A 442,524-nucleotide genomic window follows, 5' to 3' on the forward strand; every position below is an offset into this window, starting at 1 on the left:
CCAGATCGAGTGGTAGCGGCCGGAATCGTACTTCTCCGCCATGTCGATGCCGAGCGGAAGCGTGGTGCGCAGGAAAGCTGCGGGCTGGACTTTCATGATGACGACTCTCCCCGGCGCCGTTTCGCGCGCGTTGTTTGCCGCAGCTTAGTCGGATAGAGGCGATTCGGAAGTAATTCCCATTTGGGGATACGGAGGCGGATCTTGATCTCCAGGGCTGAGGAATTGTCCGACCTGATCGCGCCACTGATCGAAGGGATCATGCAGGAGCCGTTGTGGTCTGGCTTCACTGAGCAACTGCGCCGGCGGCTCAGCGCCGACTATGTCAGCATTGTCTTCAGGCCGCTGCCCGACGGATCGCCGGGCAACCGGCTGATCCATCTCTACACGGGGCAGGCCTGGCCCGACGAGGTGAATCGCCGTTTCCGCGAGAAGCTGCGCGGCGAGGATCCGATGCCCTATCACGATCTTGCAGCGGGCCGCGTCTATGCGCTGAACGAGCTGCTGACTTTCGGCGATCCCGAGCACGACCGCTACCGCCTGCAACTGCTGACGCCGGGTGGGATGGAATTCATGCGGATGATGCGGATCGAGGAAGCCGGCGGGGTCAGCGCCTGGCTGACGGTGTCACGGGCCGAAGGAGAGTTCACCGCCGAGGACGACGCGCTGATTGCGGCCATCGCGCCGTTCTGGCGGGCCGCGCTGACCAACTACGTCGCGCTGGAGCGCGAGCGGGTCACGGCATCGGTCGCCAACGAGGCGATCCGGCGGCTCAATTTCGGCTGGCTGACGCTCGACGCTGGCGGCCGCATTCTCGACAGCGATGCCCATGCTGCGGGCATGCTCGCAGCTTCGGACATGCTGCGCCGCGGGCCGGGCGGGCGGCTGGTCGCGCGCGACGCCGCGGTTACCCGCGAGATCACCCAGGCGATCCAGGCGCTGGTGCGGGAACCCGCCAGGAGTTTCGAAAGTCCTCGGCCGCGCGCGATCGTGCTCAGTCGCGAGCCCTGGCTCGACATGCTGCTGGTGCCGTCGAACCTGCGCACGGGCACGACGCGCGCCGCGCCGGCGCTGGTCGCCTATGTCCATGCCGACAACTGGTCCTCGGCCGACCGCTGCGACCAGCTCGAGCAGATGTTCGACCTGATCCCCAGCGAAGCGCGGCTGGCGCTGGCGCTCACCCGCGGCATGTCGATTGCCGAGGCGGCGGGGGAACTGGGCCTGACGGTGGAATCGGCGCGGACCTATTCGAAGCGGATATATGCCAAGACCGGTGCGCGCGGGCAGGCCGATCTCGTCCGCTTCATCCACCGCAGCGTACTGGCGATCGCCTAGCTCGCGGCAAGTTCCTCGATCATTTTCCGGACTTCCTCGGCTGCCGCGACGGCGGCAGGAGAGCGGGTGCGGCCGCGTTTGAACACCAGGCAGATGTCGCTGGAGGTGGCCGGCAGGTCCGACACGTCGAGCTGGATCATTCGGCCCGCGCCCAAATCCTCGCGAAGGAAGGCCGGCGAAGACATCCAGACGCAATCGGTCTGCAGCACCGTCTCGCGCAGGACGTGGAAATTGTCGCAGACGAGCGAGCCGGCATTACCGATGCTGCTGCCGGGCGTCGGCTCGACCGCACTGGCGACGGGGTAGTTCTCGAGATCGTCCAGGGTAACCCGGCCGGCATGGGCCAGCGGATGATCGGCGCGGACCATCACCCCGATCTCCAGCCGGCCGATCTTTTCCAGTTCTGTGCCGGGCATGCGCCCGAGGTTCCAGTTGTTGCCGAGGATCATCTCGATCCGGTCGCCCAGCAGTTCGGCGACGAGCTGGTCCGGCGCGCGCGTTAGGGTGAAGATCTGCAGTCCGGGATAGGCCTGGAGCAGCGAACGGGTCAGCCGCGGCAGGAACAGGCCGGTCAGAAGCGGGCCTATGCCGAAGGCGATCCGCCCTGCCTGGCCGCCCGGATAGCGCCTGAGGCTGCGCTCGAGGTCGCCGGCGGCGGCGAGCAGTTTCTTCGCCTGGTCGATGACGAGCAGGCCGGCCGCCGTCGGATGGACGCCGCCGCGGCCGCGGTCGAACAGGACGACGTCGTGGCGCGCCTCGAAAGCGGCGACGCTGCGGCTCAATGCGGGTTGGGTAATTCCCTCCTCCTCGGCCGCGCGTGAGAAGCTCTGGTTGCGCGCGACGGCGACGATGTGGCGCAGGCGGGTCAGGTCCATCGCATTACCGTAGGGCATGTAATCATAGCTTGATATGCATTGGACATCATCTTTGCACGAGCCCTATCTGCCCGCCGAACCCCGGGGGACGATGATGATGCGACGGCTCAAGATCTTGCTGACAGCGACGGCGCTCGCGGGCGGTGTGCAGGCACAGGCCCAAGAGACGCGTACGGTGTTGCCGATCCCTGCCGCGCCGTTCACCGGTACGATTGCGGAAAACGTGCTCGATGCCAAGGGCACGCCACCTTCGCCAGTGCGGGCCCCGCAGGGTGCGCCCAACGTCTTCCTGATGATGAGCGACGATGTCGGCTTCGCCATGTCGAGCGCTTTCGGCGGGCCGGTGCCGACGCCCAACTTCGAGCGGCTCGCCGCCCAGGGCCAGCGCTACAACCGCTTCCATACCACCGGCATCTGCTCACCCAGCCGCGCCGCGCTGCTGACCGGGCGCAACCATCACAACGCCGGGGTCGGCTGGCTCAGCGACGTGCCCTCGCCATTCCCCGGCTATGGCGGGAAGATCGGCCCCGAGACGGCGACGATCGCGCAGGTGCTCAAGCTCAACGGCTACAACACCGCGATGTTCGGCAAGCATCACAACGTTCCGACGAATGAACGCAGCGAGGCAGGACCATTCGACGCCTGGCCCACTGGGATCGGTTTCGAATACTACTTCGGCTTCCCCTATGGCGACAGCGACCAGTATTCGCCGATCCTCTATCGCGGCATCCAGCGGGTCGAGAACGACGATGCAAAGGGCGACCTGCTCGACAAGCGGCTGGCCGACGACATCATCCGCTGGGTCCACAACCAGAAGGCCAATGCGCCGGACAAGCCGTTCCTGGTCTATATGGCGCCGGGGTCGACCCACGCCCCGCACCAGGCACCGCCCGAATACATCGCCCGCTTCAAAGGCAAGTTCGATGGCGGCTGGGATGCGGTGCGCGATGCGACCTTCCGCCGCCAGCTCGCCGCCGGCGTGGTCCCCAAGGGCACCAGGCTCACGCCGCGCCCCGCCGAGATTCCCGCCTGGGACAGCCTGACCCCGGCGCAGAAGGCCTTCGCCGCGCGGACGATGGAAGTTGCCGCGGCACAGCTCGTCTATCAGGATGAGCAGATCGGTCGCGTGCTGAACGAGCTCCAACGGATGGGCGAACTCGACAACACGCTCGTCGCGATCATCGAGGGCGACAACGGCGCCAGCGCCGAGGCTGGCCCCAAGGGCACGATCAACGAGCTGCGCGGCATGGGCGTGCACGACGAGGACGAGGCCTGGATGCAGGCCAATACCGACAAGCTCGGCGGCCCCGATACCTACGAGAGCTATCCCGCCGGCTGGACCTGGGCGATGAACACGCCGCTGCGCTGGACCAAGCAATATGCCTCGTTCCTGGGCGGTATCCGCAACGGCATGATCCTGTCGTGGAAGGGCCATGTCGCGCATCCGGGCGCGATCTGTGGCCAGTTCGCACACCTCAACGACATGGCGCCGACGATCCTCGACGCGGCGAAGCTGCCTGCGCCGACTAGCGTCTATGGCGTGGCGCAGAAGCCGATGGACGGAGCGAGCCTACTGCCCAGCCTTGCCACCTGCGACGCCGCCAAGCCGCGCACGCAGTATTTCGAGATCGGCGGCAAGATCGGCCTCTACCACGACGGCTGGTTCCTCTCGGGCGACGACGGCCGACTGGCCTGGGAGAGCCTGCCGCCCGGCGGTGCCAGGGCCGAGACCAAGTGGTCGCTTTACGATCTCACTAGGGATTTCTCCCAATCGACCGATCTCGCCGCGAAGGAGCCTGCGCGGCTCCAGTCGATGCTGGACCTGTGGAAACGGGAAGTGACGCGCAACAATGTCTATCCGCTCGATCACCGCTTCGGCACGGCGCGGGCTATGGCATCGATGCGGCCCGGCCCTAAGCACTGGGACTTCTGGGGCAAGGACGTGACTCTGCCGGCGATCGGCGGGCCGCTACTCATCGCACGCAGCTTCACGATCGAGGCGGAGCTCAAGCTCGATAGCGCCGCCGCTTCGGGCGCGGTAATCGCGCTCGGCAGTAAGTTCGGCGGCTGGAGCCTTTATCTCGACCAGGGTCGCCCGGCCTTCGTATGGGCACGCTCGACCGATCCCAAGGAGATCAGCCGGCTGACCACCGACAAGGTGCTGCCGCAGGGCGCGGCCAAACTGCGCATGCGCTTTGCGGTAGAGAAGATGGGCGGCCCGGCGACGGTCACGCTGAGTGCCGATGGTGCCGAGCTTGGCCAGGTCAAGCTTCCCGGCAGCGTCCTGATGCCTTCGGGAAATGGCGAAACGCTCGACATCGGCCGCGATCTCGGTGTGACGGTGACCGACTACCGGACGCCGCACGGCCGGATCGAGGGCGATATCCCGCATGTGACGATTGACTTCGACTGAGGCCAATGCCTGCATGATCGCTTTGCCCGGTCGCCCGACGCGGCCGGCATGTCGGATTCCATTGCGCGCCGCGCGGCGCCTGAATAGGATATATTCGCTCGTCGGCGTTGCCGTGCCGGACGTGTTGAACACCTGTTCAGCAAAAGGATTGACAGCGCGGGCGCAATCGACAAGGAAGCGTCGCACGAGGCGTATTGGATACATTCCAGCGCTGGGCGAGGAAGAGGCATGGCGCAGTCACTGACCGGAAAAGTCGCGCTCGTCACCGGCGCATCGTCGGGAATCGGCGAAGGTGCGGCGCTGGCCCTGGCCGAGGCCGGTGCACTCGTCGCCATTTCCGGACGACGTCAGGACCGCCTCGACTCGCTGGTCGGCCGGATCGAGGCGGCGGGCGGCAAGGCTCTGGCGCTTCCCGGCGACGTCTCGGTCGAGGAGCAGGCGCGCAAGTCGGTAGAGGATACCGTCGCCCATTTCGGCCGCATCGACATCCTGATCAATTCGGCGGGCGTCAACGAGCAGGGCGGCGTCGAATCGCTGCCGCTCGAGCAGTGGCGCCGGCTTATCGACATCAACCTGATGGGCACGATCTACACCAGCCGCATCGCCTTCCCGATCATGAAGGCGCAGGGCGCAGGCGACATCGTCAACATCTCGTCGACCGCCGGCCGGCGGTCGGGCGCGGACTTCGCCGCCTATTCGACCAGCAAGTTCGGCGTCACCGGCTTCACCGAGGCGATGCGCCAGGAAGGCGGCAAGGCCGGCATCCGCGTCTCGATCATCGAGCCGGGCGCTACCGCTACCGAGATCGCCGAGAGCCTGACCGACCCCAAGTGGCGCGAGGCGATCCACCAGCACACGCACAAGGACGGCGCGATGGAAGTGGCGGACATCGTCGATGCCATCATGCTCGTCGTCCAGCTGCCGCGCCGCGCCAACGTCACCCGCATTCTCATCCAGCCGACGATCGACGTCGCGCCCATGCCCTAAGCCAGAGGTATCATGTCCCAGTCTCTCTCCGGAAAAGTCGCGCTCGTCACCGGCGCATCCTCGGGCATCGGCGCAGGCGCCGCGCTGGAGCTGGCCAAGGCCGGTGCTACGGTCGCGTTGTCCGCCCGCCGGGCTGAACGGCTGGCCGAACTCGTCGCGCAGATCGAAGCGCTCGGCGGCAAGGCTCTGGCTCTCCCCGGCGACGCGACGGTCGAGGCCGAGGCGGTCAAGGCGGTCGATGATACCGTCGCCGCGTTCGGCCGGATCGATATCCTGATCAATTCCGCCGGCGTCATGCAGGCCGGCGGCATCCAGGGCGTCGACATCGCCGAATACCGCCGCGTCTTCGACATCAACGTCTTCGCCACGCTCTATTCATGGTCGGCGGCGGTGCCGCATATGCTGAAGCAGGGCGGCGGCGACATCATCAACATCACCTCGCTCGCGGGGCGCAAGGGCGGGCCCGAGACCAACGCCTACTCCGCCAGCAAGCACGCGGCCAATTCGATGACCGACGCCATGCGGCAGGAGCTTGGCGGCAAGAACATCCGCGTCGCCTATCTGATGCCCGGCGCGACGAGCACCGAAGTGGCCAGCGGCATTTCCAATCCGAACTGGCGTAACGCGATCGCGGCGCACGTGTCGAAGGACGGCGCAGTGCAGCCTTCGGAGATCGGCGAGACGATCGTCTTCATGCTCGCGATGCCGCGCCACGTGAACATTTCCGAGATCACGGTTCGCCCGACGATCGACACCACCGCCTAATCACGAACACTAGAGAGGATACGTCATGGCTGGAAGACTGGAAGGAAAGATCGCCGTCATCACCGGCGCGGGATCGGGCATGGGCAAGGCCATGGCCGAGCTGTTCTCGGCCGAAGGCGCGAACCTCGTGCTCGCCGACATCAGCGGCAAGCAGGAAGAGGTCGCGGCCAAGATCAACGCCGGCGCCAACGTCCGCGCCGTGCCCGTTCACTGCGACGTCTCTAACGAGGCCGACGTCCAGAACATGATCGCCACTGCCGAGAAGGAATTCGGCCGGCTCGACATCCTCTGCAACAACGCCGGCTTCGGCGGGCCGATGGCGGCGCTGCACGAACAGACCAGCGAGATCTGGGACAAGGTTCATGGCACCAACATCAAGGGCGCCTGGCTCGGCATGAAGTACGGCATTATCTCGATGCTGAAGACCGGCGGCGGCTCGATCGTGAACACGACCTCGGCTTCGGGCGTGGTCGGGTGGAAGCACCACTCGGTCTACGGCGCGGCCAAGGCCGGCGTGAACCAGCTGACCAAGACCGCCGCGCTCGACTATTCGGACAAGAACATCCGGATCAACGCGATCGCCCCGGGCACGATGTGGACCGGCCTCGTCGGCGCCTCGCAGCAGTTTGCCGAGCCCCCGGCCGACTTCCCGACGCTCGCCGGCATCCCGATGGGCCGCTGGGGCCTCGCCAAGGACATCGCCAATGCCGCGCTGTTCTTCGCCAGCGACGAGAGCGCCTATGTCACCGGCACGATCCTGCCTGTCGATGGCGGTTACTCGATCGGTTTCTCGGGCATGGGCGCCGAGCGTCCCGGCATGACGACGGTGAACAAGGACGGCAGCTGACCCTTGGGCTAAGTTCCCCCGGCGAATCGAAAGGGAGAACGGGCATGGACGCCAAGGGAAGCTGTCATTGCGGATCGGTCGGCTACGCCATCTCTGGCGAGCCGATCTATCACGCGCTGTGCCATTGCTCGGACTGCCGCCGCGCGACTGGTGCGCCGGCGGTGTCCTGGGCGCTGTTCCCGCAGCAGGCGGTGACGATCACCGGCGAGACCAAGACCTATGTCTCGTCCGAGCAGGGCCGCCGGCACTTCTGCCCCGATTGCGGTACCAGCCTGTTCTATACCAATGAAGCGATCTTCCCCGGGCTGATCGACGTGCAGAGCGCGACGTTCGAGGATCCTGGCGCGCTGCCGATCCAGGTCGAGGTCCAGACGGCCGAACGGATCGGCTGGATGCCGCCGGTGCACGGAGCGGCGCAGTTCGAGCGCTATCCGGCGGCGCCGGAATAGCGTTCAGCGCAGTTCGGCTGTCCGCTTCCAGGCCGGGCGCGCGGTGACGCGTTCCAGATAGCCGCGGATGTTCGGCAGGCCCGAAAGGTCCAGCCGCTCGGCAAAGCGGGGCAGCAGGTTCATCACGTCGGCGGCGGTGAACTCGTCGCCCGCGAAGTAGGCCGCCTCGCCGAGCCGCGCCTCGACCATGGTCATCACGCGTTCGCTGCGCGTCGGGCTGGGCCCGGCCGGGATGTTCGCGGCATTGGTGATGTGTTCGATCATGAAAGCCGGGACCATCGAGCCGTTGGCGAAGTGGAACCAGAACAGATAGTCGGCGAAGTTCGCCTGGTCGGGGCCGAGGATCAGCCGGCCGCCGCCGTGCTTGCGGCAGATATATTCGACGATGGCGCCCGACTCGCCGAGCGTGAGGCCGCGCTCCTGGATGACCGGGGCGGTGCCGAAAGCGGTGAGCGCCTTGTATTCGGGCGGGGCGGCCATGGACGGCTCGCGGTCGTAGCTCTTGAGTTCGTAGGGCACCCCCAGTTCCTCGCAGAGCCAGATCACGCGGTCGGACACCGAATTGCGCAAGTGGTGGATCGTCAGCATCGTCATTCTCCCTGCATCAGCGCCTGCGCCTGCGCGACGCAGCGGCTGAGCCTTTCTTTGGGGCCGATCCCGGCATCGGCTTCCGAGCGGATCGGCACTTCGAGGCCGACTACCACGCCCAGTGGCACATGCCGCAGGAAATCGGCCAGCGGCAGGTCACCGTCGCCCGGCGCGCGGCGTTCGTAGAGCGCTTCCTGCATGTAGTCGTCGATTATGGCAGGCATGGGTACGTCGTTGAGCTGGATATGGCCGATCACCGCCGGATCGAGCGCGGCGAAGTCGGCCACCGTCCCGCCGAAGCGGAAGAAGTGCATCGTATCGATAAGCAGCTTGAACGAGGGGTGCGCCACGGCGGCGAGCGCGGGCAAGGCCTTGTCGAGCCGGCGCAATCCGCCGGCGCCGAGCTCGGTGGTAGTAACGAGGCCGCATTCGGCCGCAAGTTCGGTCAGTCGGGCGAATTCGGCATGGGTGCGAGCCACGTCGCGGTCCATGCTGACCGTGCAGATCGCCCGGGCTCCCAGTCTGGCCACCGTGTCGAGATCGCGTTCGAAGTCTTCGACGCTGGTATCGGGCAGGATCGCGAAGCCCTCGACCAGGCCGAGCGTGACGCCGCTGTCCGCGAGCGCCGCTTTCATTTCGCGCTGGAGCGCCGGATCGTCGCGGAACGACAGGTCCGGGTAGATCGACAACCGGTTGGCTGGGCGGCCGAGGTTCAGCGTGACATGGCTGCAGCCGAGTTCGCCGGTCAGCCGGATCAGCTCGACCGGATGCAGCCCGAACGTGCTCAGGCATTCGATGCCCAAAGGACTCATCGCGGCGGATTCACGCGGTGCCGTCGATCGCCTTGGCCATCAGGCAGGCGTCGAAATAGCAGGCGCGCCATTCGATGACCTTGCCGGCGCGGAAGCGGAAGACCTCGCAGACCGGGAAGCTGGCCCGGATCCCGGCTTCGGCCGTGCGGAAGGTGATCGTCTGGTAGAGCACGCAGAGATCGCGCGAGGCGAGCACGGCTTCCATCACCGCCTTCATCTCGGAGAAAGTGGCCGAGAGCTGGGCATAGGCTTGCCTGGTCGCTTCGAGTCCGCGGTGCTCGCCGCCGTAGGGCAGGCACGAGGCTTCGTAGAAGGTTACCTCGGGATCGTAGATGTCCCAGAAGGCGTCGAAATTGCCGGCCTCGATCTGTTCGAGCGCGCCGACGAGCAGGGCTCGGTTGGCCTCGGCCGTCGCGTCGAAGCCGGGGTCGTTGCGGAAGTCGAGCACCATCGCCTGGTTCGGATCGGCCGTGTCCATCGTCTCTCTCCCTTGCCGTTGGCGCAAGAGTGGCGGACTCGGCGGTGGCGCGCAAAGGATTTGACCGTCCTTCGCCTCATCCCGATGATCGCGGTGAGGAGAGCGGCGATGGCGGTCTACAATCATACCGGGCAGGTCGTGTCCGATCCCGAACGGTCGATGCGTTTCTATCAGGAAGTGCTGGGCTTCCGGTATTGGTGCCAGGTCAGCCCGGACGATGCCGGCGTCGCCCGGCTCTGCACGCTGCCGCCGCCGTTGGGCGTCACCGCCTATTACCTGACGCTCGACGGCTTTGTGCTGGAACTGATGCACTATGCCGCTCCGGGCGCGCAGGTGCCTTACCGTCCGCGCACAATGAACGAGCCGGGGCTGACGCACCTGTCGATCTCAGTTGCCGATATTCGCGAGACCGCGCGCAAGGCGGTGGAACGGGGCGGCACGGTGATCGAGGAAAGCGACCTCGGCGTCGCCCTGATGATCCGCGATCCCGATGGCCAGCTCATCGAGCTTCTGGACGAAGGCTTCGGAGCCAGTCGCCCGCCGCGGCCGGCGGGCTAGTCCCAACGCGGCTTGCCGTCGGGCGTGTCGAAGACGGTGCCTTCGGGCTTGAACGTGGTGCCGATGTCCTTGACCTCGCAGGCGATCGTCATCGTCGCCGTGCGGTCGATGAAGCGGTCCTCGTCCTCGCGGAACAGGTGGTCCTTGTCGGGCTCCTGCATGATCCGGTAGATTTCGTGCAGCGCCGCCTCGTTGGGCAGGATCCATTCGGAGATCAGGTCCCAGTTGGCGTCCTGCTGGCGATAGCCGCTGCCCTCTTGCCTGGAATCGCCGCCGAACCAGGCCTCCTCGATGTAGTTGCGCCGGTATTCGGTGAACAGATGGCCGCAGAACTTCAGTGCCATGGCCGCGTGCGAGCGCTCGAAGTGGGCCTTGAACTCTTCGTGCGTCATGTGCGGCTTGCGCTTGATGAAATGCAGCACCTTGTACATCGGCGGTCGTCCTCTCAGCCCAGATTGTCTTTCACTGCATCGCCGCCCTTGAACACCGCTAGAATTTTCGCGGGGTCTTGCAAAACGGTGATGTCGGCCGCCGGATCGCCATCGACCACGACGAGGTCGGCGAGCTTGCCCGGTGCAATCACGCCGGCTTCGGTCCCCATCGCCTCGGCGCCATGTTTGGTCGCCCAGCGGATCACGTCGAGCGCAGGAATGCCGATCTCGTTGACATAGAGCGCCAGTTCCTCGGCATAGCGGCCGTGAGTCAGGCTGAAGGCGCCATAGTCGTCGCCAATCAGCAGCTTGACTCCGGCGGCATTGGCCTTGGGCAGGATCGCAGCCATCGCGTCCCAGTCGGCACGCATCGCCTCGGCGAAAGGCTGGCCGGCCATGATCTTCATGACCTCCTTGGGGAACAGCAGGCTGGGCGTCAGGAAGGTGCCGCTTTCCACCAGCTTTTCGAGGCAGAGGTCATTCAGACCGTCGCCGTGGTCGACGATGTGGACGCCGAGCTTCACGGCCAGCAGCGTCGCCTCGGCGCTGGCGATATGGGCACGGACCTTGCAGCCGCGGTCGCGCGCGACTTCGACTGCAGCGGCGAATTCGGCATCGGTGATCTCGCGGATCGCGCCGGTGCCGCCGGTGGCGTGGCCGCCTGTGGCGAACAGCTTTACGATCTCGGCGCCGTCCTTGATCTCCTCGCGTACCGCGCGGCGGAAATCGTCGGCGCCGTTGGCGGTGTTGACCCCGCCACGCGCGCCGAGCTGCCACCAGGCCGGGAAGGACAGGTCGGCGCTGAATCCGGTCGAGCCGACGTCGCGGCTGCCGGCGATCATGCGCGGGCCCTGGATCGTGCCTTCGGCGATGGCGACCTTCAGCGCCGGATCGATACCGTGCGGCGTGCCTGCGCTGATCACGCCGGTGAAGCCGCAGTCGAGCGCGGTCTTGAGGTTGTGCGCGGCGCGGATGGCCTGGAGCGCGGGGCTCGCCTCGAAGCCGATCGGCTTGCCGGTGCTGCCCGTCCGCCAGTAGCCGGCGTGGTAGTGGCCCAGGATCATCCCTGGCATGATCGTCTTGCCGGCAAGCTCGATCAGCCGGTCATCGGGGTGGGCATCGATCGGCCCGGCGGTCACCGCGGTAATGCGCTCGCCTTCGACAACGATCGTCGCCCGCCGCGCCGCCGTGTCGCCGTCGAGCAGGCTGGCGTTCTGAACAACCAGCCGCGCCATGGCTCAGGCGTCCAGGTCGGGCATGGCGGCGATCGGCTTGATCGCTTCGTCGATCCAGAGGAACTCGGTGTAGTGGCCAAGCCGCTTGCGGGTATCGACGTAACAGAAGCAGACTTTGTCGTCCGGCGTCGGTTCGGGCGGCATGAGGAAGGCGAAATCGTCGCCGCTCTCGCGCACTTCGGCGAGCAGTTTAAGCCAATTCTCGAACGGCCCGCGCACCGCTATGGCGATGTGGTGGTAGTTGATGATGTGCGCATCGAGATCGACTTCGTCGGTATAGACCTCGATCGCGCCCGAGATCGGCTGGATCAGCTCGAACTGGTTGCGGCCGATGTTGGCCATCGCCGCGCGGATCTTCAGCGGACGCATCTTGCCGAAGGACTGGACCTCGATGTCGGCCTCGGTCGTGCTGAATTCGGTGATGCCCAGTTCTTCGCGGCAATGGGCCATCGCCGCATCGAGATCGCGCGTGATGTAGCTCATCTGGAACAGCTCGCCGTAGCGCGCGGCAATGGTCATGACATCCCTCTCCCTCATGCCTATGCAGTACGCGCTATCTAGGTCACGGCGTCAACCCTGCACGGGCCAAAGCTAGGCCTTCACGGGTATGTCATAGCGCTCGATATAGCTCTTGAACCGCTCGCGCACGGCTTCCTTGGTGAGGCCGTATTCGGCCAGGTCGTAGCTGTGCTTGCCGTGCTTGCCCTTCTGGTTGTCGGCCATGTAGGCCTGCATCGCCGCTTCGGCTTCGGGTGTGAACTCTTCGTCGAAGCGCGCATAGATGCCGCGCACCGTGCCGATCGCGTCGCGCACGATGTCGGCATACTGGACGTCGTGGATAGCGTCGGCCCCGTGCTTCGCCTTGAACGCGTCGGCGCGGTCGATCATCACCTGGAACGTGTCCATGAAGCTCTCGCCGATGCCCTTGAGATCGACGTCGTCGCTGTAAACCCCGCGCACGTATTTGATCAGGCTGCAGATCGATCCGACCACTTCGGCCGGGTCGCGGTGCGTCATGACAAGCTGGGCGTCGGGATAGGTCTCGGTCAGTGCGTCGAGATAGAGCGGGTGCCAGGGGTTCTTGAGCGTCCAGCGGCCCTTGGTGTGCTGCTGGAGCACCTGCAGCGTGCGCTTGTGCTGGCGGAAGGCGGGGCGGTAGTCCGCCTCATGCAGGAACCACTGGCGATAGCTTGGGATGTCGGCCTGCGATTCGTAGACCTGCGAGCAGAAGCTCGGCGTCATCAGGAACTGGCACTCGGTCGGGCTGTCGGCGTCCTCGTAGTGGATCGCGGCGATCTCTGGCATGAACTTGAGCGCCATCTGCGTCTTGTCCTGCATCGCCTGATAGCGTGGGCCCGCACTGAGTTCGTGCCGCTGGGCGGGCGGGGTTGGATCATAGGCTTCCCAGCGCAGGAACGAACGGCGCGCCGGATCGGCATTGAGCAGGTTGATCGCCAAGGTCGTCCCCGTGCGCGGCAGGCCGAAGACGAACAGCGGCTTTTCGATCGGCGCGTCGAGCAGTTCGGGATGGTCCTTGAGCCAGCCTTCCACTTTCATGCGGATCGCCATGTAGGTGACGAGATCGGCGTGGGCCATCGCCGAGCCCCGCTCGGTGAAGCGGGCTTCGCCGGCATAAGCATCGAGCAGGCGCTGCAGCCCGTCGAGGCACGACGGATCGCCGATATCGGTCAAACCGGTCTGGGCTGAGGCGGCGGCGATGATTTTTTCGACAGTCATGTTGTATTTTCCAGTTGCGGCGCGGCCGCCCATGCTCTCAAAGTGACTCTGATTGCAAGGCCGCATTCCTTCGGGACATGCTGCCGCAAAACGAATCGAGTGTGGAGCGGAGAGGCATCATGCGGGTCGAACCCCATCCTATCAGCGGCGCAGTCTATGAGGCTATCGGCGACGGCCTGGTCCGGGTCGAGGACAAGGCCAAGGGCAAGTCGGGCGTGTTCCGCTGGGACGGCACCTGGATTCAGGGCGATGTGACCTATGCCGATCCGCACATGCTGATCTACATCGGCGGGCCGGACCTGCCCGAGGGGCGCGACATTCCCTATCCGCTGATGCCGCCGCTCGAGCGGGACATACCCGAATTCCTCCAATCGCCGATCGGCGCGATGGTGACGCGTCAGGCGCCGCAGGAGTCGCGCATCATCGCGCCCTATGTCGGCGATCCCGGCAAGGAAACTCCCGAAGGCACGCGATCGGCATCGTACCTGCCGCTCGATTTCTTCGTGCAGAACGAGCGTCGCCCCGATCTGCTGCCCGAGGTCTACCGCACAGTGTCGCCGCCAGTCGGCGGCCCGGTCGAGATCCCGGTCGGCCGCTATATCGACCGCAGGTATCACGAGCTCGAAGTCGAGCACCTGTGGAAGAAGACCTGGCAGATGGCCTGCCGCGAGGACGATATCCCGGAGGTAGGCGACTACTACCTCTATCAGGTGGCTAGCCTGCAGTACCTGATCGTCCGCACCGCGCCCGGAGAGATCAAGGCCCACGTCAACGCCTGCCTGCACCGCGGCCGCCAGCTGCGTGAATGCCATGGCCGGCAGGCGCACGAGTTTCGTTGCCCGTTCCACGGCTGGACCTGGAACATCGATGGCTCGCTCAAGATCCTGACGAGCGAGTGGGACTTCCCGGGCGTGCGCGCCAAGGTCTCGCAACTGCCCGGCGCAAAAGTAGCGACCTGGGCCGGCTTCGTCTTCGTCAATCCCGATCCAGACGCGGGTCCCTTCGAGGACTACACCGGTCCCGAGATGCTGGCGCACTACGCCAAGACCAAGCTGCAGAACCGCTACAAGCAGGCCGATGTCACCAAGGTGATCCGCGCCAACTGGAAGACCGTGCAGGAGGCCTTCCTCGAAGGCTGGCACAGCCTGGCGACGCACCCGCAGCTGCTGCTGTCGGGCGGCGATGTTGCCGATGTTCGCTTCGACCTGTTCGGCAACTGGGCGCGCATGGGCCACGCCGGCGCGGGCGGATCGAGCCCGCACCGTGGCATCATCCAGTCGCCCGAAGCGGCGCTCGAAGGTTATCGCCAGTCGGCCGACTTCAACCGCGAATACCTGCGCGGGCTGATCGGTGATGAGGCCGATCTCTACGCCGACATGGAACTGGCCGAGCAGACCTTCAGCAACCTGTTCCCCAACTTCAGCCCTTGGGGCGGCTGGGCGCGCATCGTCTATCGGTTTCGCCCGAACGGCGACAACCACGAGGAATGTCAGATGCATGTGATGATGCTGGCGCCCTGGCCCGAGGGCAAACCCAAGCCGGCTCCGTTTCCGCCGCGCTTCCTCGGCGCGGACGATCACTGGACGCAGGCGCCCGAACTGGGCTCGCTCGCCAAGATCTTCGAACAGGACACCGGCAACGTGCCGCAGGTCTATCGCGGCATGAAGACCAAGCAGCCGCCGTCGATCTGGCTGTCCGGCTATCAGGAATCGGTCATCCGCAACTTCCACCGGATCTACGCAGAACGCCTCGGACTGGCGGAAGGCGAGTGATGCGGCCCGATCACCGCTTTCTCGATGACCTCGTCCCCACCGCTAACCGGGTCGAGCCGGCGCGAGTGATCGACGATGCAGAAGCCGAAAACTGGGATGCGGTCTGCGACGTCCTCGTCGTCGGGCTCGGCATGGCGGGGGTCTGCGCCGCGCTGCGCACCGCCGAGGACCGCAGCCTCGACGTCATCGCCATCGACCGCGGTGCCGGCGGCGGCGCGTCGAAGCTCTCGGGTGGCGTCGTCTACATGGGTGGGGGAACCAAGGCCCAGCGCGAGGCGGGGCTCGAGGACAGCCCCGAGAACATGGCGAACTATCTGACCTTCGAGACGGGCAACATCGTCCGCGGTGACACGGTCCGTCGCTTCGCCAAGGCCAGCGGCAGCTTCCAGGACTGGCTGGAGAAGTACGGCGCGCGCTTCGGCGGCCCGGCGACGGTGGAGAAGACCTCGTACCCCAATGAGGGCACGATCTATTTCTCGGGCAACGAGGTGACCGTTCCCGGGCGCGAGCGTGCCACGGCAGTCCAGCGCGGCCACCGAGCCAAGCCGCCCAAAGGGGGCGAACCGACCAAGCTTTCCGGCCAGTACCTGCTGCCGCCGCTGATCGCATCGCTGGAGCGTCAGCCGAACGCGCGCCTTTTCCGTCAGACCCGCGCGACGCGGATGGTCGTGGACCAGACAGGCGCCGTCGTCGGGATCGAGGTGCTGCGGGTGCCCCCGGGCTTCGCCGCCTGGCGCCATGCCAAGTACATGGACCTCGTCAACAACCTCGCGATGGGCGTGCTCGGCTGGGTCGACAAGCTCAAGGCGCGGATCGTTGGGATCGAGCAAAGCAAGGCCAGGCCGATGCGCATTCGAGCGCGCAAGGGTGTGGTGCTGTCGGCCGGCGGTTTCATCTTCAACCGGACGATGCTCGAGAAGCTTGCGCCTGACTATCTCGGCGTCGCGCCGTTGGGCACGATTGCGGACGACGGCTCGGGCATCAAGCTCGGCATGACCGTCGGCGCACGAACCGACATGCTCGAGCGGATCTCGGCCTGGAAGTTCCTCTACCCACCGGCAAGCTTCACCAAGAGCGTCTCGATCGACGGTAACGCCGACCGGCTGGTCAACGAGGAGTTCTACGGCGCGCGGACCGGCGAAGCGCTGTTCGGCCGCGCTGGCGGCAAGGGCTGGCTGATCCTCGACGCGCCCTTGTGGAAGGACACGGTCCACGAGATGCACACGGCGAAGAAGATGTTCTTCCAGAAGGTGCAATACCGCGCAATCGAGAACGACTACACGGTCAGCGCCGATACGCTGGAGGAACTGGCGGTCAAGATCGGCGTGCCGCCTGAACGGCTCGCGAAGACGATCGCCGACTACAACGCCTCGATCGATGCCGGCACGCCCGATGCGTTGGTCAAGTCAGACAAGCTGCGGCGCAAGATCGTCGAGGCGCCGTTCTACGCGAACGACATCGGCCTCGGCGCCAGGTTCTCGCCGACTTCGGCGATCACGGTTGGCGGGCTTGTCGTCGACGAGGATACCGGAGAAGTGCTGTCGAGCGATGGCGGCAAGGTGCCGGGCCTTTACGCGGCCGGTCGCAACGCCGTGGGCATCTGCTCGCACTACTATGTCAGCGGCCTGTCGCTGGGCGACTGCATCTGGTCGGGTTTGCGCGCGGCCGAGACGATCAAGGGCAACGGCGGCGTCGAAGCGCTGGCCTGAAGGAGACGATGCGATGGATCTGAGCCAGGCTAGGCACGCTTTCGTGACAGGGGGCGCCAGCGGTATCGGCTTGGGCGTGGCCGATGCGCTTGTCGCCAGAGGGCTCGCGGTGACGATAGCTGACATCGACGCGGATGCTGTCGAGCGTGCCCTCGCCGGGCGCGCGAATTTCCGCGGTGTCGTGCTCGACGTCCGCGACCGCGGAGGCTGGGCGCGCGCAAAGGCCGAGGCTGAGGCTGCTTTCGGACCCGTCGACGTGCTGGTGAACAACGCCGGGATCGGCCCCGACGGCGCGCAGATCGCCGATCTGACCTACGAAAGCTTCGACCGGATCGTCGGGATCAACCTCGTCGGCGTGTTCAACGGCGTCGCCACCTTTGCCTCCGACATGCGTGGGCGCGGCCGGGGGCACATCGTCAATACCGCCTCGATCGCCGGCCTCTTCGCCAGTGCGCCGGGCGTCAGCGCCTACGGCCTGGCCAAGTTCGGCGTCGTCGCGATGACCGAGACGATGCGCGGCGAACTGGCCCCGCATGGGGTTGGCGCATCGGTGCTCTGCCCGGGCTTCGTCGCCACCAACATCATCGCCAATACCGCCAGGCTCAGCGGTGAGGAAACCGACTACGACGGCGGTGTGGCTCCGGGCAGCGGCATGAGCCCTGCCGAGGCCGGCGAGATCGTCGCGCGCGGGATTGGGGCCGACCGGCTCTATATTCTCACGCACCCGGAGATGTGGCCGATGATCGAAGGTCGTCACAATGCCATCGCAGCGGACTTTGCGGCGGCTGACAAGGAGCAAGCCGGTGCAACTGTCTGAAGCCCGCCACGCCTTCGTCACCGGCGGTGCGAGCGGCCTCGGCCTCGGGATCGCCGATGCCTTGGCCAGCCGCGGCGTGCGCGTGACCATCGCCGACATCAACGACGAGGCGCTCGCCGCAGTCCTGACGACGCGCGGCAACAGCTTCCGCGGCGTCGTGCTCGACACGCGCGACCGCGAGGGCTGGCAGCGCGCCAAGGCAGAAGCGGAAGCCGCGTTCGGTCCGGTCGACGTGCTCATCAGCAACGCCGGCATCGCGCCCAACGGCAAGCCTTTCACCGAGATGGACCCCGAGAGCTTCGATCGCATCGTCGCGATCAACCTGACCGGCATCTACAACGGCGTTGCGGCTTTCGCCGCCGATATGGCCGCGCGGGGCAGGGGGCATATCGTCCTAACCTCTTCGCAAGCCGGGCTTGTGACCACGGTGCCCGGTGTCGGCGCCTATTCGGTGGCGAAATTCGGCGTGACGGCGCTCGGCGAGGGGCTGCGGACCGAGCTTGCGCCGCAAGGCGTCGGTGTGACTGTGCTGTTCCCCGGCTATGTCCAGACCAACCTCGCGGCGAACACCCAGCGCGTGGGCGGCGATATCCGCAAGTACAGCGATGTCGTGATGACTTCCGATGTCACCCCCGCCGATGTCGGCGAGATGGTGGCCGACGGAATCGAGCAGGACGCGGCCTATGTGGTCACGCACAAGCAAGTCTGGCCGGGGGTCGAGAAGCGCATGCAGGCGATCAAGGACGCTTGCGACTATCGGCTGGCGCGTTGAGCCGCTAGACAATCTGCCATGGACGCTCCCCGCCAAGTGCCTCGCCGGAACAAGGGTTTCGAGGAAACCCACCAGGAATTGATAGAGACGGCTGTGCGTCTGATCTCCGAAAGCGGCACCGATGCACTGTCGATCACCGCGCTGGCCAAGGCGATGGGGATCAACCGCACCACGGTCTATTACCACTTCGACAGTCGGGAGGCCTTGCTGCACGCCGTATCGAGCTGGGCGACGGCGCAGCTCGCCAAGGGTATGGACCTGAACCTGAGCCGGCCCGAGCGCATCGGCCTGATCAGCCGCTTCTCGCTGGAGAATCCCGAGCTGATCAAGCTGTGGATCGACGATTTCGTCTCCGGTTCCGACATCCGCGATTCCTATTCATGCTGGGATGCGCTGGTCGAACCCACGCGCGGCACGCTGGCCGAGGCGAACCCGGGCGAGGAGATCGACGCCGAGATCTACTGCGTGATGCTGCTCGCCGCCTCGATCATTGGCCCGCGCGTCTATCGCAACAGCGTGAATCCGGCCGCGAGCACCGAGGAGATCGTCGCCCGGTTCGTGCGCGAGCATCAGCGCGTGCTGGCCCGCGACGGGCTGGATCGCAACGAATAACAGGAGAGAGGATACGCCATGGCCACCACGCTGCCCAAAGGCTTCGAAGCGCTAGAGCCTTTCGTCGACCGTTTCGCCGTGGCCGGTACGGCCAATCGCGCCCAGCTGCGCAGCGATACTTCGCCCGAGGAGCGCGAGGCGTTCCACGCGGCGGCGGTAAACCTGATCGCGCCGGCGCTGGACCTGCTCGACCGCAAGCCGCTGGATCGGCTTGACGAAAGCGAGCAGCGGCTGCTGAACCTCACGCTCAGCTTTTCGCACGTCGCGCTGGCGGTGGAGATCCAGGGCCCCGATGAAGAGCGCCATGCCGAGCTGCGCCGATACATGCGCATCACCCGCTCGCCCGCCGATGCAGTGGGAGAGGCAGCATGAGCGATCTTGCCGAGCGGATCGACCACGTGGAATCGCGGCTCGAGATCGCCGATCTGATCTACAGCTATGCGCGATACATCCGCCGCGACGAGCCCGAGAATGTGGCGCAACTGTTCCTGCCGAATGGAACTTTCGAGGTGCGCGACGGTCATCCCGACAACCCGGAATATTCGGTGCGCAGCTTCAACGCCAATGCGCAGGAGGTGCACGACCACCTCGCGCCAAACAAGGGCAAGCCGCACCCGGTGCCGCTGATCCGCAACCTCATCGTCGAGGTCGACGGCGACACCGCCACGGCCAATTCGGTGATGAACGCGACAATCTACGGCACCAGCCACGCGATCCAGGGCGAGTATCGCGACCATTGCCAGCGGGTCGATGGGCGTTGGTACTTCAAGTCGCGGATCTTCACGATCTACGCGAGAGCCTCGTCGGGCGTGTAATCGCTAGACCCTTCTCCCGCCTAGGAGCGGGAGAAGGGAAGCTTTCTTACCGTTCCTGAACGCGCACGCCGCCGAACATCATGCTTTCGGCCGGACCCTTGAGCACGTCCATCGGGAACACCGGCTCGACCGCGCTGACCGCGTTCAGCCGCGCGAGCTGATCGGCCGAGATGTCGACTGCCAGCGCGCCGAGGTTGTCTTCGAGCTGCGCCGGGGTGCGCACGCCGATCACCGGCGAGCAGACCGCGGGATTGGCCAGCGTCCAGGCGACGGCGAGCTGTGCGGGCGTGCAGCCGATCTCCCTGGCGACTTCGACCACCACGTCGGCGATGTCGAGGTTCTTCTCGGTCAGCTTGCCGGTCACCGCGTTGATCGCCTTGCGCGAGGAGATGTCGTTCATGTCGCCGGGAACGAGGTCTGCCCGCGTATACTTGCCGGTGAGCATGCCCTGGCCGAGAGGTGCCCAGGGCGAGACGCCCATGCCCATCTCCAGGCCCATCGGGATCATCTCGCGCTCGACCGTGCGCTCGACCAGGCTGTACTGGATCTGCAGCGCGCAGAACTGGCTCCAGCCGCGCAGCTCGGCAATGGCCTGCATGCGGCTCGCCTGCCAGGCGGGCGTGTCCGAAAGGCCGATATAGAGCACCTTGCCCGAGCGGACGAGGTCATCGAACGAGCGCAGCACTTCGTCGACCGGGGTGCGGAAGTCCCACATGTGGAGATAGAGCAGGTCGATGTAGTCGGTCTGCATGCGCTTGAGGCTGTCCTCGACCGAGCGGACCATGTTCTTGCGGTGGTTGCCGCTGGCGTTGGGATTGCCCGGCTCGGTGGTCAGCGAATACTTGGTCGAGATCACCATGCGGTGGCGGCGATCCTTGACCAGCTCACCCAGCAGCGTTTCCGAACCGCCGTGCGCGCCGTAGAAGTCGGCCGTGTCGATGAAGTTGCCGCCGCGGTCGGTGAACGTGTCGACCATCGTCTTGGCTTCTTCGTCGCTACTGCCCCAGGAGCCGCCGCCGACGCGGAAGGTCATCGTGCCAAGCGCGAGGGGCGATACGCGCAGCCCTGAGCGGCCGAGCAGGCGATAGTCGTCGAGTTGCAAAGCCATTCTTACTCTCCCGAGTCTTGTGTCTTGTCGTGTGCTCTGTCGCCACCTCTGTCCTTGGCGAAGCCGCCTGTCGACAGGCGGGTGAACTGCCTTGCCACCTCGGACAAGTCGGCCTGCCCATCCTCATCCTTGGCGTGCTCGCCGAAGTGCCGGTCCATCGCGATGGCGAAGGTCATGCCGAAGATGGCCAGGCCGACGAAGTCGAGATCGAGCCCGTCACGGGTCAGGCCGTCGAGGATTTCGCCGCGCCGGTGGATGATCGGCGCGAGGTGTTCGCGATAAAGCTCGCGGCCAAGGTCCGGGTCGCTGAACAGCGCGGCGGTGAACAGCGGGAAGATCTGGACCATGTCCTCGATGTGCCGCGTCGCCGAACCCAGGGCCATGCCGGCGAGTTCGTCGGGCGTAGTCGCCGCCTCGTAAGTCTCGCGCCGCGCCTGCATGCCGCGCATGGCGTCGATCAGCGGCTGGACCACGGCTTCCTGGAACAGGGCTTCCTTCGATTCGAAATGCTCGAAGATCGTCGCCTGGTTGACCGAGGCGGCAGCCGCAATGTCACGGGTGCGCGCGCCCTTGAGGTTCGACCGGGCGAAAACCTCCTGCGCGGCGGCGATGATCGACTTGCGGCGCTCGGCCGCGGGCAGATAGGCGCGGCGGGGGCGGGCGGCTTTGTCGGCACTGGACTGGTTTTTCTTCGCTGGATCCACCGAATATCCTACTCGTCGCACCGCGCCTGTGCCGTGTCGAAAGATTGCTAGCAAGCTGCGCCGGCAGATACAACCAACCATTTGGTTGATTTCGTGACGGCTCCGTCGCATGGTACGAATCGAGCCGGTTGGAGAAGCCTCCGCAGAGGCACGGGCGCAAAGGCACGGGAGAAGAGCATGGCAACTACCGCACCGCCGAAGGATACCGCGATCGAGCGCGAAGCAGAGCGCTGGATGAACGATCCCTACGAACACTTCGGCTATCACAACACGCGCATCCATTCGTTGCCGCGCGAGGAAGTGGAAGCTGTCCAGCTCGCCGCGATGAACCTGCGGCTGCAGGAGCGGCGCGGGCAGGTGCAGATGCTGGCCAAGCTGGCCGACGCGCAGGACATTCAGCAGGTGGGCACTCTGGAAGAGCTGGCGCCGCTGCTGATGCCGCACGACATCTACAAGTCCTATCCGCAGTCGCTGCTGGCCAAGCAGCAGTATGGCAAGCTCAACACCTGGCTGAACAAGCTGACGCGCTACAACCCCGAAGAGGTCGACGTGTCGCAGTGCGATTCGATCGATTCCTGGCTGACCAAGCTGCGCGACGATACCCCGCTCGACGTCGGCGCCTCGTCGGGTAGCTCGGGCACCTGCTCGTTCTATCCCAAGTCGAAGCGCGACTATTACCTGTCGATGATGGGTATGCGCGTGCAGCTTGCGCAGAAGTTCGGCGAGGAGCCCAAGCCCGGCGATATCGAGGACAAGATCCACGCGATCATTCCGCTCTACAAGGACGGCCACGCTTCGATGGGCGCCTTCGGCAAGTACTCGTGCGAGGTCTTCTGCAAGGGCGACCCCGACTACTGGCACTATTGCTTCGACTTCAAGCTGAGCTCGGACCTGATGTGGCTCGCCGCGCGGCTGCGCGCCGCCGCCGCCAAGGGCGACGTCAGCAAGGTCGACGTGCCGCCTTCGCTGCTCGCGCGCCGGGCCGAATGGGAAGCCGCGCAGAAGGCCATGCCCGACCAGCAGCTCGCTTTCGTCAACGAGATGATCGACAAGCTGCAGGGCCAGCGCGTCTTCGTCATGAGCACGTCGAACCTGCTCTATGCCGCGGCGAAGCGCGGGCTCGACGAAGGGCTATCGGGCGTCTTCGCGCCGAATTCGGTGTTCATGGGCGGCGGCGGCGCCAAGGGCGTGCCGCTTCCCGACGATCTCGAAGAGGTGATCGAGAAGTTCTTCAACACCAAGCGGATGATCTCGTCCTACGGCATGACCGAGATGAACTCCTTCTCGGTGCTCTGCGAGCATGACCGCTATCACGTGCTGCCCTGGGTCACGCCCTACATACTCGACCTCGACAGCGGCCAGCCGCTGCCGCGCAAGGGCACGCAGACCGGCCGCGCTGCCTTCTTCGACATGACCGCGGACTCCTGCTGGGGCGGCCTCGTCACCGGCGACGTCGTGTCGATCGATTTCGATCACCAGTGCGAATGCGGCCGCACCTCGCTGGCGATGGACAAGAAGATCAACCGCGTCAGCGAAATTTCGGGCGGAGACGACAAGATCTCCTGCGCCGCCACGCCGGGGGCCCAGGCCGAGGCGATGGAATTCCTCACCGGTTTTGGAGGTTAAGTGACATGATGGCCAAGCGACCCATTTCCTATGCCGTGCTGCGCGGCGAGGTCGTCGAGACCGATCTGATCGAATTCGGCGGCCGCGGCGGCGACATCACCTTCCTCGCGCCCGATCCGCACAAGATCGCCGACCGCATCCCGCTGGCCAGCCCGCGGCTGATGGAGGACATGTATTCGGTGCCGTTCGAGGGCATCCTCGATTACCTGGCCGAACTCGGCCCGCGGCTCGAGCTGAGCAAGAACCCCTACATGCAGGAGGCGCTCGAATATTCCTACGACACCGCGCCTTCGACCAAGCCGATCGTCGATGCCTTCTACCACGACCTGCCGTTCATGTTCGACAAGGAGCGGATCCGGAAGATGGTCGATTTCAATATCGGCATCGATCATCTGGAGGGCTGGGTCGAGCAGCAGCTCAACGGCTGCACTGTCGGCATCCGCGCCTATGGCTCGCGCCAGCTCCACATCGTCGCGGGCAACGGCCCGGTGCTCGGCGCCCTGACGATCATCCGCGGCGCGGTGACGCGCGGCGACATGATCATCAAGGTGCCCTCGAACGATCCCTTCACCACCGGCGCGATCGCCCGCACCATGGTCGACATGGCGCCCGATCACCCGATCACCAAGCACCTCGCGGTCGCTTACTGGCGCGGCGGTGACGAGGCGCTGGAATCCAAGATCTACCAGCCGCACAACATCGAGAAGATATGCGCCTGGGGCGGCTTCGCCTCGGTCAAGCACGTCACCAAGTACATCCAGCCGGGCATCGAGCTGATCAGCCTCGATCCGAAGCGCTCGGCCTCGATCATCGGCAAGGAAGCGTTGGAAAGCCCCGAGACGATGACGGAAGTCGGCAGCCGCATCGCCGCCGACTTCGCGCCCGGCAACCAGGTCGCCTGCTCGTCGAGCCGCCTCGTCTATGTCATGTGCGGCACCGAGGACGAGGACATCGAGAAGCTCAAGCAGCTCGGCCAGGCGACCTACGACGCGATGATCGATCTGCCCGAGGTGATCTCGACCAAGCCCAAGCGCTACGATCCCGACCTCAAGCGCCAGGTCGACACGCTGCGCCTGACCGACGATTTCTACACGGTGATCGGCGGAAAGGATGGCGAGGGCGCGATCCTCATCTCGCACACCTCGGACCGCGTCGAGTTCTGGGAATACCTGGGCGATCGCACGATCAACATCATCCCGGTCGATACGCTCGACGAAGTGCTCGACGTGGTCGACGCCTATACCCAGACCGTCGGCGTATGGCCCGACAACCTCTGGGACGTGGTGCGTCACAAGGGCGCGCTCCACGGCGGGCAGCGTTTCGTCGAGCTCGGTTATGGCTTCAACGGCGCCGGTCTCGTCGGTCCGCAGGACGGCATCGAGCCGATGCGCCGGATCGTGAAGTGGATCGTCTCCGAAAAGCCCTTGGCCGACAAGGTGCCGCTCTGGGGCGACACCGCCAAGGACGTGAAGATGCTGGCGTAACAGGCGTGGCGAGAAGACGGGAAGGGGTGGCCATTGTGCCGCGCCTTCTTGCGTCAGGCCACCTTCACTCCCAGCGCCCGGATCAGGGCATCCACGCGCCAGCGGATCGCCTGCTTCGTTTGCGGTGCATCCTGCGCGAGGCCGAAACCGTGGTAGGCGCCCGGAATGACATGCAGCTCGACCGGTACGCCCACCCGCGTCAGGCGGCGGGCATATTCTAGATCCTCCTCAAGGAAGAGATCGAGCGCGCCCACCATGATGTAGGCCGGCGGCAAGCCGGCCAGATCGCGCGTTCGCGCCGGAGCCGCCGCTTCGGGCACGTCCGGACCGCCGGGCTCGGTGCCCAGCAGCGCCCGCCAGCCGTAGTGGTTCATCGCCGCCGTCCAGCCGAAGTCGCCGCAATAGGGGTGCGGGTCGGCGGCGCTGCAGGTGCGGTCGTCGAGCATGGGGAAGTCGAGCAGCTGGAAGCAGATCGGCGGGCCCTTCTGGTCGCGCGCGTAGATCGCCAAGGCCGCCGCATGGCCGCCGCCCGCGCTGCCGCCGGCAATTGCTATCCGGGCCGGATCGACGCCCAATGTACTGGCATTGTCGTGCAGCCAAGTCAGGCCTGCATAGCAATCGTGCAGCGCGCCGGGCCACACGGTCTCGGGTGCGAGTCGGTAGTCGACCGACACGACGACGCAGCCGAGTTGAAGCGAGAGCGCGCGGTTACCTGCGTCGCCCATATCGGCATTGCCGATGACGAAGCCGCCGCCGTGGATTTCGAGCACCGCCGGGCGCGGGCCGGTCGCGGTGCCGGGCGGAGTGTAGATCAGGATGCGCACATCGGGATCGCCGGGGTGGCCCGGGATCATTCGTTCCTCATAGCCGACTGCGAGCAGTTCGGGCGGGAGCGGCGGGCGCTCGGCACCGAACATGTTGCCGCGATAGGGCTCGATCCCCGCGCTGAAGTCGATCTCGGGGAAGAACTCGAGCGCCGCGCGCAGTTCAGGCGCGACGAGGTCCAGGCGGTCGGTCATCGGTCTCTCCCCTCCGGTTATTGTTGCGGCGTCTGATCGACGATCGCCTGCACCGACTTGGCGAACCAGTCGGCGATGTGCCGGCGCTCGGCCTCGCTGGCGGCGGGAAGGGGCAGTTGCCGCAGATAGCTGACCAGCCCCGTCGCCAGCATGGCGATTTCGAGCGATCTCGCGCGGCCGTCGGGACCGCCGAGCCAGGCGGCGAGCGGGGCCACGCTCTGCGCCTCGAACACCCGCGCGGAGATGGCGGCCGCTTCGGGATCGCCGGAGGCCATGGCGATCATCAGTGGCGGGCGGATGGCGTTGGCGGGATCGAGCAGTGCCTCAGCCAGCCCCTTGCCGAGTGCCTCGCGCGGGTGCGACAGCGCCGTGGCCACCGGCATGGCCGCGGCGAGTGCCGCTTCGAACAGGCCTGCCTTCGAGCCGAAATAGCGAAGCAGCATCGTCGAACTCGTTCCCGCCAGGGCCGCGATCTCGCGGATGCCGGTGTGCGAATAGCCGGTTTCGGAAAAGGCGCGCTGCGCCGCTTCGAGAATCCGCGCGCGGGTCGCCGCGGCATCGCGCTTGCGGGGAAGGGTCGTCACGGCATCCACGTGGACTAGGTAAGGCCTTCCCTGACTGTGACGCAAGTCGCTGCGCCGCTCGGCTAATCGAGCGGCTGGGGCTCGCCCGCCAGCGAGGCCTCGATGGCGATGCGGATCGCTTCCGAGGTGTGCGTCGCACCGATCTTGTGCAGCATGTTGGCGCGGTGGATCTCTACCGTGCGCGGGCTGATCGCCAGGTTGTCGGCGATGGTCCGGTTCGAATGGCCCGCTGCGATGCCGACCAGGACATCGCGCTCGCGCGGGGTAAGGCGTTCGATCCGATTGCGTGCCATGGCTTCGCGCAGCTTGGCATTGCCGACGTTCTGGGCGCGCTCTTCGGCATATTCGAGCGTTTCGGTCAGTTCGGCAGCGTCGAAGGGCCAGGCGAGGTAGTCGATTGCGCCGCCGAGGATGGCATCGACGATCCGCCTCGGCGCCGGGTTTTCGCTGAAGGCCACGATCGGCAGCCAGCTGCCCGATTGCACGAGTTGCGCGGTCAGCGCCGGGATTGTCCCGTCGAGGTCGTTGACCATGATCAGCCCCTGGCGCGGCTGGTGGCCGCTCAGTTCGACGACCGTTTCGAAGGGTTCGACGTGGATGCCGTGGCCGCCGAGGAAATGGGAGATGGCGGCGCGGCGCTTCAGATCGCCATCCACCAGGATGATATGCCGTGCGCCCCTCATTACCCCGATGCTAGCAAGGATTGCGGTGGGGCGCTGTATATTTTTGCAGCCGTTCTGGAGGGTTCGTCCTACTGCGCGGATATGTTCATCGCGCGCGAGATCTCGATGAAATCGTTGCGGATCGTGCCCAGGATTGTGCCATCGAATTCGATCGCGCTGTCGAGGATTGCCCGGCGCGCAGCTTCGTAGAGATGGCGCAGCGCCTTGGCGGTGTCGTTCTCGCCGCTGACGCCGAGCTGCAGCGCGGTGATCGCGGAAAGGCCGCGCGTCAGCGCCTGGCTCTTGAGGCTGTTGTCGCCGCGCTCCTGCGCGAAGATCGCGCTGCCGAGCGAAGAGATCAGCTGTTCGTAACACAGGCCGACGAGGTGCCGGGGGTCGGCACCTTCGACCCGCGCGTCGAAGTCGATGCGGCGGTAAGCTTCGTTCGGAGAACGGATCGCGAGCATGGTTCAGCCTTTTAGGAGTTGCTGCTGCCGTTCCAGGCTGCGATCTGGTTCTTCAGGAAGCTCAGGGTCGACTTGGAAGCGCCAACGGAGCTGTCGGTGGCCGCGAAGCGCGCGATCATTTGCTGGCGCACGGTTTCCTGCTGATCGACGAGCTTGGTCTGGGCGTCGGTCAGCGCAGTCTTCTGCTTGGTCAGCGAGGCGATCGAGTTGGCCAATGTGGCGCCGTAGCTCTTGGTGTCGGTGCTGGTCGAGGCCATGTTGGTCGAGATCTTGCTGATCGTCGCAAAAACGCCGTTCAGGCCGTTGCCGAACATTGCCGCCGTGGCTTGGGGATTGGCCGCCAGCGTCTTTGCCAGCCGGGCATTGTCGAGCGTGAAGGTGCCGTCACGCTGGATCGACACGCCGAGATCGGACAGCGTCTGTGGCTCGCCGGCGGCCGCGTTGGGCATGATGATCGTGCTGGTCAGCTGCTGGAAGGTTCGCTTGAGCGCAAGCGCGCCGCTGTCGCGAGCCAGGTCGCCGGTCTGGGCGTCGGTCATGGTGTTGATCTGCGACGCGATCTCGTTGATCGCGGATACCAGATCGGTCATGGCCGAGCTGATGGCCGGGGACGGATCGTTGAAGGTCACCTGCGTCGGCGCGCCGCTGTTGGTCCCGGTCAGCGACATGACGACGCCGGGAATGGCGTCGGTCAGCGTGTTGCTGGCCGAAGTGATCGGCAAACCGTCAATCTTGAGGTTGGCGTTGCCGGCGGTTGTCAGCAGGCGACCGGTGCCGGGACTGACCGGGTCGAATGCGAGCTTGGTGACGCCGGGATCGCCGGTGGCGTCGAGCGCAAAGGAATTGGCCGCGCCTTCGCTGCCCTTGAGCACCAGTTTCGCGCCGCCGGTGGTGTTCGAAACGTAGGCGGTGACGCCGGCATTCTTGGCGTTGATCGCCGCGGCGACGTCGGCCAGCGTCGAGCCGGCAGGGATCGTGATGTCGACCGGCGCATGGTTCGGGTCGTCGGTAAAGCTGCCGGCCCCGGTCGTGCCGAAGCGTAGCTTCAGAGAACCCGCGCCGACCACATCGGTCGCGGCGGTAAAGCCTGCGCTGTCCGGACTGACGAGGGTCTGTGCCGTGGCGAGCGTGGTGACTTCCACCGAATAGCTGCCCTTGAGCAGCCCTGCATCCGACGCCGAGACCTTGGCGACCGCTGCGTTGCCGATCAGCGGCTGCGAAGACAGGTCGCCAGCGCGCACACGATCACCGAGCGAGGTCGACAGATTGGAGATCGCGCTCTTCAGCGTCGATGCCGCCGAGATCTGCTTGTCGAGCTTGTCGGACTTCGTTGAAAGCTGATCGGTCTTCGCTGCGAACTGCGCGGCGGCGAGGTTGGTCGCCAGCGCGTTCATGTCGATACCGCTGCCCGCGCCGAGCGAGGTCAGCAGCTGCGCGGTGGCGGTCTGTGCGACCGTTTGCGTGGCACTGGTGGAAGTCGAGGACGTCGTCGTAACCATATGGTCTAAAACGGCGAAAAGCCGCTCCCGTTAAGTGCCAGAGCCTGTCTGGACATCAGGTTGTTGCCTTGGGATCGAGGCGGCCGTCGGCGTCGAAGCGCATCAGCACCGGAACCTCGATTTGCGGGCGGGAAAGCCGCTCGCCGCGTTTCAGCGAGAAGACGAAAGCAAGCACGCTGGCGACCGCGACGTAGAGCTCCTCGCGGATCACCTGCCGCTCGCGCGTGGTATAGTAGAGCGAACGCGCCAGTGCCGGATATTCGAGCACCGGCAGGTCGAGCTCGGCAGCGAGCTCGCGCATGGCGAGCGCCTTTTCGCCGCGGCCCTTGGCGAGCACGACCGGAGCCGCAGCCTGTTCCGGATCGTAGGACAGCGCGACCGAGAAGTGCGTCGGGTTGGTCACCACGAACTGCGCCTTGCGCATCGCCTGGGCGACGCCCGCCATGGCAAGCTCGCGCTGGCGCTGGCGGATCGCCTGCTTCTTCTCAGGCGCGCCTTCCTGTTCCTTGGCTTCGTCGCGCATATCCTGATGGCTCATCTTGAGGCGCATCATGCGGCGGATGAACTGGACCGGGAAATCCACCATGGCGATGAGCATCAGCCCGCCGGAAAGCCAGAACATCAACGAGATGATCGCGTCCCAACCATAGGTGAGCTGGCCGTGCAGGCTGCCGCGGCCCATCAGGAGCAGGCCCTTGATATGGCCGTTCGCCCAGAACCAGGCGATCGTGCCCATCACAACGACCTTGGCGATGCCCTTGCCGAGTTCGATCCAGCCGGTCGCCCCGAACATCCGCTTGAGGCCCGAGGCCGGATTGAGCCGCGAGGCCTTGGGCAGCATGTTGCCGGCGACCCAGCGGCCCGAACCGAAGCCCATCTGCGAGATAAGCGAGCCCGCTATGATGAGGCAGCCGAGCAGCAATATCGGCGGCAGGGCCACCCACAGCACCGAGACCAGCAGCGGGCCTGCGTCGAAATGGTCGAGCGTGGCGTGATCCCAGGTGAAGCCGGCGCGGACCGCTTCGCCCATGGAATCGAGTACCCATGGCCCTGCAAATTTGAGCCAGGTCGCGCCGATCAGGATGGCGAAGGCGGTCGCAAGTTCCTTGGAACGAAGGACGTCGCCGCTCTTGGCCGCGTCCGATTTGCGCTTTGCACTTGGTGCAAATGTCTTTTCGCCGGCGGTCTCCTCGCTCATCGGGGGACCTCGGTCTGCGGCACCATGCTCGGCGGAACCAGCATGCTACGGGTCTCGGCGATCGCGTTGGCCGAAAGGTCGGTCATGCGGTCGGTGATCAGCGGCAGCGACGCGACCAGCGCGGCGATGCCGGCGAGCACGCCCGCGGGCAGGGCGAGTGCGAAGAGGTTCAGCGCGGGGGCCGAGCGGCTGAGCACGCCGCTCACCACCTGGACCACCAGCAGGATCAGCGTGACCGGCAGCGCGATGGCGACCGCGGTGGTGAACATGGTCGTGGCGAAGCCTGCGATCTGCAGGAACCGGTCGGGGCCGAGCCAGGTGTGGCCGGGCGGGAACACCTGATAGCTGTCGACGACCAGCGAGAGGAACTGGAGATGACCGCCCAGCGCGAGGAAGATCATCGTCAGGATCACGGAGAAATACTGGCCCAGCGCCGGCGAATGGGTACCGCTGTTGGGATCGATCGTAGCGGCCATGGCCAGGCCCATCCCGCCGCCGATGATTTCGGCGGCAATGACCGGCGCGGCGAAGGAGAGCTGCAGCACGAAGCCGAGCGTCAGGCCGACGAGGACCTCGCCTGCGACCATCAGCAGGCCGCTCGCGGAGAGCAGGGCGGGCGGCGCCACGACCGGGGTCCAGGCGCAGACCAGGATCGCTATGGCGCCGGTGACGATCACCCGCACCTGCGGCGGCACGCCGGCCGCGCCGAAGAACGGGGCAGCCAGCAGCGCCGCGCCGATGCGCGTCATGACGAAGATCCAGCGCCAGAATTCGGCTTCGACGGGGCCGAAACCGAAGCTGAGGTTCATCACCGGGTGACCTGCGCGATCTGGGCGAAGATGTCCTTGGTGAAGTCGCCGATCAGCGCCATCATCGATGCGCCGAAGACGACCAGCACGAAGGCCGTGACCGCCAGCTTGGGGACGAAGGTGAGCGTCTGCTCGTTGACCGAGGTCGCCGCCTGAATGATGCCGACGACGACGCCGACCACCAGCGTGGTGATGAGCACCGGGGCGGAGGCGAGCGCCGCGACCCAGAGCATCCGGTCGGCGAGCGCGAGGAAGGCCTGGCTTTCGTCCATGGCCCTATCCGAAGCTTGAGGCGAGCGAGCCCATCAAGAGCGCCCACCCGTCGACCAGGACGAAAAGCAGCAGCTTGAACGGCATCGAGACGATCGCCGGGCTCATCATCATCATGCCCAGCGACATGAGGACCGAGGAGACGACGAGGTCGATCACCAGGAAGGGCAGGAACAGCATGAAGCCGATCTGGAAAGCGGTCTTGAGCTCGCTGGTGACGAAGGCCGGCATCAGGATCGAGAACGGAACGTCCTCGGACCGGGCGAACTTCGGCGCCTTGGCGATCTCGGCGAACATGGCGAGATCGTGCTCGCGCGTTTGCCGGATCATGAATTCATGGAACGCAGTGCCGCCGGCCTGGATCGCCTGCTCGGCGTTGATCGTGCCTGCCGAGTAGGGGGGCGATGGCGTTGGCGTTCACCTTCTCCAGCGTCGGCGCCATGACGAATAGCGACAGGAACAGCGACAGCCCTACCAGTACCTGGTTCGGCGGCGACTGTTGCAGGCCGATCGCCTGACGCAGGATCGACAGCACCACCAGTATCCGGGTGAAGCTGGTCATCATCAGGATCAGGCTGGGCAGGATCGTCAGCAGCCCCATGATCAGGAGCAACTGCAACGACATGGTCATGCCCGTGGGCGCGCCACCGTTCATCGAGCTGAAGGCGCGGTCGAGCGCGCCCGGGATCGCGGTCGCAGCCGGCGGAGCGCCGGGAATGGGAGCAGCGCCCGGCGCCGCCTGCGCGAAAGCCGCGATGGGCGCGGTCAGCAGGAACAGCGATGCGGCAGCAAGAAATTTCCGGATCACGCGGGGTCTCCCGCAATCTGCACGGCCGCGCGGGCCGGCGCTTCGGCCAGGCGGGTCAGCCCGCTGCGCGAGACCGAAACCAGGATCTCGCGGCCATGGAATTCGACGACGGCGAGCTTGAGCGTCGGCGAGAGCATGGTCGTCTCGACGATGCGTACCGAACGGGAGCCGCCGCCTGCAGTGGCGCGGTCCTGCATTTTCTTCGCCAGTTTCAGGCATCCCCAGGCGAGGACGCCGATCAGCGGCAGCAGGACGAGAAGCTTGAGGATGTACCAGAACATCAGGCGGCCTCGTCGCCCGCAACACTGTTGCCGGCCAGTTCGACGATGCGCAGGCCGAAGCGGTTGCCCTGGGCGACGATCTCGCCCTTGGCGATCGGCTTGCCGTTGACCATGACGTCGAGCAGTTCGTCGGTCAGCCGATCGAGGATCACGACGCTTTCCTCGCCGAGCGAGAGCACGTCCTTGAGCTTCATGTCGACGCGGCCGAGCTCGACCGAGAGGCGTACGTCGACATCCTTGAGGAATTCGAACCCGCGGGGGTGAATGGTCATCTGCAAAATCCCTTCTTGCACCGACCGTTCAGAGCCCAGATCTAGAAGGCCTGGGTGATCTGAACAGCCACGCGATCATCCAATGCACCAATCGTGCCATGTGCGATTGTCTTGTCGCCAACCTTGAGCGGAACGCTCCTTGCGACGGCAACCGGCAAAATTTGGCCGGGTTGCAGCTTGGACAATTCGGCAAATCCTATCCGCATGTCGACGAGCACGGCGGAGATCGTCAGCGGCACCGGGCCGAAGGTTTCGCCCATGGGGTCGATCCGGCCGGAGCGCGCGGGCTTGGGAGCTTTGGGCTCGCCGTCGCCGAGCAGCTTGATCATGACCGACTGCGGAAAGGCCACGGTGACCTTCCACGGCGAGCGGCCCGGATCGTCGACCTCGAGCGTGATAACACCGACCTGCTCGTCGTCGGCGAAAGGCGCGAGTTGGACGATGCAGCCGTCGCGGCGCAGCGGCGAGACCGTCATGCCGAGGGCCTGGCCCAGCGCGGTGACGACGACGCCTTCAAGCCGCGAGACCATGAGCTCGGCGGAAAGCGGGAAAGCGCTCGGCAGCGGCGAGGGCGCTTCGCCGCGGCCGCCGAAGGCGCGATCGACCATGCGCAGCACGGCTTCGGCGTCGAGCGAGGCGAGCACGGGCATGTCCGGCGCGCCGGCGGTAAGCAGGCTGTTCGCGGCCAGCGGCGCGATGTCACGCGACAGCTCGGCCATCGTGCACTCACGCGGCGCTTTGCTGCGCACCAGCGGCGGTTCGCCGGCGGTCAGCTGGGCCAAAGCATTCGACAGCGTGCGCGCCGCACCGTCCCCTAGCCGCGACAGCGCGGGCATGAGCTGGACGGGGGCCGCGTCTTTCGACTGCAGCAACTCCGGACAATGTTGTGCCAGCTGACGCTCGGCAACAAAGGCGCGCTCTGGCTTCATTGGCTGCCGATCACTGAATGATGAAGGACTTGAAGTAGACGGCGTCGACCCCGCCGAAACCTTCGGTCTGGGTCAGCACCTTATTGATCGCGGCGGTCATCCGCTTCTGCAGGCGTTCCTTGCCCTCGAGGGTGGTGACGTCCTCCTCGGGCGTATCGGCCAGGACCTCGAGCAGGCCCGAACGGATCGCCAGCTCGTGCTTCTTGATCCACATCAGCACGCGGCCGTCGCGGCGGGTCGAGCAGGCCAGCGCGACCTGGACCAGCGCGTTCGACTGCTTGAGGTTCGAAGTGAACTCGTCGGTGAAGCTGTAATAGGCAGTGCGGTATTCGCTGCCGCCTTCTCCCTCGACCTCCGGTGCGCCGCCTTCGCCTTCCTTGCCGCCTTCGGCCTTTGGAGCGTATGGATCGACCTCACCCTTCTTGATCAGCTTGGGCTTGTTGTCTTCCTTCTTCTCCTCATGGCCGCCGCCGATGACGCCCGCGGCCATCAGGCCGAAGACGCCGCCGCCGCCGGCACCGAGGAGGACGAGGCCCATGATGGCCTTCATCATCACGCCGCCGCCCTTCTTGGGCTTGGCTTCCTTTTCGGGTTTGTCGCTGCTCATCGTCTATCCTCTAGCGCTGTCTCTAGGGTGGATTGGTGAATTAGGCGTAGATGCCGCCACGGGTATCCGCGGGGTCTCCGTCTGGGGTGGGCTGGCCGGAAGTCCGGCCGGTTCGGGTATTCTGGGCCTGCGAGCCGCGGTCGTCCCGCGCCGAGGACTGCGTCTGTGACTGCGACTGGCCAGAAGCCGAGCCGGCAGTCTGCTGCTGCGGGCCAGACGTGTCCTGTCGCGGCGTGCCCTTGTCGTTGTTCCTGTCGTTGCCGTTGTCGCCCGACATCTGCGACTGTGCCGACGAGGCCTGGACCGCTCGGGCGAAGCCGGGATCAGCGCTGCTCATAGAGACCGAAAGCCCGTTGGCGTCCTGATCGAAACGCAGCGAGACCTGGCCGAACTCGCTGTGGGTGATCGCGGCGTGGACCGAATTGGGCGAGGCCGCATCGCGGGCCTCGACCAGACGGTCGACCAGCGTGGCGAAGTCGTGTCCGGTCTGGCCGACGGCGTTGGTTGCCGGAGCCGAAGTGACGGGTGCGGTTGCCTGCGAGAACGACTGGCCGTCTTGCATGGCGAACATGGGCTGGGCCGGCATCGCCGGGGCGGCCTGCGCCGGAGCGGCGGGCGTCTCGGGTGCGGCGGCAGCGGTCTTGGCCGGCGAGGCTGGCGCATCGGTTGCGGCCTCGCGGCGCGGCGCGGCGGCGTTGGCCTGAGCGGGGGTGACCGTTGCGGGCTGAGTGGTTGCGGCCTGTTCGGTGGCCGGCTGCGGAGCCTTCGCGGCGGATGCCGGCGCTGCGCGAGGGGCGCTCTGGCCGATCGCAGCGCTGGCAACCTGGGCCGAGGCGAGTTGCGCGGCGGTCGAAGTCGCAGCGGGTGCGGGCTGCTCGGCCGGCGCGACGGTCACGCGGACCTGGTCGGCCTGTGCGGGCGTGCCGGGGACCAGCGTCATGGCGGGCGTGGCGGCCGGCGTCGTTGTCGGCGCTGCGAGTGTCTGGTCGTTGGCGGGTTTCTCGGCAGGCGTGATGGTCAGGCCGATCGCTTCGGCGCGCGTCGGCAAGCTGGCAGGAACGACCACAGTCGGAGCAGGCTGGGCGTTTGTCGTCGGAACGGCGACGACGGCGTCTGCCTTGGTTGGCATGGCAGGAAGGTCGGCTGCCGCTGTCTTGACGAGGGCGGGATCGACTACGGCCTTCGTCGTGGCGGCGGGCGCCTGCTGGGCCGAAGCATCGGCCTTGTCGGCCTTAGCACCGGGCAGGGTCGGGCGGATCGCTTGAGCGGCGGCGGCCTGGGCGAGGCTCTCGGTGGTGGACTGCTTGATCGCGGCCGGCGCAGGTGCGCTGGCCGGCGTGGAAGCAGCGGCGGTGGCCGCAGGCTCGGGCGCCTGAGGCAGCGTCACGGAAACCGGCACGACGAGGCCGGGAAGCACGATCGGTGTGGCGATCGCGGGCAGCGCGTTGGTTGCTTCGTCGGTTGTCTCGGTGTCGTCGCTCGAAGTCTCGGTGGTCTTTGTCTTGTCGGCCGCAGCCTCGGCGGGCTTGGCGGCAGTGTCGGGCCGGGCCGGCGGCAGCTTCTTGCCGGCAGCATTGCCGACGGCTTGCCGGGTCTGACTGGTCTTGGCGCTATCGGACTTCGGTGCCGGGTCCGAGGCACGTTCCGGGCGGGCGGCCACCCGGTTGTCGAGCAGCGCGGCAAAATCGGTGGAAACCGGGGCATCGTCGGCCGGAGCGCTCTGCGCCCCCATACCGAGGACGGCGCTGCCGGTAACCGATGCTGCTGCTGACTTGATCATTACCGGCAATCCCTCGCACTCGTTGCCGAGCATATTAATCAAGATCCGTGCCAGACTTCCGTCGGGCGCCGAGAACGGGCGTTTCGCTGCCCTTGGCGATGACTCGGGCCTGCCGCTCGGCACGCTCCTCGACCACGGCGCGGCGGCGCTCGGCCTGGCTCAGCGCCTGCATCTTGAAGTCGGCGATGCGGCGCGCGTTGGCGGCATCGTTCGAGGTGTTGGCCGAGATGCCTTCGAGCCCGCGCGCGAAGCTGTTGACCTGGCGCAGCGACGCGCCGTCCTGCGCGCCGATGCGCGCAGCATATTCCTCGGCCATCCGGCGCGTGCGCTCGGCCAGGGCCTCGAGCTGCGCGAGCGTGCCTTCGGCCTGCGCGGCTTCGGCGGCTGCGGTCTGCTTGGCGATGTCGCGGACGCGTTCGAGCCGGTTGAGCCGCTTCAGGCGATCGCGCTCGGCTTTCATTGCTGCAGTAGCTCGGCGAGCTGGATCACGCAGTCATCGAGCCGGATCACGTCGCCGCGCGCCTGGCAGAGGAAGGCGACCAGTTGTTCGTGCATGGCGATGGCGCGGTCGAGTTGCGGATCGGCCCCGGCGCGGTAGGCGCCCATCAGCACGAGATCGCGGTTGGCCTCATAGTTGGCGACGAGCGCGCGGAACTGGCGGGCCAAGTGCTCGTGCTCCGGAGCGACGATGTCGTTCATCACGCGGCTGAGCGAAGCGGCGATGTCGATCGCCGGATACTGGCCGCGCTGCGCGAGATCGCGCGACAGCACGATATGACCGTCGAGGATTGAGCGCGCGGTATCGACGACGGGGTCGTCCTGGTTGTCGCCGTCGGCGAGCACCGTGTAGAGCCCGGTGATCGAGCCGCCGCTCGCCGCCGAATTGCCGGCGCGCTCGACCAGCTTGGTGATCGTCGCGAGCGCCGAAGGCGGATAGCCGCGCGCCGCGCCGGGTTCGCCCAGAACGAGGCCGATCTCGCGCGCCGCGTGGGCTACGCGGGTGAGGCTGTCCAGGATAAGAAGCACGCGCTTGCCCTGCGCGCGGAAATGCTCGGCCATCGAGGTGGCGAGCATCGCGCCGCGCAAGCGCAGGTTGGGCGCGTGATCGGCCGGCACCGCGACCACCACCGTGCGGTCGCGCTTGTGCTGGTTCATGTGCTTTTCGACGAAGTCCGAGACCTCGCGCGCGCGCTCGCCGATCAGGCCGACGATGACGATCTCGGCTTCGGCACCGGTCGCGATCATGTCGAGCAGGACCGACTTGCCGACGCCCGAACCGGCCATGATGCCGATGCGCTGGCCAACGCCGAAAGTCGTCATCGCATTCAGCGCGCGGATGCCGGTGTCGAAGCTTTCACGGACCGGGCTGCGATCGAGCGCGCCGGTGCGGATCCCGCCCGAAGGCCACTCGGTGCGCGCGTGGATCGGCGGACCACCGTCGATCGGATGGCCTTCGCCATCGACCGCGCGGCCGAGGAATTCGTCGCCGACCGAGAGCATGCCGGGCCGGCCCTCGGGCCGGACGCGCGCGCCGGGGCGCAGCAGCACGGAATCCCCGAGCAGCATCATCAGGGTGCGGCCGTTGCGGAAGCCGATGACTTCCGCCGACAGCGTTTCGGTCGAGCCCTGGAGCACGCGGCAGAGCGCGCCCACCGGCACCGAGAGGCCGCTGACTTCGAGCAGGCCGCCGTCGCAGGCCGCGACCAGACCATAGCGCCGCGGCGCCAGGCTGATCGGCGTCGCCGCAAGGTCACGCAGGACCGGCTCGATCAGGTTCAGCACTGGCGCAGCGCTTCCGCGATTTCACGCCGCCAGAGGTCGGGGCCGTCCTCGATCCCGCCATTCGCAGACTCGACGCGAAGCGCTCCTCGTTCGAGCAGGGGGTCGGGCACGACTTGCCAGTCGGCGGCGAACCGTTCCGAAAGCAGCACGATGTCGTCGGGGTGGAGCCGGACGACCCGCTCGTCGTCGGCACGGGCGAGCAGAGATACGGCGCGTTCGACCCGCCGCAGTAGCGCGTCCTGATCGAGCGCCAGAGGCGCGATCGCAGCTTCGCACAGCGCGGCGACGGTGTCGCGCAGCCGCTGGCGCAATTCTTCCTCGAGATCCCGGTCGAGCTTGGCGAAAGAAAGTGTCAGCCCTTCGCGCGCGGCGGCATCGGCCAGCGTGCGTTCGTCGGCCTGGGCCTGGGCCTCGGCGGCGCCGGTGGCGTAGCCTTCGGCGAAGGCCATCGCGAGGGGGTCCTCGGGTTCGGGTTCGGGCATGCGCGGGGCATCCATCGGCGCAGCGGCACCGGCCGACGAGAAGCGGGCGTCGCTGCGGAAAGTGCCACCCGCCGCCGAAAGCGCTTCGAAGGGGAGACGGCCGCCCGGACCGGTGAACTCTTGCTCAGACATACTCGTCGTCGCCGCCACCGCCGACGCCGAACACGATCACGCCCTCGTTCGAGAGACGGCGCGCCACGGCGACGATCGCCTTCTGCGCGGCGACCACGTCGGCCAGCTTGGTCCGGCCGCGCGCCGCGATCTCGTCCTTGACGCCGTCGGCCGCACGGCTCGACATGGCGGCGAAGAACACGTCGCGCTCGTTTTCGGCGATGCCCTTGAGCGCATCGATCAGGGAGTCGTTGTCGACCTCGCGCAGCAGCGAGCCCATCGCCTGCGGCGGCAGGACGAACAGGTGCTCGAACTTGAACATCTCGTTCTCGATGTCCTTGGCGAGCTGCTTGTCGAGCTTGGTGATCTCGGTCATCACCCGCTTTTCCATCGCCTTGCCGGCGTTGTTGATGATGTCCGCGGCTTCCTTGGCGCCGCCGATCGACAGCGCAGCCTGGCCGTGGCGTTCGCCGATCTTGCGGTGCATCAGCTCTTCGAGCATCTGGATCGCCTCGGGCGAGACCGGGCCCAGCGTGGCGATGCGGTGCACCACCTCGGGCTGGACCTCGTTCGGCAGCGAGTGCAGCACTTCGGCCGCCACTTCGGGATCGAGCTGGACCAGCAGCACGGCGATCGCCTGCGGATGCTCGCCCTTGACCAGCGGCACGATCGCCTGCGGGTTGAGCCAGCGCGCGAGTTCCAGCGTCGCCGCCTTGGGCGGATCTGGCTGGATGCGCTGCATCAGGTTCTCGGCCTTGATGTCGCCCACGGCGCGCGTCATCAGCGAGCGGACGTGGCCGATCCGGTCATGGACGATCATGCCCATCTTCTCGGTGCGCTCGACGAAGTTGGCGATCGCATGCGCGATGACCTCCGGCTGGATCTCGCCCAGCGCGCACATCTTCTCGCCGAGCAGGCGCAGTTCGTGCGGCTCGAGCTGCGACAGGATGTTCGCGGCCTGGTCGTCCTCGAGCAGCATCACCATCACGGCGGCGCGGTCGGCGTCGTCATAGGGGATCGGTTCGGCGTTCACTGTGCTGCCTCCGCAGGGGGCTGGTTGAGCATCTGGCGCAGCGCGACGACCGCGCTCTCAGGCTTCTCGGCGACGATGCGCTGGGCGAGCCCGACCTGCTGGCTCAGCAGTTCGGCATCGACCACCCCGGTCTCGGGATCCATCATTTCTTCTACGGCAAGCGGCGAGGCCGCGATCAGCTCGCCCTCGCCGGCGGCGGCGCCGTCGGGTGCGGGCAGGGCAGGGGTCGGTTCGCGCTTCAGCGCCTTGATCAGCGGCCGGACGCCGAGCAGCAGCACCAGCAGCACCGCGATCAGGGCGACGGCGTTGCGCACCACCGTGGCGAACCACGGGGCTTCGTAGAACGGCGGCGCAGCGGCATCGGTAATCGGCTCGAAGCTACGGGTGATCACCGCGACCTGGTCGCCGCGCGCCGTATCGGCGCCGACCGCGGCGCTGACCAGCTGCTTGATCTGGTCGACGTCGGCGGCTTTGCCGTTCTTCATCGCCTTGGCGCTGAGCGCGACGGCGACCGAGATGCGCTTGAGCTTGCCGGGCATCGTATTGGCGACCGCGACTTCGCGGCCGAGCTCGAAATTGCGCGTCGAGCTGGACTCGCCGGTGACCGGGGGTGCGCCAGAAGCCGCAGGCGTGGGCGTGCCGGTCGGCGGCCCGGGCTGGGCCGTGGTCGGCGGCGGCGGGGTGTTCGACAGCACACCGGGGACGCCGGCGGCGGCACCCTGGCCGGCCGGGGTCTGCGACTGCTGTTGCGTCTCGCTGCGTACCGCACCCTGCTTGTCGTAGCTTTCGCGGGCCGAGGTCACCTGGTCCATGTCGAGCTCGACCTGGATCTCGGTGCTGAAATTGCCCTGGCCGAGCATCGGCCCGAGCAACTGCGCGACCTGGCCGCGCAGCTTTTCTTCCATGCGCGCCTGCAGGTCGAGCCGGTCGTTGTCGCCGCCGCGGCTGGATTTGTCGGAAAGCAGGTGGCCCTGCTGGTCGACCACGCGCACCGCGTCGGGCGTCAGGCCGGGGATCGAGCCAGCGACGAGGTTGACGATCGCGGTCACCTGGCTGTCCGACAACTGCCTGCCGCGCGCGAGGCGCAGCATGACCGATGCGGTCGGCGGCAGGTTGTCGCGCACGAAGACCGAGCGTTCGGCTTCGGCGAGATGGACGCGGACGGCTTCGACGCCGTTGATCTCCTTGATCGTCAGTTCGAGGTCGCGCTGTCGCGCAGAGCGCAGGCGCTCGCCTTCGAGTTCGCGGCTGGCGCCCATCGGCAGCTTGTCGAGCATGTCGTCGCCGCTCTGCGGCGTCGCCAGCGAGCCGTTCTGCGCGACGAGCATGCGCGCTTTGTAGAGGTCGTCCTCGTTGACGGTCAGCGCGCCGGTGTCGTTGTTGATCTTGTAGCCGATGTTCGCCTTGTCGAGCGCGTCGACCACGCCGGCGCGCTCGCTGTCGTTGAGCTCTGTATATAGAGTGCGCTGCGGCGCCGGGGCCAGGGTCGAATAGGTCAGCGCAACGGCGCCGATCGCCGCGACGCCGAGGAACCAGGGGAGCATGCGCTTGACGGCGGACTGGCCGCCGAACGCACGAAGCCGCGACATGGCGTTGCCGCCCGTCGGATCGGTAAGCGGCGACAGGACCGAGCCTCCGGAGAGGTTGGCGTTCATGCCCGGCGTGGCTGGGACGAGATCACTCATCTATTAGACCCCCATCCTCATGATTTCCTGGTAGGCCGAGAGCAGTCGGTTGCGCGTCTGCAAGGTAGCCTCGAAGGCGACGCCGGCTTCCTGGCGGGCGAGCATGACCTTGGCGACATCGGTGACTTCGCCGCGCTCGTAGCCGTCGGACAGGGCTTCGGCCTTGTTCTGCTTGTCGGACACGCTATCCAGCGCCGACTTCAGCGCGTTCTGGAAGCCGCCGGCTGGACCGTTGCTTTCGGCCGGGGCCGTGGCGCCCTGCGGACCGTGCAGCGACTGCAGCAGCGACGACTTGTCGATGATCTGCTGGCGCATGGCGATGATCTGTTGAACGCCGGCGGCATTGCCGGCTCCGCTTACGGGGTTCATCTACGACCTCCTGCAACGGCGAGACCGGCTTCCCGGAAGGAAGCGAGACGGTAGCGAAGCGTGCGCTCGGAAATGCCGAGCTGACGGGCGGCCTGGACGCGGCTGCCGCCGCAAGCCTCGAGCGTCGCCATGATGGCGCGCGCTTCGGAAAGCTGGACAATGTTCGACAGGCGCTTGCCGGGAACGACGGGCTCGGCCGGAGCCAGGGCCGCGATGCTCGGCGCCATCTCGGCGGGCACGAGGCGGGCGGTGCCGTCGAACACGATGTGCTCGGGGCTGACGCAGGGCTTGCCGTCGGCCAGCAGCAGTGCGCGGCGGACCACGTTCTCCAGCTCGCGGACGTTGCCGGGCCAGGAGTGGACCTTGAGCAGCGACAGCGCCCCTTCCGAGATAAAGGGCATCTGCTTGCCCGGCATCGTGTGACGCAGCGCCAGCGCGAAAGCGAGCGGGGCGATGTCGTCGGGACGGTCGCGCAGCGGCTTCAGCGAAATGGGGAAGACGTTGAGGCGGTAGAACAGGTCGGCGCGGAACCGGCCCTCGGCCACTTCGGTCGGAAGATCGCGGTTGGCGCAGGCGATGACGCGGACGTCGATCTTGATCGGCAGGGTCGAGCCGATCGGCACGACTTCGCTCTCCTGCAACGCGCGCAGCAGCTTGGCCTGGAGCGCCAGCGGCATCTCGGCAATTTCGTCGAGCAGCAAAGTGCCGCCGTCGGCAGCGCGGAAGAAACCCTCGCTCGAGCTGGTCGCGCCGGTGAAGGCGCCCTTCTGGTGACCGAACAGCAGGGCTTCGAGCATGGCTTCGGGCATGGCCGCGCAGTTGACCGCGACGAAAGGCTTGTCCGCGCGGGGGCTGCGGTTGTGGATGAAGCGGCTGAGCACTTCCTTGCCGGTGCCGGTGGGACCGTTGATCAGCACGGGGATGTCGCTGGCGGCCAGGCGATCGGCCAGGGCGAGCACCGAAAGGCTTTCGGTGTCGGCGGCGATCGGCATGCCCGGCTTGGCGCTGCAGGCGAGCAGAGCGGCGAGAGCGGTCTCGCTGCCGGCTTCGTCATAACGCAGGCGGAAACGCTGGGCGCCTTCACGGATGATCTCGGGAGCGGCGCTCTGTTCGAGCGTCACGACGTGCGCGCCGCCGGCGTGCGGCGAACGGTCGCCTGCATCGCGCAGCTGCGTCGCGGTGCCCAGCGCTTGCGCGGCGGCAATTGCCGCTGCCCGCTGAACCAGGGGCGCGTGCTGCCGCGCCACCACGTCGTTGAATTCCATTCCGTTCATGCTTGCCCCCGCATTAACCATGCTTGCAAACCGTGTTTTGCGCGGGGACGGCAAAAACATCGGTAATTTAAGGCTACGTATAAACCCCTAGATTGCCGTTTTTTCGGCAATCGCTTGCCGGGGGCGGCAACGGCCTCTCACTCACGTAAGAGAAGACCGGCCTGCAACTTTTTGCCGCACCGGCAAACGAACCGGCACTTAATTTCCGCTTTCGTTTGCCGCTCTAGCTCCTGGCAGCCGCGTCGAACTCACTCGATCGGCACCCCCCTTTCGGGCTACATACGGGAGTGTAACATGGCGGTTATCAACACGAATATCGGCGCGATGAAGGCTGCGAATGCCTCGACCGCCGCGAGCAAGCTGCTTGGCACGGCGATGGAACGCCTTTCGACCGGCAAGCGCATCAACAGCGCGAAGGACGACGCCGCCGGCCTCGCCATCGCGACCACGATGACCTCGCAGATCCGCGGCATGAACCAGGCGGTTCGTAACGCCAACGACGGCATCGCTCTGGCTCAGACGGCCGACGGCGCTCTTAACGAAGTCACCAACATGCTGCAGCGCGTCCGCGAACTGGCCGTGCAGTCCAAGTCGGGCACCTATCAGCAGACCGACCGCGACAACCTGCAGGCGGAAGTCACCGAGCTGAGCTCGCAGATCGACGACATCCTGAACAACACCAAGTTCAACGGCGTCAACATCACTGCCCAGGGCACCTCGGCCAGCGACGTGACCGTCACGATCCAGGCCGGTTCGGACTCGGGCACGACGATTGACCTCAAGATCAAGGCCGTGGACAGCACTAAGCTGGGCACCGGTCTCGACGTCAGCAGCACTTCGGCTTCGGGCTCGACGATCGACAACGTCGACGCCGCGCTGACCGCGATCAACACGACCCGCGCTTCGCTCGGTGCCAGCCAGAGCCGCCTGGAATCGGCGGTCAACAACCTGACCAACAACGTCACCAACCTGTCGGACGCCCGTTCGCGGATCGAGGACGCCGACTATTCGGCCGAAACCACCGCGCTCGCCAAGGCTCAGATCGTCAGCCAGGCTTCGACCGCGATGCTCTCGCAGGCCAACCAGAGCCAGCAGAACGTCCTGTCGCTGCTGCGCTAAGCGTGACCGACTGAATACCGAATATCCAATCCTTGATAGCGATTAACATAACCGATTGATCGACTGCCGCCTGTCCCTTCCAGGCGCAAAGAGAGCCCGGCGACGAAGCCATGACGCCGGGCTCTTCTTCTCCTTCACCCAAGCGCGATTAGTTCCCGCGCTCACGTTGGAGGCAGGCGATCAGATGGACATATGCCGGTCCCTTCCCGGCACTCGAGCTCGGTGGCAAGCCATGACCACCGGGCTCTTTTCTTTGTTCAGCAGAGATGAACGCAGCGGCACCGGCCCGCTCCCCACCTGGTCGCCCAACGAGATTGTATGCTCTGCGTGGCCGGGTGCGGAGCGGGCCGGTGCCGCTTCCAGCGCCAGCTGGAAAAGACTCTCTCTACTCGGGCGCTTCCAGGATCATCGGCGCATAATTGCGCTGGCTGAACAGCCACTGCCCGTCTTGCCGCACCAGTTCATCGTCATAGCGGCCGAACAGCTTGAACAGCCCGCCGGCGGACAGCTTGACGATCTCGCGTGCATAGGACCGGGCGATAGCGCGGTCGCCCGAGACCCGGATCCAGCCGATCTCACCCCAGAAGGCGACCTCGTCCCAGTCGGCCCAGAGCTTGTCCCATTCGGTGCGCAGCTCGGCCGCGCCCGTACATTGGAAGATGTGCGAGTTCCACTGGCCGTCCTCGGTGAAGCAGGCGACCCATTGCTCGCGATCGCCGCGGCAGCTCGCATCGCCGTACAAGCCGTAGAGCTCGCGGATGAGCAGACGGTCTTCGAGCGGCCCCGAATTGGCCATGGCGATCTTCTCCCTCAGCTTGCGGACGCGATGCTAAGGCAAAGGGCCTCGGAGGCAAGCGCGGCTTTAGCCGGACCGATCAGCTCAGCGGCTGGCTGGGGTGGCGAAAGACGAGCGCGTCGCTCTCGTCCCAGACCTCGACCAGCTCGACCGCCCGCTTCTCGAGATTCTCGCAGGCATATTTCTTGGCCGCCTCCAACCCGGTATCCCAGGATGTGCTGGCCATGACTCGCTCGTGCTCCAGGAACAGGATGGTGTAGGTCATACATCCTCCGTGCTCCTCCCAGGCGGATACTACACCGTTCTGGGGCGCAATGGGAGTCTTCGCAGATGCAGCAAGGCGTTCCTGTCGAGAACGGACCTAAGGCCGGATGGAGCCGAAATTCCCCGCACCGTTGAGCGTGGCGGCGACAGCGAGGTTGGTCGCGCTCTGGCCGCCGAATTGGTAGCTGGTCGATTGCATGATCACGCCCACCGCGCCCTGCGAGGCGGGCAGATCGATGGTGGCGGTTTGCAGGATGCGCGACGCGGCGCTGCCTTCGTTAGGGCGCGGGAGCGACACGGCGCTTTGGTTCGATCGCAGGACGCCTGAGAAGAGATCGTCTGCCGGCGCGGAATCCGCACCGATCCCCGCGGCTGGCAGCAAAGCGAACCGATCGCCCCGCTCGGGTAGCCACGCAAGCATGGCGAGATCGCCGATGCCCTGCGCGGTGACCTGGCCCAGCGCCGTGTCGTCGAGGGGAGAGGCTTCCGCGGCCAGAGTCGGCGCAGCGACGAGCACGAAGGTGCTGGTCAATAGAATCCGGCCGAGCTTCGATACGAACATTGCGGCGATCTCCGGCGCCGATTGCGCGCCGCCGCCAGCCTTAGGTGCTGGACCTTAAGATCGGGTGAGGGGTGGTCCGGGATGTGCCCGAAAGGGGGTGTCCTCCCCGCGGCTTCGCCGCGAGGAGGACTGGGGCAATCAATCCATCACGACGATGGAGATACGGCGGTTGCGCGGATCCTGGGGGTTGTCCTTGATCAACAGCTCGCGGTCGGCGACGCCTTCGATGCGGCGGAAGCGGCTCTCGCCGATGCCCGCGCGCATCAGTGACTGGCGGGTTGCTTCCGCACGGCCGGCCGACAGCGACCAGTTGTTCGCGCTCTGGCCCGGGCGCCACGGCAGCGAGTCGGTGTGGCCGCGGATCGAGATGCCGCCGCCCTGCGGGCCGACGGTATCGCCGATGACTTTGAGCAGCTGCTGCGCATCCGAGGTCAGCACCGTAGTGCCGAGCATGAACATCGAGAAGTCGGCATTGTCGACAAGGTCGATGCGCACGCCGTCGGTGGTGTCGACCATGCGCACCTGGCTGGCGATCTTCTTCAGAGCCTCGTTGGCCTGGAGCTTCTTCTCGAGCTCCTCCTTCATGTGCGCCACCCTGGAACTGTGAGTCGGCGAGGCGCCTTCCTTCGGGCCGCCGGTAGAGTCGCGCGGAATGGTCATCGCCCGGGTACCGGTCTGGCCGGCGCGGTGCGGATAGTTGTCGACGTCGGTCAGCGACGAGCCGCCAAGCAGGCCGGCCGCGGAGCCCGCGCTGGCGTCGCGCGTCTTGACGAGTGTCGGCGTGAAATAGTCGGCGATACCCTTGCGCTGCTTCTCGGTAGTGGCGCCGAGAATCCACAGCAGCAGGAAGAAGGCCATCATCGCGGTCACGAAGTCCGCATAGGCCACTTTCCAGGCGCCACCGTGATGGCCGCCGGCGACGATGGTGATCTTCTTGACGATGACGGGCGGCGGAAGCTCCTGCTTGCCGCCCTTCTTGGCTGCAGCCATGGCTTAACGGCCTCTCATCGCGTCGAGGAGTTCCGAGAGACCCGGACGGAAGGCGTGGCCCAGGCCCGAGCGGGCGCTTTCGACGACCAGCGGCTGCGGCCAGCCGTGGAGCGAGGCGATGACCACCTGCTTCACCGCGTGGAAGATCATCTCGTCCTGCTCGTTGACCTGCTTGAGGCGGCCGGCGATCGGCGCGACGATACCGTAGGCGAGCAGAATCCCGAGGAAGGTACCGACGAGCGCCGAACCGATCATGCCGCCCAGGATGCTCGGCGGCTTGTCGATCGAGCCCATGGTCTTGACGACGCCGAGAACGGCCGCGACGATCCCGAGCGCGGGAAGCGCGTCGGCCAGGCCCTGGATCGCGTGCTGCGGTTCGTGCAGCTCGTGGAAATGCGTCTTCATCGCATTGTCCATGACCTCCTCGACCGCGTGGACTTCCAGCGTGCCCGAGGACACGACGATCAGCGTCAGCGTGTCGGCGATCAGGTGGACCAGCGGCTTGTTGGCCAGCAGGCGCGGGAACTCGGCGAAGATCGCCGAGCTGTTCGGGTCCTGCACGTGGCTTTCGAGCGCGACGGGGCCTTCGCTGCGCAGCAGCTTCATCAGCCGCGTCGTCAGGATGATGACGTCGATGTGGTCCTGCTTGTTGTGCTTGGGGCCCTTGGCCGCGCGCACGAAGCCGGCGCCGAAGGCCTTCACCTCATGCATCGAGTTGCCGGTCACGATGGCGCCGACCGCGGCGCCGCCGATGATCAGCATTTCGTGCGGAATGGCCTCGAGCACGGGTCCCAGCGAGCCGCCGGTGAGAGCGAAACCGCCGAACACCATGACCAGCAGGATCACGATACCGATTGCTACAAACATCGAATAAGCCCCTTGGAAATAGTTTTCGGTATCAGTTGATCATGTTGAACAGGCTCAGCGAAGAGAGCTTGGAAAAGCTCGCCTGGCTGGCTTCGAGTACGGTCATTGTCTGCTGCAGCTCGGAGATCGAAGTGGCGAGATCGATGCCGCCGACTTTGTCTTCCTCGGTAGCGCGCAGCTCGCCCAGATTGGTGCGCCGATCGCCGGTCAGGTCGATCCAGTTGAGCCGCGAGCCAACCACCGTCTGTGCCGTGGTGATCGTGTCGAGCCCCTTGGCGAGCGAGGTGATGCCATCGCTGGCCGCTTGCTGGCGGTCGCCCGTGCCCGTCTGGAGATCGTCGGCGAGGCCCTTGACCACGGCCAGGAGGTTGGTCGGGCTGCCGTTGAGGTTGAAATTGAGGATTTCGGGCCCGGTCATCCCGCGGGTGATCTTCTGGCCGTCGCCGAGTGCAAGGTCTCCCGAAGTGGCCGTACCGATGTATGTCGCGTTGCCCGAGGCATCGACCGAATAGGCATCGCCCGGCGCTTCGCCTCCGAACAGCGCGTGACCGTTGGAATCGCGTGAATTGGCGAGGCTGATCAGGTTGCCGTAGATCTGCTGGAGTTCGTAGCCGATGCCGGCGCGCTGCTCGGTCGTGAGCGTGCCGTTCGCGGCCTGCGTCGCGAGGTCCTTGGCGCGCGAGATGTAGTCCGAAAAGGTCGAGAGTGCGGAATCGGCGAGCGTGAGGTCTGCGTTGGCGCGGCCCGCATTGGTGCTGTCGATCTGCGACAGGCTGTCGGAGCGCTGCAGCATGCGCAGGCGCGACGCGGCGACCGGATCGTCGGACGAGCGCGACAGCCGGTTGCCGCCGCCGATCTGCTGTTGCAGCGTCTCGGCGCGCTTGCGCAGCGTCGCGATGTCGGTCGTCGAACGATCGTAGAAGGCCGCGGTGCTTGTGCTGATCGAAGTCATGATCGCCTCACTTCAGGCTCAGGATCGAGTTGAAGGTGTCCTGGGCCACCTGCATGATGCGGCCCGACGCCTGGAACGCCTGCTGATAGCGCACGAGGTTCGCCGCCTCGTTGTCGAGGCTGACGCCGGCCTGGGCCGACAGGGTGATCTTTGCCGTGTTGGCAATGGATTCCAGCGCGTCGCGGGTCACGGTGCGACCCTGCACGGCGCTGGAGATGTTGAAGATCAGCGAATCCGTCTTGCCGGCTGGATCCGCGCTCTGCAGCGCCGTCTGCAGCGCGGCCAGGTTGGTCTGGTCGCGGCTGTTCGGCGGGGTGACCGCAGGCGGTGTGGCCTTGGGCGCGGTGGCGATCTTGGAGCCATCGCTGAAAGCCAGCCCGATCGTTGCGGCGGTGGTGCCGTTGAACATGGGCGTACCGTCGACGCCGGCGAGGTCGACGCCGTTGGCCTGGGCGCCGTTGACCGTGTCGGCCACGCTCTTGGCGATGGCGTCGAGCCCGGTCCGGATCTCGTCGAGCTTGACCAGCGCCTGTGACTTGCCGGCGAGCGATCCGCCTACGGGAGTGACGGCGTTGCCGCCCACCGTGAAGGACAGCGTGCCGTCGGTCGGAGAGATCGTCATCGCGAGCGGGCTGGCGGTGCCGCCGGCGACGAGCGTCTGGCCCGGCGAGCCGCCCATCGTCACGGTAACGGTATCGTCGGCGGCGAAGGTCGTGGTGACGTCGGTATACTGGCTGAGCTTCTCGAGCAGGCTGTCGCGCTGGTCGAGGAGCGTCGTCTGGTCGCTGCTCGCATCGGCGGCGCGCGCCAGGCGCAGGTTGACCCGGCCGAGCTCGGCGGCGAGCGTGTTGACCTGGTTGACCCCGTCGGTCGCTTCGAACTGAAGGCCCTGGCCCGCCTGATCGAGGCTCTGCGCGGCGATGTTCATCGTGCGCGTCATGGTCCGCGCCGACTCGACCACCGAGGCGCGCAGTGCGGTGTCGGTCGGGTCCGAGGCAAGCTGCTGGAGCGACCCTTCGAACTTGACGACGGCGTCATAGGCGCCCGACTGCTCGAGCGCATCTTCGATGTTCTGCAGGCCAGTGACTTCGGCATCCGCTCGCGCCGCGTCGGCGCCGGTGCGGCGGACTTCGGACTGGCGGAACATGTCGGCGTTGCGCACGACCTTGTCGAGCCGCACGCCCGAGAGCGAGACGTCGCCGACGCGGCCGTAGCCGCCTGAGGCCGAGGCTTCGGCGAGCTGCACCGAGCGGCGGACATAGCCGTCGGTCGAGGCGTTGGTGATGTTCTGGGCGGTAACGTCGAGCGCGATGCGCGCCGCGATAGCGCCGCTCTTGCCGATCCCGAGAAGGTCAGATGCCATTGCCGGTTACCTCCGGGGTCGCGGCCGCGGCGGCTTCGGCCTGGCCGGCAGCCTTGGCGAACTTCGCCAGGTGCGTCTGGATCATCTTGCCGAGCCCGAACGCGCCCGTTTCCGATGCGACGTCGGCGAAGCGGTCGTCCTGCATCTGGCGGAAAGTATCCATGCCCTGGCTCGAGAAGACGTTGTCCTCGCCGCCCAGATTGGTCTTGCGTGCGGCCGCGAGCATCTGGCGCAGGAAGATCGCCTCGAACTGCTTCGCCACGCCTGACAGCTTCTCGCTGTCGGACGGGGCGGCCGTCGTCGTCGGAAGCGGCGTGGAGGCGCCGACGGAGGGTGTGATCGTCGTCATATGACCACCATCTCCGCCTTCAGCGCACCCGCCTGCTTCAGCGCCTCGAGGATTGCGACGAGGTCGGACGCGGTGACGCCCAGCAGGTTCAGCGCGTCTACGATCTTCGACAGCGAGGCGCCGGGCTTGAGCATGACGATGTGGCCGCCTTCCTCCTTGGTGGAGATGTCGCTGTTCTGCTGGACCGCGGTCTGGCCCTTGCTGAACGGCGCCGGCTGGCTGATCGTCGGGTTCTCGTCGACCCGCACGGTGAGCTTGCCCTGGCTGATCGCCGCGGGCGACAGGCGCACGGCGCTGTTGATCACGACCGTGCCCGTGCGGCTGTTGACGATGACGCGCGCGGCTGTCTCCGCCGGGGTGACCTCGATCATCTCGATCGCGGCCATCATGCTGGCGCGGGTGTTGGTGTCCTTGGGCAGCGTGAGCGCCAGGGTGACGCCGTCCTCGATCGTCGCGATGCCGGGCATGAAGCGGTTGACCGCATCGCGCACGCGCGTGGCCGTCAGGAAGTCGGCGTTGAACAGGTTGTAGCGGATGACGTCGGCGCTCTCGAAGCCGGTCGCGACCGCGCGCTCGACGCTGGCGCCATCGGCGATGCGGCCCACGGTGGGCACGTTGACCGTCAGCTGCGAGCCGTCCTTGGCCGAAACGCCGAGGCCCGAGATCGCGAGGTTGCCCTGCGCCATGGCATAGATCTGGCCGTCGGCGCCCTGGAGCGGGGTCAGGATCAGCGTGCCGCCGCGCAGCGACTTGGCCTTGCCGATCGTCGAGACGGTGACGTCCAGGCGCTGGCCGGGCTTGGCGAAGGCGGGCAGGTCGGCCGTGATCATCACCGCGGCAGCGTTCTTCAGGCCCGGCGCGACGCCCGGCGGAAGTTGCAACCCCATGCGGCCCGAAACGCCTTTCATAGCCTGGGTCAGGTATTCGAGGTTGTCGTCGCCCGTGCCCGCGAGGCCGACGACGATGCCGTAGCCGGTGAGCTGGTTCGAACGCACGCCCTGATAGGCGCCGAGATCGCGCACGCGCTCGGCGTGGGCCGTGCTCGGGTTCAGCACCAGCGCGCAGAGCAGGCAGAGCCACAGCGTCGGGTCGCGCAGCATCGTGCGGATGTCAGCAGCGATCGTCTTGAGGGTGTGCGTCATGGCCATTCTCAGAAGGGGCTGATGATGTTGAAGATCCGGCCGAGCCAGCCCTGCTTGGTGGCCTGCTGCAGCGCGCCCTTGCCCGTATATTCAATGCGGGCGTCGGCGACCTGGCTTGAGAGGATCGTGTTGTTCTGATCGATGTCGATCAGGCGGACGATGCCGGAGACCTGCACCCACTCGTTGCCCTGGCTGATCAGCAGGCGCTTCTGGCCTTTGACCAGCGCCGTGCCGTTCGGGCGCACTTCGGCGATCGTGACCGACAGTGTCGAGGACAGGCTGTTGGTTTGCGAGGCATTGCCCGCACCGTTGAAGTTGGAATTGTTCGACGCCGTGAACGTGTCGGGATTGAACGAGAACGGTCCGGACTTGGGCGGGGTCAGCGAGATGCCGCCGCTCTTCTGGCTCTTCGAGCCGACGGTCTTGGCGGCCGTGGTCGATTCCACCAGCAGGATGGTCAGCGCGTCGCCCACCGAGCGGGCGCGGGTGCCGCCATAGAGCGGGGCATAGGACGAGGCGCTGAAGATGCTGCCGTCTGCCGGGCGCGAGACTGCTTCGGGAGCGGGCATGGTCGCTTCGAAACCGGCGTCGGGCTGATGCTTCTTGGCGGAGGCCGGCGAGGCCAGTGCGGCCGCGGCGATGACCGTGGCGGCGAGCAGCGGCAGGCGGCCCGGGCGCCGCTCGAAGGCGGGGCGGGGCTTCAGCCGGCTGCGCGCCGGAATGCCGAGGGGAAGGGGGGCTGATGCGGTCATGATGATCACAGCGTCTGGTTGGCGTTCTTGAGCATCTCGTCGACCGACGAGATCATCTTCGAGTTGATTTCGTAGGCGCGCTGGCATTCGATCATGTCGACCAGCTCCTCGACGATGGAGACGTTCGAGCCTTCGAGCATGCCCTGCTTGATGTGGCCGCGGCCGTCTTCGCCGGCGATGCCCAGCTGCGCCGGGCCACTGGCGGCGGTCTCATAGAGGAAGTTGTCGCTGCCGGCCTGCAACCCGCCGGGATTGGCGAAGCTGGCGACCTGGATCTGGCCGACCTGCTGCGATTCGCCGCCTGCGACCGAAGCCGAGACGGTGCCGTCATCGCCGATCGTGATCTGCGTCGTGTTCGCCGGCAGTTGGATCGCGGGCATCACCTGATAGCCCTGCGAGGTCACCAGGTTGCCTTCGGGCGAGCGGCTGAAGTTGCCGGCGCGCGTATAGCCGAGCTGCCCGCCCGGCATCTGGATCTGGAAGAAGCCGCCGCCGTCGAGCCCGACGTCGAGCGCGTTGCCCGTGGTCTCCATCGTGCCCGCGGTGTCGATCCGGGTGGTCGACTGGACGCTGACGCCCGTGCCCAGGTTGAGCCCGTTGGCATAGGTCGTCTCGCCCGACGACTGCTGGCCGGCGATCCGCGTATCCTGATAGGCGAGCGTCGCGAAGTTTGCGCGATCCCGCTTGAAGCCCGTGGTGCTGACGTTCGCCAGGTTGTTGGCGATGACGCGCATCCGCTGGTCCTGGGCGTCCAGGCCGGTGCGGGCGACGTGAAGGGCGGAAGTGGGCATTATCGGGTCTCCGTCGGGCGGTATCGGATCAGTTCTAGCAAATATCGTGCCAGTTAGCTTGGCGAGATCTGCATGAGCCTGGCGCCGCCCTCGTCGAGTTCGCGGGCGGTGGCGATGAGTTTGGTGCGCATATCGAAGCTGCGCTGGGCTTCGACCATCTCGACCATGACCTCGGTGGGCTTGACGTTCGAACCTTCCAGCGCGCCGACGGCAACCTTGGCCGTATCGTCGACCGGCAAAATTCCGCCGTTCGGCACCCGGAAGATGCCGGTCAGGTCCTTTTCGATCCGTGTACCGGCATAGTTTACAAGCTTCAGCCGATCGACCTCGGTCGGTGGCTCCGAAGGTTTGGAAGGGTCGCTTGCCATCACCGAGCCGTCTTCGGAGAGCGTGATCTTCGCGCCGACCGGCACGGTGATCGGGCCGCCCTGGCCGAGGACCGGCAGACCGTCTCCGTTCTGGAGCAGCCCGGTGGCCGAGATGGCCAGGTCGCCGCGGCGGGTGTAGCCTTCGTTGCCGTCAGCCGTCTGGACCGCCAGCATGGTGTCGCCCTGCAGCGCGACGTCCAGACCGTTGCCGGTCTGGATGATCGTGCCCGCCTTCATGTCCGCGCCTTTGACCTGGGTCTGGTTCATCGCGCGGACTTCGAGCTGGGGACCGTCGAGCGTCATCGGCGTCGACTGCAGCGTCTCGGCCCGAAAGCCGGTGGTCTGTGAGTTCGACATGTTGCTCGCGATGACGCGCTGGCGATTCATCGCCGCGGTCATTCCCGATGCTGCCGTGAAGATCAGACGGTCCATTCAGAGTCTCCGGTCAGTCGAAGGATCAGGTTCGCAGGTTGAGAACGGTCTGCGAGATCTGCGTGGCCGTATCGATCGCCTTCGCATTCGCCTGGAAGTAGCGCTGCATGGTGATCAGGCCGACGAGTTCCTCGGTGATGTCGACGTTCGAGCGTTCGATCGAGCCCGACTTGACGCTGCCCAGGCTGGTGCTGCCGGGCAGGCCATATTCCGCTGCACCCGAAACACCGCTGGCGACCCAGTTCGACGAGCCCGTCTGCTTGAGGCCATCGACCGCGGGGAACGTTGCGAGCGCGACACTGCCGATCGTCTCGTTGGTGCCGTCGGCGTAGGAGACCTTGACCGAGCCGTCGAGACCGACGCTCACGCCGGCGAAGGGCGAGGCGGGCGTCGGCGGTGTGGTGACGGGCGGCGTGCTCTGCGAGGGCAGCTGGCAGTCGACCGGAAGGTCGGTCGCCGGGTTCTGGGTCGGCGTGAAGATCTGCAGGCGGTTGCCGCTGCCGTCCTTCACGAAGCCGCTGTCGTCCACCGTGAAGGCGCCGTTGCGGGTGTAGGAGACGTCGCTGGTGGCCGGGTTCTTCACCGCGAAGAAGCCGTCGCCGGTGATCGCCATGTCGAGCGCGCCGCCGGTCTGCTCGATCGGGCCCATGCCGAAGTTCTGCGTGATCGACTGCACGGTAGAACCGATGCCCTGCTGCATCTTCGGGCTGTCGCCGACGACGAGGTCGCTGAACAGCGTGCGGCTCTTCTTGAAGCCGAGCGTTTCGGCGTTCGCGATGTTGTTCGCGGTGACGCTGAGGCCGGTCTGGGCGTTCTTGAGGCCGCTGAGCGAGGTATAGAAAGACATGGCGATGTCCCTTTGTTGTTAGCTTCTGATTTCAGGTGTTTGGTTGATCGTTCTGCGGCGTCAGCCGCTGGTCGTGTCGTCGAGGCCGGTCACGCCGAGCTTCGTGGCGATCGCCTTGAGCGTCGAGTTCATCTCGGTGGAGTTCGACAGCGAGGTGAACTGGGCCATCTGGGCCAGCATCTGGCTGTTATCCATCGGGGCGGTCGGGTCCTGGTTGGTGAGCTGCGTGGTCAGCAGCTTCATGAAGTCGGTCGCGTCCATCGCGCCCATGCCCTTGCCGACCTTGGAGTCGGTGGAGGTGGTGTTGGTCGAGGACGTCGCGTTGACGCCGCTATAGATAGAAGTCATTTGAGCCTCATCGTATCGAGCATGAGCTGCTTGGCGGTAGAAAGCGCCTCGACCAGGTTCTGGTATTGGCGGGCGGAATCGAGCATCTCGACCATCTCGGTGTTCTCATCGACCGGAGCGGTCCACACGTCGCCGTTCTCGTCGGCGAGCGGATGGTCGGGATTGTGTTCTTTGATCGCGGCCTGGTTCTCGCGCATGACCGACTGGACGTTGACCGTCGAAAGGCCGGTCTGCTTGTCGAGCTGTTCTGCGAAGACCGCACGGATCGGGCGGTAGGCGCCGTCCTCGGTGCTGGAGACCGAACCGGCGTTGGCCAGGTTCGAAGAGGCGGCGTTCATACGCACGAGCTGCGCGGACATGCCGCGCTGCGCTACGTCGAAGATGTTCATCGGGGCGCCCATGGTCAGTCTCCCTTGAGCGCGCGTGTGATCGTGTTGACGCGGCCGGCGATGAAGGAAAGCGTGGCCGAATAGCCGACCGCGTTCTCGGAGAAGGCGACCTGCTCGGTCGGCAGCTCCACCGTGTTGCCGTCAAGCGAGGGCATCACCGGCACGCGATAGAGCGTGGCGGCGCTGGCGGCCTGGTCGACGTCCATGCCCGAGGTCTTCGCCTTCAGCGCAGCGGCGAAGTCGATGTCCTTGGCCTTGTAGCCAGGCGTGGCGGCGTTGGCGATGTTCGAGGTGATAAGCCCCATCCGCTGGGAGCGAAGCTCCAGCGCCGCAGCGTGAATTCCGAACAGGCCTTCACTCATGGTGATGCTCCGTGTGCATAGCCCACGTGTTTCAGCAAACACCGTGCCAAATCGAAAAACGCCCGATTTCCGCGATTTGTTAATCACCATGCGGCAAAGCATTGCCGGGTGCCGGCGGCAAGATTTGTCCGATTCGGCCTGAATTCTTGCCGGCACTGCCGTTCTAAGTGCCAAGCCAGGGGTGCGTCGCCGCATGAATTTCGCCAGCCTTTACGATCCGGTATCCGCGACCATTGTCGTGGGCGGAACGCTGCTGGCCACCGTGCTGCGCTGCGGGTTGGGCGACTGCGGCCGGGCGATGGCCGGGGTCGCCAAGCTCGGCAGTCCGCGTTTCGATGCCGACGCGGCCCGATCCGAGCTCGCGGTCAAGGTTCAGCAGATCCAGCGCGAGGGCGTGCTGCGCGTGAACCCGACCCAGTTCGGCGACCGTCCTTTCGACGAGGCGACCGACCGGATGATCGGTTCGCGCTCGGTCGCGGCGCTGCTCGAAACGCACGAGGCGCACAAGACGCGGCGGATGCACGACGACAACCGCGCCGTGCGCACTCTGGCGCAAGCATCCGAACTCGCCCCGGTGTTCGGCCTCGCCGCGACGCTGATCTCGCTGAGCCAGCTTCCCGCCGACGGGATCAACCGCCACGCCTACATGGGCGCGATCTCGATGGCGGTCACCGCGACGCTCTACGGCATCCTGCTCGCCAACCTTTTCTTCGCCCCGCTGGCCCGTGCGGTCGAGCGTGCGGCGGCCAAGGAGGAAAGCGAGCGCCAGAAGATCGTGACCTGGCTGGCGAGCCAGGTCACGGCCGCGATGCCCGCGCGCCGGCCGACGCTGGTGCAGGCCCCCGGGGCAACGCAAGAGGCGCTTTCGGCATGATCGCGCGCGCGGGAAGCGGCTGGCAGTACGTGCTGGCCGACCTTTCGCTGATCCTGTTCATGGTCACCGCCGCGGCGCTGGCCTCGACCGACGATTCGCCCAAGGCGCCGACCTTTCTGGCGCCCGACGACGCCGATCAGCCCGTCTCGCCGCAGGGCCAGCCGCTGGCGCTCTACCGCGCGGCGCCGGGCGCGCCGCCGCTCGCGCAGTGGCTGCGCGATCAGTCGGCGGACAGCCGCCAGCAGCTGACCATCGTCGCGCAGTACCGCCCGGGCGAGCAGGCCCAGGCGCTCGGGGCCGCCCAGGCGTTGGTCCAGGATGCGGGCGAGGCGGGAGTGCGCGCGCGCATCGTCGTCGAGCCGGGGCAGGGCGGCACCAGCGCGGCGCTGGCTTTCGACAGCCCGACCGCGCCGCGCCCGCTTCCTTCTCTGGCTGCCAATGGCACGAAGCTTGCTAGATAGTTCCCAGCAATAGACGATTGCAGAGGAACGACCATGAGTTTCGCCCTTGGCCTGGCCTTCGCGGCTGCCGCCGGCTTCGCCGACCTCAATGCCATCGACCGCCAGGTCGAAGCTTTCACCGGTTCGCCGATCGGCGCGCCCGGCGGTGCTCTGACGCCCGTCGACCGCCGCCTGCGCTTGCGCGCTTGCGGCGGCGCACTGGCGGTCACGTGGAACGGTCTGCGCCGCGATTCGCTGCAGGTTTCCTGCCCTGAGGCGGGCGGCTGGCGGATCTTCGTGCAGCTCGCCAATGCCTCGCTCGGCGCTGCCGCCGCACCGCTCCCGCCCGCGGTCAACCGCGGCGATGCCGTGACGATCGCCGTCCAAGGTGACGGTTTCAGCGTGTCGCAGCCCGGCGAGGCGCTCGAGCAGGGTGCGGTCGGCGCCTGGATCCGGGTCCGCCCGGTCAGCAGCGTCGCGGCCGGCCCCAAGGGCGATACGCTGCGCGCGCAGATCCAGCGTCCGGGCCTGGTGGTCATCCCCGTACAATGACTTCTGGGCAGTGACCCGCGGATTTCCTGGGGTTGAAAGCCGACGAACTGCTTTCGCCCCTTAAAGAAGTCTTGCAGCTGCCGTTCTGAACTCCCGAGAGAGTGTAAGGAGCGGCATCATGCCACCAATCGAAATGGGACCTACGCGCCCGATTGGCGCGGTCGATGTCCGGATTGCCCGTCAGGCCGGCGGCTTTCGCGAAACCGCGAAGAGCACCGGTTCGGAGAGTTCGGCTGTCGCGCTGAGCGATGCGCTGGACCCTGGCGAAGCGCCGGTCGACGCCGATCGCGTCGAAGTGATAAAAAGAGCGGTGGAGACCGGGCAATACCCCGTGCTCCCCACGAAGATCGCCGACGCCATGATCGCGGCGGGTCTGCTGCTGAGGAAAGGCCAGTAATGGATTCGAACCCCTTGCGTGAGACCCTGCGGCAGATGCTTGCCGTGCTCGAGGCCGAACGGCAGGCGCTTGCCGGGCTCGACATCGAGGCGATCCTGGGCACCGCGGCCGACAAGGACAAGCTCTGCGGCACGCTCGACAAATCGGGCGTGACCCGGATCGACGAGGAATGCCGCGGCATGCTCGAAGCGGCCAAGCGGCTGAACGAGGTCAATCGCCAGGTGCGGAACCTGATCGCGGCCAATGTTTCGGCGCGCCTCGACCATCTGACCGGCGCTCCGCCGATCTACCGCGCCGGCAATACGCCGCGCAGCGCCTACAGTTACGCGGCCGCCCGGGTCTGATCCCGCTCGGCCGCCTGTCCCCTCGCAACATGGCGCAGGGGATCGGGGGGCGGGCGTGCTATGCCTTCTGAAAGGCGCATAGCACGCCTTCTTCCGCCGGCTTCCAGCTTGGCGAAAAAAATACCTAGCTCGAAAATTGCCCCTTAAAATTTCTAGGGGCGGAAATTGGCACGATGCTTGCTGAGTAAGCTTCCGGTTCATTTTGTTCCGGGAGTTTGGCTTGAGCGAGCCGCAGTCAGTTACGGGAGTCCAGGCAGGCCGCACCCCTACCGATAACGGTAGCGTGCGGGCTGCCATCGCTCGCGCCGCGCAGGCGACGGGCGTGGACTTCAACTATCTGCTAGCCCAGGCCAAGCTCGAATCCAGCCTCAATCCCACGGCAAAGGCGCCGACCTCCAGCGCGGCCGGGCTCTATCAGTTCACCCGCGGGACCTGGCTGCAGACGCTCGAGAAGCACGGCGGCAACCACGGCATGGACTGGGCCGACGATGCGATCGACGGCGGCCGCGTCACCGATCCGCTGGCGCGCTCGCAGATCATGGCGATGCGCTACGATCCCGGCACCTCGGCGATGATGGCGGCCGAGCTGGCCAACGACAACCGCAGCGATCTGCGCGCTGTGCTGGGTCGCGAGCCCGACTCCGCCGAACTCTATGTCGCGCATTTCCTGGGTTCGGGCGGCGCCACAGACTTCTTCTCGGCGCTGAACAGCAACCCGCTGCAGAGCGCCGCCGCGGTCCTGCCCAAGGCGGCCGCGGCCAACCGCACGATCTTCTACGATCCCTCCGGCGCGCCGCGCTCGGTCGCCGGCGTCATGGAAGTGCTGCGCGGCAAGGTCACTTCGGCGATGGAAAACGGGCCGATCCCCTCGGTCGAGGACTATCCCCTCGCCGCGCCCGCCGTGCCGCAGTTCGTCGGCGGTCCTATCGCCCGGCAATTCGCTGCCGCGCGGCAAGAGATGTCCGGGCCGGCAGGCGGGCAGATTTCATCTTCAGCCGGAGACATGGCAGCCCCAGCGGCCCGTCCCTCGATGGCCGAGACGCTGCGCACGGCATTCGCCGGCACCGGCGGTGAAGGCCAGGGCGCCGTGCCCGACTTCGTTCGCGCCGCCTACGGCCAGTTCCAGAAATTCGGATTGTGAGTGGTATGAAAGCGTTCACCCGCTCATTCAAAGGTTCTGCGCTGGCGCTTCCCGCCGGTATCCTGGCACTTATCGGCCTGATGATCGTGCCGGTCCCGGCCGTGCTGCTCGACGTTTCGTTCGTGCTCAACATCGCGCTGTCGGTCGCCATCCTGATGGCGGCGATGAATGCGGGCAAAGTGCTCGACTTTTCGTCGTTCCCCACCGTTCTGCTGTTCGCGACCCTGCTGCGCCTGGCGCTCAACGTCGCCTCGACCCGCGTCGTGCTGGTTCACGGGCACGAAGGCGAATCCGCCGCGGGCCACGTCATCGAAGCCTTCGGCGCCTTCCTCATCGGCGGCAATTTCGTCGTCGGCATCTTCGTCTTCATGATCCTGATGATCATCAACCTGGTCGTCGTCACCAAGGGCGCGGGCCGCGTCTCGGAAGTGTCCGCGCGCTTCACCCTCGACGCCTTGCCGGGCAAGCAGATGGCGATCGACGCCGATCTCTCCGCCGGCCTGCTAACCGCGGACGAGGCCAAGGCCCGCCGCGTCGAAGTGGCGACCGAGGCCGAATTCTACGGCGCTATGGACGGTGCCAGCAAGTTCGTGAAGGGCGACGCGGTCGCCGCGCTGCTGATCCTGGGCGTCAACATCATCGCCGGCTTCTGCCTGGGCATGCTCAGCCACGGGCTTACCGCGCATCAGGCCGCTTCCGCTTATATCACCCTGGCCATCGGCGACGCGCTGGTCGCGCAGGTCCCCTCTCTGCTGCTCTCGATCGCCGCCGCCGTCATCGTCACCCGGGTTGCCGACAAGAGCGACCTTGCCGGCCAGATCGGCAGCCAGTTCGCCGCGCCCGGCACCTGGCTTCCGGTCGCTTTCATCCTGGGCGGCATCGGTGCGATCCCGGCCATGCCGCAGATGATCTTCCTGCCGGCCGCGGGCATGGCCCTGTGGATCTGGCACATGCTGCGCAAGCGCCAGGAACGCCTGTCGCGCCCCGTCGAAGAGGCACCCGCGCCGCCCGCCGACCCGGCCAAGATCACCCTGCAGGACGTGTCCGACCACACGCTGGTCACGATCGAGCTCGGCTATGGCCTGGTCCACCTGGTCGACGACCGCCACGGCTCGCCGCTGGTTGCGCGCGTCACTGGCGTACGCAAGCAGCTAAGCCAGGCCTTCGGCTTCGTCGTGCCGCAGTTCCGCGTGCGTGATGCGCTCGAGATCGGGCCGAACGATTACCGCATCATGCTGGGCGGCGTGCCGCTGGGCGGAGCGAGCATCATGCCCAACAAGATCCTGGCGATCAACGCGGGCGAGGCGCGCGAAGGCCACCAGCTCAAGGGCCAGGAGACCTGGGACCCGAGCTTCGGCTGCCCGGCGATCTGGGTCGATCCCACGGCGCGCGACCATGCCATCGCCGAAGGCTTCCTGACCGTCGATGCCAGCACCGTCATCGCCACGCACCTCAACCAGTTGCTGTCCGAGCGGCCGCAGACCCTGCTCGGCCCCGACGAGGTCCGCTCGCTGCTCGACAGCGTCAAGGAGAATGCCGGGGGCCTGGTCGAGACCGTCTATCCGACGCCGCTGACGCTGGCCGCCGTGACCCGGCTGCTGCGCGCGCTGCTCGAGGACGGCATCCCGATCACGCACCCGCTGCCGATCCTCGCCAGCCTCAGCCAGTCGGTCCAGTCGACCACCGATCACGACCGCCTGGTCGAGCTGCTCCGCGCCGATCTCGGCACGCTGATCGTCGGCCGCATCTGCGGCCCCAGCGAGCGCCTGCCGGTGATCACGCTCGACGCCCAGCTCGAGAACATGATCGTCCAGGGCATGCAGGACCCGACGACCGGCCAGCCGGTCATCGAGCCCGACCTCGCGCGCTCGATCGGCGAGCATATCGCCGGGCTGATCGCGCGGCGCGGTCCCGGCGCGATCCCGCTGGCGCTGATCGTCCAGCCGCGTGCGCGCCGCGCTCTGGCCTCGCTGCTCAAGCTCCGCGCGCCGTCGTGCCTGGTGCTCTCGATTGCCGAACTTCCCGCTGCCCAGCCGATCGAAGTGATCGACGTGGTCGGCGGTCCATCGCCGCAGGCCGCGGGCCTGCCTCATCCCGACTACCAAGACTCTGAAAGCCTGGCTGCATGAAACACGATCACAGGTCCTTCGCCACCGGAACGATGGTAAGCGGCGCAGCCGTTGCCGGAGCCTATGGCGGCGACATCGGCGACCGCATCCGGCGGTTCTTGCCGATGGTCCGCCGGATCGCCTGGCACGTTCACGGTACCGGCCGGCCGGGCATCGAGATCGAGGATCTGATTCAGTCGGGGCTGGTCGCGCTGACTGAATGCGCGCAGCGTCATGCCGGTCCGGGCGAGGACGGCTTCGCCGCCTATGCCAAGATGCGCGTGCGCGGCGCCATGGTCGACCTGATCCGCCGCACGATCCCGCTGTCGCGCGGTGCGTCCGACCGCCGCAAGCAACTGCGCGAACACGAAGAGAAGCTGCGCGTGCAGTTGGGGCGCCAGCCAGCCCCTGCCGAGCTCGCCCTGGCCATGGGCATCGACGAGAACGAATTGGCGAGCCTGCGTCACGCCAGCGAGCCGCTGCGCTTCGAATCGATGGACGAGGTCTATTCTGACAGCGACATGGCTTTCGCTGACGACCGGCCCGACAGTCTCACCCTGCTCCAGGACGAGGAACTGCGCGGCAGTGTGATCGCCGCGATCACCGCGCTGCCCGAGCGGTTGCAGATGATCATCCAGCTCTATTTCGTCGAGGAACTGAACCTGTCCGAGATTGCGGCCGTGCTCTCGGTCTCGATCCCGCGCGTCCACCAGCTCAAGGCGCAGGCGCTCGCGCATCTGCGCAAGGAGCTGGAAAGCGTCGCGGAGGTGATCTGAGGCGCTGTTTCGCGCAGAGAGCGCAGAGGTCACGGAGATGTAAGGGCGGTGCCTAGGCACCGATTCTCCGGGGCTTCTGCGTTCTCTGCGCGAAACAGGAGCGCTATTTCGCCGTCAGTGCGATCAGCCCGCCGGGCGTCAGGACCTGCGGTAGCTGCTGCGGCGTGACGCTCTTTGGCGGATACCACATGTAGAGCGGCACGCCGGCAGCGCCCTGCGCGGTCAGGTAGCGCGTGATCGCCGGATCGCGGCGCGTCCAGTCGCCGCGCAGCACGACGACGCCGGCCTTGGCGAAAGCGTCGCGGACATCGGTGCGCTCGATCGCGACTTCTTCGTTGACCTTGCAGGTCAGGCACCAGTCGGCGGTGAAATAGGCGAAGATCGGTTTGCCCGATGCTCGGGCCTCGGCCAGCGCGGATTCGCTGAAGGGTTTGGACGGAAGGATGCCTTGAGCCTCCGCACCGGGCTGCGCTTCGAGGCGGGGCAGGGCGACGAAGCCGGCGATGGTGACCGCTGCCAGCCCTGCGACGCTCACCAGCATGACCGAGCGCCCGGCGCGCTGTCCGCGTCCGGCAAAACCCAGAACCACGACCAGCCCGACCGCGAGCGCGGCGCAAGCGAGCGCGAAGGCGTTGCCGCCGAGCCGGCTCGCCAGCCAGAGCAGCGCCGCCGCGGTCAGCGCCATCGGCAGCGCCATCCAGCGGCGGAACGTCACCATCCACTTGCCGGGCTTGGGCATCCGTCGGCGCAGTGCCGGGATGAAGGCAATGGCCAAGAACGGCAGGGCGATGCCTAGCCCAAGTGTCGCGAACAGCGCCATTGCCGCCGGCATCGGCAGCAGCAGCGCCGCGCCCATCGCCGCCGCCATGAACGGTCCGGTGCAAGGTGTCGCGACGAAAGCGGCCAGCAGACCGGTGGCGAAGGCCCCTTGCGGGCTGCCCGAACTGGCAAAGCCCGGTACGGCGAATTCGAACAGCCCGAGCAGGTTGGCGGTGATCGCCACGGCCAGCAGCAGCAATGCCGCGACCACGCCCGGCTCCTGGAGCTGGAAGGCCCAGCCGATCTCCTGACCACCCGCGCGCAAGGCCAGCAGCAGAGCGCCCAGCGCCATGCAGGCCAGGATCACGCCCGCGGTATAGGCCAGCCCCTCGTGCCGCGCCTGCGTCTCGCTCTCGCCGGCGCGGGCGAGGCTCAGCGCCTTGAGGCTGAGGATCGGGAAGACGCAGGGCATGACGTTGAGCAGCAGCCCGCCCGCCAGTGCCGCGAGCAGCAGCAGGGGCAGGCTGGTGGTGGGCGCGGGTTTGTCGCTGCCGATTGGCTCGCCGCCGGTAGGGACTGCGCCCGGAACCGCATCGATGTTCAGCCCGTCGCCCGCGGCATTGAGCCGCAGCACGCCGGGTAATTGCTTCGGATCCTTGGCCAGTATCTTGGGACGCTGCAGCTCGACCACCAGCAGGTTGCCGTTGCGGCGGAAGCTCTGGACCGCCGGATAGTCGACCAGCTTGTCCTCGCTCGCGAAGAAATGCGGGCTGTCCAGTTTCAGACTCGCCGGCAGCGGGATGCCCAGCCGGATCACATTCCCCCTCACGGACGAAATGCGCCTGCGCGCCCAGCGGGGCGGGCAGGGCTGTGCGCCAGTGGTCGAAACGCGGGTCGGGGGCGCCGCGCGGGCCGATCGTCACCGTGGTTTCGAGCCTAGCCTGCTCGGGAACGCAGATTTCGTGCGTGCAGGCGAGCCATTGGGCGTCGAGGGTGACAGGTTGACGGCTACCAGGTGTCGCCTTGGCCGACAGAGTCAGCGGCACCAGCAGCGCGTATTCGCGGTCATAGACGTGGTTCATCAGGCCCGCGATCAGCAGCGTCTGCGGCACCGGATAGAGCGGCTCACCAGGCTTGGCGCCGTCGGGCACCGACCACTTGAGCGTCATGCCGAGCCCGGCATCGCCGGGGTTCGACCAATAGCCGTGCCAGCCCGCCTCGGGCCGCATATGGATGGCCAACCAGACCGTCTCGCCCGGATTCCCCGCGCTTTCGGCGACCAGCTCGGCGGCGATATGGGTGGGCGCCGCGTGGGCCGCGTGAGCAAAGGCCAGAATGACACAAAGCTGACACAGCACCGCAACAAGCAGGCGATAGCAGCGCATTGTTCGCATGGCTCCTGGGCGAGGGGGCCTTGCGCGCACCGCGCCGGCCAGCCATCACGCCTCTGCCGGTTTCAGGGAAACATTTCAAGGAATGCCTATGCGCCGCTCTTTCGCCTCGCTTGCCCTTGCCGCCGCAATCGCCGTTTCGGGCACCGCCGGTGCAAAGCCCGCGCGCAAGCCGGCTCCCGCGCCCGTAGCCCTTTCGCCGACCGCGCCCAAGCTCATCGTGGCGATTTCGGTCGATCAGTTCTCGGCCGATCTCTTCGCGCAGTACCGGCGCCTCTACACCGCCGGCCTGGCACGGCTGCAGCAGGGCGCAGTGTTCCCATCGGGCTTCCAGTCGCATGCCGCGACCGAGACCTGCCCCGGCCACTCGACGCTGATGACGGGGGACCGTCCGGCGCGCACCGGTATCATCGCCAACATGTGGTTCGACCCGGCCAATCCCCGCGCCGAGAAGCGGATCTACTGCGCCGAGGACGAGCGCGATCCGGCGAGCACGCCCGACGATCCCGTAGTATCGGCCTGGCATCTCAAGGTGCCGACGCTGGGCGAGCGCCTGAAGGCGGTCAGCCCGGCCAGCCGCAACGTCGCGGTCTCGGCCAAGGACCGCGCCGTGATGATGATGGGCGGGCATGACATCGACGCCGCCTACTGGTGGCGTCGCGGCGCTTTCGTCACTTTGAACGGCCGCAAGATCAGCCCCGCGGTGGAGGCGGTGAACGGACTCGCGGCCGATATGATCAAGGCCGGCGACGCGCCGATGGCGCTGCCCGAATGGTGCGCCCCGCGCGACCGCGCGGTCGCCGCCGGCAGCAAGACCGTAGGCACCGGCCGCTTCCCGCTCGAAGCCGGCAAGGAAGCCGGTTTCCGCACTTCGCCGCGGATCGATGCCGCGACCGGCGCGCTGGCCGCGCGGTTGGTCGACGAGATGAAGCTCGGCCAGGGCAAGGCGCCCGACGTGCTCTCGGTCAGCTTCTCGGCCACCGACTATGTCGGCCACACCTTCGGTACCGAGGGCGCCGAGATGTGCATCCAGATGGCCGAGCTCGACAAGACGATCGGCTCGCTGCTCGACCACCTCGACGCCAAGGGGATCGACTATGTCGTGGTCCTCTCGGCCGACCACGGCGGCTTCGACCTGCCAGAGCGGCTGACGCAGCAGGCTCTGCCCGGCGCGGTGCGCGTCGGCTCCGGCCTAGGCCCCGACGAACTGGCGGCGGCGGTCACCGCCAAGTCGGGCGTGACCGCGCCCGGCAGGCTGCTCTACAGCGACGGCCCGTTCGGCGATTTCTATTTCTCGGCCGCGCTGAGTGCCGAGGACAAGGCGAAAGCCCAGGCCGCGCTGGTCGAAATCGCCAGGGCCCATCCGCAGGTCGCCGCGGCCTATACCAAGGCGGACCTCGCCGCGGTGCCGATGCCCGGCGGCTCGCCGCAGGACTTCACGCTGATCCAGCGCGCCCGCGCCTCGTTCGACCCGCAGCGCTCGGGCGACGTCGTCATCCTGCTGAACCGCGGCGTCGTGCCGATTCCCGATCCGAGCCGGGGCGCCGTCGCGACACACGGCAGCCCGTGGGACTACGATCGCCGCGTGCCGATGCTGTTCTGGCGCAAGGGCCTGGCCGGCGAGGAACAGCCGGCCCCGGTCGAGACCGTCGACATCGCCCCGACGCTTGCGGCGATGCTCGGGCTGGTCGTGCCGCAGGGCGAGTTCGACGGACGCTGCCTGGATATCGACGGCGGTGCGGGGGATACTTGCGCGCCTAAGCGGTGAGGCCTAGGCCGCGAGGATGAGCGAAACGCGCGATCTGGTAATCCTCGGCGGCGGCCTCGTCGGCATGACGCTGGCTCTGGCCGCGGCCAGGGCCGGCATCACCAGTCACGTCGTCGACAAGGCCGCACCCGAGGAACTGACCGCAGAAGGCGCCGACGGCCGCGCCTCGGCGATCTCGACCGCGAGCTGGAACCTGTTCACCAACATCGGCCTGGCGGGCAGGCTGGAGCCGCTCGGCTGCCCGATCGAGGCGATCGCGGTGACGGACGGAATGAAACCCGGCCGGCTCAATTTCCGGCCCGAGCCCGAGGAAGGCACCCTTGGGCGGATGTTCGCCAACCGCGACCTGCGGCTCGCGTTGTTCGAAGCGGCGCGGGCCGAGCCGGCGATCGTCTGGCATACCAGCGCCGAACCGGCCGATCGCGAACGCGGGCCACACGGAGTTTCGGTGACGCTCAAGGACGGCCGTGTGCTGGCAGGCAACCTGCTCGTCGCGGCGGAAGGGCGCCAGTCGCCGACGCGCGACGAGGCGGGGTTTTCGCTGGCGAAGTGGGATTACAGCCACCGGGCGATGGTGACCGGTCTCTATCACGAGAAGCCGCACGACAACGTCGCCTGGGAGATCTTCTATCCCGCCGGCCCCTTCGCGCTGCTGCCGCTGCTTGATACCGCCGATGGCCGCCACCGCAGTGCGCTGGTCTGGACCGTGGCGGAAAAGGACGCGAAAGGTGTGATCGGCCTTTCCGACCGCGCGTTCCTCGGCGAAGTGGCCAAGCACATGCACGGTATCTTCGGCGCGATCGAACTCGCGGCGCCGCGCATGTCCTATCCGCTGTCTTTCCATCACGCGGGCCGGATCGTCGAGGAACGCCTCGCCGTGATCGGCGATGCCGCGCACGGCATGCATCCGATCGCCGGGCAGGGGCTCAACCTAGGCCTGCGCGATGTCGGCGCACTGGTCGAGGTGCTGACCGAAGGCATGCGGATCGGGCTCGAGCCCGGCGACGCGCAGGTCCTCGCCCGCTATGAGAAATGGCGCAGCCTCGATGCCTTCTCGGTCATGGCGGCGACCGACGGGAATCAACCGCCTGTTCGGCGTGCCGGGTCGCCTGCCCAGCGCCGTCCGCCGCCTCGGCATGGGCGCGATCCAGCGCGTGCCGGCGCTCAAGCGCTTCTTCATGGACGAGGCGCGGGGCGTCTCGGGCCGTCTGCCCGAACTGCTGCGGGGCTAGGTCCATCACCGGCCGTGGCTCATCCGTGCGGCTGGATATCGCCAAAGCCTGACCAGCCGCTGCGCGGCATTCGCAGGGAAAAGGTGACGCCATGCTCGTTTTCGAGCGAGGCCCAGACGCTTCCGCCATGCTCTTCCACGATGGTCCGACAGAGCGTCAGGCCAAGGCCCGTGCCTTTGTCCTTGGTCGTGACGAATGGTTCGAAGACGTAGGCCAGCTTGTCGGGCATGATGCCGATGCCGGTATCGCTGAATTCGAGCTGCACCTGCCAATCGTCGATCGGCGCTGAGCGAATGGCGATGTGGCGGGGGCGGTCGCGCGTCTCGCCGAGGGATTCGATCGCATTGGTGAAAAGATTGACGAGCACACGCTGCATCTGGACCCGATCGGCCGAGATGGAGGGCAGGTCCTGATCGAGCGTGAGCTGAACCACGATCCGCTTGCTGGCCAGTTCGCGGTGCAGCAACAGTGTGGTCTCACGCACGAGTTGGTTCAGGTCGAATTCGACCGTTTCGTTGGGGCTTTTGCGGAACGCAGCCCGGATGCTCTTGATCACCTCGGCGGTTCGATCCCCGGCCTCGATTGTGGCGCGCAGCGATTTGATCGCCATGTCGATGTCCGGCCGATCGCGGGTAAGCCAGTTCAAGCCGGCCATCGCATTCATGGAGACGGCGGTGAGCGGCTGGCCGGCTTCGTGAGAGATTGCTGCCGTCACTGCATCGAGCGTCATGAGGCGGTTGTATTGCTCGCGGTTGAGCGCCGAGGCCGACAGGGCCAAAAGGGCATAGGCTTCGGTTTTTTCGGCAATCAACGTCAGCATGACGACGACGTGAGACACCATCCCCAAGCCATAGGCAAAATACCAGGCCAGCGTGAATCGTCCGGAAGTCGTGGCGATCAGGATGACATGGATGAGCCAGGCCGAGAGCGAAAGCATGAGCCAGACGTCGAGCCGCGAATGCCGCCGCGTTATGAGCAGCGTGCTCGCGATCAGACAAAGCCCGATCAGGACGGCGATGGCGTTGCCGAGGTTGGGATAGTGCCACGCGCCGTCAGCGGCCATGAGCGGCGGGAGCTGGTTCGCGCCGCGCGTTGCCAGAAGCGTGAGAACGATCGCGACCAGAAAAGCGCCGAACACGCTGATCGTTATGCCGATCGCCGACCGCCTCGCGCTGATCGGCTTTCCCGTTTTGAGCAAGGCATAGGCGCCAATTGCGATCGGGAAGCCGCCACGCCAGAATATCGAAATCCACGTGCTGCTGCTGATCCCCCCGCCGAGCAGCCCGGCCGGCGCCAATGCTCCGGGGAAAGAGAGGCAGTGGGCGATGCAGATGACTGCTGAGAACAGATATCCCGCAGCGAGAGCCTGGTAGGCGCGGGATCGAAACACGCGGGCCTGGGTGAAAAGCAGGGTGGTGGTGACGAGATCGCAGACGAGCAGAATCGCATCGACCACCGGTATGAATATGAGGACCGGCTGCAGCCGAATTTCGCCCAGCGCGTGGACCCAGAAAGCACCGGCTAGCAGAACAAGGCCGATAGCCACCGCCAGCAGGATCTGCGTCCGATCAGGCAGTCTCTCCATCAGGGCCGGCTGATCTTGCAGCACCGATTATTCCCATCCCAATCCAACGGTACACTACTGGACCATCAAGGTTTGCGGGGGCAGGCTATCATCTCCGGTCGTCGTCACCGGCACTGTTGAATATCAAGCTCAGGACCCACCTCGTACAAGTGTTTTTCAGCGACGGATGGTAGTCGGATGGCGCCAGCATTGTCCCGATTCTGGACATTCGATGCAGGTTACCGCTTGCCGGCCGGATAGTCCGGTAGGGCTAGCGCTGGCGAGGTCGCCGGAACTTCGCGGAATATCGTCGCCCCAACGCGCCGCCAGGCTAGAACGTACCCGTCGCTGTGCCATCGGTTGCCGTTGCTGCCAGGGGGCTCGGTTGCTCGACCGCCTTGCCGGAGCCGTCGCGCAGGGCGTGCGGTTCGAGCATGGCGGCCGTCTCGATCACGTCGAGTGCCTGCTGTGCGGCCTCGTATCGGTGCGCGGCGTCGATCCACCCTTGTGCGCCGTCGGCGCCGGGCATGCGCTCGACTTCCGCGATGGCTTCATCGATCTGGCCTCGGACCAGCATCAGCCGCGCGTGAGCGACGCGGCTTGCAGGTGTGGCTGCGGGGGCTGGAGCGCGGCGCACGACGAAAAGGCTGGCAAGTTCGCGTCTAGCGCGCGTCCAGGTGCTCTCCTCCCGTACCTGGCCGGCGAGCGCCGGCGCTGCGGCTTCGAGCTGGGCGTTGAGCTCGTCGAGCGTGACCGGATCCTTGGCGAAGGCGATGATGGTCTGGACTGCCTGCGGCTGGGCGCCGCCGAAACGGAGCTTGAGCTGATCGGCGATGACGTCGAGCTGCTCGCCCTTGGCGATCCGCCGACGGGCGGCAAAGGCGATCAGCAACGCTTCGGCGCGAGCGGCATTGCCCGAGGCGGCATTGGCCTCGCCGTCGATCCGCGTCAGTCGATCCTCGAGCAGGGCAAGGCGGGTTTCCACCGAGCCGAGCGAAGCGGCCTCGGCGGCGGCATTCGCAGCAGGCGTCGAAGGAAGCGCGCTCGCTGCAGGGGCGGGTGGAATGTCACTGCGCAGGGGGGGCTTTGCTTGCCGTGTTGCCGGGCAGGGCATAGGGCAGGTTGCCGCTGTTCACCAGCCAGCCGACCGCCACGCCGCCGAGGGCGAAAGCCAGCAATGCGACGAGCACCGTCGTCAGGGCCCGGCGAGGCCGGGGGAGCGGCAAGGGTTCGGTCAGCGTTTCGTCCTGCATCAAGCTCCTGCACCGCAGTTGTCGGCGCGCGGGGTTTGGCACATCTGCCGCGCCAAGGCCAGCATGGCAGCGTCGCTGGGGGCCTCTGCCGCCTGGAGTGCAGCCCAACCGCTGCCCGCCGCGCGCGCGACCCGCGGCCCCAGTGCGGCGAGGGCAACGTTCGACCGGTCGACGTGATGCTTGTCGCAGAGCGCCGCGAAACGGTGCGCGGCCTCCGCCGAATGCAACATGACCAACGCGGGCGTGCGCAGCAGCGCGCGGAACGCTTCCGGCAGCGGCAGCGGCTCGCTGGCATAGACCACACGCTCCTGCATCGACACGGGTGGCGGCGGTATCAGCATCGTCCGCTCGCGCCCGGCGAGGCGCAGCAGCCGGCGGTGCTCGGGCGCGAGATCGCCCATCACCGCCTTGAGCCCGCCGGTCCCAGTCACCACGACGTCGAGCCCGGCCTGACGCGCGACTTCCGCCGTGACTGCGCCAACCGCATAGGTGGGTTTGCCGGCATAGGCAGCAAGCGCGGGGCCGGCATGCCGCGGCGCGTTGGCGCTACCCAGGACGATCGCGTCGAAGCTGTCCGGCGCCGGTGGCTCCCATTCCACGGCGCACACGTCGAACAGCGGGAAGCCCTGCGCATCGATCCCGAGCGCGCGGGCGGCCTCGACCGTGGCGTCGCAGCCGGGCTGCGGGCGGATGACGACGACGGGGATCATGACTCTGCCAGGTGCGGCCCGGTGAAGTAGGCAGTGATCGCCGGCGTGGCGCGCGCGAGCAGATCGGCGGCGAGCCGCGCGGGGCCGGTGGAATCGGTGGCGGCAAAGGTTGCTTCGGCATCGGCGCGCTCGGCGCCGTCCGGGCTGAACACCGCGGTGCGCAGGGTCAGCGTTTCGCCCTCGGCATGGGTCAGCACCGCGACCGGGCTGTGGCAATTGCCGCCGAGCGCGGCGAGCAGCGCGCGTTCGGCGAGCACGGCGTGGCGGCTGGGGGCGTGGTCGATCGCGGCGAGCAGGCGCTGTGTCTCGGCGTCGTCGGCGCGGCATTCGATGGCGATGGCAGCCTGGCCCGGCGCGGGCAGCCATTCGTCGGCGGGCAGGGCATGGCCGGTGCCGTTCTCGCCCAGCCGGTTGAGCCCGGCGGCGGCGAGGAAGGTAGCGTCGGCCTCGCCCGCCGCCAGCTTGGCGAGCCGCGTCGCGACATTGCCGCGGATCGGCACGACCGTGCAGTCGGGGCGGGCGTGGAGCAGCATCGCGGCGCGGCGCGGCGCGCTGGTGCCGACGCGCGCGCCCTGCGGCAAGGCGGTGATGCTCGCCGCGCCGACCAGCACGTCGCGTACATCCTCGCGCGGCAGAATCGCGGCGATCGTGATGCCGGCGGGGCGGATCGTCTCGACGTCCTTGGCTGAATGGACCGCGAAATCGATCTCGCCCGACAGGAGCGCGGCGTCTAGCTCCTTGGTCCAGAGCGCCTTGCCGCCGATATCTGCCAGCGGCCGGTCCTGGATGCGGTCGCCGCTGGCGGTGACGGTCACCAGTTCGACGTCAGCTTCGGTTAAGCCGTGCGCGGCAATCAGCCGCGCCCGCGCTTCTTGGGCCTGAACGAGGGCGAGGGGGGGACTTGCGGGTTCCCAAACGTAGTGGACGGTCGATCATGCGGGGATTGTGCTAGTCGCCAATCTCATTAAGTGGAAGCGGGGATGAGGGTAGTCCTTGGTATCGAGAGCTCGTGCGACGAGACTGCCGCGGCGCTGGTGCAGGAAGACCGCGTCATCGTGGCCCAGCGGATCGCCTCACAGGACGAAGCACACCGGCCCTATGGCGGCGTCGTTCCCGAGATCGCCGCTCGCGCCCATGCCGAGATTCTGACCCCGCTGATCGCGGCGACTCTGGCCGATGCGGGCATGGAACTCGGCGATGTCGATGCCATTGCCGCGACCGCAGGGCCGGGGCTGATCGGCGGCGTGATGGTCGGGCTGGTGACTGCCAAGGCCCTGGCCATGGCAAGCGACAAGCCGCTGATCGCGATCAACCACCTCGAGGGCCACGCGCTGTCGCCGCGGCTGGCCGATGAGAGCCTCGGGTTTCCCTATCTGTTGCTGCTCGCCTCGGGCGGGCATTGCCAGCTGCTGCTGGTCGAGGGCGTCGGGCAATACCGCCGTCTCGCCACGACGATCGACGATGCGCTGGGGGAGGCTTTCGACAAGACCGCCAAAATCCTCGGCCTCGGATACCCCGGTGGCCCGGCGGTCGAGCGGCTGGCGGGCGAAGGCGATGCGCGTAAAGTCCCACTACCGCGCCCGCTGCTCGGCAGTTCGGAGCCGCATTTCTCCTTTGCCGGACTCAAGAGCGCCGTGCTGCGCGCCAAGCAGGCGGGTATCCATGCCGATGCCGATATTGCTGCCTCCTTCCAGCAGGCCGCGGTGGACTGCGTGATCGACCGTACCGGGCGCGCAGTCGCGGCCGCCGGACCGGTCACGGCGCTGGTCGTCGCGGGCGGCGTCGCGGCCAACAAGTCGATCCGCGCGGCGCTCGAGGCCTTGGCGGCCGAGCATGGTTTGCGCTTTGCCGCGCCGCCGCTGGCGCTCTGCACGGACAATGCCGCGATGATCGCCTGGGCCGGCGTCGAACGGCTGGGGCAGAGCGACCCGCTCGACTTCGCCGCCCGGCCGCGCTGGCCGCTCGACGCCGCGGCCGAGCCGGTGCGCGGCGCGGGAGTCAAGGCATGACCCTTCGACAAGCTCAGGGCGGACGGATCGGAGTCATCGGCGGCGGCGCCTGGGGCACGGCACTGGCTCAGGCCTTGGCCAGCGACGGAAGCGAGGTCGTCCTCTGGGCGCGCGAGCCCGAGCTGGTCGCCGAGATCAATACGAGCCGCACCAACAGCCTGTTCCTGCCGAGCGCGAAACTGACTGATACCGTGCGCGCTACTGGCGACATCGCCGAGCTTGGCGGCCTTCCCGCGCTGCTCGCGGTCGTCCCCGCGCAGTTCCTCGCTTCGGTGCTTGCGGGCCTGCCCGATGGCGACCGCGATCTCGTGCTCTGCGCCAAGGGGATCGAGGCCGGCACCGGCCGCTTGATGGCCGACGTCGCGCGCGATGCCGCGCCGGCGGCCCGGCTGGCCGTGCTTTCGGGACCGACATTTGCGCACGAAGTCGCGGCCGGGCTGCCGACGGCGGTGACGCTCGCCTGCGCGGGCGGCGAGGCGCAGTGGCAGCGGCTTTCGCCGCTGATCGCGCGGAAGGCACTCAGGCCCTACTATTCGGACGACGTGATCGGCGCCGAGATCGGCGGCGCGGTGAAGAACGTGCTGGCGATCGCCTGCGGCGTGGTCGACGGCCTGCAACTCGGCCAGAATGCCCGCGCAGCGCTGATCGCGCGCGGCTATGCCGAGATGCTGCGTTTCGGCCTCGCGCGCGGCGCCCGCGGCGAGACGCTGTCGGGACTTTGCGGCCTCGGTGATCTCGTGCTGACCTGCTCTTCGACTTCCAGCCGCAATTTCTCGCTCGGCAAGGCGCTGGGCGAGGGGCAGAGCGCCGCCCAAGCGCTTTCGGGCAAGAGCAGCGTCGCCGAAGGCGCTGCAACCGCACCGGTCCTCGCCGAACTGGCCCGCGCGGGCGGCATCGACATGCCGATCGTCGAAGCGGTCTGCCGCTTGCTCGCGGGCGAAGCGCCGGCGCGCGAGGTTGTTTCTGATCTTCTCGCGCGCCCGCTCAAGGCCGAGCAGGAGGGCAGCGCTTGAGCGCGGAAGCCCCCAGCGCCGCCAGTTCTGCCGAGCGCGAAGACATCGCCGCGATCGCCAAGGGCGGCCGCACCAATCTGCTGGGCTTTCCGCTCCGGCTGTCGGGGCGCATCCCCTTCCTGCTGATCGCCGGCCGGCTCTATGGAGCCGACGCGCTGGGGCGTCTCGCCTCGGCGCTGGTCATCATCGAGTTCGTGGCCCTGCTCAGCTCGGTCGGCCTCAAGCGCGGTCTTGCCCGCCGCCTGACCGAAGAGGATGCGCACCCGGCCAATGCGGTCGGCGATGCCATGCTGATCTCGATCGTCGTCGGCGCCGTTGCGGCCCTGGCGCTGTTCCTGTTCCCCGCGCCGATGTTCCCGAGCGGGCGCTATTCGATCTACGATCTGATGCTGCCGCTGGCGATCATCCCGATCACCGTGACCGACATCGCGCTGGCCGCACTGGCCTATCGCTTCAACGTCGGCGCGACGGTCAAGGCGCGTTCGATCGTCGAGCCCTGGACGATCTCGGGCAGCGCCCTGGCGTTCTACTACCTCGTTCCGGGCGGTCCCGAAGGCGGCCTCGCGCTCTCCTTCATCTTCGCCAACGTCTGCACTTGCGCCGCTGCGGTCGTGCCCTTGCTGCGCGCCTATGGCCTGCCGCAGAACTGGAAGCCGCATCCGCTGCACCTGCTGGGCCTCGCCCGCGCCAACCTGCCGCTCGCTCTGGCCGAGGGCGTCGAATGGGGTTCGCGCCGGCTCGACGTGTTCATCCTCGGCATGTTCGTCAGCCCCGCCGCCGTGGGCGTCTATTACATCGCGCAGCAGGTCGCGAGCCTGCCGCAGAAGCTCAAGACCAGCTTCGAGCCCATCCTGGGCCCGGTCATCACGCGCAGCCTCAAGGAGCGCGACTATGCGGCCATCGCGCGCCAGGTCTGCCAGGTCGGCTTCTGGATAACCGCGGCGCAGTGCGGCATCGCACTGGCGCTCGGAATCCCGGGCGAAGGCGTGATGGGCCTGGTCGGCCCGCACTTCGTCGGCGGCACCGGCGCGCTTGCGTTCCTGCTGGCCGCGGAAGTCGTCGCCGCGACCGCGGTCGTGGCCGATTCCGCGCTGATCTACATGGCGCGGATGAAGAACCTGTTCATCTCGCTCGCGACGATCCTGCTGCAGGCCGGGCTGACCGTGGGGGGTATCCTGCTGGTCGGCGAGCTCGACCTGACCGACACCGAGAAGGGCCTTTACCGCGCCGCCGCTGCAGCCGCGGCGCTGATGCTTTCGCTGGCCGTGGCGTCGGTCGGCAAGTCGCTGCTGCTGTCGCGGCTGCTGCACGAGCGGATCAACAACTGGCGCTGGTCGCTGGTCTGGGCGATCGCGGCTGCCTCGGTGGTCGGCTGGGCCGCGACGCAGTTCCTGCCGGAATGGGCGGAGCTGATCTTCGGCATACCCGCCATCCTTGCCGTCTACTGCTGGGTGATCTGGAACAAGGGTTTCGGGCCCGAGGACCGCGTGCTGTTCCGCAAGAGCGCCCCGGCCTGAATCGATCCTAAACTGGCTGTCTAGCTGTGGCACAGACATGCCGCAGTCACACTTCGTCGCGTCCCAGCACCATTCAGTCGCGGTTCACGGCGAATCGAGCCTCCTCGCCCTCGGGGCATGAAGGAGGAGGATTGCCAATGCGAACTGCCAGAACGCTTACCGCCACCTGTATCGTCGCACTCGTCGCCGGCTGCGCGACCTCGAAGCAGAACCAGGTCGGCTCGGCCGAGGGCGAGGACATCGTCGTCACCTCGCAGCGCGCGCAGGACGAACCGTTCTCAAGCCCGCTGATCCGCGAACACCGTCGGCAGGCCGATGCGACCTCGGTGCCGTCACCCCCGCCGCCGCCATCGGCCGTGGCCCCCTCGATCGCAGGCAAGGCGATGGCGCCGATGCCGCGGCAGGAACAGTTCTCCCGCGCCTTCGTGCCGCCGGTGATGACCGCGACCGATCCCGGCACCGAGCGCTATGCCGGCAAGGAAGTCAGTCCCGTCCACATCGCGCGGAACGAGCCCGTCTCGACCTTCTCGGTCGACGTCGACACCGGCGCCTATGCCAATGCCCGCCGCTTCCTCGGCCTCGGCCAGTTGCCGCCGCGGGATGCGGTGCGCAGCGAGGAACTGATCAACTATTTCCGCTATGACTACGCCGCGCCGGCAACGCGCGACGTGCCGTTCACGGTGACCACTGATGTCGCGGTGACGCCGTGGAACCCGGCGACGCGGCTGATGCGCATCGGCCTGCGCGGCTACGACCTGCCCACGGCAGGCTCGCGGCCGCCGGCGAACCTGGTGTTCCTCGTCGACGTCTCCGGCTCGATGTCGGACGAGGACAAGCTGCCGCTGGTCAAGAGCGCACTCGCGGGTCTTGCGAGTGAACTCAGCCCCAAGGACAAGGTCTCGATCGTCGTCTACGCCGGCGCCGCGGGCCTCGTGCTCGAGCCGACCAGCGATCCGGCCAAGATCCGCGCAGCGCTCGACCGGCTGTCCGCCGGCGGCTCGACCGCGGGCGGCGCCGGGCTCCAGCTCGCGTACAATATCGCGCGCGACAACTTCATCCAGGGCGGGGTCAACCGCATCCTCCTCGCCACCGACGGCGATTTCAACGTCGGCGTCAGCGACAACAAGGCGCTGATCGAAATGGTCGAGAAGCAGCGCGACAGCGGCATCACCTTGACCACGCTCGGCTTCGGCCAGGGCAACTACAACGAAGCGATGATGGAGCAGATCGCCGATCACGGGAACGGCAACTACGCCTACATCGACAGCGCGTTGGAAGCCCGCAAGGTGCTTGGCGACCAGATGAGCGCGACCCTGTTCACCATCGCCAAGGACGTGAAGATCCAGGTCGAGTTCAACCCGGCCCAAGTCAGCCAGTACCGCCTGATCGGCTACGAGAACCGGGCGCTGCGCGAGGAGGACTTCGACAACGACAAGGTCGATGCCGGTGACATCGGCGCCGGGCATCAGGTGACCGCGATCTACGAGATCGTGCCCGCGGGCGCGCAGGGCTGGATCGGCCCACGGCGCTACGAGGATGCCGCGCCAAGCACGGCGGGGAAGGCGGGCGAGCTGGCTTTCGTCAAGCTCCGCTACAAGATGCCCGACGGCAAGACCTCGCGGCTGATCGAGCGGCCGGTTTCGGCGCGGCTGATGCAGACCAGCGCGCGGCCTACGGGCGATTTCGCCTTCGCCACGGCGGTCGCCGCCTTCGGCCAGTCTCTGCGCGGCGATGCCATGATGAACGGCTTCACCCACGCCCAGATCGCTGCTTTGGCCGGACGGCAGCAGGATTTCTGGCGGCAGGAGTTCCTGCGGCTGGTCGGCGTGGCGGGATCGCTCGCTCAAGCTGAAAATACCTCCGAAATGGAGTATAAAGGAGGCTGAATGCTTGCTTAGGTGAATATTGCTGCGGCTAATATTGCGCTGACAGTAGTCGTTTAAGTAATGATGTTTCTATAGAATTCGAAGAATACCTGACTATTTGTTCTCTTCTCACTGATTCGAGCTAGGCATCGAAATCGGAAAGAGGAGGGGATATGGCAACGTCGACCGGTATTCGCTGCGGCGCGCTTTTGGCGTCGGTAGCTTGCGTTCTGGGTGTTTCCGCCGTGTTCATGACGTCGGTAGACGGCAGGCTCGGCCGAACGGCCGATCGCAGCGCAAGCGCGCCGCAGAACAAGTTTGGTTTTGCCGAGGCTCTGGACACCGGGCCGCGCCTGTCGGACCTGTTCAGCGTGCCTGCTGCTCCGCCGGCCAGGGTGACCTCGATCGACATCCGCGAGGAAGCCTACCGCGCTCCGCCGCCGGCCCCGATGGTCGTCTACGGCCCGCGTGCGGAAAATCGCGAGCGCTATGACGGGAAGGAGGTCAGCCCGGTTCACCTCGCGGCGAGCGAGCCCGTCTCGACGTTCTCGGTCGACGTCGATACCGGCGCCTATGCCAACAGCCGCCGCTTCCTTAACCAGGGACAGTTGCCGCCGCAGGCCGCGGTGCGCACCGAGGAACTCGTCAACTACTTCCGCTACGACTATCCCAGGCCGACCGACCGCAGCGTGCCGTTCACCGTCACGACCGACGTGGCGGCAACGCCGTGGAACCCGGCGACGCGGCTCATGCGCATCGGCCTGCGCGGCTATGACCTGCCGGTGAACGGCGCGCGGCCGGCGGCCAATCTCGTCTTCCTGGTCGACGTCTCGGGCTCGATGGACGAGCCCGACAAGCTGCCGCTGGTCAAGGCGGCGCTTTCGGGCCTGGCCGGCCAGCTGAGCCCACGCGACCGGGTTTCGATCGTTGTCTATGCGGGCGCGGCCGGCGTGGTGCTCGAGCCGACGAACAGCGCGGCACAGGTTCGCTCCGCGCTCGACAGGCTGCAGGCGGGCGGCTCGACCGCGGGCGGCGAGGGGCTGAAGCTGGCCTATGCCACGGCGCGCCGCAGCTTCATTCCGGGCGGCGTCAACCGTGTGCTGCTGGCCACCGACGGCGATTTCAACGTCGGCATTTCGGACACCAAGCAGCTGATCGGCATGATCGAGCGAGAGCGCGACAGCGGGGTCACCTTGACGACGCTGGGCTTCGGTCAGGGCAATTTCAACGACGCGATGATGGAGCAGATCGCCGACCACGGGAACGGCAACTACGCCTACATCGACAGCGCCCAGGAAGGGCGCAAGGTGCTGGGCGAGCAGATGAATTCGACCCTGTTCACGATCGCTAAGGACGTGAAGATCCAGATCGAGTTCAACCCGGCCGAAGTCGCCCAGTATCGCCTGCTCGGCTACGAGAACCGCGCGCTGCGGGAAGAGGATTTCGACAACGACCTCGTCGATGCGGGCGACATCGGCGCGGGCCATCAGGTGACCGCGATCTACGAGATCGTGCCCGCGGGCGCCAAGGGCTGGATCGGGGCGCGGCGCTATGCCGCGACGCCGCAGGGCACCGGCAAGCCCGGTGAGCTCGCTTTCGTCAAGCTGCGCTACAAGCTGCCCGACGGCGCGGCTTCGCGCCTGCTCACGCGTCCGGTGCCCGCCAGCCTCCTGGCGACGCGCGCGCGGCCGGCGGGCGACTTCGCTTTCGCGACGGCCGTGGCCGCATTCGGTCAGCGGCTGCGCGGCGACGCCATGCTCAACGGCTTCTCCAATCGGCAGATCGCCTCGCTCGCCGGGCCGCAGCGCGATGCCTGGCGGCAGGAGTTCCTCCGACTGGTGGACCTGGCGGGATCGCTTGTCCGCAACGAAAGCACGGCCCTGCCCGAGCACCGGGGCGGCTGATTTTTGTCGGTCGCATCGCCAAGGAGCGGAAAACCGGTTCCCACTTTTCCGCGCGATGCTATGCCGGGGCGGTGAACAGCCACCGCCTTACCCTCATCCTTGCTGGAGCCGTCGCCGTCGTGGTGATCGCTGCGGCGACCGTCATGGCCCACCACGCCGTCGTCCCGGCACCCGTGTTCGGGGCGATGTTGCTGGTGGTCTATGGGCTGGGACTTGGTCTCGGCAGGCTGGTCTGGAACCGGGGAGGATAGGCCGTGCTACAGACGATCGAAGCCAATTGGATAGCCTTTGCGCTGGCGCTGGTCATCGGCCTGCTGGTGGCCTGGTGGCTGTTTGGCCGCGGCTCGCGCGAGCGGGAGCGCAGCTATCGCCCCGACGTGCTCGACGAAGGCGCCGCGCCTGCACAGCGTAACCAGGCGCTGATCGACCAGCCATCGGCGGTGAGAGCCGCCGGCTTCGCGGATACCGGACCCGACATCATGGGCGGCATCGGCGAGGTTTTCGCGGCCGCGGCGGCGCGCGAGGTTGCCGACGCCCAGCCGGCGGAGGTGCCCGCACCACCGCCACCGCCCGCCACATTTACCGCGACTGGCGACGCCGACGACCTGCGCAAGATCAAGGGCGTCGGCCCCAAGCTCGTCGCGCTGCTGCAATCGCTCGGCGTCACGACCTTCGCCCAAGTCGCCGCCTGGACCGACGCGGACATTGACCGCATCGACGCCCAGCTCGGCACTTTCGCCGGCCGTATTCGCCGCGACAACTGGGTCGAGCAGGCGAAGTTCCTCGCAGCGGGGGATACCGCGGGGTTCGAGGGCAAGTTCGGGAAGCTCTAGGTCAGGCGGCCGCCTTGCCGGCGTGCCTGCTCATCCAGTCCGGATCGAAGAAATCTTCGTAGCGCTGGATCAGTCCGGCCTCGTTGAACTCAAAGATCGAGATGCCGCGCAGCAGCGGCATATCCTTGGGCCAGTTCTCGCCGACCCCGCGCCAGTTCCAGCACATGACGAGGCGGTTGCCCTCGGCATTGAACCACTCGGCCTTGGTCTCCGCCTTGGGCCAAGCCGCGACCGACTTGCGCAACTCGTCGAGGCCCGACATCGGCACCGCGGTGGTCGGCATCTTGAACGTGCAGTCCTCGGCATAGAGCGCGATCTGCTGCTCGACCTCGCCGATGTCCTGGTAGTGCATCGACCGCTCGGCGATATCGATCATCGCGTCCTTGTCCATGGCTCTCTCCCGAATTGCTTTATGAAATATGGAAGATAATATGATACACAGTGGCCTATAACAACCGCTCGAGGCGACTCCTACCGCCCCCACTTTCGCCGGCTCTCCTTCCCAAACCGCCCCTTGCGCGTCCCCGGCTTGCCTTCGTTGCTGCGCCCCACGATCGGCGCTTTCTTCTCGCCGTCGGGTATCCCGAGTTCGTCCGCTTCCAGCCGCCTGATCTCGTCGCGGAGCCTGCCAGCTTCCTCGAACTCGAGGTCCGCGGCCGCGGCGCGCATCTTCTTTTCGAGGTCTTCGATGTAGCTGCGCAGGTTGTGGCCGACGAGGTTGTTCTCGCCCTCGGCTTCGATGTCCACGAGCACGCCGTCGCGGCTCGCGGTGTCTGCGACGATGTTGTGGATGTCGCGCTTGATCGATTCCGGGGTGATGCCGTGTTCGAGGTTGTAGGCGTGTTGCTTGTCGCGCCTCCGGTCGGTTTCGGCGATGGCGCGTTCCATCGAGCCGGTCATGCGGTCCGCATAGAGGATGACGCGGCCGTCGACGTTGCGAGCGGCGCGGCCGATCGTCTGGATCAGCGAGGTTTCGCTGCGCAGGAAGCCTTCCTTGTCGGCATCGAGGATGCAGACGAGGCCGCATTCGGGGATGTCGAGGCCTTCGCGCAGCAGGTTGATGCCGACGAGCACGTCATAGACGCCGAGCCGCAGGTCGCGGATCAGTTCGATGCGTTCGAGCGTCTCGACGTCGCTGTGCATGTAGCGCACGCGCAGCCCCGCCTCGTGCATAAACTCGGTCAGGTCCTCGGCCATGCGCTTGGTCAGGGTGGTGACGAGCGTGCGGTAGCCGTTCTGCGCGGTCTCGCGGCATTCGTTTATGCAGTCCTGCACCTGGTCTTCGACCGGGCGTATCAGCACGGGCGGGTCAATCAGGCCTGTGGGGCGGATTACCTGCTCGGCGAAGACGCCGCCGCTTTCCTCCATTTCCCAGCCGCCGGGCGTTGCCGAGACGGCGACCGTCTGCGGGCGCATCGCGTCCCATTCGTTGAAACGCAGCGGGCGGTTGTCGATGCAACTCGGCAGGCGGAAGCCGTATTCGGCCAGCGTGATCTTGCGGCGGTGGTCGCCCTTCGACATCGCGCCGATCTGCGGCACGGTCTGGTGGCTTTCGTCGATGAACAGCAGCGCGTCATCGGGCAGGTATTCGAACAGCGTCGGCGGCGGCTCGCCGGGCAGGCGGCCGGTGAGGAAGCGGCTGTAGTTCTCGATCCCCGCGCAGGAACCGGTGGCGGCGATCATCTCGAGGTCGAAATTGGTGCGCTGTTCCAGCCGCTGGGCCTCAAGCAGCTTGCCCTCGGTCTCGAGTTCCTTGAGCCGTTCGACGAGCTCGAACTTGATCGCCTCGCTCGCCTGCTTGAGTGTCGGGCCGGGCGTCACGTAGTGCGAATTGGCATAGACGCGGACCTGATTGAGCTTGGCGCCGCTCTTGCCGGTCAGCGGATCGAATTCGGCGATCTCCTCGATCTCGTCGCCGAAGAAGGTCACGCGCCAGGCCATGTCCTCGTAGTGGCTCGGATAGATTTCCAGGCTGTCGCCGCGCACGCGGAAATTGCCGCGGCTGAAGGCGGCATCGTTGCGCTTGTATTGCAGCGCGACGAGCTTGCGGACGATCTCGCGCTGGTCGACGCTGGTGCCCTTCTTGAGATCGAAGATCATCGCCGAATAGGTCTCGACCGAGCCGATGCCATAGATGCACGAGACCGAGGCGACGATGATCACGTCGTCGCGTTCGAGCAGCGAACGCGTGGCCGAATGGCGCATCCGGTCGATCGCCTCGTTCACCGAGCTTTCCTTCTCGATGTAGGTGTCCGACCGCGGCACGTAGGCCTCGGGCTGGTAGTAGTCGTAGTAGGAGACGAAATACTCGACCGCGTTGTCGGGGAAGAAGCTCTTGAACTCGCCGTAGAGCTGCGCGGCGAGGATCTTGTTGGGGGCAAGGATCAGCGCCGGGCGCTGCAGCTGTTCGATCACCTTGGCCATGGTGAAGGTCTTGCCCGAGCCGGTGACGCCGAGCAGGACCTGGGTCTTGTCCCCCGCCAGCGCTGCCTCGGTCAGATCGGCGATGGCTGTCGGCTGGTCGCCGGCCGGTTGATATTCGGAGGACAGCACGAAGGGCTTGCCGCCATCGCTCTTCTCCGGGCGCTGCGGTTTGTGGGGAACGAAGTTTTCGGAAGTGTCGGGTTCTGCGAGTCCCCGGCGGATGACGAGTTCGACCATGGCGGAATATATGGGGAACGGATTGCGCGGTGGCAATGCGCCTGGGTCACCGAAAATGTTCGGCTTGCAAAGGGCAAGGCATGGGGCACAATCGCGGTCGATAGATGGTCGCAGAAGCGGCCCGCAGAGGAGGGTAGCGTATGACTCGCAGGCTCGCCGCGATCGTTTTGTCGACCGCATTGATCGCGCAAGGCATCACGCCGGTGTTGGCCCAGACCAAACCGGCCTGGCGGGACAGGCGAGTCCCGTTGCCCGGCCCCGTTCCGGACCGCCCGACACCGCTGCCGAGCCCCTATCCCGGCCGACCGCAGATCCAGCCGCCGCGACCCGGTCCCGGCTATGGCGACAACCGCGGCTATGCCGGGCGGATAAGCTGCACGGCGCGCGGCAGCCGCCAGGTGCGGTGCAACGCGCCGACTGAGAACCGGGTGACGCTGCTCAGCGGCAGCGCCTGCTCGCAGGGGCGGACCTGGGGCTACGACCGGCGTTCGATCTGGGTGTCGCACAATTGCCGCGGCAACTTCGCCTATGGCTATGGCAACGATTGGGGCAACAATCGCCCGCCCGACAAAGACAAGGGGCCGAGCGCTGGGGTGATCATCGGCGGCGTTGCGGTTGCCGCCGGCCTGATCGCGTTGCTCGCTACGCGCAAGAAGTCGAGCGCCCCCGCATCCAGCACGGCTACACCGACGCCGACGCCCGCCGCGACCTATCCGCCAGGACCGCCCGCGCAGATCTCGGCCGATCTCGCCTCGATCCCGGCCGATGCCAGGCCGTCGATGCAGACCTGTCTTTCCGAGGCCGCGCGCGAGGTCGGTGTGACCGGGGCGAGCAGGCTGCGCTTCGACCGGGTGAAGACGATCGAGGCGGGCAATGGCGGCTGGCGCTTCGGCGCCGATCTGACGGCGACCTATCCGGACGGCGACCAGGCGCTGCCGATCTATTGCCGCGCGACTCCGGCGAAAGTGATCCAGCTCGACTTCAACACCTGAACCTGCTGGCCTTTGCGGGAAGGGTCACGCTAGGACGCGTGGCCCTTTTCGTTTGCCGTTCGACAAACCAGAATACCGGAGAGACCGATGCCCAAGATTATCGACGACGTGGTGGCCGAGTCCGAGATCAAGGACGTCCACCTGCGCTATTGCCGCGCCAACGACCGCCGCGACGAGGAGCTGATGCGCTCCTGCTTCCACCCCGGCGCGGTGATCGAGCTGCACAAGGAGCTGGGCGTCGACGAATTCTGCGAGCTCGGCCGGCAGATCCTCGGGCAATACACGGTGACCTGGCACAACACGGGTAATCAGCTGGTCGAGGTCAAGGGCGACGCCGCCTGGGCCGAGCACTACACGATCTCCTCGCACCGCATCGCCGCCGACGACAAGGGGCCGGAGCGCGACTGGATCGCGCACGGGCGCTATATCGACCGGTTCGAGAAGCGCGGCGGCGAGTGGAAGATCGCGCGGCGCAAGATGGTGGTCGACTATACGCGGCTCGATAATGTCACGCCCGGCGATCCGGCCGTGCCCGGAGGTAGCGGCGGCGGATCGCGCGACCGCAACGATCCGTCCTACGCGATGCGGCTTGGCTGACCTTCAGACCGCCTGGTTGCCCAGCCCGGCGGCGTGCTTGGCGGCGACGAAGCCCCAGGTGAAGCTCGGGCCGATCGAGCAGCCCGCGCCCGGATAGTTGCGCCCCATCACCGCTGCGCTGGTGGTGCCGGTGGCGTAGAGCCCGTCGATCACCGAACCGTCCTCGCGGAGCACGCGCGCCCAGGCGTCGCAGACCGCGCCGCCATAGGTGCCGACGTCGCCCGGGACGACCTGGACCGCATAGAACGGCCCCTTCTCGATCACGCCGAGCGTGGCGTTGGGCTTGTGCGTGTAGTCGCCGAGGAAATTGTCGTAGGCGCGGGCGCCGCGGGCGAAGTCATCGTCGCGGCCCTTGCGCGCGAAGCCGTTGAACCTTTCGACGGTGGCCTTCAGCGCCGCCGGTGGAATGCCGCAAAGCTCGGCGAGACCTTCGATCGTGTCGGCGCGTTTCATGTAGCCGCTGTCGAACCATTCCTGCGGCTTCTTCGAGCCGGGCATGGTCTCGGCGATCATGTATGTGCGCATGAACGTGTCGTCCATGATCCACCAGCTCGGCACCGCGGGCACCGTCTCGTGGCGCTTGAGCTGGCCCTGGCAGAACGACATGTAGGAGCCGCCCTCGTTCATGTAGCGGACGCCGGTCTGGTCGACGAGGATCGAGTGCGGCTTGGTGATCTGCGGCTGGACTCCCGCGGCCTCGATGCAGCCCGGCGGCAGGGTCATCTGGTTGCCGACGAATTCGTCCATCTGCGCCATCCAGGCGCCGATCCGCATCAGTTCCTGGTGCATGTCGCCGGTGTCGCCGGGCGCGGCGTGGGTCCATTCGACACGGGTATGCGGGATGTACTGGTCGCGCATCGCCTGGTTGTGGGCGAAGCCGCCGGCGTTGAGCAGGACGCCCAGCCTGGCGCCGACGCGCCAGGGCTTGCCGTCCCTCTCGCTGAGCACGCCGATGACGCGGCCCTCTTCCAGGATCAGCTCCTTCACCGGCGCATGGGTGCGCAGCTCGATGCCCTTGTTGATCGCCTGCTGGAGCATGCGGCCCTGCAGCGCGGCGCCGGCGGTGACCCAGTGCTTGCCGGTCAGCTTGGCGACCAGGCCGCGCCAGACCACCTTGGCCGCGGTCAGCTTCGACTTCCACGAGACCTTGATCAGCGGCAGCTCGAGCGCGTCGGCGATCGGCGCGGGCAGGGTGAACTTGTTTGGCCGCAGCTTGTCCTTCCATTCGCCCAGCTCGTTGATGTCGAACAGGTCGGCCGAGACGGTGCGGCCCGGCTCGCTGCTGCCGGGCAACTCGTCGTTGTAGTCGGGCCAGTAGGGGTTGCGCTTGAACTTGATCCCCTGGCCGATGAGGAATTCGAGCATCTCCGGGGCTTCGCGCAGGTAGGCGTGCTGCCGCTCGCGGCTGGCTCCGGGGGCGGGGTCGCTGCGGTCGGTCAGCGTCTGCAGGTATGTCGCGGCCTTGTCGAAGCTGTCGTCGATCCCCTGCTGCTTCATGAAGCGGTTGTTGGGGATCCACATGACCCCGCCGGCCTTGGCGGTCGAGCCGCCGAGGAGGTCGGTCTTCTCGAGGATCAGCACCGATTTGCCGGCCTTGCGCAGCACCAGCCCGGCGCACATCGAACCGCCGCCGCTGCCGACCACGACGAAGTCATATGTCTCGTCCATCTGCCGATCCTCCCCGGAATTAAAGCGTCTGGTTGCCCAGCCCCGCGGCGTGCTTGGCCGCGACGAAGCCCCAGGTGAAGCTCGGACCGATCGAGCAGCCTGCGCCCGGATAGGTCCGGCCCATGACCGCGGCGGTGGTCGTACCGGTGGCATAGAGCCCCGGAATCGCTTCGCCGTCCTCGCGCAGCACGCGCGCCGCACTGTCGGTGACGACGCCGCCGAAAGTGCCGACATCGCCGGGGTTGATCGCCACGGCATAGAACGGCCCTTCCTCGACCGTGCCAAGCGTGGCGTTGGGGCTGTGGGTGTAGTCGCCCAGGAAGCGATCGTAGGCGCGGTCCCCGCGGCCGAAGTCCTCGTCCTTGCCTTTGCGCGCGAATTGGTTGAAGCGGTCGGTCGTCGCCTTGAGCGTCGCCGGCGGCACGCCGCAGGCCATGGCGAGTTCCTCGATCGTGTCGCCCTTGCGCAGGAAGCCGGTCGAGAACCAGTCGTCCGGCTTCTTGGTGCCGGGCAGGGTGTCGGCCAGCATGTAGGTCTTGATGAACTGGCTATCCATGATCATCCAGCTCGGCAGCGCGGGCACGGTTTGGTGGCGTTCGAGCATGTTCTGGCAGAACAGCATGTAGGAGCCGCCCTCATTCATGTAGCGCTGGCCCGACTGGTCGACGAGGAAGGCGTGCGGCTTGCACAACTGCATCTGCGCGCCGGCGGGATTGCCCGCGGGCGTGAACATGTTCTGGTTGCCGACCATCTCCTCCATCTGGCCCATCTTCGCGCCGATGCGCATCATCTCGCGGTGCATGTCGCCGGTGTCGCCCTCGGCGGCGATCGACCATTCGGTGCGGGTGCCCGGAATGTATTTGTCGCGCATCTCCTGGTTGTGGGCGAAGCCGCCGGCATTGAGCAGGACGCCGAGCCTGGCGCCGATCCGAGCCGGCTTGCCGTCGATCTCGACCGCCACGCCGGTGCAGGCGCCGTCCTCCATGATGACTTCCTTGACCGAGGCATTGGTGCGCAGCTCGACCCCGGCCTTGATCGCGGCGTGGAGCATGCGGCCTTGGAGCGCGGCCCCGGCAGTGACCCAGTGCTTGCCGGTGAGCTTCGCGGTCATGCCCTTGAGCACCATCTTCGCCGCGATCCACTTGGCCTTCCACGAGCGGCTGATCAGCGGCAGGATCATCGCGTTGAAGATCGGCACGGGCATTTGGAAGGCGTTCGGCCGCAGCTTGGCCTTCCATTCACCAAGCTCGTTGACGTTGAACAGCTTGGCATGGACCGTGCGGCCCAGCGTGCCGCCGGCGCGGTCGTCGTAATAGTCGGGCCAGTGCGGCGCGCGTTCGAAGGGAACGCCCTGGCGGATCAGGAATTCGAGCATGGCATTGGCTTCGGTGATGTAGGTCCGGCGTCGCTCGCGGCTGGTGCCCGGAGCGTCGCCCTCGCGCGCCTCGACAACGGCGTTGAGATACTGCTCGCCCTGCTCGACGCTGTCGGTGACCCCCCGCTTCCTTCATGAAGCGGTTGGCCGGAATCCACATGACGCCGCCGGCCTTGGCGGTCGAGCCGCCGATCAGGTCGGTCTTCTCGAGGATCAGCACCGACTTGCCCGCCTGGCGCAGCACCAGCCCCGCACACATAGAACCGCCGCCGCTGCCGACGACGACGAAATCGTAGGTTTCGTCCATTTACCCCAATCCTCTCAAATTCTCGTTTGTCTGCAGTTCACACGATAGCGCGGCGCGTGTCCAGACTTGCGCCGAGGCGGCGAGAGGGTGATGCTTGCCGCAAAGGGAGAAGGCCTATGCCGACGAACGCCAGCGACCTGTGGGCCGAGGCGACGATCATGGAGGTCCAGAAGCGCTATTGCCGCGGCGTCGATCGCCGGGACTTCGCCATGGTTCGCGATTGCTTCCATGCCGACGCAGAGCTCGACTACGGCGATTACAAGGGCGATGTGGACGGTTTCGTCAGGATGGCAGAGGCCGGGCTCGCCATCTACGGCGCAACGACTCATTTCATAGGAAACCAACTGGTCGAACTCGATGGCGATACGGCTTGGGCGGAGCATTATGTCGTGGCCTATCACCGCTGCCCGGCCGCAGGCGCAGTCCCCGATCACGATTTCGTCTGCAATTTCCGTTACGTCGATCGCATGGAATGGCGGCCATGCAGGAGTGGCAGCGGGGACGCGGAGGAAGGCGAATGGCGCATCGCCGCGCGCGTGTTGCTGGTCGATAGCTGGAGGCGCGTGCCGTTGCCGGATCTTGGGCCCGGTCCGACGATGAAACCGGGCAGGCGCGACCGTGACGACCTGTCATGGTCCGACACGTTCAGGAGGAGAAAGGCGTGAGGAAGACGGTTGAGGAGATGCTGGCCGAGGCCACGATCAAGGACATCCAGATCCGCTATTGCCGGGCCTGCGACCGCATGGACTTCGAGCTGATGCGGGACTGCTTCCATCCCGATGCGACCACCGACTACGGCTTCTTTGGCGGCACGGTGGACGAGTTCATCGAGGGCGCGAAGGCCGGGCTGCCGCTCTATCTCGGCACCACGCACAACACCGGCAACCAGATCGTCGATGTCGATGGCGATGTCGCTTGGGCCGAACACTATACGGTCGCGACGCACCGGGTGGCGGCCGATGAGATCGGCCCCGAGCGCGATTTCATCACGGCGGTGCGCTATATCGACCGCGTCGAATGCCGCGACGGTGATTGGCGGATCGCCAAGCGCGTGCTGATCCTCGACTGGATGCGCAGCGATCCTGTGACTGTCATCGAGCCGCGGCCCGAGGTCCAGCCGGGCAAGCGCGACCGCAGCGATGCGTCCTACGCGCGGTAAAAATCCCTCAGTGCCGTTTGAAGTATTGCACCTCACGTTCGTGCTTCTCGGCGGCTTCGCGGCTGTCGAAGGTGCCGAGGTTGCGGCGCTTGCCGGTGTCGGACTCTTTCTTGCGCGAGTAGAGCCGGTACTCGCCGGACTTGAGCTTGCGGATCATGCCGAGGCAACGCCACAAGAAGCCCGAGCGTTCCAGTTTCCGCGCTTGACCGCACCGTGCTCGCGGCGGAATTTCGGTTCGGGAGAGCAAACATGGCCGCACCGGACGAACTGACCTGCCGCGCCGTTACCGCGGACGAGATTGCACATTATACCGAGCGCGGCTGGGCCAAGCTGCCGGGCTTCGTGCCGCGGACCACCGTGGCAGAGCTGCTCGCCATGGCGCAGGAACGTATGGGCAGCGACGGCAAAGGCAATGCTGTCAGCCCGATGAAACAGCCGTTCTTCAACCCCGAAGTCACCGGCGGCCCTGCCAATTCGCAGCTACGCCCGCTGCTGAACGGCATGGGGCGCAACGCCAAGGCGCTGATGCAGCGCAGCCCGCGGATCGAGGCGCGCTATTTCGGGGACTTCTTCGCGGTGAAGCTGCCGGTATCGCGCGAGACCGAGCATCCGGGCGCCGGCGCGACCTATTTCCACCAGGACTTCACCAACTGGGCGCTCGACCGGTCGGGCGGAATGACCTTCTGGATCGCATTGGCCGATCTCGCGCCCGAAAGCGGCACGATGTCGTTCCTCAGCGGCTCGCACCGCGAGGGCGTGCTCGGCCACTATCGCACCTATGCCGAGGGCGAGGACATCTTCGACGATTTCCCCGAATTGCGCGATCCAGCGCGGCTATCGGAACCGATGTCCTATGCCGCGGGCGATGCCACCGTGCATTCGGTGATGACGGTCCACGGTGCGGGCGAGAACCGCACCGATGGCCCGCGCTGGGCCTATATCGTCACTGCCAATCCATCGGACGCGCGCTGGAGCGGCGCCCCGCCCGAAGCCTATTCGACCGAGGGCATGGAGCTGCGCCAGGAACTCGACGATGCGCGATTCCCGGTGATAGGCTGAGAACCGGAGAAAAACGGGGGGTAACGATGCACGGACAAAAGACCCGGCGTGCCGGGCGATCGGCATTGTATGGGATCATGGGCGGCCTGGCGCTGATCGGAACGTCGCCGGCGATGGCAAAGATCGAGGAGGCACCACTCGCGAGCCGGAAGACCGCCGATCAGGTGTTCTGGCGCTTCACCCAATGCGTGCTGCGCCGCGAGCCCCAGGCATCGGCCCAACTGCTCCGGTCGGTCTATTGGACCGAAAAGGAGGTGAAGGCCGCTACCCAGCTTGCGGTTCGCAACGATTCCTGCACGCTGCTGGACGGTGACGAACTGAAGATGCAGCCGACGCTGTTTCGCAGCGCGCTGGCTTCCGCGGCGTTTGTCGCGCGCCACGACAAGCAGCCCTTGCCCGACTATGCCTCGGCGCCGCAGCGCTTCGGAAATATCGCCATTACCACTGCGAGCACGTCGGACCAGCGAGATCGTGCCATCTTGCTGAGCTTTGCGGAATGCGTGTTCCGGCATCGTCCGGGGAGGTCCGCAACCTGCTCGCGCTCGAGCCGATGAGCCCGGCGGAGAAGGAGGCATGGGCGCCGTTGAACGATGTTCTCGGCGGCTGCCTGCCGGCTACGCCGGGCGCGCAGGTCCATTTCAGCCGTATGGCGCTCCGCGGACTCCTCGGTGAAGCGGCCTATGAACTCGACCTGGTTCTGGCCGCCGTTCCCCCCCGGGACGTCCGCCGCTGCGCCCTGACCTTCCGGCCAGGATACTTGCCTATCGACGATAGGTGATCGGCGTCGATGCCGCCGGGGCTGGCGTATCCCTGATCGAGATGTCATTGCCCCGGGCGATGACTCAGCAGCTTCCTACCCTAATCGATCAGTTCCGCGGCGACCACACCGGGCTCGACATACCCGCCCATGTCGAGGCCTTTCGCGAGGCCGGACCTGAATTCCTGACCCGCGCTTTCCGCGCCTTCGGATCACTCGGCGCGGACAATGCCGTCTCGCGCGTCACCAATCTCGAACACTGCCCGGGCGGCAGCACCGGGGCCAAGCTGTTCATGACGGTCGCGTACGAGCGGCCCGATCCGAAGCTGCATACCGAGCTCTTCGTCAAGTTCTCGCGCGACTTCACCGACAAGCGGCGCGACTGGCAGCGCTGGGAAATGCAGTCCGAAGTGCCGTTTCTCGCGCTCACCCGCCAGCCGGGTTTCCCGATCGCGGTGCCCGAGGCCTATTTCGCCGACTTCGACGCGAAGACCGGCACTGGCCTCGTCGTCACCGAGCGCGTCGCCTATGGCGAGAACGGGATCGAACCGCACCGGGTCAAGTGCCTCGACCATCTGACGATGGACGATCCGCTGCCCTATTACCGCCAGGTCGTCTCCTCGCTGGCGCGGCTCTGCGCCGCGCACAAGTCCGGCAGCCTGTCATCGCATATCGACGAGGTGTTTCCGTTCGATGCCAAGACCGGTTCGGCCGATCCGATCCGCTATGATGCGGACGGGCTGCGCAAGGCGCTGGACATAGCGATCGATTTCGCCAGGCGAGCGCCGCAGCTCGTGCCGGCCGAGGCGAGCACGCCCGAATTCCTTGCCGAGATGGAGCGCACCGCCAACGTCGTGCTCGAGAACGAGGCGACGCTTCAGCGCTATCTAACCGGCAATCGCGATCTGATCGCGCTGTGTCACTGGAACGCGCACATCGACAACTGCTTCTTCTGGCGGGACGCGAGCGGGGATCTCCACAGCGGCCTGATCGACTGGGGGCGCGTCGGCCAGATCACGTTCGGCTCGATCCTCTGGGGCGGGCTGAGCGCGGCGCACTACGACATCTGGGACAAGCACATCGACGACCTGCTCCAGCTCTTCGTCGACGAATATCACGCCCACGGCGGGCCGCGGGTGACCAAGGAAGCGCTGGAGCTGCACTTGACCTTGCACATGGCGACGATGGCGGTCTCGCGCGTGCTGCTGTTCCCCGAAGTGATCCTGTTTCGCCTGCCCGAGATCGTCGACATGCAGCCCGATGATGAGCGGATCATGGCGATCGACCCGGCGCGCAACTCGGTGCACATCTACACCGTGTTCCTGAAGTTCTGGCTGCGGCAGGACTTCGGCGCGGCGGTAGACCGGCTGCTCGCCGACGCCTGATCAGGTCCAGGTCCGGCCGACTTTTATCGGCTTCTTCGGCGCGGCGAAGATCGCGCCCGCGGCGACCTTGGTGCTGCGCACGACGAGGACCACGGTATCGCCGGCCTCGATCCACACGCCTTCGCCGGGATGGAGGAAGCTCGGCCCGTCGGGGCGGTCGATCTGGACGATGAAGAAGGCGCCGCCGCCGCGGCGCTCGGCCTCGCCCACCGTCTCGCCGGCGAGCGCGCTGTCCGCGGGCACGGTTACCGCCTCGATCTCCAGCCCGAACTCATGGAGGCCCCGCTTGAGGTCACGCATGGGCTGGCTCTCGCCCATAAAACGCGCGGTGGTGGGATAGAGGATCATCTCGGCGATGCGCTCTGCACCGATGTGGGTGGGCAGGACGACCTTGTCGGCGCCGGCGTGGATCAGCTTGCTTTCGGTCGTAGGTATCTCGCCGCGGGCGATGATTTCGAGCCGCGGATTGAGGCTGCGGGCCGACAGCGTGATGAAGACGTTGAGCGCGTCATCGGGCAGCACCGTTGCCAGCACCCGCGCTCGCTCGATCCCGGCCGCCTTGAGCGAAGCCTCGTCGGTCGCGTCGCCGGCGAGGCAGAGATAGCCCAGCGCCTGCGCCTCGGCGAGCTTGGCGGGGTTGCGTTCGAGGATGACGAAGCCCTGGCGTGCGGCCGAGAGCTCCTTGCCGAGCTGTTCGCCGATGCGGCCATAGCCGCAGATGATGGCGTGGCCCGAAAGCCGTTCGATCTGCGATTGCATGCGGTCGATCCCCAAGAGACTGCGGAGCTGGTAGTGCGCGAAGACCTGGATCAGCGCACCGGTGAGCACGATCATGCCGGTGCAGCCGAGCACCATCGTGCTCATCGTCAAGGTGCGAAGCCAGGCCGTGTCGATCGGATGGACCTCGCCATAGCCGACCGAGAAGATCGTCAGCGTGACCATGTAGGTCGCGTCGGCCAGGGTCCATCCCGACGCGACATAGCCGGCCGAGGCCAGGACAAAGACCGCGCCGACGAAGGCCAACGTCCGCGCGAGGTTGAGCAGCGGCGATCCGAAGACGCCGTCCGCCACTTGTTCGGCCCTGGTCCAGCGATCGGCTATTGTGCGTGCCCCCAATGCTGCAGGTGCGAAACTGACGGCAGAGCGGGCGGTTGTCTAGCCTAGCGGTTCCCAGTTTTCCGGGGCCAGTTCGAAGCCGGCGAAGTCGAAGCCCGGCGAGACGATGCAGCTTACCAGCGTCCACCCGCTCTGCGGCTCGGCCGCTTGCCAATGGCCGGCGGAACCAGCGCCTGCGGTACTTGGCCGCCCAGCACATCCGGGCCCAGGGTGATCCGGCGGATCGGTCCGCTCTTGTCCGCCGCGATCGACAGCTTCAGCGGTTCGCCGGCGTGCCACAGCCAGATCTCGGCGGCATCGACCCTGTGCCAGTGCGAACGCTGGTGCGCTTCGAGCAGGAAGTGGATCGCCGTCCCGCTCGGCCGTTCGCCCGGCGGCGCATCGGCCCGCCATGTCTCGCGGTACCAGCCGCCTTCGGGGTGCGGCGCGAGGCCGAGCTTCTCTATGATCGCTTCCGCAGTCGCCATGCCGTGCTCCTTGGTCGCCAGCTTGCCGCGGCGGTCATGAAAAATCCACTTGCCGGTGCGGCCGCCCTGTTGTCCTCTTCGCGCAACGAAAAAAGGGGAGAGGCATGAGCGGACAACCGCAGCGCCTGCTGGCGTTCGATGACATCCTGCAACTCGCGGAGCGTGAGAGCGGGGCCTATGGCCTTGCGGATGCCGGCCTGGTCGCGCGTGTGAAGGAAATGGTCGAGCGGTTCAACGCGCGCGGTCCCTACGAAGGGTATCAGGTCGACGCGATGCGCCCGCAGGTCGTGCGGATGCTGTCGGGCCGGCTCAAGATGCTGGCCGACCTGCAGCGCTATCCCGCGATCGCCGAAGAGAGGATCGAAAGGCCGGTGTTCATCGTCGGCTTCCCGCGATCGGGCACGACGCTGCTGCATTCGCTGCTGGCTGAGGATCCCGAAGCGCTCAAGATCCAGTCCTGGCACCTCCTGTCACCCTCGCCGCCGCCCGGGGCAGGACCGGTCGCAGGGCAGCGCATTGCCGAGGCGCAGCGGCGGATCGAGGAATGGATGGACTTCTGCCCGGCGCAGCGGCCGATGCATCCCTATATCGATAAGGGTGCGTTCCAGCTCTGCGAGAACGAGGAAGCCTATTCGCTCGATTTCCAGAACGCCTATCCGTTCTACTACTTCCGCGTGCCGACGCTGGAACCGGCCGATGTGCTGTCGGGCGATCCGCAGGATTCCTATCGCTTCCACCGCCAGCTTCTCCAGCACCTGCAGTGGAACACCGGCAAGACGCGCTGGATATGCAAGGAGCCCGGCGCTCAGATGCGCTTGCCCGAGCTGTTCGAAGCCTATCCCGATGCACTCTGCGTCTGGGCGCACCGACCCATCGCAGAGATCTATGCCTCCAACGTCGCGCTGCGCGCGGCGGTCTACGACACGATCCGCGGGCAGCCCAACGATTTGCGCAGCCGGTCGCAGCAGATCGCCGAGGGCATGAAAGGGGGCGTTCGACCGGCTGATCGCCAGCGACATGATCCGCGATCCGCGCATTCTCCACCTGCCGTTCCGTGAATTGGCCGCCGATCCGCTCGGCGTGGTGCGCAAGGTCTATGCGCGGCTCGGCGAGGAGGTCAGCCCGGCTTTTGAGGCAGCGATGAAGGACTGGCTCGCCAATCCCGAAAATGCCGTCGACCGCTATGGCCGCTATCCCTACAGTTACGAGGCTTTCGGGCTCGACCGCGACTGGGCGGAAGAGCTGTTCGCCGATTACAGCCGCTATTTCGGCCTCGATTGAAAGATCAGGTGATGTCCACGAATCCCCTATTCACCGAAGCCCAGCGCCGGATCGAGGATCGCGCGATGGCGCTGCTCCAGCGCGACGATCTGAAGCGCGTGCGCGGCGTGGTCACCCTGCTCTGGAAGAACGTCGCCGGCTGGCCTGCGCGCGACCAGGCCGACCGGTTCGACAACATGATCGACGAGTACATGTTCCACCACGCCTTCCGCGCGGCGAACGGCGATCCGAACAACCCGGAGGCCGTGCGCTTCATGGTGCCGCCGCATCGCTGGTTCGGCCGCGACGTGCCCGGATCGCGCTGGGGCGGCGACAGCCCGGACTTCGTCTACCGCACGATCCCGGTCGCCCACGGCGGCCGCTATGAGATCAAGGGCAGGCCTACCTGCGCCGAGGCGCCGACGGTCAACTATTCGCTGATGGCCGACAACACCGCCTCGCCGGTGACGCAGACCCTGCTCGACAGCCTCGACATGGAATTCGAGGGCGATGGCAGCTTCACGATCACCATCGACGGCACGCCCGCCGAGGGGCGGCGCAACCATATCCAGACCAAGCCCGGCGCCGATTTCATCATGGTCCGCGATGCGCTGAGCGACTGGCTGGCGCAGTCGGCCAATGACCTCACCGTCACCCGGCTCGACCCTTCCGGCGGGCCGATGCGCGAGGACGATATGGCGCGGCACTGCGCCCGGATCGCACTCGATAACGTCTACTACACCTACTACTGCACGCAGTCGGGCGCGGGTCAGCCGCCCAACGCAATCCGCCCGCCGATGTCCTCGGCGGCCTTCGGCGGCATGGCGACGCAGGCCGGGACCAAGGGCAATCTCGACCTGGGCGAGGGCGACGCGCTGATCGTCCGCTCGAATGCGGCGGGCGCGCAGTTCCGCAACCTGACCCTGACCGATGCCTTTCATATGTCGATCGAATACTGGAAACGCACGTCGAGCTTCAATGCGCGGCAGATGGCGGCGGACGAGGACGGCAAGTTCACTTTCGTGGTCGCCCACCGCGATCCGGGCGTGCACAACTGGCTCGACACCGGCGGGCTGCGGCGTGTGATCTTCGGCCAGCGCTGGCAGGCGTTCGAGCGCGGGGAGGCGAACGAGGACCCGTGGATGGAGGTGCGTCAGGTAAAGTTCGATGCGCTCGACAAGGAATTGCCTGACGGGGTCAAGCGTATCGATGCGGCGGGCCGGCGCGACCAGATTGCGGCGCGCGAGGCCGGTTTTGCGCGCCGCTTCACCGAGGCCTAAGGGTTCTTTTACCGCTCCCGCGCTAAGGCCGGGAGCATGTTCGAGGCGGCCTTCCTGCAGGAATCGCTGGCGACCCTGGAGGGCGTCTATCCGCTCGTCGCGAGCTTCCTGACGCACCGGATCGCCGAACACCCGCTGCTGGGGCTCGAAGCGCTCAAGAAGCTGGCCGCGCGGATGCGACCCGACACGCTCGAGCACAACGCTGCGGTCGACCTGCCGCTGGGCATCAGCAATGCCGAGACACCGCAGAACGGGCTGTCGGTGCACGAGACGATCGACCGGATCGAGGAATGCGGTTCCTGGGTGCTGCTCAAATACATCGAGCAGGATCCGGCCTACCGTGACCTGATGCACGGCGTGCTGGGTGAGATCGCCCCGATCGTCGCCCGGCGCACCGGAGCCATGATGCGGTTCGAGGGCTTCATCTTCATCTCGTCCCCGCGCGCCGTGACGCCGCTGCATTTCGATCCCGAATACAACATCCTGTTCCAGGCGCGCGGATCGAAGACGATGACGCTGTTCCCGACCGCCGATCCCGACATCGTCACGCCCGAATTTTTCGAAGCCTATTTCGCCGGCGGCCCGCGCAACCTGCCCTGGTGCGACGAATGGCAGGCGCGCGCCCGCGCGATCTCGATCGGGCCGGGCGAGGCGATCTACGTGCCGATCCTGGCGCCGCACTGGGTGCAGACGCACGACGAGGTGTCGATCTCGCTGTCGCTGACCTGGCGCAGCGAATGGTCCTTCCACCACGCAGATGCCTGCCGTTTCAACCGGCGGCTGCGGCGGGTGGGGTTGAGTCCCGCGGCGCCGCGGCTCTATCCGGCGAATAACCGGATGAAATCCTACGGCCATCGCGCGCTGGCCCGGCTCGGGCGCTGATCGATTGGCCCGATCACGACGGTTCGTCCACATCGCCTAATTGCCTGAGCCCTCCCGCAGAGTAGACTGCGCCAAAACCGGGAGAGCAGATCATGACATCGACCCACCAGGCCCCTTTCGCCGGCGCCAATGCGCTGATCTTCGGCGGTGCCAAGGGCATCGGCCGCTGCGTCTCGCTCGAATGGGCGAAGCGCGGGGCGCGGCTGGCGGTTGCCGACATCGATGAGGCCGCCGCCAAAGCCACGGCCGAGGAGATCGTCGCGGCGGGCGGCAAGGCGGTGGGCATCGCCGCCAACATCATGAACGAAGCTTCGATCGCCGCGGCGGTCGCCTCGGCCGAAGCTGCGCTGGGCGAGATCGACATTCTGATGAACAATGTCGGCGGCATGCTCAACGGCCACCCCGAGGACATTCCGATGAAGGAATGGCAGCGGATCGTCGAGCTCAACTATCTGGGCTCGGCGCGGGCGAGCCTGGTGCTGCTGCCCAAGTTCCTCGCACGCGGCAGCGGTCATATCGTCAACACGGCCTCCTTCGCGGGGCTCTATCCTTATGCCGCGAGCCGCGTGCCCTATGCGGCGTCGAAGGCCGCGGTGATCTCGATGAGCCAGAACCTGGCGGTCTATTGCGAGCCGCAGGGCGTGCGCGTCTCGTGCCTGATGCCGGGGCCGGTGATGACCGGGGTGATGGATTCGATGACCTCGTGGACCGAGGACTGCCCGATGCGCGGTCCCGGCAAGGAGACCAGCCTGATGCTGCCCGAAGAGGTGGCCGTGGTGCTTTCCGACGGGATGCGCGACGGCAGGATCCTGATCCCGTCGGACCCGGTCGCCTTCGATATCGTCAAGCGCTGGGCGGAAAATCCCGATGCCTTCATCCGCGCCAAGATCGCCGAATTCGCCGGCGGCGACCGCGGCAATCCGGTGATCCCCGACGCGGTCAAGGCGCTGATCGGAGGTGCGAAGTGAACCGTCTGGGTGTCGAGATGCTCACGCTGCTGGGCATGCCGCCGGTGGAGTACGTGAAACTGGCGAGCGAACTCGGCTGCGTTTCGGTCTCGACCGGGCTGTCGGGCCTGCCGCTGACCATGTTCGGGATCACCGACTTCGCGCCCTATCCGATGTGGTCGCTGCGCGACGATCCGTCGCTCCGGCGCGAGATGGTGGCGGCGATGCGCGATACCGGGGTGAAGATCGGCCTGGCCGAGGGCTTCAGCGCCAAGTCGGACGCTGACGTGTCCCATTTCGCCACCGATCTGGACATCTTCGCCGAGCTCGGCGCCGAACGGCTCAACGCGATCTGCATGGAAGACGACATGGCCATGGCCACCGACCAGCTCGGCAAGCTGGCCGGCATGGCGGCGGAGCGCGGCATGGTCTTCACGATCGAATTCTTCCCGAGCGAGGGGATCAACTCGTTCGAGCGGGCGCTGGAGGTGACGGGCGGCATCGGGCGCGACAAGGCCAAGGTGCTGCTCGATTCGATGCATTTCTTCCGCACCGGGGGGACGCTGGCGAAACTGGAGGCAGCGGGGACCGACGTGGTGGGCTATGTCCAGCTGGCCGATGCGCCGAACACGCCGCCGGGCGACAGCTATTTCATGGATGCGATGTTCGCGAGGCAAGTACCGGGTGAGGGCGAGCTACCCTTGCGCGAACTTATCGCCGTGCTGCCCGCCGACATGCCAATCAGCCTGGAAGTACCGCGGCTGAGCGATCTCAAGGCGATGGGCGGCCGCGCCCATGCCGCGCGCGTCGTCGAGGCGGCGCGGGCGCTCGGCGCCTAGCCGACTTCGACGCCTTTCCAGAAGGCGATGCGGCCGCGGATGTTGTCGGCCTTCGGCTTGGTTTCCGGGTAATACCAGGCGGCGTCCTTGTTGGTCTGGCCGCCGACTTCGAGCGAATAGTAGCTCGCCAGGCCCTTCCACGGGCAGGTGGTGTGGGTGTCGCTGGGGCGCAACACGGCCTGGTCGACCGCTTCGGGCGGGAAATAGTGATTGCCTTCAACCACTATCGTATCGTCGCTGCGCGCAATTACCGCGCCGTTCCAGCGGGCTTCGACCATGAGCGTCTCCTTTTCCGGCTGCAGCCAATGAGACACCATCTGGGCGTCAGCGCGCCGCTTGCAAGACCATCTCGGCGCCTTTTTCGGCAATCATCATCGTCGGCGCATTGGTGTTGCCCGAGGTGATCGTCGGCATGACCGAGGCGTCGATCACGCGGAGCCGGTCGACGCCTTGCACGCGCAGCTCGGCGTCGACCACGCTGCCCATCGCCGCCGTGCCTACGGGATGGAAGATCGTCGTGCCGATCTCGCCCGCGGCGCGCTGGAGGTCTTCCTCGCTGTCGTAGCTCCGACCCGGGCGGACCTCCTCGGGATGGTAGCGCGCCATGGCGGGCTGGCCGACGATCGCGCGGGTCACGCGGATCGCCTGGGCGGCGACGCGGCGGTCTTCCTCGGCTGCGAGGTAGTTGGGCCGGATCGCGGGCGGGGCGGCGGGATCGGCCGAGGCGATCGCGGTGCGGCCGCGGCTTTCGGGGCGCAGGTTGCAGACCGAGGCGGTGAAAGCCGGGAAGGGGTCGAGCCCGCCTCCGAAGGCCTCGAGGCTCAGCGGCTGGACGTGGTATTCGAGATTGGCCGTGGCGTAGCGGCCGTCGCTTTTTACGAACATGCCGAGCTGGCTCGGCGCCATCGCCATCGGGCCAGAGCGGCGCAGCACGTATTCCAGCCCGATCAGCCCCTTGCCGATCAGGTTGGCGGCACGCTGGTTGAGTGTCGAGACGCCGCTGACCTTGTAGGCGCAGCGCAGTTGCAGGTGATCCTGCAGGTTGCCGCCGACTTCGGGGCGATCGACCAGCGGTGCGATGCCGAGCGCGCCCAGCCTCGCCGCGTCGCCGATCCCCGAGCGTTCGAGCACTGCCGGCGAGCCGATCGCGCCCGCTGCCAGCAGCACTTCTCCGCGGGCGCCGGCGACATGGTTCGCGTTGCCCAGCCGATACGCGACACCAACAGCGCGCCCATCCTCGATCACCACCCGGTCGACCAGCGCGCCGGTCACCACCTTGAGGTTGGCGCGGCTGCGGACGGGCTTGAGGAAGGCGTCGGACGCGCTCCAGCGCCAGCCGCGGCGCTGGGTCACGTCGAAGAAGGCCGAGCCTTCGTTGTCGCCGCGGTTGAAATCGTCGATCGCGGGCAGGCCCCACTCGCCGGCCGCGCGCTGGAAGGCTTCGAGGATGTCCCAGCGCAGCCGCTGCTTCTCGACCCGGATCTCGCCGCCGGCGCCGTGGAAGGTGCTCGCTCCGGCATAATGGTCCTCGGCGCGCGTGAAATAGGTCAGGACATCGTCCCAGCCCCAGCCGAGGTTCCCCGCCTGGCGCCAGCCGTCGTAGTCGGCGCTCTGGCCGCGCATGTAGATCATGCCGTTGATCGACGACGAACCGCCGAGCACGCGCCCGCGCGGATACTTGAGGCTCCGGCCGCCAAGCCCTGCCTCGGCCTCGGTCTGGTAGAGCCAGTCGGTGCGCGGATTGCCGATGCAGTAGAGATAGCCCACCGGCACGCGGATCCAGATGTAGTCGTCCTTGCCGCCGGCCTCGAGCAGCAGCACGCGATTACGCGGATCGGCCGACAGCCGGTTGGCCAGCACGCAGCCCGCGCTGCCGCCGCCGGTGATGATGTAGTCGAACTCGTCCATAGGGCTGCGCTGGCGCATTCCCGCATCGCGGCGATGGGGCAAGCATTTTGTTGGGCGCGGGGTGGCGTTAGGCTAGGAACGGCGCGAATTTGGGGGAGGGCGAGCATGAAGCGACCGGCGAAAAGCGGCGTAGGGCACAGGATCGAGATTGCGGCGCCGGCAGCGGCGGTCTGGGCGGTGATTGCCGATCTCGACCACTGGGGCGCCTGGAACCCGCTCTATGTCCAGGCGAGCGGCAAGGCCGTGGTCGGAACGCCGCTCGACATGACGATCCAGCTCGAAGGCATGAAGCCGCAGAACGCGCGCGCCACGGTGGTGACCGCCGAGCCCGGCGCCTGCCTCGAATATGCCATCTCAAACCTCGGCGGGCTGGTGAAGGCCTTCCGCTATATCGACATCGCGCCGCTGGGCGAGGGACGCTGCGCCGTCTCGAACGGCGAGATCATGAGCGGCCTGCTCGGCAATGTGCTGGCGGGCGTGGTTGGCGAGAAAGTGCACAAGGGGCTGCAGGCGATGAACGAGGCACTGAAGGCGAAGGTCGAGGGCGGGTGAAGGTCTGCTTTGTTGGGGAGTCCGGACAGGCAGCTTCTCGCGGTTCCGTGCAAGCCGACCTTCGCTTGCGCACTGTGTCCGAGTGAAACCAGCTAATTGCTGGGGACATTCTCCCCACCACGACGCTGCCTTTCGGGACGGTTTTGATCACCTCCCGCGAACCTGCATAGACGCGGGTAGAACCGCTCCGTTACGCCGATGACGGCGGCAGCGACGAGCGCCCCACCGATGATATCCACGAGGTAATGTCCGCCAACGATCGGTGTCGCCGCGATCATGAGGCCGTTGAAGATTACGGAGGTCGGCCGAAGGACCGCAATCGGCCAAGTCGCCCAAATGAAAATCAAGCCAGAGATGCAGTGATAGCTGGGAAAGGCAATCAGCGCGCCGCCGGTGAAGTGTGACATTACTCTTCCGCCCCCACCGTGAATCTTCAGAAACTGTTGAACCCAGCCATGGCTCGAATGGGACATATCCGGATAGATGGCGATCCGGTCGTCACCATAGCCAAGATGCGTCCAGGCCTGCGTTGCGGGCAGGAAATAGAATATGGCCGCGGTAACGCACAGGGTGAGGGCCGATACGATTATGAACTTCTCGAGCTTGTCGGCTCGCCCTTTCGCCGCCAGCAGGCAGATAATCAGGATCGGCTGCGGGAAGATCAACCAGTAGCTCGGCAGGACGAGCGAGGTTAGGGTCTCGTGCGAATAGATAAAGGAGGCGTAAGCCTGCCAATCGTAACCCAGTGCCCTGTCCATCCGAAGTAGCGCCTCATCGGCCAACTCGTTTCCGGACGTGGCGGCGGCGTAGGTTACCATCATTGCGGCAGTCGAGATAACAATGCCCTGGAAAAATGCCGTGCCGGCAATCGCGACGCAGTAGGTCGGCTGCTTCTTTAGCAATGCTGCGAGGCAGCCGCCGATAACTATAATTACCAAACGCTCTAACCAATCATTCGAAGTAACGCGGAAACCGGTCGCTAGAAAGAGAGCGACCCCGCAAAGAGCAAAAAGCCACACTGGAATCCAAAGGCGTAGCCCTAAGATTGAATACCTCTCATCACGTTGCCTGTCCATGGCCGAGTTGTTTGGCGAGGTATTTCAAATAATTCGTTATTGCCGATGTAAGAGACTCATCCGGAACGGACTATATTGTCGCGATGAAAATAATCCAAAACGGATATTTTCTCCGTCACGGCGTTAGTCATTCATTGACGAAGGCGACCGGCTGTCAAATTGTGTCCACACAAGTTCCAAGCCTCATCGGTAGCTGGGGACTTATTATTAGCGATTGTATAGATTGCAAACACTGGCACGGGCCGGGCCCTATCCCTCCTGCCAAAGCAGGTAGGCGCCGACGCCAAGCGCCAAGATGCACGGCGCGAGGATGAGCCACTGAAGCCAATGAGGTAGCGCGTACCAAAAGTTGTCGACGAGGAAGTCCCACATCACTCCGGCTTCTCCGGCTCCAGCTGGATCTTCACCAGCTTGCCTAGCCTCTCATCCTAGCGCACTGCATCGTCGTCCGCCTGCATGTTCATGATCGCACTTCCCCGTTCCGAGCGTCCGCTTTTAGTCCACGAGGATGGCCGTCTCAATGGCGGCAATGTCGGCGAACCCCGCCCGGCTCACGTAAGCAGCTTCACCCCCGACAGCGCCAGGACCATCGCCAGCAGGGGCCGTATCCAGCGGTCCGAGGCGCGGCTCGAGAACAGGCTGCCGACGATGACTCCGGGGATCGATCCGATCAGCAGGTTGACCAGGAGGACGAGGTTGACGTCGCCGATGATCCAGTGGCCGAAGCCGCCGACGAAGGCGAGGGGCACGGCGTGGGCGATGTCGGTGCCGACGATGCGCGACAGCGGGATGTTTGGATAGAGCATCAGCAGCGCGGTGACGCCGATCGCGCCGGCGCCGACCGAGGATACCGAAACCGCGACGCCGATCGCCGCGCCCAACAGGACCGTGGGCAGCACGGCCCGTCTGGGCGGTTCGAGCGGGTCGAGCCCGCGGGCGAAGCGCCGCAGCCGCCTCTGGAAGGCCACGGCGATCGAGGTCAGGATCAGCATGCCGCCAAGCGCCGTCATGATGAGGTGCTGGGCCGATTTGTCGATCTGGCCCATGTGCCAGATCGTCAGCAGCGTCAGGCCGGCCGCGGGAATGGAGCCGCTGGCGAGCCGGCGCAGGATCTGCCAGTCGACCGTGTCGCGCCAGCCGTGCACGCCCGAGCCGAAGATCTTGGTGGTGCCGGCGTAGAGCAGATCGGTGCCCACCGCGGTCTGCGGGCTGACGCCAAACATCAGGACCAGCAGCGGCGTCATCAGCGAACCGCCGCCGACGCCGGTCAGCCCGACCAGGACGCCGACGAGCACGCCCGCGAGCGCATGCAGCAAATCGAGCTGGTGAAACAATGCGCTCATTCTAGCCCCGGCGACCCTGTTGGAGGACGGGGGAGCGGTAGCGGGAAGTTATAGCGGCGCAAGCGATCAATTGTGGCGGCGCGATGGCGTCGCCGGGCTAGATCTGATCGAACAGCGACGGCATGTCATTGATCTTGGAAGAGAAGTCGGCGCTGCTGTTACGGAACTGTTCGCTCCAGCCGCGCGCCTCGCGCTCTTCGGGGCTCATGTCGTCGTACTGCGCGGCGAGCTGGGTACTGAAACTGGCGATCGAGCTGGCGTCTAGGCCCTTGCTCATCGCGCTGAGGAAGCTGGTCTGGGTGTCCTCTTTCAGCGCCTGCTTGGCGGCGCGGCTCTCGGCGGCGCTGAAGCTGCCGTCCTTGTTGAGCGCCATCAGCGCGAGCGCCCGGCCCGAAAGCTGGCTGAGATCGGCCGAGCCCTTGGCCGTGCCCGCGGCGTACTGGGCGTCGAGAGTGGCGCGCGTCTCGGTCAGGACGACGCTGGCATCCTTTGCATTGTCGGCCTTGGCGGCGGCTGCGGCGAGCGCGGCCTGCGAGATGTTGACCTGCGTGCCCGAGGACGAGCTGGCGGCCGCCTTGGTCTCGGCATCCTTGGCGAGTTTTTCGAGCGCCGCCTGGACCGCGGCGCTGGCATCGGTCTGGCTGGTACTGGACGTGGTGCCGTAGCCGTAGCTCGACATGATCGAGGTAAGCGACACGTTCATGACTTCGTCTCCGCCGCCAGGATCGGCGACCTGTCCGTGCCGGGTAAACGAGCATGGTTAACGAAGCGTTTGCGGGCAGCCCCGGCAATGCCCGAAAGCGGCGCGGACAAAGGGTTTTCCTACTCGGCCACGCTTTGCCAACGTCTGCGTGGCCGCTGGATTCGGACCTCGTTGCGAAAGGAAAAATATGGAACATTTAATGAACAAAAAGCTGATATTCGATGCAGTGCGCGATCTGCTCGGACGCGGCTTCACGCAGGCGGAAGTCGATCTTCTCGATGCCGCCATCGACCGGGCAGGCAAGACGGCACAACCGCGCCTCGGTGCTCTGTCCGAGCGGTTCGAGAGCGGCGGCCGCGGGCCGGGCGTGGTGTCGAGCGGGAAAGGCGATCCCGGCGGCGTGTCCTACGGCATCTGGCAGCTGTCGAGCCGGGCCGGCACCGCCGCGGCCTTCGTCGCGGCCGAAGGTGGGCGGTGGCGGGCCGAGTTTGCGGGCACAGCGCCGGGCTCGCCAGCCTTCTCCACCGCTTGGCGCGCCATCGCCGAGCGTGAGCCGGAGGCCTTCGCCGAGGCCCAGCATGCCTTCATCGAGCGTACGCACTATCGCCCGGCGGTGGCCGCGGTCCGCCAGCGCACGGGGCTCGATCTCGATAGGCGGCATCCGGCGGTTCGCGATGCGAGTTGGTCGGTCGCAGTCCAGCACGGCGGCGCGGCGGGCATCCTGGCCGATGCGGTGACGAGCACCGATGCCTCGGGGCAGCGCGCCGATCGCGGTTACGACCGGGCTCTGGTCGAGGCGATCTATGCGTCGCGGACTGCCTATGTCCTGCGCGTTGCCGCCCGGGCGGGGTTGGACTCGGCGCAGGGCCGCGTGCTGCAGTCGGTCGCGTGCAGCCGCTATCCGGTCGAACTCGCCGCGGCGCTGGCGATGTTCGATGCGCCGACCGCTGCGTAACGCCGCGTATTGCCAGGGAGCGCGGCGGCGATAGTCTGCGCTCGGGAACCATACAGGGAGCAGAACGATGAGAGACCCCCGTGCATTCGTCCAGACCATGATCGCCCTGGCTTCGGCTTCGCTCGGCCTCGTCGCCGCGCTGGCCTGGAACGAGGCGATCAAGGCGACGCTGGCCAGGCTCGGGCTCGGGGACGATCTCGCCGGGCTCTATACCTATGCCATCCTGGCGACGGTGATCGCGGTGGTCGTGCTGTCGCTGCTGGGCAAGGCGGCGGCGAAACTCGGCGGCGAGGCAACCTTCGAGCGCGAGGCCGAGGGTTGATGCGCATAGCAGCGTTCCTGGCCGGCACGGTGCTGCTGGCCTCGCCGGTATTCGCAGCACCAAGCCCTGAACAGGTAGTGGAAGCCGCGCTGCGCGCCGCGCCGGTCTGGGACGGGCACAACGACGTCCCCGAACAACTGCGCGACCGGCGCAAGGACGTGATCGCGGATTTCGACTTCCGCGACACGACCAACACCGCCGATCCGGCCAAGGGCGACGGCGCGATGCAGACCGACCTCGCGCGGCTGCGCAAGGGCCGCGTCGGCGCGCAGTTCTGGTCTGTCTTCGTCTCGGCGAGTCTGCCCGAGCCGCAGGCGGTCCAGGCGACGCTCGAGCAGATCGACGTGATGAAAAGGCTGATCGCGCGTTATCCGCAGGACATGGTGTTCTGCACCACCGCGGCCGAGGTCGAGAAGGCGATGAAGTCGGGCAGGATCGCGTCGCTGCTGGGCATGGAAGGCGGCCATTCGATCGGCGGTTCGCTGGGTGTGCTGCGCCAGATGTACGCGCTCGGCGCGCGCTACATGACGCTGACCCACTTCAAGAACAATGCCTGGGCCGACAGCGGCACCGATGCGCCCGCGCACAATGGCCTGACCGACTTCGGCCGTGACGTGGTGCGCGAGATGCAGCGGCTCGGCATGCTGGTCGATCTCAGCCACGTCAGCGAGGCGACGATGCGCGATGCGCTCGAAGTGGCGAAGGCGCCCGTCATGTTCAGCCACTCGGGCGCGCTGGCGGTGTCCGGGCATCCGCGCAATGTGCCCGACGCGGTGCTCGACAAGCTAAAGGCAAACGGCGGCATCGTCATGGTCAATTTCTACCCGGCCTATGTCAGCGCTGCGCTGCGCGACTGGAGCGCGGCGCGGATGGGCGAACAGGCGCGGCAGAAAGCGCTGCATCCCGACCGTCCGGACGCAGTCACCGCGGCGATGGCGCAATGGGACGCGGAGCGGCCGAAGCCGGTGGCTACGCTCGCCGAGGTGGCAGACCACGTCGATCACATCGTCAAGCGGGCCGGCATCGACCATGTCGGCGTGGGCGGCGACTTCGACGGGGGCTCGGTTGGGCTGCAGGGCATGCCGGACGTCTCGGCCTATCCGGCGCTGTTCACCGAACTGGCACGGCGCGGCTATTCGCAGGCGGACCTCCAGAAGATCGCCAGCGGGAACATAATGCGCGTGCTGAAGGCGGCGGAAGCCTATGCGGCGGCGCACCGGGCAGACCCGCCGATCGAAGCGCCGACGACGTTCTAGAGCCGGGCGATCGTCTCCGGATCACGCTCGCCGGCGCAGAAGGCGTCGAGCGTTTGCGCGAAATGGGGAGCGCCGCCGGTTGCTTCGAACAGTGTCATCGAACTGCGCAGCTTGAGTGCGTCGACCGGGCCGAGGATCGCCTCGGCGGTCCTGCGCCCGGACCAGCCGAGCAGAGCATCGGTGCAGTCGGCCAGCCGCGGTCCGAGCAGGCTATGGGCGATGTAGGCCTCGGCTTCGGCGCGATCGGCGATCGCGTAGCGCTGCGCCATGGCGCTGTGGCCGAGGCCGGCGATCTGGGGGAATATGAACCACATCCAGTGGCTACGCTTGTCCCCGGCGCGCAACTCGGCGAGAGCGCGGGGATACACTTGCTCCTGTGCGGCGACGAACCGTTCGAGTGGGTCCATCGCCGATACTTTCCTCAGCCCTGGCCAGCCTAGCCCTGGTTCGTGACCGGCGGCGCCTGGTTGGTGATGCCGTCGCCGGCACGGTCCTGCGGGGCGTTGTAGGCACCGGTCATCCAGATCGCCGACATTGCGACGATCGCCAGAACTAGGCTGATCAGCAGGACATATCGCACGATATGCGGCGTGCTCGCGCCGCGGGCCTCGTCGGTGTGGATGTGCACCTCGTCGCCAATGCGTTCCATGTCTGGTCTCCTCGCATCCTCTCCCGAAAAGCCGGGATTCTAGAACGCAGAAGCGCAGAGCAAGGTTCCGGGACGAGGGATCTGCCTCAGTCGCGCAGCAGTTCGTTGATCCCGGTCTTGGACCGCGTCTGCGCATCCACCGTCTTAACGATAACCGCGCAATAAAGCGAGGGGCCAGGCGTACCGTCGGGCAGCGGCTTGCCGGGGAGCGAGCCGGGGACGACGACCGAATAGGGCGGCACCTTGCCGATGTGGATCTCGCCGGTGGCGCGGTCGACGATCTTGGTCGAGGAGCCGAGGAACACGCCCATCGAGATCACCGCACCCGCGCCGACGATGACGCCCTCGGCCACTTCCGAACGCGCGCCGATGAAAGCGCCGTCCTCGATCACCACCGGGTTCGCCTGGAGCGGTTCGAGCACGCCGCCGATGCCGGCGCCGCCCGAAATGTGCACGCCCTTGCCGATCTGTGCGCAGGAGCCGACCGTGGCCCAGGTATCGACCATCGTGCCCTCATCGACATAGGCGCCGATGTTGACGAAGCTGGGCATCAGCACCACGCCCTTGGCGATATGCGCGCCGCGGCGGGCGACGGCACCGGGAACCACGCGGAAGCCGGCTTCCTTGAAGCGGTCCTCGCCCCAGCCTTCGAACTTCAGCGGCACCTTGTCGAAGGCGTCGACGCCCGCGGCGCCGTAGGGGATCGGGCCGTTGTCGTTGAGGCGGAACGAGAGCAGCACGGCCTTCTTGAGCCACTGATTGACCTTCCAGCCGCCTTGGCCGTCCGGCTCGGCGACGCGCGCCGCGCCCGAATCGAGCAGGGATAGCGCGTCGTCGACAACCTTGCGGACGTCGCTGCTGGCGGGCGTGACGGTGTCGCGCGCTTCCCAGGCGGCTTCGATCGCGGTTTCGAGTTCGGACATGCTTGGTTCCCTTCAGGCGAATGCTTTGGGCAGGCGCCTATCGCCTGCGTGCGGCGAGGACAAGAGGCGTGAGGAAGGGCGGCCATGCCAAGGCCGCGTTAACCATATTCTGGCATTCACTATCCCGCGATGGCATAGACCGCCGCGCAGAGGGGCACGCGATGATGGAGACTGGGACGAGAGCTCTCTCGCGGCTGGGCGCCGCGGTGCTCGGCGTCTTCGTCCTGGCGATCCTGTCCGGCATCTTCCAGCCCATCTACACCGACGAGGTCGGCTGGCGCCTGCAGGAACGCGCTGGCTTCGATGGCGTCGACAAGCTGCTGACCGAGGTCTGCGGACCGAACACCCTGGCCCGCCCGCCGTTCTGGATGATGCCGGCTCGGTATTATTCGGCGCTGTTCAACGGGCTGTTCGCAGAGCCGATCTATGTCCGTCTTTCGGGCATTCTCTACGCTCTGATTTTCACGGCGACGATCCTGATGCTGATCGGGCGCGTCGCCCGGACTGCCGGCGATCGGATTTCGCTTTCGATTCTGGCGCTGGGCCTGCTCAGCCTGGGTACGATGCCCATCCTGCTTGTCTGGAGCCGACCCGAGCAGCCGATCGTGCTGGCCTTCGCCAGCGCCCTGCTGATCGCCTTTGGCGACTGGAACAAGGGCGAGCCTCCTGCGCCGAACCTCGATACCGCCTCTCGCACCGCCTGGCTGCGTTCGCTGGCGGTCCTGCTGCTCGCCAGCGTGGCGCTGAGCTATCATGTGAAGGCTCTCTTCACGGTGCCGATCTTCCTCGCTTGCATCTATTTCGCCTCGCGCGGACGGGCGGCGCATATTCCGCGCATCGTTACCGCCCTGATCCTGGTCGCGATCACCGCCTGGGCCGCGCAATACTGGATTCATCGCCTCGAATGCCCGAATGCCCCTGAAGTGCGCGCCATGTTCGTCGGCAATAATACCGGCGCGGCGCTGGTCGGCGCGACGGGCTGGTCGCAGATATCGCCGCTGCTCGCCAAGGCGTTCGAAAACCTGAGCCTGTTCCAGTACCTCGGCATGCCCGCTCCGCGCACGGAGCCGATATCCAGTTGGCTGCCGGCTCACCGGGTCAGCCTTCATACCTCCTTCTCCTGGTTCCTGGTGCTGGTGGCTCTCTGGGGGATCGCGCTCTCGCTTTCGGCTTTCTGTCTTGCCGGAGCTCCCCGGCGTGCCTGGCGCCAGCGGAGGCTCGATGCTCGCGTCGTCTTTGCCGCGCTGCTGATCGCAGGCATCCTCGGCTGGAGTGCCTCGCAGGGCTTCCGCAATCCCTACGAGGCGATCTTCGTTGTGCCCATGGCCGTGCTGGCCGTGATCCTGGCGCTGGCGACCCGCGAAGAAGGCGTGCCGTTCGGCGGCGCCATCCAACCCTTTACCGTGGTCGTGGGGCTGCTTGGAATGGGAAGCGTGGCGATCATGGCGGCGATCTATGGTCCCGTGACCCTGCGCTCTACCGGCGAGCGGGGCTATTTGAAGGAGCAGCCGTTCTCGATCAGTGCTTTCGGTTATGCCGGTCTGCGCCGCGACATGCTGGCCGCTGCCCGCAAGTGCGGTATCGCCGATCCCGACGCAAAATATGGACTGACCCTGGACGACGTGACCTACTTCACCTTCATGAAAAGCCGTATGCCGGAACATACCAATGGCATGTTCCTGGGCGATATGCCGGTCGAGCCGATCGGCTACCTGAAGAGCGTGAAATCGGAAGGGATCGTTGCCAGCTGCAAGCGATTGCCGCCCGAGCTCCAGGCGCGCGCCAAGCGCGAGGGGCAGTTCTGCTGCATCGCCCCACCCAGTTGGTAACACTCGGCTGGTAGCGGCGTTCAGGCTTCCGGCTTGGTCAGCTCGCGGACGAAGCCGATCAGGCCGGTCTGCCGCGCGCGGCTGAGCCGTTCGGCGGCGAGGATCTGGACGACCTTGTCGAAGCAGACGTCGATATCGTCGTTGACCACGACATAGTCGTAGCCGTCCCAGTGGCTGATCTCGGCCTGGGCGCGGGCCATGCGGCTGGCGATCACTTCGGCGCTGTCGGTGCCGCGCGCGGTCAGGCGGCGGCGCAACTCGTCGAGGCTGGGCGGGAGCAGGAAGACGCGGACCACGTCGGTCTCGGCTTTCTGGTAGAGCTGCTGAGTGCCCTGCCAGTCGATGTCGAAGAGGAAGTCCTTGCCTTCCCTGAGCCCCGCCTTGATCTGGGCTTTCGGCGTGCCGTAGCTGTGGCCGAAGACGTGGGCCCATTCCATGAAGTGGTCGTCCTCGACCATCTGGTCGAACTGGGCCTGGGACTTGAAGATATAGTCCTTGCCGTCGACCTCGCCGGGACGTGGCGGGCGCGTGGTCACCGAAACCGACATGCCGATCCGCTGGTCATGCTGGAGCAGCCGGCGCGAGATCGTCGTCTTGCCCGCGCCCGAGGGCGAGGAGAGGATGAACATCAGCCCGCGCCGGTGCAGCGCGTCGTCATGCGTTTCGGGTGTCTGGACCATGCCCGCTGATGGCGGGTGGCCGGCTCTAAATCAAGTCCGCGACTTGCCGTTGTTGGCCTGTTCATCGACCGCGCTGTCGCCCTCGACCTTGGCCTTGCTGCGCTTCTGGCTGCGATCGTAGAGCGCCTTGGCGATCAGCCCGCCGCCGATCAGCAGCGCACCGGGCACCGAGCGCGTGGCGACGCGGGCGACCGCCGTGCCGACCAGGGTCTGCGCCATGCTGCGGCTCTTGACGATGTCGCGTGCCTTGTCGGGCGGATACTTCACCCCCAGCAAGGTCCGTTCGACCACATGGCGCAGGAGCCGGCCGCCGCCGCGCAGGGCGACATCGGCGATGATCAGGTTGGTCATCGGATTGGGGCTGAAGCCCTGGCTCTGCTTGATCGCGGTTCCGGCCTTGTCGGCGGTGTTCCGGGCGGCGGTGCCGGCCTTTTTCGCCGTGGTCTTCACCGCGCTACCGGCCTTGCCGGCGGTCTCACCGGCCTTGGCTACGGTCTGCTTGGCCGCGCCGCCGACTTTAGCTGCGCCCGCCTTGACCTTACCTGTCGCCATGACAATCCTCGCTCGGAGGCTGGTCCGCCCCTACTTCTTGCGGCCGAAATCGACCGAGACGACATTCGAGCCGTCGTCGGGAGGAGAAACGCGCGGGGTGCCCTCGCGTTCCGCCGAATCGTTCTCCGCATCGTCGTGCGGCTCGGGATCCATCTGGGTGCCAACCGCCTGGAATTGCAGGCCGAAATCGACTGCGGGATCGACGAAGGCGGTGATCGCGGCGAAGGGAATCACCAGCTTGGCGGGCACCTGGTTGAAGCTCAGGCCGACCGAGAACTGGGTTTCTTCCACCGACAGTTCCCAGAACTTGTTCTGGATGACGATCGTCATCTCGTCGGGAAACCGCTCGCGCAGATGGGCCGGGATCGACACCCCCGGCGCGCCGGTCTTGAAGGTGATGTAGAAGTGATGCGCGCCCGGAAGAGTACCGCCGGAGGCGATCACCTGCCCCAGCACGCGGCCGACCACGGCGCGCAGCGCCTCCTGGACGATCTCGTCGTAAGGGATCATGCTATCGGGCACGTCGTCGGTCATCGCCGTCCAAGTGGCCTTCCCCGGGCCACGGGTCAAGGCCTTCGAGCATTGATTTGCACGCATGCGTGACTATAGGCCCCCCATGCGCACCGCCCGTATCGCCCGCAAGACTCAGGAGACCGACATCGCGGTCGAGGTGAACCTCGACGGCACCGGCGCCTATCAGGTGTCCACCGGAATCGGCTTCCTCGACCACATGATCGAGCAGTTTTCGCGGCATTCGCTGATCGATATCACCTGCCAGATATCCGGCGATCTGCACGTCGACCAGCATCATACCACCGAGGACAGCGCGATCGCCATCGGCGAGGCGATCGTCGCGGCCCTGGGCAACAAGGCGGGCATCGGCCGCTACGGCACGGCCTATTCGCCGATGGACGAGGCGCTGTGCCGCGTCGCGCTCGATATTTCGGGCCGGCCCTGGCTTGTCTGGAAAGCGGAGTTCACCCAGCCGCGCCTCGGCGAGATGGACACCGAGCTGTTCCAACACTGGTTCCACTCGATCGCGCAGGCGGTGGGCATCACGCTGCACATCGAGCTGCTCTACGGCCAGAACAACCATCACATCATCGAGGGCATCTTCAAGGGCTTCGCCCGCGCGATGCGCCAGGCGGTTGAACTCGACCCGCGCAAGGGCGAGGCGATCCCCTCGACCAAGGGACTGCTCGGCAAGGGCAGCCTGGGTGACTGACGTGCTGGCGCTCGTGGATTACGGCGCGGGCAACCTGCATTCGGTCGCGAACGCGCTGAAAGCGGCGGGGGCCGAGGGTGTGACGGTGACGTCCGATCCCGACGTCGTGCGCGCCGCGGACCGCATCGTCCTCCCCGGCGTCGGTTCGTTCCGCGCCTGCGTCGAAGGGCTGCGCGCGATCCCGCATCTGGTCGAATCGATGGCCGAGCGCGTCCACGTCGGCGGCGCGCCGTTCCTCGGTATCTGCGTCGGCATGCAGCTTCTCGCCAGCCGCGGGGTCGAGCATGGCGTGACCGCCGGGCTCAACTGGATCGAGGGTGAGGTGCGGTTGATCGAAGTCACCGATCCCGCGATCAAGATCCCGCACATGGGCTGGAACGACGTCGCCACCCGGCCGCACAGTTCGGTGAACGGGCTGATCGAGCCGGGCGAGGCCTATTTCCTGCACTCGTATCACTTCGTTCCCGACGACGGGCACGACATCGCCGCGATGACCGATCACGGCGGCGGGCTGGTCGCGGCCGTGGCGCGCGACAATGTCGTCGGCGTGCAGTTCCATCCCGAGAAGAGCCAGGAATTCGGCCTGGCGCTTCTTTCGCGTTTCCTGGAGTGGAAGCCTTGATCGTATTTCCCGCCATCGACTTGAAGCAGGGCCAGGTCGTCCGCCTCGCCGAGGGCGATATGGCGCGCGCCACGGTCTATGGCGACAACCCTGCGGCGCAGGCGATGCTCTTCGCCGAGCAGGGATCGCAGTACCTCCACGTCGTCGATCTCGATGGCTCCTTCGCGGGCCGGGCCGAGAACCGCGAGGCGGTCGAGGCGATCCTCGAGGCATTCCCCGGCCACGTCCAATTGGGCGGCGGCATCCGCACGCGCGAGGCGGTCGAAGGCTGGTTCGACCTCGGCGTGTCGCGCGTGGTCATGGGCACGGCGGCGCTCAAGGACCCCGAATTCGTCAAGGACATGGCCAAGGCCTTCCCCGGCGGCGTGGTCGTCGCGGTGGATGCGCGCGACGGCATGGTCGCGACCGAAGGCTGGGCCGAGGTATCCGACGTCTCGATCGTCGACATGGCGCGCCGCTTCGAGGACGCCGGCGTCGCCAGCCTGCTGTTCACCGACATCGGCCGCGACGGGCTGCTCAAGGGCTGTAACATCGACGCGACGGTGGAACTCGCCCGCCGCACGGACCTGCCGGTGATCGCCTCGGGCGGGGTCAAGGGCCTCGACGACATCCGCATGCTGGCGGTTCATGCCAGTGACGGGATCGAGGGCGTGATCACCGGGCGGGCGCTCTATGACGGGCGGCTCGATCTGGCGGCGGCGATAGCGATGGCGAGTAAGACATGACCGTCCGCGTCCGCGTCATCCCCTGTCTCGATGTCCGCGACGGCCGCGTGGTCAAGGGCGTGAACTTCGTCGACCTGCGCGATGCCGGCGATCCGGTCGAGCAGGCGCGGGCCTACGACGCGGCGGGGGCGGACGAGCTCTGCTTTCTCGATATCTCGGCCAGCCACGAAGGGCGCGGGACCCTGCTCGACGTGGTCCGGCGCACGGCCGAAGTCTGCTTCATGCCGCTGACCGTCGGCGGCGGGGTGCGTTCGGTCGAGGACGCGCGTGCACTGCTGCTCGCGGGCGCGGACAAGGTCGCGGTCAATTCGGCGGCAGTGTCGCGGCCCGAAGTGGTGGCCGACATCGCCGAGAAGATGGGCAGCCAGTGCATCGTCGCTTCGGTCGATGCGCGTCGAAGGGTAAACCCCGCTCATCCTGAGCTTGTCGAAGGATGGGAAATCTTTACCCACGGCGGCCGCAAGGAAACCGGGATCGACGCGATCGAGCATGCGATCCGGCTGGCCGACCTCGGTGCGGGTGAACTGCTCGTCACCTCGATGGACGGCGACGGGACCAAGGCCGGCTACGACCTCGCGCTGACCCGTGCCATCGCCGATGCCGTCTCGGTGCCGGTGATCGCCAGCGGCGGGGTCGGCACGCTCGACCATCTCGTCGAGGGTGTGACCGAGGGCCATGCCAGCGCAGTGCTGGCCGCCTCGATCTTCCACTTCGGTACCTATTCCATCGCCGAGGCCCATGCGGCGCTGCGCGCGGCGGGGCTTCCCGCGCGCGGCTGAACCTGTCGGCGCGGTTTACAGACATTGATTTTCGCGCGAGCGCATTAACCACTTAAGCGCGCGGTTTGCGCGACTTTCTCCGGGCTGGCCCGGACATTGCGTTAACGTTGCCGTGGGCAGACTTTGCAATTTCCTCTTCGCTGCAGCGATCCTGATCCAGGCGGCGCCCGCGCACGCCGCGGGCTCTTTCGCGCTGCCCGATCCTTCGGGCGTGACCCTGTTCACGCTCGGCCTAGCTGGGCTGCTCATCGGCCGCAAGTTCGCCGGCAAGCGCAAGGACTGAAGCCTCGGCTTGACCGCGCCCGCGCGGCGAAGCATGGCTGCGGCGATGGCCCAATCGGATAGTCTTGCCCGCCTCGAAGCGGTGATCGCCTCGCGCCGCGGTGCCGATCCGGCATCGAGCTATGTCGCCAAGCTCCACGCTAAGGGCCTGGGCAAGATCGCGCAGAAGCTGGGCGAGGAAGCTACCGAGACGATCATCGCGGCGCTGACCGAAGACCGCCAGGCGCTGGTCGGCGAGGCGGCGGACCTGCTGTTCCACCTCATCGTCCTGCTAGGCGCCAAGGACGTGCCGCTGGCCGATGTCCTCGCCGAGCTCGAGCGCCGCGAGGGCACATCGGGCATCGCGGAAAAAGCCTCACGTCCATCCTAGGGAGCCGTCATGCCGATCGATCCGCGCGAGCCTTACGACGACAGCAACATCTTCGCCCGGATCCTGCGCGGCGAGCTGCCCTGCAACAAGGTCTACGAGGACGACTACGCACTCGCCTTCCACGACATCCGCCCGCAGGCGCCGGTCCACGTGCTGGTCATCCCCAAGGGCGCCTACGTCAGCTGGGACGACTTCACCCTGAAGGCACTCGACGGCGAGATCGCCGGCTTCATGCGCGCCGTCGGCAATGTCACGCGCGAGCTCGGCGTCGATGACCAGGGCTACCGCCTGATGGTCAACATGGGCGGGCACGGCCATCAGGAAGTGCCGCATCTGCACGTCCACATCTTCGGCGGCCGCCAGTTCCGCTTCATGATCGCAGACTAAGGTGCAATCGACATCGACTGAACTCAGTTCGTCACCCCGGACCTGATCCGGGGTCCCGCTTATTGCCTGCGGACGCAAGGTCGAAAAAAGCAGCGGGATCCCGGATCAAGTCCGGGATGACGAGGTTAGTGCAAGGTGATCCTACTCCAACCTCCAACCGCGCCGACGATCCCCGACAATCCGTGCTTCATTTGCTTTCGGCCGAACGGTGACTCTTGCCCTGCGACTCGCCGGGCGGCTAGACACGGCGCGGCATGACGTCGTTCCCCGAACCGAGCAGCGGCCGTTTCGACGGACCCGTGCACCGCTTTGCGGTGCGCGCCTATTTCGAGGACACCGACCTGTCGGGCGTGGTCTATCACGCCAACTACCTGCGCTGGTTCGAGCGCGCGCGGTCCGACATGCTGCGGCTGCTGGGCATAGACCAGCGCGCCGCGCAGGAGGCGGGCGAGGGCGCCTATGCCGTCACCGAACTCAATATCCGCTACCTCGCGCCCGCGCGGCTCGACGATGTCGTGAACATCGAAAGCCGCGCTGAGGAAATCCGCGCCGCGTCCTGCCGGATGCACCAGCGGGCGTTCAGGAACGACACCTTACTCAGCGAGGCCCGGCTTCGTGTCGGCTTCATCAGTCCCTCGGGCCGTCCGCGCCCGCAACCCATCGAATGGCGCCAAGCCTTCGCTTCCGTAGTTTCCGCTCCAGAAGGAACCCCATGACGACTTTGTCCATCCTGGCCGTCGCCGCTGCAGCGGGCGCGCCGACGCATCTCAATCCGATCAAGCTGTTCCTCGATGCCGATATCGTCGTCCAGGTGGTCATGGTCGGGCTGATCCTCGCCTCCGTCTGGGTCTGGGCGATCATCGTCTCGTTCTCGCTGCGCATGGGCAGCGTCCGCCGCCGCTGCGCTGCCTATGAGGAGGACTTCTGGAAGGCGCGCGATTTCGAGGCGTTCCAGGCCGAGCGCGGCAAGGGCGAGGTGCCTTCGGGCAAGGTCGCCGGGGCGGGCTTCGCCGAATGGCGCCGCTCGGCCAGCGGCAAGTCGGTCGACCGCGAGGGCGCGCGCCAGCGGCTGTCGCTGGCGATCGATTCCGCCGTGGCGGAAGAGGCGGACAGCCTCGCCAACCGGCTGAACTTCCTCGCCACCGTCGGTTCGGTCGCGCCTTTCGTCGGCCTGTTCGGCACGGTCTGGGGCATCATGAACAGCTTCTTCCAGATCGGGCAGCAGCAGAACTCGTCGCTGTCGGTGGTCGCGCCGGGCATTTCCGAGGCGCTGTTCGCCACGGCGATCGGTCTGTTCGCGGCGATCCCCGCGGTCATCGCCTACAACCGCTTCTCGCACCGGGTGAACAGCTTCGAGTCTGCGCTGCAGCGCTTCGGGGATCGCTTCCACGCCAGTCTCAGCCGTCAGCTGGAGGGCTGAGCCATGGCCATGGGTCTTTCGGGCGGCCGGGCGCGCGGTCGGCGCGGCAGCCGACGCACGCCGATGGCCGAGATCAACGTCACGCCGCTGGTCGACGTGATGCTGGTGTTGCTGATCATCTTCATGGTCACCGCGCCGCTGCTCAAGGCCGGCGTGCCGGTCGAGCTGCCGGAGAGCCGCGCCAAGGCGCTGTCCGAGGAGAAGCAGCAGATCACCATCAGCGTGTCGCGCGACGGCCAGATCTATCTCGACGACGATCTCGTCGCGCCGGGCGAACTGGCCGACCGGCTCGCGGGCGTCCCGCCGGGGCCCGACGGCAAGCCGCCGCTGGTCACGCTGCGCGCGGACAAGGCGATCGACTGGGGCCGTGCGATGGCGGTGATGGGCGAACTCAACCGCGCCGGCTTTACCTCGATCTCGCTGGTCACGACCGCCACCGCGCAACAGCCCGCGGCAATCGGCGGTTCAGGCACGAGCCAATAGCCAGGTAACGATGGCAGCCACCGCCCTTCGCAGCGAGGAACGCATTGGCCTGGTCGTGGCCATCGTCGCCCATATCGGGCTGGCGGCGCTGTTGCTGTGGCATCCGAACACGACGCCGGCCGTGATGCCGCCCGACCGGATCGAGGTGACGATCAGCGACGATGTGAGCCTGACTTCTACCTCTCCGCAGCCGCAGGCTCAGGCCGCGCCGGACATGGCTCCCGACATTGGCGAACCAGCGCCGCCCGAGCCCCCGGCTGCCCCGCCCGAACCACAGCCCAAGCCGGAGCCGCCGAAGCCCATCGCCAAGCCGCTGCCGCCGAAGCCCGAGCCGCGACCGGTGCCGAGGCCGGTACCGAAGCCGGTGGCGCGCCCCGAGCCGCCACGGCCGGTTGCGCGTCCGGCGCCGCGGCCGAACCCCGCGCCAGCGGTCAAGCCCGCTGCGAAGCCGGCGACGAACCCGGCTCCGCGGCAGAGCGTCGCGGACGCCTTCAAGTCGACCACGACTCCCGGCGGCACCAAGGTCGGCGCGGACTTCCTCAAGGGCGTTCAGGGCGCCCAGGCCAACGGCCCCGCGCGCACGCCGCCCGCCGCGACGATCGGCCCCGCCGTGCGGTCGGGGCTGGTCGGCGCGATTACGCGGCAGCTCAAGCCGCGCTGGGCCGCTCCCCAGGGCGCCGATGCCGACAAGCTGGTGACGGTCCTTACCTGGAACCTCAACCGGGACGGCTCGCTCGCCGGCTCGCCGCGCCTGGTGCGGCAGGAGGGGATCACCGATGCCAATCGCGCGCAGGCAGCGCTTCATGCCGAACGGGCGATGCGTGCCGTGCAGCTCGCCGCGCCGTTCCAGCTGCCGGACGAGTATTACAATATTTGGAAGCAGGTAACGATCCGCTTCGACAAGGGGCTTTCGCAATGACACTTCGTTTTTCGCTGCTCGCAGCAACCGCGCTTGTCCTGGCAGGGCACGCTTCGGCCCAGCCCGCGACTGCGCCTGCCGGCGGCGTGTCCGGGCAGCCTGCTGCGCCGACCGAGGACGAGGGCCTTACCGGCACCGTCTCCGACGATTCGGCCTGGCAGGACCTCGGCATTGCCATCACCGCTTTCGCCACCGACCAGGACCTGCCGACGAAGACCAATGCCGGCTCCACCGCCTCGCTCGGCCGCGCCCTGTCGGACGTGATCTCGGCGGACCTGCGCAACAACGGCCTGTTCAAGCCGACCGGCCCGGCGGGCCTGCCGCAGCCGGGCTATCCGCAGGTCCAGTCGCCCGACTATCCGGTCTGGTCAGCGCGCAGCGCAGAGATGCTGGTGCAGGGCTATGTCCGCGCCAATCCGGCCGGCGATCTGACGGTCGGCTGCTATCTCTACGACGTCCAGCTCAAGCAGCAGCTCGCCAAGGGCGGCTGGCAGGTGAGCCCGAGCGACTGGCGGCGGGCGGCGCACAAGTGCTCGGACATGGTCTATTCGCGCCTGTCGGGCGAGAGCCCGTTCTTCGACAGCAAGATCGCCTATATCGCCGAGACCGGCCCGAAGAACCGGCGGATGAAGCGCCTCGCGATCATGGATTCGGACGGCGCCAACCACCGCTATCTGACCAGCGGCCAGGCGACCGCGCTGACCCCGCGCTATTCGCCCGACTACAAGAAGCTCCTCTACCTGTCGTATCTCAACGGCAATCCGCGGATTTACGTCTATGATCTGGCGACGAACACCCAGCGGCTGATCACTCAGAACTCCTACCCGACCTTCGCGCCGCGCTGGTCGCCCGATGGCCAGTGGATCCTCTATTCGATGGCGATCGCGGGCAATACCGACATCTACAAGATCTCGGCCGCGGGTGGCGGCTCGCCGCAGAAGCTGACCGACAGCCCCGGCCTCGACGTCGGCGGCTCGTTCTCGCCCGATGGCACCAAGATCGTGTTCGAAAGCGACCGCTCGGGCAGCCAGCAGGTCTATGTGATGAACGCCGACGGTTCCGACCAGAAGCGCATCACCTTCTTCGGCGGCCGCTCGGCGACGCCCGAATGGAGCCCGCGCGGCGATCAGATCGCCTTCACCCACATCGCCGGCAACCTGCGCATCGCGGTGATGAGCCCCAGTGGCGGGAGCATGCGTTATCTGACCGACGGCTGGCAGGATGAAGCGCCGACCTGGGCGCCGAACGGCCGCATCATCCAGTTCTTCCGCACCGAGAAGAACAGCGGCAAGGCGTCGATCTGGCAGGTCGACCTGACGGGCCGCAACGAGCGCCGGCTGCCGACCCCGGCCGATGCCTCCGACCCCGCCTGGGGGCCGATCCAGCAGTAACCGCTGGGCACCAACCTTTGGTTCATGTGTTACGGACTACACACAAGGCTTGCCTGCGCTTTAAACAGACGATGAAGGAGATTGCGATGATTGGGCGAATGAAACTGGGCACGGCTGCCGTCATGATCGCCGGATCGCTGGCACTGTCGGCCTGCGCCAGCAAGGCGCCAAAGCAGTTGCCGCCGGAGCCGAGCGGCGTCGCCACGACCACCGAGGATACCACCGGCACGCGTGTGATCCCGGGCAGTCAGGCCGATTTCGTCGCGACGATGCAGGGCCAGGACACGATCTATTTCGATACCGACCGCTACGACATCGACTCGACCGACCAGGCCGCTCTGGCGAGCCAGGCGCAGTGGCTGCTGCGCTATCCCAGCAAGCGCGCGACGGTCGAAGGCCACGCCGACGAGCGCGGCACGCGCGACTACAACCTCGCCCTGGGTGAGCGTCGGGCCAATTCGGCGAAGAACTATCTGGTCAGCCTGGGCGTCGATGCCTCGCGGCTGACGACGGTGTCCTATGGCAAGGAGCGCCCGGTCGCGCTTGGTTCGGACGAGGCGTCCTGGGCCAAGAACCGCCGCGCGGTTACCGTCACCATCGATTGATCGAAGACCCGGTCGTCCCGGGCTGCGTCCGGGACGACCGTCAGCGCGCGATCGGCAGCAGCGACGAGGGCCGCGGCAGTTCCGGCGCGGAAATCTCCAGCGGGCTGGCGAACGCGGCGTCCGTGGGCGCCAGCGCTTCGCGCGCGAGGTGGGCGCCGAACAGCACGTAGGTCGCCATCATCAGGATGGAGAACGCTGCCGATACCGCCAGTTGCTTGCTCATCATTCGCCTCGATTGCTCAGTATGGCTACTATAAGGTAGGTTAGTAGATATTGCAATGCAGCAGATAGCTCCGCGCGAGTTAATCTTTGCTGAAGCAGGTTCAAGCCTTGCGCTTGCTAGGCCTGGCCGATTATCTGCGTTTAATGAACCGCGCCCGCCGATCGAACGACTGGGGATTCCCCCGATGGCGCGGCTACGAGAGCGGTCGCGAGGCCGCGAAGATCCGCCTTTGCGATCGCCACGGCTGCACTGATCCCGGCGACTGCCCCGCGCCGAAGACGCCTAACAGCCCGGATCGCTGGTATTTTTGCCAGAAGCACGCCGCCGAATACAACCAGGGCTGGGACTATTTCGAGGGCCTGACCAAGGAAGAAGCAGCCGCGCGCGAGGCCACGGAGAATCGCGACAACTCGGGCTACCGCGAATCGGCGCACTATGCCTGGACCGGTCCGGGCGATGGCAGCCGCAGCCGCGACGAGATGCGCGCGCTCGAACTGCTGGGGCTCGAGGCCGATGCCGATTTCGACGCGGTGAAGAAAGCCTGGCGCACCAAGGCCAAGGAAGTCCACCCCGACGTGCGCCCGAACGATGCCGAGGCGGCCAAGGCCTTCCAGGCGCTGCAGCTCGCCTACGAAGTCCTGCGCGCCGCCGAGGAGCGGCGCGAGTGGAAGGGCTGAGCTAGGCTGCTCCGCTCGGTGCCGTAGTGACTGGCACCGTTTCCTCGAACACCATCGCCACATGGCTCGGCTCTCGCCCCTTGCCTAGTATCAGCAGCAGCGAGGCGCCGACCAGCACGCCGATCCCGGCGATGATCAGGTAGAGGTCGTAGCCGCCGGTCCTTTCCATCGTGATCCCCAGCAGCAAAGCGCCCGAAGCGGTGGAGAACGAGGTGCAGAAGGTCAGCAGGCCCATGACCGAGCTGTAGACGTCGACGCCGAAGTGCCGCGCGACGAGGAAGCCGATGATGTCACCTTCGGCACCGAAGGAAAACCCGATGCAGAACACGGCGAAGGTCAGGACCGCCGGCGCATCCCAGCTCGAAGCAATGATGAACAGCCCGACGCTCGGCAGGCCGAGCGTCACGAAGGAGACCAGATCGGCGCGGTAGCGATCGAGCGAGACACCCGCGACAAAACGCCCCGCCAGCATGCCGATCGACATCGTCGCCAGCATCACGCCGGCGCCTTCGCCGCTGACGCCGTTGGCCAGCATCAGCAGCTTCAGCTGCACGAGCATGATCGTCGCCGGCAGGTTGCACAGCAGCATCGCGCCGACCAGGCACCAGAAGGCGGTCTTGCGGAAGATCACCGGATAGTCATCGCGCGCACGGCGCTTCGGTCGGGTCGATGCCGCAGCCTCTGCCTTCGCCGCCTTGCGTTCGGGCGGGATCAGCAGGAAGACGATGACCCCCGCGATGGCTCCGAAGATCGCCAGGGCCTGGTAGCTCGCCTGCCAGCCATGGACCTCGACATAGTGATTGAGCACGGGCCCCATGATGATGCCCGACACGGCCGGGCCGGAAGCGGCGATGGCAAGCGCAAGGCCGCGCGCCTTCTCGACATGCTGCACGACCAGTCGGGTATAGACCGTCGACGTCGTCGTCACGCAGAGCAGGCTCTGGATGAAGAAGATGGCGACGTAGGTCGAAAGCTTCCCGTCCATCAGGCTGTAGGCGAGATAGGCGAGCGGCAGCGTCGTCATGCCGATCAGTGCGGTGAAGCGTACGCCGAGCACGTCGGCCAGGCGCCCGATGATCGGGAAGGCGAAGGACGTGAACAGCGCGATGCTGCCGACCTTGGCAAAATCGGCCGGCGACCAGTGGTTGCCGGCAATCAGCGAGGGGGCGAGCGCGGTAGTCACCGGGCCGGCCATCGACATTCCCGTCGCCAGACCGAGCGTCGCTGCAAGCAAGGGGCGCCAGGCAGCGCGCAATTCGGCCAGATAGGTGATGTCTCTCTCCCGGAACTGAACCTGTGTTCAGCGCCGTCCCTAGGCGGGCATTGCGCGCAGGGTCAAGCGAGAGTCTGTATCAGGGAAGCGGCGTTCCTCCCCGGCGCTGGACCCAGCGCCGGGAGGAACCGCCAAACCTTACTTCGGCGCCAGCACCATCAACATCTGGCGGCCTTCCATGCGCGGATAGGCCTCGATCTTGGCGACTTCGGCGACGTCGTCCTGGACGCGCTTGAGCAGCGCCATGCCGAGGGCCTGGTGCGAGAATTCGCGGCCGCGGAAGCGCAGGGTGACCTTCACCTTGTCGCCTTCCTCGATGAAGCGGTTCACCGCCTTCATCTTGGTTTCATAATCGTGGTCGTCGATGTTCGGACGCATCTTGATCTCCTTGATCTCCTGCGTCTTCTGCGACTTGCGCGCGAGGTTGGCCTTCTTCTGCGCCTCGTAGCGGAACTTGCCGACGTCGAGGAACTTGCACACCGGCGGATCGGCGTTGGGGGAGACCTCGACCAGGTCCAGGCCGACTTCGGCCGCCTGCTCGATCGCCTCACGGGTATACATGACGCCGAGATTCTCGCCGTCACCGTCGATCACGCGGACCTTGTCGGCTTGAATCATGTTGTTGTAGCGCGGCCCGCTCTTGACGGGCGGGGTCATCATGCGCCGGGGTGGGGGGTGCTATAGTCTATTCTCCATGAAAGCTTATCCGCGCGTCCTTAGTGCGATTCGTGCGGGCAAGCAAAGTGGGAATTATCGGCCGAACAACAAGATCTGCCAATCAGGCGGCGGCGCGCCACAATGGGTATTGAAGCAGTTTACCGCGCGCAGGAACCAGCGCGTCGATCGAGCGCGCGGGCTGCATCGCCGAGAGGATCGCCGGATCGGCCGCGTCCATCCCGCCGGTCAGCGCACCGAAGGCGGGCAGGATCAGCCGCTGTTCGCTCATCACCGCGCAGGGCCGGGCGATTCGCCGTCCGCGTGCAGAGAGGGTGAGGCGCGGGTGGAAATGGCCCGATAGCTCGGGCCGGCTTTCACCGCCCTGCGCCTTGTGCCGCAGGACGAGGCCGCCCGCGGAAATCTCCTCGGCCAGGGAGCCGCCGGCGATTTCGTCGTTGCCCGAATCGTGGTTGCCGGTGATCCAGACCCAGTCGAGCGCGCGGGTCAGCGCCGCGAGCATTCCCGCGGCGTGCGGGTCGAGCCGGGCCACACCCTTGGCGTCATGGAAATTGTCGCCCAGCGCATAGACGCGCCGTGCTCCCGTTTCGCGCACCGCGAGTGCGAGCCGCTCGAGCGTCTCGCGGCTGTCGTAGGGGGGCAGCATCTGGCCGTGGGTGGCGTAGAAGCTCGCCTTTTCGAGATGCAGGTCGGCGACCAGCAGCGCAGCTTCGCGCGGCCAGAACAGCGCGCGACCTTGCGCCAGCCGCATTTCCTCACCGGCGAACGAAAAGGGAACCATGCACTGCACTTGCCGCAGGCCCCGGCTTTTGGCAAGCGCAGCGCGTGTCGGTTCGTCGCCTTTGACCGGCGTCAAAGCGAACGATGCGACAGACAGCAAAGAAGGCACCATGACCGACTGGACTCCCTATAACGCCCGCGCCCGCACCTGGTTCGAGACTCTCCGCGATTCGATCTGCGCCGAGTTCGAGGCGATCGAGCGCGAGGCCGGTAGCGATTCCGCTTTCGTTTATACGCCATGGCAGCGCGCCGCGGTGGAAGGCGGTGAGGCTGGCGAGACGGGCGGCGGCGTGCGCGGCGTCATGAAGGGCCGCGTGTTCGAGAAGGTCGGGGTCAACGTTTCGACCGTCGTCGGCGATCTCGCGACGGACTTTGCCGGCACGATCAACGGCGCCTCAGCCGATCGGCCAGCCTTTTCGGCCACGGGGATCAGCCTCGTCGCACATATGGCCAATCCGCACGTACCGGCGGTCCACATGAACACGCGCTTCCTGACGACGACCAAGGCCTGGTTCGGCGGGGGCGCCGATCTCAATCCGCCGATCCCCTATGACGAGGATACGGCCGAGTTCCATGCGGAGTTCAAGAACGCCTGCGATGCCCACGAACCGGGAGACTACGACCGGTTCAAGAAGTGGGCCGACGACTATTTCTACATCCCGCACCGCAAGGTGCACCGCGGTGTCGGTGGCATCTTCTACGACCACCTCGAATGCGCCGGTCCCGAGGCCTGGGAAGCGAACTTTGCTTTCACCAAGGCGGTGGGCGAGGCTTTCCTCGCGGTCTTCCCCAGACTGGTGCGCCGGCGGATGGGCCTGGAATTCACGCCGGCCGAAAAGCTCCAGCAGCTCGAATGGCGGGGGCGCTATGCCGAATTCAACCTGGTCTACGATCGCGGCACGCTGTTCGGCCTCAAGACCGGTGGCAATATCGACGCGATCCTGATGAGCCTGCCGCCTGAAGCGGTCTGGAGCTAGATTTCGTCGCCGGAAAAAGGCGGTCTGTCCCGATACGGAACCGTTTTGGCTGAATATGACGGTGTATATCGACCGATATGACGGATTTCGCCAATCGTACATTGGGGCGATTTCATATAGATGACACGAAGCTGAGATAGTCAGTCATTCAACGAAGAAAAAATTCGTACCTTCCGGGAACCATCGCCGAACTGCGGTGTTATCGCGAAAGGGCCGAGTGCGGGGCTCGGATGCGGCAGGCGTTTTCAAGCGCTGAAGTTGCGTGCGATTTCCGCTAATGATCCTTAGTTGCAAAAAAATAAACGTTTCTCGTCAGGCGTTTGCATAGGCGCGGGTGGAAGAAATGGGTCGCTCCAAGTTGGTATTTGACAAGGGAGCAGTACGTGAACTTCATCCAGCGCATTCCGGCATTGACCAACCGTGAATTGCAAATTCTCGAGCTCGTCGCCGTAGGCAAGTCCGCCAAGGAAGTCGCTCAAGAGTGCGACATCGCCCCCCGCACCGTCGAATGCCACCTCGACACGATGCGTCTCAAGCTGCAGGCCCGTAACCGCACCCACATGGTTGCCATCGCGATCGCCTCGAACCTGCTGTCGCGCTGCAAGATCGTGTTCGAGCCGCGCCCCTTCAGCGTCGTTCCGGCCTCGGCCAGTGCAGCCTAGGTGGGGTGCCTAGTCCCCGGGCTGCTGCATCAGTGCGGTCACGCGCCGGCCGAGCTCTTCCACGGCGAAGGGCTTGGTCAGGACTTCCATGCCGCGCTCGATGTGGCCGTGGTTGAGCACGGCGTTTTCGGCATAGCCCGTGACGAAGAGTATCCGCAGGCCTGGGCGTAGCATCCGCGCCGCTTCGGCCACCTGGCGGCCATTGAGCCCGCCCGGCAGGCCGACATCGGTGACCAGAAGGTCTATCTCGGGCGTAATCTCGAGCAGCTTCAGCCCCGACGGCCCATCGCTTGCTTCGAGGCAGGCGTAGCCCAGATCTTCCAGCGCATCGACCATCAGCATCCGTACCATCGGCTCGTCGTCGATCACAATCACGGTCTCGCCGGTGCGCGGCGCGGACGCTGTCCCCTTGTCCGCCGGCTGCACTTCGTCGGCCGGACCATCGTGGCGCGGCAGGTAGATGCAGACCATCGTGCCCTGGCCGATCTCCGAATAGATACGGACATGGCCGTGGCTCTGGCGGGCGAAACCATAGACCATTGACAGGCCGAGGCCGGTTCCCTGACCGATCGGCTTGGTCGTGAAGAAGGGATCGAATACGCGTTCGATGTTCTCCTTCTCGATGCCCGTGCCGGTGTCGCTGGTGCAGATCGTCACGTACTGGCCGGGTTCGAGCCGGTGCTCGGCCGCGGTGCGCGCGTCGATCCAGCGGTTGGCGGTCTCGATCGTAATCGTGCCGCCGTCGGGCATCGCATCGCGCGCGTTGATGCACAGGTTGAGCAACGCATTCTCGAGCTGGTTGTCGTCGACCAGCGTGGCCCAGAGGCCGCTCGCGGCAATTGTCTCGACGTGGATGGCCGGGCCCACGGTGCGCCGCACGAGCTCGGCCAGGTCCTGGAGCAGCGCGTTGACCACCAGCGGCTTGGGCGACAGGTTCTGCCGGCGCGAGAAAGCGAGCAGCCGGTGGGTCAGCGCGGTGGCGCGGCGCGCGGCGCCCTGGCCGGCGGAAAGGTAGCGCTCGACATCCGACGTTCGGCCCTGCGCCAGCCGCGTGCCGATCATTTCAAAAGCGCCCGAGATCCCTGCGAGCAGGTTGTTGAAGTCATGCGCCAGGCCACCGGTTAGCTGGCCGACGGCTTCCATCTTCTGCGCCTGGCGCAGCGCTGCCTCGGCCTCCTCGCGCTCGGCGAGCGCCTGGGCGATGCGGGCCTCCAGCGTCTCGTTGAGTTCACGCGCGACCCGCTCCGCCTCGACGCGGGCGCTGACGTCCTTGAACAGCACCGCGACCTGGTTTTCCGCGCCAGTGCCGACGCGATAGGCGGAGACCTCGATGTGGTGGCCGGTCTCCATGATCTCACGTTGGAAGCGGATCGGCTGGCCGGTCTTCAGGACCGTGCCGTAAGTATCGACCCAACCATCCGCCTCGTCGCCGACGAGGTCCCGGACGCGCATGCCGATGACGTTCATCAAGCCGGCGTTACGCTCGTAGGCGGCGTTCGCTTCGACATGGACATAGTCGCTCAGCGGGCCGTGCGGACCGTCGACGAACTCGATGATGCAGAAGCCCTCGTCCATCGATTCGAACAGCGTGCGATAGTGCTCCGCACTGCCCGACAGACTTGGCATCCCTTGACCCTTCGTGTCCTAACGCGCGCTTCGCACACAATCCGTGGCAAAACGACCGGAGCGGCGATTTGTGCCACTCCGGTGCCTGCAGAACAACGAAATAGGCTTTACTTTACGTCCCAGACCAGCGGCAGGTTGCGGATCGACATCAGGCCCGGGAACACCGCGGTATCGGCGCCCGGTTTCGGCCGGAACTCGGGGATGCGCTTGAACCACTCGTCGAGCAGCAGGCGCAGCTCGCGCCGGGCCAGGTGTCCGCCGAGGCACGAGTGGACGCCGGCGACCAGCGTGAAGTGGCGGTTGCCCTTGCGGGTGGGATCGAACTCGCGCGGATTTTCGAAACGGGTGGGGTCGAAATTACCCGCGGGGTTGAGGCACGAGAAGCTGTCGCCGGCCTTGATCTGCACGCCGTGCCATTCGAAGTCCTTGGTCGCGCGCCGGGCCGAGGACAGGATCGGCTGGGTCCGCAGGAATTCCTCGACCGCGCCGTTGATCAGTTCGGGGTTGTTGCGCAGCATCGTCTGGATTTCGGGCTGCAATGCCATGCGGCGGAACATCTGCGCGATCGTCGCGGCGACGGTGTCGAGCCCGCCGAGCCAGAGGAACCAGACCATGCCGATCTTCTCGTCGTCGGTGAAGGTACGGCCCTTGATGTTGCCGTTGACGATCAGCGAGGTGAGGAACTGGTCCGGGTTCTTCTCCTTTTCGGCGATGAACCCGCGCAGGAAATCGAGCACGCTTTTCAGCGCCCACTGCATCTTCTCGAGGCTGCCCGAATGGAGGATGTTCCATTCCCATTCGAGGAAGTCGTCGAACATGTCCTTGGGAAAGCCCATCATCCCCATGAAGATGCGCACCGGGAACACGCGGGCGAAATCCCACGCCATGTCGACCTCGCCCTTGTCGGCGATCTCGCCGATCATCTCGTCGAGGACCTCGCGGATCATCGGCTCCATCACGCGGGTGATCGTCGCCGGGCCGAGGAACTGGGTGAGGAACATGCGGTAGGGCGTGTGCTCGGGCGGATCGAGGCCCAGCGGGATCGAGGGGAAGGTTTCGCCGATCAGCCGCTGGAACTCGGCCGTGCCCTTGTTGGAGAAATGGTCGTTATCGCAATAGACGCGGTCGATGTCCTCGTAGTGGCTCACCACCCAGTTGCCGGTGGCCGAGCCGCCGGCGATCGCGCCGAGGCCGCCGCCGGCGGGCTTGTTATAGAGCAGCCGCGGCACGTCCTGGCCGTTCAGCCACTGGAACGGCTCGTAGGGATCGACCAGGTCGTTGGGCACGTTGCCCATGGCGAAGGAGATGTCGACGATCCGGTCCTTGGGCACGTGCGGTGGCGCCTCGGGATAGTCGACGCGGATCTCGTCCAGCTTGGTGGGCCAGGCGGTGGCGACGTTGCTCTCAGACATGCTCATCTCCCTAATCGCTCGTCCATGCCACCAAGCCGCAGGATCGGCAATCGGATGAAGGCTTGCAGCGCTTTCCTTCGCCGGAGCGATGGAAGCGGTTTTATTGAAAGGCGGCGGCTGGCGGTGCGGCCTCGTCGCGCGGGTGCAGGCGGATGAACGGCAACCCGAGCAGGCCGGCCACCGCAAGGCCACTGAAGGTCCAGAAGATCCCGGTATAGCTGCCGGTAAGGTCGAAGATCAGGCCGAACAGCGGCGGCGTCGCCAGCAGGGCGATGAGGATCGTCCCCGACAGCAGTCCCATGGCGCGGCCGACGGCACGCTGGCCGAAGACGCGCGGCGCGAGGAAGCTCTCGGCCGGCACCATCATGCCGCCGAACAGGCCGATGCAGGCCACGCCCGCCGCGATCGCGCCGTAGCCAAGGCTCGCCTGCGTCAGCACGGCAATGCCGACGCCGAAGCCGCCGAGCGCGACCGACATCAATGCGCGCGGCCCGACGCGGTCGGCGAGCGCGGCGAAGCCGAGCTTGGCGATGAAGCCGCAGCCGGCATAGACCGAGATCAGCGTCGCCGCGGTCGTAGGCGCGATCCCGGCGTCGATCGCCAGCGGGGCGAGGTTGGTGACCATGCCCTTCATGCCCGCGGTGACGATGGCGACCGTTGCGGCGATCATCCAGAAGGCCGGATCGGTCAGGATCTCGCGCGCCGAGATCGGCGCCTTGGCAAGCTCGGCCCGGGCAAGATCGGACGGCACTGCCGCGCCATCGGGATTGAGCCCCCGGAGCGAGGGATGGTCGACCACCAGCAGCGTCGCCGGCACGGTCCATACCACCAGGACAACCGCCAGCAGCTGCAATGCCTGGCGCCAGGCATAGGCGTCGAGCAGGCCCTGGATGATCATGGGGAATACAGAATCCGCCTGCGGCGATGCCGGCAATGGCGATGCCGATCGCACGCCCGCGCAAGTCGGCGAACCAGCGCGAAAGCAGCACGGTGATCGCCAGGGGCCCGATCAGGACGTTGGCCGGCGCGATCAGCAGGCCGAAGATCACCAGGACCTGGGTGAAAGTGGCGGCGAAGGAGATGGCCGCATAACCGGCGGCGAGCAGGAGCCCCCCCGGCAATCATCAGCCTGCGCACCGAGACGCGGTCCATCAGGTTGCCTAGCAGCGGCATCAGCACGGCACTCGCCCCCGAATAGACCGTCATCGCCAGCATCAGCACCATGCGGCTCGGCTGGAATTCCTTGGCCAGCGGCACCGCGACGATCGAATAGGTCGAGGCGATCATGCCCGTGGCGGAGAGCAGCAGGAAGCAGATGCCAACCTGGCGCCATCCGACGGCGAAGGATGCGGGCATGGGTGTTCTCTCCGGGCGATTGCTTGTTGTCGCCATCGCTGTGCCAGAGTCAGCCGTGCGCGCAAACGGTTTCCTGCGTCCGCCCGGCTGGTATCGAGATGCCTAACTGCGGCCGAGCCCTGCGAGCGGGGATACTTGGGGCATGCCCGGCACCAGTTGGAGCGAGCCAGGCAGGAACGGCTTGTCCGCAATCGCGATCGCCGGCGGCGCGAGCGCTGCGGTAAGTCCCGGCAAGGCAGCAGGCGCCTTGGCAACGGAGATGTTCGAGCTTTCGGCTACGGTCAGTTGCAGCTCGCTGACGATGCGGCCGGCTTCCTCGTCGTCCGGTTGAAGCTCGGCGACCTTGCTCCAGGCAGCAAGCGCAGGCTTGAGCTCGCCGAGCGCCTGATGTGCGCGGCCCAGCCATTTCCAGGCATTGTTGCCGCGCGGCTCGGCCTCGACCGAGCGCGTCAGCCAAGGCACCGCACCTTCGAAGTCACCCTTGCGGGCCAGCAGTCGGCCCAGACGATAGAGCGTCAAGGCGTGATCGGGCGCTGTGTCGAGGATCTGCCGGAAGGCCATTTCGGCCTCGGCATACTCGCCCTTGTCGTCGAAGCCGTTGGCCAGGTCGACTGATTTTTCAAGGCTCCTGGGATCGAGGCCATCGTTGATGTTCCGCCCATCGTTCGTCCGCATCGAGCAGGCATGCATATGGGCTTCGCGCGTGGCGAAATGATACTTGTAGGGCTCGTTGCCGCGCAGAAAATCGTAGATCCGAAAGCCGTGCGCGATGGCATGGCGAATGCTGAAGGCGTGCAGGAGGTAGCCCGAAGGAAGCTCGGAAAAGCTCTCGTCGCGGCCGGTTATGAGGAAGTGCAGCGACCCTTTGCATTCATCGACCAGCGTGGCGAGGATCGCGACCGGCCGGTCTCCGTCCCAGAACACCGGCATGAACAGATTGCCGGCTCGTGCCGTGCGCTGGAGCATGCCGCGGTTAAGCATGATGATCTCATCGGTACGCTCGCCTTTGGCCGGCTCCCATTTTATGCGCCACTGGGCAAGCAGGGTGTCGATCATAGCGAACTGAGCTTCGCCTTCGACAATCGTGATGCGGTATTGTTCGCCGTTATCGACCTTCTTGAGTAGCCGCCGGATCTTCTGTCGGTTGTTCGAGCTGAGCAGGGCGAGATAGGCATCCCAGTCGTCAGGAAGATCGGCCGCCGGGCAGATGCCGTTGTCGAGCTTGGTCCGGCCTTGAAGATAACTGATCGACTTGTGGACGAACCGACGCTTGCCGAAGGTCTTGAAGAACAACTTCCGTCTGCGGTCCGACATCATCAGGCATTCGAGCTTGAATTCGGCCCAGTGGAGATCGCGCTTGATATGCGCCGCGAGCAGGGGAAGAACTTCTTCCTCGACCTCTGGCCGGCACAACAGGCCGGTATAATCCGAGAAGTAACTGCCCGCAGGCAGGAGCTCGTTATAGAGGCCGACCTTCTTGTCGAATTTGGCGCGCATTCGCAGCGGAAGGAAGGCGATATAGTCCGGGCTCTCTGCGGTCTCCTTGACGGCCAGGATGAACCAGACCCCCGGGGTGAATTTCAGCCAATCATCAAGCCATTGATGGGTGAGGAAGAAATTGGCTTCCGGGTCGGCCGCATAGACGGCGGCCCAGGCGTCACGAACAGCATGAAACTCTTCGAAGGTTTCGATCGAACCGATGTGCATGGCGACTCTTCCCCCTAAGTCGAATTTCGCCCAAATTAGGTAGAATTGGAAGGATCTTCTGTCGTCCCATTTGGGAGCAGCAAGTTCCGTGATTGTACGTAAGTAAAAATTCGACGATATATTCATTGAGGAAGTCTGGAATTTTGGGGCGGACGTGCGGCCGTTCGTCTCGTGGTGCCGCCAGGCCACGCCAGGCAAACCGCCGCGCGCTTAGCCCTTGCCCTTTGCCCCCATCTCCGCCCATCTAGGCAGGGAATGCTGCGTCAGTACGAACTTGTCGAACGTGTGAAGGCCTACGATCCCGATGCGGACGAGGCGATGCTGAACCGTGCCTATGTCTATACCGTCCAGAAGCACGGTACCCAGAAGCGCGCTTCGGGCGATCCTTACTTCAGCCATCCAATCGAAGTCGCGGGGCTAATGACCGAGCTCAAGCTCGACCAGGAGACGATCGTCACCGCGCTGCTCCACGACACGGTCGAGGATACGCTGGCGACGATCGACGAGGTCGAGAGCTATTTCGGGCCCGAGATCGCCCGGCTCGTCGACGGCGTCACCAAGCTCTCGAAGATCGAGACGCTGACCGAAAGCGAACGCGCCGCCGAGAACCTGCGCAAGTTCTTCCTCGCCATGAGCGAGGACCTGCGCGTCCTGCTGGTGAAGCTGGCCGACCGGCTCCACAACATGCGCACGCTCCATTTCATCAAGAGCGAGGAGAAGCGCCGCCGCATCGCCCGTGAGACGATGGATATCTACGCGCCGCTCGCCGAGCGCGTCGGCATGTACGAATATATGCGCGAGATGCAGCTGCTGGCCTTCGAGCAGATCGAGCCCGAGGCCTATGCCACGATTACCGGCCGGCTCGCGCAGATCCGCAGCCAGGAAGGCAGCCAGGTCGGCGCGATCGCCTTCTCGATCAAGCAGGCGCTGGCCGAGGCTGGGCTGAAGGTCGAGGTCTCGGGCCGCGAGAAGCACCCCTATTCGATCTGGAAGAAGATGGCCGAGCGCCATGTGACCTTCGAGCAGATCACCGATATCATGGCCTTCCGCGTGCTGACCGACGATCCGGCGGACTGCTACAAGGCGCTCGGCGTGCTCCACCAGACCTGGCAGATGATCCCCGGCCGGTTCAAGGACTACATCTCCACGCCGAAGACCAACGGCTACCGCTCGCTGCACACGGCGCTGATCTATGAGAACTCGATGCGCGTCGAAGTGCAGATCCGCACGCGCGACATGCACCGGACCAACGAATACGGCCTCGCCGCACACTGGGCTTACAAGCAGAACGGCACTCGGCCCGACGGCGAAGTGGGCTGGCTGCGCGACCTGATCGAGATCGTCGACGCCAGCCACGACGCCGAGGAACTGCTCGAGCATACGCGCCTGGCGATCTACCAGGACCGCATCTTCGCCTTCACCCCCAAGGGCGCGCTGCACCAGCTGCCCAAGGGTGCGACGCCGGTGGATTTCGCCTATGCGGTCCACACCAATCTCGGCAATGCCGCGGTCGGGGCCAAGATCAACGGGCGGCATGTGCCGCTGCGCACGCCGCTTAACAACGGCGACGTGGTCGAGATCATCAAGAGCCGCAATGCGCAGCCGCAGCTCTCGTGGCTGGGCTTCGTCGTCACCGGCAAGGCCCGGGCGGCGATCCGCCGCGCGGTGCGCGCGAAGGAATTGCAGGAAATCGCCGCGATCGGCCGCAAGCTGTTCGAGGAGATCGTCGAGCGCCTGCCGACCAAGATCGGCAAGAAGGCGATCGCCGACGCGGTCAAGCGCCTGGGCTTCGCGCGCGAGGAAGAGATGATGGCCGCGATCGGCACGGCGAAGCTGTCCGACCGCGAGGTGATGGAAGCGCTCGTCCCCGGCAGTGCCGCCAACCTGACCGATCCCGACGACTGGCCCAAGCAGGAACGCGCGATCTCGATCCGCGGGCTGACCCCGGGCATGGCCTTCCACCTTGCCGATTGCTGCCACCCGGTGCCGGGCGATCGCATCGTCGGCCTGCGCCAGCCGGGCAAGGGCGTCGAAGTGCACACGATCGACTGCATGAGCCTGGCCAACGGCGTCGATGCCGATTGGCTCGACCTGTCCTGGGGCGAGCGTTCGACCGGTGCGGTCGGGCGGCTGCGCATCGTGCTCTACAACCGGCCGGGCACTCTGGCCGAAGTCACCGCGATCTTCGCCAACAACCGCGCCAATGTCACCGACCTCCACATGATCCAGCGCGACGATCCGTTCGGCACCTACGAGGTCGATCTCGAGGTCAAGGACGTCGCCCACCTGACCCGCATCATCAGTTCGCTGCGTGCCAGCGAGGCCGTGGCCGAGGCCGAACGAATCTGAAGCCGCACCGCTTGCGCCGCAGCAAAGGTGCGGCTAGGGCGCTTCGCCTGTCCAGAGCATGCGGAGCGGTGGCCGAGTGGTCGAAGGCGCTCGCCTGGAAAGTGAGTATACGTCAAAAGCGTATCGAGGGTTCGAATCCCTCCCGCTCCGCCACCGGTCTGTCCTCGGCGCGATCCCATGCGGATCGCTCTGAACGGCGCGGATAGAGAAAGTCGCCGGGCTGCGGCTGTTTCTTCGATCGCTTTTAGTTGTCTGCTGCGCTTGGCCGCCTTGGCGTGCGCCGGGGCTCGCGGAACTGCGCCACTTTGGCCGGCAGCTCGCTCGGATATAGACTCAGCCTGTGTCATCCAGGACTGATGGTGCGGTCGAGAAGACTCGAACTTCCACGGGCTTTCGCCCACAACGACCTCAACGTTGCGCGTCTACCAATTCCGCCACGACCGCTAAATCATCGGGCTGCCAGTGCGGCCCGGGTGGGGTAGGAGCGCGCCCTTAGCAAAGGGAATCGGGGGCTGCAAGCGGTGAGTCAGGGTATTTGGCTTCCAGCGTGAGCTGGCCGAAAATTAGCCGGGCTTCCAGCCGATTTCGGCGATACGGGCGGTCTTGGGCACGTCGGTCACGGCTTCGTTGACCGTCATGCTCTCGCCCGGAGCCAGCACGCGCTTGGGCGGGGCGACTTCGTAGGAATAAACGATCCGCTCGCGCCCGTCGCGCAAGACGATGAGGATGGTCGGCACCGCCCGGCGTGTCTGGCCGACATTGGTCACCGTGCCGCTGGCACCGAAGAACTCGGTGCCGTTGGGCAGGGTGCGGCGGTCCTGCCGGTTGGGCGGGAAATCGAGCACGAGGTCGGGCTCGGCCTGGCCGAATGTCGCGCGGGCGAGCGGCACCCAGTCGGGCAGGCCGAATTTCGCAACCGCCGCGACGGCACCGAGCGCGACCACAGCGAAGAGCGCGGCCGCCATGGTCCACATCCGAAGGCGGTTGCGCCGCGGGCGGAACGGCGGCTCGAAATCGAAGCTCGACCGGCTCTCGTCGAAATAGGGATCGCTGGGGGGTTCGGTGTAGGTCGGCTCGGACTCGTCGGCGAGCGACTGGAACCGCGGCTCGGGCGTTCCTGCGGGCGACCAGCTCGCCGGTGCAGGATCCGGCTCGGGCGCGGCCCAGGCCGGTGGTTCCGGTTCGGGCTGCCGTACCGACCAGCGCGATGCCGCTTCCTCGGGGTCGGGCGCAGCCGGTTGCGGTGCTTCCTCGGCCTGGGGCGGAGGCGAAGGCGGCGGCGGAGGTGGCGGAGGTGCCGGGCGGGGCGCCGCTGCCGGCTGCGCCGCGGGGCTTGCCGCCAGGGCTTCGGCCGAAGGGCCTTCCTGGAACCAGCTATGGCGGCACTTGGCGCAGCGGACGGTCCGGCCGTCGACGCCGATCGCGGTGTCCGGGACGACATACCGGGTCGAACAAGCTGGACATGCGATAATCATGACGTCTCGTTAAACATGCTATGCCCTGCCGCCACAAGGCTTCGGCAGTGGAGGAAAGGGCGCAATGGCCTTTTTTCCACATGCATAGGTCTGTATAGGCCCAGCCTTAGCCAGAAAGTCCGATCGAAACCGTGCAATGAACCAGGCCGCCGACGCCGAAATCGTCCATTTCGACAATGTCGGCATGCGTTACGGCACCGACAGGGAAGTTCTGAGCGACGTTTCCTTCACGCTTTATCCGGGGAGCTTCTATTTCCTGACCGGCGCGAGCGGTGCGGGCAAGACTTCGCTATTGAAGCTGCTCTATCTCGCCCAGCGCCCTTCGCGCGGGATGATCCGCATGTTCGGTTCCGACGCGATCACGCTGCCGCGCGACAGGCTTCCAGCGATGCGCCGCCGGCTGGGGGTCGTCTTCCAGGACTTCCGGCTGGTGCCGCACCTCTCGGCCTTCGACAACGTCGCGCTGCCGCTGCGCGTGGCGGGCATGGCCGAACGCGAGATCGCCAAGCCGGTCGCCGACATGCTCGACTGGGTCGGCCTGGGCGACCGCATGGAGGCGCGCCCGGCGACGCTCTCGGGCGGCGAGCAGCAGCGTGTCGCCATCGCCCGCGCAGTGATTGGCCGGCCCGACCTGCTCGTGGCCGACGAGCCGACGGGTAACGTCGATCCCGACATGGCGGTCAAGCTGCTGCGCCTGTTCGAAGCGCTCAACCGGCTGGGCACGACGGTTGTCGTCGCGACGCACGACGTGCATCTGCTGCAGAAGGTACCGGAGTCGCTGATCATGCGGCTCGACAAGGGACGCTTGTCCGATCCGACGGGGGCGCTACGCTATCCCCCGCGGCGGGCGACGGCGCCGAGTTTTGAATCTGGAGGCGCGGGTTCGGGGCCCGCGATGCCATGGGTCGGTGGGTCCGGCGCGGGAGCCGGGGGAGACGTGTGACGGAGGAAAGCGGGGCAGGGGGTATCGCCCAGGGAATGTCAGCCCGCTGGCGCCGCTTCTCGGGCGTCGGCGAGCACGAGCTCGTCCCGCAGCCGCGGCTGTCGGGCCCGATGCCCTGGGTCATCGCGATCATGGTGGCGCTGACGGTGATCGCGGTCGCTGCCGGCCTTGCCCTGCGCAATGCCGCCGCCGCGACGACCGCCGAACTGCGCGGCGGCGTCACCGTGCAGATCGTCGAAGCCTCGCCCGAGAAACGCGCGACCCAGGCGCAGGAGGCCGTCAAACGGCTCGGCCAGATGCCCGAGATCGTCGCGGTGCGGCTCGTCCCGCAGGCCGAGCTCGATGGCCTGATCGAGCCCTGGCTGGGCGTCGAAGCCCAGGCGGCGGACAAGGATACGATCCCGGTTCCCGCATTGATCGACGCGCGGATTTCCGGCGAGCTTACCGAAGCGCGCGTTGCGGCGATCCAGCGCTCGCTTGCCGATGTCGCGCCGGCGGCGCGGGTCGATGCCCAGTCGCGCTGGCTGCGGCCCGTGCTCGATGCGATCGCGCTCCTGCAATGGCTCGCGATCGCGCTCGTCGGCCTGCTGGCACTCGCCTTGGCGGCGGCCGTGCTGCTGGCGGTGCGCTCGGCGCTGGGGACCAACCGCGGGACGATCGAGATCGTCCATCTGCTCGGCGGCACCGATGTCCAGATTGCCCGCGTGTTCCAGCGCACCACCGGGATCGATTCCGCGGGCGGCGGCCTGCTGGGGCTGGCGGCCGCGCTCGTCGTGATCCTGTTCCTCGCGCGGCGGTTCGGTTCGCTCGGCGCGGGCATGGTCGATCAGGGCGCGCTGCACTGGCTCGACTGGATCATGCTGGGAATCGTCCCGGTCGTCGCCGTTGCGCTGTCGGTGCTGACCGCGCGGATCACCGTCATGCGCACTTTGCGCAAGATGCTTTAAGACGAGGCCCATGCTCCGCCGCATCGTCTCGCTGATCGTGCTCGTCTGGCTGCTCGGCTTCATCTGGTTTGCGATAGCGCTGCCGGGGCCGCTGGACGCGGCCAAGAGCGACGGCGTGGTCGTGCTGACCGGCGGCGGCGGGCGCATCGGCCGGGGGCTGGAGGTGCTGGAGAAGGGGTGGAGCCGCAAGCTGCTCGTCTCGGGAGTCGACCGCGAAGTGCGCCCCGGCGAGTTCCAGGCCGAATACAAGGTCCCGCCCGCGCTGATGGCCTGCTGCGTCACCTTGGGCTTCCAGTCGGTCGACACGCGTTCGAACGCGCGCGAGGCGGCGGACTGGATGGCGAAGAACAAGATTCGTTCGGTTCGCCTGGTCACGACCGATTGGCACATGCGCCGCGCGGCGATGGAGCTGGGCGGCCTGCTGCCCGACCATGTGGAGGTAATCCGCGATGCCGTGCCTTCGCAGCCGAGCCTGCGCAACCTGTTCCTCGAATACAACAAGCTGCTGGCGCGAACGGTTCAGCGTATGATGGGCCAATAATGACGATTTTGCGCAATCTCGCCTTCTACCTGATCTTTTACGGTGGCAGCCTGTTCTATGTGCTGGGCTCGCTGGCGGCCTTGGCGCTGGGCCGGAAGGCGCTGATCTTCGTGGCCGCAGGCTGGTCGACCTGGCACCGGCTCTGCGTGACCGGCCTGCTCGGCATCCGTATCAGGGTCGAGGGCGAACTCCCCGGCGAGGGCTACCTGGTGGCGCTCAAGCACGAAAGCTTCTTCGAGGCGATCGACCTGCCCAACCTGCTCGGCCGCCCGGCGGTCATCGCCAAGGCGGAACTGCTGCGTATTCCATTCTGGGGCCAGGCGGCGCGCGTCTACGGCCTGATCGCGGTCGAGCGGGACCAGGGCGCCAAGGCGCTGCGCGCGATGATCAGCGGCGCGCGCCGGCTCATCGCCGAAGGGCGGCCGCTGGCGATCTTTCCCGAGGGCACGCGCGTACCGCATGGCCGTGAGGCGCCGCTGCAGTCGGGTTTCGCCGGGCTCTACAAGTTGCTCGGGCTGCCGGTGGTGCCGATTGCGGTCGACAGCGGCCCGCTCTACCACCGCCGCTGGAAGCGCCGCGGCACGATCACCTTCCGCATCGGCGAGACGATCCCCACGGGCCTGCCGCGCGAGGAGATCGAGGCGCGCGTGCTGGCCGCGATCAACGACCTCAACACGACACCCGCGTGACCTGCACCGACTGGCTGTTGAGCTGCGCCCAGCCGTAGCTGGTGAGGAACGAGACGTCGGCCGCGTCGCGGCCCACGCCGATCTTGGCCATGTCCTCGGCCTTGGCCATGCCGGTGGGATCGATCAGGTACCAGGCGCCGTCGAGGAACACCTCGGGCACCGCGTGGAAGTCCTGCGGCTCGACGCCGAGCGCATAGACGCTGACGAAGCGCGCGGGGATCGCGCTGGCGCGGACCAGGGCGATCATCAGGTGGGCATAGTCGCGGCAGACGCCCTGGCGCTGGACGAAGGTTTCGAGCGCGGTGGTCGAAGTGATACTGACGCCCGGCACATAGCTCAGGTGCCCGCCGATCCAGTCGCAGATCGCCATGACCCGCTCGCCGCCCTGCAATGCGCCGAATTCGGCCTCGACGAAGGTCTGGAACTGGTCCGACGGGCAGTAGCGCGATGGCAGCAAATAATCGACCGTCTCGACCGGCAGCATGTGCGGCTTGACCGCGGGCAAGGTCGCGAGATCGGCGCAGATCCGCTCGACGGTGACGGTGGCCTTGTAGTTGACCGTCAGCCTGCCCTGCAGGTGCAGCCAGATCCGGTCGCCGATCGTGTCGTGGCCGGGCAGGCGGGCGAAATGCTCGACCGGGCTGATGTCGATCCATGCGCCGGTCACCGTCTGCTCGGGCAGCAAGGCGGCCTCGACCTGCAGCAGCACGTCGGAGGGCGTGGCGAAGTCGTAGTCGAGCGTGGATTCGATGGCGAGTTTCACGGGGGTCTTTCTCATCGGAGAGATGGGTATCCCGCGACAATGACCGAACCGCGAAAAGGCTCCGCGCTTGTGGGTTCAGCCGTCGGTTTTGTCGTGATCGCTGCGCCCGAAGTCGGGCCGGGCATCGTCCTGGCCCTCGGCGATGATCGAGCGGCGGACGGCACGGGTGCGCGTGAAGTGGTCGAACAGGGTATCACCATCGCCGACCCGGATCGCGCGCTGCAGCGCAGTCAGGTCCTCGGTGAAGCGCTGGAGCATTTCCAGCACCGCATCCTTGTTCGACAGGAACACGTCGCGCCACATCGTCGGGTCCGAGGCGGCGATGCGGGTGAAGTCGCGGAAGCCGCCGGCCGAATACTTGATGACCTCGCTCTGGGTCACTTCCTCGAGGTCGGAGGCCGTGCCGACGATCGTGTAGGCGATCAGGTGTGGCAGGTGGCTGGTCACCGCGAGCACGAGGTCGTGGTGCTGCGCGTCCATGATCTCGACATTGGCGCCGAGCGCTTCCCAGAACTCGACGAGGCGGCTGAGCAGCACGAGATTGCTCGGCTCGGGCGGGGTGACGATGCACCAGCGGTTCTGGAACAGCTCGGCGAAGCCTGCGTCGGGGCCGGAATTCTCGGTGCCGGCGACCGGATGCGCCGGGATGATCGCATGGCCGGGCAGGGCCTCGCCCAGTGCCTTGGCGATAGCCTGCTTGGACGAGCCGACGTCGCTGATCAGGGCATCGGCGGGAACGGCGTCGGCAATCTCGCGCGCGGCCTCGCCCATCGCGCCCGGCGGCACACAGAAGATCACGAGGTCGGCGTCGCGCACTGCATCGGCGGCGGTCTCGTGGACCTGGTCGACCAGCCGGCGCTCTGCCGCACGCAGCCGCGTCTCGGGATTGTGATCGTAACCCGTGGTCTGCGCATCGGGCAGATACTCGCGCACCGCGAGGCCGATCGAGCCGCCCTGGAGGCCTAGGCCGATGATGGCGATGCGCTCGAAGCTCATTTGGCTGCTTCCGCCATTTCGCGGATACCCGTGGCGATCGCGTCCATCTGCTCGGCGGTGCCGATGGTGATGCGCAGGCCGTGCGGCAGGCCTTGGTTGGGCAGCCAGCGGGTGACGTAGCCGCGCTGCATCAGCCCCTCGAACGCGGTTTCGGCGGTGAGCTTGCCCTCGAACAGGATCAGCACGAAGTTAGCCTGGCTGGGTAGCGGGCGCAGGCCGTGGTTGCCCATGGCGTTGATCGTCTCGACGAAACGCGCGCGCTCCGCCGCATTGTGGAGGCGCGAAGCCACGACGAAGTCCTGGTCGGCTAGCCCGGCCAGCGCCATCGCTTGGCCGGTCGAGGAGACGTTGAACGGTCCGCGGATACGATTCAGCGTGTCGACGATGGCCGCCGCGCCGGTGCCCCAGCCAATGCGTTCGCCGGCGAGGCCGTAGATCTTCGAGAAGGTGCGCGTGACCAGCACGTTCTCGTGCGCCGCGGCAAGGGCAAGGGCGCCGTCCTCGTCCTCGGGCGCGACATACTCGCCGTAAGCCTGGTCGATCACCAGCAGGACGTCCGCGGGCAGCGCCGCGTGGAGCCGGGCGATCTCGCCGCGCGGCAGGAAGGAGCCCGTGGGGTTGTTCGGGTTGGCGACGAACACCACGCGCGTCCGTTCGTTGACCAGCGGCAGGATGGTGTCGACGTCGCTGCCATAGTCGCTGTCGGGCGCGACCACCGGCACGGCGCCGCAGCGGCGCGCGGCGATGTCGTAGACCGAGAAGCCGTAGCGCACGTAGATCACCTCGTCGCCCAGCCCGGCATAGCCCTGGGCGGCGAGGTGCAGCAACTCGTCGGAACCCGTGCCGCAGACGATCAGCGCCGGATCGATACCGTGGAGCTCGCCCAGCGCCCCGCGCAGTGCCTTGCTGTCGGGATCGGGATAGCGCGCGGGCGCCGACGCCTTGGCTTCGAGCGCCGCGGGGCTGGTGCCCAGCGGGTTCTCGTTGGCGGATAGCTTGATCAGCGGACGCCCGTCCGCGCCGGCGCTCTTGCCGGGGACATAGGCTTGGATCTCGGCGATCCAGGGTTTCGGCCGAGGGCCGGATACGCGAGCAGTCATCCGCCGCGCTTTAGGGCGGGTGGGGGGCAAAGGACAAGCACCGCATTTTCACGGACTTCCCAGATCGGCGAAAATGTTGCTTTCTCCCGCCGCGTCGAGGCGGGTGAAGGGGGCGAGCATGCGGACGAGCGGACTGTTCTGGCGGGCCTTGGGCGCGGCCAACGAAGCCAATGCAGCCGATCGGCCGGCGATCCTGGGAGAGTCCCCCGGCCTTACCCGCCGCCGTCTGCTCGGGGCCATGGCGGCCAGCGCGGCGCTGCCGGCGATCGGCTGCACGCCGCTGCCGACAGCCAGTGCTTCCACCCGCGTCGCGATCATCGGCGGCGGGCTGGCCGGCCTGATCGCGCTGCGCGACCTCAAGGCGGCGGGGATCGAGGCGACGCTTTACGAGGCACGCAGCCGGCTCGGCGGGCGCGTTTCGACCTATCACGGCGGCCCGGTGCCGGCCGACGACGGCGGCCAGTTCATCAACGCCGACCATGCCGATATCCTCGCCCTGGCGAAGCAGCACGGCCTCAAGCTGATCGACCGTGCGCCGCTTCCGGGCAAGACGTTGCTGATCGACGAATACTGCCGGACCTACACCGAGGAGCAGCTCGCCGAGGACCTGCGCCCGCTCGCCGCGGCGATTGCCGCCGATGCCGCCGCGATCGACGCGGACCCCGCCGCGATGACGGCGCTCGATGCGATCACGGTCACCCAGTACCTCCAGCGCCACGACAACTCGCTCAAGCCCTATGTCCGCATGCTGATGGACGCGACCCTGCGCACCGAATTCGGCCAGGATCCGGGCGAGGCTTCGGCGATCGAGCTGATCTTCAACCTGCCGCAGTCGGACGGCAGGAAGGCCATCGTCATCGGCTCGAGCGACGAGCGCTACGTGCTCCATGGCGGCTCGGGCTCGCTGGTCGAGGCGCTGGTTCCGCCGCTGATGCCGCACATCGAAATGAGCCACGCGTTGCAGTCGGTTCGTCATGCCGGGGACCATGTCCGGCTGCGCTTCGAGAACGGTGCGAGGGTCGAGGCCGAGCGCGTCATCGTCACCGTGCCCGCGCCGCTCCTGCGGACGATCGACTTCGGCACCATGCTCCCGCCGCTCTGGCAGCAATATGCGGCCGAGATCGACTGCGGCCGCAACGAGAAGCTCAACGCCGCCTATCACGGGCGCCCGTGGGAAGCGTCGATGGGGCGCAAGGGCGACGTCTGGCCCTTGGCGGGCGGCTTCGCCGAAGGTTGGGACGCGACAACGGTCGAGGGCGACAGCGGCCTGATGACCTTCTTCATGGGCGGCGCGCAGTGCGCCGCCGCGCGCAAGCTGGACGCCGCGGCGCTGCGCCGCGATTTCGAGACCGTCGTCGCGCATGCCGTGCCGGGGCTGACCCAGGCCGCGACGACCTGGCAGCGCCGCACCAACTGGATCGGCGACCGCTTTTCACGCGGTGCCTACAGTTGCTTCAAGCCCGGCCAGCTCACGCGCTATGCCAAGCTGTTCTGGCTCGAGGAGAACGGCAAGGCCGTGCAGAGCCCCGTCGTCGGTCCGCTGGTCTTCGCCGGCGAGCACCTGTCGGACGCCTGGCCCGGCTACATGAACGGCGGCGCGCAGACCGGCCGGCTGGCGGCGCGCGCGGTGCTGGGGGGATAAGACCGAACGTCCACTCATTGACACTCGGCCATGGCTCCCCCAATTCCCCCAGCCTATGGCCACCGCCGCAATCCTGTCCGCCAGCGAAGTGCTGGAACTCGCCGAACCGCTGCCGCTCGATTGTGGGCAGAAGCTTCCGGGCGTGCGCGTCGCCTATGAGGCCTATGGCGCCCTGGCGCTGGCGCGCGACAACGTCATTCTCGTCATGCATGCCACGACCGGCGACCAGCACGTCGCTAGCCCGCATCCGATCACCGGCAAGCCCGGCTGGTGGGACCGCATGGTCGGGCCGGGCAAGCCGATCGACACCAACCGCTTCTACGTGCTCTGCGCCAATGTGCTTGGCGGCTGCATGGGCTCGACCGGGCCGGGCAGCCTCGCGCCCGACGGCAAGCCCTATGCGATGCGCTTCCCCGTCATCACGATCCGCGACATGGTACGCGCGCAGGTCGCGCTGCTCGACGCGCTCGGCATAAAGAAGCTCTACTGCGCGGTCGGCGGATCGATGGGCGGGATGCAGGCGCTGAGCCTTGCCGCCAACTGGCCGCACCTGCCCGAACGGCTGCTCGCCATCGCTGCCACGGCGACGATGCCGGCGCAGAACATCGCCTTCCAGGAAGTCGGCCGCCAGGCGGTCATGGCCGATCCCAACTGGCAGGAGGGCGACTATTACGGCACCGGCAAGGCGCCCGATTCCGGCCTCTCCGTGGCGCGGATGGCAGCGCATATCACCTACCTGTCCGAAGCGAGCCTGACCGAGAAGTTCGGCCGCCGTCTGCAGGACCGTGCCTCGAAAACCTTCGGCTTCGACGCGGATTTCCAGGTCGAAAGCTATCTTCGGCACCAGGGCGTCAGCTTCACCAGCCGGTTCGACGCGAACTCATACCTCTACATCACCCGCGCGATGAGCTACTTCGATCTCGCCGAGGAACACGGCGGCCTGCTCGCCGACGCCTTTGCCGAGTGCAAGGCGCGCTTCTGCGTGATCAGCTTCGACACCGACTGGCTCTACCCGACCGAACTGTCGCGCCGGCTGGTCCACGCGCTCAATGCTTCGGGCGCGCCGGTGAGCTTCGTCGAACTCTCGGCGCCGTTCGGCCATGACAGCTTCCTGCTCGACGTGCCCGCGCTGGACCGGGTCATATCCGGATTCCTCAGCCGATGAGCGCGCTGCCCAAGGGCTACGTCCTGGTCGACGCGCCGGATCGCATCGATGCGGCAGCGGCCCACGCCTACCTCACGCGCTCCTATTGGGCCGAGGGCATCCCGCTCGAAACGGTCGAGCGCTCGATTGCCGCTTCGCTCTGCGTCGCGGTCCAGTACGAAGGGCGGCAGGTGGCCTTCGCGCGCGTCGTCAGCGACTATGCGACCTTCGCCTATCTCGCCGACGTCCACGTGATCGAGGATCACCGCGGGCGCGGCCTGTCGCATGCCATGCTGGAGCATTTCCTCGCCCATCCGCGCCTGCTGGGGCTGCGGCGCTGGGCACTGTTCACGCTCGACGCGCAGTCGCTCTACGAGCGCTATGGCTGGTCGCGCTATCCCTACCCGGAGCGGATGATGACGCGTGACGATCCGGACGTCTATCGATGACCTTGCTCCGCCCCGACCTCGCGCTGATTGCCGAGCACGTCGATAAAGGCGCGCGCGTGCTCGACGTCGGCTGCGGCGACGGCGTGCTCGCCGAAGCCCTGCGCGACGACCGCGGCTGCAACGTCCACGGCATGGAGATCGATCCGGCCAATGTCGCCGAATGCGTCGAGAAGGGCCTTTCGGTGATCCAGGGCGACGCCGACAAGGACCTCGCCTTCTATCCCGACGGCGCGTTCGACTATGCCATTCTCAGCCAGACGCTGCAGACGACGATGCGCCCGGACAAGGTGATGGAGGAGCTGCTGCGCATCGGTCGGCGGGCTTTCGTCAGCTTCCCCAATTTCGCCCACTGGCGGGTGCGGACCTCGCTGTTCTGGAACGGGCGCATGCCGGTGACGCGGCTGCTGCCGGTCGCCTGGTACGAGACGCCGAATATCCACCATCTGACCGTCTCGGACTTCCGATCCTTCGTTGCGGAGCGCGGGATCAAGGTCGAGGAGGCCTGGTATCTCACGGGAGACCGGCTGACGAGCACCAGCGTCGCCAACTTCCGCGCCGAGCACGCGATCTTCCTGCTGTCGCGCTAGCGCGTAGCTCCGTCGTTCACCAGCAGCGCGCTGTCGCCGCGCGCCAGCGACCAGAGGCTGAGCCCGGCCGCTTGCGCGCGGTCCACCGCCATGGTCGTCGGTAGCGAGACCGTGACCAACGTGGTGCCGCCGGCGCGCACGGTCTTCTCGACGATCTCGTAGGAGCAGCGCGCAGTCGACAGGACGAAGCCGGGGGCCAGTGGCTTGCCGTCTTTCGCCAAGGCCCCGATCAGCTTGTCGAGCGCATTGTGCCGGCCGACGTCCTCGCGGACGAGGCCGATGGCTCCGGCGTTATCGGCCCAGGCCGCAGCATGCGCTGCCCCGGTTGCCTGCTGTAGCGGTTGACGCGTTTCGAGCCCAGCCAGCGCGGCGAAGATCGCCTGCGGTTCCAGCGCCGCATGGGTCGCGACCGGCGGCAACGGCTTCGTCAGGGCTTCGAGGTTCTCGATGCCGCAGAGCCCGCAGCTCGATTCCGCGACACGGGCGCGCACGCGTTCGGTTAGTTGCTCGACCCCGACGCCCGAAAGCGTCGCGCGGACGATCCAGCCGTGCTCGACTTCGGCCAAGGCCAGGTCGGTAAGGTCGGCGGCGCTGCCCGCGAGCCCTTCGCTCAGCGCGAAGCCGAGCGCGAAATCGGCGAGATCGGCGGGGGTCGCCATCATCACCGCATAGGACAGGCCGTTGAATTCGAGCGCGACCGGCGCCTCGGGCACCAGGTCGCGGCTCACGGCGGCGCGGCTTCCATCGGGGAAGACGGAAACCGCGCTCACCATCCTGGCATCAGCCGATCACGAGGCCGTGATAGCAGGCCAGCTTGTTGCCGTCGGGATCGCGCAGGTAGGCGCCGATCTTGCCGCCGGTCTGCGGCTTGGGCTCGGCCTTGCCTTCGCAGGTGCCGCCGTTGGCGAGACCGGCTTCGTACCAGGCATGGACCTGCTCGTCGCTGTCGGCGGCGAACAGGATCGTGCCGCCGTTGGCGTGGGTCGCAGGCTGGCCGTCGCGCGCCGGGCCGACCGCGAAGTTCGGGCCGTTCGGGATCTTGTACATGATGATCGGATATTCGGCCGGGGTCGACGAGGCCGGCAGGCCCAGCGCGCCGAAGGTCGCGTCGTAGAAGGCGCGCGCCTTGTCCATGTCGTTGCAGCCGAGGCGGAGGTTGATGAGGTTCATGTCGTTGGTTCCTTATTGGCCCAGGGGTACTTATTGACCCAGCGGGTACATGGCGCAGAGCTTGTTGCCGTCCGGATCGCGCAGATAGGCGAGATGGAGCTTGGCGAAGCCGAGGTCGCGCGGCCCGGGCGCTTCCTCGCAGCTCTTGCCGCCGTTGGCGACGCCCGCGGCGTGCCAGGCGTCGGCCTGCTCGGGGCTCGCCATCTGGAAGCCGATCGTGCCGCCGTTGGCGAAAGTGGCCGCTTCGCCGTTGATCGGCTGGGTCACCATGAAGTTGGCGCCGTTGTGCGAATAGGCGATGCGCGAGCCCATGTTCATGCCGGGATTGCCCCCGATGGCGGTGAACAGGGCGTCGTAGAACGCCTGCGATTTCTCGAGGTCGTTGCTGCCAACGACGACGTGGGTGAACATGATTCTTCTCCCGATTTTGGTCCGTGCGGAGCGGGTTCTATCGGCCTCCGGGCCGCGGTCAATCGCTCATATTCGGGTGTCAATTCAGGCGCATATTCAGGTGAGGGCAATCGGCGCTATCCTACCCAGCGTTCTTTCGATTCGCCGGTTGGAAAGGCCCCCGTCCATGCCGCTGCGCCAGAAGTTCGTCATCGCCTGTCTCGCCGCCTCGGCGCTCACCCCGCTGCCCGCCCTCGCGCGCGACAGCGAGGCGACCTCGGAGCCGAGCTCCGAAGCGGCCAACGTCGCCAAGCGCCTGTCCGATCCCGCTAACCAGGTCGCGGCGACCGTCGCCCTGACCGCGCTCAGCGAAGCGCTGCTCGACATCAAGATCGAGCCGCTGCGCAAGGCACTGTCGGCCGCCGGCAGCGATGCGGCGCGCGATCTGCCGCCCGATGCGCGGCTGCGCGACCTTGCCGGACCGGAAGCCCGGGAATTGCCCGGCACGATCGGCAAGCGCGTGCCCCAGGCGATGAGCGCGGCCGCCGGCATGGCCGGCGCGGTCCAGGACATGCTCCCCGAGCTCAAGGCCGCGGCCGACAAGCTGAAGCACGCAATCCCCGATCAGTACGGGCAATAGTACAGCTTATTTTTCCACCCGATTTCGCCAACTAATACGCGCGCCGCGGGTGGACGCCGCGCACCCGCTTGGGCATTACGACCAGCATGTGGCAGCTTCATCAATTCCCCTTGTGTCCCTTCAGCCGCAAGGTCCGCCTGCTGATGAGCGAGAAGGGCGTCGCCTATGAGCTGTGGCGCGAAAATCCCTGGGAAGGCCGCGACGAATTCCTCGCGATGAACGCGGCCGGGCGCACCCCCGTGGTGCACGATCCCGCGCGCGGCATCACCCTGTCCGACAGCCGGGCGATCTGCGAATATTTCGAGGAAACGGTCGAGCGCAACCCGATGATCAACGGCACCGCGGCCAACCGTGCCGAGATCCGCCGGCTGGTCGCGCTGTTCGACGAGAACTTCTATGGCGACATCACCGCGCCGCTGCTGCACGAACGGATGAAGAAGCGGCTGGTCTATCGCCAGTCGCCCGATTCCAAGATGCTGCGCGAGGCGATGAAGCTGGCGCACGAGCATCTCTATTACATCGACTACCTGATAGATAACCGCCCCTGGCTGGCCGGTGCGACGATGAGCCTGGCCGATCTCGCTGCGGCGGCGCAGATCTCGGTCGCGGACTACCTCGGGGGCATCGACTGGTCGGCGCACGAGCAGACGCGCGGCTGGTATTCGGTGTTCAAGAGCCGGCCGAGCTTTCGGCCGCTGCTTTCCGAACGGATGGAAGTGATCCAGCCGCCGAGCCACTATGCGGATGTGAACGCTTAGACCCTAGATGCTCTCCTTGCAGGAGGGGATCGAGCAATCAGCCCGCTTTGGCCTTCGCGCCAAACCGCCCGTGCTTGCGGTACTGCACCAGCCAGCGATCGAGATAGAGCCCCAGCGGCCGCGGGCTCACGCCCAGCGCCTTGAGGCCCGGCAGCGCGCCGCTGGCGACATTGCCGGCCTGGAGCAGCGCAAACTGATCGGCGGTGATCGGCGCGCCGGGCAGGAAGCCGAACGTCGCGATCAGGCCGCCGACCGCGTCGGGCAGTTCGATCAGCCAGCGCGAACGGCCTTCGGCGGCGGCGATGCGCTGGTTGAGCTCGGCCATCGTCAGCACTTCGGGGCCCGCGATCTCGTAGGTCTTGCCGCCGTGCTTGCCCGGCTCGGCCAGGGCATGGGCGACCGCCTCGGCGGCATCGTCGACGAACAGCGGCTGCAGCTTCGCCGTGGGCGCGAAGACCGGCAGCGCGGGCAGCATGGCGATCAGCCGGCCGAACATGTTCACGAAATTGTCGTCCGGCCCGAACAGGATCGAGGGGCGCAGGACGGTCGCCTTGGGGAAGGCAGTGAGCACGGCCGCTTCGCCCTCTGCCTTGGTCCGGGCATATTCGACCTTCGATTCGGCATTGGCGCCGATCGCGGAGACATGGACGAAGGCGGTCGCGCCCGCCGCTTTAGCCGCAGCGGCGATCTTGCCCGCGCCGCTGCCCTGGACCGCGTCGAGATCGCCCGCGAAAGCGCCGACGAGATTGACCACGGCATCGGCACCGGCGACGGCCTGGGCGACGCTGGCCGGCTTGGTCACGTCGCAGCGGACGAATTGCACCTCGCCGAGATTGCCTGACGTCTTGGAGCGGAAGGCGCGTTCGGGATGACGGCTGGCGATGCGCAGCCGCGCGCCGCGCGAGAGCAGCTCCTGCGCCAGATGCTTGCCGAAGAAGCCGCTGCCGCCGATCACGGTCACCAGCTTGCCGCGCAGTTCCTTGCCGTCGCTTGCCATGTCGCTCGATTCCAACTTGCCTGTAGCGGTCCCTTTGCACAGCCGGGATGGACCGCGCAAGCCGCCGCCATGCTCCGAAGCTCGCCAAACCCCGATTGCCGTGGCAAGGCCCGCTGCGCAAATGACCCAAGCCTATCCGCCCCCACTACAGCGCAATCTCATCACGCTCTTCGCGCTGTCGGGGAGCTTCATGACGCAGCTCGACACGACCATCGCCAATGTCGCGCTGCCACACATGCAGGCGGCGACTTCGGCCTCGCGCGAACAGATCACCTGGGTGCTGACCTCCTACATCGTCATGGTCGCGACCTTCACCCCGCTCAGCGGCTGGCTGGCGGGACGTTTCGGGCGCAAGAAGCTGTTCCTCGCCTCGATCGTCGGCTTCACCGGGGCCTCGGCGCTTTGCGGCCTCGCGGCCAATCTCGATCAGCTGATCGCGTTCCGCCTGCTCCAGGGCATCATGGGATCGGCGCTGCTGCCCATGAGCCAGGCGATCCTGCTCGATATCAACCCGCCCGAACGACACGGCTCGGCCATGGCGGTCTGGGGAATCGGCGCGATCATGGGCCCGATCGTCGGGCCGGTCGCGGGTGGCTGGCTGACTCAGAACATGAGCTGGCGCTGGATATTCTTCATCAACCTGCCGATTGGCGTGATCGCCTTCGCCGGCCTGCTGCTGACCATGGCCGAGACGCGCGACGACAAGCCGGTACGGCTCGACCTGCTCGGCTTCGTCCTGCTGGGAACCTCGGTGGCGGCGATGCAGCTGGTGCTCGACCGCGGGCAGTTGCTCGACTGGTTCCAGTCCACGGAGATCTGGATCGAGGCGACGGCGTTCTACCTGTTCCTGGTCCACACGTTCACCGCCCGCCGGCCCTTCGTCAATCCGGGGCTGTTCCGCGATCCCAACTACGTGATTGGCAACGTCATGGGCTTCTTCCTCGGCGGGCTGATGTACGGGGTGATGGCGCTGACCGCGCCGATGCTCGCCGATCTGATGGGCTATCCGATCCAGTTCGTCGGCATGGTCACCGCACCGCGCGGCATCGGCACGATGTTGACGATGCTGTTCATGGGGCCGATCGTGAACCGGGTCGACAACCGCATCTCGATCCTGGTGGGGCTGGCGCTCTGCGGCGTGTCGATGATCATGCTGTCCAACGCCTCGCTCGAGATGGACAGCGACCTCGTCATCGCCTCGGGCTTCGTCCAGGGGCTCGGCAGCGGCATCATGTTCGTGCCGATCACCACCGCGGTCTTCGCCACCCTGGCGCCGCAGTACCGCAACGAGGGCGCAGCGATGAACTCGCTGATCCGCAACCTCGGCGGGACGATCTGGATCTCGGTGCTGCAGACGCTGACGATCCGCAACGAGGCGGTGGTCCATGCGCGGCTGGTCGAAACCGTGCGGCCGGACAATCCGATGATGGGCGATTTCGACTTCGGCGCGCTACAGGCGGTCGCGCGCATGGACATCGAGATCGGCCGGCAGGCGCTGATGGTCTCCTATGTCGACGCCTACTGGCTGCTGTTTGTCGCCTGCCTGGTGGTAATGCCGCTGGTCCTGTTCCTGCGGCGAAGATAGGCTGGGTCCAGCTGACGTTGGAGGCGGCACCGGCCCGCTCCCCCACCCGGCACCCAACGAGATTGTATGCTCTGGGTGGCCGGGTGGGGGAGTGGGCCGGTGCCGCACCTGGTTCAGCCACGCTGAACCAGAGAAGAAACGATGACCGCTTTCTACTTCGCCTTCCTCGCCGTGATCCTTGCCGGGCTTGGCGCACGTGACCAGGCGACGGTGGCAGCGCTGTCGCAGAGCCAGGGGCCTCGGCCCGGCACGCTTTTGACTGGGATCGTGGTTTCCATCGGCACGGCGACTTTCGCTGCCTGGGCGGGTTCTTTCGTCGTGCCGCTGCTGGATAACACGGCGCGGCTGGTGATGGTGGTGATCGCGCTGCTGCTGGCTGCGCTGGAATCGGTCTGGCCATTCACTGGGCGGCGGTTGGAAGAGCCGACGGCATCGCTCGGCGCGCTGGGTTTCGTCCTGCTGGCACACCAGATGACCGATGCAGCGCGCTTCCTCGTCTTTGCCTTGACGGTAGCTACCAATGCGCCGTTTGCGGCGGGGATCGGCGGCGCGGCGGGCGGCGCGGCATCGCTCGCGGTAGCCTGGATGTTGCCCGAGGTGTTCGCTGTTCCAAAAATCCGGCTGTGGCGGCGTATTTGCGGTGCGATGCTGCTGGTGATCGCTCTGCCCGTCGCCTTTCGTGTGCTGACGGGTTAAGCTGGCCGTATGGCCGATATCGAGATCATCGCGGGCGCAACCGACACCGACATCGCAAACTGGCTGCTCGAAAGAGTGGAATCGGCGCTGACGCTCGATCCCGGCGAGATCGCCGTGTCGATCCCGGGCGGCTCGACGCCGTTCCCGATCCTCGCCGAGCTGGTCAAGGCGCCGCTCGACTGGTCGCGCATTGCCGTCTGGCCCGGCGACGACCGCATCGTCGAGGAGAGCCATCCCGCCAGCAACGTCGGCCGCATCCGCGCGCTGCTCGAGCCCGTCGGCGCACGCATTGTGCCGTTGGCCGAGGGTGCAAATCCGCCACATTTTGCACTCGTCTGGCTCGGCATGGGCGAGGATGGCCATGTCGCCTCGCTGTTCCCCAACACCGATCCGCGTACCGACGACCCGCAGCTCCTGCGCCGCCTGACCCCCGATCCGCTGCCGCCCGAAGCGCCGTTCGACCGCCTGAGCCTGACGATGCCGGCGCTGCTCGATTCGGACGCGCTGCTGTTCGTCATCCGCGGCGCCGACAAGCGCGCGATTTTCGAGCAGGCAGCGGCAGGCGGAAACGACCTGCCTGTGGCCCGGCTGCTCGCGGCGGCGCGCCAATCGGTGACATGCTTCACCTGATCCCGAAACCGCTGCACCGGCTCGCTTACCGGCTGGCCCATGCCGTGCGGCGGGTCTGGTGGCGAGTTGCCCGGCCGCGCGTATCGGGTTGCCGCGTGCTCGCCTTTGACGGCGAGGGCCGGGTGCTGCTGGTCCGCCACTCCTACGGCAGCGGCAACTGGATGGCGCCCGGCGGCGGCCTCAAGCGCGGCGAGGACCCGCTGCTTGCCGGCCCGCGCGAACTGGTCGAGGAGACCGGCTGCGCGCTCGAAGGCGTCTGGCGGGTAGCGCTCGTCGAGGAGCCGCTCAAGGGCGCGACAAACGTGGTTCATGTCCTCGCCGGTCAGGCGGCCGGCTCGCCGGTGCCCGATGGACGCGAGGTGATCGAAGTGGCCTTCTTCGCACCCGAGGCGCTACCGCTGCCAATGTCCGATCTCCTGCGCCGTGATCTGCCAGGGTGGTTGATGCTCGCAAAAAACCACCGTTCATCCTGAGCTTGTCGAAGGACTGTCCTTCTTCGCGATCCGGGCGCTTGGCGCAAAGAGAAGTGCAGCCCTTCGACAAGCTCAGGGTGGGCGGATTGGGAATGTCCGCGTCAGAGCAGCGAAAGCTGGCCGTCCGGCGCCTGATCCTCAGGCTCCTTCTCCCCCTCCATCGCCGACAGCGTAAGCCCCATCAGCCGCACCGGCTGCGGCAATGGCAGCACCTCGTCGAGCAGCGCGTGTCCCAACTTGGCGAATTCGCGCTTGTCCGCCACCGGGTGTGGGACCGACTTCGCCCGCGTATGGCTGGTGAAGTCGGCGTGCTTGAGCTTCAAGGTCACCGTTCGCCCCTTGGCCTCGGCGCGCTGGATCCGCTCCCAGATGATGTCGATGATATTGTCGAGCGCCTCGCGCAGCACCGGCCCCGACGAAAGGTCGCGGTCGAAGGTCCGCTCGGCGCCCAGCGACTTGCGCGGCCGGTTGGCCTTGACCCGGCGCAGGTCGATCCCCCGCGCGGCGCGGTAAAGATAGTCGGCGAAGCTGCCGAAATTGGCGCGCAGGAAGGCGATGTCCTTGGCGGCGAGATCGGCGCCGGTCTCGATGCCGAGCTTCGCCATCTTCTCCGCCCCGCGCGGTCCGACGCCGTGGAACCGCCGCACGGGCAGCGCCGCGACGAACTGCGCACCTTCGCCCGGCCTGATCACGCAGAGCCCGTCGGGCTTGTTGTGGTCGCTGGCGAGCTTGGCGAGGAACTTGTTGTAGGACACGCCCGCGCTCGCGGTCAGCCCGCCGGTCTCGGCCTTGATCCGTGCCCGGATCAGTTCGGCGATCCGTGTCGCCGAGCCGATGCCCTTCAGGTCTTCGGTGACGTCGAGATAGGCCTCGTCGAGCGCCAGCGGCTCGACCTCCTGGGCATAGTCCTGGAAGATCGCGCGGATCTGCTGCGACACGCCGCGATAGACATCAAACCGCGCCTTGCGGAAGATCAGGTTCGGGCAGAGCCGCGCCGCCTGGACCGACGGCATGGCCGAGCGCACGCCGAACGTCCGGGCCTCGTAGCTCGCCGCCATGACCACCCCGCGCTCGGACGAGCCACCCACGGCCACCGGCTGCCCGCGCAGCGACGGATCGTCGCGCTGCTCGCAGCTCGCGTAGAAGGCATCCATGTCGACATGGATGATCTTGCGCAGCCCGAGCGCTTCCTCGCCGTCGTCATGGTCTTCGTCGGACGCCATGGCGACAGCGTAGCAAGCTTGGTCCCGACCGTCGCCCCCGCGAGGGCCGGAACCAGAGGGGTTCGCCTTTGACGAAGCGTATATCCTAGATCAGGAAGTCTGCGAGGGTCAGGCCGATGGCATTGTTGAACTGGATCTCGAAGTCGACCGAACCGTTGTGGTCGGCGTCGATCTGCAGGACGGTGCCCGTGCCGTTCGCATAGGATGCGAAATGCAGGTCCGCTGCCGTGATATGCAGCGCGCCCATGATCACCCGGTCCTCACCGGATACGAAATCCATGATGACGTCGCGCAGGCCCGCGCCGACGCCGGAATCGCCGAAGCCCGTATAGACGAACTTGTCCGCCCCGGTTCCGCCCGTCAGCGTGTCCTTGCCGGCATTGCCGTAGAGGACATCGTCGCCGTCGCCGCCGTTAAGAACGTCCACCCCGTCGCCGGCGACCAGAATGTCGTTGCCGTTGCCGCCGCTCATGATGTCGTTGCCGCTGCCGCCGGCCATGCGATCGTCGCCTTCGCCGCCGAACAGATTGTCGTTGCCGGTGCCACCCGACAGATTGTCGTTGCCGTCGCCGCCGTTCAACACGTCATTGCCGTCGCCGCCGAAGAGGTTGTCGTTGCCGGCGCCGCCCAGCAACCGGTCGTCGCCAGTGCCCCCCGTTCAGGACGTCATTGCCGTCGCGCCCGACGACGACATCGTTGCCGCTCAGCGCCAGGATGTTATCGTCGTCGGCGGTACCGAGAATGTGGTCGTCGCCTGTCGTGCCTGTGGTCATAGTACTACCCCCCATGATGCACAAAAACGTGCAATACTCATCGTGCGCTGGATCGCGCTCTCCCAGGACGGAAGCATTTTTCGGATTATGGAAGTCCCGGATTCGATTCCTAGATCATGGTTAATATTGCAGCTATTTTCAACTTATTTGACTAATTCGTTAGGTTCAATCGTGGGAAAGTAACAAATTAGTCAAATTGATGACTGTAAAAAGTCTTGCAGCTGACTAAAACTCCAATCCCTGCTTATCCGCATCGGCCCTTTGCGCCTCCGGCGAGGGCGCAACCGGGATTATTCGGCCTAGCCATGCCGCTCCCCATCGGCCAATAGGCCCCCGATGGATTCCCTCACCACCAAGCCCTTGGCCTCGGGAGCCAAACCCTTTGCCATGAGCGGGCGTGAGTTCGTGGCGTTGATGGCACTGCTGCAGGCGCTGCAGGCGCTGGCGATCGACGCCATGCTGCCGGCGCTCGGCGCCATGGCGCGCGATTTCGGAGTCTACGGTTCCAACGAGCGTCAGCTCGTCATCGGAGTCTTCCTGATCAGCTCGGGGCTCGGTTCGCTGTTCCCCGGCGCGCTGGCCGATCGTTTCGGGCGGCGGCCGGTGTTGTTCATCTGCGTCGGCGGCTATGTCGTGTTCAGCCTCGCGGCGGCGCTAGCGCCCAGCTTCGACGCGTTGCTGGCAATGCGCGCCTGTGCCGGCGTTCTGTCATCGGGCATGGTCGTGCTCAGCGCGACGATCATCCGCGACCGCTTCTCGGGCGACAAGATGGCGCGCACCCAGTCGCTGGTCAGTGTGGTCTTCATGATCGTGCCGATGGCGGCGCCTTCGCTGGGCCAGGCCGTGCTGCTTACCCTGGGCAACTGGCGCTGGGTCTTCGGTATCATGGCGGGCCTCGGCGCGATCGTCTTCACCTGGGCCTGGCTGCGCCTGCCCGAGACGCTGCATCCCGAGTTCCGCCAGCCGATCAACGTCAAGGCGATCGCCGGGAACATGCGCATTGCGCTGACGACGCGGGCCGCCGTCGGCTATGTCTTCGGCATGGCCTTCATCCAGGCGGCGTTGTTCGGCTACATCAACAGCTCGCAGCAGCTCGTCGCCGAGCATTTCGGCGCCGGCGAGCTGTTCCCGCTGGTATTCGGCGGCATGGCCGTGGCGATGGCGCTGACCAACCTCGCCAATTCGCGCATCGTCATGCGCTTCGGCGCGCGGCGCGTGTCGCATACCGCGCTGCTGTTCTATGTCCTCACTGCCGCGGCGCAGCTGATCTTTGCTTCGGGCCCGAACGAGACCGCCTGGCAGTTCATCCCGTTGATGACGCTGAACCTGTGCCTGATGGGCTTCATCAGCGCGAATTTCGGCTCGATCGCGCTGCAGCCGTTTGCCCGCATCGCGGGCGCTGCGGCATCGCTGCAGGTGTTCCTGCGCATGGTGATCGGCGCGAGCCTGGGCGCGCTGATCGGCCAGGCCTATGACGGCAGCGCGCGCCCGCTGGCCGCGGCGCTACTTGCGGCCGGGATCGGGTGCCTGCTGCTGGTTTTCTACAGCGAGCACGGCAAGCTGTTCCGTCGCCTGCACGGGCAGGTCCAGCAGGTTTAGTTTTCGCTCTCGGTTTCGCTGAGACGGTTACGGCACCGGCCCGGTGCCGCATCCAGCGTCAGCTGGAAAAATCAGTGGGTTCTGGCAGCGTCCTTGCTGTCGATCAGCCGCAGCGTCGAACCCAGTTCGTCAACGCCGTGCGCGGCGCGGACCTCCAGCTTGTAGTCGCGCAGCGCATTCGCGCCTTTGATATGATCGATCGGATACTTGGCGACGATGATCTCGTCGGCATAGTCGATCACATAGAGCAGGCGGCCGCTGGTGCTGTCGCGCAGGCGGCTGATGTTGAAGCCGTCGGCCGGATACCAGGCACCCTTGTTCCAGCTCGTGATCGGCTTGTGACAGTGGCGGCACTCGGCCGTGTAGGAACCGTCGGGTTCCCTATGCTTCCGGCCGGCCGGAACGTGAGTGCGAGTGTACCAGCATTGGGTAAGAGCGGGCATAGCGACGACCTGCAGGTTTGTCCTGATCACGAGTGGCGCAATCGCATTGTCCCGATGCGTTTGCTCAAAGCTTAGGACGGCCCGGCTTTACGCTTTTTAAGACCGATGGATGACAGGTTAACCACGTTCCGTCGCAAATGCGGCAAGTTCCCGTCGTGAAGGCAGCGCGGGGCGCTCGGCCTCGCGCGCGGGAAGCAGCGATTGCGCCAGTGCGCGGGCGACGTGGCCCAGTTTGGCAGCGCTTGAAATCGTGATGCGGCGGGTCAGCGCCGCCTCGCCGCGCCGCTCGGCCTGCCGCGCGATCGCGCCATAGATTCCCGCCGCCGAGAGCACGGCCCAGCGCTGGCGGAAGGCGAGCCGCGCCGCGCCGACCCGCGCCGAGGCGGTATAGCGCGCCTCCAGGGCACAGAGCCGTTGCACGATCCGCGCTAGCGGGGCGCGGTACTGCCGCTCCATCAGCGCCTCGCGGGCGATGCCGGCTTCGGCCAGCCAGTCGCCGGGCAGATAACAGCGGCCGGCGGCGTGATCCTCTGCGATATCGCGGGCGATGTTGGCGAGCTGGAAGGCGATGCCGAGGTCGCAGGCGCGAGCCAGCGTATCCTCGTCATGCGGCGCCACGCCCATCACCGCCGCCATCATCACGCCGACCGCGCCGGCGACATGATAGCAATAGCGCAGCATGTCTGCCTCGCTTTCCGGCCGCCAGCCCTCCGCATCGAGCGCGAAGCCGGCAATGACATCGTCCGCCATGGCGCGGTTGATGCCGGTCTCGCGGGCGAGCAGGCCGAGCGCGTCGAAAGCAGGGCTGCCCGTCGGCTCGCCGGCGAAGGCAGCATCTGTCAGCCGGCGGATCGTCGCGAGCCGTTCATCGGCGCCCGACTGGTCGCCCAGCTCGCCGCCATGGTCCTGCGCATCGGCGAGGTCGTCGCAGGCGCGGCACCAGGCATAGAGCAGCCAGACCCGCTCGCGGGTTTGCCGGTCGAACAGGCGGCTGGCTGCGGCAAAGCTCTTAGACCCGCGCGCGATGGATTGGCGGGCGTGGAGAAGCAGCGCCTCTCTATCCACGGCTGTGGGTCAAAGCTCGCTGACCTTCATCGCGAAGATCGGCGTCGCCGGCTCGTGCACGGCCATGCGGTCTAGCAGCAGGTCGAGCTCGTGCTCTGTCAGGATGATGCCCTGGTGCGCCGGCCGCACGAAGCCGACTTCGGCCATGTGGCGGTTGAAGGCGAGCAGGTGGTCGTAGAACCCGAAGGCATTGAGGATGCCGACCGGCTTGGCGTGATAGCCGAGCTGGGCCCAACTGACCGCTTCCCAGAGCTCGTCCATCGTGCCGACGCCGCCGGGCAGCGTCAGGAACCCGTCCGACAACTCGGTGAAGGCGAGCTTGCGCGCATGCATGCCATCGACGACGTGCAGTTCGGTGCAGTCGTGGTTGGCGACTTCCTTGCCCGCCAGCGCCTGCGGGATCACGCCGATCACCTCGCCGCCCGCGGCCAGCGCGCCGCTTGCCACGGCGCCCATCAGGCCCAGCCGACCGCCGCCATAGACCACGCCGATGCCGCGCTTTGCGAGCGTCTCGCCGACTTCGCGTGCGAGTTCGACATAGCGCGGGTCGGCCGGCGTCGCCGAGCCGCAATAGACCGCGAGCCGCTTCATCACTTCAGATCCTCCAGCATCAGCCGCGCCGTCGCCTTGGCGCTGCCCACGACCCCCGGAATGCCCGCGCCGGGATGGGTGCCCGCGCCGACGAGGTAGAAATTCTTGATGTGATCGTCGCGGTTGTGGCCGCGGAACCAGGCGCTCTGCGTCAGGATCGGCTCGAGGCTGAAGGCGCTGCCCTGATAGGCGTTGAGATCGAGCGCGAAGTCGCGCGGCGCATAGTGGAACTTGGTGACGATGCGGTCGTGGATGTCGGGGATCAGTCGGCGGCCGACCTCGTCGAGAATGCGCTTCTCGATCAGCGGGCCGGCTTGGTCCCAGTCGATCGGCAGCTTGCCCTGGTTGGCGACGGGGATCAGCGCATAGAAGGTGCTCTTGCCCGGCGGTGCCAGCGACGGGTCGGTCACGGTCGGGTGGTGCAGGTAGATCGAGAAGTCCTGCGGCAGCACGCCGTGGTCGTAGATGTCCTCGAGCAGCCCTTTGTAGCGCGGGCCGAACAGGATCGTGTGGTGCGGGATGCCGGGCCAGGAACCTTCGACGCCGAAGTGGACGATGAACAGGCTGGGGCTGAACCGTTTCCTCGCCAGCTTGCGCGCCATCTGCGGCCCGCGCGCGGTATCGGCGAGCAGGTCGCGGTAGGAATGCATGATGTCGGCATTGCTGGCCACCGCGTCGAACCGCTCGCGCCAGCCACTGACCGTCTCGACCTCGGTCGCGCGGTCGCCCAACGTGTGGACGTGGAGCACAGGGTCGTGCATCCGCATGACGCCGCCGAGCCGCTCGAAATGCCTGACCATCGCCGCGATCAGCCGGTTGGTCCCGCCCTTGGCCCACCAGACGCCGCCGTCCATCTCCAACTTGTGGATCAGCGCATAGAGAGCCGAGGTCGTCATCGGATTGCCGCCGACCAGCAGCGTATGGAACGAGAACGCCTCGCGCAGCTTCTCGTTCTTCACGAAGCTCGAGACCATCGAATAGACCGAGCGCCAGGCCTGGTGCTTGAGCATCGCCGGCGCGGCGCGCAGCATCGAGGTGAAGTCGAGGAACGGCACGGCGCCCAGCCGGACGTAGCCTTCCTGATAGACCGCCGCGGCATAGTCGAGGAACTCGGCATAGCCGGCGAGGTCTTCGGCCGAGATCTTGGCGATCTCGCGCTGAAGCGCGGCTTCGTCGTTCGAATAGTCGAAATTGACCCCGTCGGGCCAGTTGAGCCGGTAGAACGGGCTGACCGGCATCAGCTCGATGTCGTCGGCCATGTTCTGGCCCGACAGCGCCCAGAGCTCGCGCAGGCAGTTCGGATCGGTGATGACCGTGGGACCGGCATCGAAGGTAAAGCCCTCGCGCTCCCAGAAATAGGCGCGACCGCCGGGCTTGTCGCGCGCCTCGACCACGGTGGTGGCGACGCCCGAACTCTGCAGCCGGATCGCCAGGGCAAGCCCGCCGAAGCCGGCGCCGATGACACAGGCGCGCTTCATGACATGCTTCCCAGCGACGCCAGCGGTCTGCCACCACCGGCCAGGCTGGCGATCGCGCCCATCACCGGCACGGGCGGCCTGCCCGCGACGATCCGCACCATGTCCGCGCGGGTCGAGCGTCCGGCATAGAACCGTTCGATCAGCGGCGGCGGCAGGCGGTAGAAGCGTTCGAGCATGCGAAAACGATACTGCGGCTGTCCGGCACCGAACAGCATCCGTGTGAGCATCCGGTAGAAACTCCCCCGCCGCCAATGCGCCCCGGCCCAAGCATAGCTTGCCGAAGCCAGCGCCGCACCCGAAAGATTGGGCAAGCGGCAAATTTCCATGGCCAGGCGCACGGCATCGGGCAGCGAGTAGGAGGTCAGCGGGTGCATCAGCCCGGCACGAACGCCTGCGCGGGCGGGGCCGCTGGCCGCGCCCAAAGATGGGGGGGGCCAGAATTTCGCGAAGTCGCCCGCGCCGATCACCGGCAGCACGCCGCGGTCCTCGCGCAGCACTTCGGCCACGGTCCAGCCCTGCTGTGCCGCATAGTCGCGCACTCTCGCGGCCAGGCACGGCGCGTCGAGCGCGGGGTCGTCGGTATAATAGGTGTCCTCGATAAAGATCTCGGTTTCGGAGAAGGGCAGGCAATAGACGAAGCGGTAGCCTTCGAGTTGCTCGACCCGCGCGTCCATGACGACGGGCCGGGTCAGTCCATGCGGCTGCTCCAGCCGCAGTATCTGGCCGAAGAACCGCTGCCAGCCGCCGGTCATGTGGGGCATGCCCGCGCCGCCGCGGGCGTCGATGACCCCGCCCGCCTGCAGGCTGCGTCCTCCCGCCAGCGTCACCTGCGTCTGCCCGGCATCGACCGCTTCGGTTCCGGTCAGCAGGCTCTCGGCAGGCAGAACCCGGCGTAGCTCGGCATTGAGGTTCTCGCTCAGTATGGAACGATAGGGTGTATCGAGCACGCGCGAATGGCCGGGAAAGCGGACCTCGTAGCCGTCCCAGCGCGCCGCGATCAGCGGCTCGACCAGCCAGGCGTGCTCGGGCGCGACGTCGCTGGCAAAGAACGACCAGACATGCTCGCCGCCCAGCCGTTCGCCGCGCTCGATCAGCAGGAGGCGCAGGTCCGGGCGATGCCTTGCCAGAGCCAGGGCTATCAGCCCGCCGGCAAGCCCCCGCCCAGGATGGCGATGTCACAGTCATGCTCGCTCATCGCGCATAGCGTTTAGCGGGCATCCGCCGCAGCGCAACCCGTGCGCGCTGCGGCCCGGTCTGGACGGTGCTTCAGCCCTTCTTGTGGCGCGTGGTCTTGGCGCGATGGGTCTTCGACCCGCCGCCCTGGATGCAGCCGTCGGTGACGGTCGCCGAGCAGCGCGGATAGTCCTTGGCCGCGGCGCTCGTATCGGTGACCGGTGCCGGGTTGGCCGCGGCAGCGGCGGGCGCGCTGGCTGCCGGAGCCGCCATGGTCGGGTCGCTCGAAGGCATGGTCGAGGCGGTCGGAGGTGCGGCAGGATCGGCCTGGGCAAGAACGGCGGCGGGGGAGCCCAGCAGCAGGGCAGCGCCGGCGGCGATGAGGATCGGCTTGCGGATGTTCATGGGATCTCGTCCTTTTTTCCTGCGATACTTTGCGCCCGCACGGCGAAGCCTCGGGCTACCCGCCTAACGATCCGCCACGCTTTCGGGGTTTGCCGGAGGGGGCGGATTGCGGCATGGCGTTGAAAATGAGCGACGAACCCCGGATCGAACCCGCCACGGGCGCCGAAGCGGCCGAGATTGCCGAGATCTACGCGCACCACGTCATCCACGGCACCGCGACCTTCGAGATCGAACCGCCCGACGCGGCCGAGATCGCCGCGCGGATGGAACGGTTGCACGCCGCGGGCATGCCCTGGCTGGTCGCCCGCGACGCCGCGGGCGTGCTGCTCGGCTACGCCTATGCCGGGCGCTACCACACCCGCGCCGCCTATCGCGATACGGTCGAGAACTCCGTCTATATCCGCCACGACAAGCTCGGGCAGGGCCTGGGCACTCGGTTGCTGGGGGCGCTCCTCGAGGAATGCGAAGCGCGCGGTGTGCGGCAGGTGATCGCGGGCATCGCCGCGACCGAGCCGTCGTCGGTCGCGCTCCACGCCAAGGCCGGCTTCGTCGAGGTGGGACGGCTGAGGAGCGTCGGCCGCAAGCACGGCAAGTGGATCGACGTTCTCTACATGCAGCGCGCGCTCGGCGATGGCGATACCTCGCCGCCCGCGGAGGAACCCGGCTGAACCCGTCTCTCGGAACGCTTGAGAACATTCGCGCGATCAGTGCGTTAAGCGGTGGAACATCCACTTTTCACACTGCGAGGATCATGCGCCGACTTCTCCCCGCCATCGCTTTGGCGGCCGCCCCCCTTTGCGCCCCGGCCTGCGCTGACGCCCAGGAGGTTCCCCCTCCAGCCGATCCGGCAAAGGCCGATACGCCCGCCCAAGCAGAGGCCGTAATGGCATCGAGCGTGTTCGACGGCGATTTCCTGGTGGTCGGGGTCGGCGCGGTGTCAATGCCGAGCTACGAAGGGTCCGACGACCGCAGGATCACGCCGGCGGGTGGAGTCTACGGCCGCGTTGCCGGCATCAACATCAGCCCGCGTGCGGCCGGCCTGGCGCTCAATTTCATCCCCGAACAGAAAGGCAAGCGGCTCACTTTCAACCTCGGCCCGGTCGCCCGCTATCGCTCGAACCGCTCCAGCCTGAACGGGATCAAGGACCCGGTCGTCCGGCGGCTGGGCAAGCTCGATGCGGTGATCGAAGGCGGCGCGACCGTCGGCATGACGCTGAAAGGCGTGATCAACGCCTATGACCGGATCTCGCTCGGCGCGGACTTCCGCTGGGACGTCTCGGGCAAGGGCGGCGGCCGCGTGATCGCGCCGGGCGTCACCTACTTCACCCCGGTCAGCAAGGGCCAGGTGATCGGCGCGCGCGTCGGCGCCGAATTCGTCGACCGCAAATATGCGCAATACAACTACGGCATCGACGCCGCCGGCAGCGCCGCCAGCGGCCTGCCGCAATATGTCGGCCGCGGCGGCTTCAAGGAATGGAACCTGGGCGCCTTCACCGCCTTCGACCTCGACGGCAACTTCCTCGACGGAGGTTTCGCGCTTGGCGCGGGCGTGCAGTATTCGCGGCTCCAGGGCAGCGCCGCCGAAACACCGATCACGGCGATCCGCGGCAAGCGAGGCCAGTTCTTCGCCGGCGCCGGCCTCGCTTACACGTTCTGAGTCAGGCTGCAGCCAGCTCGCCCACCTTCTCCCATGTCGTCGCCTGGACGCTCGGCCGCGCTTCCATCCGCGCGATCCAGGCCGAGAGGTTCGGATGCGGCGCGAGCAGCTCCTGCCCCTCGGCGAAGAGCGGCAGGAAGCAGAGATGGCAGATCAGGTGGATGTCGGCGAGGCTCACCGCGTCACCGGCCATGTAGGCGTCCTGGTCGAGCAGCCGCGCGATCTCGTCCACCGCGATCCTGGCATCGGGCAGCGCCGCGGCGATGGCCGCCTCGTCAACCGGCATGCCGAACTTGGGTGCGACCACGCGGCCGAAGGTCAGGCCGCCGCTGACGGTCTTGGCGACATAGCTGTCGACGATGTTGAGCATCTGGTCCATCCGCAGCAGCGACCGGGCATCGCCGGGCGCCAGCGAAGGCGAGGGTATGACCCGGTCGAGATAGCGCAGGAAGGCCTGCGTCTCGTAGAATTCCAGGCCGTCATGCTCGAAGGCCGGGATCTTGCCGAAGGGCTGCCGGCGCAGATAGTCGGGCGTCTTGTAAGTGCCGAAGGGCAGCGCCTGCAGGCGATAGGCGGCGCCTTTCTCCTCGAGCGCGATCAGCGGCGAGCGGACATAGGGGCTGCCGGGGATGCCGTGGACGATGAAGGTCATTGTGCGGACTCCTTGCTGTTGGCGTAGTTGGCATAGGCTTCGATATGGAAGGGCCAGCCTTCGCAGCCCCCGATGTTTTCGCGGACGGTGGGGGCGTCGCTGCCGAAGCGTTCGAGATCGCGGTGTTCGAGCGTCACCAGCGTGCCGTCGCCATCGGGAACGAAGCTCAGCTCCACCTCGGTCAGGAAGTTCGGATCGTAGCGGAATTTGGCATCGAGCTGCCAGCCGAGCAACAGCCGGTGCGGCGGGCTCCAGTCGATCACCTTGCCCCAGTCGATCTCCGTACCCTCGGCATCGCGTTCGAACCAGCGGCCGCCCGCCTGCGGTTCGATGACGATGGCGGCATGGGGTTCGCCCAGCGTCTTGCCCTTCTTCCACCATTCGCCGATCCCTTCGACGAACACGGCGAAGGCGCGCTCGGGCGCCAGCGCGACGCGGACCGTATGGATGACGGGGGCGATGCTCATTCCTTTTCCTCCTTCGCGAGATTGTTCGCGTAGTCTGCAAAATCATTCATGGCCTGGTGCCAGAAGCGGTCGAGCCAATCGCGCATGACGCCTATTCCTCTCGGATCGATGCGGTAGATCCGGCGCGTGCCCTCGGCGATCTCGCTGACGAGGCCGGCATCCTTGAGCACCTTCAGGTGTTGCGACACCGCGGGGCGGGAGACGGGCAGGCCTTCGGCGAGCCGGCCTACGGGCTGCGGCATTTCGGCCAGCTTCTCGAAGATCGCGCGCCGCGTCGGATCGGCGAGCGTCGAGAGGATGGCGGCGGCTGATTGGTTAGTCATGACTTACGGTTAGTTTTGACTTACCGACTCGTCAAGCGCCAATCGCCGCCGCCACTTGCCCGCGCAGATCGGGCAGTACTTCGGCTTCGAACCAGGGGTACTTGGCCATCCACAGCCGGCTGCGCCAGGCGGGATGGGGCAGGGGGAACAGGCCTTCAGGAAGCTCGGCGTAACGCTGCACGGCCTCGGTCATCAACTGCGCGAAACCGTGCGGCAGGTAGGCCGCCTGGGCATATTGCCCAACAAGTAAAGTAAGCTTGAGGTTTACCATATGGGCCAGAAGCGGCTCATGCCAGAGCGGCGCGCATTCCCGCCGCGGCGGGAGATCGCCGCCGTTCCCTTTGCCTGGATAGCAGAAGCCCATCGGCACCAGCGCGACCTTGTCGGGGTCGTAGAAGGTCTCGCGGTCGAGCCCCAGCCAGCCGCGCAGACGGTCGCCGCTGTCGTCGTCCCAGGGCACGCCGCTGGCGTGGACCTTGCTGCCCGGTGCCTGGCCGATGATGACTATCCGCGCGTCGACGCCCGCCTGGACGATTGGTCGCGGTCGAAAGCCCAGCCCCGCCTCGCAGACCCGGCAGGCGCGGATATCGGCGAGCAGGGCGGCAAGGTCGCTCATCCGCGCAGATCCATCAGCGAGGACGAATAGGGCGCGACAAGCTCCTGCGCGCGGTCCCAGCCGCCGTTCAGCCAGATGCTCTGCGCGCGCGGATCGGCGGGGAGGATAATGGGCATCGTATCGCGGCCGATCGAGCGCAGCGCGGCATTGGCCTCGCAGGTGACCAGCGCGAAGCTCGGCACTTCGCTGTCCTTCCACACCCCGGCGAGCGCGAATATCGGCTGATCGGCCAAGGTGAACCAGCACGACCGTCGCTTGCCCTCGACGTTCCGCCCTGCGCCCCATTCCATGAAGGCCGTCGCCGGGACCAGGCAGCGGAACTCGCTGTTGCGCAGGTTTCCGATCCAGAATGGACTTTCGAGATTGCGCACCGAAGCGATGCCCTGGCGCGGCGCCCCGCCTGCCGATGGCGGCGGCGGCACGCCCCAGAGCCTCGGAGTCATCCGCCGCGTCGGCTCTCCCGAGGGGCGCGGTCCGGCGACGAATTCGCGGCCCGTGGTGATCACCGGCGCGAACTGCCCGGGCGCGACGTGGCCGGCTTCCCACGGGTCCTCGCCCGCCCTCGCAGCGAAGCGGTCGGCGATCTGGTGAGCAGGCGCGTCGAGACGGTAGAGCATCGTCATGGGCGCTAGATGCGCGCTCCGCCCGTCCGGGGCAACGGCCGCTAAGCGACCATTTCGGAGCTTTGTCCCTCGGGGCCTGCAGGCGGTTCGCGCCTACATTCGCCGCCGGAACTGTCGGGGGACGGACAATGGCATTCGATCCGGAGAAATTCTACAATTCGCTGCGGCCGGGCCTGCTGGGGCCGACGCTGAGCCAGGGTGAAGTGGACGGCTGCAACGCCATCCTCGCCGCGATGGCCGGAACGCCGCGCGCCTATTGCGCCTATGCCCTGGCCACGGCCTTCCACGAGACCAACGCTACGATGCAGCCCGTGCGCGAGGCCTACTGGCTGTCCGAGACATGGCGGAAGAGCAACCTGCGATACTATCCGTGGTACGGCCGCGGTTATGTCCAGCTGACCTGGGAAGAAAACTACAAGCATGCCGACAAGGCACTTGGCCTCGGCGGGGCGCTGACTCAGGATCTGGAAAAGGCGCTCGAACCCGATATCGCCGCTCGGATCATGCGACGAGGGATGGAAGAGGGCTGGTTCGCCGGCGACTCGAAGGGGCGGCACACTTTGGCGCGGCACCTTCCGGAGCAAGGCGACGCCAGCGAGGCCGAGTTCATCGTGGCGCGCCGGATCATCAACGGCACCGACAAGAACAAGCTCGTCGCCCGCCATGCCCTGCAATTCCAGACAGCCCTGGCCAACGGCGGCTGGTAGCACAGCCCACCGCATGTCAGCCTGATCGCGCTTCGGAGCGCGGCGCGCTTGTCTGGCGGCTCCGTACAGTCTAGAACCCGCCCATCCCCGGGGAGCCTGCTCCCACTCCGATGTTTCGAGAGTGGGCAAAAACGTGGCTGAGAGGTGGGCGTAGCGCCCCACGACCCGTCGAACCTGAACCCGTTAGCACGGGCGGAGGGAAGGGTCGCTGACGTCAAGCGCTCCCGCCATTCGCCCACCTGAGGAGCGCATATGGCCGACATCAATTCCCGCCTCGAAATCGGCGTCACCACCGGACCGATCCGCGGCTCGAAGAAGATCCACGTCGGCCCGCTCAAGGTCGCCATGCGCGAGATCCACCTCGAGCCCACGTCGGGCGAACCGCCGGTGCGCGTCTATGACACCTCGGGTCCCTACACCGATCCGAACGTCACGATCGACATCGCCGCCGGCCTGCCGATGATCCGCCGCGACTGGCAGCTCGCCCGCGGCGACGTCGAGGAGTACGAGCCGCGCGAGGTCAAGCCCGAAGACAACGGCCAGCTCGGCCCCGACCGTTCGGGCGGCGTTCCCCCGTTCCCCACCGCGCTGCGCCGCCCGCTGCGCGCCAAGGCCGGCGCCAACCTCAGCCAGATGTTTTATGCCCGCCGCGGCATCATCACGCCCGAGATGGAATATGTCGCCGAGCGCGAGAACCTAGGCCGTGCCCGCCTTGCCGAATACAAGCGGGACGGTGAAAGCTTCGGCGCCTCGATCCCCGATTACGTGACGCCGGAATTCGTCCGTGACGAAGTCGCCCGCGGCCGCGCGATCATCCCGTCGAACGTCAACCACCCCGAGAGCGAGCCGATGGCGATCGGCCGCAACTTCCTGGTCAAGATCAACGCCAATATCGGCAACTCTGCCGTGGCGTCGGACGTCGCCAGCGAAGTCGACAAGATGGTCTGGTCGATCCGCTGGGGCGCCGACACCGTCATGGACCTCTCCACCGGCCGCAATATCCACGACACGCGCGAATGGATCATCCGCAACAGCCCCGTGCCGATCGGCACCGTGCCGATCTACCAGGCGCTCGAGAAGGTCGGCGGCATCGCCGAGGACCTGACGTGGGAGATCTTCCGCGACACCTTGATCGAACAGGCCGAGCAGGGCGTCGACTACTTCACGATCCACGCCGGCGTGCGCCTGCCCTACGTGCCGCTCGCCGCCAAGCGGATGACCGGCATCGTCAGCCGCGGCGGCTCGATCATGGCCAAGTGGTGCCTGGCGCATCACAAGGAGTCCTTCCTCTACGATCGCTTCGACGAGATCACCGAGATCATGAAGGCCTACGACGTCGCCTATTCGCTCGGCGACGGCCTGCGCCCCGGCTCGATCTACGATGCCAACGACGAGGCTCAGTTCGCCGAACTCTACACCCTGGGCGAGCTGACCAAGCGCGCCTGGGCGCAGGACGTCCAGGTAATGATCGAAGGCCCCGGCCACGTGCCGATGCACAAGATCAAGGAGAACATGGAAAAGCAGCTCGAGGCCTGCGGCGAAGCGCCGTTCTACACGCTCGGGCCGCTGACCACCGACATCGCGCCGGGCTACGACCACATCACCAGCGGCATCGGCGCCGCGCAGATCGGCTGGTACGGCACGGCGATGCTCTGCTACGTCACGCCCAAGGAGCACCTCGGCCTGCCCGACCGCGACGACGTCAAGGTCGGCGTCGTCACCTACAAGCTGGCCGCCCACGCGGCGGACCTCGCCAAGGGCCACCCGGCGGCCCAGGTCCGCGACGATGCGCTGAGCAAGGCGCGGTTCGAGTTCCGCTGGCGCGACCAGTTCAACCTGTCGCTCGATCCCGATACGGCCGAGAAGTACCACGACCAGACCCTGCCGGCCGAAGGCGCCAAGTCGGCGCACTTCTGCTCGATGTGCGGGCCCAAGTTCTGCTCGATGAAGATCAGCCAGGAAGTCCGCGAATTCGCCCGCCTGCAGAACCAGCCCTCCGACGGCTTCGTCGCCGCCGAGGAGGCCGAAAAGGGCATGGCGGAAATGAGCAAGGTCTACGACGAAGGCGGCCGCGAACTCTACATCGGCGCCGGCGACCGCGAGCACGACTGATATCCCAAACCCGGACTCGGCCGGCGCATTAGGCGCTTGTCGAGTGCCGGGAGCGGGACCATACCGGGAGATCGCGGGGGCGCGGGTGGTTGAAAACAAGGGGGGAATTCCGATGCGTGCACTGCTGATCCTCTCGCCGCTGCTCCTCGCCGCCTGCAACGGTCACGGCGGCGACGCGAAGGACCCGACCGGTACCAACGGCACCACGGCGACCAACTACACGGGCATCGGCAAGGACGAGACGCTGCACTTCACCGGCACCGAGCCGTTCTGGGGCGGCTCGCTGACCGACGGCGCGCTGACCTACACCACGCCCGACAACCCGACCGGCACGGTGATCCCGGTCCGCCGCTTCGCCGGCAACAACGGCCTCGCCTATTCGGGCGCGCTGGGCGCCCACGCGCTCGACATGGCCGTGACCGACGCGCCGTGCAGCGACGGCATGTCCGACCGCACCTATCCCTTCACCGTCTCGCTCCAGATCGGCGACGAGCAGCGCAAGGGCTGCGGCTGGACCGACAAGCGCGGGTTCACCGAGAAGAAGAAGAAGGCCTGAACGCAGCGTCGCATCCGTAACCCCAATCTATGGGGCAAATAAAAACGGAGCAGCGCACCGATGACGTCACCGCATGACGAACCGACGAACGATGGGCCGACCACCTTCTACCACGGCACCAAGGCCGACCTTAGACCGGGCGACCTGATCGCAGTCGGCCACAAGTCCAACTTCGACATCCTCAAAAAGCTGTCCTGGGTCTATTTCACCGCGACGCTCGACGCGGCGACCTGGGGTGCGGAGCTGGCCAAGGGCGAAGGCCGGGGCCACATCTACATCGTCGAGCCCACCGGCGAATGGTTCGACGATCCCAACCTCACCGACAAGAAGTTCCCCGGCAACCCGACCAAAAGCTACCGCAGCCGCGCGCCGCTGCGCATCATCGGCGAAGTGGCCGAATGGCAGGGCCACGCGCCCGAAGTGCTACAGGCGATGCTGGACGGGCTCGAGCGGCTGAAGCAGCAGGGCGCCGAGATCATCGACTGAAAACACCGCCATATAGGTAGTTTCCTTGCTTTCCCGGCGGGCGGGGCTGCGATAGCCTCGCCCCCGGGGAATTGAAGGAGAGGAATATGCGGAACCTTGCGGCCGAATTCTTCGGCACTTTCTGGCTCGTTTTCGGCGGCTGCGGATCGGCGGTGCTCGCCGCGGCCTTTCCCGAGCTCGGCATCGGCTTCGCCGGCGTCGCGCTGGCTTTCGGCCTCACCGTGCTGACCATGGCCTATGCCGTCGGCGGCATATCGGGCGGGCATTTCAACCCGGCGGTGTCGCTCGGCCTCGCCGTGGCGAACCGCTTCGCCTGGAAGGACCTGATCCCCTACTGGATCGCCCAGGTCGTCGGCGCGATCGTCGCGGGCGGGGTGCTATACTGCATCGCCTCGGGCAAGCCGGGGTTCGAGCCCGGCGGCTTCGCCTCGAACGGCTATGGCGACCTGTCGCCCGGCCACTATTCGCTGCAATCGGCGGCCTTAATCGAGATCGTCCTGACCGCGGGCTTCCTCATCGTCATCCTCGGCTCGACCTCGCGCGTCGCCCCTCCGGGCTTCGCCCCGCTGGCGATCGGCCTGGCGCTGACCCTGATCCACCTGATCTCGATCCCGGTGACCAACACCTCGGTCAACCCGGCACGCTCGCTGGGCGTCGCCCTGTTCGCGACGACCGACGCGCTGGGCCAGGTATGGCTGTTCTGGGTCGCGCCGCTGCTGGGCGCACTGATCGGCGGCGGCATCTGGCGCTTCGTGCTGAGCCCCGGCGAGAGCCCGGCCAACATCGGCCAGCCGGTGGACTAGGGAACGACCAACTTCGCCCAAGCCCAAGTTCGTCACCCCGGACTTGATCCGGGGTCCCGCTTGTTGCGTTCAGCCGCGAGGCCACGAAGGCAGCGGGATCCCGGGTCGAGCCCGGGATGACGATCCAGCAGAATGATCGTAGCGGGCAGATGGCGCCGGTGCGATCTGACGCCGGGCGTTCAGCGCTTGCGGACGAATTCCGCGCGCAGCACGAGCCCCTTGATACCGTCGAACCGGCAGTCGATTTCCTGCGCGTCGCCGGTGAGCCGGATCGACTTGATCACCGTCCCCTGCTTGAGCGTCCGCCCCGCGCCCTTGACCTCGAGGTCCTTGATCAGCGTCACCTGATCGCCATCGGCGAGGACGTTGCCCACCGCATCGCGCACTTCGACCGTATCGGCGGCGGCGCGCTTGGCCGCCAGTTCGGACGCCGGCATCCATTCGCCGCTGTCCTCGTCGAACTGGTAGTCTTCGTCATCGCTGGGCATGGGTGGCTCCTGTCGGGGCACCTCTGGCAGGCGGGTGCCACTTTGGCCAGCCTGCGCCGCCGCCGGCGTGCTAGAAGGCCGGCATGAAACACTACCTGCTGATCTATCACCTCGCCCCCGACTACCTCGACCGCCGCCCGCAGTTCCGCGAGGCGCACCTGGCGCTGGCCAAGGAAGCGGTGGCGCGCGGCGAACTGCTCCTGGGCGGCGCCCTCGCCCCCGCCGACCGCGCGATGCTGCTGTTCGCCGGCGAGGACAGCAGTGCGGCCGAACGTTTTGCGGAAAGCGATCCCTATGTGGCGAACGGGCTGGTCGAGCGCTGGGAAGTGCGGGGGTGGACGACGGTTGTGGGCGAAGGGGCGGCGGTGGCGCTGTAGGGTCGGTTATTTTTGTTTTGGATCGAAACCTCGCAATGCTTTAAGTTCGTCGGGATTGTTGGCTATATTAATCAGAAAGTCGACCCATTTATCTGAGTATGTATAATCTCTATGTGCAGCGTGATAGTAGCAGAAATCTTTTTTGCAATCATCCGGCTTTTTTGCTTTATTACGCGGTCTTACGCCAAATTTTTTCCAAGCTAGCTGGTGGTCATGTGATGTGAAATTTGCATCACAGGCCTCATTGATTTTCTGTAAAACGGCGGTTGGTTTGTATGGCCATAGCTCATCTCCAACGACCTTTTTAGTCAAAATATTGGATAATTTTTCGGATTCTTTGTTGTTTTCCGTGAAAACTATGTGGGAATCGCCTTTTGTTGCTTTTTCAAATGTGTAGTTAACTTTGAACTTGTAGCTTGGTCCTTCATTTCCGGTCTCCTCAATTGCTTGACTGATCTGTTGGTCAATTGCTTCAATTGCTGGTGACAAGTCGTATTTTTGCAAATGGGCTAGCTGATTGAGCTGCATTTTTCCGAACTGAAGGGACAGCGAAAGAGTTTGCTCTAGACCTGCATTTTCTCCAAAAAGCTTCCTAATAGTCTGATCAAAATTGAGGCAATTTGCCTGAAATAGAGGCCAGTACAGCCTGCCAACAGAGGATAGCATGGTGTGTTCAACGCTATCTCTTAGGGTTTTGACCGCTAAAAGGTTTTTCTTTACGTCAGTATTTAGAGGGCAGTCCTCTCTATTGAGAATTTGGCTCAATAGCAGGGAGTTTCCATTGGCGTCTGTGATGGAAATTCCTTTAAGATCATAATACTCATGAAGAAGATATGTCCAGGCTATTTGACTCAGGACGGGAAATATTTCAATCTTGAAGAGAATAGATGGGCTATTGAATATCTGAACCGCGGAAATCATGGCTTCTCGGGCGCGAAATATTCGTTCATCATCTATGGGAGATAGTCCACTCTTTAGGTCGACTAGGGATTTTTCGTATTTATACCTGGAAACTTCATCATCAGAAGCCGCCTCAACATCCCAATTCGCTGATCCTGCCAGGCGCCCCGGATTGATCGTTGGAGTGCGGCCAGTGTTGATCAGCTGTTGGACATTTTGGTACGCTATCCCATCCAACAAGAGCTTCTTTGCAAGTCGTCGCTCGCGGTCAGTGAGAGCGGGTGTTCTCATCGGGCAAGTAGCAGGCGGCAGGCCCACTCTTCATCGTTCCACCTTGTGGCAAAAGCGTCATGCACCTCGAACCAACTCCCATCATTTCCCGCACCATGATTTTGTCCCATGCATGAGCATTGGCATTCATGGCCGACAGCATTCATGCACGCAGGGGCGCATTTTTCCTGTTCTCGAAATGGTTGAATTATATAAACTTTTCCAAAGTGTTTCAGTGATCTGTCTATAAAATCGTTGAACCAAGCCTTCGGTATTTCCCAGTAACGTAGGCCATTAAGCCATACGGGGCGCGTCGATCGTCCGTTTCGCAACCAATCTCGATTGCCATCTGAGTAGGGCAAGCGAAGGCGGTGCTGCTGACCTCTCTTGGTGCGTCTGATAATTACCGGAATCGCAGTTTGTCGCCAAATTCTCCGTAATTCTTCATCGTTACGGCGCATATCATGCACTCCATCACGATATGCTTTAGCAATTCTCAAATGCGCGTGAAATCGCATTCAGACCAAATCGCACACATATATGAACCGTTTTGGCGGGTTTCCCGTCAGTCTTGCCGGCTAAAAGAACAAGGTAACGGGAGCGCGAGGGCGATGGCCCTCGCATCTGAAAACCCTTTCCTACACCCCCCATCCTGTGCCTTATCCTGCCCGATGAAGCACGAAGCCCTCCTCCCGCCGGGCGAGCCGCTCGCCTCTGACCTCACCGCCGATGAAACCCGCCCCGGCGACCGCTGGGATGCGCCGAAGATGGCGGCGTTCCTGCGCCAGCTTTCGGCCACCCATTCGGTCAGCGCCGCGGCGCGGTCGGTGGGGATGAGCCGGCAGTCGGCCTATCGGCTGCGGTCGCGGCTGAAGGGTGGGGCGTTCGACCTCGCCTGGGACGTCGCCTTCCACCACTCCTACGACAACCTCGCCCATGCCGCGCTCGAGCGGGCCTTGAACGGCGTCGAGATCCCGGTGTTCCACCGCGGCGAGCAGATCGGTTCCTATCGCAAGTACGACGAGCGGCTGACCCTGCGTCTGCTGGCGCTGAGCACGCAGCGCGGCAACGTGCCGGTGCTCGGTCGCCGCGGACCCGAGGCCGAGCTGCACGCGCGGCGGTTCGATGCGCTGGTGGCCGAAGTGGAGATGGGCGAGGGCGACGAGGTCCCGCTCGCCGATCCCGGCCCGGCGGCCGAGGGCGAGCTGATACATATTCACTCCCTTGATCCGTCCGCTCCGTCCGAGGCCGATATTATCGCGGCCTTGCAGGAGCTTGAGGGCGAAGAGGGCGGGTGACAGGGTGTAACTTGTGTCACCCTGCGCGGGTGTCTGGCATGCCGTCGAACTGTGGCAGGTCAGATGAGGCGGGAAAGCCGGGCCTTCCCGCCTCGCAGGATCAGCGGACGGCGACTTCCGCGGCGTTCGCCCTGGCCTCGCTCAGCGAGAAGGCGACCTGCTTGCCGTTGTATTCGCCCGAGACGCGCTGGCCGCGCACGACGAGGCGGAAGGGTGTCTGCCGGTCGGCCTTGCCGGTGATGACGGTGCGGTTCTTCTCGGTCTTGACGGAATATTCGTAGGTCACGCCGTCGCGTTCGATGGTTTCGGCCTGGGCCAGGGCAGGCAAGGCGATCGCGCTTGCTGCAAGCGCGAAGATGCTGGCGGTCTTGAGGTTGAACAACATGGCATCGATCCTTGCTAGAGAGGATAATGCCCCGGGCATCCGTATGTTCTGAGTTATGTGTATCACTGCTGCACTGCAGCGCAATTGCATAGTGCGGCACGGCAAGTGCGGGTCGCGCAACGAGACGGATCGGTGTCCGAAGCGGCTTCGGGCTTGGCGCGGCGGCTGGGCGGGCTAGAAAGGAAGGGAATCGAAAAGGGTTAGGCGGTGAACGAACCGGTGCTCCTCTCAGGCGGCAACCCTCAGATCGCCAAGGGTGACGGCGACGCCGTCGTCCAAGCCTATATCGCCGCGATGCCGGGCTGGAAGCGGGGCATCGGGCAGCGGCTCGATGCGATCATCTCGGCCGCGGTGCCGGGCGTGCGCAAGGCGGTGCGGTGGAACACGCCGTTCTATGGCGCGCCCGATAGCGACGGCTGGTTCCTCGCCTTCCACTGCGTCACCAAATACGTGAAAGTGAACTTCTTCCGCGGTGCCTCGCTCGATCCGGTGCCGCCGGTCGCCTCGAAGCAGGCCGAGGTGCGTTACTTCCACGTCCACGAGGACGGGTTCGATGAGGCCCTGTTCGCGAGCTGGGTCCGGCAGGCGGCCGCCTTGCCCGGCACGCGCTATTGATGACCGCGGTTTCCGGCCAGGACCCGCTGCTGCTGCGCCGCCTGCTGCGCGCCCGCGACCGAATGGACGCGCTCAGCCACGAGGACTGGCCGGTGGAGCGGCTGGCGGCGGTCAGCGGCGTTTCGGAGGCGCATTTCGCCCGCTCGTTCAAGGAGGCCTTCGGCGTACCGCCGCACCGCTATCTGCTGACGCGCCGGATCGAGCGGGCCAAGGCGCTGCTCCGCGACACCGACCTGGCCGTGACTGCGGTGGCTTTCGAGAGCGGGTGGAACAGCCTCGGCACCTTCGGCCGCACCTTCCGCGACGTGACCGGCGAGAGCCCGGGCGCGTTCCGGCTGCGCGAGAAGGCGATCGAGCATCGGTTGGGACAGGTGCCTGCCTGCTATCTCTCCGCCGCGCACCGGCCCGACCTCACCTTAGCAGTTTCGGAGAAGCGCCGGCAGGAGGCGGACGATAGAGGCAGCGGGACACAAGTGATGGAGGTCCCATGAGTGAAGCAATCCAGGTGGTCGGGCTCTATGTGCGCGACCAGGACGAGGCGCACGATTTCTACGTCGGCAAGCTGGGCTTTCGCGTCCACACCGATCAGCGCAACGGCGATTACCGCTGGCTGACGGTGCAGCACCCGGAGCAGCCGCAGTTCCAGCTCGGCTTGTTCCGCCCGCAGGCGCCGATGCACGATCCGGCCACGGCGCAGGCGCTCAGCGAACTCGTCGCCAAGGGGGCGATGCCGCCGCTGGTCATGGCGGTCGACGATTGCCGCGCGACCTATGAGAGGTGGCGCGCCGCGGGCGTGGAGTTCACCCAGGAACCGATCGCGCGCTATGGCAATGTCGACGCCAACTTCCGCGATCCCTCGGGGAACGGCTGGAAGATCATCGAGGAGGGCGCATGAGCGAAGCAGCCGAACAGATTGACGCCAAGCTCGCCGGTTTGGGCGACTGGCGCGGGGAGGCGCTGACGCGGATGCGCGGTTTGATCCGCGAGGCCGTGCCCGAGGTGGTCGAGACGGTCAAATGGGTGAAGCCCTCGAACCCCTCGGGCGTGCCCTGCTGGGAGCACGCCGGGCTGATCTGCACGGGCGAGGTCTACAAGAGCTACGTCAAGCTGACCTTCGCCCAGGGTGCGGCGCTAGAGGATCCGCAGGGCCTGTTTAACGCGGGCTTCGGCGGCGGCACGCGGCGGGCGATCGACATCCGCGAGGGCGAGGCGGTCGATGTGGCGGCGTTCAAGGAACTGGTGCGCGAGGCGGCGGCGCTCAACGCGGCGAAGAAGGAGCGCTAGAGCGCCGGGGCTGCGGGGTCGACCGTGGGTTCGGCTTCGCGTTCCGCGGGTTCGGCGGCGGCCGATCGGGCCTCGCCGGCGGCGGCCTGGGCATCGCGTTCGGCATTCCGCGCTTCGGCTGCCTCGTCCATCGGCGTCTTGGGCCAGGTCACGATCTTCATCTGCGATGGCGGCTGGGCCTCGGCTTCAGGCTCGGGCGGCGGCAGGGGTTCGGGGACGTAGTCGGCATATTGCAGCCGGGCATAGGCCGCCGCCTCGCGCTCTGCCGCGCGGCGCTTCCAGGTCGGCGTGCGGTCGACGAACCAGTTTGGGCTGAGGTCCTGCGGCCCGTAGTCGACGATCCGCTGCGGGTCCTTGCTGTAGATCGGATCGGGCCGCGCGCTGCGCCAGCTCGGTTCGGGCGGCGGGGTCATCGTCGGGTGGGCCGCGATGCCGAGCAGCATCCCGACGAGGGGACCGCCGATCACCGCGGTCAGGATCATGTTGCGCGCCTGCATGACGTCGTCTCCTGTCACCGCCCGCGGAAAAAACGCGGGGCGCGGCGAGGGGTTCCGGGTCGCGGCGTGAGAGAGTCGAGACGACAGCAAAAATGGGCTTGAACGAATCGGCTGGCGATGAGAACATTTAGAGAACATAAATCGGAGTATGTGCGATGTCCGGCAGAATTCCCCGACCGTCCCGCCCTTGGCAGCCCAAGCAGTCGCAGCCAAAGCGGCCGCTCTACCTGCAAGTGAAACCTGGCCCTGACACAGTATCTCAAATCGCGGCTTTGCCTCGCAACGACGGCAGCCGGGAGGCTGGCCTGCTGCATATGACCGTGCTGGCTCTCGTCGACCTCGCCGAATGGCCCGAAGACTTCATTCCGGCGTTCCACCGCACGATGGAAGGCTTCGAAGCCGGGGTCTTCGACGTCCAGTTCGATCGCATCGTCGAACGCAAGGCGGTGACCCTGCGCGGCAGCAAGCGGCAGAAGGGTGCGCTGGCGTTGCAATGGCTACTGCGCGCGCATTTCGAGGCGCGCGATTTCCGCTTCTTCGGCGCCGCGCCGGACCCGCATGTCACGATCAACTACAAGGGCGACGGGCTGGGCAACGAGGCGATTGCGCCGATCGGCTGGACGGTCGAGGACATCATTCTGGTCGAAAGCGTTTACGGCCAGGCGACGCATATCGAACATGGACGTTGGCCGCTGCGGCGCAGGCTGCTCTAAGGTCGCGCGGACGAGCATCAGGACAAGGATCGAACCGATGAGCGGCAAGGCAGGCAACATCCACGTCGGCGTCGGCGGCTGGACCTTCGAGCCGTGGCGGGGGGTGTTCTATCCCGAGAAGTGGCCCAAGGCGAAGGAGCTCGACTATGCCGGTCAGCACCTGACCGGGATCGAGGTCAACGGCACCTTCTATTCGAGCCAGAAGCCCGCAAGCTTTATGAAGTGGCGCGATGCCGTGCCCGAGGGCTTCGTGTTCACGCTCAAGGCCAACCGCTTCTGCGTCAACCGCCGCGTCTTGGCCGAGGCCGGGGAGTCCATCGGGCGCTTCGTCGGGCAGGGCATTACGGAACTCGGGCCCAAGCTCGGCCCGATTCTCTGGCAGCTCGCCGCGACCAAGAAGTTCGATGCCGGGGACATGGCCGCCTTCCTTGCGCTGATGCCCAAGGAGCAGGACGGCATCCGCCTGCGCCACGCGATCGAGCCGCGCCACGAAAGCTTCGACGATCCGGCCTTCTTCGAGATGTGCCGCAAGGCAGGCGTCGCCGTGGTCTATGCCGAGGCCGAGAAGTATCCGCGCTTCGACGAGCAGACTGCGGACTTCACTTATGCGCGCATCCAGAACGCACAGGAGGACCTCGGGGCCGGCTATACCGATGCCGAGCTCGACCGACTGGCCGACCAGGCGCGCACCTGGGCCAAAGGCGGGCGCGACGTGTTTGTGTTCTTCATCGCCGGCGACAAGGTGCGTAATCCGGCTGCGGCGATGGCGCTGATCGCACGGCTGAAGGACTAGGCTACTTGGCCCGGAAGCCGGCCAGTGCGACGAGTACGAGGAGCGCGAGGGTGATCACCGTCGACGCGGCGAAGTTGACGATCAGGCTCCAGCTTGGCTCGGCGTGGTTGGTCAACGTGTAGACGACGAAGGAGACGAGCGTGCCCGTCGCCGACAGACCCACCGCCGACCAGCCGAACTTGCGCCTGGCCTCCTCCATCAGCGGCAGCGCGTTGAGCGTCAGCGCCCCTGCGAGAATGATCGCGATGAAGGGCACGGCCGAGGCGAGCGGGGTGAAGCCTGCCGCGATCAGGCTTTCGCCCAGCGCGTTGCCCGCCCGCAGCGCAGCGCAGAACGCGAGCGTGACGAAGGCGCCCGACAGTAGCAGCATTGCGAGCGCGGCCGCTTTCAGCCGATCAAGCCGCCGCTGCGCGACCGAGCCGGGCACGTCGATCGCCAGCACCTTGGCGAGGCGGTTGACGTCGAATTCCCAGCGCTCGTCGGTGACGGTTATAGCATTGCGCCGCGACAGGTCGCCGAGCGTGTCGGGCAGTTCGCCGGGGCGCGGCATGGCGGCATTGCCGATCAGCACCGGTATCACCGGGATCGCGCTGCGCAGCGCCGCGGCGATCTCGCGGATCACGTAGTCGCCGGGATCGTCGAGCCGGCGGGCGCCCTCGGCATTGGTGGCGCTGCTCCAGCGATCGCCGATGACCACGACCAGCGCGCCCGATTCCGCCAGCTTCTCGTCGATCACCCGCTCGAAATCGTCGCCGTAATCGATGCCGGTGACGTCGCGGAAGACGCGGCCCGGGCCGAAATAAGCGGTCAGGCTGTCGGCCAGCCGACCCGCGAAACCGCCGGCGTCGTCGCGGCGGTAGTTGATGAAGATCTTGTCTTTCTGCATCGGCGCCTCCCCGCAGGCTCGGCGGTTGTGCGCGATCCACCCTGCGAGGGCAAGCTTGCGCCGCGCCCCGCCGCACCGCATAGGGTCGGCATGGATCAGAAAACTTTGCATCAGCTCCAGACGATCGGCGGCGATCTGTGTGCCTTGTGGACCGAAGCGGCCTCGGTGGTGTGGCTGCGTTCGAAGAAAATCGCCGAAGGCGGACCCGGGGCCATGGCGGAAGCCGGGCTAATGGTCAGCGAGAAGCTGGCGGCGAACCAGGAACTGCTCGGCAAGCTCGTGTCGGGCAAGCTAGGCAAGGATCCCTTGGCGGTCACAGCGAAGACGACACGCTATTTCCTCGACGGCGTGCGCGCCAACCGGCGGCGTCTGTCGCGCGGCTGAGCCCCAGAAATCCCCTGTCGACGAACGTCCCCGAATTGGACATGGATCGGGTTGCACGGCCGCCTGCTTGAGCTAAGACTTTCAGCGGGAGCAAAATAGGGGGAAGGGACGAATGCGTCTGGCATTCTGGCTGGCATTGCTTGCGCTGGTCCCGGGCACGGCGAAAGCCGAATGGCTGCAGGCTTCGAGCGTGCATTTCGTGGTCTATGCCAACGACAGCCAGGCCGATATCCGCAAGATTTCCGATCAGCTCGAACGCTATCACGCGGCAATGGCCTCGCTGGTCAGCGTCCAGCTTGCCCCGCCGAGCCCGTCCAATCGGGTGACGGTCTATGTCGTCAACGGCGAGGCGGAGGTCCGCAAGCTCTACGGCGAGGGCAGCAAATATATCGGCGCGTTCTATCTGCCGCGCGCCGGCGGATCGCTGGCGATCGTGCCGCGGGTGACGACGGGCAGCGGCGACCTCGAATACTCGATGATCGCGTTGCTGCATGAATATGCCCATCACTACATGATCTCGGCGAGCACCTTCCCGATGCAGCGCTGGTATTCGGAAGGCGGGGCGGAGTTCTTCGCGTCGGCCAGTTTTCGGTCCGACGGAGGCGTGGATGTCGGCAAGCCGGCTTTGCACCGAGCGGCCGAATTGCTCATCCCCGGTTTCGCGCGCGATGTGAAGGTGGCCGACCTGCTCGATCCGCCCGCCGCGAGCGCCAAACCGCGCGCGGGCTATGACGCGTTTTACGGCAAGAGTTGGCTGCTGTTCCATTACCTGACGTTCAACCAGGCGCGCGCGGGGCAGATGACGCACTATCTGCAACTGCTGGCCCAGGGCAAGAGTGCGCGCGAGGCGGGTCTGACGGCGTTCGGCGATTTCGACCAGCTCGAGCGCGAGCTCGACAGCTATCTCAACCGCTCACGCATGATGATGCTCAAACTCCCCGCCTCGATGCTCACGGTCGGGCCGATCGATGTCCGGCGCTTGAGCCCGGGCGAGGCGGCGATGATGCCAGTGCAGATCCGCTCGCGCCGCGGCGTCGATGATGAACAGGCCAAGGCGCTGCTCGTCGAGGCGCGCGCGGTCGCCGCCCGTTTCCCCGACGATCCGGCGGTGCAGGCGGCGCTGGCCGAGGCCGAGTACGATGCCGGCAACGACAAGGAAGCGATCGCCGCTGCCGACGCCGCGCTTGCCAAGGATCCGTCGCAGGTGAACGCCTATGTCCAGAAAGGCTATGCGATGTTTCGGATGGCAGCCCACGCGCCTGACGAAGCCGCGGCCTATGCGAAGGCGCGCGCGGTCTTCGTCGCGCTCAATCACCGTGAAAGCGATCATCCGCTGCCGCTGATCTACTATTACCGTAGTTTCGTCGAGCAGGGGAAGGAACCGACACCGCTGGCACTTCAGGGCCTGTCACGCGCCGCCCAACTCGCGCCGTTCGATCTCGGCTTGCGCATGACCCTGGCGATGGAGCAGATTCGGCACCACGAGGTCGCGGAAGCCCGACGCAGCTTAGGACCGGTCGCCTACAATCCGCATGGTGGCGGACTGGCGGAAGCGGCGCAGAGAGTGCTCGCGCGGCTCGACGCCGATCCCCAATGGGATGGCCGCGACGCGGCCTTGCTGACCGCCGGCTTGGACACGTCGGAATAGCAACGGAGGAACTTGCCATGGACTATGTGCGGGTAGCCGGAACGGGCGATGTCGCCGAAGGTCGGATCGTGCCGATCGAGGCAGGCGGGCGAAAGCTGCTGCTGGCGCGCGTCGGAGGCGCCTTTTACGCGGCGCAGCACAAGTGCCCGCACCTCGGCTTCAACCTCTGCCGCGGATCGCTCGACGGGGCGGCAGTGGTCTGCCCGCTGCACAAGGCCAAGTTCGACCTCGCTACCGGCGTGATCGAGCGCGATCCCAAGCTGCTGTTTCTGAGCATGAAGGCAAAGAGCGACCTCGCCGTCTATCCCGTGCGGGTCGAGGGCGAGGACGTCTTCGTCGGCGTCTAATCGGCGTTGCTGATTGCAGCCTAGGCTCTGGCGCGGCGGGCAAAATGCGCGATGAGCGCGATCACCGCGAAAACCAGCAGCAGGTGGATCAGCGCGCCGGTCACCTTGAAGGCGAAGGCCCCCAGCAGCCAGAGGACGATAAGGACGACGGCGATGCCAGCCAGCATGGTGGAAATTCCTCTCTAGGGGCGGCTCGCCTTACGGTGTCCGCGGGTTTCGTTGCTGCGGGGAAAACGGTCGAGCCGCGTGCCTGTTCCAGGCGGGACCAATGCAAGGGCTTGGCAGCGATATACTTTCGACGAAACACTTTGGCAGCGCTGCACCTGCCTGTTACCTTTTCGATCGACCCAGGGAGAAGATCCGTATGACCTCGTTCCGCGCCGCCGCGCTTGCTACCGCCGCCGTCCTTGCCGCCGTTTCGCTCGCCGCCTGCAAGAAGGAGGCAGTCGTCGCCAAGGACGAGAGCGTGGAATCGGTCGCCAAGAAGGTGGAAGCCGCTAATCTCAAGCCGGCGCCTGGCCGCTGGGAAGCCAGCATGAAGTTCGAGAAAATGGACATCCCCAACATGCCGCCGCAGGCGAAGGAGGCGATGAACAAGCAGATGAACGTTTCGCAGACCTTCGCCAGCTGCCTCACACCCGAAGAAGCCAACAAGCCCAACGGCAGCTTCTTCCAGAAGGGGGCGGAAAACTGCAAGTATGAGCACTTCGTCATGGCCGACGGCAAGATCGACGCGGCGATGGTCTGCAAGGAGCGCAATACCGAGGTCAAGATGACCATGGCCGGCAACTACAGCACCGATCAGTACGACATGCACGTCACGTCGCAGGGTGAAATGCAGCCGGGAATGCCCATGTCGGTGTCGATGTCTATTTCGGCGCGCCGCACGGGCGCCTGCAACGGGACCGAGAACAAGTGAACGCGCAGTCCGTGCCCATCGTTCAGCCGGTGTAAGGAAAGGACTGGTAACCGGGCCGGATGTCCACGACGACCATGATCGGAAATCTCCTCGGAGCACGCAAGGAACTGGCCCGGCGCACCGCGCTGGCGCGCCAGCCGCGTCCCGACGGGGTGAGTGGACCGCCGCTCAAGCTGCTGCTCGGTGAACTCGGCGCGCTGGCCGCCCGGCATCGCCCGGCCAAGCTCGACCGCCACGTCGCGCGCGACCCGCAACCGGTGATGCTGCTGCCCGGCTTCGGCGCCCACCCGGGCCGGATGCGGCGGATGCAGCTCGCGCTCGAGGCGGCGGGCCACACCGCCGACGACTGGGGGCTCGGCTTCAACCTCGGCCCGACGCAGGACAACTTCGTTTTCCTGATGCGCCGTGTGGGCGCCATGGCGCGGCTGCATGGCGAGCCCGTGGCGCTCGTCGGCTGGAGCCTCGGCGGCCTGTTTGCGCGCGAGATCGCACATCGCCAACCGGATTCGGTGCGCTGCGTCATTACCATGGGCACGCCGTTTTCGGGCGACCGCCGCGCCAACAACGCCTGGCGCGCCTATCAGCTCATTACCGGTCATCCGGTCGACGAGCCGCCGATCGAGTGCGAAAGCACCAAGCCCCCGGTGCCGACGATAGCCTTGTGGAGCCCGCGCGACGGCGTCGTCGCGCCGCGCTCGGCCTGCGGCTGGCCCGGCGAGCGCGACCGCGCTATCGCGGTGCGCTGCAACCACCTGCGTTTCCCCAGCGATCCCCGGGTAATCGCCGAAGTGCTGCGCCAGCTCGATTTCGACGATTGATCCCGGAGCAGGTTAGCGGGCAGGCGTTTCGAGCCGCCAGGGATTGACCGCAGGCGCGGCGCAGCGTTCCAGCGCGATCGGCGCCGGCCGTTGCAGGGTGAACTCGCCATCGGTGCGGATCTCGATCGCGCCCGAGGCCGACGTGCGCTGCTGCACGGTCACGCAATAGTCGCTCGCCTGGCCGAACAGCGCGCGGTATTGCTCGGGCGGCACGGGGATATGGGTTGCTTCGCCCGTGGCATAGGGATCGATCTCGATGGAATCGCGGCTACCCTTGCGGCCGTGGTCGACCGACTTGATCCGGTAGCTCGCCGGGCTGAACGGCGCCGACGACAACCCGAATTCCCACCAGTCCGCCATTCGCCAGGCCAGCCCGTCGAACAGGAAGCCGATCATGAACGGCAGGAACAGCACCGTCACGATCTTGCGGAACTTGCCGATCTCGCGGTCGCTAACGGCGACGATAATGCCGCAGGCCAGCCCCACTAGCGCGCCGAGCCCGCGCATGGCGTCGAGGAAGAACCGGTTGATCGGCGTGATCAGAGCCGTGCTCGACAAGGCCGCCTCGAGGGTGAACAGCGCAGCGATGGCCATGGCCAGCAATAGCCACGATCGTCCGCTCCAGGCTTTGTGCGATGACGCTGGCTCATGGGCATCGGGCGCGCCGATCGTGACCGGTCGCCGCGTTCCGGCCTGTCTCTGCCAGTCGAGTTCTTGCCGATCGTCCACGCGCAGTTGCCCCCTAGCCGCAGTCTAGCGATCGATCGGGACGGGACAATGGCATGCGCGTGACAGGGTTTGACTCTGCGTGCGCAACCGGCTGCATTGGCAGCAGAAATTGGAGAGATGGCGATGCTTGAAATCTGGCGCGCAGGCGGATCGAACACGGGCGCGACGCCTGAACTGGCGCGCGGCGTTGAGGCCGAGGGCTGGGACGGCCAGATGTTCATGGACTCGCAGTCGCTCTCGGCCGATCCCTATGCGCAGATGGGCGCCTGGGCGGCCTGGACCGATCGGCTCAAGCTCTCGCCCGGGGTGACAAATCCCTTCACCCGCAACCTCGCCGTCTCGGCCGCGTCAATCGCGACGATCCAGGCGATTTCGCAGGGTCGCGCGGTCATGGGCATCGGCCGCGGCGATTCGGCGCTGGCCTACCTCGGCTATGCACCGGTGAAGCTCGCCTGGTTCGAGAAGTCGCTGGAAACGCTGCAGGCGCTGCTGAGCGGCGAGGAAGTGCCCTTCGCCGATAGCGGCTCGACCACTGGCGCGGCGCCGTCGCACGAAGGGCTCTCGCTCGGTGCCCGGCCCGAGGGCGTTAGGCTGCGCTGGCTCTCGCAGGGGTCGGCCAAAGGCCTGCCCAAGGTCCCGCTCGACGTCGCCGCGACCGGCCCCAAGGTGATCGCCATGGCCGCGCGGATCGCCGAGCGCATCACCTTCAGCGTCGGCGCCGAGATCGAGCGGATGGAATGGGCGCTGGGCGTAGCGCGCGAAGCCGAGCCGACGCCGCGGTCCTATGGCGCGCAGCTCGTCGTCGTCTGCCATCCCGACCCGGAAACGGCGATGGAAGTCGCGATGCACATGGCACCGCCGCTCGCGCGCTTTCAAGTAATCCAGGGCAAGACCGTCGGTCCGGCAGACGCTGCCATGGCCGAGAACATGGACGCGATCAAAACCGGCTACGACATGCGCAAGCACGGCGTGCACGATTCGCAGGAACGGCTGATCGGCAGCAGCCTGACGCCGGACTTCGTCAAACGCTTCGCCATCGTCGGTTCGCCCGATCATTGCACCGAGAGGCTGCTCGCACTGCGCAAAGTCGGGCTCGAGCGGCTTGTCGTGGTGGGGCCGGGCTTCTATCCGCCCGAATGGGGTGAAGCCGGCAAGCTGTTCGCGAGAGAGGTCATCCCGGCGCTGCGCGCGGCGGGCTAAGGGGGGGAATAATGGACGATACCGCGGACTACGTGATTGCGGGCGGCGGCAGCGCGGGCTGCGTGCTGGCCAACCGGCTTTCGGAAAATCCGGCCATGCGCGTCGTGCTGCTCGAAGCGGGCGGCAGCGCGGACGGCTTCATGAACCGGATGCCCGCGGGCGGCATGAAGATGATGTTCGGCGAGAACGACTGGCAGCACCTGACCGAGCCCGACCCCTCGCTCAACGGCCGGCGGGTGCCGTGGAATGCGGGCAAGTTGCTTGGCGGCGGCTCGTCGATCAACGGCATGATCTATATCCGCGGTGACAAGTCCGACTACGACGAGTGGCAGCAGGAACTGGGCTGCACCGGCTGGGGCTGGAACGACGTGCTGCCCTACTTCAAGAAGTCCGAAGGCTTCACGGGAGAGCCGGACCAGACTCATTCGGCGATGGGCCCGCTCGGCGTCAGCAAGCCGAAAATGCAGCATCCGCTGGCCAAGGTCTTTGTCGACGGCTGCGAGGAATATGGCCTGCGCCGGGTCGAGGACTATTGCGCGGGCGACGTCGACGGCGCCTTCCTGATGCTCACCACGCAGGCAGACGGCCAGCGTTCGAGCACGGCGCGGGCCTTCCTGGAAGAGGCGATGCTGCGGCCGAACCTCACCGTCGTCACCGGCGCACTGGTCGACAAGGTGCTGATCGAAAATGGTCGCGCTGTGGGTGTGCAGTACAGCCAGAGCGGCGAGGTCAAGACGATCGCCGCGCGGCGCGAGGTAATCGTCAGCGCCGGAGCGGTCTGCTCGCCCGCGGTGCTGATGCGCTCGGGCATCGGTCCGGCCGACCACCTGAAGTCGCTCGGTATCGAAGTGAAGGTCGATGCGCCCGAGGTCGGCCAGAACCTGCAGGAGCACGCGAGCTTCCATTCGACCTTCCAGGTCACCGGCCGCACCTACAACCAGATGATGAAGCCGCTGACCCTGGCGCGCGAGTTCCTGCGCTATGTCCTGCTCAAGGACGGGTTGATGACGATCATCCCGGTCGAGGCGATGGCCTATCTGCGTTCGAAGCCCGATCTGGACTTCCCCGACGTCAAGCTGTCGTTCGGGCTGATGTGCTACGACATGGCCAAGCGCAAGCCGCACCACCTGCCGGGCGTCACCGTCTATTGTAACGTCGCCAAGCCCAAAAGCCGCGGCGAGATCCGCCTCAAGAGCACCAATGCTGCCGACAAGCCGGTGATCGACCACCGCCTGATCGGCCACCCCGAAGACATGGCTGCGATGATCAGCGGCGCCAAGCAGGTGCAGGAGATCTTCAAGACGCCGGCGCTGTCGCAGGTTACCGTGGGCCGTTTCACGCCCGAGCCGCTGCCGATGACCGACGCGGAGTGGGAGCAGCGCATCCGCAACGAAAGCGGCATCGGCTACCATCCGGTCGGCACCTGCCGGATGGGTGGCGATGCCGGGTCGGTGGTCGATCCGCGGCTGCGCGTGCGCGGCATTGCCGGTCTGCGCGTCGCCGATGCCTCGATCATGCCGATCATGCCCGCGGCGAACACCAATGCGCCGGCGATCATGATCGGCGAGAAGGCGGCCGACATGATTGCCAAGGACGCCATCTGACGCGAACGTGCAAAAGGAACCTTAGCGCGTGCCGCTCATTATGAGTTTCACGCAAATGGAGGGAGAACCCATGCGAAAGACCTGGATTATCGCTCTGTCGCTGAGCGCGGGCCTGGCTCTGGCCGCCTGCTCGCAGCAGACGCAGGAGAACGCCGACAAGACCGTCGACTCGGCTGCGACCGATGCCGGAGCGGCAGCGAGCAACGCCGTCGGGGATGCCGCCCAGGCGGCGGGCAAAGCGGCCGATCAGGGCGCCACGGCGATCAGCGCGGCAGCCGACAAGGCCGCAGCTGCTGCAGAGAAGGCTGCGGACACGGCCGGCGACAAGATCGAGGAAGGCGCGACCAAGGCCAAGGCGCGCATCCACGAGGAAACCGCGCCCGACAAGCACTAAGACCTCGATCGCGGGGACGGTTTGCCCGCACGGTCATTCCTGCGCTGAACGCGATCGGCTAGATGCCGTTCAAGTAGCGCAGGAGCGATCCATGGTCACCGTCCACCACCTCTCCAATTCGCATTCTCACGTCGTGCTCTGGCTGATGGAGGAGCTCGGCCTGTCCTACGAGTTGGTGCAGCACCGGCGCGAGGCCAACGGCCGTTCGCCCGACAGCCTGCGGGCGATCCATCCCGCAGCCAAGTCACCGACGATCGAGGACAATGGCATTGCCATGGTCGAATCGACCGGCGTGCTGCTCTACCTGCTCGAAACCTACGGCGAAGGCCGTTTGCGCCCCGCGCCGGGCACGGCCGACGCAATGCGCTTCTTTCAGTGGCTGACCTATATCGAAGGCTCGGCCAAAGGCCCGACGCTGCAGTTCATCCGTCTCGCCATGGGGCCGGCCGACGATGCCACCCGAACGATGGTCGAACAGATGGCCGCCGCGGCGCTCGGCCAGATCGAAACGGCGCTCGAAGGCGTGGAGACGATCGTCCACAGCCAGTTCACCGCGGCCGACATCCAGCTCGCCTTCCTCGAGGAACTGCTCGAAGGCCTCGGCCAGATCGGCAACTGGCCGAACATGCAGGCGCACTTGGAGCGCATGCGCCGGCGCGACGCTTACAAGCGCGCCGAGGCCAAGGGCGGGGCGGTCGGGCTCAAGCAACTGTTCAGCGGCTTGGCGCGGTAGAACACGCCGCAAGATCCTTAGGGAATAGGTGCTAGGGAACGCGCAGCGCGATCCTCGGCCGATCGCTGCACGAACCCAAGGAAAAGATGTGTCGCACAGCAGCCTCGATCTAGAATGCGATCGGCTCTCACAAGCCATAGACCGCGCCGAGTTCGGTCGGCTGCAGTGGGCAAAGAACGAAGGGCCGATGCTGGCCCGATTGGTGGAGCTTGCTCACGCCGCATTGGAGGAGCGCTCCGAATTCGCGCTGGCCGACGAAGGTTCCACCAGCGAAGCCAAGCGCTTCGTCCTGAAGGTGCACAACAGCCGCGTCGTGGCGATCACCATTTCCCTGAATGGCGGCCGGCCGATGGTTCAGGCTGGCGAGATCGAGCGAAGTCCCTACAGGTTGTCGGAGGGACCCCCGCTGTCGGCCGATTTTCAGCAAGTTGACGATGCCTGGATGGCGTCGACGCTTCAGGAATTGTTCGGCCGCGTCCAGTTCCAAAGCCGCGACTAGGCCTGGATGAGCGATATCGCGATACGATTTGACGGCCTGCTGCTCGCTGCAGCGATCGCTTTCTCAATGCTCGTATTCGCGATCATCTCTGCCTTGGGTCTGGTCCTGACGGCTTTTGCCAAGACCCAAAAGGCGGATCGCCTCTATCAGGCGAAGGCTGCCGCGGTGCTGGCCGGTTTCAGTTTTCTCTGCCTTGTTGCGGTGCTCGCCTACATGGAGGCGGGATCGCCGTGGATGTCGTCGGTCGACTGGATCGACTGGATCACGTTGCCCTGGGCGATCTCTTTTGTGTTCAGCTTGGCATGGTTGCTGCGTGTTCGCAGAGGCGCGGGCAAACCCTCCTGATCATGCCCGGGGCGCTTGCCGTCGGTAGCTGAGCGCCTCGGCCACGTGGATGCGCCCCACCGTTTCCGTGCCCGCCAGATCCGCCACGGTCCGTGCGACGCGCAGCATGCGGGTATAGCCGCGCGCCGATAGCCGCATCGCGTCGGCGGCCTGGAGCAGGAGCTTTCGGCCGGCATCGTCGGGCGTGGCGAACCGTTCGAGCGCTGCGCCGTCGAGCTCGGCATTGGTGCGTGCGCCGGTGGCGTCGTATCGTGCGGTCTGGAGCGCGCGGGCGGCGGCTACCCGGGCCGCCACTTGCGCCGATCCCTCGCTGGGCGGCGGCAGCGCAAGATCGGCGGCGCTGACGGGGTCCACTTCGACGTGGAGGTCGATGCGGTCGAGCATCGGGCCGGAGACCTTGCTCTGGTAGTCGGCGGCGCAGCGCGGCGCGCGGCTGCAGCCTAGCGCCGGATCGCCGAGATGGCCGCAGCGGCAGGGGTTCATCGCCGCGATCAGCTGGACCCGCGCGGGGAAGGTGACGTGGGCATTGGCCCGCGCCACGGTGACCTCGCCGGTCTCGAGCGGCTGGCGCAGCGAATCGAGTACGGCCCGCTGGAATTCGGGCAGTTCGTCGAGGAACAGCACGCCCAGATGCGCGAGGCTGACTTCGCCGGGCCGGACTTTGAGCCCGCCGCCGGTCAACGCCGCCATCGAGGCCGAATGGTGCGGCGCGCGGTAGGGCCGTGCGCGACTGATGCGGCCATCGACCAGCGTGCCCGCGACCGAGGCGACCATGGAGGATTCGAGCGCGTCGGCCGGGGTCAATTCGGGCAGGATGCCGGGCAGGCAGCTTGCCAGCAGCGACTTGCCCGCGCCGGGCGGGCCGATCATCAGCAGATGCGGGACACAAGACCTCTCTTGTTGCCAAATGTACGCATGGCTTGCGGGAGGTGCGACAGGGCCCGATTAGAGCGGTAGTTTCATTGTTAGGGGAAAGTGCGGTGTTGGAAGCTGAGCTGGAATATTCGCGCCGTGCTACGCACATAGTGGCGTGCATGCAGGCCGCGATGACCCGGAGGATGTCCGCACTGAAGGCGTCCGTCTTCCTCAAGGTTGCACTGAAGGAAGGGCAGAGCATACGAGAAATCGCCAGTGCCGTGGATGCCAGTCCATCTACGGTTTCAAGGCTCTTGTTGGACATGGGGCAGGTCGATCGCAACGGAGACCCTGGCAACGGGCTGATAGAGGTGCGTCGTGACCCGCTGAACTCCACCATTTCTCGTCAGTTCCTGACGGCCAAGGGGCGGCAACTACGCCAGGATATTGCGAGAATTGTAGATGGGGAGGCGGCAACTGGAATGTCGTCGCCGCTTTCGGTGGGGCCATAGGTGGCGTACATTGGGGAACCGTCAGTTGCCGGGAGAACCGGAGATGATCGAGTGGGCGGACACCTTCGAAGACCAGCTCAAGGCCATGAGTGACCGAGAGCTGCTTGAGGCTGTGCGGAAGGGACCGGAGCGGACGGGGCGGACTGCCCACGATGCGTATCTTGCGGAGGCCGAGCGGCGCGGCTTGGACCTTTAGCCTGGAATACAGGCTCGCCAGTGACGCTTGAGGTCCCAAGGCCGGCTCTCGCCTCCTGTGGGCGAACTAACCCGCCTCCGCGCTTGTCCAAATGCTCGATGGTGTGCGAATAGATGCGCGGGGGGCGTGGGCACATGGAAATCTTCGTAATCATATGGGTCCTGATGGGGGTCGCGGGTGCGGTTGTCCTGTCAAACAAGGGGCGCAGTGGTTGCGCCGGGTTCGCTCTGGGGTTCTTGCTCGGCCCGATCGGACTTCTCATCGCGTTGGTGATGAGTACGGACCACCGTGCACTCGAAAAGCAAACGCTTCAAAGTGGTGGGGGACGGAAATGCCCTCAGTGCGCAGAAATCATCCGACCGGAGGCGAAAAAATGTCGGTTCTGCGGGAGCGATGTGCCGCCTCTGCCGGGACCAGTTGATGCCAGCAGCCCTTGGGACAACGGGTAGCGTGGTCCAGGCGCATCCTGGAGGTCTCCGATCCGACCTATCGCCGTGACGGGCAGCGAAAGCTACTTTCCGAACGCTTCGCCCACTGCGCCAGCGATGATGGCAACGAGCACGATAACGGTGCCGACTTTGGCTATCTGGATTGCCATGTATCCTGCGAACTCTCGGTGCTCGCCATCGCCATTGTCCGGAGGCATCTGAAGCGATCGATCGACGACCGGCAGGGTCTCTCGCTCAGGTTGTCCGCGCTCTCTTCGCCTGAAGCGCTCCACGACAACGGCAGCCGCAGCCAGGAAGTTGAATATGGCGTGGACGCCTTTGCTCATCGTAATGATGAAGACGGGATGTAGATCAGCGCGAGGAAGGCGAACGTCCAGCCCGGCGCCGCGCGTCCCGCCCGGAAGTAGAAGTAGGCCATGTAGGCTGAGTACCCGGTGACGATCAGCCGCAGGAATTGGTAGTAGCCGTAGGGCAGGTCAAGGACTGCAAGGACGCACGCAATCGAAACGGCCCAGGAAAGCCAACCCGGCGGCAATGGGGTAGCCCGTTCTGAATGTTGCATTTCGCCCTCCGTTGCTGCGCTCCTCTATTCGATGGCCGGCGTCTGGCAAGGGACTTGCTGTGACGGATTGGCCCGACTTGGCGGTTAGCCGAGATGGCCCCTCGTGAGCCTTGCCTCCAAAAGGCGCTCAGTACTCCTCAGGGGGCCAATGAGGGCCTTGGCGATAGTTTCGGCAATCCGGGTTCCATCGCGTCCTTTTGGTACTCAGTGGATTCCTGAGGCCAATTTCGGGACGGTTGCCGTTCTTGTTGTCTGCCACCCCTCACGATACCATCCGCTACCAGGGGGGTGAAACATGCGCGGACGAATATTGCTGCCGCTGCTGGGTTTGTCCTTGGGCGGCTCTATTGGACCTTGGGCCGGCGGAACAGGGGGCAAGCATGTCTGATGACTTCGCGAACAGCGTAAATGAACAGGCCATAGAAGCGTCCAATATGGTCCTAAAGACGCTAATCATTTTGCACGGAGGCGCGTCCATCGGGCTACTCGCATTCCTCGGTAATCTGATAGGGAAATCTCCGCCCCTTCGAGCCGATAAGGTGGCTAATGTTGCTATGTCGATCACCTCATTTGGTTGGGGTATCGTGGCCGCAGTCGTTGCCATGGTCTTAGCTTATGCGACCCACTACCTGACGGTAGCCACTCAATGGGGGCGCGAAGAACGGCGGGATGACTATCGGGCAGGCAAGACCATTATTCATGGCCTCGCGATATGCCTGACGACGGTCTCTCTGATTTTATTCGTATGTGGCATGTTCAGCGTGCGGGATTCGATCATTCAGATTTTGGACTAGGAAATTTTCCTAAGGCAGGGGGCAGTCATGTGGCCATTCAAGCAGAAGCAGAAGCCCGCACTGCGAGCGTTGGTATTCAAGACTGGTGAGGCGTTCTTGGAGTACCATTGCAAGTTCATGATGACCCGCCTTGAGCGGGGGGTGAGCTTAGCGGCGTTGGTCCTGGACCCTGGTGAAAGCTTCGGTAGCGTCCCGGTAAAGGCGGACGCTGAGGGCATCCAGACCGCAATGCTCCGCGTCGCTTCCCGAGACGGGGGCTTCGTCGTGCTGGCTCAGACGGCATCCAAAGGTGAACTTTTGAAGCCAGGCGACACCGTTGCTTGGATCGCCGGGGAATACATCCCCTTGTTAGCAGAGGGTGCGGATGATCCGCGTTTCGGTTGGCTGGGTTTGATAGCCGCGAAGATAGCGCCCGAAATCAGCATGTCGAAAGATGAGATGACGGTCCTCTGCCACTACTAGGCGGTTGGCGATAACCACAGCGAGGCCCAGCTCAAGCTCGATGCGCACCGGACGCACCCTGCGTCGCGTTCGCCCCCCGCAGGTCCGCCACCAGAAGCGGACGCGGGCATCCGGTAAGCTATCGCTTCAACCGCGTAGAGCGGCTCCAACCGGGTAGAGCCGGAGAGCGGCATTCAAGAATGCACGTCGGCTGGCGCGTGCCTTCTGCTGTCCAGCGCACGGCTCACAAGGACAGCGTGAGTTGGTCTGGGGACGCTTTCGGTGCACGGTCCCCTAGGACCCATCGAGCAAGCTCAAAGGCCATGTCTTCGCGTAGCCTTTCGACAGGTGCTGTCGTGCCGATCCAGGCCTAGCCGAGGAATGCCAAATGCCGCCCGTCGATGCCGGCGACGATGAACTGCGCTGGGCTCCAAGGTCGGCGATACGTCCAACAACTAAGGAGGCCAGTATCCGACCCGGCAGCGATGAAGTATTCGGGGTTGGCGATCAGGTCGGCATTGCTGTTTATCATGGAAGATCGCCGTCCAGGTCGTCACGGGGAAACCCGACGCTCTTGGAACTGGTCAACCATGTGCCATTGCTCTGGATCTCCAGCCGGGGCGCTGAGAGTGCTTTGAGAGCCTCGGTCACCGGCAGTTGGAGCTGGCCTTTTTCGGCCTCCTTCGCCTCCGCGACGCCATGCATGAGATTACTCAGGAGCTTGTTCGCAACCTCATATGAAGCCCAGGCAGCTCCCGGCGCCGCCCAAATCTCAAAGACGACCCGTGCAATGGTCATCATGTTGACCCGGCGCTTATCTAGCTCGGCTTCGAGCGCCGCCAGCCGTTTCAGCAACGCCTCGCGCTTAGAAACAGTGAGGTTGGCATTCTCGATGCACTCGCGGAGGCCATTTATGTAGCCGCGAAGCGTATTCTTAGTTTTCGGGAGTATTTCAACGGTGTCCGACCTAGACTGAAGCGCTGTGTCCAGAACGGTAGACGTAACGAAATTATCTATATCGAGCTTGAACTCGTGATAGTCGAACTCATTGCGATGGGGTATTGGGAGGGACGCGAACGGCTCTACCTTGAGCCGCATGGCCGACCCTACCATGGCGTTCATGAACGAGTATCTGATCGCTTCCAGCCGACGCCACTCAGTCGCTTCCTCTTCATCGAGATTTTGCGTCCGCTCCTCCAGGGTCCTCTGGGCCATCGTGATCAGTTCCATGAACGCGACCTTCGGGTCCTCGTCGAGGTCGTTTAGCTGTTCCCGGCTGACGAAATCCAAGATGCTCATTCGCTCTCTTTCGTGGTTACAGGTGAACATTACCACTGGGCGCGGCAAACGCTCAAGTTCCTCCTCCGACCTTTGGGTGCCTAGTCGGTGACCCCGAGCTTCGCGACGCTTTCTTTCCCGCTCCTAGGGCGTACTATGGTTGCGTTGGGCGGGGGCGGCCATGCATATCGTCATTGTTATCGCGTGCGTCATCCTCTGGGTCTTCATACAGGCGTCTTTGAAGGACCGGGGCAACCCGCCTCGCACGCGCGGCTCCCTCCGCTACCAGAGGCGAAAGGCCAGCAAGATGGGGGTGGCCCCGGAAGATGTTGAGATTTCTCCCCGGCCCGTCGACTGGGAGCCTACCGAACCGATCGGGGATGGTCACGTCAGCGACTTGGCCGACGGGCTAAGCGGGGGGTGCCTGTCGGTCGTGGTGATGTTCGCCGGTATCGTCGTAATCTTCGCCAGCGGGGGCAGCGGCGACCTCATGTTCCTGTGGATGCTGGTGGTCCTGGTCGGGACGGCCTTGGTCCACTATGACCGCACGGGGCGCTGGTTCTAGCTCTCGCCCGCCAGCCGCGAAAGCCGCCAGCCGAGGAGACGGCCACCACTTCGGACCCATTCGGGCCTCCCGCGCCCACTTCGCCCGCTGTAGGATCGCTCGGAGCAATTCAGCGGAAGGTTGTGCTTATGAACGACCCCTTGGTGAGTGCGATCGGCAATGCGCTGACCGTCCTCACGACCCTCTTGCAGCGTCAGGGAGCCTTGGACATGGCGCGGTATGCAAGCGTGCTTTCACTAGTGGGGACCGTCGATGCCGACGACAAGCCGGAAGAGAGCAAAATCCTCTGCACCTGGGCGGCGATGGTCCAGGACGTTGCGGAGGGTATCGCCGAGGGCGACAGGCCTCACTAGCTCAGGGCTTCCGGGGGGCCTAGGTCCAAAACAGATGCAAATCCCGTGGACCACTCGGCCTAGCGTCTGGACACACCGGGCATCGTGACCGAACACAGCCATCAATACGGAGTTGCGCCATGTTCCTTCCCGCCGATGCCATCAAGTCAGGTACGATACTGGACGTTCCGACCGGCGCCCTTTGGCTGCCCACGCGCCGGCTCTCGGTTGTGTTTTGGAAGCTCGGAAACGGCCATGACGCGCGGTACCTCTCGTTCGGGGGGAAGTCAAAATCTTCACATGTTTGACGGCAGCGGTTTTCACGAAGACGACCTTGGCCTGATCATCTCGGATGTCCGCCTGGAGGTTGATGTAACTAGCATGGTCAAAGATGAGGAGGGGGGCTCCGGGTCTTCTGCGCGTTATGGGGGACAAGGCCGCCTTGATCGCTTTGGGCTTCGGGGCATTTAGCCAGCTTGAAGCCTTCTGGCACGACCTCGACACGCCAACCAACCGCAGCGACGCATTCTTGGGCGCACGCGACGCGATGTTTAAGCGTTGGCAGCTCATCACTACCGTGCGGGACGAGACCGTCGCGCTGATCACAGTGGGGGACGATGTGAACTTACTGTGCCGAGCGCCTGCTAAGGACTGATCGTCGCCGCAGAGTATCCGCTTCAGATGGCCAACTCATCATCGGGACCATCGGGACCGTCCGGGCCAAACTGGCTATTCCATTGCTCGCGAGCGGCTCGGGCTTCTATCATCTCGTCGAACAGGTGGCTGTCATAGGCCTCCAAGGCCTCCAGGACCAACAGCGGCCTAGCCCCCAGCTCCATTACGGGCTTCAGTCTCTTCGCCAGCTCCCGCCTAGTCTTAGCGTCCCGATCGAAATCCCCCGTCCAGTCACGATCGCTTTCTAGGCCCAGGACCTCGGCTTTGGCGCGTGCCCAGGTAGCAACGTGCTCCAGGTCCCTTCCGGCCCCCTCAAGCTTGCCCCGGTGCTCCCGCATGTTGGCGATCGTCCGCTCGCTCACTCCGAAGCGGTCGGCCAACTCGGCCTTCGATCCAGACGCGGCTCGCGCTACAGCCTGCCACGCCCTGGTCAACTTGTCGGCCTCCACCAGCGGCAGGCGGTCCTTCTTGTTCTCGGCTAGGCTCAGCCCGATCGCCCATTCGATCCGGTCGGGTCCTCTCCGGTCCGAGTGCTCCACAAGCACCGGGATGTCCTTCGACCAGCCCGCCCGCTCATAGGCCTTGATACGGTGATGCCCATCCGCGAGGACCCATCGGTCACCGAACGCGACGACAGTAACGGGATCGAGAGGCCTCCCGGCCTTGGGCTCTCTGGACAGCTTGGCGATATGCGCCTCGCTTCGGCCTGGGGCGTACATGACCCCCTCAAACCGAGGCTGGAACAGCGCCGGAATATGTTCGATCGCTGACCGGGGGAGGCTCGCGGGGCTATCGGCCCTGGGGTCCTGCCATGCCCACCGCTCTAGGTTGTCGAATGCGCCGGCAGTCTGTGAAGGGGCGGCTATGTCTACGTCAGGAATCTTCACGTGGTTCCTTGGCGGCCAGCGGCCATCAGAGTGCAAATGGGTTGTGCATGGTGCATAGGTAGCCTCGGGGCCGATAGCAAGCCCCACGGAGCCCCTGCGGGCACCTGAGGGCGCCTTGAGGCCCCTGTCGACTGCACCTGTCGCCGGCTAAGGCGCCTCTGGCTTTCCTATGGGCCGGGCGCGACCTTGGGGACCTGTCGGCTTCTGGAGGTCCCGGAAGGCCCGACTTAGTCCCTTTCAGACCACGCCTACAGGGCACAGCAACAGCGCTCAAAGGCACTGCGGTTTCCTGAGGTATCTTTGATAAGCCATTGTGTGATAATTATAACACACTCATTTTGCTACCCGATTATTTCCCGCGCCCAAATCGGCCCCTCAGGCCTCCAGGCGGGCCAACAGGTTCCGCACGGACGTAGGATACCACTTGCCTCCGCGAGGGGTCTCCATGCGCAGCTCATTCAGCTCGGACGCGATGCCTTGCAGAGAGGTGATACCCCGGCCTTGTATGTCTTCGACGACCGAGCGGAGCTTGGAGGCGTGGCGATCGGCGGCCTCTTTCAAGGCCCCCACGGCAGCGTGGTTGCCCTTCGCGGCCTTGCGGAGAGGAGCGGCACCGTTGGGATTGCCCAAGCGCTGTCCTCGGGCCTTAGCGGCGGCCAAGGCGGCTTTGGTCCTCGCCGAGATGGCCTCACGCTCCTGCTGCGCCACAAGCGCCAAGATGCCCACGGTGAGATTGCAGGCCTCGGGCATGTCGGCAGCCATGAACCGGACGCCGCTCTTCTGGAGCTGGAGGAGGAACGCGGCATCACGGCTGAGCCGGTCCAGCTTCGCAATGATCAACGTGGACCCGGTCACCTCGGCTCTGTGCATCGCCTTCGCCAGCTCGGGCCTGTCGTCCCGCTTGCCGCTCTCGACCTCAGTGAACTCCGCGAGGACCTCACAGCCCCTGGACAGGCAGAACTTTCCTACGGCCTCCCTCTGGGCCTCAAGGCCGAGCCCGGACCTACCCTGGGAGGAGGTGGAGACGCGGAAATAGAGAACAGCCTTCATGGTCCTGTAGGTCCCTGTAAACTTGCCTGACGTTCGTTAGGCGATTTTATAAGACTCTGTCAACGTCCCCATTCATCCGGTCTGGATCATTCCCCGCCTTGGTCGATCCGACCCTTGTGGTTAGCCTGGAGGTCCTCAGTCGTTTCGAGTGCGACCGAGGCATGGGGGGGCTTGAGTGGCCTGGGCCATGCTCCAAGCTTGGGCGACGGCTTACGCACCCCGTCCCGCCGTCGCCCACCCTGGCCTCCCGGAGACGGAGCGGTATGACCCGGACTTGGTCGGCCAAATGTCGGCGCAATGTCGACGTGAGCGGGCATGAGACTGCGTAGGGTCCAAGCGGCATCGAGTGGAGCGGCAGCGGCGATCGGCGAGGGGGAGGGGTGTTGGGCGCTATCCAATGTTCACAATGACTTATGTCGTTTACGGGTCCCCTCCAGGCGGTCTGATGTTACTCCGGGGATCGGAGAATGCGCGTTTCAAAACCTGGGGCTTCGCTGCGACGGCTGTGATTTTGCCTCGGACCTCTCTGTCACCCCCGGTTTCCCTGAGTTTTCGCACGGCCTTGGGTCCCCTTTGGCCGCCTTCTGGTTCCAGCGATAACGGGGGTTGGCCTCGCGCTGCCGAAGGGGGGCCGCTCCTGTGCAAGAGGCCTCCTTCAGGTGGCCGCAATCGCGTCCGTTTCCCCATCCCGCACTGGTTGTTTCCCGAGCCATGAGAGGCCCCCATGGGCGCTGAAAAGAAGGCTAAGAAAAACCACGTAATATCAGGGCGTTGGCATTAGTGCTAACCTTAGGACAAACATGCGCCTCCGGCCTGCCCCCCTATTAGTACGGGCTTAAGCACAACCGGCCCTGCCGCATCGCTAAATCCCCCCACCGAAATCGACGGGTTAATTGGCCGCCTTCGGGCGCCTGTTGTCCACCTCACCGCCCTTGACGATTAGCTAGCGTCCCTCCGGGCACCCAACTCCTAGGAACCATCATGAACACCACCAACGAAGCCGCTTCTGCGGCCCCTCAGTCGCGTCCAGACCCCTTGGCTTCTGACGCCCCACCATCGCCACCACCAGAATGCCAGACCTGCCGCAGCGCTCTCTGGATCGACCTTGACGGAAGCCCGATCGACGCTCCCACCGCCCCATCGTCTCAGGCGGATTGCACCACGTCGAGGCCTAGGTCATGAGCAATATGATGCTTATGGGCGTGGGCCGTGCGCCGGCATTCGTGATGCCTCCCCCAAGCTCGACGCTGGACCCCGCGAACACAAGCCCCCGCGTAAACCTGTCAGCCGGCAACCTCATCATGACGATGAACGCTGGCGCAGATCGCTATGACATGTCTCGCTGCACAGTCGGTCGCGGCAACGTGGATGGTAAGTTCGCGTTCTCAGCGCGTCCTGCTCCAGTTTCAGGGGGCGCTACCGATGTCGGGTTCTGCGACAGCACTACACCACTCAACGGCTCGTCGTTCGCCTCGCCTACGCCCTCACTGAATCTCGCTGGCAACGGAGGTTACTACTTCAACGGCGACGGTGCCTTCTCTGGCTATCCCGGAATACCCTTCAATGGGTCCAACTGGATCACCCTGCTGATGATCGTCAGCGGTAGCGGCACGGTTCGGAAGCTGTACGAGTATTATCTTGGCTACGGCTGGGGGGGACATCTGCGGTGATCCGGGCGCCGGAGGTACGGGTCATGACATCTCGTCATACTTCCCAAGTCTCATCTATCCCACCGGCACTACGCTCAAGGCCGGCGATGCGATCGAATTCATCTTCGACACGGCATCGCTCAAAGGTGCGGGTTCAATGCCTACCGGAACGGTGGGGTGGTAACATGAGCGGAACCATCCAAGTCCGTCTCCCCGATGGGAGCCTCGTCGCCATCGCCACCGACGACCCGCAGGCAGCGGCAGCGGCAGCCCGCAAGCACTGGGCCAACAAGAACACCAGCACCCTCGACGACTGGAAAGATAACCTCATCGACAACGTCACGCCCAACTGGGCTGACGAAATCGCAGGCATCGGGGGCGGCATAGGCTCATTCGTCACAGGGCGAGGCTGGAGCCAAGGCTTCAACGAAGCTCAACAGCGGACCCTGGAGCGACAGGCAGCCTACAAGAAGAACCACCCGATCGCCCATGCGACGTCGGCCACTGCAGGCACGGCGGCATCGCTGGTCCTTCCGGCTGGCCGTGCGCTCGAAGGCGCCTCTCTGGGCCGCAAGGCTCTCCAGGGTGCCAAGGTGGGCGGGGCCTACGGTGTCATCTCTGGTGCGGGCGAAGGCGAAGGTCTAGATTTGGGCCGCCGTGCGACCAACGCGAGTTCCTCTGGAGCTTATGGAGCCGGAACGGGTGGCGTGCTGCCTTTCGCCGCCGCTGGGACCCAAAGGCTCGGCAGAGCGGCCCGCGAGTACATCCCCGGTGTGGACTATGTCGCCCGGAACCTTCCCCGTGTGCCGCGTGCTATCATCCAGGCGGCAACTAAGCGCCCTCAGCCGCCCGTGTTGAGTGCCGGAGCCCAGCAAGCGAATAGGTTGGCTGCCCGAACGATGGGCCAGGGTCGCATCGTCAACGGTCGTAATATGTCCGGCATTGATGCCAGCCCTTCGGCCATCCGGGATGAGGTTGCCCGCCGCAATGCTCAAGGTGTGCCTGCGGTCCTGGGGGACATCACAGAACCAATGCGGGGCCTGACTAACCGAGCATCCCGTGGTGCAGCTCCCGCACGCCAACGACAGACGACCGGCCAGGACATGGTCAAGAGGGTCCTAGCGGATCGGAAGGCGACCGAGGCCACCCGTGTTCGCCAGCACATTCGCGAGACGATGCCCACGGTCGACGACCCGATAGCCTTTTTGGAGCAGCAACAGCGGTCGGCCAAGCAGGCGGCGGCACCTCTGTACCAAGAGGCGTATCAGAAGCCCGTCTATCGGTCGGCGCCTATCCAGGCGATCGAGCAGACCCCCGCGTTTCGGGACGCCCTGCCGCAAGCCTATCGCAACGTCCGAAACCAGATCGACGAAGTCACTGGGCTCCCGAAGGTTCCGAACGCCATGGGCTTCCGGGACATGCCGAACATCGACCCGAACGGCCTACCGCCGAACTTCCCTTACTTCCCGCACCCCGATGGGCGTGGATATGTAGCGGTTGATGATGGCCTGTCCTTCGAGGGCTACGACCAAGTCACCCGCGCCATGCGGGATGCTGGCGAGGCGGCTGGGACCCTCAATCCGCTCACGGGTCGGGTCCGGGATAACGGCAGCTCGGTACATATCAACGCGAGGGCGAACGACCTCCGGGGCCACCTGCGTTCCCAGAACTCGGCTTACGACCAAGCCGTAGGCCGCTATGGCGACGACATGACCTACACCAACGCCTTCGAGCAGGGTGGAGAAGTCGGGACTCTCACCGGCCATGAGGTCAATGCCCAGCATAGGGCGCTGCCGGAACAGGCCCGCGAGGCTTGGGCAACTGGCGCGGGTACGGCTATGGCGGATGCGGCCTCTCAGTACGGCGCGAGGGTCCCGAACGGCGACACGGCCAACCACGTCAGGCAGATGCTCGGGGACGACATCAAGCAAGGCGCGATCGGTGAGATGGGTGGCAACACTGGCGGCGTCCAGGCGCTCCAAGACCGGCTGGATGCCGAGAGCCAGGGTCACTTGAACTGGCAGGCAGTCGACAGAAGCGCTCGGAGCGCCAGTAGGCAAGGCCTGGACGAAATGGGCGGGGGAGGGGTCCCCACTTCCATGCGGGGGGGCGTTCGGCAAGCTGGTGGATTATATGTCGGCCCACGCTGCCCCTCGCTACCGGCAGGACGTCAAGGACCGCATCGGTGCAATCGTGACGGCTTCCGATGCCCACTCCGTCGACCAAGTCATGCGAGAGCTGAACGAGCAAGCCCAGCGGGACCAGAGCTTCGGAGACCTCCTGCACAAGTCGGGAGTGGTGACCTCCGGCGTCTACGGGGCCAACGTCGCCCCAAGTGACCCGCTGCCCGAGGAGTACGGGCGTTGAGCGAGCAAGTGTCTATCTACGGCCCGTGCATGACGTTGGCCCACAAAGGCCACCCCATTCGGATTCTCATGGTCCGAGGGGTCCCATGGTTCAGCCTGCGCGATGTAGGCGACGGCCTGGGGCTGAGCGAGTTCGGATTGGACCAAGTCAATGCTGCAGGTTTCCCGGCCTATGCAAAGATGGTCGTGGCGGAGGAGGCGGACCCCGCGATACCGGGCGATCCTGAGGACCAGATTGTCTTGAGCCCCGTCGGCGTCTGGCACCTTACGACCTTCCTGTCCGATCCGGGCAGGGGCCAGCACCTCGCGAACTGGGCCAAGAAAGAAGCGGCCCTGCTGTGCCCCAGTCCGGCGCCCGGCGATCCAGCCGTCTTCCTTCGCCTTCTGGAGGTCAACGGTCGCAAGGAACTGCCACCGTACCCTTGGAAATATTCCGGTCGCCGCTCGGAGTGGCACACCCTCCGGGATAGCGATGATTGGCTCTACGCCCAGATCGCGAACAGGGGGCTAACCCTCAAGCCGCGCCGGGTCCTCAACGGTCGCCCAGGCGTGCCCGAGATAGCTGCTACGGCCTGATGGCCCACTAACGAAAACGCCTCCAGAAAGCCCTCACGGGCCGACTGGGGGCGTTTTTTTTTCGAGTGCCGGCTGTACGATCGCTAGCGCAGCAAGTTCTGGACCCCCCCTCGATGTGCGTTCCACGTCTGAGACACGGCGCTCCAGCTCTTGGTAGGTGACAATCCTCCGCGCATCGACCTCCCGGAGGGCTTCGCGCAACTCATAGTTTTCCCATAGGGCGATGCCGAGCCCGATGCCGACGATTAGCCATTCCCACCAAGCCACAGCGGTTAGGCCTCGGCTGCCAGGAGACGCTCAAGGTCCCCACGGGTTATCACGACGCTATGAGGCACGCCGCGCTCGTCCCGCTGGCAGACCACGAACACGCCGTCTCCCATGGGCACCGCATCGCCGTCGCCGAGCTTGATGTTATTCTGCATGGACTTCCTCCTCTTGCGACCAGACCCACCCTGGGCCGGACCATTCTGTAAAGCTGTTGTAGGGGACTAGGCATGTGCCGCCGTGGGTCCACTCTAGGTGTATGAGGTGGCCCTCCCAGTCGATGACCGCTCGTTTGAAGATCGACCGGAGCGCTAGGTTGATGCGGGCTGGATCGGGTTCACCGTCTGCAGGCTCTAGGGCCTCCAGGGCTCTGTTGACCCTCGCGCCCACCGTGAGGCCTGTCGCTATTTCCTGCCGGTCCTTGAGGTTCCTAGCGGCTTCCTTAGCTTCCTCTAGCTCTGCCTCTGCATCCCTGAGGCGCTGGGCTAGGGCTGGGGACCTCCCGACATAGGACAGATCGTCAATGAGCCGGTCGATTACGTCGTGAAGGCGGTCGAGGCGATCGTCAGCGGCGCGGACGGCATCAACAAGCTCCTCATCCTTGCCGCCCACGCCCTCAAGGTCCCTAAGGCGAGATGGCAGGCTTCGTAGGATAGCGTCTTCAATCAGCTCGCACCGAACGGACTTGTAGACGCACCCAGCGTGCCCCTGCGTCTTGGCTTTCGCTCGGGTGCAGACGTAGGCAGGGCGGGATCGCTTGCCCTTCGCCACTCTGGTCATCGTTGAGCCGCACTTGGGGCACGCGGCGAGGCCCGCCAGGACATTTGTGATCGGGGCGTTTGCGTGTCGGCCCCTCTGCGGAGCGCTTAGAGCCTGCCGAAGGGCCTGAGCTTCCTTGTAGGTTTCCTCCGAGATGACGGCGGGAAAGTAGTGGTCGATGGGATCAAGTGCCCGCCTGCTCTTTCGTGTTCCGTCGAACTCCATGACGTGCGGACTGAACGTCCCGAGGACGGCAGGATTCGCCAGCACCTTGGCGATATAGGACCGTTGCCAGAAGCTCCCACGTCCCCATGGGGCAATTCCCTCACGATTGAAGGTCGCAGCAATCCTGTGCTGTCCAACACCCTCCAGGGTCATCGCAAATATGCGCTGCACTAGGTCCGCCCGCTCCGGGATAATCGCGAAGATCGTGCGGTCCTCCGAGAGCTTGAGCCACGCTGGGGCCTTCGAGGTAAGACGCTTCCCCTTTTCGACGTCGGCCCGCTTACCCTCCCAGGCAGCCCTGAGGCGGCTGGATTTCGTCGCGCTCTCGTCGTTCGCCCGCATGAAGATCATGAGCGACCACATCAGATCCATGTGATCGTTATCTAGAGATGTGGAGGTGTATTCACGCCCATCATTCATGGTGACGACGCTAACGCCGGTCTCGACGATGTCTTCGAGGACCCTCAGCGCTTTTCGAGGTGTCAGGCGACTGATCCTGTCGAGCTGCTCCACGAGCAAGAGGGAGCCTTGTGGGACTTGGCCGCTCCTCACAGCTTCTACGAAGCACGCAAGGCGCCCTGCGTCAGCGTTCTGTCCCCGATAGGCTGACACGCCCACGTCGTGAAACGTCAGCTCGTGATCGAGGTCTAAGTCGTTCTTCTCGGCGTAGGCCAATGCCATCGACGCCTGACGCCGAAAACTGTCCCCCTTCACCTGTTCTGGCGTCGAAAACCGAAGGTACGAATAGGCCTTGCGACGCACTTGCGGGCGATCGTTGGTGGGAATTTCGCTCATCTGCCAACTTATGCCTCACTGGTGGTCTCCAGTCTATAACAGGAGCAGGTTGTGCCCGCCCGCCGCGGTAATCTCCAGCGCGCGCTTGGCGACTTCCTGGCCCTTGACCTGCGCGAGATCGGGGCCGCGCGGCGGCGGTTCGGCTTCGCCCGGCGGCGGCACGGGCAGGACCTGATAGCCCTTGAGATGATTGAGCAGGCTGATCAGATCGGGCGCGGCGAGCACCGAGATGCCGCTGGCCCAGCGCGCTTCGGAGCCTTGCGCCGCGGGGCAGATCAGCCCCTTCTCGGCACCCGAGGCGAACAGCGCGGCGAGCAGGACGCCGGGCGAGGCGATGATCCGGCCGTCGAGCGCCAGTTCGCCCACGGCCACGTAGTCGCCGAGCAGCTCGGCATCTGTCACGCCCATCGCCGCAAGCAGGGCGAGGGCGATCGGCAGATCGTAGTGCGAGCCTTCCTTGGGTAGGTCGGCGGGCGAGAGATTGATCGTGATGATCTTGGGGGGCAGCGACAGGCCCATCGCGGCGAGGGCCGCCTGCACGCGCTGGCGGCTTTCGTTGACCGCCTTGTCGGGCAGGCCAACGACGTGGAACTTGGGCAGGCCGGGCGCGATCTGGCACTGCACTTCGACGCTGCGCGCCTCGAGCCCCAGATAGGCGACCGTCGAAACCAGCGCGACCAAACGATCCCCCTGCAAAGCCCGCGCGGTGATGGCTGACGGGCCGTGCGCTGTCGAGGGATTGGATCGGGTCTGGATCAATCGGCCGCACGTCCCGGCCAATCCGGTTTTCCACCTAGGGCTTCGTCATCGTTCGGCCCGCTGTGAGCGCGGGCAACACCCGATGGCGTGGGCAGGGGCCGAGGCCCAGCCTGCCATGATCCGGCGAGCGAGACCGCATCGATGGACAAGCCCCAATCCTTGCCGCGCAAGCAACCGCTGAAGTGGAGACTGGTTGGCCGCCTGTTGCCGCTGGTCGCCATGGCCAGCCCACCCCTGGCGGCGCAGACGATCGCTGCGGACGAGATCGCGCAGGAGACTGCGCCGGCCGAACCCGCGCCCGTTGCAGGCACGGCCGGCGGCGCAGGGCGCTTGGTTGCCGCAACGCCGCCGGAGTCGCCGCCAGGCATTGCCACGTTCGGCCCGTTCCGTGTGCTCGACAGCGAGAATGCGGTGTTGGCGGGAGCGACGGATGCGGCGTCGCCAGGCCGTTTTGCCGCGATGCTGCGCCGCTATCCGGAAATATCCACGATCGCCCTGATCAATTGTGCCGGTACCTACGACGACCGTGCCAACCTCCGTCTCGGGCTGATGCTCCACGCACGCGGGATCGCCACTTACGTGCCCGCTGGCGGTCTGGTGCGCTCGGGGGCGGTCGATCTGTTCCTTGCCGGGGCGCACCGCTATGCCGAGCCGACCGCCTGGTTCGCCGTCCACGCCTGGAAGGACGTGACCGGCAGGCAGCCCGGCGACTATGCGCCCGATGCGCCGAAGAACCAGGCCTATCTCGACTACTATCGCGCGGTAGGCTTCACCGAGTCGCAGGCAAGGGCCTTCTATGCCATGACCAATTCCGTGCCCTTCACGCGGGCGAAATGGCTGACGCAGGCGGAAATGGCGCGGTGGGTGAGGCTCGACGCGATGCCGTCCGCAGCCGCGGCGCGCTTGACTCGCAGTACGCCCTCCAGTAACGGCGCGTCTCAGTGAGACGGTCGCCTTCGCAGGCGGCCCTTTTTCGTTTGTGAATTTCGAGGTTTTGCGATGAAGCGCACGTTCCAGCCCAGCAACCTTGTCCGCGCGCGCCGCCACGGCTTTCGCGCGCGTCTCGCCACGGTTGGCGGCCGCAAGGTCCTGCGTGCCCGTCGCGCCCGTGGCCGCAAGAAGCTCTCGGCCTGATCGATTCGGAAAAGCCGGCGGCGATCAAGCCGACGGTCCTGACGCGGCGCGCCGATTTTCTCGCCGCCAACCGCGGTCTTCGCGTCTCGCGCCCCGGCTTCGTGCTGCTCGCCCGGTCCAATGAGGGCGCGGGCCTGCGCTTCGGCATCACCGTAACCAAGCGAATCGGCAACGCTGTCGTACGCAATCGCATGAAGCGGCGTTTTCGTGCGCTGCTGCGCGACATCCTGCCGGTCCATGGGCTCGCCGATACCGACCACGTGCTGATCGGCCGCGAGGGAGGTATCGAGCGGGACTTCGCCATGCTGCAGAGCGAACTCCTAGCCGCACTGGGGCGGGCTAAGGACGGCAAGGGCGATCCGCCGCGAACCGGCTCGCGCAAGCGAGGGCCGCCCAAGCGATGAAATGGCTGCTCATCCTTATTGCTCGGGCCTGGCAGATCGGCCCTTCGCGGGTGCTTCCGCCAAGCTGTCGCTATGCTCCATCGTGCTCGCAATATGCCATCGAGGCGCTGGGGAAATACGGTGCGATTAAGGGTGGCTGGCTGGCGTTGAAGCGTCTATTGCGCTGCCACCCCTGGGGGGGGACACGGCTATGACCCGGTGCCGTGAGTTCGGTGCTGCTGCGGACGATGCAGGCAGGCCGGCGTGACAGGAAGAGATTAGGGACGCCTTCGTGGACAACCAGCGTAATATCATCCTTGCGGTCGTACTGACCGCGCTGATCCTTTTCGGCTGGGACGCCGGGGTCCGTTACATGTACCCGAATGCGGGCAAGCAACGCCCGGCCGCCACGGCGCCGGCCAGCCCCGAACCGACGAGCGCGGCCAAGCCGACGCGCGAGGGCGGGCTGACTTCGGCGGCGGACATTGCGGTTGAAGCGCAGGACCTCAAAGCGGGCCTTGCCGCGCCCGGCCGTATTCCGGTCGAGGCGCCGGGCCTGATTGGCTCGATCAATCCCATTGGCGCCGTAATCGACGATCTTTCGATCAGGCGCCACACCGAAAGCATAGACAAGAACAGCGGCCCAAAACGCATTTTCTCCCTCGCGAACACGCCTGAAGAACACTTCGCGCAGTTCGGCTGGGTCGATCCGACAAAATCGGGCATGGCAACTCCCGACGTCGCGAACATGCCGGTTTTCAGCGCGCCTGCCGGCGCGAAGCTGACGCCTGCGACGCCGGTCACGCTATCGTGGAGCAACACTACCGGTCAGACTTTCTCGATCACCTATGCGATCGACAAGGACTATCTGATAACCGCGACGCAGACCGTGACAAACCGGGGCAGCGCACCCGTCACGGTGCAGCCCTATGCGGCGCTACGGCGTACGGACAAGACCGCGAGCCTCGATACCTGGAATGTCCATTCGGGCCCGATCGGTGCGTTCGACCAGTCGGTCAGCTTCGCCGTCAACTACAAGGACGTCCCCCTGGGCAGCCCGGTTGCCAACACCGGCAAGACCGACTGGCTGGGCTTCACCGACATCTACTGGCTGTCGGCGCTGGTTCCGGACGGTTCCCCCACCAGCAGCGATTTCCGCTCGCTGGGCGAGCATATCTATCGCGCTGACCTCATATACAAGGACGCGGTTGTCGCACCGGGTGAGCAACTCACGCGCACGACACGCCTTTTCGCCGGCGCCAAGGAAAGCGCGGTGCTCGATCGCTACGAAGCCTCGGGCATTCCGCATTTCGGCCTCGCGATCGACTGGGGCTGGTTCCGCTGGTTCGAAAAGCCGATCTTCTGGCTGCTGACGACGCTATTCCACGCGGTCGGCAACTTCGGCGTCGCCATTATCCTGCTGACGCTGATCGTGCGCGGCATCATGTTCCCGGTCGCCCAGCGCCAGTTCGCCTCGATGGCGGCGATGCGCGCGATCCAGCCGAAGATGAAGGTGCTGCAGGAGCGCTACAAAGACGACAAGCAGAAGCAGCAGCAGGAGATCATGGCGCTCTACAAGCAGGAGGGCGTCAACCCGCTCGCCGGCTGCCTGCCGATCTTCCTGCAGATCCCGATCTTCTTCGCGCTCTACAAGGTGCTGACCCTGACGATCGAGATGCGGCACCAGCCTTTCGTGCTGTGGATCAAGGACCTCTCGGCACCCGATCCGCTGCACATCCTCAACCTGTTCGGCATGCTGCCCTTCACGCCGCCCTCGTTCCTGGCGATCGGCGTGCTGGCCCTGCTGCTCGGCATCACGATGTACTTCCAGTTCAAGCTTAATCCGGCCCAGATGGACCCGATGCAGCAGCAGATGTTCGCGATCATGCCCTGGGTCATGATGTTCGTCATGGCGCCCTTCGCGGCGGGCCTGCTGATCTACTGGATAACCTCGAACCTGCTGACCATCGCGCAGCAGAAGTTCCTCTACAGCCGACACCCGCAGCTCAAGGCGCAGACGGAGAAGGACGCGACCGACACGGCCCGTGCGGCCGCGCGCGAGAAGTGAGCAGCGAAGAAGAAGAGCTGATCCAGAAGGAGCTTGCGGCCCGCGCGTCGCGGCTGTTCTCCGGCCGCGTCGAGTTCCTGCGCAGCGCGCCGGCGCTCCAGTTCCTGCCCGATCCCGACGTGCCCGAGATCGCCTTCGCCGGGCGATCCAACGTCGGCAAGTCCTCGCTGCTCAACGCGCTCACCGGGCGCCGCGCGATCGCGCGCGCGTCGGTGACGCCAGGCCGCACGCAGGAGCTCAACTTCTTCGACGTCGGCGAGCCCACCGTGATGCGGCTGGTCGACATGCCAGGCTATGGCTTCGCCAAGGCGCCGCTCAAGGTCGTCGAGAACTGGAAGCGGCTGGTGCGCGATTTCCTGCGCGGGCGGCACGTGCTCAAGCGCACGCTGCTATTGGTCGACTCGCGCCACGGCGTGAAGCCGGTCGATGCCGAAATGATGAAGATGCTCGACGAGGCAGCCGTCGGTTACCGCGTCGTCCTGACCAAGGCGGACAAGATCAAGGCCAGCGATCTCGCGGCCGTCCGCGCTGCGACCGAGGCCGAGGCGCGCAAGCATCCGGCCGCCTATCCGGAAATCCTGGTAACCTCGTCGGAAATGAAGATGGGCATCGACGAACTGCGTGCCGCCGTTCTGGCAGACTCCGAGATCTGACGCGGCCTTCAAGTTGCTCCCGCTAGGTTGAAGTTACGGCACCGGCCCGCTCTCCCTTCGAGCAGGCCGGTGTCGGTTCCACGGCGGTGGAGAACGAAACTAGAGAACCTTTTCGCCGATGTAGTTGCCGGCTTCGGCATAGCGGCAGACGAGGATGTCTTCGCGCCCGCTGCTCGCCTTGGCGCAGCCGACTTCGCCCGTGGCGCGCCAGATCAGCTGGGTGTAGTGGCCGACGTCCTCGACCTCGCCGGTCGTGCTGTTGTTCGGGAAGGTCCCCTGGCGGAAATACTTCTTCTCGCGGATCCAGGCGTCGACCATGGCCTCAGGTGCGAAATAGCCCTTGGTGCCGGCCCAGAGGTTCTCGCCCTCGGGCGAGAAGCGGTTCTCCGGCGCATGCTCGAAGCGGCCAGTAGCAGCGAGCGCATCGGCCCAGCGCTGCGCGGAAACCGCCAGAGCCGGATCCCAGCGCAGCGGGCCGACGCCCATCCGGGCGCGTTCGGCGTTGTGCATGGCAAGGACGCGGGCCTCGAAAGTCGGAGTCACGCCCGAGGCGCCCGTCAGCAGAGGGGCGATGAGGGCCAGCGCGCCGCTCGCGACAATCGATTTGAGCCTTCTTCCCGCCATTGCCAGAACACCTTCCGCTGCGATGCGGAGGATTCTGCACGGAGGAGGTCAGGGCCCGGTTTAGGTCCATGGTAAGCGACGATGGTAAGCAGCAATGGTAACCGAGGAGTTTACCATCGGCTTCTGGCGGCTCGTATGACTACTTGGTCAGACGGCAGGTTTCAGGATAACGACGGGGTCGCCCGGCTTGACCTGGTCGAAGAGTTGGTGGGCGAATGCGGTCGGCACGCCAATGCAGCCGTGCGTCGCCGCGCCGGGGCGGACGTCGCTGCCGTGGATCGCCACGCCGTCCGAGGTCAGTCGAAGCATGAAGGGCATCGGCGCGTCATAGGTGCGCGAGTGGTAGTCTTCGGCCTTCTCGAGGATTGGGAATGTTCCCAGCGGGCTTTCCTTGTCGGACGCGCCGTAGAGCACCACCGTCGTACCGATCTCGTGCCCGCCGCGGAACACGGATAGCAACTGGTGCGTCAGGTCGACGCGGATCCAGATGGGACCCTGCGGCACGTCCTTGTCGTCCCAGACAGACTCGCCAAAACGCATCTTCTCTTTGACGTTCAGGACCGATTTTATGGTTTCCGTGCGCCCATCCGGCAGCTTCATGATGGGGAAGCCGGTTGCGGGATAGTAGAAGCGCGTGCCTGAAATGCTGCGGATGTCGATGGGCGCCGCGGATACTGGCGGGGCTGCCCGGCCTTCACGAATTGACGTCGCGCCGAAGTAGAGCGCCGCAGCGACGCAGCATCCGGCCGTCAATGCCAGAAGCGAACGGCCCGCGGAAATGCCCATGCGGAACTAGGCCTGGAGAGGCAATGCGCGGAGTTTGCGGTTCCGGTGGCGCATCATGCTGCCGACCAGGAACAGGCCGACGATGTTCATCAGCCAGGTCGTCGGCTCTGGTACCGGCGAAGGCGGCGGTGCGTCTTCGGTTACCTGAGGAATGCAGCAGCCAGGGCCGCCCGGTCCCTCTGGCGACGAGACGAACGGAACCACGCCCGGCAGCCCCAAGTCCATCGGCTCGGCGCCCGCAAGCACTGGTGCACCCTCGTTCATGAGGCCCAGCGGCGGGGCTTCGGCGGGGAGCAGTCCGGCGAAAGGCGGCGGGACGCGTTCGCGGGTTGCCGCGAGAACGCGCTCGGCCGGCGGCACCGCGAGATGCGGGCTCGACCGCGTGGTCGAAGCCAGGCGTTCCGGCTTGATGTTATAAAGTGCTCCCGGCGTGCGGCCACCCGGCGAACGAGCGGACAGCACTTCCAGGGGGCTGCGCCAGGCCGAGGCGAGTACCGCCTGGTTCTGGGTAAACAGGAACAGCAGGACCAGGGCAACGACGATCGGCGCCGCAAACAGCACGCGATCCATCTGGGTCTTGGATATCGAAGATTTGCGGAAGATAATCCGCATATCGTGCCCCTGTTCTCAACGGCTGCCCGCCGTGCCGGTGAACCTACCGACAGTGTTATTACCGATTTGTGCCTATAGTCAAAAATAGTGCCCTTGTCCTGTCACAAGTTGCAATCTCCGGTGCAGTTCCGGTCGATGTCCCAATCCTGGGCAATCGCGACCGAATCGGTTACCGGCCGTTCAGCCTCGACTCGGTCTGGCTGAATGGGTTAGGGCCCCACGGTTTCCCGGGGCCTTAGGGGAAAACCCCCCGGGGGTTCTACGAGGACTGCCAGAGAAAGCGCGCGTTCATGAAGCTCATCATTGGCAACAAGAACTATTCTAGCTGGAGCCTGCGCGGCTGGCTGGCGGTCAAGCAGTCGGGCCTCGCCTTCGAGGAGATTCAGGTCCCGCTCTACGGGGACGACTGGGACGAACAGAAGAAACGGATCGGCGAGATCGCGCCGTCGCAGGGCAAGGTGCCGATTCTCTGGGACGGCGAAGCCGTTGTCTGGGATAGTGTCGCGATCATCGAATACCTCGCCGACAAGGTCGGCCGTGACCGCTTCTGGCCCAAATCCGACGATGCGCGTGCCATGGCCAGATCGATGGTCGCGGAAATGCATTCGTCCTATTTCGCGTTGCGCCGGGAATGCCCGATGAACGTGCGCCGTCGATTCGAGCAATGGGACATCGGCGAAGAGGCGAGGGCCGACATCGTTCGCATTCTGACGCTCTGGGCCGAGGCCCGCGCTCGCTTTGGCAAGGGCGGGCCATACCTGTTCGGCAGCTTCTGCGCCGCGGACATCATCTACGCCCCGGTCGTCAGCCGCTTCCTCACTTACAATGTGCCCGTACCGGGCTTTGCCGCAACCTATATGGAAGCCGTCTGGGAGCACGAATGGCTCCAGCAATGGATCGAAGCGGCCGAAGCCGAGGAATGGACGATCGAGCAGTACGAGATGCCGGTACGCGCGTGAACCGCGCCGCGCCGTCACAAATCTGAATTCGAGCCGGCCTATGCTGGACGTTCATCCAAGAGCGTCGCGTGGACAGGCCGTCATGACCGGACAGAATGACTTGGTGCCCGGGCGCGAATGCGGCGAATGCAATGCCTGTTGTACCGACCTCGAGATAGTCGACGAGGCGATGACCAAGCCGCAGGGGCTCGTCTGTTCTAACTGGCGGGCGGAATGTGGCTGCACCATCTACGACACGCGTCCGCAGGCCTGCCGCAGCTTCGACTGTGGCTGGCGCCGCCTGGCGGAGCTCGGCGACAGGTGGCGGCCCGATCGTTCCGGCATCCTTATCAATTTCAGGAGCATGTCGGAATCCGCTGATGGCGTGGCGGCGCATCTGATCGTTATCGGCGGCGAGCAGGTGGCCCGAAGCGGCAATCTCGCGGCCCTTGCCGCCAGCCTGGTCGACGGGGGAACTCCGACGCATCTCGTCATTCCGGGCCCGTCCGGCAACGCAGGCCATCAGGTTCAGCTCAACGGTCCACTCAAGGACGCGGTCGCCGCGAAGAGCCTCGATCGCGCGCACAAGAGCATCCTTGATCTGGTCGAAGCCCTGCCCAAGTCGGTGCCGACCACTCGCATAAGGATGAGCCTGTCCTACCGCTGACCGCGCTCGGTCAGGCCGGCCTGCCCGGGCTTTCGTAAGGCGTGCCGTCCTTGTGTCGGTAGACGCCCTGATCGTCCCACATCATGTCGATGTCGGGATAGGAACCACCGGCATCGGGGCCGGCGCTGATCGCGACGAAGACGCAGTCCTCGCCGCTCTCGTTGATCAGGTGGTGGCCGTTCTCGACGTCCCTGGGCCAGGCGCAGATGTCGCCGGGGCGCAGCACCGTCCTGCCGGCATCCTCGATCAGCACCGCTTCGCCAGCCAGCATGACCAGCAATTCGTCCTCGCCGCTGTGCCAGTGGCGCTGCGAGGACCAGGCGCCGGGCTTCAGCACGACATGGCTCGCGCCGAACCGGGTGAGCCCGCCGACGGGTGCGAGGCGGCGATACCACCGCTCCTCCACTGCCGCGTTGAACGGCGCGGGATAGCCCGTGCGGTTGGTCTGCGGGATAGCTTCGAGATCGAGCTTGGGCATCGCGCTGCTCCTCCTGCCTTGTTTCCGCGGCTTATAGCCCATATGCGATAGGGCACACATGCAAGTCGCCGAAACCGTCCTCGACCTGACCGAAGCTCTCATCGCCTGCCCGAGCGTGACGCCGGCGGCCGGGCTGGTGTTCGATTGCCTCGAAGCGCAGCTCGCGCCGCTGGGCTTTTCCGTACACCGCGCGGTGACGGGCGAGGCGCCCGACGGCCCGGTCGAGAACCTCTTCGCAATCCGCAAGGGGCCTCCCGGTAGTCGCCATTTCGCCTTTGCCGGCCATGTCGACGTGGTTCCGCCGGGCGAGGGCTGGACCTCGGCGCCTTTCGCGCCCGAGCGGCGCGGCGACCTGCTGCACGGCCGCGGCGCTGTCGACATGAAAGGCGCGATCGCCGCCATGATCGGTGCGGTGCGCGAGATCCCGGCCGATGCCGGCACGATCAGCTTCATCATCACCGGAGACGAGGAAGGCCCGGCCAAGTACGGCACTCTGGCGCTGATCGACCACATGCGCGCGGTGGATGCGGTGCCCGACCTTTGCCTCGTCGGCGAGCCGACCTCGTCGGCCCGGCTCGGCGATGTCATGAAGATCGGCCGGCGCGGCTCGGTCAACATCTGGCTCGAGGTTGAGGGTACACAGGGCCACGTCGCCTATCCGTACCTTGCTGACAATCCCGCGCCCAAGCTGGTCGCGCTGCTGGCCGAGCTCGATGCCCTGGTGCTCGACGAGGGCACCGACTGGTTCCAGGCCTCGAACCTCGAGATTACCGACATCGGCATCGGCAATGCCGCAACCAACGTCATCCCGGCGAAAGCCGACGCGCGCGTGTCGATCCGGTTCAACGATCTGCACTCGGGCGAAGGGCTGGCCGCGCGCGTTGCCGAGATCGCCGCGCGCCACGGCGGAACCGCCCGCGCCGTGATCTCGGGCGAGGCGTTCCTGACCCTGCCCGGCGATTTCTCGCGGCTCGTCGCCGAGGCGGTCGAGATCGAGACCGGACTGGTGCCCGAGGCTTCGACCAGCGGCGGGACTTCGGACGCCCGCTTCCTCCGCGCGCTCTGCCCGGTGATCGAGTTCGGCCTGAGCAACGCCACGATGCACAAGCGCGACGAGGCCGTGGCGATCGCCGATCTCGACGTCCTGGTGCGGATCTACCGCCGGATAGCCGACGCGGCGCTCGAAGCAGGCTGAGTCTACGCCGCTTGCGGTATTTGCCGCCGCCCGCATGCCCTGTTAGCGTCCACGCGGGCGGTTCCCAGGCGGGGTGATTTGATGACGCGACGGCTGACGATCTGGATCTTGGCAGGGCTCTTCCTGGGCATCGCCGTCGGAACCGCGCTCCACCACAGCTTTCCGGAAGGCGATGCGACACTCGCCCAGATCGCCGACATGCTCAAGCTGCTGCCGGACGTGTTCCTGCATCTGATCAAGATGATCATCGCACCGCTGGTCTTCGCGACCCTCGTGACCGGCATCGCGGGCATGGGCGACAGTTCGGCGCTTGGGCGGATCGGCGGGCGCGCGCTCGCCTGGTTCATCACGGCCAGCCTTATCTCCATCGGCGTCGGCCTGTTGCTGATCAACTTTTTCCAGCCCGGCGTGGGGCTGGAATTCAAGGCGGGTGGAGACATCGGGCAATTGGCGACGGGCGACTTCACCTTCCGCCATTTCGTGCTCGAAGTCTTCCCGACCAGCGCGGCCGACGCGATGTCCAAGAACAACGTGCTGCAGATCCTGGTCTTCTCGCTGTTCTTCGGCGTCGCGCTTTCGGCGCTGCGCGAGCGCGGTGAGATCATCGTCAAGGGATTGGATGCCTTGGCCCAGGTGATGATGCAGGCGACCGACTACGTCATGCGCTTCGCGCCCTTCGCGGTGTTCGGGGCCATGGCCTCGGTCATCGCGCTGCGCGGGTTCGGCATCGTCATCACCTATGCCGCCTTGATGAGCGAGTTCTACCTCGGCTTGCTGATCCTCTGGTCGATCCTGTTCGGCATGTGCGCGATCGTGCTGGGCAAGCGCGCGCTCGCGCTGGCGCGCTATATCCGCGAGCCCGTGATCCTCGCATTCTCGACCGCAAGCTCGGAAAGCGCCCTGCCGCGGTTGTTCGAACAGCTCGACAAGTTCGGCGTCCCGCGGCGCATCTCGGGCTTCGTCCTGCCGCTGGGCTACAGCTTCAACCTCGACGGCTCGATGATGTACACGAGCTTCGCGACGATGTTCATCGCCCAGGCCTATGGCATCCATCTCGGCATCGGCCAGCAGATCGCCATGCTGCTGACCTTGATGATCACATCCAAAGGCATCGCCGCCGTGCCGCGCGCCAGCCTGGTGGTGATCGCGGCGACACTGACCCAGTTCGGCTTGCCGGTCGAAGGGATCGCGCTGATCCTCGGCGTGGACACCTTCCTCGACATGGGCCGCACCGCCACCAACGTGCTCGGCAATGCCGTGGCGACCGCGGTCATCACCAAGTGGGAAGGCATGCTCCAGCCGATGCGCGATCCCGATGCGCCCTTTGTTGCCGACGCGCCTCACGACACGCCCGAGCACGGTCGCAAGGGCCTGAACATCGACCCGACACAATAGACCGGTGCCTCGCCTAAGGGTATCGTTTGCGCAACGATAACGAGTGGAGAGGTCATCATGCCGCGTATTGCATCGCTTCCCGTCGATCAGTGGGATCCCGGTCTTCGCGCACTTCTGCAGGTGGACACCGCACCGCTGCCTGACGTCCACAAGACGATTCTCGGCGTTTATGCCAACGCGCCCGAGCTGGCGAAGCCGTTCTTCACCTTCGAAGCGGCGTTCTGGGCGGGCTTCACCCTGCGCCGCCGCTTGCTGGAAATGATGCGGCTGCGCATCGCCTTTCACAACCAGTGCCGCAGTTGCATGGCGATGCGTTGCGAGCCGGCGCTCGAAGATGGTCTGACCGAAGACCTAGTCTGCTCGCTCGAGCGGCCGGTGGAAGCGCCCGATCTGACCGAGGCGGAGAAGGCTGCGCTCCAGTTCGCCGATGCCTTCGCGACCAATCACCTCGCGATCGATGACGAGACGATCGAGGGCTTGCGCCGGTTCTATAGCGAGAAGGAGATCGTCGAGCTCTGCATGGTCTGCGCCTATTGCACAGGCTTCGGCCGCTTCGCCGCGATCTACAAGGCGATCGAGGACCTGCCCGAAAGCTACCAGGACATGACCGCGCGGACGACGCCCTGGGCGTCGGACCACACCGAGCGGGTAGTCGTGCCGTTCTGATTCAGCGCTTGGCGGGGGGGCGCTTTGCCCGCGGGCTTGGCGCCCTTTTCCAGCACCTTGGCCTTGTAGGTGCAAAGGTCGACCACCGGGCAGCGCCAGCATTCGGGCGTGCGTGCCTTGCAGATATAGCGGCCGTGCAGGATCAGCCAGTGGTGCGCGCCGACGCGGAACGGGCCGGGCACTTTCTTGTCGAGCTGCTTTTCGACCGCGAGCGGGGTCTTGCCCTTGGCGAGGCCCGTGCGGTTGCCGACGCGAAAGATATGGGTGTCGACCGCGAAGGTCTCGGCGCCGAAGGCCGAATTCATCACGACATTGGCGGTCTTGCGGCCGACGCCGGGCAGTTCGACCAGCGCATCGCGATCCGCCGGCACCTCGCCGCCATAGTCGCGCACCAGGATCTCGGAGAGCGCGATGACGTTCTTGGCCTTGGAATTGAACAGCCCGATCGTCTTGATGTGCTGCTTGAGCGCCTCTTCGCCCAGATCGACCATCTGCTGCGGCGTCTTCACCTCGCGGAACAGCGCGCGCGTCGCCTTGTTGACCCCGACGTCGGTCGATTGCGCCGACATCACCACCGCGACGAGCAACTGGTAGGTGTTGCCCGATTCCAGCTCGGTCTCGGGCGAGGGGTTGGCCTCGGCGAGACGGCGGAAGAATTCGAAGATGTCTGCCCTATTCATGGCTCAGGACGCTCAAAGACCAAGCACCTCGGGCATAGTGTAGCGGCCCTTGGGCTTGCCCAGCAGCCACTGCGCCGCGCGGACCGCGCCCTTGGCGAAGATCGCGCGGTTTTCCGCGAGGTGTGAGAGCGACAGGCGCTCGTTGTCGGCGAGGAAGTGGACCGTGTGGTCGCCCGCGACCGAACCGCCGCGCAGGCTGGCGAAGCCGATCGTACCCGCTCCGCGCGCGCCGGTGATGCCGTCGCGCCCGCGCTCGCTCATCTGTGAAAGGCCGATGCCACGGCCCGTCGCGGCGGCCTCGCCGAGCAGCAGCGCGGTGCCGGAGGGGGGCATCGACCTTCATGCGGTGGTGCGTCTCGACGATCTCGATGTCCCAGTCCTCGCCAAGCCGGCTGGCGGCGTCACGCACCAGATGGGCGAGCAGGGTGACGCCGAGCGAGGTGTTGCCGGTCTGAAGAACCGCGGTCTTGTCTGCGGCAGCGTCGCAAAGCCAGTGGTGACGTTCTTCGAGCCCGGTCGTGCCGACGACGATCGGGATGCCCGCAGCCATCGCCGCATCGAGATTGGCTTCGAGCGCGTGCGGCGAGGAGAAGTCGACCAGCACGTCGCTCGCCAGCGCCAGCGCCAGCGGATCGCCGCCCTTGTCGATCCCGCCCGAAAGCGCTTCGCCCGCCGCCGCGATTGCCGCGGCGATTGCATGGCCCATGCGCCCCTCGCTGCCGATGATTCCGATACGCGCCACGCTTCACTCCTAAGCCGTCCGCCCTGACCTTGCCGAAGGGCCGTTCTTCAATTCTGACGCTGCGCTAGAAGAAAAAGCAGCCCTTCGACAAGCTCGGGGTAGACGGTATTGGAGGGTATGAGTTCAATTCGCAACATCGTCGTCCTCACCGGCGCGGGGGTCAGCGCCGAAAGCGGCATCGACACCTTCCGCACCGAAGGCGGGCTCTGGGAACGCTACAAGCCTGAGGACGTCGCGACGCCCGAGGCATTCGCGCGCGATCCCGATCTCGTCCTGGCTTTCTACGACATGCGCCGGGCAGCGATTCAGGAGAAGCAACCCAATGCCGCGCACTTCGCGCTGGGCAGGCTCGATGCCGAGTGGCCCGGCGAACTCCTGATCGTCACGCAGAACATCGACGATCTGCATGAGCGCGGCGGCGCGAAGCGGATGCTCCACATGCACGGCCAGCATCTCAACGCCTGGTGCGGCGCTTGCGACGTCCGCTCGCCCTGGACCGGGCTGCTCGCGGACCGGCCGCCGTGCCCGGCCTGCGGGACGAGAGCGCTGCGGCCCGACGTCGTCTGGTTCGGCGAGATGCCCTACCGCATGGACGAGATCCACGCCGCGCTGCGCAAGGCGGACCTGTTCGTCTCGATCGGCACTTCGGGCGCGGTCTATCCGGCCGCCGGTTTCGTGCGCGGCGCGCGCGATCTCGGCGCGCGAACGCTCGAACTCAATCTGGAGCCGTCGCAGGGCTCGCGCTGGTTCCATGAATGCCGGCACGGACCGGCGACCGAAGTGGTGGCCGCCTGGGTCGAGGAAATGCTCGCGCCTGAACGCTAGTGGACGCCTGAGCAGCCCTTGCACTCGGGGTCCTTGGCGATGCTCAGCGTCCTGAGGCTCGGCGCGAGGCCGTCGAACAGCTGGAGCTTGCCCCATTGCGGATCGCCGAGCGCCGCATGGCCCTGGAGCAGCACGCGAATAGCCTGCATTGCGGCGAAAGTGCCGACCACGCCGGCCATGGCGCCGAGCACGCCGTCCGCCGCGCAGGTATCGCAATCCTCGGCATCGAAAGCGTCACCGACGAAGCAGCGATAGCAGGCCCCGCCCGGCAGGTGCCCGGCGAAGTTCGCGATCTGTCCCTGGAAGCGTCCCAGCGCGGCGCTGGTCAGCGGCACGCCTGCGGCGACGCAGGCATCCGAGACAGCGAGGCGAGTCGCGAAGTTGTCACAGCCGTCGAGTACTACGTCGGCGCCCTCGGGAACCAAAGCGGCGTTGTCCGACCCCACCCTCGCGACGACCGCGCGAACCTCGATGGCAGAATCGAATCGCCTGATCCATTCCGCCGCGACCTCGGCCTTACCCTTGCCGATATCCGCGGGTGTGAAGATGGTCTGCCGTTGCAGATTGCTTTCCTCGACGACGTCGCTGTCGATCAGCGTCAGCCGGCCTATTCCGGCGGCTGCCAGATACTGAAGCGCGGGGCTGCCGATCCCGCCGCATCCGACGAGCACGACATGCGCCTTGCTCAGCGCGACCTGTCCCGCCCCCCGACTTCGGGCAGGACGATATGGCGGGCGAAGCGGTTGAGGCGATCTGGAGCGAGACTCATCGCGCCCGCTTAGATCAGAGCGGGCAGAGGGAAAAGGAAGTTGCGAGGGCCATCGCCCTCGCGCTCCCGATTCCTTCGTTCTTGGTGCGTCCAGGTAGTGGGAGCGCGAGGGCGATGGCCCTCGCATTCTCCTTATAAATCAGCTCTCGAGCTGACGCAGCAAGCTCCGCACGTCGCCATCCATGTCGGCGTCGCGCGTACGCAGGTCTTCGATCAGGCGCACCGCGTGGATCACTGTCGAGTGATCGCGGCCGCCGAACTTGCGGCCGATCTCGGGGTAGGACCGCGGCGTCAGCACCTTGGCGAGATACATCGCCACCTGCCGCGGCCGGACGACGGCGCGGGCACGGCGCTTGGACGCCATCTCGGTCCGGTCGACGCGGTAGAACTGGCAGACCGTGCGCTGGATCTCATCGATCGTGATGCGCTTGCGGTTGGCCGAGAGGATGTCGGTCAGCTGCTCTTCGGCGAGCTGGAGCGAAACCGCCTGGCCGGTGAGCTGGGCATAGGCGATCAGCTTGTTGAGCCCGCCGACGAGCTCGCGGACGTTGCGGTTGATCGTGCGTGCGAGGAATTCGATGACATCGCTCGGCACGTCGCTCGGCGCAAAGCGGGCGAGGCGGTGTTCGAGGATCGAGCGGCGCAGCTCGATGTCGGCCGGTGCGATGTCGGCCACCAGGCCCATCGACAACCGCGACAGCAGCCGCTGCTCGACGCCGTCGAGCGCCTGCGGCGCGCGGTCGGCGGCGAAAACCAGCCGCTTGCCCTCGGCGAGCAGCGCGTCGATCGTGTAGAGCAGCTCTTCCTGGGCGCTCGCCTTGCCGATGATGAACTGGATGTCGTCGACCAGCAGCAGGTCGAAGCCGCGCAGCCGCGACTTGAACTCGATCATCTGGTTCTGGCGCAGCGCCTGGACGAACTCGATCATGAACCGCTCAGCCGAGCAGTAGAAGATGCGGGCCCGCGGATGCGCCGCCAGATAGGAATGGCCGATCGCGTGGAGCAGGTGCGTCTTGCCCTGGCCGGTCGCGGCCTTGAGGTAGAGTGGCGAGAACTGCGGCGCTTCGATCGCGGCCATGCGCTGCGCGGCGTTGCAGGCCAGTACGTTGGCATTGCCCGTGACGAAGGTTGTGAAAGTCAGAGAGGGGTCGAGCCCCACCGAACCCTGGACGAGCGCACCGAACTCCTGGCCGCCGAGGCTGGCGGCGCCGGTATCGTGCATCGCCTGAGCGCCGTCGTTCGCCGGGCGGCGGGCATTGCCGCCGGTGCCGCCGCCAAGGCGCAGTTCGGGCAGGGGCCGACGGCCCGGATGCACGGAAATGCGGACGTGGCGCACGTCGGGCCGGGCGATCTTCCAGGCCAGCGAAAGCCGGTCGGCAAAGCGATCGGCCACCCAGTTGGCGGAGAATTCCGTCGGCAGGAACAGGTCGAGCGTTCCCGTTTCCTTGCAGAAGGAGCCGAGCTGGATCGGCTTGATCCACTGGCTGTGCAGTTGCTGGCCCAGATCCTTGCGCAGGCCTTGGCTGATGTCAGCCCAGTCCGCCGCGAGGTCGAGCGCTTCCCTGTCCTCTTCCATTTTCGCGTCGCAAACCTTACCCTTGCCAGGTGCCGCGTTCACGCGCCCCCCGATGAAGAAACCGTCACACGGCCCTCCTTTGAAAATTGATCGACCCACATAGCACACACGCTCTCGTTTAGAGATCGCACATGCGCACGAAACCCTCTCGCTACATCCCAAGGATGCAACGCCCCGTCATTCGAATCTGTTCGTAAACCCCCCGGCCTGCTGTCCCGTGCCGGAGTTCGATTTATGGCGGAGTTGGCGCGAAGAGCAAGGCGGCTGCTGCAAAAAAAATGAAATAATGTCCCTTGACAGCGGCCCGCCTGCGACAATCCGTAACAAGCTGATAAAGTATTGATCTAGAAGAGTAAATTGTCAGGGCTGAAGCCGAATCGCGCTAATTCAAGCACTTCCAAAAAAGTGTCATGAACGCGCCCGGTGGACAATAAAAAATGGCCAGCGCGAATGCGCCGGCCATGTTCCATTTTTGTGCTGCTCACAAGGTTATGAGCGAGCGAATCGCATAACGTCTCAGAGCGCGGCGACGCGCTTCGTGAGGCGCGACAGCTTGCGCGACGCGGTGTTCTTGTGGAGCACGCCGCGGGCCACGCCACGGGCCAGTTCCGGCTGCGCTTCCTTGAGCGCGGCGGCGGCTGCGTCCTTGTCACCACCAGCGAGCGCCGATTCGACCTTCTTCACGAAAGTGCGGATCCGGCTCAGGCGGTTGCCATTGATCAGAGCGCGGTTCTCGTTGCGGCGGATGCGCTTGCGGGCTTGGGGCGTATTGGCCATGTTTGTCCTCTGTCAGGGCCCGCGAAGGCCGTGAAAAAATTGTGTCGGTAAGGCGGGTGGCCCGCCGGAAAGCGCGGCCCTTATCGGCGAGCGGGCGAATCGTCAAGCATTTCGGCCCGTCGCTGCGCCGTAGTGATGGCCACGAGCGGGTGTGAAGCCGAGGCTGATATGCGGTGCCCGTGCCGCCGCGTCTACTTCTGGCACTTCGGACACCAGAAGGTGCTGCGCCCGCCCTGGGTAAAGCGTTCGACCTTGCCGCCGCAGGGGCAGGGCTGGCCCTCGCGGCCATAGACCTGCCAGGAAGCGGCGAAGTACCCGAGTTCGCCATTGGGCTGCGCATAGTCGCGAATGGTGGAGCCGCCGGCCTCGATCGATTCGGCCAGCACCGCCTTGATGGCGGGCACGAGCCGCTCGATCGCAGCGCGGGTGACTTTGCCGGCTTCCTTGTCGGGGCGTATCCGCGCGCGATAGAGCGCCTCGCAGACATAGATGTTGCCGAGTCCCGCGACGATCCGCTGATCGAGCAGCAGCGGCTTCACCGGCGCGAAGCGGCCGGCGAAGGCCTGGGCGAGGTGGCGCGGGGTCAGGCTGTCGCCCAGCGGTTCGGGGCCCAGCGCAGCGAAAGGCGGCCATTGGTCGAGCTTGTCCGTATCGATGAGGTCGACCGAGCCGAAGCGCCGGGCGTCGTTGAGCGCGAGCACGTGGCCCGAGCCCGTTTCCAGCACGAGATGGTCGTGCTTGTCGGGGCTATCGGGCTCGATCCGCCAGCGCCCCGACATGCCGAGATGGAAGACCATGGTCTGGTTGCGGTCGGTCTCGATCAGGCCGTATTTGGCCCGCCGGCCGAGGCCCGTCACCTTTGCCCCGGTCAGCGCCTGGACGAGGTTCGGCGGGAACGGCCGGCGCAGGTCGGGGCGGTTGACCGCGACGCGCGTTATCCTCTCGCCCTCGAGATAGCGGGCGAGGCCGCGGACGGTGGTTTCGACTTCGGGTAACTCGGGCATATGCGCTGCTAACAAGCTTTGCCGAGCGCGCAAACTCTCCTAAGGCCCCCGTGGTTTTAGTAAGATGGGCTCTATGAGCGAACAGGCTTCCTTCGGGTACGAAGATATCCCCGCAGACGAGAAGGTCGAGCGCGTTGGCGCCGTCTTCTCCAGCGTCGCGCGCAAGTACGACATGATGAACGACGCCATGTCGGGCGGCATGCACCGGCTGTGGAAGGACAAGTTCGTCCGCCGGGTGAAGCCGCGCGAAGGCGAGGCGATCCTCGACATGGCGGGCGGCACCGGCGACATAGCCTTCCGCATGGCCGAGGCGGGCGCGGAGATCACCGTCTCCGACATCAACCAGGACATGCTCGACGTCGGCATCGAGCGGGCGATGAAGCGCGGCATCGACGGCCTCGTCTGGTCGCGCCAGAACGCCGAGGAACTGGCCTTCGAGGCCCGCACCTTCGATGCCTATACGATCGCTTTCGGCATCCGCAACGTCACCCATATAGACAAGGCGCTGGCCGAGGCCTTCCGCGTGCTGCGCCACGGCGGGCGCTTCTTCTGCCTCGAATTTTCGACCACCGAATGGCCGGGCTTCAAGGAAGCCTACGATGCCTATTCGCACAAGCTGGTGCCCAAGATCGGCCAGGCGATCGCCGGCGACGCGGAAAGCTATCGCTACCTGATCGAATCGATCCGTCGCTTCCCGCCGATGCGCGATTTCGAAGCCATGATCCGCACCGCGGGCTTCTCCCAGACCAAGGTCGAGCCGATCCTCGGCGGCCTCGTCGCAATCCATTCCGGGTGGAAGGTTTGACGACACCGGCGACGCATATCGCGCGGCTGCTGCGCTGGGGGAGGGTGCTCGCCCGGCACGGCGCGCTGCGCATCATCGAGGAGGGGCGCAACACGCCCGCACCGGTGCGCAGGCTGTGCCGGCTGGCGCGGTTCGGCACGCGGCAACCGCGGGTGCCCGACTATGCCGCAGCCTTCCAGGCGATCGGCCCCGCCGCGATCAAGCTCGGCCAGACGCTGGCGACACGGCCCGATCTCGTCGGCGAGGAAGCGGCGCGCAATCTGCTGAGCCTGCAGGATAGCCTCCCGCCTCTCTCCTTCGATCTGATCCGCCACGAGATCGAGAACAGCTTCGGCGCCCCGCTCGACGTGCTTTTCGCCTCCATCGAGCCCGGCCCGGTTGGCGCTGCCTCGATCGCCCAGGTCCACCGCGGTGTGACGACCGACGGCCGCAAGGTTGCGGTCAAGGTGCTGCGCCCCGGCATCCGCGAGAAGTTCGCGCGCGACATCGACACCTACGAATGGGCCGCTGCGCATCTCGAAGCCTTCGGTGGCGAGGCGGCGCGGCTGCGTCCGCGGGCGATCGTCGCCAATCTCAAGCGCTGGACCGTGCGCGAGCTGGACCTGCGGCGCGAGGCGGCTTCTGCTTCCGAGCTTGCCGAGGCGATGAAGGGCCAGGAAGGCTATGCGATCCCGGCGATCGACTGGGACCGCACCAACGGCAGCGTCATGACCATCGAATGGGTCGAGGGCGTCAAGATCAGCGAGATCGACGTACTACGTGCCCAAGGCCACGACCTCGCCGAACTCGCGCGGCGGCTCGTGCTGACTTTCCTGCGTCAGGCGATCAGCGCGGGCTTCTTCCATGCCGACATGCACCAGGGGAACCTGTTCGTGCAGGCCGACGGCACGATCGTCGCGATCGATTTCGGCATCATGGGCCGGATCGACAGGCGCGCGCGGCAGTGGCTCGCCGAGATCCTGTTCGGGCTGACCACAGGCGATTACCGCCGCGTCGCCGAGATCCACTTCGAAGCGCAATACGTGCCGAGCTATCACTCGGTCGAGGAGTTCGCGACCGCACTGCGCGCCGTGGGCGAGCCGATGCGCGGCAAGCCGGTGAGCCAGCTTTCGGTCGGCCAGATGCTCGACGGGCTCTTCGCCATCACCCGCGACTTCGATATGCAGACCCAGCCGCACCTGTTGCTGCTGCAGAAGACCATGGTCATGGTCGAGGGGCTGGCGACTGCGCTCCATCCCGAGATCAACATGTGGGACGTCGCCGCGCCTTTCGTGCGCAGCTGGATCCGCGACGAGTTGGGGCCTGAGGCGGCGATCGCCGACCGCCTGCGCGAGGATGCCGGTACGCTGATGCGCCTGCCCGAGCTGATCCGCCGGATCGAGGATCGCTTCCCGCCGCGCGGCGGCGCGCCCGACCAGGCGCCGCTCCCCGAGATCGAGCTGATGTGGAGCCAGCGGCGGCGGAAGATGTGGCTGGCCTGGCCCGGTTACGTCGCGGCGGCGCTCGGCGGCGCGCTCGGTGCCTGGGCGGCGCTGCACTGGGGCTGGATCGGTTGATCGCGCCGACCGTCTCCGGGCAGGCAGCGCCCGATTGGGACCGCTTCGCCCAGTGGCGGCTCTGGCCCGCGCGCCTTGCCCTGCTCGCGCTCATCCTCCTTCTCGTCGCTTCTGCCCTGGTGCCGATCCGCGGCGGCAAGACGACGGTGAAGACCCAGGGCTTCGTCGAGAACGTCGCCGGCACAAAGGGCGCCGAGCGCAAGCGGGACGACGATCTCGCGCTCTATGACGTCGCCATCGCTCGCATCTCCAAGGGCGAGAATTACTACGACTTCATCGCGCAGGAGCATCGCAAGGCCGACTATCCGGTACGGCCCGGCCTCGCCGTGCGATTGCCGACGCTCGCCTATCTCGATGCCTGGCTTGGCCTTCCCGGGCAGATTGCCGCCGCGCTGGTTTTGCTCGCCGCGACGATGCTCGCCTGGTGGCGCCGGCTGGGTGAAGACCCGGGCGGACGGAAGAAGCGCGTGCTCGCCATGGCGTTCCTCTTCGTCGGCACTTCACTCGGGCTCAATCGCTACTTCTTCGTGCTGCATGAACTCTGGTCAGGAATGCTGCTGGCGCTGGCCTTCGGGCTCCACAGGCCGGGCCGGAAATGGGGTTGGGCGCTTGCCGCGACTGCGCTCGCCGTGGCGATCCGCGAGCAGGCGCTCCCCTTCATCCTTCTGATGGCGGCCATGGCCTTCTGGCGGCGCGACACGAAGGAAGGCGTCGCCTGGGCCGGGTTGGCCGTGGTTTTCCTCGGCTTTCTGGCCTGGCACCTTTCGATCGTCGCCGGGCTGGCGCAGCCGGGGGATCGGACGGGCGCGTCCTGGATGGCGCTCCGCGGGCTGTCGGGCTGGCTGTCGAACGTCGCGCTCTCCAGCAATTTGCGCTTCCTGCCCCATTGGCTGGCGGGCCCGGCGCTGATCCTGATGGTGTTCGGTTGGACCGGGTGGAAGTCGCCGGCGGGAACCTTCGGCACCTTCCTTTACCTCGGTTACGGCCTCGCCTTCATGATCATCGGAAGGCCCGACAACTACTACTGGGGGGCGATGATAGCGCCGGCAATGTTCCTTGGCCTCGCCTTCATGCCGCAGGCCCTGAGCTCGCTGACAAGAGCGGCTTTCCCCAAAGTAATTGCGTAGTAACCACAGTGGATGCAAAAGCGCGCCGATGACAACGCCTCGCATACTGCTGGTGGTCGGTGGCGGGATCGCCGCTTACAAGTCCTGCGAACTCGTCCGCCTGATCCGCAAGGGCGGGGGCGAGGTGACCTGTGTGCTGACCGATGGCGGCGCCAAATTCGTCACGCCGCTGGCTCTGGCCGCGCTCAGTGAGAACCAGGTGCACACCACGCTCTGGGACCTCAAGAACGAGGTCGAGATGGGGCACATCCAGCTTTCGCGCGCGGCAGACCTCGTCGTCGTCTGCCCGGCGACGGCCAACATGCTCGCCAAGATGGCTTCGGGCATCGCCGACGATCTCGCCACCACGCTGCTGCTCGCCACCGACAAGCCGGTGATGGCGGTGCCCGCAATGAACGTACGCATGTGGCAGCACGAGGCGACCGTGCGCAACGTCCAGGTACTGCGCGATGCCGGGGTCGACGTGATGGAGCCCGACGAGGGCCCGATGGCCTGCGGCGAATACGGCGCCGGCCGCTTGCCCGAGCCGCAGGCGATCTGGGCGCGGATCGCGGCTTACTTCGGGATTGAAGTGCCGCTGGTCGCGCCGCCGGTCTACTATGGCGCCGAGCCGGAGGAAGAGGAGTCCGAGTCTGAAGGCAGCGGCCTCGGCGGGCTTTCCTCCTCGATGATCCTGCGTTCGAAGAAGAAGTCCGCGCCGCTCGGCGACGAACCGCCTTTCGACGATACGCAGTTCGCCGATCCCGCCTTCCTCCCGCCGCTGCCGTTGGAAGACACCCCGCCGCTCGACCTCTCGGGGCCGCTGCTGGTGAAGAAGGGCAAGGCGCGTGCCGCGCCGCCGACCGATGCCGAGGCGATCAACCATCTCGTCTCGCAGCATGGCGACGCGCATGCGCCGCAGCCGTTCGGCGAGGATCCGTTGGACGGTCAGCCCGACTTCGAAACCGATCCGGCGCACCGTCCGCTTTTCGGCAAGCATGTCCTGATCACCGCCGGGCCGACGCACGAGCCGATCGATCCGGTGCGCTACATCGCCAACCGTTCGTCGGGCAAACAGGGCTATGCCATCGCCGCCGCTGCCGCCGCGCTGGGCGCGCGGGTGACGCTGGTCTCCGGCCCGGTGACCTTGCCGACGCCGCGCGGGGTGGACCGGATCGACGTCGAAACCGCGCAGGAAATGGCCGACGCGGTCAAGCAGGCGCTGCCTGCCGACGTCGCGGTGATGGTCGCCGCGGTGGCCGACTGGCGGACCAAGACTTTTGCCGATGAGAAGATCAAGAAGCGCGGCTCGGCCCCGCCGGCGCTGCTGCTGACCGAGAACCCCGATATCCTCGCAAGCGTCTCGGCCAGTCCCAAGCGGCCGAAGCTGCTGATCGGCTTCGCGGCCGAGACCGAGAACGTGATCGACAACGCCATGGACAAGCGCAAGCGCAAGGGCGTCGACTGGATTGTCGCCAACGACGTTTCGGGGGACGTGATGGGCGGCTCGGCGAATACCGTGCATATTGTCACCGCGGCCGGCGTCGAAGACCTTCCGGAAATGCCCAAGGAAGATGTAGGGAGGGCCATCGTCGAAAGGATTGCCCTTGCACTCGCAAAATAACATCCCGGTTCTGGTCAAGCGGCTGGAGCATTTCGAAGGGCTGGAACTGCCGGACTACGCCACCGATGGCGCCGCCGGGATGGATGTGCTTGCGGCCGAGGACGTGACCCTGGCGCCAGGCGCGCGCCATGCCGTCGCCACCGGCCTCGCCGTCGCGATCCCGCCCGGCTACGAAATCCAGGTGCGGCCGCGCTCGGGCCTCGCGCTCAAGCACGGCATCACCGTGCCCAACACCCCCGGCACGATCGATTCGGACTACCGCGGCGAGCTCAAGGTCATCCTGATCAACCTCGGCGCCGCGGACTTCGCCGTACGCCGCGGCGACCGCATTGCGCAACTGGTGCTTGCCCCCGTGGTGCGTGCGACTTGGCTCAAGGTAGACGAGCTCGACGAGACGCTGCGCGGCGAGGGTGGCTTCGGCTCGACCGGCGGGGTGGTCTCGCTGGGAAGCTGACCGGGGATCAGTGAAAGTCGCGCGACTTGGGTAGCAGCCGCACGTTGCGCGGATGTCCTCCGGTGCGCGGCGGCGGTTCCTCGCGGCCGCGCGGGTGCTGTGGGTGGAGGAATTCGTCGGCGCGGCTGAGCAGCGGGTTGGCGTCGTGCAGCTCGGATAGGCCGCCGAGCACATCGGTACGGTCGATGATGCGGCTGGTCATCACGTGGATCACCCCCTCGCGGCTGCGTTGTAGCTCACCTTCGACCTGCATCAGGCGAGAGGCCATCACCTCGCGACGGAAGCGCTCGAACTGGCGCGCCCACATAATGACGTTGGCGATGCCGGTCTCGTCCTCGAGCGTGACGAAGATCGCATTGCCCTTGCCCGGCCGCTGGCGGACCAGCACAATTCCGGCGACAGTGACCCGCGCCCCGGCCTTCGCCTTCTGCAGATCGGCGCAGGTGAGGATATTCTCGCGCGCGAAGACCGGGCGCAGGATCGCCATCGGATGCTGCTTCAACGAGAGCCGCGTGGTCTGGTAATCGGCCGCGATCTGCTCGCCCAAGGTCATCGCGGGCAGCGCGATCTCGGGTTCCTCACCCAGTTCACGCGCTTGGGCATAGTCGAACAGCGGCAGTGCATCGGGCGGTGTCCGCCTTGCCTCCCACAATGCCGCGCGGCGGTCCATGGCGATCGAGCCGAAGGCATCGGCATCCGCGAGCAGACGCAGCCCGCGCTGCGGCAGGTTACCGCGCCGCGCCAATTCCTCGACGCTGGCGAAAGGTGCGGCCTCGGCGATGGCATGGGCCCATTCCTTACGGAAGCCGCCGACCTGCCGCATGCCCAGCCGCAGCGCGAGCGCACCGTCGTCGTCGCGCGGTTCGAGCGTGCAGTCCCAATGTGAATGGTTCACGTCGACGGGGCGGACCTCGACGCCGTTCTCCCGCGCATCGCGGACGAGCTGTGCCGGGGCATAGAAACCCATCGGCTGCGAATTGAGCAGCGAGCAGGTGAACACCGCCGGATGGTGGCACTTGATCGAGGCCGAGACGTAGACGAGCCGGGCGAAGGACAGCGCGTGGCTTTCGGGAAAGCCGTAGGAGCCGAAACCCTTGATCTGGTCGTAGCAGCGCTGGGCGAAGTCGCGCGGATAGCCGCGTTTGGCCATGCCTTCGATCATCTTGCCTTCGAACTCGTGGATCGTGCCGACATTGCGGAAGGTCGCCATGGCGCGGCGCAGCTTGTTCGCTTCGGCGGGAGTGAAGCCCGCGGCGGTGATCGCCAGCTTCATCGCCTGTTCCTGGAAGATCGGCACGCCGAAGGTGTAGCCGAGCAAACCTTTCAGTTCGTCGGGATCGTGTGGTGGTGCGGGTGAGGGATATTCGACCGCCTCCTCACCGCAGCGCCGTCGCAGATAAGGATGGACCATATCACCCTCGATCGGGCCGGGCCGGACGATGGCTACCTGCACGGTCAGGTCGTAGAGATTCCTCGGTTTGAGCCGCGGCAGCATGTTCATCTGCGCGCGGCTCTCGACCTGGAAGACGCCCAGGCTCTCGCCCTTGCACAGCATGTCGTAGACTGCCTCGTCGGTGGAATCGATGTCGACCTCCAGCGAGTGTTCGCCGAGATCGTGATCCTTCATCAGCTTGAAGCTCTTGGCGATGCAGGTCAGCATCCCCAGCGCCAGCACGTCGACTTTCATCAGGCCGAGCGTGTCGATGTCGTCCTTGTCCCATTCGATGAAAGTGCGGTCGTCCATCGCGGCGTGATGGATCGGTACGGTTTCGTCGAGCCGGTCTTCGGTCAGGACATAGCCGCCGACATGCTGCGAAAGATGTCGCGGGAATTTGAGGATCTGCTGGACGAAATGGTTGAGCCGGCCGATCTCGGGATTGTCGGGATCGAAGCCGGCGTCTGTCAGCCGTTTCTTCTCGTATTCCGAGGCATAGCTGCCCCAGACCGTGCTCGACAGGCGCGCGGTGACGTCCTCGGATATTCCCAGTGCTTTGCCGATCTCGCGCACCGCACTGCGTGCGCGATAGTGGATCACGGTGGCGGCAATGCCGGCGCGGTGGCGGCCGTAGCGTTCGAAGACGTACTGCATGACCTCCTCGCGTCGCTCGTGCTCGAAATCGACGTCGATGTCGGGCGGCTCGCGGCGTTCGTCCGAAACGAAGCGTGAGAACAGCAGGTCGTATTTTTCAGGATCGACCGAAGTGACGCCGAGCAGGAAGCAGACGATCGAATTGGCTGCGCTGCCCCGGCCCTGGCAGAGGATCGGCGGCTTCTGGCTCCGTGCGAAGCGGACCAGATCGTAGACCGTGAGGAAGTAGTAGGCATATTTCTGCTTGCGGATCAGCCAGAATTCGTCGGCCATCAGCTTGCGCACCTTGGGTGGTAGCGGGTTGCCATAGCGTGCCAATGCCGCAGTCTTCACCAGATGGATGAGGTAAGGCAGCGGTTTCCAGCCGGGAGGCACCGGCTCGTGCGGATATTCGTATTTGAGATCGTCGAGCGTGAAGGCGATCCGCGAAAGGAAGCGCTGGGTTTCGACAATTGCTTCGGGGCAGGCGGCAAAGAGGCGCGCCATTTCGGCGGGCGCCTTCAAATGCCGCTCGCCATTGGCTTCGAGCTGCCTGCCGGCTTCGGCGATGGTCGTGCCCTCGCGGATACAGGCCATCACGTCATGAAGCTGGCGGTTTTCCGGGGCGGCATAGAGCGCGTCGTTGGTGGCTATGAGCGGCACCCCGGCGGTTCTGGCAATGGTCTGCAGCCGGGTGAGGTGGCGTGCATCACAACCGCTGCGCAGCATTGAGGCCCCCAGCCAGACGCGGCCCGGGGCGTGTCGCACAAGCCGCTTGAGCAGTGGCGGCAGGCCAGGAGGCTGGACCAGCTTCAAAGGGGGAATCGGCTCGTCGTCGAAATATTCGGCCGGCTTGGGATGCGGCCGCTGTGGGGTCGAAGTGGATTCGGGCAGGACGATCAGGAGCAGGTCCTGGTGGAAGGTCAGCAGATCCTCGATCCCCAGGATGCAGTCGCCCTTCAGTGCGCGCATGTTGCCACGCGAAAGCAGGCGGGTGAGGCGGCCCCAGCCGTAGCGTGTGGTCGGGTAGGCGAGGATGTCGGGCGTGCCATCGACGAAGACCAGCCGTGCGCCGACGGCAAGACGGAAAGGGGGTAAGGTTATGCCCGCCAACTTGGCGTTTTCGCGTGCGTCCTTCAGAGCCTTGTGTGCCCGCACCACGCCGGCAACGGTGTTGCGATCGGCGATCCCGATGCCCGTCATGTGCAGTTCCGATGCTTGCCCGACCATGTCGGACGGTTGCGAGGCCCCATGGAGGAACGAATAATTGGTCGCCGCTCCCAGTTCGGCGAAGGCGGGCTCGTTCATGGGAACAGGCCGTGGACGTACCAGTCGGGGTGTTCGGCTTCCGCGCCGTAGAGGCCGTGGCGGAACAGCCAGAAGCGGTGGCCGGTCTCGTCCTCGACGCGGTAGTAGTCGCGGGTGAGGCCGGGGTTGTCGGTATGCCCACCGCGGCGGCGCCACCATTCGGCGGCGATCCGTTCGGGGCCTTCCTGGTACAGGACGCGGTGCGCCTTGTTTTTCCAGGTGAACTGTCGCGGCGGGCCGTCGGGGATGGAGTCCATCACCCTGACCTTCTGTGGCGGGTCGAGCAGCACTAGCGGGCGTAGCGGCGGCTCGGTTTCGCTGACCTCAAGCCAGCTTGAGGTTTTCTTCTTGACGTCAAGAGGCCATAATTTTCCGGCCCTTTCGGGCATGTGGCTGTTGCCCGCCGCGAAGCGGCGCACGCGGGCCGGGCCGTGGCGCACGGCCAGCCGATCGAGCAGCGGACCGATCTCGCCCGGCCGCCGCCGCTCGGCTTCGAGTGGTGCTTGCGCTTCGGCCAGGGCTTCGCTGTGCGGTACCGCAAGGTCCACGCTGTCGTAGCCGAAGCCCGGATCGAGTGGGTCGGCGAGGCTGTCGATCCGTTCGCGCAGGAGGCGCTGGACCAGCGCGGGATCGCGGGTCGGCGCGCCGGTCTCGACTTCCAGCCGCGCGACATGGCCGTCGCTGCGGTGCAGCCGGGCGACGAAACGGCGGCCGCCTTCGCCGCGCTCGGCAAGCTGCAGGGCAGCGCGTTCGAGCAGCATCTCGATCACTTCGAGCACGTCGTCGCTGCGGCCGATCGGCTCGGCGAAGCGCTGTTCGGCAAAGACCGCGTCCTGCCAGGGCTGGGGCACGAGATGCGCGTCCTCCTCCGCTAGCAGCCGTGCGAGCTGTGTGGTCAGCGCAGCGCCGAAGCGAGCGGCGAGCACCTTGCGTGGCAGGGGCACGAGATCGCCGATCCTGCGAAAGCCTGCGCGGCCCAGGGCGTGCCGCGTCTCGGGCTCGACCTCCAGCGCAGCGATGGGCAGCGCCTCCACGCTGTCGCCACCATAGCGGACGAGCGCACGAGCCGCGGGCACGGTGTCGGCAAGGGCGGCGTGGACGGTCAGGCCCTTTGCCGCGATCTCAGCGGCGAGACTGTCGCGCAGCGCATCCTCGCCGCCACGCAGATGCGCGCAGCCGGTGACGTCGAGGACGACGCCCTGCGGCGGATCGAGTTGGACACTGGGCGTGTAATCGTCGCAGCGTCGTGAGAGCCGGTCGAGGAAGGCGAGATCGCCGTCCGGATCGTGCGGGAAGGCCGCGAGTTCGGGTACGCAGCCGCGCGCGTCGGCGAGCGCCTGACCCACCTCCAGTCCAAGCCGCAGCGCCTCAGGATTGAGCGCGGCGATGCGCAACGCCCCGCGCTGCTTCTCGATCAGTACGAAAGGCTGGCCGGTCGGCGCGCGCCCTTCACGGACCAGCCGCTCCGCCGGCAGCCAGGGCAGGTAGAGTGCCAGGTAGCGGCGCCGGGTTTCTGACGAGAGCTTCGCGAAAAGAGACTGTGTCACGGTTCCACTCCAGGGTGATCGAAAGCCCCTCGCCCCCACCGCGGCGGCGTAGCAGGGTGAGGGCGAAGGCGGGAAAGCCGGGAGCGCTAGCAGCCAAGGGCTGTGACGGCGCAGCGGCGACCTGCCAACGGGTGTGTGCGGCGCTGGGTGCTGGCGGGGCGGCGGAGCGGGTGAGCAACACCATGGTCTCGCTTTCAGCCCCGGCCAGCGCCAACCGCCGTGTCGCCGTAAGATCGAGCAGCGGTTGCTTGCCATGCAGTTCGAGCAGCACTGCGGCGGCGGCGCCGTCGCGCACGCAGTCTAACCCCGCGCGCAGCAGAGCCTTGCCGTCGCGGAGTGCGAGCAAGGTTACGGCGTCGGGATCGACGCCTAGTTCGACGAGCCCGGGGCCGTAGGGCAGGCCAAGTGCGTCGTCCTGCCGCGCCCAGATCAGCGGCCGGGCGTCGAGATCGCGCCGCAGCCGGGCGACCAGCAGGGCGAAGCCTAGAGCGCCAGCGACATCGATCGGATCGGCTGCATGGAATTCGTGTAGACCATCGGCGCGCAGCCCGCCGTCGAGGGCGTTGTCCAGCCGCGGCTCGCCGAGCGGAACGAGCCCCATGGGCTGCGGTGCCGTCGGCTGCGAAGTGAACAAAGGCAGATCGAGTCGCATTTGTTCATCATATGTTCTTTTTGTGGGAGAGTCAGCAAGCTTAGACCCTCCTCATCTGCGAAGGATCAGAACGCGGCTTCCCATTCCGCTTCCTTGAAGCCCACCAGCAGCCCGCCCGGATATTCGACCACGGGCCGCTTGATCGCGCTGGGGTTGGCCGCCATCACTTTGACCGCCTTGGCAGCATCAATGCCGTCCTTGTCCGCGTCGGGCAGTTTCTTGAAAGTCGTGCCCGCACGGTTGAGCACTTTTTCCCAGCCGGCCTTGTCCACCCAACCGGAAATCCGCGCCGAGTCCGTGCCCTGCTTCTTGTAGTCGTGAAAGGTGTAGGCGATGCCCTTGGCGTCGAGCCAGGTTCGGGCCTTCTTGACCGTGTCGCAGTTGGGAATGCCGTAGAGGGTAACGCTCACGTATCGGGCCTTTCGAAGCGGTGGACGCGCGGGCTGTCGCAGGAGAACAGCGTGTAGTCCTGATAATAGTCAGCCCGGCCGCGGCGCTGGATCTTCGCGTGATCGGGATGGCTGCCCCAGGCGTGGACCGCCGCCTCGCTCGACCATTCCGAAATGGCCACGACCTCGCCATCTTCGGCGGTGTAGCTCTTGAACGATAGGAAGCCGGGCTGGCTGCGCGCCAGGGCCTCCATGCGGTCGGCGTCGGCGGCATAGGCCTTCGCGTCGATATTCGGATGCTTGCGGTTGCGGAAGACGGCCAGGAACATGGCCATGCCATAGCCGCTCCCGCCGAGCGACGGGAGTGGACTTTTTCCCCTATACGCGACAAAGCGCGAGCCATGAGCGTCAACAGCTTCGGCCGTCTTTTCCGTTTCACCACCTGGGGCGAAAGCCACGGGCCGGCGCTGGGCGCCGTGGTCGACGGTTGTCCGCCGGGGCTGGCGCTCAGCGAGGCCGACCTGCAGCCCTACCTCGACGCCCGCCGACCGGGCCAGTCGAAGTTCACCACGCAGCGGCAGGAGCCCGACCAGGTCAAGATCCTCTCGGGGGTGTTCGAAGGCAGGACTACGGGCACGCCGATCTCGCTGATGATCGAGAACGTCGATCAGCGATCGAAGGACTATTCCGAAGTCGCCAAGGCCTATCGCCCGGGGCATGCCGACTATGCCTATGATGCCAAGTACGGTTTCCGCGACTATCGCGGCGGCGGACGCAGCTCGGCGCGCGAGACCGCGGCGCGGGTCGCGGCGGGCGGTGTGGCGCGGCTGGTGATCCCCGAGGTCAAGATCTACGGCTACGTCACCGAGATCGGCGGCGACGCGATCGACCGGGCGAATTTCTCGTTCGACGAGATTGGCAACAATCCCTTCTTCTGCCCTGATGCCGCGGCGGCCAAGCGCTGGGAGAAGCTGGTCGACGACGCGCGCCTGGCCGGCTCCTCGCTGGGCGCAGTGGTCGAATGCGTTGCAATGGGTGTGCCCGCGGGTTGGGGCGCGCCGCTCTACGGCAAGCTCGACGCCGACCTAGCCGCGGGGATGATGAGCATCAACGCGGTCAAAGGCGTCGAGATCGGCGACGGTTTCGCTGCGGCGCGGCTGACCGGCGAGCAGAATGCCGATCCGATGCGGCCGGGCGCCGATGGCCCCGAGTTCCTCGCCAACCACGCGGGCGGGATCGCGGGCGGGATCTCGACCGGGCAGCCGGTGGTGGTGCGCGTCGCGTTCAAGCCGACTTCGTCGATCCTGACTCCGGTCGAGACGATCACGCGCGAGGGTGAGGTCAGCGAGATCCGCACCAAGGGCCGCCACGATCCCTGCGTCGGCATCCGCGGCGCGCCGGTGGTCGAGGCGATGATGGCGCTGGTCCTGGCCGATCACAAGCTGTTGCACCGCGGGCAGTGCGGCTGACTATCGCGGCCTTCTAAGCACGATATAGACCGCGCCCGCCCCGCCGTGCCGCGGATGCGCAGGGCGGACAGCGGCGATGCGGCTGGCGTGAGGGCCGATCGCCAGCCAGTCCATGAACTTTCGGCGGATGACGCCGCGGCTCCGGCGATCCTCGCTCGGCCGTTCGCGGCCGGTGATCAGCAACACCAGCCGTGCGCCCTGCGCCAAGGCCAGGGTCAACCCGTGCTCCAGCCGGCCGTGCGCAGCGTCGAGCGTGGCGCCGTGGAGGTCTAGCGTGAAATCCGGCGCCACCAGCCCGCGTGCGAGCTTCTGGTCCCAGCCGGCGTCGAGGCCATGCTGGCCCAGCGGGCGGCGTTCCGCTGCCTTTGGTGAAGTGGGAGCAGGGGCAGGTTGGGCGAGGGACGTCGGCTTGACACGCTTTCGCGGCGGCGGAGGCTGTGCAACTACGCTCTGGGCTACTTCCTCTACCGGCAGAGGCAGCGCGCGTCCTTCCAGGGGCTGTACCGTCTGCACCACTCGTTTCCAGAGTGCGGCCTCTTCGCCGGTCAGCTTCCGGCCCGGTCGCTTCACGCCGGTGCCTCAGCGCGCGCCAAGGCGTGTCAGCGTGCCCTTGGGCAGCAGTAGCAGCGCCTGGCCGCGGGAGGCCATGCCGCCCGCCGTGGTGCGGGCTTCGACGCCGGCGCCCCAGAAGGTGTCGAAGCGGTTGGCGCCTTTGATCGCGCCGCCGGTGTCCTGCGCGATCCACAGCCCGTTGGCCACGCGGTTGTCGACCGAGAGAAAGGCCGGCGCGCCCAGTGGCACGAAGGCCGGGTCCACAGCCACGGTCGATCGGGCTTTCACCGGTACGCCCAGCGCGCCGACCGGACCGGCACCAATGGTCTCGCGGAAGAACACATAGGACTGGTTCGCGCGCAGCATGTTCCGGCCCTCTTCAGGGCGGTCGCGGAGGAATTGCTGGATGCCTTCGAGCGAGCCGGAATATTGTCCGGGGGCGCTGCCGATGAGTCCGCGCTGGCGCATGATCGAGCCGATCAGGGTAGATTGCCAGCCGTTCTGCCCGGCATAGCCGATCCGCATGACGCTGCCGTCTGGGCCGCGGAGCCGGCCCGATCCCTGGACCTGGAGGAAATAGAACTCCACCGGATCGGCTGCCCAGGCGATCTCCAGCCCTTTGCCCATCAGCGCCCCGTCCTCGATGTCGCCACGGGTGTAATAGGACACGAAGCGGCCGGTCTCGTCGTAGCGGCCGAGCGGCTGCTTCCCGTCCGACGTCGGCGCCGCGTCGCCGGGGCGTGCGCGGACGAGGTCGGGCGGCATGCCATAGACCGGGACGTCGTAGCCCGGTTGCCGCGTGCGGACACCGGCGATCTCGGGCTCGTAATAACCGGTGGCGAAAGCCGCGCCGTCGCCGATCCGCGCGGTCTCGAAATAGCGAGTGAAGAAGCTGCGCGCGTCGGACAAGGACCAGCCCGGCGCGGCGTCGCAGGCGGGTTTCCAGTCGGCGCCGCGGGTCAGGCCGGTGCCGTCGGTCCGCGTCGTCAGTCGTGCGCAGCTCAGGCGAAAGGCTGCGAGGGCTTCCGCGGCATCGTCGGCGGGGATGCTGAGCGTCGCGATGTCACGGCCGCGCGTCACGCCCGCAGAAACGGCGTTGTAGGGAAGAACGATCGGCGGCTGGATCACCGGACGCGTTACCGGGGCCCGCCTGACCGGCGGTCGAGGACCGTGACTGGGAGGAATGAGAGGGCCGCAGGCCGAGAGCAGGACGAGCAGCGCGAGCGCCGCGATCTTGCGCGCCCTGCTGCCCACGAAAACCTACCCTTCGTCGGTCTCGTCGAGCAGCCAATCCGGATCGGAGGAGGCGACGTTGCGGCTGAAGTTCCAGATGTCGATCGCCTCGATCGCGTCGTTGAGCGAGCCGGCGACCACGGCACCTTCGGCGTTGCGCGTCACTGCGGCGATGTCCGAACGGAAGCGCACCGTGATGCGCGCAAACGGCGCTTCGAAGCTGGCGGCGCTGATCGTCGCTTCCTCGATTCGTACCAGGCGGTTGTCGAGCGTTTCGCCTGCAGCGACGCGCGCGTCGATCGCGGCGGCAAAGCCTTCGTAGACATCCCGATCGCAGAGCTGGCGGAGCTCGTCCTTGTCGCCGCGCCAGAAGGCTTCGAGGATCATGCGGTAGGCGCTGCGCGCGCCTTCGATGAAGGCATAGGCGTCGAACTGACGGTCGGCGGCGGCGATGGCGCGAAGGCCGCGTTCGACCGTAGCGGTCACCGCGGGGATGTTGCGCGGCTGAAGCGCCGGGCTCGGAGCCTGCTGCTGGCGCTCGACGGGCTGGCGTGGCGCCGGCGCGGTGGGAGCCGCATTCGTTCCGGCCTTGCCGTCGATCCGGCCCGGCATCGTCTCTTCCTCGTGCTCGGCGCGGCGGCCGAGCACCGAATAGAGCCGCAATCCGAGAAAGGCTGCGATCATGGCCAGAATGACGATTTCGACGGTCACGCCTTCGTTTTCCAATCCTGAATGCCCGGTAAGGGGGCTGTCATAGTAACCTCAGATAGGGAGGGATGACAAATGAACAACGCATGAGCGGGCAATCCGGGCGATTTTTTCGTTAACCGGATGGCATCTTTGCAACGCTGTCCGCCTGCTTCTCCTTCCCGTCTCATTCCGAGACCCAAGCCACGCCATTGCTGCCCGCCGCATGCGATGCTAGGCGCGCGATCACGTTACACCTGCAAGCGTGAAGAAAGACGAAAGCCATGGCCGACGACGGCAACATCATTTCCAACCTCGATCTCGGCGGCAATGGCGAGGACACGGCCCCCGCCGCCGGCATGATCTCGCAGTACGTCAAGGACCTCTCGGTCGAGAATCCCAACGCGCCCGACGCTTTCAGCTGGCAGGACGCGCCGCAGGTGGACATCCAGTTCAACATCGCGGCACGCCCGATCAACGATGAAGTCCAGGAAGTCGAGATGAAGATCGTGGTGACCGCCAAGTGCGAGGCCGGCACAGCCTATATCGTCGACCTGTCCTATTGCGCGCTGATCGGCATGCGCAACATCGACCAGGCGCAGGCCCACGCCTTCACCTATGCCGAAGCGCCGCGGATCATCTTCCCCTTCGCCCGCCGCGTCCTGGCCGATGCCGTGCGCGACGCCGGCTTCCCGCCGCTGATGCTCGAGCCGATCGACTTCAACGGGCTCTATGTCCAGCAGCTCGCCGGGCAGCAGGGCGAAGGCGCGCCGGTCGGCAACGCCTGACCCAACGGTCATGCCCCTTATCCTGCCGGCCATGTTCTTTTTCCTGCCGGCAGGTCTTTAGGGCGATGAATCTCCTCAAGGCTACCGGCACGATCGGCGGACTCACACTCGTCAGCCGCGTGCTCGGGCTGGTGCGCGACAGCCTGTTCGCGCGCTATGTCGGCGCCGGTTTCGCGTCGGACGCCTTCCTGGTGGCCTTCCGGCTGCCCAACATGTTCCGCGCGCTGTTTGCCGAGGGCGCTTTCGCTTCGGCCTTCGTGCCGATGTTCAACCGCAAGGTCGGCGATCCTGACGGCAACGGCCTGCGCGACGGGCTGGACTTCGCCGAGCAGGCCCTGGCGGTGCTGCTGCCGGTGCTGCTGGTGCTCACCGTGGTGCTAGAACTGGCCGCCTGGCCGCTGACCCTGGTGCTGTCGGGCGGGTTCAACGACGTCAGCCACGAGCAATTCGCCTTCGCCGTGCAGCTGTCGCGGTTCACCATTCCCTATCTTATGCTGATCAGCCTGGTCTCGCTGTTCGGCGGCCTGCTCAATTCGCTGCACAAATTCTGGGTCAACGCCGCCGCGCCGATCCTGCTCAACCTGACGATGATCGCAGCGCTGGTGTTGTTCCATTCTGACAGCGCGCTGGTCACCTCGCGCAATCAGGCGATCGCGGTCTCGGTCTCGGGTCTGCTGCAGCTCATCTGGCTCGCCTGGGCCTGCCGGCAGAACGGGGTGAGCCTGAAACTGCGCCGCCCCCGGCTCAATCCCGAGGTGAAGCGGCTGATCAAGCTGATCCTTCCCGCCGCAGCCGGCGCGGGTGCGGTGCAGATCAACCTCGTCATCTCGACCGCGCTTGCCGCTTCGCTGTTGTCGCACGGATCGGTCACCTACATCTACATGGCCGACCGGCTGAACCAGCTGCCGCTCGGGCTGATCGGCATCGGCCTCGGCACCGTGTTGCTGCCGACAATCTCGCGCCAGCTCGGCGCGAAGGAAGATGCTGCGGCGATGGAGACGCAGAACCGCGGCATGGAACTGGCCCTGCTGCTGACCCTGCCCGCGACGATGGCGCTGGTGCTCTGCGGCGAGCCGATCGCCGCCGCTCTGTTCGGCTACGGCAAGTTCGATGCCGCCGACACGCACTACACCGCGCAGGCGCTGGCCGCCTTCTCGATCGGCCTGCCGAGCTACATCCTGGTCAAGGTGCTGACGCCCGGCTTCTACGCCCGGCAGGATACGAAGACCCCGGTGCGCTTCGCCATGATCTCCGTCGGCGTGAACCTCATCGGCAACCTCGCGCTGATCCTGCCGCTGAAGCACATGGGGCCACCGCTGGCGACGGCGATCGCCTCCACGGTCAACGTCTGGATGCTCTACCACACGCTGGTGAAGCGTGGGCATTTCACCCCCGATGCCCGCCTGAAGCGCCGCGCCTGGCGGCTGGCGCTGGCGGCGCTGGCGATGGGCGGCGTGATGTGGGCGGCGCAGGGGCTGTTCATGCCCTATGTCCACGGCACCTGGACCATCCGCATCGCCGCCATGGCGGCGCTGGTTTCGGCGGGCGTCGTCGTCTATGGGCTCGCCACCGTCCTGCTGGGGGCATTCTCGAAGGACGACCTGCAACTTCTCCTGCGGCGCAGGCGCACCCCCACATAAGGCTAGACTTCAATGCGTATCGTTTCCGGCATCCAACCCACGGGCAATCTGCATCTCGGCAATTACCTGGGCGCGATCCGGAACTGGGTACGCATGCAGGACGAACTCGTCTCGCCAAAAGGACCGAATGGCGGCGGCGACTGCCTGTTCTTCCTCGCCGATCTCCACGCCATCTCGATGCCGCACGATCCTGCGACGCTCAGCGCCAACACGCGCGAGATGGTCGCGGCGCTGGTCGCCTGCGGGATCGATCCGGACCGGTCGACCTTGTTCAACCAGACCCAGGTTCCCGCCCATGCCGAGCTGCAATGGCTCCTCTGCGGCACTGCGCGGATGGGCTGGCTGAACCGCATGACGCAGTTCAAGGACAAGTCGGGCAAGAACCGCGAGGGCGCCTCGATCGCGCTGTTCACCTATCCCGTGCTTCAGGCCGCCGACGTGCTGCTCTACCAGGCGACGCACGTTCCGGTGGGGGAGGACCAGAAGCAGCACCTCGAACTCGCGCGGGACATCGCCCAGAAGTTCAACAACGACTTCGGCGGGGGCAAGGACATCTTCACCCAGCCCGATCCGATCATCCCGCCCGAAGCCGCGCGGATCATGTCGCTGCGCGACGGCGGCGCCAAGATGAGCAAGTCTGATCCCTCGGACATGAGCCGCATCAACCTGACCGACGATGCCGACACGATCATGCAGAAGGTGAAGAAGGCCAAGACCGATCCCGAGCCGCTGCCCGACGAGGCGGCGGGGCTCGAAGGCCGGGCCGAGGCGGCGAACCTCGTTGGAATCTACGCGGCGCTGGCCGGGACCAGCGTGGCCGCCGTTCTCGGCGACTTTGCGGGTAAGGGCTTCGGTGTGTTCAAGCCGGCGCTCGGGGAACTGCTGGTCGAGAAGCTTGCGCCGATCAACGCGCGCTTCGTCGAACTGCGGCAGGATCGCGGTGCGCTCGACGCCATCCTGCGCAAGGGTGCGGAGAAGGCTCGCACACTGGCAGCCCCGACGCTGGCGGCAGCCTACGACGCGTTGGGACTGGTCCGAGGCTGAACGAATGGGGTCGGCGCAAACGCTCCACCTTGCGCCGGCCACGTTTTGACCCCAAATGTTCAAGCGCTGTTCACCCGTAAGCGTTTACGAAGGAACACAAAGTCAGCGGGTCGCGGCGATGGGGATACGTCACGGCCGTAGATCCCGTGGAGAAGACAAACATGTTCGCCAACTCTCAATCGCCCTTCGGCAGAATAAAGGTCGCCGCCGCAGCACTGCTCATGCTTGCGGTCGCGGCCTGCGCCTCGCCGTTCAATGCCAATGTGAAGCGCTTCCAGTCGCAGCTGCCGGCACCCTCGGGACAGACCTTCGCGGTTGTCGCTGACGATCCGAATCTGGCCGGCGGCCTCGAATTCTCGCAGTACGCCCGTCTGGTCGAAGCCAAGCTGGCCGCGCAGGGCTATACGCCCGTAGCCGACCCGGCCAGTGCCACGCTGGTCGTGCGCTTCGACTACGGGGTCGACAAGGGCCGCGAGCGCGTCCGCTCCACCGGCTTCCACGATCCGTTCTTCAGCCCGTGGTACGGCTATGGTGGCCGCTTCGGCTATCGCGGCGGTTTCTATCGTCCGAGCCTGTGGAACTATGGGTTCTATGATCCCTGGTTCGACAATGGCGTCGAAAGCTACACGATCTACACCAGCGGCATCGAACTGAAGATTGACCGCCGCGCCGATGGCACTCGCCTGTTCGAAGGTAATGCGGAGGCGGTCTCGACCTCGAACCGCCTGCAATATCTCGTGCCCAATCTGGTGGAGGCGATGTTCACGAACTTCCCGGGCAATTCGGGCGAGACCGTGCGCATCAGCGTCGCGCCTGAGAAGAAGCGCGGATAGTCATTCCAGCACGAGCTCCCCGGAGGGGAGATACCGAGGGGGCGGGGCCGGCAACGGTTCCGCCCTTTTGTGTTGGAGGCTCTAGCGGTGCGCCTTGGCCGAGCCGCCGTCCTGAGTGGCGTCGGGCTGCCGGTCCAGTGACGCGAGGATCGTGCGTGCTTCGGCGGCGCGCCAGCCGCCATGCGGATCGTTGGCTATCGGCAGAAGGTTCGTGCGTGCCTCGGCCACCATACCCTGTTTGACCTGCTCTCGGGCCAGGCTCATGCGCAGGCTGCGGTCGAAGGGGGCGAGTTCCACGGCGCGCTGCATCCGTTGCATCGCCAGCGGCGGGGGCACCTCGCCCTGGGCTAGATAGCTGCGAAAGAAGTAGACGAGCGGAAGCGGATGATCGGGCTCGCGCTCGGTCACTACAGCGAAGGCATCGCGCGCTTTCGCGAAAGCCGCCGGGTCTCGCGAGCCTTCAGCGATTTCGAACAGGGCCAGTCCCTTTTGCAGATAGGAGTCGATCCGTGCCGGATCGAGCGCGATCGCCTTATCCGCCGCTGTCACGGCCTCCCGATCGTTGCCCACGCCGCGCTCGGCCTCGGCGAGGACCACGAGCACCGCCGGATCGCGGGGAAACTGCGCCGCGATCGCCCGCGCCTGGACAGCGAGCTCCCGTGTCTCCTCCCCTTTCACACCGACGTGCAGGCGAATGCGGGTCGGCATGACCGCGCCTTCTCCGGTCGCGAGCGCCCGGATAGCGACGGGGCTGGGCCGAATGGCGTCTGCGGGAACCGCGAAATAGTAGAACTTGCGGCGCCCGGCATATTCGACGAGCTCCTGTTCCAGCGCGTTGAGATCGCCGAACGCCTTCTGCGCCGCGTCGAGCGAGCGCGAACCCGCCGTGATCGCGGCCAAATACTGCGCGAGCTGCCCCTGGCGGCGGGGTTCGAAGACCAGGTAGTGATAGAGCAGCCAGCTCTTGGCGTAAAAGCCCAGATAGTTGCCGGCCAGCTTGTCGCCGCTGTCGAGCACGTCGCGCGCGGTGATCTGGCTGGCGCGTTTCAACTCGCGGGCGCGAGCCTCGGCGTGCTCTCCCAGCCGCACCTCGCCGCTCGACTTGAAGGTGGCCGAGGCGAAAAACTCCGCGGAGCCTTCGGCGAGCCAGAGTGGCGGCGGGGAGGTGGTGGTGGAGAGGGAGAAGTGGTGGGCATATTCGTGCAGCAGTGCCGACAGCGACCGCCCCGTCTCTTCCCCTCTGTCGTTCTGCGGCGGCACGACCGCCAGCGACGCGCCGGCGCGGGGCATGTAGAAGCCGTTGAGCCAGGTATCGTCGCTCCTGGCGAGGTACTGGACGTCGGCCTCGCTCCCGACGACGTAGACCGTGACGCGGTTCGAAGGGCTGAGCGGCGGGGTCTTGCGCCGGGTCACCAATTCCATCGCCGCGTGATACCGTTCCAGCCGTTCGGCGAAGCGGCGCAGGTTCTGCTCGTTGTCATCGGCGTAGACGACGAAATGCGCACTTGCCGCCTCGAGCCATGCAGCCCGCGCGCCCGTCGGCCAGAGGAGCGTCGGCCAAAGCAGCAATAGGCACAGCCAACTGGCGAGACGCATCGATTTCCCCGTTCCAGATCGTGCGGCAGCTTAAGTCGTGCCGGGCGACGCGCAAGGCGCTAACCGATGAACGGCGACTGCTATCGCGTCGACGAGGTGCTTTCCTTGATAGCCCGATGCTTGCAAATCTGGGTGGAGATGTAATGTTTTCACCCTTATCGAGCCTGACACATTTTAGTTACTTTGTAACGCTCGCATGAGCGCGGCAGTGAGCAACGCAGCCCGGGAGAGAGAATGGAGATGGAAGATACCAGCGGAACCTTCGCTACGCCCTCGCTGCCGGCCCGTCCGGTGCGATCCCGGGGCGACCCGGAAACGATCGACCTCGCGCGAAAACCGCGCCGCGTCAGCTTCGGTTATGGCCCCACGTATGCATCGGCATGCATCTCGCCAGACGCGAGATGCGAATCATGATGGAAGAAGCGCTGGCTATCCTGCCGCCGTTTGCCATCGCGCCAGGCGGGGAAGTCGTGTCCTTTTGTTCGATTGCCCCGATCGGCCCCTTTGCCTCTCGTCTGGTAAATCCGAGAGGCGAGGTACCCGGGAACGGCTGGCGATAGCGGTGCTCCGGCCTGCATTGCCTCAATCGCAAGACGACCTATGATCGCCCACATGCAAGATCGACAGGATCATTTCGCCTACTGCGTCCAACTGTTTGGCGGCACTACAGCGTTTTCGCGACGCCTCGGGATAGATGAGCGCGCTATCCGGCGGTTCATCAATGGCGAGCGGCCCATCAGCGATGGTCTCCTTCAAGACACCGCGAAAGCACTGCGTGAACTCGTTGCGGAAGCCACCGCAGCCGAGGGAGAGATCGCTGCCATTTTGACCTCTGGAGCAAGCGATCGTTGATCGGGCTAGCTCAACGATGCAACGCGCTTCGTAAGACAAACTGTCGTTAGGCGACAGCGATCGCAGACATCGCAGTCATAGCGGCGATCTGCCGCGCAGACTGAAATCGGTCATATCTTCAGTCAGGCCCTTGCGTTGTCCAAACGTCGCAACAGGTATTGTTTGCCCGTCGGCTATTCCGGTTCAAAGCCGGGCGGGTACTTCTGCCATTGGTATCCAGCCTGCGCGATCTGCTTTCCGGTCGAAAACAGTTCGCGCATGTAGTTGGTGTCGAACTCCTCGCGATGAGGCGTGTTGAATGTCGCCGGAATCGAGGTCAGGTTGAAGTCGATACGATCCCGCTGCGCTGTGGCATAAATGCGGTACAGGTCGCCGATCCCCTGCGCTCGCGTCAGGGAGGCGATGGCGCGGCTGGCGATCGGCAGGGTCCTGCGCTCGACGCTCGCCCAGTCGGGATCGAGCCGGGCGTTTCGAATGATATACAGAGTGCGCTTGCGCTGCAGCGCCGGGTCCGTACCGCTGATGCGGAGCGAAGGCGGAAACAGGAAGACCTGGGCAATCGTACCGCCGTCGACATGCATCTCGGCGTAGTGTGTCCCGGCCACGGTGGCGTCGATCATCACCGGCGGAAAGGCGCCCGGGATCGATGCCGAGGCGAGCAGGATTTTCCGGAACAGTGCCAAGGCATTGGGATCCTTGCTGCTCGCTATCGCGGTCATGTTCCAGATCACCGGCTCCAGCGAGTCCAGGTTGGTGGTTCCAACGAGCAGGATGCGGCCGTGGGCGTATTGGTCGGCAATTTCATCGAGGAATTGCGGCGTCACGTAGGAGGCGATGAGATTTGCCAGCGGCTGGGTGTCGGCCATGCCGTCGCCGAATAGGCCCTTCAGGAGCCCCCGCTTCCTGAAAATGTCCTTTTGAGAACTCGTCGTATAGACCCGCTCGAGAACATAATCATACTTCGGGCCCAGGAATGCGAATGGAGCGATCAGGGCGCCCGTGCTGATGCCGGTCACTACCTTGAAGTCCGGGCGCGTGCCGGCAGCTGTCCAGCCGTTGAGGAAACCCGCACCATAGGCCCCGTTGTCGCCGCCGCCAGAGATCGCGAGATAGGAAGCTGGTGGCAGCGGCCCGGTTTGCCCTTGGCTGACAAGCCAGGCCTTCTCCTTGTCCAGAGCGATACCGGCTTCCTGGGCAAAGCTGTCTGTCTCGCGGGTCACGAGATATCGAATGGCGAGGGGCGCGGGCGCAACCTGTGCGGAAGTGGATTGGGGAACTGCCGGCAGCCGGCTTGGCGTTGAGCAGCCGGAAATCGCCACTGCGGGGGTGCAGGCGATGAGGAGGATTTTCGACCAATTGTGAAGGGGCATTCCGTCCTCCCGCGCCGGGAATGCGGACCTTGCGGATATGATGGCCGGGAGGCCATCGGGAGAAACCCTGGTTTATACGACCTAACTAGCCCGGTTCGGACAATTGCAATCGGGCAGACAGACAAACGGCCTCGACGTCAGCAATCGGGTCGACTTTCGACATTGCCGTACGTCCGTCCAGATGGCAGCGATCCCGCTTTTCGGCGCGTGAAAGGCGACTGTCAGAAACCCAAACCTAGCCGACGCTCCAACGAAAAGGGACGGCGAGGTCATCCCTCGCCGTCCCTGCTCTATTCCCGCACGCCAGTCTTCTCAGGCCGGAACCGCCGCGGTTTCCCGGAGCTTCGGCATGACCTTGTCAGCGAAGCGCTTCATCTGGTCGTAAACACGGTCGTAGGACATGCCGCCGTAGGAGAAGTTGGCGATGATGTCGTATTCGCCGACGGTCGCCTTGCGCATCGCATCCTTCTCGATCAGTTGCTCGGGCGTGCCGATCAGGTTGCCGCCGATGTAGTCCTTGTAGGCCTTCTCCGGCCCGCCCGCAGCGTTCATCGCGTCGCCCAGCGCGACATAGGTCGAATAGGACGGCATGTGCTTGAAGTGCTCGCCGCCCCATTCGTAGTGGTTGGCGACCTGGTAGAACTGCTTGGCGAAATACTCGTCGGTGTATTCGCCGACCTGCTCCTCGGTATCGACGCAAACGACGAAGTCCGAAATGATGAACGGCGGGGCCTTGTGGCTGTGCAACTGCTCGAACTTGGTGCGATAGGCATTGATCTCGGCCATCGAATGCGACCAATCGCCCTGGCTGAAGCGGATCGCCTTGAGGCCGTATTCGGCCGCGACTTCGGCCGAGCTCGGTGACATCGAAACCATCGCCATGCGATCGCTGCTCCAGTTTTCGGGACGCGGGCGGATTTCGACTTCGGGCTGCTGGAAATGCTTGGTGTTGGCCTTGACCGTGCCGGTCTCCAACCCGTCCATGACGATCAGGCAGGCCTCGTCGAACAACTCGCGACTGTCGGCGAGGTCCTTGCGGAAGCCGGTGAACTCGCGGCGGGCGGCGCCGCGGCCCATGCCGAGAAAGACGCGGCCTTCGGACAGGCTGTCGAGCATCGCCACCTTCTCGACCACGCGGACGGGATCGTTCCACGGCAGGATCACAGCGGCGGGCATCAGCTTGATCGTCTTGGTCTTGGCCGCGACGTAGGACAGCGCCTGCAGCGGATCGGGGCAGGCAGCATAGTCGGTGAAGTGGTGCTCGACCATCGCCGCGAAGTCGAAGCCCATCGCTTCGGCCTCGATGGCGATCTGCGTTTCCTTCCGGAAGAACTCCATGTCGGGCATGCCGTGAAGGTTCTGGAAACCGAGGTGGACGCCAATCTGCATATCGTTCTCTCCGATGAATTCAGGTGATTAGGCCGAGACCAGCCGCTCGCCGGTCGAGGTGATCGCTTCCTCGCCGTTGAGCGTGGCGCGGTGGAATTCGCGGCCGCTTTCGCGGTCGAACGGCAGGACGCGGTGCATCGCGCCGGTGTTGTCCCAGATGACGAGATCGCCGAGCTGCCACTTGTGGCGATAGACGTACTGGTCCTGCGTCGTGTGGCGCATCAGCTGCTGGAGCAGGTCGTGGCTCTTGGCCTGCGGCATGCCCTCTACCCAGGCGCCCGAAGTGCTCAGCACGAGCGACTTGCGGCCCGAGCGGTGGTGCCAGACGAGCGGGTGCGAGCGCTGCGGATAGGAATACCAGACCGCGAATTCCTCTGGCGTGACGTCGCGCATCACCGGGAACAGCGCGGCCTGCATCGTGTGGACGACGCGGAGCTTCTCGAGCTCGGCCTTCTGTGCCGCAGGGAGATCCTCGAAAGCGGCATAGGTATTGGCGAAGCAGGTGTCGCCGCCGGTCTGCGAGAGCTTGAACGGGGTGAACAGCGTCGCCAGCGGCGGGATCGGCTCGTATGTGCCGTCCATGTGCCAGAGGTGGTTGCCGGGCAGGAAGCGCGCGTAGTCGGGGTTCACATTGGCATCGAGCGAAATCTTCATCACGCCTTCGTCACCTTCGTTCAGCGTCCGGCCGTCGGCCCCGCGCTTCGAGGCGCCGAGCCTGAGGTCGCCGAGCGAGCGGGCGATCATGCGCAGTTCGTCGTCGTTGGGGGCGACGCCGCGGAACAGCAGCACGCCGCGCTGGTCGAGCAGGGCGCAGAATCTCGGCAGCGTGCTTGCCGCTAAGCAGATCGGCCTTCTCGATGGTCACTTGCGATCCCATCCGCGGGGACAGATCGACAGATGAAAGCGCCATTCCGGACGTCCTCCAGTATCCTCTCGCCGCGCCGACTCGGCTGGCATCATTTGTTACCCTGGTCGTTTCAATAGCAGCCGAAAATGGTACCGCCAAGCTTATTTATTATACTTCGCACTTGAATTGTCACTCACATCGTTTCAATATGTGCCCATGGATGCCGCGGAGCAAATCGTGGATCGGGTCCCACGCCGGCCCGGTCGGCCGACGCTGAGCGACGAGCAGTTGCTCGACATCGCGCTCGACCTGTTCCTCGAGAACGGTTTCGAGCGAACCTCGATCGACGCGATCACTGCCGCCGCGGGCATGGCCAAGCGCACCGTTTACGCGCGCTACGGCGACAAGGAGACGCTGTTCAAGGCGGCGCTGGCGCGAGCGATCGAGGACTGGATGGTCCCGGTCGAGCGGTTGCGCGGGGTAGAGACGGAGAATCTGGAAAAGACCCTGCTGACCATCGCCCAGATGCTGCTCACCAATATTCTCGAGCCTGCGGGCATGCGGCTGCTGCGGCTCAGCAACGCGGTCTCGGTGTCGATGCCCGAGATCGCGGCTGCAAACACGCGCATGGGCACCGAGCCGACGCTGGCCTATCTGGCCGACCTGTTCCGCCGCCGCCTGCTGCCCGAAGATGCACCGGCCCCCGAGGCCGACGAAGCGGCGCTCGCCTTCCTCCATCTAGTCGTCGGCGGCCCGGCGAGCACTGCGGCCTGGGGCGTGGTCATGGAAGAGGAGGCGATCGAGCGGCACACGCGCTATTGCGTGCGCCTGTTCCTCCACGGCGCGCTGCCTGCGCCGGGTGGCGGCGCGATCGAGCGTGAGAACCGGCGACTCAAGGCCCTCGCGGAGGAAGCAGCCGATCTGCTGACGCTGACGCGGGACAAGCTGCGCGAGGCCAAATAGCGCAGCGACGAATCGTGTTTCGCCCGCGTCAGAATCTCTACACTATCGATTGAGTTTGTCCGGACGTCGTTTATCTTAGGTTAATCGACTCGGGAGAAATGACCATGCGTCAAATTCAGATAGGTTCGATAGTCTTCGCCAAAGGCGAGAAAATGGTGCGCCGTGTCCTGGCCATCAAGGACGATCACGCCCGCTGCGAGGCCGAGAACGGCAAGCTGCGCCAATGGGTCTCGCTGTCGCAACTGTCGCTCAATCCCGACGGCGCGCCGCTCAAGACCTATCTGCTCTAACGGTTCTCGAGCCGGGCCAGATCCTCGGCCCGGTCGACGTCGAGCAGGATAGTATCCTCCGTCACATCGATGAAAGCTATGTCGCTGCGTTGCTTGAGCAGGCGGCCGGCTCCTTCGTCACCCGTCAGGCCGGAGATCTCGGGGAAGGCGCGCGCAGAAAGCAGCACCGGGTGGCCGTTTTTGCCCGCATGGCGCGGCACGGCGGCGAAGTGGTCGCCCAGCGCCTCGGCCAGATCTCCTGCGACATCCGGCGGGATCAGCGGCATGTCGCCCAGGAAGATGAAGGCGCCACTGGCGCTGCCCGCCGCGGCGATGCCGGCCTGAAGCGAGGCCGACAGCGCGTTGCTGGCGATACGCACGGTTTCGACCGGGGGCTCGCCGAGCCATTCCCCCACGGCCAGTTTGTCGCTGCAGACCACGATCACCCGTGCGACCGGCGCCGCGCGCGCAACCCGGATCGCGTGATGGACCAGCGGTTCGCCGCGAAACTCGGCGGAAAGCTTGTCGCTGCCGAAACGCCGCGCCGATCCCGCCGCCAGCACCAGCGAAACGAAGGTCACGCGCGTTCCTGGGCCGGGTTCAGCGCCTGCATGACTTCGGCCAGGATACCGACTGCGACTTCCCAGGGCGCCTTGCCGAGGCCGGCGATGCCGGGGGCCAGATGCAGCCGCGCCAGTTCGTCTTCGGTCGCCCCCGCCGCTGCCAGCGCTGCCAGCCGGCCCGGTGCGCGCGACTTGGCGCCGATCATCGCGACATAGCCCGCGCCGTGCCGCAGGGCATGGAGGCAACCGCCGAGGTCGTGATGATCCTCGTGCGTCGCGCCGACATAGGCGGTCCAGCGGTCGACGCCGAGCTTGGGGAGCAGTTCGGACGGCTCGCCGCGGTGATAGACGACCTTGGGGAAGGGCGAGGGGCCGCCGGGCCCGCCGGGCCGCAGCAGCAGGGTCTCGAACTGCGCCTCGGCGCCGAGTTGCGCCAGCGCCAACGCGCCCGGGTCGCCGCCCGAAACGATCAGCCGCCGCGGCGGGTCGAAGCGGCGCATGATGTGCAGCGGATCCTGCGTCAGGCTCAGCAGCGGCGCGTCGGCCGCCGGGATCACTTCCTGCTGCACGCCGTCGCTCGACCACAGGCAGGGACGCCGCGCCTCCGCATTGCCGAGCAGCGTCCAGGCGGCCGTGCTCCTGGGGTCGATCCGTTCGACCAGAACGTAGAGCGCGCCCCCGCAACGCAGGCGGATGTCTATCCACGGGCTACCCATGCCGTAATGCAGGTGCCGCGGCTGGCCATCGGCGATCACCTCGGCAGCATGGCGGGCGACGTCGCCCTCGATGCAGTCGCCCGAGAAATAGCCGCTCGCCTGGGCGCCATCGAACAGCATCTGCGCGCCGGGCCCGCGCGGTGCGCTGCCTTCGACGCGATAGAGCGTCGCCAGGGCTGCGGGCCTCCCGGCCGCCAGCGCGGCGGCTAGGGCAGGCCGGACGTCGTCGCTCCAGCCGAACAGCGGCCAGTCGGCGTCGGCGATGATTTCATCGGCCGCGTCGATCATGGTTGTCTCGGGCGAAAGCGAATTCATGACCGGCTCGGCTTGGCTCCCCGCGCCCGGCAAATGCCGCACGCTTATTCTATGATATGAACCGTATCATAGAACGGCAAGGGCGGGGCAAGGCCCTAGCCCGCGACGTCCTGCATGCGGCCGCGTTCGCCGCCGATCAGCGGGGCGATGACCAGCCGATTGAGGATCGTCGCGATCTGCTCGGGCGAATAGTCGTCGTGCTGCGACAACCACCAGGCCAGAAGGTCGATCGTCGCCCCGGCGCCATAAACCACGCCGAGATCGGCCGGCAGCCAGCTTTTCACTTCGGCGAAGTCGCGCGGGAGTTCGCGTGCCTGGCGGATGAATTCCTCGCGCAGGATGCCCGCGGCGCCGCCGGTCAGCAGCGCGACCCAGAGGTTGCGATGCTCGCCGACGTGGCGGCAGAGCGCGCGGGTCGAGTCAAAGCTGCTCGAATCGTGGAGCACGGGCAATGTGCGGTTGAGCAGGTCGGCGATCTCTTCCGAGGCGACGTCGCTAAGCAGGGCTTCCTTGGTCGCATAGTGGCGAAAGAAGGTGGCGTAGCCGGTGCCGGCGCGAGCCGAGATTTCGCGAATGGTGAGCTGGTCGAAGGGTTTTTCCTCGAGCAGTTCGAGCAAGGCACCGGTCAGCGCGTTGCGTGACCGCACCTGACGTGCGTCGCTCGGCCCCTCCTTGTTGATGCGGCTTATCGCAGCTTCCATACCGAATCCGTAACACCGGTGTCGACTTGTGTCCAATCGGCCGCGGTGCCGAGCGGTGGACTACGCCAGCGTGATGCGGTCCGCGTAGAGCAGCCGGCCGCCCGAAAGGTGCCACAGCGCCTCATTGAAATCGGCCGGGGACATGGCGAAGCAGCCCTCGCTGCGGCCGATCTTGCCCCATTTGGATATCATCGCGGGATCGACGTACCAGGCGGGGTGGACGACGATCGCCCGGTCGAGCGCCAGCGAATTGTCGCTGTCGAGCCCGACGAGCCGGATCGAAGTGCCGTACTTGCCGTTATACCACTCGCAGGTGAGATAGCCGCCGCGCGAGGTCGCCTCAGATCCCACGATATTCGAAAAGGTCTGCAGCCAGCCCGAGTGCTCGGGGTCGGAGCCCTTGCCGTGAGCAACGAGGAACGAACGCACCGTGCCATTCTCGAGATTGGCGAAATGGAAGCGGGGCAGCGACGAGGGGCGGGCGAAATCGGCAATCCCGGCGATGTCCTTGCGCCAGACGGCATTGCCCGCACGGGCGACTTCACGCTGGGCGATTTCCAGTACGCGGCGTTCGTAGGCCGGGTTGGGCTCGGGCATCGCTGGTACAGTGATCGGCGGGGTGACCGGTCCTGCCGGCGTGGCCGGTCCGGCGAAAGTCTTGTCGAAGGCATCGGCCAGCGGATCGGCCAGTGCGCGCGCGGGCAGGGCGAGCGTGGCGGCGCCGAAGAGCCCGCTCTTGATTACATCCCGCCTTTTCAAACCCGCCGACATAGTGCCCAATATAAGCATGAACTGTTAAATTCGCTATATCGTATTCCTAACAGTTCCACTCTTGGACGGAATTTGCTCCCGGCTGGCCGGACCTTAGGCTGCGATCCTAGGCCACGACCTTCAGTCGCGCCTTGTCGTGGCGGGCGATCCATTCCTCGACGACCGGGGCGATGCGGGTGCGCCATTTGCTGCCGTTGAAGATGCCATAGTGGCCCACCTCGGCGGCGAGGTGGTACTTCTTGCGGCTGTCCGACAGCGAGGTCGCGAGCGTCAGCGCGGCCTTGGTCTGGCCGATGCCCGAGATGTCGTCGTTCTCGCCTTCGACCGCTAGGATGGCCGTATCGCGGATCGCGCCGAGATCGACGCGCTGGCCGCGGTGGACGAGCTCGCCCTTGGGAAGCGAATGGCGCTGGAACACGTGCTCGACCGTCTGCAGGTAGAATTCCGCGGTCATGTCGCATACCGAACGGTACTCGTCGTAGAAGGCCTTCGAGGCATCGGCGCTCTCGCCGTCGCCCGCCACCAGCTGCTCGAACATCTGATAGTGGCTCTTCATGTGCAGTTCGATGTTCTGCCACATGAAGCCGGCGAGTTGGAGGAAGCCCGGATAGACCTTGCGGCCTTCGCCCGGATAGAGCGCCGGCACCGTGGCGATGAGGTTGTTCTGGAACCAGCTCAGCGGATTGCCCGTCGCCGTGGCATTGACCTGGGTGGGGGCTTCGCGCGTGTCGATCGGGCCGCCCATCATGGTCAGCGTCGCCGGGCGGCAGGGATGCTCGGCCGCGCCCATCAGCGCGGTCGCGGCGAGTGCGGGGACCGAAGGCTGGCAGACCGCGATGACGTGAGTGTTCGGGCCGGTGAACTCGAGGAAATCGATCACATAGTCGATGTAGTCGTCAAGATCGAAGCTGCCGGCCTCGACCGGTACCATCTTCGCATCGGCCCAGTCGGTGATGTAGACCGTCGCGCGCTCGACCATCCGCGCCACCGTGCCGCGTAGCAGCGTGGCGTAGTGCCCGCTCATCGGCGCGACGATCAGGACCTTGGGCGCGTCGGGCAAAAGTCCGTCATGGGTGAAACGCAGCAGGTTGCCGAAGGGACGGTGCAGGACGATCGCCTCGGTGACCGAATGGACCGCGCCGTCGATGCTCACGCTCTCGATATCGAAGGCAGGCTTGCCGCGCGGCGCCGCGGCATGGGCGAAGACGTCGAGCGCCGAGCCCATCACCGGGCCAAGGCCGAGCCAGGACAGCGGCGAGGCGCGGCTCGAAAGCAGCTCCGAAGTGAGCGACGCCCAGACGCTTGCCCCCGTCAGCATGGCGCGCTGCAACTCGTAGGCCTTGTAGAGCAATGGTCGACTCCTGCGTATTTGCGTGCAATTTGGGCGTGAACCAATGATTGTGCAATGCGGCATTTATTCATTGCGTTGCACAATATCGCAACCGACCGGTGCAGAGCCCCGCGCACACGCTTTCCCTCGGACCGGACAGGTTGTAAGGGGCGCGCGATGACCGCCGAAAGCACTGAGCCCGCTGCGCCGCTAGCCCACGATGGCCCCGAGCCAGTGTTGGTACTGGAGGCCCGCCCCGCACGCACCCTCGGCCCGCTGCGGATGATCTGGAAGCTGACGCTCAATTATCCCAAGCAGATCGTCATCGCGCTGCTGGCGCTGCTGACGACCTCCTCGGCGACAATCGCGATTCCGGCGCGGTTCAAGGCGATCATCGACCAGGCTTTCGGGCCGCACGCCGCGGTCGCGACGATCGACAACGCCTTCCGCTACCTGCTGATGATCGTCCTCATCCTCGGCATTGCCACGGCCTTGCGGTTCTATTTCGTCTCCTGGCTCGGCGAGCGTGTCGTCGGCGATCTGCGGCTCAAGGTGCAGGACAACCTGCTGCGCCTGTCGCCCAACTTCTTCGAAGCGAACAGCCCGAAGGAGATATCCTCGCGCATGACCTCGGACACGGCGATCATCGAGCAGATCGTCGGCACCACGGTCTCGGTGGCGCTGCGCAACCTGATCACCGGCGTTGGCGGCGTGATTTACCTGTTCTTCCTTGCGCCGGCGCTGACAGCGGGGCTGGTCATCGCCATTCCGCTGGTAGTGCTGCCGATCGTCTGGTTCGGCCGGCGGCTGCGCAACGTTTCGCGCACCAGTCAGGACCGCGTCGCGGGCATCGGCGCGATCACCGCCGAAGTGCTCGGCGCGATCCGCGTCGTCCAGGCGTTCAACCAGGAAGACCGTGAGCGTGGGCGCTTCGCCGACGAGGTCGAGCGGACTTTCACCACGGCCAAGCGCCGCATCACGATCCGCGCGGCGATGACCGCGACGATCATGGTGTTGGTCTTCGGCGCGCTGGTCCTGCTGATGTGGCGCGGCGCGCTGGCCGTCGCGACCGGCGCGATCGGCGGTGGCACGATCGCCGCCTTCGTCATCACCGGCGGCCTCGTCGCCGGCGCCTTCGGTTCGCTGACCGAGGTCTACGGCGACCTGCTGCGTGGCGCCGGCGCGGCCAGCCGGCTCAATGAGCTACTGAACGAAGTGCCCGCGATTGCCCCGCCGGTGCGCCCGGTCGTCCTGCCCGAGCCGCGCGGCCAGATCGCCTTCGAGCATGTGACCTTCCGCTATCCGACGCGGCCGGAGCATGCGGCCTTGCACGACTTCTCACTGACCGTGGAACCGGGCGAAACCGTGGCGATCGTCGGGCCTTCGGGCGCGGGCAAGTCGACGCTGTTCCAGCTCGCCGAGCGGTTCTACGACCCAATGGCGGGCACGGTGAAGCTCGACGGCGTTCCGCTGGTCTCCGCCGATCCGGCCGACATTCGCCGCCGCATCGCGCTGGTCCCGCAAGAGGGCATCCTGTTTGCCGCCAGCGCGCGCGACAACCTGCGCTACGGCAACTGGGGGGCCAGCGACGAGGCGATCTGGGATGCGGCCCGCGCCGCCAATGCCGAAAGCTTCCTGCGTGAACTGCCCGAAGGCCTCGACACCTTCCTCGGCGAGGACGGCGCGCGTCTCTCGGGCGGCCAGCGCCAGCGCATCGCCATCGCCCGCGCCCTGCTGCGCGAGGCGCCGATCCTGCTGCTCGACGAGGCGACCTCGGCGCTCGACGCCGAAAGCGAGCGGCTGGTCCAGGAAGCGCTCGACCGGCTGATGGCCAGCCGCACCACGCTGGTCATCGCCCACCGCCTCGCCACGGTGCGCCAGGCCGACCGGATCATCGTCATGGACCGCGGCAAGATCGTCGAGCAGGGCACGCACGAGCAGTTGAGCGGCGCCGGTGGTCTCTACGCCCGGCTCGCCTCGCTGCAATTCGACGAACGGCAATTCACGTCCTTCGAATGACCTTTCGCTGGCCGGTCGGGCCGGTTTAAGCTGAGTCGTATGCCTGAACAGGGAGCCCTCATGCGCCGTATCCTTGCCGCCGCCGCCGTTTCGATCCTGGCACTCTCCACGCCGCTCCTTGCCCAGCCCCTGCAACCCCAGACGCCGTTGCCGATGCCGCAGGCGACCGCGCCGGCACCCGCTGCCGGTGAATGGGGCAATTTCGGCATCCAGACCCAGTGGATCGACACGGCCGCCAAGCCCGGCGACGATTTCAACCGTTACGTCAACGGCAAATGGCTCGACGTCACCCAGATCCCGGCCGACAAGACGCGGATCGGATCGTTCATCACTTTGCGCGACCTGTCCGAGGACCGGCTCCACGCCATCCTCAACGAATTGGTCGCGAGCAATCCCGCGCCGGGCAGCTCGCAGGCGCGCGTCGCCGATGCCTACAAGGCGTTCATGAACACCGACGCGATCAATGCGGCGGGCCTCTACCCGGCCAAGGCGACGCTCGATCGCATCGCCGCGGCGGCGACCGTCGACGATCTCCTCGTCCTGTTCGCCGCGCCGGGACTCCAGGCACCGATCGGTATCGGTGTCGACGCTGACGAGAAGCAGAGCGACCGCTATGCGCTCTACCTGGGGCAGGGCGGGCTCGGCCTGCCCGACCGTGACTACTACCTGCAGGATACGCCCAAGTTCCGCGATATCCGGGCGAAATACCTCGACTATCTGACGTTCATGCTCGGCAAGGCGGGCTATGCCGACCCGCGCACCTCAGCGCAGGCGGTCTTCGACCTCGAGACCGTGATGGCGCGCGAGTCCTGGGACCGCGGGCTCGGCCGTAACCGCGATCTCACCTACAACAAGCTGACCTTGGCCGAACTGGAAGCGCTCGCCCCGGCGGGCATGATGCGCAAGTTCCTGACCGATGTCGGCGCCGGCGCGGCGACCGAAGTAATCGTCCCGCAGATGCCGCCGACGGCGGAGGAACTCGCCGCGGCGAAATATACACCCGAGATGGCGGCCAAGCTCGGCGGCGGCGTCCCGGCGTCGATCAAGCTGATCACCACAACGCCGATTGCCACCTGGAAGGCCTACCTCGCCGCCCATTTCATCAGCGATATGGCCTCAGTCCTGCCTAAGGAGATCGACGACGCGCAGTTCGCTTTCTTCGGCACCTTGCTCGGCGGCCAGCAGGTCCAGCGCGTGCGGTGGCGGCGCGGCATCGGCGCGGTCGAGGGCGAGGTCGGCGAACTGCTCGGCCAGATCTACGCGCAGCGCTTCTTCCCGCCGGCAAACCAGGCGGCGATGAACGATCTCGTCGCCAATTTGCGCAAGGCGATGGCTGCCAATCTCGCCCAACTTCCCTGGATGGGCCCTGAGACGCGCCAGCAGGCCGAGGCCAAGCTCGCGGCCTTCACTCCGAAGATCGGCGCGCCGGTCACCTACAAGACCTACGATGGCCTCGCGATCGACGCGACCAAGCCGCTCGACAACAAGCTCGCCGCGGCCAAGTGGGACACGGATTTCCGCCTCGCGCGGATCGGCAAGCCGGTCGACAAGACCGAATGGTTCATGTTGCCGCAGACGGTGAACGCCTACTACAACCCGACTTTCAACGAGATCGTCTTCCCCGCCGCGATCCTGCAGCCGCCGTTCTTCAACCTGGCGGCCGATCCGGCGGTCAACTACGGCGCGATCGGCGCGGTGATCGGCCACGAGATGGGCCACGGCTTCGACGACCAAGGCGCCAAGTCCGACGGCGCGGGCAATCTGCGCGACTGGTGGACGCCGCAGGACAAGGCGGCCTTCGAGGCGCTGACCAGCAAGCTCGTCGGCCAGTACAACGAATTCTGTCCGTTCGATGCCGGCAAGACCTGCGTCAATGGCCAGCTGACCCTGGGCGAGAATATCGGCGACCTCGGCGGGCTCAGCCTCGCCTACCGGGCCTACAAGCTCTCGCTTAACGGCAAGGAGTCGCCGGTGATTGACGGCTATACCGGCGATCAGCGCTTCTTCCTGGCTTTCGCGCAAATCTGGCGCGGTCTGGTGCGCGAACCGCTGGCGCGCCAGTTCCTCGTCACCGATCCACACTCGCCGCCCGAATACCGGGTCAACGGGATCGTCCGCAATTTCGACGAATGGTACCGCGCGTTCAACGTCCAGCCGACCGACAAGCTCTACCTCCCGCCCGAGAAGCGCGTGCGAATCTGGTGAGCATCGCGTCGTTCCGCGGCGAACCAGGGACAGCGGTGGTACATGACCATCTTGAAACTTGACTTGGTCGCCCGGTCCGCCATCACCCCACGCCCATGGACCTGACCTTTACCGCGATCCTCCTCGGCATTGTCGAGGGCGTCACCGAATTCCTTCCCGTCTCCTCGACCGGCCACCTGATCCTCGCTTCGGAGATCTTCGGCTACGACGCCGAGACCTGGAAGGTGTTCAACGTCGTCATCCAGCTCGGCGCGATCCTGGCGGTGGTCGTGCAGTACTGGCGTACCTTCTGGGCGGTTGGCATGGGGCTTCTGCGGCTGCAGCCGATGAGTATCGCCTTCGTGCGCAACCTGCTGATTGCCTTCCTGCCGTCGGCGGTACTGGGCCTGGCGCTCAAGAAGTACATCGACGTGATGCTCGGTACCCCGATAATCGTCGGCTGGGCGCTAATTCTGGGCGGTATCGCTATCCTCGCGGTCGAGCGCTGGTCGAAGCAGGGTCCGGCCACGGGCGTGGCGCAGCTTCCCGCCAAGCAGGCGCTGGGTGTCGGCCTGTTCCAGTGCATCGCCATGATCCCCGGCGTCAGCCGCTCGGGCGCGACGATCATGGGCGCGCTGGCCATGGGCATCGAGCGGCGCACGGCCGCCGAATTCAGCTTCTTCCTGGCCGTGCCGACGATGATGGGCGCGACCACGCTCGAGCTCTGGGACAACCGCCACGCGCTTGCCGGCGGGCTGGGGCCGGTCGGCTGGAACGAGATCGCCATCGGCTTCGTTGTCTCGTTCATCGTCGCGCTGGTAGTGATCAAGGCCTTTGTCGCTTTCGTCAGCCGTTCGGGCTTCGCGCCGTTCGCCTGGTATCGTATCGTCGCCGGCATTGCGGCAGTCGTGCTGCTGAGCATGAGGTAAGACGACATGAGCAGGCTCAAGGGAAAGAAGTACCGCGAACTGCTCGAACCGCTCGAAGAAGAGCTCGTCGCCATGGCGCGCTGGGCCGAGGCGACCGGCGCGCGCATCCTGGTATTGTTCGAGGGTCGTGACACCGCGGGCAAGGGCGGCGCGATCAACGCCATCGCCAGCCATCTCAACTCACGCCAGTGCCACGTCGTAGCTCTTGCCAAGCCGAGCGACGCCGAGAAGGGCCAGTGGTATTTCCAGCGCTATGTCGAGCACCTGCCGACCAAGGGCGAGATCGTGCTGTTCGACCGTTCCTGGTACAATCGCGCCGGGGTCGAGAAGGTCATGGGCTTCGCTACCGAGAAGGAGGTCGACGCCTTCCTCGATGCGGTGCCGAAGTTCGAGAAGCTGCTGACCGACGACGGCATCCTGCTGTTCAAGTACTGGCTGGCCTGCGACCAGGAAGAGCAGGAGGAACGCCTGCGCGAGCGCGCCGAGGATCCGCTCAAGCGCTGGAAGCTCTCGCCGATCGATCTCACCGCGCGCGAGAAGTACGACGACTACACCAAGGCGCGTGAGGCGATGCTCAAGGCGACGAATACCAAGCATGCGCCCTGGACTCTGGTCGATTTCAACGACCAGCATCGCGGCCGCCTGACCGTGATCCGTGATTTACTCGACCGGCTGCCCGAGTTTCGCGTCGATGCGCCTGAGGTCGAGTTTATGCCGCTGGGGCACGAGCCGCATCAGGAAAAATTCGGCGAGATGAAGCCGATCAAGTCCTTCAAGACCGACGGCGAGGACTGAGGGCAAAGGATTCAAGATTGCCGGACGTTAATCCGGGCGACATTGCCGGTTGATGTGGGCCGGTTCACTCGACGGAATCGCGTTCCAACGGAGAATTTTCGGTGCTGACAATCCTGTTCACGGTCATGGCGGCGCAAGCGCTTCCTGCTGCCCCGCTGCCGGCCAGGCCCGAAACGCCGCCCGCCGAACCTGCCACGCAGCACGTCGGGCGCCCGCAGGTCTTCATCGCGCCGTCTGGCGAGACCTTCCGCGCGCCTGCGGGCGAGCCCTATCCGGTCGCGCGCTGGTTCGCCGGAGCCGACGCCAATCATGACGGCAAGCTCACCGAAGCCGAGTTCGAAGCCGATTTCATGCGCTATTTCAATTCGCTCGACCTCGATCACGACGGCGTGGTCGATAGCACCGAGTTGGAGCGTTACGAGCAGTCGACGCCCGAGCTCCACACCGGCGCCTTCGCCGTGGACTCCTACGATGCCGGCGGCGGCGAGGACGAGAACGGCGAGAAGCGCGCGCGCAGCCTGGGCAGCTACATGGGCGCGAACAGTCCGCAGGGCGCGGGCCGTTTCGACCTGCTGCGGATACCCGAGCCGGTGGCGTCGATGGACGTCACGCTGAAAGGGCGGGTCAACCGCCAGGAGGCCCAGGACGCGGCCGAATATCGCTTCTCGCTGCTCGATGACCAGCATCGCGGCTATCTGGCGCTCGCCGACCTGCCGGAGACTTTCGCGCAGACGCATCATGGCGGCGGTGGCCATGGCGGCCACGGCGGCAAAGGCGGCGGCCGGCACGGCGGCGGCCACGGCCGCGGCATGGGCGGAGGTTTCGGCGGCGGCGCCGGCGGCGGCATGAGTGGCGGCGGCATGGGCGGTGATCCCGGCGCATCCGGCTACTGACACGATTCCCGAGCCAGCACTGAGCCATGGCCACCGTCTATCGCTATCGTCCTTCGCTTGCCGACCGGCTGACCGCGATCGTCCTCGCGCTGGCCATCTGCGCGCTGATCGTCCTGATGCTGATCCGCATGGGCCTGTTCGTGCCGCCGACCGGCGTGGTCGAGAAGCTGACCGCGATCTCCCTGAAGCCGCAGGGGACCGAACACAGCGAGAAGGCCGCGGCGGCCAAGGCGCCGGAGCGGCAGGAACGTCAGGCGACTGTCCAGCCCAAGGTCACGCCACATGTCCAACCGCGGCCGGTAACCCCCGTGACGGTGCCCTGGATACCGCTATCGCGCGAGCAGTTCGCTGCGTCGGACATTTCCAAGCTCGGGAAACCAGCCGATGCGAGCAATCAGAACAGCGCCAAGAGCGGGAGCACCTACGGACCTGGCGAGGGGCCGGGCGGGTCGACGCTCTACAACGTCGCCTGGTACCGCGAGCCGACCTATGCCGAGCTGGTGACCTACATGCCCCACAAGAACATCGACGAGGGCTGGGCCGATATCGCCTGCCGGATGATCGAGCACTACCATGTCGAGGACTGCCGCGAACTCGGCGAATCCCCGCGTGGTTCGGGCCTTGCGCGTGGCCTGCGGCAGGCAGCCTGGCAGTTCCTGGTCAAGCCGCCGCGGCTCGACGGCAAGCCGCTGATCGGCACCTGGGTGCGGATCCACTACACGTTCAAGTCGTCGGGGTCGTCCGCGGCGACGAGCGAGATGCCGGAAGGCGGCGGGGACGCGAATTAGGTTGGCGGTCGAGTTGGGGTGTCCGGAAAGTCCGGTTTCAGGTACGAAATACGCCTAAGCAGTCCCATAATCCATGCTGCCAGGCTCGATCTTCAGTCTCTTGGGTCTGACAAGCCAAGCGCCGGTTAAAAATCCAAACGTGAGCAACCAGCAAATGATATGGTATGTAGGCCAATCACCATTCAACGAATGTATTACGTTGTTGGTGCCAGATGGCAGGCTGTAACAGTCAAACCACTCGCCGCGCCGTCTATAGAGCACGAAAATATCAGATGCTGGCAGCGCAAAGCCCTTTTCGGGCTGGGACGTCGAACACGCAACCGAGTTCCCTCCTACGCGATCCCCGCTGATCGAACTGACCCAGATAGCATCGTATCCTTGGCGAGAGGCCCAATGTTGTATTTGAGCCTCCGTAGGAAACGCCTTTCGCAGTCTATGGTACTCCATCACAAACGTGCCGGCGGCATGAAAACGCGCTGCATTTACCTTCATGTAGGCACGTCCGCGGTCTAAACTGTCGTAGGCACCATAGCTCGCTAGGGCAGCCAGCCCTGCCAACAACACGAGCACCGCTACCGATATGCTCCGAAATATGGTGCCAGCTAGCCGCATCGCTGCGTCGTAGTTCGAAACTCAGATGTCCGCTATGCGGTCGTGCTTTAAAGTGTGTGGACGACCGCTATGTCGGCGCACCCGGCCGACTCGCCCTAACCTTCGGTCTTAGTCGAGCTTGCCGACGCGACCTTTGCGCGGGGCTTCGGCCACCGTACCACTTGCCGCTTCCGCTGCGATCTGTTCCTCGACGTGGCGCCGCGCGTGGCGCAGGTGCTCGCGCATCGCGTGCTCGGCGGCCTGCGGGTCACGCGCTTCGAGGGCTGCGACGATCGCCTTGTGCTCCTGTAACACTTCCGCCGCGCGGCCGGGCTTGGCGCCCGATTTGTAGCGGTAGACGCGCAGCATGTAGTGCAGATCGCCGCCCAGCATGTGCGCCAGCCGCTCGTTGCCGCTGCCGCCGACGATGTGGAAGTGGAAGTCGAGGTTCTTGGCTTCCTGGTAGTAGCCCTTCTGCTCCTGGACGGCCTTCTGCTTCTCGTGGTCGTCGAGCATCTTCTTCAGCGCGGCGATCTCGGCATCGGGCATGTTGACCGCGGCAAGGCTGCAGGCGAGGCATTCGAGAGCCTCGCGCACCTGCAGTATCTCGTTGAGGTCCTTGAGGCTGAGCGCCGCGACGCGCACGCCGATGTTCGGCGTGCGCTCGAGCAGCTTGCGGCCTTCGAGCCGCCGGATGGCTTCGCGCAAGGGCCCGCGGCTGACGCCCAGCGAGGTCGCCAGCGCCTGTTCGCTGAGGCGGCTGCCGGGCGCCAGCTGGCCCGAGATGATAGCCGCCTCGATCCGCTCGGCGACCACGTCGACGAGCGATTGAGCCTGCACCTTGTTGTCGAGAAGTCCCGCCATGCGGCTCCTTTAGACTGGGTCAGGCCGCCTTGGCCAGAAGCCCCGCGTTCTTGCCGGCCAGACGGCCGAAGACGGAGCCGTTGAGCAGGCCGGTGCCGCCTGGATAGTTCTCGTAGAAGATGCCGCCGACGAGTTCGCCCGCCGCATAGAGGCCGGGGATCGGCTTTTCGGTCAGGTCCAGCACCTGCGCGTCGGTGTTGATCTTGAGACCGCCGAACGTGAAGGTGATGCCGCAGGTCACGACATAGCCGTGGAACGGGCCGGTATCGATCGGCAGCGCCCAGTTGGACTTGGGCACAGTCAGGCCCTTGGTGCCGACGCCGTCTAGGATCGAGGGGTTGTAGGTCGTGCCGAAGGCGCCTTCCGGGCAGGCCGCATTGTAGGCGGCGATTTCGGCCTTCAGGCCTTCCACATCGATGTCGAGCTTCTCGGCCAGTTCCTCGATCGTGTCGGCCGTCGCCTTGGTCACCTCGCGGATGCGGTATTCGTCGCGGACGTTGTCATGCGTCTTGGCGTCGAAGATCTGCACCGCGGCGCGGCCGGGCTGCTTCATCACTTCCTTGCCGTACTTGGCATAGGTGTGGTTCCGGTAGTCGGCGCCCTCGTCGATGAAGCGCTTGCCCTCCATGTTGACGACGATGCCGATGATGTAGCTGTGCTTCTGGAAGTTATCGAGGATTACGCGGTCGCCATAGGGCGGCGCCGAGATGTCCCACTGCACCGCGTGGCAGGACGACCAGCCGCCGTGTGGCCGCGCGCCAATCCGCATCGCTGCCTGGATGCCGTCGCCGGTGTTGTGCTGGGTGCCACGCACGCGGCACGATTCCCACCCCGCGCCGAGGTAGCGCACGCGCATTTCGGGCGAGCTCTCGAACCCGCCGCAGGCCAGGACGGTCGCCTTGGCGTAGAAGTCCTCATAGCCGTCGGGACCGAAGGCGCGGACGCCGGTGACGCGGCCCTTCTGGTCCTGGATCAGCTCGCGCAGGCCGGTCTCGTACTTGATGGTGACGCCCATGCGGTCGCAGGCCTGGACGAGCATGTCGACGAGGCCCCAGCCGCCGCCGACCGCCTCGATGTTCACACCGCCGTAGAAGTGGTGCTTGCCTTCGATCTTGAACGACTGGCGGCCGAACATGGGGATGAAGCGGATCTTGTGCTTGCGCATCCAGCGCATCGTCTCGCGCGATTCGCCGATAAGGATGCGGCCCAGGTCCTCGTCGGCCTGGTGGTCGGTGACCTTCATCAAGGTCGCCATGAATTCGTCTTCGGACAGGCTGGGCAGGTTGCCGATGGAATCGTATTCGCCGGGAGTCATGTCATCGAGGATGTCGGTGCGCAGGTCCTCGACGCCGTCGTGGCAGAAGCGGAAGCCGCCGGCGGTGAAAGTGGAATTGCCGCCGCGGTCTTCGAGCGTCGCCTTCTCGAGCACCAGCACCTTGACGCCCTGCTCGGCGGCCGAAAGCGCGGCGCAGAGCGCGGCATTGCCGGCACCCACGATGATGACGTCCCAGCTCTCTTCAGCGGCCATTCTCGTAACTCCTTCGATAGGTTGATTGGGTGGCGCTCAGGGCGCGCGATAGATGACGTTGCCTTCGAACAGCCGGCGCGCGGTGCGGAAGACCGCGCCGTACTCGGCATTCCCATCGACCACCGAGGCATCGACGGTGGTCGTGCCCGAGGCATGACCGACGCGGATTGGCCCTTCCTTCGCGGTGCAGAGGCGGTAGGGTAGTGTCCCGGGCACGCGTGCTGCGACCGCAAGGCAGATCGCGCCGGTGATGGGCACTGCACGGTGCGGCTGGCCCAGCGAGATCATGCGGATACCGATATCGGCCTCGGCCGCCGTCAGAATACGGCCCGTCAGCGTCGGCGCGTCCTGCGGGGGGCAGATCATCGCGACCTTGGGTATGCTGCCGAGCTTTCCGGCGGCATCGAGGTCCCCGGTCAATCCCATGCGCACCGAAGCTGCGCGGCGAATCGCTTCGATCGTCGCGAGGAAGCCGGCATCGCCTTCGAGCGCGTCGGGCAGTTCCGTCCCGGTCAGCCCGAGGTCCGCGGCCGCGACGAAGACCGCGGGATTGGCGGCATCGATGCAGCTTGCGGCGATCGGGCCGAGGCCCGGTATGTCGAGCGTGTCGAGCGGGGAGCCCGTCGGCAGCAGCTTGCCCGTCTTTGCGCCGCCTGGATCGAGGAATTCGAGCTTGATCGGCGCCGCCGCGCCGGCAACCCCATCGAGCATGCAGTCGCCGTCGGCCGCCAGCGCGCCGTCTACAACCGGAAAGCGCGCGGCGATGATCTTGCCGGTGTTGGTGTTGTGGATGCGAACCACCGCCTCGCCGTCGGACGGAGTCGGGACGATGCCTTCCTCGACGGCGAACGGCCCGATCGCCGAGGACATGTTGCCGCAGTTGCCGCCGCAGTCGGCCTTGGCCTCACGGATCGAAATCTGCACGAAGGTATAGTCGACGTCGGCATCCGCCCGGCTCGAAGGCCCGACCACGCAGACCTTGGACAGCGACGACAGCCCGCCGCCCATGCCGTCGAGCTGGCGGCCATAGGGATCGGGCGACCCCATCGCGGCGAGAAAGATCGCATCCCACTCCGCACGGTTGGCGGGCAGGTCCGCGGCGCGGAACACCAGTGCGTTCGAGGTGCCGCCGCGCATGAAGGTTGCCGGGATGCGGTGGAAGCGCATCAGGCGGGCTGCTCCTTGCGCCATGCGATCAGGCGGCGGATGCCTTCCTCGACGCTGACCTGGGGTTCCCAGCCGAGGGCCGTCTTGATCTTTTCCCGGCTCAGTTTCAGCGACTGGCTGGAAGTAGCCTTCACTGCCCAGGCTTCGTCGGCATAGACGGGCTGGAGATCGCTACCGGTCACGTCGAGCACGATTTCGGCGATGCGCTTCACCGTTGTCTCGACGCCGGTGACGACGTTGAACACTTCGCCGGTCACTTCCGAAGCCATGGCCATGACATTAGCCCGCGCGACGTCGGCGACGTGGATGTAGTCGTGCACCTCGCTGCCGTCGCCGGGCAGGACGGGCGCTTCGCCGCGCATGATCTTGTCGTAGTTCTGGATGATGTAGAGTGCGTTGACCCCGCGGTAGTGCTGGCGCTCGCCGAACACGGTCGAATAGCGCAGCGCGACGCCGTGGACGCCGTGCTTCTGGCTATAGAGCTTGCACAGCGCCTCGCCGATCAGCTTGGTGCACGAATAGAGCATCGAGCCGGGCTGGTAGGAGGCGAGGTTGGCGGGAAAACTCTCGTCGATCACCGCATCGCCCTCGGGCTCGCCGTAAGCGGCGATCGAGGAGGAGAAGACCACCTTCTTGACCCCGGCATAGCGGCAGGCCTCGAACACGTTGACCTGGCCCTCGACGTTTACCGCGAGGCCCAGCGGCGGGTTCTGCGTCAGCGGCAGCGTCAGGAACCCAGCGATCGCGAAGACGCCGTCGGCGCCTTTGAACGCATCGTAGAGCTCGTTGATCCGCAGGATGTCGCCCTTGAGCAGCTTTACGCGATCGTCGCCGGCGAGGTGGGCGACCGTCTCGGGCGTGCCGAGCGAGAAGTTGTCGAGCAGCACGACCTCGCGTGCGCCTTCGGCGAGCAGCCTGTCGGCGACGTGGGAACCTATGAGGCTTGCGCCCCCCGTTACGACAAATCGACCACCCGAAATCTGCATTGCGGCATCCTCACAAGTGAGGGCGCTTTGAACTCGGCTGCGCAAACTGTCAACAGTTTACTATTGGAGGCGCGAGGCTTGCCGATCTCCTCTCGCCAGCCTCGCCTGGCGTGGTTATGGTACCGGCAAGATCAATTCCCTCAGGGAGAGGAAAGCATGCGCAAGTTTACTGCCGACCAGATGCTCACGGCCTTCGAGCTCGAACAGATGCTCTACGATTTCGCGCACGAGATCGATCACAATGGCGCGCAGGACGTCGGCCGGTTCTACACCGAGGACGGCGCCTTTCGCACGGGCGGCGTCAACATTCAGGGCCGCCCGGCGCTGCAGGGCTTCTACGACAACCGCAATGCTGCGGTGAAGCAGCACCAGAAGGACGGCGAGCGCACCGGCCGGCACGTCTTCACCAACGTCCGCGTGGTCTTCGACCCGGCCGACGCGAACAAGGCGTCACTGACCTTCACCAACATCAACTATGCGGGCGAAGGGCCGGCTCCGGTCAATGTCGGACAGATGAGCCCTTCGGCGATCGCCGACGGCCTGTTCGAATGCGCGCGCCAGGCAGACGGTCACTGGCTGTTCACGCTGTTCGCGCCCAAGCAGGCGCTGATCGGCGAGGATGATTTCATGAAGCTGATGCTGGCGCTGAACGCGCCGAAATAGGGGTCAGCCCTTAGCCCGGTACCCCAGGCTGCGCGAGATCGTCCCAGCTTCGTCCTTTACCAGACGCTTGAGCTCGGCCAGGCGGTCGGCGAGCCGCAGGCTGGGGGCGGCGACGATCAGCACGCCGATTACGGTGCCCGCCGCATCGCGGATCGGGGAGGCTGTGCCGGTGACGCCTTCGGAAGCCTGGTCGATCGTCTGGGCTACGCCGGCCTCTCGCGCTGTTGTGATCGCTTCGCCCAGCGCGCGTTTGGCTGTCAGGGTTTCCGAGGTGAACGCCTCGGGCTTCAACCGTTCTAGATAGCGGCGCAGGTCCTCATCGGTGCCGGCGGCGAGCAGCGCGCGGCCGCCCGCGGTCGAATAGAGCGGCCGGCGGTCGCCTACGGGCACGATGAAGCGCACGGTCTTCTGGCTCTCGATGACGTCGACATAGGTCAGCGTCTCGCCGTCCTCGTCGCGCACGCCGAACAGCACGGTCTCGCCGCAGCGGTCGGCAAGGCGGCGCATGCCGTCGCGCACGAGATCGGAGCTCTGCAGCCGGCGACGGGCTTCGAGCAGTGCGCTGCTGAGGCCGAAGGCGCCCGGGCCCAACTGCCAGGCGCCATCGGCGGGGGTGACGAAACCTTCCTCTGCGAGCCCGCGCAGCAACGCGGCGAGGCTGCTTTTGGGCGCGTCGAGCGCGCGGGCGAGATCGGCAAGGCTCATCGGCCCCGGGCTGGCGCCGAGCGCTTCGAGGATGCGGATCACCCGCGTCACCGACTGCGGCGACTGGGTTCCACGTTCATCCGTCGGCATCGATAGTCCCCGGCATCTGCACCGGGGATTGCCTACAGGCCCTAGGCGAAGGCGGGAAGCACGTCCTGCGCGATATGCCCGGCGTAGTGCAGGAACCGCTCGGTGGGCAGGCCGGGCGGCATGCCGAGCAGGTAGTGTTCCAGCGGCATCTTTTCCTGCAGGCCCTTGAGGTAGGTGATGGCTTCGTCGGGCGTCATGATCTTCAACTCGCCGCTGGCCTTGTATTCCTTGAGCGTCTTGGGCTTCATCCCGCCCATGCCCAGCGCCTGGTCCTCGGCGAAGAACTCGGCATAGGTGTTGTTGACGTGGAGGAAGTAGGGCGCGAGCTCGTCGAGCGCCGCGGCGGGGTCGCGTGCGATGAAGCTGGTGAGGCCGGGAATGCGGATGCCGACCGTCGTTGGATCGCGGCCGCGCTCGGCCAGCTTGGCGGAATAGAGGTCCCAGATCTCGGGATTGCCGACATAGCCATCGCCGAAGCGCGCGACGCGGTCGATCGCCTTGTCGGAGAAGCCGCCGATGTAGAGCGGCACGCGGCCGCGCGGGGCCGGCGGGCTGAGCCGCGCGCCCTTGATAGAGAAGTGCTTGCCCTCGAAATCCACCGTTTCGCCGGCCCAGAGGCGGGTGACGATCTGGAGGAACTCGTCGAAGCGCGCGCCGCGGCGGGTGAAGTCGACGCCGAAGGCCGCGGTCTCGCGCTTGCGGTAGCCGATGGCGAGGCCGAGATCGAGCCGCCCGCCCGAGAGGATGTCGATCATCGCCGCGTCCTGGGCGAAGCGCACCGGCTCGTAGAGCGGGGCGAGCGCGACGCCAGTGCCGAGGCGCATCGTCTTGGTCCGCGCCGCGATTGCCGCAAGCAAGGTCAGCGGCGAAGGGAGGTAGCCGTCCTCGGCCAGGTGATGCTCGGGCACATAGGCAGCGCCGAAGCCGAGCCGCTCGGTCTCGGCGATCACGTCCAGCGTTTCGGCGTAGAACGCCTCCCAGGGCTTGCGCCACTGCGGCGGGTTACGGAAGTCATAGAGGAAGCCGAAGGTCAGTTTGGACATGCACGCTCTCCCGCCCTGCTGAACAGGTGTTCGGCCGAGCGCTAGTGGAAACCCCGCCCGCTTGTCCAGCCTGGCTTAGGACACGTCCATCGAATAGCCGGCCGCGCGCACGGTGCGGATCGGATCGCTCTCATTGTCGCGGTTGATCGCCTTGCGCAGGCGGCGGATGTGGACGTCGACCGTGCGTTCGTCGATGTCCGAATCCATGCCCCAGACGCCGTCGAGGATCTGCTGGCGCGAGAGCACGCGGTTCGGGCGCTCCATGAAATAGCGCAGCAGCTTGAACTCGGTCGGGCCGAGGTGCAGCGCTTCGCCGCCGCGGCGGACGCGGTGCGAGGCGAAGTCGAGTTCGAGGTCGCCGAAGGCCAGCACGTCTCCGGCCAGCGAAGGTCGGCTGCGGCGAATCAACGCCTCGACGCGGGCCATCAGCTCGCGCGGAGAGAACGGCTTGGTAACATAGTCGTCGGCGCCGGTCTTGAGCCCGCGGATGCGATCTTCCTCTTCGCCGCGCGCGGTCAGCATCAGGATCGGCACGCGCGCGGTGGACTTGTCCTTGCGCAGCTGGCGGCAGACCTCGATGCCCGGAACCTGCTCGACCATCCAGTCGAGGATGATCGCATCGGGCGCCTGCTCGCGCACCATCAGCAGGGCTTCCTCGCCGTCGCCGGTGCTGCGCACGTCATAGCCTTCTGCGCCAAGGTTCCAAGTCAGCAGCTCGCAGAGCGCCAGATCGTCCTCGACTACCAGTATCGACGGTTTCATCAGAGTACCCTGTCAGTAGGGCGGGGGGCCTTCTTTTTCCGAATAGTACTGGCCCGTCGCCGCGAAGAAGACCATCTCGGCGACATTGGTGGCGTGGTCGCCGATCCGCTCGAGATTGCGTGCCACGAACAGCAATTGCGCCGCGCTGGAGATCGTCGCCGGATTCTCCATCATGTGCGTGACGAGGTTGCGGAACAGGCTGTTGTAGAAGTTGTCGAGCTTCTCGTCGCGGTTGATGACCTCGATTGCGAGAAGGGAGTCGCGCGCGCCGTAGGCGTTGAGCACGTCGCGGACCATGCCCTGGGCGATCTCGGCCATGGCCGGGACCAGGGTCAGCGGACCGATCTTGGCACGGCCTTCCATGTGGCCGACGCGCTTGGCGATGTTCTTGGCATAGTCGCCGATGCGCTCGATCACGCCGGAGATCTTGAGCGCGGCGATGACGTCGCGCAGGTCGTCGGCCATCGGCGCGCGCAGTGCGATGATCTGGACCGCGAGACGGTCTACCTCGGCTTCGAGCGCATCGAGCCGCGCGTCGGCGGCAACGACCTGCTTGGCCTTCTCCTCGTCGTGCCGTGCGAGCGCGTCGACCGCGTCGCGGATCGCGACTTCGGCGAGGCCGCCCATTTCGGCGATGAGACCGCGCAACTGGCTGATCTCGCTGTCGAATGCCTTGACTGTATGATCGACCATGTCTGGTCTCCGTTACCCGTAGCGACCGGTGATGTAGTCTTTAGTGCGTTCCTCTCGCGGATTGGTGAAGATCGCGGAGGTGTCGCCGTATTCGACCATGACGCCGAGGTGGAAAAACGCCGTGCGCTGCGAAACGCGCGCGGCCTGCTGCATCGAGTGGGTGACGATGACGATCGCGTAGCGTTCCTTGAGCTCGTCGATCAGTTCTTCGATGCGGGCCGTGGCGATCGGGTCGAGCGCCGAGCAGGGCTCGTCCATCAGGATCACCTCGGGGCTGACCGCGATGGCGCGGGCGATGCAGAGGCGCTGCTGCTGGCCGCCCGAGAGTGCGGTGCCGGCGTCGTTGAGGCGGTCCTTGACCTCGTCCCACAGGCCGGCGCGGCGCAGCGCCTTCTCGATGATCTCGTCCATCTGCGACTTGCTGTCGGCAAGGCCGTGGATCCGCGCGCCATAGGCGACGTTCTCGTAGATCGACTTGGGGAAGGGGTTGGGCTTCTGGAACACCATGCCGACACGGGCGCGCAGCTGGACCACGTCCATGCCGCTTTCGTAGATATCCTCGCCGTCGAGCTTGATGTGGCCTTCGACGCGGCAGCTCGGGATCGTGTCGTTCATGCGGTTCAAGGTCCGCAGAAAAGTCGATTTTCCACAGCCCGAGGGACCGATGAAAGCGGTGACGATGCCCGCGTCGATATCGATCGAAACGCTGTCGATGGCCTTCTTCGGGCCATAGAACACGTCGACGTCGCGGGCTGAGATTTTCGGGGTCGTTTCCATGTCTACCAGCGGGTCTCGAACTTGTTGCGAAGATAAATGGCGAGACCATTCATCGCCAGGAGGAAGATCAGCAGCACGATGATAGCGGCTGAGGTGTTCTGCACGAAGCCGGGGTCGATTTCGTCAGACCACAGAAATATCTGCATCGGCAGGACGCTCGATGGGTCGGTCACACCGCCCGGCGGGGTCGAGACGAAAGCGCGCATGCCGATCATCAGCAACGGTGCGGTCTCGCCCAGCGCGCGGGCCATGCCGATGATCGTGCCGGTGAGAATGCCGGGCAGGGCGAGCGGCAGGACGTGGTGGAACACCGTCTGCACCGGGCTCGCGCCGACCGCCAGCGCGGCGTCGCGGATCGAGGGCGGCACCGCCTTGATCGCGTTGCGGCCTGAGATGACGATGACCGGCATGGTCATCAGTGCCAGGGTCAGGCCGCCGACCAGCGGCGACGAGCGCGGCAGGTGCGCAAGATTGATGAACACCGCGAGGCCGAGCAGGCCGAAGATGATCGAGGGCACCGCGGCAAGGTTGTTGATCGAAACCTCGACCCATTCGGTCCAGCGCGCCTTGGGGGCGAATTCCTCGAGATAGATCGCCGCCAGCACGCCCATCGGGAACGATAGAGCCAGCGTCACCAGCATCGTCAGGAAGGAACCCTTGACCGCGCTCCACACGCCGGCCGTGGCCGGCTCGGTCGAATCCGAGCCGGTGATGAAGCTCCAACTGAGGCCGGCCAGCCCGTTCTTCGCCATGGTGAAGAGCAGGAAGACAAGAAACAGCAGCGAGATGACGATAGCGGCCAGCCCGAGCAGGCGAAAGCGGCGCTCGGCGGCGTGGCGCTTGGCCAGGCGGCGCGTCCAGGCCTTGGATTGCCAGGTGTCACTCATAAGCTTCCCGGAACCGCTTGACGACGCGCAGGGCGACGATGTTGAGGATGAGGGTGATGACGAACAGGACGAGGCCCAGCGCGAAGGCCGACAGCGTCTTGGGGCTGTTGAACTCCTGATCGCCGGTCAGCAGCTGGACGATCTGGTAGGTCACCGTCGTCATGGAATCGAACGGGTTGGCCGAGAGCCGCGCGGCGGCGCCGGCGGCCATGACCACGATCATCGTCTCGCCGATCGCGCGGCTGACCGCGAGCATCACGCCGGCGACGATGCCAGGCAGCGCGGCCGGCATCAGCACGCGCTTGATCGTCTCGCTGTTGGTGGCGCCCATCGCCAGGCTGCCGTCGCGCATCGCCTGCGGCACCGCGGCGAAGCTGTCGTCGGCCATCGAGGAGACGAAGGGGATGATCATCACGCCCATGACAAGGCCCGCGGCGAGCGCGCTCTCGGTCGAGGGATTGGCCTGGCCGAGCGCGCCGGCGAAGTCGCGGACCATCGGCGCCACGGTCAGCGCGGCGAAGTAGCCGTAGACCACGGTGGGGATGCCGGCGAGGATCTCGAGAATTGGTTTCAGGATCTTGCGCGTATTCGGCTTGGCATATTGCGTCAGGTAGACCGCGCTCATCAGCCCGAGCGGGATGGCGATGACCATGGCGATGATCGCGCCGATATAGATCGTGCCCCAGAACAGCGGCACCGCACCGAAATCCGCGCCGACGGCGGCGTCCTTGGGCGACCAGTGCGTGCCGGTGAGGAAGTCGATCGGCGAGATCTGGCTGAAGAACAGCCCGGTCTCGTAAAGCAGCGAGAGGATGATGCCGATCGTGGTCAGGATCGCGACCAGCGAAGCGAGCAACAGGAGGAACATCACCACGCGCTCGGTCTTCGTGCGCGCCGGGAAGGTGCCGCGGACGCGGGTGAAGCCATAGCCGCCGCCGGCGAAAGCCAGGATCAGCGTCAGCACGCCGCCGATCAGCGAATAGCGCATCTCGGCCGCGCGAAGCGGCACGGCGAACTCGGTGGCCAGCGGGTTGAAAGCGGCTGCGCCGGGGTTTTTCGTGAGCGACCAGGCTTCGGACATGACCGCCTGGCGGTCCATGTCGAGCGCCGGAAGCTTGGCGGCGATCGGCTGGGCCAGCACCGCGGATTCGACCAGCCCGGGCATAATCGCGCTCCAGACCAGCCACGCGACCAATGCCGGCACGATGATCCACAGCGCCATATGCCAGCCGTGATAGCCCGGCATCGAATGCAGCGAGCCGCGGCCCGTATAGAGCAACCTGGCCTTGGACCGCGCGGCGAACCAGCCGACGAGGCCCAAGGCCAAGATCGCCACGAGGACGATATTGGAAGTCATTTTTGATCGGTCACTTGTACCAGCAGGTCACCCGCGACCCCGCCGGACCTCACTTGAGGCCCGCGGGATCCATCACCGTCATCTTGGCGGCGATGTCGGCGCTCTTGGTGCGGACGTCCTCCGGAGCAATGACCATGCCCTTGGCCTTGAGGTAGCCATCAGGCCCCCAGGACTTGGCCCACTCGGCGACGTAGTCCGACAGGCCCTTGATCGCGTTCAGGTGCGCCTTCTTGACGTAGATGAAGAGCGGACGCGCACCCGGATAGGAGAAGTCCGAGATCGTCGCATAGGTCGGTTCGATGCCCGACATCGTGATGCCCTTCAGCTTGTCCATGTTCTCTTCGAGGAACGAGTAGCCGAAGATGCCGATCGCTTTTGGGTTCTGCGAGATCTTCTGGACGATCAGGTTGTCGTTCTCACCCGAATCGACATAGGCGCCGTCGTCGCGGATTTCGGTGCAGACCTTCTTGTGCTGGTCTTCGTTGCTGGCCTTCAGCGCCTTCATCGCCTCGTCGGTGTCGCAGCCCTTGGTCAGGATCAGTTCCTGCAGCGCGTCGCGCGTGCCCGAGGTCGAGGGCGGGCCATAGACCAGGATCGGGATCGCCGGCAGGGCGGGGTTGACGTCCTTCCAGACCTTGGCGGTGTTGGGCTTGCCGAACGGATTGGCGGCGAGCGCCTTGTATATGTCGGTCGGGGTCAGCGCCATGCCGGGGCCGCCCTTGCCTTCGGCGAAGGCGATACCGTCGAGGCCGACCTGGATCTCGACGATCTCGGTCACGCCGTTCTTCTTGCATTCCTCGAATTCGGATTTCTTGATCCGGCGCGAGGCGTCCTCGATGTCGGGATGGCCAGCGCCGACGCCGGCGCAGAACAGCTTCATGCCCGCGCCAGTGCCGGTCGATTCGATGACCGGCGACTTGCCGCCGGCCTTGCCGACCTGCTCGGCTATGGCCGTGGCGAAGGGATAGACGGTCGAGGAGCCCACGGCGCGGACGAAATCGCGCGATCCCGCCTGGGAACCACCACCCGAGCCGCCACAGGCGGAAAGAGCGATAGCGAGCGCCGGAACGGCGACAATCGAAAGATTACGGATGGCGCGCATGATTAACCCCTTCGCTCCTGTTATGGGTGGCTCCTATTGGCCTTAAATGACAGTTCGATGACAATTCGATGACGCATCGTCGAAGCATTGTGGAGGGACGGCCCAGACCGACGCAATTGCGTCGTGCCAGCGGCAAAAAAGTCTGGCGAGCGATATCGCGCCGCCGACTGGCCCGGGTCCCGTGGAGGGAGCGGGCAGAAAACGGAGCGCGATTCGCGTCATCAGAAATCCAGCTGGGCGCGCATGCCGAAGGCATCGGCCGAATAGTTGGGATCGCCGGCTGCCTTCACCGCGGCGCCGTTCAGCCAGATATGGCCATAGTTGGCGATGAAGCGGACGTAGTCCATCGGAATCCAGATCAGCGAGAGGGCGGCGATCTGCTGGCGCCCGCCGTTGAGACCGGCGTCGGTCAGGTCGATCGTGTCATAGCGCGCGTTGATCTGGAATGCGCCGAGGCCGCCGTCGCCGACCGGATGCTTCGGCTTGATCCGGTCGTAGACACCGGCCTTGTAGGCGGTCTCGTCGTCGGTCAGCAGCAGCCCGACTTCGGCATAGCCGCCCCAGAACGTTGGGTCGGGCAGGCCGGGGCGCAGCGACGTCAGCATGTGGCCTTCCGCCGTGGCGTGGAAGCGGCCGGAGATATAGGCGAGTTCGGCGCCGAAGTTCCGCTCGCCGGTGGCAACGAAGGAGCCGGTATCGACCAGCCGGGCGTCGGTGGTGTGGAGGAACGGCCGGGTGCTGTAGCGCACGCTCGTAGTCGAGCCGTTGAGGTCGCGATAATGGGCGGAGGCGCCGATGTGCAGCGTCCCGTCGCCCAGCTTGGGCATGAAGACGATGCGCCCGTCGACGCTCCAGTTCTTGGCGGTATCCGCGTTCAGGCTGGCGAGGTCGTCGGTGAAGACGCCGGCCTGGATGACGACCTTGTCGTTTGCATAGGTTCCGCTGACGCCCAGGCGTCGCTCGAAATTGAAAGCGCTGCTGAAGCTGGTCCGCTCCATCTGGCTGGTGAGCAGGTCCGATGTCAGTTCATCGAGCCCCCAGAACGGTTTGTGCTGCCCGACGGTGAGCGTCAGGTTGGCAGTGGGCTTATAGAACAGGTAGACGTCGGTGAGGTTCACGCTGGAGGCCGCAAGATCCGCTTCGAAACGGTACCCGAACCCTCCGGGCATCGTCCCGTCGAAACCCAGGTAGAAGCGTCGAAGCTCGCTGGATACGCCGAGATGGCTGTTGTCATTGGCGCCGGCGGTGAGTCCCTTGGGGGCACTGATTCCGCCGATGTCCGTCTGGATGCGGCCGCGTGGCTTGAAGCTCCAGCCACCGTCGGCGGAAACGATCTCGGGCGCGCCCTTCCAGTTGACCTTGACCGGCGGCGCCTTGGCCGCGGCGGCGGTGGCCGTGGTTGCAGCCGAAGTCGCACTGGCCGCGGCCTGGGTCGCCGCGTCGGCCTTGGCGTTGGCGGCGTTGAGCTGCGCCTCGAGACTGTCGATCCGTTCCGCCATGCGCTGCATCTGCGCGCGCATCGTCGCCAGCTCCTGCTGGACCGCGGCATTGTCGGCCGACTGGGCCTGGGCCGGAAGCGCCCAACCCAGCGCGACGACGAGCGCCGAAGCCGAGACGAGTCTTGCGTTGCTCATAATGCCATCCCCTTTGACACTTCGTGGTCGCGTAGCCCCAGGCTGGCTGCTCTTCTCGTCGGGCTGCCCCCGCGCTCGGTCCGAACTTCGGTCGGAGTCCCGCCGCTTCACCTCAGTGACATACGAAATTACAAAGCCGCAATACTTCCGTGCCGTTGATCTGTTATATCCTCGCGGCTGGAACGCTCGGCGCCGTGCAGGCGCCTGTCACCTATTGCGTGCCGCGAATACCCGCAAGGTGACTTTTATTTGACCGAAAAATTTCACTAAGATGACGGAATCGGGTGGTTCGCCGCAACCGCAGCAGGATTGGCCGCGCTAGTCCTTCCGCAGCGGCAGCATCATCGAGGCGGTAGTGCCCTCGCCGAGTCGCGTGGTGATGTCGAACCGGCCGCGGTGGCGCTCGACGATATGTTTGACGATCGACAGGCCAAGCCCGGTTCCGCCCGCGGCGCGGCTGCGGCTGGTATTGGCGCGATAGAAGCGCTCGGTCAGGCGCGGGAGGTGCTCGGGGGCTATGCCTTCGCCTTCGTCCTTGACCGCGATCGCGAGCCAGCCCGTCGCCGTCGCTTCCAGCGAGACCGTGACCAGGCCGCCGGCCTTGCCGTACTTGCGTGCATTGTCGATGAGATTGCGGATGACCTGCGCCATCTGGCCACGATCGCCCGCGATGATCGCGCTTTCGCAATTGGCCGTGACGGTGACCTCGGCCCCTTCGCGGAATTCGCCCGCGACCTCGCGCGCCAGCGTTGCCATGTCGATGTCGTCGGACGGTACCTCGTGCTTCACCGCCTCGATCCGCGACAGCGACATCAGGTCCTCGACCAAGGCCTGCATGCGCAGCGCCTCGTGACGGATGATGTCGAGGAAGCGCTCGCGCGTCGCCTTGTCGCCGCCAGCCTTGGGGGTCAGCAGCGTCTCGACATAGCCGATTACCGCGGCGAGCGGCGTGCGCAGCTCGTGGCTGGCATTGGCGACGAAGTCGGCGTGCGCACGCGCGGTGCTGGCCTGGACCGACAGGTCGTAGAGCGTCACCAGCCGTTCGCCCGGGCCGACGACGTGGCAGTCGATCTCCCAGACGCTGCCGCCGACCGAAAGCCCGTCGATCTTCGCTCGGCCGCCGCGCTCGTCGAGGATGACCGACACCGCCTTAGGATTGCGGATGGCGATTCGCACGTCCTGGCTGACGATATGTGCGCCGAGCAACGACTTGGCCGCCGCATTGGCGAAAGTCACCTGGCCGCGCACGACTCCGAGCGCCGGCGTCTGGATATGTTCGAGCAAGTGGACGCCGTCGAGTGCCATCAGGGAGCTTCTATCCTGTGATGCGAAGGCGTGGAAGCGTTCTTAGCGGCGGGACAAAATGCCCCTCAAGCGCGATCGGTCGGCCAGGATCGCTCGGGCGGCATTGTGCCCCGGTGCGCCGGTGACTCCGCCGCCGGGATGGGTGCCCGAGCCGCACATGTAGAGCCCGCGGATCGGCGAGCGGTAGTCGCCGTGACCCAGCACCGGCCTGGCGGCCCAGAGCTGGTCTAGGCTCATCCGGCCATGGAAGATGTCGCCGCCAATCAGGCCGAACTTGCGCTCGAGGTCGAGCGGCGAGTGGATCTGGCGGGCGATCACGCTGGCGCGGAAGTTGGGCGCGTGGGCGGTGACCGTGTCGATGATCCGGTCGGCCGCCGCCTCGCGCTCGTCGTCCCAGGTGCGACCATCGGGCAATTCGGGAGCGAACTGCTGGCAGAACAGGCTGGCGACGTGTGCGCCCGGTGGGGCGAGGCTGTCGTCGAGCGTCGAGGGGATCAGCATCTCGACGATCGGCTCGCGCGACCAGCCGAAAGCGCGGGCGTCGTCATAGGCCGCGTCCATGTAGTCGAGGCTCGGGGCGATGACGATGCCGGCGGTGTGGTGGTCGGCGAGGGCCTTGCCGGGAAGGACGGTGAAGTCGGGCAATTCGGACAAGGCGACGTTCATCCGGAAAGTGCCCGAGCCGGTCTTGTAGCTCGCGATGCGGCGGCGGAAGTCGGGATCGAGGTCCGCGGGATCGAGCATTTGCCGGAAAAGCAGCGCCGGGCCGACGTTGGCGGCGACCAATGGCGCGGCAACCAATGCGCCACCTTCGAGCCGCACGCCTGCCGCCTTGCCGTTCTCGACGACCACTTGTGTCACCGGCGTCTCGAGGCTGATCTCGACTCCGGCCTCGATGCAGGCGCTCGCCATGGCCTGGGTGATCGCGCCCATGCCGCCGATCGCATGGCCCCAGGCACCCTTTTTGCCGTTCACCTCGCCGAAGACATGGTGAAGCAGGACATAGGCCGAGCCGGGGGTCGAGACGCCGGCGTAGTTGCCGACGATCGCGTCGAAAGCGAAGGCCGACTTGATCCGATCGTCCTCGAACCATTGGTCGAGGAACTCGCGCGCAGAGAGCGTGAAGATCGCCAGCAGGTCACGCTGCGCGGCAATGTCGAGCTTGCGCAGCGGCCAGCCCTGCCGCGCCGCCGCGATCAACTCGCCGAACCCTCCGCCGGCCCTGGGCGGTATCTTCAGCGCCAGTTCGCGCAGCACGTCGGCGACCTTGCCCAGCGCTGCGTCGTAATGCGGATAGGCCTCAGCATCCCTGGCCGAGAACCGCGCGAACTCGCGGACCGTGCTCTCGCCACCGAGCTTCAGATAGTCGTCGGCGAAAGGCAGGAAGTTCGACAGCCGCCGCTCGACGATCCGCAGGCCGCGCTCGTGCAGCCGCATGTCGGCGATCACCTTGGGCTGGAGCAGGCTGACTGTGTAGCTCGCGGTCGAATTGCGGAAGCCGGGCGCGAACTCTTCGGTCACCGCCGCGCCGCCGACCACGGCGCGGCGCTCCAGCACGCGCACCTTCAGCCCGGCGCGCGCCAGGTAGAAGGCGCAGACCAGCCCGTTGTGCCCGCCGCCGACGATCAGCGCGTCGTATCGCTCCGTCACCCCAGCTCCCCTTGCCGTGCTATGCTGCGTATGCGAAACAACACATTCCCGGTCCTCACCCAAGGAGAATCACCGATGCAGCTTATACGGCAGGGGGGGGCAAGGGTGAGTTTTACCGCGAACCGGCTTCTTCTCTTCGGCGCGACCGGCGATCTGGCCAAGCGCATGCTGCTTCCCTCGCTCTGCGCGCTCTGTGCCGACGGATTGCTGCCCGACAGCCTCGAGATCATCGGCACTGCCCGGTCGGACCTCGACGACCAGGCCTTCCGCAATCTCGCGCGCGAGGCGCTGGAGAAATTCCTCCCCGCCGATCGCCGCGGCAGCGTCGCGACCTTCCTCAACCGGCTCAGCTACCAGCCGCTCGACGCGACGCAGGAGGATCATTTCGGCGAGCTGGCGAAGAAGGTCGGCCCGATCGACCAGGGTCTCGCCATCTTCCTGTCGACCGCGCCCAGCCTGTTCGAGCCGACGATCCACGGGATCATCAAGGCTGGGCTGGCCGGTCCCAAGGTCCGGATGTGCCTGGAAAAGCCGCTCGGCACCGATCTCGAATCGAGCCGGCACATCAACGACGCGGTGGCGGCTGCTTTTCCGGAAGACCAGATCTTCCGGATCGACCACTACCTCGGCAAGGAGACGGTGCAGAACCTGCTGGCGCTGCGCTTTGCCAATATCTTCTTCGAGCCGCTGTGGAACGCGGCGCATATCGATCACGTCCAGATCACCGTCGCCGAAACCGTCGGCCTCGAAGGCCGGGTCGGCTTTTACGACGATGCCGGCGCGCTGCGCGACATGGTGCAGAACCACATGCTCCAGCTGCTGTCGCTGGTGGCGATGGAACCGCCGTCGAGCTTCGACGCCACAGCCGTGCGTGACGAGAAGGTCAAGGTGCTGCGCTGTCTGCGCCTCGTCGGCCCGAACGAGACGGTCACCGGCCAGTACCGCGCCGGCGCGATCGGCGGCGAGGCCGTCAAGGGATACGATGACGAACTCGGCAAGGAATCGAACACCGAGACCTTCGTCGCGATCAAGGCGCATATCGACAACTGGCGCTGGAAGAACGTCCCGTTCTACCTGCGCACCGGCAAGCGCCTGCCCGAGCGCGTGACCGAGATCGTCGTCCAGTTCCGCCACGTCCCCCATTCGATCTTCGCCGGCAAGGGCGCGCGCTCGACGCCCAACAGCCTGGTCATCGGAATCCAGCCGGACGAGGACATCACGCTGTCGCTGATGGCCAAGGTGCCGGGGCTCGATCGCGGCGGCATCCGTCTGCGTTCGGTGCCGCTCGACATAGCCATGCCGAACGCTTTCGCCGGCGTGCACCGCCGCATCGCCTACGAACGCCTGCTGCTCGACCTGATCGAAGGCGACCAGACGCTGTTCGTCCGGCGCGACGAGGTCGAGGCCCAGTGGGACTGGGTCGATGCGATCCGCGCAAGCTGGACCGAACATGGCATGACGCCCAAGGGCTATCCGGCGGGCACCTGGGGACCCTCGGCGGCGATCGCGCTGGCCGAGCGCGACGGGGTGACTTGGCACGAGTAACGGGGCACGAGTGATCGGCACCAACAGCCTGGATAAAAAATGATTGGGGTACGGGAAGTTAGAAAAAGCGTTGTCGGGGAAGGGAAGCGCGAAGGCTACGAGGAGGTAGGCTCATGAGCAGTCTCAACGCTGCAGTCGCGCGCGTCACCGACAGGATCGCCGCCAGGTCGCGCACCGGGCGCCAGCGCTACCTCGACCTGATGGAGCGTGAGGCCGATCGCCACCGCCGCGAGATGATGGGTTGCTCGAACCTCGCCCACGGCTTCGCCGCGGCGCTCGAGGACAAGGAGGCCATCGCCACCTCGCGCGGGCCGAACATCGCCATCGTCACCGCCTACAACGATATGCTCTCGGCGCATCAGCCCTATGGCCGATACCCCGAGCAGATGAAATTGTTCGCGCGGGAGGTAGGCGCGACGGCGCAGGTCGCGGGCGGCGTGCCGGCGATGTGCGACGGCGTGACGCAGGGCATGGACGGCATGGAGCTGTCGCTGTTCAGCCGCGACACGATCGCGCTATCGGCCGCTGTCGCCATGAGCCACGCGATGTTCGACGGCATGGCGCTGCTCGGCATCTGCGACAAGATCGTCCCCGGCCTCGTCATCGGCGCGCTACGCTTCGGCCATCTACCGGCGGTGTTCATCCCCTCGGGTCCGATGCCCTCGGGCATCGCCAACAAGGAGAAACAGAAGGTCCGCCAGCTCTATGCCGAAGGCAAGTGCGGCCGAGCCGAATTGCTGGCAAGCGAAAGCGCCTCCTACCATTCGCCCGGCACCTGCACCTTCTACGGCACGGCCAATTCGAACCAGATGATGATGGAGATGATGGGGCTCCATGTGCCCGGCGCGGCTTTCGTGCCGCCGAACACGCCGCTACGCCAGGCGCTGACCCGCGCCGCGGTCCACCGCCTGGCGGCCATGGGCAAGGGCGGCAACGACTATCGACCGATGGCGCGCGTCGTCGACGAGAAGGCGATCGTCAACGCCGTGGTCGGCCTGCTCGCAACGGGCGGATCGACCAACCACGCGATCCACCTGCCGGCCATGGCCCGGGCCGCCGGAATCCTGCTCGACTGGGAAGACATCGACGAGCTTTCCGCCGCCGTGCCGATGATCACGCGGGTCTATCCCAACGGTTCGGGCGACGTGAACCATTTCCACGCCGCTGGCGGCATGGGCCTGGTCATCCGCGAACTGCTGGGCGCGGGTCTGGCCCATGCCGATGTCCTGACCGTGGCCGAAGGCGGCATGGCGCAATATGCCGAAGAGCCTTTCCTCGACGGCGACAGCCTGGCCTGGCGACCTTCGCCTGCCGAGAGCGCCGACCCGACGATGATTTCGTCGATGGCCAAGCCGTTCATGCCCGACGGCGGCATGCGGCTGGTTCAGGGCAATCTCGGTCGCGGCACGTTCAAGACCAGTGCGGTCGGCGAGGATCGCTGGACGATCGAGGCTCCGGTGCGCGTGTTCGAGACACAGGAAGCCGTGAGCGAGGCTTTCAAGGCCGGCGAGCTCGACCGCGACGTGATCGTCGTCGTCCGCTTCCAGGGGCCGCGCGCCAACGGCATGCCCGAGCTGCACAAGCTGACTCCGCCGCTCGGCGTGCTGCAGGACCGCGGCTTCAACGTCGCACTGGTCACTGACGGCCGCATGTCGGGCGCATCGGGCAAGGTCCCCGCGGCGATCCACGTCACGCCCGAGGCGCTGGGTGGCGGGCCGCTCTCGCTGTTGCGCGATGGCGACGTGGTGCGGCTCTGCGCCAACAAGGGTCAGCTCGACGTGCTCGCCGATCTCACGGGCCGCGAACCGGCGCTGCCGGGCGAGGCCATGTTCGGCACTGGCCGCGAGCTCTTCGCCATGTTCCGCCACGCCGCGGGCGGCGCCGAGCAGGGCGGCTCGGCGATGCTGGAGATGGCCGGCCTGTGACCCGCATCGTCGTCGGAGATATCGGCGGGACCAATGCCCGCTTTGCGCTCGCCGAAGTGGCGGACGGCCGCGTGATTTCGCTTGGCGAGCCGACCATTCTGCCGGCCAAGGAGCACTCGGGCCTGCCGAGCGCCTGGCAGGCCTACGAGGATAAGATCGGCGAGCCGCTGCCGAAGCTGGCCTCGCTGGCCATCGCCGGGCCCGTCACCGGCGGCCCGGTTCGCTTCCTTAATTCTCGTTGGGTGGTCTATCCCGACACGCTGGACCAGGACCTCGGGCTCGATCGCTCGCTGTTGCTCAACGATTTCGGCGCCATGGCCCATGCGGTCCACGCGCTGGGGGCGGAGCACTTCGTCCATGTCTGCGGTCCCGACAAGCCGCTCCCCGATCACAGTGCGATCTCGGTACTGGGCCCCGGCACGGGGCTGGGCGTCGCGGTGCTACAGCGGACCAAGGCCGGGCCGGTGATCCTAGAGACCGAAGGCGCGCACATCCACTTCGCGCCGCTCGATGAAACCGAAGCCCGGGTCAGTCAGGCGATTGCCAAGAAGTACGAGCGCACTTCGGTCGAGCGGATCGTCTCCGGTCCCGGGCTTGCCGATATCGTCCGGGCCTTGTCGCCCGGCGATACCCGCGACGAACCGACGATCTGGCAGCAGGCCATCGCCGGCGAGGAACCGTTGCTGCGCCAGGCGCTCGGTCTTTTCCTCGACAGCTACGGCGCGGCTACCGGCGACCTCAGCCTGGCGCACGGCGCAATGGGCGTGGCCCTGACCGGCGGGCTGACCAACCGGCTGCTGCCTCTCATTCCCGCCAGCGGCTTCCATGCGCGGTTCCTCGCCAAGGGCCGCTACCGCGCGCGCATGGAAACTGTGCCGGTCAAACTCGTAACCCATCCGCAGCCGGGCCTGTTCGGCGCCGCGGCCGCTTTTGCCAGGGAGCACATCGCGTGAGCCGTATCGAAGACATCATGCTGACCGCACCGGTCATTCCCGTGCTGGTGATCGATGACATCGGCCACGCCTTGCCGATCGCTCAGGCGCTCGTCGCCGGCGGGCTGCGGGTGCTCGAAGTGACCTTGCGCACGCCCGTTGCGCTCGACGCGATCCGGCTGATGAAGCAGGTGCCGGGCGCCATCGTCGGCGCGGGAACCGTGCTGAACCCGTCGCAGCTCGACGCGGCGCTCGAAGCGGGCAGCGAATTCATCGTCTCGCCTGGCTTGACCGAGCCTCTGGGCAAAGCCGCGATCGCCGCGGACGTACCTTTCCTTCCCGGCACGGCCAATTCGGGCGACATCATGCGCGGGCTCGACCTCGGCCTGACGCGGTTCAAGTTCTTCCCCGCGATCGCCTCGGGCGGCATCCCGACTTTGAGCGGTCTGGCCAGCGTCTTCGGCGAGGTGCGCTTCTGCCCGACGGGCGGCATCACTTTTGCCACCGCGCGCGAATGGTTGGCGCTCGATGCCGTGCTCTGCGTCGGCGGGTCCTGGGTCGTGCCCAAGGGCGTGCCCGACCCCGAGCAGATCGAGACGCTCGCCCGCGCTGCCAGCGGGCTTGCGGCATGAGCGGCTCCGTCGCCGATCTCGACCGCCGGCTGCAGGAACTGCACGTCCGCACGGCCGAGACACCGCTGTTCAACCCGGTGTTCCAGCTTGGGCTCGAATTGTCGCGCCAGCTCGAATCGGGCGAGCTGTCGCTGGACCAGGTCGAATCCTGGGTCGCCGAGCTCGAATGCGAAGGCCTGCGCGCCCGCGCCGCGCGGCTGCATCGGCTGGTCTCGCCGCTCGAGCCCGAAGCCAACGAGGCGCGGCTGCGCGAGCTTGCGGACGAGGAGGACTTCTCCGCCTTTGCCGCGCGCTGGCAGCGGCCGCTGGCCCATGTCGTCTTCACCGCGCACCCGACCTTCCTGCTGACCAAGGCCCAGACCGCGGCGGTCGCCGCATCGGCCTCGTCGGGCGACATCAGCGAGGCTTCGGTCTGCACCGCGCCGCACGATCGCGACACGATCACGCTCGATACCGAGCACGAGGCGGTGATGGCGGCGATGGCCCGCGCGCAGGACGCGCGCGAGAGGATCACCGGCCTGCTGTTCGATGTCGCTGCGGCGCGCTGGCCCAAGCGCTGGCGCTCGTTCCAGCCGATGCCCGTGCGGCTCGCGTCCTGGGTGGGCTACGACATGGACGGGCGCACCGATATCGGTTGGGCCACCTCAGTACGTTACCGCCTGATCGAGAAGGCGCTGCGGCTGGCGCGCTATGCTGCAAGCCTGGAAAAGGCGGCGCCCGAGATCGCCGCGCGCCTCGCCCGCGCCGGCAAGCGCACCGAGGAAATGGTCGCGGTGTTCGGCCAGGACTTCGACGACCCCGCTGCGGTCTCCGCCGCCGCCAACCGGCTGACGGAGGACCATCCCGACCGGCTCGTCAGCCTCACCGCGATCATCAACGAGCTGGAGGACGAGGCACGCTCCGCCGACCAGGAGACCGCGCGCGACCTGCTGACCGCTGCTGCGGCGATGCGCGCCGACGGGCTCGGCATGGGCTGGATCCACTTCCGCGTAAACTCTTCGCAGCTGCAGAACGCGATCCGCCGGCGCATCGACCCCGAAGGCAAGCTGGACCTCGCCAGCCAGGCGGCGCTGGTCAAGATGCGCGAGATGCTGGCGGCGGCGAAGCCGCTGCGCTCGAACTTCGCGGCGCTGGCGATCGAGAACAGCACGGCCGCGCGCCAGTTCCTGGTCATGGCGCAGATCCTCGCCCACATCGACGCCGACACCCCGATCCGCATGCTCGTCGCCGAATGCGAGCAGCCGACCACCGTGCTCGCCGCGCTCTATTTCGCGCGGCTGTTCGGCATAGAGGACAAGGTCGACGTCTCGCCGCTGTTCGAGACCGAAAGCGCGCTCGAACACGGCGGCCGCTTCCTCGATGCAGTGCTCGCCGAGGAGGCCTACCGTTCCTACGCGCGCCGGCGTGGCCGCGTCTCGATCCAGACCGGCTTTTCCGACGCCGGCCGCTTCGTCGGCCAAATCCCTGCCGCCTTGGCCATCGAGCGGCTGCAGGGCCGGCTGGCCGAAGCCATGGTCAGCAACGGCCTGACCGACGTCTCGGCGCTGATCTTCAACACCCACGGCGAATCCATGGGCCGCGGCGCCCACCCGACCTCCATCGACGATCGTTTCGCCTGGCCGATGTCGCCCTGGGCGCGGCGGCGCTTCGTCCGCGCCGGGATCAAGCTCGAGCCCGAAGTCTCGTTCCAGGGCGGTGACGGCTACCTGTTCTTCGGCTCGCCCGAACTGGCCCTGGCGACCCTGACGCGCTTCGCCGAGAAGCCGCTGTGGGATGCCGACGCCAACGCCCCGACCGACATTTTCTACCGCCGCACCGATCTCAGCCTCGACTTCTACCGCGCCGTACGCCGCGTCCAGCAGGACCATCTCGCCAGCGACACCTATTCGCGCGCGTTGACGGCTTTTGGCTTGGGCATGCTCAACGATACCGGCAGCCGCAAGGCGCGCCGCCAGTCGGACCTCGCCGCCGACCGGACGATGAGCCTGCGTCAGATCCGCGCGATCCCGCACAATGCGATCCTCCAGCAGCTCGGCTATCCGGTCAACGTCATCGCCGGCATCGGCACCGCGGCCGAAGGAAACCGCGAGGAAGTCGCCGCGCTGCTGCGTGACAGCCCGCGCGGCCGCCAGCTCGTTCGCCTCGTCCGCGCCTCGAACGCGCTCGCCTCGATCAAGACCGTCGCGGCTTATGGCGAGCTGTTCAATTCGGCCTATTGGGCGAGCCGGCCCTACCGCGGCAACGAACAGCACATCGCCGACGCCTGCCTGACCCTGGCGGAATACCTGACCAAGGACGACCGCGCCGGTGTCTTCCGCCGCCTCGCCTCGCGGCTGCGGGTGGATTCGCTCAAGCTTCACCGCCTGCTCGCGCTGCTTCCCGACGAGGCGCCGCTGGCAGACCGCGAGCAGACCCGCCGCAACCTCGGCGTGTTGCAGTCGCTGCGGATCGCGCTGTTCCAGCACATGTTCCTGCGCGCGGTCATGGTCCCGCCGTTCAGCCGCGCCAACGACATCAGCCGCGAGGACGTGATCGAGATGGTCTTCACCCTGCGCATCGACGAGGCGCTGGGCCAGCTGCGCCGGGCCTTCCCGATCTCCTTCCCCAAGATCGGCGATTTCTCGGTCAGCGAGCCGAGTGACTATCCCGACGAGGGCGCGACCTCCTATGCCGCGATCCACCGCGACTTCATCGACCCGGTGGCCCGCTCGCAAGGCCTGGCACTGCGCATTACCACCGCGATCGCCGACGAGTTCGGGGCGCACGGGTGACAAGGCCCGGTTGAACGCGCGTTAACCCGTGGCGTGCGAACGGTCCCGCGCCGGAACGCCGGGAAAGGCGCTCTGGCGATTCAGCGAACGATGCGCGATCATGCGCGCCTGCTGAGGAACGCGGGAAACGAGCGATGCCAGGTCTGTTGAACAATCGGACGATGCTGGGTGCGACTTTTGTCGGCCTGGCCGGAATTGCCGCGGCGATGCTCGTCGTCGGCCCGCCGAAGGACGATGCGGTAAAGCCGGCCGCGGTGCAGGCGTCTAAGCCGAGCGCGGCGGGCGTCGCGCCGTCGGCGAAGGTCGCCATCGCGCCCGCTCCCGCCGCCAGCCCGGCCGCTCCGGCCGACGAGCGTTTCGTCATCAAGCGCATCCTGCCGATCAACGGCCCGATCAAGTACGGTGAATGGCACTGGGACGACAAGAATGTGCCCGATGGCCCGATCGTCATGACCGTGGACCTCGATGCCCGCGTCATCTCGGTGTTCAAGGGCGGATACGAGATCGGCGCTTCCGCCGTCCTGCTCGGCTCGGACGACAAGCCGACCCCGCTCGGCGTCTTCCCGATCACCGAGAAGCAGGTCAAGCACGAGTCCAACCTCTACGATGCCGAGATGCCCTACATGCAGCGGCTGACCAACGACGGCATCACGCTGCATGCGACCAAGGTCGCCTGGGGCTATGTCAGCCACGGCTGCGTCGGCATGCCGCTCGACTTCGCCAAGAAGGTGTTCGAGACCACCCACGTCGGCGACAAGGTCTATATCACCCGCGGCAAGATGGTCGGGCTGGGCGCCAGCCTGACGAGCTGACGCCCATCGCGCGTCAACGATCGAGTTCGGATTCCTGGAACACCGGGATGCTCGCGACCGGCTTCATCATGACGAGCGGGATCAGGCGGTCCGTGCTGTCCTGATATTCGGCATAGGGCGGATAGATCGCGACCATCTGGTCCCAGATCCGCTGCCGTTCGGCCTCGGCGGGTTCGCGCCAGGTTGCGCGGAAGGCCTGCGTCGCGACCTGGACCTCGATCTCGCTGGCGGCCGCTATGTTCAGATACCAGGCCGGGTGCGCCGCAGCGCCGCCCTTTGAGGCGACGATGACGATCTCGCCTTCGACCATGCCGTAGATCAGCGGCAGGATCAGCGTCCGCCCGCTCTTGCGGCCGACGTGCTTGATCAGGCAGATCGGCTGATAGCCTTCGTCGTTGATCGGGCCGAAATCGTAGAAATGCCCTTCCGTACCGCCGGACTGAAGGTAGCGCCGCAGGTGCGTCTCCTGCCAGTCGTGCATGCCGGGCGGGGTGGTGTCGGTGGCGCTCATCGAAGTTTCTCCACCGCGGCGTGGGACGAGACGGCGCGGCCGGCCTAACTTAGGCAAGCGCCCCGAGCGATTAAAGGGGCTGTGAGGATGCGCTGAGCCTTTGGTTCAGGCGTGAGAAGGCGACGGAGCGGAAAGCCGCGATGGGCGTGCAGCCCAGAGCGTCAGCGCAATCGCGACGAGCGCGGGGAGCGTGACAGCGGGAAAGTCCCGAACCAGCGCCGAGGCTCCGCATATGCCGACCGCAACTTCCCAGAGATGGAACAGGGCGTGGCCGGTGAGCCAGAATGCGCCGGCGGCCCATAGCGCAACGCGCACGTTCGGGCGAACCGCCCCGGCCATGAAAGCCCCTCCGACCAGAAAGAAGATCAGGCCGATGTCGCGCAGAAAATGCTGGTTGAACGGTCCCGTGGTCGGGACGCCGGGAACGGCAAAATACCAGTTGGTTGGATCGACGAGCATGAAGATGCCGTTTCCGGCCAATCCCAAGCCGAACACCGTAGCCAGAACCGGAATGGAAATAGTCTGTCGCATTGTGGTGCCTTCCTCGCTGCGAACGCGGGTCGATGGCGTTCCGTGGCTAGACGAGGTGAAGTGGATGCATGTGACATTCTCGGCAAAAGACCAGCCAGTTGCCAGATGATCAGGTCCCGGATCGCGGCGCCGCCCGTCGAACCGGCGCTTTCGTGAAAGTCCAGCCGCCGAGGCCCGGGCGCGCCACGAGCTGGCCGATCGAGCTGGTGCGGCCTTCGACCAGCGCGTCGAACAGGCGGGCCGCCGCGCCGCCGCGCGGTTCCTCGCCGTCGAGCTGCGCGACGATCCGTGCCAGCACGCGCAGCGCGATCGCGCGCGGGGCTTGCGGGCGGTAGGTGATCCCCAGGCCCTCGGTCGAGACGCATTCGCTCCATTCGCGCCGGACCGCCCAGTCGAGCGCGGCGTCGGCGTCGGCGAGGTGCGCTGCGCTGGCGGCGATGCTCGGCACGTCGAGCCAGTCGGCCTCGGCCAGAGCTTTGCGCAGCCGGGCGCGGTCGAAGCGGTCGTCGCTGTTGCTGGGGTCGAGCGCGGGCGTCAGGCCGGCCGCCGCGACGATGGCCGCGAGCTCGTCCTTGCGCCAGGCGAGCAGCGGCCGGAGCAAGGGAAGCGTGGTTCCGGGGGCCAGGCCTTTTGCGCGCGTCCCGGCGAGCCCGGCGACGCCGCTGGCGCGGTTCAGCCGCAGGAGCAGCGTCTCGGCCTGATCGTCGGCATGGTGCGCGGTGGCGAGGGCCTCGATGCCTCGCGCTGCAGCCCAGCCGGCGAGTGCGGCGTAGCGCGCGCTGCGGGCCTCGGACTGGACGTTGCCCGGCGCGACATCGACCTGCAACGTCTCATGCGGCACGTCCAGGCCGGCGCAAATCACCGCGACGTCGGCCGCTTCGGCGGCGCTTTCGGGGCGGAGCTGGTGATCGACCGTCGCCGCCTCGACCCGCCCGGGCAGCGCCGCCGCGGCAAGCAGCAGCAGTGCCAGGCTGTCGGGCCCGCCCGAGACGGCGAGGCCCAGCTTGCCGCCGGCCTGCCACAGCGGCGCCAGATCGCCGGCGAAGCGGGCGGCTAGCGCGGCGTCCACCACCGCAGCCTTACTTGGCGGGGCACTTCACCCCGCCGCGCGTGGCATCGTATTGGCTCTTCAACCGGCCCGCGGCTTCGGCCGCATAGGTGTCGGCGAACTCGGCCAAGGCGATGCAGGCGCGGCTGGTGTCCTTGAGCTGGCGCATCGATTCCGCCAGCAGCAGCAGGCTGTCCGATGCGCGCGCGCCGGTCTTGTCGCCCTGGTAGTTCTGCAGGAACCAGGTGGCGGCCTCGCGCGGCTTGCCGTCGTCGAGATAGGCGCGGCCGAGCAGGTTGCGCGCGAAGCTGATCTTGGCGTGGCGCGGATAGCGGTCGACCATCATCTTCAGCTGCTGCTGCGCTTCGGGATAGAACTTCGCTTCCCAGAGGCGGAAGCCGTAGGAGTATTCGTCGTCGCCCGGATCGTTGGTCGCGGGTTTCTGAATCGCCTGGACCGCGGCCAGGCGCTGCGCGGTCGGCCGGGTCGTGGTGGGAGTTGCCCTTGCCGCTGCGGCAACCGGCTTCGGCGCGGCAGCGACGGGCGGGGCTACGACGGGCTTGGGGGCCGAGGCGCCGCCGCTCATCGCCGCGAGATTGCTGTCACCCGCTGCCGGAGCTGCGGTGGTCGGCGTCGCGCCGGCAGTGGTCGCGGCCGCATCGGCCGTGCCGACGGCGGATTTCGCTTCGAGGATCGACAGGCGGTTGCTGGTCTGCTCGATCTGCGCGGTCAGCTTCGCGAGCTGCGATTCCACCGTGTCCATGCGCGTCAGCAGATCGCTGACCGGGGTGGAGGCGGGTGTTGCCGTATTGGTCGCAGCGGGCTGGCCCGGAGTAATCTCGGGCGCGAAAAGCTTGTCGCCGCTGGCGCCGGGAAAGACCTGGCGCTGGAGCGCGCGGATTTCGGCTTCCATCTTGCGGATGCGCGCCTCGGCCATCGTGTCCTGCGCGAGGGCGGGAAGCGACGTCCCGACCAGAACCACCGCCAAGGCAGACATCGTTGCCGCCTTAACCGGACGAATGCGTCCGAGCCATGTCTTCATGATAGCACCATTTTTTGCGTAACCCTCAGGGCCCCGGAACGGCCGCCCAGCGGGCCTGCCAGCGGTCGGCAGAACCGGAGATTAACCGTCTTGGCCTGCCGAGGTGATTGCCGCAGTCGCGTTGCAGTGTCGAGCCTCGCCTATTGCGAAACGGTGGAAGCTTTGGGCGGCTCGACATTGTAGGGCAGCGTCGGTGTCGGCGCGGCCGCCGCGGGTGCAGGCGCCGCCGGCGAAGGCGAAGGCACCGGCGCAGCGGCCTTGGGCGCAGCGGGTTTGGCGACCGGTGCGGGTGAAGCCGAGGGCCTCGTCGACGGGGCTGCCGCCCTGGCGGCGGCGGGGACCTGTGCCGCAGGAGCCGGCGGGGCTGCCGAAGCGGGCTGGGCGACGGGAGCGGCCGCGACCGGTGCGGCGGGAGCTGCCGGCTGGCCGCGTGCGAGCAGCGCCGCGGCCGAGATCGGCACGGAGATGACCTTGCGCTTGTCCGCCAGCGGAGCCACCGGCTGGCCGCCGATGGTGACGGTCAGCGCGTCGGGCCAGGCGGTGCGCAGCTGCGGCTCGACCGCATCGGTCGGGATCGCGAAGCTCTCACCCAGCGCCATTTCCTTCTGGAACAGCTGCTTGCCGTCCTTGTCGACGATCTTGACCCAGGCGCCGGCTTCCTTCGCCGTGATCACGACCTGGCCCTGCGGGTTCGCCGCAATCGGTGTGGGCGGCGGCAGGACGACCTTCTTCGTCGCCGGCTGCGGCGGCGCTTCCTTGATCAGGTCGGGCAGCGAGACCGCGGGGAAGATGTAGCTGCCCCAGAACACGGCGACGGCGGCGATGACCGCCAGCGCGCCCGCGCCGGCGATCCAGGCCAGGCGCATGCTGGGCACGCGCGCGGGGTCACCGGGCTCGAAAGTCGGCTTGGCCGGCGTCGGCGCATCGTCGATCATGTCGAGCTCGACGCGCACCGCATGGGCTATCTCGCGCTCGTCGAGGCCTACGGTGCGGGCATAGGCGCGTGAGAAGCCGACGGCGTAGGTGCTGCTGGCGAGATCGGCGAAGCGTTCTTCCTCGATCGCGGCGAGGTGGCGTTCGGCGATCTTGGTGCGTGCGGCGACATCGGCGCGGCTCAGCCGGAGCTTTTCACGGGCCCGCCGCAACCGCGCTCCGACGCCTGAAGAGTCGTCGATAGGTATCTGCGGCTGCTGTAGATCCTGTTCGGCCATCCGGGTCCCGATCGGAGTTGAGGTGCGACGCCCCGCAAGGCGAAGTGAAACGCCGTCCCGCCTTTCAAGTCAATACCGTGACCCTCGGTTTACGCGGTTGCACACAGGCTGGATAGCCTGCCTGCGATCAGTCGCAGGTGATGCCGCGCTGGCAGGCCCATTCCTCGAGCGCGACGCGCAGGCTGGGCGGGGGGAAGCGAGCCAACCTGCCATCGCGGCCTCGATCTCGCCGAGATTGATCTTGCGCACGAGTTCCTTGATCGGGCCGACCGCGGCCGGCGTGATCGACAGGCGTCGGATGCCCACGCCGATCAGCGCCAGCGCTTCCAGCTGGCGACCGCCCATCTCGCCGCAGACGGTGAGATCGACGTTGTGCCCGTCGATCGAGCTGATCACGCGCCGGATGAAGCGCAGGATCGACGGGCTCAGCCAGTCGTAGCGTTCGGCGAGCTTGGGGTTCGAGCGGTCGGCGGCGAAGAGGAACTGGGTGAGGTCGTTGGTGCCGATCGACAGGAACGACAGCTTGGGCGCCAGCAGGTCGAGCTGCTCGGCCAGCGCCGGCACTTCGAGCATGGCGCCATAGCGGATCGCGTCGGGCAACTGCTTCTTGCGCGCCTTGAGGAAGGCGAGCTGGCCTTCGAACACGTCCTTGGCGGCGTCGAATTCCCAGGGCTCCGATACCATGGGGAACATGACGTTGAGCGTGCGCCCGCCCGCGGCCTCGAGCAGCGCGCGCGCCTGGACCTTGAGCAGGCCTTCGCGTTCGAGCGCGACACGCAGCGCGCGCCAGCCCATTGCCGGGTTCTCCTCCGCCTCGCCGTCGTTGTGGCGCAGGTAGGGCAGGACCTTGTCGCCGCCGATGTCGACCGTGCGGAAGATGACCGGCCGCTCGCCGGCGCTGTCGAGCACGTCCCGGTAGAGCCGCGTCTGCCGTTCGCGCGCGGGCAGGGTTGCCGAGACGAGGAACTGGAACTCGGTGCGAAACAGGCCGATGCCGTCGGCGCCGGTGAGCGCCAGGTTGGGCATGTCGTCACGCAGGCCGGCATTGATCATCACCGCGATGCGCTGGCCGTCGAGCGTCACCGGCTCGACATCGCGCAGCGCGGCATAGCCGGCCTGGCGTTCGCGGCTCCTGGCGAAGCGGGTTTCGAAGGCCTCGACCAGCGCCTGGGTCGGGCGGATCGTCGCCGTGCCCTCCTCGCAGTCGAGCAGGAGCTGGTCGCCTTCGCGGATCAGCCCCCGCAGGCTGCGCACGCGGCCGAGCACCGGCACGCCCATGGCCCGCGCGACGATGACGACGTGGGCAGTGAGCGAGCCTTCCTCGAGGATCACGCCCTTGAGGCGGCGCTTGTCGTACTCGAGCAGCTCGGCCGGGCCGAGATTGCGCGCGATCAGGATGGCATCGTTGCGCAGGCCCTTGCTCGCCGCCGAACCGAGCTGGCCCGAAACGATGCGCAGCAGCCGGTTGGCCAGGTCCTCGAGGTCGTGCATGCGATCGGCCAGCAGCGGATCGTCGATCTGGCGCATGCGCATCCGGGTGCGCTGCTGGACGCGCTCGATCGCTGCCTCGGCGGTCAGGCCGCTGTCGATCGCCTCGTTGATCCGCCTTGCCCAGCCTTCGTCATAGGCGAACATCTTGTAGGTTTCGAGGATCTCCTCGTGCTCGCCGCCGACGCCGAACTCGGCTTGGGCGGCCATGCGGTCGATCCCTTCGCGCATCTTGTCGAAGGCCATGTAAACGCGCTGGCGCTCGGCCTCGGTATCCTCGGCGACGATGTGCTCGATCGTCACGCGTGGCTGGTGATAGACCGCGCAGCCGGTGGCCAGGCCCTTCACCAAGGTCAGGCCGCGCAGCATCTCGGGGCCGGTCTGGGCATCGGTCGCGGCATAGTCGTCCTCGTCGACGAGTTCCGCATTGGCGATCAGTTCTGACAGGACCATGGCAACGGTCTGCAGCGCCTCGATCTCGACCTCTTCGTAGCGGCGCGGCTCGACGTGCTGGACGCAAAGCACGCCCACGGCCCGCTCACGCCGGACGATCGGCACCCCGGCGAAGGAATGGAACTTGTCCTCGCCCGTTTCCGGCCGATAGGAGAAGTCCGGGTGTGCTGCCGCTTCGGCTAGGTTGAGCATCTCGATCTGCTCGGCGATCGTGCCGACGAGGCCTTCGCCCACGCTCATCCGCGTGACGTGCACGGCCTCTTGCGCGAGGCCGCGCGTAGCGAACAGCTCGAGCATGCCTTCGCGGAGCAGGTAGATCGAGCAGACCTCGCTATCGAGACCCGCGCCGATCACCTCGACGACGGTGTTGAGCTTGGCCTGCGCGTGGCTGCGCGAAGCCATCACCTCGTGAAGGCGGGTGAGGATCGTTCTGGCGGCGGCGACGGCTGCGCTGGTCATGCGCTCCGACTAGCGCAAAGCTGCGGCTTTGGGAACGCGGCACACACGCCGCGCAACCGTTCCATCTGCGAAAAGATCTCTAGATGTGTTCAAGTTCTTCCTTGATGCGGAGCTTACGCTTCTTGAGCGTCTGGATAACCACAACATCAGGCATCGGGCGGCTCATTTCTTCCTGAAGACGCCGTTCGAGGCCGGCGTGCTTGAGCTGCAAGGCGCTGAGATGCGAAGCTTCCATATTCATGGTCCTCCTCGTTGGCCTACCCGGGAGCGACCCGGGGCCGACTCGGCCCTCTACGGGTGCGGCGCGATTGTCATGCAACCATATTCATCCTATCTTGCGAAGCTCAAAATGGGACGTTTCGGCGAAACGCGGCGAGTCTGCGTCGAGTGGTTCTGATGTCCTTGCAGGTGGGGCGAACAGCTCGTGGAGATTACGGCGTGAACGAAGAAGAGCTGCGTAAGCGGCTGGAAGCGCTTAAAATCGAGCATCGCGACCTCGACGCCGCGATCGATGCACTGGCGACGGCCAATTCGGCGGACCAGCTGCAAATTGCCCGACTTAAGAAAAGGAAGCTGAAACTAAAGGATCAAATTGCGCTGGTAGAGGATTATCTGATACCAGACATCATCGCCTAAATGGCGGCTGCGGCGCCGCAGGGTTTGTGCCACTTTTGCACAGTCCCAAATGCGCTGTGGAATCACGAGTGGCTACGATTGCCGGATGCCACTGCGTGGGATTATTCCATGTCCATGACACAGCCTGCCACGATCAATCCTCGCATCATCGAAGGCCTCTACGCCGAGGCGCTGGTGCTCGCCGACGAGGTGCGTGCGGCCTTCAGGCTGTCCGGCCGGCTCGAAGCAGCGGGGCGCGAGGAAGACCTGTCGCGCATTGCGCTCTCCTGCGAGGCGCTGCGCACGACGACGCGGATGATGCACGCGATCGCCTGGCTGCTCAACCACCGCGCCTATTTCATGGGCGAGCTCAGCGAGTTCCAGCTGCGCCGCCACGGCAAGCTGGCCCTGGACAGCGCCGCCGCCGATCCCGAGCGGCTGGCGCTGCTCGATCCCGAGATCCGCGACCTGATCGGCGCGAGCGAGCGGTTCTATGCGCGGCTGATGCGGCTCGACAACGGCTGGCGCCAGACCGAGCTTCCCATGCCCAGCGCCATTGCCGCGCTGCGTGAGCGTATCCGCGTGGTCGGGCGCTGATCTTCTCCGGCTGCTAGCAGGCCTATCGACAGGCGCGCGCCGACCCCCCATATCCGGCGCATGGAATTTCCGCCCAAACCCTGGCCCGTCGGCGAGGCCGATCCCGCCGAACCGCTGGTGCGCCGCGTGCTCGCCGCGAACCCTTCGGCTTTCACTTTCACCGGAACGCAGTCCTATGTCGTCGGCGCAGCCGGCGATGTTGCGGTGATCGACCCGGGGCCGATCGAGGACGATCACATCGAGGCGCTGCTCGCCGCGATCGGCGACGCTAAAGTGAGCGCGATCGTCTGCACCCATACGCACAAGGACCATTCGCCCGCGGCCGCGCCGCTGGCCGAGCGGACAGGCGCGCCGATCATCGGTTGCGCGCCGCTGGTACTCAGCGACGACGGCCCGCGCTCCGACGCGAGCTTCGATCCGACCTATGCGCCGGACCGGGTGCTGGCGGATGGCGAAAGCATCATGGGCGAGGGCTGGACGCTGACTGCGGTCGCGACCCCGGGCCACACCTCGAACCACCTCTGCTTCGCGCTGGCGGAATCGGGCGCGCTGTTCACCGGCGATCATGTCATGGGCTGGTCGACCTCGGTGGTCTCGCCGCCGGACGGGGACATGACCGCCTATATGGCGAGCCTGCAGAAGCTCTACGAGCGCGAGGACCGCGTCTATTACCCCGCGCATGGCCCGGCGGTGACCAAGCCGCAGCAGCTCGTGCGCGGCATGATCGGCCACCGCCGTCAGCGCGAGAACCAGATCATCCGCCAGATCGAGGCCGGCGTGCACCAGATCCACGCGATGGTGCCGCAGATGTACAAGGGTGTCGACGAGCGGCTCTGGCCGGCGGCCGAACGGTCGGTGCTGGCTCATCTGATCGACCTGGAACGCCGGGGACGGGTCGTCCGTTCTGACGACACATGGACGATCGCCGCCTGAATCCGCCTATCACGCCGGCTCGCGGCGCAGCTCTGCCGTGGCTGCTGTTCGTCGTCGCGCTGGCGCTGGCTGTCTGGGCGATGTGGCGCGTCTATGGTCCCAAGCCAGCGGGCGATCCGCTGGCGACCACGCTGACCGCCTTCGAGAAACAGAATCGCCTCACGGTCTTCTCCGCGCAGCTCTCGCCCGTCGTCGCCAACGACGAGGAAGCGGTGTTCGGCCTGATCAAGTCGCGCCAGGTGGCGGTGATCCCGGCGCGGATCGACTACACGATCGACCTTTCGGCGATGGGCCACGACCGGCTGACCTGGAATGCCGAGACGAAACGCCTCGACGTCCGCCTGCCGCCGCTGGCGCTGAGCCGGCCCAACCTCGACGAGGGCAGGGCGCAATATCTGCGCGAGGGCGTCTGGATCACCCGCACTACGCAAGACAATCTCACCCGTGCCAACACCCAGCTCGCCGAGAAACAGGCGGCCGAGCAGGCGGCCAACCCTGTGCTGATGGGCCTCGCCCGCGCCGCCGCCAAGGACGCGATCCGCCAGAACCTGACGATCCCGCTGCAGGTTGCGGGTTACGGTGACGTCACCGTCGCGGTGCGTTTCGACGGTGAAGCGGCACCGAACTGATTCCACTTTTACACAGTAACCAACGGTAGTATCCTGCGCGCCGCATCGGGGGACTCCATATGGCGACGCTTGCTCAGGTCGAGGTCAGCGATCAGTCTTTCTGGCAGAAGACGATGCTGTGGATCTCGGTATTCATAGTCTTCGGCTTCGCCCAGTTCGCTGCGCGCGGACTGGTCGATTACGGTTCGGTTCCGCTCTACGTTCATGCTCATGCCGTGGTGATGATGGCGTGGCTCGGCTTGACCGTAACCCAGGCGACGCTGGTGGCGCGCGACAATCTGGCGCTGCATCGCCGGCTTGGCTGGCTGGGCGCGGCGCTCGCCACCGTCGTCGTGTGTTTCGGCAGTTGGGTTTCGATCCAGATCATCCAGGCCCACCGCGAGCCGTTCTTCTTCACGCCGCCGTTCTTCCTCGCGTTGACGCAGGTGGGCCTGCTGACGTTCGCCGGGCTGATCGTCGCGGCGATCGCGCGTCGCAAGGAAACGGAATGGCATCGCCGCCTGATGGTTGGCGCGCTTATCATGCTGATGGAGCCGGCGCTCGGCCGGACGCTGCCGATGCCGCTGATCATGCCCTGGGGCGAATGGGCGGCGCTGGTGGTCCAACTCGGCGTGCTGGCCGTGGTCGCGCGGCATGATCGCAAGGTGCTGGGCATGATCCATCCGGCAACGATCGCCGCCGGGCTGGTGATCACGCTCAGCCATTGCATCATCGAGGCCTTGGCCGTCGCGCCCTTCTGGCAAGCCTTGACGGATCGCGTGATCGCGGCCTGATCGCATTTTCTCCTTGGGCCTTTTTTGCTTGGGAACTGCCGGGCGAATGCCTATCTGACCCGGCGAAGACCGAGGGATGAAAAAGCCAAGATGACCGTCCAGACCGCCAATCTCGCTGGCATCGATATTCGTGCCGAGATCGAACGCCTGCGCAAGGAGCGCAACGCGGTGATTCTGGCGCACTACTACCAGAAGCCCGAGATCCAGGATCTTGCCGATTTCGTCGGCGACAGCCTCGAACTCAGCCGCAAGGCGGCGGCGACCGATGCCGACGTCATCGCGTTCTGCGGCGTCAAGTTCATGGCCGATACGGCCAAGATCCTCAGCCCGCAGAAGATCGTCGTGCTGCCCGACATGGACGCCGGCTGCAGTCTCGAGGATTCGTGCCCGCCCGAGAAGTTCAAGGCCTTCCGCGAGGCGCATCCCGATCATATCGCGCTGACCTATATCAATTGCTCGACCGAGGTTAAGGCGCTCAGCGACGTCATCGTCACGTCTTCCAGCGCCGAGACGATCCTCTCGCAGATTCCGCCCGAACAGAAGATCATCTTCGGCCCGGACCGGCACCTCGGCGGCTATCTGAACCGCAAGTTCGGCCGCGACATGCTGCTCTGGCCCGGCGTCTGCATCGTCCACGAGGCGTTCAGCGAGAAGGAGCTGATCAAGCTCAAGGCGCAGCATCCCGACGCGCCGATCGCCGCGCACCCCGAATGCCCGCCGCACATCGTCGACCACGCCGACTATGTCGGCTCGACCAGCGGCATCCTGCAGTATGCCAAGACGATGGAAGGCCAGACGCTGATCGTCGCGACCGAGCCGCACATCATCCACCAGATGGAAAAGGCGCTGCCCGAGAAGACCTTCATCGGTGCGCCAGGTGCCGACGGTAACTGCAACTGCAACATCTGCCCCTACATGGCGCTCAACACGATGGAGAAGCTCTACCTCGCGCTGCGCGACCTTGCAGCCGCGGATCGAGATCGAGGAAAGCCTGCGTCTCGCCGCGAAGAAGAGCCTCGACGCCATGCTGGAGATGGCGAGCGGTACGATTGGCAAGGGCGATCTCGGCGCGAGGTAACGGTTCATCTAACCCGTCGCGATCGCCTGCAGCGTCGTCGTGATCAGTTCGCGGCGTTGGGGGTCGCGGGTGACTTCGAGCATGGCGCTGAGGCTGGCTCGCGCAGCCGACACGTCGCGAAGCTGGAGCTGCAGCCGGGCGAGTTCCCACCAGCCGTCGGCATTGTCGGGCGCGACCAGCGTGATGCGTTCGTAGATCGCCAGCGCTCGCACCGGGTCGCCAGCGCGTTCGGCGCGCGAGGCCTGGTTCAGCAGCAGCCGGGCCAGCACGGTGCGGTTGGTCATCGGGGCGATATGCTCGGGCCCGGGCACGCCGTCCGGTCCGATCGTGCCATGGAGCAGTGCGGCCAGACGGTCGTCGGAAACCGGCGCGCCGCCGTGGAACGGATCGATCAGGTAAGGCGGTTCGCCGCCGTTCTCGTCGCCGATACGCACGAGGACATGGCCCGGGGTATTGGTCGCATAGGCCGTCCAACCCAGGCGCCGGGCTGCGGCGACGTAGAGCAGCGACAGGCTGACCGGCAGTCCGCGCCGGCGGTCGAGCACACGGATGAGATCGGCGTTGAGCGGCGCGTCGTAACTGTCGGCGTCGCCGGTGAAGCCGAATTCCTCATGGAACACCTGGGCCAGCGCCTCACCCTGTGCCTCGGGAGTCTCCGCCTCGGCGAAATCGTCCAGCCTTTCGCCGATCTCGTCGAGCAGCGCATAGTAGGGCTCGAGCTCGATCCCCTCGTGATCGAGTTCGCTCAGCGCCAGGGCGGCGTGGTCGAGCTCGATCTCGTCGTCGTCGAGCAGTCCTATGGTCTCGATATCGCTATCCATCTGCGTCCATATGGTCCGCTCGGGCGTTTAGCGCCAGTCAAGAAGGCTCGATCGCGGTCCAATGGGGCCAAAACGCCGGGTTACGCACCGTTTGGTAGTGTCACGATATTGTAACATAGCGCAAAACCCTTACATGGCCGCGTTTTCAGGGGACACCGTCAATCCGCCAGATCGCCGCCTTGCCCTACCGTTCCGAAGGACCAGCGCTCGATGCGCCGGTGCGGGTCATGCTCGTCACCTCGCGCGGCACGGGGCGCTGGGTAATTCCCAAAGGCAACATTCCCTCGGGGTTTTCGCCGCATGCCGCAGCGGCGATGGAGGCCGAGGAAGAGGCCGGCGTCCACGGCTCGGTCTGTCCGATCCCGCTCGGTTCCTACCGCTATCGCAAGCAGCGGGGCAACGGCGCCTCTTTGATGGTCGACGTCGACGTCTTCCCGATGGCGGTGACGCAGGAACTCGACCAGTGGAAGGAAAAGAGCCAGCGCGAGCGCCGCTGGTTCACCCTGCCCGAGGCGGCGAAAGCGGTCGACGAGGCGGACCTTGCCGATCTCATGCGCTCTTTCGCGACATCGGAATTCAAGGCCGCGGCCCGGCGCACCGGCATGTTTCAGCGCGTCGCGCAAAAATCCAGGATCAATCATATGTTCGCGTGGTTCCAGCGGCTGCTGCCCAAGACCGGCAATTTCTTCGACCTCTTCGAGGCCCATGCGGTGACAATCGTCGCCGCGGCCGATGCCCTGGCGCGGCTGTTCCAGGGCGGGTCGCGCGCCGATCACATCCGCGAGATCGTCGAGCGCGAGCACGATGCCGATGACATCATCCGCGAAGTGCTGACGACGGTCCGCAAGACTTTCCTGACTCCGTTCGACCGCGGTGCGATCACCAGTCTGATCGGTTCGATGGACAATGCCATCGACGAGATGAACGCGGCGGCGGGCGCGGTATCGCTCTACGAATTCGCCGATTTCGACGACGACATGCGCGACATGACCGCGATCATCGTCGATGCCGCGCGCGTCACCGCCGAGGCGATGCCGCTGCTGCGCGATGTCGGCCGCAACGGCGCGCGGCTGCACGAGCTGACCGAGCGTCTCGTCCGCATGGAAGGCCATGCCGACGAGATCCACGACGCCGGGCTCAAGAAGGCCTTCAAGCAGTTCGGCGACAGTGAGACGATGAAGTTCGTCGTCGTGCGCGAGATCTACAAGCACCTCGAGCGCATCGTCGACGCGCTGGAGGACGTCGCCAACGAGATCGACGGCATCGTGATCGATCACGCCTGACACGATCATGGTCCACGAACTCGCCCTGCCGCTGCTTGTCGGACTGATCGCGGTCGCGCTGGCGTTCGACTTCCTCAACGGCCTGCATGACGCGGCGAACTCGATCGCCACGGTCGTCGCGACGCGGCTGCTGAGCCCGGTCAAGGCGGTGCTCTTCGCCGCGGCATTCAACTTCGCCGCCTATTTCCTCAGCCTGGCCTTCCCGGTGCTGCACAAGGTGGCCGAGACGATCGGCGCGGGACTGATCGCCAAGGACCTCGTGACGCCGGGCGTGGTGTTCGGCGCGCTGGTGGGGGCGATGTTCTGGAACGTGGTGACCTGGCTCAAGGGCATCCCCTCGTCGAGCAGCCATGCCCTGATCGGCGGACTCATCGGCGCGGGTGTCGCCCACGCCGGCATCGACGGCATCCAGTGGACCGGCCTGAACAAGACGCTGATCGCGATCGTGCTGTCGCCCGTGCTGGGGATGATGCTCTCGATGCTGGTCATGCTGATCACCAGCTGGGCCTTCCGCAACTCGACCTCGCGCGCCGCCGAAGGCTCGTTTCGCTTCCTCCACCTGTTCTCCTCCGCCGCCTATTCGTTGAGCCACGGGCTCAACGATGCGCAGAAGACGATGGGGGTCATCACCGTGCTGCTCTATTCGACCGGGCACCTGTCGGGCGAGTTCCACGTGCCGCACTGGGTGGCGATCAGCTGCTACGTCGCGATCGCGGCGGGAACGATGTCGGGTGGCTGGAAGATCATCGAGACCATGGGCAGCCGCATCACCAAGCTGTCGCAGCACCAGGGCTTCAGCGCCTCGACCGGCGGCTCGATCACGCTCTTCGCCGCTTCGCTGCTGGGCATCCCGGTCTCGACCACGCAGACGATCACGGGCTCGATCATCGGCGCCGGCACCGCCCGCCGCGCCTCGGCTATCCGCTGGAGCGTGGCGCAGAGCGTGGTGATGGCCTGGGTGATCACGATCCCCGCCTCGGCAGCGGTGGGCGCGCTGTTCTACGGGCTGACGACGTTGTTCTAGAAATTCCCCTCCTCTGAAGAGGAGGGGGCTTCCTTGCCTTAAAACACCGCCTTCGCGGTTGGCTCGTTCATCATCGCCTTGCGCACCAGCGGGATCGGCGGGCCGCCGTAGCTGAGGAACTGGTCGTGGAACTCCTTCCACGCCGCCCGGCCCCCGTGCTTCGCGGTCCAGTCGGCGCGCAGCTTGCGGATCATCAGCTTGCCCAGCGTGTAGTTGAGGTAGGCGGGGTCATAGGTCCCGCGCGCCGCCTGCTGTTCGGCCGTGCCCGCGCCCTGGTAGCACTGGGTGCGGAACATCGCGTCCGACTGCGCCTGCGTCATCTTGCCGCTGTGCATGCCGATCGCCGAGAGGAAGCGGCAGTTGCGCAGCAGCGCATTGGAGAGCTGGCCGACATGGGTACCGGGATCGCCATTGCCGAGCCCGGCCTCCCACATCATCTCCTCGCTGTAGTGCGCCCAGCCTTCGGCATAGGCATAGCCGACGAACAGCCGGCCGATCCACGAGGGAGAGCGGTTCGAGTGGAGGAACTGGAGGAAGTGCCCGGGCATGACCTCGTGCACGCTGGTGAACAGCAGGTCCTTGACCCCGGGAATGTACTCGAGCTGCTTCTCCTTCGACCAGCTCGGATCGGGTGGGGCGATATAGTAGATCGAGGGGATGCCCTTCTCGTAAGGCCCCGGCGGATCGATATAGGCGCCGTTCTGCGCGTTGTAGGGCGGGGACTGGCGGACCAGCGCCTGCTCGGTGCCCGGGATCGACACGAGATCGTGCTCGCGCACGAAAGCGGTCAGGTCGGGGATCTGCTTGGTCGCCGCCGCCACCGGGCCTTCGGGAGGCTTTTCGGCGTTGAGCTTGCCGAAGCAATCGGGGATCGACTTGCCTGGCGCATAGGCAGCGCAGGCCTGCTTGAGCGCCAACTGGTTGCGGCGGAGGTCCGCCTGGCCGACCGCCTCGAGCCTGACGAGGGGGACGTCGACACCCTCGGTCGCCTTAAGCATGCGTGAGAACTTGGCGGCGCCCAGGGCGAAGTCCTGCGTCGCGGTGGGCTGCTGCGTCTTGAGCCAGTCGGCGAGCTCGGTCATCGACTGCGCGGCCTTTTCGGAGGCCTCGCGGTACAAGGTCTGGAGAACCGCGTCGCCGGTGTCGGCAAAGGCAGCACGCGCATCGCCGCGGTAATATTCGGCGAAGCCGCCGAAGCCGGAAATGCCGTGCTTGATGAAGCTCGCAGGCAATGGCGTCTTGAGGTTGGCGCGAATGTTCTTCGCCGCTTCCGGCACCGCTTCGAAGAAGGCGATCATCACCTTCATTCGATCTTCCTTGCTGGCATATTCGCGCGAGATGTAGACGTTCGGGTCGAGCCCGCCGTTGATGTAGAAGGCGGGGTTGGTGTGCGGCTGGTCGGCGTCCTCGAGCCAGAACAGCTGCCCCTCGGCGACCTGGATCAGGTAGTCGCGCTCGAAGGCATCGGCGCCGGTAAGTGCGGTATAGGCCTTGGCCTGCGCGATCACCGAGCGCAGGAAATCGCCGCGCGTTCTAAGACCGGCGTCGCTCCAGTCGGGTAGCTTGCCGTCGAACTGGTGCGCGCCTTGATAGACCGCGAAAGCCGGGTCGAGCGCCAGCCAGCGGTCGATCGTCGCCTGCGTGAAGTCCTTCCAGGCCATCGTCGGTTGAGGGGCAGCCGGCTGCACCCTCGCTTTCTTGGCAGGAGCGGCGAGGGCGGGGCCTGTCGTGCCGAAAGCCAGCGCCACTACGGCCAGTCCGGAAAGCAGGTTGCGCTTCATCGTTTCATCCTCCTCGACCGCGGCATTTATTTGCTGACATTTGTGTCATTTTGCGCCGAAGGTCCACCCCTCGGTGCGGGCTATCTCGGGGGTAAGGCCGGAAGGATACCACAGTTCCCGGCGGTCGGCAGCGGTGCGCAGCCAGGCGGCTGTGACGAGGGCATCGCTCTTGTGGTCGTCGATCGCTCCCGAGCCCGTGACGGGATCGCTGCCGAGCGTGGCCAGCGCCGCATTGAGCGCCTCGAAACTGCGCATCTTCGACTTGGCCGCGCTGCGTCCGGCCGCCATTGCGGCGATCGTCGTATAGATTTCTGTCACGACCGAGCCATGCTTTGGCAACGGATCGATCGGCCAGACGGGCAGGCGCCCCGCGAGCCGATGGAGCATGCGCATGCCCGACAGGCTCGACTTGCCGACCTGCGCCGCGCCGACGAGGTTGAAATTGCTGTAGGGCTTGCACCCCATCGCCTGCTGCGCGAGCTCGGTCTGGCGGAAGCGTCCCCTGCCGCCGCCGAACAGATCGCCTTCGCGCCCGCCGTGGCGGCGGAAGTGGCGCGCGGCTTCGAGGTCGTCGACGAAGCTCGTGACCGACAGGTGCGGATCGTCTTTGCAGAGCCGGTCGATCAATGCCCAGAGCGTGCGGGCATCTGCTGGACTGTCGGCCCAGCCGGGAAAGAAGGCGCCGCGGTCGGCGAAAGCCAGCGAGATGCCGAGGTCGAGCCCGACCAGGGTATCGGCGGGCATTCCGTCCACCAGCCAGGCCAGCACCTCGGGCCGCGACCAGCGGTGGCTGGGGCGGACCAGCGCAGGCGCGGCGCTGCCTGCCGAGCAGATCGCCAGGGCAATCCCGGCATGCCGCTCGCCCGCAGCGCCCGACCAGTCGATCGCGGCGAAATGTCGGAAGCGCGGCGTCACTTCTTGCGCGGCCGGACGGGTTTCTTCGCGGCGGCCTGATCGCGCGCGCGGGCGATCACCTCGCGCACGCGCTCGGGATCATGGCTGCCGAAACGGACCAGAACCGCGGGCCAGCCCTCGTAGTGCGCGGTCTGCCAGAAGGTGTCGGGATCTGTGGCCTTGAGCACTTCGACCGTGTCGAGATCGATCTCGACGACGAACGAGGTATCCGGTTCGTGGCCGACCGCGAGGAAGGCGCGGCCGTTGGCCGTTACTTTCACCGCCGGCTTGCCGTAGCTCTTCGCCAGTTCGGTGTCCGGCAGGCTCAGCGCGAAGACGACGGCATCGTCCCAGCCCGTGATCGGCGCCGCGCTCATTGTCCGGCGCAGCCCTTGGCACTGCGCGCTACCTGCCAGCCGTCCTTGCCCGGACCGGCACGGAAACGGACGCGCGGCGCCTTTGCCGATTGCTCGAAGGGCACGGCCGACAGGTCGACGCAGCTCTCGCCGCTCCAGCCGTCGATCCGCCAGTCGTTCATCCGCGGCAGTTCGTCGATCCGGCCGATCTCGGTCGTCCCGGTGGCATCGACGCGCCAGACCGCGAGGCCGCTCAGCGAGCCGAATTCGGACTCGGTCTGGTCAGCCGCGGCAAAATAGCGGCGCGAGGGCGAGAAGTGCGGCGCGACGCCGGTCTCGATCATTGCGCCCTTGCCCGTCCGGTCGACGACGATGTGGCCGTAGGACTCGTAGCCGAGCCAGCCGAACGAGAGGAATCTCTTGTCGTCCGACAGCGCCAGCTTGTCCGTCGTCTCCATGAAGCTTGTATCAAGGCATACCGTGCCGCCGCCGAGCGTCGCGACGGCGTAGTGGAGCAGGTCCGATCGCAGCACCGCGCGCAGCGCCTCGGGCACCGCCAGCGGCCGCGCGCGTTCTCGCTCCCAGCCTTCGGCCTGCTTGACGGGCGGGCAGGCGGCGAGGTCGGGAGCGGCTTTGGCCAGCGTCGGCGGCAAAAGCCCGGCCGAGGCGATCGCAATTGCCATCCAAGCGTTTCGCATAGGTCCCCCGGAGATTCGCTTCCCTCTCGACCGCTCATCCTGAGCTTGTCGAAGGACGGTCATTCTCTTGCGGCGCGGCGCCAGGTTCAAGGAAAAGTGCGGCCTTCGACAAGCTCAGGGTAAGCGGATTGTCATTCGCCTTCGCGCCGCTTGGCCCTCAGCTTGTCCCAATAGGCGATGCGTTCGATCACCTGCCGCTCGAAGCCGCGCTCGACCGGGTGGTAGAAGGTCTGCGGCGCCATCTCGTCGGGCCAATAGTCGGCGCCCGAAAAACCCTCGTCGGCGTCGTGGTCATAGGCATAGCCCTTGCCGTAGCCGATGTCCTTCATCAGCTTGGTCGGCGCGTTGAGGATCGTCGCCGGCGGCATCAGCGAGCCGGTCTCCCTGGCGCTGCGCCAGGCCTCCTTCTGCGCGACATAGGCGGCGTTCGATTTGGGCGCGGTCGCGAGGTAGAGGCAGGCCTGGACGATCGCCAGTTCGCCCTCGGGCGAGCCGAGGAAGTCGTAGGCGTCCTTGGCCGCAAGGCATTGCACCAGCGCTTCGGGATCGGCGAGGCCCACGTCCTCGCTGGCGAAGCGGACCAGCCGGCGCAGCACATAGAGCGGCTCTTCGCCCGCGGTCAGCATCCGCGCCATGTAGTAGAGCGCGGCCTGCGGGTCCGAGCCGCGCAGGCTTTTGTGCAGCGCCGAGATCAGGTTGTAGTGCCCCTCGCGGTCCTTGTCATAGACCGCGACGCGGCGTTGCAGGAAAGCGCCGAGGCCGGCTGGATCGAGCGGCTCCGTGATCTTGGCGGCATAGAGCGTCTCGGCCTGGTTCAGCAGGAACCGTCCGTCGCCGTCGGCCGAGGCGACCAGCGCCTCGCGTGCCTCGGGCGTGACGGGTAGGGGGCCTTCGAGCGCCTCGGCCTTGTCGAGCAGCTTGGCCAGGGCATCGGCATCGAGCCGGCGCAGGATCAGCACCTGCGCGCGGGAGAGCAGGGCCGCGTTGAGCTCGAAGCTGGGATTCTCGGTCGTTGCGCCGACCAGGGTCACCGTGCCCTTCTCGACGAACGGCAGGAAACCGTCCTGCTGCGCGCGATTGAAGCGGTGGATCTCGTCGACGAACAGCAAGGTGCGCTGCCCGGCCCTGGCCGCCACGTCTGCCTCGGCGAAGACCTTCTTCAAATCGGCAACGCCTGAAAAGACCGCACTGATCGCGACGAAGCGCATGCCCACTGAATCGGCGAGCAGTCGCGCCGTGCTCGTCTTGCCCGTGCCCGGCGGCCCCCAGAGGATCATCGACGAGAGCTTGCCCGCCGCCACCATCCGCCCGATCGCGCCTTCCGGCCCGGTGATGTGCTCCTGTCCGACGACGTCGGCCAGCGTGCGCGGGCGCAGCCGATCGGCCAGCGGCGCGTCGGGGCTGGGTTCGTCCTGTCTGGGCTGAGCCGGCATGTCGTCGGCGAAAAGATCGGCCATGGGAGCTATCTAGGGACAATCGCGCGGCTTTGCAGTATCTCAATCCTCCCCGAGCTTCGCTCGGAGAAGGTCAGGGGAGCCACCGGTCATGGAACAGACAGCGACACGCCCCCGGCACTTCTGGCCGGTCGCCGCGGCGAGCCTGCTGTGGAATGCCTTCGGCGCCTACGACTGGCTGATGACCAATTCGCGCAACGCCGCCTATCTCGCGCCGTTCCCGCCCGAGTTCATGCAGTACGTCGATGCCATGCCCTATTGGGCGCTCGCCGCCTGGACGCTCGGCGTCTGGGCCGCGGTCGCGGGCTCGATTCTGCTGCTGCGCCGCTCGCGCTTCGCGGTCCACGCGTTCGCGGCGTCGTTGCTCGGGCTGGCGGCGAGCACGGCCTATCAGGCGAGCATCGAGCTGCCCGCGTCGATGATCTCGGGTCCGGCGATCGGCATGACGCTGGTGATCTGGATCGGCGCGATCGCGCTGCTTTGGTACGCGGTGCGGATGCGGGGGCAGGGGGGTGTTGCGGTAGGGTGTTTGACTACCGCGCAGACGAAAGTCATGGCGAGCGCGCCAATCCGGCGTTTGTTCACCTTTATACTATAGCAGCGCACTTAGAATGATTGGCATGAAGGTGGTGCATGGCTGACTTACGTTCTTTTCTGCTGCTTTCGACTAGGCACCTCATACGACCTATGAAATCGATTCTAGGTGAAGGCTGTAATGGCAATCATCCTCCGCAACTCCGTTCATGGTGTTCTTGGACAACATTCGGGGCTTTGAGCATCGATGCTAGATACTGGGTCGATGAGCTGCCTTTGGAGTCAGAATTAGGTGAGCAGTACGTGCATGATGGAGGGACTTGGGGCCAGCCTTTTTTATATGAAGAACTGGCGCACGTAATCATACCGCGACGGTTCATAGAAGATTCTATGTTTAACAAAAAGTTCACATCCTGGGAACATGAGCAGGATATCGATGGGCTATCAGTATTGCTCAATGATGCGGGAATTGAGCATCGTACCTCTCAATTAGTGCTCGAAGTTAAGCTTTTCTGACGGGCGCAGTCACCGGTCTAACTCTCAACCCGCCCCCTTCTGCCAATCCAGCCACTCCGCCAGCGCCGCCAGACACTCGCGCCCCAGCAGTCGGCTGCGCTCGGGGCTCCACCCCTGCTCTTCGCTCGGCAGGTCGTCGTGGTCCTTGAACGGCATTTCCAAGGTCATCGCCACGGCGCCGAAACGCTCGGCGAGCTGGTTGGTCGACATGGCGAGGTTGGCCTTGCTCGCGGGCGTGGTCGGGTAGCCGCGCCGGGTCTGGAAGTCGGGCGTGCGGCGCGCGAGGATCTCGCAGTAGCGGCGATAGCCGGCGCGCTGGTCGTGCTGGAGCGAGGGGATGCCCTCGAACCCCGCCATGAACACCGCCGAGATCGCCTCGTCGCCGTGGACGTCCATCGAGAAGTCGACGCCGCTGGCGTCCATCGCCCCGCGGATCGCGACGACTTCGGGCGAGCGCTCCGGCGTCGGGTCGGCCCATTCGCGGTTGAGGTTCACGCCGATGGCATTGGTCCGCAGGTGCCCGCGGCACGAGCCGTCGGGATTGGCATTGGGCACGACGTGCAGCCGGCAGCGCTGGCGCAGCACGCGGGCGATCGGATCGGCGGGATCGGTCAGCGCTTCGAGCGCGCCTTCCATCCACCATTCGGCCATCGATTCGCCCGGATGCTGGCGGGCGTAGAGCCAGACCTGCACCGGGCCTTCGCCCATTTCGAGGCAGTCGATCGGCTGGCCTTCGAGGCTGTAACCGAGGCATCGGTAGTCGACGCCCTCGCTGGTGGTCGCGGCGGCGACGAGATCGTGGTGCCGCTCCATCGAATAGGGCGCGAAATAGGCGAACCAGCACACGTCGCTCTCGGGCGTGTAGCGGATCGTCAACGTGCCGGCGTCGGCCTTCTCGTCCCAGCTCGTCTCGGCGCGGCCCCAATACTGTCGGTCCTCGGAAACGGCAGCCCGGTAGCCGGGCCAGCCGCCGGGGTAGGCGGCGGCGTTGAGGGCGGTCAGGCGCAGTTCGAGCTCGCGTCCCTTGCCGCCGGTGACGCGGAAGTGGAACCACTGGAAGAAGTCGGAATCGCGGTCGCGCCGGATTTTCAGCGCGGCGCTCGCGCCGGAGATGGACAGGACTTCGATGTTGCCGGAATCGAAGGCAGCGGTGATCTGGATGTCGCTCATTTCACCTGGATAGTTTCACCCGAGTTCCCGGGGAAGCCCTTGAACAGCGCCTCGGCCATCTTCGCCGCGCCGAGCTGGCTGTTGGCGAGCGGCGATTTCTCGGTGACGGTGAAGCTCGAGCGGCCTTCCCAGAGTGCCTGGCCGGTGGCGCGGTCCTTGATCGTGACCGCGAGCTCGGTCTCGACGACGGCCGGGGGAGGGCCCGACAGGTCGATGCCGAGGCCCAGCCCGACCCCCGAACCGTAGGAGCCGGTCGATCCGCCGACCCCGACCGAGACCGGATTGCGGTTGCGCTCCGGCTGGTAGGTCTGGCGCTGGAGACGCACATAGGCGACCTGGTCGCCAGTGCCTGCCGCCTGCTCACGGTAGCCCAGCACTGTCAGCTGACGGCCGACTGCGGCGGCGTAGGTCCGCCATTCGAGGCTGTCGCCGGCCATCCCCGGCGCGGGTTCCACCGATACCACGCCGCGGCCGAGCCGGGCGGTATCGGGTGCATGGAAACGCGTCACCTCGACCGGGCCTACCGGTGCGACGCAGCCTGAGAGCATGAGCGAGAGCGCCGCGGCGGCAAAGGGAAGCGTCTTCATGGCATCGTCTCCACCAACCCCGTCGTTGCGGGCACGGCCGTCCGAAACCAGAACGTGTGGCATACCATGCAGTTGCGCAAGTCTGCGCTAGCCGCCGAGATCGGCGCGGGGCATCGACACGCCGTCGCTGGCGCGCGGGAAGCCGTCGAACAGGGCCGCGGCGAGCTTGGCGGCGATGGCCTGGTCGCCCCACTTGTCGTCGCCTTCGCGCGTCGCCACTTCGGCGCGGCCTTCCCAGAGCACGGCATTGGTCGTCCGGTCGCGGATGCGTGCCTCCAGCTTGGTCGAGACCAGCGGCGGCAGCGGCTTGGTCATGTCGATGTTGAGCGCCATGCCATAGCCCATGCCGCGGTTGCTCGCCGACATCGCCACTTCGCCGCTGACCGGCTTGTGCTTCTGTTCGGCGGGTTCGAGCACGGTGCGCGTCACCTTGAGCTCGGCGAGCTGGCCGCCGGCGGGCTGGGCATGCGCGGTGTCGTAGCCGGCGTGGACGAGCTGGTCGATTACCGCGGCTTCGTAGGCGGCGCGGTCGCTCTGGGCCACGTAGTCCTGGCCTGCGGTCTGCGAGGCGACGGCGATCGCGCCGTGGCCGAGCGCATCGGCAGCGGTTCCCTCGGCGACGAAGCGGGCCACCTGGACCCGGCCTTCGCGGCTGCGGTCGCGTTCGACGCGAGAGGAGGATGAGGGACCGTCCCAGCGTGAGTTGCCCCAGCCGGGCTCGCCCCAGCCCGGTCCGCCCCATCCGCCGGGACGGGCCTGGGCCGGTGCGCCAAGCGCGAGCGCCAGAAGGGAGAGGGCGGCGAGTGTCGATCGATTGCGCATAAGTGCTCCGGGCATACGATATGCCAACCCCATATCGAGGCCTAGGCGCGCGCCGCTTGCGGCGGAATGAACGAGAATCCGTTTCGGCGCCCGCATTTACCGGATCGCTACGCCTGCCATGTTAGCCGCAGGCCATGTCCTTCCAGAAGCCACCCGTGCTCGTGACCGGCGGCGCCGGCTATATCGGTAGCCACGCCGTGCTCGCTCTGGCCGATGCCGGCTGGCCGGTGGCGGTGGTCGACAACCTCTGCACGGGCTTCCGCTGGGCCGTGCCGGAGAGCGTTCCCTTCTTCGAGGGCGACGTCGGCAACGCCGATCTGATGCGCCAGATATTTGCCACGCAGGGCACCCAGGCGATCCTGCACTTCGCCGGCTCGGTCGTCGTGCCGGAATCGGTGAGCGATCCGCTCAAGTACTATCGCAACAACACCGGCAACACCTGCGCGCTGCTGAGCGCCGCGGTGGCGGCCGGCGTGCCGCATTTCATCTTCAGCTCGACCGCGGCGACCTATGGTGTGCCCGATGTCTCGCCGGTCACCGAAAGCACGCCGCAGGTGCCGATCAACCCCTACGGCATGTCGAAGCTGATGACCGAGGCGATGCTGGCCGACATCGCCGCGGCGCACTCGATCAACTACTGTGCATTACGCTATTTCAACGTCGCCGGCGCCGATCCCGATGCGCGGACAGGCCAGTCCACGGCGGGAGCGACGCACCTGATCAAGGTTGCGGTCGAAGCGGCGCTGGGCCAGCGCGAGGGTGTCGACGTCTACGGCACCGACTACCCGACTCCCGACGGCACCGGCGTACGCGACTATATCCACGTCTCGGACCTCGCCGCGGCGCATGTCCTGGCCCTGGAGGCGCTGATCATGAACCCGGCGCACTCGCTGACGATGAACTGCGGCTATGGCCGCGGCTTTTCGGTTCTCGAAGTGCTGGACGCGGTCGAGCGGGTGTCCGGCCGCAAGATCGCGCGCCGTCTCTGCCTGCGCCGCGCGGGTGACCCCGATTCGCTGATCTCGGATAATTCGCGGATCAAGGCGACGCTGCCCTGGGTACCGCGGCATGCCGATCTGGACGCGATCGTCGGCCATGCGCTGGCCTGGGAGCAAAAGCTCGCGGAGATCCGCCGCGCCGCTTGACTTGGGCGCGCTCGCACCCTAACGGCGCACCTTCGATTTTTGGGCGGCAGACGCCGCGGAAGAGACAGTCATGAAGATTCGCAACAGCCTCAAGTCGCTCAAGGACCGCCACCGGGACAACCGCGTGATCCGCCGCCGTGGCCGGACCTATGTGATCAACAAGACCAACCGCCGCTTCAAGGCGCGCCAGGGCTGATTCGCTTAGCGCCCCCGCGCTTGCGGGGGGCCTCAGTCAGCAGGGCGGTCCCTCTCGTGAAGAGGTTTTAAGGTCCCTGCTGCGCGGGGACCTTCACTTATGTCCTCAGCACCGGTCTCGGCAGTCGTCTTCGATGTCGGCAAGGTCCTTTACCAATGGGACCTGCGCCATCTGTTTGCCAAGCTGATCGCCGATCCGGACGAGCTCGAGTGGTTCGTCGGCACGGTCGTCACGCCCGAGTGGCACTACCAGCACGACACAGGGCGGATGCTCGCGGAGACGATTCCCGAGCGCATTGCCGAGTTCCCGGAGCATGAGGCGCTGATTCGCGCTTTCGCCGCACGCTTCGGCGAGACGATTCCCGGCCCGGTGCCCGGTAGCCTCGAACTGGTCGAGGAACTCTATGTCCGCGGCGTGCCGCTGTTCGCGATCACCAATTTCAGCGCCGACTTCTGGCCGCCGTTCCGCGTCGGCCAGCCGATCTTCGACCGCTTTCGCGACATCGTCGTCTCGGGTGACGAGAAGCTCTATAAGCCCAACCCCGAGATCTACGCCCTGGCCGCCCAGCGCTTCGGCCACGCTCCCGGCGAGATGCTGTTCATCGACGACAATGCGGAGAACGTCACCGCGGCGCGCGACTGCGGCTGGCAGGCGCACCATTTCATCGACGCCCCGACCCTGGCCGCGGACCTGCGCGCGCGCGGCCTGCTCGCCTGATACGAAAAAGGCCCCCGCGGGACGGCGGGGGCCTTCTCGTTGCTGCAATGCCGGGGCAGGCGGGGGGTGGGGCTGCTCCGGCTCGGGGAGGGTGCTGTTAGGTCCCCCCGTTGCAGCGTGAGATGTCTTCGCTCGAAAGCTCGCCGGCCGGCGTCGAGAACCGGGCGACCTGGCCGAAGGCCTTGGCGACGCGCTGGCAGACCAGCAGCGGGCGCGAACCGTCCGAGGCCGCGGCGCAGTGCTCGCCGTCGCACTTCCACAGGACGCCGCTGACGATTTCCTGCTTGGGCTGCAGCAGCGGCGTCACCAGCGAAGCGAAAGCGCCGCTGCGCGGCGCGGCCTGGGCGGTTCCGGCAAAGGCAGCCAGTCCCAGCGCGAAGGCAGAGAGCAAGGTCGGAAACTGTCGCATTGGATCTTCCCCATTTCCAGTTGCGAATCGAAACCTACATAACTAGGTTTCAAGTTGCAACTAGAAATGCAATTTGGCCATACCGGGTAATTTACGTAGGTATGGCAAATGGGATAGGGTTGGCCTGAATGACGAAATTGCGCGAACCGCTCGAGGAAATCGGCGCCTGTGGCTTGCCCCTGGCGCTGGAAGTCATGGGCGAGCGCTGGTCGTTCATGATCCTGCGTGCCGCCTTCAATGGCGTCTGGCATTTCGAGGAATTCCTCGGCGTGCTGGGCATCGCCCGCAACATCCTGTCGAATCGCCTCTCCAAGCTGGTCGAACACGGCATCATGCGCCGCGAGCCATGCCCCGAGGACCGCCGCAAGGTCGAATACCGGCTCACCGACAAGGGCGAGGACCTGCTGCCCGCCATGCTGGCGCTGCGCCAGTGGGGCGAGAAATACGGGCTGGGCGTGCCATCCAACCCGGTGCTCGTCGACAAGCGCGATCACCAGCCGATCCGCCTCGTCAACGTCCGTGGCCATGACGACCGCGTGCTGACCTGGCATGAGCTACAGTGGCAGGATCGATCGGAGATCGGCGCGGAGAAGGCGTGCTCGGGACCTGCAGTCGAGGATCTGCCGGGGTGGCGGCAGAAGGACTAGCGGCTCAGGCCTCGTCCTCCGGCTCGAGCCGGTTCAGCCACCATTCGACCATCGCCCGCGTCTCGTCGTGCCCGCCCTGGATGCCCAGTGCGGCCTCGATGCCCACCGTGCTGCCGATCGCCGCGATCGACTGGGTGAGGGCGAGGGCCGAGAACATCTCCCGCCCGATTGGGGCAGCGTCGATCCGCGCGGCCGCCTGTTCGAGCCCGACCTTGCGCAGCTGTTCGCCGAAGGCGATCGTCTCGGCGCGGATGGCGTCGTTGTGGTTGGCCATGGCCATGAATTCCATGTTGAGCCGCGCGTCGTGGGGGTTCGAGCTGACCTCCCAGAAGGCATGCAGCGGGCGGCGCGCGCGGAACGCCGCCTCGGTCCGCTCCTGCACCCGGCCGATGTGGCGCTGGTAGGTCGCCATCAGGAGGTCGTCCATCGTCTGGAAATAGTAATAGACCAGCTGGTGCTTGAGGCCCGCGCGCTCCGCCACGCTGCGCGCGGTCAGCGCGGCATAGCCGTCCTCGCGCATCACCGCCTCGACCCCGTCCATCAGCGCGGTGCGCGAGGACGAATTCTCGAGGCCCATCCGCCTTCCAGCCCGCTGGCTTGCTGCCATTCCCTGTCGCCCTCCTGATGACACTCCGGTGCCTAGCTATACCCGCCAGATTGACAAGACCAGCTTCAATGCTAAGGATTTGGTCAGCACGCGCAACAAGCGCGGGGAGAAGGATTCGCGATGGACAATGCACCTCTGGCTCTGGACCAGCTCGACCTGCCCTATCTCGAGTATACGAACCCGGCTCTCGCGGCCGATCCCTATCCCTATTTCGCCGAGGCGCGCGCCAAGCACCCGTGGCTCGCGCGCACCGATCTCGGCATCGTCGTCACCGAATACCAGGCCATGCGCGACCTGTTCGGCCGCGACGAGCTGCGCGCGCCCTATGCCGACGTGGTCAAGGTGCTCGGCCAGGAAAACACGCCCTGGGGTGATTTCACCGAGCGGCAGATGATCGCGCTGCCGGCCGAGACGCACCGCTTCCTGCGCGACACTTTCGCGGCCAAGTTTACCCCCCGCAACGCCAACGAGCTGCGCCCGCTGATGCGCGCGAACCTCTCGAAGCTGCTCGACGAATGGGCGCCCAGGGAGAACATCGATTTCGAGGAGTTCGCCGCGAACTTCCCGATCTCGGTCATGTTCGCACTGGTCGGCGCGCCGCAGGACGGCATCGCCCTGCTGCGCGACGACCTCGAGGTGATCGGCCTGGCGCACAGCTACCAGGAGGACCTGTTCCCGCGCATCCAGGAAGGCATGGTTCGGCTCGAAGCCTACGTCGAGAAGATCATCGCCGAGCGCCGGGCTAGCCCGCACGCGACGCAGGAGGACCTGCTCGACCTGCTGATCAACACCAGCGACGACGGCAACGTCACGCATCAGCAGCTCGCCGACCTGATCACCTTCTTCTTCCTCGCCGGTTACGACACGTCGAAGAACGTGCTGACCTATCTGATGTACACGCTGCTCGACTATCCCGAAATCTACGCGCGCTGCGCCGAGGATCACGACTATTGCCGCAAGGTGATCGAGGAAGGGCTGCGCTACTTCAACCCCAGCACGGTCGCGCGCTTCGTCGACAAGGAATTCATCTACCGCGACGTCGTGTTCCCCAAGGACCAGATGATGTTCTTCCCGTTGAGCGTCTCGGGCCGCGATCCCGGCAGTTATGACGAGCCGGACCGCTTCGATCCCGATCGCGTGATCGATCCCAAGAAGCGCCAGATCGCCTTCGCGCTTGGCAAGCACATGTGCCTTGGCCAGTACATCGCCCGCGCGCAGTTGCAGGAAGCGCTCCACCAGATCGCCCAGCGCATGAAGCACCCCAAGCTCGCCGGCACGCCCGGCCACCGTCCGTTCTACGGCGCCTGGGGGCTCAAGGGCCTGCCGATCACTTTCGAGCCGGGCGAGGCGAGGGTGCTCGAAGAGGCCTGACGCGCAGCGAACCGCCGGATCGCCAGCGCGGTCGCGATCAGCGGCAGCAGCCAGGCGATCCAGGCGTCGCAGGCATAGAACGTGTCGAACTGGCGCCGGGCTCCGACCATGGCCCATAGCGCCAGATAGATTCGGAAGAACACCGCGCCCGAGGTCGTTGCTGCCATCAGCAGCATGCAGGCCCGATGCACGGCGATCCGGCCTTGGCGGATCGCGCGGATACCCAGCACGAGCAGCACCAGCCAGGTCGTCGCCTGCGCGGTGAAGCCCGCCGCCGACCACAGCGTCACCGGCGCGGCCCAGGCGACCGGAAAGGCGGTCAGGCCCGCTACCAGCACGTCGGCCGCCGCCAGGCGTCCGACCGGCCGGTGCCAGGCCGGGCGATGGCGCAGCGCGTAGGCTAACGGCAGGAGCAACAGCGCCAGCCCACCGGTGACCATGTGGAGCGGGAAGATCAGCGGCAGCAGCTCGACCTTCACCGCCAGGCTTTCGGGAAAGTCGTCGTTGGCGAAGGCCGACCACAGCGCTTTGCCTGCGGTATAAGTTACAAGGCCGGCAATCGCTGCTAGGATCAGCGCCAGAACGGTCCGCCGCAACGGGCCGCCCGCACCAACCGCTTCGCCTGAGGACTGCTCCATGACGGCTTTATCCCATTCGCTCGTCGGCTTGTCGATGCGCGCGCTGCTCGTGCTTGGCCTGGCTGCGACGACCGCGCCGGTCCTCGCAGCGGCACCGGGGGCGGCGGCATCGTCGCCCTATTACGGCCGCTGGACCGTATCCGAAGACCGCCCGGTCTTCACCGCGCGCGGCCGGCTCTACAAGACGATCGACGTGGTGCCCTGCGGCCGCGATTTCTGCGGCGTCAGCGTGGACGACCGCGGCACCTGCGGGGCTACGCTGTTCCGCTTCCTCAGCGTCCACGCCAACGGCACCTACGAACTGCGCGGCCACGGCAAATGGGGCGACGCCAAGAAGAACCTCGAGATCTACAGCGACGGCGATCCCGAGCCGGGCGCCGATCGCAGCTTCGATCTCTATCTGGGCGACGGCCACGACTTCGGCGGCCGGTCGGAATCGATGCCGAAGTTCCACGCCAGCTACCGTCGCCTCGGCAACGGCAACTGCCGGGCAAGCTGATTCTCGGCTCGCGGCCCTGGTGATCGGCGTTTATTTCGCAGGTGCAGCATAATTGCTTGGCAAGCCTCGGATGTTGCGGCATCAATTGTGTTCTCAGGGAGTCGCAATGCAGCCAGGCAGTCGCGCGCAGTATGATGAAATGTACGATCCGGACGGGGGCGTACGGCCTGCCTACGCCGGCTTTTGCAACTGGTACGACGCGCAGGATCGCGACTGGCTGAAGAAGCAGGACATAGAGGCGGAGCGCTTCTTCCGCCGCACCGGCATCACTTTCAACGTCTATGGCGACGATGCTGCCGAGGAGCGGCTGATCCCCTTCGACATGATCCCGCGGATCATCACCGCGAACGAGTGGCGCAAGCTGTCGCGCGGGATCGAGCAGCGGGTCCGCGCGCTCAACGCCTTCCTCCACGACCTGTACCACCGCCAGGAGATCGTCCGGGCCGGGCGCCTGCCCGAGCGGCTGCTGCAAGGCAACGAGGCCTTCCTGCCGCAGATGGCCGGTTTCTCGCCGCCGGGCGATGTCTACACTCACGTCGTCGGGATCGACCTCGTCCGCACCGGCCCCGACGAATTCATGGTGCTCGAGGACAATGCCCGCACGCCGTCGGGCGTTTCCTACATGCTCGAAAACCGCGAGACGATGATGGCGATGTTCCCCGAGCTGTTCAGCCGGGTCGCGGTCCGCCCGGTCTCGGACTATCCGCGCCGGCTCGCGCGCAGCCTGGCTGCTTGCGCGCCCGACTGCGCGGGGGAGCGGCCCGTGGTCGCGGTGCTGACGCCGGGCATCTTCAACTCGGCCTATTTCGAGCATGCCTTTCTCGCCGACCAGATGGGCGCCGAACTGGTCGAGGGCAGTGATCTGCGTGTGGTCGACGGCCGCATCGCCATGCGCACGACCACCGGCTACCAGCCGATCGACGTGATCTATCGCCGCGTCGACGACGATTTCCTCGATCCGCTCAGCTTCAACAAGGACTCCGTGCTGGGCGTCGCCGGGATCATGGACATCTACCGCGCGGGCCGCATCACGATCGCCAATGCGCCGGGCACCGGCATCGCCGACGACAAGGCGATCTACAGCTTCATGCCCGAGATCGTCGAGTTCTACACGGGCGAGAAGCCTTTGCTTAACAACGTGCCGACCTGGCGCTGCAGCGAGCCGGAATCGCTCAAATACGTACTCGACAACCTCAAGGACCTCGTCGTCAAGGAAGTCCACGGATCGGGCGGCTATGGCATGCTGATCGGCCCGACCTCGTCGAAGGGCGAGATCGCGCGGTTCGAGAAGAAGCTGCGCGCCAAGCCCGAGAATTACATCGCCCAGCCGACTCTGGCGCTGTCGACCTGTCCGATCTTCACCAAGGCCGGCCTAGCGCCGCGGCACGTCGACCTGCGGCCGTTCTGCCTGGTCTCGCCGGGCGGCATCGACATAACGCCGGGCGGGCTCACCCGCGTGGCGCTCAAGAAGGGCTCGCTGGTCGTCAACTCGTCGCAGGGCGGTGGGACCAAGGATAGCTGGGTGCTGGAAGACTGATGCCCGGAGATTCTTCATGTTAGGCAGAAGCGCCAACGGCATCTACTGGATGGCCCGCTACCTCGAGCGGGCCGAGAACACCGCGCGCCTGCTCGACGTCGGCTTCCGCATGGCGCTGACCCGCGGCGCGCAGGCGGCGAGCGAGGAATGGAAGTCGGTGCTGATCACGATCGGCCAGGATGTGGCCTATCGCCAGCGCTTCGACGACTACGCCGGGCCACAGGTGTTCAATTTCATCCTGCGCGGGCCCGACAATCCGGCCTCGGTGCTCGGCATGCTGGAAAATGCGCGGACCAATGCCCGCGCCGTGCGCACCGCGCTGACCCGAGAGGCCTGGGAAACGACCAACGAAGCCTGGATGGTCCTGCGCGAGATGCTCGCCCGGCCCGTGCGCGAGGGCAACCTGGGCGAGGTCATCGCCGCCATTCGCCGCCAGACCACCCAGGTTCGCGGCGCGATGGAAGGCACGATGCTGCGCAACGAGATCTTCAATTTCTCGCGCATCGGCACGTTCATCGAGCGGGCCGACAACACCGCGCGCATTCTCGACGTGAAATACTACGTGCTGCTGCCTTCGCTCTCTTGGGTCGGGTCGAGCCTCGACAACGCGCAGTGGGAAACCGTGCTGCGCTCGGTCGCCGGCGACCGCGCCTACCGCTGGCTCAACGCCGGCCGGCTCGATCCGCGGGGCATCGCCCAGTTCCTCGTGCTAGACGGCCGCTTCCCGCGCAGCCTGGTGTTCTCCTACGACAAGCTGGCGAGCAACATGGCCGGGCTCGCCCGCCAATACGGCAGCGAGACCCACGCCCACGAACTGCTCCGCTCCGCGCGTACCAAGCTGCAGGACGCCTCGATCGAGAAGATCATCGAAGGCGGGCTCCACGAATTCATCACCGACTTCATCGCCGGCACCAACCAGATCGACCTCGCCATCGCCGCCGAATACCGCTTCATCGAGTAAAGCCCATGCGTCTCTACATCCGCCACACCACCCGCTACGGCTTCTCGCAGCCGGTCACCCACGGGCTGCAGCGGCTGCGGCTGACGCCCAAGAGCTCGCAGGGGCAGTCGGTGATCGACTGGGCGATGGACTTTGAGGGCGTCAAGCTCGAGGCCGAGCACGACGATCACCACCGCAACCGCACCACGCTGGTCTCGGTCGTGCCGGGGACGACCGCGGTCACCGTCGTGTGCAGCGGCAGCGTCGATACGGCCGAGAATGCCGACAAGGCGGGCATCGTCGGCGAGCATGTCGGCCACCTGCCGCTCTGGTGCTTCCTCGGCCAGACCACCCTGACCAAGCCCGGACCGAGGCTGCGCGCGCTGGTCGCCGGGCTGGATGCCGACCGGGAGCGGCCGCTCGAAGTGCTGCACAGGCTGTCGGACGCGGTGCTGGCTGCGGTGCCTTACGCGACCGGCGCGACCGATGCCGAGACCACGGCCGAAGGAGCGCTCTTTGCGGGGCAGGGGGTCTGCCAGGACCACACGCATATCTTCATCGGCGCGGCGCGGCTGCTCGGCCTGCCGGCGCGCTATGTCAGCGGCTACCTGATGATGGACGGCCGCGTCGACCAGGAAGCCGGTCACGGCTGGGCCGAGGCCCATGTCGCGGGGCTCGGCTGGGTGGGCTTCGATGTGTCCAACGCGATCTGCCCGGACGAGCGCTATGTCCGCCTCGCCACGGGAACCGACTACCGCGATGCCGCGCCGGTCACCGGCCTCAACATTGGCGGTGGGCAAATCGACCTCGAAGTCAGTTTGGCGGTTGAGCAGCAGATGATAGAACAGTAGCGCGGGCAGGGGGGTAAGTCCGAGGGGGATTCGCGCGTGACCTATTGCTGCGGCATGATGCTGGATCGCGGGCTCGTCCTGATGAGCGACACGCGCACCAATTCGGGCGTCGACAACATCTCGACCTTCCGCAAGATGTACCACTGGTCGCTGCCGGGCGAGCGCGTCGTCTCGCTGATGACCGCGGGCAACCTCGCCACGACCCAGGCGGTGATCAGCAAGCTCGAGGAGCGCGAAAAGGCGCCGTCCGAGCGGCACAACACCGTGCTCGAGGCACCGACCATGTTCCAGGTCGCGACGATCATCGGCAAGCTGCTACGCGAGACGATCCAGGAGCGCGACGAGCAGAACGGCATGCAGGCTTCGGGCACTTTCACCGCCTCGATGATCCTCGCCGGCCAGATCAAGGGCATGGAGCCTCGGATCTTCCTGATCTACCCCGAAGGCAATTTCATTGAGGCGCAGCCCGACACGCCCTTTTTCCAGATCGGCGAGACCAAGTACGGCCGCCCGATCATCCTGCGCGCCTATGATCCGACGATGTCGTTCGAGGACGCGGTCAAGCTGCTGATGGTCAGCTTCGATTCAACGATCAAGGCCAACCTCTCGGTCGGCCTGCCGCTCGACCTGCTGGTGATCGAGCGCGACAAGTTCGAGCCGCTGCACGAGCGCCGCATCCTCGCGACCGACCCCTATTACCGCGCGATCTCGTCGCGCTGGGGTGAGGCGCTCAAGCGCGCATTTCACTCGCTGCCCGACTACAGCTTCTACAACGCGCCGGCACCGGTCGAGGACTAGCCGAACAGGGTACTGCCGCCGCAAGATTGGGCTCCAGTCCGGCAACGGCAGCGGGGCTCAAGCGAATGGCAACGAGAAATGTTGCCAAGGCCCCGATTTCACCACCTGCGATATTGCGGCGATATTCTTTGTCGGGCTTCGCGACGATCGTATGCTGCGTCCGAATGATACCAGCGGAACGCGAGCATGAAACCGCCGATGGAGGCTATCACTGCCAAGAGGCAGAAAACTAGGAACATTGGGAAGCTCCGAAATCGGCTGGGCGCGTTTCCGAACGACACAGCGAGTGACTGCCCCTGTGATCGAGTTCGCCTTGGAAGGTAGCGAAAAACGGCGGCAGCAACCCTTCATACGCGCAAAGGGATGAATGGTTGCCTTCTTTCGCGTCGCGCTGGATCCGCGGCGGCACCAGCGCGCCAGCCTAGATGCGGGCAGATAGGCTCGACTGGCAGTGGATCCGGTTGATCAGCCGATCCCGACGATCAGATTCTCGCCCGAGAAGTCCGCCGCGATCGCCGACGCGCCGGGCGAGGTCTCGGCGTGGGTGCGTTCGAGCTTGCGATAGGTGAAGCGCCACTGGCCATCGGCCTCGCGCCGGTAGGTCTCGTGGTAGAAGCCGAAGCCGCGCAGCCACTGCTTCTCGCCGTTGCGCTTCCAGAACAGGTTGTCCTCCATCGCCCAGACGCCCGTGGCGTTGTCGCGGTCCTGGAACTCGATCACCGGCGTGTGGCAGTGGTGCACAGTGGTGACACCGGCCATCTGCACGGCCAGCTGGTCCGCCGCGGCGCGGCCGCCGACGATCGGATCGGGACCGATCGACATGGCGACATAGTCGTCGCTGTGTAGGGCGGCGTAGGTGTGCCAGTCCTTCTGGTCGACGGCGTGGTCGCGCCGCGCTTTCAGCCGGTAGATCGCCTCGAGCTCGATCAGGCGTTCGATGTCGGTCATTTCGGTCATGCAGCTACCTCAGAACATGCGCTGTCGCACGGGCTCCGCGCCGGGAGTGACATATTGCCGGATCTCCGGCTTTCCCTCGATCAGCGCCGCCGATTTGGGCAGCGACTCCTTAACCCAGGCTGTCTGCATGTGTGCGGCCTGGGCGGCGACGTCCTCGTAGACTTCGACCACCAGATAGGTGTCCGGCTCGTCGACGCCCTTCGACCAGGCATAGTAGGCGACGCCCGGCTCGCGGGCGAGCGTCAGCTCGGTGACATGGCTCATCAGCGCCTCGAAAGCCGTGCTATTCTCTGGTTTTACCGTCAGCTTGGCGATGAAGGTGATCATGCGCTCAGTCCGACGGCGCTGCGGCACCGAGCACGTGGTGCGCGCCGGGCAGCCGCCGGTCGGCAGCCTCCAGTGTCCGGCGGATGCCCTCGCGCACCGAGACCTTGCTCGGCCCGAGCAGCCGTTCCATCTTGGTCGTGTCGGCCCAGATCGGCCACGACTTGCCGTTCTCGGCGAAGATCGGTTCCTTGCCGAGGATCTCGCCGGCGATCTGGCAATACTCCTGCGTCGTCACCGATTCCGATCCGCCGACGTTGACGATCTCGCAGCCGACCTTGGCGATGCCCGCGGCGGCGATCGTCTTCTCGACGTAGTCGTCCTCGTAGAGCGGGGTGTGGACGTTGCGTACGCCCGGATAGACGCTGACCGGCTCGCCGCGCGCGACCTGGTCGATCCGCTGGGTGACGCCGCCGCCGCGCGGGCCGTAGAAGGAGAAGATGCGCACCATGGTCACCGGCAAGTCGTAGTCGACGCTCAGGTGCTTGAGCATGTATTCGGCGCCGATCTTGCTCGCGGCATAGTTCTCGCCCGCGCTGTGCAGGCCATAGGGATCGTCCTCGCGCAGCGGCCGCTCGCCCTGGTATTCGTAGAGCGAGCCGGTCGAGCCGTGGACGAAGGCCTCGGCATCGCGATAGTGCCGCGCCAGCCGCCCGGTGCCGCCCGTGTTCACGTCATAGGCGACATTGCCGTAATTCGGCGGCAGCACCGCATAGTTGATCACGACGTCGACCGATTTTGGCAGCGACGAGAGGTCTTCATTGGCCATGTCGAAGGCGACCGCCTGCGCGCCGGCGGCCTCGACCAGTTTGCGCTGATCGGGGTTCGACCAGCGCGCCAGAGCGAAGACCTCGTTGTCCTTGGCCAGTTCCACGGCGACCGGCAACGCCACCAGTCCGCTTGCGCCCGTCACGAGGACGCGCTTTCCCGACATCATTGCCATGACAACTCTCCCTTGCGATTTCTTAGTCAACTGACTAACAAGGCTCGCGAAGCAGAGTCAACCGCCGATTTAACATTGGGTGCAATCTGCGGGATGGAGCTAGTCATATGACTAAGGGGCGGGGCGCATGAGCAGGATGGAAGCGCTGGATCCCGGCGAACATACCGACACCAAGACCGCGATCCTCGACGCCACGGTCGAGATCATGCGCGAGCAGGGCTATGCCGCGGTCAGTTCGCGCAAGGTGGCCGAGCGCGCGGGGCTCAAGTCGAACCTGCTCTATTACCACTACAAGACGATGGACGACCTGTTCCTCGCCGTGTTCCAGCGTGCCGAGGAGCGGCACTTCGGCGCCCAGGCCAAGGCGCTCGCCGCCGAGCAGCCGCTGCGTGCGCTCTGGCAGATGAGCACCGATGCCTCGAACACCGGGATCACCGCCGAACTGATCGCGGCGTCCAACCACCGCAAGGCGCTGCGCCAGGAAATCGCGCGGTCGAGCGAGCGGTCGCGCAAGCTCGAAGCGGCGCTGCTCGAACGCTGCCTGCGCGATACGCCGTTCGACCGGGCCGGGCTGCCGCCGCTGTTCCTTTCGCTGGTGATGACCGCCATCTCGCGACTGCTGGCCATGGACAGCGTGCTCGGCGTGTCGGCCGGCCATGCCGAGACGGCGGCCTGCATGGAGGCTTTCCTCGCCCAGGTCGAACCGCTCGATTGACGGCTTGCCGTGTGACCGCAAGCCATGCTCATCTGCCGGGAACAACCGGGAGAGCGTCATGAAGATCGAACGCGTCGATACCGTCCGTTGCGGGCTGGGCGAGGGGGCGGTCTGGGATGCCGAGGCAGGCGCGCTCTACTTCCTCGACATCTTCGGCCAGCAGGTGTTCCGCTACGATCCCGTCAACGGCGAGACACGGAACTGGAAGACGCCCGGCCATGTCGGCGCGCTGGCGCTGCGCGAGGGCGGCGGCGCGGTGCTGGCGATGAAGGACACGCTCTACGGTTTCGATTTCGCCAACGGTGAAGCGTCGAAGCTCGCCGGTCCGGCCTTCACCAGCGACCGCGTCACGGTCAACGACGGGGCGGCCGACCGCGCCGGGCGTTTCGTCTTCGGCGGCTGCAGCGCCGGGATCGATGATCCGCAGCCGATCGGCGGGCTCTATGCGCTGGGCATCGACCATACGATCGCCGAGCTGGACCGCGGCACGCACCAGTCGAACAGCCACTGCTTCGCGCCCGACGGCCGGACGCTCTACGCTGCCGACAGCTTCGTCCACACGCTCTATGCCTACGATTACGACGGCGCGATCGGGCAGGCCTCGAACAAGCGGGCTTTCGCGAACACGCAGGACCTCGGCGGTGTGCCCGATGGCTCGGCGGTCGACGCCGACGGCGTTGTCTGGGTCTCGGTGTTCCAGGCCGGCAAGATCGCCGCTTACCGCCCCGATGGCCGGCTCGAGCGCGTGATCGACTTGCCGGTCAAGCTGATCTCCAGCGTCGCCTGGGGCGGCGAGGGGCTGGACCGGCTCTACGTCACGACGATCGATCCCGTGCAGTTCGGCTGGGCGGCTGAACAAGACGCCGGATACGTCTATGCGATCGACGGGCTGGGCACGCGTGGCGTGCCCGAGGGGCGCTACGCCGGATAAGAAAAAGGCCGGGCGCCAGGCCCGGCCTCATGATTACCAGCCACGATAGCCGTAGCCATAGCCATAACGGTCGCCGTAGTAGCGGTCGTTGTAGCCGTCACGGCGCCAGTCGCGGCGGTCGTGCCAGGAATCGCGGCGCGCGCGCGCGATCTCGCGGGCGCATTCGCGGCGCTCGCGCTCGTACTCGCGGCGGCTGTCGGCTCGGCGGAGCTCGCGGTGGCATTCGCGCACTTCGCGGCGCACTTCGTTGCCACCGCCGCGGTAGCCCCCACCGTAGCCATAGCCATAGGACTGGGCCGAAGCGCCGGTGGCGGCGAGCGGCGAAAGCATGGCGGCCATGGCGGCCCCCAGGATCAGTTTTCTCATATCATCCTCCTTCAGATCTCGGCGGTCTGTCAGGAGAGAATCGCTCAAGGCGCCTGAATGGGTCCGGAGCAGTCTGTTCATCAAAATGCAAAGCGGGATGAACGGAGCGCCGCGCGCGGCGAAGTGCCGGCGGGTGTCGATTCTAGCCTTTGCGGAACAGGACCGAGAGATTGTTGGCCGGCATCTCAATCACTTGTTCGAGCGCGAGCCCGTTGGCCTCGGCGCAGGCTGTCACCGCGTCGAGATCGCGCAGCCCCCAGCGCGGATCTCGGCGCTTGAGGTCGGCGTCGAAGGCCGCGTTGCTCGGTTCGAGTTCTCGGTCGGGCCGGCGGTAGGGGCCGTAGAGATAGAGCGGTTCACCCGTCCCGAGAACCCGTGCCGCACCGCGCATCAGGCCCTCGGTCGCTTCCCAGGGGCTGATGTGGATCATGTTGATGCAGAGCACCGCCCGGGCACGGTCGATCGGCCAGCATTCCGCCGCGGCATCGAGGTCGAGCGGGGGCAGTACATTCGCCGCGCCGTCGCACCAGGCCGCGATCGAGGCGCGCGCATCGTCCGAGGGATCGCTCGGCTGCCAGGTGAGCCCGGGAAACGCTGCGGCGAAAGCGAGGGCGTGCTCGCCCGTGCCGCTGGCCACTTCCAGGGCCAGGCCATCGGTGGGCAGGACATCGCGTAGCACCGCGAGAATCGGCTCGCGATTGCGCTGCGTTGCGGGGGCGGATCGGCGATCGGCGTCGGTCATGCCGCTCCATAGCCCGATTTGGCACTTCCGGGAGGTGAATCATCGCAAGGGCGTTGGCTCTACGCATTGAAATCGCCGCCCTGGACTGCGACATGGAGTCATTATTCCTCATCCTGGGAGAACTGCCATGGCCGACGACGCCGACACCAAAGAGGCCGACACCAATCCGCAGGCCGAAAACGCCAAGATGTACTGGTCCGCGGTTGGCTACACCGAAGGCGGCGTGATCCGCGAGGTCGACTATGCCTCGCAGTCGGGCGGCCTCGATCCGATGTTCGAAGGCATCAAGATCGTCGATTGCGACACGCACATCACCGAAGCGCCCGACCTTTTCACCTCGCGCGCGCCGGCCAAGTACAAGGACAAGGTGCCCCACGTGAAGCTCGACGCCGACGGCGTGGAGCGCTGGTACGTGGGTGACCGCAACTTCGGCTCGATGGGTGGCAATGTCATCCGCAAGGACAAGAACAAGCTGCTCGGCCGCCTCGCTTTCCCGAAGCTCGAACAGGCCCACCCCGGCGGCCACATCATCAAGGACCGCATCCAGGCGATGGATGACATGGGCATCTATGCCCAGATCGCCTTCCAGAACTCGGGCGTGACCCAGGCCGGCTCGCTGATGAGCCTCGGCGACAACGACCTCGCGGTCGAGATCGTCAAGATCTACAACGACGCCTCGGCCGAGATCCAGAAGGAGTCGGGCAACCGCATCTTCAACATGGCGCACCTCCCGTTCTGGGATCACGCCGCGATGATGGCCGAAGCCAAGCGTTGCCACGACATGGGCCTCAAGGGCTTCGTCCTGCCCGACACGCCCGAGCGCGTCGGCGTGCCGAGCTTCCTGAGCGATCACTGGACACCGTTCCTCGAGATGTGCGAAGCCACCGGCATGCCGCTGAACTTCCACCTCAACGCGGCGATCGATCCCAACACGCTGACCTGGGACGGTTTCGGCTTCGAGCAGACGCTGTCGGTCGTCGCGACGATGTTCTCGATCGGCAATGCCGCGACGCTGGGCAACTGGATGGTCTCGGGCCGCCTCGACCAGCATCCCAAGCTCAAGATCGGCCTGATCGAGAGCGGTGCTGGCTGGGTGCCTTTCGCCGTCGAAGCGCTTGAGCATCAGTTCGACGAGATGCTGCCCAGCAAGAAGGGCATGCTCAAGCGGCGCCCGTGGGAATACTTCCGCGACCAGTTCATGTGCAGCTTCTGGTTCGAGAAGGTCGCGCCCAAGCTGCTGCTTGAGACGATCGGCGAGGACAACATCATGTTCGAAACCGACTTCCCGCACCCGACCTCGCTCTATCCGGGCGTGCAGGCCCACCTGAAGGACGTGCTCGGCGGCCATACCCCGGCCGTGCGCAAGAAGGTCCTGCAGGACAACCCGGCGCGGTTGTACAACCTGGATCTCTGATCGAGCTTTGATGAGTTGCTGGCGCTCCGCGGAAGTGGAGCGTCGCAGCCTCAGGTTTGCGAAACCCTCTCCCCCAAAGGGAGAGGGTTTCGTTTATCGGCAGAAGGCGCTGCCGCTCAGCTCGACATGGAAATGGTCGTGGTGTGCCGCGTTGTAGTTCGGCCCGAGCACCGTGCCGAAGCGCTTGCAGGCGCTGGCATGGACCAGTTGCAGGAACTGGCGCTCCGACGCCGTGCCGCCGTTCCAGTCGCCCAGCACGCTGATCCGCCGGCCGTCCTCGAGCACGAAAGCGGAGACGTCGATCGCCTCTGCGCGGGCATGGGCCGATCGCTTGGCCGATCCGGCGACGTTGCGGCAGGAATAGGAGCCCATCGTCTCGATCCGCAGCAGGCCGCTGCCGAGCACCTGGCGCGCCGCGCGGTCGACGCCGAAGCGGGCCCAGGCGGCGAAAGTGCTGGCGAGCTGGCAGGCGACCGGGCCGAGGTTCGACAGCGCCAGCGCGGCATAGTCGCCCTGCAGGCTGGCAAGGCGCACGGTGTTAACGGTCGAGCAGCCGGCGCCGAAATACTGGTCGGGTAGCGGGGTGAAATTGGCCCGCGTCGCGCCGAGGTTGGCTAGGCACTGGCGGGCTTCGGGGCGCGGCGAGAAAGTCGTGGTGGGCTGGCGGACCGCGGGGCGCTTGGGCCCTTGCGCCTGCGGAATGTCCATGCAGCCGCCGAGCAGCGCGAGGACCGGGAGCAGAGAAAGAAATCGCCGCATCATGCGCGCGATTCTTAAGCAAGATGGTTAACAAAGCGTTTCACTTGCGGCAGGCCGTTGGCCTTATCCCCAGGAACCTTGCCTCCGAGCATAAAGGGGAGCGTAGCGCACTCCCTTGCCGTTTTCGAGGTGTGCCCGTGGTCAGGCGAAGCCGTAGCGAACCCCCTGCCGCCGACGCCGTAGCGCGCCGCCGACCGCGCCGATGCCGAGGATCATCATGCCCCAGGTCGCCGGCTCCGGAACCACGTTCACAGACACGGCATCGAGCAGGATGCCGGCATTGGCGTCGCCGCTGCCGATGAAGGACAGCTTGGTCAGCGCGTCGTTTGCGACGAAGTTCGTCGTGTAGATCGACCAGTTCAGGTTGTTCGCCGTGGCGCTGCTGTGCGTGATGATGTCGAGCAGATCGCTGCCGATCCGCACTTCGGCCGAACGGCTGTTCGGTCCGCTGAAGGCGTTGTTCGAATAGCCGAAAGTCAGGGTGTAGGTCTGGCCGGCCACGGTCGCGAAAGTCTGCGCGATCGAGCCGGACGGCGAGAACCCGACCAGATCGAGGTACTGGACGCCCTCGAAGGCGGTGGCCGTCGTGCCGTTGAAATTGTTGGCCATGATGTCGGCATTGACCGCGGTCCAGCTCGGAATGATGACGTTGTTCGGATCGTTCTGACTGGTCCCGCCCGGAATCACCGGCAGCTCGAAACTGCCGTTGGCAATCAGATTGGCGGCGAAAGCCGGCTGTGTTGCAAGCAAGGCTCCGCCGACCGCGATCATCGCAATGACGCGCATAAATATACCCCTGTTCAGGGCCGGAACTTGGCATCCTGATAGATGGACCGACGATCCGACTTCGTGGTGATGCTGCGACGATACAGGGGCGCACCCCGAGAAAGTATTGGGGTTTACCATGAGGTTCGCTTCGACTCGTCGCAATGGGATAGCCGGCCGAGCGAAGCGGCGGCGGCTTTCGACGGCGTGGCTCGCCGCGGGTTGACTTCCCGCCCCACCCCTCTAAACGCGGCGCCGGGCCACGCGGTCCCAACGCCGCGCGTGCTCTCTGTAAGGAGAGTCTTAAATGACTGATACCCAAATGCCGGCGCGCAAGCCTGCGCGGCCGTTCTTCTCTTCCGGTCCCTGCGCCAAGCCGCCCGGATACTCCCCCCGACAAGCTCGCCACCGAATCGCTGGGCCGCTCGCACCGCGCCAAGATCGGCAAGACGCGCCTTCAGTACTGCATCGACCTGATGCGCGAAGTGCTGCAGTTGCCCGATACGCACCGCATCGGCATCGTTCCCGGCTCGGACACCGGCGCTTTCGAAATGGCGATGTGGACCATGCTCGGCGCGCGCGGCGTGACGACGCTGGCCTGGGAAAGCTTCGGCGAGGGCTGGGTGACCGACGCGGTCAAGCAGCTCAAGCTCGAACCCACCGTTTTCCGCGCCGACTATGGCCAGCTCCCCGATCTCGACAAGGTCGACTGGTCGGACGACGTCCTGTTCACCTGGAACGGCACCACCTCTGGCGTGCGCGTCCCCGACGGCGAATGGATTCCGGCGGACCGCGAGGGCCTGTCCTTCGCCGACGCGACCAGCGCGGTCTTCGCCTACGACATCCCTTGGGACAAGATCGACGTCGCCACTTTCTCCTGGCAGAAGGTGCTGGGCGGCGAGGGCGGCCACGGCGTGCTGATCCTCGGCCCCCGCGCGGTCGAACGGCTGGAAAGCTATACCCCGTCCTGGCCGCTGCCCAAGGTCTTCCGCCTCGTCTCGAAGGGCAAGCTCGCCGAGGGCGTGTTCAAGGGCGAGACGATCAACACCCCGTCGATGCTCGCGGTCGAAGACGCGATCTTCTCGCTCGAATGGGCGAAGTCGATCGGCGGTGCCGAAGGCCTCAAGGCGCGCAGCAACGCGAATGCCGATGCGCTCGACAAGATCGTCCACGCGCGCCCCTGGCTCGGCCATCTCGCCGAGGATCGCGGTACGCGCTCGAAGACCTCGGTCTGCCTGACAGTCGAGGGTGCCGATGCGGACTTCATCAAGTCCTTCGCGGGTCTGCTCGAAAAGGCCGGCGCGGCCTATGACATCGCCGGCTATCGCGATGCTCCTCCGGGCTTGCGCATCTGGTGCGGCGCCACGGTCGACACGGCCGATATCGAGGCGCTCGGCCCCTGGCTCGACTGGGCCTGGGAAAGCCTCAAGGCCGCCTAAAACAAATGCGTCACCTCGGCCTGTGAGCCGGGGGCCCGCTTCCCCTTTCCGCCCGCGTCGAACAAGCGGGATCCCGGGTCAGGCCCGGGATGACGAAGGACACAGACAATGACCACCAAGCCCAAAGTCCTCATTTCCGACAAGATGGACCCCAATGCCGCGGCGATCTTCCGTATGCGCGGCTGCGAAGTCGACGAGATCACCGGCAAGACCCCCGAAGAGCTGAAGGCGATCATCGGCCAGTACGACGGCCTCGCCATCCGCTCCTCGACCAAGGCGACCAAGGAGATCATCGAGGCCGCGACCAACCTCAAGGTCATCGGCCGCGCCGGCATTGGCGTCGACAACGTCGATATTCCTGCGGCTTCGGCCAAGGGCATCGTCGTGATGAACACGCCCTTCGGCAACTCGATCACCACGGCCGAGCATGCCATCGCGTTGATGTTCGCGCTCGCCCGCCAGCTGCCCGAGGCCGATGCCTCGACCCAGGCTGGCAAGTGGGAGAAGAACCGCTTCATGGGCGTCGAGATGACCGGCAAGACGCTGGGCCTGATCGGTGCTGGCAACATCGGCTCGATCGTCGCCGACCGTGCGCTCGGCCTGCGCATGAAGGTCGTCGCCTTCGATCCGTTCCTCTCGCCCGAGCGTGCGGTGGACATGGGCGTCGAGAAGGTCGAGCTCGACCAGCTTCTGGAGCGCGCCGACTTCATCACGCTGCACACCCCGCTGACCGACCAGACGCGCAACATCCTGTCGAAGGAAAACCTCGCCAAGACCAAGAAGGGCGTGCGCATCGTCAACTGCGCGCGCGGCGGGCTGATCGACGAGGACGCGCTCAAGGCCGCGCTCGATTCCGGCCATGTCGCCGGTGCCGCGCTCGACGTCTTCGTCACCGAGCCGGCCAAGGAGCACGCGCTGTTCGGCACGCCGAACTTCGTCGCGACGCCGCACCTCGGCGCCTCGACCAACGAGGCCCAGGTCAACGTCGCGCTGCAGGTGGCCGAGCAGATGGCCGATTACCTCGTCAGCGGCGGCGTCACCAACGCACTCAACATGCCTTCGCTCTCGGCCGAGGAAGCACCGAAGCTCAAGCCCTATATGGCGCTGGCCGAGAAGCTGGGTTCGCTGGTCGGCCAGCTGACCACGGGTTCGATCCCGCGCATCTCGATCCACACCGAGGGCGCGGCGACCGAGCTCAACATCAAGCCGATCGTCGCTGCCGTGCTTGCTGGCTTCCTGCGCGTCCAGTCGGACAGCGTGAACATGGTCAACGCGCCCTACCTCGCCAAGGAGCGCGGCATGGAAGTGCGCGAGGTCAAGACCGAGCGCGAGGGCGACTACCACACGCTGATCCGCGTCTCGGTGAAGACCGACGCGGGCGAGCGTTCGGTCGCCGGTACCCTGTTCAATAACCGCGAGCCGCGCCTGGTCGAACTGTTCGGCATCAAGGTCGAGGCCGAGCTGGCCGGCCCGATGATGTACATCGTCAACGAGGACGCGCCGGGCTTCATCGGCCGCGTCGGCACCTTGCTGGGCGAGAACGCGATCAACATCGGCACTTTCAACCTCGGTCGCCGCGAAGCCGGCGGCGAAGCGGTGCTGCTGCTCTCGGTCGACAGCCCGGTGTCGCAGGACCTGCTCGACAAGGCCTGCAAGCTGCCGGGTGTCAAGCGCGTGAAGGCGCTGGCCTTCTCCTGATGTGCTTCGACAAGCTCAGCACGAGCGGATGTTGGGATAAACCCAAGACCCGCTCAGCCTGAGCTTGTCGAAGGCCAGGCGCCAAGGTTCGACAATCCCGTTTTACGTGACTAAAGCGCGTCCACCATGGAAGATACCGACCGCGATCTGCTCCCCGAAGGGCTCGAAGACCGGCTGCCGCACGGCGCCGCGGTAGCCGCGCGCGTAACGCGCAGTGCGGTCGATGTCATGGAGAGCCACGGCTACGACCGCGTCCAGCCGCCTTCGATCGAGTTCGAGAAGTCGCTGGCGAGCCGCATGGAAGGCGTGCGCCCGCGCCGCATGTTCCGCTTCGTCGATCCGGTGAGCCTGCGCACCCTGGCGCTGCGCTCGGACATGACGCCGCAGGTCGGCCGCATCGCTGCTACCAGCCTTGCCGTCGCGGCGCGCCCGCTGCGGCTCTGCTACGCTGGCCAGGTCGTCACGATCAAGGGGGACGGGCTCGATCCCGCGCGCGAGCACTTGCAGCTCGGCGCCGAGCTGATCGGCAGCGACTCGGTCGCCGCGGCGGCCGAGATCGTCGCCATGGCGATCGAAGCGCTCAAGGCAGCGGGCGCACAGGGCGTTTCGGTCGACTTCACGCTTCCCGATCTTGTTGACACCCTTGCCGAAAAGGCGCTGCCGCTGGCGCCGGGGGCCATCGAGGCGGTGCGCCGCGAGCTCGATGCCAAGGACGCCGGTGGGCTCGTCGAGGCGGGAGGCGACGCCTACCTGCCGCTGCTCTACGCGATTGGCCCGTTCGAAACGGCGATCGAACGCCTCGCCGCGATCGACGCCGGCGGTGCCTTGGCCAGCCGCATCAAGGGCCTGCGCGAGATCGCCGGCCGCGTTTCGGGACTCGCCCGCGTCACGCTCGACCCGTCGGAGCGCCACGGCTTCGAATATCAGTCGTGGTTCGGCTTCACGATCTATGCCGAGGGCGTCCCCGGCGCGCTTGGCCGCGGCGGGACCTACCGCATCCTGACCAAGGACGCCGGCCAGGACGAGGCAGCGATCGGCTTCTCGCTCTATCCCGATCCGCTGATCGACGCGCTCGCCGCGGCAGAGCCCCGGCGCGACACGTTGTTCCTGCCGCTCGGCCACGATCCCGAAGTGGCCGCGCGGTTGCGCGCGATCGGCTGGCGGACCGTCGCCGCGCTGTCCGACGCGGATGACGCCAAGGCGCTCGGCTGCACCCACCGGCTCGACCAGGGCGAAGCGGCGGCTCTCTAATCCCGGCATCGCCAAGGCGTTGCGCTCGCGGCTTGGTCCGCCGCCTCGCCTCTGCTAAATCGAAATGAGAACATTGTTCTCATGGGAGAGGCCGATGCCATCGACAATGATGCGCGCGCAAGGTGGTGATGCCGGTGCGATGATCGACACGTTCTGTGAAGCCTTCGTCGACGATCCGGGCCTCGCCTGGATCTGGCCCGACCGCGCCGATCGGATCATGCGGCTACCGCATTTCTTCGCGCCGATCGTCGGCGGGACGCTGGTGAACGGGATCGCGCTGCGGTCCGCGGCCGGCGAGGCGGTCTCGCTCTGGCGGCAGCCCGGGCGGATCAATCCCGAGCCCGGCGAAATGGCTCCCTGGCATTCAAGCATGGCCAAGGCCTTCAGCTCTGGTGCCGCGCGCTCGCAGCTCATGGGCGCGACGCTCAAGGCACATCAGCCAGGGGACTTCGACTGGTGGTATCTCCAGTTCATCGGCGTCGCGCCTACCGCGCAGGGTTTGGGGCTGGGCGGCGCGGCGGTGCGCGCCGGGCTCGATCTGGCCGGAGCGGAGGGCATGCCGGTCTATGTCGAGGTCATGAACCCGGACAACCTCGGCTACTACCGCCACGTTGGTTTCGAGACGGTGGCCGAGTTCGACATACCCGACGCCGGCCCGCACGTCTGGGCGATGCTGTGGAGGAAGGCATGACCGACGCCGCGACCGACCGGGCCGCGATCGTCGCTGCCATTGAGACCTACTGCCGTGTGCAGTCCGAACAGGACGCCGAAGGCTGGGCCGCGCTCTATGCCGAGGACGTTTTCTACGAAGACCCGGTCGGCATCCGCCGGGTCCGCGGCAAGGCCGAGGTGGTCGGCCGGATATGGAGCGACATCGTCCGCAACCAAGTCCGCATCTGGCTGACCGACGAGATCATCGTCTGCGGGAATGAGGCGCTGGCGATCATGGCCTGCGAGATGGGGCCACCCGAAGCCCGGCGCAGGCTCACACCTGTCGTCGACCAGTTCCGCTTCGACGAGGAAGGCAGGATCGCGTCGGTCAGAGGCTTCTACAACCTGCCGCGCTAGTCCTGCTCGGCCGCCCGCGCCTTCAGCGCGTCGAACATCGCTTGCGCGGCGTCGAGCAGCACCCTCAGTGCGGGGTCGTCGGGATTGGCGGCGAGATGCGCGGCGTGATCGACGTCCTTCTTGAGCAGGTCATGCAGGCTGTCGAGCGAGCCTGTCGCCCCAGGCCCGCTCGGGCGGAGCAGGCCGGGCGCGACCTGCAATGCAAAGCTCTGCGCTGATCCCGCGAGCAGCGCGCCACGCAGCACTTCAGGGTCGAAGCCGCGCTGTCGGCCGAGTTCGAGGATCGACACGGCGAGGCCATAGCCGGCGGTCGAGGCAAGGTTGTTGAGCAGCTTGCCTTCCAGCCCGCGCCCGACCGGCCCGAGATGCGCGACGCGGCCCAGTGCTTCGAGATAGGGCCTCGCCTTCGCCACGGCATCGTCCGAGCCGCCGACGAAGATCGAGGCCTTGCCCTCGCCGACATGCGGCCCGCCCGGCGAGACGCCCGCGTCGATGAGCCCGACGCCGTGCGTCGCCGCGGCATGTTCCAACCGCTGGGCCAGTTCGGGCGCGACCGTCGAATGGATCACCGCGATGCCGCCCGCGCCGACCGCGGCGAACAGCGCGCCGTCCGCGGTCAGCGCTTCGAGCTGCGCGTCGGTGCGCACGCAGAGGCCGAGCACTTCGGCGCCACGGGCGGTGGCAATCGGATCGCGCTCGCGGCGCGTCCCGGGCCAGTCGAATGCCGCCAGCATTTCGGGCGCAATGTCGCAGCCCGTCACGTCGAAGCCGACCTGCGCCAGTCGCTGGGCCATGAAGATGCCGATGCTGCCGAGGCCGATGAAGCCGACTTTCATCGCGCGATGTCCTCCTGCCCGGACAGGATCGTGACCCGCCGCGCGCGCCTGCGCAAGCGGTCTCCTAGGGGCCATTCTCCAGTTCGACGTGTTCGAGCCACTGGCTGAGCAATTCGCTCATGACCTCGCGGTGGACCCGGCCATCGGCGTCATCGCCCGTGGCGGTCCAGCCGCAGCTGCATTCGATCGTTGGAACCGGTTCGTGCGCGGGCGCCGCATATACGATGACGTGTTTGTTGATAGTCATAACGTCCGATCGTTGCCGGGCGAAGCGAGCCGGAAAGGCGGCCCTCTCTCATCGAGTCGTGCGATCCGCATTCGTTTGGCCCCCCAATGCGCGAGATATGCGGTCGTCTACGGGAGAGACCGGTCAGTAAGCTCACGCTACTCACATCACGGTAAGTTCATCGCGAGAACGAGCAACTGGTAAATTTGCGATGAAGGCGTGTGTAACCCAATAAAACGGCGTGGAAAATCCCAAGATGTTCCAAAATGGGACTAGCCTGTTTCTTGGGCGCTGCTCGCGCTGCCTCAGTGCTGGTCTTCATGATCCTCGTGCAGGTCGCCCGCCAGGCCACCGATGGCCAGGCCGCCACCCATGCCGGCGCCCATGCCCATCCCCATTCCCATACCGCCGCCGCCTTTCTCGTTGCCGCCTGAGCGGCCTTCGTCGCCCTTGCCTTTGCCGCCGCCGGACGAGGGCCGTGCCGGGCCCTGCATGGGGATCGCGAGGTCGTGGGGGATGGGATCGAGGTCCAGCGCCTCGCGGATGAAATCGCGCAGCGCGATGACCAGTTCGTGGGTGTGGACGGGATGGCCCGCGACGAGTTCGCGCGCGGCCTTCTCGGCGAGGCGGACGTGGCGCTCGGTGCCGAGCAGGATAATGTCCGACAGCGCCGCTTCCACCGTATCGCGGATCCGCCGCGAGCGGTCCGAGCCGGTCAGCGAGAGTTCCAGACCAGGGAGGGCGGTGCCGTCGCCTTCAAGGTGCCCGGTTTCGCGGAGCTGGCGCAGGTGCCGCGGATCGACCGCGAGGTCGCCGGTGAACGATCCGCCGAGCGTCTTGTAGGCGGCGATCAGGGTGCGCAGGCGCTCGTTGATCTGGCGGTTCACCCGCTCGCGCCGCTGCTGGATCGTCGACATCGCAACGAGCCGGATGCCGACGCCGATCAGCGTTACCAGCGCCAGGCCGAACAGCGTCGCCAGCACGCTCTGCCACGACGAGAAGTCGATGTTCCGCAAGCGAATCTCCCTCGCTGCCTACAACGACGCAGAACGCGCTTTGTGTCTAGCGCGCAAAAACCCGTTTCAGCCAGGCATCGACCACTGGCGTCGCGGCATACCCCGGATCGCCGAGCCGGCGGTTGATCTCCATATGCGCCATCAGCCCGTTGCCGGTGAACTGCTGGACCTCGACCGCGGTGCCGCCCTTGCGCAGCGCCGCGGCGAACTCCTGCGCCTGGCGGATGCCGTCGGGCCGCTGGACGTGGAGCAGCAGGAAGCGCGGCGCATTGGGCGCTTCGGCATGGAGCGTGGGTGAGAGCTGCCGCTCGCGTTCGAGGTTGGTGCCGAAGGCCTGTTGGTAGGTGGACTTCATGAAGGCTCCGGCATCGGCCATCTGTACGGGCACGTCGTAGCCGGCGCCGTCGATCGGGATCACCCCGGCGAGGTCGGCGAAGGACAGGCCCGCAGCGCGCAGGTAGCGCTCGTCGGTGCCGACCAGCGCGACAAGATGCGCGCCGGCGCTGTGGCCCATCAGCACGACACGGCGCTTGTCGATGCCGAGCGCCTGGGCGCGGTCGAGCAGCGCCTTCAGCGCCTGGGCGACATCCTGGGCCTCGTCCTCGACCGTGTTGCCTGGCACCAGGCGGTAGTCGATCGAGGCGAAGGCATAGCCCTGCTCGGCGTAGTGCACGGCCTTCCAGCGGCCGGTGGCATTGTCCTTGCTCCCGCGGCTCCAGCCGCCGCCGTGGACGAAGACGACCAGCGGCGCGGCGGCGAACTGGTTCTTGGCCCGCCAGAAATCGAGCCGCTGCATCGGGTCGTTGCCGTAATCGACCCGCTGGTCGGGTGTTGCAGCGGGAAAGTCGGGGCCGCCCAGCCGTCCGCCGTAGGGCTGTGCCTCCACGACTCCGGCTCCGAGCAGCGCCACCACCGCCGCAGAAACGAGCCAATTCCTCATGCCAGAACTCCTGCATTTCCGCCTGATTGCCGTTAAACGCGGCTCGCGACAATAAACCGTCGCTGATTTGTCATCCTGCGCGCTTGACCCCCGCGGGCCGCGCAAGTAAGCCGCGCCCCGCATTGGGCCCAGATGGCCCGCCTGTCCCATCCCGAGCGCCGAGTCCTGTCGAAGGGCGCTTGCGGATTTCATTGGCAGGGTGGAGGAATCTACAAATGGCTAACGTGACCGTGATCGGCGCCCAGTGGGGCGACGAGGGCAAGGGCAAGATCGTCGACTGGCTGGCCAGCCGCGCGGACGCCGTGGTGCGCTTCCAGGGCGGCCACAACGCCGGCCACACGCTCGTCGTCGGCGAGCAGGTCTACAAGCTCAGCCTGCTGCCCTCGGGCATCGTGCGCGGCACGCTGTCGATCATCGGCAACGGCGTGGTGCTCGATCCCTGGCACCTGAAGTCGGAGATCGCCAAGCTCGAAGGCCAGGGCGTGACCATCACGCGCGAGAACTTCGCCATCGCCGACAACTGCCCGCTGATCCTGCCGATCCACGGCGAGCTCGACGTCATGCGCGAGAACGCCGCCGGCGCCGGCAAGATTGGTACGACCGGTCGCGGCATCGGCCCGGCCTATGAGGACAAGGTCGGCCGCCGCGCGATCCGCGTCTGCGACCTTGCCCATGTCGACGCGCTCGATTCGCAGCTCGACCGGCTCTGCGCGCACCACGATGCGCTGCGCGCCGGGTTCGGCCAGCCGCCGGTCGACCGCAAGGCGCTGCAGGACGCGCTGCGCGAGATCGCGCCCTTCGTGCTGCAATATGCCGAGCCCGTGTGGAGCCGGCTCAACACCGTGCGCAAGGCCGGCGCGCGCATCCTGTTCGAAGGCGCGCAGGGCGTACTGCTCGACGTCGATCACGGCACCTATCCCTTCGTCACCAGCTCGAACACGGTCAGCGGCACCGCCGCTTCGGGCTCGGGTCTCGGTCCCAGCGCGACGGGCTTCGTGCTCGGCATCGTCAAGGCTTACACCACGCGCGTCGGCTCGGGTCCGTTCCCGACCGAGCTCGAGGACGAGACGGGCCAGAAGCTCGGCGAGCGCGGTCACGAATTCGGCACGGTCACCGGCCGCAAGCGCCGCTGCGGCTGGTTCGACGCGGTGCTGGTGCGCCAGTCCTGTGCGATCTCGGGCGTCACCGGCATTGCGCTGACCAAGCTCGACGTGCTCGACGGCTTCGACAAGGTGCGGATCTGCACGGGCTACCGCCTGAACGGCAAGGTGCTCGACTACTTCCCGAGCCACGCTGCCGACCAGGCCAACGTCGAGCCGATCTACGAGGAAATGGACGGCTGGCAGGAAACCACTGCCGGTGCGCGTAGCTGGGCCGAACTGCCGGCTCAGGCGATCAAATATATCCAGCGCGTGCAGGAACTGATCCAGACCCCGGTTGCGCTGGTCTCGACCAGCCCCGAGCGCGAAGACACGATCCTCGTCCGCGACCCATTCGTGGACTGACCGGCTGAAGGCGGGCCTTGCGCCGGGCCTTCGACAAGCTCAGGCTGAGCGGGTCGGGGTTCTACACAAGGTCCGCTCATGCTGAGCTTGTCGAAGCACGTGCGCTACGCGTTCGTCTTTGCGCTTTTCCTGCTTGCTGGGCCAGCGGTCGCCGAGCCGCCTCTCGCCTTGCCCGTCGTCGACCAGATCGTCGTGCGCAAGGGCGATCGGGTGATGGAACTCTACGCCGGCGGCCACCTCGTCCACACGATCGAGGGCATCCAGCTCGGCGATGCGCCCGAAGGCCCCAAGCGCTTTCAGGGCGACGAGCGGACGCCCGAGGGCCGCTATACGATCGACTACGGCAATCCGGGCAGCAGCTACCACTTGTCGCTGCATATCTCCTATCCGAACGCGCAGGACATCGCCTATGCCCACGCGCAGGGGCGCAGTCCCGGCGGGCTGATTTTCATCCACGGCCAGCCCAACGATTGGACGCAGAGCGAACGTGTTCCCGGGGACTGGACCGACGGCTGCATCGCCGTCAGCGACGAGGAAATCGAAGCGCTGTGGCGCGCGGTGCCCGACGGCACGGTGATCGATATTCTTCCGTAAACCACAGCCCGTCGCCCCTGCGGAGGCAGGGGCCCAGATGAGCTCACCTCAACAGGGCGATGCTCCGCGATGACGCGCCGTTGGATGGGGCCCTGCCTTCGCAGGGGCGACGGATTATTTGAATGGCTCGAAAATCAGCCGCCTAGAAATCCACGGCAATCCCGTTCCGCACCCAATCGCCATAGCGCGTGGGCGAGAGACCATCCGGATCGTCTTCGGTCACCGGCTTCTCGGGCTCGGGCGCCGGCTCGTTGGTCCAGTTGGCGGGCTTCTGGAAGCCCTCGGGGCGTTTGGTCGCGCGCTCGGTCATGCGGTCCATGTGGGGCCACTGGCCTGATCATGCAATCTGCTTTAGGGGCCGCCGATGGATATTCCCGGCCTGCCCGCTCGCCGCGCGGCGCTCAAATTGCTCGACGCCGTTCTGCGCCGCGGCGAGACGCTCGACCAGGCGGCGCACAACGCGACGCAGGGCGTGCGCGGCGATGCCGACCGCGCGCTGGCCCGCGCGCTCGCCGCCGAGGCGCTGCGCTGGATGGCTGACCTCGACACGCTGATCGACAGCGCCACCCGCCAGGTCCTGCCCGAGGACGCCAAGCCGCGGATGGTCCTGCGGTTGATGCTGGCCGGCTGGCTGCGGCTAGAGACTCCGCCGCACGCGGTGATCGCGACCGGCCTGCCGTTGCTCGCCGGCGGCCCGCGCCGGCTGGCACACGGGGTGTTCTCCACCTTGACCAAGCAGGGCGTGAGCTTGCCCAAAGCACCGACGCTGCCCGCCAATGTGGCGGAGCGCTGGGGCGAACGCAGTGCCGCGATCGCCGCCGCGCTGGCCGAGCCGCCGCCGCTCGACCTGACCTTGCGCGATGCCGCCGAGACCGCGAACTGGCTCGAACGCCTCGGCGGTGTCTCGCTGATGCCCGGCCACATCCGCCTGCCGCGCGGCGAGGCGGTCGACGGGCTCGATGGCTATCGCGCCAATGAATCCGGAGGGGGCCAGTGGTGGGTCCAGGATCTCGCCGCCAGCCTGCCCGCGCGGCTGCTGGGAGCGGGGGAGGGCAAGACGGTGCTCGACCTCTGCGCCGCGCCTGGTGGCAAGACGCTGCAACTCGCCGCGGCGGGCTGGCAGGTGACTTCGCTCGACATCAGCGCCAAGCGGCTCGAACGGCTCGAACAAAACCTGGCGCGCACCGGGCTTACCGCGGAGATCGTCGTGGCCGACGCGCTCGAATGGCAGCCCGAGGCGCCGTTCGATGCGGTGTTGCTCGATGCGCCCTGTACGGCCACGGGCACCTGCCGCCGCCATCCCGACGTGCTCCACCGCATCGGCCCGCGCCAGATCGCCGAGATGGCCGAGCTTCAGGCCAAGCTGCTTGAGCGTGCCGCGGGCTGGGTCAAGCCGGGCGGCCTGCTGGTCTATGCCGTCTGCTCGCTCGAACGCGAGGAAGGCGAGGCTCAGGCTTCGGCCGTGACGCTCACCCCAGAGCCTATCACGCTCGAAGGTTTCGCATCGACGCCCGAAGGCTGGCTGCGTACCGATCCCGGCATGACCCCAAGTGGTTTGGCGGGTGCAGGCATGGATGGCTTCTTCGTGGGAGCTTGGCGCGCCTGACTGCGGCCCGCCATAGTCGGCCTCGGTAAAGAAGGAGAGGCCGATGGCGAACGAACTCGACGGCAAGGTGGCGATCGTCACGGGCGGGGCCAACGGCATCGGCCGCGGCACGGTCGAGGTCTTTGCGGCGGAAGGTGCGCGCGTCGTCATCGCCGACCGTGAGGTCGAGGCCGGCGAGGCGCTGGCCCGCGAGATTGGGGCCGATGCCCGGTTCCTGCGCACCGACGTCTCGCGCAAGGAAGACCTTCAGGCGCTGGTCGACTTCACACTGGCAGAGTTCGGCGGGCTCGACGTGCTGTTCAACAACGCCGGCATGCCCGGCGTATTCCATCAACGCCTGCTCGATGACGACTTCGCCGATTTCGATGCGGTGATGAACACCAACCTCGCCAGCGTCATGCATGCGACGCGCTTCGCCGCGCAGCATATGGCCAAGCAGGGGCGCGGCTCGATCATCAACACCAGTTCGATCGCCGCGCTCGAGCCGAGCTATGCGATCCCAATCTACCGCGCCTCGAAGGCCGGGATCAACGTGTTCACCCGCTGCGCCGCGGTCGATCTCGGCGAGTACGGCATCCGGGTCAACGCCATCGCGCCGGGCGGCATCCCGACGCGAATGAACAGCGTGCCGATCCCGGGGCTCAGCGACGACGAGATGAAAGGCTTGATCGCCGTGCTCGAACCCGCGCGGCTGGTGACGCAGCCGCTCAAGCACACCGGTGATCCGCGCGACATCGGCAACATGGCGATGTTCCTCGCCAGCGACCGCGCCGCGCACGTGACCGGCCAGATCATCGCGGTCGACGGCGGCGTCACCGCCGGCGAGACGCTCAAGCAGAACGAACTGTTCGGCCAGGTCCGCGACGACTACCTGCGCTCGATCGGGAAGGCCTGAGCTCGCCGACCGAGCGCTGTTCGTCGGTCAGGCCGGCGTCAGCTTGAGGTTCATCGTGGCCAGGCCGCGGATGATGAAGCTCGGCTCATAGACCAGATCGGCGATGCCGCCGGGGTGCTTCTCCATGTCGAGCTCGATCTTCGAGGTGGAAGCGAGGAACTTCTCGAAGATGATCCGCACTTCGGCGCGGGCCAGCGGGGCGCCGGCGCAGACGTGCTTGCCTCGGCCGAAGCCGACGTGCTCGACGATCTTCTTGCGGCCGATCTCCAGCTCGTTCGGATTCTCCCAGCGCCGCGGATCGCGGTTGGCGGCCGAGAGCGCGACGAGCACTTTCGAGCCCGCGGGAATCTTCACGCCGCCGACTTCGGTGTCCTTTCGCGCCAGGCGGGCGGTCTGCTTGGTCGAGCCTTCGATGCGCAGCACTTCCTCGAGGAAGGCCGAGATCAGCTTGGGATCGGCGCGCAGCCGGTCCTGCAACTCGGGCTGCTCGACCAGATACTTCATCGCATTGCCGAGCAGCTTGGCCGAGGTGTCCTGGCCGGCGCCGAACATGAACATGCCGAGCTGGACGATGTCGTGGACCTCGGGCTTGGTGCCGTCCATGTAGGTGGCGTGAGTCAGTTCGGTCAGGATGTCGTCCTGCGGGTTGGCCTTGCGGTCGGCGACATAGCCGAAGAAATACTTGCCCATCACCGCGAAAGGATGACCCGCGCCTTCGGCGCCGTCGAGGCTGCCCGGAGGCGGCGCGTCGGCGATCGCGTTCATGAACACCGTACGGTCTTCCATCGGCACGCCCAGCAGGTCGGCGACGACCATGGTGACGAAAGGCGTGGCGATTGCGCTGATCAGCTCGACCTTGCCTTCGGCGACGGCCTTGCCGACCATCTCCTCGCAATACTTGTCGATGAATTCCTCGCTCGCCTTGAGCCGCGAGGGGACGAACAGCGTGTTGATCAGCGCGCGCAGCTTGGTGTGGCGATCGTCGTCCATGTTGACGACCGAATCCCAGCCCATGAACTGGTGGCGGTGCGCGTCGAGCTGGCCGTTGATGTCCGAACCTTCGGGGGTGAAGGGCAGCGGCGCGCCGGCGCCCTGCAGCGCGATGATTGCCGAGAAGGTATCGTGGTCGCGCAGGACCTGCAGCGTCTCCTCGAAGCCGGTGACGATGAAATAGTCCTTGCCCGGCGGCTGGAAGATCGGGCCGTTGTCCCGCAGCGCGTTGAAGAAGGCGTAGGGGTCCTTCAGGATCTCGTAGTCGGTAAAGTAATCGCGTTCGACCAGGGACTGCATGCTTTGATCTCCAAAACCTCTATCGCACGCAGACCGCGAAAGGGCTTGCCTAGCGCTCGGCACTGCTGTTCCACAGCGGCCATGAGCGAGCGAAACGGCCCGAATCCGGATTTGTGCGATACAGTGGCGCATAGTGCCAACGGGCCACGCGGGTCAACCGCAAAGGACGCGCGCGCAGTGCGATCCGGCGCAGCGCTGCGCGATGCACTGCTGCGGCTGCTGACGGCCAAGTCGTTCGACCAGATCACCGTGCGCGACATCTGCGCCGAGGCGGGCGTCCACTACGCCACCTTCTTCCGCCACCACCCGAGCAAGGAAGCGCTGCTCGACCACATCGCCACCGAGCAGATCGTCACTTCGGTCGAGCTGACCCTGCCGATCAAGGATGCCGGCGACGATCGCGGTTCATTGGATGCGCTCTGTGCCTATGTCGAAGAGCACCGCGTGCTCTGGTCGATCCTGTTCAACGGCGGTGCCGGTGCGGCGATGCGCGGGGAATGGCTGCGCCAGGCGCGGATCGTGGCGGAGACGCGGGATTCGGTGGGATCCTGGCTGCCCAAGGAACTCGGCACGATCTGCTCGACCAGCCTGATCGTCGAGACGATCGCCTGGTGGCTGACCCAGCCCGAAGGCGCCTATAGCGCCGATCAGGTGGCGGGGATTCTCGACCGGCTGGTGGCGGGGTCGACGCTAGCGCGGGACTGAAGCAAAAAGCTGGCCGGCAACCATTCCGGCACCGGGGTGCAGGAGAGGATCAGCCGGCCAGCAAGGGTGTGGGGCGACCAGGGCAGGGGGATAACCCCGGCCGCCTCCAGGGGTTAGAAGTCGAAGCGAACCGAAGCCGAGACCGTGCGGCCGTTGGCCACGCGGGCTTGGACGATGCCCGTCGCGGGCAGCGAGGTGTCCTGGGCGTCGATGATGGCGAGCTTGTTGAACAGGTTGTTGGCGTTGACCGTCAACTGGACCCGGTCGGTCAGACGATACTGCGCGAAGCCGTTGACCAGCGTGTAGCCGGGCAACTTGAGCGCGTTGTTGTCACCCGCATAGCTGCTCGTCGTGCCGACGAAGTTCGCGCCGATCGTGAAGCGCTCGGTCTCGAACTGGGGGGTCGCCTGGAAGATCAGGTCGGCCTGGTGCTTGGGCACGTTGCCCACCGTGGCGGCGACCAGCGCATCGGCGGTGATCTTGGCCTTGGTGTAGGTGGCTCCGGCGTTCAGGCGGAACGGACCCTTCTTGATCGAACCCTCGAGCTCGACGCCATAGGCGCGGTACGAGCGATCCAGACCGATGTTGTGCTCCTTGGTCTTGGCCCAGAAGCCGGTGACATAGAGCTCGGCGTCCTGGCCGCGGAACTTCAGGCCACCTTCGGCCTGGGTGACCGGATCGTAGGCGGCATCCTTGCGGACGAGGCTGCCGTCGGTGGGGCTGATGAAGTTCGAATAGAGAATACGGTCGGCGTTGGCGCGGCCGCCGCGGCTGTAGCGGCCGAAGACCGACAGCTGCTCGGCGATGCGGTAGTTCACGCCCAGCGAGTACGACAGGTAATCGTAGTCGTAGTTGACCGGAGCGGGCGTGGTCAGCGGATAGATGGCCACGCGCGTTTCCGCCGCGGAGATCACACCGTCGCCATTGACGTCGTACGAGGTCAGGCCCTTGCGGCCACCGCCGAGGTCGGCGCCGAACACCTGTCCGCGGGCCGTGCCGAAGTCGTAGCGGATCGAGCCGCCGATCGCGAGCTTGCCGGCATGGTAGTTCAGCGAGGCATAGGGCGCATTGACCGAATAGTTGACGTCATAGATGTTGCGCCGCGTGTTGCCGAAGAAGCTCGACGCGAAACCGTAGAAGCCGTTCTGCGTCAGCGGCACGCCGCCGGCGCTGGTCAGGTTGAGCATCGCGGCTTCGCCGCCGCCCTTCACTTCCTGGAACACCGAAGAGAAGTGCCAGGTCGTGTCGATCGTCTGCCCGGCCTTGTAGAAGCCCACGGTCGTGGTCAGCTTGCCGCCGGCCAGATCCCAGACGCGGCTGGCGCGGAAGTCGTTGGTGACGTTTGACAGGTCGTTGAGATCGGCGTCGAACAGCGTGGTCGAAGAGACTAGGCCGTTGCCGTTGAGCGTACTCGGATTGGCAATCACCTGGCCGGCGTTCGGGCCGTTGGCATAGCTGAGCGTCGCGCCCGGACCGCCCCAGATGCCCATGACCACCGAGGCCGGGCCCGTCAGCGACGGCGCCAGGAAGGTGCCGCGGAAGGCACCCGAGATGTCCGAATAGCGGAAGCGCTCGTTGATCGTCCACTCGCCGAGCTCGAACTGGGCCTCGCCGCCCACCGACTTGACCTTCGAATGCATGCCGTCGGTGTAGTCGTAGCGGGTGAGCTGGTTGTTCTCGTTCATCGAGATGTTCGACGGCAGATAGCGCGAGTACATCGTGTCGCTGCGCGCATCGAAGCCGGCGACGTTGGCATAGTGCGGATCGGCGTTGGTGCCGGTCACGCGCAGCGGCGTCTGGCTGTAGTTCGGCGACTTGTCGTCGAGGAACTTGGCGTAGAGCCGGATATAGCCGCCGTCGAAAGTCTTGGTGATGTTGAACTTCAGCTGCCCGCCCTTGTAGGCGTCGTAACCCGTCGCGCGCGGGCCTTCGCCCTGGCGGTAGAAGCCACCGACGTTGAAGCGCACGCTGTCGCTGAGCTTGCCGCCGTAGTCGAAGTCCATGCGGTAGGTTTCGTAGTCGAGGCCGGTGGTCAGTTCGACCGCGCCGCCCTGCTCCTCGCCCGTCTTGGAGATCAGGTTGATCACACCGCCCGGCGAGTTCGACGAGAAGGTCGAGGCCGAACCGCCGCGGATCGCCTGGACCTGCGACAGCGTCAGATCGGCGCGCAGGAACTGGTCGGCCTGGCCGAAGCCGATGTCGCCGAATTCGAGCACGGGCATGCCGTCTTCCTGCAGCTGCAGGAACTTGGCGCCGCCCAGAGCGATCGGCAGGCCGCGGATCGAGATGCTCGAATAGCCCTCGCCGGCATAGGCTTCTGAGCGCATGCCTGGGATATTGCGGAAGATTTCGCTGACCGAACGCGGCGCGAACTTCTCGATCTCGGCCTCGTCGAGCGCGCTGGTCGAGATCGCGCTGTCGAGCAGGTCGCGGCCGCGGGCGACGCCCGTGGTGAAGGCCCGCTTGGTGGGCTGCGCGGTCTGCGTGGCTGCGGTTTCGGACTGCCCATCCTTGGCCGGCGTGGCATCCTCGGCATAGGCCGAGACCGGGCAGGCAAAAGCCGCGGCAAGAAGAAGGTATTTCAATTTCATTTCGGTCCCCGTTGTCCCTGAGTGAACTTGGTGAACGGGGCGTTGGGGACTGCATGCTTAATGCGGGGATGCGGAATCGTTAGGGGAAAACACGAGGTTTGAACCCAGCCCTTCGACGCGTCAGGGTCTGATTTTTGTCACATTTTTTGGTAATGAATTGAACGTGTTGTATTTGCGAGTAATGAATCGAGGCAGTGCCATTGCTAAATCGGTTCCGCGAACGCGGGCGTTTTGGCACGCATCTTCGGATGAAGGCGGTGTCACGTCGCGGATATCTGGAGAGGCAAGGTCGCCCTTCGAGGATTGACTGTGTGAGAACTCGTTAGTCGGGGCAAAATTCCCTCGGATTCCGACTAACTTTGGCATTTTTTTCCCCGAAAGCCGGGTCGTGCGGCGCCATTCCCGCGCACGCGCCGACCCGGCTGAGCCCTTTTGTTCGACTCCGAATCGAGACTATCTCATTTTTTGTCCCTCAGTTCGCCCGCGGGCGGCGGGGCAAGACCTCAGAAATGGTATTCCAGACGCACGCCGTAAGTCCGCGGCGGAGCCCAGGAGACCAGGTCGGAATAGAAAGTCGGCAGCGATCCCTGGATATAGTCGTGGTCCGAAAGGTTCTTGCCCCAGGCGATCACGCGCAGGCCTTCCAGCCCCTTGGGCGAGAACGACAGCTCCGCATTGACCAGCGCGTACTTCCTCTGGCGCACGTGGCCGCCGGCATCGAAGGGAAAGCCCGAATTGTAGCTGCCGTTGAGGTTGATGCCGAACCGCCCCGCGCCGGTGTCCACGCCGTAGTCGATCGATCCGGTCGCGGTGAACTTGGGAGCATTCTGCAACTGGTTGCCCGTCGCATCGACCGAGGCGCTGAAATTGCCGCAGGGGAAGGGCAGGAATTGCGCCGAACAGCCGGCCGCGGGCGTCTGCACATAGACCTGCGCGGCGGGGAAGCTGCTGTATTTGCTGTCGACGTAGGATCCGCCCAGCGTGAAATGCAGGTCGGGCGTCGCGTCCCAGGCGAGATCGAAGTCGATGCCTTTGAGGGTGCCCTCGGCCGCATTCTGGTAGATGCCGGTCGGCGGCCGGTAGATGAAGACTTGGATGTCCTTGTACTTGTAGGCGAAGGCAGCGAGGCTGATGCTGAGCTGCCCGGCGATCCGGCCCTTGTAGCCGATCTCGAAGGCATCGACCGTCTCGGGCTTCACCGGCGCCGGGATGCACGAGCCGTCCTTCGGGCCGCCGGGGCACAGCCCGATGTTCGAACCGTCGACGAAGCCGCTTTTGAAGCCCTGCGAATAGCTGGCGTAGAGCGTGTTGTTGTCGTCCGGCTTGAAGCGGATCACGCCGCGCGGGGTGAACTTCTTGAAAGTGAACTTGCCGCGCGGATCGACCAGCAGCGGGGGTGGGGTAGCCGGCAAGCCGAACAGCCCGGTGTGATAGGCCAGCACGGTCTCGTAGCTGTAGCGTCCGGCGGCGGTGATCGTCAGCTGGTCGGTGAGGTCGTAGTTCAGCTCGGCATAGGCGGCGTAGCTGTTCTTCACCGTCTTCAGATAGTCGACCAGCTGGAACTGGTAGGTTCCCTTCTGGTCGAAATTCGCCGGCGGCGCGGTCTGGATATCGTAACCGCCGAATTGCGAGGGCCGGAACTGTTCCTGGCGGTTCATGTAGAAGGCGCCCGCCGAGAAGCTGAAGCGGCCCATCTTGGCCGAGGTGAAGTTCAGCTCCTGGATGAAGGCCTGACCGACGATGACCAGCGGCCGCACTTCGGCAAGGTTGATCGGCGCGGCATCGGCATCGACCAGATCGGTCACCCTGGCATGCTGATAGGCGGTCACCGTGTTCAGCGTGCCTGCATCGCCGATGTCGATCTTGCCCAGCAGGCTGGCGCCATAGGTCTTCGATAGCAGATCGGGGCGGAAGCTAGTCGCGAAGGTGTGCGGTTCGCTCGCCACCGGCGTGGTCGGGAAGATCAGCCTGGTCAGCGCGTTGCCGGTCGAATTGCCGTTGAGCGGCGCGCCCGTATAGACGCCGGAATCGTCGCGCTTCGAATAGTAGCCGGCCAGCGTGAATTCGGTCGTGTCGGTCGGTGCCAGCAGGATCTTGCCGCGGATCTGGTACGAACGCAGGCCGTCGTCGTGCCCGCCGCGCAGCAGGTCGCGGTTGAAACCGTCGCGGTCCTCGACCGAACCCGAAAGCAGCACCGCGATCTTCTGGCTCAGCGGTCCCGTGACATAGCCGTGCGCGGCGATGTCGTTGTAGTTGCCGTAGCTGGCGACGAGCTCGCCCTTGAGGTTGAAGCTCGGCTTCACCGTGTCGATGATGATCGCGCCGCCGGTGGCGTTCTGGCCATAGAGCGTACCCTGCGGGCCTTTCAGCACCTGCACCGTCTCTGTATCGGGCATATCGACGATCGCCGCGGTCTGCGTCGGCTGGTAGACCCCGTCGACATAGATCGCGATGTTCGAACTGTCGCCGACCGAGGTGACTCCCGAGGAAATGCCGCGGATCGATGGACGCAGGAAGCCGCCGTAGAGCGGCAGGGCGAGGCCCGGCGTAACCCGCTCGAGGTCCTGCAGGTTGTTGACCCCCGCCTTGTCGAGCATTGCGGCATTGAGCGCGGTGATCGAGATCGGAACGTCGCGTGCGAGCTCCGACCGGCGCTGGGCGGTGACAACGATATCGCTGGGGTTATTGGGTTCTTCGGAAACGGTCTGCGCGAGTGCCGATGTTGCCATTGCCAGCGATGCCGCGCCGAACAGCAGACTCGCCCTGAGTATTCCGATCGCCATATGCACTCCTCCCCAGATGAAATTCACGTCGTGCCCTTTTTGGGCTTCCCGAATTCTTCGCACTTTGGGGGTTTTGGATATCCCCCAAGACAAGCTGCGGACCGCCGTGTTCGGTCGGTCCGGTTAAAAAATGAATTTCAATCGGAGCATTTCAACACAATGATCTTGCTGCGTCAAACCATCATCGGCGCCTTGCGCAGCCGCCGGTGCGATGGGTGCACCCGGTGCGAAGTCTGTAGAGCGCCGGTGACGGACCGTTCGGGATGACAGCACGGATCGGCTCCACGTTGCCAACTTGTAACGATCCATATGCGCGTGATTGAGATATCCGGGATGTCCCAAAAAAAGGAGGGGACAACAATGAAACGATTTACAGGTTTCGCCGTAACGGCATTGGCAGCGCTCGCGCTCGCCGGTTGCGGCCATAAGGACAAGGCCGCCGATGCGGCGGTTGCCAGCACCGAAGCCGCGGCCGCAGCCAGCGATGCAGCGACTGCTGCCGCGGTTGCGAGCGATGCCAGCACCGAAGCAGCCATGGCCCCTTCGGGCGCCGCTAAGGCTGCCGCCGGCGACAAGGCGGCTGAAGCCGGCAAGGCTGCAGAAGCCGCTGGCGACAAGGCGGAAGCCGCTGGCGACAAGGCCAAAGACGCCGCCCACTGACGGCGCAAACGGAACCCGGGCGCGTGGACCCGCCCGGGTTCTATTTTCTTCAAATCAGCCAACATGAGCATGCCTCCGGCGCAATTCGGCGCAAAATTTGCGAGGCGACGGAAGAACGAATGACCGATCGAGCGGGGCCGATAGACTCCATTCCTAGCAAAGCTGGCATGCCCCGACACCCGACTATCCCCGGCAAGTGGCTTGCTCTGCAGCTGGCATTGAGCGGCCTCATCGCCATGACGCTAATGATGCGCACAGGGCTCAAGGTAATCGAGAACCGCACTCTCATAGGCGTCTCGATTGCAATGTCGGCGGCGGCATTGGTGCGCTACATCGTCAGGCGTTCGCATTCGCCGCGGCACCAACGACTGCGGGACTTCGCAGAATATCTCGTTCTATTCTCAGGAACCAGCTTGTTTGGCGTTCTGGCCAGCTATCCTGCCGCAGCCCTTACGGTCGGATTCGACGATCCCATTCTCGATCGGGTAGACAAGGCACTGCATTTCGACTGGGTTGCCTGGTACATCATGGTGGCCAATCACACGTCGCTGCAAATAGCGGGTTCGGTTGCTTATGCCGCGATCTATGTCTCACCCCTGCTGATTTTGGGTCATTTGGCGTGGACTGGACAGCGCTCGGCAGCGCGCAAGTTTCTCGTCACCTTCTGGCTCGCGGTATTGCTCACGCTTGCCCTGTTTCCGGTATTCCCGGCCGAGGGGCCTTTGGCCTTCCTATGGCACGGTTCGGTGCCCTACATGCCGACAAGCGCTCTCTATATGGAGCACATCATTCCCGACCTGAGGGGCCACAGCGTCACGAATGTCGATCTCGGATCCCTGCGTGGCCTCGTATGTGCGCCCAGCTTTCATACCGTGTCCGCAGCCCTCTATATCCATACAGCATGGCCTGTTCGGCGCCTTCGCTGGCCGCTCACGCTGATCAACCTGGCGATGCTGCTGGCAATACCCGTCGAAGGTACCCACTATCTGGCCGACATGATCGTGGGGCTGCTCGTGGCCATTCTGGCAATCGGTATCGTCAGGACATCGCTTTACATCCTGTGGCGGCAATGGCGCAAACCGGAGGATATCCCGAGCTTCGACAGTGCCTGCGACGAGTCGGCATATTCGCTTCCCGCGGGCTCCCTTGTCCGTTGACCGAACAGTGGCTTTCGGGCCGAGAAAGAGTCTCCTTCGAGCGCCCACGATGTCGGCATCAGCAGGCAAAACCGTTTTCCTACATCATCCGACCCTGCCAAGCTCCCGCTTTATGCCAGCGAGCAAAACCCCCTGAAGGCGCCGGCGCGCCTTCTCGAGCCCACCCCGAGGCCGCGCCCCAGAGCGCGGCTTTCGCGTATCTGGGCCCCGGAAAGTTCGAAATTCTCCATCGCGCCCATGTGCGAAGTTCGTGAGCTTTCGGCACGTGCAAGCCTCTGGGCTGCATCCTCGCAGCCTGGCCAAAAACCGGCGATTTCAGGCTATTGCCTAGGCCTTCACCCGGTTCGCAAAGCTCTTGCGCAGCTTCAGCAACTTCGGCGGGATCACCGCCAGGCAATAGGGGTTCCGCTGGCCTTCGCCTTCCCAGTATTCCTGGTGATAGTCCTCGGCCGGATACCACTCGCTCGCTTCCTCGATCGTCGTCACGACCTTGCCGTCGTGGTACTCGTTGGCGCGCGCGATCGCGGCTTCGGCTTCGGCGCGCTGGGCGTCGTCCAGCGGGAAGATCGCCGAGCGGTACTGCGTGCCGATGTCGTTGCCCTGGCGGTTGAGCTGCGTCGGGTCGTGGGTGCCGAGGAACACGTCGAGGATCTCGGCATAGGAGATCACCGCCGGATCGTAGGTCACGCGGATCGCCTCGGCGTGGCCGGTCGTGCCGCTGCACACGGCCTTGTAGGTGGGGTTGGGCACCTCGCCGCCGATATAGCCGCTCTCTACCTGGCTGACCCCGATCACGTCGCGGAAAACCGCCTCGGTGCACCAGAAGCATCCGCCCGCGACGATCGCCGTTTCGCTTGCCGTCATATTTGTATGCCTCGCATTACTTTGTCGCACTGCAAGATAGGGAGCCCGGGCCGGGTTGTCATTGCCCGATGCGGGCATAGAATGACGAACGGGGCCGCATGGAGGGACAACCAATGCGACGCTACTTGGTCATGCTTGCCGCAACCCTGGGTTTCGCGACCCTCTCGCTTCCCGCCGACGCCACCGTTGCCGACGATGTCGAGAACTGCTCGGCCTGCGAGGCGGTGCTCGACCTCGCGCTGGCCAATCCGCGCCGCGATGCCGACAGAGGGCGTGACGGCTGGCGCCGGCCGGCCGAGACCCTGGCCTTCTTCCGCGTGCGGCCGGGCATGACCGTGGTCGACTACATGCCCGCAGGCGGCTGGTGGACGCGTGTGCTGGTGCCCTATCTGGGCGAGGACGGTCGCTACATCGGGCTCAATCCCGGTGAGACCGCGACTTTCCCCGCCAGGGCGGCCGAATGGACCGGCGCTCCCGTTCACCGCATCGCCGCCTACAACAGCGAGGGTCTGCCGCCGGCGCTGAGCGGCACGGTCGACCGCGTGCTGATCTTCCGCGCGATGCACAACCTCAAGCGGCTGAACCTGCTGGCGGGCGAGTTGAAGGCGGTGCATGGGCTGCTGCGGCCCGACGGCCTGCTCGGCATCGAGCAGCACCGGGCGCGGCCCGATGCGCCCGATGCCTATGCCGACGGCAGCAAGGGCTATCTGCGCGAGCGCGACGTGATCGCCATGGTCGAGGCGCAGGGCTTCGAATTCGTCGCCCGCAGCGAGATCAACGCCAATCCGCGCGATCCCGCCAACCACGAGGCCGGCGTCTGGACCCTGCCGCCGAGCCTGCGTCTCGGCGAGCAGGACCGCGAGCGCTATCTGGCGATCGGCGAAAGCGACCGGATGACGCTTCTGTTCCGCAAGCGGGCCTGATATGGGCGCGCGCATGAGCCAAGTCACCGTTTCCGCCCTGCAACTGGCCCTGGGCTCCGCCGACGAGGCAGAGAACATCGCCGCCGTCTCCGCGCTGGTCGAGCACGCCGCAGGGCAGGGTGCGCAGATCGTCCTGCCGCCCGAGCTGTTCTCCGGCCCCTACTTCTGCAAGACCGAGCAGGAGGAGCTCTTCGCGCTCGCCCGCCCGGTGCGCGAGCATCCTTCCGTAGTGGCGATGCAGGCGCTGGCGAAGAAGCTGAAGGTCGTCATCCCGACCTCCTTCTTCGAGCGCGACGGGCACCACTACTACAACACGCTCGCGATGATCGGCGCCGACGGCGAAATCATCGGCACCTACCGCAAGAGCCACATCCCCGACGGGCCGGGCTACGAGGAGAAGTACTACTTCCGCCCGGGCAACGACGGCTTCAAGGTCTGGGATGTAGCCGGAACGCGGATCGGCGTCGGCATCTGCTGGGACCAGTGGTATCCCGAATGCGCGCGGGTCATGGCGCTGATGGGGGCAGAGCTGCTGTTCTACCCCACCGCGATCGGCACCGAGCCCTATGATGCGAACCTCGACACCAGCCGCATGTGGCGCCGCGCGATGCTGGGCCATGCGGTGTCGAACTGCATGCCGGTGATCGCCGCGAACCGCATCGGCGCCGAGGCCGAATGCGGCACCGAGCAGCGCTTCTACGGCCACAGCTTCATCACCGACGAATGGGGTGATTTCCTCAGCGAATACGGCCAGGAGGAAACCGGCGCGCTGGTCGCGACGATCGACCTCGCGCGCGCCGCCAAGCACCGTGCCGGCATGGGCTTCTTCCGCGACCGCCGCCCGCAGCTCTACGGCCGCATCTGCCAGGATATCTGAACTGGCCGAACGCTATCTCGTCGCGCTGGGATCGAACCGGCGCCATCACCGCCTGGGGTGTCCCGAAGCCGTACTGCGCGCGGCCTTCGCGGCGCTCGACGGCAAGGGGCTGAAGCTCAAGGCGGTGTCGGCGGTCGTCGCCAGCCGCCCGCTCGGCCCGTCGCTGCGCCGCTACGCCAACGCTGCGGCGGTGGTGAAGAGCAAGCTTGCGCCCGATGAGTTGCTCGACCGGCTCAAGGCCATCGAACAACGCTTCGGCCGCCGCATCGGCGGGCGGCGCTGGGGCGCCCGCGTGCTGGACCTCGACATCGTGCTGTGGAGCGGCGGCGCCTGGTCCTCGCCCCCTCTCACCATTCCGCATCCCGCATTCCGCACCCGCCGCTTCGTCCTGGGGCCGGCCGCGGCGATAGCCCCGCGCTGGCGCGACCCGCTGACCGCGCTGACGGTGCGCCATCTCCTAGCCCGCTTGACCCGGCCGCGCCCTCTCCCTATCGGCACCTAGCGGTGAGGGCCCTTAGCTCAGTCGGTAGAGCAACTGACTTTTAATCAGTAGGTCGCTGGTTCGAACCCAGCAGGGCTCACCAAAAATCAAGGACTTGGGGGAGATTAGGTCCTTGATTTTTCCGCCAGGGTAACAGCCTAGGAAACCTGGAGCGGCATCTTGGCAAATATCGTCTTCCTGGTGGGGCCGGCGCTAGTGTCGACTTTGGCCCTTTCCGGTCGGAAGTGACCTCGCACACCAGATCGAAGACCAGTTGCGCAGCGACCAGGAGGCGCAAGGCGGCCCGATCCTCGATTCCTTGAGTCACCAAGGCTATGGTGATGTGCATGATCGGGCTGTGCGACGGATAATCAATGGTCGGGGTTCCTTTGTCACTTTCAACTATGATCGCTGCATCGAACAATTCTTGCTTAATTGGGCACAGGATGCGCTCAGTCAAAGCGAGGTAGGTGCTGCTAAGCTGGTTATGCAAATCCGGTGCTGCACGCCTTCGTACAGACTGGCCAGCTACCCCTTCTCCAGCAGGGCGCGCGAGTAGAGATAGGATTTGGAGATCAGTCGGCGCGCATGACCTGGCAAGCTACGCAGCAGATAAAGACTTTCACCGAAGAGCCGGAGAGCGGCCACGGGGCGCGTGTCAGGTCGGTGATGGCTGCTGCCGACGTCATCGTATTTCTTGGGTTTCAGTTTCATCGGCAGAACATGGAAATCCTCTTCCCGCGAGGACAACAGCCGGCGAAAAGAATTTATGGTACTACCTTCGGGATGTCACCGCGGGCCTGCGCAAGGCTCGAAAAGTCGATGAAGGACGGTGGGAACGTGTTCAGGTTTGCGGACATGAGGTGCCCTGATTACTTGCAGGCCAACTACGAAGAGATCTTCGAACATTAGCAAAGAAAACCCCCGCCGAAGCGGGGGCCAGGGTGTTGCTGATCAGGTGGAAACGCCGCTCTCGCCGTCGACTTCGCGTTTCCGCTCGGGTTCCGGGAAACGCGACGATGTTGTCATTCTGGCGAGCGATCACCTCGTTTCCCCACCTCGTAGCCCGGCGCCCCAGCCGCACGCTGTCGCGCGCCGACCAGGTAAGACGGATCGGGGTGCCCAGGCTGTCCAACTCGATCAGGACACGGCCGCCTGGAGTGACTTCGATCAGCGTGATGTCGTCAACGAAGAAGGCGGGGACTGCGTAGCGCTGGCTCATGAAACGGCGAGGAATCTGTGGGTCCTTCGCGGTCGGTGTCCTGACGACTGGCTCATCGCTTTTTGGGAGGCTGCCGGCTTCGATCATGAAATCGGCCGCAGCTGGGGTTTGCATGCCGTATACAACGGCCTTGTGCGCCAGGTACGAGCGCCAACGTAAGGTAGTGCAACAGCAAGATTGGCGGTCCGGAGACCAGATGACCCCAAATGACACGGCATTATTGGAGCCCGGATGGCGCGAGAGATGGTGCGAGGTTGGCGACACCAACCTCCACGTGATCGAGGCAGGCCGCGCTGGAAACCCAATGTTCGTGATGCTTCACGGATTTCCCGAGTTCTGGTGGGCCTGGCGCTATCAGATCACGCCGCTCGCCGAAGCCGGCTTCCATGTCGTGGCGCCCGATCTGCGCGGATACAATCTCAGCACCGCGCCACAGAACGTCTCCGCCTATGGTCTTGAGATACTAGCCGAAGACATCGTCCGGCTTGCCGAGGCACTCGGCTCGGAGCGTTTCTATCTAGCGGGGCACGACTGGGGCGCGGTGATCGGATGGGTCGTTGCGGCCTGTTATCCTGAGCAGGTCATGAAAGCCGTGCTGATCAGCGGACCTCATCCAGAAGCCTGGGTCGAGCAAATCTACAGGAGCCCGGCGCAACTCCTGCGCAGTTGGTACGTCGGCTTCTTTCAGTTGCCTTGGCTTTCCGAGAGGATCCTTGGCGCGTTCAATTTCGCGAGGCTTAAGGCCGCGCTGCGGCGAAGCGCGAAAGAGAACACCTTCTCATCGCAGAAGCTCAAACCTTATGTCGGAGCCTGGGCTCGGCCAGGGGCGCTATCGTGCATGCTGGCCTATTATCGTGCTCTTCGCAGGCCCTTGAAACGCCTGCCGTCACACCAGATCAAAACGCCGGTAGAAGTCATTTGGGGCAATAAAGACCGATTTCTCGGCAGAGGGTTGATGGAAGCAAGCCTCGCCCGGTGCGCCGCAGGACCCCTCACAGTCATCGACGACGGAACGCATTGGCTTCATCTGGAACAACCGGAGTTGATTGCCGAGCACTTAGTGGATTTAATTGGATCGCATCCGAAACCGATTTCGTAAATCGAGCGTTATAGGTCTTCGATCGAAGGCCGCTTGGTCCAATCACCCGCTTGGAAAATGCGAGTACCAGTCCACTCCATCGCGCTCAAAGTCGAATTCGAACAGCATAAGTGACGAATGTTTAATGCCCGTAGCATTGACCATGACAGGATTGTCATTAGACCCGGAATATCCAAAATGGAGGAAATTATCGTGAGCGTCGAACCTACAGATCCGGGTCTTCTTGAATTGGCAACCGAACTTACGGTGGCCTGGCTTGCAAACCCGAACACCCGAGCCTCGGCCGAGGAAGTCCCCGCTTTTCTGCAATCAATGCATGGTGCTGTAACCGCGCTGGCCGCCCCCCAAACCGCAATGGAAGAAGCCGCATCAGCGAAGGAATATGTTCCTGCCGTTACGGCCCGTCGGTCGCTCGCCTCGAAAGAACACATCATCTCGCTGATCGACGGCAAACCTTACAAGACGCTCAAGCGTCACCTGTCAGGCCATGGCCTTACGCCCGCCGAATATCGCGATCGCTACGGCCTGAAGGCTGACTATCCAATGGTGGCAGAAGCCTACGCCGAGATGCGCCGCGGACTTGCCAAGAAAATTGGGCTTGGCCGCAAGCCAGGTACTAAGCTGATCCCGAAATCTGCTGTAAAGCCAGCAACAAAGGCTAAGGCTCCACGTTCGGCCAAGCCGTCGACTTCTCAAGGCGCGCTCCAGTCCTGACTATGCTTGCAGTCGACGTGGTGCACGTTTTCATCATCGTCGACTGCCCGTCGTGTGAGTCCAAACTCGCCGACTTTGCGGTCATTCCCGGGGCGAAAACCGTTAACTGTTAGCAGCCGTTGGTTCAGCCGGCATAATCAGCGTTCAGCGCATTCTTTCAGCCTGCAGCTTCGTACTCGCGAGAACGCGCAGTACGTTCGTCCGGAAGGTACAGCGCGCGATCGGCTCCCAATATGCGACGGGATCGATGTGCAGGATGGTGGTCGCTTCGAGGTTAAGTTTAGTCCCACCATTCGGCAGTGGCGTAAGCACATAGCGCGTATTGCCGGTCACCACATATCCGTAGAGGTGCGGTGACCGCGCAGCGGGTAAGCTAGCCCCGCTAAGCCGGGCATGCCGGGCGAAAGTTCGATCGGTTTGTCGCTGGTCACGACGCGTTCCGCGCCGACGGATTCTCGCCTATCTCGCTCACGCCGAACTGAGCGTGGGCGAGATCGCGTCCCGCTTTGCCATTTCCAAGCCGCCGGTTTCGCAGCATCTTGCGGTGCTGGAAAATGCGGGCTTGGTCGAGAGTGAGAAGCGCGGTCAGTTCGTGTTCTACCGGCTTGTGCCAGACAATCTGGTGAACACGCTCAATGGTTATGTCCAGGAGGTGTGCCCAGTGTCACGGCCGCTCAAAGCGGAAAGCGCCGAGATTGCTCGCAAGGGTTCGAAGCGCGGCAGCTGATTGGTTTCGCAGAAGGTGCGCATGGCGATCGTCGCCGATATAGCGGCCGTTCGAGCGCAGCGAACTCCTGAAAACCGGACGTTCATTCAATGAAGCCGCTGTCCGCACGTTGCGGTGGGTCGCATGTCGAAAGGCAGCGACCGTCCCCTGTCATTTTGCTGCGGCCATCCCGCGCGGCGAAAGCGTCGCGGTCTGCACGCGCGTGCGCCATCCGCCCCGCGTGTACAACAGCCATGTCAGCGTCGCCGAGGCGACCGAGCTGACCGGGAAGGACCACCACAACGCATCGCCGCCGAGTGACGGATGGAGCAGGAAATAGAAGCCGAGGCGGATCGGATAGAGCGCGAGCGTCTGGATGACGAGCGGTGCCAGCACCACGCCGTAAGCGCGCATCGTACCCGACAGCACCATCATCGCTCCCATGATGATGTAGGACCAGGTTACGGTGTGCTGGATATGCTGGGCAATCGGCAGGGCAGGGCTGTCACCGCCGAGAAAGAGCGCCAGCAATGGGTGCGAAGCCAGTACGATCAGGCCGGCAAGCAGGCCGGTCATGGCCAGGTTCGTCAGCATGCCGATGCGGGTGATTTCGTTCACGCGGTCGTGATGGCCTGCGCCGATGTTCTGCGCGACCATGGCGCTGACCGCGGTCCCGATGGCAAAGGCGGGCATCTGCAGGTAGTTCCACAGCTGCATCGAGGCGCTGTAGGCCGCCGTGGCATTGAGACCCTCGCGGTTCACGAGGCCGATCACGACGACCTGCGACGAGGAAATCAGCAGCATCTGCGCGCCCATCGGCAGGCCCTTGCCGACGATGTAGGCGAGGTCATCCTGGCGAGGGATCAGGTAGCCGAGTTCCGGCCCGCGCAGGCGCAGCGGCAAGTCGTGGCCGTAGAGCCGGTAGAGAACGAGAATGACCCCGGCAAAATTGGCGAGGCCCGTCGCCGCCGCCGACCCGGCGATGCCGAGCGCGGGCAGCGGCCCGAAACCACGGATCAGCAACGGGTTCAGCACGATGTCGAGCGCCACCGTGAGGATCATCGAATAGAGCGGCGTCTTCGAATCGCCCGTGCCGCGCAGGCCCATGCCGAGGATCATCGACAACGTGCCGAAGGGCATGGTCGCGAATACCACGCGCAGGTAGGCCTTTGCCTCCTGAAGGCTTCCCTTGGGTGTCGCGAGGAGATGAAGAAGGCGGGGTGAGAAGAACCAGCCGAGCGCCGCAACCAGAGTCGCCACGATCACGCAGAAGCCCACCCCGCTGCCGAAGGTTCGGCGTGCCGCGGCGATGTCGCGAGCACCGAACAACTGTCCCACGCGGACCGTGGTGGCATTGCCGAGGCCGAAGACGGCTGCGAACAGCAGGAACATCACGACATTGGCATTCGCCGTAGCTGCCAGAGCGCTTTCGCCGATCAGACGGCCGACCCAGATCGAATTGATCGATCCGTTGAGCGTCTGGATCACGTTGCCGATCAGCATGGGGATCGAAAAGCCGATCAGGGTGCGCAGGATCGGTCCCTCGGTCAGGTCGCGGTGCCGCGACCGAGGATTTTCGGCGCTATCGGTTTGGTTGCTGTCGCTCACCGCCATCCCGTGTCGCCGAACCGGTTTTCGCGCAAGCCAGCTTCAAGAATAAATTCAAGATTTGGACAAAATTCCGTCGCTTTCGCTTCGGCCGGCCCGACCATCAAGACATCCGGCGGCGCTGACCTGATCTCAAGCCACGATCTCTCCGATCGTCTTGTTGGTTTCCATGGATTTCGTGCCCCAGCGATCGACGGAAACGCCCATGATCTGCTGGCAGGTCAGGCCGACGCGGCTGACTGGCGTACCCACGCCGTCGACGAAGAGTCCCGACTTCGCCCTGCCGCCGGCCGTGCCGGCCAGCATGATCGGGATGTTGTCGATCGTGTGGAACTTGGCGAATTCGGTTTCCGAATGCGCGAGGATCAGCGAGTTGTCGAGCAGGGTGCGGTCGCCTTCCTTCACCTTGTCCATCGCGCCAAGGAAATAGACCCAGGCCTCCATGATCTTGGTGAGGAAATACGTCGCGTTCGGCTGGTAGCCGAGGCGATTGTCCAGCACTTCCTCATGGGTGAGCTGGTGATGGGTGATCGTGCTGCCGATCCGTGTCAGCGACGAAGCGCCGTTGTTGAACATCATGTTGTAGACGCGGGTCTGGTCGCAGGCGAGCGCCATGACCAGGAGATCGGTCATGACCTCGTGATTCTTCATGACGTCCTCAATATCGCCGCTGACCTTGAGTTCGGGCGGCGCACCCTTGGGGACGACGCAGGCCTGCAACGGTTCCGGCTTGGTAAGCTCGACGTCGAGCTGGTTCTCGAGCTGGCGGATCGACGTGTAGTACTGGTCCAGCTTCTGCTTGTCTGCAGCGCCGACCGCGGCCTCTAGCGCCTTGCGCTGCTCGGTCACCGCCGAAAGCACGCTGCGCCGCGCCATCGCCGTCGGATCGGGAACGAAGGTCGCGCTGTTGGGATCCTTGAAGCCGGCCCCGAACAGGCGCTGGTAGAGCGCCACGACCGAGGTCTCCGCCGGGTTGAGGTTGCCGCCGCCGCGGCCGGAAATGGAGTTGCGGGGATCGCCGATCGCCGAAACGTCAAGCGAGCTGAAGCGGCTGCGCTTTCCGATTACGTCGCCGATCGTCACGTCGAGGCTCTCGCCCGGAAGCCCGCGCTCGGCCGTCAGCGCACGGCCGGTGCGAATGGCCGGTCCGCCGGTCGCGTGGGGCAGGTTGGGCGCGCCGTCCAATGGCACGTTGAAGTTGCCCATGACGCTGATCCTGCTCTGGAACTCCTTGATCGGCTCGAGTTCCGGCTTGAGGTCGTAGTTCGCACCCGGCTTCGTGGGGAACCATCGGTTCGGGTTGACGCCAAGGCCCCAGAACCAGGTGCCGAAGCGTACCGGAACCGGTGCGCCTGTCGCCGCCAGGGCCTGGCCGTTGCCGTCTAGGAAGGCGTCGAGCAGCGGCACACCCACCACCACGGCGGCGCCGTTCATCATGCCTTTCAGAGCGCTGCGGCGGCTGAGATCGTATGCCATGGACCTATATTCCTTCTCGCTTTAGTTGCTCGCCATGCTGACGTGGGCTGGCGCGGCTTCCAGGGGCTTGCTGACGACGCGATAAGCCTCGGGCATCGTCGCGACCTGGAGGAACAGCGCGCGGATGTTGTAACCGGCGGCGCCAAAACGCTGATCCAGCGGCTCGACCAACGACGAAACGTCGTCGCTCGACCGGCCCGTGGCGTAAGATATCGCGCGCATCGCGACGCATTGCGTCGTGCTCGGGCTCTCGGCCATCGTCTTGCCCAGTCCGCTGGCGCCCAGGAACGTCGCGCCGTCCATCATTCCGGCCGTATCGATCGGCGCGTCGTTCTCGGTCTTGCGGAACATGCCGATGCCGTCGAAGCGTTCGAGCGACAGGCCGATCGGATCGGTAATCTTGTGGCAGCCAGAGCAGGACGGATCAGTTGCGTGCGCCATGAGCCGGATGCGTGCGGTCGGCTTGGCCTTGTTGGAGGTGTCCTGCACCGCGGTGAAGTTCACGTTCCCTGGCGGATTGGGGACCGGCTCGCACATGAGAAGCTCGCGAATGGCGCGGCCGCGCAAGGTCGGCGAACTGCGCCCGGCGTGCGAGTAGAGCGCCAGGAAGCCTGCCTGGCCGAGCAGTCCGGCGCGATCGTCGCCGGGTGCGAAGTCGTAGGGCTCCCAGCCGGCTGCCTGCTTGACCTGGGCCTGGTAGAGGCCGCCGAGCGATCGCGTCATGTAGGTGTGCGGGGTTGTGAAAAGCTGACGGTAGTCGCCGTTACGGGCTAGCAGGTGGCCGGTAATCGTTCGCAGCATCTGCTCGGGCAGTGCCTGCGCCACGTCCTGGTTGAAGTAGGGATAGATCAGCGGGTCTTTCGACAGCTCGTCGAACTTCTCGAACAGAAGCATGTCCGCGAAGAAGGCCCGCACGCCCTGTTCGAAGCGCGGCGACTTGACCATGCCGTCGGCGATCTCGTTGAGCCTGGCCGGGTCGGTGAGCGATCCGTCCTGGGCGGCCTTGAGCAACCGGTCGTTCGGCGTCGTGTTCCACAGGAGGAAGCTGAGGCGCGCGGCCCGCGAGTAGTTGTCCAGCCGCAGCCCGCCGGGATTGGCCGGGTCGGGCTCTGCCGTCTCGACTATGTAGAGGAACTGGGGCGACACGAGCATCGATGCCAGCGACAGTTCCAGCCCCTTGTAGAACGATTTGGTCGGCCCGGCGCCATCGCTTGCCAGCTTGACGTAGAACGCTTCTTCGACCCGCGAAAGCGGACGGCGAAACAGGTAGCGGCCGAGCGGCGAGAGCACTTGCGCAGCGCAGGCCGGATCGGCCATCGCGGGATCCTTGGGAGTGCAGGACACGAACTGCGCGCGGCGTTGTTCGCCAAAGACCTGCGCGGCGACATTGCGACCGATCCCGTCGAACTGCTCGATCCCGGCGGGCGATATGCTCGCGTCGGCCGCGCCGTTGGCGATCAGCTCGTGCACGGGACGCACGATCGGCTCGACCTTGCCGGCTACGATCACGTCCGGCCCGAAAATGTCGGCGATCGTGTTGCGGTACTGGGCCTCGGTCATGCGCCGCATCGCCACGATCTTGGCGCTGGATAGGGCCAACGTCTGTGTCGGAGCGGTGTCGACGGCGGCGGATTTCGGCGCGTCGCCGGCGGCACAGCCGACCAGAGCCAATGAGAGAGCGGCAACGCTGCCGAAAACGAGGCAGTTCAAACGGTTCATCGGTGTCATCTTCTCGCAGCGGTCCGGGCGGCCGGAATGTCGTTGACGAAGGCGGGGATGGCGCTGAGCTGGAAGGCGCTGGATATGCCGTGACACTGGCCGGTCTTGGGGTCCTTGAGCCCGTCGGCCATCCTGCGTAGCGTCTTCATATAGGACGCACAGTCGATGCCGGCGACCAGCGCGGTGCCAGCACCGCCGAGCGCTTCGGCCTCGATGACGTCGAACAGCGGGCGATAGCCCCCGAGCATGCCGGTGACGCTGCCGTCCGACTGGAACTGTAGCCGAAGCCGGGCCTTGGCGAAGCGATACTGTCCGCGATTGCCACGGATATCCCGTGCTCCGCCCTGTCCCCAGGTCTGCGCGAGCGCTATGTCTCCCGGATCGGTGGTCAGCACGCCGTTGACGATACGAGCATGGAGCACGTTGCGGTGGCGCGGTTCGGTGTCGTCGATCGTGAAGGACGAGCCGCGCAGGAACTTGCCCTTGCTGTCCGCGGCAGGCCGATCCGCCGTGTTGGCGTAGATTACCTCGACGTCGTTGTCGTTCTGCAGGCTATCGACGCCGCGCAGCAGGATGACCTGGGTCCACTCACCGGAGCTGTGGAACTGCTTCATGCCGGTCTGGATGTCGTTGGAAATGCCGTCGACGCCCCGATATTCGAGCGTGCAGCCGAGCGCGCGATACTCCTGATTGTCGATGCCCTTCTCGCCGTTGGGCGTGACGAAGTCCTCATGATCGCAGGTGTCGGCTTTGGACCCGCCGTCGAGGTCGAGGCCCCACGACATCTTGCTCTGCACCGTGGGTGTGAGTGGGTGATCGAACATGTCCGGTTGCGAGCAGATGTTCGTGCCGTTGGGGCCGAAGGCGTAGGCGTGCCAGCGCTGGGTCAGTTCCTGCTCGTTCTCCTTGAGCGCAAGCCGCTGGCGTTCTGCCGGGGCCTGCGTATTCAGGTAAACGTCGCGCAGGCGCGGGGCCGGGCCGGTGGGGCAGGCGTCCTTGCCCATGACCACGGGAGGGTAGAACCCCTCGACGACGAAGCCCATGACCCCGTCTGCCGGCGGTGAGGGCAATCGCATCGGTCGAGGCGCGGCGGATGCCGGCGCCTGTTGCAGTTCGGGCGCGCCCACGCCGAACGCGAACGCGCCTGCCACCGCGGCAGCGAGTAGCCCGTTGCGGATCGTGCGGTGCTTCATCCCTCTGGACAATTCGGCTGACGATTCCATGCTCGTCTCCCCTGGTTCGTGCCCTGTCGTCATGGCCTGAGGACCGCTGCGCCTGTCGGCATGTCGGTCACGTCCGGCCCTTGTGCGACGAAGACGGACTTGCCGCGGTAAAGCCATTGCGGCGCATCGGCCTGACGGTCGATGGTCCAGTCGCCTACGCCCGCACTGCCGAGCGCGCCCGGGAAAGGCCGCCAGCTTGCGCAATCGTCGGCGCAACTGCCCGTGTACAGCAGCCGGCCTTCCTTCTGGACGAAGGCATAGGCTCCGCCCACGAAGGCGGCCGACACGTTCACCGGCGCGGCGACCTTGGGGACCGGGGGGCACGTATTTCAGGCTGTTCCAGACCTTGTCGTTCGCACCGTCATATGCGGCTGCTCCCGGCGCCTCGCCCTTGCGGACGAAAACCATATGCCAGCCCTTGTAGACCCATTGCGGTCCCTGAGGCCCGTCGATGATCGTCCAGTCCGGCGCCTTCTGGTTCTGGATCATGGCGCTCGACGGTGCTGCCGGCGCCGCGCCGCCCGCTGCAATCGCCCCTGCCGTTGCGGCCGCCAGGCGATTGCGATCGCCGAACCCTTGGGGGAACATGATGTTGGCTTTCGAGCCCGGCGGGGCGAGCAGGGGCTGCCACGCCTCGGTGCAGGCAGCCTGGCAATATTTCGAGGTATCGGCAACGGCGCGCAGCAGTGTGCGCATGTCCATGCCGTAGAGTGTGCGGCCATCGGCGTCGGTGTAGACCTGTATGTTGCCTACGGTGCCCACCTTGACGCCCGGCGGATAGTCGCTGGTCGTCGCAGCGGGGATCGGCAGGTCGGCCGGCTGCGCATGCGCTGCCGTGCCCGAAAGCAGAATTGCCGCGATCGCAAAACCCAATCGCATTTGTTTCGCCCTCCTGGCGCAAGGTCTCGAAAGCCTTGCGTCTCTCCCGAAAGCGGTTGCCTGCAGCGCATGCGACCGCCTCATGAGGGCATTTATAATTCAAAATTTTAATCAGTCAACTTTTGAATCATATTGACGATAGCTTGACGACGCAGGTCGAGGGCGCGTCAGGTCGAGCGAAGGGCGGTCTGCATATCGGAGAGGATTCGCGCGCAAATTCGCAGTTCCTTGGGCTTGTAGTGGCCCAGTGCTTCCGTCACCAATCCGACAAGCCCATTGCGGACTTCCTGCAGCGTCTCTTCGCCGAGAGGCGTCAGCGCGAGCTTGCTGCGGCGACGGTCGCGCTCGCCCTGCTCGCTCACGATAAGTCCTGCGGCACTGAGCTTGCCCAGCTCGAACGACACGAGGCTGCGGCCGATGTTCAGGGTCTCCGCAAGCTCGTGCGGATGATTGAGCCCGATTGCGATCAGGTTGATCACCCAGGTGCCGCGCGGGCCCAGGTCGTAGCGATCGGTAACCGCACCGGTAGCCAGGCTGAGGGGGCCGGAAGCAAACGCCATGTTGTGAGCCAGGAACGCGATGTCGCCCCAGGTCAGAGGTGAGTTGTCGAGCTTGCCGGTGCGTAAATTCTCGATCCGCGCCATCAGGCGGTCGCGGGCATCCTTGGATTCTGTTGTTCCCACAGGTCTTTCGCTATTTACGGTGCGGCGCGAACGAAGAGCAGACAGCTCCTGCGTTGACCGGCCCATTGAGTAGTTGGCAGGCGCCGCATCCCGGCTGCCCTGCTGTGAAGAATGTGCAGACCGAGCAATGCTTGGCCTGATCGCTCGATGCCTCGGCATATCCCAGCGAACGCCGCCGGCTCTTCTGGCTGAGAGGCAAGGTCGCCGGATCGTAGCAGGCGGCATTTTGTGCCCGCGCGCCGCCGATACCAATCACGGCGGACAATACGCCCACTGCGGCCGACGTCAGTATGCGGCGACGATCAACCTTCATGATGCTCCTTCGCCGGCCTGCCGGCCTTCCATAACGGCGCTAGGCCGCATCGACAACTTGGCAATCGCGCGACGCCGGGTGGGGTGCGCCGGCAGCGTTGCTAGGGCTTGGGTTGACGGAACTGGTCATGGCAGCCCTTGCAGGCGCCGCCGAGATTGCGTGCGGCGGCACGGATCGCGGCGACATCGCCGCCATTGGCCGCGTTCTGGAATGCGGCGGCCTGCGCCGAGAAGTCGTCCTGGGCTCGGCGGAACCCGGCCGCGTTCGTCCATATCTCAGGCTTTGCGGCAGTCTTTATGCCCGGCTGCGGCCCGGTGCCGGCGGGGAACCAGCCGTACATGGCCTGGGCAGCACCCCGGATCTGGCGGGCGGATATCTGGATCAGCATGGTTTGCGGCGTCGATGAGCGCAGGCCGTCGTTCACCGCCTTGAATGCCGCGCCCAGCTCGCGCAAGCCATCGACGCGCGTGCGAACCTGGTCGGCCGGCGCGGCGAGCAATGGCGCGGCAATTCCCGCCAGCACGAGCGATGCGAGGATTCGGGAACGTCGCGAAGACGGCATGGTCAACTCCTTCACGTGCCTTCCGCTGCCGGCGCGGAGCGGCGATGGCTAGGGTAACAAAACTACGCGCCGCGAGGGTCGGGCCGCAAGAGCCGAACCGCTGGCTCCTGCGCCCGGCCCGCTTGCAGCGCTTGCATATCAACGTGAGCCAAAGGCGACCCTGAGATTGATGCCGAACTCGCGCGGCTCGTTCACGGAAATGCCGATATAGGGGCTGAGGACCGGCGAGGCTCGCCCGCCTACGGGCAGTCCCGAGAAACTCGTCGACTGGGGCGCGCTGTTGCGCGTGAGCACGACCAGCTTGTTGAAAAGGTTCTTGCCGTAGAGCGTAAGTTCCCAGTCACCGCTGCGCGACCGCAGCCCGAGGTAGCCGTTCAGCAAGCCATAGGAACCGATGTCGTCGAACGGGTTGTTAGGATCGTTGGCGGTCTTGCCGTTCCAGGAGAACAGCCCGCGGGCGAAAGCCTCGGAGCCGCCAGCGAAGTCGAGCGACAGCGTGTAATCGAAATGGGCGACGCCGCTCCATACCGGCGAGAACGAAGAACGCGGGCTTCCCGTGCAGATCGCCAGATGGTTGATGGCATAATTGGGGATCGCCTGGAGCTGAGCCACCGTCGGCGGTGCTGCAAGCTGATCGGGCACGCCGTCGCCGTTGAGATCATTGCACGGCAGCACGCCATTGCGGATCTTGCCCAGCGCATAGTTGAGCGTGCCGCCGATGTTGAAGTGCGGTGTCGCCTGGAAAGATGCCTCCGCCTCGACACCCCGGGCGCGCACCTTGGTTTCAGCGACGAAGTTGAACGCGGTCCCGCCCGAGGCCACGCTCGCGATCGGCGCGGCCGGATTCGCGGGGTTCTGCGCGAAGGAGAGATAGTAGATCGTCGAGTTGGGATGGAACGGATAGTTGTTGAAGTCCTGCTGGTAAGCAGAGACGTTGAGACGCGCCCGGTGATCGAGGAAATCCGCCTTGAAGCCGATTTCGAAGGATTTCGAGGTCTCCGGAGACTGATGCGTGAAATCGGTCTCACGCTGCGACTGGTTTACGCTGAAATCGCCGACCGCGACCGAGCCCGGCCGCCACGATGTGCCGAAGCTGGCATAGGCCATGAGGTTCTGGTTGAACCTGTGCTTGAGCGAGACGCTGTAGATCCAGTGTTCGAACGAGTCCGGCGGCGGGTTCGCGGCGGGACTGGCCACTCCGTTGATCGTCAGCACCTGAACCATGTCGTAGCTGATATGCCGCGCGCCCCCCGAGATTTCGGTGTTCTCGCCCAGATGCGCGGTCAGGTTGGCGAAGTAGCTTTTCTCCAGGGTGGCCGACCCTTGGCGGATCTGGGTCTGGATCAGGCGGAAAGACGGCGCGGTGACGATCGTGTTGTTGGTCAACGTGGTCCCGCTGCCGTTGGCCGGCATTGAATCGAGCTTGTTGTAGAAATAGCCGGCCACGTAGTCGAACATGTCGGCGATGCGATCCTCGTTCTGCAGGCGGATTTCGTGGCTGCGGCTGGTCGACAGCGACAGGGTGTCGCCACGGATCACCTGTGTCGGGAAGATGTTCGCCGCATCGGAATCGGCTCCCTTCGACAGGGTGGACGAGTCGGTCTTGGAGCCGACATAGATCAACCGTTGTCCGGCATAGCGCAGCTGCGCCTGCCAGTTCCAGATCTTGAACTGCTGGTGGTTTTGCGTGGGGGATTTCGCGTAGGCCAGCCTGTCGCTCGGATCGATATGCACTGCGCCATCGGCGGAGCCCGGAACCACGTTGGCGAACGATTCAACCTGGCCGAACTGCTGCGTCCGGCGGTCGGTGGACTGATAGCTGCCCGACATCGACAGAAAGTCGAATGGTTCGAAACGGACGGCCGCGCGACCCGACAGGGTATGGTCATAAGGGTTGAGCGAGCTGAGCAGGCTGCGCACGCGGTTGCCCTGGTTCTCCTCTATCACGCCGGCCAGGCGGATCGCGAGCTTGTCGGCGATGATCGGGACGTTGAGCGCGCCGTTATAGTTCCAGCCGTGAATGTCGTTGACGGTCGCATTCGAATATCCGCCCGCCTCGTCTAGGTCGGGCCGATGCGTCGTGATCGTGATCGACCCCGAGGGAGATGCCCGGCCGCGCAGAGTTCCCTGGGGCCCCCGCAGAACCTCGATCTGGCCGATGTCGTACATCGAGTTGAAGATTGTGCCCGAGGATATCGGAGCGTCGTTGAAATAGTATTCGATCGTGCCGCTGTTGCCGCTCACGTTGACGTCGAAATTGACGCCGCGGACCGAGGATACGGTGCCTATGCCATTGGTGTTGTTCCGCATCTGCAGGCCCGGGACGACCTGTTGGATATCCTCGAACTTGCGCAGGTTGAGCTTGGCGATCGAGTCCGCAGTCACCGCGTTCACCACGATCGGGACGTCCTGCAGCACTTCGTCGCGGCGACGGGCCGACACGATGATCGCCGGATCGTCGGCGGTGGTCTGGGCTGGATCGTCGGTCGCCGCGCTTTGCCCGAAGGCGGATTGCGCGAAAGCGAGTGAGCTCGCGCCGACCAGCGCGAACATGCGGAATGTTTTCATGTTTTCCCCCTCCTCAGGTCGGCGTGCCGCGGCGGTTCGCCGTCGACCTTCTCCCGACTATCGATTGTTTATTGCCCGCCTCCTCGCGTGCCCTGCCGTGGAAAGTGCGTGTTCAGACTGAATGAAACCCTTGCGGTGCGTCAAGCAAAAAGGTTCAAGATTTTAAACATATGGGTTCAAAATTTTAATTACTATGGCTAGCGTGCGGCATGCTTTGCGCGTCGTACGCCCTTTGCCGACATCGCTCGCTTCGCAAACCGCGTCGAACCGTGGCAGAATGCAGGGCCCGATCCGGCGGAGACGCGCGAGCATGATAGGGCTGGTGCCAGTCGCGATCGTCTTGTCCTTTTCGGCGGCGGCAAGCGCACCGATCGTTCCTGCCCCGGGGCGGGTGGAATGTGCCGACCCGCGGGCCGCCGCGCACTACGATCGCGGTCTCGACCTCTACCGCAACGGGCAGTTTGCGCTCGCGATCCTCGCGTATGATACTGCGCTTCGGTTGCGCCCCGACTTCGCCGAGGCCTATCAGAACCGTGGGGCGGCCCATGACGCCGACGGCCAGCCAAAGCGGGCCCTGGAGGACTATGACCACGCGCTGCGGCTGACGCCCGACTGGCCCGAGTGGCTGTATGACCGCGGGCTCGCCTGGCGTCACGCCGGCGAACACGATCGCGCACTCGCCGACTTCCGGCGCGCGCTCGAACTCAGGCCCGGTTTCGTCGCCGCACTCCTTGAACAGGGGATCGTGCGGTACGAACGGCGCGATTTTGCGGGGGCGATTGTGGACTATTCAGCGGCGATCGCGCTGCAGCCAGGCCTTGCCGAAGCCTTCAACAACCGCGCGCTCGCCTATCTGAAGCTCGGCCGTTACGACCTCGCCCAGCCGGATTTCGATCGCACGATCCGGCTGCACCAGTATTACGGCAACGCGCTCATCAACCGTAGCCTCGGCGCCATGACGGCGCCGCCGCTGGCCTGCGCCGCGCCCGTTCCATAGCCGGCGCCTAGGGGGCGGTGTCGTAGTTGATTGCGGCGATGTCGAGAATCTCCTGCCGATCTTCGCGCACGATGTGGCCGGCGCCGATCGCGGCATCGAGCGCGGCGGTGAAGCGCTTGAGATAGTCGTCCTTGCCGCCCGGATAGAGTTTGGCGAGTTCGGCTTTGGTCATCGGCGCACCGCTGCCGCCGAGCATGCCGATGAACGAGTTGGGATCACCCTTGCCCGAGAGTCGGATCGTGGGCACGTCGACCCACGGGGTCCGCACGCCGCCGCGTGCCAGACCGTTCGCGTCGAGTGACAGCGTCGCGGTTTCGCCGGCTTTGCCGCCGCTCTCCAGCTCGAGCCGGGGCGTGCTCGCCGGAGCCCGGCCGCTGCTCACCCAGCCGCCGAGCGCGGCGATCGCCGCCTCCACCACGTAGTGATGCGGCATCCCCGGGTTGAGCGGCACGGAGAGCTTGCCCATCATGGAATCGGTCGTCGGCACGAAGGCCTTGGCAAGCGCCGCGATTGGCGCATGTCCCGAATCGATGAAAGCACCCCCGAACAGGTAGTTGTCGGCGTGTGACGTTCCGGCGACTTCCCATACGCGCAGCTTCGCATTGTCCGGCTGGCGCGCGGCGTGATAGCCGGGCAGCCGCGCGCCGAGCAGGTCGGTCTCGGTGATGAGCGTCAGCAGCGGCACGCGCAGGTCGGTGCGGAAGCGGAGATCGTTGGGCACCGAGGTCGGCGCGCCGGCCACGCGCGTACCGTCGATCGCCGCGCCGCTGCCGAAGCGCGAATGGATGAAGAAGCCGTCGTAGGCGCGCGCCAGCGGATCGATGGCGTTGACGTAGGTGACGAGGAAGGCTGCCGACTGCGATTCGCCGATGCCGATGACATGGCGGGGCGCGAGCGGTCCGAGCAGGCCGCTGGCTTTGGGCGCCTTGAGCAGCGCTCCTACCTGCGAGAAGAGATCATACGAATAGGCGTCGCCCGGGTGCGACAGCTTGCCGTAGCGTGCGGGATCGACCTTCTTGAGCGGGGTGCCCTGGCCCATGATCGAATTGCCGCCTTCGACACCGACCTGTTGGGCCGAGACGCCGACATAGGCATAGCCGCGGCGAAGCATCTCGCGGTGGGCAACCATATAGTCGGCAGGGGTATCCTGACCGGCGGTGACGTTGAACCATTCGACCAGCACCGTGCCGTTGAACTTGGCCGGATCGCTGGGCCGCAGCACGACGACGCGCGTGGTGTAGGGCGCGGTCGCCGCAGCCTGCGCGCGCCACATGCCGTCTGACGTCGGCGGGCCGGGAAGGCGATAGGAGGTCGCCGTGCCGGACACGAAGTATTCGTCCATCTGATAGCCGAGCGTAGCGAGATCGTAGGAGCCGAACAGCAAGGTCGGCTTGCCGGGGACCGCGGTAACCTCGGCCTTGGCCGGGCCGGCCGCGGCGGGGACGGTTGCGGTCATCAGCAGCAGGCCGCCGAGTGCGGCGTGCATCGCTGCGGCAAGGCCGCCTTTTCTCGAACGGGGCATATCGTCTCCTCCCAGTGTATTGGCTGCGGACGCGCGCGGCGCCTTCTTCTCGAGATCGTGTGTTGGTGCGGCCTGCGCATTTTGTGTTTCCAGGCAGCTAGAAGCGCTGCGCCTCGGCTTCTTTGCGGCTGTCGGCGCTATCTTCGCGCAGGATCCAGCCTTGCGCGATCAGTTCTTCGAGCCTGGCATCGAACCGGCGGACATAGTTGGCCGGGGTGCCGTACAAGGTCCGCATTCGCTCCGGCGGGAAGGGCTTCTCGACACCCACGACGCCGCGCTTTGGCGTGCCGTCGGGATTGATCGGATTCGCGTAGTAGGTTGAATGCGGCACGTCGATCTGCGGCGAGCGGATACCGCCGCGGGTGTTACCGTTCTCGTCCTTGGCGAGGTAGCGCCCGTCTGGCGCCAGCTCCAGCCGCGGCGCGCGTGGCGGTGCGACCCCCTTGTCCACCCATTGCACGAGGTGATGGACACCCATGCTGAACTGCTCGTCGTGCGGCATGCTGTTCATGATCACGCCCTGGGTTTCGCCGAGTACGGCCGCCCAGGTCGCCGGATCGTTGTGCGGCGCGTAACGCGTGCCCATATGGCCGGTTCCTGCCAGCTCATAGAGGCGGTAACGGTCGCCGGGCGCGTCGCTGTCCGGTCGCCGATAGCGACGGCCAACCAGGTCGGGGCCGCGCGAGTTGGCGTCCGAAACGTCTCCGTCGCTGACCATCTGGATCAGCGGTACGTCACGCGGCCCGAACGGCGCGCGCGGGAATCCCGAAGGAAAATAGCCGTCGTAGATGGGCTTGCCGCCGGGCAGGCGCTGGCGGTCATGGACGCCGAGGACATAGTTGGTGACGACAGACCCCGTCTGCGAATGGCCCATCAGGAGCACGTGTCGGACCCCATAGCCGCGGAAGGGTCCATCCGCGGCACGCAGCGCGGCGCCTGCCTGGGCCAGGATGGCGTTGGAGGCCTGATTCATGCCGGCCTGGTAGGCGGCCATGGCCGCGGCATCGGTGGGCGCCGGCCGCTGCGCGGGCGTACCCGGCGCGGCCGCGATCCGCAGCGAGGAATAGTAGGCCGGATCCTTGGGGACGACATAGGTCTCGATCGGCAGCTTCTGCGAACCGATCATCGCCCAGCCGTGGCCGGAGCGGACGACGTAGGGCGAGGTGTACATCATCATCGGCGGCACGCCCAAGGCATGCAGCGGTTCTGCCAGGATGACCCCGCTGAACCGCGCCGGGTTGCGTGGCCGCCAGATGTAGACCTGCGTATTGTAGGCCTGGCCGATGTCGTCCGTACCGCTGACGAACCATTCCTCCTCGACGTAGCCGGCCTGCGCGGCATGGCTGCGATAGATCGAATTCGGGACATAGGGTGCGGGCACCTTGGGCGATGCTGCCCGATTCCAGCGTGCGGCCTCGACCGTTCGTCGTGTCCTGGCCGCCTCGACCCCGGCGGTGACTTCCGCCGCCATCAGGCTACCGAACGGCAGTGCTGCCGCGCCGCCGACCAAGCCGGCGAGCGCATCCCTGCGCGTGGTCATCTCTACCTCTCCTCTCAGCGTCGCCAGCTTCACTTGCCGGCTGATCGATCACGGCTTTGGCGGAAGCTTCGACAGGTCCCAGTCGATCTTGCCGAGCGTTTCGTCGGTCAGCTGGTCGCCGGCATAGCTCTGCACCTGCTTGAGCGTGATGCTGCGTGCCATCGCGATCTGCGGGTTGTTCGCTATCGCCGGTACGTACTTCAGCAGTATCGCTTTCGCGGCGGGGTCATCGAGCAAGGTCCCGATCGGTGTTTGCGCGGTCGAATAGGGCTGGGGTGCGGTGACCGCCTTGGTGGCCGGCGACGCATCCTGTGCCTCGGCCGCAGACCCCATGGGCAGGCTCGTGCCGGCCATCCAAAGCGCGATGAACGCTGCTCTTCCAATCATCTCTTCCCTCCCTCGCCGTCTTCGTTCAGACCATGCCGTGATCGGGAATATAGTTCAATAGTTGATTTAAATTGATGCGCAGAATCGTTGCCCGGCAAACGATTCTCGATTGGATCTGGCATTTGCCGAACTGGATGATCCGGCGGCCGAAATCCGCTTGAACAACTTGGACCCGCTGGTGGGCCGCATCGGCCTGCGCTTCGCCAACACCGGCGAGTTCCAAGCTGGCGCGCGACAATATCCGGCATGAATTCCTCGGTGAGTCGCGAACGGAGGTCTCTTCGGCCAGCGGCTACATTCCCTTCAACATTCGGCTCTCAAGGACCCGGTGGGAACTCGAAACCGGCATGTCGATCAGGATCATGCTCTACGGTGAGGGCGGCTACAACGCGGCTTCAGCGGCGATTTCCATGCATGGGAGGCCAAGGGTGGGCCAAGGATCGACTGGTAAATCCGCTTTCGCCGACATTCCTGCCATTCGCGGTTCTCGATTGATCTCCCGGAAGCTGTCGTCCGTTCAGGTTTAGCGATCGATGGGTTCGAAGTTCCGATCAGACCAGGATCACCCTCGGAGGCGGCGTCTAAAGCGCTTGATCGGCATCCAGTTAATACCTGGCGGCTAATTCTTAGGGCGCTCCTTCTTCTCGCGGCTTGCGTCGAGGTTCTCGAAGTACCCTCCGAGGATTCCCCGGTCGTCCGCGATTGGACGTGCCTGGCGGGCAGGATCCGCATAAAGCGTGACAAACCGGGCTTCGAACTCCGCCAGCTGCAGATCTGCCTCGGCTTCGCCATCGCTCAGATAGGTGGGAACGTGATTGGCAATTAGCCACTCACGCCAGGCTCTGCGCTCGGCAGCGCATTTCTGTACGGAGCGCGCGACGGCCAGTATCGCCGGCACATCCGGCTCAACTGGGTCGGTCCGCGCCACCTTTTGGAAGCAGAGGCCATATGCTGCACGCAGGTCGTCTTGTTCCGGTGCCTGCGCCGCCAGCCACAGCAAGATAGTGAACATCGTTGTGCTCTCCCCGAGGTGGCCGATTTAGCGCTTTATAGCCGGGGCCAATTGGCGCTTGCTACAGGAACCTGCCGTTCAAGGTTTTGTAGAATTGGTGGGCGGGCGGGCTCCCCGCCGAGAGGCATTCATAATCGTCTTCTGACAAGCCGCCTCTGCCGGAAATCAGTTTGAAACCTTAAGGACAACGATGGCGGCGGCCGAATTCTCGGCATCGGAAAGTGCATCCCAATACACGAAGTTTCTTGCTGCCGCCGTTCGCCAACCTCAGCAATTTTTCCGAATGCCGCCTTTCATTCACTTGCCGGATTGCCGTCAATCGACAGGAGGACGCGGGCAACAGATTTCGGCTGGAACCAGGAAGATCTGGAACACTATCCGGTACATCCAATCCCGCTCAGCCTGAGCTTGTAGAATGCTCCGCCTCAGCGTTAGGCTGGGCCATGGCGCTCTCTCTGGCACTTCTCGTAGCTCTGTCCGCGGCTTCGCGGACAACTCCCCTGGAACAACCGATCGTCGATCAATACTATAGCTGCGAGACGTCGCGGGATCTTGCCGCAGGCAAGATCACCGCCCGGCGCGCGCTAAACTCCCTGGGGCAGAAGCTCTACTCCAGCGACGAAGCTAACTGGTTGGGAACCCCATACGATGGCATCAGCATCGATTGGAATACCTGGCCAAGAGTCACCGACGCGCGCCTTTCAGGAATACCGGGCGCAGTCAAGATTTTCATCCAGACCAAGAAGAACCAACCACGCTTGGGCAGGCTGATTTTTCGCCACGCGCAAATTGCCGGGCCCGATGAATTCCCGATCCCGATCGGAACCAGTCACGACCGCAAATCGGGCTCGGCAGGACTTCCCCTGCGCGTCTTGCTGGCATACGCCGGCAACGACGAGACGCTGCATTGGACTTTGATGGACCCAAAGGAGCTACCCGACGGTACTCGCACCGTTCTTGCCGAGGGTGTGCTGAACGTGGCGGCGCTTCGAGAAGCCGCCAATGCGTTGCTGCAGGTCGAGGCGGCGCTCGACGACATGGCAAAAACACCAGAGAAGTCCTGCAAACTGATACCGGTCTATTACGATCCGGCCAGCGAGATCTGAGGTGGCCGGGTATTACGGGCGTTCGGCTTCGATTTGGCCATCGAAAGCAGAGTGGTCAAAATTCGCCTTCTTGCGCCGACAAAGACGACATTCCGATAGCTTGGCGAGATCCCCGAAACCCGCCGTTCGTTCAGACTACTTTGTGAACAGAGGTCGCGTCTGGCGAAAGGCCCATCGCAGTGTGCCGGCGAGGCCGTACGCCGCGGTTCGTACAATCGGTCCGGAGAGCGGCGGAAGGAATAGACGGTGCATGTCCTTGGCCCAGCGCGGCAGGACGTCGACCGATGCCTGCATGAGCATTGCTTGCACGGGGGCCATGGCGCGTGACGGCGCCGGCTGGCCCAACACCATCCGCGCCACCTCGCGGGTCCGGGCAGTCGCAATGAGTTCCGGACGGAACGCCGCGATCAGCGCTGTCGCCTCGGCGCGGGTGTCAGGCACGGGATCGGCACCAAGCACGCGCGCGACCTCGCCGGCCTGGGCGAAATAGGTGTCCTGGTCGGCGAGCGACATGCCCGGCTCGCCGAAGGCGATCCAGGCGTCGAGGAAGCCGATCGCCTCGCAGGTATGGACCCAGGCGAGCAGGTGCGGATCGCTCGCGGCATAGGGCGTGCCGTCGTCAAGCACGCCGCGTACATGCTCGTGGACCTGGCGCACGCGTTCGATCGCAGCCTCGGCTTCGTTCCGTTCGCCGAAAGTGGTGACCGCGATAAAACGCGCGGTGCGGCGCAGGCGGCCGAGCATGTCGTTACGGAAGGCGCTGTGATCCCACACCCCAGCCAGTGCTGCCGGATGGAGCATCTGCAGGAGCAGCGCGGTGACGCCGCCGATCATCATGGTGGTGACATCGCCGTGGACACGCCAGATCACCGAGTCTGGCGGATAGAGCGCCTGGGCGGAGCGGACCACGGGGCGTTCGCCACGCGCACGGTCGTTGAACACGGCCTGGACCCGTCGGACCAGCAGCCGCTGCAGGGGATTGCCGGAAGGGTGGGCGGCGGTTTCAGGCATGGGTTCTCGTCTGCAAGGTTGGCCGGCGGATGGCCCGGGGTGCTCTCGCGGGAAGGCGGCCGGTGATCGCCGCCAGCGCGGTGTCGATGTCGGGATAGAGGAAGCGGAAGCCGCTGGCCAAGGCCGCGCCGGGCAGCACGCGCTGGCCGGCGAGCAGGAGTTCCTCGGCAAAGGCGCCAAGTGCCAGCCGCAGCGGCAGGCCCGGGATCGGGATCAGCGCCGGCCGCCGCAGAGCGCGGCCCAGCGCTGCAGTGAATTGGCGGTTGGTCACGGGCTGTGGTGCGGTGCCATTCATCGGGCCGCATAGAGCCGGCGTCGCCAGGGCATGGACGATCATGCGGACAAGGTCGTCGCGGTGGATCCAACTCATCCAATGCCGGCCGTCGCCGAAGCGGCCGCCCAGGCCGAATTCGAACGGTGCCAGCATTCGCGCGAGCATGCCGCCACTGCCGTCGAGAACGAGGCCCGTGCGCAGCAGTACCGTGCGGACGCCCTCTGCTTCGGCGCGCCGGGCGGCGCGCTCCCAGGTCAGGCAGACCCGGCGCGAGAAGCAAGGCGTGCCTGCATCGCCCTCCCGCAATTCCTCGTCGTCGCGCAGGCCATAAGCGCCGATCGCGGAGCCGCTGACGAATACGCCGGGTTTGCGCTCGAGCCTGTGCATCAGGCGCAACAGGGCATAGGTCGCGGCGAGGCGCGAACGGACGATGCGGATGCGCTTGGCACGGGTCCAGGGTGTGTCCGAGATCGGTTCGCCGGCCAGGTTGACCACCGCGTCGAACGGTTCATCGGCGGCGATGGCGTCGAGCGTTGCGATCACCCGCACGCGTCCGGTGATCGCCAATGGCGCGGCCTTTGCGGGATCGCGCGTGAGCACTGTCACCTCGTGCCCCGCGGCGGCCAGCGCTTCGACCAGCCGGCTGCCGATGAAGCCCGTGCCGCCGGTGACCAGTATCCGCCAGCGTCCCATCAGGGCCTCGGCCAGCGCCGCCGCGGGCGCCGGGACCAATCGCGGGCAGCGCCGTGCCGCGGCAAGATCGCGTAGGCCCGAGATCACCACACCCACGGAGGCAATCAGGCAAAACCAGCTCATCAGGCCGTGCCAGGCGCCGGGCAGGGCTGTTGGCAGTCTGGCCCAGTTCCACAAGACGGGGATCAGCAGGGTTAGGATGACGCCATAATTCAGCGTCAGCAGCGTATGAGTGACGCGCTCGGTGGCGGGCAGGTGGCGCGACCGGTCCTCTTCGACGAAGTCCCACAGCGTGATCAGCATCTCCCCCGCCATCAGCACCATCAGCGCCGCGGCCCAGGCGCCGTGCGGCTCGGCCCAGCCCAGCGCCAGGAACATCGCCGCATAGACAAGGTTGCGAAGGCCGTGCAGTCGCAGTTCCGTGGCTTGCTCTGGCCGCCAGGCCAGGCGCTGGGTACCTTCGTGGTGATAGATCGTGTCGAAGGCGCCCATCATCATCTGCGCGAAGACGAAAGCCCATAGTGTCGCAGTCATGGCAGAAGCTCCCTTATGGCCTCGGGGCCGAGCCTGGCCGGCACCTCGGGCTGGTCGCGGAAATGGCCGACCTGGCGGACGAGTTCGCCGAGCAGCCGGTGGCGCAGCGCAAGCGTGAAGGCAAAGCTGCCTCCGCCCAGGTCCTCGTGATCGATCGTCAGCGCGCCGGGGGCGAGCCAGGGCGGCAGGCGCAGGCGCCAGATGCCCAGCCGGAGAAAATAGTGATCGCTGACGAAGCGGATGCCGTACGCGCTTGCCTCGACCCGCAGCGCGATGCCGAAACCCATGCCGAGATACTCCTCCAGCCCGGTGGGGCCTGCGAAGCGCTTGGCGCTGTGGATCACTTGCGGGAAGCCGCTGGGGCGGGCGTACATTCGTGTCCAGACCTGGCCACCTGCAGCACCGTCTTCGGTGACGGTGACGACCGCGGCGACGCCTGCATCGCGGCCGAGCGGCAACGGCGCGCCGATCAGCCGGCAGGCCTGTGCGAGCGCCCAGCCCGCGACGTGCATCCGGCAGGTCTCCACCTGTCCGGCGTAGGTGACCGAACGGCCCGGTAACAGCCGTTTGGCGAAACGCGCCCGCACCGCCGCAGGCAATCCCGCCCATGCTTCTGCGCCGAGCAGTGCACGGAAACGCATGTCGGGAAGCGTCTCGTCGACGGGTGCGGTGCTTGCCGCCGCCTCGTACCGCATCGCTGCCTGTGCCATTACCAATCTCCAATATATTCCGATATTTCTGTATGGAGAGAAATCGGTGAGCAAATGAAAGCTCAGTTTGCCTCCGCCTTAGCGCCCTTCCGGTTCACGAATTTGAGCAGGCCGACCACTTTCGCGCCCATGCGGATCAGCGTCATGATCTGGGCCGGTGGGACGTTGAGCATCTGCTGATACCAGCCTTCGACCGTGTTGACGAAGTCGTGCATCGAATGGAGGCGCTGGCGCACGGCCGGGCTGATCCGGGGATCGTCGGCCTGTTTCATCGCTTCGCGGATCGCGGCGACCATCGGATCGATCTCGCGCTCCTTGCGTCCCTGGGCGACCTTGGTCGCCATCTGCCAGAGGTCGGTTTCCGCCTCATAATGATCGCGCCGATCCCCTAGGACAGGTACGCGCCGGATCAGTTTCCAGGTCTGCAGTTCGCGCAGGCTGTTCGACACGTTCGACCGGGCGATGGCCAGCTTGTCGGCGATGTCCTCTGCGGTTAGCGGGCGTTCGGACAGGATAAGTAGCGCTTGGATCTGCGCCACCGAGCGATTGACTCCCCACTGTCCGCCAAGATCGCCCCAACGCAGGATGAACTGCTCGACGGCGGCGGGAAGCTTGTCCGACTCGTTTGATATTTCTGTCATGACAGAAATATCTGATCTTATAGGACGTATGTCAATCAGCTTTCGCCGACATTCCTGCCATTCGCCTGCCCCTGCACGCACCCTAATAGCAGCCTTCAGTTCAGCTTGAACTAAAGCGCGCCAGCGGGCCAGCGCGGCGGCTGGGGCCGGACTTGTCTTACGAAGCGTGAACTACGATCGGCTTCCAATTCATATCTGCCTTGAACGTAAATGACCGCGTAAAAACTTCTCCATCCGGGATGGCCGTGGTAGCCGCGCATGTCAGCGTATATGCCGTCGAGGATGCGCCCAATTACGGCCAACGGCTGCGCAATTGGGTGCAAAGGCAGCCCAATTGGGTCCTCCCTCAACAAAGCGGCAGCTCTGTCGAGGTTGGCCGCGTTGAATGCGTTCTCCTGGATGAATTCTCGCCGCGGTTCGACGATATCGCTCATCAGGCTGGTAACAAAATTGTCGGCGAGATCCGGTCAAACTCTATCAGGGCTGTGTGGAGATTTTGCTTTAGAAGAACCACAGCAAACATGCCGACAGAAGCCAGGTGCGGTCCTCGGAATCGAATATGGCCCGGAGTTAACTGGGGAACTGCCTTTTCCGGCCCTGAGATTAGTGGTTGTCGCGGTTTGGCCCATATGTGGTAAAATCCGAAAAGCCGCGCGGCCCTTGGCGAGGGCTCCTATGCGCTTGGTTCCGACTTAAGTGGGCGCTACAATATTCCAGTGGTTTAATTGGTATTTGAGGAGCGCGGAGCTGAAATGCGCCGGCTCCGGCAGGCACCTGGCCCCCGAATCGCCCAGGTTTCCTGGGCCTATTGTCAAGATTACCGTGCCCAGAGCCCCCGTCAGCGGCAATTTTCCATGGATTCACGCGCCATTCGGGCGATTCTGGGGAAGGCTTCGGCTCTGTTTGCGGCGTTAGCGCTGGCGGCGGTGCCGCGCAGGACGCGGCCCTTGATGCCGTGGAAGATGGCGGCGAAGCGGAACAGGTTGAAGGCGATGGCGAATTCGTACTCGGGAATGCCGGCGCGGCCGGTGCGCGCGCAGTAGGCGGCGACGTAATCGGCTTCGCTGGGGATGCCCAGGGCGGCGAGGTCGGCGCCTTTCAGGCCCGCGACGATATCGGGCGGCATGCGGTACATCATCGCGTGGTTGGCGAAGTCGGCGATCGGGTGGCCGAGCGTCGAGAGCTCCCAGTCGAGCACGGCGAGCACGCGCGGCTCGCTCGGATGGAAGATCATGTTGTCGCAGCGGAAGTCGCCGTGGACGACGGTGCTTTCCTCGGCGGGCGGGGTGACCGTCGGCAGCCACTCGACGAGCGCGTCCATGTCGTCGTTGCGCCCCGCGAGCTCGTCGGCGAGGTACTGGCGGCTCCAGCGCGAGATCTGGCGGGCGAAGTAGTTGCCCGGCTTGCCGTAGTCGCCGAGGCCGATCGCTTGCGGGTCGTAGCTATGGAGCTGGGCCAGCGTCGCGTTCATCGCATCGAGGTAGCGCGGGCGCTCCTTGCGGGCGACATCGGGAAAGGTCGCATCCCAGAAGATCCGGCCCTCGACCATTTCCATGACGTAGAACCAGGTGCCGATGACGCTGTCGTCGGTGCACAGGCCGTAGACATGCGCGACCGGAAAACCCGCCGCGCCGAGCTTGGAGAGCACCGTCGCCTCGCGGTCGACCGCGTGCGCGCCGGGCAAGAGCTCGCCGGGCGGCTTGCGGCGCAGGACATATTTGCGCGCGGGCGTGATCAGCTGGTAGGTCGGGTTCGATTGGCCGCCCTTGAACTGGCGCACTTCGAGCGGGCCGGCGAAGCCTTCGACATGCGCCGCCATCCACGCCGCCAGCGCCGCCTCGTCGAAGCCGTAGCCCTCGCGGACCGGATCGGTGCCGCTGTTAGCCGCTGCGAAGTCCTCGCTCATTGGGCCGCACTGTCCACTTGGGCCTGTTTCCAGTCGCGCTTGATCTTCTTGGCGAGGGACCATTTGTGGACTTCGGTCGGGCCGTCGTAGATGCGGAAGGCGCGGATCTCGCGGTAGACCTGCTCGACGATCGTCTTGTCGGTGACGCCGAGCCCGCCCATGACCTGGACGCAGCGGTCGGCGATGCGCTGCAGCGCCTCCGACACCGCGACCTTGGCCATCGAGCTTTCGGCCGTGCCCAAGGAGCCCGTATCGAGCACCGAGGCGCACCAGTCGATCATCAGCTCGCATTGCTTGAGCTCGATCAGGTTCTCGGCGAGCATGAAGCCGACGCCCTCGTGGTCGATCAGCGCCTTGCCGAAAGCCTCGCGGCGACAGGCATAGTCGGTGGCGATCTCCTGCGCGCGGATGCAGGCGCCGAGCCAGCGCATGCAGTGCGACAGGCGGGCGGGCGAGAGCCGCACCTGCGCGTATTGGAAGCCTTCGCCGGCCTCGCCCAGCATCTGGTCGGCGGGGACGCGCAAGGCCTCGATCGTCAGGGTGGCGTGGCCACCGGGCATCGAATTGTCGATCGTGTTGGGGATGGACTCGATGCGGATGGCGGGGTCGGGCAGGTCGACGAGGAACATGCAGGCGCCTTCCTCAGCCTTGGCCATGACGATGCCGACCCTGGCGCCAAGGCAGCCGGTGATGAAGGTCTTGCGCCCGTCGATCACCCAGTGGTTGCCGTCTCGCCGGCAGGTGGTCTTCATCATCGAGGGGTCCGAGCCCGCGCCGCCCCAGTCGTAGGGCTCGGTCATGAAGAAGGCCGACCGCGCGCGGCCCTCGACCAGCGGCGCGAGGAAGCGCTCCTGCAGCGCCGGCGAGCCGACCTTGCCGAGCAGGTACATGTTGCCCTCGTCGGGAGCATTGGTGTTGCAGGCGAGCGGGCCCAAGGGCGAGAGCCCCGAGCGGATCAGCACGGTCGCGGTCTCGCGCTGCGTCAGATGCCCGCCGCCTTCGAGGATGTGCGGAGACAGCACGCCGGCCGCGCGCGCCTTCTCCTTCAGCTCGAAGACCAGCTCGTCGGTCGGTGCGCCGTGATGATCGCGCCGCGGGTCCGCCTCGTAGGGAAATACCACCTCGCGGACGAAAGCTTCGACACGGGCGGCAATGGCAAGGGCGCGGGGCGTGGTCATCAACCGACCACGCGCAGGGGATCGCTGCCGTCCCAATCCTTCGCTGCGTCCTTCATCATCTGGAACAGCCCCTCGGAGCCTTCCATCGGCTGCAGCAGCTCGATGACATGGCCGGGGCCGCCGCCGGCATCGACGTAGATCACTTCGCCAGTGTCGCCGACCTTGCCCTCGACCAGGATCTCGGCGCCCACCGCAGCGCAGGCGGCGCGCGCCTCGGCGATCGATTTCACGAAGATGCAGATGTGGTGCATCTGGTCCTTCACCGCATATTCGCCGCTGTAGATCGACGGCGCGTCGTTCTCGGCGCGGATCAGCTCGATCTGGATGTCGCCCCAATAGCCGATGGCGATCGAAAATACCGCGTCCGACGGCTGTCCGCGGTACTTCATCTCGCCGAGCTGGACATTCTCCAGCAGGAAGAACGGGCCGACGCCGACGGTCTCGGTCCAGTACTTGAGCGTCGCGTCGAAATCCGACGGCAGATAGGCGATCTGGATGATGTCGCCGAGTGCCTTGATCGGGCCAGGTGCTTGCATTGCGGTACTCCTGTCAGGCGAAGAGCAGTTCGGGATCCTCGATCAGGCCCTTGAGCGTCGCCAGGAACTGAGCGCCGGCGGCGCCGTCGATCGCGCGGTGGTCGACCGACAGGGTCAGCGCGATGCGGCTCTCGAAAGCCACGCCGCGGCCGGGCGTCTCGACCGGCTGGCGCGTCACCGCGCCGACGGCAAGGATCGCGGCCTGCGGCGGATTGATGATCGCATCGAACTGCTCGACGCCCATCATGCCGAGGTTGGAGATCGAGAAGGTACCGCCGTCCATGTCTTCCATGGAAAGCCGGCCGGCCATGGCCTTGTCTATCAACCGCCGGGTCTCGCCCGCGAGCTGGTCGATCCGCAGGCGGTCGGCCTGGCGAATGATCGGCGTGACGAGGCCCTTGGGACTGGCGACGGCGATGGCGATGTCGGCATGGGGGAAGCGGTGGATCGCCTCGCCATGGACCTGGACGTTGACCCCGGGATGGCGGACGAGCGCCAGGGCCGAGGCCTTGACCAGGTAATCGTTGATCGAAGCCTTGCACCCCAGCACGAGATTGGCGGTCTTGCGCAGCGCCATCAGCGCATCGGCCGCGGCCGAGACGCGCAGGTAGAAGTGCGGGATGTCGCGCTTGGCCTCGGTCAGCCGCCGCGCGACGACTTTGCGCACGCCATCGAAGGGGACGACCTGCGGGCGGTTGTCGACCGCTACAAAGGGCGCAGACGCGCCGCCTGCAGTAGGGGCTGGGACGAGCGCCTGCACGTCGACCTTCGAAATGCGGCCGCGCGCGCCGGTGCCTTTGATGCCGGCGAGATCGATACCGTGGAGCGCGGCGATCCGGCGGGCGAGAGGCGAGGCGAAGGCCCTGGTTTCGTCATGCAGCGTGGCGGTCCCACGCAGCACGGGCCGTGCAATGGGGCGCAGCGCCTGCTGCACGTCCTGATAGGTGATCCGGCCGCCGCGGCCCGAACCCTCGATCGCCGAGATGTCTGCACCCTCGCGCTCCGCGAGTTCGAGCGCCTGAGGGCTGATCGGGCGATTGGTGACGATCCGGGCGGGTTCGGCCCGCGCCGGTGCGGGGGCCGGGGCCGGTTCGGTCTTGGCGCCGGCCTTCGCCGCAACCGCCGTGTCCGCCGGACGAAAGCCCGCGACGAAAGCCTCGATCTCGTCCTCGCTCGCCGCGGCGTCGGCGAAGACCGCGAGCAGCGCGCCGACCGGCTGCGCCTCGCCGCCGGCCTCGACGAGCACGCGGCGCACGACCGCGTCGTATTCGGCCTCGACTTCGTTGGTGATCTTGGCGGTCTCGATCAGGCAGAGCGTCTGGCCGCGCTTGAAGGTTTCACCTTCGCGCACCTGCCATTCGGCGAGGACGCCTTCGGTCATCTCGATGCCCCACTTGGGCATGCAGAAGGGGCGGATGTCGGCCATGACCGGCTCCTCAGCGCCAGGCCATGAGCTTGCGCACCGCCGCCTCGATCTTGTCGACCGAGGGCAGGTAGGCGCTTTCGAGCTCGCGGGCGAAAGGCACGGGCGTGTGCGGCGGCGTCACCGCCTGGGGCGGCGCCTTGAGGCTGGCGAAGGCCTTGTTGGCGACCAGCGAGCAGATGTCGGCCGCCAGCCCGCAGCGCGGTGGCGCCTCGTCGACCACGACCAGCCGCCCGGTGACTTCGACCGAGTCGAGTATCGCTTCCTCGTCGAGCGGGCTCGCCGTGCGCAGGTCGATGACGTCGCAGCCGATGCCGTCGGCGGCGAGCCGGTCGGCGGCCTGCTCGCAGAAGCCCAGCAGCAGGCCGGAGGAAACGATCGTCACGTCCTCTCCCGCACGGGCGAGGCGGGCGTGACCGAAGGGAATGGTGAAATCGGGATCGTCGGGTACTTCGCCGGTCATTCCGTAGAGCGCCTTGTGCTCGAGGAAGATCACCGGGTCGTCGTCGCGGATCGCCTGGCGCAGCAAGCCTTTCACGTCGGCGGGGGTCGAGGGCATGACGACCTTGAGTCCGGGCATTCCGGTGAGGATCTGGTGAACCGCCTGGCTGTGCTGCGCGGCAGCGTTGTAGCCCGCACCATAGGCCATGCGGATCACCGCAGGGCATTTCGTCTTGCCGCCGAACATGTAGCGGAACTTGCCCATCTGGTTCCACAGCTGGTCCAGACTGACGCCGATGAAGTCGGCGAACATCAGTTCCGCCACCGGCCGCTTGCCGGCGAGCGCGAGCCCGTTGGCCGCGCCGACAATGGCGCTTTCCGAAATCGGCGTATCGATCACGCGGTCCTTGCCGAACTTGCCGAACAGCCCGGTCGAGGTCGACCAGATCCCGCCGATCGCTTCGGGGCCGCCGGCCGTGCCCATGCCGCCGACTACATCCTCGCCGAGGACGACGACATTGGCGTCGCGCTCCATTTCCTCGGCGATCGTCGTAACGACGGCATCGCGGTACATCATCTTGGCCATCTGGGCGTCCTCAGTACGCGATGTAGACGTCGGCAAGGACGTCGTCGGCGGTGGGGCGCTCGGCGGCGCGGGCGGCGGTTACGGCGGCTTCGATCGCGTTCATGACCTCGGCATCGACCGCATCGAGATCGGCGCCATCGAGCAGCTTGGCGGCGGTGACGCTGTCGCGGAACTTGCTCAGGCAATCGCGCGTCGCGCGTAGCCGGTCGATCTCGCCGGGGCCGCGGTAGCGTTGCGGATCGCCTTCGAAGTGGCCGAAGAAGCGCTCGGTATCGAATTCTACCGCGGCGGGGCCGTTGCCGGCGCGAACATAGTCGAGCACTTCGCGCATGGTGTCGTGGACCGCGAAGAAGTCGGTCCCGTCGGCGCGCCAGACCTTCATGCCGAAGGCCTCGGCGCGGCTGGCGATGTCCTTCTGCGTGCCGACGGCATAGTCGACGCCGGTGTGCTCGGAATAGTGGTTGTTCTCGAAGACGAAGATGCAGGGCGCCTGGGTGACCACTGCCATGTTCATCGCTTCGAAAGTCGTGCCCTGGTTGCAGGCGCCGTCGCCCGAAAAGGCGATCGAGACCTTGCCGGCACCGTCGAGCTTGGCCGCGAGCGCCGCACCCACCGCGATCGGCGCGCCGCCGCCGACGATGCCGTTGGCGCCGAGCATGCCCTGGTCGACGTCGGCGATGTGCATCGAGCCGCCCTTGCCCTTGCAGAGCCCTTCGCGGCTGCCCCAAATCTCTTTCATCATGCCGTCCAGATCACAGCCCTTGGCCAGGCAATGGCCGTGGCCGCGGTGGGTCGAGACGATTTTGTCCGAGGTATCGAGATGCTCGCAGACGCCCACCGCCACGGCTTCCTGGCCGCAGTAGAGATGGGTGAAGCCGGCGATCTCGCCGGTCTGGATCTCGGTATGGAGGCGCTCCTCGAATTCGCGGATCACCTTCATCTGGCGGTAGGCGCCCAGCAGCGCCTCGCGGCTCAATTGCATCCTTTGCTCCCGCTCATTCTGTTCTGCATCACCCGCCCAGCCCGAGTACCGATCGCGCGATGATGTTGGCCTGGACCTCGTTGGTTCCCCCGAAGATCGTCCAGGCACGGCTGTTGAGATAGCGTGGCGCTGCAAGCTGCGCATCACGCGAATGGATGGGCTCGGGCGCGTTGTCGCCATAGAGCGGGCGCGCCATTTCGAGCTGAAGCCCAGCGGGGCCGTAGAGATCCACCGCCAGAAGATCGATCTCCTGCCGCAGGTTCGAAGCGAGCAGCTTGGTCAGCGAGGTCTGAGGCCCCGGCTTGCGGCCGCGGGCGAGCTCCGAGATGATCTTGAGCTCGATCATCTCGAGCGCCTGCACGCCGAGCCGGGCGCGGGCGAGCCGGCGCTGCCATGCCGCGTCACGCTCCATCGTGCCGCCGCGGCCGTCGCTCTCCTTGCGCGCCGCGGAAGCGAGCTGGTCCAGGTCGTAGATCAGCTTGGGCGCGTGGCACGAGCCGCCGCGTTCGTTCTCGAGCAGGAATTTGGCGATGGTCCAGCCCTGGCCTTCGTCGCCGACGAGATCCTGCGCGGGCACGACGACGTCTTCTAAGAACACTTGGTTGACCTCGTGATCGCCCGCCACGGTGAGGATCGGGCGGACCGAGATACCGGGCTGGTTCATGTCGACCAGCAGGAAGCTGATCCCAGCCTGCTTCTTCACGTCGGGATCGGTGCGAACCAGGCAGAACATGCGATTGGCGTGGTGCGCGTGGGTGGTCCAGATTTTCGAGCCGTTGAGCACGTAACGGTCGCCGTCCCGCACCGCGCGGCATTGCAGCGAGGCGAGGTCGGAGCCGCTGCCGGGCTCGGAGAAGCCCTGGCACCAGTAGTCCTCGCCGCTGAGGATGCGCGGCAGGTAGAAAGCCTTCTGCTCTTCGGTCCCGAAGGTCCAGATCACCGGGGCGACGAGCTTCAGCCCCAGTACCGTCAGGTTCGGCGCGCCGGCAAGCGCACATTCCTTCTCGAAGATGTAGCGCCGCAGCGGGCTCCAGCCGGTGCCGCCGTGCTGCTCGGGCCATTGGTAGCCAAGCCAGCCCTTTGCGTTGAGCACGGCATTCCAGGCCTGGCCGATCTCGGGCTCGACGAAGACCGTCGGCGAGGCAGCGGCGCCCGCGCGGATGCTTTCGGGCAGGTGTTGCTTGAGGAAGGCGCGGACTTCGTCGCGGAAGGCGGCATCGTCCGGGGAGAGGTCGATGTCCATCAGCGCTCCAGAATGGTCACGGCGGAAACGCCGGGGGCGCCATAGACGTGGCTGTAGGCGGTCTTGGGCGCGCCCGGCACTTGCCGACCGCCGCCATCGCCGCGCAGCTGCACGACGTTCTCGTAGACCTGGCGCAGGCCCGAGGCGCCGATCGGCTCGCCGCAGGCGAGGCAGCCGCCGTCCGTGTTGACCGGCAGCGCGCCGCCGATCTCGGTCCGGCCCTCGGCCAGCCAGGCTTCCTGCTCGCCATCGCGGCAGAAACCGTTCTCGGCCAGGTGCATGATCTCGGCGCCGGCCTCGGTATCCTGGAGCTGCGCGACCTGGACGTCCTCAGGGCCGATGCCGGCGATGCGGAAGGCGTCTGCCGAGGCGATGTTCGTCGCCGAACCGCCACGCACCACGTCGATCGACGGGGCAAAGACCTCGAACGAACCCGGCGGGCGGGTGCGCATCGCCGCGGCCTTCAGCCGGATCAGCGGCTTGCCCAGTTCGCGCGCCTTCTTCTCGCTGGCGAGGATCAGCGCGACACCGCCCTCGGCGGGCGAGCAGAACATGAACTTGGTATAAGGATCGCTGACCAGCGGCGCTTCGAGAATCGTCTCCAGCGCTACCGGCTCACGCCGCCAGGCGTGCGGGGCGTGGACGGCGTTGCGGAAGGCCTTCTCGGCGACGCGGCCGAGCGAAGTTTGCGAGATGCCGTGCTCGTGCATGTAGCGCATGATCTTGGCGCCGAAGAACTGCGTGGTGATCATGTAGCCCGCCTCGCCGTACCAGTCGGGCAGGTTGTATTCGGCCGGCAGCGCGTTGAAAGCGCCACGCGGGTGCTTGTCGAAGCCGACCGCGAAGCCGAGGTCGAAGGCGCCCGACTGGATCGCCATCGAGGCCGATGCCAGCGAGGAACCGCCCGCCGCGCAGCCGTTCTTGACGTTGATGAACTGGATGCCGGTCAGCCCCAGCCGCTCGACCATCGTATCGGGATTGCCCGCCGCGTCGGAGCCGCCGTAAGCGAACTGGATCTGCGGCCATTCGATGCCCGCGTCGCCGAGCGCTTGGCGCACTGCAAAAACGCCCTGTTCCAACCCGGACACACCATCGGTGCGGCCAAACGGGTGGATGCCGATGCCGACGATGCAGACGTCGCTCATGCTGCACCCCCCGCCGGCTGAAACGCGTGGATCAACACGCCGTCGGTTGCATCGGGATCGAGCGGGATCTGGGTGAGCTCGAGCGACATGCCGATGCGCACCTCATCGAGCCCGACATTGGCCAGGCGCGCCTCGACGATCGTCTCGCCCGGCAGTTCGACATAGGCGACCGCCCAGGGCGCGAAATCCTCGGGCCCGGCATAGGGCGGCGACTTCGGGCGATAACGCTGGACGGTGTAGGACCACAGTGTCCCGTCCCGCCGCAGCGGCCAGGCTTCGTAATCGTTGCTCTCGGGGCAGGGGAAGACGATCCGCCCGGTCTCGCGATGGCGGCCACCGATCAGCCGCGGCGGCGCATCATCGGTGAACAGGCCTTCGGCAATCGCGCGCATCTTGCTCCCATCCCGTGAAGCTGACTCTTGATGGTCGATCCTTACGCCTGCCGCCGCCCGCTTTCCGACTCATCAAAACGCTAGGGTAGCGATTGTGCCAGTCTGTGCGACCAGTGGGACTGGGAGGCGGATATGGCCGAAAGCTGGGACTACATCATCGTCGGAGCTGGCTCTGCAGGCTGCGTCATGGCCGAACGGCTGAGTGCCGACGGAAGGTCGCGCGTGCTGGTGCTCGAAGCCGGCGGTGAGAACGACAGCTTCTGGGTGACGCTGCCCAAGGGCGTCGCAAAACTGGTCCAGAAGCCCGAGCACATGTGGACCTATCCGGTCAGCCAGCCGCGCGAGCAGGGCGGCCCGCTCGGCGAAGTCTGGATTCGCGGCAAGGGGCTGGGCGGCTCGTCTTCGATCAACGGCATGATCTGGAGCCGGGGCGAGCCGGCGGACTACGATGCCTGGGAAGCAGCGGGCGCGACTGGCTGGAACGGCGCAGCGATGACCGAGGCGTTTCTCGCACTAGAGGATCATGCCGCTGGACCGGGTCCGCTGCGCGGCAGCGGTGGGCGGGTGCACGTCGATCCCGCCGCCTTCACTTATCCGCTGGCCGATCGCATGATCGAAGCCGGCGAGGCGCTGGGCATGCAGCGCGTAAACGACCTCAATGGTACGACCGGCCCCCGAGTGGGTCTGTTCAGCCACAACATCCGGAACGGACGCCGCGAAAGCGCCGCACGCACTTTCCTCGCGCCGGCACGCAAACGCCCGAACGTCGAAGTGGTGACCGGTGCGCTGGCCGAACGCATCGTGTTCGAGGGCCGCCGCGCCGTGGCGGTCGAGGCCGCGGTCAACGGGATGCCCCGCCGCTTCGACTGCTCAGGCGAAATCGTCGTCTCGGGCGGCGCGATGGAAAGCCCGTTGCTGCTGCAGCGCTCGGGCATCGGTGACGGCGACCGGCTGCGGGCGGCAGGCATCGAAGTCGCGGCGCATTCTCCCGATGTCGGCGAGCGGATGATCGAGCATCTCTCGTTCTCGATGCCCTACCGGCTCGAGAAGGGGAAAGGCACCAACCGCAGCTTCTTCGGCGTGGGCGCGGCGCTCGCGATGGCGCGTTACCTGCTGCGCCACGACGGGATCATGGCGACCGGGCCGTTCGAAGTCGGCGCCTTCTGCAATGTCGCCCACCCAGACGGGCGCACCGACACGCAGCTCTATCTGGGCGGCTATACGTTCAAGGTCGGCGACGACAACGATCCGGTCCCGCTCGACAAGATCGACCCGCGCCCCGGCGTGACGATCTATGGCCAGCTCTTGCGGCTCACCAGCGAAGGCTCCCTGCGGGTGAGCGGGCCGGCCAGCAGCGACGCTCCGCAGATCCTGCCCAACTGGCTCAGCACCGAGCACGACCGCACTTCGGCGATCAACCTGATGCGGCTGATGCGCGCCTATATGGCGGCACCGCCGCTCGGGCAGATGGTCGGTGCCGAGATGGTTCCGGGGCCGGCCGTGCAATCGGACGAGGAACTGCTAGCCGCCTTCCGGCGCCTGTCGAGCTGCGGACTCCACGCGATCCGCAGCTGTCGCATGGGCAGCGATGCCGATGCCGTGGTCGATCCCCGCCTGCGCGTGAACGGCGTCGAAGGACTGCGGGTCGCGGATTGCTCGGTGATCCCAGGGCACGTGACGGGCAACACCAACGCGCCGGCCATGGCGGTGGGGTTGCGCGGCGCGGCAATGATGATCGACGATCGGCGCTAGCGCGTGTTCAGCGAGATATAGCCGAGCTGGGCCGCCTTGAAGACCGTCTGGCTGCGGTTGACCGCATTGAGCTTGGTCGCGGCATTGTGGATGTGAAAGCGCACCGTGGCGCGGCTGCGCGAGATGATCATGCTGATCTCGAGGTCCGTCTTGCCGATCGCCGCCCAGCGCAGGCATTCGACTTCGCGCTTCGACAGGCGCGATTGCGCGGGCAGCGCCTGGGCCGATCCCATGACCTGGACGTAGGTGGAGATGAAGGTCCGCGCATAGAGACCGAAAGCGTCGCCGAATTCGACGAAGGCCTCCGCGAGGTCGGCCTTGTCGCGGTCGAGCGGGTTGAAGCTGACGGCGCCGATCTGGCCGAATGGCAGGTGCACCGGCACCGCGATCGCGGCCCAGGTCAGTGCGCGCTGTTCGAAATTGGTCAGGTCGATCGCGTCGAGATAGGCATTGGGCTGATGCGTACGGAAGCCGTCGGCGTTGACCCAGAACGGCTGGCTTTCAAAGCGGCAGGCGGTGGTCAGCGGTGAATCGAGCGCGATGCGCGAATTGCGCCACCAGACGCGGTCGTCATCGTTCCAGCCGAAAACGTCCTTGGCTAGGAGATTGCCGTCGGAGTCCACCGGCGTCCGCTTGTCGGCGATGTCGTGAGCTGGCGCAGCGCGCATGCCACAGGACATTGCGATCTCGTGCAGGGCCTCGGCGGCGCGGCGGATATCCCCAGGGCCCGAGACCCGAACTGCGTCGATGTTAGCCTGCGATAGCAGCGGCATTTCCGTCTCCCCGCACGCTTGTACACGGGAAACCAGCGCAGCAAACGAGGAAATCTGCGTTTTCACCCTAACCTTTTGCTCAGCGTAGTCCGCGCGCCGATGATGTTACAGCCGTCCCATGATACCGGGAGCGGGCGGGTGAATTTCGATCTCAGCGAAGACGAGGAACTATTGAAGGCGCTCGCCGAGCGCTTCGTCGTCGACCATTATGACATTGAAAGCCGGCGCCGCTTCTTGGCCGAGCCCCACGGCTTCTCGCCGGCGAACTGGAAGCTGCTCGGCGACTTGGGCCTGATCGCCGCGATGTTCGATACCGAGGCCGGCGGTCTCGATCTCGATGCTACCGGAATCGCGACCGTGTTCGAAGCGCTGGGCCGCGGCCTCGTCGTCGAGCCCCTGATCGAGAACGTCCTCCTTGCAGGCCGGCTTTTTGCCGCCACCGCCACGGAACCGCTCCGCGGGGCCTGGCTGCCGAGCCTATTGGCCGGAGAGCGCCGTATCGCCCTGGCTCATGTCGAGGAGCGCAGTCGCGACGGACGCGCCTGGATCGAGACCCGCGCTACGGTGGACGGAGGCGGTTGGCGGATTTCGGGCGAGAAGGCCTACGTCCCAGCCGCTGGCGGCGCGGACGGTTTCATCGTCTCGGCGCGGGGCGAGGGCGCACCTGACGACAACGATGGCGTCGGCCTGTTCTTCGTTCCCGCCGATGCTTCCGGCCTGTCGCTGGCGCATTGGCACATGGCGGACGGTAGTGTCGCCGCTTCGTTGCGGTTCGATGACGTTGCCGTCGATGGAGCGGGCCGCTTGACCGGCGGCCTTGCCGAGATCGCCGTAGCCGGAGAACTCGCCAGCCTCGCCCGATCGGCTGAGGCGATCGGCGTCATGGAGCGGATATTCTCCGAGACGATCGATCACCTCCGCACGCGTGAGCAGTACGGCGCGCGGCTGGCATCGTTCCAGGCATTGCAGCATCGGATGGTGGCGCACTATGCCGCGATCGAGCAGGCACGCGGCTTGATGAACCTGGCGATGGTGTCGTGGCGGCAGCCCGAATTCGGCAGCGCCGTGCTGGGTGCACGGGCCTTCGTTTCCGAGGTCTCGGTCGCGCTCGGCCACGACATGATCCAGTTCCATGGCGGCATGGGCGTGACCGACGAATTGTCGGTTGGCCACGGCCACAAGCGGCTGCTGGTGCTGTCGCGCTGGCCCGACGGCCCCGACGCCGCGCTCGATCGCTTCGCCGGGGTTGAGAGCTAGGCGGGCTGCCGTTCCTTGATCCAGCCGATACCGCGCCGGAGCAGGTCGTAGAACACCGGCAGGTCCCAGGCACAGCGATCGACCGCTGGCCACCAGTCGAGCATCGGCTGGAGATCGTAGTGCCCGCGGCAGTGCCCCAGCGTCAAATAAAGCACTGCGCCCGCGCCGTGCTGCTTGATGTAGAACACGGGATGGGTGCCCGGCGCGCCGTCCGCTTCGGCGAAGCCGGTGCCCGGCTCGCTGCATTCGGTCTCGAGCAGCACGTGGAGATCGCCGTGGCGTTCCATGTGATAGAGCTCGTCGTTGGTGTCGAAAGGCTCGACCCCGGCCACCAGCGGATGGCCGGGGTCGGCGACGGTCACGCGGTAGGGCGCGATCGGCGGGTGCGAGAGGAACTGGCTGCCTAGCAGGTCCATGAACAGCGGCGCCCAGCGCGGCGCATCCCACAGCCCGTTGTCGAGCATCCGCAGCACCGAATTGGTGCCGTGCAGTGCATACCAGCGGCCCCCTTTGGCCAGCCAGTCGCGCAGCACCTCCTGCGCCTTGAGCGACGGCGTGACGTCGCAGGTGTAGGTGATCAGGATATCGGCCTTGGCGATGGCCTCGACCGTCTCATAGTCCTCGAACACGCGCGTGCGGATGCGCGGATCCTCGGCGAGGAGCTTGAGCAGCTCGAGCCGGGCGAAGTCCATATCGTGCCAGACCCCGCCGCAGACGAGGACGCAGTCGATCCGCGGCGGATGCGCTTCCGCTTGGCTCACCGCTCGGCCCCGAGTTCGCCCGAGATGTATTTGTCGAGCGTCTGGTGGAACTGGCGGATGCGGATCTCCTGATAGTCGCCGAGCTGGACTTCGCCGGTCTTCGAGGCGTGCAGGCCCTCCTGGACGAAAGGCAGGTTGGCCATGTCCTGCTCGAACACCGAACCGAGCACGCCGAGTTCCTCGGCTGCGGTCCACAGTTCGTCGGGGCCGAGGAGATGCATCGGCACGCTGCGCGGGATCGGCTCGCCCTTCTTGACCCGTGCCAGGATGCGGACTTCCATCAGGCAGGTGTCGGGCGTCTTCCCCGGCCGCCAGCGGTAGACGACGTTGGGCATGAAGCCGCCCCAGGGCGAGAAGTTCGGAAAGACATTGTAGACCAGACCGTCGAGCAGTTCGGCGTCGGTCGCATCATCGTGGTCGTAGCCGGTCTGTTCGGTATAGCCCTTGCGCATGGCATCGCCGAGCGCCTCGCGCGCGGTCTTGCCCTCGGGCACCTGCACGGCGAAGGGATCGCCGGCGTTCTCGTAGTTGTCGGCCGAGCGGCCGTTGAACTTGACGAATTCGTCGACGATCCACTGCTCGGGCTTGCCCGTATTGCCGAGGTGCGGCGAGACGATGCCGAAGGGCACGAGGTTGACGTTGATGTTGTCGCCCCAGGTCCAGTAGGCGGCGTTGCTGTCGCCGGTGAAAGGCAGCAGCTGCGGGTGGGTGACGACCGTGTGCCAGGCTTCCATGAAGGCCTCGGCGGTGACCTTCCAGTTGGCCTGCACTTCCTTGGCCACCCAGATCACCGTCGTGCATTCCTCGTGCCGCCAGCGCTTGAAATGCTCGGGCAGCGGCGCCAGGAATTCCTCGAGGCTCGGCCCGCCCTTCTCCTCGCGAAGGAAGATGTAGCCGCCCCAATGCGCGACCTCGGCTTCGGGAAGCTGCAGCTTCTCCTGCGACAGGTGCTTGAAGTCCCACGAGCAGGGCATCGTGCGGAAGCTCCCGTCGCTGTTCCAGGAGAAGCCGTGGAACGGGCAGGTGAAGGTGTCGGCATTGCCATCCTCGGTGCGCAGCTTGCGGCCGCGGTGGAGACAGACGTTGTGGAGCGCGCGGACCGAGCCGTCCTCCTGACGCGTCACCAGCCAGGACCGGCCGGCGTTCTCGAACACGGTGTAGTCGCCCGCGTCGGGGATGTCCTCCTCGCGCGCGGCGAACTGCCATACATGCGGCCACATCCGCTCGCGCTCGAGCTGCGCGAATTCCGAGCTGATATAGCGGGTGACGGGCAGCGGGTCGGAGCCGCGGTATTCGTAGCTTTCCTCGGTTAGCGAGGCCGGTGCCGGGCGGGAGTCGATCGCCATCAGGTCGGTCCAGCTTATCCCGCGGTCCTTCTCCTCGTTCAGCCCCGGATCGCGTTCCGCCATCAGTCGAATCCTTCTTCCCTATTTCTGGTGTCTCCGCTGGTTCTGCCCCCTGCGCAAGCGGGCGTCACCTTGTCGAAAGCATAGGTTGCAGGCGGCCGATTATCGGCCAAACCAGTACCACCAAAACCATGGGAGAATGCCGTGAGCAAACGGCTGGAGGGCAAGGTCGCTCTCGTAACGGGCGGAACTTCGGGCATCGGCGCAGGCACCGTCGAGCGGCTGGCGGCGGAAGGTGCGCGGGTCGTCTTCACCGGATCGAACGCGGAAGCCGCACAGGCGCTCGTCGCGAGCACCGGCGCACGCTTTCTGGCGCATCGCGTCCAGGAAGCCGAAGCCTGGCCGGCGCTGATGGAGGCGATCCTCGGCGAGCACGGGCGGCTCGACATCGTCTTCGCCAATGCCGGCACCGAGCATGGCGACGCCAGCATCGAGGACATCGGCATTGCGGGCTGGGACAACGTCATCGCGGTCAACCAGACCGGGGTAATGCTCACCGTCCAGCAGGCGATCCGGGCGATGAAGCACAATCCCGACGGGCCGACAGGCTCGATCGTGATCAATTCCTCGATGAACGCGCACCGGGCCATGGGCAATTTCGTCGCCTATTCGGTGTCGAAGGCGGCAGTGGTGGCGCTGGTCAAATCGGCCGCGGTCCATTGCGGCAACCAGGGCTACAAGATCCGCGTCAACGCGATCCTGCCGGGCGTGGTCGAGACCGGGATCATCCGCGGGCAGATCGAGAACGCGCCCGATCCCGCTGCGGCCCGCGCTGCTTACGAGAGCATGTCGCCGCTCCGCAGGATGGGGACGGTGGAAGAGATCGCCGGGATCGTCGCCTGGCTCGCTTCGGACGAGGCGCGCTTCGTCTCGGGCAGCGAATACGTGATCGACGGAGCAACCACGGCAGGGATGATGGGCGTATGAGCGATCTCGGTTCACAGCGGCTGAAAGGCAAGGTCGCTTTCGTTTCGGGCGGCCTGCGCGGCATCGGCCTCGCCTGCGTCGAGCGGTTTCTGGCGGAAGGCGCAGAAGTCGTGCTGTCCGATCTCGACGCGCCGGAAAGCGCGCTCGCTGTGGAGGTGCTCGGCCGATTGGGTCAGGCGGCTAGCTATGTTCAGGCCAACGTCACCCAGGAGGCCGACTGGCAGCGGGCCCGCGATGCCGTGCAGAGCCGCCACGGCAAGCTCCACATCCTGGTCAACAACGCCGGCATCGATCTGACCGGACCGGTCGAGAGCCTGACCATGGAAGGCTGGCGGCGGATCATGGACATCAACGTCGACGGCGTGTTCCTCGGCGTGAAGACCTTCGTGCCGATGCTGGCCGAGCACGGCCGCGAATTCCGCGGCGGCAGTTCGATCATCAACGTCAGCTCGATCATGGGTCTGGTCGGCTACACCGACACCTCGGCCTACAACGCCAGCAAAGGTGCGGTGCGGCTGTTCACCAAGTCGATCGCGGTCGAGTTCGCCAAGAAACAAATGCCGATCCGTGCCAATTCGCTGCACCCCGGCTTCGTCGTGACGCCGCTGTTGCAGGAAGGCTTCCAGCGCTGGGTCGATAAGGGCGCGGCGGAAAAACCGCAGGACCTGGTCGATGCGGTCGCGGCACAGACGCCGCTGGGGCGCTTGGCCCAGCCCGCCGAGCTCGCCTCGGGCGTGTTCTTCCTCGCCAGCGAGGACAGCGCCTACATGACCGGCGCCGAACTGGTCATGGACGGCGGATGGACGGCACAATGATCGGATTGGAAAACGTTATCGCGGTCGTCACCGGCGCGGCCGGCGGCATCGGCCGCGCAGTCGTGCAGCAGATGAAGGACGCCGGCGCGGTCATCGTCGCCACCGATCTCGCCGAGAGCGCCGAAGTGCCCGGCGCCGACGATTACCTGCGCCACGACGTGACCAGCGAGGCCGACTGGAATTCGGTCGAGGCTCTGGTCCGTGAAAAATACGGCCGGCTCGACGCGCTGGTGAATCTCGCGGCGATCTCGATCGTCGGCCGGATCGAGGACACGCCGCTCGACGAGTGGCATCGGGTCAACGCGATCAACGTCGATTCCGTGATCATAGGCAGCCAGATCCTTCTGCCGCTGCTCAAGGAAGGCGGCAAGGCACGCAAGGGCGGTGCCTCGATCGTCAACTTCTCGAGCGTCGGCGGTCTGCGCGGCGCGCCGTTCAACGCGGCCTACTGCACGAGCAAGGCGGCGGTGAAGATGCTGTCGAAGTGCATGGGCGCCGAATTCGCCGCGCTCGGCTACAACATCCGCTGCAACTCGGTGCATCCGGGCGGGATCGAGACGGGCATGCTGGCCAGCATCATGGACCGCTATGTCGAGCTGGGCGCCTCGCCTTCGCGCGAGGCTTCGCACGCATCCATGGTCGCGAGCCATCCGATCGGCCGGCTGGGGCGCCCCGACGAGATGGCCGGCGGGGTGATCTACCTCTGCTCGGAAGCGGCGAGCTTCGTTACCTGTTCGGAATTCCTCATGGACGGCGGTTTCAGCCAGGTCTGAGAGACGGAGATTGGCAATGACGGAAGACATTAAGTGGGACCTTGAGGCGGACGTCGTCGTTCTCGGTTCCGGCGGAGCCGCGATGACCGCGGCGATCTCGGCGCATGATTTCGGCGCCAAGGACGTGGTGATCCTGGAAAAGTCCGGGATGGTCGGCGGGACGACCGCCATGTCGGGCGGCATGCTGTGGATACCGAACAATCCCTATCAGCAGGAAGCCGGCATCGAAGATTCCGACGACGACGTCGTCGCCTACCTCGACGCCCTCGCACCGGGCCAGCTCGACCCCGAAACCTTGGGCGCCTTCCTCGAGACCGGGCCGGAGATGATCCGCTACCTCATGGAAAGGACGCCAGTCCGTTTCCATGCCTTCGCCGACTTTCCCGACTATCAGCCCTACCTGCCGGGCGCCAAGCCCGATGGCGGCCGCTCGCTTGACAACGAGGCCTTCTCCTTCGAACGGCTCGGCAAATGGGCCACGCGGGTCAATCCGACCAAGATGGCCTATCCGGTGCGCGGCAGCCTGATGGAAGCGGTGGGCGGCACGCTCGACGAGGCCACGCTCGCCGAGCGCGAGAAGGGCGATTACCGGGGGCTCGGGCAGGCGCTGGCCGGCTCGCTGTTCAAGGCCGTGCTTGATCGCGGCATCCCGGTCGAGTTCGAGAAGCGCGCCCGCAAGCTGGTCAAGGCCGGGACCAAAGATGGTGATCGGATCGTCGGCGTCGTGGCCGAGGACGCCAGTGGCCGCGATTTCCGCGTGCGCGCGCGCCGCGGCGTGGTCATCGCCACCGGCGGTTTCGAGTGGAATGAGCAGCTCGTGAAGGCCTTCCTGCGCGGACCACTCACCGGTCCGGTCTCCGTACCCGAGAACGAGGGCGATGGCCTGCTGATGGCGATCGAGGCCGGCGCCCAGCTCGGCAACATGCAGAATGCGTTTTGGCAGCAGTCTGTGCTCGAATTCAAACCGCAGCACCGCAATGCCAAGCCCAACTACCTGCTCGGTTCTGACGAGCGCGCGCGCCCCGGCGCCATCCTCGTCAACCGTGCCGGCAAGCGCTTTGTCAACGAGGCGGCGAACTACAACGCCATGGGCAAGGCGCTCCACGCCTTCGACGCCGGCACCCATGCCTATGCCAACCTGCCCTACTGGCTGATCATCGATCAGCGCTATCGCGACAAGTATCCGCTGTTCAACGCCATGCCGTCATCGCCGCTGCCGTCCTTCGTCATGCAGGCCGAGACGCTGGAGGAATTGGCGGAAAAGGCAGGGATAGACGCCGAGGGCCTGAAGGCCGCCGTGGCCCGGTTCAACGACATGGTCCGCAAGGGCCACGATGACGACTTCAACCGCGGTGACAATAGCTACGACAATTTCTACATGTGGGGCGATGCGGACTTCGATCCGCCCTACCGCACGCTCGGCGTGATCGACCGGGGCCCTTACTACGCGGTCAAGATGGAGTCCGGCGCGCTGGGCACCTGTGGTGGCCCCCGGACCAACGGCGACGCCCAGGTGCTCGACTGGAACGGGGAGCCGATCCCGGGCCTCTACGCGGCGGGCAACGCCATGGCGGCGGTGCTGGGCGAGGGCTACGGCGGCGCCGGCGGTACGCTCGGCCCGGGCATGACCTTCGGCTACCTCGCCGGGCGGCACTTGGGGACGCATATCCCCAACCACTGAGGCAGGAAAACCGGCGTCGGTTGCATTGTCCGTTACTGCCGGCCAGATATCGTCCTGGGCGATTGTCATCGAAACAGGACTACACTGCCTTGCAGCGCTATCTGATGCCCTGGCGGCTTGCCGACCGTTCATGCCGCCTCATTGGTATCTGCCTGGCGACCCTGACCCTTCTGCCGCTGGCGCCGGCGCATGGCGATCCGGTCGCCGAGCAGCGGGTCGTCATCGACCTGTCGGGGGGAACTGCGGGCCATGATTTCCGGCCCGATGAAGCGCTTGGGGCGGCGATCGACGGTTCCGAGGAGGGAGATATCGACCGCCTGCTGACCGGGCGAAACATCCGCGCGATGAAAAGCCTCGGGCTGCGTCCGCTCAGCTACCGCTTGCGGACCGAACTGGGCGTGCAGACCTGGCACTGGAATCCCGTCGGCACCTGGAGCGATCCGGCACGCCAGCAAGGTTACTGGGTGTCGAGCGACAAGCTCGGCCCGCCGATCGCCCTCTCCTGGGGCTACCGCCTGCCACGGCGCGGCGACACGCTCGATAACGCCAACAACGACGACTATTCGCGCCTGACCGACGGCGACCGCGAGAGCTTCTGGAAGTCGAACCCCTATCTCGACCCCAAGGTTCTTCGCGACGGCGAGGAGCACCGCCAATGGCTGGTCGTGCGGTTCGACAAGCCGCGGCCGATCGACAGCGCGGTGATCGATTGGGGCACGCCCTTCGCACTGCGCTATGCGGTGCAATACTGGACCGGCGAAACCGAATACGATCCCAAAGGCCGATGGGTGACTTTCCCCCGCGGCGCAGTCGATGGCGGAAGCGGCGGTGAGGTGAGGCTGGCCTTGGCCGACCGGCCCATCACCACGTCGCACGTCCGCGTGCTGCTGCTTGTCGCATCGGGTACCGCGCCGGCGGGGTCGACCGACTGGCGGGACGGGATGGGCTATGCGGTGCGGGAGGTATCGTTCGGCACCGGGCGAGCGGACGGCACGCTCGACGATGCCGTCGTCCACGCCGCTTCGCACGATCACCAGACCTTCGCCCACGTATCGTCAACGGACCCATGGCACCGTGCCGTCGATCGCAATCCCGCGCTCGAACAGGCCGGAATCGACAGGATTTTCGCGACAGGGCTCGGCTTCGGGCTGCCGATCATGATGCCAACGGGGCTGCTGTTCGACACGCCTGAAAACGTCGCGGCGGAACTGCGCTACATCGCGCGCCGCGGCTATCCGGTGAAGCAGGTCGAACTGGGCGAGGAGCCCGACGGCCAATATGGCGCGGCGGAGGACTATGGCGCGCTCTATCTCGCCATGGCCGATCGCGTGAAGGGCATCCTGCCCGGCGCAAGCCTCGGCGGACCCAGCCTGCAGAGCGCCTTTACCGAGAACTGGATGCAGCCCGAGAAGCCGGGCTCGTGGAACAGCGAATTCATCGCCTACCTCAATCGGCGGCAGCGGCTGGACGACCTGGGCTTCCTGTCGTTCGAATACTATCCTTTCGACGACATCTGCGGCGACATCCACGCCAAGCTGATCCAGCAGAGCGCGATGATGCAAGAGATCGCGCGGAATCTCGACAGCGATGGAGTGCCGCCCGGCACGCCGCGCATCATCACCGAATACGGGTTCTCCGCCTATTCGGGCCGGGCAATGTCCGAGATGCCGAGCGCTCTGCTGATGGCGGGCATCGTCGGGCAATGGCTGAGCCTTGGCGGCCATGCTGCCTATATGTTCGGCTATGGCCCGAACGTGCCGGTGAACCAGCATCTTCCCTGCGCCGGCTATGGCAACATGATGCCGTTCCTGGCTGACGCGAATGGCCAGGCGACGCTACCGATGCCCGGCTATCATACCGGCCGCCTGCTGACCCGGGTCTGGACCGTGCCGGGCCACGGACTTCATCGGGTGATCGACGCCCAGGTGGAGGGATCGGATAATGGGGATGTCGTGGCCTATGCCGTGCTGCGCCCCGACCACAAGCTGGCCGTCCTGCTGATCAACCGCAGCGCCACGCGCACGCACAAGTTGCTGATGGCGGGCAGGGATGGGCTGGGCAAGATTACCGATATCCAGGGACCGGCCGACATCTACAGCTATGGGCCGGATCAGTATGCCTGGCACGATGCCGGCGAGCAAAGCCGCCCTTCGCGCGACGAACCGCCTGTTCGCCGCCGCCAGCCGAAAGGCAGCGCGCGCCTGGAATTGCAGCCCGATACGCTGGCCATTTACGTGGTGAAAGCGGTAGGGGAGGCAGAACGAGGAAGATAGGGCAGCGGCTTTTCGGACGCTCTGCCCAGACCTCCGCCCCAAGCACTCAGGCCGACGGCGGGATCAGGAAGTCCATCGTATATCGCCTGGCCTTCCAGCTGGTCCCGGTCCGCACCAGGTCGAAGTAATAGCGCCCGTGGACGGTAATCGCGCTGCCGTCCTTCCCGCGGCCCATGCCGATGATGTAGGCGCGCGCCGAGGCGGTGTCGGCGGAATAGGCGGTCACGGCGAAGTTGGTCAGGTAATGCGCGTGGTGCGCCATGCCCGCGAACACGCCGGTGAAGAATTCGCGGATGCCGGCATGGCCGCGCTTGTGCGGAAAACCGATGCCCGAGAGGTCGTAGTCGGCGTCTTCGGTAAACACCGCACAGATCCCGTCGATGTCGCTGAGACTGTCGACGGCGTGGCAATAGGCGATGAGCAGGTCCTCGATCGCCAGGCGGTCCTCGATCGGCAGGCTCATGCCGGGCGGCCCAGCACCATGTCGTTGAGCAGTTCATGGAAACGCTGCACGCGCTTTTCCTGGAGCGGCAGCAGGCAGCCCTTGAACCCGCGCGAATTGAGCCCCTGCTGCTGACTGGTGCCGATCGATAGATCCTGATCGGCGACATAGCCGACCGAGACGCCGTCGCCATAGGTGCTGTGGCGCTTGAGTGCGTCGTGGCGCAGCGGCAGCGGGCCGATGGGGGTCTCGACCTCCTTCATGCCCGGCACCGGCGGATAGAGGCACCAGTGCTGGAAGACGCATTTCTCGGGATCGGTCGGATGCGGCTCGGTGCGCAGGATCTGGCACTGCTCGGGCGACATCGTCAGCGTCAGGTTGGGAAACATCGTGCAGTGGAAATAGTCGACCAGTTGCTGGTCGGTCATGTCCGCGTAGTTGGCATAGCCGCGCTCGGGCCCGAGGCTCCGCTTGGCCTCGATCACCGCCTGGCGAATCTCGTCGGTGCGGCCCTGGTAGGCGGCGGGATCGATCCCCCAGGCGCGGGCGACATCGTCGAGCGGGGCGGGCACATCGCCGCTGGCGTAGTCTTTTCGGGTCGTGGCCTGGTGCCCGACCATCCACATCGCGTTGTGCCCCGATGGGTACATCTCGAACAGGGTCGAGGGCAGGCCGTCGTTGATGAAGGTCGCCAGCTCGGGGTGGATCGTCGGGAGGTGATAGGACTCGTTGAAATTGTCGCGGATGATCTTCCAGTTGAACTCGCAGTCGGCCGAGACGTTGAGCACGCGTACCCAGTTCTCCAAGCCATAGCCGGCGAGCCGTTCGGGATAGGGCGAAAGCCAGTCGAGCAAAGGCGGGACGTCGTCGTCCATGCACCAGAACACGAAAGGCCCCCAGATGTCGCAACGCAGCTCGGTCAGGTGCACGCGGCCGCAGGGGTTGCCGTCGGCGAAGTCCTCCGGATCCTGGACGCCGATGAGCGTGCCGTCGAGATCGTACTTCCAGCCGTGGTAGCCACAGGTGATCGCGGGAACGCTCGTCGCTTCGCCCAGGATCAGCCGGTTGCCCCGGTGCGGGCACGAATTGTAGAAGGCGCGGACGGAGCCGTCCTCCTGCCGGACCATGATCACCGATTCCTTGGCGAAGTTGTGGCGGATGATGTCGCCCGCATCCTCGATGTCGGCGAGCACGCCGCCCAGGTGCCAGACCTTGGGCCAGAGATTCTTCATCTCCAGCGCCATCCAGTCCCTGGAAATATAGCGGTCGGCGGTGATCGTGTCGCCGCGCACCGGCTGGTCGAATTCCGGCGAGTAACGGGAAACCTTGGCTTCGGCGTTCATTGCATCCCTTTCGGCTTCAGCCCCGTCCGGCCTGATTGTTTTTCCAGGCAAGCGTTTCGCTGAAATCTTCTCCTCGGCGTCCGGCCCGGTTGGTCGTGGGGTTCGCGGCGAAGAAGCCGTGGTCCGCCGGATCGTCCTTGACCCAATCGGTGATAAGCCTGCGCTTCGCGATCCTCCACTCGCCATTCTTACAGGCGTACTCGTCGACATACCGTCCGGCGATGAACAGGTCGCGCGGCTGCCCGGCTTCGTCGCGGGTGCCGTGCCAGGCCTGGAAATAGCATTCGCCGAGCGCGGTCTCGCCTTGGACCTCGATCCGCATCTGGCCGAGCAGGTGGTGCGTCGCTTCCATCGCGCCGAGCAGATCCTGGCAGAAGTCGACGAAGGCCGCGGCATCGCCGGCGAAAATGCCGGCGTCGATCCAGGCATCGTCGTGGAAGGCGGTGCGCTGCAGCGCGGGATCGAGCCGGTCGAGCCCGCGCATGTAGCGATGGACGGCGTCGGTGATGTCGCGCCGCGCGGCAAGGTCGCGGACTTCCGCTTCGAGATCGAATGGCATCTTGCCTCTCCGGCTGGTTCGGGAGCAGTCTGCCATCTGCGGGGCCGCGGTATATCTGGCACTTCGGACAGTTTTGCCGGTTCGTGCCAAGCCTAGTCTGATGAACAGAGCGATCGAACGAAGGAGATCCTGATGGCGAATGTGGCGATTACCGGGGCCGGGCGTGGCATCGCGCTGGAACTGGTGCGGCAGCATGTGGCCCAGGGCGACCGGGTCTATGCCCTGGCGCGCGATCCGAAGGGCGCCCAGGCGCTGAACGCGCTGGCGGCCGATTCGAGCGGTCTGCTGACTGTGCACGCGATGGACGTTGCTGACGACGCCTCGGTGAAGGCAGGTGCGGCCTCGACCGGCGAGGAGCCGATCGACATCCTTTACAACGTAGCCGGTGTCACCGGCGTCGTCGCGCCCGAGCTCGAAAGCGCCGACTGGGCGCAGTTCGACCAGGCTATCGAGGTCATGATCAAGGGACCGCTGCGCGTCCTGCAGGCCTTCCTGCCGCGGATGCAGGCCGGATCGAAAGTGATGAACATCACCAGCCAGCTCGCGGCTTCGACCTGGCCCTATGGCGGCTTCTATTCCTATGTCGCGGCGAAGGCGGGGCTCAACCGGATGATGCGATCGGTGGCGATCGACCTCAAGGGCCGCGGCATCGTCGTCGGCCTGATCCATCCGGGCTATGTCCAGACCGACATGGGCGGCGCCGGTGCGGACATCACGCCGCAGGAAAGCGCCACCGGCGTGCGGACACTCGCAGAGGGCTGGACGCTCGACAAGTCGGGCGACTTCTACAGGTGGAACGGCGAAATCCACCCCTGGTGATCTGATCAGATCTCCGAGCGCCGTTCCTCCACCGCGAACGAACGGATGCGGTTGCGGTCGAACAGGCGTGCCTCGTCCTCGGCGATCATCCTGGCCATCGCCGGCTGGGCCAGCGCGGCGAAACAGGCGTCGCGTGCCGCCTCGTCGGCGAAGTCGATCTCCATGACCACATCGGCGTCCTCCCATCGGTCTTCGCCGTCCAGCGGATGCAGGAAGCGCCGGACGTAGCGCGTGGCGCGGCCGGCGAGCACGCTCTCGCCGATGCGACGGTGGTTCTCCTCGTAGTAGGCGATGAAGTCCGTCTTGCTCATACCTTCGCGCCGTTTGAGCAGCGTTATGACCGTGACCGTCACCGGCCTCTCACATCACCGGTTCGGGCAGCGACGGATCATCCTCCAGATACCAGTTCAGCCATTCGTGGAAGTACTGGTTGCCGCGCTCGTTGCGGCCGAAGACGAGATCGTCGTGCGCGCCGCTCTCCAGGCCCTTCTGGATATCCAGCCCGATCACGTAATCCTCGTTGTAGGTCACATCGCGGAAGAAGTTGATCATGGCTTCGATATTGGCGCGGTCCTCGTCGTCACGCGGGGCTTCGCGGCGCAGGTAGTTGAGCACGGTCCGGTTACGGTCGGGCGTCGGCCCGGGAAAGAGCTGTGCGATCTGGGTGATCTCGGGCGCGATGAAGATCGACACGTTGGGGAAGAAGATCCGCACGAAATCGTAACCGTTGTTCTCCTGGCTGCCCCATTGCTCACGCGGAAGCGGGCGCAGCGCTTCCGAAATCCGTCGTTGCGGAAAACCGATGCGGATGTTTGGGCCGAAGCCTTCGTAATGCGTGCAGTTCGAGGGGGTACGCGGGGCGATCGTCTCGGGGTGCAGCGAGGCGAAGTGGTAGCCTTCGAGATAGCCGTCGAAGGCAATCTTCCAGTTGGCCCCGACGATCTCGCGCGAGCCGAGGTAGGACCAGCCGGCGAAGTCGAGCGCTGCGAAATCCTCGAGGAAACCGCGGAAATGGTTGTCGAGATCCAGCGGCGCGTTGGGTGTCAGGCAGGCGAAGATCATGCCGGCACGTTCCTCGCACGGTAGCTCGCGCAGGCCGCGCGCGGCCTTGTCGACCTCTCCGAAAGTGCCTGCTTCCGAGACCGCGAGCAGCTTGCCGTCCTGGCCGTAGGTCCAGGCGTGGTACTTGCAGGTGAAGCGCGCGCAGTTGCCCTTGCCCTCGGCCACTGGCGCGCCGCGGTGCGCGCAGACGTTGAGGAAGGCGCGGACCGTGCCGTCCTTGGCGCGGCTGATCAGCACCGGCAGGCCGACGGCATCCATCGTCTTGAAATCGCCGGGATTGGGCAGTTCCGCGGTGAAGGCGAGCATCAGCGGTACGCGTTTGAACACCAGCTCCATCTCGGCGCGCCACTGGTCGGTGTCGGTATAGGAGCGCGTGGGGACCGGCATCGGCTTGTCGGTCTGGAAGGTCTTCTTGTTCTCGACATAGTCGAGCATGATCTCGGCAACGTCGCCGAGCTGTTCAATGCGGTCCACGCTCGTCTCCCGGATGGTGCTATGGATGCGAGTTGAGCAAAGCGGCGGAGCGCCGACAAGCTGCGAGAGGTGACAGGTACCCCCGGAATTCTTGGGCGATGCTTGGCCTTTTCGCCAGTTGGCGCGCGGGGAAGGGAAGGGCAGTGCTGGGCGATGGATGAGAGAAGCGCGCCGCCCTGGCGCTGGCTGCATATTCCCGCACCGCACCAGCAGGCTTTCGCCGGCGCCGGCCTGTGGGACGAGCGCACGATCGCCGATCAGGCCTATGTCCTGGCCGAACAGGATCCCGGCTTCGTCGCCTTCGTCGAGGGTGAGGAGCGCCTGACCCGCGAGGCTCTGGTGGCCGACGCCGAGGCGCTGAGCGTCGCGCTTCACGCGCGCGGGCTGCGGCCCGGCGATGTGATCGCCTTCCAGGTGCCCAACTGGCGTGAGGCGGCGGTGATCAACCTGGCCGCGGCGATGTCGGGCCTAGTCGTCAATCCGATCGTGCCGATCTACCGCGACCACGAAGTCACGCAGATGCTGGGCGACTGCGGCGCGCGGGCGTTCTTCGTCGCAGCCGCGTTCCGAGGCTACGACTTCGCCGCGATGGCGGCCCGCGTCGGCGCCGTGTTGCCCGACCTGGCCCAGGTCTTCACCGTGCGCGGCGAGGGCGCGAACGACCTGTCGGCGCTGCTGGCCGAGGGGCGGGGCAAGGCTTTCGCGCGACCGAAGGTCGATCCGCTGGGGGTCAAGCTGGTGCTCTATACCTCGGGCACCACCGGGCGGCCGAAGGGCGTGCTGCATAGCCACGTGACGCTGCAGCGCATCGTCGCCGCGAGCACGCGCCACTGGGGCGTGCAGGCTGGCGAGGGAACGCTGATGCCATCGCCCGTCACGCATATATCCGGCTATGCCAACGGGCTCGAGGCGCCGCTGATCTGCGGCACGCGGACCGTGCTGATGGAAAGCTGGGACGCCGGCGCAGCGCTGGCGCTGATCGAGCGCCACCAGCTCGTCGGGACGACCGCGGCGACGCCTTTCCTTGTCGAGCTCGCCGCCGCCGCGCGGGCGAGCGGCAATCGCCTGCCCTCGTTCCGCTACTTCGCCTGCGGCGGCGCGGCGGTGCCGTCGGACCTGATCCCTGCGGCCAATGCCGCGTTCCAGAACTGCCATGCCTTCCGCGTCTTCGGCTCGTCGGAAGTGCCGCTGGTGACTTTCGGCTGGCCGCGCGACGCCAATCTGGCGGCGACCACCGACGGCGAGATCGTCGACTACGACGTGCGTATCGTCGATACCGATGATCGCCCGCTCGCCGAGGGCATGGAAGGCGAGATCCTCGCGCGCGGGCCGGGCATGCTGCTCGGCTATGCCGACGAAGCGCAGACGCGCGAGGCAATCACGCCCGACGGCTTCTTCCGCACGGGCGACCTCGGCGTGCGCACGGCGGACGGCGCGATCACGATCACCGGGCGCAAGAAGGACCTCATCATCCGCGGCGGCGAGAACATCTCGGCCAAGGAGATCGAGGACGTGCTCCACACCCACGCCGCAGTGCGCGAGTCGAGCGTCGTCGCGATGCCGCATGCCCGGCTGGGCGAGGGTGTCTGCGCCTACGTGATCGCGCGCGGCGAGGAAGCACCTTCGCCCGAAGCGCTCGCCGCCCATGTCGTCGCCAGCGGCCTGGCCAAGCAGAAGATTCCCGAGCGTTTCGAGCTGGTCGATGACTTTCCGCGCACCGCCTCGGGCAAGGTCCGCAAGGACCTGCTGCGCGCCGACATCAAGGCGAAGTTGGAGCGCTAGCTGCGGCCACCGCGGCCGCGATCTCGTCGTTGGTCGGATTGCGTCGCAAGGTCAGTCCCCCGTTTACCTGGAGGTTCTCGCCGGTCATGAAGCACTGGTCGCCGGCGAGCCAGACGGCGGCGGCGGCGATGTCGTCCGACGTGCCGATGCGGCCGAGCGGGTAGCCGGCGAGGAAGGCGTCGAACAGGCCGGGCACTTCCTTGTGCTCCGCGGTCATCGGTGTGTCGGTGAGGCCCGGCGAGATCGAATTGGCACGGATGCCCTCGCGGCCGAACTCGTGCGCGACGCAGCGGATGACGTGGTCGGCGCCGGCCTTGGTGCCCATGTAGGCGGCGTGGTCGTTGAGCATGATCGTCGCGGTCGCCGAGCTGATCTGGATGATCGACCCGCCGCGCCCGCCGCGGCTGAGCGCCATCTTGCGGATCATCGCCTGGTAGAAGTGGAACGGGCCGACATATTGCAGCGCGGTCATCGCCATCAGCTCTTCATGCGTCGTGTCGAGGAAAGGCTTGAGTAGCCCCCAGCCGGTAGCGTTCACTGCGATGTCGATGCCGCCGAGTTTCGCTTGCGCACTGTGGGCGAGCGCGGCCACGCTCGCGTCGTCGGTGAGATCACAGGACGCCCATTCGCAGCCTTCGGCGCGCGCGAAGCTTTCGAGCACTTCGGCCTTGCGCCCAGAGACCAGCACCTTGGCGCCTTCCGAGAGGAACTGCCGGGCGATGTGCTGGCCCATGTTGCCTTCGCTGCTGGCGCCGAGCACCACGGCGGTCTTTCCTGCGAGCTGTCCCACGGCATGCTCTCCCTCTTGCTGTCCTCGCGAGCTAGCACGCCCTGCCGGGCCCCAATCCTGACCAAAAATACAGTGGTCCGAGGCAGGCCGAAGGGCGAGAAGGCGGCATCATCAAAATAGGCGAGGAGCGAGCGATGGATCTGGGTCTGAAAGGCAAGAAGGTCATCCTGACCGGCGGCAGCCGCGGCATCGGCCGTGCGGCGCTGGAACTCTTCGCCGCGGAAGGCTGCGACGTCGCCTTCTTCTCGCGCAATCCCGAGCAGGTCGACGAGACGGTGAAATCGCTGTCGCGCCACGGCGGCAAGGTCGTCGGCGAGGCTTTCGACATGAGCGATCTCGATGCCTATGCAGCCTGGCTCAAGTCGGCGGCCGACAAGCTCGGCGGCTGCGACGTGTTCGTTCCGGGTGCCAGCGCATCGGGCTCGGGTGCCACGGGCGACTGGGACACCTGCTACAACGTCGACGTCAAGGGCACGGTGATCGGCTGTGAGACGTTGACGCCCTATCTCGAAAAGTCCGGTGCGGGCTCAATCGTCATCCTGTCGAGCACCGCGGGCGTCGAGACCTTCATCGTTCCGCAGGCGTTCAACGCGCTCAAGGGCGCGCTGATCACCTATGCCAGCCAGCTGGGCCAGCAGCTCGGCCCGCAAGGCATCCGAGTCAACACGGTTTCGCCGGGCCCGATCGCGTTCCCGGGCGGCAACTGGGAAGCGATCAAGGCCGGCGCGCCCGAGCTTCACGCTGCGACCGAAGCGCAGTTCGCGCTGGGCCGCTGGGGCGGGCCGGACGAGGTGGCAAAGACCATCGTCTTCCTTGCCAGCCCGGCTTCGTCCTACACGACGGGTACCAACGTGATCATCGACGGCGGCTATACCAAGCGCGTCCAATTCTAGGGGTTTTACCGCTCTCTCCGCACCTCGCGCGGCAGGCCTTGCGGCTTGCCGCGCTTCTCTTCGTCAGGCGATCTTGAGCACCAGCTTGCCGGTATTGGCGCCGCTGAACAGCCGCATGAAGGCCGGGTAGGCATTCTCCAGACCCTCCTGGATGTCCTCGTCCATGCGCAGCCGGCCCTCGGCCATCCACCGCGCCATCTGCGCGCCGCCCTCGGCGAAACGGTCGACGTAGCCGGCGATGAGGAAGCCATGGATCGTCGCCTCGCGCGCGATGACCTCCCAGAGGTTGCGGACGCCGATCTTCTCGGGCGCGTTGTACTCGCTGATCAGGCCGCAGAGCACGATGCGGGCACGGTGGGCCAGGTTGAGCAGCTCGGCGTCCATGACGTCGCCGCCGACGTTCTCGAAGACGATGTCCGCCCCTTGCGGCGCGGCGGCGGCGATCTCGGCGGCGAGGGCGTCGACCGACTTGCCCTTGTAGTCGATCGCCACATCGAAGCCGTAGTCGTCCAGCAGCCGCCGGCACTTGTCGGGTCCGCCGGCTATGCCGATCACGCGGCAGCCGGCGATCTTGCCGAGTTGGCCGACGACCGAGCCGACCGCCCCCGCCGCACCCGAAACGAGCAGCGTTTCCCCGGCCCGAGGCTTGGCCACGTCGAGCCCGAAATAGCTGGTCAGCCCAACCGCCCCCAGAACCGAGAGAAAGTTCGACGGTGACCCGACCTGGCCGATGTCGATCGGCATGGTGAAGCCGCCTGGCAGCGCCACCGAATAGTCCTCCAGCGCGTTCACGCCGAGCACCCACTGGCCTGGCGCGAAGTCGGGATTGTCCGAGGCATGGACCGTGCCGACGGTCGTTGCGCGGACGGGATCGCCCAGGGGGGATCGGCGGCATGTAGCTGGGCACGTCGTCCATCCAGCCGCGCTGGGCGGGATCGAGCGAGCCGAAGCGGTTGCGGATGACGAAGCCGCCGGGCGGAGGCGCCGGTACGGGATTGTCGGCCAGACGAAAATCTTCGGCGACCGGCGAGCCTTGTGGCCGCCGTACAAGCAAGAATTGCCGATTCCCGGTCATGATCGCGCTCCTAATTTCGACCCTAGAGGTCGCGCGGAGACGCGCGGGGCGCACCTATTTCTTTTGGCAGTTAATTCTCTCGGGCCAACCGTAGCATAGCATGTTTACGCCAGCGGACAGAAGTTCTGCGGCAAATCTGGGGGACGGAAATCATGCGCTTCGCATATGGACACCGCGTGCTTGTTGCCGCGCTTTCGACATCGGCTCTTGCCGGATTTTCGACGCCGGTCCTGGCGCAAGAGGCGGCCGCAGGAGCGACCGCGGAAGTTGATCCCAACGAAATCATCGTTTCGGCCCGCCGCCGCGACGAAACCCTGTCGACGACGCCGGTCGCCATCACTGCGATCAATACCGCAATGCTCGAAGCGAAGGCTGCCGTGAACATCGGCGATCTCCAAGGCGCGGCACCGGGCCTGTTGATCACCCAGCAAAATTCAGGCGCGCAGGCGGCCAACATCTCGATCCGCGGCCTGACCTATGCCGATATCGAGAAATCGCAGACGCCAACCGTAGGCGTGGTCGTCGATGGCATCACCATCGGCACCAGCACCGGCCAGCTCCAGGACGCGTTCGATATCGCCCAGATCGAAGTCCTGCGCGGCCCGCAGGGTACTCTGTTCGGAGCCAATACCATCGGAGGCGTGGTCAACATCCAGCGCACCAAGCCGACGATGGAGCCCGGTCTCAAGGCCGAGTTCACCTATGGCAAGTGGAACACGTGGTCGGCCAAGGCTATCGCCAATTATGGCGATGGCAGCACCTGGGGCGTCAAGCTGTGGTACTTTCACAACCAGACCGACGGTTTCTATGACAACGTCATTCGCAACGTCAGCGCCGGCTGGAGCAAGGGCGACAGCTATGGCGGCAGCCTGCTGTTCCGCCCGGCAGGCTCTGACTTCGACGCTCAGCTGACCGTCGAGAACGTGGTGCAAAGCTTCGATCCGGTAGTCTCCAACATCGCAAAGACCGGTGAAGTATTCTGCGGCTTCGAGCCAGCACGGGAATGCAACCGCAATACCACCACCGACCTATATACGACCTTCGGCCAGGCGGCGGATAGCCACTATCACGCACCAGACGCGACGCTGACGATGAACTACCAGCTTGGCACGGTGAAACTGTCATCGATCAGCGGCTGGCGCCACAGCCGCGAGGAGCAGACACAGGACTTCGATGGATCTTCGACCGATCTCTATTATGTCGATCGCCGCCAGCACTACACACAGTGGAGCCAGGAGCTGCGCGCCTCTGGCAATCTGTTTCAGGGCTTCGACTATGTCGTCGGCGGTTATTATTTCAAGTCGACTTACGATCTGACGCAATGGTCGCGCGTATTCGGCTTCGCGCCCACGGTCCCGCCGACCCTCTTCGACAAGGCCGCGCAGCATGTCGAGGGCAAGACCGAAAGCTACGCAGTGTTCGGCGACTTCAACTGGGCCTTCGCCGACAAGTTCCGCCTGTCATTCGGCGGTCGCTACAGCCATGACAACAAGCAGCTTTACAACGGCTTCGCCCCCAACGTGCTGATCGATCCGGCGAACGTGTCGCGCAGCCAGTTCGCGGCTGTCGGCACCGGCAACGCCAGCTTCAACAAGTTCACGCCCAAGGTCGGGATCGACTACCGCCCGAACAGCGACGTCATGCTCTATGCCTCATGGTCGCGCGGCTACCGATCAGGCGGCTTCAGCCCCCGAGCCGCTACCGCTGCCACGGCCAGCACCCCGTTCCAGCCGGAAACCGTGGATGCCTATGAGATCGGTGCCAAGCTGGCGGCTTTCGACCGCAAGCTCGAGATCAACATCGCCGGCTACATTTCCGACTACAAGAACATGCAGCAGAATCTGACCGTGCCCGGTGGCCCAACCGGCAACCAGACGATCACCGGCAACGTCCCGGGCGGCGCGATCATCAAGGGCATCGAAGGCGATTTCACCCTGCGTGTGGCCGAGGGTTTGCGGATCAGCGGCTCGGTAGCGGTGATGGACTCGCATTTTCGTAATTTCGTCACTTGCGGTGCCTATGCTGGCGCTGTGGCCGCCAACAGTTGCGGCGCCGGATTGGTACCGTTCGACTATTCGGGCAACAACCTGATCTACGCACCCAAGTTCACCAGTTCGCTCAATGGCGAGTACACGCTGCCCACCAGCTTCGGCAAGATCGTGACCTCGGTTGGCTGGCGCCACATCAGTCCCTATGACGAGCAGCTCTCCGCTGAATCGCTGACCGCGGTTACCAACGGCGCGGGTGCGGCGACGCTTATCAAGGTCAACGGCAACGACGCCCGCGTGCGCACTGTCACTCAGGACCTCGTCGACGCCAGCATGACCTTCAACTTCTCGCTTCAGGGCGTCGATGCTTACTTCCGCGTGTTTGGCCGCAATCTTGCCGACACCCGCACTACCACCCACGCTTTCACCGTTGCGGGCCTTTGGTCGTTCGGCATGGGCCTCGAGCCACGCACCTTCGGCGGTACGCTCGGCATCAAGATGTGAATTTCCAGGGAATCGGAGAATAGGATGGGTCGTCTGCAAGATAAGGTCGCACTGGTCACGGGTGCGGCCTCGGTGCCGGGGCTCGGCAGCGCCACTGCGCAGCGCTTTGCCGAGGAAGGCGCGATCGTCTGGCTGACCGACCGCGACGCCGCGGGCGCCGAGAAGGCGGCGGCCGCGATCCGTGCCGAAGGCGGCCGCGCACACTCGGCCTCGCACGACGTGACCAGCGAGGCCGACTGGGACCGGGTGATGGCCGAGATCGACAGCGCTCACGGCCGGCTCGACGTTCTGGTCAACAATGCCGGCATCGCCGTGTTGCGGCCAATCGAGGACATGACGCTGGCCGAATGGAACCTGCAGAACGACGTCAATCTCGCCAGTGTCTTCCTCGGCACCAAGCGCGCCGTCGTAGCGATGCGCAAGGCCGGCAACGGCGGCTCGATCATCAACCTGTCGTCGGTCGCCGGTCTGTTCGGCGTTCCCGCCTGCGGCGCCTATGCGGCGTCGAAGGGTGGTGTCCGGCTGTTCTCGAAAGTCATCGCGGTCGAATGTGCGAAGGACAGGATCCGCTGCAACTCGGTGCATCCGGGCATGATCCTGACCAACATGCAGGGCGTCGCGGCCGAGGATAACGCGGCCAACTACGATGCCACACTCGCGCTGATCCCGATGGGCTACATGGGCGACCCGATCGAGATCGCCAACATGAACCTGTTCCTGGCCTCGGACGAATCCCGCTACGTCACCGGCACCGAGATGATCGTCGACGGCGGGATGGCGGCAACCTGATCAGTCCTCGGCGACCCTGACCAGCACCTTGCCGATATTGCCGCCGCTCAGCATGTGGGCGTAGGCGTCGAGCACTTTTTCCATGCCCCCGAACTCGTCGAAGCGCAGCGCCAGCTTGCCTTCGTCGAGCCAGGTGCGCAGCTGCGGCAGGAATTCGGCGCCGCGCTCGAGGAAGTCGGGGATGAAGAAGCCCTCGACCCGCAGCCGTCGCATCAGGATCTGGTCGAAGCGGGTCGGGCCGGGCATCGGCCTGTCTCCGTCGTAGCTGGCGACGAGGCCGCAGATGGCGATGCGGCCGTAGTGCGCCATGTTGGGCAGAACCGCGTCGAGGATCGGCCCGCCGACATTGTCGAAATAGGCATTCAGGCCGCCGTCGATCGTGGCGAGCGCCGCCGCGACGTCCTCGTTGCGGTAGTCGATCGCCAGGTCGACGCCGATCTCCTCGCGCAGGTAGCGGCACTTCTCCGGCCCGCCGGCGATGCCGACCACTTTCGCGCCGAGATTCCGGCCGACCTGACAGGCCAGGCTGCCCGTCGCGCCGGCCGCGGCAGATACTGCGAGCCACTCGCCGGGCTTCACACCGGCTACTTCCTTGACTCCGACATAGGCTGTCCAGGCGTTCATCCCGAGCGCGCCGAAATGCTGGCGCGGATCGGCCACGGTCTCGTCGAGCAGTTCGAGCCCTGCCAGGTCGGGCGCCACGTCGGCATATTCGGCCCACTGGCCGAAGCCGCGGACCAGGGCGCCCACGGCAAAGCGCGGGTCGCGGCTTTCCGCGACCCGGCCCAGGCACAGGCCGATCATCTTGGCGCCCAGCGGCAGCGGCGCCTGATAGCCGTCGGTGCGAGGACTCATCCACATGCGCGTGCCTGCGTCCATCGACAGCCAGAGCGTGCGGATGCGTACCTGGCCTTCGCCGAGCGGCGCCAGGCTCTCCTCGCGCAGGCTCAGCGCGGCGCGGAAGTCGCTGCCCTCGGGATGGTGGTCCAATTGCCAGAAACGGTTGATCGTCATGTCGGGTCTCCCGCCTGGAGGCCTGCCGGTCGGTCGCCGAGCGAGAACCTGCCCAAAAGGTTAGGGCTAGTATTTTGGCGAGGAATGAAAGGGTTCGAGCGGACGTAGAAGCCGCCCCAAGACAATATTGGGAGGTTTTGGATGACGCTGCGCAAGGCGAGCTTGCTCGCATCTAGCATTCTCGGTCTCACGGTCTCTGCCGTGCCGGCGATGGCCCAGACTTCGGAGCCCGCTGCCGGTCCGGCGGCCGAGGAACAGGGCGGCCTTAGCGACATCGTCGTCACGGCGCGCAAGCGCGAGGAAACCGCGCAGAGCGTCCCTGTTTCGGTGACCGCGATTTCGGAGAAGGTGATCCTCCAGCGCGACATCACCAGCATCGAGAAGATCGCCGCGGCGACGCCGAACCTCAACGTCGGCCGTGCTTCGAACGGGTCTGGCGCCCAGCTCACGTTGCGCGGCATCGGCTCGTCGTCGACTTCGATCGGTATCGAGCAGTCGGTCGCAGTCGTCGTCGACGGCGCTTATTACGGGCAGGGCCGGATCATCCAGGAGGGCTTCTTCGATCTCAAGCGCGTCGAAGTGCTGAAGGGTCCGCAGGCGCTGTTTTTCGGTAAGAATGCTACCGCCGGCGTGATCTCGCTGACTACCAACGATCCGGGCGACAAGCCCGAATTCATCGCCCGTGCCGGCTACGAATTCCGCTCGCACCAGTATCAGGGCGAGTTCATCGCTTCGGGCCCGCTGTCGGACACGGTGGGCGTCCGTCTGGCGGTCCGCGGCTCGAAGATGGACGGCGGCTATTTCAACAACGTCTCGGTCAACCGTACTTACGTCACCGCGGACATCCAGAGCCTGCTCGCGGGCGGCACCGGCAATCCGATCAGCCACACGGCCACGCCCGCGGCCTCGCGCTCGCCGGGCGAGGACGAGCTGCTCGGCCGCCTGACCTTGAAGTTCACGCCGAGCGACCGCTTTACCGCGACGCTGAAAGGCGCTTACGACTATAACAAGGTCAACAACTCCTCGTGGAACTACGTCGCCTTCAATTGCGGCCTGCCCAGTGGGCTAAGCCAGCTCACCGGCTATCGCTGCGAGAAGGATTTCGTCACTCACCAGAACAACATGCCGGCCGATATCGCGGCAACCTTCCCCTATGCCGAGAAAGACGGCTCGCTTTACAACCGTTACCGCTCGTGGGCGCTCAACGGGAACCTCTCGTACGAGCTCGACAACCTGACGATCAGCTCGGTCACCAACTACAACACCAACAACAACCGCTGGGCCTGCGCCTGCGACTTCCAGACGAGCAATGCCGGCCAGTGGGCGACCGAGAATTCGACCTGGAAGGCTTTCTCTCAGGAACTGCGCGCGCAGACCACGCTCGACGGTCCGATCAACGGCATGATCGGCGCGCTCTACCAGAAGACGCGGCGCGATTTCGGCCAGTACATCGCCTTCGCCGGCCTGCGTAACAGCGCGGCGCCGACCAGCGATGTCTACGTCGCCACGCGCAAAACCAGCTTCACCAAGGGCGAGACTTTCGCCGTGTTCGGCCAGCTTTCCTGGAAGATCGTCCCCGAGCTCGAGCTGGCGGGGGGGCGTCCGCTATACCCACGAGACCAAGGACAGCTTCTTCAGCCAACCCTACAACAATCCGGGCGTGACTTCGATCTTCCGCCCCGCGAACGATCCCGATGGCCTCGGCCAGATCAATGCCGACCAGACCTTCAACAACTGGTCGCCCGAAGTCACGCTGACCTACAAGCCCACCGACGACATCCTGATCTATGGCGCGTTCAAGACCGCCTACAAGTCGGGCGGCTTCTCCAACGGCGGCATCAACTCGAAGTTCTCGTCCAATCCGCTCGACGACCTTACTTTCGATCCGGAACGCGCGCGCGGCTTCGAGGCGGGTATCAAGACGACGCTGGCCGACAACCAGCTTCGCCTGAACCTGACGGCCTTTACCTACAAGTATCTCGATCTGCAGGTCGATTTCTTCAACTCGCCGATCTTCGCGTTCCAGACGCTGACCGCCGACGCCAAGACGTCTGGTGTCGAGGCAGAGTTCGAATATGCCCCGCGCAGCGTGGCAGGGCTCAACCTGCACGGTTCGGTCAACTACACCGATGCGCACTATACCAAGTTCCCCAATGCGCCGTGCTATGCCGGCCAGACCATCGCCCAGGGCTGCACGCTGATAGGCGGCATCTTCTCGAACCAGAACCTCAACGGCGCGCCGCTGTCGGTTGCGCCGAAGTGGACCGGAAATCTGGGCGTCGCTTATGAAATGCCGGTCGGCAGCGACCTCAAGTTCGGCATCAACGTCGACGGGCGCTACAGCGGATCGTATCTCGCCTCGGGCTTCGGCAATCCGCGCTCGCGCCAGGACAGCTATGTCACGCTCGACGCCGGCATCCGCTTCGGCGCCGAGGACGACAATTGGGAGATCGCGCTCGTTGGCAAGAACCTGACCAACGCGTTCTACGTCAGCGGCGTGGTCGACGGTCCCTCGACGGGCAGCGGCACCGGCACTGCGGCCGGCGTCCCCGCGGACCAGCTCGGCTTCGCCAACCTCCCGCGCACGGTGCGGGTGCAGGTTACCAAGCGCTTCTGATCTCTCTCCCTTGGAAGCGCACGGGGAGGGCGGGGCCAAGGCTCCGCCCTTTCTGTTCGAGCGCCGAACTTCCGGCCGATCCGGCGAGCGACAGGGCGCGTGGCAAGCCTCTTGCACCTGGCCCGTCGGCATACTAGATACTGAACTATATGGTTCAGTATTCAAGCACTCACCTCGATGCATCTTTCGCCGCTTTGTCGGATGCCACCCGGCGTGGCGTGCTGGAACAGCTTGGACGGGCGGACGCTTCGATCTCGGCCCTGGCCGAGAAGTTCCACATCACCCTCACGGGCATGAAGAAGCACGTCAGCGTGCTGGAGCGTGCGGGACTGGTCACGACAGAAAAGGTCGGGCGAGTGCGGACCTGCCGGCTGGGCGCCCTTGGGCTGGATGCGGAGGCCGCGTGGATCGACAGGTACCGCCAGCTTTGGGACGCGCGCTTCGATGCTTTGGACAGGGTGGTTGCCGAACTCAAGCTGAAGGAGAATTCCGATGGGTCTTAGCAGTCACGAATCCAGCACCGGGCAATCCCGCACCAAAGTCGAGAGGTCCGATCGGGAGCTGATCGTCACGCGCACTTTCGACGCGCCCGCCCGCCTGCTGTTCAAGGCCTGGACCACGCCCGAGTTGTTCATGCGGTGGTGGGCGCCGAAGTCCTCGGGCATGCTTCTGCGAACCTGCGCGATGGACGTGCGTGTCGGCGGTAAGTACCGGCTCGAGTTCGCAAGGGATGCTTCGCACATCATGGCGTTCTTCGGGACTTATCTCGAAGTCGAACCGGACTCGCGGATCGCCTGGACCAACGAGGAGACCGATGACGGCCCCGTGACCTCGGTGACCTTCGCTGAGTCGAACGGCAAGACGCTGCTGACCTTCAACGAACGCTACGCCTCGAAGGAAGCGCTCGACGAAGCCTTCGTCGGGATGGAAGGCGGGATGCCCGAGCAACTCGACCAGCTCGATGAACTGCTCGCCAGCCTGGGAGAGCCGTAAGCTCGGATCAGACGCCTTTGGGCGCGTGCTGGCGGTGGCGGTTGCGGAACACGCGGCTCTGGAACAGCCACTGGCCGTCGCGCTTGACGCAGACGTCCTCGTAAGTGCCGCGGTCGCGCTTGGTCAGGCCTTCCTGGTCGTAGATCTCGGAGGTGTAGCTGCGCATCACCGCGCGGTCGCCGTCGATCTCGATCGAACCGGGCCAGGCTTCGAACATGATCCCCGGATAGGCCTTCATCGCCTCGATCCACATGGCGACGATCGCTTCGCGACCTTTGGTCGTGCCGATCTCGGGATAGTCGGGCAGCGACCATTCGCCGTCCTCGGCCCAGGTCGCGCCCCAGGCCGCGGAATCGCTCTGCGTCACTGCATCGGCGTAGGTCTCGAGCAATTCGCGGATCGCCAGGCGGTCTTCGCTGGGGCCGGTGAAAGGCATGGCATGGTCTCCCGTTGATTGGTTTCTAGATGCGGACGATCGTCTTGCCGATGGTGCGGCCGGACATCAGATCGATGAAGGCCTCGGGCAGCTTTTCGAAGCCGTCGCGGACATTGGCGAGCGGCTTCAGCTTGCCCTCGGCGACCCAGCCGTCGAGCTCCTGCTGTGCCTGGTTGAGCACGCCCGGATAGTCGTAGGTGATGAAGCCCTGCATCTTGATCCGGTTGACGACGAGCTGCCACAGCGTTGTCACGCCGTGCGGATGGTCTGCATCGTTGTACTGGCCGACCATGCCGCAGACCGGCACGCGGCCGTGAAGGCGCATCAGCGGCAGGATCGCTTCGAGGGTCTCGCCGCCGACATTGTCGAAATAGACGTCGACGCCCTCGGGCGCCACGCGCGCGATCTCGGCGGCGATGTCGGGCGTTGCGCGGTAGTCGATCGCCGCGTCGAAGCCGAGTTCGCGGATGACCTGGGCCTTCTCGGGCGAGCCGACGAGGCCGATGACCTTGCAGCCGCGCGCCTTGGCGATCTGGCCGACGGTGGAACCCGTAGCCCCCGCCGCCGCACTGATGACCACGGTTTCGCCCGGCTTCGCCTCGCCGACCGCGAACAGGCCCACCCAGGCGGTCAGTCCGACCGGCCCGAGAGCGCCCATATAGTGATAGAGTTCGGTTCCGGGCTGCGGCTTCACCACTTCGAGGCCGAGCGCGTCGGGTCCGATCACATAGTGGTCCGACCAGGTCGCGAAAGTGCGCACCAGCGTGCCCACCGGATAGGCCGGATTGTTCGACGCCACGACCTCACCCAGCGACATGCCGGCGATCGGCGCGCCCAGCGCCACCGGCGGAAGATAGGACGGCCGATCGTCCAGAAAACCGCGGATTGCCGGGTCGACCGAACCGACGCGCATCCTGACCAGGATCTCGCCCTCGCCGGGCTCGGGCATCGGCGCCTCAGCAAGCGCGAAGTCGCTGGGCTGGGGCACGCCCTGGGGGCGGTTGACGAGGATGATCTGGCGGATGGTTCCCATGATGCGTTCATAGCGCGCGCGGGAACCCGGCACGGCTAGTTTAATCGCTAGGTTCGGCGGCGGCCCGATTGTCCGAAACGACGGCGGGAACAGGAGCGTCGTCATGACCATGACTCACGAAGACATGATTCGTTTCGTCGACGATCTCTACGCTGCCACAGGCACGGGGGACTGGGACAAGGCGGCAGCGATGCTGACCCACGATTTCTTCGTCACCGAAGCGGATGGCCTGCCGATGGCGGGCGTCTATCGCGGCAAATATGCGCTGCGCGATCTGTTCATCAAGGTGATGGGCATGCTCGACGTCGCCGGGCTCGATCGGACGCAGACGACCGCCGGAGGAGACTATGCCGTCGCGATCCTGACCATGCGGTTCGCCGATCCATCGGTCCCGCCAGCCCAGCTGTGCGAGCTGTTCCGCTTCCGCGACGGCAAGTGCTGCGAGATCAAGCCCTACTACTTCGATCCGCAGGCGATCGTCGCCGCCTACGAGGTCAAGTTCGCAGGGTAAGCATTGGTCAGTGAACCGCTTCCGACCGCTTGCGGGGGCTTTGCGTTCTACGGAGAAGCTTCAGGTGGCCTTCCCAGATGACGCGGGCCTGACAGACCAGAGAGCTCTTTTTGTCCGGTGTGGCGTGGCTTTCGATGAAGCCCCGCAATTCGGCCCAGGAGGCGGCATCGAGCACACGATCGGTTGCGAGTGAGAATTCCCGAAAGCCTGCCCACCTTGGGGTGACATGCTTTGTTTGGACATATTCTCTCAGCGTTTTTGAAGTAGCCACGGTTCTGGAATTTCGTCTGTCATTGCGTTGAAGTGGCCCGGCTTCCGCAATGGAAGCCGGGCATCGTGGATCAATTCCCGAAGTGGACCTTCGCACGGAAGCCGAACATCCGCGGCTGGTTGAGCTGGCCCGTGATCTGGCCGTTGGTCGTGAAAGTTCCGGCCGGATAGACGACCAGCTTCTGGTTGGTGACGTTCGTCATGAAGAACGACAGGTCGATCGGCCGACCGAACACCGACTGCCAATCGACATTGAGATTGAGCAGATTCGCCGCCGGCAGCAGGTAGTTGGGCGCGACATTTGGCGAAACACCGCGATTGGCGTCGGTATGGGTGAAGGTCGCGCCGAAGGACACCTGGCCGACGCTTTCGTCCAGCGGCAGCGTGTAGGTTCCGGTGAGGGTCACCCGGTTCTTCGGCGAAAGTGCAAGCGACTGACCGACGTCAGCCGAGGGGAACAGCGCCGAATAATAGATCGGCAGTGGCGGCTGGGTAAATTCTATCAGCTTGGTGTTGAGGTAGGTATAGCCGACGTCGAACTTGAACCCGGTGAACGGCCGTACCGAAGCATCGACCTCGATACCCCATGTCCGGGACTTGCCTGCGTTCACGATCGGCTGGGCATTGGGAACCTTGCCCTGGAATTGGGGTGCGACGACCGAATTGACCGCAAGCTGCTGGTCGGTGAGGTTGTTGTAGAAGCCCGCGATGTTGAAATAACCGGGCACGGCACCGCGGAAGCTGGTCTTCGCGCCGGCTTCGTAGGTATCGATCTTCTCAGGTGTGGCGATCTCGAGGCCGAGATTGTTCGAGTTGATCGCACCCTGACGATAACCCCGCGCCCATTTGGCGTAGAGAAGGATATCGTCGATGGGCTTGTAGTCGACGTCGATCAGCCAGGTCGGGCGGCTCGAATTCTGGTGGAGTACGTCGTCGCACTTAGCAGAAATCGGTCCCTCGACGATCAGCGGTATGGAAATGTCTCCGCCGTTGAACTTCACCACGTTCTGGCACGAATAGACCGCAGTGCCCGGCGTGGGGATATTGATGTTGACGTTGCGCGATTCGCTCATGACCTTGTCCCAGGTGTAGCGGAAGCCACCTGTCAGGCTCAGTTGCTCGGTCAGCTTGTAGGTCGCCTGTGCGTAGAACGCCTTGCTGTTGAAGGTGTCCTTCACGTTCGAGGCCGAGAGCGAACCGATCAGTAGCGGATTGGTGCACTGGAGTGTCGAGTAGTCGGTGCAGCTTTCGAAGATCTGGGTCGTACCCGTATTGAAGCCCAGCGGCTTGCTGGATTCGAGATAGGCACCCGCCTGCCAGTTGAAGCGGCCATCGGCGAGCGTGCCCTGGAACTGCAGTTCTTCGGTAAGGGTCGACTGTGCCGAATTGTTGCCGCTCACACCGGGATGCAGGGTGATGCCCGGGAGGGACTGGCCGGCGACGGTCGGGAGCACCAGCGGCGTGGTGCACCCCGCTGATCCGAACGAGCAGATGCCGGCCGCCCCGACGCCGATCCCGAGGTTTCCGAAGTTGAGCGGTTGTCCCGTGGAGATGAGATTGTCGCCGAACAGGTCGAAGTCGGCCGTTTCCCGGTATTCGGCATAGGAAACGATATTCTTGATGGTCAGTGTATCGCTGGCCTTCAAAGTGGTCGTGTTGATGACCTGCCACTGTCGGATCAGTTCCTGCGGGTTGGGGTCGTTGTTGTCGACATCCCAGAAGCCATCGCCGCGGGCATTTTGCCGGTCGACCTGGCCGCAGGCGAACGGTCCCAGAAGCCCGACCAATCCGAAGGCACTTGCGTAGTTACGGTTACAGCCGGAAACCCTTTGGAGCACACCGTGCGTGTTGGACCGGCTGTAGCTGCCGATCGTATAGTTCTCCAGATCGGGCGTGATGTCCGCGACCACGCTAAAGCGCGCCGCGAAATAGTTCGTGTTGCCGAAATCGTCGGGTCCGATGCCGCTCTTGTTGTGGAGATAGCCATCGCGCTGGTTCCAATCGATCGCGCCCCGAACGCGAATGGCCGATGACAGCGGCGCGTTCAGGACCGCTTCGACACGGTGCATGTTGTAATCGCCGATCGAGCCCTGGACATAGCCTTCGAGGTTGTCGGTCGGCTTGGAGGGCACCAGCAGGATCGCGCCGCCCGTGGAATTGCGTCCGAACAAGGTGCCCTGCGGACCTTTGAGTACCTGCACGTTCTGCAGGTCCATGAAAGAGCCGACGCCGGCGCCGTTGCCCGAGGTGGTGCCGCCGTTCGATCGCGGTGCGACGACGTCGGCGAAATAGACTGCCACCGAGGGCGAAGTCTTGCCCTCTTGCGTGAACCCGCGGATCGCGAAGCTGGCTTTTTCCGCGCCGAAGCTCTGGTTCGTCGACAGCGAAGGAACATAGGTGCCGAGGTCGACGCTGCTGACGATGTTGCGCTTGGTGATCGCGTCCTGGCTCAGCACCGTAATGGAAATCGGCACGTCCTGAAGGCGTTCTTCGCTGCGACGCGCGGTTACGATAATGTCGTCGTTGCCGTTGGCCTCTCCCCGGCCAGCCTGTGCATCCTGGGCGAATGCCGGGGCGGTCCAAGCCAGAGCGGTCGTCGCAACTAGGGCGACTCTTGTGAGTGATTTCATCGTGCCTCTCCCTGATTTTGCGTTCCGATGCCTTATTACGGCGGGTTTCGAGGAACGCTGTTCTCACAAGCTAACGCAGCCGCGGTCGGATGAATCGTTACAAATTGGAAAGGTTCTCGGGCGGCGTTAGCACGCCGCCAGCCCGCAACGGTCGGAGAGTTCGCTGTAATTGTTGGGAAATTGGCCGCTGGCCGTCGTTATCTTTGGCGACCCACGCGCCTTACTTCCTGTTAACGTGACGCAGGTATCTTCCGCAGTGCTCGGCGATCGGAGAGTGCTGTATGCGACGCAATGTCATGGTCGGTAGCGCGGGAATTAGTCTGGCGGCAGCGATCTGGTTTGCGGCGGCGCTGCTTACCGCAGATTCCTGCAGCAGATGGAATCCGCTGAGCTGCCAGGGCCCCGATCCCGAACTGATCAAGTACGCGCGTTAGGTCGCCTGCCGATTTTCCCATTCCCCGCTCCAAGCCGGGGACTTGCGGCTAGAACCCCCGCGCCGGTCAGGCATTTCCTTTCTTCGCGATACCGCCGAGCCTGTGGCAAAAGGTTCTCTCTTTTGCTCATTCGGACGGAACGGAGTCGCGCATGGCCCGGAATGGCCTGCATACAGAGAGCTGGAAGCGTGCCTCGGCGGAGGCGGCCGTGGCCGAAGTGGCCGACGGCATGCTGGTCGGCCTCGGGACCGGGACGACGGCCGCTTTCGCCATAGCGGCGCTGGCTCGCCGTCTTGGCGAGGGATTGCGCTGCCGCGGCGTCGCGACGTCGCTCCGGACAGCCGATAGCGCCAGGGCGGCGCGCATTCCCTTGCTGACCCTGGAAGAGGTGGCCGAAGTCGATCTTTGCATCGACGGCGTGGACGAGATCGATGCGGAATTTCGCGCGATCAAGGGCGCGGGCGGGGCCATGCTGCGCGAGAAGATCGTGGCGAGTGCAGCCCGGCGCATGATCGCGATCGCCGACGCGTCGAAAGCCGTCGCGCGGCTCGGCGCCCGTCCGGTCCCCGTGGAGGCGCTGCCAAGCGCTCGCGCCTATGTCGAACGGCAACTCGCACGGCTCGATTGCACGCCGATCTTGCGCCGCAACGATGCTGGCGCGCCTGTGACGACCGATCAGGGCAACCTCATTTTCGACTGCCACTTCGCCGCTCTTGACGATCCGGCCGGGACTGCCACACGGCTGTCCTTCATCCCGGGCATGCTCGGCCATGGACTGTTTCTGTCGGAGATCGACGCGCTTTATCTCGGGACGGCGGATGGCGTTGTTCGCACGGAGCGGAACATTGCCTAATGTTAAGGCGTGAGGCCTGCATCCATCCCGCCGCTGTTTCGTTCCACCAGTGGACCGGAGGATCGATGATTCCATGACAGACGCATCTCACCCTGCGGAACGGCGGGTCCGCGAGGACGGCTCGCCCGAGCGCCTTGCCATCGACACGATACGCACGCTGGCGATGGACGCCGTGCAGAAGGCCAATTCGGGCCATCCCGGCACGCCGATGGCGCTTGCCCCGGTGGCGCATACCCTGTGGACGCGCTTCCTCCGCTACGATCCCGAAGTGCCGGACTGGCCGAACCGCGATCGCTTCGTCCTGTCCTGCGGCCATGCCTCGATGCTGCTCTATGCGGTCCTTCATCTTGCGAGCGTGCAGGAGATCGACGCTGAGGGCCGCAAGACCGGGCTACCCGCGGTCAGCCTCGACGACATCAAGCAGTTCCGCCAGCTCGGTTCGAAGACGCCCGGCCATCCCGAATACCGCATGACCACGGGCGTCGAAACGACCACCGGGCCGCTCGGCCAGGGCTGCGGCAATTCGGTCGGCATGGCGATCGCAGCGCGTTGGCTCGGTGCCACTTTCAATCGCGACGGCTTCACGCTGTTCGACAACGACGTCTACGCCGTCTGCTCGGACGGTGATCTCATGGAAGGCGTCGCGAGCGAGGCGGCCTCGTTGGCCGGGCATCTCGCGCTCTCCAACCTCTGCTGGATCTACGACAGCAACCACATCACGATCGAAGGCGACACCGCTCTCGCCTTCGACGAGGACGTCGCCAAGCGGTTCCAGGCCTATGGCTGGAACACCGTTACCATCGAAGATGCCGAGGACACCGAAGGCTTCGCCGCAGCGATCGAGACCTTCCGCAGAACGGGTGATCGTCCGACGCTGATCGTGGTGAAATCGGTGATCGGCATCGGCTTTCCCACCCGAGCCGGCACGCAGAAAGCCCATAGCGACGCGCCCGGCGAGGACGAGATCCGCGGCGCGAAGAAGAGGAACGGCTGGCCCGAGGACGCGCAGTTCCTCGTGCCCGAGGAAGCAAAACGGAGCTTTTCCGCTGCTGTCGCCGGCCGCGGCAAGCCGCTGCGCGAGGAATGGGAGCAGATGTTCGCGCGGTATCGCGAGGCCTACCCCGATCTGGCCTCTACACTCGACGATCTTCGCCACGGCAAGGTGCCGGGCGGCTGGGAAAGCGAGCTTCCTACCTTCGAGCCCGACGCCAAGGGGATCGCCAGCCGCGATGCCGGCGGTAAGGTTCTCAACGCCATCGCTGCCAGGGCGCCCTGGCTGGTCGGCGGCGCAGCGGACCTTTCGCCGTCGACCAAGACCGACGTAAAGGACGCGCCCTCTCTGGAGGCGGTAACGCCCGGCGGTCGCAACATGCATTTCGGCATTCGCGAGCATGCCATGGGGGCGGTGGCCAACGGCATGGCGCTGACCTACCTGCGCCCCTACACCGGCACCTTCATGGTCTTTTCGGACTATATGCGCCCGCCGATCCGCCTGGCTGCGATCATGGAACTGCCCGTCATCTTCGTCTTCACGCACGACTCGATCGGCGTCGGCGAGGACGGACCGACGCACCAGCCGATCGAGCAGCTAGCCGCGCTGCGCGCCATTCCAGGCCTCGACGTGATCCGCCCCGGCGATGCCAACGAAACCGCGGTCGCCTGGAAGGTCGCGCTGACCCACACGCATGAACCGACCGCGCTGGTCTTCTCGCGCCAGGCGATCCCGACGCTCGACCGCGGCAAGTATGCCGCAGCCTCGGGTCTCGAGAAGGGTGGCTACGTGCTGGCGGACTGCGCGGGCGAGCCGGAGATTATCCTGATCGGCACCGGCTCCGAGCTGCCGCTCGTCGTCGCCGCGCACGAGAAGCTCACGAGCGAGGGGGCCAGGTCTCGTGTCGTGTCGCTACCGAGCTGGTATCTCTTCGAGAAGCAGGATCAGGCCTATCGCGACAGCGTCCTGCCGCGCGGCGTGCGGGCTCGGCTGGCCGTGGAACAGGGAGGCGCGCTCGGCTGGGACCGCTACGTCGGCCCCGACGGCGCGACCGTGACCATGTCGACCTTCGGCGCCTCGGCACCAATCGCCAAGCTTCAGGAGAAGTTCGGTTTCACGCTGGATGCGGTATGCAAGGCCGCGCGCGACCTGGTGGAGAAGGTGAAATGACCAACTCTCGTCTCAAGCAGCTTCACGAAGCTGGACAGGCGGTCTGGCTCGATTTCCTCGAACGGCGGTTCCTGGCGGAAGGCGGCTTGAGGCGGCTTATCGCCGATGACGACATAACCGGCGTGACATCCAACCCGTCTATCTTCGAAAAGGCGATGGGCCACGGCGATGCCTATGACGCGGGGTTCAAGCAGGTACTCGGCACCGGCGAAACCAGCGACCAGACCCTTTACGAGAGCCAAGCTCTGGAGGACATCCAGGCTGCCGCCGCCGATCTGGAGCCGGTCTACGATCGGCTCGGGCAGCGCGACGGCTATGTCAGCCTCGAAGTCTCCCCGTTCCTCGCCAACGATACAGAGGCGACGATCGAGGAGGCGCGGCGGCTCTGGCGATCGGTCGACGCGCCCAACCTGATGATCAAGGTGCCGGGCACGGCGGCGGGCGTCCCTGCGGTCCGCCAGCTCATCGCCGATGGCATCAACGTCAACATCACGCTGCTTTTCGCGCTCGCCGCCTACAAGGCCGTGGCCGAAGCCTACATGGCAGGGCTCGAGGCGCGCCTGGCCGAGGGCAAGCCGATCGACCGGATCGCCAGCGTCGCAAGCTTCTTCGTCAGCCGTATCGACACCCAGATCGACAAGAAGATCGATGCCCGCACCGAAGCGGGCGATGCGGATGCGGCCGCGCTGAAAGCATTGCGCGGCAAGGTCGCCATCGCCAACGCCAAGCTGGCCTATGCCTGGTACGAGGAGACGATCGCGGGCGAGCGCTGGCGCAAGCTGGCCGATGCAGGTGCGATGCCGCAGCGGCTGCTCTGGGCATCGACCGGGGTGAAGGACCCCAACTATACCGACACGCTCTACGTCGATACCTTGATCGGCCCGGACACGATCAACACCATGCCCCCCAAGACGATGGACGCGTTCCGCGATCATGGCGTGATAAGCGCCTCGCTGACCACCGGTCTCGACGACGCAAAGGCGGTTCTCGCAGACGCCGAAAGGCTCGGGCTCGATCTGGACGGCGTGACCTCCGCGCTCGTCGACGATGGCGTCAAGCAATTCGCCGATGCCGCCGAGACCCTGTTGCGCGCGGTTGCGGCAAAGCGTGCCGCGCTGGCCGACACCGCGAAATCATGATGCTGCTGATGCGGCTTTCGGCAGTCCAACTCGGAAGGAATCCTCTATGCGGCTAGCGATGATCGGCCTCGGCCGGATGGGCGCCAACATTGCCCGGCGCCTGATGCGCGGCGGCCACGAAATCGTCGCATACGATCGCAACCAGCCCGCGATAGAGGCGTTGGTCGCCGAAGGCGCGACCGGTGCGGCAACGCTCGAGGAGGTGGTGGCAAAGCTTGATGCACCGCGCATCTTCTGGATCATGCTGCCGGCCGGCGATCCCACTGAAAGCACGATCGAAGCCCTGCTGGGCCTGGCCAGCCCGGGCGACATCGTCATCGACGGCGGCAACACCTTCTACAAGGATGACGTCCGCCGGGCGAAGACCTGCGCGGAGAAGCAGATCGCCTATGTCGATGTCGGAACTTCGGGCGGTGTCTGGGGGCTGGAACGCGGCTATTGCATGATGATCGGTGGCGAGAAGGCGGCGGTCGACCTGCTCGACCCGATCTTCGACACGCTCGCGCCGGGCCTGGGTACGATCCCGCGCACGCCCAAGCGGATGGAGAACGAAGGCGAAGATCCCCGCGCCGAGAAGGGCTATATCCACGCCGGTCCTGCGGGATCCGGCCATTTCGTGAAGATGGTTCACAACGGCATCGAGTACGGCCTGATGCAGGCCTATGCCGAAGGCTTCGACGTGCTGAAGGGCAAATCGTCCGACAAGCTGCCCGAGGACGAGCGTTTCGACCTCAACCTCACCGACATCGCCGAAGTCTGGCGGCGGGGCAGCGTGATCTCGTCCTGGCTGCTCGACCTTTCCGCCGCGGCGCTGGCGCAGGATCAGAAGCTGGAGGCCTATAGCGGCAACGTTGCTGATTCCGGCGAAGGGCACTGGACGGTGGAAGCAGCGATGGAAGAAGCCGTGCCGGTCTATGTCCTGTCCGCCGCACTCTTCGCGCGCTATCGCAGCCGCGTCGACGGGACGTTCGGCGACAAGCTGCTGTCGGCCATGCGCTTCGGCTTCGGCGGCCATGTCGAGATCCCGCAGTGAAGCAGGCATCGGATCGGACGATGGCCGACCTGCGCCTCGTCCTCTCCGACGTCGATGGAACCCTCGTCCGGAGCGACAAGTCTCTCAGCGATACCGTCGTCGCGGCGGTGGGGCGTCTTCAGGCGGCTGGCGTCCCGGTCTCGCTGATCAGCGCCCGGCCGCCCAGCGGCATGCTCTGGATCGCGGAAAAGCTGCGCCTGAGGGGTCCGATCGCGGCTTTCAACGGCGGAACCCTGGTCGATCCGAGTGGGACCGTACTTGCCGCCCACAGGTTGCCCCCTGACGTCGCAAGACGCGCGCTTGCCCTGATCGACCGCCCTGGCATCGCCCGCTGGCTGTTCTGCGGCGGGCAATGGTACGCTGATCGGCCGAGCGGGGATCACGACGGCCGCGAGCGGAAGTCTGCTAACGTCGATCCCATTTACGATGCGGACTTCGCGGATCTGCTCGATGCGGTCGATAAGATCGTGGCCGTTTCGGACGATCCGGACCTGCTCGGGGAGACCGAACGCCTGGCGATGCAGTCCTTGTCGCAGGATGCGGCGGTCGGGCGCTCCCAAACCTACTATCTCGACATCACCGCGCCGGCGGCAAACAAAGGTGACGGCGTCGCAGCTGTCGCCGCTGCGATGGGCGCACCTCTCGACGATGTCGCAGTGATCGGCGACCAGCGCAACGACTTGCCCATGTTCGCGCGCGCGGGCCTGTCGATCGCGATGGGGCAGGGCCCGGCGGAAGTCCGCGCGGCGGCCATGAAGATCACCCGATCCAACGATGAGGACGGCGTTGCCCATGCCATCGACGATATTCTCCTGCCTCTCGCTGCGCGGCTGAGGAACTGATCTCTCCTCTCAGCTACCAGTAGACTCGCTGCTGGGCGCCCGCTGCGCGTGCGCGCAGGATCGCGTCGCGTTCGTCGCGCGAGACCGTGCGAGTGCGAGGCGGCAAAGAGGTCAGCACCTCGCCCCCGTCGACGAGCCGGAAGGTCAGGGCCGGAGCTTCGGGACGGCCGGTCCATCGGAACTGCATGACGCCGATCGGGTGGCCCATCGTGTCCAGCCAGTTGGCCACGCCGGGATCCTCGCCCGACACGACGAAGCGCAGGTAGCCGTCGGCATCCATCTGCGCCTGCTTGCGGTTGAGACTGGCCTGGGCGTTGGCCCAGTCGAGCGTGCAGCCCAGCGCGTCGGTGAGGGCCAGCGACAAGGTTTCCACACCGCCGCGCAGGTCCGCCTCGATCACCAGCGCCTGGCCCGGTGCCAGCTCGAACACGCCCTCGTGGTACCATTGGCCCGGCAGTCCGCCGCCGGCCGAATAGTCGACCGTGGTGACGGCATTGACCACGCCCTGCGCGCGCAGGCCGGCGACCTTGCGCATGCCGAAGCCGAGCGTTCCTTCGACCATCGGAGCGAGGCCGGCGAGGTTGGCGGCCAGGCCTTCGGGTGCCGGGCGCTGGCGGCGGCTGGTGGTGCCGAGCCGGGTGATCGAGAAAACAGGATCGCGGTGGTTTCCCCAATCGTCGGAAACTGCCCGGAGCATCAGGCTGCGCACGTCCGGGGCGATCTCGCACCATTGGCCGGCATGCCCCTTCGGCCGCTCTGTAGAAAGGACGAGGTCGAGCCGGCCAGCGGCGTCGAGCTCGAAACCGCGCAGGTCTATGGCCGGATAGGTCTTGAGACCCGCCGCAGTCGGGCCGCCCATCGGCATCAGCGATACTTCGGGGCATGTGCCCCGGTCGCCTGCCAGCCGATAGGTGCCCCCGCCGTCGACCGCAGCGGTCAGGTAGACAGTATCGGGATTGGGCATGCCCATGCGCGTGTGATAGCCCGCGCCCGGCAGGAACGCCGGATGGTCGAGGTCCGCGCAGACGCGCCCCAGGTAGCTCGCCATCAGCCCGCCGAGCATCGCCACGGTCAACTCGGCGGGAGCGTGGTCCTGCCCGGTGAGATGGCTCGACAAGCGCTGGTGAACGCCGCGAAGTCCGTCGAGCAGAGCCTCGAAGTCAGTGGGATCGTTCATGCGCCGACCTTGCCGGCGAGGTCGAACCGCTCGGTGTAGAAGGCGAACTCCTCGGCCACCTCGCGCGCGTCGAGGCCATAGTCGCTGAGATCGTAGGTGTGCACGCCGCGCTTGCCCGGCGGGTTCTCGGCGCGCCATTGGGCGATGGACTGGCGGACCTCCGGGGTGAGTTCGAGGTCGAGCGAGCGATAGACGTCGACCATCGCCGCCTCGGGATCGGCGACGACCTGGCTGTAGTCGACATGGGCTATGGTAACGCCATCGGCGCGATTGGCGTCGAAATCGACGAGCGCGCGGATGTGGCGGCCGACCAGGTCCTTCATCTGCTGCCCGACTTCGGCGCGGTCCACCCGGTCGGAGAACATGCCGCGCAGGAAGGTCGAATAGCTGCAGTTCGATGCCAGCACGGCCACGGGATCGCGGTGGGTCACGACCATCGCCGCGTCGGGATAGACCTGCAGGATCGGATCGAGCGCCAGCAGGTGACACGGCCATTTCAGTGCCCAGCGCGGCGTCGGCGCCTGCCATTGCAAGGTCTGGAGCACGCGCTTGTGGTGCGCGTAGCAGGCGGCAAGGTCGACCGTGTCGAGCACCCGGTCGAAATAACCGGGGACGCGGAAGGTCCACAGATGGCCGGCGTTGCCGAAGGTCTGGTCCATGATCATCACGCATTCCTGCGGCCCGTCGGGATCGGACAGGTGGAAGCTGTCCGAGGCCCCGCCGTCACGCTCGCGCCGTTGCCGGTGCTGCTCGGCGCAATGCGCCTGGCGCTGCGCGGCCGATGCCGGATCGGCCGCCGGCGGCGGGCAGGGACTATCGCCTTCCCAGGTCCGCATCATGCGTAAGCTGGGCTCGCGATCGAACAGGTACTGGAAATAGGTCGTGCCGGAGCGGGGCAGGCCGGTGAGAAAGACCGGCCGCTCGACCGGCTGCTGGGTGATGCCCGGCTCGGTTGCGCACCAGTGCGAAACTTCGATGCGCTTGCGCTGCGCCAGCGCCAGCATGACGGTGCTGGCGGCCGCCCCTTGCTCGCTGAATTGCCCCTCCTCGTTGATCGAGTCGACCAGCAGGTCGAGGTTATCGGCGAAGAGCCCCGGTGTCGGATCCTCGACGGGCGACATCTGCTGGGCCAGTTCGACGATCGCCTGGGTACTGATCTGCGCGCTCACAGGAAGATCACCAGGCCGCGGGCTTCGACGCTGGCGCGGGTGGGGGCGCCCGGCGGGCAGGTGGGGTCGGTGAAGGCGGTGTGCGGCACGCGCCGCACGGCGCCTTCCTGGCTGTCGTGCGCTTTGAACACGATCACCTCGTCGCGGGTCATGTCGGGGAAGTAGTGCCAGCGGTGTCCGGGGTTGTGGACATAGGCGGTGGTGTCGTGACGCATGTCGCCGACGCCGCGCGTGCTGGTCACGGCGGTCACCGTGACCTCGTCGCCGCGTTCGACGCTGCTGGCGTCGCAGACGGCGAGGGGGGAAGTCCTGCGGCGGCGGCGAGACCGCGCGCCACATGTTATAGAGCGCCCAGCGCGCGTTCGGCGGAAGCCGGTCGCCGGCGGCAGCGGTGATGTGCGCGAACAGTTCCTGCGCGGATTCGTCGGTATTGTCCGCATGGGCGTAGCGGGCGGGCTTGGCGTTGATCAGCGGCGCCAGCAGGTCGGTCGCGCTTTCGCCGAAGCGCTTCTTGCCGCCGCCCAGCATCATCGCGAAGACCCCGCCGGTGACCTCGCGCAGCAGCGTGGCCATCTCGTCGGTGTAGAGCTTGTCCACATCCGCATCTTCCTCGATCAGGCGGAAATCCTCGACCTGGCTGACATGCGGGACGAGGACGAAGCCTTCGCGATCCAGCGAAGTGGCAAGGCCGCGCGCCGAACGGATCGTCATGGCCTCGCCCGGAAGCGTTTGCATCGTCGAGAGCGACTCTTCCTCGGTCACGAACTCGAGCTTGGGTTCGGTCGCGGATGCCCGAGCGTTGCGGATGTAATTGACCTCGGCCGTCACCTCGGGCCCGTTCTGCGCGTCGATTGCCGCCATTCCTCTCTCCTGTTTTCTCATGCTTGAGCCGGCGGGTGTCACCTCGGCTCGTGCGCTGAACGTTACAAATTGAGTCCAAAGTGTCAAGGTGCGGGGTGACAGGGGCTTTACATCGGGCATTAGCTCCGTAAAGTTCGGGCCATGGGAGAACGCAACGCCAGCGCAGACGCAATCGTTTCCGCCGCATGCCGGCTGCTGGCCGAGCTCGGCAGTCACGAAAAGCTGACGCTGTCGGCCGTGGCCGAGGCGGCGCAGGTCTCGCGGCCTACACTCTATCGCTGGTTCGCGACGCGCGACGATCTGCTCGAAGCGATGTCGCTCCGCCAGGAAAAGCGCTTCTACGAAGGGCTGGCCGAGGCTCTCGAACTGGAACGGAGCCCGGCCGTGCGGCTCGATGCGGCGCTAAGCTATCTCGTCACCTATCTCGACGAGACCTTCGGGCCGGCAACGCCAATGATGGAACCCGGCTTCACCGTGCGCTCGCTGGCCGCATCGTTGCCCAAGCAGAAAGCGACCTGGGTCCGGCTGGTCGGCGATGCCCTGGCGCGTGTCCCGGCCGTCAGGGCGGGCGACCTGTCGGTCGAGCAGGCGGCCGAGCTGTTCCTGCGATTGGCCTATTCGCATTATTTGATCCCAAGTCCGGAGCCGGAAGTGCTGCTGCAATGCATGCGGAGCATGGCGGGGCTCAGGGCCAAGGCGCCCGCGGTGGGTTGAAGCCGCGCGCGAAGCTGCCGGCTTCGGCACTTCAGTCATGATCTGAGATGGGGTGGATGTTAACTTTTGAACTTTCGAAAGTTATCTAATTTCGTCTCATTATCGAACACTCCCTTTCATTTTTTCGCCGAGACATTCCCAAAGTCGTCTAACTTGTATTAGCTTATAAGTTAACGTCCGCTCGATTTTATTAATTGGCGTGAACGTTGACAGGGCGGCCGCGAGCTTGTGCTCGGGTGACAGGGGAGTTTCGACTTTGGGCAATGTTCAGGGTGCCGGCGGCACGACCACTTCGTTCAGCAACACGCCGCAAGCGAAGGACGACGGCTACAGCCTTGCCGAGGACTTTCTCGGGGTCGTCTATTTCGACGTCATGTCGAACGATCTGGGCGGAAATGCCAAGACCCTGTTCTCGATCGACAACGGCACAAACCAATCGGGCGCGATGAGCGGCTATAGCGCTGCCGACCTGCTTTCGCAGGATACCGCGCGGGCCGAAGCGACCAGCGGAGATACCAGCGCCCTCGGTGCGAAGATCTGGATCACCAGCGACGGCAAGATCGGCTATGATTCGATCAGCCTCTCCGCCGGCGTGAAGGCCCAGATCCAGGCGCTGCATGCCGGACAGACGCTGACCGACAGCTTCATCTATGCCATCCGCCTGGGCAACGGCACCTTGAGCTGGGCAACCGTCACCGCGACCTTCATCGGGGCCGAGGACGGCGCTGCTATCTCGATAGTGTCGGGAGGCGACTATTCGGTCACCGAAGCCGGCGGAGTCGGGAACAACCAAACGAACGATCCCATTGCTTCGGGACAGCTGACAGTCAGCGACGTCGATACCGGCGACAGCAAGTTCCAGATCCCCACAGCGTCTGCGCTGAACGGAACCTACGGCACCTGGGCATTCGACAATCTCACCGGGAAATGGACCTACACGCTCGACAACGGGCGCGCTGCAACGCAAGCACTCAACGCCGGCGACATCGTCAACGAGACACTCACGGTCAAATCCTGGGACGGCTCGGCGACCCAGGCCATCACGGTCCAGGTCAAGGGCTCGAACGACAACGCCAGCATCACAGTGGCCCCGAATGCCGATACCCATGTCATCGAAGCCGGCGGACTGGCCAACGCGGACACCGGCGACGCCTCCGCACACGGACAGCTTCTGGTTTCGGATGTCGACGACGGCGAGGCGCACTTCCTGACTCCCGCCTCGCTCGCGGGAACCTACGGCACTTTCTCATTCAATCCCCAGACCGGCGAATGGAACTACACGCTCGCCAATGGCCAGGGCAACGTTCAGGCGTTGAACGCGGGCGATACGGTCCACGATACCCTCACCGTCACATCGGCCGACGGAACGGCGACGCAAACGATCGACGTCACGATCGTCGGTGCGAACGACTTCGCGACGATCACCGCGTCCAATAGCGAGGATGCATCGGTCGTTGAGGCCGGCGGCGTGGCCAACGGCACGGCCGGCGATCCGACCGCCAGCGGCCAGCTCACGGTCCACGACGTCGATGATGGCGAGGCGCATTTCCAGGTGCCTGCGTCGCTCGCCGGCGCCTATGGCACTTTCGCTTTCGATGCGGCGACCGGCGTCTGGGGCTACACGCTCGCCAACGCGCAGGCGAACGTGGAAGGGCTCTACGCGGGCCAGGTCGTTCACGATCTGCTGACAGTCAAATCTTTCGACGGCACCGCGACCCAGACCATCGACGTGACGGTCCACGGCACCAACGACAGCCCGGTGGTGAGCTCGGGTCCGGCGGCAGCGCTGGGCGAAGTGACCGAGGCGGGCAATCTCGACAACGGCACGGTGGTTGCCGGCACGCCGGGCGCGGGCGGCCAGCTCGCCTCGACCGACGTCGACAATGGCGCGACCGCCAGCTGGAGCGGCAGCGCGCCGGGCAGCTACGGCGCCTTCGCGATCGGCGCGGACGGGGCCTGGACCTATACGCTCGACCAGGGCCTCGCCGACAAGCTCGCCGAGGGCGAGACCAAGACCGAGACCTTCACCGCGACGGTGACCGACGACAAGGGCGCGACCGCGACCCAGGCGGTGACCGTCACCGTCCACGGCACCAACGACAGCCCGGTGGTATCGTCGAACGCGGCGGCAGCGCTGGGCGCAGTGACCGAGGCGGGCAATCTCGACAACGGCACGGTGGTGGCCGGCACTCCGGGCGCGGGCGGCCAGCTCGCCTCGACCGACGTCGACAATGGCGCGACCGCCAGCTGGAGCGGCAGCGCGCCGGGCAGCTACGGCGCCTTCGCGATCGGCGCGGACGGAGCCTGGACCTATACGCTCGACCAGGGCCTCGCCGACAAGCTCGCCGAGGGCGAGACCAAGACCGAGACCTTCACCGCGACGGTGACCGACGACAAGGGTGCGACCGCGACCCAGGCGGTGACCGTCACCGTCCACGGCACCAACGACAGCCCGGTGGTATCGTCGAACGCGGCGGCAGCGCTGGGCGAAGTGACCGAGGCGGGCAATCTCGACAACGGCACGGTGGTGGCCGGTACGCCGGGCGCGGGCGGCCAGCTCGCCTCGACCGACGTCGACAATGGCGCGACCGCCAGCTGGAGCGGCAGCGCGCCGGGCAGCTACGGCGCCTTCGCGATCGGCGCGGACGGGGCCTGGACCTATACGCTCGACCAGGGCCTCGCCGACAAGCTCGCCGAGGGCGAGACCAAGACCGAGACCTTCACCGCGACGGTGACCGACGACAAGGGTGCGACCGCGACCCAGGCGGTGACCGTCACCGTCCACGGCACCAACGACAGCCCGGTGGTGAGCTCGGGTCCGGCGGCAGCGCTGGGCGAAGTGACCGAGGCGGGCAATCTCGACAACGGCACGGTGGTGGCCGGCACGCCGGGCGCGGGCGGCCAGCTCGCCTCGACCGACGTCGACAATGGCGCGACCGCCAGCTGGAGCGGCAGCGCGCCGGGCAGCTACGGCGCCTTCGCGATCGGCGCGGACGGAGCCTGGACCTATACGCTCGACCAGGGCCTCGCCGACAAGCTCGCCGAGGGCGAGACCAAGACCGAGACCTTCACCGCGACGGTGACCGACGACAAGGGTGCGACCGCGACCCAGGCGGTGACCGTCACCGTCCACGGCACCAACGACAGCCCGGTGGTGAGCTCGGGTCCGGCGGCAGCGCTGGGCGAAGTGACCGAGGCGGGCAATCTCGACAACGGCACGGTGGTGGCCGGCACGCCGGGCGCGGGCGGCCAGCTCGCCTCGACCGACGTCGACAACGGCGCGACCGCCAGCTGGAGCGGCAGCGCGCCGGGCAGCTACGGCGCCTTCGCGATCGGCGCGGACGGGGCCTGGACCTATACGCTCGACCAGGGCCTCGCCGACAAGCTCGCCGAGGGCGAGACCAAGACCGAGACCTTCACCGCGACGGTGACCGACGACAAGGGTGCGACCGCGACCCAGGCGGTGACCGTCACCGTCCACGGCACCAACGACAGCCCGGTGGTGAGCTCGGGTCCGGCGGCAGCGCTGGGCGAAGTGACCGAGGCGGGCAATCTCGACAACGGCACGGTGGTGGCCGGCACGCCGGGCGCGGGCGGCCAGCTCGCCTCGACCGACGTCGACAATGGCGCGACCGCCAGCTGGAGCGGCAGCGCGCCGGGCAGCTACGGCGCCTTCGCGATCGGCGCGGACGGAGCCTGGACCTATACGCTCGACCAGGGCCTCGCCGACAAGCTCGCCGAGGGCGAGACCAAGACCGAGACCTTCACCGCGACGGTGACCGACGACAAGGGTGCGACCGCGACCCAGGCGGTGACCGTCACCGTCCACGGCACCAACGACAGCCCGGTGGTGAGCTCGGGTCCGGCGGCAGCGCTGGGCGAAGTGACCGAGGCGGGCAATCTCGACAACGGCACGGTGGTGGCCGGCACGCCGGGCGCGGGCGGCCAGCTCGCCTCGACCGACGTCGACAATGGCGCGACCGCCAGCTGGAGCGGCAGCGCGCCGGGCAGCTACGGCGCCTTCGCGATCGGCGCGGACGGAGCCTGGACCTATACGCTCGACCAGGGCCTCGCCGACAAGCTCGCCGAGGGCGAGACCAAGACCGAGACCTTCACCGCGACGGTGACCGACGACAAGGGCGCGACCGCGACCCAGGCGGTAACCGTCACCGTCCACGGCACCAACGACAGCCCGGTGGTCGGGGAGCCGACCGTCACGCAGGTCACCGAGGACGTGGCGGTCAACGCCAGCGACAATCTGACTGCAGTCGGCACGATTTCGATCGTCGATCCCGATCTGAATCAGTCGTCGTTCCTCACGACGGTCGCCGGCGCCGCGGGCAATCTGGGATCGCTGAGCCTCGCGGCCAACGGCAGCTATACCTACACCGTCGCCAACGGCGCCGTGCAGCATCTCGACAGCCTCGAGACGAAGGTCGATACGTTCACGATCACCGCGCTCGATGGCACGACCAAGCAGGTCAGCTTCACGATCAACGGCGCCGATGACAACCCGACGCTCGATGCCGTGCCGAGCGGCACCGTCTCCGAAATCGACCAGAGCGCCTCGCGCAGCAGTTCAGGCCTGTCGGGAACCGTGATCGGTCACGACGTCGATATCGAGACGCTGTCCTACGGCATCCAGGGGGGCAGCGCGTCGGGCGTGAACCAGGTGAGTCTGGTAGGCACCTATGGTACCCTGACGGTCGACACGGTCACCGGCGCTTACAGCTACGCGCAGAATGGGAACGCGATCGAGGCGCTCGACGCTGGCGAAAACCATGCCGATCAGTTCACCTTCACCGTTTCGGACGGCGATGCACCGCTGGGAACGCAGACCTATACGGTCAATGTTTCCGGCGCCGACGATGCGCCGACGCTGGCGCCGGTAACTTCGGGAGCGATCGCCGAGATCGACCAGAGCAGCGCGACGACGAGTTCGGGTCTCAGCGGGACGCTCGTCGGTAGCGATGTCGACATCGAGACGCTGATCTACGGTCTCCAGGGTGGTAGCGTGGCGAGCGGGATCGCGACCAAGGCTGGAACCTATGGCACGCTGACGGTCGACACGGCGACGGGTGCCTACACCTATACGCCTAATGCGGCCGCGATCGAAGGCCTCGACAGCGGCGAGCATCCGCAGGATTTGTTCACCGTGACCGTCGGCGACGGTGACGGCGCGCTGGTCACCCAGGCCTATACGGTCAACCTGACGGGTGCCGACGATGCGCCGACGCTGGCGCCGGTAACTTCGGGAGCGATCGCCGAGATCGACCAGAGCAGCGCGACGACGAGTTCGGGTCTCAGCGGGACGCTCGTCGGTAGCGATGTCGACATCGAGACGCTGATCTACGGTGTCCAGGGTGCTAGCGTGGCGAGCGGGATCGCGACCAAGGCTGGAACCTATGGCACGCTGACGGTCGACACGGCGACTGGTGCCTATGTCTATACACCGAATGCCGCGGCGATCGAAGGCCTCGACAGCGGCGAGCATCCGCAGGATTTGTTCACCGTGACCGTCGGCGACGGTGACGGCGCGCTGGTCACCCAGGCCTATACGGTCAACCTGACGGGTGCCGACGATGCGCCGACGCTGGCGCCGGTGACTTCGGGAGCGATCGCCGAGATCGACCAGAGCAGCGCGACGACGAGTTCGGGTCTCAGCGGGACGCTCGTCGGTAGCGATGTCGACATCGAGACGCTGATCTACGGTGTCCAGGGTGGTAGCGTGGCGAGCGGGATCGCGACCAAGGCTGGAACCTATGGCACGCTGACGGTCGACACGGCGACGGGTGCCTATGTCTATACACCGAATGCCGCGGCGATCGAAGGCCTCGACAGCGGTGAGAAACCGTCGGACGTGTTCACCTTCACTGTCTCGGACGGCGATGCGCCGCTGGGGACGCAGACCTACACGGTCAATCTGACGGGCGCCGACGACGCGCCGACGCTGACGCCGGTGGCGTCCGGCTCGATCGCCGAGGTGCCCAACAGCACCAGCACCACCGACAGCGGGCTCAGCGGGACGCTCGTCGGCAGCGACGTCGACATCGAGACGCTGACTTACGGCATTCAGGGCGGCGGCGCCTCTGGCGTGAACCTGGTAAGCCTGGTCGGCGCCTACGGTACGCTCACCGTGAACACCGCAACGGGCGCTTATGATTACGCAAAAAATGTGGCGGCGATCGAAGCGTTGAATGCCGGTCAGACGCCGACCGATGTCTTCACGGTAACGGTCACCGACGGCGACGGCCCGCTCGTGAGCCAGTCCTACACGGTCAATCTCGTGGGCGCCGCCGACGGCCCGCTCCACTTTGCTCCGACCGATATCAGTCTGACCCCGGCAACGCCGGCTGACAGCGTGAACTTCAATCAATTCGCATTCAGCGGCACTTTGTCGGCAACCGACCCCGATCCCGGCGCCATCAACTTTGCGATCGTCAGTCAGTCCAATGCGAATCTCTTTTCGATCAGCGGAAACAGCCTTTCGTCTACGGGGCTCGGGGTCAACGAGACCCTATCGGTGACCGTGCGGGCTACCCAGGTCGGTGACCCCGTGGGCATGTTCAGGGACGAAACGTTCACGATCATCACGGGTGGCAACGGCAATTCCAACGACACGCTGAACGGTACTACGACCGGCGACGACGTCCTCTACAGCAACGACAACAATCAGTCGGAAATGCTGTTCGGGCTCGGCGGCAACGACACCCTGTTCGGTATGGCCGGCAACGATCAGCTGTTCGGAGGCGACGGCAACGACGTTCTGAACGGCGGCGGCGGCATCGACGCGCTGACTGGTGGAACGGGCGCCGACCGCTTCGTCTTCAACGCGATCACCGACTCCACTGTCGCCAATCCAGACACGATCCTCGACTTCCAGGAAGGCGTTGCCGGAGAACTGATCGACCTTTCGGCAATCGACGCCAGAACGACGGTTGCCGGGGATCAGGCCTTCCTGGGCGTTGCCAACTCCACGACGGTGACGGCCAACTCGATCAACTGGTTCGTATCGGGTGGCGATACCTTCATTCAGGGTGACGTTAACGGGAACAATGTCGCCGATTTCGCCATCAAGCTGGCGGGTATACATGTGCTGGCGGCGTCCAATTTCGTTCTGTAACGCCTTCTGATCCCGGCCGTCGCAGACCTTTCTCCGATCGTGGGAAAGGTTCTGCGCGGCGCGGCGGAAGCAGCCCGTCACCGCTCTCCTGCCTCTAGCCTCAACCCTGCGATGCGCGCTGCGAGCCGGCGAAATGTAAATCTGGTTACATATAACCCGGCCGCTAGAATGCCGCGCAGAATGCCAAACCGTCACAGCCGGTTGGCGAAAATCGCAAGAGAGAGGCA

The 442,524-nt window shown here is 65.9% G+C and carries 453 protein-coding genes, 3 tRNA genes, 18 pseudogenes and 1 riboswitch (1 of these 475 cut by a window edge); of the genes and pseudogenes, 231 read left to right on the forward strand and 243 right to left on the reverse strand.

Annotated elements, in window-relative coordinates:
• Window positions 1-96, reverse strand: partial view of a hypothetical protein gene (locus KRR38_RS23935; RefSeq protein ID WP_217405965.1) — the 5' portion only. 69 nt of this gene lie to the left of the window's left edge; the window shows 96 of its 165 coding nt (coding positions 1-96); it begins with the start codon at window positions 94-96; the stop codon falls past the left edge of the window.
• Between the two features lie 105 nt (window positions 97-201).
• Here KRR38_RS23935 and KRR38_RS23940 point away from each other — a divergent pair, with 105 nt between their 5' ends.
• Window positions 202-1,332 carry a helix-turn-helix transcriptional regulator gene (locus KRR38_RS23940; RefSeq protein WP_254514953.1) on the forward strand — a complete coding sequence of 377 codons (1,131 nt, stop codon included), beginning with the start codon at window positions 202-204 and terminating at the stop codon, window positions 1,330-1,332.
• On the opposite strand, the gene KRR38_RS23945 is transcribed toward KRR38_RS23940, so the two are convergent.
• The gene (locus KRR38_RS23945) at window positions 1,329-2,225 is read right to left on the reverse strand and encodes a LysR family transcriptional regulator (RefSeq protein WP_217405966.1); all 897 of its coding nucleotides are present in this window, start codon (window positions 2,223-2,225) and stop codon (window positions 1,329-1,331) included. The genes KRR38_RS23940 and KRR38_RS23945 overlap by 4 nt on opposite strands.
• Window positions 2,226-2,259: 34 nt before the next feature.
• Between KRR38_RS23945 and KRR38_RS23950 the strand changes: the two genes are divergently transcribed.
• From KRR38_RS23950 to KRR38_RS23970, 5 genes are all read left to right on the forward strand, one after another.
• Entirely contained in the window at window positions 2,260-4,620 is a 2,361-nt protein-coding gene (locus KRR38_RS23950) for an arylsulfatase (protein ID WP_254514954.1), read from the forward strand.
• A gap of 228 nt (window positions 4,621-4,848) precedes the next feature.
• On the forward strand, window positions 4,849-5,607 hold the full coding sequence (locus KRR38_RS23955; protein ID WP_217405967.1) for an SDR family oxidoreductase: 759 nt from the start codon (window positions 4,849-4,851) through the stop codon (window positions 5,605-5,607).
• 12 nt (window positions 5,608-5,619) lie between these two features.
• On the forward strand, window positions 5,620-6,372 hold the full coding sequence (locus tag KRR38_RS23960) for an SDR family oxidoreductase (RefSeq protein WP_217405968.1): 753 nt from the start codon (window positions 5,620-5,622) through the stop codon (window positions 6,370-6,372).
• A 25-nt stretch (window positions 6,373-6,397) separates the two neighbouring features.
• Window positions 6,398-7,219, forward strand: coding sequence for an SDR family NAD(P)-dependent oxidoreductase (locus tag KRR38_RS23965; RefSeq protein WP_217405969.1), 822 nt, complete (start codon window positions 6,398-6,400; stop codon window positions 7,217-7,219).
• Between the two features lie 44 nt (window positions 7,220-7,263).
• Entirely contained in the window at window positions 7,264-7,668 is a 405-nt protein-coding gene (locus KRR38_RS23970) for a GFA family protein (protein WP_217405970.1), read from the forward strand.
• Between the two features lie 3 nt (window positions 7,669-7,671).
• Here KRR38_RS23970 and KRR38_RS23975 read toward each other — a convergent pair whose 3' ends face one another.
• Genes KRR38_RS23975 through KRR38_RS23985 form a run of 3 tightly spaced genes read right to left on the reverse strand, consistent with a single transcriptional unit; the run spans window position 7,672 to window position 9,546 of the window.
• A complete protein-coding gene (locus KRR38_RS23975; protein ID WP_217405971.1) occupies window positions 7,672-8,256 on the reverse strand; it encodes a glutathione S-transferase family protein in 585 nt (194 codons plus the stop codon).
• 2 nt (window positions 8,257-8,258) lie between these two features.
• On the reverse strand, window positions 8,259-9,068 hold the full coding sequence (locus tag KRR38_RS23980; protein WP_217405972.1) for a sugar phosphate isomerase/epimerase: 810 nt from the start codon (window positions 9,066-9,068) through the stop codon (window positions 8,259-8,261).
• A gap of 10 nt (window positions 9,069-9,078) precedes the next feature.
• Entirely contained in the window at window positions 9,079-9,546 is a 468-nt protein-coding gene (locus KRR38_RS23985) for a nuclear transport factor 2 family protein (RefSeq protein WP_217405973.1), read from the reverse strand.
• 108 nt (window positions 9,547-9,654) lie between these two features.
• On the opposite strand from KRR38_RS23985, the gene KRR38_RS23990 reads away from it, so the two are divergent.
• Window positions 9,655-10,104 carry a VOC family protein gene (locus KRR38_RS23990; RefSeq protein WP_217405974.1) on the forward strand — a complete coding sequence of 150 codons (450 nt, stop codon included), beginning with the start codon at window positions 9,655-9,657 and terminating at the stop codon, window positions 10,102-10,104.
• Here KRR38_RS23990 and KRR38_RS23995 read toward each other — a convergent pair.
• The 4 genes from KRR38_RS23995 to KRR38_RS24010 all read right to left on the reverse strand — a co-directional run bounded on the left by KRR38_RS23995 (window position 10,101) and on the right by KRR38_RS24010 (window position 13,507).
• Window positions 10,101-10,535 carry an EthD domain-containing protein gene (locus KRR38_RS23995; protein WP_217405975.1) on the reverse strand — a complete coding sequence of 145 codons (435 nt, stop codon included), beginning with the start codon at window positions 10,533-10,535 and terminating at the stop codon, window positions 10,101-10,103. The two genes, KRR38_RS23990 and KRR38_RS23995, sit on opposite strands and share 4 nt — an antisense overlap.
• A gap of 14 nt (window positions 10,536-10,549) precedes the next feature.
• Window positions 10,550-11,770 (reverse strand): amidohydrolase family protein, encoded by a 1,221-nt coding sequence (locus tag KRR38_RS24000; RefSeq protein WP_217405976.1) that lies wholly within the window; start codon window positions 11,768-11,770, stop codon window positions 10,550-10,552.
• A 3-nt stretch (window positions 11,771-11,773) separates the two neighbouring features.
• Window positions 11,774-12,289: a VOC family protein gene (locus KRR38_RS24005; protein WP_217405977.1), complete on the reverse strand. Its 516-nt coding sequence runs from the start codon at window positions 12,287-12,289 to the stop codon at window positions 11,774-11,776.
• 72 nt (window positions 12,290-12,361) lie between these two features.
• A complete protein-coding gene (locus KRR38_RS24010) occupies window positions 12,362-13,507 on the reverse strand; it encodes a sulfotransferase (protein ID WP_217405978.1) in 1,146 nt (381 codons plus the stop codon).
• 119 nt (window positions 13,508-13,626) lie between these two features.
• On the opposite strand from KRR38_RS24010, the gene KRR38_RS24015 reads away from it, so the two are divergent.
• Genes KRR38_RS24015 through KRR38_RS24045 form a run of 7 tightly spaced genes read left to right on the forward strand, consistent with a single transcriptional unit; the run spans window position 13,627 to window position 20,004 of the window.
• Window positions 13,627-15,279 carry an SRPBCC family protein gene (locus KRR38_RS24015; protein ID WP_217405979.1) on the forward strand — a complete coding sequence of 551 codons (1,653 nt, stop codon included), beginning with the start codon at window positions 13,627-13,629 and terminating at the stop codon, window positions 15,277-15,279.
• Window positions 15,279-16,988, forward strand: a complete 1,710-nt coding sequence (locus KRR38_RS24020) for an FAD-binding protein (protein ID WP_217405980.1) — start codon at window positions 15,279-15,281, stop codon at window positions 16,986-16,988. Before KRR38_RS24015 ends, KRR38_RS24020 begins: the two co-directional genes overlap by 1 nt.
• Before the next feature lie 13 nt (window positions 16,989-17,001).
• Complete coding sequence (locus KRR38_RS24025; protein WP_217405981.1) at window positions 17,002-17,805, forward strand: SDR family oxidoreductase; 804 nt, start codon at window positions 17,002-17,004, stop codon at window positions 17,803-17,805.
• A complete protein-coding gene (locus KRR38_RS24030; protein WP_309141128.1) occupies window positions 17,792-18,577 on the forward strand; it encodes an SDR family oxidoreductase in 786 nt (261 codons plus the stop codon). The genes KRR38_RS24025 and KRR38_RS24030 overlap by 14 nt, the downstream gene beginning before the upstream one ends.
• An 18-nt stretch (window positions 18,578-18,595) precedes the next feature.
• Complete coding sequence (locus KRR38_RS24035; protein WP_217405983.1) at window positions 18,596-19,189, forward strand: TetR/AcrR family transcriptional regulator; 594 nt, start codon at window positions 18,596-18,598, stop codon at window positions 19,187-19,189.
• Between the two features lie 18 nt (window positions 19,190-19,207).
• Window positions 19,208-19,561, forward strand: coding sequence for a hypothetical protein (locus tag KRR38_RS24040; protein ID WP_217405984.1), 354 nt, complete (start codon window positions 19,208-19,210; stop codon window positions 19,559-19,561).
• Window positions 19,558-20,004: a nuclear transport factor 2 family protein gene (locus KRR38_RS24045; protein WP_217405985.1), complete on the forward strand. Its 447-nt coding sequence runs from the start codon at window positions 19,558-19,560 to the stop codon at window positions 20,002-20,004. Before KRR38_RS24040 ends, KRR38_RS24045 begins: the two co-directional genes overlap by 4 nt.
• A gap of 46 nt (window positions 20,005-20,050) precedes the next feature.
• Here KRR38_RS24045 and KRR38_RS24050 read toward each other — a convergent pair whose 3' ends face one another.
• Together KRR38_RS24050 and KRR38_RS24055 are read right to left on the reverse strand one after the other, a co-directional pair.
• Window positions 20,051-21,112 carry an aldo/keto reductase gene (locus KRR38_RS24050; RefSeq protein WP_217405986.1) on the reverse strand — a complete coding sequence of 354 codons (1,062 nt, stop codon included), beginning with the start codon at window positions 21,110-21,112 and terminating at the stop codon, window positions 20,051-20,053.
• Window positions 21,113-21,114: 2 nt separating this feature from the next.
• Window positions 21,115-21,816 carry a TetR/AcrR family transcriptional regulator gene (locus KRR38_RS24055; RefSeq protein WP_217405987.1) on the reverse strand — a complete coding sequence of 234 codons (702 nt, stop codon included), beginning with the start codon at window positions 21,814-21,816 and terminating at the stop codon, window positions 21,115-21,117.
• Between the two features lie 177 nt (window positions 21,817-21,993).
• On the opposite strand from KRR38_RS24055, the gene KRR38_RS24060 reads away from it, so the two are divergent.
• Window positions 21,994-23,442 carry a hypothetical protein gene (locus KRR38_RS24060; RefSeq protein WP_217405988.1) on the forward strand — a complete coding sequence of 483 codons (1,449 nt, stop codon included), beginning with the start codon at window positions 21,994-21,996 and terminating at the stop codon, window positions 23,440-23,442.
• A 5-nt stretch (window positions 23,443-23,447) separates the two neighbouring features.
• On the forward strand, window positions 23,448-24,926 hold the full coding sequence (locus KRR38_RS24065; protein ID WP_217405989.1) for an acyl-CoA reductase: 1,479 nt from the start codon (window positions 23,448-23,450) through the stop codon (window positions 24,924-24,926).
• 53 nt (window positions 24,927-24,979) lie between these two features.
• Here the strand turns inward: KRR38_RS24065 and KRR38_RS24070 are convergent, their stop codons facing one another.
• The 21 genes and pseudogenes from KRR38_RS24070 to KRR38_RS24170 form a co-directional block, all read right to left on the reverse strand.
• Window positions 24,980-25,945 (reverse strand): alpha/beta hydrolase, encoded by a 966-nt coding sequence (locus KRR38_RS24070; RefSeq protein ID WP_217405990.1) that lies wholly within the window; start codon window positions 25,943-25,945, stop codon window positions 24,980-24,982.
• A 17-nt stretch (window positions 25,946-25,962) separates the two neighbouring features.
• Window positions 25,963-26,529, reverse strand: coding sequence for a TetR/AcrR family transcriptional regulator (locus KRR38_RS24075; RefSeq protein ID WP_217405991.1), 567 nt, complete (start codon window positions 26,527-26,529; stop codon window positions 25,963-25,965).
• A gap of 62 nt (window positions 26,530-26,591) precedes the next feature.
• Window positions 26,592-27,212: a response regulator transcription factor gene (locus tag KRR38_RS24080; protein ID WP_217405992.1), complete on the reverse strand. Its 621-nt coding sequence runs from the start codon at window positions 27,210-27,212 to the stop codon at window positions 26,592-26,594.
• A 68-nt stretch (window positions 27,213-27,280) separates the two neighbouring features.
• A complete protein-coding gene (gene fliS / locus KRR38_RS24085) occupies window positions 27,281-27,658 on the reverse strand; it encodes a flagellar export chaperone FliS (protein WP_217405993.1) in 378 nt (125 codons plus the stop codon).
• Window positions 27,659-27,669: 11 nt separating this feature from the next.
• Window positions 27,670-29,157, reverse strand: a complete 1,488-nt coding sequence (gene fliD / locus KRR38_RS24090; protein WP_217405994.1) for a flagellar filament capping protein FliD — start codon at window positions 29,155-29,157, stop codon at window positions 27,670-27,672.
• A gap of 55 nt (window positions 29,158-29,212) precedes the next feature.
• On the reverse strand, window positions 29,213-30,355 hold the full coding sequence (locus KRR38_RS24095; protein ID WP_217405995.1) for a flagellar biosynthesis protein FlhB: 1,143 nt from the start codon (window positions 30,353-30,355) through the stop codon (window positions 29,213-29,215).
• The gene (gene fliR, locus KRR38_RS24100) at window positions 30,352-31,164 is read right to left on the reverse strand and encodes a flagellar biosynthetic protein FliR (RefSeq protein ID WP_217405996.1); all 813 of its coding nucleotides are present in this window, start codon (window positions 31,162-31,164) and stop codon (window positions 30,352-30,354) included. Before fliR ends, KRR38_RS24095 begins: the two co-directional genes overlap by 4 nt.
• Window positions 31,164-31,436: a flagellar biosynthetic protein FliQ gene (locus KRR38_RS24105; RefSeq protein ID WP_217405997.1), complete on the reverse strand. Its 273-nt coding sequence runs from the start codon at window positions 31,434-31,436 to the stop codon at window positions 31,164-31,166. Before KRR38_RS24105 ends, fliR begins: the two co-directional genes overlap by 1 nt.
• 4 nt (window positions 31,437-31,440) lie before the next feature.
• Window positions 31,441-32,212, reverse strand: a pseudogene (gene fliP / locus KRR38_RS24110) (flagellar type III secretion system pore protein FliP).
• A 26-nt stretch (window positions 32,213-32,238) separates the two neighbouring features.
• The gene (locus KRR38_RS24115; RefSeq protein WP_217405998.1) at window positions 32,239-32,523 is read right to left on the reverse strand and encodes a flagellar biosynthetic protein FliO; all 285 of its coding nucleotides are present in this window, start codon (window positions 32,521-32,523) and stop codon (window positions 32,239-32,241) included.
• Window positions 32,523-32,795, reverse strand: coding sequence for a flagellar motor switch protein FliN (gene fliN / locus KRR38_RS24120; protein WP_217405999.1), 273 nt, complete (start codon window positions 32,793-32,795; stop codon window positions 32,523-32,525). The genes KRR38_RS24115 and fliN overlap by 1 nt, the downstream gene beginning before the upstream one ends.
• Window positions 32,796-32,836: 41 nt before the next feature.
• Complete coding sequence (locus tag KRR38_RS24125; protein ID WP_217406000.1) at window positions 32,837-33,724, reverse strand: FliM/FliN family flagellar motor switch protein; 888 nt, start codon at window positions 33,722-33,724, stop codon at window positions 32,837-32,839.
• Between the two features lie 10 nt (window positions 33,725-33,734).
• The gene (locus KRR38_RS24130) at window positions 33,735-34,331 is read right to left on the reverse strand and encodes a flagellar basal body-associated FliL family protein (RefSeq protein WP_217406001.1); all 597 of its coding nucleotides are present in this window, start codon (window positions 34,329-34,331) and stop codon (window positions 33,735-33,737) included.
• A gap of 40 nt (window positions 34,332-34,371) precedes the next feature.
• Window positions 34,372-36,111, reverse strand: coding sequence for a hypothetical protein (locus KRR38_RS24135; RefSeq protein ID WP_217406002.1), 1,740 nt, complete (start codon window positions 36,109-36,111; stop codon window positions 34,372-34,374).
• 34 nt (window positions 36,112-36,145) lie between these two features.
• On the reverse strand, window positions 36,146-36,571 hold the full coding sequence (locus KRR38_RS24140) for a hypothetical protein (RefSeq protein ID WP_217406003.1): 426 nt from the start codon (window positions 36,569-36,571) through the stop codon (window positions 36,146-36,148).
• On the reverse strand, window positions 36,568-37,893 hold the full coding sequence (locus KRR38_RS24145; protein WP_217406004.1) for a FliI/YscN family ATPase: 1,326 nt from the start codon (window positions 37,891-37,893) through the stop codon (window positions 36,568-36,570). Before KRR38_RS24145 ends, KRR38_RS24140 begins: the two co-directional genes overlap by 4 nt.
• Entirely contained in the window at window positions 37,887-38,507 is a 621-nt protein-coding gene (locus KRR38_RS24150) for a FliH/SctL family protein (RefSeq protein WP_217406005.1), read from the reverse strand. The genes KRR38_RS24145 and KRR38_RS24150 overlap by 7 nt, the downstream gene beginning before the upstream one ends.
• Window positions 38,500-39,519, reverse strand: coding sequence for a flagellar motor switch protein FliG (gene fliG / locus KRR38_RS24155; protein ID WP_309141129.1), 1,020 nt, complete (start codon window positions 39,517-39,519; stop codon window positions 38,500-38,502). Before fliG ends, KRR38_RS24150 begins: the two co-directional genes overlap by 8 nt.
• On the reverse strand, window positions 39,516-41,204 hold the full coding sequence (gene fliF, locus KRR38_RS24160; RefSeq protein ID WP_217406006.1) for a flagellar basal-body MS-ring/collar protein FliF: 1,689 nt from the start codon (window positions 41,202-41,204) through the stop codon (window positions 39,516-39,518). Before fliF ends, fliG begins: the two co-directional genes overlap by 4 nt.
• 3 nt (window positions 41,205-41,207) lie before the next feature.
• The gene (gene fliE / locus KRR38_RS24165) at window positions 41,208-41,573 is read right to left on the reverse strand and encodes a flagellar hook-basal body complex protein FliE (RefSeq protein ID WP_217406007.1); all 366 of its coding nucleotides are present in this window, start codon (window positions 41,571-41,573) and stop codon (window positions 41,208-41,210) included.
• On the reverse strand, window positions 41,570-42,847 hold the full coding sequence (locus tag KRR38_RS24170; protein WP_217406008.1) for a sigma-54-dependent Fis family transcriptional regulator: 1,278 nt from the start codon (window positions 42,845-42,847) through the stop codon (window positions 41,570-41,572). Before KRR38_RS24170 ends, fliE begins: the two co-directional genes overlap by 4 nt.
• A gap of 294 nt (window positions 42,848-43,141) precedes the next feature.
• Between KRR38_RS24170 and KRR38_RS24175 the strand changes: the two genes are divergently transcribed.
• A complete protein-coding gene (locus KRR38_RS24175) occupies window positions 43,142-43,966 on the forward strand; it encodes a flagellin (protein ID WP_217406009.1) in 825 nt (274 codons plus the stop codon).
• Window positions 43,967-44,351: 385 nt separating this feature from the next.
• On the opposite strand, the gene KRR38_RS24180 is transcribed toward KRR38_RS24175, so the two are convergent.
• The 16 genes from KRR38_RS24180 to flgB all read right to left on the reverse strand — a co-directional run bounded on the left by KRR38_RS24180 (window position 44,352) and on the right by flgB (window position 55,540).
• Window positions 44,352-44,762 (reverse strand): nuclear transport factor 2 family protein, encoded by a 411-nt coding sequence (locus KRR38_RS24180; RefSeq protein ID WP_217406010.1) that lies wholly within the window; start codon window positions 44,760-44,762, stop codon window positions 44,352-44,354.
• Window positions 44,763-44,841: 79 nt separating this feature from the next.
• Entirely contained in the window at window positions 44,842-45,027 is a 186-nt protein-coding gene (locus tag KRR38_RS24185; RefSeq protein ID WP_217406011.1) for a hypothetical protein, read from the reverse strand.
• Window positions 45,028-45,123: 96 nt separating this feature from the next.
• Window positions 45,124-45,588, reverse strand: coding sequence for a hypothetical protein (locus KRR38_RS24190; protein ID WP_217406012.1), 465 nt, complete (start codon window positions 45,586-45,588; stop codon window positions 45,124-45,126).
• 138 nt (window positions 45,589-45,726) lie between these two features.
• Window positions 45,727-46,578: a flagellar motor protein MotB gene (locus KRR38_RS24195; RefSeq protein WP_217406013.1), complete on the reverse strand. Its 852-nt coding sequence runs from the start codon at window positions 46,576-46,578 to the stop codon at window positions 45,727-45,729.
• A 3-nt stretch (window positions 46,579-46,581) separates the two neighbouring features.
• Window positions 46,582-47,445 (reverse strand): flagellar motor stator protein MotA, encoded by an 864-nt coding sequence (gene motA / locus KRR38_RS24200; RefSeq protein ID WP_217406014.1) that lies wholly within the window; start codon window positions 47,443-47,445, stop codon window positions 46,582-46,584.
• A 31-nt stretch (window positions 47,446-47,476) separates the two neighbouring features.
• Window positions 47,477-48,397 carry a flagellar biosynthesis protein FlgL gene (locus KRR38_RS24205; protein WP_217406015.1) on the reverse strand — a complete coding sequence of 307 codons (921 nt, stop codon included), beginning with the start codon at window positions 48,395-48,397 and terminating at the stop codon, window positions 47,477-47,479.
• A gap of 7 nt (window positions 48,398-48,404) precedes the next feature.
• Window positions 48,405-49,760 carry a flagellar hook-associated protein FlgK gene (gene flgK / locus KRR38_RS24210; protein ID WP_217406016.1) on the reverse strand — a complete coding sequence of 452 codons (1,356 nt, stop codon included), beginning with the start codon at window positions 49,758-49,760 and terminating at the stop codon, window positions 48,405-48,407.
• Window positions 49,750-50,109, reverse strand: a complete 360-nt coding sequence (locus KRR38_RS24215) for a rod-binding protein (protein ID WP_217406017.1) — start codon at window positions 50,107-50,109, stop codon at window positions 49,750-49,752. The genes flgK and KRR38_RS24215 overlap by 11 nt, the downstream gene beginning before the upstream one ends.
• A complete protein-coding gene (locus tag KRR38_RS24220; protein ID WP_217407440.1) occupies window positions 50,106-51,209 on the reverse strand; it encodes a flagellar basal body P-ring protein FlgI in 1,104 nt (367 codons plus the stop codon). Before KRR38_RS24220 ends, KRR38_RS24215 begins: the two co-directional genes overlap by 4 nt.
• Window positions 51,210-51,259: 50 nt before the next feature.
• The gene (locus KRR38_RS24225; RefSeq protein WP_217406018.1) at window positions 51,260-52,003 is read right to left on the reverse strand and encodes a flagellar basal body L-ring protein FlgH; all 744 of its coding nucleotides are present in this window, start codon (window positions 52,001-52,003) and stop codon (window positions 51,260-51,262) included.
• Between the two features lie 5 nt (window positions 52,004-52,008).
• On the reverse strand, window positions 52,009-52,794 hold the full coding sequence (gene flgG, locus KRR38_RS24230; protein WP_217406019.1) for a flagellar basal-body rod protein FlgG: 786 nt from the start codon (window positions 52,792-52,794) through the stop codon (window positions 52,009-52,011).
• Between the two features lie 53 nt (window positions 52,795-52,847).
• On the reverse strand, window positions 52,848-53,594 hold the full coding sequence (locus KRR38_RS24235; protein WP_217406020.1) for a flagellar basal body rod protein FlgF: 747 nt from the start codon (window positions 53,592-53,594) through the stop codon (window positions 52,848-52,850).
• Between the two features lie 25 nt (window positions 53,595-53,619).
• The gene (locus tag KRR38_RS24240) at window positions 53,620-54,441 is read right to left on the reverse strand and encodes a flagellar hook-basal body protein (RefSeq protein WP_217406021.1); all 822 of its coding nucleotides are present in this window, start codon (window positions 54,439-54,441) and stop codon (window positions 53,620-53,622) included.
• A gap of 60 nt (window positions 54,442-54,501) precedes the next feature.
• Window positions 54,502-54,789, reverse strand: coding sequence for a flagellar hook assembly protein FlgD (locus tag KRR38_RS24245; RefSeq protein WP_217406022.1), 288 nt, complete (start codon window positions 54,787-54,789; stop codon window positions 54,502-54,504).
• On the reverse strand, window positions 54,786-55,190 hold the full coding sequence (gene flgC / locus KRR38_RS24250; protein ID WP_217406023.1) for a flagellar basal body rod protein FlgC: 405 nt from the start codon (window positions 55,188-55,190) through the stop codon (window positions 54,786-54,788). Before flgC ends, KRR38_RS24245 begins: the two co-directional genes overlap by 4 nt.
• A gap of 2 nt (window positions 55,191-55,192) precedes the next feature.
• Complete coding sequence (flgB, locus tag KRR38_RS24255) at window positions 55,193-55,540, reverse strand: flagellar basal body rod protein FlgB (protein WP_217406024.1); 348 nt, start codon at window positions 55,538-55,540, stop codon at window positions 55,193-55,195.
• A gap of 193 nt (window positions 55,541-55,733) precedes the next feature.
• Between flgB and KRR38_RS24260 the strand changes: the two genes are divergently transcribed.
• The 8 genes from KRR38_RS24260 (at window position 55,734) to KRR38_RS24295 (ending at window position 62,172) form a co-directional block, all read left to right on the forward strand.
• Window positions 55,734-56,414 (forward strand): MotA/TolQ/ExbB proton channel family protein, encoded by a 681-nt coding sequence (locus KRR38_RS24260; RefSeq protein ID WP_217406025.1) that lies wholly within the window; start codon window positions 55,734-55,736, stop codon window positions 56,412-56,414.
• Complete coding sequence (locus tag KRR38_RS24265; protein WP_217406026.1) at window positions 56,411-56,875, forward strand: hypothetical protein; 465 nt, start codon at window positions 56,411-56,413, stop codon at window positions 56,873-56,875. The genes KRR38_RS24260 and KRR38_RS24265 overlap by 4 nt, the downstream gene beginning before the upstream one ends.
• Before the next feature lie 33 nt (window positions 56,876-56,908).
• Window positions 56,909-57,406 carry a flagella basal body P-ring formation protein FlgA gene (locus KRR38_RS24270; RefSeq protein WP_217406027.1) on the forward strand — a complete coding sequence of 166 codons (498 nt, stop codon included), beginning with the start codon at window positions 56,909-56,911 and terminating at the stop codon, window positions 57,404-57,406.
• Window positions 57,407-57,524: 118 nt separating this feature from the next.
• Window positions 57,525-57,803, forward strand: a complete 279-nt coding sequence (locus tag KRR38_RS24275; RefSeq protein WP_217406028.1) for a flagellar biosynthesis anti-sigma factor FlgM — start codon at window positions 57,525-57,527, stop codon at window positions 57,801-57,803.
• A complete protein-coding gene (locus tag KRR38_RS24280; protein ID WP_254514957.1) occupies window positions 57,803-58,147 on the forward strand; it encodes a flagellar protein FlgN in 345 nt (114 codons plus the stop codon). Before KRR38_RS24275 ends, KRR38_RS24280 begins: the two co-directional genes overlap by 1 nt.
• 220 nt (window positions 58,148-58,367) lie before the next feature.
• Window positions 58,368-59,288: a transglycosylase SLT domain-containing protein gene (locus KRR38_RS24285; RefSeq protein WP_254514958.1), complete on the forward strand. Its 921-nt coding sequence runs from the start codon at window positions 58,368-58,370 to the stop codon at window positions 59,286-59,288.
• A 5-nt stretch (window positions 59,289-59,293) separates the two neighbouring features.
• A complete protein-coding gene (locus KRR38_RS24290) occupies window positions 59,294-61,417 on the forward strand; it encodes a flagellar biosynthesis protein FlhA (RefSeq protein ID WP_217406029.1) in 2,124 nt (707 codons plus the stop codon).
• On the forward strand, window positions 61,414-62,172 hold the full coding sequence (locus tag KRR38_RS24295) for a sigma-70 family RNA polymerase sigma factor (protein ID WP_217406030.1): 759 nt from the start codon (window positions 61,414-61,416) through the stop codon (window positions 62,170-62,172). Before KRR38_RS24290 ends, KRR38_RS24295 begins: the two co-directional genes overlap by 4 nt.
• 103 nt (window positions 62,173-62,275) lie before the next feature.
• On the opposite strand, the gene KRR38_RS24300 is transcribed toward KRR38_RS24295, so the two are convergent.
• The gene (locus tag KRR38_RS24300) at window positions 62,276-63,748 is read right to left on the reverse strand and encodes a thioredoxin family protein (protein ID WP_309141130.1); all 1,473 of its coding nucleotides are present in this window, start codon (window positions 63,746-63,748) and stop codon (window positions 62,276-62,278) included.
• Between the two features lie 166 nt (window positions 63,749-63,914).
• Window positions 63,915-64,325: pseudogene (locus KRR38_RS37490) on the reverse strand (protein-disulfide reductase DsbD domain-containing protein); the annotation flags it as partial.
• Between the two features lie 88 nt (window positions 64,326-64,413).
• Between KRR38_RS37490 and KRR38_RS24305 the strand changes: the two are divergent.
• Window positions 64,414-66,090 (forward strand): alkaline phosphatase family protein, encoded by a 1,677-nt coding sequence (locus tag KRR38_RS24305; RefSeq protein ID WP_217406031.1) that lies wholly within the window; start codon window positions 64,414-64,416, stop codon window positions 66,088-66,090.
• A 16-nt stretch (window positions 66,091-66,106) separates the two neighbouring features.
• A pseudogene (locus tag KRR38_RS24310) lies at window positions 66,107-67,322 on the forward strand (UbiH/UbiF/VisC/COQ6 family ubiquinone biosynthesis hydroxylase).
• Window positions 67,323-67,341: 19 nt separating this feature from the next.
• On the opposite strand, the gene KRR38_RS24315 reads toward KRR38_RS24310, so the two are convergent.
• From KRR38_RS24315 to hemC, 5 genes are all read right to left on the reverse strand, one after another.
• A complete protein-coding gene (locus KRR38_RS24315) occupies window positions 67,342-68,931 on the reverse strand; it encodes an MASE4 domain-containing protein (RefSeq protein WP_217406032.1) in 1,590 nt (529 codons plus the stop codon).
• A gap of 286 nt (window positions 68,932-69,217) precedes the next feature.
• Window positions 69,218-69,871 (reverse strand): hypothetical protein, encoded by a 654-nt coding sequence (locus KRR38_RS24320; RefSeq protein WP_217406033.1) that lies wholly within the window; start codon window positions 69,869-69,871, stop codon window positions 69,218-69,220.
• Window positions 69,872-69,953: 82 nt separating this feature from the next.
• Window positions 69,954-70,139 carry a hypothetical protein gene (locus KRR38_RS24325; protein WP_217406034.1) on the reverse strand — a complete coding sequence of 62 codons (186 nt, stop codon included), beginning with the start codon at window positions 70,137-70,139 and terminating at the stop codon, window positions 69,954-69,956.
• Window positions 70,139-70,849 carry a uroporphyrinogen-III synthase gene (locus tag KRR38_RS24330; RefSeq protein WP_217406035.1) on the reverse strand — a complete coding sequence of 237 codons (711 nt, stop codon included), beginning with the start codon at window positions 70,847-70,849 and terminating at the stop codon, window positions 70,139-70,141. The genes KRR38_RS24325 and KRR38_RS24330 overlap by 1 nt, the downstream gene beginning before the upstream one ends.
• On the reverse strand, window positions 70,846-71,706 hold the full coding sequence (gene hemC / locus KRR38_RS24335; RefSeq protein ID WP_254515668.1) for a hydroxymethylbilane synthase: 861 nt from the start codon (window positions 71,704-71,706) through the stop codon (window positions 70,846-70,848). The genes KRR38_RS24330 and hemC overlap by 4 nt, the downstream gene beginning before the upstream one ends.
• 123 nt (window positions 71,707-71,829) lie before the next feature.
• Here hemC and tsaD point away from each other — a divergent pair, with 123 nt between their 5' ends.
• The 7 genes from tsaD (at window position 71,830) to KRR38_RS24370 (ending at window position 79,990) form a co-directional block, all read left to right on the forward strand.
• On the forward strand, window positions 71,830-72,858 hold the full coding sequence (gene tsaD / locus KRR38_RS24340) for a tRNA (adenosine(37)-N6)-threonylcarbamoyltransferase complex transferase subunit TsaD (RefSeq protein WP_217406036.1): 1,029 nt from the start codon (window positions 71,830-71,832) through the stop codon (window positions 72,856-72,858).
• Complete coding sequence (locus KRR38_RS24345) at window positions 72,855-73,871, forward strand: NAD(P)H-dependent glycerol-3-phosphate dehydrogenase (protein WP_217406037.1); 1,017 nt, start codon at window positions 72,855-72,857, stop codon at window positions 73,869-73,871. Before tsaD ends, KRR38_RS24345 begins: the two co-directional genes overlap by 4 nt.
• Complete coding sequence (locus KRR38_RS24350) at window positions 73,868-75,388, forward strand: lipopolysaccharide biosynthesis protein (protein WP_254514959.1); 1,521 nt, start codon at window positions 73,868-73,870, stop codon at window positions 75,386-75,388. Before KRR38_RS24345 ends, KRR38_RS24350 begins: the two co-directional genes overlap by 4 nt.
• 137 nt (window positions 75,389-75,525) lie before the next feature.
• Window positions 75,526-77,274, forward strand: a complete 1,749-nt coding sequence (locus tag KRR38_RS24355) for a VWA domain-containing protein (RefSeq protein WP_309141131.1) — start codon at window positions 75,526-75,528, stop codon at window positions 77,272-77,274.
• Window positions 77,275-77,426: 152 nt separating this feature from the next.
• Window positions 77,427-79,157, forward strand: a complete 1,731-nt coding sequence (locus tag KRR38_RS24360; protein WP_254514960.1) for a VWA domain-containing protein — start codon at window positions 77,427-77,429, stop codon at window positions 79,155-79,157.
• Between the two features lie 71 nt (window positions 79,158-79,228).
• Window positions 79,229-79,408, forward strand: coding sequence for a hypothetical protein (locus KRR38_RS24365; RefSeq protein WP_217406038.1), 180 nt, complete (start codon window positions 79,229-79,231; stop codon window positions 79,406-79,408).
• 3 nt (window positions 79,409-79,411) lie between these two features.
• On the forward strand, window positions 79,412-79,990 hold the full coding sequence (locus KRR38_RS24370; protein WP_217406039.1) for a hypothetical protein: 579 nt from the start codon (window positions 79,412-79,414) through the stop codon (window positions 79,988-79,990).
• A gap of 1 nt (window position 79,991) precedes the next feature.
• Here KRR38_RS24370 and KRR38_RS24375 read toward each other — a convergent pair whose 3' ends face one another.
• Complete coding sequence (locus KRR38_RS24375) at window positions 79,992-80,381, reverse strand: nuclear transport factor 2 family protein (protein ID WP_217406040.1); 390 nt, start codon at window positions 80,379-80,381, stop codon at window positions 79,992-79,994.
• Between the two features lie 80 nt (window positions 80,382-80,461).
• A complete protein-coding gene (uvrB, locus tag KRR38_RS24380; RefSeq protein ID WP_217406041.1) occupies window positions 80,462-82,651 on the reverse strand; it encodes an excinuclease ABC subunit UvrB in 2,190 nt (729 codons plus the stop codon).
• Window positions 82,652-82,791: 140 nt separating this feature from the next.
• On the opposite strand from uvrB, the gene KRR38_RS24385 reads away from it, so the two are divergent.
• Both KRR38_RS24385 and KRR38_RS24390 read left to right on the forward strand, forming a co-directional pair.
• Window positions 82,792-83,643, forward strand: coding sequence for a DUF3011 domain-containing protein (locus KRR38_RS24385; RefSeq protein ID WP_217406042.1), 852 nt, complete (start codon window positions 82,792-82,794; stop codon window positions 83,641-83,643).
• Between the two features lie 87 nt (window positions 83,644-83,730).
• Window positions 83,731-84,240 carry a nuclear transport factor 2 family protein gene (locus KRR38_RS24390; RefSeq protein ID WP_217406043.1) on the forward strand — a complete coding sequence of 170 codons (510 nt, stop codon included), beginning with the start codon at window positions 83,731-83,733 and terminating at the stop codon, window positions 84,238-84,240.
• A gap of 3 nt (window positions 84,241-84,243) precedes the next feature.
• Here the strand turns inward: KRR38_RS24390 and KRR38_RS24395 are convergent, their stop codons facing one another.
• The 3 genes and pseudogenes from KRR38_RS24395 to KRR38_RS36400 all read right to left on the reverse strand — a co-directional run.
• The gene (locus KRR38_RS24395; protein WP_217406044.1) at window positions 84,244-85,908 is read right to left on the reverse strand and encodes an FAD-dependent oxidoreductase; all 1,665 of its coding nucleotides are present in this window, start codon (window positions 85,906-85,908) and stop codon (window positions 84,244-84,246) included.
• A gap of 19 nt (window positions 85,909-85,927) precedes the next feature.
• Window positions 85,928-87,337: pseudogene (locus tag KRR38_RS24400) on the reverse strand (FAD-binding protein); the annotation flags it as partial.
• Window positions 87,338-87,452: 115 nt separating this feature from the next.
• Window positions 87,453-87,590, reverse strand: a pseudogene (locus KRR38_RS36400) (FAD-binding protein); the annotation flags it as partial.
• Between the two features lie 116 nt (window positions 87,591-87,706).
• Between KRR38_RS36400 and KRR38_RS24405 the strand changes: the two are divergent.
• Complete coding sequence (locus KRR38_RS24405) at window positions 87,707-88,255, forward strand: nuclear transport factor 2 family protein (protein ID WP_217406045.1); 549 nt, start codon at window positions 87,707-87,709, stop codon at window positions 88,253-88,255.
• Window positions 88,252-88,749: a nuclear transport factor 2 family protein gene (locus KRR38_RS24410; protein WP_217406046.1), complete on the forward strand. Its 498-nt coding sequence runs from the start codon at window positions 88,252-88,254 to the stop codon at window positions 88,747-88,749. The genes KRR38_RS24405 and KRR38_RS24410 overlap by 4 nt, the downstream gene beginning before the upstream one ends.
• Window positions 88,750-88,756: 7 nt before the next feature.
• Here the strand turns inward: KRR38_RS24410 and KRR38_RS24415 are convergent, their stop codons facing one another.
• On the reverse strand, window positions 88,757-88,906 hold the full coding sequence (locus KRR38_RS24415; protein WP_217406047.1) for a hypothetical protein: 150 nt from the start codon (window positions 88,904-88,906) through the stop codon (window positions 88,757-88,759).
• A 92-nt stretch (window positions 88,907-88,998) separates the two neighbouring features.
• Here KRR38_RS24415 and KRR38_RS24420 point away from each other — a divergent pair, with 92 nt between their 5' ends.
• The 4 genes from KRR38_RS24420 (at window position 88,999) to KRR38_RS24435 (ending at window position 91,950) form a co-directional block, all read left to right on the forward strand.
• The gene (locus KRR38_RS24420) at window positions 88,999-89,808 is read left to right on the forward strand and encodes a phytanoyl-CoA dioxygenase family protein (RefSeq protein WP_217406048.1); all 810 of its coding nucleotides are present in this window, start codon (window positions 88,999-89,001) and stop codon (window positions 89,806-89,808) included.
• A 77-nt stretch (window positions 89,809-89,885) separates the two neighbouring features.
• A complete protein-coding gene (locus tag KRR38_RS24425; protein ID WP_217406049.1) occupies window positions 89,886-90,362 on the forward strand; it encodes a hypothetical protein in 477 nt (158 codons plus the stop codon).
• Between the two features lie 29 nt (window positions 90,363-90,391).
• Complete coding sequence (locus KRR38_RS24430; RefSeq protein WP_217406050.1) at window positions 90,392-90,586, forward strand: hypothetical protein; 195 nt, start codon at window positions 90,392-90,394, stop codon at window positions 90,584-90,586.
• Entirely contained in the window at window positions 90,583-91,950 is a 1,368-nt protein-coding gene (locus tag KRR38_RS24435) for a hypothetical protein (RefSeq protein WP_217406051.1), read from the forward strand. Before KRR38_RS24430 ends, KRR38_RS24435 begins: the two co-directional genes overlap by 4 nt.
• Here the strand turns inward: KRR38_RS24435 and KRR38_RS24440 are convergent, their stop codons facing one another.
• On the reverse strand, window positions 91,951-93,021 hold the full coding sequence (locus KRR38_RS24440; protein ID WP_309141132.1) for an NAD-binding protein: 1,071 nt from the start codon (window positions 93,019-93,021) through the stop codon (window positions 91,951-91,953).
• 84 nt (window positions 93,022-93,105) lie between these two features.
• Window positions 93,106-93,533, reverse strand: a pseudogene (locus tag KRR38_RS24445) (cupin domain-containing protein).
• Between the two features lie 104 nt (window positions 93,534-93,637).
• Between KRR38_RS24445 and KRR38_RS24450 the strand changes: the two are divergent.
• The 6 genes from KRR38_RS24450 to KRR38_RS24475 all read left to right on the forward strand — a co-directional run bounded on the left by KRR38_RS24450 (window position 93,638) and on the right by KRR38_RS24475 (window position 98,741).
• Entirely contained in the window at window positions 93,638-94,591 is a 954-nt protein-coding gene (locus KRR38_RS24450; protein WP_217406052.1) for a sulfotransferase, read from the forward strand.
• Complete coding sequence (locus KRR38_RS24455; RefSeq protein WP_217406053.1) at window positions 94,551-94,814, forward strand: hypothetical protein; 264 nt, start codon at window positions 94,551-94,553, stop codon at window positions 94,812-94,814. The genes KRR38_RS24450 and KRR38_RS24455 overlap by 41 nt, the downstream gene beginning before the upstream one ends.
• Before the next feature lie 11 nt (window positions 94,815-94,825).
• Complete coding sequence (locus KRR38_RS24460; protein ID WP_217406054.1) at window positions 94,826-96,073, forward strand: DUF1214 domain-containing protein; 1,248 nt, start codon at window positions 94,826-94,828, stop codon at window positions 96,071-96,073.
• Window positions 96,074-96,109: 36 nt separating this feature from the next.
• Entirely contained in the window at window positions 96,110-96,955 is an 846-nt protein-coding gene (locus tag KRR38_RS24465; protein ID WP_217406055.1) for a cupin-like domain-containing protein, read from the forward strand.
• A 92-nt stretch (window positions 96,956-97,047) separates the two neighbouring features.
• Window positions 97,048-97,923 carry an SDR family oxidoreductase gene (locus KRR38_RS24470; RefSeq protein WP_217406056.1) on the forward strand — a complete coding sequence of 292 codons (876 nt, stop codon included), beginning with the start codon at window positions 97,048-97,050 and terminating at the stop codon, window positions 97,921-97,923.
• Window positions 97,920-98,741, forward strand: a complete 822-nt coding sequence (locus tag KRR38_RS24475) for a sugar phosphate isomerase/epimerase (protein WP_217406057.1) — start codon at window positions 97,920-97,922, stop codon at window positions 98,739-98,741. The genes KRR38_RS24470 and KRR38_RS24475 overlap by 4 nt, the downstream gene beginning before the upstream one ends.
• On the opposite strand, the gene KRR38_RS24480 is transcribed toward KRR38_RS24475, so the two are convergent.
• Window positions 98,738-99,019: a DUF427 domain-containing protein gene (locus KRR38_RS24480; protein WP_217406058.1), complete on the reverse strand. Its 282-nt coding sequence runs from the start codon at window positions 99,017-99,019 to the stop codon at window positions 98,738-98,740. The two genes, KRR38_RS24475 and KRR38_RS24480, sit on opposite strands and share 4 nt — an antisense overlap.
• A gap of 46 nt (window positions 99,020-99,065) precedes the next feature.
• Complete coding sequence (locus KRR38_RS24485) at window positions 99,066-100,649, reverse strand: GMC family oxidoreductase (RefSeq protein WP_217407447.1); 1,584 nt, start codon at window positions 100,647-100,649, stop codon at window positions 99,066-99,068.
• Window positions 100,650-100,754: 105 nt separating this feature from the next.
• Here KRR38_RS24485 and KRR38_RS24490 point away from each other — a divergent pair, with 105 nt between their 5' ends.
• Entirely contained in the window at window positions 100,755-101,201 is a 447-nt protein-coding gene (locus KRR38_RS24490) for an SRPBCC domain-containing protein (RefSeq protein WP_217406059.1), read from the forward strand.
• Window positions 101,202-101,293: 92 nt separating this feature from the next.
• Here the strand turns inward: KRR38_RS24490 and KRR38_RS24495 are convergent, their stop codons facing one another.
• The 3 genes from KRR38_RS24495 to KRR38_RS24505 all read right to left on the reverse strand — a co-directional run bounded on the left by KRR38_RS24495 (window position 101,294) and on the right by KRR38_RS24505 (window position 104,323).
• Complete coding sequence (locus tag KRR38_RS24495) at window positions 101,294-102,220, reverse strand: phosphatase PAP2 family protein (RefSeq protein WP_217405267.1); 927 nt, start codon at window positions 102,218-102,220, stop codon at window positions 101,294-101,296.
• 608 nt (window positions 102,221-102,828) lie between these two features.
• The gene (locus tag KRR38_RS24500; RefSeq protein ID WP_217406060.1) at window positions 102,829-103,620 is read right to left on the reverse strand and encodes a sulfite exporter TauE/SafE family protein; all 792 of its coding nucleotides are present in this window, start codon (window positions 103,618-103,620) and stop codon (window positions 102,829-102,831) included.
• A gap of 97 nt (window positions 103,621-103,717) precedes the next feature.
• Window positions 103,718-104,323: a hypothetical protein gene (locus KRR38_RS24505; RefSeq protein ID WP_217406061.1), complete on the reverse strand. Its 606-nt coding sequence runs from the start codon at window positions 104,321-104,323 to the stop codon at window positions 103,718-103,720.
• Between the two features lie 199 nt (window positions 104,324-104,522).
• Here KRR38_RS24505 and KRR38_RS36405 point away from each other — a divergent pair, with 199 nt between their 5' ends.
• From KRR38_RS36405 to KRR38_RS24520, 3 genes are all read left to right on the forward strand, one after another.
• Window positions 104,523-105,278, forward strand: coding sequence for a hypothetical protein (locus KRR38_RS36405; RefSeq protein WP_254514961.1), 756 nt, complete (start codon window positions 104,523-104,525; stop codon window positions 105,276-105,278).
• A 67-nt stretch (window positions 105,279-105,345) separates the two neighbouring features.
• Window positions 105,346-105,600: a DUF5654 family protein gene (locus KRR38_RS24515; RefSeq protein WP_217406062.1), complete on the forward strand. Its 255-nt coding sequence runs from the start codon at window positions 105,346-105,348 to the stop codon at window positions 105,598-105,600.
• Window positions 105,600-106,856, forward strand: a complete 1,257-nt coding sequence (locus KRR38_RS24520) for a dipeptidase (RefSeq protein WP_217406063.1) — start codon at window positions 105,600-105,602, stop codon at window positions 106,854-106,856. Before KRR38_RS24515 ends, KRR38_RS24520 begins: the two co-directional genes overlap by 1 nt.
• Here KRR38_RS24520 and KRR38_RS24525 read toward each other — a convergent pair.
• From KRR38_RS24525 to dapD, 3 genes are all read right to left on the reverse strand, one after another.
• Window positions 106,853-107,263, reverse strand: a complete 411-nt coding sequence (locus KRR38_RS24525) for a DUF1810 domain-containing protein (RefSeq protein ID WP_217406064.1) — start codon at window positions 107,261-107,263, stop codon at window positions 106,853-106,855. The genes KRR38_RS24520 and KRR38_RS24525 overlap by 4 nt on opposite strands.
• Window positions 107,264-107,292: 29 nt before the next feature.
• Window positions 107,293-107,505, reverse strand: a complete 213-nt coding sequence (locus KRR38_RS24530) for a hypothetical protein (RefSeq protein ID WP_217407541.1) — start codon at window positions 107,503-107,505, stop codon at window positions 107,293-107,295.
• 86 nt (window positions 107,506-107,591) lie between these two features.
• Entirely contained in the window at window positions 107,592-108,428 is an 837-nt protein-coding gene (gene dapD, locus KRR38_RS24535; protein WP_217406065.1) for a 2,3,4,5-tetrahydropyridine-2,6-dicarboxylate N-succinyltransferase, read from the reverse strand.
• A gap of 161 nt (window positions 108,429-108,589) precedes the next feature.
• Here dapD and KRR38_RS24540 point away from each other — a divergent pair, with 161 nt between their 5' ends.
• The gene (locus tag KRR38_RS24540) at window positions 108,590-110,257 is read left to right on the forward strand and encodes a hypothetical protein (protein WP_217406066.1); all 1,668 of its coding nucleotides are present in this window, start codon (window positions 108,590-108,592) and stop codon (window positions 110,255-110,257) included.
• A 20-nt stretch (window positions 110,258-110,277) separates the two neighbouring features.
• Here the strand turns inward: KRR38_RS24540 and gmk are convergent, their stop codons facing one another.
• Genes gmk through KRR38_RS24555 form a run of 3 tightly spaced genes read right to left on the reverse strand, consistent with a single transcriptional unit; the run spans window position 110,278 to window position 112,023 of the window.
• Window positions 110,278-110,937, reverse strand: a complete 660-nt coding sequence (gene gmk / locus KRR38_RS24545; protein ID WP_217406067.1) for a guanylate kinase — start codon at window positions 110,935-110,937, stop codon at window positions 110,278-110,280.
• Window positions 110,938-110,967: 30 nt separating this feature from the next.
• Window positions 110,968-111,489 (reverse strand): hypothetical protein, encoded by a 522-nt coding sequence (locus tag KRR38_RS24550; RefSeq protein WP_217406068.1) that lies wholly within the window; start codon window positions 111,487-111,489, stop codon window positions 110,968-110,970.
• Between the two features lie 30 nt (window positions 111,490-111,519).
• A complete protein-coding gene (locus KRR38_RS24555) occupies window positions 111,520-112,023 on the reverse strand; it encodes an SspB family protein (RefSeq protein WP_217406069.1) in 504 nt (167 codons plus the stop codon).
• Window positions 112,024-112,105: 82 nt separating this feature from the next.
• On the opposite strand from KRR38_RS24555, the gene hisB reads away from it, so the two are divergent.
• From hisB to pal, 13 genes are all read left to right on the forward strand, one after another.
• Window positions 112,106-112,714 carry an imidazoleglycerol-phosphate dehydratase HisB gene (gene hisB / locus KRR38_RS24560; RefSeq protein WP_217406070.1) on the forward strand — a complete coding sequence of 203 codons (609 nt, stop codon included), beginning with the start codon at window positions 112,106-112,108 and terminating at the stop codon, window positions 112,712-112,714.
• Window positions 112,707-113,336, forward strand: coding sequence for an imidazole glycerol phosphate synthase subunit HisH (gene hisH / locus KRR38_RS24565; protein ID WP_217406071.1), 630 nt, complete (start codon window positions 112,707-112,709; stop codon window positions 113,334-113,336). The genes hisB and hisH overlap by 8 nt, the downstream gene beginning before the upstream one ends.
• Window positions 113,333-114,061: a 1-(5-phosphoribosyl)-5-[(5-phosphoribosylamino)methylideneamino]imidazole-4-carboxamide isomerase gene (gene hisA, locus KRR38_RS24570; RefSeq protein WP_217406072.1), complete on the forward strand. Its 729-nt coding sequence runs from the start codon at window positions 113,333-113,335 to the stop codon at window positions 114,059-114,061. Before hisH ends, hisA begins: the two co-directional genes overlap by 4 nt.
• Complete coding sequence (gene hisF / locus KRR38_RS24575; protein ID WP_217406073.1) at window positions 114,058-114,840, forward strand: imidazole glycerol phosphate synthase subunit HisF; 783 nt, start codon at window positions 114,058-114,060, stop codon at window positions 114,838-114,840. Before hisA ends, hisF begins: the two co-directional genes overlap by 4 nt.
• 112 nt (window positions 114,841-114,952) lie before the next feature.
• Window positions 114,953-115,123 (forward strand): PEP-CTERM sorting domain-containing protein, encoded by a 171-nt coding sequence (locus KRR38_RS24580; protein WP_217406074.1) that lies wholly within the window; start codon window positions 114,953-114,955, stop codon window positions 115,121-115,123.
• Between the two features lie 45 nt (window positions 115,124-115,168).
• On the forward strand, window positions 115,169-115,492 hold the full coding sequence (locus KRR38_RS24585) for a phosphoribosyl-ATP diphosphatase (protein WP_217407448.1): 324 nt from the start codon (window positions 115,169-115,171) through the stop codon (window positions 115,490-115,492).
• Window positions 115,493-115,501: 9 nt separating this feature from the next.
• Window positions 115,502-115,879: a histidine triad nucleotide-binding protein gene (locus KRR38_RS24590; protein ID WP_217406075.1), complete on the forward strand. Its 378-nt coding sequence runs from the start codon at window positions 115,502-115,504 to the stop codon at window positions 115,877-115,879.
• Window positions 115,880-116,133: 254 nt separating this feature from the next.
• Window positions 116,134-116,595, forward strand: coding sequence for a YbgC/FadM family acyl-CoA thioesterase (locus tag KRR38_RS24595; RefSeq protein WP_217406076.1), 462 nt, complete (start codon window positions 116,134-116,136; stop codon window positions 116,593-116,595).
• Entirely contained in the window at window positions 116,592-117,299 is a 708-nt protein-coding gene (gene tolQ / locus KRR38_RS24600) for a protein TolQ (protein WP_217406077.1), read from the forward strand. Before KRR38_RS24595 ends, tolQ begins: the two co-directional genes overlap by 4 nt.
• Window positions 117,300-117,302: 3 nt before the next feature.
• Window positions 117,303-117,782 carry an ExbD/TolR family protein gene (locus KRR38_RS24605; RefSeq protein ID WP_217406078.1) on the forward strand — a complete coding sequence of 160 codons (480 nt, stop codon included), beginning with the start codon at window positions 117,303-117,305 and terminating at the stop codon, window positions 117,780-117,782.
• 10 nt (window positions 117,783-117,792) lie between these two features.
• Complete coding sequence (locus KRR38_RS24610) at window positions 117,793-118,701, forward strand: TonB C-terminal domain-containing protein (RefSeq protein WP_217406079.1); 909 nt, start codon at window positions 117,793-117,795, stop codon at window positions 118,699-118,701.
• Entirely contained in the window at window positions 118,698-120,092 is a 1,395-nt protein-coding gene (tolB, locus tag KRR38_RS24615; protein WP_217406080.1) for a Tol-Pal system beta propeller repeat protein TolB, read from the forward strand. Before KRR38_RS24610 ends, tolB begins: the two co-directional genes overlap by 4 nt.
• 98 nt (window positions 120,093-120,190) lie before the next feature.
• Entirely contained in the window at window positions 120,191-120,697 is a 507-nt protein-coding gene (gene pal / locus KRR38_RS24620; RefSeq protein WP_217406081.1) for a peptidoglycan-associated lipoprotein Pal, read from the forward strand.
• A gap of 40 nt (window positions 120,698-120,737) precedes the next feature.
• On the opposite strand, the gene KRR38_RS24625 is transcribed toward pal, so the two are convergent.
• Window positions 120,738-120,920: a hypothetical protein gene (locus tag KRR38_RS24625; RefSeq protein WP_217406082.1), complete on the reverse strand. Its 183-nt coding sequence runs from the start codon at window positions 120,918-120,920 to the stop codon at window positions 120,738-120,740.
• A 143-nt stretch (window positions 120,921-121,063) separates the two neighbouring features.
• Between KRR38_RS24625 and KRR38_RS24630 the strand changes: the two genes are divergently transcribed.
• Window positions 121,064-121,597, forward strand: a complete 534-nt coding sequence (locus KRR38_RS24630) for a J domain-containing protein (protein WP_217407449.1) — start codon at window positions 121,064-121,066, stop codon at window positions 121,595-121,597.
• A gap of 1 nt (window position 121,598) precedes the next feature.
• On the opposite strand, the gene KRR38_RS24635 is transcribed toward KRR38_RS24630, so the two are convergent.
• The 3 genes from KRR38_RS24635 to pdeM all read right to left on the reverse strand — a co-directional run bounded on the left by KRR38_RS24635 (window position 121,599) and on the right by pdeM (window position 124,326).
• Window positions 121,599-122,852 (reverse strand): MFS transporter, encoded by a 1,254-nt coding sequence (locus tag KRR38_RS24635; protein ID WP_256449508.1) that lies wholly within the window; start codon window positions 122,850-122,852, stop codon window positions 121,599-121,601.
• Window positions 122,853-123,008: 156 nt separating this feature from the next.
• Window positions 123,009-123,530, reverse strand: coding sequence for a translation initiation factor IF-3 (gene infC, locus KRR38_RS24640; protein WP_217406083.1), 522 nt, complete (start codon window positions 123,528-123,530; stop codon window positions 123,009-123,011).
• 118 nt (window positions 123,531-123,648) lie between these two features.
• Window positions 123,649-124,326 (reverse strand): ligase-associated DNA damage response endonuclease PdeM, encoded by a 678-nt coding sequence (pdeM, locus tag KRR38_RS24645; protein ID WP_217406084.1) that lies wholly within the window; start codon window positions 124,324-124,326, stop codon window positions 123,649-123,651.
• A 109-nt stretch (window positions 124,327-124,435) separates the two neighbouring features.
• Here pdeM and hemF point away from each other — a divergent pair, with 109 nt between their 5' ends.
• Both hemF and KRR38_RS24655 read left to right on the forward strand, forming a co-directional pair.
• Window positions 124,436-125,302 (forward strand): oxygen-dependent coproporphyrinogen oxidase, encoded by an 867-nt coding sequence (gene hemF, locus KRR38_RS24650; protein WP_217406085.1) that lies wholly within the window; start codon window positions 124,436-124,438, stop codon window positions 125,300-125,302.
• Between the two features lie 383 nt (window positions 125,303-125,685).
• Entirely contained in the window at window positions 125,686-125,964 is a 279-nt protein-coding gene (locus tag KRR38_RS24655) for a helix-turn-helix transcriptional regulator (RefSeq protein ID WP_217406086.1), read from the forward strand.
• A gap of 9 nt (window positions 125,965-125,973) precedes the next feature.
• Here the strand turns inward: KRR38_RS24655 and KRR38_RS24660 are convergent, their stop codons facing one another.
• The 5 genes from KRR38_RS24660 to KRR38_RS24675 all read right to left on the reverse strand — a co-directional run bounded on the left by KRR38_RS24660 (window position 125,974) and on the right by KRR38_RS24675 (window position 132,065).
• A complete protein-coding gene (locus KRR38_RS24660; protein ID WP_217406087.1) occupies window positions 125,974-127,590 on the reverse strand; it encodes an ATP-binding protein in 1,617 nt (538 codons plus the stop codon).
• 107 nt (window positions 127,591-127,697) lie between these two features.
• Window positions 127,698-129,002 (reverse strand): cytochrome P450, encoded by a 1,305-nt coding sequence (locus KRR38_RS24665; protein WP_217406088.1) that lies wholly within the window; start codon window positions 129,000-129,002, stop codon window positions 127,698-127,700.
• 100 nt (window positions 129,003-129,102) lie between these two features.
• The gene (locus KRR38_RS36410; protein WP_254514963.1) at window positions 129,103-129,900 is read right to left on the reverse strand and encodes an MFS transporter; all 798 of its coding nucleotides are present in this window, start codon (window positions 129,898-129,900) and stop codon (window positions 129,103-129,105) included.
• Complete coding sequence (locus KRR38_RS36415; protein WP_254514964.1) at window positions 129,897-130,358, reverse strand: MFS transporter; 462 nt, start codon at window positions 130,356-130,358, stop codon at window positions 129,897-129,899. Before KRR38_RS36415 ends, KRR38_RS36410 begins: the two co-directional genes overlap by 4 nt.
• 102 nt (window positions 130,359-130,460) lie before the next feature.
• Window positions 130,461-132,065 (reverse strand): GNAT family N-acetyltransferase, encoded by a 1,605-nt coding sequence (locus tag KRR38_RS24675; protein ID WP_217406089.1) that lies wholly within the window; start codon window positions 132,063-132,065, stop codon window positions 130,461-130,463.
• Window positions 132,066-132,320: 255 nt separating this feature from the next.
• On the opposite strand from KRR38_RS24675, the gene KRR38_RS24680 reads away from it, so the two are divergent.
• Window positions 132,321-134,414: a bifunctional (p)ppGpp synthetase/guanosine-3',5'-bis(diphosphate) 3'-pyrophosphohydrolase gene (locus tag KRR38_RS24680; RefSeq protein WP_217406090.1), complete on the forward strand. Its 2,094-nt coding sequence runs from the start codon at window positions 132,321-132,323 to the stop codon at window positions 134,412-134,414.
• 62 nt (window positions 134,415-134,476) lie between these two features.
• Window positions 134,477-134,567 (forward strand) — tRNA-Ser (locus tag KRR38_RS24685).
• 204 nt (window positions 134,568-134,771) lie between these two features.
• Here the strand turns inward: KRR38_RS24685 and KRR38_RS24690 are convergent.
• Both KRR38_RS24690 and KRR38_RS24695 read right to left on the reverse strand, forming a co-directional pair.
• Window positions 134,772-134,858 (reverse strand) — tRNA-Leu (locus KRR38_RS24690).
• A gap of 119 nt (window positions 134,859-134,977) precedes the next feature.
• Window positions 134,978-135,889, reverse strand: coding sequence for a zinc-ribbon domain-containing protein (locus KRR38_RS24695; protein ID WP_217406091.1), 912 nt, complete (start codon window positions 135,887-135,889; stop codon window positions 134,978-134,980).
• Between the two features lie 136 nt (window positions 135,890-136,025).
• On the opposite strand from KRR38_RS24695, the gene ftsE reads away from it, so the two are divergent.
• The 4 genes from ftsE to KRR38_RS24715 are packed head-to-tail and all read left to right on the forward strand — an operon-like array spanning window position 136,026 to window position 139,009.
• Complete coding sequence (gene ftsE / locus KRR38_RS24700; RefSeq protein WP_217406092.1) at window positions 136,026-136,832, forward strand: cell division ATP-binding protein FtsE; 807 nt, start codon at window positions 136,026-136,028, stop codon at window positions 136,830-136,832.
• Window positions 136,829-137,779, forward strand: coding sequence for a cell division protein (locus KRR38_RS24705; protein ID WP_309141133.1), 951 nt, complete (start codon window positions 136,829-136,831; stop codon window positions 137,777-137,779). Before ftsE ends, KRR38_RS24705 begins: the two co-directional genes overlap by 4 nt.
• 10 nt (window positions 137,780-137,789) lie before the next feature.
• On the forward strand, window positions 137,790-138,320 hold the full coding sequence (locus tag KRR38_RS24710) for a YdcF family protein (protein ID WP_217406093.1): 531 nt from the start codon (window positions 137,790-137,792) through the stop codon (window positions 138,318-138,320).
• A complete protein-coding gene (locus KRR38_RS24715) occupies window positions 138,320-139,009 on the forward strand; it encodes a 1-acyl-sn-glycerol-3-phosphate acyltransferase (protein ID WP_217406094.1) in 690 nt (229 codons plus the stop codon). Before KRR38_RS24710 ends, KRR38_RS24715 begins: the two co-directional genes overlap by 1 nt.
• Here KRR38_RS24715 and KRR38_RS24720 read toward each other — a convergent pair.
• From KRR38_RS24720 to KRR38_RS24730, 3 genes are all read right to left on the reverse strand, one after another.
• The gene (locus KRR38_RS24720) at window positions 138,990-139,772 is read right to left on the reverse strand and encodes a transglutaminase family protein (protein ID WP_217406095.1); all 783 of its coding nucleotides are present in this window, start codon (window positions 139,770-139,772) and stop codon (window positions 138,990-138,992) included. The two genes, KRR38_RS24715 and KRR38_RS24720, sit on opposite strands and share 20 nt — an antisense overlap.
• A 75-nt stretch (window positions 139,773-139,847) precedes the next feature.
• A complete protein-coding gene (locus tag KRR38_RS24725; protein WP_217406096.1) occupies window positions 139,848-140,768 on the reverse strand; it encodes a prephenate/arogenate dehydrogenase family protein in 921 nt (306 codons plus the stop codon).
• Window positions 140,765-141,868, reverse strand: coding sequence for a histidinol-phosphate transaminase (locus KRR38_RS24730; RefSeq protein WP_217406097.1), 1,104 nt, complete (start codon window positions 141,866-141,868; stop codon window positions 140,765-140,767). The genes KRR38_RS24725 and KRR38_RS24730 overlap by 4 nt, the downstream gene beginning before the upstream one ends.
• Window positions 141,869-141,986: 118 nt before the next feature.
• Between KRR38_RS24730 and KRR38_RS24735 the strand changes: the two genes are divergently transcribed.
• Genes KRR38_RS24735 through metW form a run of 4 tightly spaced genes read left to right on the forward strand, consistent with a single transcriptional unit; the run spans window position 141,987 to window position 145,690 of the window.
• On the forward strand, window positions 141,987-143,510 hold the full coding sequence (locus KRR38_RS24735; RefSeq protein ID WP_217406098.1) for an NAD(P)/FAD-dependent oxidoreductase: 1,524 nt from the start codon (window positions 141,987-141,989) through the stop codon (window positions 143,508-143,510).
• Between the two features lie 55 nt (window positions 143,511-143,565).
• A complete protein-coding gene (locus tag KRR38_RS24740) occupies window positions 143,566-144,675 on the forward strand; it encodes a homoserine O-acetyltransferase (RefSeq protein ID WP_217406099.1) in 1,110 nt (369 codons plus the stop codon).
• On the forward strand, window positions 144,672-145,103 hold the full coding sequence (locus KRR38_RS24745) for a GNAT family N-acetyltransferase (protein ID WP_217406100.1): 432 nt from the start codon (window positions 144,672-144,674) through the stop codon (window positions 145,101-145,103). Before KRR38_RS24740 ends, KRR38_RS24745 begins: the two co-directional genes overlap by 4 nt.
• Complete coding sequence (gene metW / locus KRR38_RS24750) at window positions 145,100-145,690, forward strand: methionine biosynthesis protein MetW (protein WP_217406101.1); 591 nt, start codon at window positions 145,100-145,102, stop codon at window positions 145,688-145,690. The genes KRR38_RS24745 and metW overlap by 4 nt, the downstream gene beginning before the upstream one ends.
• Here metW and fdhD read toward each other — a convergent pair.
• From fdhD to KRR38_RS24765, 3 genes are read right to left on the reverse strand one after another with little or no spacing between them, the layout of a single operon-like run.
• On the reverse strand, window positions 145,687-146,463 hold the full coding sequence (fdhD, locus tag KRR38_RS24755; RefSeq protein ID WP_217406102.1) for a formate dehydrogenase accessory sulfurtransferase FdhD: 777 nt from the start codon (window positions 146,461-146,463) through the stop codon (window positions 145,687-145,689). The genes metW and fdhD overlap by 4 nt on opposite strands.
• 7 nt (window positions 146,464-146,470) lie before the next feature.
• Window positions 146,471-146,860, reverse strand: a complete 390-nt coding sequence (locus KRR38_RS24760) for a VOC family protein (protein WP_217406103.1) — start codon at window positions 146,858-146,860, stop codon at window positions 146,471-146,473.
• Window positions 146,861-146,890: 30 nt separating this feature from the next.
• On the reverse strand, window positions 146,891-147,271 hold the full coding sequence (locus tag KRR38_RS24765; protein ID WP_217406104.1) for a VOC family protein: 381 nt from the start codon (window positions 147,269-147,271) through the stop codon (window positions 146,891-146,893).
• A gap of 166 nt (window positions 147,272-147,437) precedes the next feature.
• On the opposite strand from KRR38_RS24765, the gene KRR38_RS24770 reads away from it, so the two are divergent.
• Together KRR38_RS24770 and KRR38_RS24775 are read left to right on the forward strand one after the other, a co-directional pair.
• Window positions 147,438-147,890 carry a hypothetical protein gene (locus tag KRR38_RS24770; RefSeq protein WP_217406105.1) on the forward strand — a complete coding sequence of 151 codons (453 nt, stop codon included), beginning with the start codon at window positions 147,438-147,440 and terminating at the stop codon, window positions 147,888-147,890.
• Between the two features lie 86 nt (window positions 147,891-147,976).
• On the forward strand, window positions 147,977-148,648 hold the full coding sequence (locus KRR38_RS24775; protein ID WP_217406106.1) for a glutathione S-transferase family protein: 672 nt from the start codon (window positions 147,977-147,979) through the stop codon (window positions 148,646-148,648).
• Window positions 148,649-148,685: 37 nt separating this feature from the next.
• On the opposite strand, the gene KRR38_RS24780 is transcribed toward KRR38_RS24775, so the two are convergent.
• Entirely contained in the window at window positions 148,686-149,645 is a 960-nt protein-coding gene (locus tag KRR38_RS24780) for a complex I NDUFA9 subunit family protein (RefSeq protein ID WP_217406107.1), read from the reverse strand.
• Window positions 149,646-149,766: 121 nt separating this feature from the next.
• Between KRR38_RS24780 and KRR38_RS24785 the strand changes: the two genes are divergently transcribed.
• From KRR38_RS24785 to KRR38_RS24800, 4 genes are all read left to right on the forward strand, one after another.
• The gene (locus KRR38_RS24785; RefSeq protein ID WP_217406108.1) at window positions 149,767-151,230 is read left to right on the forward strand and encodes an MDR family MFS transporter; all 1,464 of its coding nucleotides are present in this window, start codon (window positions 149,767-149,769) and stop codon (window positions 151,228-151,230) included.
• A 141-nt stretch (window positions 151,231-151,371) separates the two neighbouring features.
• Window positions 151,372-151,926 carry a hypothetical protein gene (locus KRR38_RS24790; protein WP_217406109.1) on the forward strand — a complete coding sequence of 185 codons (555 nt, stop codon included), beginning with the start codon at window positions 151,372-151,374 and terminating at the stop codon, window positions 151,924-151,926.
• 9 nt (window positions 151,927-151,935) lie between these two features.
• Window positions 151,936-152,556 (forward strand): 6-phosphogluconolactonase, encoded by a 621-nt coding sequence (locus tag KRR38_RS24795; RefSeq protein WP_217406110.1) that lies wholly within the window; start codon window positions 151,936-151,938, stop codon window positions 152,554-152,556.
• Window positions 152,544-153,029 (forward strand): NUDIX domain-containing protein, encoded by a 486-nt coding sequence (locus tag KRR38_RS24800; RefSeq protein ID WP_217406111.1) that lies wholly within the window; start codon window positions 152,544-152,546, stop codon window positions 153,027-153,029. Before KRR38_RS24795 ends, KRR38_RS24800 begins: the two co-directional genes overlap by 13 nt.
• Before the next feature lie 101 nt (window positions 153,030-153,130).
• Here the strand turns inward: KRR38_RS24800 and dinB are convergent, their stop codons facing one another.
• From dinB to KRR38_RS37875, 3 genes and pseudogenes are all read right to left on the reverse strand, one after another.
• The gene (dinB, locus tag KRR38_RS24805; protein WP_217406112.1) at window positions 153,131-154,252 is read right to left on the reverse strand and encodes a DNA polymerase IV; all 1,122 of its coding nucleotides are present in this window, start codon (window positions 154,250-154,252) and stop codon (window positions 153,131-153,133) included.
• An 85-nt stretch (window positions 154,253-154,337) separates the two neighbouring features.
• Window positions 154,338-154,898, reverse strand: a pseudogene (locus KRR38_RS24810) (calcium-binding protein); the annotation flags it as partial.
• The gene (locus KRR38_RS37875) at window positions 154,837-155,040 is read right to left on the reverse strand and encodes a hypothetical protein (RefSeq protein WP_375293435.1); all 204 of its coding nucleotides are present in this window, start codon (window positions 155,038-155,040) and stop codon (window positions 154,837-154,839) included. The pseudogene KRR38_RS24810 and the gene KRR38_RS37875, both read right to left, overlap by 62 nt.
• Window positions 155,041-155,412: 372 nt before the next feature.
• On the opposite strand from KRR38_RS37875, the gene KRR38_RS24820 reads away from it, so the two are divergent.
• A complete protein-coding gene (locus tag KRR38_RS24820) occupies window positions 155,413-156,624 on the forward strand; it encodes a multidrug effflux MFS transporter (protein WP_254514965.1) in 1,212 nt (403 codons plus the stop codon).
• A 71-nt stretch (window positions 156,625-156,695) separates the two neighbouring features.
• On the opposite strand, the gene KRR38_RS24825 is transcribed toward KRR38_RS24820, so the two are convergent.
• From KRR38_RS24825 to KRR38_RS24850, 6 genes are all read right to left on the reverse strand, one after another.
• The gene (locus KRR38_RS24825; protein ID WP_217406116.1) at window positions 156,696-157,097 is read right to left on the reverse strand and encodes a hypothetical protein; all 402 of its coding nucleotides are present in this window, start codon (window positions 157,095-157,097) and stop codon (window positions 156,696-156,698) included.
• 87 nt (window positions 157,098-157,184) lie between these two features.
• Window positions 157,185-158,132: a phytoene/squalene synthase family protein gene (locus KRR38_RS24830; protein WP_217406117.1), complete on the reverse strand. Its 948-nt coding sequence runs from the start codon at window positions 158,130-158,132 to the stop codon at window positions 157,185-157,187.
• 9 nt (window positions 158,133-158,141) lie between these two features.
• Window positions 158,142-158,723, reverse strand: a complete 582-nt coding sequence (locus KRR38_RS24835; RefSeq protein ID WP_217406118.1) for a TIGR00730 family Rossman fold protein — start codon at window positions 158,721-158,723, stop codon at window positions 158,142-158,144.
• Window positions 158,723-160,201 carry a phytoene desaturase gene (locus KRR38_RS24840; protein WP_217406119.1) on the reverse strand — a complete coding sequence of 493 codons (1,479 nt, stop codon included), beginning with the start codon at window positions 160,199-160,201 and terminating at the stop codon, window positions 158,723-158,725. The genes KRR38_RS24835 and KRR38_RS24840 overlap by 1 nt, the downstream gene beginning before the upstream one ends.
• Window positions 160,198-161,343 carry a lycopene beta-cyclase CrtY gene (gene crtY, locus KRR38_RS24845; protein WP_217407452.1) on the reverse strand — a complete coding sequence of 382 codons (1,146 nt, stop codon included), beginning with the start codon at window positions 161,341-161,343 and terminating at the stop codon, window positions 160,198-160,200. Before crtY ends, KRR38_RS24840 begins: the two co-directional genes overlap by 4 nt.
• A gap of 124 nt (window positions 161,344-161,467) precedes the next feature.
• A complete protein-coding gene (locus KRR38_RS24850) occupies window positions 161,468-161,779 on the reverse strand; it encodes a hypothetical protein (RefSeq protein ID WP_217406120.1) in 312 nt (103 codons plus the stop codon).
• 125 nt (window positions 161,780-161,904) lie between these two features.
• Between KRR38_RS24850 and KRR38_RS24855 the strand changes: the two genes are divergently transcribed.
• A complete protein-coding gene (locus KRR38_RS24855; RefSeq protein WP_217406121.1) occupies window positions 161,905-162,447 on the forward strand; it encodes a GNAT family N-acetyltransferase in 543 nt (180 codons plus the stop codon).
• Between the two features lie 215 nt (window positions 162,448-162,662).
• Window positions 162,663-163,436 carry a MipA/OmpV family protein gene (locus KRR38_RS24860; protein ID WP_217406122.1) on the forward strand — a complete coding sequence of 258 codons (774 nt, stop codon included), beginning with the start codon at window positions 162,663-162,665 and terminating at the stop codon, window positions 163,434-163,436.
• Window position 163,437: 1 nt separating this feature from the next.
• Here the strand turns inward: KRR38_RS24860 and KRR38_RS24865 are convergent, their stop codons facing one another.
• The 5 genes from KRR38_RS24865 to KRR38_RS24885 are packed head-to-tail and all read right to left on the reverse strand — an operon-like array spanning window position 163,438 to window position 166,117.
• Window positions 163,438-164,088, reverse strand: coding sequence for a glutathione S-transferase family protein (locus KRR38_RS24865; RefSeq protein ID WP_217406123.1), 651 nt, complete (start codon window positions 164,086-164,088; stop codon window positions 163,438-163,440).
• The gene (locus KRR38_RS24870; protein WP_217406124.1) at window positions 164,085-164,555 is read right to left on the reverse strand and encodes an SRPBCC family protein; all 471 of its coding nucleotides are present in this window, start codon (window positions 164,553-164,555) and stop codon (window positions 164,085-164,087) included. The genes KRR38_RS24865 and KRR38_RS24870 overlap by 4 nt, the downstream gene beginning before the upstream one ends.
• On the reverse strand, window positions 164,552-164,878 hold the full coding sequence (locus KRR38_RS24875; protein ID WP_217406125.1) for a helix-turn-helix transcriptional regulator: 327 nt from the start codon (window positions 164,876-164,878) through the stop codon (window positions 164,552-164,554). The genes KRR38_RS24870 and KRR38_RS24875 overlap by 4 nt, the downstream gene beginning before the upstream one ends.
• Before the next feature lie 31 nt (window positions 164,879-164,909).
• Window positions 164,910-165,494, reverse strand: a complete 585-nt coding sequence (locus KRR38_RS24880) for a uracil-DNA glycosylase family protein (protein WP_217406126.1) — start codon at window positions 165,492-165,494, stop codon at window positions 164,910-164,912.
• The gene (locus KRR38_RS24885; protein WP_254514966.1) at window positions 165,491-166,117 is read right to left on the reverse strand and encodes an SOS response-associated peptidase family protein; all 627 of its coding nucleotides are present in this window, start codon (window positions 166,115-166,117) and stop codon (window positions 165,491-165,493) included. Before KRR38_RS24885 ends, KRR38_RS24880 begins: the two co-directional genes overlap by 4 nt.
• Window positions 166,118-166,245: 128 nt before the next feature.
• Between KRR38_RS24885 and KRR38_RS24890 the strand changes: the two genes are divergently transcribed.
• The 5 genes from KRR38_RS24890 to aqpZ all read left to right on the forward strand — a co-directional run bounded on the left by KRR38_RS24890 (window position 166,246) and on the right by aqpZ (window position 170,781).
• On the forward strand, window positions 166,246-166,824 hold the full coding sequence (locus KRR38_RS24890) for a hypothetical protein (RefSeq protein WP_217406127.1): 579 nt from the start codon (window positions 166,246-166,248) through the stop codon (window positions 166,822-166,824).
• Window positions 166,825-166,902: 78 nt separating this feature from the next.
• Window positions 166,903-167,042: riboswitch (TPP riboswitch) on the forward strand.
• 34 nt (window positions 167,043-167,076) lie between these two features.
• Window positions 167,077-168,936 (forward strand): phosphomethylpyrimidine synthase ThiC, encoded by a 1,860-nt coding sequence (gene thiC, locus KRR38_RS24895; RefSeq protein WP_217406128.1) that lies wholly within the window; start codon window positions 167,077-167,079, stop codon window positions 168,934-168,936.
• Between the two features lie 112 nt (window positions 168,937-169,048).
• On the forward strand, window positions 169,049-169,492 hold the full coding sequence (locus tag KRR38_RS24900; protein WP_217406129.1) for a COG3650 family protein: 444 nt from the start codon (window positions 169,049-169,051) through the stop codon (window positions 169,490-169,492).
• 60 nt (window positions 169,493-169,552) lie between these two features.
• A complete protein-coding gene (arr, locus tag KRR38_RS24905) occupies window positions 169,553-169,978 on the forward strand; it encodes an NAD(+)--rifampin ADP-ribosyltransferase (protein ID WP_217406130.1) in 426 nt (141 codons plus the stop codon).
• An 86-nt stretch (window positions 169,979-170,064) separates the two neighbouring features.
• The gene (gene aqpZ, locus KRR38_RS24910; protein ID WP_217406131.1) at window positions 170,065-170,781 is read left to right on the forward strand and encodes an aquaporin Z; all 717 of its coding nucleotides are present in this window, start codon (window positions 170,065-170,067) and stop codon (window positions 170,779-170,781) included.
• Window positions 170,782-170,960: 179 nt separating this feature from the next.
• Here aqpZ and KRR38_RS24915 read toward each other — a convergent pair whose 3' ends face one another.
• Window positions 170,961-171,269, reverse strand: coding sequence for an alkylphosphonate utilization protein (locus KRR38_RS24915; RefSeq protein ID WP_217406132.1), 309 nt, complete (start codon window positions 171,267-171,269; stop codon window positions 170,961-170,963).
• Between the two features lie 83 nt (window positions 171,270-171,352).
• Here KRR38_RS24915 and KRR38_RS24920 point away from each other — a divergent pair, with 83 nt between their 5' ends.
• A complete protein-coding gene (locus KRR38_RS24920) occupies window positions 171,353-171,646 on the forward strand; it encodes a YciI-like protein (RefSeq protein ID WP_217406133.1) in 294 nt (97 codons plus the stop codon).
• A gap of 6 nt (window positions 171,647-171,652) precedes the next feature.
• Here KRR38_RS24920 and KRR38_RS24925 read toward each other — a convergent pair whose 3' ends face one another.
• Complete coding sequence (locus KRR38_RS24925) at window positions 171,653-172,864, reverse strand: DUF3644 domain-containing protein (protein ID WP_217406134.1); 1,212 nt, start codon at window positions 172,862-172,864, stop codon at window positions 171,653-171,655.
• Between the two features lie 623 nt (window positions 172,865-173,487).
• Here KRR38_RS24925 and KRR38_RS24930 point away from each other — a divergent pair.
• Entirely contained in the window at window positions 173,488-174,114 is a 627-nt protein-coding gene (locus KRR38_RS24930; protein ID WP_217406135.1) for a hypothetical protein, read from the forward strand.
• Window positions 174,115-174,214: 100 nt separating this feature from the next.
• Here the strand turns inward: KRR38_RS24930 and KRR38_RS24935 are convergent, their stop codons facing one another.
• Complete coding sequence (locus tag KRR38_RS24935; RefSeq protein ID WP_217406136.1) at window positions 174,215-174,499, reverse strand: hypothetical protein; 285 nt, start codon at window positions 174,497-174,499, stop codon at window positions 174,215-174,217.
• A 207-nt stretch (window positions 174,500-174,706) separates the two neighbouring features.
• On the opposite strand from KRR38_RS24935, the gene KRR38_RS24940 reads away from it, so the two are divergent.
• The 4 genes from KRR38_RS24940 to KRR38_RS24955 are packed head-to-tail and all read left to right on the forward strand — an operon-like array spanning window position 174,707 to window position 176,398.
• Window positions 174,707-175,114 carry a DUF1801 domain-containing protein gene (locus KRR38_RS24940; protein ID WP_309141134.1) on the forward strand — a complete coding sequence of 136 codons (408 nt, stop codon included), beginning with the start codon at window positions 174,707-174,709 and terminating at the stop codon, window positions 175,112-175,114.
• Complete coding sequence (locus KRR38_RS24945) at window positions 175,114-175,605, forward strand: helix-turn-helix transcriptional regulator (protein WP_217406137.1); 492 nt, start codon at window positions 175,114-175,116, stop codon at window positions 175,603-175,605. The genes KRR38_RS24940 and KRR38_RS24945 overlap by 1 nt, the downstream gene beginning before the upstream one ends.
• Window positions 175,602-176,009 (forward strand): VOC family protein, encoded by a 408-nt coding sequence (locus tag KRR38_RS24950; RefSeq protein ID WP_217406138.1) that lies wholly within the window; start codon window positions 175,602-175,604, stop codon window positions 176,007-176,009. Before KRR38_RS24945 ends, KRR38_RS24950 begins: the two co-directional genes overlap by 4 nt.
• A complete protein-coding gene (locus KRR38_RS24955; RefSeq protein WP_217406139.1) occupies window positions 176,006-176,398 on the forward strand; it encodes a DUF1801 domain-containing protein in 393 nt (130 codons plus the stop codon). Before KRR38_RS24950 ends, KRR38_RS24955 begins: the two co-directional genes overlap by 4 nt.
• Here the strand turns inward: KRR38_RS24955 and KRR38_RS24960 are convergent.
• Entirely contained in the window at window positions 176,395-176,895 is a 501-nt protein-coding gene (locus KRR38_RS24960) for a hypothetical protein (RefSeq protein WP_217406140.1), read from the reverse strand. The two genes, KRR38_RS24955 and KRR38_RS24960, sit on opposite strands and share 4 nt — an antisense overlap.
• A gap of 314 nt (window positions 176,896-177,209) precedes the next feature.
• Between KRR38_RS24960 and KRR38_RS24965 the strand changes: the two genes are divergently transcribed.
• Both KRR38_RS24965 and KRR38_RS24970 read left to right on the forward strand, forming a co-directional pair.
• Entirely contained in the window at window positions 177,210-177,608 is a 399-nt protein-coding gene (locus KRR38_RS24965; protein ID WP_217406141.1) for a 2'-5' RNA ligase family protein, read from the forward strand.
• Window positions 177,609-177,645: 37 nt separating this feature from the next.
• Window positions 177,646-178,401 (forward strand): DUF72 domain-containing protein, encoded by a 756-nt coding sequence (locus KRR38_RS24970; RefSeq protein ID WP_217406142.1) that lies wholly within the window; start codon window positions 177,646-177,648, stop codon window positions 178,399-178,401.
• 1 nt (window position 178,402) lies between these two features.
• Here the strand turns inward: KRR38_RS24970 and KRR38_RS24975 are convergent, their stop codons facing one another.
• The gene (locus KRR38_RS24975; RefSeq protein ID WP_217406143.1) at window positions 178,403-179,287 is read right to left on the reverse strand and encodes a toll/interleukin-1 receptor domain-containing protein; all 885 of its coding nucleotides are present in this window, start codon (window positions 179,285-179,287) and stop codon (window positions 178,403-178,405) included.
• 90 nt (window positions 179,288-179,377) lie between these two features.
• Here KRR38_RS24975 and KRR38_RS24980 point away from each other — a divergent pair, with 90 nt between their 5' ends.
• The 3 genes from KRR38_RS24980 to KRR38_RS24990 all read left to right on the forward strand — a co-directional run bounded on the left by KRR38_RS24980 (window position 179,378) and on the right by KRR38_RS24990 (window position 181,666).
• Window positions 179,378-179,671, forward strand: a complete 294-nt coding sequence (locus tag KRR38_RS24980; RefSeq protein ID WP_217406144.1) for a hypothetical protein — start codon at window positions 179,378-179,380, stop codon at window positions 179,669-179,671.
• Between the two features lie 112 nt (window positions 179,672-179,783).
• A complete protein-coding gene (locus KRR38_RS24985; protein ID WP_217406145.1) occupies window positions 179,784-181,319 on the forward strand; it encodes a hypothetical protein in 1,536 nt (511 codons plus the stop codon).
• A 17-nt stretch (window positions 181,320-181,336) separates the two neighbouring features.
• Window positions 181,337-181,666 (forward strand): Rieske 2Fe-2S domain-containing protein, encoded by a 330-nt coding sequence (locus tag KRR38_RS24990; protein WP_217406146.1) that lies wholly within the window; start codon window positions 181,337-181,339, stop codon window positions 181,664-181,666.
• A gap of 20 nt (window positions 181,667-181,686) precedes the next feature.
• Here KRR38_RS24990 and KRR38_RS24995 read toward each other — a convergent pair whose 3' ends face one another.
• Window positions 181,687-181,833 (reverse strand): lmo0937 family membrane protein, encoded by a 147-nt coding sequence (locus KRR38_RS24995; protein ID WP_217406147.1) that lies wholly within the window; start codon window positions 181,831-181,833, stop codon window positions 181,687-181,689.
• 197 nt (window positions 181,834-182,030) lie between these two features.
• Between KRR38_RS24995 and KRR38_RS25000 the strand changes: the two genes are divergently transcribed.
• Both KRR38_RS25000 and KRR38_RS25005 read left to right on the forward strand, forming a co-directional pair.
• The gene (locus tag KRR38_RS25000; protein WP_217406148.1) at window positions 182,031-182,585 is read left to right on the forward strand and encodes a DUF3617 domain-containing protein; all 555 of its coding nucleotides are present in this window, start codon (window positions 182,031-182,033) and stop codon (window positions 182,583-182,585) included.
• A 74-nt stretch (window positions 182,586-182,659) separates the two neighbouring features.
• Window positions 182,660-183,403 (forward strand): triacylglycerol lipase, encoded by a 744-nt coding sequence (locus tag KRR38_RS25005; protein ID WP_217406149.1) that lies wholly within the window; start codon window positions 182,660-182,662, stop codon window positions 183,401-183,403.
• A 12-nt stretch (window positions 183,404-183,415) separates the two neighbouring features.
• On the opposite strand, the gene KRR38_RS25010 is transcribed toward KRR38_RS25005, so the two are convergent.
• Entirely contained in the window at window positions 183,416-184,132 is a 717-nt protein-coding gene (locus KRR38_RS25010) for a hypothetical protein (protein ID WP_217406150.1), read from the reverse strand.
• 123 nt (window positions 184,133-184,255) lie between these two features.
• On the opposite strand from KRR38_RS25010, the gene KRR38_RS25015 reads away from it, so the two are divergent.
• The 6 genes from KRR38_RS25015 (at window position 184,256) to KRR38_RS25040 (ending at window position 188,907) form a co-directional block, all read left to right on the forward strand.
• Window positions 184,256-185,332, forward strand: coding sequence for an LLM class flavin-dependent oxidoreductase (locus KRR38_RS25015; RefSeq protein ID WP_217406151.1), 1,077 nt, complete (start codon window positions 184,256-184,258; stop codon window positions 185,330-185,332).
• An 11-nt stretch (window positions 185,333-185,343) separates the two neighbouring features.
• Entirely contained in the window at window positions 185,344-186,936 is a 1,593-nt protein-coding gene (locus KRR38_RS25020; RefSeq protein WP_217406152.1) for a GMC family oxidoreductase, read from the forward strand.
• A 70-nt stretch (window positions 186,937-187,006) separates the two neighbouring features.
• Window positions 187,007-187,330 carry a hypothetical protein gene (locus tag KRR38_RS25025; protein WP_217406153.1) on the forward strand — a complete coding sequence of 108 codons (324 nt, stop codon included), beginning with the start codon at window positions 187,007-187,009 and terminating at the stop codon, window positions 187,328-187,330.
• Between the two features lie 91 nt (window positions 187,331-187,421).
• Window positions 187,422-188,063, forward strand: coding sequence for a glutathione S-transferase family protein (locus tag KRR38_RS25030; RefSeq protein WP_217406154.1), 642 nt, complete (start codon window positions 187,422-187,424; stop codon window positions 188,061-188,063).
• Between the two features lie 187 nt (window positions 188,064-188,250).
• Window positions 188,251-188,562 carry a hypothetical protein gene (locus KRR38_RS25035; RefSeq protein WP_217406155.1) on the forward strand — a complete coding sequence of 104 codons (312 nt, stop codon included), beginning with the start codon at window positions 188,251-188,253 and terminating at the stop codon, window positions 188,560-188,562.
• A gap of 6 nt (window positions 188,563-188,568) precedes the next feature.
• A complete protein-coding gene (locus KRR38_RS25040; protein ID WP_217406156.1) occupies window positions 188,569-188,907 on the forward strand; it encodes a hypothetical protein in 339 nt (112 codons plus the stop codon).
• On the opposite strand, the pseudogene KRR38_RS25045 reads toward KRR38_RS25040, so the two are convergent.
• A pseudogene (locus KRR38_RS25045) lies at window positions 188,908-189,786 on the reverse strand (YifB family Mg chelatase-like AAA ATPase); the annotation flags it as partial. It lies immediately after the preceding gene.
• A 179-nt stretch (window positions 189,787-189,965) separates the two neighbouring features.
• On the opposite strand from KRR38_RS25045, the gene KRR38_RS25050 reads away from it, so the two are divergent.
• Both KRR38_RS25050 and KRR38_RS25055 read left to right on the forward strand, forming a co-directional pair.
• Window positions 189,966-190,274, forward strand: coding sequence for a MarR family winged helix-turn-helix transcriptional regulator (locus KRR38_RS25050; RefSeq protein ID WP_217406157.1), 309 nt, complete (start codon window positions 189,966-189,968; stop codon window positions 190,272-190,274).
• A gap of 629 nt (window positions 190,275-190,903) precedes the next feature.
• Window positions 190,904-191,269 carry a hypothetical protein gene (locus KRR38_RS25055; RefSeq protein ID WP_217406158.1) on the forward strand — a complete coding sequence of 122 codons (366 nt, stop codon included), beginning with the start codon at window positions 190,904-190,906 and terminating at the stop codon, window positions 191,267-191,269.
• Here KRR38_RS25055 and KRR38_RS25060 read toward each other — a convergent pair.
• A complete protein-coding gene (locus tag KRR38_RS25060) occupies window positions 191,242-191,481 on the reverse strand; it encodes a DUF6804 family protein (protein WP_217406159.1) in 240 nt (79 codons plus the stop codon). The genes KRR38_RS25055 and KRR38_RS25060 overlap by 28 nt on opposite strands.
• Before the next feature lie 380 nt (window positions 191,482-191,861).
• On the opposite strand from KRR38_RS25060, the gene KRR38_RS25065 reads away from it, so the two are divergent.
• Together KRR38_RS25065 and KRR38_RS25070 are read left to right on the forward strand one after the other, a co-directional pair.
• Window positions 191,862-192,275 (forward strand): hypothetical protein, encoded by a 414-nt coding sequence (locus tag KRR38_RS25065; protein ID WP_217406160.1) that lies wholly within the window; start codon window positions 191,862-191,864, stop codon window positions 192,273-192,275.
• 27 nt (window positions 192,276-192,302) lie between these two features.
• A complete protein-coding gene (locus KRR38_RS25070; protein ID WP_217406161.1) occupies window positions 192,303-192,737 on the forward strand; it encodes a hypothetical protein in 435 nt (144 codons plus the stop codon).
• Between the two features lie 223 nt (window positions 192,738-192,960).
• Here the strand turns inward: KRR38_RS25070 and KRR38_RS37495 are convergent, their stop codons facing one another.
• Window positions 192,961-193,080 carry a DUF6771 family protein gene (locus tag KRR38_RS37495; protein WP_309141205.1) on the reverse strand — a complete coding sequence of 40 codons (120 nt, stop codon included), beginning with the start codon at window positions 193,078-193,080 and terminating at the stop codon, window positions 192,961-192,963.
• A gap of 164 nt (window positions 193,081-193,244) precedes the next feature.
• The gene (locus KRR38_RS25075) at window positions 193,245-194,015 is read right to left on the reverse strand and encodes a hypothetical protein (RefSeq protein WP_217406162.1); all 771 of its coding nucleotides are present in this window, start codon (window positions 194,013-194,015) and stop codon (window positions 193,245-193,247) included.
• Window positions 194,016-194,301: 286 nt separating this feature from the next.
• Between KRR38_RS25075 and KRR38_RS25080 the strand changes: the two genes are divergently transcribed.
• The 3 genes from KRR38_RS25080 (at window position 194,302) to KRR38_RS25090 (ending at window position 195,546) form a co-directional block, all read left to right on the forward strand.
• Window positions 194,302-194,559: a hypothetical protein gene (locus KRR38_RS25080; protein ID WP_217406163.1), complete on the forward strand. Its 258-nt coding sequence runs from the start codon at window positions 194,302-194,304 to the stop codon at window positions 194,557-194,559.
• A 209-nt stretch (window positions 194,560-194,768) separates the two neighbouring features.
• Window positions 194,769-194,912 carry a hypothetical protein gene (locus tag KRR38_RS25085; protein WP_217406164.1) on the forward strand — a complete coding sequence of 48 codons (144 nt, stop codon included), beginning with the start codon at window positions 194,769-194,771 and terminating at the stop codon, window positions 194,910-194,912.
• A 421-nt stretch (window positions 194,913-195,333) separates the two neighbouring features.
• Window positions 195,334-195,546: a hypothetical protein gene (locus KRR38_RS25090; RefSeq protein ID WP_217406165.1), complete on the forward strand. Its 213-nt coding sequence runs from the start codon at window positions 195,334-195,336 to the stop codon at window positions 195,544-195,546.
• A 22-nt stretch (window positions 195,547-195,568) separates the two neighbouring features.
• Here the strand turns inward: KRR38_RS25090 and KRR38_RS25095 are convergent, their stop codons facing one another.
• Together KRR38_RS25095 and KRR38_RS25100 are read right to left on the reverse strand one after the other, a co-directional pair.
• A complete protein-coding gene (locus KRR38_RS25095; protein WP_217406166.1) occupies window positions 195,569-196,453 on the reverse strand; it encodes a ParB/RepB/Spo0J family partition protein in 885 nt (294 codons plus the stop codon).
• Between the two features lie 375 nt (window positions 196,454-196,828).
• Window positions 196,829-197,503: a recombinase family protein gene (locus KRR38_RS25100; RefSeq protein ID WP_217406167.1), complete on the reverse strand. Its 675-nt coding sequence runs from the start codon at window positions 197,501-197,503 to the stop codon at window positions 196,829-196,831.
• Between the two features lie 1,178 nt (window positions 197,504-198,681).
• Here KRR38_RS25100 and KRR38_RS25105 point away from each other — a divergent pair.
• The 3 genes from KRR38_RS25105 to KRR38_RS25115 all read left to right on the forward strand — a co-directional run bounded on the left by KRR38_RS25105 (window position 198,682) and on the right by KRR38_RS25115 (window position 202,094).
• Window positions 198,682-199,173, forward strand: a complete 492-nt coding sequence (locus KRR38_RS25105; RefSeq protein ID WP_217406168.1) for a hypothetical protein — start codon at window positions 198,682-198,684, stop codon at window positions 199,171-199,173.
• Window positions 199,174-199,337: 164 nt separating this feature from the next.
• On the forward strand, window positions 199,338-201,491 hold the full coding sequence (locus tag KRR38_RS25110) for a hypothetical protein (RefSeq protein WP_217406169.1): 2,154 nt from the start codon (window positions 199,338-199,340) through the stop codon (window positions 201,489-201,491).
• A 96-nt stretch (window positions 201,492-201,587) separates the two neighbouring features.
• The gene (locus KRR38_RS25115; RefSeq protein WP_217406170.1) at window positions 201,588-202,094 is read left to right on the forward strand and encodes a hypothetical protein; all 507 of its coding nucleotides are present in this window, start codon (window positions 201,588-201,590) and stop codon (window positions 202,092-202,094) included.
• 272 nt (window positions 202,095-202,366) lie between these two features.
• Here KRR38_RS25115 and KRR38_RS25120 read toward each other — a convergent pair whose 3' ends face one another.
• From KRR38_RS25120 to KRR38_RS25130, 3 genes and pseudogenes are all read right to left on the reverse strand, one after another.
• Window positions 202,367-202,516, reverse strand: coding sequence for a hypothetical protein (locus KRR38_RS25120; protein ID WP_217406171.1), 150 nt, complete (start codon window positions 202,514-202,516; stop codon window positions 202,367-202,369).
• Window positions 202,506-204,137, reverse strand: a complete 1,632-nt coding sequence (locus KRR38_RS25125) for a recombinase family protein (protein WP_217406172.1) — start codon at window positions 204,135-204,137, stop codon at window positions 202,506-202,508. Before KRR38_RS25125 ends, KRR38_RS25120 begins: the two co-directional genes overlap by 11 nt.
• A 39-nt stretch (window positions 204,138-204,176) precedes the next feature.
• A pseudogene (locus KRR38_RS25130) lies at window positions 204,177-204,818 on the reverse strand (magnesium chelatase domain-containing protein); the annotation flags it as partial.
• Between the two features lie 219 nt (window positions 204,819-205,037).
• Between KRR38_RS25130 and KRR38_RS25135 the strand changes: the two are divergent.
• The 6 genes and pseudogenes from KRR38_RS25135 to yihA all read left to right on the forward strand — a co-directional run bounded on the left by KRR38_RS25135 (window position 205,038) and on the right by yihA (window position 209,134).
• Window positions 205,038-205,841 carry an alpha/beta hydrolase gene (locus tag KRR38_RS25135; RefSeq protein ID WP_217406173.1) on the forward strand — a complete coding sequence of 268 codons (804 nt, stop codon included), beginning with the start codon at window positions 205,038-205,040 and terminating at the stop codon, window positions 205,839-205,841.
• 54 nt (window positions 205,842-205,895) lie between these two features.
• Window positions 205,896-206,030, forward strand: coding sequence for a 50S ribosomal protein L34 (gene rpmH, locus KRR38_RS25140; protein ID WP_159865315.1), 135 nt, complete (start codon window positions 205,896-205,898; stop codon window positions 206,028-206,030).
• Between the two features lie 23 nt (window positions 206,031-206,053).
• Window positions 206,054-206,434: a ribonuclease P protein component gene (gene rnpA, locus KRR38_RS25145; protein ID WP_375293469.1), complete on the forward strand. Its 381-nt coding sequence runs from the start codon at window positions 206,054-206,056 to the stop codon at window positions 206,432-206,434.
• Window positions 206,431-206,641 (forward strand): annotated as a pseudogene (yidD, locus tag KRR38_RS25150) (membrane protein insertion efficiency factor YidD). The gene rnpA and the pseudogene yidD overlap by 4 nt, the downstream one beginning before the upstream one ends.
• Window positions 206,642-206,705: 64 nt before the next feature.
• A complete protein-coding gene (gene yidC, locus KRR38_RS25155) occupies window positions 206,706-208,481 on the forward strand; it encodes a membrane protein insertase YidC (protein ID WP_217406174.1) in 1,776 nt (591 codons plus the stop codon).
• Window positions 208,478-209,134 carry a ribosome biogenesis GTP-binding protein YihA/YsxC gene (gene yihA / locus KRR38_RS25160; RefSeq protein WP_309141135.1) on the forward strand — a complete coding sequence of 219 codons (657 nt, stop codon included), beginning with the start codon at window positions 208,478-208,480 and terminating at the stop codon, window positions 209,132-209,134. The genes yidC and yihA overlap by 4 nt, the downstream gene beginning before the upstream one ends.
• A 99-nt stretch (window positions 209,135-209,233) precedes the next feature.
• On the opposite strand, the gene KRR38_RS25165 is transcribed toward yihA, so the two are convergent.
• The 3 genes from KRR38_RS25165 to KRR38_RS25175 all read right to left on the reverse strand — a co-directional run bounded on the left by KRR38_RS25165 (window position 209,234) and on the right by KRR38_RS25175 (window position 211,156).
• Window positions 209,234-209,758, reverse strand: a complete 525-nt coding sequence (locus KRR38_RS25165; RefSeq protein ID WP_217406175.1) for a CAP domain-containing protein — start codon at window positions 209,756-209,758, stop codon at window positions 209,234-209,236.
• A 147-nt stretch (window positions 209,759-209,905) separates the two neighbouring features.
• On the reverse strand, window positions 209,906-210,544 hold the full coding sequence (locus KRR38_RS25170; protein WP_217406176.1) for a L,D-transpeptidase family protein: 639 nt from the start codon (window positions 210,542-210,544) through the stop codon (window positions 209,906-209,908).
• 6 nt (window positions 210,545-210,550) lie between these two features.
• Window positions 210,551-211,156, reverse strand: coding sequence for a hypothetical protein (locus KRR38_RS25175; protein WP_217406177.1), 606 nt, complete (start codon window positions 211,154-211,156; stop codon window positions 210,551-210,553).
• A 290-nt stretch (window positions 211,157-211,446) separates the two neighbouring features.
• On the opposite strand from KRR38_RS25175, the gene KRR38_RS25180 reads away from it, so the two are divergent.
• Entirely contained in the window at window positions 211,447-212,115 is a 669-nt protein-coding gene (locus tag KRR38_RS25180; RefSeq protein WP_217406178.1) for a glutathione S-transferase family protein, read from the forward strand.
• 169 nt (window positions 212,116-212,284) lie between these two features.
• On the forward strand, window positions 212,285-212,761 hold the full coding sequence (locus KRR38_RS25185; RefSeq protein ID WP_217406179.1) for a hypothetical protein: 477 nt from the start codon (window positions 212,285-212,287) through the stop codon (window positions 212,759-212,761).
• 10 nt (window positions 212,762-212,771) lie between these two features.
• Here KRR38_RS25185 and KRR38_RS25190 read toward each other — a convergent pair whose 3' ends face one another.
• Window positions 212,772-213,239, reverse strand: a complete 468-nt coding sequence (locus tag KRR38_RS25190; protein WP_217406180.1) for a cupin domain-containing protein — start codon at window positions 213,237-213,239, stop codon at window positions 212,772-212,774.
• Between the two features lie 58 nt (window positions 213,240-213,297).
• Here KRR38_RS25190 and dapE point away from each other — a divergent pair, with 58 nt between their 5' ends.
• The 3 genes from dapE (at window position 213,298) to KRR38_RS25205 (ending at window position 216,495) form a co-directional block, all read left to right on the forward strand.
• Window positions 213,298-214,434 (forward strand): succinyl-diaminopimelate desuccinylase, encoded by a 1,137-nt coding sequence (dapE, locus tag KRR38_RS25195; protein ID WP_217406181.1) that lies wholly within the window; start codon window positions 213,298-213,300, stop codon window positions 214,432-214,434.
• Between the two features lie 81 nt (window positions 214,435-214,515).
• Complete coding sequence (locus KRR38_RS25200) at window positions 214,516-215,829, forward strand: dicarboxylate/amino acid:cation symporter (RefSeq protein ID WP_217406182.1); 1,314 nt, start codon at window positions 214,516-214,518, stop codon at window positions 215,827-215,829.
• A 57-nt stretch (window positions 215,830-215,886) separates the two neighbouring features.
• Window positions 215,887-216,495 (forward strand): carboxymuconolactone decarboxylase family protein, encoded by a 609-nt coding sequence (locus KRR38_RS25205; protein WP_217406183.1) that lies wholly within the window; start codon window positions 215,887-215,889, stop codon window positions 216,493-216,495.
• Here the strand turns inward: KRR38_RS25205 and nth are convergent.
• Window positions 216,423-217,175: an endonuclease III gene (nth, locus tag KRR38_RS25210; protein WP_217406184.1), complete on the reverse strand. Its 753-nt coding sequence runs from the start codon at window positions 217,173-217,175 to the stop codon at window positions 216,423-216,425. The two genes, KRR38_RS25205 and nth, sit on opposite strands and share 73 nt — an antisense overlap.
• A gap of 12 nt (window positions 217,176-217,187) precedes the next feature.
• A pseudogene (dapB, locus tag KRR38_RS25215) lies at window positions 217,188-217,917 on the reverse strand (4-hydroxy-tetrahydrodipicolinate reductase).
• 117 nt (window positions 217,918-218,034) lie between these two features.
• Here dapB and KRR38_RS25220 point away from each other — a divergent pair.
• Complete coding sequence (locus KRR38_RS25220; RefSeq protein ID WP_217406185.1) at window positions 218,035-218,742, forward strand: NAD-dependent deacylase; 708 nt, start codon at window positions 218,035-218,037, stop codon at window positions 218,740-218,742.
• Here the strand turns inward: KRR38_RS25220 and KRR38_RS25225 are convergent.
• From KRR38_RS25225 to mutM, 4 genes and pseudogenes are all read right to left on the reverse strand, one after another.
• Window positions 218,739-219,511: pseudogene (locus KRR38_RS25225) on the reverse strand (ThiF family adenylyltransferase). The gene KRR38_RS25220 and the pseudogene KRR38_RS25225 overlap by 4 nt on opposite strands.
• Window positions 219,512-219,650: 139 nt before the next feature.
• A complete protein-coding gene (gene dnaA, locus KRR38_RS25230) occupies window positions 219,651-221,087 on the reverse strand; it encodes a chromosomal replication initiator protein DnaA (RefSeq protein ID WP_217407457.1) in 1,437 nt (478 codons plus the stop codon).
• A gap of 516 nt (window positions 221,088-221,603) precedes the next feature.
• Entirely contained in the window at window positions 221,604-221,864 is a 261-nt protein-coding gene (gene rpsT / locus KRR38_RS25235) for a 30S ribosomal protein S20 (protein ID WP_217406186.1), read from the reverse strand.
• Between the two features lie 191 nt (window positions 221,865-222,055).
• Window positions 222,056-222,868 carry a bifunctional DNA-formamidopyrimidine glycosylase/DNA-(apurinic or apyrimidinic site) lyase gene (gene mutM / locus KRR38_RS25240; RefSeq protein WP_217406187.1) on the reverse strand — a complete coding sequence of 271 codons (813 nt, stop codon included), beginning with the start codon at window positions 222,866-222,868 and terminating at the stop codon, window positions 222,056-222,058.
• Window positions 222,869-222,941: 73 nt separating this feature from the next.
• On the opposite strand from mutM, the gene KRR38_RS25245 reads away from it, so the two are divergent.
• Genes KRR38_RS25245 through dut form a run of 5 tightly spaced genes read left to right on the forward strand, consistent with a single transcriptional unit; the run spans window position 222,942 to window position 228,413 of the window.
• Window positions 222,942-223,673: a class I SAM-dependent methyltransferase gene (locus KRR38_RS25245; protein WP_217406188.1), complete on the forward strand. Its 732-nt coding sequence runs from the start codon at window positions 222,942-222,944 to the stop codon at window positions 223,671-223,673.
• Window positions 223,670-225,229, forward strand: a complete 1,560-nt coding sequence (gene ubiB / locus KRR38_RS25250) for a 2-polyprenylphenol 6-hydroxylase (protein WP_217406189.1) — start codon at window positions 223,670-223,672, stop codon at window positions 225,227-225,229. The genes KRR38_RS25245 and ubiB overlap by 4 nt, the downstream gene beginning before the upstream one ends.
• Entirely contained in the window at window positions 225,226-226,356 is a 1,131-nt protein-coding gene (locus KRR38_RS25255; RefSeq protein ID WP_254514967.1) for a hypothetical protein, read from the forward strand. Before ubiB ends, KRR38_RS25255 begins: the two co-directional genes overlap by 4 nt.
• A 28-nt stretch (window positions 226,357-226,384) precedes the next feature.
• Window positions 226,385-227,959 carry a phosphopantothenate--cysteine ligase family flavoprotein gene (locus KRR38_RS25260; RefSeq protein WP_217406190.1) on the forward strand — a complete coding sequence of 525 codons (1,575 nt, stop codon included), beginning with the start codon at window positions 226,385-226,387 and terminating at the stop codon, window positions 227,957-227,959.
• Window positions 227,943-228,413: a dUTP diphosphatase gene (dut, locus tag KRR38_RS25265; RefSeq protein ID WP_217406191.1), complete on the forward strand. Its 471-nt coding sequence runs from the start codon at window positions 227,943-227,945 to the stop codon at window positions 228,411-228,413. Before KRR38_RS25260 ends, dut begins: the two co-directional genes overlap by 17 nt.
• Window positions 228,414-228,420: 7 nt before the next feature.
• Here dut and KRR38_RS25270 read toward each other — a convergent pair whose 3' ends face one another.
• From KRR38_RS25270 to KRR38_RS25290, 5 genes are all read right to left on the reverse strand, one after another.
• The gene (locus KRR38_RS25270) at window positions 228,421-231,789 is read right to left on the reverse strand and encodes an error-prone DNA polymerase (RefSeq protein ID WP_217406192.1); all 3,369 of its coding nucleotides are present in this window, start codon (window positions 231,787-231,789) and stop codon (window positions 228,421-228,423) included.
• Entirely contained in the window at window positions 231,786-233,336 is a 1,551-nt protein-coding gene (locus KRR38_RS25275; protein ID WP_217406193.1) for a DNA polymerase Y family protein, read from the reverse strand. The genes KRR38_RS25270 and KRR38_RS25275 overlap by 4 nt, the downstream gene beginning before the upstream one ends.
• Window positions 233,239-233,988 (reverse strand): ImuA family protein, encoded by a 750-nt coding sequence (locus KRR38_RS25280; protein WP_217406194.1) that lies wholly within the window; start codon window positions 233,986-233,988, stop codon window positions 233,239-233,241. The genes KRR38_RS25275 and KRR38_RS25280 overlap by 98 nt, the downstream gene beginning before the upstream one ends.
• A 65-nt stretch (window positions 233,989-234,053) precedes the next feature.
• Window positions 234,054-234,398 carry an ArsC family reductase gene (locus KRR38_RS25285; protein WP_217406195.1) on the reverse strand — a complete coding sequence of 115 codons (345 nt, stop codon included), beginning with the start codon at window positions 234,396-234,398 and terminating at the stop codon, window positions 234,054-234,056.
• Window positions 234,395-234,712 (reverse strand): antibiotic biosynthesis monooxygenase family protein, encoded by a 318-nt coding sequence (locus KRR38_RS25290; protein WP_375293436.1) that lies wholly within the window; start codon window positions 234,710-234,712, stop codon window positions 234,395-234,397. The genes KRR38_RS25285 and KRR38_RS25290 overlap by 4 nt, the downstream gene beginning before the upstream one ends.
• Before the next feature lie 66 nt (window positions 234,713-234,778).
• Here KRR38_RS25290 and aroC point away from each other — a divergent pair, with 66 nt between their 5' ends.
• Window positions 234,779-235,846 carry a chorismate synthase gene (gene aroC / locus KRR38_RS25295; RefSeq protein WP_217406196.1) on the forward strand — a complete coding sequence of 356 codons (1,068 nt, stop codon included), beginning with the start codon at window positions 234,779-234,781 and terminating at the stop codon, window positions 235,844-235,846.
• Here aroC and KRR38_RS25300 read toward each other — a convergent pair whose 3' ends face one another.
• From KRR38_RS25300 to KRR38_RS25310, 3 genes are read right to left on the reverse strand one after another with little or no spacing between them, the layout of a single operon-like run.
• Entirely contained in the window at window positions 235,847-236,416 is a 570-nt protein-coding gene (locus tag KRR38_RS25300; RefSeq protein WP_217406197.1) for a Smr/MutS family protein, read from the reverse strand.
• Window positions 236,417-236,425: 9 nt separating this feature from the next.
• Window positions 236,426-237,652 carry a murein transglycosylase A gene (locus KRR38_RS25305; protein ID WP_217406198.1) on the reverse strand — a complete coding sequence of 409 codons (1,227 nt, stop codon included), beginning with the start codon at window positions 237,650-237,652 and terminating at the stop codon, window positions 236,426-236,428.
• A gap of 6 nt (window positions 237,653-237,658) precedes the next feature.
• Window positions 237,659-238,342 (reverse strand): Tim44/TimA family putative adaptor protein, encoded by a 684-nt coding sequence (locus KRR38_RS25310; RefSeq protein WP_217406199.1) that lies wholly within the window; start codon window positions 238,340-238,342, stop codon window positions 237,659-237,661.
• Window positions 238,343-238,602: 260 nt separating this feature from the next.
• On the opposite strand from KRR38_RS25310, the gene secB reads away from it, so the two are divergent.
• The 4 genes from secB to KRR38_RS25330 all read left to right on the forward strand — a co-directional run bounded on the left by secB (window position 238,603) and on the right by KRR38_RS25330 (window position 242,623).
• Entirely contained in the window at window positions 238,603-239,106 is a 504-nt protein-coding gene (secB, locus tag KRR38_RS25315; protein WP_217406200.1) for a protein-export chaperone SecB, read from the forward strand.
• A gap of 65 nt (window positions 239,107-239,171) precedes the next feature.
• Entirely contained in the window at window positions 239,172-240,746 is a 1,575-nt protein-coding gene (gene murJ, locus KRR38_RS25320) for a murein biosynthesis integral membrane protein MurJ (RefSeq protein WP_217406201.1), read from the forward strand.
• A 12-nt stretch (window positions 240,747-240,758) separates the two neighbouring features.
• Window positions 240,759-241,790, forward strand: coding sequence for a tryptophan--tRNA ligase (gene trpS / locus KRR38_RS25325; RefSeq protein WP_217406202.1), 1,032 nt, complete (start codon window positions 240,759-240,761; stop codon window positions 241,788-241,790).
• A gap of 161 nt (window positions 241,791-241,951) precedes the next feature.
• Window positions 241,952-242,623, forward strand: coding sequence for a DUF4136 domain-containing protein (locus KRR38_RS25330; RefSeq protein WP_217406203.1), 672 nt, complete (start codon window positions 241,952-241,954; stop codon window positions 242,621-242,623).
• A gap of 81 nt (window positions 242,624-242,704) precedes the next feature.
• Here the strand turns inward: KRR38_RS25330 and KRR38_RS25335 are convergent, their stop codons facing one another.
• Window positions 242,705-244,219 carry a DUF1570 domain-containing protein gene (locus KRR38_RS25335; RefSeq protein WP_217406204.1) on the reverse strand — a complete coding sequence of 505 codons (1,515 nt, stop codon included), beginning with the start codon at window positions 244,217-244,219 and terminating at the stop codon, window positions 242,705-242,707.
• A gap of 600 nt (window positions 244,220-244,819) precedes the next feature.
• On the opposite strand from KRR38_RS25335, the gene KRR38_RS25340 reads away from it, so the two are divergent.
• Window positions 244,820-245,071 carry a helix-turn-helix transcriptional regulator gene (locus KRR38_RS25340; protein WP_217406205.1) on the forward strand — a complete coding sequence of 84 codons (252 nt, stop codon included), beginning with the start codon at window positions 244,820-244,822 and terminating at the stop codon, window positions 245,069-245,071.
• 173 nt (window positions 245,072-245,244) lie between these two features.
• On the opposite strand, the gene KRR38_RS25345 is transcribed toward KRR38_RS25340, so the two are convergent.
• From KRR38_RS25345 to KRR38_RS25355, 3 genes are all read right to left on the reverse strand, one after another.
• A complete protein-coding gene (locus KRR38_RS25345; protein WP_217406206.1) occupies window positions 245,245-246,390 on the reverse strand; it encodes a patatin-like phospholipase family protein in 1,146 nt (381 codons plus the stop codon).
• Window positions 246,391-246,753: 363 nt separating this feature from the next.
• Window positions 246,754-247,830 carry an LLM class flavin-dependent oxidoreductase gene (locus tag KRR38_RS25350; protein ID WP_217406207.1) on the reverse strand — a complete coding sequence of 359 codons (1,077 nt, stop codon included), beginning with the start codon at window positions 247,828-247,830 and terminating at the stop codon, window positions 246,754-246,756.
• A 27-nt stretch (window positions 247,831-247,857) separates the two neighbouring features.
• The gene (locus KRR38_RS25355) at window positions 247,858-248,676 is read right to left on the reverse strand and encodes a TauD/TfdA family dioxygenase (protein ID WP_309141206.1); all 819 of its coding nucleotides are present in this window, start codon (window positions 248,674-248,676) and stop codon (window positions 247,858-247,860) included.
• Between the two features lie 238 nt (window positions 248,677-248,914).
• On the opposite strand from KRR38_RS25355, the gene KRR38_RS25360 reads away from it, so the two are divergent.
• Window positions 248,915-249,640 (forward strand): TetR/AcrR family transcriptional regulator, encoded by a 726-nt coding sequence (locus KRR38_RS25360; RefSeq protein WP_309141136.1) that lies wholly within the window; start codon window positions 248,915-248,917, stop codon window positions 249,638-249,640.
• Window positions 249,641-249,744: 104 nt separating this feature from the next.
• Entirely contained in the window at window positions 249,745-249,930 is a 186-nt protein-coding gene (locus tag KRR38_RS25365; RefSeq protein WP_217406210.1) for a hypothetical protein, read from the forward strand.
• Here KRR38_RS25365 and KRR38_RS25370 read toward each other — a convergent pair.
• From KRR38_RS25370 to KRR38_RS25390, 5 genes are all read right to left on the reverse strand, one after another.
• Window positions 249,927-250,490 carry an NTP transferase domain-containing protein gene (locus KRR38_RS25370; protein WP_217406211.1) on the reverse strand — a complete coding sequence of 188 codons (564 nt, stop codon included), beginning with the start codon at window positions 250,488-250,490 and terminating at the stop codon, window positions 249,927-249,929. The two genes, KRR38_RS25365 and KRR38_RS25370, sit on opposite strands and share 4 nt — an antisense overlap.
• On the reverse strand, window positions 250,487-251,503 hold the full coding sequence (locus KRR38_RS25375) for an XdhC family protein (protein ID WP_254514969.1): 1,017 nt from the start codon (window positions 251,501-251,503) through the stop codon (window positions 250,487-250,489). Before KRR38_RS25375 ends, KRR38_RS25370 begins: the two co-directional genes overlap by 4 nt.
• 95 nt (window positions 251,504-251,598) lie before the next feature.
• Window positions 251,599-252,204: a TetR/AcrR family transcriptional regulator gene (locus KRR38_RS25380; protein WP_217406212.1), complete on the reverse strand. Its 606-nt coding sequence runs from the start codon at window positions 252,202-252,204 to the stop codon at window positions 251,599-251,601.
• Between the two features lie 60 nt (window positions 252,205-252,264).
• The gene (locus KRR38_RS25385) at window positions 252,265-252,963 is read right to left on the reverse strand and encodes a murein L,D-transpeptidase catalytic domain-containing protein (RefSeq protein ID WP_254514970.1); all 699 of its coding nucleotides are present in this window, start codon (window positions 252,961-252,963) and stop codon (window positions 252,265-252,267) included.
• Window positions 252,964-253,081: 118 nt separating this feature from the next.
• The gene (locus KRR38_RS25390; protein WP_254514971.1) at window positions 253,082-254,326 is read right to left on the reverse strand and encodes a polyhydroxyalkanoate depolymerase; all 1,245 of its coding nucleotides are present in this window, start codon (window positions 254,324-254,326) and stop codon (window positions 253,082-253,084) included.
• A gap of 261 nt (window positions 254,327-254,587) precedes the next feature.
• Here KRR38_RS25390 and KRR38_RS25395 point away from each other — a divergent pair, with 261 nt between their 5' ends.
• From KRR38_RS25395 to KRR38_RS25420, 6 genes are all read left to right on the forward strand, one after another.
• Window positions 254,588-256,324 (forward strand): ABC transporter transmembrane domain-containing protein, encoded by a 1,737-nt coding sequence (locus tag KRR38_RS25395; RefSeq protein WP_375293470.1) that lies wholly within the window; start codon window positions 254,588-254,590, stop codon window positions 256,322-256,324.
• Window positions 256,325-256,384: 60 nt separating this feature from the next.
• Complete coding sequence (locus KRR38_RS25400; protein ID WP_217406216.1) at window positions 256,385-258,529, forward strand: M13 family metallopeptidase; 2,145 nt, start codon at window positions 256,385-256,387, stop codon at window positions 258,527-258,529.
• 95 nt (window positions 258,530-258,624) lie between these two features.
• Entirely contained in the window at window positions 258,625-259,437 is an 813-nt protein-coding gene (locus KRR38_RS25405) for an undecaprenyl-diphosphate phosphatase (protein WP_217406217.1), read from the forward strand.
• Between the two features lie 6 nt (window positions 259,438-259,443).
• The gene (ppk2, locus tag KRR38_RS25410) at window positions 259,444-260,232 is read left to right on the forward strand and encodes a polyphosphate kinase 2 (protein WP_217406218.1); all 789 of its coding nucleotides are present in this window, start codon (window positions 259,444-259,446) and stop codon (window positions 260,230-260,232) included.
• Window positions 260,233-260,333: 101 nt separating this feature from the next.
• Window positions 260,334-261,125, forward strand: coding sequence for an EF-hand domain-containing protein (locus tag KRR38_RS25415; RefSeq protein WP_217406219.1), 792 nt, complete (start codon window positions 260,334-260,336; stop codon window positions 261,123-261,125).
• A 26-nt stretch (window positions 261,126-261,151) separates the two neighbouring features.
• The gene (locus tag KRR38_RS25420; RefSeq protein WP_217406220.1) at window positions 261,152-261,913 is read left to right on the forward strand and encodes a hypothetical protein; all 762 of its coding nucleotides are present in this window, start codon (window positions 261,152-261,154) and stop codon (window positions 261,911-261,913) included.
• A 720-nt stretch (window positions 261,914-262,633) separates the two neighbouring features.
• Here the strand turns inward: KRR38_RS25420 and KRR38_RS25425 are convergent.
• Genes KRR38_RS25425 through KRR38_RS25440 form a run of 4 tightly spaced genes read right to left on the reverse strand, consistent with a single transcriptional unit; the run spans window position 262,634 to window position 267,049 of the window.
• On the reverse strand, window positions 262,634-263,368 hold the full coding sequence (locus KRR38_RS25425) for a GntR family transcriptional regulator (RefSeq protein WP_217406221.1): 735 nt from the start codon (window positions 263,366-263,368) through the stop codon (window positions 262,634-262,636).
• A 19-nt stretch (window positions 263,369-263,387) separates the two neighbouring features.
• A complete protein-coding gene (tcuA, locus tag KRR38_RS25430; RefSeq protein ID WP_217406222.1) occupies window positions 263,388-264,896 on the reverse strand; it encodes an FAD-dependent tricarballylate dehydrogenase TcuA in 1,509 nt (502 codons plus the stop codon).
• Window positions 264,897-264,932: 36 nt separating this feature from the next.
• The gene (locus tag KRR38_RS25435) at window positions 264,933-266,063 is read right to left on the reverse strand and encodes a 2-methylaconitate cis-trans isomerase PrpF family protein (RefSeq protein WP_217406223.1); all 1,131 of its coding nucleotides are present in this window, start codon (window positions 266,061-266,063) and stop codon (window positions 264,933-264,935) included.
• Entirely contained in the window at window positions 266,063-267,049 is a 987-nt protein-coding gene (locus KRR38_RS25440) for an NAD-dependent epimerase/dehydratase family protein (RefSeq protein ID WP_217406224.1), read from the reverse strand. Before KRR38_RS25440 ends, KRR38_RS25435 begins: the two co-directional genes overlap by 1 nt.
• Window positions 267,050-267,205: 156 nt before the next feature.
• On the opposite strand from KRR38_RS25440, the gene KRR38_RS25445 reads away from it, so the two are divergent.
• Window positions 267,206-267,712: a nuclear transport factor 2 family protein gene (locus tag KRR38_RS25445; protein ID WP_217406225.1), complete on the forward strand. Its 507-nt coding sequence runs from the start codon at window positions 267,206-267,208 to the stop codon at window positions 267,710-267,712.
• Window positions 267,713-267,715: 3 nt separating this feature from the next.
• Here the strand turns inward: KRR38_RS25445 and KRR38_RS25450 are convergent, their stop codons facing one another.
• The 11 genes from KRR38_RS25450 to KRR38_RS25500 form a co-directional block, all read right to left on the reverse strand.
• The gene (locus KRR38_RS25450) at window positions 267,716-268,507 is read right to left on the reverse strand and encodes an IclR family transcriptional regulator (RefSeq protein WP_217406226.1); all 792 of its coding nucleotides are present in this window, start codon (window positions 268,505-268,507) and stop codon (window positions 267,716-267,718) included.
• 41 nt (window positions 268,508-268,548) lie between these two features.
• Entirely contained in the window at window positions 268,549-269,550 is a 1,002-nt protein-coding gene (locus KRR38_RS25455) for an LLM class flavin-dependent oxidoreductase (RefSeq protein WP_217406227.1), read from the reverse strand.
• Between the two features lie 75 nt (window positions 269,551-269,625).
• Window positions 269,626-270,312, reverse strand: coding sequence for a phosphate regulon transcriptional regulator PhoB (gene phoB / locus KRR38_RS25460; RefSeq protein WP_375293437.1), 687 nt, complete (start codon window positions 270,310-270,312; stop codon window positions 269,626-269,628).
• Between the two features lie 12 nt (window positions 270,313-270,324).
• Complete coding sequence (phoU, locus tag KRR38_RS25465) at window positions 270,325-271,005, reverse strand: phosphate signaling complex protein PhoU (protein ID WP_217406228.1); 681 nt, start codon at window positions 271,003-271,005, stop codon at window positions 270,325-270,327.
• Window positions 271,006-271,017: 12 nt separating this feature from the next.
• Window positions 271,018-271,782: a phosphate ABC transporter ATP-binding protein PstB gene (pstB, locus tag KRR38_RS25470; RefSeq protein WP_217406229.1), complete on the reverse strand. Its 765-nt coding sequence runs from the start codon at window positions 271,780-271,782 to the stop codon at window positions 271,018-271,020.
• Window positions 271,783-271,784: 2 nt separating this feature from the next.
• Complete coding sequence (gene pstA, locus KRR38_RS25475; protein ID WP_217406230.1) at window positions 271,785-272,669, reverse strand: phosphate ABC transporter permease PstA; 885 nt, start codon at window positions 272,667-272,669, stop codon at window positions 271,785-271,787.
• Window positions 272,662-274,026: a phosphate ABC transporter permease subunit PstC gene (pstC, locus tag KRR38_RS25480; protein ID WP_217406231.1), complete on the reverse strand. Its 1,365-nt coding sequence runs from the start codon at window positions 274,024-274,026 to the stop codon at window positions 272,662-272,664. Before pstC ends, pstA begins: the two co-directional genes overlap by 8 nt.
• Before the next feature lie 49 nt (window positions 274,027-274,075).
• Entirely contained in the window at window positions 274,076-275,128 is a 1,053-nt protein-coding gene (locus tag KRR38_RS25485; protein WP_217406232.1) for a substrate-binding domain-containing protein, read from the reverse strand.
• Between the two features lie 221 nt (window positions 275,129-275,349).
• A complete protein-coding gene (locus tag KRR38_RS25490) occupies window positions 275,350-276,762 on the reverse strand; it encodes a porin (RefSeq protein ID WP_217406233.1) in 1,413 nt (470 codons plus the stop codon).
• A 318-nt stretch (window positions 276,763-277,080) separates the two neighbouring features.
• Window positions 277,081-278,067 (reverse strand): cell wall metabolism sensor histidine kinase WalK, encoded by a 987-nt coding sequence (locus KRR38_RS25495; protein WP_217406234.1) that lies wholly within the window; start codon window positions 278,065-278,067, stop codon window positions 277,081-277,083.
• A gap of 42 nt (window positions 278,068-278,109) precedes the next feature.
• Window positions 278,110-279,717, reverse strand: coding sequence for an NAD(P)/FAD-dependent oxidoreductase (locus tag KRR38_RS25500; RefSeq protein WP_217406235.1), 1,608 nt, complete (start codon window positions 279,715-279,717; stop codon window positions 278,110-278,112).
• Between the two features lie 75 nt (window positions 279,718-279,792).
• Between KRR38_RS25500 and zwf the strand changes: the two genes are divergently transcribed.
• From zwf to KRR38_RS25530, 6 genes are all read left to right on the forward strand, one after another.
• On the forward strand, window positions 279,793-281,262 hold the full coding sequence (zwf, locus tag KRR38_RS25505) for a glucose-6-phosphate dehydrogenase (RefSeq protein ID WP_217406236.1): 1,470 nt from the start codon (window positions 279,793-279,795) through the stop codon (window positions 281,260-281,262).
• Window positions 281,263-281,375: 113 nt separating this feature from the next.
• Window positions 281,376-283,187: a phosphogluconate dehydratase gene (edd, locus tag KRR38_RS25510; protein WP_217406237.1), complete on the forward strand. Its 1,812-nt coding sequence runs from the start codon at window positions 281,376-281,378 to the stop codon at window positions 283,185-283,187.
• Complete coding sequence (locus KRR38_RS25515; protein ID WP_217406238.1) at window positions 283,184-284,140, forward strand: glucokinase; 957 nt, start codon at window positions 283,184-283,186, stop codon at window positions 284,138-284,140. The genes edd and KRR38_RS25515 overlap by 4 nt, the downstream gene beginning before the upstream one ends.
• On the forward strand, window positions 284,137-284,751 hold the full coding sequence (gene eda / locus KRR38_RS25520) for a bifunctional 4-hydroxy-2-oxoglutarate aldolase/2-dehydro-3-deoxy-phosphogluconate aldolase (protein ID WP_217406239.1): 615 nt from the start codon (window positions 284,137-284,139) through the stop codon (window positions 284,749-284,751). The genes KRR38_RS25515 and eda overlap by 4 nt, the downstream gene beginning before the upstream one ends.
• Window positions 284,748-287,522, forward strand: coding sequence for a phosphoenolpyruvate carboxylase (locus tag KRR38_RS25525; protein WP_217406240.1), 2,775 nt, complete (start codon window positions 284,748-284,750; stop codon window positions 287,520-287,522). The genes eda and KRR38_RS25525 overlap by 4 nt, the downstream gene beginning before the upstream one ends.
• Before the next feature lie 134 nt (window positions 287,523-287,656).
• Window positions 287,657-288,334, forward strand: a complete 678-nt coding sequence (locus KRR38_RS25530) for a L,D-transpeptidase family protein (RefSeq protein WP_254514972.1) — start codon at window positions 287,657-287,659, stop codon at window positions 288,332-288,334.
• 13 nt (window positions 288,335-288,347) lie between these two features.
• On the opposite strand, the gene KRR38_RS25535 is transcribed toward KRR38_RS25530, so the two are convergent.
• The 7 genes and pseudogenes from KRR38_RS25535 to KRR38_RS25565 all read right to left on the reverse strand — a co-directional run bounded on the left by KRR38_RS25535 (window position 288,348) and on the right by KRR38_RS25565 (window position 295,312).
• Entirely contained in the window at window positions 288,348-288,845 is a 498-nt protein-coding gene (locus KRR38_RS25535) for a nitroreductase/quinone reductase family protein (protein ID WP_217406241.1), read from the reverse strand.
• Window positions 288,846-288,950: 105 nt separating this feature from the next.
• On the reverse strand, window positions 288,951-289,376 hold the full coding sequence (locus KRR38_RS25540) for a hypothetical protein (protein WP_217406242.1): 426 nt from the start codon (window positions 289,374-289,376) through the stop codon (window positions 288,951-288,953).
• Between the two features lie 109 nt (window positions 289,377-289,485).
• Window positions 289,486-290,445: a tRNA lysidine(34) synthetase TilS gene (tilS, locus tag KRR38_RS25545; protein WP_309141137.1), complete on the reverse strand. Its 960-nt coding sequence runs from the start codon at window positions 290,443-290,445 to the stop codon at window positions 289,486-289,488.
• Between the two features lie 10 nt (window positions 290,446-290,455).
• Window positions 290,456-291,421, reverse strand: a complete 966-nt coding sequence (locus KRR38_RS25550) for a tol-pal system YbgF family protein (protein ID WP_254514973.1) — start codon at window positions 291,419-291,421, stop codon at window positions 290,456-290,458.
• 185 nt (window positions 291,422-291,606) lie between these two features.
• Window positions 291,607-292,677, reverse strand: a complete 1,071-nt coding sequence (locus KRR38_RS25555) for a helix-turn-helix domain-containing protein (protein ID WP_217406244.1) — start codon at window positions 292,675-292,677, stop codon at window positions 291,607-291,609.
• Window positions 292,678-292,804: 127 nt separating this feature from the next.
• Window positions 292,805-295,077 (reverse strand): annotated as a pseudogene (ptsP, locus tag KRR38_RS25560) (phosphoenolpyruvate--protein phosphotransferase).
• A 79-nt stretch (window positions 295,078-295,156) separates the two neighbouring features.
• Window positions 295,157-295,312: a YdcH family protein gene (locus KRR38_RS25565; protein ID WP_217406245.1), complete on the reverse strand. Its 156-nt coding sequence runs from the start codon at window positions 295,310-295,312 to the stop codon at window positions 295,157-295,159.
• A gap of 203 nt (window positions 295,313-295,515) precedes the next feature.
• On the opposite strand from KRR38_RS25565, the gene KRR38_RS25570 reads away from it, so the two are divergent.
• From KRR38_RS25570 to nadA, 6 genes and pseudogenes are all read left to right on the forward strand, one after another.
• Entirely contained in the window at window positions 295,516-295,713 is a 198-nt protein-coding gene (locus tag KRR38_RS25570; protein ID WP_217406246.1) for a YdcH family protein, read from the forward strand.
• Window positions 295,714-295,821: 108 nt separating this feature from the next.
• On the forward strand, window positions 295,822-296,289 hold the full coding sequence (locus KRR38_RS25575) for a DUF1465 family protein (RefSeq protein ID WP_309141138.1): 468 nt from the start codon (window positions 295,822-295,824) through the stop codon (window positions 296,287-296,289).
• A gap of 60 nt (window positions 296,290-296,349) precedes the next feature.
• Complete coding sequence (locus tag KRR38_RS25580) at window positions 296,350-297,222, forward strand: MBL fold metallo-hydrolase (RefSeq protein ID WP_217406247.1); 873 nt, start codon at window positions 296,350-296,352, stop codon at window positions 297,220-297,222.
• Window positions 297,204-297,851, forward strand: a complete 648-nt coding sequence (locus tag KRR38_RS25585; RefSeq protein WP_217406248.1) for a DUF4230 domain-containing protein — start codon at window positions 297,204-297,206, stop codon at window positions 297,849-297,851. Before KRR38_RS25580 ends, KRR38_RS25585 begins: the two co-directional genes overlap by 19 nt.
• 59 nt (window positions 297,852-297,910) lie before the next feature.
• Complete coding sequence (locus KRR38_RS25590) at window positions 297,911-298,624, forward strand: hypothetical protein (RefSeq protein ID WP_217406249.1); 714 nt, start codon at window positions 297,911-297,913, stop codon at window positions 298,622-298,624.
• Between the two features lie 90 nt (window positions 298,625-298,714).
• Window positions 298,715-299,702 (forward strand): annotated as a pseudogene (gene nadA / locus KRR38_RS25595) (quinolinate synthase NadA).
• A gap of 8 nt (window positions 299,703-299,710) precedes the next feature.
• On the opposite strand, the gene KRR38_RS25600 reads toward nadA, so the two are convergent.
• On the reverse strand, window positions 299,711-300,523 hold the full coding sequence (locus KRR38_RS25600; RefSeq protein ID WP_217406250.1) for a SirB1 family protein: 813 nt from the start codon (window positions 300,521-300,523) through the stop codon (window positions 299,711-299,713).
• A 161-nt stretch (window positions 300,524-300,684) separates the two neighbouring features.
• On the opposite strand from KRR38_RS25600, the gene KRR38_RS25605 reads away from it, so the two are divergent.
• Window positions 300,685-301,806: a DUF47 family protein gene (locus KRR38_RS25605; RefSeq protein ID WP_309141208.1), complete on the forward strand. Its 1,122-nt coding sequence runs from the start codon at window positions 300,685-300,687 to the stop codon at window positions 301,804-301,806.
• Window positions 301,807-301,813: 7 nt separating this feature from the next.
• Window positions 301,814-302,830 carry an inorganic phosphate transporter gene (locus tag KRR38_RS25610; RefSeq protein ID WP_217406251.1) on the forward strand — a complete coding sequence of 339 codons (1,017 nt, stop codon included), beginning with the start codon at window positions 301,814-301,816 and terminating at the stop codon, window positions 302,828-302,830.
• 38 nt (window positions 302,831-302,868) lie between these two features.
• On the opposite strand, the gene KRR38_RS25615 is transcribed toward KRR38_RS25610, so the two are convergent.
• From KRR38_RS25615 to KRR38_RS25635, 5 genes are all read right to left on the reverse strand, one after another.
• Entirely contained in the window at window positions 302,869-304,611 is a 1,743-nt protein-coding gene (locus KRR38_RS25615; RefSeq protein WP_217406252.1) for a DUF885 domain-containing protein, read from the reverse strand.
• Window positions 304,612-304,656: 45 nt separating this feature from the next.
• Window positions 304,657-305,526, reverse strand: a complete 870-nt coding sequence (locus KRR38_RS25620) for a hypothetical protein (protein ID WP_217406253.1) — start codon at window positions 305,524-305,526, stop codon at window positions 304,657-304,659.
• The gene (locus KRR38_RS25625) at window positions 305,523-305,882 is read right to left on the reverse strand and encodes a hypothetical protein (protein WP_217406254.1); all 360 of its coding nucleotides are present in this window, start codon (window positions 305,880-305,882) and stop codon (window positions 305,523-305,525) included. The genes KRR38_RS25620 and KRR38_RS25625 overlap by 4 nt, the downstream gene beginning before the upstream one ends.
• Window positions 305,879-306,544 carry a hypothetical protein gene (locus tag KRR38_RS25630; protein WP_217406255.1) on the reverse strand — a complete coding sequence of 222 codons (666 nt, stop codon included), beginning with the start codon at window positions 306,542-306,544 and terminating at the stop codon, window positions 305,879-305,881. The genes KRR38_RS25625 and KRR38_RS25630 overlap by 4 nt, the downstream gene beginning before the upstream one ends.
• A gap of 146 nt (window positions 306,545-306,690) precedes the next feature.
• Complete coding sequence (locus KRR38_RS25635) at window positions 306,691-308,016, reverse strand: replication-associated recombination protein A (RefSeq protein WP_217406256.1); 1,326 nt, start codon at window positions 308,014-308,016, stop codon at window positions 306,691-306,693.
• 88 nt (window positions 308,017-308,104) lie between these two features.
• Here KRR38_RS25635 and KRR38_RS25640 point away from each other — a divergent pair, with 88 nt between their 5' ends.
• Window positions 308,105-308,611, forward strand: a complete 507-nt coding sequence (locus KRR38_RS25640; RefSeq protein ID WP_217406257.1) for a hypothetical protein — start codon at window positions 308,105-308,107, stop codon at window positions 308,609-308,611.
• A gap of 89 nt (window positions 308,612-308,700) precedes the next feature.
• Entirely contained in the window at window positions 308,701-309,063 is a 363-nt protein-coding gene (locus KRR38_RS25645; RefSeq protein WP_217406258.1) for a hypothetical protein, read from the forward strand.
• Between the two features lie 24 nt (window positions 309,064-309,087).
• Here KRR38_RS25645 and KRR38_RS25650 read toward each other — a convergent pair whose 3' ends face one another.
• The 3 genes from KRR38_RS25650 to KRR38_RS25660 form a co-directional block, all read right to left on the reverse strand.
• On the reverse strand, window positions 309,088-310,233 hold the full coding sequence (locus KRR38_RS25650; protein WP_217406259.1) for a M14-type cytosolic carboxypeptidase: 1,146 nt from the start codon (window positions 310,231-310,233) through the stop codon (window positions 309,088-309,090).
• Complete coding sequence (locus KRR38_RS25655; RefSeq protein ID WP_217406260.1) at window positions 310,230-310,820, reverse strand: DUF4136 domain-containing protein; 591 nt, start codon at window positions 310,818-310,820, stop codon at window positions 310,230-310,232. Before KRR38_RS25655 ends, KRR38_RS25650 begins: the two co-directional genes overlap by 4 nt.
• Before the next feature lie 87 nt (window positions 310,821-310,907).
• A complete protein-coding gene (locus tag KRR38_RS25660) occupies window positions 310,908-311,642 on the reverse strand; it encodes a hypothetical protein (protein ID WP_254514976.1) in 735 nt (244 codons plus the stop codon).
• Window positions 311,643-311,776: 134 nt separating this feature from the next.
• Here KRR38_RS25660 and galE point away from each other — a divergent pair, with 134 nt between their 5' ends.
• From galE to KRR38_RS25675, 3 genes are all read left to right on the forward strand, one after another.
• The gene (galE, locus tag KRR38_RS25665; RefSeq protein WP_217406262.1) at window positions 311,777-312,787 is read left to right on the forward strand and encodes a UDP-glucose 4-epimerase GalE; all 1,011 of its coding nucleotides are present in this window, start codon (window positions 311,777-311,779) and stop codon (window positions 312,785-312,787) included.
• A gap of 70 nt (window positions 312,788-312,857) precedes the next feature.
• Window positions 312,858-312,983, forward strand: coding sequence for a type B 50S ribosomal protein L36 (ykgO, locus tag KRR38_RS25670; protein ID WP_003046794.1), 126 nt, complete (start codon window positions 312,858-312,860; stop codon window positions 312,981-312,983).
• Between the two features lie 99 nt (window positions 312,984-313,082).
• Window positions 313,083-313,700: an HAD family phosphatase gene (locus KRR38_RS25675; RefSeq protein ID WP_217406263.1), complete on the forward strand. Its 618-nt coding sequence runs from the start codon at window positions 313,083-313,085 to the stop codon at window positions 313,698-313,700.
• 97 nt (window positions 313,701-313,797) lie between these two features.
• Here KRR38_RS25675 and KRR38_RS25680 read toward each other — a convergent pair whose 3' ends face one another.
• Window positions 313,798-314,109 carry a hypothetical protein gene (locus KRR38_RS25680; protein ID WP_217406264.1) on the reverse strand — a complete coding sequence of 104 codons (312 nt, stop codon included), beginning with the start codon at window positions 314,107-314,109 and terminating at the stop codon, window positions 313,798-313,800.
• 128 nt (window positions 314,110-314,237) lie between these two features.
• On the opposite strand from KRR38_RS25680, the gene KRR38_RS25685 reads away from it, so the two are divergent.
• On the forward strand, window positions 314,238-314,756 hold the full coding sequence (locus KRR38_RS25685) for a helix-turn-helix domain-containing protein (RefSeq protein ID WP_217406265.1): 519 nt from the start codon (window positions 314,238-314,240) through the stop codon (window positions 314,754-314,756).
• A 4-nt stretch (window positions 314,757-314,760) separates the two neighbouring features.
• Here the strand turns inward: KRR38_RS25685 and KRR38_RS25690 are convergent, their stop codons facing one another.
• Window positions 314,761-315,363, reverse strand: a complete 603-nt coding sequence (locus KRR38_RS25690; protein WP_217406266.1) for a TetR/AcrR family transcriptional regulator — start codon at window positions 315,361-315,363, stop codon at window positions 314,761-314,763.
• A 120-nt stretch (window positions 315,364-315,483) separates the two neighbouring features.
• Here KRR38_RS25690 and KRR38_RS25695 point away from each other — a divergent pair, with 120 nt between their 5' ends.
• Window positions 315,484-316,734, forward strand: a complete 1,251-nt coding sequence (locus tag KRR38_RS25695) for a cytochrome P450 (protein ID WP_217406267.1) — start codon at window positions 315,484-315,486, stop codon at window positions 316,732-316,734.
• Here KRR38_RS25695 and KRR38_RS25700 read toward each other — a convergent pair.
• Entirely contained in the window at window positions 316,659-317,372 is a 714-nt protein-coding gene (locus KRR38_RS25700) for a DUF420 domain-containing protein (protein WP_217406268.1), read from the reverse strand. The genes KRR38_RS25695 and KRR38_RS25700 overlap by 76 nt on opposite strands.
• Between KRR38_RS25700 and KRR38_RS25705 the strand changes: the two genes are divergently transcribed.
• The 5 genes from KRR38_RS25705 (at window position 317,371) to KRR38_RS25725 (ending at window position 321,997) form a co-directional block, all read left to right on the forward strand.
• On the forward strand, window positions 317,371-317,871 hold the full coding sequence (locus KRR38_RS25705) for a hypothetical protein (protein WP_217406269.1): 501 nt from the start codon (window positions 317,371-317,373) through the stop codon (window positions 317,869-317,871). The genes KRR38_RS25700 and KRR38_RS25705 overlap by 2 nt on opposite strands.
• Before the next feature lie 106 nt (window positions 317,872-317,977).
• Entirely contained in the window at window positions 317,978-319,408 is a 1,431-nt protein-coding gene (locus KRR38_RS25710; protein ID WP_217406270.1) for a circularly permuted type 2 ATP-grasp protein, read from the forward strand.
• A 16-nt stretch (window positions 319,409-319,424) separates the two neighbouring features.
• Window positions 319,425-320,369, forward strand: coding sequence for an alpha-E domain-containing protein (locus tag KRR38_RS25715; RefSeq protein ID WP_217406271.1), 945 nt, complete (start codon window positions 319,425-319,427; stop codon window positions 320,367-320,369).
• 5 nt (window positions 320,370-320,374) lie between these two features.
• A complete protein-coding gene (locus KRR38_RS25720; RefSeq protein ID WP_217406272.1) occupies window positions 320,375-321,199 on the forward strand; it encodes a transglutaminase family protein in 825 nt (274 codons plus the stop codon).
• Between the two features lie 36 nt (window positions 321,200-321,235).
• Window positions 321,236-321,997: a proteasome-type protease gene (locus KRR38_RS25725; protein ID WP_217406273.1), complete on the forward strand. Its 762-nt coding sequence runs from the start codon at window positions 321,236-321,238 to the stop codon at window positions 321,995-321,997.
• Between the two features lie 465 nt (window positions 321,998-322,462).
• Here KRR38_RS25725 and KRR38_RS25730 read toward each other — a convergent pair whose 3' ends face one another.
• Genes KRR38_RS25730 through KRR38_RS25740 form a run of 3 tightly spaced genes read right to left on the reverse strand, consistent with a single transcriptional unit; the run spans window position 322,463 to window position 324,221 of the window.
• Window positions 322,463-322,954 carry a nuclear transport factor 2 family protein gene (locus KRR38_RS25730; protein ID WP_217406274.1) on the reverse strand — a complete coding sequence of 164 codons (492 nt, stop codon included), beginning with the start codon at window positions 322,952-322,954 and terminating at the stop codon, window positions 322,463-322,465.
• A gap of 9 nt (window positions 322,955-322,963) precedes the next feature.
• On the reverse strand, window positions 322,964-323,281 hold the full coding sequence (locus KRR38_RS25735; protein WP_217406275.1) for a putative quinol monooxygenase: 318 nt from the start codon (window positions 323,279-323,281) through the stop codon (window positions 322,964-322,966).
• A 4-nt stretch (window positions 323,282-323,285) separates the two neighbouring features.
• Window positions 323,286-324,221 carry an NAD(P)-dependent oxidoreductase gene (locus KRR38_RS25740; protein ID WP_217406276.1) on the reverse strand — a complete coding sequence of 312 codons (936 nt, stop codon included), beginning with the start codon at window positions 324,219-324,221 and terminating at the stop codon, window positions 323,286-323,288.
• Between the two features lie 127 nt (window positions 324,222-324,348).
• On the opposite strand from KRR38_RS25740, the gene KRR38_RS25745 reads away from it, so the two are divergent.
• Window positions 324,349-324,936: a TetR/AcrR family transcriptional regulator gene (locus tag KRR38_RS25745; protein ID WP_217406277.1), complete on the forward strand. Its 588-nt coding sequence runs from the start codon at window positions 324,349-324,351 to the stop codon at window positions 324,934-324,936.
• A gap of 58 nt (window positions 324,937-324,994) precedes the next feature.
• Window positions 324,995-325,867 carry an SMP-30/gluconolactonase/LRE family protein gene (locus KRR38_RS25750; RefSeq protein WP_217406278.1) on the forward strand — a complete coding sequence of 291 codons (873 nt, stop codon included), beginning with the start codon at window positions 324,995-324,997 and terminating at the stop codon, window positions 325,865-325,867.
• A 33-nt stretch (window positions 325,868-325,900) separates the two neighbouring features.
• Here KRR38_RS25750 and KRR38_RS25755 read toward each other — a convergent pair whose 3' ends face one another.
• Both KRR38_RS25755 and KRR38_RS25760 read right to left on the reverse strand, forming a co-directional pair.
• Window positions 325,901-326,233 (reverse strand): hypothetical protein, encoded by a 333-nt coding sequence (locus KRR38_RS25755; RefSeq protein WP_217406279.1) that lies wholly within the window; start codon window positions 326,231-326,233, stop codon window positions 325,901-325,903.
• Window positions 326,234-326,375: 142 nt separating this feature from the next.
• On the reverse strand, window positions 326,376-326,975 hold the full coding sequence (locus KRR38_RS25760; protein ID WP_217406280.1) for a DUF938 domain-containing protein: 600 nt from the start codon (window positions 326,973-326,975) through the stop codon (window positions 326,376-326,378).
• A gap of 127 nt (window positions 326,976-327,102) precedes the next feature.
• Between KRR38_RS25760 and KRR38_RS25765 the strand changes: the two genes are divergently transcribed.
• Window positions 327,103-328,389, forward strand: a complete 1,287-nt coding sequence (locus KRR38_RS25765) for an amidohydrolase family protein (RefSeq protein ID WP_217406281.1) — start codon at window positions 327,103-327,105, stop codon at window positions 328,387-328,389.
• A 93-nt stretch (window positions 328,390-328,482) separates the two neighbouring features.
• On the opposite strand, the gene KRR38_RS25770 is transcribed toward KRR38_RS25765, so the two are convergent.
• Entirely contained in the window at window positions 328,483-329,148 is a 666-nt protein-coding gene (locus KRR38_RS25770) for an extensin family protein (protein WP_217407466.1), read from the reverse strand.
• Between the two features lie 141 nt (window positions 329,149-329,289).
• Window positions 329,290-329,934 carry a PEPxxWA-CTERM sorting domain-containing protein gene (locus KRR38_RS25775; protein WP_254514977.1) on the reverse strand — a complete coding sequence of 215 codons (645 nt, stop codon included), beginning with the start codon at window positions 329,932-329,934 and terminating at the stop codon, window positions 329,290-329,292.
• A 286-nt stretch (window positions 329,935-330,220) separates the two neighbouring features.
• Between KRR38_RS25775 and KRR38_RS25780 the strand changes: the two are divergent.
• The 5 genes and pseudogenes from KRR38_RS25780 to KRR38_RS25800 all read left to right on the forward strand — a co-directional run bounded on the left by KRR38_RS25780 (window position 330,221) and on the right by KRR38_RS25800 (window position 335,369).
• Window positions 330,221-331,352 (forward strand): annotated as a pseudogene (locus KRR38_RS25780) (phosphoserine transaminase).
• Between the two features lie 108 nt (window positions 331,353-331,460).
• Window positions 331,461-333,050 (forward strand): phosphoglycerate dehydrogenase, encoded by a 1,590-nt coding sequence (gene serA, locus KRR38_RS25785; protein ID WP_217406282.1) that lies wholly within the window; start codon window positions 331,461-331,463, stop codon window positions 333,048-333,050.
• A 126-nt stretch (window positions 333,051-333,176) separates the two neighbouring features.
• A complete protein-coding gene (locus KRR38_RS25790; protein WP_217406283.1) occupies window positions 333,177-334,301 on the forward strand; it encodes an ATP phosphoribosyltransferase regulatory subunit in 1,125 nt (374 codons plus the stop codon).
• Window positions 334,302-334,395: 94 nt separating this feature from the next.
• On the forward strand, window positions 334,396-334,992 hold the full coding sequence (locus KRR38_RS25795) for a GNAT family N-acetyltransferase (RefSeq protein WP_217406284.1): 597 nt from the start codon (window positions 334,396-334,398) through the stop codon (window positions 334,990-334,992).
• The gene (locus KRR38_RS25800; RefSeq protein ID WP_217406285.1) at window positions 334,989-335,369 is read left to right on the forward strand and encodes a nuclear transport factor 2 family protein; all 381 of its coding nucleotides are present in this window, start codon (window positions 334,989-334,991) and stop codon (window positions 335,367-335,369) included. Before KRR38_RS25795 ends, KRR38_RS25800 begins: the two co-directional genes overlap by 4 nt.
• On the opposite strand, the gene KRR38_RS25805 is transcribed toward KRR38_RS25800, so the two are convergent.
• From KRR38_RS25805 to KRR38_RS25820, 4 genes are all read right to left on the reverse strand, one after another.
• On the reverse strand, window positions 335,366-336,205 hold the full coding sequence (locus tag KRR38_RS25805; protein WP_217406286.1) for an NAD(P)-dependent oxidoreductase: 840 nt from the start codon (window positions 336,203-336,205) through the stop codon (window positions 335,366-335,368). The two genes, KRR38_RS25800 and KRR38_RS25805, sit on opposite strands and share 4 nt — an antisense overlap.
• Window positions 336,206-336,269: 64 nt before the next feature.
• The gene (locus KRR38_RS25810) at window positions 336,270-336,452 is read right to left on the reverse strand and encodes a hypothetical protein (RefSeq protein ID WP_217406287.1); all 183 of its coding nucleotides are present in this window, start codon (window positions 336,450-336,452) and stop codon (window positions 336,270-336,272) included.
• Window positions 336,453-336,736: 284 nt separating this feature from the next.
• Window positions 336,737-337,447: a hypothetical protein gene (locus KRR38_RS25815; RefSeq protein WP_254514978.1), complete on the reverse strand. Its 711-nt coding sequence runs from the start codon at window positions 337,445-337,447 to the stop codon at window positions 336,737-336,739.
• A 46-nt stretch (window positions 337,448-337,493) separates the two neighbouring features.
• Window positions 337,494-338,387, reverse strand: a complete 894-nt coding sequence (locus KRR38_RS25820; protein WP_217406288.1) for an alpha/beta hydrolase — start codon at window positions 338,385-338,387, stop codon at window positions 337,494-337,496.
• 215 nt (window positions 338,388-338,602) lie between these two features.
• Here KRR38_RS25820 and KRR38_RS25825 point away from each other — a divergent pair, with 215 nt between their 5' ends.
• Window positions 338,603-339,892, forward strand: a complete 1,290-nt coding sequence (locus KRR38_RS25825; RefSeq protein ID WP_217406289.1) for an adenylosuccinate synthase — start codon at window positions 338,603-338,605, stop codon at window positions 339,890-339,892.
• Window positions 339,893-339,970: 78 nt separating this feature from the next.
• Window positions 339,971-340,486: a murein L,D-transpeptidase family protein gene (locus tag KRR38_RS25830; protein WP_217406290.1), complete on the forward strand. Its 516-nt coding sequence runs from the start codon at window positions 339,971-339,973 to the stop codon at window positions 340,484-340,486.
• A gap of 142 nt (window positions 340,487-340,628) precedes the next feature.
• Here KRR38_RS25830 and KRR38_RS25835 read toward each other — a convergent pair whose 3' ends face one another.
• On the reverse strand, window positions 340,629-340,805 hold the full coding sequence (locus tag KRR38_RS25835; RefSeq protein WP_375293438.1) for a DUF1674 domain-containing protein: 177 nt from the start codon (window positions 340,803-340,805) through the stop codon (window positions 340,629-340,631).
• A gap of 45 nt (window positions 340,806-340,850) precedes the next feature.
• On the opposite strand from KRR38_RS25835, the gene KRR38_RS25840 reads away from it, so the two are divergent.
• Window positions 340,851-342,092: an RsmB/NOP family class I SAM-dependent RNA methyltransferase gene (locus KRR38_RS25840; RefSeq protein WP_217406291.1), complete on the forward strand. Its 1,242-nt coding sequence runs from the start codon at window positions 340,851-340,853 to the stop codon at window positions 342,090-342,092.
• A gap of 43 nt (window positions 342,093-342,135) precedes the next feature.
• The gene (locus KRR38_RS25845) at window positions 342,136-342,987 is read left to right on the forward strand and encodes an SDR family NAD(P)-dependent oxidoreductase (protein WP_217406292.1); all 852 of its coding nucleotides are present in this window, start codon (window positions 342,136-342,138) and stop codon (window positions 342,985-342,987) included.
• A gap of 27 nt (window positions 342,988-343,014) precedes the next feature.
• On the opposite strand, the gene KRR38_RS25850 is transcribed toward KRR38_RS25845, so the two are convergent.
• Window positions 343,015-344,277, reverse strand: coding sequence for a cytochrome P450 (locus KRR38_RS25850; protein WP_217406293.1), 1,263 nt, complete (start codon window positions 344,275-344,277; stop codon window positions 343,015-343,017).
• A 177-nt stretch (window positions 344,278-344,454) separates the two neighbouring features.
• Here KRR38_RS25850 and KRR38_RS25855 point away from each other — a divergent pair, with 177 nt between their 5' ends.
• Entirely contained in the window at window positions 344,455-344,982 is a 528-nt protein-coding gene (locus tag KRR38_RS25855; protein ID WP_309141139.1) for a TetR/AcrR family transcriptional regulator, read from the forward strand.
• 113 nt (window positions 344,983-345,095) lie between these two features.
• On the opposite strand, the gene KRR38_RS25860 is transcribed toward KRR38_RS25855, so the two are convergent.
• The gene (locus KRR38_RS25860; RefSeq protein WP_217406295.1) at window positions 345,096-347,573 is read right to left on the reverse strand and encodes a TonB-dependent siderophore receptor; all 2,478 of its coding nucleotides are present in this window, start codon (window positions 347,571-347,573) and stop codon (window positions 345,096-345,098) included.
• A gap of 503 nt (window positions 347,574-348,076) precedes the next feature.
• On the reverse strand, window positions 348,077-350,356 hold the full coding sequence (locus KRR38_RS25865) for a TonB-dependent receptor (RefSeq protein WP_217406296.1): 2,280 nt from the start codon (window positions 350,354-350,356) through the stop codon (window positions 348,077-348,079).
• Between the two features lie 360 nt (window positions 350,357-350,716).
• Here KRR38_RS25865 and KRR38_RS25870 point away from each other — a divergent pair, with 360 nt between their 5' ends.
• The gene (locus KRR38_RS25870) at window positions 350,717-351,016 is read left to right on the forward strand and encodes a hypothetical protein (protein WP_217406297.1); all 300 of its coding nucleotides are present in this window, start codon (window positions 350,717-350,719) and stop codon (window positions 351,014-351,016) included.
• Between the two features lie 23 nt (window positions 351,017-351,039).
• The gene (locus tag KRR38_RS36420; protein WP_217406298.1) at window positions 351,040-352,173 is read left to right on the forward strand and encodes a phosphatase PAP2 family protein; all 1,134 of its coding nucleotides are present in this window, start codon (window positions 351,040-351,042) and stop codon (window positions 352,171-352,173) included.
• A 327-nt stretch (window positions 352,174-352,500) separates the two neighbouring features.
• Here the strand turns inward: KRR38_RS36420 and msrA are convergent, their stop codons facing one another.
• Window positions 352,501-353,037: a peptide-methionine (S)-S-oxide reductase MsrA gene (gene msrA, locus KRR38_RS25880; protein WP_217406299.1), complete on the reverse strand. Its 537-nt coding sequence runs from the start codon at window positions 353,035-353,037 to the stop codon at window positions 352,501-352,503.
• A 113-nt stretch (window positions 353,038-353,150) separates the two neighbouring features.
• On the opposite strand from msrA, the gene KRR38_RS25885 reads away from it, so the two are divergent.
• The 8 genes from KRR38_RS25885 to KRR38_RS25920 all read left to right on the forward strand — a co-directional run bounded on the left by KRR38_RS25885 (window position 353,151) and on the right by KRR38_RS25920 (window position 359,080).
• Complete coding sequence (locus tag KRR38_RS25885) at window positions 353,151-353,960, forward strand: class I SAM-dependent methyltransferase (protein WP_217406300.1); 810 nt, start codon at window positions 353,151-353,153, stop codon at window positions 353,958-353,960.
• Between the two features lie 13 nt (window positions 353,961-353,973).
• Window positions 353,974-354,837, forward strand: a complete 864-nt coding sequence (gene aguB, locus KRR38_RS25890; RefSeq protein ID WP_217406301.1) for an N-carbamoylputrescine amidase — start codon at window positions 353,974-353,976, stop codon at window positions 354,835-354,837.
• Between the two features lies 1 nt (window position 354,838).
• Window positions 354,839-355,339, forward strand: a complete 501-nt coding sequence (gene folK, locus KRR38_RS25895; RefSeq protein WP_217407470.1) for a 2-amino-4-hydroxy-6-hydroxymethyldihydropteridine diphosphokinase — start codon at window positions 354,839-354,841, stop codon at window positions 355,337-355,339.
• Window positions 355,340-355,345: 6 nt separating this feature from the next.
• Window positions 355,346-355,421: transfer RNA gene (locus KRR38_RS25900), tRNA-Lys, on the forward strand.
• A 485-nt stretch (window positions 355,422-355,906) separates the two neighbouring features.
• Entirely contained in the window at window positions 355,907-356,230 is a 324-nt protein-coding gene (locus KRR38_RS25905; protein WP_217406302.1) for a hypothetical protein, read from the forward strand.
• A 506-nt stretch (window positions 356,231-356,736) separates the two neighbouring features.
• Complete coding sequence (locus KRR38_RS25910; protein ID WP_217406303.1) at window positions 356,737-357,639, forward strand: alpha/beta fold hydrolase; 903 nt, start codon at window positions 356,737-356,739, stop codon at window positions 357,637-357,639.
• Window positions 357,640-357,816: 177 nt separating this feature from the next.
• A complete protein-coding gene (locus KRR38_RS25915; RefSeq protein ID WP_217406304.1) occupies window positions 357,817-358,353 on the forward strand; it encodes a MucR family transcriptional regulator in 537 nt (178 codons plus the stop codon).
• A gap of 451 nt (window positions 358,354-358,804) precedes the next feature.
• On the forward strand, window positions 358,805-359,080 hold the full coding sequence (locus KRR38_RS25920) for a helix-turn-helix transcriptional regulator (protein WP_217407471.1): 276 nt from the start codon (window positions 358,805-358,807) through the stop codon (window positions 359,078-359,080).
• Window positions 359,081-359,230: 150 nt separating this feature from the next.
• On the opposite strand, the gene KRR38_RS25925 is transcribed toward KRR38_RS25920, so the two are convergent.
• From KRR38_RS25925 to KRR38_RS25945, 5 genes are all read right to left on the reverse strand, one after another.
• Entirely contained in the window at window positions 359,231-360,667 is a 1,437-nt protein-coding gene (locus KRR38_RS25925; protein ID WP_309141141.1) for an MATE family efflux transporter, read from the reverse strand.
• 132 nt (window positions 360,668-360,799) lie between these two features.
• Window positions 360,800-362,143 (reverse strand): DUF1552 domain-containing protein, encoded by a 1,344-nt coding sequence (locus tag KRR38_RS25930; protein WP_217406306.1) that lies wholly within the window; start codon window positions 362,141-362,143, stop codon window positions 360,800-360,802.
• A 21-nt stretch (window positions 362,144-362,164) separates the two neighbouring features.
• Window positions 362,165-363,862, reverse strand: a complete 1,698-nt coding sequence (locus KRR38_RS25935; protein WP_217406307.1) for a DUF1588 domain-containing protein — start codon at window positions 363,860-363,862, stop codon at window positions 362,165-362,167.
• 5 nt (window positions 363,863-363,867) lie between these two features.
• On the reverse strand, window positions 363,868-365,085 hold the full coding sequence (locus tag KRR38_RS25940) for a hypothetical protein (RefSeq protein WP_217406308.1): 1,218 nt from the start codon (window positions 365,083-365,085) through the stop codon (window positions 363,868-363,870).
• Between the two features lie 29 nt (window positions 365,086-365,114).
• Window positions 365,115-365,378 carry a hypothetical protein gene (locus tag KRR38_RS25945; protein WP_217406309.1) on the reverse strand — a complete coding sequence of 88 codons (264 nt, stop codon included), beginning with the start codon at window positions 365,376-365,378 and terminating at the stop codon, window positions 365,115-365,117.
• 158 nt (window positions 365,379-365,536) lie between these two features.
• Between KRR38_RS25945 and KRR38_RS25950 the strand changes: the two genes are divergently transcribed.
• A complete protein-coding gene (locus tag KRR38_RS25950) occupies window positions 365,537-365,794 on the forward strand; it encodes a hypothetical protein (protein WP_217406310.1) in 258 nt (85 codons plus the stop codon).
• Between the two features lie 337 nt (window positions 365,795-366,131).
• Here KRR38_RS25950 and KRR38_RS25955 read toward each other — a convergent pair whose 3' ends face one another.
• From KRR38_RS25955 to KRR38_RS25970, 4 genes are all read right to left on the reverse strand, one after another.
• Window positions 366,132-366,608 carry a MarR family winged helix-turn-helix transcriptional regulator gene (locus tag KRR38_RS25955; protein WP_217406311.1) on the reverse strand — a complete coding sequence of 159 codons (477 nt, stop codon included), beginning with the start codon at window positions 366,606-366,608 and terminating at the stop codon, window positions 366,132-366,134.
• 49 nt (window positions 366,609-366,657) lie between these two features.
• Window positions 366,658-366,960 carry a hypothetical protein gene (locus KRR38_RS25960; protein ID WP_217406312.1) on the reverse strand — a complete coding sequence of 101 codons (303 nt, stop codon included), beginning with the start codon at window positions 366,958-366,960 and terminating at the stop codon, window positions 366,658-366,660.
• Between the two features lie 100 nt (window positions 366,961-367,060).
• The gene (locus tag KRR38_RS25965) at window positions 367,061-367,522 is read right to left on the reverse strand and encodes a cytochrome c (protein WP_217406313.1); all 462 of its coding nucleotides are present in this window, start codon (window positions 367,520-367,522) and stop codon (window positions 367,061-367,063) included.
• Window positions 367,523-367,660: 138 nt separating this feature from the next.
• Window positions 367,661-370,090, reverse strand: coding sequence for a TonB-dependent receptor (locus KRR38_RS25970; RefSeq protein WP_217406314.1), 2,430 nt, complete (start codon window positions 370,088-370,090; stop codon window positions 367,661-367,663).
• Window positions 370,091-370,400: 310 nt separating this feature from the next.
• On the opposite strand from KRR38_RS25970, the gene KRR38_RS25975 reads away from it, so the two are divergent.
• Complete coding sequence (locus tag KRR38_RS25975; RefSeq protein ID WP_217406315.1) at window positions 370,401-371,087, forward strand: tetratricopeptide repeat protein; 687 nt, start codon at window positions 370,401-370,403, stop codon at window positions 371,085-371,087.
• Window positions 371,088-371,094: 7 nt separating this feature from the next.
• On the opposite strand, the gene KRR38_RS25980 is transcribed toward KRR38_RS25975, so the two are convergent.
• From KRR38_RS25980 to KRR38_RS25990, 3 genes are all read right to left on the reverse strand, one after another.
• Window positions 371,095-372,609, reverse strand: coding sequence for an alpha/beta hydrolase domain-containing protein (locus tag KRR38_RS25980; RefSeq protein WP_217406316.1), 1,515 nt, complete (start codon window positions 372,607-372,609; stop codon window positions 371,095-371,097).
• Between the two features lie 97 nt (window positions 372,610-372,706).
• Entirely contained in the window at window positions 372,707-374,149 is a 1,443-nt protein-coding gene (locus KRR38_RS25985) for an alpha/beta hydrolase domain-containing protein (RefSeq protein ID WP_217406317.1), read from the reverse strand.
• Window positions 374,150-374,197: 48 nt separating this feature from the next.
• The gene (locus KRR38_RS25990) at window positions 374,198-374,536 is read right to left on the reverse strand and encodes a hypothetical protein (protein WP_217406318.1); all 339 of its coding nucleotides are present in this window, start codon (window positions 374,534-374,536) and stop codon (window positions 374,198-374,200) included.
• 109 nt (window positions 374,537-374,645) lie between these two features.
• Between KRR38_RS25990 and KRR38_RS25995 the strand changes: the two genes are divergently transcribed.
• Window positions 374,646-374,786 (forward strand): hypothetical protein, encoded by a 141-nt coding sequence (locus KRR38_RS25995; protein ID WP_217406319.1) that lies wholly within the window; start codon window positions 374,646-374,648, stop codon window positions 374,784-374,786.
• A gap of 369 nt (window positions 374,787-375,155) precedes the next feature.
• Here the strand turns inward: KRR38_RS25995 and KRR38_RS26000 are convergent, their stop codons facing one another.
• Window positions 375,156-375,548, reverse strand: coding sequence for a hypothetical protein (locus tag KRR38_RS26000; protein WP_217406320.1), 393 nt, complete (start codon window positions 375,546-375,548; stop codon window positions 375,156-375,158).
• A gap of 443 nt (window positions 375,549-375,991) precedes the next feature.
• On the opposite strand from KRR38_RS26000, the gene KRR38_RS26005 reads away from it, so the two are divergent.
• Complete coding sequence (locus tag KRR38_RS26005) at window positions 375,992-376,654, forward strand: hypothetical protein (RefSeq protein WP_217406321.1); 663 nt, start codon at window positions 375,992-375,994, stop codon at window positions 376,652-376,654.
• A gap of 135 nt (window positions 376,655-376,789) precedes the next feature.
• Here KRR38_RS26005 and KRR38_RS26010 read toward each other — a convergent pair whose 3' ends face one another.
• From KRR38_RS26010 to KRR38_RS26070, 13 genes are all read right to left on the reverse strand, one after another.
• A complete protein-coding gene (locus tag KRR38_RS26010; protein WP_217406322.1) occupies window positions 376,790-377,665 on the reverse strand; it encodes an oxygenase MpaB family protein in 876 nt (291 codons plus the stop codon).
• Window positions 377,658-379,166, reverse strand: a complete 1,509-nt coding sequence (locus KRR38_RS26015) for a TIGR01777 family oxidoreductase (protein WP_217406323.1) — start codon at window positions 379,164-379,166, stop codon at window positions 377,658-377,660. The genes KRR38_RS26010 and KRR38_RS26015 overlap by 8 nt, the downstream gene beginning before the upstream one ends.
• Window positions 379,163-379,876 carry a DUF4166 domain-containing protein gene (locus KRR38_RS26020; protein ID WP_254514979.1) on the reverse strand — a complete coding sequence of 238 codons (714 nt, stop codon included), beginning with the start codon at window positions 379,874-379,876 and terminating at the stop codon, window positions 379,163-379,165. Before KRR38_RS26020 ends, KRR38_RS26015 begins: the two co-directional genes overlap by 4 nt.
• A gap of 62 nt (window positions 379,877-379,938) precedes the next feature.
• Window positions 379,939-380,517 (reverse strand): GbsR/MarR family transcriptional regulator, encoded by a 579-nt coding sequence (locus KRR38_RS26025; RefSeq protein ID WP_217406324.1) that lies wholly within the window; start codon window positions 380,515-380,517, stop codon window positions 379,939-379,941.
• Window positions 380,518-381,355: 838 nt separating this feature from the next.
• Window positions 381,356-382,423, reverse strand: a complete 1,068-nt coding sequence (locus KRR38_RS26030) for a phosphotransferase (RefSeq protein ID WP_217399676.1) — start codon at window positions 382,421-382,423, stop codon at window positions 381,356-381,358.
• Window positions 382,420-383,601, reverse strand: coding sequence for an acyl-CoA dehydrogenase family protein (locus KRR38_RS26035; RefSeq protein WP_217406325.1), 1,182 nt, complete (start codon window positions 383,599-383,601; stop codon window positions 382,420-382,422). The genes KRR38_RS26030 and KRR38_RS26035 overlap by 4 nt, the downstream gene beginning before the upstream one ends.
• Entirely contained in the window at window positions 383,601-384,137 is a 537-nt protein-coding gene (locus KRR38_RS26040; RefSeq protein WP_217406326.1) for a VOC family protein, read from the reverse strand. The genes KRR38_RS26035 and KRR38_RS26040 overlap by 1 nt, the downstream gene beginning before the upstream one ends.
• Window positions 384,138-384,150: 13 nt before the next feature.
• Entirely contained in the window at window positions 384,151-385,563 is a 1,413-nt protein-coding gene (locus KRR38_RS26045; protein WP_217406327.1) for a 2-oxo acid dehydrogenase subunit E2, read from the reverse strand.
• A gap of 10 nt (window positions 385,564-385,573) precedes the next feature.
• Entirely contained in the window at window positions 385,574-386,587 is a 1,014-nt protein-coding gene (locus KRR38_RS26050) for an alpha-ketoacid dehydrogenase subunit beta (RefSeq protein WP_217406328.1), read from the reverse strand.
• A gap of 10 nt (window positions 386,588-386,597) precedes the next feature.
• Window positions 386,598-387,569 carry a thiamine pyrophosphate-dependent dehydrogenase E1 component subunit alpha gene (locus KRR38_RS26055; protein WP_217406329.1) on the reverse strand — a complete coding sequence of 324 codons (972 nt, stop codon included), beginning with the start codon at window positions 387,567-387,569 and terminating at the stop codon, window positions 386,598-386,600.
• Between the two features lie 28 nt (window positions 387,570-387,597).
• Window positions 387,598-388,812 carry an acyl-CoA dehydrogenase family protein gene (locus KRR38_RS26060; RefSeq protein WP_217406330.1) on the reverse strand — a complete coding sequence of 405 codons (1,215 nt, stop codon included), beginning with the start codon at window positions 388,810-388,812 and terminating at the stop codon, window positions 387,598-387,600.
• On the reverse strand, window positions 388,812-389,957 hold the full coding sequence (locus KRR38_RS26065; RefSeq protein WP_217406331.1) for a thiolase family protein: 1,146 nt from the start codon (window positions 389,955-389,957) through the stop codon (window positions 388,812-388,814). Before KRR38_RS26065 ends, KRR38_RS26060 begins: the two co-directional genes overlap by 1 nt.
• Complete coding sequence (locus tag KRR38_RS26070) at window positions 389,954-390,349, reverse strand: Zn-ribbon domain-containing OB-fold protein (protein WP_217406332.1); 396 nt, start codon at window positions 390,347-390,349, stop codon at window positions 389,954-389,956. The genes KRR38_RS26065 and KRR38_RS26070 overlap by 4 nt, the downstream gene beginning before the upstream one ends.
• A gap of 132 nt (window positions 390,350-390,481) precedes the next feature.
• Between KRR38_RS26070 and KRR38_RS26075 the strand changes: the two genes are divergently transcribed.
• The gene (locus tag KRR38_RS26075) at window positions 390,482-392,101 is read left to right on the forward strand and encodes a GMC family oxidoreductase (RefSeq protein WP_217406333.1); all 1,620 of its coding nucleotides are present in this window, start codon (window positions 390,482-390,484) and stop codon (window positions 392,099-392,101) included.
• Here the strand turns inward: KRR38_RS26075 and KRR38_RS26080 are convergent.
• Window positions 392,098-392,874 (reverse strand): LuxR C-terminal-related transcriptional regulator, encoded by a 777-nt coding sequence (locus KRR38_RS26080; RefSeq protein ID WP_217406334.1) that lies wholly within the window; start codon window positions 392,872-392,874, stop codon window positions 392,098-392,100. The genes KRR38_RS26075 and KRR38_RS26080 overlap by 4 nt on opposite strands.
• A 138-nt stretch (window positions 392,875-393,012) precedes the next feature.
• Between KRR38_RS26080 and KRR38_RS26085 the strand changes: the two genes are divergently transcribed.
• A complete protein-coding gene (locus KRR38_RS26085) occupies window positions 393,013-394,131 on the forward strand; it encodes an acyl-CoA dehydrogenase family protein (RefSeq protein WP_217406335.1) in 1,119 nt (372 codons plus the stop codon).
• Here the strand turns inward: KRR38_RS26085 and KRR38_RS26090 are convergent.
• Entirely contained in the window at window positions 394,128-394,892 is a 765-nt protein-coding gene (locus KRR38_RS26090) for a ThuA domain-containing protein (protein ID WP_217406336.1), read from the reverse strand. The two genes, KRR38_RS26085 and KRR38_RS26090, sit on opposite strands and share 4 nt — an antisense overlap.
• Complete coding sequence (locus KRR38_RS26095) at window positions 394,889-396,301, reverse strand: SRPBCC family protein (RefSeq protein WP_217406337.1); 1,413 nt, start codon at window positions 396,299-396,301, stop codon at window positions 394,889-394,891. The genes KRR38_RS26090 and KRR38_RS26095 overlap by 4 nt, the downstream gene beginning before the upstream one ends.
• A gap of 141 nt (window positions 396,302-396,442) precedes the next feature.
• Between KRR38_RS26095 and KRR38_RS26100 the strand changes: the two genes are divergently transcribed.
• The 5 genes from KRR38_RS26100 (at window position 396,443) to KRR38_RS26120 (ending at window position 402,767) form a co-directional block, all read left to right on the forward strand.
• Window positions 396,443-397,225 carry an SDR family NAD(P)-dependent oxidoreductase gene (locus KRR38_RS26100; RefSeq protein ID WP_217406338.1) on the forward strand — a complete coding sequence of 261 codons (783 nt, stop codon included), beginning with the start codon at window positions 396,443-396,445 and terminating at the stop codon, window positions 397,223-397,225.
• Entirely contained in the window at window positions 397,222-398,040 is an 819-nt protein-coding gene (locus tag KRR38_RS26105) for an SDR family oxidoreductase (RefSeq protein ID WP_217406339.1), read from the forward strand. The genes KRR38_RS26100 and KRR38_RS26105 overlap by 4 nt, the downstream gene beginning before the upstream one ends.
• A complete protein-coding gene (locus KRR38_RS26110; RefSeq protein ID WP_217406340.1) occupies window positions 398,037-398,813 on the forward strand; it encodes an SDR family oxidoreductase in 777 nt (258 codons plus the stop codon). Before KRR38_RS26105 ends, KRR38_RS26110 begins: the two co-directional genes overlap by 4 nt.
• A gap of 16 nt (window positions 398,814-398,829) precedes the next feature.
• Entirely contained in the window at window positions 398,830-400,494 is a 1,665-nt protein-coding gene (locus tag KRR38_RS26115) for an FAD-binding protein (RefSeq protein WP_217406341.1), read from the forward strand.
• An 89-nt stretch (window positions 400,495-400,583) separates the two neighbouring features.
• Window positions 400,584-402,767, forward strand: a complete 2,184-nt coding sequence (locus KRR38_RS26120) for a discoidin domain-containing protein (protein WP_217406342.1) — start codon at window positions 400,584-400,586, stop codon at window positions 402,765-402,767.
• 46 nt (window positions 402,768-402,813) lie between these two features.
• On the opposite strand, the gene KRR38_RS26125 is transcribed toward KRR38_RS26120, so the two are convergent.
• The 3 genes from KRR38_RS26125 to KRR38_RS26135 are packed head-to-tail and all read right to left on the reverse strand — an operon-like array spanning window position 402,814 to window position 405,111.
• Window positions 402,814-403,230 (reverse strand): nuclear transport factor 2 family protein, encoded by a 417-nt coding sequence (locus KRR38_RS26125; protein WP_217406343.1) that lies wholly within the window; start codon window positions 403,228-403,230, stop codon window positions 402,814-402,816.
• Window positions 403,227-404,552: an SRPBCC family protein gene (locus KRR38_RS26130; protein ID WP_217406344.1), complete on the reverse strand. Its 1,326-nt coding sequence runs from the start codon at window positions 404,550-404,552 to the stop codon at window positions 403,227-403,229. The genes KRR38_RS26125 and KRR38_RS26130 overlap by 4 nt, the downstream gene beginning before the upstream one ends.
• A 16-nt stretch (window positions 404,553-404,568) precedes the next feature.
• Entirely contained in the window at window positions 404,569-405,111 is a 543-nt protein-coding gene (locus KRR38_RS26135) for a nuclear transport factor 2 family protein (protein WP_217406345.1), read from the reverse strand.
• A gap of 132 nt (window positions 405,112-405,243) precedes the next feature.
• Between KRR38_RS26135 and KRR38_RS26140 the strand changes: the two genes are divergently transcribed.
• Window positions 405,244-405,930, forward strand: a complete 687-nt coding sequence (locus KRR38_RS26140) for an SDR family NAD(P)-dependent oxidoreductase (RefSeq protein WP_217406346.1) — start codon at window positions 405,244-405,246, stop codon at window positions 405,928-405,930.
• Window positions 405,931-405,935: 5 nt separating this feature from the next.
• Here KRR38_RS26140 and KRR38_RS26145 read toward each other — a convergent pair whose 3' ends face one another.
• Complete coding sequence (locus KRR38_RS26145) at window positions 405,936-406,283, reverse strand: EthD domain-containing protein (protein WP_217406347.1); 348 nt, start codon at window positions 406,281-406,283, stop codon at window positions 405,936-405,938.
• Between the two features lie 7 nt (window positions 406,284-406,290).
• On the reverse strand, window positions 406,291-407,466 hold the full coding sequence (locus KRR38_RS26150) for an SRPBCC family protein (protein WP_217406348.1): 1,176 nt from the start codon (window positions 407,464-407,466) through the stop codon (window positions 406,291-406,293).
• Window positions 407,467-407,619: 153 nt separating this feature from the next.
• Between KRR38_RS26150 and KRR38_RS26155 the strand changes: the two genes are divergently transcribed.
• On the forward strand, window positions 407,620-409,248 hold the full coding sequence (locus tag KRR38_RS26155; RefSeq protein WP_217406349.1) for an AMP-binding protein: 1,629 nt from the start codon (window positions 407,620-407,622) through the stop codon (window positions 409,246-409,248).
• Here the strand turns inward: KRR38_RS26155 and KRR38_RS26160 are convergent.
• The gene (locus KRR38_RS26160; RefSeq protein ID WP_217406350.1) at window positions 409,226-410,038 is read right to left on the reverse strand and encodes an SDR family NAD(P)-dependent oxidoreductase; all 813 of its coding nucleotides are present in this window, start codon (window positions 410,036-410,038) and stop codon (window positions 409,226-409,228) included. The genes KRR38_RS26155 and KRR38_RS26160 overlap by 23 nt on opposite strands.
• Window positions 410,039-410,172: 134 nt before the next feature.
• Here KRR38_RS26160 and KRR38_RS26165 point away from each other — a divergent pair, with 134 nt between their 5' ends.
• Window positions 410,173-410,931, forward strand: coding sequence for an SDR family NAD(P)-dependent oxidoreductase (locus KRR38_RS26165; protein ID WP_217406351.1), 759 nt, complete (start codon window positions 410,173-410,175; stop codon window positions 410,929-410,931).
• A gap of 63 nt (window positions 410,932-410,994) precedes the next feature.
• On the opposite strand, the pseudogene KRR38_RS26170 reads toward KRR38_RS26165, so the two are convergent.
• A pseudogene (locus tag KRR38_RS26170) lies at window positions 410,995-412,006 on the reverse strand (NADP-dependent oxidoreductase).
• A gap of 152 nt (window positions 412,007-412,158) precedes the next feature.
• On the opposite strand from KRR38_RS26170, the gene KRR38_RS26175 reads away from it, so the two are divergent.
• Both KRR38_RS26175 and KRR38_RS26180 read left to right on the forward strand, forming a co-directional pair.
• Window positions 412,159-414,498: a TonB-dependent receptor gene (locus KRR38_RS26175; RefSeq protein ID WP_217406352.1), complete on the forward strand. Its 2,340-nt coding sequence runs from the start codon at window positions 412,159-412,161 to the stop codon at window positions 414,496-414,498.
• A 24-nt stretch (window positions 414,499-414,522) separates the two neighbouring features.
• On the forward strand, window positions 414,523-415,287 hold the full coding sequence (locus KRR38_RS26180; protein ID WP_217406353.1) for an SDR family NAD(P)-dependent oxidoreductase: 765 nt from the start codon (window positions 414,523-414,525) through the stop codon (window positions 415,285-415,287).
• On the opposite strand, the gene KRR38_RS26185 is transcribed toward KRR38_RS26180, so the two are convergent.
• Window positions 415,288-416,301 carry an NADP-dependent oxidoreductase gene (locus KRR38_RS26185; RefSeq protein WP_217406354.1) on the reverse strand — a complete coding sequence of 338 codons (1,014 nt, stop codon included), beginning with the start codon at window positions 416,299-416,301 and terminating at the stop codon, window positions 415,288-415,290.
• A 210-nt stretch (window positions 416,302-416,511) separates the two neighbouring features.
• On the opposite strand from KRR38_RS26185, the pseudogene KRR38_RS37500 reads away from it, so the two are divergent.
• From KRR38_RS37500 to KRR38_RS26200, 4 genes and pseudogenes are all read left to right on the forward strand, one after another.
• Window positions 416,512-416,874, forward strand: a pseudogene (locus KRR38_RS37500) (TonB-dependent receptor plug domain-containing protein); the annotation flags it as partial.
• A gap of 919 nt (window positions 416,875-417,793) precedes the next feature.
• Window positions 417,794-418,918, forward strand: a complete 1,125-nt coding sequence (locus KRR38_RS37505; RefSeq protein WP_309141142.1) for a TonB-dependent receptor — start codon at window positions 417,794-417,796, stop codon at window positions 418,916-418,918.
• 149 nt (window positions 418,919-419,067) lie between these two features.
• Complete coding sequence (locus KRR38_RS26195) at window positions 419,068-419,421, forward strand: helix-turn-helix transcriptional regulator (protein WP_217406355.1); 354 nt, start codon at window positions 419,068-419,070, stop codon at window positions 419,419-419,421.
• Window positions 419,411-419,911: an SRPBCC family protein gene (locus tag KRR38_RS26200; protein WP_217406356.1), complete on the forward strand. Its 501-nt coding sequence runs from the start codon at window positions 419,411-419,413 to the stop codon at window positions 419,909-419,911. Before KRR38_RS26195 ends, KRR38_RS26200 begins: the two co-directional genes overlap by 11 nt.
• Before the next feature lie 7 nt (window positions 419,912-419,918).
• Here the strand turns inward: KRR38_RS26200 and KRR38_RS26205 are convergent, their stop codons facing one another.
• Window positions 419,919-420,347 carry a nuclear transport factor 2 family protein gene (locus tag KRR38_RS26205; RefSeq protein WP_217406357.1) on the reverse strand — a complete coding sequence of 143 codons (429 nt, stop codon included), beginning with the start codon at window positions 420,345-420,347 and terminating at the stop codon, window positions 419,919-419,921.
• 25 nt (window positions 420,348-420,372) lie between these two features.
• The gene (locus KRR38_RS26210; RefSeq protein WP_217406358.1) at window positions 420,373-421,380 is read right to left on the reverse strand and encodes an NADP-dependent oxidoreductase; all 1,008 of its coding nucleotides are present in this window, start codon (window positions 421,378-421,380) and stop codon (window positions 420,373-420,375) included.
• Between the two features lie 103 nt (window positions 421,381-421,483).
• Between KRR38_RS26210 and KRR38_RS26215 the strand changes: the two genes are divergently transcribed.
• Complete coding sequence (locus tag KRR38_RS26215; RefSeq protein ID WP_309141143.1) at window positions 421,484-421,891, forward strand: nuclear transport factor 2 family protein; 408 nt, start codon at window positions 421,484-421,486, stop codon at window positions 421,889-421,891.
• A gap of 341 nt (window positions 421,892-422,232) precedes the next feature.
• Here KRR38_RS26215 and KRR38_RS26220 read toward each other — a convergent pair whose 3' ends face one another.
• A complete protein-coding gene (locus KRR38_RS26220; protein ID WP_217406359.1) occupies window positions 422,233-424,791 on the reverse strand; it encodes a TonB-dependent receptor in 2,559 nt (852 codons plus the stop codon).
• A gap of 585 nt (window positions 424,792-425,376) precedes the next feature.
• Here KRR38_RS26220 and rpiA point away from each other — a divergent pair.
• From rpiA to KRR38_RS26245, 5 genes are all read left to right on the forward strand, one after another.
• The gene (gene rpiA / locus KRR38_RS26225; protein WP_217406360.1) at window positions 425,377-426,078 is read left to right on the forward strand and encodes a ribose-5-phosphate isomerase RpiA; all 702 of its coding nucleotides are present in this window, start codon (window positions 425,377-425,379) and stop codon (window positions 426,076-426,078) included.
• A gap of 73 nt (window positions 426,079-426,151) precedes the next feature.
• Entirely contained in the window at window positions 426,152-428,239 is a 2,088-nt protein-coding gene (gene tkt / locus KRR38_RS26230; protein WP_217406361.1) for a transketolase, read from the forward strand.
• Window positions 428,236-429,378 (forward strand): transaldolase, encoded by a 1,143-nt coding sequence (gene tal, locus KRR38_RS26235; protein WP_217406362.1) that lies wholly within the window; start codon window positions 428,236-428,238, stop codon window positions 429,376-429,378. Before tkt ends, tal begins: the two co-directional genes overlap by 4 nt.
• Complete coding sequence (gene gnd, locus KRR38_RS26240) at window positions 429,308-430,411, forward strand: phosphogluconate dehydrogenase (NAD(+)-dependent, decarboxylating) (protein ID WP_375293439.1); 1,104 nt, start codon at window positions 429,308-429,310, stop codon at window positions 430,409-430,411. Before tal ends, gnd begins: the two co-directional genes overlap by 71 nt.
• Window positions 430,408-431,253 carry a Cof-type HAD-IIB family hydrolase gene (locus tag KRR38_RS26245; RefSeq protein WP_309141144.1) on the forward strand — a complete coding sequence of 282 codons (846 nt, stop codon included), beginning with the start codon at window positions 430,408-430,410 and terminating at the stop codon, window positions 431,251-431,253. Before gnd ends, KRR38_RS26245 begins: the two co-directional genes overlap by 4 nt.
• Before the next feature lie 13 nt (window positions 431,254-431,266).
• Here the strand turns inward: KRR38_RS26245 and KRR38_RS26250 are convergent, their stop codons facing one another.
• From KRR38_RS26250 to KRR38_RS37890, 4 genes and pseudogenes are all read right to left on the reverse strand, one after another.
• Window positions 431,267-432,430 carry a hypothetical protein gene (locus tag KRR38_RS26250; RefSeq protein WP_217406364.1) on the reverse strand — a complete coding sequence of 388 codons (1,164 nt, stop codon included), beginning with the start codon at window positions 432,428-432,430 and terminating at the stop codon, window positions 431,267-431,269.
• Entirely contained in the window at window positions 432,427-433,551 is a 1,125-nt protein-coding gene (locus KRR38_RS37880; protein ID WP_375293471.1) for a sulfotransferase, read from the reverse strand. The genes KRR38_RS26250 and KRR38_RS37880 overlap by 4 nt, the downstream gene beginning before the upstream one ends.
• A 44-nt stretch (window positions 433,552-433,595) precedes the next feature.
• Entirely contained in the window at window positions 433,596-434,039 is a 444-nt protein-coding gene (locus KRR38_RS37885) for a CmcJ/NvfI family oxidoreductase (RefSeq protein ID WP_375293472.1), read from the reverse strand.
• Window positions 433,960-434,580: pseudogene (locus tag KRR38_RS37890) on the reverse strand (hypothetical protein); the annotation flags it as partial. The gene KRR38_RS37885 and the pseudogene KRR38_RS37890, both read right to left, overlap by 80 nt.
• 21 nt (window positions 434,581-434,601) lie before the next feature.
• Between KRR38_RS37890 and KRR38_RS26260 the strand changes: the two are divergent.
• Both KRR38_RS26260 and KRR38_RS26265 read left to right on the forward strand, forming a co-directional pair.
• The gene (locus KRR38_RS26260; protein WP_217406366.1) at window positions 434,602-435,174 is read left to right on the forward strand and encodes a TetR/AcrR family transcriptional regulator; all 573 of its coding nucleotides are present in this window, start codon (window positions 434,602-434,604) and stop codon (window positions 435,172-435,174) included.
• A 256-nt stretch (window positions 435,175-435,430) separates the two neighbouring features.
• On the forward strand, window positions 435,431-442,297 hold the full coding sequence (locus KRR38_RS26265) for a VCBS domain-containing protein (protein ID WP_217406367.1): 6,867 nt from the start codon (window positions 435,431-435,433) through the stop codon (window positions 442,295-442,297).
• Window positions 442,298-442,524 lie beyond the last annotated feature (227 nt).

It is taken from the genome of Novosphingobium sp. G106, assembly GCF_019075875.1.
Classification (GTDB): Bacteria; Pseudomonadota; Alphaproteobacteria; order Sphingomonadales; family Sphingomonadaceae; genus Novosphingobium.

Coding starts and splice junctions, on each gene's coding strand:
- KRR38_RS24665 (WP_217406088.1), bottom strand. CDS start 129,002: ATGTCTGAGAGCAACGTCGCCACCGCCTGGCCCACCAAGCTGGACGAG.
- KRR38_RS24855 (WP_217406121.1), top strand. CDS start 161,905: ATGAGCGACGAACCCCGGATCGAACCCGCCACGGGCGCCGAAGCGGCC.
- KRR38_RS25775 (WP_254514977.1), bottom strand. CDS start 329,934: ATGCGCGTCATTGCGATGATCGCGGTCGGCGGAGCCTTGCTTGCAACA.
- KRR38_RS24880 (WP_217406126.1), bottom strand. CDS start 165,494: ATGAGCGACCTTGCCGCCCTGCTCGCCGATATCCGCGCCTGCCGGGTC.
- KRR38_RS25125 (WP_217406172.1), bottom strand. CDS start 204,137: ATGAGCGAAATTCCCACCAACGATCGCCCGCAAGTGCGTCGCAAGGCC.
- dapE (WP_217406181.1), top strand. CDS start 213,298: ATGCAAGTCGCCGAAACCGTCCTCGACCTGACCGAAGCTCTCATCGCC.
- KRR38_RS25810 (WP_217406287.1), bottom strand. CDS start 336,452: ATGACTATCAACAAACACGTCATCGTATATGCGGCGCCCGCGCACGAA.
- KRR38_RS24065 (WP_217405989.1), top strand. CDS start 23,448: ATGATGGCCAAGCGACCCATTTCCTATGCCGTGCTGCGCGGCGAGGTC.
- flgK (WP_217406016.1), bottom strand. CDS start 49,760: ATGGCATCTGACCTTCTCGGGATCGGCAAGAGCGGCGCTATCGCGGCG.
- KRR38_RS25970 (WP_217406314.1), bottom strand. CDS start 370,090: ATGAAAACATTCCGCATGTTCGCGCTGGTCGGCGCGAGCTCACTCGCT.
- pstB (WP_217406229.1), bottom strand. CDS start 271,782: ATGGAAACGACCCCGAAAATCTCAGCCCGCGACGTCGACGTGTTCTAT.
- KRR38_RS25630 (WP_217406255.1), bottom strand. CDS start 306,544: ATGGCAATTGCGATCGCCTCGGCCGGGCTTTTGCCGCCGACGCTGGCC.
- KRR38_RS25260 (WP_217406190.1), top strand. CDS start 226,385: ATGACAACGCCTCGCATACTGCTGGTGGTCGGTGGCGGGATCGCCGCT.
- KRR38_RS25660 (WP_254514976.1), bottom strand. CDS start 311,642: ATGCGCAATCGATCGACACTCGCCGCCCTCTCCCTTCTGGCGCTCGCG.
- hisB (WP_217406070.1), top strand. CDS start 112,106: ATGCGCACCGCCCGTATCGCCCGCAAGACTCAGGAGACCGACATCGCG.
- KRR38_RS24265 (WP_217406026.1), top strand. CDS start 56,411: ATGATCGCGCGCGCGGGAAGCGGCTGGCAGTACGTGCTGGCCGACCTT.
- gnd (WP_375293439.1), top strand. CDS start 429,308: ATGCCGCCGAGACCCTGTTGCGCGCGGTTGCGGCAAAGCGTGCCGCGC.
- KRR38_RS25190 (WP_217406180.1), bottom strand. CDS start 213,239: ATGCCCAAGCTCGATCTCGAAGCTATCCCGCAGACCAACCGCACGGGC.
- pstA (WP_217406230.1), bottom strand. CDS start 272,669: ATGAGTGACACCTGGCAATCCAAGGCCTGGACGCGCCGCCTGGCCAAG.
- KRR38_RS25655 (WP_217406260.1), bottom strand. CDS start 310,820: ATGAAGACGCTTCCCTTTGCCGCCGCGGCGCTCTCGCTCATGCTCTCA.
- KRR38_RS24150 (WP_217406005.1), bottom strand. CDS start 38,507: ATGTCTGAGCAAGAGTTCACCGGTCCGGGCGGCCGTCTCCCCTTCGAA.
- KRR38_RS24695 (WP_217406091.1), bottom strand. CDS start 135,889: ATGATTATCGCATGTCCAGCTTGTTCGACCCGGTATGTCGTCCCGGAC.
- KRR38_RS24070 (WP_217405990.1), bottom strand. CDS start 25,945: ATGACCGACCGCCTGGACCTCGTCGCGCCTGAACTGCGCGCGGCGCTC.
- KRR38_RS25270 (WP_217406192.1), bottom strand. CDS start 231,789: ATGAACGAGCCCGCCTTCGCCGAACTGGGAGCGGCGACCAATTATTCG.
- KRR38_RS26110 (WP_217406340.1), top strand. CDS start 398,037: ATGATCGGATTGGAAAACGTTATCGCGGTCGTCACCGGCGCGGCCGGC.
- KRR38_RS24870 (WP_217406124.1), bottom strand. CDS start 164,555: ATGAGCATCGCCCCCGTCATCCATACGGTCCGCGTCGCGCTGGCGCCC.
- KRR38_RS24965 (WP_217406141.1), top strand. CDS start 177,210: ATGACCGTGCTGGCTCTCGTCGACCTCGCCGAATGGCCCGAAGACTTC.
- KRR38_RS25730 (WP_217406274.1), bottom strand. CDS start 322,954: ATGACCGAAATGACCGACATCGAACGCCTGATCGAGCTCGAGGCGATC.
- KRR38_RS24270 (WP_217406027.1), top strand. CDS start 56,909: ATGAGTTTCGCCCTTGGCCTGGCCTTCGCGGCTGCCGCCGGCTTCGCC.
- KRR38_RS25365 (WP_217406210.1), top strand. CDS start 249,745: ATGCGTCAAATTCAGATAGGTTCGATAGTCTTCGCCAAAGGCGAGAAA.
- trpS (WP_217406202.1), top strand. CDS start 240,759: ATGCGTATCGTTTCCGGCATCCAACCCACGGGCAATCTGCATCTCGGC.
- KRR38_RS25025 (WP_217406153.1), top strand. CDS start 187,007: ATGCGAAAGACCTGGATTATCGCTCTGTCGCTGAGCGCGGGCCTGGCT.
- rpmH (WP_159865315.1), top strand. CDS start 205,896: ATGAAGCGCACGTTCCAGCCCAGCAACCTTGTCCGCGCGCGCCGCCAC.
- KRR38_RS24775 (WP_217406106.1), top strand. CDS start 147,977: ATGTGGCAGCTTCATCAATTCCCCTTGTGTCCCTTCAGCCGCAAGGTC.
- pdeM (WP_217406084.1), bottom strand. CDS start 124,326: ATGGTTCCCTTTTCGTTCGCCGGTGAGGAAATGCGGCTGGCGCAAGGT.
- KRR38_RS25870 (WP_217406297.1), top strand. CDS start 350,717: ATGAAACGATTTACAGGTTTCGCCGTAACGGCATTGGCAGCGCTCGCG.
- infC (WP_217406083.1), bottom strand. CDS start 123,530: ATGATGACCCCGCCCGTCAAGAGCGGGCCGCGCTACAACAACATGATT.
- KRR38_RS25735 (WP_217406275.1), bottom strand. CDS start 323,281: ATGATCACCTTCATCGCCAAGCTGACGGTAAAACCAGAGAATAGCACG.
- KRR38_RS24415 (WP_217406047.1), bottom strand. CDS start 88,906: ATGATCCGCAAGCTCAAGTCCGGCGAGTACCGGCTCTACTCGCGCAAG.
- KRR38_RS37885 (WP_375293472.1), bottom strand. CDS start 434,039: ATGCGGACAATACCGACGAATCCGCGCAGGAACTGTTCGCGCACATCA.
- KRR38_RS25885 (WP_217406300.1), top strand. CDS start 353,151: ATGCGACGCTACTTGGTCATGCTTGCCGCAACCCTGGGTTTCGCGACC.
- KRR38_RS25105 (WP_217406168.1), top strand. CDS start 198,682: ATGAGCAATATGATGCTTATGGGCGTGGGCCGTGCGCCGGCATTCGTG.
- mutM (WP_217406187.1), bottom strand. CDS start 222,868: ATGCCCGAGTTACCCGAAGTCGAAACCACCGTCCGCGGCCTCGCCCGC.
- KRR38_RS25455 (WP_217406227.1), bottom strand. CDS start 269,550: ATGTCCAAACTGACCTTCGGCTTCCTCTATGACTTCCGTAACCCGCCG.
- KRR38_RS25395 (WP_375293470.1), top strand. CDS start 254,588: ATGATCTGGAAGCTGACGCTCAATTATCCCAAGCAGATCGTCATCGCG.
- KRR38_RS24725 (WP_217406096.1), bottom strand. CDS start 140,768: ATGAGCTTCGAGCGCATCGCCATCATCGGCCTAGGCCTCCAGGGCGGC.
- KRR38_RS23995 (WP_217405975.1), bottom strand. CDS start 10,535: ATGTACAAGGTGCTGCATTTCATCAAGCGCAAGCCGCACATGACGCAC.
- KRR38_RS25910 (WP_217406303.1), top strand. CDS start 356,737: ATGACCCCAAATGACACGGCATTATTGGAGCCCGGATGGCGCGAGAGA.
- KRR38_RS25685 (WP_217406265.1), top strand. CDS start 314,238: ATGACGAAATTGCGCGAACCGCTCGAGGAAATCGGCGCCTGTGGCTTG.
- KRR38_RS24960 (WP_217406140.1), bottom strand. CDS start 176,895: ATGCAGGCGCGCAACATGATCCTGACCGCGGTGATCGGCGGTCCCCTC.
- KRR38_RS24540 (WP_217406066.1), top strand. CDS start 108,590: ATGATGGAGACTGGGACGAGAGCTCTCTCGCGGCTGGGCGCCGCGGTG.
- KRR38_RS26135 (WP_217406345.1), bottom strand. CDS start 405,111: ATGCCATTCGATCTCGAAGCGGAAGTCCGCGACCTTGCCGCGCGGCGC.
- KRR38_RS24425 (WP_217406049.1), top strand. CDS start 89,886: ATGGGCGGCCTGGCGCTGATCGGAACGTCGCCGGCGATGGCAAAGATC.
- KRR38_RS24660 (WP_217406087.1), bottom strand. CDS start 127,590: ATGCCAAGTCTGTCGGGCAGTGCGGAGCACTATCGCACGCTGTTCGAA.
- msrA (WP_217406299.1), bottom strand. CDS start 353,037: ATGACGGCAAGCGAAACGGCGATCGTCGCGGGCGGATGCTTCTGGTGC.
- KRR38_RS26000 (WP_217406320.1), bottom strand. CDS start 375,548: ATGTTCACTATCTTGCTGTGGCTGGCGGCGCAGGCACCGGAACAAGAC.
- KRR38_RS24395 (WP_217406044.1), bottom strand. CDS start 85,908: ATGGACGAGACATATGACTTCGTCGTGGTCGGCAGCGGCGGCGGTTCG.
- KRR38_RS24295 (WP_217406030.1), top strand. CDS start 61,414: ATGAAACACGATCACAGGTCCTTCGCCACCGGAACGATGGTAAGCGGC.
- KRR38_RS24455 (WP_217406053.1), top strand. CDS start 94,551: ATGATCCGCGATCCGCGCATTCTCCACCTGCCGTTCCGTGAATTGGCC.
- KRR38_RS23945 (WP_217405966.1), bottom strand. CDS start 2,225: ATGCCCTACGGTAATGCGATGGACCTGACCCGCCTGCGCCACATCGTC.
- KRR38_RS24050 (WP_217405986.1), bottom strand. CDS start 21,112: ATGGCTTTGCAACTCGACGACTATCGCCTGCTCGGCCGCTCAGGGCTG.
- KRR38_RS24450 (WP_217406052.1), top strand. CDS start 93,638: ATGAGCGGACAACCGCAGCGCCTGCTGGCGTTCGATGACATCCTGCAA.
- KRR38_RS25450 (WP_217406226.1), bottom strand. CDS start 268,507: ATGCCGACGGATGAACGTGGAACCCAGTCGCCGCAGTCGGTGACGCGG.
- KRR38_RS25425 (WP_217406221.1), bottom strand. CDS start 263,368: ATGGCGGGACTTCTCGACAACAAGGTGCAGGCTCAATCGCTCGTCGAC.
- KRR38_RS24770 (WP_217406105.1), top strand. CDS start 147,438: ATGCCGCTGCGCCAGAAGTTCGTCATCGCCTGTCTCGCCGCCTCGGCG.
- KRR38_RS24305 (WP_217406031.1), top strand. CDS start 64,414: ATGCGCCGCTCTTTCGCCTCGCTTGCCCTTGCCGCCGCAATCGCCGTT.
- KRR38_RS24500 (WP_217406060.1), bottom strand. CDS start 103,620: ATGAGCGCATTGTTTCACCAGCTCGATTTGCTGCATGCGCTCGCGGGC.
- KRR38_RS24875 (WP_217406125.1), bottom strand. CDS start 164,878: ATGACTAACCAATCAGCCGCCGCCATCCTCTCGACGCTCGCCGATCCG.
- tcuA (WP_217406222.1), bottom strand. CDS start 264,896: ATGGCCGCTGAAGAGAGCTGGGACGTCATCATCGTGGGTGCCGGCAAT.
- KRR38_RS24625 (WP_217406082.1), bottom strand. CDS start 120,920: ATGAGCAAGCAACTGGCGGTATCGGCAGCGTTCTCCATCCTGATGATG.
- KRR38_RS24485 (WP_217407447.1), bottom strand. CDS start 100,649: ATGGACGAGTTCGACTACATCATCACCGGCGGCGGCAGCGCGGGCTGC.
- KRR38_RS23980 (WP_217405972.1), bottom strand. CDS start 9,068: ATGAGTCCTTTGGGCATCGAATGCCTGAGCACGTTCGGGCTGCATCCG.
- KRR38_RS26055 (WP_217406329.1), bottom strand. CDS start 387,569: ATGCAATTGAGCCGCGAGGCGCTGCTGGGCGCCTACCGCCAGATGAAG.
- KRR38_RS24360 (WP_254514960.1), top strand. CDS start 77,427: ATGGCAACGTCGACCGGTATTCGCTGCGGCGCGCTTTTGGCGTCGGTA.
- KRR38_RS24190 (WP_217406012.1), bottom strand. CDS start 45,588: ATGTTCGTATCGAAGCTCGGCCGGATTCTATTGACCAGCACCTTCGTG.
- dinB (WP_217406112.1), bottom strand. CDS start 154,252: ATGGCGTCCGACGAAGACCATGACGACGGCGAGGAAGCGCTCGGGCTG.
- KRR38_RS25375 (WP_254514969.1), bottom strand. CDS start 251,503: ATGAATTCGCTTTCGCCCGAGACAACCATGATCGACGCGGCCGATGAA.
- KRR38_RS24850 (WP_217406120.1), bottom strand. CDS start 161,779: ATGAACATCCGCAAGCCGATCCTCATCGCCGCCGGCGCTGCCCTGCTG.
- KRR38_RS24375 (WP_217406040.1), bottom strand. CDS start 80,381: ATGGACAAGGACGCGATGATCGATATCGCCGAGCGGTCGATGCACTAC.
- KRR38_RS24590 (WP_217406075.1), top strand. CDS start 115,502: ATGCCGATCGATCCGCGCGAGCCTTACGACGACAGCAACATCTTCGCC.
- KRR38_RS26210 (WP_217406358.1), bottom strand. CDS start 421,380: ATGGGAACCATCCGCCAGATCATCCTCGTCAACCGCCCCCAGGGCGTG.
- metW (WP_217406101.1), top strand. CDS start 145,100: ATGACCTTGCTCCGCCCCGACCTCGCGCTGATTGCCGAGCACGTCGAT.
- KRR38_RS25710 (WP_217406270.1), top strand. CDS start 317,978: ATGCAGCCAGGCAGTCGCGCGCAGTATGATGAAATGTACGATCCGGAC.
- KRR38_RS25915 (WP_217406304.1), top strand. CDS start 357,817: ATGGAGGAAATTATCGTGAGCGTCGAACCTACAGATCCGGGTCTTCTT.
- KRR38_RS24595 (WP_217406076.1), top strand. CDS start 116,134: ATGACGTCGTTCCCCGAACCGAGCAGCGGCCGTTTCGACGGACCCGTG.
- KRR38_RS25985 (WP_217406317.1), bottom strand. CDS start 374,149: ATGACCACGCGCAGGGATGCGCTCGCCGGCTTGGTCGGCGGCGCGGCA.
- KRR38_RS25845 (WP_217406292.1), top strand. CDS start 342,136: ATGGCGAACGAACTCGACGGCAAGGTGGCGATCGTCACGGGCGGGGCC.
- KRR38_RS24195 (WP_217406013.1), bottom strand. CDS start 46,578: ATGGCTGCAGCCAAGAAGGGCGGCAAGCAGGAGCTTCCGCCGCCCGTC.
- KRR38_RS25850 (WP_217406293.1), bottom strand. CDS start 344,277: ATGCAGTCCCTGGTCGAACGCGATTACTTTACCGACTACGAGATCCTG.
- KRR38_RS25615 (WP_217406252.1), bottom strand. CDS start 304,611: ATGAAGCGCAACCTGCTTTCCGGACTGGCCGTAGTGGCGCTGGCTTTC.
- KRR38_RS25205 (WP_217406183.1), top strand. CDS start 215,887: ATGCCGCGTATTGCATCGCTTCCCGTCGATCAGTGGGATCCCGGTCTT.
- tsaD (WP_217406036.1), top strand. CDS start 71,830: ATGAGGGTAGTCCTTGGTATCGAGAGCTCGTGCGACGAGACTGCCGCG.
- KRR38_RS25840 (WP_217406291.1), top strand. CDS start 340,851: ATGGATATTCCCGGCCTGCCCGCTCGCCGCGCGGCGCTCAAATTGCTC.
- KRR38_RS25550 (WP_254514973.1), bottom strand. CDS start 291,421: ATGTCTGCCTTGGCGGTGGTTCTGGTCGGGACGTCGCTTCCCGCCCTC.
- KRR38_RS25085 (WP_217406164.1), top strand. CDS start 194,769: ATGGCGCGGTATGCAAGCGTGCTTTCACTAGTGGGGACCGTCGATGCC.
- KRR38_RS24330 (WP_217406035.1), bottom strand. CDS start 70,849: ATGATCCCCGTCGTCGTCATCCGCCCGCAGCCCGGCTGCGACGCCACG.
- KRR38_RS26045 (WP_217406327.1), bottom strand. CDS start 385,563: ATGGCCGACATCCGCCCCTTCTGCATGCCCAAGTGGGGCATCGAGATG.
- KRR38_RS25575 (WP_309141138.1), top strand. CDS start 295,822: ATGTCCATGACACAGCCTGCCACGATCAATCCTCGCATCATCGAAGGC.
- KRR38_RS37875 (WP_375293435.1), bottom strand. CDS start 155,040: ATGGGGGGTAGTACTATGACCACAGGCACGACAGGCGACGACCACATT.
- KRR38_RS26060 (WP_217406330.1), bottom strand. CDS start 388,812: ATGGACATCGACCTCTCCCCGGACGATGCCGCCTTCCGCGACGAAGTC.
- KRR38_RS25930 (WP_217406306.1), bottom strand. CDS start 362,143: ATGGCATACGATCTCAGCCGCCGCAGCGCTCTGAAAGGCATGATGAAC.
- thiC (WP_217406128.1), top strand. CDS start 167,077: ATGGCCGACATCAATTCCCGCCTCGAAATCGGCGTCACCACCGGACCG.
- KRR38_RS26125 (WP_217406343.1), bottom strand. CDS start 403,230: ATGAGCCTGCCGATCGAGGACCGCCTGGCGATCGAGGACCTGCTCATC.
- KRR38_RS25645 (WP_217406258.1), top strand. CDS start 308,701: ATGAAATCGATTCTAGGTGAAGGCTGTAATGGCAATCATCCTCCGCAA.
- KRR38_RS24135 (WP_217406002.1), bottom strand. CDS start 36,111: ATGATCAAGTCAGCAGCAGCATCGGTTACCGGCAGCGCCGTCCTCGGT.
- KRR38_RS37880 (WP_375293471.1), bottom strand. CDS start 433,551: ATGTCGCCCGTCGAGGATCCGACACCGGGGCTCTTCGCCGATAACCTC.
- KRR38_RS24040 (WP_217405984.1), top strand. CDS start 19,208: ATGGCCACCACGCTGCCCAAAGGCTTCGAAGCGCTAGAGCCTTTCGTC.
- KRR38_RS25975 (WP_217406315.1), top strand. CDS start 370,401: ATGATAGGGCTGGTGCCAGTCGCGATCGTCTTGTCCTTTTCGGCGGCG.
- KRR38_RS26260 (WP_217406366.1), top strand. CDS start 434,602: ATGGGAGAACGCAACGCCAGCGCAGACGCAATCGTTTCCGCCGCATGC.
- KRR38_RS25755 (WP_217406279.1), bottom strand. CDS start 326,233: ATGAGAAAACTGATCCTGGGGGCCGCCATGGCCGCCATGCTTTCGCCG.
- KRR38_RS25115 (WP_217406170.1), top strand. CDS start 201,588: ATGGTCCGAGGGGTCCCATGGTTCAGCCTGCGCGATGTAGGCGACGGC.
- dnaA (WP_217407457.1), bottom strand. CDS start 221,087: ATGGAAGAGGACAGGGAAGCGCTCGACCTCGCGGCGGACTGGGCTGAC.
- KRR38_RS24735 (WP_217406098.1), top strand. CDS start 141,987: ATGCGGACGAGCGGACTGTTCTGGCGGGCCTTGGGCGCGGCCAACGAA.
- KRR38_RS24015 (WP_217405979.1), top strand. CDS start 13,627: ATGCGGGTCGAACCCCATCCTATCAGCGGCGCAGTCTATGAGGCTATC.
- KRR38_RS24325 (WP_217406034.1), bottom strand. CDS start 70,139: ATGCAGGACGAAACGCTGACCGAACCCTTGCCGCTCCCCCGGCCTCGC.
- KRR38_RS24020 (WP_217405980.1), top strand. CDS start 15,279: ATGCGGCCCGATCACCGCTTTCTCGATGACCTCGTCCCCACCGCTAAC.
- KRR38_RS25565 (WP_217406245.1), bottom strand. CDS start 295,312: ATGGAAGCTTCGCATCTCAGCGCCTTGCAGCTCAAGCACGCCGGCCTC.
- KRR38_RS26015 (WP_217406323.1), bottom strand. CDS start 379,166: ATGACTGCGACACTATGGGCTTTCGTCTTCGCGCAGATGATGATGGGC.
- arr (WP_217406130.1), top strand. CDS start 169,553: ATGACGTCACCGCATGACGAACCGACGAACGATGGGCCGACCACCTTC.
- rpiA (WP_217406360.1), top strand. CDS start 425,377: ATGGCCCGGAATGGCCTGCATACAGAGAGCTGGAAGCGTGCCTCGGCG.
- fliN (WP_217405999.1), bottom strand. CDS start 32,795: ATGACCATTCACCCCCGCGGGTTCGAATTCCTCAAGGATGTCGACGTA.
- KRR38_RS24730 (WP_217406097.1), bottom strand. CDS start 141,868: ATGACTGCTCGCGTATCCGGCCCTCGGCCGAAACCCTGGATCGCCGAG.
- fliE (WP_217406007.1), bottom strand. CDS start 41,573: ATGAACCCCGTAAGCGGAGCCGGCAATGCCGCCGGCGTTCAACAGATC.
- KRR38_RS26080 (WP_217406334.1), bottom strand. CDS start 392,874: ATGCCGCTGCTATCGCAGGCTAACATCGACGCAGTTCGGGTCTCGGGC.
- KRR38_RS25065 (WP_217406160.1), top strand. CDS start 191,862: ATGTCTGATGACTTCGCGAACAGCGTAAATGAACAGGCCATAGAAGCG.
- aroC (WP_217406196.1), top strand. CDS start 234,779: ATGAGCGTCAACAGCTTCGGCCGTCTTTTCCGTTTCACCACCTGGGGC.
- KRR38_RS24970 (WP_217406142.1), top strand. CDS start 177,646: ATGAGCGGCAAGGCAGGCAACATCCACGTCGGCGTCGGCGGCTGGACC.
- galE (WP_217406262.1), top strand. CDS start 311,777: ATGTCCTTCCAGAAGCCACCCGTGCTCGTGACCGGCGGCGCCGGCTAT.
- KRR38_RS25495 (WP_217406234.1), bottom strand. CDS start 278,067: ATGGCACTCGACGGCGTCCACTTGCTCGAACATATCCAGACGCCGGCG.
- KRR38_RS24170 (WP_217406008.1), bottom strand. CDS start 42,847: ATGAACGGAATGGAATTCAACGACGTGGTGGCGCGGCAGCACGCGCCC.
- KRR38_RS25000 (WP_217406148.1), top strand. CDS start 182,031: ATGACCTCGTTCCGCGCCGCCGCGCTTGCTACCGCCGCCGTCCTTGCC.
- KRR38_RS24985 (WP_217406145.1), top strand. CDS start 179,784: ATGCGTCTGGCATTCTGGCTGGCATTGCTTGCGCTGGTCCCGGGCACG.
- ykgO (WP_003046794.1), top strand. CDS start 312,858: ATGAAGATTCGCAACAGCCTCAAGTCGCTCAAGGACCGCCACCGGGAC.
- KRR38_RS24480 (WP_217406058.1), bottom strand. CDS start 99,019: ATGGTCGAAGCCCGCTGGAACGGCGCGGTAATTGCGCGCAGCGACGAT.
- KRR38_RS25490 (WP_217406233.1), bottom strand. CDS start 276,762: ATGAGCAACGCAAGACTCGTCTCGGCTTCGGCGCTCGTCGTCGCGCTG.
- KRR38_RS25795 (WP_217406284.1), top strand. CDS start 334,396: ATGCCATCGACAATGATGCGCGCGCAAGGTGGTGATGCCGGTGCGATG.
- KRR38_RS25170 (WP_217406176.1), bottom strand. CDS start 210,544: ATGGGCATTTCCGCGGGCCGTTCGCTTCTGGCATTGACGGCCGGATGC.
- KRR38_RS26115 (WP_217406341.1), top strand. CDS start 398,830: ATGACGGAAGACATTAAGTGGGACCTTGAGGCGGACGTCGTCGTTCTC.
- KRR38_RS25960 (WP_217406312.1), bottom strand. CDS start 366,960: ATGAAGGTTGATCGTCGCCGCATACTGACGTCGGCCGCAGTGGGCGTA.
- KRR38_RS25185 (WP_217406179.1), top strand. CDS start 212,285: ATGACCAAGCCGCAGGGGCTCGTCTGTTCTAACTGGCGGGCGGAATGT.
- KRR38_RS25860 (WP_217406295.1), bottom strand. CDS start 347,573: ATGAAATTGAAATACCTTCTTCTTGCCGCGGCTTTTGCCTGCCCGGTC.
- KRR38_RS25220 (WP_217406185.1), top strand. CDS start 218,035: ATGAGTTCAATTCGCAACATCGTCGTCCTCACCGGCGCGGGGGTCAGC.
- KRR38_RS25080 (WP_217406163.1), top strand. CDS start 194,302: ATGGGGGTGGCCCCGGAAGATGTTGAGATTTCTCCCCGGCCCGTCGAC.
- KRR38_RS24780 (WP_217406107.1), bottom strand. CDS start 149,645: ATGGCAAGCGACGGCAAGGAACTGCGCGGCAAGCTGGTGACCGTGATC.
- KRR38_RS25940 (WP_217406308.1), bottom strand. CDS start 365,085: ATGGAATCGTCAGCCGAATTGTCCAGAGGGATGAAGCACCGCACGATC.
- KRR38_RS24105 (WP_217405997.1), bottom strand. CDS start 31,436: ATGGACGAAAGCCAGGCCTTCCTCGCGCTCGCCGACCGGATGCTCTGG.
- KRR38_RS24890 (WP_217406127.1), top strand. CDS start 166,246: ATGGCATTCGATCCGGAGAAATTCTACAATTCGCTGCGGCCGGGCCTG.
- KRR38_RS24420 (WP_217406048.1), top strand. CDS start 88,999: ATGGCCGCACCGGACGAACTGACCTGCCGCGCCGTTACCGCGGACGAG.
- KRR38_RS25030 (WP_217406154.1), top strand. CDS start 187,422: ATGGTCACCGTCCACCACCTCTCCAATTCGCATTCTCACGTCGTGCTC.
- KRR38_RS24220 (WP_217407440.1), bottom strand. CDS start 51,209: ATGCTGCGCGACCCGACGCTGTGGCTCTGCCTGCTCTGCGCGCTGGTG.
- KRR38_RS25865 (WP_217406296.1), bottom strand. CDS start 350,356: ATGGCGATCGGAATACTCAGGGCGAGTCTGCTGTTCGGCGCGGCATCG.
- KRR38_RS25740 (WP_217406276.1), bottom strand. CDS start 324,221: ATGGCAATGATGTCGGGAAAGCGCGTCCTCGTGACGGGCGCAAGCGGA.
- KRR38_RS24205 (WP_217406015.1), bottom strand. CDS start 48,397: ATGACTTCGATCAGCACAAGCACCGCGGCCTTCTACGATCGTTCGACG.
- KRR38_RS25745 (WP_217406277.1), top strand. CDS start 324,349: ATGAGCAGGATGGAAGCGCTGGATCCCGGCGAACATACCGACACCAAG.
- KRR38_RS24175 (WP_217406009.1), top strand. CDS start 43,142: ATGGCGGTTATCAACACGAATATCGGCGCGATGAAGGCTGCGAATGCC.
- KRR38_RS24010 (WP_217405978.1), bottom strand. CDS start 13,507: ATGACTGTCGAAAAAATCATCGCCGCCGCCTCAGCCCAGACCGGTTTG.
- KRR38_RS26050 (WP_217406328.1), bottom strand. CDS start 386,587: ATGGCCAAGATGATGTACCGCGATGCCGTCGTTACGACGATCGCCGAG.
- KRR38_RS24610 (WP_217406079.1), top strand. CDS start 117,793: ATGGCAGCCACCGCCCTTCGCAGCGAGGAACGCATTGGCCTGGTCGTG.
- KRR38_RS36415 (WP_254514964.1), bottom strand. CDS start 130,358: ATGCCCGCATCCTTCGCCGTCGGATGGCGCCAGGTTGGCATCTGCTTC.
- KRR38_RS24945 (WP_217406137.1), top strand. CDS start 175,114: ATGACCGCGGTTTCCGGCCAGGACCCGCTGCTGCTGCGCCGCCTGCTG.
- KRR38_RS25485 (WP_217406232.1), bottom strand. CDS start 275,128: ATGCGCGCCATCCGTAATCTTTCGATTGTCGCCGTTCCGGCGCTCGCT.
- KRR38_RS24785 (WP_217406108.1), top strand. CDS start 149,767: ATGACCCAAGCCTATCCGCCCCCACTACAGCGCAATCTCATCACGCTC.
- KRR38_RS24460 (WP_217406054.1), top strand. CDS start 94,826: ATGTCCACGAATCCCCTATTCACCGAAGCCCAGCGCCGGATCGAGGAT.
- KRR38_RS24915 (WP_217406132.1), bottom strand. CDS start 171,269: ATGCCCAGCGATGACGAAGACTACCAGTTCGACGAGGACAGCGGCGAA.
- pal (WP_217406081.1), top strand. CDS start 120,191: ATGAAACTGGGCACGGCTGCCGTCATGATCGCCGGATCGCTGGCACTG.
- KRR38_RS25610 (WP_217406251.1), top strand. CDS start 301,814: ATGGTCCACGAACTCGCCCTGCCGCTGCTTGTCGGACTGATCGCGGTC.
- nth (WP_217406184.1), bottom strand. CDS start 217,175: ATGAATAGGGCAGACATCTTCGAATTCTTCCGCCGTCTCGCCGAGGCC.
- KRR38_RS24680 (WP_217406090.1), top strand. CDS start 132,321: ATGCTGCGTCAGTACGAACTTGTCGAACGTGTGAAGGCCTACGATCCC.
- KRR38_RS24885 (WP_254514966.1), bottom strand. CDS start 166,117: ATGACGATGCTCTACCGTCTCGACGCGCCTGCTCACCAGATCGCCGAC.
- phoB (WP_375293437.1), bottom strand. CDS start 270,312: ATGAAACCGTCGATACTGGTAGTCGAGGACGATCTGGCGCTCTGCGAG.
- KRR38_RS23965 (WP_217405969.1), top strand. CDS start 6,398: ATGGCTGGAAGACTGGAAGGAAAGATCGCCGTCATCACCGGCGCGGGA.
- phoU (WP_217406228.1), bottom strand. CDS start 271,005: ATGGTCGATCATACAGTCAAGGCATTCGACAGCGAGATCAGCCAGTTG.
- serA (WP_217406282.1), top strand. CDS start 331,461: ATGACCACCAAGCCCAAAGTCCTCATTTCCGACAAGATGGACCCCAAT.
- KRR38_RS24860 (WP_217406122.1), top strand. CDS start 162,663: ATGGCATCGAGCGTGTTCGACGGCGATTTCCTGGTGGTCGGGGTCGGC.
- KRR38_RS24000 (WP_217405976.1), bottom strand. CDS start 11,770: ATGGCGCGGCTGGTTGTTCAGAACGCCAGCCTGCTCGACGGCGACACG.
- KRR38_RS26130 (WP_217406344.1), bottom strand. CDS start 404,552: ATGAACGCCGAAGCCAAGGTTTCCCGTTACTCGCCGGAATTCGACCAG.
- KRR38_RS24215 (WP_217406017.1), bottom strand. CDS start 50,109: ATGACGACGATCACACCCTCCGTCGGCGCCTCCACGCCGCTTCCGACG.
- aguB (WP_217406301.1), top strand. CDS start 353,974: ATGAGCCAAGTCACCGTTTCCGCCCTGCAACTGGCCCTGGGCTCCGCC.
- KRR38_RS24390 (WP_217406043.1), top strand. CDS start 83,731: ATGCCCAAGATTATCGACGACGTGGTGGCCGAGTCCGAGATCAAGGAC.
- KRR38_RS24605 (WP_217406078.1), top strand. CDS start 117,303: ATGGCCATGGGTCTTTCGGGCGGCCGGGCGCGCGGTCGGCGCGGCAGC.
- KRR38_RS24240 (WP_217406021.1), bottom strand. CDS start 54,441: ATGTCTTTCTATACCTCGCTCAGCGGCCTCAAGAACGCCCAGACCGGC.
- KRR38_RS25540 (WP_217406242.1), bottom strand. CDS start 289,376: ATGCGACAGACTATTTCCATTCCGGTTCTGGCTACGGTGTTCGGCTTG.
- KRR38_RS24525 (WP_217406064.1), bottom strand. CDS start 107,263: ATGGACCCACTCGAACGGTTCGTCGCCGCACAGGAGCAAGTGTATCCC.
- KRR38_RS26070 (WP_217406332.1), bottom strand. CDS start 390,349: ATGCGCGCGATTGCCGAAGGCCTGTTCACCGATGATGCGCCGCCGCGG.
- KRR38_RS24235 (WP_217406020.1), bottom strand. CDS start 53,594: ATGGACCGTCTGATCTTCACGGCAGCATCGGGAATGACCGCGGCGATG.
- KRR38_RS25040 (WP_217406156.1), top strand. CDS start 188,569: ATGAGCGATATCGCGATACGATTTGACGGCCTGCTGCTCGCTGCAGCG.
- KRR38_RS23955 (WP_217405967.1), top strand. CDS start 4,849: ATGGCGCAGTCACTGACCGGAAAAGTCGCGCTCGTCACCGGCGCATCG.
- KRR38_RS25580 (WP_217406247.1), top strand. CDS start 296,350: ATGGAATTTCCGCCCAAACCCTGGCCCGTCGGCGAGGCCGATCCCGCC.
- KRR38_RS25830 (WP_217406290.1), top strand. CDS start 339,971: ATGCTGAGCTTGTCGAAGCACGTGCGCTACGCGTTCGTCTTTGCGCTT.
- fliR (WP_217405996.1), bottom strand. CDS start 31,164: ATGAACCTCAGCTTCGGTTTCGGCCCCGTCGAAGCCGAATTCTGGCGC.
- KRR38_RS25330 (WP_217406203.1), top strand. CDS start 241,952: ATGTTCGCCAACTCTCAATCGCCCTTCGGCAGAATAAAGGTCGCCGCC.
- KRR38_RS25525 (WP_217406240.1), top strand. CDS start 284,748: ATGAGCGGCTCCGTCGCCGATCTCGACCGCCGGCTGCAGGAACTGCAC.
- KRR38_RS24005 (WP_217405977.1), bottom strand. CDS start 12,289: ATGACCATTGCCGCGCGCTACGGCGAGCTGTTCCAGATGAGCTACATC.
- KRR38_RS25535 (WP_217406241.1), bottom strand. CDS start 288,845: ATGAGCGCCACCGACACCACCCCGCCCGGCATGCACGACTGGCAGGAG.
- tolQ (WP_217406077.1), top strand. CDS start 116,592: ATGACGACTTTGTCCATCCTGGCCGTCGCCGCTGCAGCGGGCGCGCCG.
- KRR38_RS24745 (WP_217406100.1), top strand. CDS start 144,672: ATGAGCGCGCTGCCCAAGGGCTACGTCCTGGTCGACGCGCCGGATCGC.
- KRR38_RS24710 (WP_217406093.1), top strand. CDS start 137,790: ATGCTCCGCCGCATCGTCTCGCTGATCGTGCTCGTCTGGCTGCTCGGC.
- KRR38_RS25800 (WP_217406285.1), top strand. CDS start 334,989: ATGACCGACGCCGCGACCGACCGGGCCGCGATCGTCGCTGCCATTGAG.
- KRR38_RS25590 (WP_217406249.1), top strand. CDS start 297,911: ATGGCGACGCTTGCTCAGGTCGAGGTCAGCGATCAGTCTTTCTGGCAG.
- KRR38_RS25340 (WP_217406205.1), top strand. CDS start 244,820: ATGATCGCCCACATGCAAGATCGACAGGATCATTTCGCCTACTGCGTC.
- KRR38_RS24975 (WP_217406143.1), bottom strand. CDS start 179,287: ATGCAGAAAGACAAGATCTTCATCAACTACCGCCGCGACGACGCCGGC.
- KRR38_RS25965 (WP_217406313.1), bottom strand. CDS start 367,522: ATGCCGTCTTCGCGACGTTCCCGAATCCTCGCATCGCTCGTGCTGGCG.
- KRR38_RS25005 (WP_217406149.1), top strand. CDS start 182,660: ATGATCGGAAATCTCCTCGGAGCACGCAAGGAACTGGCCCGGCGCACC.
- KRR38_RS24045 (WP_217405985.1), top strand. CDS start 19,558: ATGAGCGATCTTGCCGAGCGGATCGACCACGTGGAATCGCGGCTCGAG.
- flgC (WP_217406023.1), bottom strand. CDS start 55,190: ATGGGCGCCCCGATGAACATCTTCGACGTAGCGCAGCGCGGCATGTCC.
- KRR38_RS24935 (WP_217406136.1), bottom strand. CDS start 174,499: ATGTTGTTCAACCTCAAGACCGCCAGCATCTTCGCGCTTGCAGCAAGC.
- KRR38_RS24115 (WP_217405998.1), bottom strand. CDS start 32,523: ATGTTCTGGTACATCCTCAAGCTTCTCGTCCTGCTGCCGCTGATCGGC.
- KRR38_RS37505 (WP_309141142.1), top strand. CDS start 417,794: ATGTCTACGTCGCCACGCGCAAAACCAGCTTCACCAAGGGCGAGACTT.
- KRR38_RS24550 (WP_217406068.1), bottom strand. CDS start 111,489: ATGGCGACAGGTAAGGTCAAGGCGGGCGCAGCTAAAGTCGGCGGCGCG.
- KRR38_RS26025 (WP_217406324.1), bottom strand. CDS start 380,517: ATGACAGAAATATCAAACGAGTCGGACAAGCTTCCCGCCGCCGTCGAG.
- KRR38_RS24955 (WP_217406139.1), top strand. CDS start 176,006: ATGAGCGAAGCAGCCGAACAGATTGACGCCAAGCTCGCCGGTTTGGGC.
- KRR38_RS25790 (WP_217406283.1), top strand. CDS start 333,177: ATGGAAGATACCGACCGCGATCTGCTCCCCGAAGGGCTCGAAGACCGG.
- KRR38_RS24630 (WP_217407449.1), top strand. CDS start 121,064: ATGAACCGCGCCCGCCGATCGAACGACTGGGGATTCCCCCGATGGCGC.
- KRR38_RS25625 (WP_217406254.1), bottom strand. CDS start 305,882: ATGAGCGCGGCGCCGATCACGGGCTGGGACGATGCCGTCGTCTTCGCG.
- KRR38_RS25445 (WP_217406225.1), top strand. CDS start 267,206: ATGCGCAAGTTTACTGCCGACCAGATGCTCACGGCCTTCGAGCTCGAA.
- KRR38_RS24930 (WP_217406135.1), top strand. CDS start 173,488: ATGAAGCACGAAGCCCTCCTCCCGCCGGGCGAGCCGCTCGCCTCTGAC.
- KRR38_RS25690 (WP_217406266.1), bottom strand. CDS start 315,363: ATGGCAGCAAGCCAGCGGGCTGGAAGGCGGATGGGCCTCGAGAATTCG.
- KRR38_RS25440 (WP_217406224.1), bottom strand. CDS start 267,049: ATGCAGATTTCGGGTGGTCGATTTGTCGTAACGGGGGGCGCAAGCCTC.
- KRR38_RS25165 (WP_217406175.1), bottom strand. CDS start 209,758: ATGGCGGGAAGAAGGCTCAAATCGATTGTCGCGAGCGGCGCGCTGGCC.
- KRR38_RS24140 (WP_217406003.1), bottom strand. CDS start 36,571: ATGAAAGCCGAGCGCGATCGCCTGAAGCGGCTCAACCGGCTCGAACGC.
- KRR38_RS25280 (WP_217406194.1), bottom strand. CDS start 233,988: ATGCGACTCGATCTGCCTTTGTTCACTTCGCAGCCGACGGCACCGCAG.
- KRR38_RS24385 (WP_217406042.1), top strand. CDS start 82,792: ATGACTCGCAGGCTCGCCGCGATCGTTTTGTCGACCGCATTGATCGCG.
- KRR38_RS24465 (WP_217406055.1), top strand. CDS start 96,110: ATGTTCGAGGCGGCCTTCCTGCAGGAATCGCTGGCGACCCTGGAGGGC.
- KRR38_RS25180 (WP_217406178.1), top strand. CDS start 211,447: ATGAAGCTCATCATTGGCAACAAGAACTATTCTAGCTGGAGCCTGCGC.
- KRR38_RS25120 (WP_217406171.1), bottom strand. CDS start 202,516: ATGCAGAATAACATCAAGCTCGGCGACGGCGATGCGGTGCCCATGGGA.
- KRR38_RS25405 (WP_217406217.1), top strand. CDS start 258,625: ATGGACCTGACCTTTACCGCGATCCTCCTCGGCATTGTCGAGGGCGTC.
- KRR38_RS24765 (WP_217406104.1), bottom strand. CDS start 147,271: ATGTTCACCCACGTCGTCGTTGGCAGCAACGACCTCGAGAAATCGCAG.
- KRR38_RS26005 (WP_217406321.1), top strand. CDS start 375,992: ATGGCGCTCTCTCTGGCACTTCTCGTAGCTCTGTCCGCGGCTTCGCGG.
- KRR38_RS23990 (WP_217405974.1), top strand. CDS start 9,655: ATGGCGGTCTACAATCATACCGGGCAGGTCGTGTCCGATCCCGAACGG.
- KRR38_RS25770 (WP_217407466.1), bottom strand. CDS start 329,148: ATGCGGCGATTTCTTTCTCTGCTCCCGGTCCTCGCGCTGCTCGGCGGC.
- KRR38_RS36405 (WP_254514961.1), top strand. CDS start 104,523: ATGAACAAAAAGCTGATATTCGATGCAGTGCGCGATCTGCTCGGACGC.
- KRR38_RS26020 (WP_254514979.1), bottom strand. CDS start 379,876: ATGGCACAGGCAGCGATGCGGTACGAGGCGGCGGCAAGCACCGCACCC.
- KRR38_RS26140 (WP_217406346.1), top strand. CDS start 405,244: ATGGCGAATGTGGCGATTACCGGGGCCGGGCGTGGCATCGCGCTGGAA.
- KRR38_RS25720 (WP_217406272.1), top strand. CDS start 320,375: ATGCGTCTCTACATCCGCCACACCACCCGCTACGGCTTCTCGCAGCCG.
- KRR38_RS24470 (WP_217406056.1), top strand. CDS start 97,048: ATGACATCGACCCACCAGGCCCCTTTCGCCGGCGCCAATGCGCTGATC.
- KRR38_RS23985 (WP_217405973.1), bottom strand. CDS start 9,546: ATGGACACGGCCGATCCGAACCAGGCGATGGTGCTCGACTTCCGCAAC.
- KRR38_RS25695 (WP_217406267.1), top strand. CDS start 315,484: ATGGACAATGCACCTCTGGCTCTGGACCAGCTCGACCTGCCCTATCTC.
- KRR38_RS23960 (WP_217405968.1), top strand. CDS start 5,620: ATGTCCCAGTCTCTCTCCGGAAAAGTCGCGCTCGTCACCGGCGCATCC.
- KRR38_RS25050 (WP_217406157.1), top strand. CDS start 189,966: ATGTCCGCACTGAAGGCGTCCGTCTTCCTCAAGGTTGCACTGAAGGAA.
- KRR38_RS26205 (WP_217406357.1), bottom strand. CDS start 420,347: ATGCCTTTCACCGGCCCCAGCGAAGACCGCCTGGCGATCCGCGAATTG.
- dapD (WP_217406065.1), bottom strand. CDS start 108,428: ATGTCCGAACTCGAAACCGCGATCGAAGCCGCCTGGGAAGCGCGCGAC.
- ftsE (WP_217406092.1), top strand. CDS start 136,026: ATGAACCAGGCCGCCGACGCCGAAATCGTCCATTTCGACAATGTCGGC.
- KRR38_RS23970 (WP_217405970.1), top strand. CDS start 7,264: ATGGACGCCAAGGGAAGCTGTCATTGCGGATCGGTCGGCTACGCCATC.
- KRR38_RS25290 (WP_375293436.1), bottom strand. CDS start 234,712: ATGGCCATGTTCCTGGCCGTCTTCCGCAACCGCAAGCATCCGAATATC.
- KRR38_RS24035 (WP_217405983.1), top strand. CDS start 18,596: ATGGACGCTCCCCGCCAAGTGCCTCGCCGGAACAAGGGTTTCGAGGAA.
- KRR38_RS25015 (WP_217406151.1), top strand. CDS start 184,256: ATGCTTGAAATCTGGCGCGCAGGCGGATCGAACACGGGCGCGACGCCT.
- KRR38_RS24515 (WP_217406062.1), top strand. CDS start 105,346: ATGAGAGACCCCCGTGCATTCGTCCAGACCATGATCGCCCTGGCTTCG.
- KRR38_RS24290 (WP_217406029.1), top strand. CDS start 59,294: ATGAAAGCGTTCACCCGCTCATTCAAAGGTTCTGCGCTGGCGCTTCCC.
- secB (WP_217406200.1), top strand. CDS start 238,603: ATGGCCGACGACGGCAACATCATTTCCAACCTCGATCTCGGCGGCAAT.
- ppk2 (WP_217406218.1), top strand. CDS start 259,444: ATGAGCAGGCTCAAGGGAAAGAAGTACCGCGAACTGCTCGAACCGCTC.
- KRR38_RS24840 (WP_217406119.1), bottom strand. CDS start 160,201: ATGAAGCGCGCCTGTGTCATCGGCGCCGGCTTCGGCGGGCTTGCCCTG.
- KRR38_RS25060 (WP_217406159.1), bottom strand. CDS start 191,481: ATGCAACATTCAGAACGGGCTACCCCATTGCCGCCGGGTTGGCTTTCC.
- KRR38_RS24505 (WP_217406061.1), bottom strand. CDS start 104,323: ATGAACGTGTCGCTTACCTCGATCATGTCGAGCTACGGCTACGGCACC.
- KRR38_RS25555 (WP_217406244.1), bottom strand. CDS start 292,677: ATGGCCGAACAGGATCTACAGCAGCCGCAGATACCTATCGACGACTCT.
- zwf (WP_217406236.1), top strand. CDS start 279,793: ATGCAGCTTATACGGCAGGGGGGGGCAAGGGTGAGTTTTACCGCGAAC.
- KRR38_RS26185 (WP_217406354.1), bottom strand. CDS start 416,301: ATGACGATCAACCGTTTCTGGCAATTGGACCACCATCCCGAGGGCAGC.
- aqpZ (WP_217406131.1), top strand. CDS start 170,065: ATGCGGAACCTTGCGGCCGAATTCTTCGGCACTTTCTGGCTCGTTTTC.
- KRR38_RS24185 (WP_217406011.1), bottom strand. CDS start 45,027: ATGACCTACACCATCCTGTTCCTGGAGCACGAGCGAGTCATGGCCAGC.
- KRR38_RS24795 (WP_217406110.1), top strand. CDS start 151,936: ATGGCCGATATCGAGATCATCGCGGGCGCAACCGACACCGACATCGCA.
- KRR38_RS25110 (WP_217406169.1), top strand. CDS start 199,338: ATGAGCGGAACCATCCAAGTCCGTCTCCCCGATGGGAGCCTCGTCGCC.
- KRR38_RS25640 (WP_217406257.1), top strand. CDS start 308,105: ATGGAACAGACAGCGACACGCCCCCGGCACTTCTGGCCGGTCGCCGCG.
- KRR38_RS25380 (WP_217406212.1), bottom strand. CDS start 252,204: ATGGAAGCTGCGATAAGCCGCATCAACAAGGAGGGGCCGAGCGACGCA.
- motA (WP_217406014.1), bottom strand. CDS start 47,445: ATGTTTGTAGCAATCGGTATCGTGATCCTGCTGGTCATGGTGTTCGGC.
- KRR38_RS24675 (WP_217406089.1), bottom strand. CDS start 132,065: ATGCACATCGGTTCGATCGAAACCTTCGAAGAGTTTCATGCTGTTCGT.
- KRR38_RS24995 (WP_217406147.1), bottom strand. CDS start 181,833: ATGCTGGCTGGCATCGCCGTCGTCCTTATCGTCCTCTGGCTGCTGGGG.
- KRR38_RS25990 (WP_217406318.1), bottom strand. CDS start 374,536: ATGATTGGAAGAGCAGCGTTCATCGCGCTTTGGATGGCCGGCACGAGC.
- KRR38_RS25420 (WP_217406220.1), top strand. CDS start 261,152: ATGGCCACCGTCTATCGCTATCGTCCTTCGCTTGCCGACCGGCTGACC.
- rpsT (WP_217406186.1), bottom strand. CDS start 221,864: ATGGCCAATACGCCCCAAGCCCGCAAGCGCATCCGCCGCAACGAGAAC.
- fliF (WP_217406006.1), bottom strand. CDS start 41,204: ATGAGTGATCTCGTCCCAGCCACGCCGGGCATGAACGCCAACCTCTCC.
- tkt (WP_217406361.1), top strand. CDS start 426,152: ATGACAGACGCATCTCACCCTGCGGAACGGCGGGTCCGCGAGGACGGC.
- KRR38_RS24405 (WP_217406045.1), top strand. CDS start 87,707: ATGCCGACGAACGCCAGCGACCTGTGGGCCGAGGCGACGATCATGGAG.
- KRR38_RS24520 (WP_217406063.1), top strand. CDS start 105,600: ATGCGCATAGCAGCGTTCCTGGCCGGCACGGTGCTGCTGGCCTCGCCG.
- tal (WP_217406362.1), top strand. CDS start 428,236: ATGACCAACTCTCGTCTCAAGCAGCTTCACGAAGCTGGACAGGCGGTC.
- KRR38_RS26195 (WP_217406355.1), top strand. CDS start 419,068: ATGGTTCAGTATTCAAGCACTCACCTCGATGCATCTTTCGCCGCTTTG.
- KRR38_RS25680 (WP_217406264.1), bottom strand. CDS start 314,109: ATGCGACAGTTTCCGACCTTGCTCTCTGCCTTCGCGCTGGGACTGGCT.
- KRR38_RS25350 (WP_217406207.1), bottom strand. CDS start 247,830: ATGCAGATTGGCGTCCACCTCGGTTTCCAGAACCTTCACGGCATGCCC.
- KRR38_RS25805 (WP_217406286.1), bottom strand. CDS start 336,205: ATGAAAGTCGGCTTCATCGGCCTCGGCAGCATCGGCATCTTCATGGCC.
- KRR38_RS24790 (WP_217406109.1), top strand. CDS start 151,372: ATGACCGCTTTCTACTTCGCCTTCCTCGCCGTGATCCTTGCCGGGCTT.
- KRR38_RS24355 (WP_309141131.1), top strand. CDS start 75,526: ATGCGAACTGCCAGAACGCTTACCGCCACCTGTATCGTCGCACTCGTC.
- KRR38_RS25905 (WP_217406302.1), top strand. CDS start 355,907: ATGACCTGGCAAGCTACGCAGCAGATAAAGACTTTCACCGAAGAGCCG.
- KRR38_RS24555 (WP_217406069.1), bottom strand. CDS start 112,023: ATGACCGACGACGTGCCCGATAGCATGATCCCTTACGACGAGATCGTC.
- KRR38_RS26035 (WP_217406325.1), bottom strand. CDS start 383,601: ATGACCACGCCCCGCGCCCTTGCCATTGCCGCCCGTGTCGAAGCTTTC.
- KRR38_RS24980 (WP_217406144.1), top strand. CDS start 179,378: ATGGATCAGAAAACTTTGCATCAGCTCCAGACGATCGGCGGCGATCTG.
- KRR38_RS24180 (WP_217406010.1), bottom strand. CDS start 44,762: ATGGCCAATTCGGGGCCGCTCGAAGACCGTCTGCTCATCCGCGAGCTC.
- KRR38_RS26010 (WP_217406322.1), bottom strand. CDS start 377,665: ATGCCTGAAACCGCCGCCCACCCTTCCGGCAATCCCCTGCAGCGGCTG.
- fdhD (WP_217406102.1), bottom strand. CDS start 146,463: ATGGTGAGCGCGGTTTCCGTCTTCCCCGATGGAAGCCGCGCCGCCGTG.
- KRR38_RS24095 (WP_217405995.1), bottom strand. CDS start 30,355: ATGAGCGAGGAGACCGCCGGCGAAAAGACATTTGCACCAAGTGCAAAG.
- KRR38_RS26220 (WP_217406359.1), bottom strand. CDS start 424,791: ATGAAATCACTCACAAGAGTCGCCCTAGTTGCGACGACCGCTCTGGCT.
- edd (WP_217406237.1), top strand. CDS start 281,376: ATGAGCAGTCTCAACGCTGCAGTCGCGCGCGTCACCGACAGGATCGCC.
- KRR38_RS25070 (WP_217406161.1), top strand. CDS start 192,303: ATGTGGCCATTCAAGCAGAAGCAGAAGCCCGCACTGCGAGCGTTGGTA.
- KRR38_RS26180 (WP_217406353.1), top strand. CDS start 414,523: ATGGGTCGTCTGCAAGATAAGGTCGCACTGGTCACGGGTGCGGCCTCG.
- KRR38_RS26165 (WP_217406351.1), top strand. CDS start 410,173: ATGGATCTGGGTCTGAAAGGCAAGAAGGTCATCCTGACCGGCGGCAGC.
- KRR38_RS25750 (WP_217406278.1), top strand. CDS start 324,995: ATGAAGATCGAACGCGTCGATACCGTCCGTTGCGGGCTGGGCGAGGGG.
- KRR38_RS36410 (WP_254514963.1), bottom strand. CDS start 129,900: ATGATCATCCAGGGCCTGCTCGACGCCTATGCCTGGCGCCAGGCATTG.
- KRR38_RS24950 (WP_217406138.1), top strand. CDS start 175,602: ATGAGTGAAGCAATCCAGGTGGTCGGGCTCTATGTGCGCGACCAGGAC.
- KRR38_RS24060 (WP_217405988.1), top strand. CDS start 21,994: ATGGCAACTACCGCACCGCCGAAGGATACCGCGATCGAGCGCGAAGCA.
- KRR38_RS23975 (WP_217405971.1), bottom strand. CDS start 8,256: ATGCTGACGATCCACCACTTGCGCAATTCGGTGTCCGACCGCGTGATC.
- KRR38_RS26040 (WP_217406326.1), bottom strand. CDS start 384,137: ATGCAAGCACCTGGCCCGATCAAGGCACTCGGCGACATCATCCAGATC.
- KRR38_RS25675 (WP_217406263.1), top strand. CDS start 313,083: ATGTCCTCAGCACCGGTCTCGGCAGTCGTCTTCGATGTCGGCAAGGTC.
- KRR38_RS24260 (WP_217406025.1), top strand. CDS start 55,734: ATGAATTTCGCCAGCCTTTACGATCCGGTATCCGCGACCATTGTCGTG.
- KRR38_RS25820 (WP_217406288.1), bottom strand. CDS start 338,387: ATGAGGAATTGGCTCGTTTCTGCGGCGGTGGTGGCGCTGCTCGGAGCC.
- KRR38_RS26155 (WP_217406349.1), top strand. CDS start 407,620: ATGGATGAGAGAAGCGCGCCGCCCTGGCGCTGGCTGCATATTCCCGCA.
- murJ (WP_217406201.1), top strand. CDS start 239,172: ATGAATCTCCTCAAGGCTACCGGCACGATCGGCGGACTCACACTCGTC.
- KRR38_RS25035 (WP_217406155.1), top strand. CDS start 188,251: ATGCTGGCCCGATTGGTGGAGCTTGCTCACGCCGCATTGGAGGAGCGC.
- KRR38_RS25635 (WP_217406256.1), bottom strand. CDS start 308,016: ATGGCCGATCTTTTCGCCGACGACATGCCGGCTCAGCCCAGACAGGAC.
- pstC (WP_217406231.1), bottom strand. CDS start 274,026: ATGACTTCCAATATCGTCCTCGTGGCGATCTTGGCCTTGGGCCTCGTC.
- KRR38_RS25705 (WP_217406269.1), top strand. CDS start 317,371: ATGACGGCTTTATCCCATTCGCTCGTCGGCTTGTCGATGCGCGCGCTG.
- KRR38_RS26065 (WP_217406331.1), bottom strand. CDS start 389,957: ATGAGCGACGTCTGCATCGTCGGCATCGGCATCCACCCGTTTGGCCGC.
- KRR38_RS24835 (WP_217406118.1), bottom strand. CDS start 158,723: ATGAAGCGGCTCGCGGTCTATTGCGGCTCGGCGACGCCGGCCGACCCG.
- KRR38_RS25935 (WP_217406307.1), bottom strand. CDS start 363,862: ATGAACCGTTTGAACTGCCTCGTTTTCGGCAGCGTTGCCGCTCTCTCA.
- KRR38_RS25955 (WP_217406311.1), bottom strand. CDS start 366,608: ATGGCGCGGATCGAGAATTTACGCACCGGCAAGCTCGACAACTCACCT.
- KRR38_RS26105 (WP_217406339.1), top strand. CDS start 397,222: ATGAGCGATCTCGGTTCACAGCGGCTGAAAGGCAAGGTCGCTTTCGTT.
- KRR38_RS24585 (WP_217407448.1), top strand. CDS start 115,169: ATGGCCCAATCGGATAGTCTTGCCCGCCTCGAAGCGGTGATCGCCTCG.
- KRR38_RS25530 (WP_254514972.1), top strand. CDS start 287,657: ATGCCAGGTCTGTTGAACAATCGGACGATGCTGGGTGCGACTTTTGTC.
- KRR38_RS26250 (WP_217406364.1), bottom strand. CDS start 432,430: ATGAACGATCCCACTGACTTCGAGGCTCTGCTCGACGGACTTCGCGGC.
- KRR38_RS24530 (WP_217407541.1), bottom strand. CDS start 107,505: ATGGAACGCATTGGCGACGAGGTGCACATCCACACCGACGAGGCCCGC.
- KRR38_RS26200 (WP_217406356.1), top strand. CDS start 419,411: ATGGGTCTTAGCAGTCACGAATCCAGCACCGGGCAATCCCGCACCAAA.
- hisF (WP_217406073.1), top strand. CDS start 114,058: ATGACCGTCCGCGTCCGCGTCATCCCCTGTCTCGATGTCCGCGACGGC.
- KRR38_RS25835 (WP_375293438.1), bottom strand. CDS start 340,805: ATGGACCGCATGACCGAGCGCGCGACCAAACGCCCCGAGGGCTTCCAG.
- KRR38_RS25335 (WP_217406204.1), bottom strand. CDS start 244,219: ATGCGTCTCGCCAGTTGGCTGTGCCTATTGCTGCTTTGGCCGACGCTC.
- KRR38_RS25135 (WP_217406173.1), top strand. CDS start 205,038: ATGGACAAGCCCCAATCCTTGCCGCGCAAGCAACCGCTGAAGTGGAGA.
- fliD (WP_217405994.1), bottom strand. CDS start 29,157: ATGGTTACGACGACGTCCTCGACTTCCACCAGTGCCACGCAAACGGTC.
- KRR38_RS26075 (WP_217406333.1), top strand. CDS start 390,482: ATGGCCGAAAGCTGGGACTACATCATCGTCGGAGCTGGCTCTGCAGGC.
- flgG (WP_217406019.1), bottom strand. CDS start 52,794: ATGCCCACTTCCGCCCTTCACGTCGCCCGCACCGGCCTGGACGCCCAG.
- KRR38_RS25760 (WP_217406280.1), bottom strand. CDS start 326,975: ATGACCGACGCCGATCGCCGATCCGCCCCCGCAACGCAGCGCAATCGC.
- KRR38_RS24080 (WP_217405992.1), bottom strand. CDS start 27,212: ATGAGGGGCGCACGGCATATCATCCTGGTGGATGGCGATCTGAAGCGC.
- KRR38_RS24715 (WP_217406094.1), top strand. CDS start 138,320: ATGACGATTTTGCGCAATCTCGCCTTCTACCTGATCTTTTACGGTGGC.
- KRR38_RS24900 (WP_217406129.1), top strand. CDS start 169,049: ATGCGTGCACTGCTGATCCTCTCGCCGCTGCTCCTCGCCGCCTGCAAC.
- KRR38_RS24280 (WP_254514957.1), top strand. CDS start 57,803: ATGGATTCGAACCCCTTGCGTGAGACCCTGCGGCAGATGCTTGCCGTG.
- KRR38_RS25700 (WP_217406268.1), bottom strand. CDS start 317,372: ATGGAGCAGTCCTCAGGCGAAGCGGTTGGTGCGGGCGGCCCGTTGCGG.
- KRR38_RS24490 (WP_217406059.1), top strand. CDS start 100,755: ATGAAGCGACCGGCGAAAAGCGGCGTAGGGCACAGGATCGAGATTGCG.
- KRR38_RS26030 (WP_217399676.1), bottom strand. CDS start 382,423: ATGAGCGAGGACTTCGCAGCGGCTAACAGCGGCACCGATCCGGTCCGC.
- gmk (WP_217406067.1), bottom strand. CDS start 110,937: ATGGTCCAGACACCCGAAACGCATGACGACGCGCTGCACCGGCGCGGG.
- KRR38_RS25715 (WP_217406271.1), top strand. CDS start 319,425: ATGTTAGGCAGAAGCGCCAACGGCATCTACTGGATGGCCCGCTACCTC.
- KRR38_RS25435 (WP_217406223.1), bottom strand. CDS start 266,063: ATGCGCTTCCACCGCATCCCGGCAACCTTCATGCGCGGCGGCACCTCG.
- hemF (WP_217406085.1), top strand. CDS start 124,436: ATGACCGACTGGACTCCCTATAACGCCCGCGCCCGCACCTGGTTCGAG.
- KRR38_RS25175 (WP_217406177.1), bottom strand. CDS start 211,156: ATGCGGATTATCTTCCGCAAATCTTCGATATCCAAGACCCAGATGGAT.
- KRR38_RS24245 (WP_217406022.1), bottom strand. CDS start 54,789: ATGACTTCTATCTATAGCGGCGTCAACGCGACGTCCTCGACCAACACC.
- KRR38_RS25020 (WP_217406152.1), top strand. CDS start 185,344: ATGGACGATACCGCGGACTACGTGATTGCGGGCGGCGGCAGCGCGGGC.
- KRR38_RS25650 (WP_217406259.1), bottom strand. CDS start 310,233: ATGAGCGACATCCAGATCACCGCTGCCTTCGATTCCGGCAACATCGAA.
- KRR38_RS24130 (WP_217406001.1), bottom strand. CDS start 34,331: ATGAGCAGCGACAAACCCGAAAAGGAAGCCAAGCCCAAGAAGGGCGGC.
- KRR38_RS24025 (WP_217405981.1), top strand. CDS start 17,002: ATGGATCTGAGCCAGGCTAGGCACGCTTTCGTGACAGGGGGCGCCAGC.
- KRR38_RS26215 (WP_309141143.1), top strand. CDS start 421,484: ATGACCATGACTCACGAAGACATGATTCGTTTCGTCGACGATCTCTAC.
- KRR38_RS25400 (WP_217406216.1), top strand. CDS start 256,385: ATGCGCCGTATCCTTGCCGCCGCCGCCGTTTCGATCCTGGCACTCTCC.
- KRR38_RS25245 (WP_217406188.1), top strand. CDS start 222,942: ATGAGCGAACAGGCTTCCTTCGGGTACGAAGATATCCCCGCAGACGAG.
- KRR38_RS25100 (WP_217406167.1), bottom strand. CDS start 197,503: ATGAAGGCTGTTCTCTATTTCCGCGTCTCCACCTCCTCCCAGGGTAGG.
- KRR38_RS24345 (WP_217406037.1), top strand. CDS start 72,855: ATGACCCTTCGACAAGCTCAGGGCGGACGGATCGGAGTCATCGGCGGC.
- KRR38_RS24800 (WP_217406111.1), top strand. CDS start 152,544: ATGCTTCACCTGATCCCGAAACCGCTGCACCGGCTCGCTTACCGGCTG.
- KRR38_RS25825 (WP_217406289.1), top strand. CDS start 338,603: ATGGCTAACGTGACCGTGATCGGCGCCCAGTGGGGCGACGAGGGCAAG.
- KRR38_RS24820 (WP_254514965.1), top strand. CDS start 155,413: ATGAGCGGGCGTGAGTTCGTGGCGTTGATGGCACTGCTGCAGGCGCTG.
- KRR38_RS25200 (WP_217406182.1), top strand. CDS start 214,516: ATGACGCGACGGCTGACGATCTGGATCTTGGCAGGGCTCTTCCTGGGC.
- KRR38_RS24920 (WP_217406133.1), top strand. CDS start 171,353: ATGAAACACTACCTGCTGATCTATCACCTCGCCCCCGACTACCTCGAC.
- KRR38_RS25950 (WP_217406310.1), top strand. CDS start 365,537: ATGATCGTCCAGTCCGGCGCCTTCTGGTTCTGGATCATGGCGCTCGAC.
- KRR38_RS24125 (WP_217406000.1), bottom strand. CDS start 33,724: ATGAAGCCAGAGCGCGCCTTTGTTGCCGAGCGTCAGCTGGCACAACAT.
- KRR38_RS24760 (WP_217406103.1), bottom strand. CDS start 146,860: ATGAACCTCATCAACCTCCGCCTCGGCTGCAACGACATGGACAAGGCG.
- KRR38_RS26095 (WP_217406337.1), bottom strand. CDS start 396,301: ATGGCGGAACGCGATCCGGGGCTGAACGAGGAGAAGGACCGCGGGATA.
- KRR38_RS24865 (WP_217406123.1), bottom strand. CDS start 164,088: ATGACCTTCATCGTCCACGGCATCCCCGGCAGCCCCTATGTCCGCTCG.
- KRR38_RS25585 (WP_217406248.1), top strand. CDS start 297,204: ATGGACGATCGCCGCCTGAATCCGCCTATCACGCCGGCTCGCGGCGCA.
- uvrB (WP_217406041.1), bottom strand. CDS start 82,651: ATGGTCGAACTCGTCATCCGCCGGGGACTCGCAGAACCCGACACTTCC.
- KRR38_RS24275 (WP_217406028.1), top strand. CDS start 57,525: ATGCCACCAATCGAAATGGGACCTACGCGCCCGATTGGCGCGGTCGAT.
- KRR38_RS26175 (WP_217406352.1), top strand. CDS start 412,159: ATGCGCTTCGCATATGGACACCGCGTGCTTGTTGCCGCGCTTTCGACA.
- tolB (WP_217406080.1), top strand. CDS start 118,698: ATGACACTTCGTTTTTCGCTGCTCGCAGCAACCGCGCTTGTCCTGGCA.
- KRR38_RS24990 (WP_217406146.1), top strand. CDS start 181,337: ATGGACTATGTGCGGGTAGCCGGAACGGGCGATGTCGCCGAAGGTCGG.
- KRR38_RS25765 (WP_217406281.1), top strand. CDS start 327,103: ATGGCCGACGACGCCGACACCAAAGAGGCCGACACCAATCCGCAGGCC.
- KRR38_RS25980 (WP_217406316.1), bottom strand. CDS start 372,609: ATGCCCCGTTCGAGAAAAGGCGGCCTTGCCGCAGCGATGCACGCCGCA.
- KRR38_RS25600 (WP_217406250.1), bottom strand. CDS start 300,523: ATGGATAGCGATATCGAGACCATAGGACTGCTCGACGACGACGAGATC.
- fliS (WP_217405993.1), bottom strand. CDS start 27,658: ATGCTCGCGATCCGTTCTCCGAACGAAGCTTACCGCCGCATCGACTTC.
- KRR38_RS24740 (WP_217406099.1), top strand. CDS start 143,566: ATGGCCACCGCCGCAATCCTGTCCGCCAGCGAAGTGCTGGAACTCGCC.
- KRR38_RS24225 (WP_217406018.1), bottom strand. CDS start 52,003: ATGACCGCATCAGCCCCCCTTCCCCTCGGCATTCCGGCGCGCAGCCGG.
- KRR38_RS25075 (WP_217406162.1), bottom strand. CDS start 194,015: ATGAGCATCTTGGATTTCGTCAGCCGGGAACAGCTAAACGACCTCGAC.
- flgB (WP_217406024.1), bottom strand. CDS start 55,540: ATGAGTGAAGGCCTGTTCGGAATTCACGCTGCGGCGCTGGAGCTTCGC.